Origin of the sequence: Yoonia sp. F2084L (assembly GCF_023015625.1) — a bacterium.
Taxonomy (GTDB): domain Bacteria; phylum Pseudomonadota; class Alphaproteobacteria; order Rhodobacterales; family Rhodobacteraceae; genus Yoonia.
This window is the reverse complement of record NZ_JALKAH010000003.1, coordinates 229,389-599,881: the sequence shown is the minus strand read 5'-3', so window position 1 is coordinate 599,881 and position 370,493 is coordinate 229,389. Positions and strand designations below refer to the sequence as shown.

Below are 370,493 nucleotides of genomic sequence, written 5' to 3'. Positions count from 1 at the left end.
TGAACCGCGCCGGGTTTGCCGGAGGCTGATTTGTCTTAGTTACGCGGCCATGTCTGATCTTTCCAGAGCCGCGTAGAAGTTTGCCTCGGCTTCTGCAGGCGGGATATTCCCGATGGGTTCCAGCAAGCGCCGGTTGTTGAACCAATCGACCCATTCCAAAGTGGCATATTCCACGGCATCGAAGCTGCGCCATGGCCCACGCCTGTGGATGACCTCGGCCTTGAACAGGCCATTGATCGTTTCCGCCAGAGCGTTGTCATAGGAGTCCCCAACGCTACCGACAGACGGGGCGATCTTCGCCTCTGCCAGCCGTTCGGTGTATTTGATCGACAGATATTGCGATCCGCGATCCGAGTGATGCACCAGTTGATCCTGGACCGGTCTGCGTTGATGAATGGCTTGCTCCAAAGCATCCAGAACGAAGCCTGCGGTCGCCGTGCGACTGACACGCCAGCCAACGATGCGGCGGGCAAAGACGTCGATGACGAAGGCGACGTAAATAAATCCCTGCCACGTCGCGACATAGGTGAAGTCGCTGACCCAGAGCACGTTTGGCGCGGGCGCATGGAACTGGCGGTTCACCTTGTCCAGCGGACATGGCAGCGCCTTGTCCGGGATCGTCGTCTTCGGCTTCTTGCCGCGCACAACACCTTCGATGCCAATGTCTTTCATCAGTCTGGCAACTGTACAGCGCGCTATGTCAAATCCTTCCCGTCGCATCTGGTGCCAGACTTTCCGCACGCCATAGACGCTCAGGTTTTCCTGAAAGACACGCGCGATTTCGGGCTTCAGGTCTCCGTCACGCTTGGCGCGATCGGAACAGCGCGAGGGATCGGCACGCTTGGCCAAATGATCATAGAAGGTGGCAGGGGCAATCGGCAGCACACGGCAGATTGGCTCGACCCCATATACAGCCCGGTGATCTTCTATGAACTGGATCATCGTTTCAGTGGGCGGTCGAGCTCCGCCTGGGCAAAATATGCGGAAGCCTTGCGAAGGATCTCATTGGCCTGCTTCAGTTCGCGAACTTCGCGCTCAAGCGCCTTCATCTTCTCGGCCTGCTCGGTCGCTAGGCCGCCGCGCTGGCCAGTATCAACCTCGACCTTCTTAACCCATTCGTTCAGCGTCTGCGGCGCGCAGCCGATCTTCGAGGAAATCGACACAATCGCCGCCCAACGGCTTTCATGCTGCCCGGCGCCATCCAATACCATCCGTACAGCGCGTTCGCGGACTTCTGGTGAATACTTGTTCGTTGTCTTTGTCATGATGCTCCATCCTACTCATGAGTTGGAGCCTCCGGCAAACCCGGCGCGGTTCATGACGTTCAACGGCAAGGGCTTTGATCAGCAACGGCAGACGCCCCTCAATACGAGTGTTAGCTTCTGGCAAAGAGACGTTGCGTGCCCGGAGATTGCGGCAGATCATCGAGTGGCGCGGAGCCGCAAGTCATGGCTGCATGATGGCGGGTGATGTACCTCCATTTTGGATGAACAAGAAAAATGGGGCATAGGTAGCCCGCCTCTTGAGACTCCCATTATTGAAGGGCAATAAGGCGGCCAGCCGTTTTCCAGAACAAAGTCGCAATAGATCTGGTGGTGCCAACTGACATCCGCAAGACCAACTTTGGGGCGCGCGACAACCAGTTTCGACCGCGCCGGGTTAGGATCGCGATGCCATGAGGCCGGCAAATATCAAAAGTGCGGTTGATCCGCCAAAACTATAAGCGATGAGCGCCGCGAACAGCCCATAGCCAAGGATCAGTACGGTCAGCGCAAGTGCCGCGGCGCAAAGGACAGCCCAGCCCAGGGCGGCAATCAGTCGAGTATCACTGTGAGGTATCATTGATGCGGACGAAGACTGCGAGGGCGTCATTAAGTTCATTTTTCTCTCTCATCGGGGAAGCGATTCTGTATGGGAATGCCGTCTTTCGCTTTGTTTGGCACAGGCCGAATGAACCACTCGAAAATGAGACGTTCATGTTGCGTTAACTAGACGAAAGTGTAATCCGGCCGGAGAAATCTTGGGACAAATCACACGCTGGGAAACTGCTAGTTGGGGGGGTCAGCGGGTGGCGGGCTGGGATCAGTCTTACGGCGCTATTTTCGGGTTAGTCCCCGAAGGCGCTGCATTTAGACTGATCGCCGCAAGGCCACGACAACCATCGCACCGCCCATACTCTCAGATCGCGTGATTTCGATTTTTCCCTGATAAGCAGCCACTAGATCGGAGGCGATCGCTAAGCCCAGCCCCGTACCCGGTTTCGATTCATCCAAACGTTGGCCGCTGACAAAAGGCCGGTCGCCAATGTCGTCCCCCATGCCGGGGCCATCATCCTCGACTTGAACCAGAATCCACTCATCCGATGGTGTCGCGCTTAGTCTAATTTGACTGGCAGACCATTTCAGTGCGTTATCAAGCAGGTTCCCAATGATTTCTTCAAAGTCGATTTGATTGATCTTCGCATGTAGGTCGGATGCGACATCGACGACCAACTCTCGTTCCTTGTTCCTCGCAAGGGCGGTAAAGGCCCGCCCCAGCCGAGCCAGACTGACATCCAGATTTGTTGAGGTCCCTTCCAACGAGTTTCCCTGTGATGCTTTCATCCGGGAAAACGAACGCTTGAGTTGGGCATCCAATCGGTCAAGAGCATTAATGCCCTTTTGTACTCTGACGCCCTCTTTTTCCAACTCAAACAACTCATTGCGCAACACCGCCGACGGCGTCTTTAGCGCATGGGCAAGATCTACTGTCTGCCGCCGGGATCGCGCCAGAATATCTCTGTTTCGTTCCAGCAAATCGTTGATATCAGCGACAAGTGGTTGCACCTCTTGCGGATAGTTGTCGACGGGCAGATCCTCTTTGTGATCTTTTCGCGCAATGACGTCTTTGCGTAACTGCGCCAAGGGCCGAAGCGTGAACAAGACCAATAGCAGTGCACCCGCCGTCGCCAGCAAGCCAACCAGCGCAAAGGATACAATCAGCCTTCGCCGTAGCTCCGCCTGATCAGCCTCTAAGGTTTCTGTCGACGATGCGACTGTGAGCAACCAAACCGTACCATCGTCGATCGCCGCCTGCCTTGAGATCGCCCGTAACCTTTGGTCTGCTGGGCCATCAATTTGTTGGAGGATCGTGTCGCCGTCAGGTATTTCGGGCAAGGACAATAGCGCATCCGCCAAGGAACGTGAAACAACAATACGCCCGTCGTCGCTGGTGGCCTGCCAGTAGTTGCCCGAAAATGAACGCTGGTAGACAGGATCGTTCAGCTGATCCTGCATGGCGTCAATGTCACCGCCCGTATTCGCAAGGGCGACAACCGCTTGCGTATACCTTGCGTCCAACTGTTCATCGAACCGCGATAGTGTCAGGCTTTCCAGGTAGTTCCCAACCGCATTGGTTCCCGCCAGAACAACGACAGTGGCCCATATGGCGCCGCCTGCAACAGCCCTTTGCCGTAGTGACCTCACGCGACGATTTGGATCGAATACCCGCGACCACGTTCTGTTTCAATCAGCCCGGTTCCCAGCTTCTTGCGCAGGCGCGTCACGAAAACCGCAATTGTGTTCGAATCCCGATCATCCCCATATTCGTAGATGTGCTCGGACAGCTCCGCACTTGTAATCGGACGATTTGCGTTGTGAAAAAGATAAGACAGCACAGCCGTTTCTGGTGCGGTGAGCGTGACAGGGATCCCATCAAGGCTAACGCGGCCACTTCTGGTATCAAAAGTAACGCCGTCTTTCCGGAACACAGGATTGCGCTGAGCCGAGTTTCGCCGCAGCAATGCACGTGAACGTGCGATCAATTCCGGGATGTGAAATGGCTTGGTCAGATAGTCATCTGCGCCAGCATCAAGCCCGTCAACGCGGTCGGCCCATCCGTCGCGTGCCGTCAGGATAAGAATGGGAATGTTGCTGCCTTCGTTACGCCAAGCTTTCAGAACACTGATGCCGTCTTGTTTTGGCAGCCCCAGATCCAAAACGATAAGGTCATAAGGTTCGGTTTCGCCAAGAAACTTGGCCTCTTCACCGTCACAAACCAGATCAACGGCGTGACCTTCCGTGGTCAGGGCGTGTTTGACCTGATCAGCAAGTTCAATATCATCTTCGGCAACCAGTATACGCATGGCGATCATCTAGCTTGTCAAGGTGGCGAAACTTGGGCCGAAAGCAGCCTTAGTTTCCGCGCCCACTATTGCCCCCGCCACGTCCAGAATTACCGCGGCCTCCAGAATTGCCAGAGTTCCCGTTGTTCCCGGCATTGCCAGAGTTGCCGTTGTTGCCAGAATTACCGTTATTACCGTTATTACCGTTATTGCCCGAGTTGCCGTTGTTCCCGGAATTACCGTTGTTACCAGAGTTGCCATTGTTGGACCGGGCTTCGGACGAGACCTCTTTACCGGTTTGGCTGTTGTGGGACACGCGCCGCCCGTCAGGTCCATTATACAGAAGTTCGACCACTGATCCGTCGTCGCGCTGTAATAGCAGGCGGTATGTCATTCTGCCGTCTGAAAGAAAGCCACGGACATCAATGACAGCCCCGCCAAAGTCAGACATGGCCTTTGATGATACAGCCTCGGACCCCAGAACTTGCTGTTCCAGAACCAACTGGCGCAACTGCCCCTGTGACAGTTCAACGATATCAGCAGCAGCGCTGACAGGCATCAATGCTGTAACAGATGCAAACAACATAGATTTCAAAACATGACGCATTTCAGGGTGATACTTTTCTAACGGCTTCGCTCATGACTAGGCAACACGTGTACGCTTTACCAAAAGCCTATCAATGTCATCAAGAACACTCTCAACGCTTGGAAAGCGAGATGAGCCCGAACTCATGGAAGGGCGCGCCTTTGTGGATCTGTTGCATTCATCATCACGAACGTTGTGATCGATGTGTTCCTTCAAGATGCTGATATTCGTCGCTGACATGAGATTACTTCCAGTTCGTTCTATTGGTCCCGCGATTCGGCAAAAACCCGCCGACACTCAAGCGAACATGCCATAGACGCAATGAACCGCTTCCGAATGAGCCATTAACGTTCTGTTAATCATTTTGGGCATTCAGATTGTGAAAGCTTTAATGATAATCTGCCCAACAAAGAATGGTCGCATACGTCACGAGGTACTTGGCGCGTTCAATACTTTGAGCATGCGATCAAGGCTTTTGCTGGCTATCCTTGTCATTCTTACAGACATTATCCCACTTGCCAGGATGAACCACATCCAACAGGCGGTTCAGAAGGCATTCATCAAGCCAGAAGTATTAACGGGGTCGAATCATCGGCAACAAGGACGAATGATATGACCTCCAAAGCTTCAGCAATTGCGAAAACCGCGTGCTTTGCGCTCGCCCTCACTTTTACCGCAGCCACAGTATTCACAACGTCAGCCGCACCTGCCTTCGCAGAGCGTGGTGGTAACGGCAACGGAAATGGCAACGGGAACAAGAACGGAAACGGGAATAGCGGCGACCGCGGCAACAGTCGCGCAAACAATGCTGAGCGCGGTTCTGCGGGAAACAACGGCCGCGGTCATCTTGCGCGCGAACTCCGCGGTTTGAATGCGGCACATGCCAACCCCAACGCGCTGGCCAATGCTTCGCCCAACAGCATGCCCGGCAAGCTTAGCGTCTTTAAGCAGGCGCAAGAGGAATTTGCTGATGTCGTTGCCGTCCAAGATGATGCATATGCTGAATATCAACGGCTGACAGAGCTAACCGAGGATGAGATCGCCGCCGAATTCCCAGAAGGTGGTTACGATGACGCAGTCACAACTGCTGCCCAAGAGTACACAGTCGCAAGAGAAAATGCAGTCCAAGCCCAGATCACTGCCGAAGAAAGCCTGTCTGAATTGACTGGCGGTCGGGAGTTATCCGATGGCACTTTGGCAGAGCTTTGGCGTTTGCTGGACTTGTAACTTCATTGCAGGGGACAGGAAGTGCGAACCTGTCCCCGAAACCGTGAATGACAACGTCCGGGTTCGCGAAAACCTCTGACAAGCAGCATACCTCCGTCCAATCTGGCATGGATCAAGCGATCTTAGGTGGCGCCGCCGTCACGCACGATCTGATCTCGGTTTGAAGCAGATATTGGGTCGCGGCGAATGTCGGCTTCTAAGAACAGCCAAAACCGGTCGTTGGCCCAGCCGCAGCAAAAGCCCAGAAAGTCCCGCAGATCGTCAGTTGGGCCATCGCCAGTTTTTCCGCCATAGCCAATGTCTGCTTTGCGGGCTGCAACTGCCGCATCGCGACGGCAGCTTGAGTGTTCGCAATGGGTCGGTTTGTCAGGGCACTTCAGTTTCTTCTGATCTCTTGTTGCGCTCTGCGGCCCAACGGTTAAGCCATGCCAACCCGGCGAGAGCCAACCCCAGGAACATCAAAGAGAATACGCGGATCAGGCCACCAAGCCCGCTGATATCAATCACGAAGACCTTGGCAACCGCCAGCCCGATCACGACAAGCCCTGCTTTGCGCAATGGCACGCTGGAGCGCGCGAGCGATTGGTAGAATAGACCAGCACCTACGACGAGCAGTGCCAATGTGTAGCTGTAGAGTTCTGGTTGACCAATCCCCGGCAGGCTCATCTCACTTGAACCACGCCAAAAGTGCCTTATCGTGAGGGTAAGCCAAAGGGCAGCGAGCCCAACTGAGACTGCCGCAAAACTGATCCTCAGGATACTTGGCAAGCCGCGAAGCCATTTATAGCCCAATGCGAGTATCACCGCTGGCAACAAATAGGCAGAGGTCAAAGTGTTGAACAAGCGCGGCCCCAAAACCGGATTGCCAAAGACGTCGAACACGGGGTTAAGCACCGAAACGACCAGCGCCAGTTGCAGCGCGCCAATTAACAAGAAGCCCGCCCCTAGTATCTTTCGTAATACCAACAACGCTCCGCCAATCTCAAGCCTGCGCAATTGCGTCAATCCAAGCGCTATCCAAATCGTAGCACCGATGCCGACGGACCAATGGCTTATTGTTGCAACTTCGCCGCTCCAATAAAGAATAGACCGATAAAGCAGCAGCGATAGCAAGATCGCCGTTGAAGAAAACACCGCACTTTCGAGCAAAACCTCGGATCGCGGCCGTTTGGCCGTTTTCACAAAGGCCCAGGAAACAGCAAATGCCAACGCGGCCCCGCCATGTGAAAGCAGCATTTCAAAGATGGGCGCATCAGCAGCCCATTCAAGGCCGGGATCAACAACCAGGCGATAGCCGATCGTCGCGATCCCCGCCAGAATATAGAGCCCCATAAGCGGCAAATTGAATTGTCGATCAAGCCATGCTGCGGCCACGACTGTGATCGCCAGTGCGGTCGTCAGCGCCGATGTCGTAAACACAATGACAACGCCAAACGCGATGCAAGCAAGTGCAGACAAAACGGCAAACGACATCCGCTGTCGTTCATCTGGCCCGTCCGCGCGCGCAAAACGTTCCGCCATCACGACCATCACGGCCCCGATTGCCATAGCATGAAGCGCCCAGGTGTAGGTGCCAAGCGGCGTGATCGGGCTCCAAAAGACTTCGATGACGATGGCCAATACTGGCGCGAATACTGCCGCACCAATCGCCACAAAGATTTGCGCCTGCCCGCCGCGCAGCGACCGCCATGCGGCCACAACTGACACGGTCACACCGATGAGAACCAATATGCTGGCCATCAAGGGCATCGCCGCTTCGGGTTCCATTGCTGCGCTTGCCTGCGCCCTCCAAAGCCGCGCTCCGCCGGCAACAACAACGATAAGCGCTGTCGCTGGCAACGCCGCTAGATCGGTCAAAGCGGACGCGTGACGCGCCCAGGTCAGCAAAGCCAATACCATTCCCGCCAACACGATCACCCCGATCCAGAACAGATCCGCGCGGGATGTATCAAACACGGTCAGCACGATCGCTATGCTTGCCGCCAGAATGGCACCACCAGCAAGTCGCGTGGGAAACTCGGGCCACGCGTCACCCTTGGCACGGGCAAATAGTGCCAAACTGAGTGGTGTACCGTCATGATTTGGCGTTAGCGTCCTCACGGGTATCGCGATTGCCGCCGCAACCAATAGAGCGCAGTACATGACAAAAAAGGGCTGAACCTGCCAACCGGCATCAAGCACGAGTAGCGCGCCAGCGCCAAAACCCATCACCAGGGAAATCACCGAAACCCATGCCCAACGGCGTAGCGTATCAATGGCAAGCCCAACGACAGCCACAATCGCAAAATAAGCCAATAGCCAACTGGGGTCGTCAGATGAACCGCCAACAATGAAGGGTGCCGCCATTGCGCCAATCACGCCAACACCTGCAAGCAGTGGTCCATAAAACCAACCCAACACGAGCGCAATTGCGCCAACAAGCGCCATGCCAACAAGCGCTATTTCCGGCCCGATAAATCCATACAGCAGGCGTGCGGCCAGCACGGCACCAAACAATGTAACGATCCCGGCACCGGAAAAGGTTGAGGGCAAGTAGGCGGTGCTACTGTTTTCATCGTCGCCGTAACGCCGGCGAATGTATTCTCCAGCGCCGACCAGGGCGGCTCCAAAGGCAAAGGCGGCAGCGATGCGTACAGACGGAGGCAATAGGCCTTGTTCCACGCCATAAAGCACAAGAAAAATGCCCGCGAGAGCGAGTGACACAGCGGAAACAGCGTAGAACCAATTCTGCATGATCCATGCGATCAGCAATCCAAAGTTGTTGCGTGTCATCACAATGGCTTTTGGGGGTCCTTCAACGGGGTCATCGGACTCCAGCTTCGGGGCTTTAGGCGCAACAGTCACGGGTTGCGGCGATGCTAAAGGCTTGGCAGGCAAGCTTTTTGGTTCAGCGCGCGCAGTAACCTTTTCTTCCACAACATCACTTGAACTGCTCTCTTCTAGTGCAGCGACGCGCCGTCGTAGTCCTGCGTTCGAGATCAATAGGTAGATCACTGCGACCGGGATCGCGAAGACCAGAAGGATGGCAAGGGCAAAAAGAGCTTCCAAGGTACTGTTCCCTATTGATGGCGCTACGAGGTGGTCTGATTGCAGACCTTGCACTATTACAAGGTCGACCATCGCAGCGATAACGTAAATGTAGCCACCAACAGACGGCTCGTTAGAAATAGTTCAGGGAAATGATCACGCCCTATAATTGAACTACGTTCATGATAGCTTCGGATTTGTTTCCCGTCAATGCTATTGAACGCCGTTCAGGTTAGCGAACCTATATCGGTATGGGCCGCCCGCAACGAATTTGGGCTGAACGCACCAACATGCTGCGGCGCAGTCGAGGCTGGCTGAGAGTACTCGTTACCCGGTGCTGCGCTTTGCACGAACGTCCAGCCTCACGGCTTCGGCCAAAGAATAGACCGACTCGCGTAATGTGCTACGCTCATTGGAAATCGAAGCGAAAAGGGAGGAATAACATGCTCGATACCACGGTTTCTGATCAAACTCAGGCGTTCTTGGACGCATTCGGTGAGGCGTTATCGAAAGGGGATATTGCCGCAGCCTGTGATATGTTCGACGACGAGTGCTATTGGCGCGACCTTGTCAGCTTTACTTGGAATATCAAGACTGTCGAAGGCAAGGATCAGATTGCGGATATGTTGTCCCATCAGCTGGCCACTACCAAGCCCGGTGGCTGGAGAATTGCTGAGGGTGAAGTTCCAACAGAAGATGGGGGCATTACGACCGCCTGGATTGAATTCGAAACAGTAGTGGCGCGCGGTTTCGGTTTATTGCGTCTCAAGGGTGATAAAATTTGGACCCTGCTGACAACGATGACAGAGCTGAAGGGTTACGAGGAACCGGCCGGCTACAATCGGCCAATGGGCGCAAAGCACGGGGCGGGAAAGAACAGGGCGACCTGGGCCGAAGAACGCGCCCGCGAAGAAGCTGAGCTTGGTTACGAAAAGCAACCCTATTGCGTCATCATCGGCGGCGGACAGGGTGGCATCGCAATGGGCGCTCGGCTACGCCAGCTTGGTGTGCCAACGATTATTGTCGAACGTAACGCGCGACCCGGCGACAGCTGGCGCAACCGCTACAAGTCGCTCTGCCTGCATGACCCGATCTGGTATGACCATCTTCCCTACATAAAATTCCCGGAAAACTGGCCGGTTTTTTCGCCGAAGGATAAAATAGGTGATTGGCTGGAGATGTACACCAAAGTGATGGAGCTGAACTATTGGACGCACACCACCGCAAAGTCTGCCAAGTTTGACACAGCATCCGGCGAATGGACCATTGTGGTCGATCGCGACGGCGAAGAGGTTGTGCTCAAACCCAAGCAGCTTGTCATGGCCACCGGCATGTCGGGCAAAAAGCGGATGCCGGACTTCCCCGGAATGGAGACGTTCAAAGGCGTTCAACAGCATTCCTCGGAACATGACGGACCTGATGCCTGGTCCGGCAAGAAGGTCGTTGTGGTGGGTTCGAACAACTCGGCCCATGACATCTGTGCCGCGCTGTGGGAACACGACGCGGACGTCACAATGGTGCAAAGGTCATCAACCCATATCGTGCGCTCAGAGACCTTGATGGAGGTGGGGCTTGGTGATCTGTACTCTGAAAGAGCCGTTGCGGCAGGCGTGACGACGGAAAAGGCGGACCTGATCTTCGCGTCGTTGCCGTATCGCATATTACACCAGTTCCAGATTCCTGCCTATGCGACCATGAAAGAGCAGGACAAAGAGTTCTACGACGGGCTGGAAAAAGCTGGCTTCTGGCTGGATTGGGGCGACGACGAAAGCGGGCTTTTCATGAAGTATCTGCGGCGCGGGTCGGGGTATTACATTGACGTCGGCGCAAGCCAGTTGATCATCGACGGAGATGTCAAACTGAAGCGCGGACAGGTCACAGCCTTGGATGAAACCGGGGTAATTCTGGATGATGGCACACATCTGGACGCTGATCTGGTGGTTTACGCAACCGGCTACAACTCAATGAACGGTTGGGTCGCTGATCTGATGGGGCAAGAGACGGCTGACCAGCTTGGCAAATGCTGGGGGCTTGGGTCTGACACAACAAAGGACCCCGGACCATGGGAAGGCGAGCAGCGGAATATGTGGAAACCGACCCAAGTTCCAAACCTTTGGATGCATGGCGGTAACCTGCACCAGTCGCGGCACTACTCGCAGTTTTTGTCCTTGCAGATCAAGGCGCGGATGGAGGGCCTTCCAACGCCTGTTTATGGGTTGCAGGAGGTCCACCACCTTTCCTGAGAGCTATCGCTGACAACAGCAGCGGACCTTCGCAATGTATTCACGAGGGTCCGTTTCGTCCCGCGATGTGTGACTTCGCCACTCAACTGGTTTTTGCGGCTGCGGCGAAAGTTCGTAACGGAGCACTCGGTTGGCCTGTCAATGGCAGGTTTGGGCCGGCTACTGCGGGTGGTAGCACCGTCGATGTATGGGGTCAGAACCCTAAGTGGTTTGGCGCTTTCCCGCAATTCTCTGCTCCGCGCAAGGCATCACGCGCTGGCGTTGGGGCAACTGTCGCCGTTTTAGTATTGCAGCGGTTGATTTTGCCTGCATGGTATCAGTCTAACAGCCGCCGCTGAAATATACTGTGACCGCGAAGGGACGTTTCTTGAGTTTCGACTACACTGACTTCACAAACCGCAACATCGGCTTTGTCACACCTGAGGAACAGGCGCGACTGCGCGACACCCAGGTTTTTGTCTGTGGCACCGGTGGCATGGGTGGTGCATGTGTGTTTGCCCTTGCACGGATGGGCGTGGGGCGGTTGATCCTCGCGGATATCGACGTCTTTGAAACGTCCAACATGAACAGGCAGGCCTTCGCTTTTCAGGAAACCATTGGCCACCATAAGGCCGAAGCGACCCGCGATATGTGTCTGCGCATCAACCCCGAAATGAAGATCACAGTCTATCACGACGATTGGCCCGATCATGTCGAACAAGCCGTGTCGTCCAGTGCGATTGTGGTCAACGGAACTGATGATCTTGGGGCATCCTTACTGCTTTATCGGACCGCCCGCGCTGCGGGACGGGCTGTCATTGACGCATATGCCTCGCCGCTGCCGTCCATCTATGTCACTCAAGCGGGTGATCCGATGCCAGAGGAACGCTTGGACTATCCCACGATTGGCACCGCTTGGGATAAACTGAGCCCAGACCAACGTGACGAGGCGTTTTTTAATGAGGCCCTCTATGTTGTCGTCAACTCATCCTCGCGCAAATACATTGATCTTGACCTCGCAGGAGAGGTGACCGCTGGTAAACGCAGCCGTATGTCTTTCGCACCAATGGTTTTATCGACGGGGATGCTGATGGCCTATGAGGTGGTGAACGGCATTCTGGGCAAGCCGCCCGGTGCCGACTATCGCGGTTGGTTCTTCAACCCGCATGCCGGACGGGTTGAACGACCCCGAAACGCAATGATTGCCGCGTGTCTGAAGCCGTTGGTCAGGCGCTTTCTTCAGCGTTTGATGACATGACTGGCCATACCGCAGCCTTGGCAGAACAAGAGACTAAAAGATGATCAAGGTCATCGAAAGAGACTTTGCTTCATTCTTTGATGTGCCCTTTCATGCATATGATGCGGGATCGCCCTATGTCTCGCCACTCAAATCAGATCTGAAGCGGTTTGTCACCTCCGGCACCAATCCACTTTTTCCAGATGATGCAGCGTTCAGCTATTACACGGCGTTCAAGGATGATCGCCCATTGGGCCGGATTGTCGTTCACGCCCACCACAAATCAAACCAACTTCACGGAAGCAACCGGGCCTCGTTTGGGTTCTTCGACTGTGCAGACGACCCGGACATCGCAGCGGCCCTACTGTCCAAAGCCGAACACTGGGCGCGGGAACGCGGCTTTGATGAACTGGTCGGCAATTTCAATCTCACAGCGATGCAGCAGATGGGGGTGCAGACGGACAACTTCGGCAAGCCCGGCTACACCGATATGGTCGTGAACCCGCCCCATATTCCCGAATTGCTCAAGCAAAACGGGTTTGAAGCTTTCTTTCCGGTGACGACCTTTGATCTGAATCTGGCGAATGCCGTCATACCTAGGGGCCAGCTGTCGGATGAGTTTCGCTTTGCGCCGATTGAGCGGCGCATGTTCAAGGCCCGCATGGAGGATGCGCGCATCGTGCTGAACGATGGTTTTGCGCAAAACCCCATGTTTGTGCCGCAGACGACGGAAGAATTCACCTTTCAGGCAGGTGAAATGATGTCGATTATGGATACGCGGTTAAGTTCGGTGGTCATGCAGCACGGTGACCCAGTCGGTGTGGTGATCTGCATCCCGGACCTGAACGGGTTTCTCAAAGCCACGCGGTCACGGTTCAGCTTAATGACACCCGTCCATTTCTTGCGATACCGATTGCGCCGCAAGCGTGCCGTCATCATTTTCTATTCGGTTGCCCAACGCTGTCACGGTCGCGGCTTGATGAGTGCGATATTGGCCCGCACACTGACCCAACTGCGCAGCGCCGGATATGAACGCCTTGGGGTGACATGGATCGCCGATGAAAACACCGCGTCGCTCCGCATGATGGATAAGATCGGGGCAAAACCGCTGCACCGTCTTCATCTGTTCCGCAAGGACCTAACATCATGACACCTGATCTTTTTCAACGATTGGTTGCAGAGGCACGTCTGGCCCCCAGCGTGCACAACGTTCAGCCCGCGCGGTGGAGGCTAAACGGCAATTCATTCGACCTGTTCGAAGACAAGACCGTCCGCTTGTCTGCCGGCGACCCGCGCGGGCATGACGCGGCAATCAGCATGGGGGCCGCGATCGAGGGAATGTCGCTGGCGGCACGAAAACGTGGATTGGCCCTGACAGAAACGGATGAAAAGGGCAATGGCCACGAAGATTTGCGCTTTGTTGCGCGCTTTACGGTCGCCGATGCAGGCAGTGCCGACCCGCTGGCAGATCATGTCGAGGCCCGCCAAAGCTGGCGCGGGCCTTTTGTGGCGCCCACCCCGCAAGATCGGGACGCCGTGCGCGCCTTGAACTCGGATGATTGTGCCGTGGTTGCTGACCACACAGATATCGTGGCCTTGGCGAAGGTCATCGATGATGCAAGTTTCGGCTTTATGGCACGTGCCGATTTTCGTGCGGAACTGTTGTCTTGGATGCGGCTAAGACGTGGGCATCCAAAATGGGCGCAGGACGGGCTGAATGCCGATGCGATGGGCCTCGGTGCTGTCGAAAGGACTGGCGCGTCTTTGGTGATGGGGCCGCTCTTTAAGCCACTGAACGCGATCAGGCTTGCCGCACCGCTTTTGGCCGAGGCTGCCAAAACCGAAAGCGCTGCCGCCATCCTGCTGTTCCATCGCCCCGAGGACGAAGTACCTTTGGTCAGCGGGCGTGCGTTCTACCGCGTGTGGCTGGAAATGGAAGCGGCAGGTTTCGGTGCTGCTGTTTTGGCCGCACTTGCGGATGATCCAAAGGCGGCATCGGTTGTGACACAGATGGCAAACATTTCACCCGACCGCCGTTTGGTTTCGGCATTTCGCATTGGCCGCAGGCCTGCGGGCGTGGCGTATGCCCGCGCGCGCCGTGCGGCTGACGACATTATCGTCTAAAGCTGCTTGAGAAAGGCGATCAAAGCCTCTTTTTCGGCGTCCTGAAGTTGGGTGCCAAACAGGTGACCCGCATTGCTGTAGCCGGGAAGACGGGTATCAAACAAAGCGGGTGTTGAGAACGGCGCGTATGTTGTCGGATAGCGCCCCCCGTCCAATGCAATCCCCAGTCGATCAAAATCCAGCATATGACCGCCAAGCTCAAACACCTTTGGCCGTGCCTCTGGCGTCAAAAGCGCCCAGATAGACGGCACCGACCCATTGTGCAGATAAGGGGCAGAGGCCCAGACACCGCCAAGTGGCGGGGCCGCATAAGCGCCGTCGCTGACGTTCACTGAAATACGCGTGTTGAACGGTGTCGTGCGAATGGCCGCAACAAGGCCGTCTGATAGCGCCTGCGCCCTGAGCGGATCAGTTCCAATCTCGCCAATCCAGTTCGGAAATGACGTCAGGCGCGGAGTGCCTTGTTCGATTGCATAGTTACCGTGGCAGGTACTGCATTCTGCCTCATAAATGGCGCGGCCTTCTAAAGCCATCGCTGCATTAACCTCGCCGGGAAAGGGTTGAGGTGCGTAGTTGTCACCCAGAAAGGCAAAAATGTCCTCAGCCGCCGGCAACAAATCAGGTGCTGCATCGGGATGGACGCCCATCGTTGGTACGGTGAAGAACGTTGTGATGGCCGCAAGCTCTGCCCGTTTTGTGGGCGTATCATCCGCTGCTGTAGTCGGCACCTGCTGAGGTAGATCAGGCACGGAATAGGCAGCATCAACCAGCAAACCGTTACGCCAGTGGCGGTAGCTCAGATCGGGAATAGAAACGATCCCGGCGTCGGCCGGTCCGCCGCCAGCCAAAGGGACGCCCAGCGCATATTTCAACGCGGCCACCCCGTTGGTCGCACCGGGCACGCCGTTGGGAAATGGCAATGGGCGGTCTTCTGTGATCTTGTTCAAACGATCACGCACCAGCGGCAAGACGAGCCAGCGCAGGGTTTGCCGTTCGCGCCAACCGGTTTCAGGGTAAAGTGCCGTTACTTGATCCATCAACATATCAGGCGTGCTTTCTTGCGCTTTGAGGGCGCGAAAGACGGCAAGTGTGTAGGCCTCAAGGTTGACCGAGGTATTGGGCATTCCGATCCAGGCCGTTTTAGGGTCAGGAATGCCGCGTGCGTCATAGGTCACACCGGCATGGCAGGCAGCGCACCCCAGATTTGCGATCTGAACGGGCGCACCCGCAATGGGTGAAATCGTGCCATGTGTGATGCCAAGCGGCAAAGCATTGGGCCGATCTGCGACACCTACCGGTAGGTTCGCCACCTGAGCATCGACAAGAAAACCATACCGCGCCAAAATGTCATTCACGGATGTTGCAGCGGCATCGCCTTCATTCAACACGAGCGCTGCGGTGACCAATTTCCAAGGAAGCGCGTGGCTTTCCAAAGCTGCCATACTGAGCCCGCCAAAGTCCTCGCCAACAAAAGCAGCGGCGCCGCGTGCTTCGCTGCTGTCTGCCGCCAGAACCGCAGGCGCGGCCTTGGAAGGCGCTTCATGACGCGCGCCGAACCAAAGCCCCGCAGCCAGGATTAGAAGGATCAACAAACCACGTAAAAGAATTCGCATAAGCCACTTTAGTCCCTATAGCGACAAAAGCACTACTGGTTTGTCTGGCAATGCGGACCTTTCCATTACACCGCTTATGAAGCAATCCAAGCCTGAAACAGAAGCCCGCTTGCCAGCGATCCTGATAGGGCGAGTGCGACGTAAAGAACAAAGACTGACCGTTTCGCCAGCGCCCAAACGGCAATGGCAGCTGGCAATGACGTCACGCCTCCAGCCACGAGAAACGCAAGCCCCGCGCCGGGTGCCATGCCTTGCTCCACCAGACCCGAAACAAGTGGCAGTGCCGCATAACCATTCAGGTAGGCAGGGACACCCACCAGTGTCGCCGTCAGAATTGATCCCAGACCTTCGCCCCCAACCGCGCTGGCAACGAAATCAGCTGGCAGGAAAGCGATCATCAGCGATTCAAGTACAAAAGCAAGCGTAAGCCATTTGGCAAGGAATACGGTTGTTGAAACCGCCGTGCGCCGGAATTTGGCGCGCCGCTCGGTATCTTGCCAGAACGCCCAGACAGGCGGCTTTGGGTCCCTGATGGAAGAGGCCCCGCATCCGCCGTTTCCCACACCTTCACGCAAAGGGTCCGCGAAAGCCCCCAAACGCATGAGGGCGAGTGTCACAAAGCCCCCAAAAACGCCGAGGCCTATGGCAGCCAGCGTTTTGGCCACCGCAAATTCCAAGCCAAGCACCCCCACCGTAAGCGCAAACATCGACGGGTCGATAACAGGCGACGCCAGCCAAAACGCCATAACCGCCGACAGCGGCACACCCATGGCAAGCAACGCCGCGATTAATGGGATCACTCCGCACGAACAGAAAGGCGACAGACCCCCGAAGGCGGCGGCCACGAAAATCATGATGATCGGTGCGCCCGTGAAAACGCGCGCGATCAAACCATCGGCACCTGTCGCACCTGCATAGGCCGCAAGGCCGATAGAGAGGAGTAGATAGGGTGCCGTTTCCAGCAGTGCCTTGGCGGTAAAGCCAAGGCTTTGCACAGCTTGCGTCGGGTCAATTACAGCCAACACAGCAAGAATGGCGGCGGTGAAAAGCCATACACGATGATCGGACCAAAGGTCGCGGACCAGCATGCCGTTGCGTCCGGTGGCTGCGTGAGTAGTTTCTGACATATCTATATATCCAGTTTTATAGTTTCTTTATGGTAAGAAAAAATGCACCCATTCGTCATGCGGCACCCTTCCGGACGATTGCGACGCCCTGGCAGCACTCGGCTGTTAGAAATGACAGGGCGGCATTCACCGTAGCAAAATCGGGGCGGTTCAGGGTTTCCCGCCCCCGACGCTCTTGTGTAACCAATCCTGCCGAGACAAGCGCGCGCAGATGATGTGCCAGCGTGGACAAAGGCATGCCAGTATGATCGGCAATATCGCCGATGATCAGCCCTTCATCGCCTGAGCGTACCAGAAGACGAAACACCTTAAGCCGGGCCTCATGTCCGAGGGCGGCAAGTGCGCGGGCTGTGAAGGTTAAGTCAGTCATAATTGTCATATAACTAGAAATATAGTTTTGTGCAAGCATTGTGAAATTCGGGCTGGCTCCAAACCCGAACGCCGCCGCATTCTAGTCCGTCCTGGGCGCTTACACCTCTGGCGTTGACCGATACCCACGAAAACAACAGGCAGCGTCAGGCTGGTGCAAATCAACGCCTTACTGATCAGCGAATAGACAGAAACCACCTAAGACGATTGCGATGAAAGCCTCGGTGCGGTGTTGGTGCGGGATGGACATCGAACAGATCAGTAGCATTGATCGCTGCACCCGGCCAACGCACTGTTCTGGCGGTTTCGATTGCGCATGGCGTTATCGCACGTCGCCCAGACTGTTCAGGATCGGACAATTCGGCCGGTCATCCCCCGCACAATCCCGCACAAGGTCCGAAAGCGTATCGCGCATGCTTTCCAGATCCGCGATCTTGGTCTCAATCTGGTTTAGATGCTCTTTCGCGATTTCGCGCACATCGGCACTGGCGCGTTCTGTGTCTTCCCACAAAGCCAGCAGGTTGCGGCAATCCTCAATGGTGAAGCCAAGTGCGCGGGCGCGACCGAGGAAGGTCAGTTTGTGCACATCGTGATCCTGAAACGCCCGATACCCGTTGGTATCGCGCAATGGCTTCACAAGGCCAATGTCTTCGTAATAGCGGATCGTCTTGGCCGGAAGCCCTGCGGCCTGCGCCGCTTCGCCGATATTCATGCCATTTCACCTTTCGTTGCTGGTGTGACCCATCTCAACCGCAAGGCGTTTGACAGAACAAAGACACTCGACAGCGCCATCGCCCCTGCCGCGATCATGGGTGACAGGAGCGGACCGCCAAAGACATACAAGACACCAGCCGCAACAGGGATAAGTGCCGTGTTATAAGCAAAGGCCCAAAACAGGTTTTGCCGGATGTTGCGCATCGTGCGCCTGCTGATGTCAAAGGCGTTCACCACCCCGGTGATATCGCCCGACATCAATACCACATCTGCGCTTTCAATGGCGATATCGGTGCCGGTGCCGATGGCAATGCCAACATCTGCGGTCGCCAATGCGGGCGCGTCGTTGATCCCGTCGCCGATAAAAACAACCTTGTCTCCTGTAGCTTGCAGTGTGTCCAATGCTGCAACCTTGCCATCAGGCAAGACCTCGGCCACGACCAGATCAATACCCAATTGCGCGGCGATTGCGTTGGCGGTTCCCGCATTGTCGCCCGTCATCATCGCAACCCGCAGTCCCATTTTGCGCAAGGCGTTCACCGCTTGGGGAGCCTCAGGCTTAATAGGATCAGAAACACCAATCAGACACGCAAGTTGGCCATCAATCGCGGCATAGATCGGGGTCTGGCCTTCGGTCGCGATCTTATCTGCCTGTTGGGTCAATACCTTGGTGTCAATCCCGCAGTCGCGCATAAACCGGTCTGCGCCGATGCGTATGTGACGCCCGTCCAGCATCGCAGACACGCCAAAGCCGGTTTCCGTGGTGAAGTCACGCGGGTCCTGCAAACCCAAGCCCCGGTTTTCTGCCGCCCGCACGATGGCCGCGGCGATGGGGTGCTCTGATAGTGCTTCAACACTGGCGACCATTTGTAGCACGCTGTCTGCTTCAAAATCATCCGTGACATGAAGCGCGGTCAGTTCGGGCCGTCCCGCCGTCAGCGTGCCCGTCTTGTCAAAGGCCACAACCCTTACGTTCTGCAACGCTTGCAGCGCGTCACCCTTGCGGAACAAGACGCCCATTTCAGCAGCGCGGCCAGTGCCGACCATGATGGAGGTTGGCGTTGCCAAGCCCATCGCGCAGGGACAAGCCACGATTAATACGGCGACGCCAGCAACCAAGGCGTAGCTGAGCGCGGGATCAGGACCAAGAACCAACCACATGATTACGGTCAGCGCAGCCACCAAGATCACCGCGGGAACGAACCAAAGGGTAATCTTATTCACAAGGTCCTGGATTGGTAGCTTCGCGCCTTGCGCGTCTTCCACCATGCGGATGATCTGCGCCAGCATTGTTGCATCACCGGTCTTGGTCACTTCGAAGCTTAGGCTCCCAGCCCCATTCACCGTCCCGCCAATCACCGCTGCACCCGGGGCTTTTTCAACTGGCACCGGCTCACCGCTGATCATGCTTTCATCCACGTATGAGCGGCCCTCGGCCACCACCCCATCAAGCGCAATCCGCTCACCCGGATGCACGCGGATAATGTCTCCGGTGGTGATTTGCACGATAGGTGTCATCGTCGCTATGCCATCTTTCACGACCGTTGCCGTTTGCGGCTGCAATCCGACCAGCTTGCGGATGGCCTGCCCTGTGCGGCCTTTCGCACGCGCCTCAAGATAGCGGCCCAAAAGGATCAGGGTCACAATCACCGCTGCGGCCTCAAAATACACAGCACGCGTCCCTTGCGGCAAAATACCCGGCAGGAATGTTGCGACCGTGGAAAAGACCCAAGCCGCACCCGTACCCATCGCCACCAGCGCATTCATATCCGGGGCCGCCTTAAAAAGTGCAGGTAGACCCTTTGCAAAGAACCCACGGCCCGGCCATGCCAGAACCAGCGTGACAAGCACAAATTGCAGGACCCAACTGGCCTGCATCCCGATGGTTTGATGAATAAGCGCGTGCACGCCCGGCACAAAGTGGCCGCCCATCTCAATGGCAAAAACCGGCGCAGTCAAGACCGCAGCAATGGTCAGGTCGCGTTTGAGTTCAAGTGCCTCGGCGTCCTTCCGATCTGAAACCGTCGCGTTACGGTCAGGGACCTGTGCGGGATATCCCGCGTCAGTTGCCGCAGCCGCGACGCCGTCAGGCGTGGTCATACCCACGATATAAGTGACTTTTGCCTTTTCACTTGCCAAGTTCACAGCGACTTCTTTCACTCCGGGCGCATCTGCCAAGGCGCGTTCAACCCGCCCGACGCAGGACGCACAACTCATATTGGCAATGTGCAACACGATCTGCTCTTCTTGGGCAGGATACCCCGCCTGCAAAAGAGCGCCGGTGATGTCAGACAATTCTGCAGGATCATCAAACCGTACCGCCGCAGTTTCATTCGCAAGATTGACCGCCACATCCTGCACCCCCGGCACGCCTTGCAGCGCCCGTTCCGCCCGTCCAACGCAGGATCCGCAGGACAGACCTGTCAGGTGCAGTTTGATATCATGCAATGCCATCGGAAGATTCCCAAGCGGTTCAACACTACTATGGGGCTTCCACTAACTGGAAGGTCAAGTGCTTAGTTGGGTCACTCGCCGTTGCGGGCCGCCGCTAGGTAGCCTTCCAAATCAGCCAGCGGCACAGCACCCGGCACAAGCGCATCACCAATCACAAAGGCCGGAGTACCCGTAAACCCTAGGCTTTGCGCCAACGCGCGGGAGGTTTCGATGTGGGCGTTCACCTCTTCGCTTTCCATATCGACCACGAGTTGATCCACATCGAGCCCGATGTCCCGCGCCGCAGCCAGAATGGACGCTTCCTGCGCACGACCGCGCATTTCCATCAACGCCCAATGCATTTCTTCGTATTTGCCTTGCGCACGAGCGGCCAGCGCAGCACGGGCCGCAAAAACGGACCCTTCACCCAGAATAGGCCACTCCCGGTAAACGACACGAACCTCATCATCCGCCGCCAAAAGCGCCTTCACATCAGCCGCCGCGCGTTTGCAGTACGGGCAGTTGTAGTCAAAGAACTCAACGATAACCGCATCACCTTCGGTATTCCCGATCACCGGCGCGTTAGGGTCGTTTTCAAGAAAATCACGCTGCTGCTGCAAAACCTGCGCCTGCGCGATCGCCCGTTCCTGATCGCGCCGCTCATTCAGGATCGCAACCGCTTCCATGATGATCTGCGGGTTCTCCAGAATAGCCTCAAGCGCCAGTTGCTTGATCTGATCTTCAGTCATGTCCTGCGCCGCAACCACAAACGGGAGCAAGGCCAAAGCAAGGGCAGCCATCATAATGCGCATCGGTATGTCCATCCCAAGAAGCATAATCGCGTTCGGCGGCATACAATCATCTTGCGAACAGATACACCATACACATCTGCGTAAGGTCCCATCGCAGCACATGCGGGTTAAGGACGCAGCCCGGTTAAAGCCAACTTGCCCATTGGTGCGCCTTTGGATTAGGTGGCGGGCATGGAACCACAACCCACCTCAGGCAAGATCAGGCGCTCAAGGTTAAGCTCCGGCTTTACCGGGGTCGCGATCTTTGTGACAGCCATCTGCGTGATCCCCTATCTTGGGGTACTCGCGGCGGCAGCATCGGGGTCATTCGACACGCTGGCCCATCTCGCCGAGACCGTACTGGTGCGCTATACGCTGACGACGATCGTACTTGTCGCCTTTGTGATGCTGGGCAGCACCATTATCGGCACCGGGGCTGCGTGGCTGGTGACCATGACCGATTTCCCCGGACGGCGCTGGATGGAGATCGCACTGGCCCTGCCGCTGGCCTTCCCGGCCTATGTGCTGGCCTATGGCTACACGCATATTCTGGATCATCCCGGCATTGTTCAGACATTGTTGCGGGACATAACGGGCTGGGGGCCGCGGGACTATTGGTTCCCCGAAATCCGATCACTGGGCGGGGCGGTGCTGATGTTGACGCTGGTGCTGTACCCCTATGTCTATTTGCTTGCGCGCGCCGCCTTTGCCGCCCAAGGCGCCAGCACGTTTTTGGCGGCAAGAGTCTTGGGCCGTTCGCCCTTCAAAGCCTTCTTGCATGTCTCGATGCCGATGGCGCGCCCGGCTATTGCATCCGGTGTCATGCTTGTCGCAATGGAAACGATCGCAGACTTCGGCACGGTCGCCTATTTTGGCGTACAGACCTTTGCCGTTGGGATTTACCAAAGCTGGTTCACAATGGCTGACCGCGCCGCCGCCGCACAACTGGCACTGGGTCTGCTGAGCTTTGCGCTACTTCTCGCCATGCTGGAACGCGCCAGCAGGGGTGGTGCCAAATATGCCAACGGACGGCGCAATGCGCCGATGCAGCGGCTGGTTCTCACGAGTGGGCAAAAGATCGGCGCGGCCCTCTTTTGCCTGACGCCGATTTTGCTGGGCGTCGTACTTCCTGTGGTGGCGCTTAGTGTGATGGCGCTTGGCTCTGAGCAAGACCTGCTCAGCCCGCGCTATCTGGGGTTCATCCGCAATTCGCTGATGCTGGCCAGTATTGCCGCAGGGATCACAGTGCTGGCCGCGCTGATCCTGGGCACATTGCACCGCGTGCGTGCCAATCGGCTGACCGGAACGTCGCTTTATCTGGCACGTATCGGCTATGCGGTTCCGGGGGGCGTGATCGCTGTTGGCCTGCTGGTACCCTTCGCGGCCTTTGATAACGCGTTGGATGCATGGATGCGTGCGACCTTCGATATCTCGACCGGATTGCTATTCACCGGGTCGATCTGGCTGCTGATCTCAGCCTATCTGATCCGTTTTCTTGCAGCGGCCATCGGCGCATACGAAGGCGGGATCGCCACCGTTGGCCCCAATATGGACGCCGCGGCGCGCACGCTGGGTCAGGATATGCCCGGGCTGGTGCGGCGGGTGCATATGCCCTTGCTACGGACCAGCCTTCTGACCGCCGGTTTGATCGTCTTCGTTGATGTGATGAAAGAATTACCAGCCACCTTGATCATGCGGCCTTTCAACTATGACACGCTGGCTGTGCAGGCTTACCGGCTGGCCTCCGACGAGCGGCTTGAAGGTGCTGCGGTGCCCAGTCTGGTGATCGTCGCGATTGGCTTGATCCCTGTGATCTTGCTGTGCCGCCGGATTGGGACCGGACGAGCCTAAGCCTATTTCCCTTTCCAGACAGGATCACGTTTTTCGGCAAAGGCGCGGGCACCTTCCAGCTGATCTTCTGATTTATAGAGTGTTGCAACAGTCGGGAACTGGCTCTTGGTGATCCGGTTCATCGCATCCTGAAACTTCATATCCTCTGCTTCACGCACAACCTCTTTCAGCGCAGCGTAAACCAGCGGCGGACCTGATGCTATCAGCGCCGCCATCTTACGTGCTTCATCCATCAACTGATCAGCGGGCATAACGCGATTGATCAGCCCCCAGCGTGCAGCTTCCTCTGCATCCAGCCAGCGTCCGGTCAGCAACATCTCCATCGCGATGTGATAAGGAATACGCTTTGGCAGTTTCACAGATGCCGCGTCCGCAACGGTCCCAGAGCGAATTTCCGGCAAGGCAAAGCTGGCATGTTCAGCAGCCAGCAGAATGTCACCAGACAACGCCAACTCCAGCCCGCCGCCACAGCAGATCCCATTGATCGCCATGATCACGGGCTTGTTCAGGCGTGGCAGCTCTTGCAAACCACCAAAGCCGCCCTGCCCGTAGTCTCCATCGACCGCGTCGCCATCGGCGGCGGCCTTGAGATCCCAACCGGGGCAAAAGAATTTCTCACCCGCACCGGTTACAATCGCGACCCGCAAGTCGGGATCATCACGGAAATCGGCAAAGACATCGCCCATGATACGACTGGTCGCCAGATCAATGGCGTTCGCTTTGGGGCGATCCAGCGTGACCTCAAGGATATGCCCGTCGCGCTTTGTTTTGATGGGGCCGTCAGTCATGGCGCTCTCCTGTTGTGATAAGGGCGTCGGCGGCAACGGCCCGGTCTGGTCCGCACATCAGCGGGTTGATTTCCACCTCAAAAGGTGTGGCTGCCATCACATAGGATTGCACAGCAAGCACCGCGTCAATGATAGCGTTTGTGTTTACCGGGGCACCACCACGATAACCATGCAGCAAAGGCGCGATCCGCAAACGGTCCAATGCCGCCGCAATGTCCTGTTCGGTCACCGGCAGGACTAGGTTGGCAGCATCAGACATCAGCTCTGTCAACGTGCCACCGGCGGCGAGCGTGAGGACGTAGCCATGCACCGGATCCAGCACGATACCAACCAGCAATTCCACCGTAGCATCGGCTATCATTTCCTCGACCAGAAAGCTGGTCGCTGGCATCGCCTTGCCTGCAGCGATGACCGCAGCCTCGTCTGGCAACCCGACCACAACAGCACCTGCTTCGGTCTTATGCGCGACCCGTTCCCCTTTCAGGACCACCGGAAAGCCGATTACATGAGCCGCCGTCTTGAGAGCATTGATGCCATCAGCGCGCGCCGCCTGAGGCAGCACGACACCGCGCGCGGCAAGCGCGTGTTTCGCCTCTGCCTCGGTCAGTACGCGACCAGACATCATCCGAGGTGGGATAAAAACCTGTTTGTCCATCGGTGCATCATGAATCTTGGCTGCAACCCCAATCGCCTCAACCGCCTCGGCCATACCGCACAATGGTAGAATGCCTTGCTCGACCAACCGACGCGCCACGTCCTCGGGCATGGTTTCAACCAAGGAACTGAGCACCGCAATCGGACGGCCCGTTTCATCCTGCGCCCTTGCTATCGCGTTTAGCACCAGATCCCATGCAGGGGACGTGCAACGATCCGGCCTTGGGAAATCAAGAATAACCACGCCCAGCGCCACCGCATCCGACATCATGGCGGCAAAAGTCGTCGCCATCGCATCTTCGTCACCCCAGATGAACGTGTGATAATCCAACGGGTTCGATAGGGTCACCAACGGGCCGAGTACCTTGCGCAGAACCACCGTTTGATCCTTTGCCAACGGTGGAAAAGTGATGGGGGTGCCATGCGCCATATCCGCCATCAGGCTGGCCTCGCCCCCCGAACAGGACATTGACGCAATGCACGGTGACGCCAAAGGTCCCACGACATGCAGCAGTTTCAGCGTTTCCAGAAACGCCGACAGCGACCCCACGCGCCCGATCCCCAAACGGGCAAACAATGCGTCCGCCCCTGCGTCACTGCCCGCCAATGACGCGGTATGTGTGATCGTGGCTTGCTGGGCCTGTTCGGACTGGCCGATCTTTAGAGCGACAATCGGTTTGCCCAGCCTTGCCGCTGTCTGCGCCAAATCGACCAAAGCGCTCAGGTCATCAATACCCTCAATATAAAGCCCCAAAGCGGTCACCTTGGGGTTCGCCAGCAGCGTCTTGCCAATCGCCGACAGACCCGTCTGCGCCTGATTACCGACGGTCACAACATAAGCCACTGGCAGGCCGCGCATCTGCATTGTCAGGTTGATCGCCACATTGGACGACTGGGCAATCAGCGCGATACCGCTATCAACGGCAAGCCCCCCATGCTGATCCGGCCAGAGTGCGACACCATCAACGTAGTTCAAGAAGCCATAACAATTGGGGCCGATAATCGGCATATCACCGGCGGCCTCCAGCAAGGCCGTTTGCAACTCATCGCCATCGGCGGCCTCATGCAGGGCCTCGCGAAATCCTGACGCAAAACAAATCGCGCCCCCCGCACCCATCTCAGATAAGGACCGCACGACATCGACGGTCGCATGCCGGTTCACCCCGATGAAAACGGCATCAGGCGCGCCAGGCATATCAGCGACGGTGCGAAAGGGGCGCAGCCCTGCTACGTCGTCCTTGGTGGGATGCACCACCCAGATATCGCCCGCAAAGCCGATCTTTTGGCATTGCCGGATTACCTCACTGCCCCAGGCGCCGCCACCAACAACGGCGATAGTCTTAGGATGGAAAAGCCGGTGCAGCGGGTCCATCAGGCCCCCAAGGGGCGCAGCAACTCGCGGCTGATGATGTGGCGTTGGATTTCAGATGTGCCGTCCCAGATACGCTCGACACGCGCATCGCGCCAGAACCGTTCAATCGGGAAGTCGCTCATCAACCCCATCCCACCATAGATTTGCAGCGTCGCGTCTGTGACACGCGCCAGCATCTCTGTCGCATAGACCTTGGCCGACGCGATCTCGCGGTTGGCGGGCAGCCCTTGGTCCAATCGCCAAGCGGCAGAGAGGGTCAGCATATCGGCGGCGTCAATTTCGGTGATCATATCGGCGATCTGAAAGCTGACGCCCTGGAACTTGCCAATCGGTTGGCCGAATTGTTCACGTTCCGCTGCATAGCTGAGCGCGTGGTCGAAGCAGCGGCGCGCGCGTCCGACTGACATGGTGGCCACCGTGATGCGGGTGGCATAGAGCCATTCATTCATCACCGCAAAACCGCCATCGACCTCGCCCAACACCTGTGCGTCCGGCAGCCTACAATTGTCGAAATCAAGGATGCAGTTCTTGTATCCGCGGTGACTGACCGAGGCATAGCCATCCCGCACCTCAAACCCCGGCGTGCCGCGATCGACAAGGAAAGTGGTGATCCGCTTTTTTGGGCCGCGCGGCGTTTCATCAACACCCGTCGCCACAAACACAATGAAGAAATCCGCATGATCCGCGCCTGAGATAAAGTGCTTGGACCCATTCAGAACCCAATCGCCACCATCGCGAACGGCAGAGCATTTCATGCCTCGCACGTCAGACCCCGCATCAGGTTCGGTCATCGCCAGCGCGTCCATACGTTCGCCCCTGACAGCGGGTAGCAGATACCGTTCGCGTTGATCACCATCGCAGGCCATGAGGATATTCTGCGGACGGCCAAAGAAATGGTTTAGCGCCATCGACCCGCGCCCCAACTCACGCTCGACCAATGCGAAATCCACGTGGTTCAGGCCCGCACCACCAACTTCTTCAGGAAAGTTGCAAGCATAAAACCCTAGTTCAATCGTTTTGCGCTTGATCTCATCTGCGATCTCGGCAGGGACTTCGCCGCTGCGTTCGACCAGATCCTCGTGCGGATAAATCTCATGTTCAACAAAGGACCGGACCGTATCCACGATCATCTGTTGTTCATCGGTCAGGCCAAACTGCATGGCGGGCTCCGCTTAGGTATTGCACAGAAAACCCTAAGAAGCGTTTTTGAGAATGTCATGCGAAATTCCACCAATGATCAGGAAAACTGAGGACCGCCAAAAGTTTGCCGTTTTCATGCGGAAGGTTTAGATGACTATGTAGTTCAATGAGAGGACCCCATGTTCGGCGATTGCACTGAAACCGTAAGTATCCTGCAAGCCATCGTTTTTGGTGCCGACGGCGCTTGCGTGATGCTGAGCACTGGGTCAATTCTTACTGCCTTTGCGGCCTTCATCGTCCTGGTTGTGATCGCGCAGTTTCTGGCGCGCAGGTTGTGGGCAAAACTGATGCAAAACAGCGTTTCCGTGGAAAACGATTTGATCGACCCTACCGGCGACCACCCATTCCATGACGACCCAAACTATCGCAACAGTGCCATTCGGTCGACCAAACGCTAACCTGCAGGGCGGTTGTTGCCGCCAATTGCACGGGTTAATCGGGTGGCAGCGTCCATGACGGGCGCAGCGAGGTCTTCAATCCGATCTTCGGTAATGCGTGACGTCGGGCCAGAGACCGATATCCCCGCCACAGCCTCGCCGAACACATTATACACAGGTGCCGCAATACAGCGCATCCCGATGTTGCGTTCTTCACCGTCGATCGCGTAGCCGCGCGCCTTGGTCGCATTCAGGTCCGTAATCATCGCCTCCGGGTCGGTCAGTGTGAAGGGCGTGTATTGCTCCAACTGACCTGCAGCCAAAACCTCGCGCTGCCGTTTGTCATCCATGCGCGACAACAGCGCCTTGCCGATGCCAGACGAGTGCATTGCCGACGCAGTACCGGGCGGAAAGAAAGCGCGGATCGTGGCGTGGGTTTCAACTTGGCCCAGAAATAAGACTTTACCATCACGCTCAATCCCAAGGTTCGCCGTCTCACCCGTCGCCTCCATCAGATCGCGCATGATGGGACGGGCGCGTTCAACCAAGGACGTGCGACGCAAGAAATGCGATCCTGTCAGGAATGCAGCAGGGCCAATGCTCCAGACTTGGCTTTGTTCGTCAAAGTCAGCGAAACCCCGGCCCTGAAAGGTCGTCAGTACGCGGTAGACCGTTGCGGGGGACTGATCCAAGGCACCCGCGATCTCGGACAGCGTGCCGCCTTGCATCTCGCCCATCTGCACAAGAACCTCTAATGCGCGATCAAGCGATTTGATAGTATTCTGCGCGCCTTTGTCATCCCACGCCTTGGGGCGACCACGGCCTCTTTTTACATCATCTTGCATGTCTTTTACCACTTTTGAAAATCTATTTCACTTTATGAAAAATATAACCCACTGACAACAAACAAACTTATTTCCTCGCCATGTTCTGAAAAATAATTTCAAAAAAATATACAGGCGCGGCCTGCTCTGGCAAAACACGCTCAACCCAATGGAGGATTGGACGATGAGCTTTCAGAACCCCGTATTTATTCCCGGCCCCACGAATATGCCCGAAGCTATTCGCAAGGCTTGTGACATGCCAACAATTGATCACCGGTCACCCTTGTTCGGTCAAATTCTGCACCCTGCCCGCGCAGGTGTTCAGGAAATCATCAAGTCTGAAACAGCCGAGATTTTCATCTTTCCATCCACCGGCACAGGCGGCTGGGAAACAGCGCTGACCAATACGTTGTCCGCCGGAGACACAGTTCTGGCTGCACGCAACGGCATGTTTAGCCATCGCTGGATTGATATGTGTCTGCGCCACGAATTGAATGTGAAGATCGTCGAGACACCTTGGGGCCATGGCCTGCCAGCGGATCGCTATGCCGAAATCTTGCAGGCCGACACAGATCATAAGATCAAAGTCGTTCTGGCCACGCACAATGAAACAGCCACAGGCGTGAAGTCCGACATCGCCGCCGTGCGCCAAGCGCTCGATGCGGCGAACCACCCTGCGCTGCTGTTTGTTGATGGTGTGAGTTCAATAGGCTCAATGGATTTCCGCTTTGATGAATGGGGCGTTGATATTGCAGTCACTGGTTCACAGAAAGGCTTTATGCTGCCTGCTGGCCTCGCCATTGTCGGGTTTAGTCAAAAGGCGCTGGATGCCAGCAAGACAGCACAGCTGCCGCGCACGTTCTTTGACATTGCAGATATGACAAAGGGCTACGCTGCCAACGCTTATCCTTACACACCCGCGGTTGGTCTGATGAACGGCCTGCTGCTGGCAACCGAGACGCTTCTCAAAGAAGGCTTGGACAACGTTTTCGCCCGCCACACCCGCATTGCATCAGGTGTGCGTGCCGCCGTCGACGCTTGGGGGCTTGAGCTTTGCGCCGCGACACCAGACGTCTATTCTGATACAGTAAGCGCCATCAAGACGCCCGACGGCTTCAACGCCACTGACATCGTAACCCATGCCGCCGAAAAGTATGGTGTGGCTTTTGGGGTTGGACTTGGTGAAGTCGCAGGTAAGGTGTTCCGTATCGGCCACTTGGGCAGCATGACCGACGTCATGGCCCTGTCCGGGATCGCCACGGCAGAGATGTGCATGGTGGACCTTGGCCTTGATATCAAACTGGGTTCTGGCGTTGCGGCAGCACAAGAGTATTATCGCGGCACGACCGGCATGGCCCTTAAGGATGCAGCGTAATGAAAGACCACAACGACATGTATATCCCAACCTATCAAGACGTGTTGGACGCGCATGATCGCATCAAGCCATACATCCATCGGACCCCGGTTCTGACATCGGAGTATATGAACAACCTCACCGGGGCAGAGCTGTTCTTTAAGTGTGAGAACTTTCAGAAAGCCGGTGCATTCAAAGTTCGGGGTGCATCCAATGCGGTCTTTGGCCTATCTGATGAGGCCGCAAAGAAGGGTGTCTGCACGCATTCATCCGGCAACCACGCACTATCGCTGTCTTACGCAGCAGGCCGCCGGGGCATCCCGTGCAATGTCGTGATGCCGCGCACCGCGCCGCAAGCGAAGAAAGATGCGGTGAAGGGCTATGGCGGGATCATTACAGAATGCGAGCCCTCAACCACGTCCCGAGAAGCAGTCTTTGCTGGTGTGCAGGCTGAAACAGGGGGGGACTTTGTACACCCTTATAATGACCCACGGGTTGTCGCGGGTCAGGGCACTTGCAGCAAAGAACTGATGGAGCAGATGCAGGACGAGCATGGCGGTGGCCTTGATATGGTTGTTGCACCGATCGGCGGCGGCGGCATGATCTCGGGCACCTGCTTGACGTTGTCCAACATCGCCCCCGACGTGCAGATCATAGCAGCCGAGCCCGAGCAGGCCGATGATGCCTACCGCAGCTTCAAAGCAGGCCACATCATCGCCGATGATGCACCGGTGACGGTTGCTGATGGGCTTAAGGTTCCACTCAAGGACCTGACTTGGCACTTTGTCAGCAACCATGTGTCCGAGATTTTCACAGCTTCCGAGCAGGAAATCATCGACGCGATGAAACTGACCTGGCAGCGCATGAAGATCGTGATGGAACCCAGCTGTGCTGTGCCACTGGCCGTGATCATCAAGAACAAAGACTTTTTCAAAGGCAAACGCGTCGGTGTTGTTGTCACCGGCGGAAACGTAGACCTCGATAAACTGCCCTGGATGCAGGGCTAAGGGAGAAGAACCATGAACGATATGAGCAACCTCAAAAACCTCGAAGTCGGCTACGACGTCCCTGCCCTGCCGGGTATGGATGAAGCGGATATCCAGACACCCTGCCTCGTGCTGGATCTGGACGCGTTGGAGCGCAACATCAAAAAGATGGGTGACTTTGCAAAATCCCACGGCATGCGTCACCGCGTGCATGGCAAGATGCATAAATCCGTTGATGTGGCCCTGCTACAGGAAAAGCTGGGCGGGTCTGTCGGTGTCTGCTGCCAGAAGGTATCCGAGGCAGAGGTCTTTGCCCGTGGTGGCATCAAGGATGTGCTGGTGTCAAACCAAGTGCGTCAGCCTGAAAAGATCGACCGCTTGGCACGTCTGCCAAAGCTGGGCGCGCGTGCGATCTGCTGCGTCGATGACATCGACAACGTCGCTGACCTGTCCGCCGCCGCGATGAAGCATGGCACACAGATTGAGTGCTTGGTTGAGATCGACGTAGGCGCAGGCCGCTGTGGTGTGCAGTACGGCCAGCCCGTCGTTGATCTGGCGAAAGCGATCGACGCGGCAGACGGCCTGAAGTACGCGGGCATCCAAGCCTATCAGGGTGCGATGCAGCACATGGACAGCTACGAAGATCGTAAAGGCAAAACGGAGATCGCGATTCAACAGGTCGCGGAGACGTTGGAGATGCTGAAAGCTGAAGGCCTTGAAAGCGATATCGTCGGCGGCGGCGGCACAGGGTCTTACTATTTTGAAAGCGCATCGGGCGTCTTCAACGAACTGCAGTGCGGGTCTTATGCATTCATGGACGCCGACTATGGCCGTATCCTTGATAAGGACGGCAAGCGCATCGACCAAGGTGAGTGGGAAAACGCATTGTTCCTTCTGACATCTGTCATGAGCCACGCCAAAGCTGACAAAGCCATCGTGGACGCTGGCCTGAAGGCCCAGTCCGTCGATAGTGGCCTGCCAACGGTCTATGGCCGTACGGATGTGGAATACGTGAAATGTTCGGACGAGCACGGCGTTGTCGCCGACCCCGACGGTGTGTTGAAGGTGAACGATAAGCTGAAGCTGGTGCCCGGTCACTGTGACCCGACCTGCAATGTGCACGATTGGTACGTCGGTGTGCGCAATGGCAAAGTCGAAACGCTGTGGCCTGTGTCCGCACGCGGTAAAGCCTACTAAACGCTCTTCCCTCCCTAACGGTCGCTCATCGCGAAGAGAACCCGCAAGGGTCTCGATGAGCGGCCGACAAAGAAAGAATACCCATGATTATCGTTCCCGAAAAAGAGATGGCCGGTCTGCTGAACCGCGCCGATGCTTTCACCGCCGTGGAGAACGTGTTTGCGTCTATGTCCAAAGGCGACGCCTATAATTTCCCTGTGATCCGCGAAGCCATCGGCCATGAAGATGCGCTTTACGGCTTCAAAGGAGGGTTCGACAAAGCTGGGATGGCGCTCGGCCTCAAGGCGGGTGGGTATTGGCCCAACAACCTAGAAAAGAACGGGCATATCAATCACCAGTCCACAGTCTTCTTATTCGATCCTGACACAGGCATGGTCAAGGCGATGGTCGGTGGCAACCTGCTGACAGCGCTGCGAACGGCTGCGGCTTCATCGGTTTCCATCAAGCATCTGGCACGCAAAGACGCACGCGTCATGGGTATGGTTGGTGCAGGACATCAGGCAACGTTCCAATTGCGCGCAGCCCTTGAGCAGCGTGACTTCGAGAAGGTCATCGGCTGGAACTACCACCCAGAAATGCTGCCCAACATTGAGAAAGTCGCAAACGAGGCAGGCGTCCCGTTTGAGGCGGTTGAATTGGAAGGCATGGTCGAGGCGGATGTCGTCATCTCTATCACCTCAACCTTTGCGCCCACAATCATGGCCGGACACGTCGCGCCAGGCACCCATATCGCCTGCATGGGCACCGACACCAAAGGCAAGCAAGAGATCGAAGCAGCACTGCTTGCCCAGACAACTGTTTTCACCGATGAGGTCGCGCAATCCATCAGCATTGGCGAGGCACAGCACGCTATCGCAGAAGGCCTGATTAAAGAGAGCGACGTCAACGAACTCGGTGCTGTGATCAACGGCACCCATCCCGGGCGAACCTCTGATGATGAAATCACGCTCTTTGATGGGACTGGCGTCGGCTTGCAAGATCTCGCGGTCGCATCAGCAATCGTTGATCTTGCGGTTGAAAAAGGGATCGCGACAATCGTGGATTTCTAGGCCACAAGCCCAATCGAAAATAAAAAAGCCCCCGTCAAACGACGGGGGCTTTTCTGCGTTTACGGTAACCTAAGCCACCTGTTCATCTTCATCCTTCGGCAAAATCAGATTTAGCGCAATCGCCATCAATGCCGTTGGGGCCACGGCCGAGGTCGCCAATGTCTTCACTACACCCGGCAAATACTGCACGGCCGTAGGGACAAGGTTCAAACCCAGACCAAAGGCCAGCGACACCGCGATGATGATCATCGTGCGGCGGGTCATCTTTTCCTCAGCCAACATATTCAAACCAGCAGCTGCAACCATACCAAACATAACAATCACGCCACCGCCCAGCACAGGCAAAGGCATCGAAGCGATGACCGCCCCGATCTTGGGAATGAAACCACACACAATCATGATCAGACCGGCAATTGTCACAACGTGGCGCGACATGATGCCTGTCATGCCCACGATGCCAACGTTCTGGCTAAAGGATGTGTTTGGCAGGCCACCAAAGACACCGGCAACTGCCGTTCCCAGACCATCTGCATAGGTTGCACCGCTGATCTCTTCATCCGTGGCATTGCGATCTGCGCCTGCCTTGGCTGTCGCTGACACGTCGCCAACAGTTTCAATGGCTGACACGATCGACACCAGTGTGACCGCAATCACGGCGCCAAGGTTGAACTCAAAACCGTAGGGTAATGGTGTGATTGGCGTGATCCATGCGGCACCACCCACCGGCGCAAAATTCACCATGCCCAAGACGAAGGCCAAGGCATAGCCTGCCAGCAGGCCAACAAGGATAGCGGCATTTGACAGCCCACCTTTGGTAAAGAATTTTAGACCAAGCGATACGATGATCACGGTCAAAGCAACCGACCAGTGCTTAAGCGAGCCAAAGCTTTCTGCTTCCATCTGGAAGGTCGCGGCACCGCCTGCGGCGTATTTGATCGCGACCGGGATCAGATAAAGACCGATGGCCAGGATCACCAACCCGGTCACAAGCGGTGGAAACAGCCAGCGCAGGTTTTTGATGAAAGCACCCAAGACAAAGTGCACCATACCGCCAATGATACAGGCGGTCAGCGCGACACTCAGGCCCATTGTGGCGGCAACGCCTGCAAGCACACCCACAAAGGCAAAGCTGGTGCCTTGCATGATCGGCAAACGCGCGCCAATCGGGCCAATGCCGACGGTCTGAAACAGCGTCGCGATACCGGCAAAAAGCATCGCCATCTGGATCAGGTAAATCTGCTCTGGCCCGCCAAAGGCAAGACCAGCCGCACCAGCGACAATAATGGAAGGTGTCACATTCGAGGCGAACATCGCCAGAACGTGTTGTAGTCCAAGTGGCACCGCCTGCGCCAGCGGCGGCGTCACATTTGGATCGGAATAGGTTGTGTCAGTCATGTTGATGTCCCTGTTATTGGCCGGTCTTAGCGCCGGTCCATGAATTTACGAGATCACGCGATATGGCGTGTCGAAAACATGCTCCTCCAGATTTGCGCCATCACCGATCCGGTCGATCACAGCAAAAAGCCCAGGGCCCGACAAAGGTGTGAGCACCCCATGCCACGTCCCGCGATGGAAATTGATGCCCTCTCCCGGGGCGGTGAGAAACGCTTGCGGGGTCAAATCCGCATCCGCGACGATGACCAGAAACGGGTCCATACTCATCGGAATAAAGGCCTGCGACCCCTCTGGATGCCGTTCGACCATGTCACATTGGTAGGGCAGTTGCCGCAGTTCGGAGCGGAACAGGCTGATCCCGACCCGGCCATCGCCGACGTCAACTTTTGCGCGGTCATGAAAGCGGCCACAAAGCCCCGCATTGATCATCTTGTCAGGATCGCCATCGCAATTCAGCACATCCCCAAACGGCGCAAAGGCCTGCGCGGTCAAAGGTGATATGCGAATATCTTTGCTCATCGCGGCAACATGTCTTTCAGGCGGTGCAATGCGATCCGCTCGACCTGATGACAGGCCTGCGCGAATTCGACGTCACGATCATTCGCCAGACGGTCGGCAAATGCAGTCTTGATCGAAGCCTTGTCATGGTCGCGAACCGCAATGATGAAAGGAAAGCCAAATTTTTCGGTATATGCCGCATTCTGCGTCGCAAATTCAGCGCGTTCACCATCTGTCAGGGCATCAAGGCCCGCCGAGGCCTGCTCGGCCGTGCTTTCCGCCGTCAACCGTTTCGCCGCCGCGAGCTTCCCCGCCAGATCAGGGTGCGCGGTCAACACGCCCAACCGCTCGGCCTGTGAAGCGGACCGGAACATGCGCGCCAATGCATTGTGCAATCCGACAGCACTGTCATGCGCCGGACCCAGTTCCAAGCCATGCGCCCGTTCCGCAATCCATGCAGAATGTTCGAAAACACCGCCAAACTTGGCGACAAAGCTATCGCGATCCATCTGCGAAGGACGCACAAACCGCTGATGCGGATGGACCTGCGCCCAGTGGTCGGCAATCTGCTCGCGCATGGCAAACCACACACCCTCGTGGCCTTGCGCATATGCAATGAATTCACGCAAAGCCTCTGCCCGTCCGGGACGCCCGATCAACCGACAATGCAAGCCAATCGACATCATCCGCCCACCTTCGCGGTAAAGCGCGTCAAAGCTGGCCTTGAGGTAATCCAGAAACTGCGCGCCCGCGTTAAACCCTTGCGGCGTGGCAAAACGCATGTCGTTGGCGTCCAGCGTGTAAGGCACGATCAACTGATCGCGGCGCCCAAACTCCATCCAATAGGGCAGATCATCCGCATAGCTATCGGCGACATAGGCAAACTGACCGGTTTCCGCAGCCAAGCGCACTGTATTGGTTGAACAGCGACCGGTGTACCAACCGCGCGGCGGCGTCCCCACGACTTCGGTGTGTAGACGAATGGCCTCGACCATATCTGCGCGTTCGACGTCTTCGGGCGCATCTTTGTACTCGATCCACTTCAAACCGTGGCTGGCAATTTCCCAGCCCGCGTCTTTCATCGCGGCCACCTGTTCAGGCGCGCGAGCCAAGGCGGTCGCCACACCATAAACGGTCACGGGTAAGTCTGACATCAACCGGTGCAGACGCCAGAACCCGGCACGCGCACCGTATTCATAGATTGATTCCATGTTCCAGTGACGCTGCCCGGGCCATGCTGCGGCTCCTACAATTTCGGACAAGAACGCCTCGGATGCCGCATCGCCATGCAGGACGTTGTTTTCGCCACCTTCTTCATAATTCAGAACAATTTGCACAGCGATCCGCGCCGCATTAGGCCATTCAGCCTGCGGAGGCGTCGCCCCATACCCTGTCATATCGCGTGGATAGCGTTGCATCACTGCGTCCTCTTCATTGTCAGGTTAACGTGAAAGAATGTCGGCGTTTTTCAAAAAAATCACGAAACACTTTGCGCCGAGTGGATTGCGGCAGCAATCCTCGGGATCATGAACTCCATGAACAGCCGGGTTTTGGGGTCTTGATGCCTGCGATGGGTATAAAGACAGGCCATCTGGACCGGCACCGGCGGCGTTGCCTCTGCAACGGCCACCAAGGCACCCGCTGCCAGATGGTCGCCGACTTCGAACACAGGTTTCATCGCGACCCCTTGGCCCGACAGCGCCCAATCGGTCAGAACATCGCCGTCATCACATTCAAGCCGTCCCGAGATACGAAACTTTTGCGGGCCACTTTTGGTCACAAGGTTCCACTGAAATTCCGCCGCACCGGGAAAGCGTAGGTTCAGACATTCATGCCTGTCGCGCATCAGCGCCTCACCATCCGCAGGATTGCCCCGTCCCGCGATGTAGGCGGGTGCCGCAACCAAGACCCGATCCACATCCGCGATCTTTTTGATGCGTAGATTACTATCCGCAGGCTGACCCAGATAAAACGCCACATCCAAACCTTCGGCAGTCAGATCGACATTGCGGTCGGTCAAGCGCAGGCGCACGTTGATAAGGGGATAGGCGGCTGCGAATTCCGGCACATGCGGAGCGATTAAACGACGGCCCACACCCAGCGGAGCCGCAACATGCAGCAAACCCTTGGGATTTTCCGTCAGATCAGTGACTTGCGCCTCGGCGTAGTCGACCGAATCCAACACAGCACAAGCCCCACCATAAAATGCCTTACCTTGCGCGGTCGGGGTCAGGCTGCGGGTCGTACGCTGAAACAGTCGCACCGATAGATGATCCTCCAGTTGCGAAATCCGCGCCGATGTCACCGCAGGCGAAATCCGCAGATCACGCCCGGCCGCAGACATTGACCCGAGTTCATACACCCGCACGAATGTTCTGATATTATCGAGATACGACATTATTCCGCTATTTTTGATAGAGCCTTGCAATATCAGGGAATACAAGAAAACGTAACTGCTGGCTAGACTGGCGGCGATAAGGGGACACGCATGTACGATATCGCAATTCTTTGGGACTGGATCGCCTTTGCGGTGCGTTGGTTGCATGTGATCACGGCAATCGCATGGATCGGGTCATCGTTTTACTTCATCGCGCTTGATCTGTCCCTGAACCGCGATATCGACGGTCCCGCCGATGGCGAAGAATGGCAGGTCCACGGCGGTGGGTTCTATCATATCCAGAAATACCTCGTCGCCCCTGACGCGATGCCTGAGCACCTGACGTGGTTCAAATGGGAAAGCTACGCGACATGGCTATCGGGCTTTGCCATGCTGGCCGTTGTCTATTGGGTCGGTGCCGAGCTGTACCTCATTGATCCCGCCAAGGCCGACATCAGCATTTTCCAAGGCATCCTGATTTCTGCGGCCTCTCTCGCCGTCGGTTGGGTCATCTACGATCTGCTGTGCAAATCGCCGTTGGGCGAACAACCCACCACGTTGATGCTCCTGCTGTTTATCCTGCTGGTGGCAATGTCATGGGGCTATAATCAGATTTTCACAGGCCGCGCCGCATTGCTGCATCTGGGCGCGTTCACCGCGACGATCATGACTGCCAATGTGTTCTTCATCATCATGCCCAACCAGCGCATCGTCGTGGCCGACCTCAAAGCCGGGCGCACCCCGGACCCAAAATACGGCAAGATCGCCAAGCTACGGTCCACCCACAATAATTACCTGACGCTACCAGTGATCTTTCTGATGCTCTCCAACCACTACCCGCTGGCATTCGGGACTGAGTTCGCATGGATTATCGCGGCCCTCGTGTTCCTGATGGGGGTGACGATCCGACACTACTTCAACTCCATGCATGCCCGCAAAGGGCGGCCAAACTGGACATGGGCGGTCACAGTCATTCTGTTCATTGTGATTGCATGGCTGTCCACCTACCCCGGGCACGACACCTATGAAGAGGCCGAAGCGCGGGTGCTAACCGCCTATGAACAACAGTTTGCCAGCGCCGCAGGCTTTGAAGAGGCGCACGATATCGTCATCGGGCGCTGTTCGATGTGCCACGCGCGCGAACCGGTCTGGAACAACATGCAATGGGCGCCCAAAGGGGTGTTTCTTGAGACCGAAAGCGATATCGCCAAACATGCGCGCGAGATCTATCTCCAAGCAGGGGTCAGCCATGCGATGCCACCAGCCAATATCACCAACATTGAGCCCGAGGACCGTGCCAAGCTGATCGCATGGTACCGCGCCGGGTCTTAGCCTCACGCGTCAAAACTGATCGCAAAAACAGCGCCCGGTTGATCGAGCAGGGTGATAGATGCGCCTTGCGCCTGAAGCATCTGGCGCACAATCGGCAGCCCCATGCCCGTTCCCCCATCCGCGCGGCGCGTTGTGAAGAACGGGTCAAAAATCCGCGCCCGGTTACCTTCACTGATCCCCGTCCCATCATCCGCGATCAGCAAGCGGTCGCCTTGGTGATCAAAAGTCACCTTCGTTGCACCATGCGCAAGCGCATTCCCCACAAGATGCGTCACGACGATGTCCATCACAGCGCGCGACAGTGGGATAACACCATCGGCAATCACCTTAGTCGGGGTGACATCAGCCAATAGTTTCGACAACTGACAACTCCCGGCCGGCATCACCTCTTGCGCCCGGGCCAGTGCGCGTTGGCTATCGAGCAAGGCCTCCATCCGCTGTGTGTTCTCGGTGATGCCTGCCAGCAGCTTTGCCCGGTCCGCATCAGCCAAATCAGGGTTTTCCAGCAACTCTGCCGCCCCCTGAATAACCGTCAGTGGGGATTTCAACTCATGCGTTACGTGATCCGCATAAGACCGCAGCACCGCCTCGCGCCCCCGCAGAGCCGAGGTCATTTCAAGAACTGCCTGACCAAGCTGCGAAAACTCGGGCGTCCCAAAATGGGCAGGGGCATCAGCATCACCCTCTTGTTGCGCATAGGCTGTCAGCGCGCGCACCGGCTGCAACACCAGCCGCCACAAAAGCGCACCCAAGACCACCGTCGCAACAAAGGCCATCCACCCGATCATCCATGCGGTTTCGGCCCAACCCAATACGCCACCCGCCACACGAAAATAGCCAATTCCGATGATCGGTAGAAAGAAAACCGCCGCCAGCGTCCCGCCGAGCACAAGAGCGAGGGGTGGGCGCCATTTGGCCGTTACGCGCCGCGACATGCACCCATCCTGATGCCCACGCCATGTACCGTTTCAATCGCATCCGCACAGCCCGCCTTGCCCAGCTTACGACGTAGATTACGCAGATGGCTGTCCATCGTCCGGTCGCTGACATTCACATTGGTGCCATAGATCGCATCGACAAGCTGCGGGCGCGACATCACGTGATCTGGGCGCGCAATCAGACGCTCAAGAAGATCCATTTCGCGCGATGTCAGCGTCACCGCAGCATCATTCACATGGCAAAGATGCCGCGCCGGATCGACGCTGATGATCCCACGCCGCAAGACCGCCTGATCTGCAACTTCGCCATTGCTACGCTTCAGAATGGCACGCACACGCGCCACCAGTTCGCGCGGGGAAAACGGTTTGGATACATAGTCGTCCGCCCCCAGTTCCAGCCCCACGACGCGATCAATCTCATCCGCTTGCGCTGTCAAAAACAGGATCGGCACAGCCGAGGTTTTGCGCAAAGCGCGGCACACCTCCAGCCCGTCCATCTCTGGCATGCCGATATCAAGGATGATCAGATCGGGGCGCAGGCTCTGGGCCGTTTCAAGGGCGGCGCGGCCATCACCCGCCTCGGCCACGCCTAGCCCCGCTTGGGTCAGGGCAATCCGCACAACATCGCGGATCTGGGCATCATCATCGGCCACAAGGATCATAGGTTCGTCTCCATTTCGGCCAAACTACGATGCAGGCGCGCATTGCGGTAGCCCCATTCACGCCAATCATCGCGTCGGGACACCTGAACGCGATGGGGATCGCAAATCTCCTTACCTATCGCCACCTGATGGGCACGAATGGCCGGGGCCGCACCTTCGCTTAGCCTGCAAAGATAGTAATCATTGTCACGGTCATCGGCCAGGTTGTGGCGCGCGATGTAGCCGTCAATGTTCACCAGATTGCACAGGTAAATCGCAAGCAACCCCAACCCAAAAGCGCGCTGGAAAAACCAACCAACCGAGTGCCGCCCGACCATCTGCATGATGATCAGGACCAGACCCAAAGCCACGACGACCATCCAGACGAATGCCGCGAACCGTAGGCGCGTCAGACCATAGACATCAACGTAAAGGTCAAGCCGCAGGATGGAGGAGATCACCAAAATAACGGTCTGCGCAATCCACAGATACAACAACATCCGCACAGCGCGCCCGGTGCCCAGATAGGGTTGCGCCATCAAGGCAAACACCCCCGCCATCAAGGCAGTCGCCAGCAGCGGATAGGCGCCGCGATGGGCGTAATTGGCATAGGTCATGCCCTCCGGCAGCGCCACACCGCCCCATAGGATGCCCATATCCAGCGTCGTTTGGATCAGAAAAATCAGATTGAACGTCACCATGGCACGAAGAACCGACCGCTCATTGAGGAAACCTGAGCGTAAGGCTCTGATCTTGGCTGGTTTATCACGGGTCAAGGCGGGCATCATCGCCGCCAGCCGCAGCAACGGCCAAACGGCAAGCGCCGCGAGGCCCCAAAAGACCACCCGCCCGGTCTGCGGCAGAAAATCGACGTCAAAATCCGCAAAGCTGATCAGCCACCGATCCAGAATTGGATTCGCAGCAACCATCAGGATGAGGAAGACGCCACCAACCGCCACGGGCAGGCCCCAATCGAAAAGCAACCCTCGAAGACTACCCTTGGAGGGCGTGGTAACGCGCAGTGCCAACGCATCACGCGCCGTCTGCACGATGCCGTACCCCGGCACGCGCGCCACGGCGCGCCACAGCATTGCCGTGTCAACTTGGGTGCCTGCGATCATCACGCCAAAGGTTACAAGGCCCAGCAAGGCGACCATGACGGAACCAAACTGCACAACCTCAAACAGGGGCAAGATGGCCAGAACCAGAATCGCGCTCGCTTTTGCCAACCGGCGTACCTCAAGCCGGTAAAACACGGTCAGCGCAATGGCACCACCAATGGCCAACATCCAAAGTGCCAGCCCAAGCCCCGGCCGGACGCCCCAAACCAGCACATCGACCAATACCAGAGCCAAAATAAGCACGGGCCCCGCCCGCAACCCCGCCGGTGGATCGGCATCATCCAGCCACCACGCATCCTTCGCAATCCGATGCGGCACACCTCGCACAACCATATCTGTCCCTTTCTGTTCTTGTTCAGAAAGGACCTACGGGTGCGCCGTGCAAAGACGCCTGCGCAAATGTGCAGCTTTTGTGCAGAGGTGTTAAATCGCGTTGCGGATCGCGCGGATGTTTTCACCATAAGGCGCTGGGTTACTAACCGACCCGCCTCGGAACACAGCAGAACCCGCGACCAAGACATCCGCACCAGCTTCAGCCACCAAAGGGGCGGTCGTCGGATCAACGCCGCCATCAATCTCAATATGGATGGGCCGATCGCCGATCATGGCACGCAGCGTGCGGACCTTTTCAACCTGACTATGAATGAACTTCTGCCCGCCAAAACCGGGGTTCACAGTCATCACGCAAACCAGATCGACCATGTCCAACAGCATCTCAACCGATGACGCGGGTGTGCCGGGGTTCAGGGCGACACCTGCCTTGGCCCCTGCGCCACGGATCGCCTGCAAGGTGCGGTGAATATGGGGGCCAGCCTCTACATGAGCGGTGATGATGTCCGCGCCTGCCTTGGCGAAGCCTTCGATGTAAGGATCAACAGGTGCGATCATCAGATGCACATCCATTATACCCTTGATATGCGGACGGATCGCGGCACAGGTCGCGGGGCCAAAAGTGATATTCGGCACAAAATGCCCATCCATGACATCCACATGCACCCAATCAGCACCTTGGGCCTCAATCGCCTCGCACTCCGCACCGAAGTTGGCAAAATCCGCAGACAGGATGGACGGGGCAATCTTGATGGAACGATCAAATGACATGGGACACCTTATGTCGGTTGCGTGCGCAGGATTTAGCCTGTCCGTCGACGATTGTCACGCCATCGCAGCATCACGTTGCGATTTATGCTGCATCGCAGCAATGACTGTGCTATTTTGATATCATGATTCAAATACTGCGCCATGCCGACATTCTTGCAGAGGGAACACAGATCCGCCTCACACGGGCTACGCTGGCCCCAACGCGGCCACGTAGCCTGCATGATCATGACTTTTTCGAGCTTTTCTGGATACTGAATGGTCGCGTCCGGCACCATCTAGCCGAACAGACGGAAACGCTGCAAGAAGGCGACATCGTCTTCCTGCGTCCCGGTCAGACCCATGCTTTGCAAGGCCGTGGCGATCAGGCGCTTGTCGTGTCACTTTGCATTCATCCTGCGACGATCAAATCGCTGGCAAAGCGACACCCCAGCGTGCAAGGCCATCTGTTCTGGTCCAAAGGCGGACCAGTAACAACGCACCGCGATATCCGGCAATTGGCCGCGTTGAACCATGCCGCCGTGCAACTCGAAAACAGCGCATGCGATACGCTCGCGGCAGAGGCGTTTTTACTGCCACTTTGCGCCGATCTGACAGCGCAGAGCTTTGGCAGTGACATCCCGCCTTGGCTTGCGCAGGCCTGCACCGCCGCTAAATCAATCGAGGTCTTCCGTGCGGGTTCTGCCGGACTAGTCAGTGTGGCCGGCAAAGCGCATCCACATGTCAGCCGGATGATGCGTAAACACTTTGGGCTGACCCCCTCCGACTACGTCAATCAGATCCGCATGCAGCATGCAGCCCGCGCACTCACCACCGATAACGAAGCGATCAGTGAAATTGCGGCTGATTGCGGCATCCCCAACATGTCGCATTTTCACAAACTGTTCCGCGCAGCCTATGGGTTGACCCCGCTACAATATCGACAAAAATTCCAAAGACAGGTTGTCCAGCCAACATAAGATTTGATCAAATGGTCAAAACTTGCCAAGACTGCGGCGAAGTGCGACCCTGATCCGGCACCGCAGGAGGCCAATTTGCAAACGACGCAAACCCCAACGATGACCACATCGCAACTGCCCCAAGTCCAGATGCCGCGCAACGATGGCATGCCGCTTGACCTTGATTGGGTCATGGCCGTGCAGGCGAATACATCCGCGATTGAACGGCGGGCCAAGACGCTGCCCGGCAGGCGCAGCGTCAAGAAAGACTACCAAGCCGCATGGCTGTGCAAAGCAATCAGCCTGATGGATCTGACAACACTTTCCGGCGACGACAGCAAAGGCCGCGTGCGCCGCCTCTGCGCCAAAGCACGCCAACCCGTCGCACAACCAATCCTCGAAGCGCTCGGCATGGAGGGCCTGACCACGGGTGCCATCTGTGTCTATCACGACATGGTGCCGACGGCCGTTGATGCGCTGCAAGGCACGGGCATCCCTGTCGCTGCGGTCTCTACCGGTTTTCCGGCTGGCCTCTCTCCTTTCCACCTGCGCATCGCCGAGATTGGCGAAAGCGTTGCAGCCGGTGCTGCGGAAATCGACATCGTGATCAGCCGCCGCCATGTGCTGACCGGCAACTGGCAAGCGCTCTATGATGAGATGAAGGAAATGCGGGCTGCCTGCGGCGATGCCCACGTCAAAGCGATCCTTGCCACAGGCGAACTCGGCACGCTGCGCAACGTCGCCCGCGCGTCGCTGGTTTGCATGATGGCCGGGGCAGATTTCATCAAGACTTCGACAGGCAAAGAACCCATCAACGCGACCTTGCCTGTCACACTGACGATGATCCGCGCCATTCGCGACTATGAAGACCGGACGGGCGTGAAAGTCGGCTACAAACCTGCGGGCGGGATCAGCAAGGCCAAAGATGCGCTGGTTTACCTCAGCATGATCAAAGACGAATTAGGCGACCGCTGGCTGCAACCCGACCTCTTCCGCTTTGGCGCATCAAGCCTGTTGGGCGACATCGAACGGCAACTCGAACATCACGTCACCGGTGCCTATTCCGCCCAGTGGCGGCACGCGATTGGATAAGCCATGACCATCAAAGAAATCTTCGACACCATGGATTACGGCCCTGCCCCCGAAAGCAGCGCTGAGGCTCTGCAATGGCTCGCCGACCGTGGCGGCATCGCAGGCCACTATATCAACGGCAAATGGGGGCCGCTGCGCGATGATTTTGCGTCCAACAACCCCGCCACGGGCGAAAAACTAGCAGGCGTCACCAAAGGCACCGCCGAGGAAATCGAAACCGCAGTGGCCGCAGCACGAAAAGCCCAGCCAACCTGGGCGAAGTCCGGCCACAAACGTGCGCGCGTCCTCTACGCGATTGCACGGCTGATGCAGAAACACAGCCGCCTGTTGGCTGTCATGGAAACGCTCGACAACGGCAAACCGATCCGTGAAAGCCGCGACATTGACGTGCCACTCGCGATCCGGCATTTCTATCACCACGCGGGCTTTGCCCAACTGATGAAGGCGGAACTACCCGAGCGCGAAGCCTTGGGCGTTTGCGGGCAGATCATCCCGTGGAACTTCCCTCTGTTAATGCTGGCATGGAAAATCGCACCCGCGCTGGCGATGGGCAACACCGTCGTGCTGAAGCCTGCGGAATACACATCGCTGTCAGCAATGATCTTCGCCGAGATTTGCACAGAAGCAGGTGTCCCCCCCGGTGTCGTCAACATCGTCACAGGTGATGGTGAAACCGGTGCGGCGTTGGTCGATGCAGACGTCGACAAGATCGCTTTCACTGGCTCCACCGAAGTGGGCCGCAAAATCCGTGAAGCGACCTCAGGGTCGGGCAAAGCGCTGTCCCTCGAATTGGGCGGCAAGTCCCCCTACATCGTCTTTGAAGACGCCGACATGGACTCAGCCGTCGAGGGCCTTGTCGATGCGATCTGGTTCAACCAAGGCCAAGTTTGCTGCGCAGGCTCGCGCCTGTTGGTGCAGGAAGGGATCGCGGATCGTTTCTACACGAAACTCAAAGCCCGCATGGACGGGCTGCGGATCGGCGACCCGCTGGACAAATGCATCGACATCGGCGCAATCGTCGACCCGGTACAGTTGGACCAGATCACCAAGATGGTCAGCGCCAATACCGAAGGCGAAACCTACCAAACCACTGCACCCGACGGCTGCTTCTATCCACCCACGCTGATCACCGGGCTTTCACCTGCGTCGACACTCATGCAGGAAGAAATCTTCGGACCAGTCTTGGCCGCGACTACATTCCGTACCCCGTCCGAGGCAGTCGAAATCGCCAACAACACGCGCTACGGTCTCGCCGCATCAGTCTGGTCAGAAAACATCAACCTCGCGCTCGATATCGCACCTAAACTGGCTGCCGGGATCGTCTGGGTCAACGGAACCAACATGATGGACGCCGCCGCAGGATTTGGCGGCGTACGCGAAAGCGGCTTTGGACGCGAAGGTGGTTGGGAAGGGCTGGCAGGCTACACCAAGCCGAAAGGGACGGCCAAACCGCTCAAGAAAGTGGAAGCCTTCACAACCGAAGACGGCCACCCTGCCGACCCGCTAGATCGGACAGCAAAGCTCTACATCGGCGGCAAACAGGCGCGGCCCGACGGCGGCTATTCCAATCCGGTCTACAGCCCGCGTGGTAAGCTGCTGGGGCACGCATCGGTCGCCAATCGCAAAGACATCCGCAACGCGGTTGAGGCTTGTAACGCAGCCAAAGGCTGGTCGAAAACTACGGGCCACCTGCGCGCACAGATCCTCTATTACATCGCTGAAAACCTGTCCGCCCGTGCAGACGAATTTGCAACGCGCATCAATCAGATGACCGGCGGGCGTAGCGGTGCGGACGAGGTTGAAACCGGCATTCGCACACTGTTCACTTACGCAGCTTGGGCCGACAAATACGACGGACAGGCGCACGGTGTCCCGATCCGAGGCGTTGCCCTCGCCATGAAAGAACCGATAGGGAACATCGGCATTCTTTGTGACGACGCAGCACCGCTCGCAGGCCTTATCAACACCATGGCCCCCGCGATCGCAATGGGCAACCGGGTGATCCTTGTCGCCAGCGAGCCGTTCCCGTTGGCGGCGACCGACTTCTATCAGGTCTTGGAAACGTCCGACGTGCCAGCAGGTGTCGTCAACATCATCACCGGCAGCCACGCCGAGCTGGCCCCGACCTTGGCCAAACACCTCGACATTGATGCGGTCTGGTCTTTCTCCAGCTCCGACCTCAGCGCCGAAATCGAGAAAGCAAGTGCGGGCAACCTCAAGCGTACTTGGGTCAACAATGGCACGGCAATGACACCATCGACGGCCGATTACCTCGCCGCAAGTACAGAGATCAAAAACATCTGGATCCCCTACGGCGAATAGCCTCTTGAGCTTCTCATGTTCAAAAATACCTCGGGGGAGCCGCAGGCGGGGGCAGCGCCCCCTTCAGATCACTCGATAGGGCGGTTCTTGTTTTTGTCACGCCACGTGCCCAACCAGCGCGAAAAACGGCCTTTGCGCTCGGCCACGTCAGCCTGAACTTCGTCAATCTGGTGGCCGGCCGCGTCCAATAGCGGATCGACCGAGCGTTCGCGGAATTGCCGCCAAGCGGCCCGCACAAAGAGGATCGCCACCATCAGGAAGATGAAAAAGAAGATGTTAAACCAAGGAATAATCCGCACATCCGGTCCCTCCACGGGCTTGATATCCACCGCATTCGGGAAGATCGACAAAAACGGAATACGCCAGCCATAGTGGGTAATGACGGCCCAATTCCCACCTTCGCTATCGGGTTCCTTGCGGGCCTGCGTGGTGGCCTGCCCATGCAGGTTTGAGCTGTCGAACTTGAAGTACGGCGGCCAGATCCAGCCGGTATCCTCGTTGCGATAGACCATCACCTCCATGCTGTCGCGCGGCACAAAGCCAAACAAGAAAGTCTCTTTCTTTTCGGTGAAAATATAAAAGATATCGCGGTTTTCCATCTCAGCGCTGCCGCTGTCAGCCTGCGCGTAGAACCACCGGTTAAAGGACCCAAAATCGGTACGACGCGGTTCGGCCTGACTGACCTGAACAATATCATGCTGGGGCAGAACATAGTGCAGAAAAGACCCGGCCAGTACCAATGCCAGCACACGAACGATGGTTTTGAAACGTTTCATATCGAAATCCTCAGTTCGCGTTGATGGTATAGATGATCGCGGCAATCACAACGGTGGGTACCACGTAGACTAACCCAATCAGCTTAGGTCGGATCGAACTATGATAGGCTCGCATTCCCTCAGCCACAAATGCATCACGGGCGCCGGGCGCACCACCATCTGGGTTTTCTTCGGCGAATTGATCTTCGAGCCGCTCCTTACGCACCGACCGCGAATAGAGCGATACCGAAAAGTAAATGACCGTCAGGCCAATGAAACCAAAGATGACCAGTTTGATAAATCCCATCAGCGCCTCCCTCGGGCCAACGCACCCCATGGGCCCACACGTGCAATCAAATCAGGCTGCGTGACCCGTGGCAATTCCGTCATCGGGGCTTCGTGGCCAAACAAAGCCTTGCGCGTCCCTGCTTTATCGACTTGGTACTCGCGGTCAAGAAAATCAACGACATAGGCGCGTTTTTCATCCGGCCAATCAGCGTAAGTACGATAGAACACTTCCTTATGGCAGATAAAGAGCTGACGAATATCCAGCGGCGTCAACTCGGACAAGAGCATATTCACCAGATCAGCGTCTGGGTGGGCCTTGGCGCGCAACGTATAGAAATACGCCGGGTGCTCTGAGGTGATTGTGGGCCACGGCCCATCCTCCTCTGCCCATCGCACAAGGGCCGCAAGACCCTGCCATGCCTCAGGCAGCTTGTCGGCATACCGACGACCCAAGCGGCGCAAATCACGGCGGGTGGCACCGGCCAAATCTTCCTGCATCTCAGCCGCAACAGAGGCTACGATGAAATCCATCTTCTGGTGCAGGATCGCCGCGGCATCAACGCCGCGCGCATCCATGATCGGTTCAACCAGATCATTCAGCGTCAGAAATTTCGCAATAGCCGAGCGATCCTGAAAATCAAAGGTAAACGGAATGGGCAGATCGCCCACATCCTCTTTCGGGGCCGCCGTAATAACCGCCGGATGCGCGACACCGCGAAACACATACATCCCGCCAAAATGGTCAGTCCAAAAGTTGTCTTGCGCAAAGGACATTTGCTGCAAGGCAACGGGGTTGCGCACTACATCGCCGGTCTGCTTGGCCATCCCGATCATTTCGGCAATCAGCACATCGTCATACCAGCCGTCAGGGTCGTCTTTGAACCGATCAATCAGCGTGCCCAGCTTGGCGGCAGCGGCCACCGTGCCGGTTGTGGTATCCGCCTCGACCGCGACCTTGCGGATATCAAACAGCTTGGCAGGCGTGTCAGCAACGTAAACCGAATTGACCAGTTCCCCGGCCACCGCATCGCGAGCCGTCAGAGCAAAAAGCTCGGCTCTGTTGTCTTCGATGAACTGACGCAGAATACCGCGCGAGGTCGAGAACTTTGCGTTCAGCAAGGGGGCCGTCGCCTGATCAGTGCTGAGCAGAATAAACTGACGATTGACGCCCCTGTGGTTAAGGTAAAGCGGGTCATCCAGCTCATCACCCACCTCAGGCGAATATCCTGAGATATCAATATGAAACACATCTAATTTCGTTTCACGCCCTGAAAGATGCTTCAGCGCACGATTGTAGCGCTCCACCAGCACAGGGGAATCCACCCGGATCAGGTTTCCGAACATCAGTCCCTTTTCGATCAAGCGATGCAACTTACCACGTCTCCTTGACCCATTTGCGCGGCAGACCCGCAACTGAGAGTATCATAATCGGCGCCCAGATGATCCCCGCGGCTAAACCCAGCCTGCCAAAGAAAAACACATTGGCCGCCAGTCCCGGTGCGGCGACGTCAGCGACGCTCAGACCTTGCCAGAGGTAGAGGCAGAAAAAGAACATAGCCGAGATGGCAAACAACAATAGCGTAGACAGAAACGCATTTGCCAGCAAAAACTTGACGCCCTCTGGCAGCGCCTGCGCCAACAGACGCGGGACGACAAAAGCCAGCATAGCCAGCACGAACGTCGGGAGAAGCAAGCTGTCTGAAATCAAACCGCCCATATCAATTTACACCGCAGTCCCGGACATGATCCGAAACCTTCAAGTGACGCAAATACTGCAGTAAAGGGAACCGGGCCGAAAGCATCACCCCTTTCCCTCCAGATACCGCCTCTTGGCAATCTCCTGACGACCAAAGTCACGCACCATGTTCTCAATCGCAACCTCATCGGACTTATCGGCATAGCGGAATTCACTGTCGGCGTAGCGGTTGATCTCTTGGATCACCATCTCCACCGTGATCGGTTGACGCAGTTCGGAAATCATACCCTTCTTGGTGTCGTAATCCTTGAACAGGAACAGATCGGGTTCCTCCATCCATTCATCCGGCAGCTCAAAATCCATCGCACGGACCTTGACCGCATCCGTGATGTTCTTGATCGCACGGCCGGTGAAGCGTGGATCGGCCTCCTGAATACCTTTCAGATAGGTCCCCAGCTTGGCAATCGTGTCCAGTTCACCAACTTCCGAGTGCACCCTGTCAAACACACGCATCAGCCCGTCTTCATGAGGTCGCGCGTGGCTATCAAACGAAGCAGCGACCGCCTTCTTGATCTCCTGCGCGCTAAACACTTCATGTGCGCCAACCGGGATATCGTGGTTCTTGCCCATCAGCAGGTAAAGGATGTCGATATAGTCGTCCCGCGTCTGCGGCCCGTCCACCAAAAACCGCGCCCCGGCACGTTGGCGCAAGGCGTCATCGACATTCTCGGGATAATTCGAGAACATCCCAAAGGTACAATTCCCGCGCACAACGGTATTGGCCCCCGCGAAGCTTTCCATCAGCACAGCGGTAATCTCCAACTGCCCAGCCGATGACTGACGATCACCACGCTTACCGGCCAACTGGTCAATATCGTCAATCGTGCCAAACCCAATGACGCCGGGATCAAGCACATTGTTGATAAAGGCCTTCGCGTTCTGCCCGGACTTACCCTGATAGCTGTCGATATTGTCGGTCGAAAGGTTCTGGTAGCGGAACGGATAGCCCGCCGTCTGGCAGTACTCATTCACCAGCCCCGCCATCATCTGAATAAGCGTCGTCTTACCCGTCCCCGGGGCGCCATCGCCCATGAAGGTAAAGATGAACCCGCCCAATTCGGCAAAAGGGTTCAGCTTGCGATCAAAGTCATAGGCCATCAGCATCTTGGACAGCTTCATCGCCTGATATTTGGCGATATGGTTGCCTACGACTTCATTGGGTTTCTTGAAGGTCATCGTCAGGGCAGAGCCCTTGGCCTTGCGCGCCGGGGTAAAGCCCTGCACCACAAAATCATCCGCTTCAACACGCCAGGACGCCGCGTTGAAGGACGCGAGCCGCCCGGCGGTCGAGGCCCGCAACGAAACTTTCTCCATCAACTGCTCGGCATAGGCCAGCATCGTTGCAATCAGTGTCGGTTCATCCTTGGCGAACTGACCCAGTTTCTGATCCAACTCCCAAATCGCACCATGCAGGGCCAGCGGGGCATTGTCCGTCAGAACCTCATCCACACTGCCCACATCCACGCTCTGTTCACCCGCTTGCGTAGCCAGCAGGAAGGACGTCGCATTGGCAAATGTGTAAAGGGCCACCAGCGATTCAGCCGTCAGATACTCGGTAAACTCCACCGACCGATCCTGCGGCAAACGCCCTTCCAAATTGATGCGTTTCAACTCGGTCAAAGCGGTCTGATCCGAAAACGCATCCGCCACGGTCAATGCAATCGACAAAGCACGACGCAACGCATGGGCCACTGCGGCCTGCGCAGGCGAGGTCAGCGGATCATCGTCATCCGTTTCCGCAATCCGGTCCAATAGGCGCACACCGCCCGAAGGCGCAGAGGTGCGCGACAACAACCCCGGCGTCGTCGACCGGAACCTGCGGCGCGTCGCCGCCACATCCGGCGATTTCTCTGGCGTCTGCAACGACAAACGCGCCTTGGCCAACCGAGGGGCATGATCAAGATGCATCAGCATCTCAGCCGCAGGGATATAGTGCTTGCGGATATCATCTTCGCGCAATTCCATCTGGTCACTTGACTGGCTCATGCCGCATCCTTCTTCTCATGTTCCCAAATACCTCCGCCGGAGGCATCTATGCTCTCACAACACGCCGACATCTGCCAAAGGGCCACAGCAGCGCATCCCGTAAGGTGGGTCTTGACCCACCCTACCTGTAACTCAACACCCGCCCGCCATCGCTGACCACAAACTTGCGCACATCACGAAAGCCCGCGGGGTTGCGCTCAGCGAGGGCCTGATAAGGGCGCTCTGGCATAATCAACGACCGCTCCATGCGCGTCGCGCCGGTTTCGGCCCCGCCGCCCTCAAACGGATCAAGCGCGAATATCTGGCGTTCCACGGACCCAAACCAGCCGGTTTTCACGCTCTCAACACGCTCCGAAACCAGCTCTTCCTCGGTCCAGACCAAGGCCCAATCCTCACCCATTGGCGCATTGGCGGCCTTCAGCACATCACGCAGCGGACCCGCCTGCCGGGTAAAGGCGTTGCTATACATCGGACCGATATGAAACCGGCGCAAACGGGTGGGGTGCAGATCGGCAAAATCCTCATCAAAACCCTTTGCAATCGTCAGCAACTTCAGATGCGCCAATGATTGCGCCATCAAATGCGTCTGCGCTTCGGGCCAGCGGTGTTCGTCCTTGGGCAACCCGGTGCGCCCGGTGTCTTCAACATCCATCAGATAGATCGTCGGCAGGTTCACCTGACTGTCATAGACCGCCCAGTGCACCAAGAACCGGCGCCGATCGCCTTCATTGCCCAGCCACAGACACTGCGGATCATTGCGCGCCCAAAACTGATCACCGCGCGACAGTTCTTCATAATAAAGCCGCTGCGACAACGCATATTGCAGTTTTGTCGGGATTTCCTGTTCACTCAGGATCACCCGCACCATCTGGTCTTTGAGGTCCGCTGCACTCGGCTGCGCGTCCAAATGACGGTCCGCCTGCAACGCATCATTCGCCATCTCCAAAAGCTCTTGGTAGACAGGAAAACCGCTTTCGCGTCGGTCAAAGGTCAACTTGCCCGCATGGGCAAAGCGGCCGGCAAAATGATACTTGTGTGACAGCGCGGTGAAGGTCCAGTTGAGGCCAATCAGATAGCGCGCCATCACCTCGATCTCTTTGCGATCAAAGCGGCCTTCGGTCTCCATTGTTGCGGCAACCTTGGTCAGATAGCCGGTTATCTTGGCGAACTTATCAAAATACCGACGGGTGACGCGGGTATCTTCCAGCTTCATATGGTCGGCTTGGAGGTCAGGGGCGGTCATGGACGAAGGTTTCCGTTACGGTCGGATCCGACAAACCACATCCAAAATCGACCAAGCGGCCCATCACAAGAGTTTCGAAACCGGTCCATCAAGTATGCGTTCGACCCTTCATCTGCGTGGGCTAGTCCGCCAATGATCGTTCTAAACACTGGCACACAAACTCCAAACCACAGAAACATAGGAGCACCAATCAAGAAAGAGAGTGGGACGCCGTTGTTTTGGCCCGGCTGCACAGACATCGCATGCAACAGTAGAAGGAAACCAACGATCAGACAGAGCATAGTTCGCGTTCTAACAGTCAAACCACCTACTCCTGACCAGCCTAGCTTTGTTCCCCATACTGATTGCTGTCATGCTTCCGCACGATCTCCTGGAATCGGCGCACAAAGCGTTCATCCGCTTTCGCCTTCTGCTCCAATACTTCGCGGGCAAAGACCATGTGGTCCTCATGCGCTTCCAGCATGTCGGTCATCCGAGCGTTCGTGGCCGATCCAATCGCCGCCATCGCTGATTGCGCTTCCTGATCGGTCTTCACACCAATCTCGTTGATCTGGTGGGCCACATCCTGTTGCTGTGCCGTCTTCAACGACTTTGACAAAGCATCGTAAAGGACAACGCGCTGCTTGGTATCCGTCTGCAATTTGTTGATCAGCACCATCTGCGTCGCCGCCTGGTTCTGCAAACTGTCGATCCAGGTCTTGCCCTTTTCGATGTAGCGCTCAAGCGTCTGGCTTTTCGCCAACTGCACCTGTTCATTCTGGACCATTTCATTGTACTTGCCGTTCAAAGCGGCCAATTCGGTTTCCAATTTGGTACGTGCAGCGGCGTCCTGTTCAACAGAAATCTTGTTCTCAAGTTCAATGATCTTGGGATCCATCGCCAGAATATCGGCGCGCAATGCTTCCAGTTCACCCACGGTGACTTCACGTTCTTCCAACGTACCACCAAGGTTCTTCTCAACGCTGACCTTTTGCTCGTTCAGGACAGTCAACTGACCCTCAAGCAATTTCATGATCACATCGGATTTGCTAATCAGATCCTGTAATTTGTCATCAATGGATGCGGTGCGCATGCGTTCCTGACGCATGCTGTCGGCCTTACCCTTGCTGAAAAACCCGATCAGGCTTTCCATGCCGGTCTTGGATCGCATTTCGTCAAAGTCTTTGGAAAAGGCGGATGTGACGTCATCAAGACCCATGATCAGTTCAGCAATGTTGGCGTTCATCAGCTCGGTATGGGCATGCACGTCCTCAAGGCTGGCGTTTTCGATATCGACTGAGATATCAGTGCCTTCGGCCATTTTGGTGCGCGCCACTTCGATCCGGCTGGTCAGCTCTGAAATCTTGCTTTGTGCCTCGGCAACTTGTGCCTGGCTGTCCTTAATCTGTGTCTCAAAATTCGCCATATACTATCCCTCATTTTTTCTTTGATAACAGATACGTAAGCACTGTTGTCATAATTTTCAACGTCAGGCCGCGCACAGGCAGGCCCTTTCCGGCGCAAGTTTGACCCGCTCAGACCATAAAGAAAAGGGTTTATACGTCGTCAAACACAGGCGGCCGGTCAGACGCCTCCGCTTCAGGGCCCAGCAGTTCTTCTGCTGAGATGATCTTGGGCGGCAATTCAATCCCGCGGCCAAAGTTTTCAGGGTCAACGCGCAGCGATTCCTCGGGTGACCGGATGACAACCTGCATCGGAGCCTCAATCTGGTCATAAAGGTGAATGACATCCTGATTGAACATGCGAATGCACCCGGCTGACCCAGAGTTCCCAATAGACTCAAGGTCATTCGTGCCGTGAATACGGTAGTGCGTATCGCGCCCGCCACGAAACAGATAAAGCGCGCGCGCGCCCAGCGGGCTGCGCAAACCACCTGGAATACCGGCACGGAAATCACCATAAACTTCGGGTTCGGTGCGCAACATGTTTTGCGTCGGCGTCCAGCCCGGCCATTTGCGCATGAATTTCATCGTTGTGCTGCCCCGGATTGACCGGCCAGCCCGCCCAACACCAACAGGATAACGGGTTGTCGTCCCATCTTCACGCACATGGTACAAAAACTTGGCGTAAGGATCGACATCCAACGTGTTCGGCGCCGCTTCACCATTGTAAATCCCCGACCTGCGCCGGTTCACGCCTTGCAGATACTTGGACGGTATGCCGGGCAACACATATCCGGAATCTGCAAGGGGGCCGTAGCCGTCAATAAACGACGCCTCGCGCGAGACCAGCGGCTCGATCTCGACACTCGGCACACGCGGCGCACAGGCTGCCGCTGTGCTCGCCAGCGCCATCGCCGCAAACGTGCGGCGGCTTACATTCGTGACAGACGTCATATTCTCACCCTGGCAATTCCGAATCCCCTGATAACACTCTGACCCAGAAGGGCAAAACATCACTCAAGCGGGTTTTCGCAAATGCTGTTCAATTCGTGACACTCTTGTCAGATGAGCGGATCAGCACAGGACATCGCTCAAATCAAGCCCTTGGAGGATCTCTCGGGCCGGCATGGCCTTCTTGCCCGGTCGTTGAGCAACCGTGACCTCAACCGCGCCATCTCCGCAAGCAATGGTAAACCCATCTAGAACAGCGCCCGGCGGACCTGAACCTTCGACAACGCGCGATCCCAGCAGTTTGATCCGATGCTCACCCACCATACACCACGCACCTGGAAAGGGTGACAGCCCACGGATATGCCGATCCACTTGTACTGCGGGCTGCGCCCAATCAACGCGGGCCTCGGCCTTGTCGATCTTGGTAGCGTAGGTCACGCCATCCTCCGGCTGCACCTGCGGTTCCAAATCAGGCAACTGCGCCAAAGCCTGCACCACGAGCGCCGCCCCCATCCGCGACAGCCGGCCATGCAACGCGCCAGTCGTTTCTTCCGCATCAATATCCGTCGCTTCACGCAGCAAAACCGGGCCCGTATCCAGCCCCGCCTCCATCTGCATAATACAAACGCCGGTCCGGGCGTCGCCCGCCATGATTGCGCGGTGGATCGGCGCGGCCCCACGCCAGCGCGGCAAAAGCGAGGCATGAATGTTCAGGCACCCATATGCGGGCGCATCCAAAATGGCCTGCGGCAAGATCAGGCCGTAGGCGACCACCACAGCGATATCGGCATCAAGTGCCGCAAATTCCGCCTGTTCTGCATCCCCTTTCAGCGAAACAGGATGCCGCACCTCCAAACCCAACGCCTCTGCGCGCAGCTGCACCGATGACGGACGGTCCTTCTTGCCACGCCCCGCCGGACGAGGTGGCTGACAGTAAACTGCCACGACCTCATGTTCTGCCTCAACAAGCGCCTCTAAAACCGGCACCGAAAAGTCGGGCGTTCCCATAAAGATTATTCGCATGAGCTTCGACTTTCTTCGTCCAATCAAACTTCCGCCGGAGGCATTCCGACGCTAGCCGCGCCGCATTTTGGCAGATTTCTTAATCAGCATATCCCGCTTCACCCGCGTCAGGTGATCAAAAAACATCCGCCCGGCCAAATGGTCGATTTGGTGCTGCACCGACGTCGCCCAAAGGCCCACAAAATCCTGCCGGTCCCATTGCCCATCCGCATTCAGAAACCGCACGGTCACAGCACGAGGCCGCGTCACCTTGGCCCAGACACCGGGTAAATTGGGCGATCCTTCTTCATGCACACGTGGTTCTACGCTGCTATGCAAAATGATCGGGTTCGCCATGCGGATCGCCTGTCCCCGCTCTTGTGAGGCATCAACAACCGCCAAAGCCGTCCCGATCCCCAGTTGCGGAGCGGCCAAGCCCACGCCGGGCATCATATCCATGGCGATGATCATCTCATCCCAGATCGCGCGCACCTCATCCGTGATCCCATCAACAGCCACCGCGGGGGTCCGCAGAGCCGGGTGCGGCCACATCACGAACGGTCGATGTGTCATTGCAACGTTCCTGTCTGCGTAATCAAAAGGCCGTTCAAATGGTCCAACTCGTGACAAACACAGATCGCCTGCACGCCGTCAAAGCGGGCCTGTTGCGCTGTACCATCCAAATCCTGCCAAGCCACTTCAACCCAAGCCGGACGCATCACATCAAAGCTTTTGCCCGGAATAGACAAACACGCTTCAGTCCCCTGCACTTCATGTGTCGCACGCGCAGTGATCTGCGGGTTCACAAAGATCATCGGCGCAGGCTCTGCCTCTTTCCAGTCGGTATCCACCACAAACACACGGCGGCTGACGCCTATCTGTGGGGCGGCCAATCCACGCCCGGGGGCGGCATACATCGTTTCAAACATATCGCGGACAAGCACGGCCAGATCATCATCAAACTGATCGACGGCGGCTGCCGTCTGCAACAAAACCGGATCACCTTCAAAGCGCAGCGGACGCACAGCCAACCCGCCTAACCTCGCGCCATTTCACGTTTCAGCTTTTGCATCTTGCGGGTGATCAGCTGGCGTTTCAGCGGCTTGAGGTAGTCGATGAACAGCTTGCCATCCAAGTGGTCGATCTCATGTTGCACGCAGGTGGCCCACAGTCCATCAAATCGCTCGCGCTTTGTCTGGCCATCAAGGTTCATCCACGTCACCTCAACCTCTGCGGGGCGTTCCACTTCGGCATATTGCTCGGGAATGGACAAACAGCCCTCGTCATAGATGTTGCGTTCCTCCGAGGTCCAAACCACCTCAGGGTTGATCAAGACCATCGGTTCCGGGGTCGCGTCATCTTCCTTGGCGCAGTCCATCACCAGCATCCGGTTCATCACCGCAATCTGCGGAGCAGCGAGACCAATTCCGGGCGCGTGATACATCGTCTCTAACATGTCATCAGCCTGACGGCGCAGTTCATCCGTGACCGACGCCACAGGGGTCGCCACCTTCTTCAAACGCGGGTCGGGGTGAATAAGTATATTTCGCAAAGCCATGCCCGTGATTTAGGCCGCAATCAGGCAAAATGCAACGTCGCCGAAATGTAACCTTGACGTTACATGCAGGTCTCACTATGTAACCCAAAGGTTACTCGTAGAAAAAGAAGGAGAAGTCATGTCTGCAAATCCTATCAGCCGCGCGCGCCTGTTCGGCAGCGCAGCCATTGTCGTCACGACAATCGCCGCTTTGGTCGCCGCGTTCTTGTCCGTTGGTCCATCGGGCTTAGTCTGGGCGGGCATTATCGGCACCGTGGCTTTTGGCTATGCGGCGCTATCAGTTGTGCTCCACCTGCGTTACCCCGATGCAGCAGATGCGGCGTGGGACGAACAAAACACCGCCGCCCATCGCGACAGCCTGATCTTCGGCTTCTGGGCGGTGCTTTGGGTATTCATCGCATTTCTGGCGCTTAGCCTGACAGACCTCATGGACCCAGCCATCGCCTTCTATTGGCTTGGGCCTGTATTAGGCGCGGTGCCACCGGCGCACTACGTCGTTTCGGTGATGCGTGGGCGCGCTGAATGACGGCAAAGTTGATTGTGCACCTGCGCGCGTATCGCGCGCAGGCCAAGCTGACCCAAGCGGAACTGGCGGATTTGGTTGGCGTCTCTCGCAAAACCATCAACACCATCGAGAATGGCGTGTTTACCCCGTCAACCACCCTCGCCTTGACGCTGGCAGATGAGCTGGGTTGCAGCGTGCACGATCTGTTTGAACTGCCGGAATAACCCTTGCACTCCGCCCGCTGGTGCTTAGCCTGACGCCGCTAAGACATGGAGTACGCAATGACATTCGACCACGCCCCCGACCGCCGGAACACCCACTGTGTCAAATGGGACAGCATGGAGGCGCTTTATGGCGTCAGCCCGGATGAGGGGATTTCAATGTGGGTGGCCGATATGGAATTCGCCGCCGCGCCCTGCATCCAGAAGTCCGTGCAGGATATGGTCGATCACGGCGTCTATGGCTACTTTGGCGACGACAGCAAATACAAAGCAGCGATCCAGTGGTGGATGGAAACACGCCACGGTTGGTCCATCGACCCGTCATGGATTTTCACGACGCATGGGCTCGTCAATGGCACGGCCATGTGCATCGACGCCTTCACCAACCCCGGCGACGGTGTGGTCTTGTTCACGCCAGTCTACCACGCATTTGCACGGGTCATTGACGCCGCCGACCGACAGGTCGTTGAATGCGCGTTGGTCAACACAGATGGCCGCTATGAAATGGACTTTACCGCCTACGATGCGCAGATGACGGGCAACGAGCGGATGGTGATCCTTTGCTCACCCCATAACCCCGGTGGACGGGTCTGGACCAAGGCCGAGTTGCAAGCGGTCGCGGCCTTCGCCAAGCGGCACGAATTGATCCTCGTCTCCGACGAAATCCACCACGATCTGACAATGCCCGGCCACACGCATATCCCGATGAGCCATATTGACGGGATCACCGACCGACTGGTGATGATGACAGCCACCACAAAGACTTTCAACATTGCAGGCAGCCACTCGGGCAATGTGATTATCGAAGACCCTGATCTGCGCGCGAGGTTTGCCAAGCGGATGGCCGCACTGGGACTATCGGCCAATAGCTTTGGCCTGTTCATGGCAACCGCTGCCTATTCACCTGAAGGGGCCGCCTGGGTGGATAAATTGCGCGAGTACCTCGACACCAACCGCAAGATTTTCGACGCAGGTGTCAACGCGATCCCTGGCCTGGCGTCAATGAACCTTGAGGCCACCTATCTGGCTTGGGTGGATTTTGCCAACACAGGCATGTCACGCGAAGAGTTCACAGCGCGGGTGCAGGACAAAGCGAAGATCGCCGCCAACCACGGGCCGACATTCGGCAAAGGCGGCGACAGTTTCCTGCGGTTCAACCTTGGCGCGCCAAAAGCACAGATTGAAGACGCCGTTGCGCGTTTGCAAACAGCATTCTCGGACCTTCAGTAGAGGTTTATTGCTCGATCAGTCCGGCTGGCACAAAATCTGGCCGGACAAAATCCGCAGCAGGCTTGGTCGCCACTGGTGTTGCCCACTTAAACTCGAACACCCGCTCAAAATCCTCGTCAACCGAGGACACGACAAGGCAGGTGTAAAGATGCTTGGGACCGTCATAAATATCGACATGGCCGCGCAAACGATCCGTTCCATCCAGTTCAAGCGCAAAGCCGCCATCCCAGAACCGGCGAATAGGATAAGTATCATCGCCATCATGGACCGAAAGCCGATCCTTACGCTTCAGTGCAGCCTTCCGCGCTTCTTCCAAACCCTGACGTACCGCATCAGGCAAAAACGTATACATAACAAACCCCTCCAGGTTAGTTAGAACATGCCCTTACATGGTTAACAATTAAATGACAAAATGCGCCGCACTGCGGCAACCCCTTAAAACTAGGCCTTAACGCGCGGTCGCAACACATGCGGTTTCGCCGCATCATACAAGGCACTGTCAGGAAACCCGTGCGAATCAGACAAGGCGGGACCCACAAGGATCAGCGCAGTGCGGGTGATTTTTGCCGCACGCACCTTCTCGCGGACATCCATCAGCGTGCCACGAATGATCATCTGATCCGGCCAGCCGACGCGGTAAATCACAGCCACCGGGCAATCCTCGCCATAGTGAGGTGCCAACTGTCGCTCGATCTCGCGCAGCGCGCGAATACCCAGATGGATCGCAAGTGTGGCACCGGTACGGGCAAAATTCTCAAGGGTCTCACCAGCAGGCATACCGGTTGATTTCATCGACATCCGGGTCAGAATGATCGACTGCGCAACCTCCGGCACGGTCAATTCGGTCCCTAAAGCCGCCGCAGCAGCTGCATAAGCAGGCACACCGGGTATGATCTGATAGTCGATCCCATCCGCTTTCAACCGCCGAATTTGCTCAGCAATCGCGCCATAAAGCGACGGATCACCTGAATGCACGCGGGCCACATCCTGTCCCTGCGCATGGGCCTTCAAAATCTCACCGTGGGTGTCATCCAGCGTCATTGGCGCGGTATCCATCACCAGCGCACCTTCGGGGGCACAGGCAACTACCTCGGCTGGCACAAGAGATCCTGCATAAAGACAAACCGGGCACGCCCCGATAATCCGCGCCGCCTTCAAGGTCAGCAACTCCGGATCACCAGGCCCTGCTCCAATAAAGTAAACGGTCATGCGCAAACCCCCCTCTTTCTTCGTCCAATCAAACTTCCGCCGGAGGCTTTGGGATGGCGGGTGGGGCGCATTTGGCGCCAGCCAAACAGCGTCATCCCGCCAGATCCCCGTCAATCTTACGGGCATAGCCGCGCGGGGTATACATCCGCGGCCCTTCACCAAGAGCGGCCAAGCGTGAATGGGACGACCCAATCAAAACAACGGTCAACATATCCACCTCATCCACTTCCAATTCATCCAGCCTGCGATAGCGCACATGCTCTTCCGGACGACCCAAGGATGACGCCAACATCACCGGCGTATCCGCCGGGCGATGCTGCAGCAAAATATCCCGCGCTTCCGCCAAAAGCGTCCGTCTGCGCATCGAAACCGGGTTGTAAAACGCAATAACGAAATCCCCCTCTGCCGCCGCCTTCAACCGCTTGATGATATCTTCGCGCGGGGTCAGCAAATCCGACAGGGAAATCGCACAGAAATCATGCCCCAAAGGCGCGCCCGCACGGGCCGCCGCCCCTTGTAAGGCACTGACGCCGGGCGAGCAGACAACCTCAACCCGGCGGGCTGCATCCGTCACACCCATCTGGTCAGGCCCGCGGTCCAGCAGTTCAAACACCAAAGCGGCCATCGCGTAAATGCCCGCGTCACCAGAACAGATAAGGGCTACGTTTTTGCCCTTCCCGGCTTGTTCCAAGGCATAACGGCAACGATCCTCTTCGCCGCCCAGCGGAAAATCAGACCGTTCTTTGCCCACGGCCAGCGGCCCCAGCAAATCAATATAAAGACCATAGCCCACCAGTTCCTCAGCCTCGGCTACCAAGCGCGACACTTCCGGCGTGCGCCACGCCGCTTGACCCGGACCGATACCAACAACCGACAAACGACCCCGCGCGCGCCCCCGAAATTCAACCAGAGGCTCTGGCGAAACAACCAAAGCGCAGGTTGCATTGGCCGTCTTGCGCTTTGGTACCAAGAACGCTCCAGCCTCACCTGCCTGCACAAGCGCCGCCGCCTCGGCCACGCCATGCGTCCCCACTTCGGCAAAGACCACGTCAGAAGGGTTCTGCAACCACGGTGTCTGCGTTTCCAATGCATCCGCCTCAAACAAGCGCAGCGGAACGCCTAAATCTGCCGCCAATGCGATGATCGCAGGCTCATCGGCCTTCAACGAAATGGTGTTGACCGAATGCACGGCCTCTGGCGTAACACCCGCCTCTTTCAAGACAGTGGCAACCAACGCTGCCAGTTCCTCGGCCGGGCAATTGCGCGCACATCCGACCCCCAAGGTCAGCCGCTGCGGCGCAAACTGCAAATGCGCCGCGCCCAAATCATCCTGCCAGTCCATCGTGCAGGACAAGCGTAGTCCATCACCTTTGGGCAAGTCCGCCAGCCAAGCCGCATCGCCAATCACCTCGGCACCACCACCGGCAAGCAAACCGGCCATCGCCGCTTTGGCATCCCCGCGATTGACCAGCCGCCATCCGGCAGGCGGTTCATCCAATGCAATCCCCAGCGCCACATCACCCGCAGTGGTCACCGCCGATACCGCATCCATCGCCGCTGCAATCTGCGCCGATAGCTTATTGGCACCCCGATGCCCGCCCAATAGCGGCACAACAACAGCACCGTCATCGGACACCGAAATCACCGGCGGCTCTTTTGTTTTGTCGGCAAGCAGGGGGGCCACCGCCCGGATCAAAATACCTGACGCACATACCCCAACAATCGGCACCCCTGCGGCAAACAAATCCCGCGCGTGATCCAGCGCATTGGCAAAAAACGCATCCGCTTGATCAACCCGGCCTTCGCGACCATGGACCTGCGCACCAAGGGTGGCCGCGACGCGGTGCGCCACAGGTTCACCAGAGCGCGATAGCGCCAGAACAACCGGTTTCAAAGCCAAGGATCGGCCCCTTTCGTCAACAGGATCATCGAAAAATACGGCGCCTTTTCGGGCGCATCCGCAAGCGGCAGAACAACTTCTTCGGCCAAGGTGGCCCGTTCGACATAGACGGCATCTGCCGTCAGCCCAAGGTCCTCAATCACAGCGCGAATCTTCGCCAGATGCCGCCCGACCTTCATGATCACAACGCTTTCCGCGCCTTCAATGCGCGCACGCAACTCAGCCTCTGGTAAAGGCCCCGGCAGTACCGTCAGACGTTCATTTCGGGCGGCCAAAGGCATACCAGCGCGCGCAGCACATGCGGTGACGGAGGTGACACCGGGCACGACCTCGACCCGGTACCGCTCTGACAGCCGCGCAAAGAGGTACATAAAGGATCCATAGAAAAAGGGGTCGCCTTCGCAAAGACAGATAACATCATGTCCAGCATCCAAAGTGGCTGCAATCTCTGCCGCACCTTTGTCATAGGCTTCCTGCGCAGGTGCGCGTTCAACCGACATCGGGACATCCATCACGATTTCGCGCGCATCCGGCGCAATCAGGTCTGCCGCAATGGACCGCGCGAAACTCGCAACACCGGCCAGTGTCGGGTAGGCGACAACCGATGCCCGCTCAATCAACCTTGCGGCGCGCAGCGTTATCAGGTCGGGCGCACCGGGCCCCAAGCCAACACCATAAAGAACCCCTGTCATCGCTTCACAAGGCTCCACTGGGTCACAGGCATCAACGGTCGCCACCCGGTTAGCCGCCCTACCGGTTCGGCCCGATGCACCGAGAGTTTGACCATGTCCCCGCCATGCATCTTGTGCAGCGCGATCAACTCAGCCTCGCTTTCAAGCGTCACGGCATTCGCGACCAACCGGCCCAATGGGCGCAGGGCGTGCCATGCGGCGTCAAAAGTTTCCCGGCTCAACCCTCCGCCAATGAAGATCGCATCAGGTGCTTCCAGCCCCTCCAGCGCCGCTGGCACCGACCCTTCAACCAAGGCCAACTTTGGCACGCCCAGCGCCAGCGCATTGGCCGCAGCCATCGCACGCCGGTCTGCGCGCGGTTCGATCCCTACGGCACGGGCATAGCGGGCCGCCCGCATCCACTCGATCGCGACCGATCCGCAGCCGCAGCCGATATCCCACAAAAGCGCCCCGCGCATGGGCATCAGCTTGGCCACGGTGGCGGCACGCACCTCTTGCTTGGTCATCGTGCCATCAGATTGGAACAGATCATCGGCCAAACCCGGCACGCGCGGCAAAAGGGCCGCATCGGGGGCCGCAATGCAATGGACGGCGAGGGTGTTGAAGGCAGGCACGGTATGGTCCCAGCTTTCGGCCACCCCATCAAAGCGCGCTTCATCTTTGCCGCCCATCGCGGCCAGAACGGTCATGTTCGACTGCCCGAAGCCCCGCGCCGTCAGGAACTGCGCGATCTGTGCCGGCGTTTCCGCCCCTGTTGTCAGGACAAGGAGTTGCGCATCAGGTTGGATGAACGCAATCATCTGCTCAACCGGGCGGCCATGCACCGTCAGCGTCTCCACATCCGGCAAGGACCAGCCCATGCGGGCAGACGCCAGCTGAAACGCGGAGAGTTGCGGGTGGTAAATAATCTCGGACGGATCAATCGCCCGGCCGATGCGCGCACCGATGGAAAACCAAAGAGGATCGCCGGTAGCAAGGATAACCACACGCTTGCCGCGCAGTCCTTCAATCGTCGAAATCAGTGCGTCGAAAGGAGACGGCCATGCCAGCCGTTCTGCTGTTAGGTTTTCGGTCAGCGTATGATGGCGCTCTCCGCCGATGATGATCTCGGCGGCTTCAACGACAGCGCGTGTGGCAGGGACCAGACCGTCCATGCCGTCTTCACCGATACCGACGATGTGGAGCCAAGGATCAGCCATCGCTTGTCGCCCCCTGCGGGATGCTTCGCGCGGAATGCCCATAGGGCATGACAAGCGCCACCCTACGCATCTTCGGGCAATCCCGCGGCCAACGCGTTCACCGCCGCCGAGGCCATTGCAGAGCCACCGCGCCGTCCGCGCAAGGCGACGTAGTCACAACCGCGTGGGTCGGATGCCAATTCTGCCTTGCTTTCAGCCGCACCGACAAAGCCGACCGGAAAGCCCAGGATCACAGCAGGTTTCGGCCAGCCTGCATCCAGCAGTTCCAGCAGGTGAAATAGCGCAGTTGGCGCATTGCCGATGGCAACGACCGCGCCCTCAATCCTATCGCGCCACAACTCTACCGCTGCGGCAGAGCGTGTGTTGCCAATGTCTTGCGCCAGCTGTGGGACCGCGGCGTCATTCAGCGTAACGATCACTTCATTTTCCGCAGGCAAATAGCGTCGGATGATCCCTGCACCCACCATTTCGCAATCACACAGGATCGGCGCACCAGCCTTGAGCGCTGCGTGCCCGGCCAAGGCAGCTCCTTCCGAAAACACCAACCTGTCGGCCACTTCCACCATTCCGCAGGCGTGGATAAGACGCGTGATCAGCGGATGCATGGCAGGCGCGAAACGCTCTAGGCGTGCCTCATTGCGGACAGTTGCAAAGCTTTGTGCGTAGATCGCCTGAGGGTCTGTTTCGTAGGGGCGCAAGGGCTGGCCTTTGTTTGGGGTGGCCCCCGCCAGAGCCTCTGGCGGGGCTTTTTGGATAAGACGATTAGCTGACTTTCGTCTTACGCGCACTTTCCGGGCCATGCGGGTGTTTGGCATGTGGATAAGGCGCGTGATGGTGGTGGTCATGGTCGTGATCATGGTGATGATCGTGTTCGTGGTGATGATGGTGGTGGTGATCTGCGGCCTCAAGTCGGCACATACCGGTGCAGAAAGCATCGCACAGCGCGCAATCGGCCACGTTTGAGCCCGGCGCATTGGCGCCCTGCCCTTCGACATGATGGTGATGGCTTTCCTGTACAGCACCGACTTCGCCCTCGAACCCGAGCACAGCAGTCCGGTATTTGCACAGAACGCACGTTGGCGGCGGCACAGCCCCAACGGCGGGGTGGCTGCGGTCTTCGGCGCTGATGTGGTGATGGCCGCCCTCTTCCAGCGCCAGAACCTGACTGCGATAACCGCAGATACCGCAGTTGGGTGGTGGTGTGTCGCTGATTTGCTCCATGATCCGTTCGGCAAAGGTTTCCAGCACCTTGGGGTGGTCGCCCAAGTAGGCTGCTTTGATGAACTGAATGTCGGAATGTTCGGCGGCAACCTGATCAGTGAACCCGTAAATTCGGTCGATCAGGATGCCTGAGAACAGGAAGTAGGGGAACACAATGACCCGCTTATAGGGCAGACGTGCGACGTGTTGTAGACAAGGCTCTACCAATGGGAAGGTCACGCCGGAATACCCGACCTCGCACCAACCAAAGCCCATGCCCTCTTGCAGCATACGCGCGATCTTGGCCACATTGCCGTTGGCATCGGGGTCAGAAGCACCCCGCCCGATCACCACAAGGCAAGTCTCATGCAGTGGCATCTCGCCGTGGTCGGCATTGGCCTGATCCACAGCGGCTTGAATACGACCAGCCGCGGCAGCGATCATCTTGGGGTCAACGCCCAGCTCGCGGCCATATTGCACCTTGATGTCATGCTTAGCCGCATAGGTGTTAAGCACGGTGGGGATATCATTCTTCGCGTGCATCGCAGCAAAAAGCATGCCGGGCACGGCCAGAATCCGTTCGCAGCCCGCTTCGCGCAGTTTGTCCAACCCGTCGCGGATGACGGGGTTGGCAAACTCCAGATAGCCATAGTCGGTCATCCAGTCTGCGGGCAGATAAGCGGGCAGCTTGTCTGCCAGTGTCGCAAATTCGTCCACGGCGGATTGGCTGCGCGATCCGTGACCGCAAATCATCACACCGGTTTTCATGCGTTTTCCTCTTCCAAAGCCTCTTCGGCCTCAGCCGCCTCTTTTTCCTTCTTGCCCTTCAGCACGCCCCAAATTGCAGCAATCCCGGCCAGTCCAATTGCAGCCCCCGCAACCCAATGATCATGACCTGCGACATCGGCCCAATGGCCCGGATGAGCCATCGCTGATGACCCGGCACACATAAAAAGAAAAGTAAGCAGTCCCCGCATTGGCTTCCTCCGTTTCAGCACATAACAAGAGGCCCCGGTCACCGGGTCTTGACGATGCGATGTCTGGTTCCCGTTTTGGGTCAACCGTACCATCTCCAACCTCTCTGGCCCTCATCGGGCTTCGTCAGAATCTCGTATAGTCGCAGGCGGGTCGCAGGGCAAACGCTTAAGCGACCCAAATGCGCGCGAGGGCGGCAGCAGCATCACTGTGCGCAGATGCACGGATGATGCGCCCTAACACCGCTTTGTTCGGCGGCGCAAAGGCTCTAGATGATCAGGCAACACGACAAAAGGATGATCAAAGATGGGCCAGCTTGTAGACGGCGTTTGGCATGACGTTTGGTATGACACCAAAAAGAGCGGCGGCGCTTTCGTGCGCAAAGATGCACAGTTTCGTAACTGGATTACTGCAGATGGGTCGGCGGGCCCTTCTGGGACGGATGGATTTCCGGCGGAAAGCGGGCGCTATCATCTCTATGTCTCATACGCCTGCCCTTGGGCGCATCGCACCTTGATTTTTCGCAAGCTCAAAGGGCTGACCGATCGTATCGGCATTTCTGCGGTTCACCCCGATATGCTGTCGGACGGCTGGACCTTTGAGACAGATGAAAACGGCGCCACCGGGGACACCCTTTTTGGGTTGCCTTTCGCGCGTGATATTTATCTCAAGGCGCTGCCAGATATGACGGGCCGCGTGACTGTACCGATTTTATGGGACAAGACGCGGGGCACAATCGTTTCCAACGAAAGTTCCGAGATCATTCGCATGTTCAATACTGCGTTCGACGGCATCACCGGCAATACGGATGACTACTGGCCCGAAGAACTGCGTGACGCCATCGCCCCCGTAAATGACCGGATTTACGACACACTGAACAACGGCGTTTACAAATCCGGCTTTGCGACCACGCAAGCGGCCTATGACAAAGCCATCCACCCACTTTTTGATACATTGGACTGGCTGGAAGATCGCTTGACGGACAACCGCTATCTGATGGGTGATCGCCTGACCGAGGCCGATTGGCGGTTGTGGACGACGCTGGTACGCTTTGATCCCGTCTATCACCTGCACTTCAAGTGTAACCGCAGGCGGATCGCGGATTATCCGAACCTGTCAGGCTATCTGCGCGAACTTTATCAGGTTCCCGGCATCGCCGAGACCGTCAACATGGATCACATCGTGCGCCACTATCACTATAGCCACGAGACGATTAACCCGCATCGCATCCTACCGATTAACCCGGTACTAAACTACGATACGCCTCACGGTCGTGGCGACTAGCGCCGTAGTGATGCACAATCGCGGCAAGATCGCGTGGCGGTGTCGCGGTTTTTACAAAGGCGCGCGCGTTGGCTGCATGGTTGAAGATCGACCCATCTGAGAAAAAGGTCGTATCAGTGACGAACACAACATTCGCGCGTGGCTGACGAAACTGCACAAGGTCAGCCACCGCCAGCGCACTGCCCTTCGTCAGGACAAGATCAAGCACGATCACATCGTAACGCGTCGTTTCAATCGTATCGAGCGCGCTTTCGGCTGTATGAACAAGCGATACGTTAACATTCAACCGTTCAAGATGGCGTTGCCAAACCCGACCGAGTTGTTCGTTTCTGTGGACTATCAAGGCCCGCATGTTTGCTCCAATTATCAGACACGGATCGGCGCAAAATCGCACCCTCGAAAACCGCGTACTGTCACAGTCGCGCCTTAAGTATTAACGAAGTGTTAACGCAGAAGGCGACCTGACCCAAAAGACAGTGTGATTCACTAAAGCTTGTACAACCGGCAAGAATCCGCTTGAAAGCGTGTCGAAATAACAGGCGGAAAACGATGACAACGTGGATAACGATTTGCGATACCTGCAAGCAGGAAGGGTGGGAGACCACCAATATGACCCAAACCGATGGTGAGTCGCTGGCAACCTTGATCGAAGCTGCAGCAACCGGCCTGAAAGAGGTCAAGACCCGCCGCGTGTCGTGCCTGATGGGCTGCAAGAAAGCCTGCAATGTGGCGATCCAAGGGGACGGCAAGCTGAATTACACGCTGGGCGAATTTGAACCCACAACCGAGGCCGCCTCGGGTATTGTGGCCTATGCGATGGCGCACGCCGTGTCCGAGACCGGCCAAGTGCCCTACCGTGAATGGCCGCAGGCCGTGAAGGGCCATTTTGTCACCCGCCACCCACCGTTGCCACAAGACGAATGAGCGGAAAACGCGATCATGGTGGCGGGCTTGATGCCGCGATCAAGGCCTATGGCGGCACGCGGGACAGCTGGCTTGACCTGTCAACGGGGATCAATCCTGTTCCTTATCCGATGCCAGCATTGCCCGATGATGCCTGGACCGCGCTACCCGATGAAGCCGCATTCGACCGACTTTATGCGCTGGCCCGCAGCTTTTGGAATGTTCCGGCCGAAGCCGGGATTATCGGCGCTACGGGCGCATCAGCCATCATTGCAGCCTTGCCGCATGTGATGCCCGGCCGCGATGTTTGCATCCCCGGCCCAACCTATAACGAACATGGGGCAGCTTTTGCGGCGGCTGGCTGGCGCTTGGGCGATGACGCGCGTCATGCGATGGTCGCGGTGCATCCCAACAATCCCGATGGGCATATCTGGCAGGCTGGCGACGTCGATGCCCCCTTCACCATAATCGACGAAAGCTTTTGCGATGTGGCCCCGGCACAGTCACTGATCCATCTCGCTGCCCGGCCCGGCACAGTTGTGCTCAAAAGCTTTGGCAAATTCTGGGGGCTTGCCGGCCTGCGTCTTGGCTTTGCCATCGGCGATCCCGCGATCATCGCCAAGCTGACAGATTTTTTGGGGCCGTGGCAAATCTCTGGCCCGGCACTTGCCATCGGAGCCGAGGCTTTGTCCGATCCGATGTGGGCCGATGACACGCGGCAACGGCTGACACAGGACGCGGCGCGACTGGATGCATTGGTCACGCAAAACGGGGCCACACTTGTCGGTGGCACCAATCTGTTTCGCCTTTACAAAGTCCAAGACGCCAAAGCCGCCCAAGACCAATTGGCCAAAGGGCATGTCTGGTCGCGGGTCTTTCCCTACGCGCCGGATTGGCTACGCCTCGGCCTGCCCGCGCCGGACCGCTGGGCGCAGTTGGAAGCGGCGTTTTGATCCTGATCCTTGGCATGTTGCTGGATGCCGCACTGGGCGAACCGCGCTGGCTGTGGTCGCGCGTGCCGCACCCTGCCGTGCTGATGGGGCGATTGATCGGGTGGTGCGATACCAAGTTCAACAAAGGCAACCACAAGCGGCTGATGGGGTTCATGACCATTGCCGAACTTTGCGTTGCCGCTGCCGCGCTTGGCTGGTTGATCCAGCTTGTGCCAGGCTATGCGCTTGACGTCATCTTCCTTGCCATTCTTCTGGCACAAAAATCACTGGTCGATCATGTGCAGGCCGTCGGCGATGCGCTGCGCCTGTCATTGGGGGACGCGCGGCGCAGTGTCGCCATGATCGTGGGACGCGATACCAAAGATATGGACGCCCCAGCCGTCGCCCGGTCCGCGATTGAAAGCGCGGCTGAGAACCTATCCGACGGGGTGATCGCTCCGATTTTCTGGTTCGCGATGGCCGGATTGCCGGGACTGCTGGTCTACAAGATCACGAACACCGCTGACAGTATGATCGGCTACCGGACCCAGAAGCATGAAGAGTTTGGCTGGGCTGCCGCCAAATTGGACGACCTTCTTAACCTCATCCCCGCGCGGCTGACCGCTGCGCTGATCTGGGCGGTCACATCCCGCGCAGGTTTTGCAAAAATAATGCGCGAGGCACCACTGCACCGCTCGCCCAATGCAGGCTGGCCAGAGGCCGCAATGGCGCATGGGCTTGGCATCGCACTCAGCGGGCCGCGCAGCTATGACGGAGAAATCCGAGAATACCCATTCGTGAACAGTGACGGCAAACGCGCGTTGGATGCAGATGACATCGACAGATCGGTCACCGTGCTTTGGAAAACATGGGGCCTGACGCTTTTGCTTGTGCTTGCCATAGCAGTGATCCGCTGAACCAGACTTGCACTGCCCCCCGGCCCTGTTACGGTCCTGCCACGTTATTGCAGGAGACGCCACATGCGCGCAGCAGCCCTCGCCCTTTCATTCTTTGCCAGCGCGGCCAGCGCGCAAACCTGCGGCGGGCCAGTCGGCCCTTTCATCGAAGGGGTCAAGGCCGAAGCACGGGCCGCCGGCATCCCGGCACAGACAGTTGACGCGTTTTTTCAAGGGGCACGCATTGATCAATCGGTCATCAACGCAGACCGCGCCCAAGGGGTATTCCAACGCGACTTTATCAGCTTTTCACGCGCGCTGATCAGCCAGAACCGCATTGATAATGGGCGCGTTTACAGCCAACGCAACAACAATACCTTCAACGCAATCGAGGCACGCTTTGGCATCCCGCGCGGCGTGCTTTTAGCGTTCTGGGCGTTTGAAACCGACTATGGTCAGGTGCAAGGCAGCTTCAACACACGTAACGCGCTTCTGACCCTTGCGCATGATTGCCGCAGACCGGAACTCTTCCGCCCACAACTGATTGCCGCGATTGAGCTTTATCGGCGCGGCGGCATGAACCCTGCCACAACCACCGGCGCATGGGCGGGCGAAATTGGGCAACTCCAAAAACTCCCACGCGAGATCGTGCGGCAAGGGATGGACGGCGACGGTGACGGGGTTGTTGATCTGAGAGGGTCCTCGGCTGATGCACTGATGACAGGTGCGAATGTGCTATCCTCACTCGGCTGGCGCGCGAATGAACCTTGGTTGCAGGAGATTGTGGTCCCTGCCAACCTTGATTGGTCACAAACCGGGCTGAATCACAAGGCCAGCGTGCGCGATTGGGTCGCGCGCGGCGTGCGGGCACGGCAAGGGTCGCTGGGGCCTGCAAACCTGCAAGCCTCGGTGCTTTTGCCAATGGGGCGGAACGGTCCGGCCTTCCTGACCTATCCCAATTTCGAGGTCTATTTTGATTGGAACAAAAGCTTCGTCTACGTCACCACAGCCGCCTACTTCGCAACACGGCTGGGCGGGGCACCTGTGTATAGCGCGGGCAACCCGACGCCCGCGCTCAGCGGCGCGCAGATGCAGCAATTGCAGCAAAAGCTGACCCGACGCGGGCATGATGTGGGCGGGATTGACGGGATTTTGGGGGCAATGACACGGGCGGCAGTGCAGGCCGAACAGGTTAGACTGGGCTTGCCAGCCGATGCGTGGCCAACGCTGGATCTACTGAACCAGCTGTAAAAACGGGTCATATCAAGGCCTATATCTTCAAAACAATGGAGGACCCTCATGCGTGTGTTGAAAGCGTTATTGTTGCTCATCGTGGTTGCGGTGATCGCATTTCTAATCTTCGCCCCCGGCTATGTTGAAAACGAACGCAACGCGGTGACGCCTCATGATCCCTACCCCATTTCAGCGCAGGCGCAGGCACTGCATAATCAATTGATCATCGGCGACTGGCACGCCGACACACTATTGTGGAAGCGCAGCCTGCTTGATCGTGCCGACCGGGGCCATGTTGATCTGCCGCGTCTGATCGAAGGCAACGTGGCGATCCAGATGTTCACGGCTGTGACGAAAAGCCCTGCAGGACAAAACATCCACAGCAACTCTGCTGACGCCTTCGATAACATCACGCCACTCGTTATTGGCCAGCTTTGGCCGCCACGCACCTGGAACAGCCTGCTGGAACGCGCCCTTTATCAGGCAGAGCGCTTGCACCGATACGCCGATGCCTCAGACGGCCAGTTGCGCGTCATCAAGACCCGCGCTGATCTTGACGCGCTGCTGGCCGACCCTGCTGCGGGGCAAACTGTTGTCGGCGGACTCTTGGGGATCGAAGGGGCACACCCGCTGGAGGGCGATATTGCAAACCTCGACAGGATTGAGGCTGCGGGACACCGTATGATTGCCCTACAGCATTTCTTTGACAACGCGCTTGGCGGATCGCTGCATGGCGAAGGCAATCACGGGCTAACTGATTTTGGACGCAGCGTTGTGACGGAGGTGGAAAAGCGCGGTCTGATCCTTGATTTGGCACATTCATCACCTCAGGTCGCGCGTGATGTGCTGGCAATCACAAACATGCCCATCGTGGTCAGCCATACTGGCATTCACGGGGTCTGCCCGGTCAAACGCAATTTCACCGATGACCTGATGCAAGAGATCGCCGCACGCGGAGGAGTTATTGCAATCGGCTATTGGACAACGGCTATCTGCGATAACACCCCGGCAAGCGTCGCCGCAACGATCAAGGCGGCAATTGCACTTCTGGGCGAAGACCATGTCTCGTTGGGTTCGGATTTCGATGGGTCAGTCACAACTGGCTTCGACGTCTCTGAACTTAGCGCGCTGACCCAAGCGCTTTTGGATGCTGATATCTCTGAGGCGCAAATCCGCAAAGTCATGGGTGAAAACATGGTGCGGGTGTTACGCGAACGGCTGCCATAACACGGCGCCCCTCATCATCATCTTGCCTTAAAAACTCCCGCCGAAGGCATCCCAAACTCTGTGAACGACTCTGACACCTGCCATTGCAGGGTAATCGGGCCGGCGGGTGGGGCGTCGTCGTCAGACGCGCGGCACCTGTCAGGCCACCATCGCCGCCGCACGTTTTAGATCAACAGACACAAGTTGCGACACGCCCTGTTCACCCATCGTCACACCAAACAACCGATCCATCCGGCTCATCGTGACGGCATGGTGGGTGATGATCAGGAACCGCGTTTCGGTGCGGCGGGTCATTTCGTCCAGCAGATCGCAAAAACGGGTGACATTGGCGTCATCCAACGGCGCGTCAACCTCATCGAGCACACAGATCGGGGCGGGATTGGCGAGGAATACCGCAAAGATCAGCGCCAGCGCCGTCAGCGTCTGCTCACCCCCTGACAACAACGATAGCGTGCTGAGTTTCTTGCCCGGCGGTTGACACATGATCTCAAGCCCGGCTTCCAGCGGATCGTCAGATTCGACCAAAACCAGCTTGGCCTCACCTCCACCAAAGAGATGCGAAAAGAGCAGGCCAAAGTTCTCATTCACCTGCTCGAAAGCGGTCAACAGGCGTTCGCGGCCTTCTTTGTTCAGGCTGGCAATGCCGGACCGCAGTGCTGCAATCGCGGCTTCAAGATCGGCCTTTTCAGAAACCAGCCCGTCATGTTCGACCTGTACCTCCTTCGCGTCTTCTTCGGCGCGCAGGTTGACCGCACCCAAACTGTCGCGCTGGCGTTTCAGCGCGTTGACTTGACCCTCGATCACCTCTGCTGCTGGCATCTGGTCAACATCGGTTTCCAGCGTCTCAAGCAGCTTGTCCGGCGTCACCTCCTGCGCTTCCATGATCCGCTCGGCCGCATAGGCGACCGTTTCCTTGGCCGCATCCGACCGCGCCTCGGACCGCGCGCGGGCCTCGCGTGCTTCAGAGGCTTGGCGCTCCGCTTCGCGCTCCTGATGCCCCGCCTCGCGCAAAACACTGTCCGCCTCCGCCAGCTTATCAGCAGACGCCTTGCGGCGCACCTCTGCTTCATCAATCGCATCGGCCAGTTCGGCACGTTTAGCCGCGATTTCTTCGGGCGCTGCCGTGGCTTCGGCTAAAGCTGCCTCAGATTCCGCTTTCCGCTCCGCCAGTTCCGCCGTGCGCTTGTTGGCCGTCTCAAGCCGGTGTTTCCAGCCGCTGATTTCCTTGGTGATTTCCTGACTGCGCTTCAGGCGTGCCTCACCTTCGCGGCGCACTTCGTCATGGCCAGAGCGGCGCGACATCATCGTGATTCGTGCCGCTTCCACCGTCATTTTAACATCTTCAACAGATGCGCGTGCGGTATCCAGGTCGCCCAAATCCTTGGCTGCTTTCTCAGCCTCCGTCAGTGACCGGCGCGCATTGTGCGCCTCTTCCTCATGACGTTTCACCGCCAACCCAAGGCTCTCCAGCTTGCCTTGCGACAGATTGCGGTCGGCTTCGGCCCGGCTGGCAGCACGATTGGCATCGGCCACAGCGCGATCCGCATCACGGCGTGCCTGACGGGCGGCGTGATCCGCCTCAGTCTGCTTTTTGAGCATCTCGGTCAACGTTTCATGCGCCTGTGCGGCACCCATTGCCGTGGCAGAGGCTTCTTCCAAATCCCGCTTCAATTCGGTCAAACGGTTGAGCTGCTGCAAACGCAATGCCGCGGCTGATGGCGCATCTTCGGCCCCGGCGCGGAACCCGTCCCAACGCCACAGATCACCTTCGACCGACACAAGGCGCTGGCCGGGTTTCAGGTCTGCCTGCAATCGTGCCCCATCGGCAGCATCGACCAAACCAACCTGGCTCATCCGCCGCGCCAAAACCTCGGGTACGGTCACGTAGTTCGTCAGTGCCAGCACACCTTCGGGCAGGGTCTGAGCTGAACCATAGCTGGGCAGCAAAGCCCAACCAGATTTCGCGGATGCATCCACTTCGGGCGCGCGCAGGTCGTCGGCCAAAGCCGCACCAAGCGCCTTTTCATAGCCACCCTGAACGCGCAGCAAATCAAGCACCTGCCCGCCCTCGGCGGTATCCCGTTCAACCAGTTTGGCCAAAGCTGCGACCTCGGCCCGCAATGCGTTGGCCTCGCCCTCTGCCTCTGACCGCAGTGCGCGCGCATCGCTTTCGCGCGATTGCGTTTCAGCACGCACGGTTTCGGCATCGACCAGCGCCTTATCCGCCGCCTCGGCAGCCGCGACCGCGGCTTTCTCGGCTTCACCCGCTGCGGAAAAGTCCGCCTGGGCTTTGGTCAGCGCCGCTTGTGCCTCGGCCATGGCCGCTTTGGCGCGCACGGCCTCTTCTTCGCTTTTGGCAAGCGTTGTGCGGTTGTCATCCAACAGCCGTTGCGCAGATTGGTGACGGGCCGCAAGCCGCGCTACGTCTTCGGTCAGTTGTGACAGATCAGCCTCGCGCTGTTGCAGCACGCCCGCGGCTTCCCGCGCTGCCACCTGCGCCTCTTCCAGCCGCGCGTCATGACCACCACCCGCCTTTTCAATCTCGCGGGCTTCCCATTCAAGCCGTTCAATCGTTTCGCCCGCGTCTTTGTTCAACCCGCTTTCACGGTCAATGTCGCGGGTCAGTTGTTCGATACGCGCACGCAGCGTTTCGATCATATCCAGCGCGCGTTGTTCCTGGTCTTTCAGCGTATCGCGCTGGACCTGCAACCGCTGCAAGACTGCCGCCGCAATCGCCTCTTCCTCGCGCAACGGCGGCAAGGCTTCTTCGGCCACCGTGCGGGCCTTTGCGGCCTCGCGTGCTGCTTTCTCGGCTTGTGCAGCGGTCGTTGTGCGTTCGCGCAATTGATCAGCGGCGGCCAGCAGTGCTTCATCCGCCTCTTTCCAGCGACGGAATAAAAGCATGCCTTCCGCACGCCGCAACTTGTCACCGATTTCGCGGTAGCGTGCCGCCTGCTTGGCTTGGCGGGCCAGCTGCCCCAGCTGGACGGCCAATTGCTCAATCACGTCGTCGACACGGGTCAGGTTCGTCTCGGCCCCGCGCAGTTTCAACTCTGCCTCGTGTCGGCGCTGATAAAGACCCGAAATACCCGCTGCTTCTTCCAGGATACGGCGGCGTGACTTCGGTTTGGCGTTAATCAACTCCGAAATCTGACCTTGCCGAACCAGCGCAGGCGAATGCGCCCCGGTTGACGCATCCGCGAACAGCATCTGCACATCGCGGGCGCGCACGTCCTTTGCACCCACCTTATAGGCAGAGCCCGCATCCCGCGTAATCCGGCGAATAATCTCTAGGTTGTCGTCGTCGTTAAACGCCGCTGGCGCCAGCCGTTCACCGTTATCAATGACCAAGGACACTTCCGCGAAATTGCGCGCAGGCCGCGTGGCGGCCCCGGCAAAGATCACATCTTCCATGCCGCCGCCGCGCATCGCGGTTGGGCGGTTCTCACCCATCACCCAGCGCAAGGCTTCCAACAGGTTCGACTTGCCGCAGCCGTTCGGCCCCACAACACCCGTCAGACCATCGGCGATGATCAGATCGGTGGGGTCCACGAAGCTTTTAAAGCCGTTCAATCGCAGTTTGCTAAAGCGCAAGGGTTTTGCCCGTATGATTCCTCAAGGTAGCAAAGCATCACCCTCTGTCGCACCACGAGTCAACGCCCTGAACCCCGCATGTGCTATGTTCCGCCGTGTTATCCACAAGATATTGCGGTTTTGCGGTAGGATTGCCGTGAAATCACCTATCACGCGCCGCAGAGCGCGCGACAAACGTCGATTCCCAACCAGACCCATCCGGATCAACAAAGGTACAAACGCCGCAACCCGACACTCGGCTCTTGAAACTTGCCGCAGGTGACGCGACAACCATCCCGCACATGCTTTTCTGATAGGACGCACCCCATGCCCGCCAAGATCCCTGCCACCGTCGTCACCGGCTTTCTCGGCGCTGGAAAAACTACGCTGATCCGCCACATGCTGCAAAATGCAAAAGGCAAGCGGATCGCGTTGATCATAAACGAATTCGGCGATCTGGGTGTGGACGGCGATATCCTCAAAGGCTGCGGCGACGAGGTCTGCACCGAAGACGATATCGTGGAGCTGTCAAACGGCTGCATCTGTTGCACCGTCGCCGACGACTTCATCCCCACGATGGAGGCGCTACTGGCGCGCGACGAAAAACCCGATCACATCGTGATCGAAACTTCCGGCCTTGCCTTGCCGCAACCCCTGGTGCGCGCCTTCAACTGGCCCGGCATTTCGACCAAAGTCACCGTTGATGGTGTCGTGACCGTTGTGGATGGCCGCGCCGTCCACGACGGCCAGTTTGCACACAACGTGGCCGCTGTTGATGCCCAGCGCGCGCAGGATGAGAACCTTGATCACGAAACACCGCTTTCCGAGCTGTTCGAGGATCAGGTTGCCTGTGCCGATATGATTGTGGTGAACAAGATTGATCTGTTGGAAGCATCCGAGGCGGAAACCCTGACCAGCAGGTTGAAGTCCGAATCCCGCGCTGGCGTCCAGGTCATCAAAGCGTCCATGGGTGCTTTGCCAGTGGATGTCCTCTTGGGCCAAGGGATCGGCGCCGAAGGTGACCTCGCCGCGCGCCACGAAATCCACCATCACCACCATGATGATGAAGACGATCACCACCATGATCACGAACACGAGCATGGCCATGACGAATTCGAAAGTTTCATCGTCACCCGTGGCGAAATCGCCGATGCCAACGCATTCGCCGAACAGGTCGCTGACGTTATCCGCGCCCACGGTATCCTGCGCCTCAAGGGTTTTGTTGCGGTTGCAGGCAAGCCCATGCGCCTGACATTGCAGGCCGTCGGACCACGCGTGGACACATACTTCGACCAACCCTTTGGTGACACGCCCCGCGAAACCCGTCTGGTGGTCATTGGCGAAGCGGGCCTTGATCACGCCGCGATCATGGCCGCCCTGCAAGCATGATCATCGTCGAAAGGACAGACCCGCATCACCCAAAGGCAACTGCTTTGCTCAAGCAAAGCCACGCCCTGATGCAGAGCCTCTTTCCGCCTGAAGACAACTTCTACCTCGACGTGGATGACCTAGTCGCACCTGACATTCATTTCTACACCGCCCGCGAAGGCGACGATATCTTGGGCACTGGCGCCCTGATGGTGAAGCCCGATTATGGCGAAGTGAAGTCGATGTTCGTCTCCGAGACCGCGCGGGGCAAGGGCGTCGCCGCTGCCCTGCTCCGCCAAATCGAGGACACCGCTCGCGAAGAAGGCATCACCATCCTCAAGCTCGAAACCGGCAATCTGCTCCACGCTGCACACCGGCTCTATGCCCGGCACGGGTTCATCAAATGCGGTGTCTTTGGCGACTATGAAACCGGCAAGAGCTCGCTTTTCATGGAAAAGCAGCTGTGAGCTTACTGGGCTTTCTTCGCCTCAGCCGCCGCCTTCATCCGCGCGAGCAATTCTTCTTTGCTCGGGCGCTGGCCAAAGGGCTTCTTGCTGCTGCCATGGGCGTTATGCTCTTGATGTTTCGGTGCTTTCTTACCCAATTTCGGTGCTCCTGCAGCTTTGTAATCCATGGTCGTGACCTTTTGTTCATACGTCTCCTAGCACGAGGGTTTGCTGGATGCACCTGCTAGCGGCCACCCCCGGCGCGATCTCTGATGGGACAGAACCTGTTGATTTGGGTCAAACGCCTGCGGACCTTATCATCATCTCGGCGGCCGACACAGAACTGGCCGCTCTGTCAGACGCGCGATCCGAAATGACGGACCCTCCAACGCTGCGTTTAGCGAACATGATGCACCTCACCCACCCCATGTCGGTCGATCTGCATTTGGACGATTGCGCGACCAAATCCCGTCTGGTGATCGCGCGCATCTTGGGCGGCGCAGGGTATTGGAAATACGGGCTGACCCAATATGCCGCGCGCTTGCGCGAGGCAGGCATCCCCTTCGCGGCCCTGCCCGGCGATGACAAGCCAGACCCGGAATTGCGCGAACTCTCAACCGTCAGTGGTGAAGACTACGACACACTTTGGTCCTACCTCGTTGAAGGCGGGCCCGAGAACAGTACAAACCTGCTGGCCTACGCCAAGGCGATGCTCGACGGCGGCGAAAAACCAACCGGACCTGCACCGCTGCTCCGCGCAGGCGTCTACTGGCCCGGCGCAGGCATCGCAGACCTCAAAGCGGCCCAATCTAGCTGGACGGCAGACCAACCCATCGTCCCTATCATCTTCTACCGCGCTCTGGTCCAAGGCGGCGGGCTGAACCCCATCAACCGGCTCACGCGCAGCCTGTCACGCGCTGGCCTGAACCCGTTGCCCATCTTCGTGGCCAGCCTGAAGGACCCGGTCAGCACCGCCACACTGCACCATCTCTTTGCGGAGGCGCCCCCCGATGTCATCCTCAACTGCACCGCCTTCGCTGTCGGCAGCCCGCATGACGGAGACAACAGCCCTCAAAACCCACTTTTGAGCAATAATGCACCCATTTTCCAAGTCATCCTCTCAGGTGCCGCGGAATCCACATGGGCCGATGGCCTCCACGGCCTCACTGCCCGCGACATCGCCATGAACGTCGCTTTGCCCGAGGTCGACGGACGCATCCTCTCCCGCGCCGTCAGCTTCAAAGGCGAAGCATTCTTCGATGAAGCAACGGAATGCCCCGTCGCGACCTACCAAGCACGGGGCGACCGGATCGACTTCGTCACGCAACTAACCAAAAACTGGGCCACCCTACGAAAAACCAAAGCCGCCACGAAGAAGACAGCACTCATCCTCGCCAACTACCCCAACAAAGACGGGCGGCTCGCCAATGGCGTAGGATTGGACACGCCCGCGGCGACGGTGCACGTCCTGAACCTTCTGAAAGCGGAAGGTCACAACGTCACCCCGCCCGCTGACAGCGCCGCACTGATGGCACAAATCATGGCAGGACCAACCAATTGGCTGACAGACCGGGCAGACAAGGACGGCGGTGAATTCTTACCCCTGCGTATCTATAAGCAGCACTTCGATGCCCTGCCTTGGGACATCAAGAAAGACATCGAAACACGCTGGGGGCCACCGGAAGACGACCCCTTCTTCTCATGTTCAAAAATACCTCCGCCGGAGGCTCCGACAGAGACAGCAAAAGCAGGTTTCGCCCTCAGCATCCACCGTTTCGGCAACGCCGTCGTTGGCCTGCAACCCGCCCGCGGCTATAACATCGACCCGACCGACACCTACCACTCGCCCGATTTGGTGCCGCCACACAACTACCTGGCCTTCTACTTCTGGCTGCGGCATCACTGGGACGCAGACGCGATCGTACACATGGGCAAACACGGCAACCTCGAATGGCTGCCCGGCAAGGCGGTGGCACTTTCGGAAACCTGCTGGCCCGAGGCTGTCTTCGGCCCCACCCCACACATCTACCCTTTCATCGTCAACGACCCCGGCGAAGGCACCCAAGCCAAGCGGCGCACATCGGCGGTCATCATCGACCACCTGACGCCACCGCTGACCCGCGCCGAGACCTACGGCCCCCTGCGCGATCTCGAAGCGCTGGTCGACGAATACTACGAAGCCGCAGGGGTCGATCCGCGCCGGATCGAGCACCTGCGGGGGGAAATCCTGTCGCTGTCTGACGTCACAGGGCTGGCAAAAGACGCAGGCTTCACCGGTGATCAAGACAGTGATCTGGGCAAACTCGACGCCTACCTCTGCGAACTCAAAGAAGCCCAAATCCGTGATGGCTTGCATATCTTCGGGCAGTCACCCGAAGGGTCACTGTCGCGTGACCTTGCAATTGCGATCGCAAGGGTACCACGCGGAGATGGCAAGGGCCGGAATGCGTCGCTGCTGCGTGCTCTGGCAGACGATTTTGGCTGTGGCATTGACCCGCTTGATTGTGACTTGTCCGCACCGGCCGACAAGAAGCCGGAAACCCTCGAAGGCCAGGGTGTTTGGCGTACGAATGGCGACACAGTCGAACGTCTTGAGCTATTTTCCCAACGTCTTGTTGATGAAATGGTCGAGGCACCTGGTCCTGCCTCACGAGAGGTTTTGCAAGAGATTGAAGACACCATCTCCACCGCGATCTGGGAGTGCGGCCTGCGCGAGGGTGTGGGCCTATTCAAGGCGCTTAACGGAAAATTCGTCCCACCCGGCCCATCCGGCGCACCCACACGCGGCCGCCTTGACGTGCTGCCCACAGGCCGCAACTTCTACTCGGTCGATAGCCGCGCTGTGCCCACCCCAACCGCCTGGGCGCTGGGATGGAAATCAGCAAACCTGCTGATCGAAAAGCACCTGCAAGACCACGGCGATTGGCCACGCAGCATGCTCGTCACGGCTTGGGGCACGGCCAATATGCGCACCGGTGGCGATGACATCGCCCAAGCGCTGGCCTTGATGGGCGTCAAACCCACGTGGGACAGCGCCAACCGGCGCGTGACCGGTTTCGAAGTCCTACCCCAATCCGTCTTGGGACGACCCCGCGTCGATGTCACACTCCGCATCTCCGGCTTTTTCCGCGATGCCTTTCCACAACTTATCGCCTTGGTCGATAGTGCTGCGCGCGCAGTGCAGGACATGGACGAACCCGCCGATCTGAACCCCGCAGCGGCACGCGCGAAAGCAGGCGAAGACGCCACCCGCGTCTTCGGCTCCAAACCCGGCGCTTATGGAGCAGGTCTGCAAGCACTGATCGACGAACGGATATGGGCAGACAAAGCGGACTTCGCCGAAGCCTATCTGGAATGGGGCAGCTATGCTTACGGCAAAGGCGCTGAGGGCCGTAAGGACCGAAAAGCCTTTGAGGCGCGGCTTTCGCAAGCCGAAGCAGTCGTGCAAAATCAGGACAACCGCGAACATGATATTCTGGACAGTGACGACTACTACCAGTTCGAAGGTGGGGCCGCTGCCGCTATCAGCACGCTGCAAGGCCAAGACCGACCCATCTACCACAACGATCACTCGCGCCCCGAACGGCCTGTCATTCGGACACTAGACGATGAAATCGGACGGGTGGTGCGGTCCCGCGTCGTGAACCCCAAATGGATCGATGGGGTGAAGCGGCACGGCTACAAAGGCGCGTTCGAGATCGCGGCGACGGTCGATTACCTCTTCGCCTTTGCGGCGACCACAGGGGCGGTGCGCAACCACCACTTCGATCTGGTCGAAGAGGCCTTTATCAAAGACGAGGCCACCCGCGACTTTATCGCGGACGCCAATGCCCCCGCGCTGAGGGAAATCGCCCAGCGCTTGCAAGAGGCGATTGACCGCAACCTCTGGCAACCCAAATCCAACTCCGCCCGTGCGCGCATCGCGGGTTTATTGTAGGGTGGGTGAAACCCACGGACTGAAGGTAGCAAACATGACCGAAGATACCGACCGCCATGCAATGAAAATGGCCAAGAAAAAGGCCGCCCGCGACAAGATCATGGCGACGAAGACCGACAAAAAGGGCCTGATCATCGTCCATACGGGCAAAGGCAAAGGCAAATCATCTGCCGCTTTCGGGATGATCTTCCGCTGCATCGCACATGATATGAAATGCGCCGTCGTACAGTTCATCAAAGGCGGCATGTCCACCGGCGAGCGCGACCTGATCCTGTCCAAATTCACCGACACCTGCGCGTTCCACACCATGGGTGAAGGGTTCACCTGGGAAACGCAGGACAAATCCCGCGACACCGAAATGGCACAGGCGGCCTGGGCCAAGGCCAAGGAACTGATCCTGGATGAGACCAACCACATGGTGCTGCTGGATGAGATCAACATCGCCATCCGCTATGATTACGTCAGCGCCGCCGAAGTCGTAGCCTTCTTGCGCGACCACAAGCCAGAAATGACCCACGTGGTCCTGACCGGGCGCAACGCCCATGAAGACCTGATCGAACTGGCTGACCTCGTGACGGAAATGGAGCTGGTCAAACACCCGTTCCGCTCCGGGATCAAAGCGCAAATCGGGGTGGAATTCTAAGGCGCACAGCCGGAACACCGATATGGTCCCCATGCTCTACCTTGATCCCGAAAACGTGCTGGCCAGCGGCACACAGCGCGCGATCTATCGGCACCCGACCGATCCTGAAAAGCTGGTGAAAGTGCTTCGTGACATCCCGCTAACGACAGGACGCGCGCGCCTTGCAACGCTGACGGAAAAATACTTTCCCCACATCCGCAAACGGTGGGCCCGCAAGGAGTATCAGGAATATCTGCGCCTGATGCTGGGCCCCTGGCCCGCACCTATCCACCCGCCGATTTCGCATATGTATGGCTTTGTGCAAACCAACCTCGGGCTGGCGTGCCTCAGCGATGCGGTGCTGGACAATGATGCCTTGGGCACCACCTTGAAATCGAAGTCGGCAGCAGGCCCGCTTACCTCGGAAGATCTTGCGCTTTTGAATGATACCATTGCCCGCCTCTATCGCTACGATGTGCGTGCCGGCGATATGACTGCCCGCAACTTTGTCTTCGGGCATCGCCAGATCGGTGGCGTCCAAGGCCCGCGCGAATGTGTGCTTGTCGATGGGTTTGGCGATATCCACGCGATCCCGGTCCGGTCATGGGGACGTTTCTTCAACCGCTTCGGGCTTGACGACGGATGCAAACGTCTGGCCCATAGAACGGGGCTGACATGGGACCCGACCAGTCGCCAATTCAGCCTGTAAATCGAACGGAGGCCCTTATGCCCAAACACCGCGTCCTCACTGAATTTGGCATGGGCACCAGCCTGCGCCGCCAAGACTATACCCAAGCGGCGCGACGTGGTTTGCAAGACGCCCTGTGGCACAACTCCATCAATATGGCCGAACTTTTCGGTTTTCCCAAAGAGGCGATGCTGATTGATGTTGAGGTTGGCGTGCAGCAGCCCGATCAGGTCGATACACAAAGCCTGCTCGACATTTTCCCCTATGGCCAACCGACGATCACCGTCCACCACGGTGGCCTTGATGTCCCGCGCCCAGATGGCAAACCGACCGTCATTGCCAATGTCGCGATCAACGTGTCGTTTGAGATGGAGCCCGCCTGATGGAACAACGTGTCATTATCGAAATGGGCATGGGCAATGACCTGCACGGGATGGACTACCAAAAGGCAGCGCGCCGCGCGATCGAAGACGCAATCCGCCATTCCACGCTGCCGATCTTTGAAAGCATTGATCTGCCTCATACCGAAATGCGCGTGCAGGTCACCGTCGCCGTACAGGAGCCTGACAAGATTGACGCCGATGCGCTGAAATCCGGTCTGCCCCGCGGGCGTGCGCAGGTGAGTGTGGTGAAAGGTGGGCTGAACATCCCCAATCCCGAAACCGGCGATACCGCCGTCGTTGCCACAGCTTCTGTTGAAGCTTTCTTACCCTCACAAGCAGGTAAATGGGTGCAGACCTGAATGGAACTCAGCCAAGCCCACCGCGACGCGTTGCAGGACATTCTGCTATGGCGGCGTGATGTGCGGCACTTTCTGCCAGACCCAGTGCCGGTCGCGGTTCTGGACCGTTTGCGCAAGGCGATGGATTTTGCACCATCCGTCGGCAATGCCCGCCCTTGGCGCGTGCTGCATGTGAAATCGGCGGACCGGCGCGACGCAGTCATCCGGAACTTCGAAACGGCAAATGCGCAAGCGGCGGAACTTTACCAAGACGACCAACGCGCCGCCTACAACGCCCTCAAACTCGCCGGGCTGCGCGAGGCCCCTGTTCACCTTGCCATATTCACGGAAACTGAACCGGAAGCAGGGCACGGATTGGGGCGACAGACCATGCCGGAGATGTTGAACTATTCAACGGTAGCGGCAATCCACACGCTTTGGTTGGCTGCTCGGGCCGAAAATCTTGGCGTTGGCTGGGTGTCGATCCTCGATCCACAGGCCGTAGCGCACACACTGGATGTGCCTGAAAACTGGCACCTGACCGGGTATCTGTGTTTGGGCAAAGCCGCATCAGATGATGACACGCCACTGCTGCATCGCAATGCATGGCAAACCAACGCAGAGACGATCTGGCAGGATGTCTAGCTTACCGCTTCAATGCGGCCTCTCGTACGGCACTTAATGTGGTGCCTGTTGCCAGCGCTTCTTCGTCAACCTTGCATTCAATCACCGCCACTGTGCCGGACGCCTGCGCACGTGCAAAAGCATCAGGAAAATCATCGGATTTTGTGACCAACTCACCATGTCCACCGTAACTGCGCGCCAAAGCAGCGAAGTCGGGATTATGAATTGCCGTCCCGGAAACGCGCCCCGGATAGGTCTTTTCCTGATGCATACGGATGGTGCCATAGCGGCCGTTGTTCATGACGATGACAACGGGTTTTGCGCCGTGTTGCACAGCAGTCGACATTTCATTGCAAGTCATCTGGAAACAGCCGTCCCCTGCAAGGCAAACAACCGTCCGATCAGGGTTGGCCAACGAGGCCGAGATCGCCGCAGGAAACCCATACCCCATTGACCCAGAGGTCGGGGCAAGCTGCGTGCCGTATTCTTTGTAAACGAAATAGCGATGCAGCCATGCCGCGTAGTTACCTGCGCCATTGGTCAGGATTGCATCGTCCGGCAGGTTGTCCGAGAGCCACTTGACCACATCCTCCTGCTTAAGGGCACCGGGGCTTTCCTGCGGTTTCAGCCAGCTTTCATAATCCGCGCGGGCCTCGGCCGTCCAACTGGCCCATTCACCCGCGTGCTCTGCATTTGCCAGTTGGCGCAAAACGGCAGGCGCCGTTGCGTTAATCGCGATATTAGGCGTATAGACGCGGCCCAGTTCATCTGCGTCCGCATGTACATGCACGACCCGTTTGCCCGGTTTGGCCGGATCAACCAGCGTGTAACCCTGCGTTTCGATGTCACCGAAACGCGTGCCTAAAAGGATCAACGTATCCGCCTCGCGCACACGCGCAGCGAGCTTGGGATTGATGCCGACATTAAGATCGCCGACATAATTTGCATGATGATTGTCCATGTAATCTTGACGACGAAAACCGACGGCGACGGGCACCTGCTGGCACTCGGCGAAGGCTTGCAAATCCGCCTGCGCCTGTGCCGACCAATGGGGCCCACCAACCACGATCAGCGGGCGCTGTGATTGAGCAAGCTCATGCAGGATGGTTTGCGCCGTTGTCTCGGGCAAGGGTTGAGAAGTCGTCTGGGGCATCTTGATATCCGGCACATCCGCACTGGCGCTGAGCATGTTTTCCGGCAAGGCCAGTACCACCGGGCCAGGGCGCCCGGACATGGCCACGCGAAAGGCGCGCCCGATGTATTCGGGCAGGCGATCAGTGTCGTTGACTTGGGCAACCCACTTCGCCAGCCCGCCAAAGACGGCTTTGTAATCAACCTCTTGGAATGTCTCACGATCTGTATGCCGGTTGTCGATCTGGCCTACGAACAAAACCATTGGTGTGCTGTCCTGCATCGCGATGTGGATACCGGCAGACGCATTGGTGGCTCCCGGTCCGCGCGTGACAAAGCAGACGCCGGGCTTGCCGGTCATTTTGCCGTAAGCCTCGGCCATCATCGCTGCACCGCCTTCTTGGCGACAGACGATATTGGGAATGCCACTGTCGTAAAGACCATCAAGGGCGGCAAGAAAGCTTTCGCCGGGAACCGAAAAAACGCGCTCGACGCCAAGCTTAACCAATTGATCACTCAGTATTTTCCCGCCGTGCCGGATCATCTTTGGCTCCCCTTCTTTGGCATCACAATGTGCCAGTCCGCACGGCCTTGCAAGCCTTGTGCTGGCCAGCGGCGCCCCATGCGCTATCTCTGCTCAAACCAGCAAAAGGAACGACCATGACCAAACTTCTTGGCATCTCTGGATCATTGCGCAAAGCATCGACCAACACCCTACTTGTCCACAACGCAGCGCGGATTATCGGGGCAGATGAATTCACCCTCGCCGACATTGATTTTCCCCTCTACAACGGTGATCTGGAAGAGGCCGAAGGGGTGCCTGCGAAGGTACAAACCCTGTCCGATCAGATCGCCGCGGCAGATGCTGTGATCATCTCAACACCTGAATATAACAAGGCAATTTCCGGGTCTCTCAAGAACGCGCTCGATTGGGTCAGCCGCACAAAGGGCGGCCCCTGGAACGGCAAGCCGCTGGCGATCATGTCGGCTGCGGCGGGGCGTGCCGGGGGTGAGCGGGCGCAGTTTTCACTGCGGCTGGCCATGATGGCGTTTCGACCAGATATCTTGCAGGGGCCAGAGGTGTTGCTGGCCAATTCAAGCAATGAATTCGATGAAAACGGCAAGCTGACGGGTGAGATGTACATCAAACTGCTGACCGAGCTGATGGAGGCTTTGAAGGCCCGCATTTAGCTTACAGACCGTGCGCGCACATGATGCGGCTAGCAAATGATAGGGTGCGGCTCTAAACTCTGCCGCAAGACGGCAAACAGGAGAATTTCATGGCACGAGGCGCAGGCGGCAGCGACGGCGGAACCGGCAGCTTTCTGATCGGGCTGATCATGATGGTCGGCGGCGGGTATCTGCTGCTGAACGGGATCGTGGTGCGGCCAAACTTTGGGATGGGGTCGCGGGTCTTCGGGATCGGCGGCGTGCCGATCACCTCCGGCATGATCCTGATCCCGTTTATGTTTGGCGTGGGGATGATTTTCTACAATTCCAAGAACTGGCTCGGCTGGGGAATTGCCGGGGCATCACTGGTCGCGCTGATCTTCGGCGTGATCGCGAATATGACGCTGCAACTGGCGCGGATGAGCGCGTTTGATCTGATCGTGATCTTGGTGCTGCTGGTTGGTGGGATTGGGTTGTTCTTGCGGTCGTTGCGGGCGGGGTGACGACGGCATCTATCAACTAGGCCTCCAACATCATCTACTGGTGTATTCCATCGCGTCAGGTGCTCGACACTCAGTGGCCAACTCTACAAGACGTAGCCAGCCTCTAGGTTCAACAGCCGTTATGATCGCAAGGCTCGATTGCTTTCGAAACCCATCGGGTGAACCGTCACATCTTGAAAATATTCTCATACTACTCAGTTCTGCCGCGTTAAGAGCTGCTGCGTCTTGTTCTGAAAATCTTTCGAAGGCTCCTTCTGAACCATTCAGGAGACGATCAGTTAAAACAAAAAGACTGCCTGGACCGCCATAGTCTAAGTCAAATTTCATGTAAAAATTCCCAAGTGCTTCACTCGTTGAGATTGCTTTAACCTCTCTAAGATCAACAGTTGTGGTTATTATACGGTCACCCTCAACTTGTCCGAAATATCGACAATAGTTTTGGTTAATCAATACCTCTTGGAAAACGCAGCCATTCAAACTGTATGAAATGCTTGTTGTCGCACTCATTGAAGGGAGGCTAGCTTGTTCAAATGCGTCAGCTAGCGATGGTCCATCAGCGAAAGCAGAAGTTGCTAGGATATGCGAAACGAATCCTACGAAAACAATTCGTTTGTAGTGCGAACTGAGATTTGGTTTCATTGATCAATACCCAATCGCGCACCCATCTTTCCGCGGGTCACTTCCCCCCTCAAGCACCCCATTCTCATGCAGCAGGATCGCTTGTGATCCGCCTATCGCTGTTTCGGGTCTTTGCACGTTGTGGCCCAGATCGCTCAGTTCGGCTTTCACTGCATCCCCATAGCCGTCTTCGACGTTCAGCACTTCTCCTTCGGCAAAGCAGCGCGGCGCGTCCATGGCGGCCTGTGGTGACAGCCCGAAATCGGTGACGTTGGTCACGAAGCGCGCGTGCCCGGTGGACTGATACTGCCCGCCCATCACGCCGAAGGGCATCATCACCTTGCCCTCTTTCTTCAGCATCGCAGGGATGATCGTGTGCATGGGGCGTTTGCCGGGGCCGACCTCGTTGGGGTGCCCCTCTTCCAGCGTAAACCCCGCGCCGCGGTTCTGGAACAGCACGCCGAATTTGTCGGATGCGATTCCAGAGCCGAAGGAGTGGAACACCGAATAGATCAGCGACACGCACATGCGGTCCTTGTCGACCACGGTGATATAGATCGTGTCCTTATGCACGGCCTCGGCACCCGGTAGGCCTGCGGGCATAGCTTTGCCTGGGTCGATGAGGGCGGCGAGTTTAGCCGCCGTTTCGGGCGATGTCATGTAGTCGAGCCGCGTCATGTGATCGGGGTCTGACAGGAACCGATTGCGGGTGTCGTAGGCCAATTTGGTTGCTTCCGCTTCGATATGTGCCCGTTCGGCCCCCCAAGGGTCCATGCCTGCAATGTCGAAGTGTTTGAGCATGTTCAGCAGAAGGATGGCCGTTGCCCCCTGCCCGTTGGGTGGATGCTCGTACAGGTCCAGCCCGCTGTAGTCGCCCATGATCGGATCAACGTACTCGCAGGCGGTGTTGGCGAAATCGTCCAGCGTGTGGGTGCCGCCCAAAGCGTTCAGGCTGGCGACCATATCTTCGGCAACTTCGCCTTCATAGAACCCCTCGCGCCCATCCATGGCGATGCGGCGCAGCACTTGCGCCTGTTCAGGGGCGCGGAACAGTTGCCCTGCTTGGGGCGCCGCGTTGTTCATCAGATAGAGGTCGCGGGCATGCCCTGAAAGGTTGTCAACCGATTGCGCCCAATCGAAGGCCACGCGTTCGGCCACCGGAATGCCAGCCTCTGCATAGTGGATGGAAGGCGCGAGGGCAGCTTTCAAACCCAGCTTGCCCCAGTCCTTGGACAAGCGGCAGAACGCATCGACAGCGCCGGGGACGCTGACGGCATCTGCGCTATAGGGTGCGATAACGTCGCCTTTGGCCCGCAGTTTTTCCGCATCAATTCCCGCAGGTGCCCGTCCCGATCCGTTCAATGCGACCACCCGATCTTCGCCGGGAGGTGTCATCAGCACAAAGCAATCGCCGCCGATGCCCGTCATCTGCGGCTCGCACAAACCCAGCAGCACCGCACCCGCGATGGCCCCGTCCATGGCGTTGCCGCCTGCTTCCATCATCTGCACGGCGACTTTGGCGGCCAGCGGGTGCGATGTGGCGCACATGCCGTTGGTTGCGTAAACGGCGGAGCGGCCCGGTTTATGGAAGTTGCGCATTGGAGAGGTCCTTTTTGGTGTTGCGCTTTAAACTAACGCTTGGGCCGGGCTGTGCAATGGCAGGTGCGGTTTTGATGATAAGGCCCCGAGCCTCCCGCGGGAGTTTTTTGGGCAAGATGATAAGCGGTTGGGCTTTTGCTTTGCTGGTTTGGGGCGTAGCCTGTCGGCGAAACCATGGGAGATTTGCGATGCGAGATGTTTTCATCACCGGTGCGGCCCGCACGCCGATGGGCGGATTTCAAGGGATTTTCTCAGATGTTGATGCACCCCATTTGGGCGGTGCCGCAATCAAGGCCGCCATCGAAGGGGCAGGTGCCCGGACTGTGGATGAGGTGCTGATGGGATGTGTGCTGCCCGCCGGTCAGGGGCAGGCCCCCGCCCGACAAGCTGGGTTTTTGGCGGGTCTAGATGAGAGTGTGCCTGCGACGACCCTCAATAAGATGTGTGGTTCTGGGATGAAAACCGCGATGATGGCGTTCGATCAGATTGCTATGGGTGGCGCTGAAACGATGATTGCGGGCGGGATGGAGAGTATGACCAACGCTCCTTACCTGATGTCCAAGATGCGTGCTGGCGCTCGGATCGGTCACCAATCCGTGCAGGACAGTATGTTCCTGGATGGGTTGGAAGATGCTTACGACAAGGGCCGTCTGATGGGCACTTTTGCAGAGGATTGCGCCGAGAAATATCAGTTCACCCGCGAGGCGCAGGATCAATATGCGATGGCGTCGCTGTCCAATGCGCTGGATGCGGAACGATCAGGTGCCTTTGACAACGAAATCGCACCTGTCACCGTCCATGCCCGCACCGGCGAAGATACGTTCACCCGCGATGAACAACCGGGGAAGGCGCGGCCTGAAAAAATCCCGTTGCTCAAACCTGCTTTTCGCCCCGATGGGACCGTTACCGCGGCCAATGCATCCAGCATTTCGGATGGTGCGGCAGCTTTGGTGTTGTCGGCGGATGGCACGAACGCCCGTGCGCGGGTTTTGGGGCACGCCAGCCACGCACAGGCACCTGGGTGGTTTACGACCGCCCCTGTCCCAGCGGCGCAAAAGCTGTTAGCCAAGATCGGCTGGGACGCCGATGATGTAGACCTGTGGGAGGTTAACGAGGCTTTTGCCGTTGTGCCCATGGCCTTTATGCAAGAGATGCATATTCCGCGTGACATCGTGAATGTGAATGGCGGCGCTTGTGCGTTGGGTCATCCTATCGGCGCATCGGGGACGCGCATCATGGTGACTTTGCTCAATGCGTTAGAGACCCGTGGCCTGAAACGTGGTGTCGCTGCCATCTGCATCGGCGGTGGCGAAGGCACGGCCATCGCGATTGAGCGGGTTTAAGGTAGTCAAAAGATGACTGAGACAATGTGCGGTGTCGCGCTGACAGGGCATGGCGGGCCCGAGGTTTTAGCGTGGCGCGAGGATTTACCCCGACCGGTTCCCATGGCCGGGGAAGTATTGATCCGCGTTGCGGCTGCCGGCGTGAACAACACCGATATCAACACCCGCGTTGGCTGGTACTCCAAAGGTGACAATGACGCGGGTGATGCCAGTTGGACCGGTATGCCCCTGCGCTTTCCGCGTATTCAGGGCATTGATGCCTGCGGGTCTATCGTGGCTGTTGGTGAAGGCGTGGACCCCTCCCGCATTGGACAACGTGTATTGGTAGAGCCTTGTTTGATCGAAGCGCGCGGTCGGATGCTGGACCAGCCTTGGTTCTTTGGCTCGGAATGTGATGGGGCTTTTGCGGAATACTGCACGGTTGCGGCGCGCCATGCCTATGCGATTGAAAGCACGTTGACCGATGCGGAACTGGCCTCATTTCCCTGTTCTTATTCGACTGCCGAGAACATGTTGACCCGTACAAATTTGCAAGCAGGCGAGACGGTTCTGATCACGGGTGCCTCTGGGGGCGTTGGTTCTGCTGCGGTCCAGCTGGCCAAGGCGCGGGGCGCGCGCGTTGCGGTGGTGACGAGTGAGGCCAAAGCGCAGTCCTTGCGTGATCTGGGCGCTGAGGTGATCGTCGATCGCGATGCGGATTATGTGGCGGCCTTGGGTGCCAACTGCGTCGATGTCGTGGTTGATCTGGTCGCTGGCGAAAAGTGGTCCGGTCTTCTGGATGTGCTGCGCCCCAAGGGTCGCTATGCGGTTGCCGGTGCAGTTGGCGGCCCTATTGTCGATCTGGATGTGCGGACGCTTTACCTCAAAGACCTCAGCTTTTTTGGATGCACGGTGCTGGAGCCTGCGGTATTCGGCAATCTGGTCCGGCTGATTGAGACAGGCGCGATCAAACCATTGGTAGCGGCGACTTTCCCACTGAAAGAAATCAACGCTGCGCAAGCGGCCTTTGCCGACAAAGCCTATACCGGCAAGATTGTTTTGACGATCACGGAAAATAGCGAGAATTAGCACAATGCGTGTGAACTATGACGACCTCTACCAAACAGTCGCGGCCCTGACGGCGGGCGAAGACGATGAAGTCGCGCTGATGGCCACCGTCGCCTGTGAGGTACATCACAGCGATGATCGGTTTGATTGGACCGGGTTTTACCGCGTGACTGCACCCGAAGTGCTGAAGATCGGGCCGTATCAAGGCGGGCATGGCTGTTTGGTGATCCCGTTTCATCGCGGGGTTTGCGGAGCGGCGGCGCGTACTGGCAAGGTACAACTGGTACCGGATGTGGATGCCTTCCCCGGACATATCGCCTGCGCAAGCAGTACGCGGTCGGAATTGGTCCTGCCTGTGCGCAACCGTCAGGGCACGCTGATTGGTGTCTTTGACATCGATAGCGACCAGCCTGATATCTTTACGACGGACGATGTTGCCGGGCTGCAGCGTGTCCTCAGTTTGGTATTTGAAAACTGAGTATTTAGTGGCAAACTCGTGGTGCCGAGCAACAACAAATATGTTTTGATAATTGACTGGATCAACTGAATGACATTTCGCTATCCCTGTGCATGGGTCCCCCATGCCAGATGATCGGATCACAGTCCCTACGTTGGGTGCGGATATCCGCGCGCTGCGCAAGGCACGCAAGATGACTTTGGTTGATCTGGCAGATGCGCTTGGCCGTTCCGTCGGCTGGCTTAGTCAGGTGGAACGGGACAAGTCGCACCCTGCCATTGTTGACCTGGGACGCATGGCGAACATACTTGATGTCTCAATCTCAAGCTTTCTGCAGGTGGGTGTTTCGCCAGAAGAAGAAGGGCTGATCGTGCGCGCGCATGCCCGCAGGCCCATCGGAAGTCGCACCGACGGCCTGACCGAAGCGCTGTTGTCGCCTGATTTGACGGATGATTTTGAGGTGGTTCATTCGTCGTTTGCCCCGCATTCAAGCCTGCCTGAGCCGCTTTCGCGGCCAACACAAGAGGTCTGCTACATTGTCAGCGGACGCTTTGAAATTGAACTGGATGGAAACCGGTTTGAGCTTCAGGCCGGTGACAGCTTTCGCGTGCGCGGTGAGCAGTTCCAATGGTGGAACCCCTATGATGAACCTTGCGAGATTGTCTGGGTCATCTCTCCGCCGATCTACTAGTGGCGCGCGTGTCGATGCAGGGACGTTGCGAATGTGGCGCTGTCGCGTTTGAAATAGCAAACGCCCGCAACACCATCACCTTTTGCCATTGCAGCCAATGCCGCCGTACCAGCGGACACTACTGGGCCTCGACCCGTGCCGATACTGCCGACGTGACTTTCACCCGCGATGACGGTCTGGCTTGGTTTCAGTCGTCCGACACTGCGCGCCGTGGCTTCTGCAAAAACTGCGGATCAAGCCTGTTTTATCAACCGATTGGCGCAAATCACCTAGGCATTGCCGCAGGTTGCCTTGACCTGCCCACGGGCATGCGCCCTGCTAAGCATATCTTTACCGCCGACGCTGGCGATTACTACACCATCCCGGATGATGCCCCGCACATCCCCGACTAGAGAAAGCGAAAGATATGGCTGATTTCCCGACTACCGCACGCGTTGTGATTATTGGTGGGGGCGTGGTCGGCGTTTCAACCCTGTATCATCTCGCCAAGAAGGGCTGGACCGATTGCGTTCTGTTGGAGAAAAACGAGTTGACCGCCGGGTCGACATGGCATGCCGCAGGCAACTGCCCGTCGTTCAGCACATCCTGGGCTGTGATGAACATGCAGCGCTATTCCCTGGGTCTTTATAAGGGGCTGGCCCAAGAGGTCGATTATCCGATGAACTATCACGTCACCGGATCGATCCGGCTGGCACATTCCAAGGAACGCATGCAGGAATTCGCCCGCGCGATGGGGATGGCGAATTATCAGGGGTTGAACCTGAAACTGATGACGCCGGATGAAGCGCAAGAGATGTATCCGTTTCTTGAGACGCATGATCTGGAAGGCACGCTTTATGATCCCGATGACGGTGACATCGACCCGGCACAGTTGACCCAGGCGCTGGCCAAGGGCGCGCGCCAGATGGGGGCGAAGATCGAGCGGTTCTGTAGTGCAACGGGTGTCACCCAGCATCCCAATGGCACATGGACGGTGCATACCGAAAAGGGTGATATCGACTGCGAAAAGGTCGTGAATTCCGCCGGGTACTATGCCCAAAAGGTTGGTGAGTGGTTCAAGCCCTTTGGTGGGCGCACGGTGCCGATGGTGACCATGTCCCACCAGTATTTCCTGACTGATGAAATCCCCGAACTGAAGGCATGGACCGAAGCGCAGGGCCACAAGGTGCCTTTGCTGCGCGATGTCGATAGCTCTTACTATCTGCGGCAGGACAAGAACGGCCTGAACCTTGGCCCCTATGAACGCAACTGCAAGGCCCATTGGGTAACCCCCGACGATCCGCAGCCTGATGATTTCAGCTTCCAACTCTACCCCGATGATCTGGAACGGCTGGAATGGTATATCGAGGATGCGATGGCGCGTGTCCCGATCCTTGGCACCGCTGGTGTGGGTCGCGTCATCAACGGCCCGATCCCTTATGCCCCCGATGGTCTGCCGCTGATCGGACCAATGCCCGGTGTGAAGAACGCGTATGAGGCTTGTGTCTTTACCTTTGGCATCACCCAAGGCGGTGGCGCGGGCAAAGTGGCCGCCGAATGGATCGTCGACGGTCAGACCGAGTGGGATATGTGGGCTGTCGATCCGCGCCGTTACACCGATTACACCGATCAGGATTACTGCCATCAGAAGGCCGTCGAAATCTACGGCCACGAATACGGCATGCATTTCCCGCACAAGATGTGGCCTGCCGGGCGCGACAAGAAACTGTCACCGATGCATGACAAGGTGATCGCATTGGGCGGTCAGATGGGCTCCTATAACGGATGGGAGCGCGCCAACTGGTTTGCCAAAAACGGCGATGATACGTCGCTGGAAGCCACTGAAACATGGGACCGCAAAGGTCCATGGCAACCGCGCGTGAAAGAGGAATGCGAGGCGGTGCGCGATGGTGTCGGTGTTCTGGACCTGCCCGGCTTTTCGCGGTTCAACCTGTCTGGCGACGGGGCCGCGGAGTGGCTGCGCGGACGCATCGCCGGTGGTTTGCCCAAAATAGGGCGCATGAACCTGGCCTATTTTGCAGATGATCGCGGCCGTATCCTGACCGAAATGTCGGTAATGCGGCACGATGAAGATTTCTTTACCCTGATCACCGCCGCCTCTGCCCAATGGCATGACTTTGAGGTGCTCAATAATGGGCTGCCCAAGGGGCTGACGCTGACTGACAACACGACCGAGTATTCAACGCTGATCGTCACGGGGCCCAAGGCACGTGATCTGTTTGAGGGTCTTGGGACCGAGGCGGATTTGTCTACCGGTTGGTTGAGCCATCAACCTGCGAAGGTTGCAGGCATCGATTGTGCGCTGGCCCGCGTTAGCTTTGCCGGAGAGTTGGGGTGGGAAATTCACGCAGCGAATGCAAATATGCCTGCCCTTTACGATGCGGTGCTGGGTGCCGGTGCTGTGCCCTTTGGCATGTTCGCCCTGAACGCCCTGCGTCTTGAAAAAGGCTATCGCGCGTGGAAGGGCGATCTGAGCACGGATTATTCGCTGCTTGAGGGTGGTCTGGACCGCTTTATCAAGTTCGACAAACCACAGGATTTCCCCGGCAAGGCGGCGTTGCTGGCTGAAAAGCAGGCGGGCCTAAAAAAGCGCTTTGTGACCCTGACGCTGGATAACCCCGGCCCGGCAGATGCGCCTTATATGTCGACCATCTGGGTCGGTGACGAAGTGGCCGGTGAAACTACATCCGGCGGTTGGGGCTACCGCGTGGATAAATCCATTGCGCTAGGCATGCTGCGCGCGGATGCCGCTGTGCCCGGCACGAAGGTCGATGTTGATATCTATGGTGCGCGTTATGCCGCCACCATTGAGGAAGATCAGCCATTGTGGGACCCCCAGAACGAACGGATCCGCGCCTGATGCTGACCGCCCCTATGAAAGACCTGATCGCCACGTTCCCCCTCGGGTTCGTGGCGTCGGTGACTTCAGCGGGTGCACCTGCGGTGTCGCCAAAGGGCACCTTTATCGTTTTGGATGACCGCACGGTGGCCTATGGCGACATCCGCTCGCCCGGCACCCGGCGCAACCTGATGGCAAACCCGGCGGTTGAGGTGAATTTCGTTGATCCGTTCAAACGCAAGGCGGTGCGTGTCAGTGGAACCACCACCGTGCACATGAAAGCATCAGACCGGTTTGTGCAATTGCACCCGCAATGGCTGGACGTGTTTGGTGCTCTGGCACAGCGCATGACAGCGCTGATAGAAATAGACATCACTGCCGCTTCTGAGATATGGACTCCACCTTATGATGATGGCGCGACCGAAGACGACATGATCGCCATCTACAAAGACAAATTTGGAGCCATCTATCCTTGACAGACATCATCCTTCTTGACGGCGGCATGGGCCAAGAGCTTGTGCGCCGCGCAGGCGACCGCCCGACGCCGCTGTGGTCCACCCAGGTGATGATTGATCACCCCGGTCTGGTGGCAAAGGTCCATGCCGATTTTCGCGCGGCCGGCGCTGTGGTTCATACCACCAATACCTATGCGATCCTGCGTGACCGTCTGGATGGCACCGGGATGGAGGACCAGTTTGAGGCGCTTTATGATGCCGCGTTGGATGAGGCAAAGGATGCCGGTGTTTTGGCCGGGTCGATCGGGCCGTTGGGTGCCTCGTACCGGCCTGATTTGATGCCGCCCCATGCGGATGCTGTTGCCGCTTATGCTGAAGTGGTTGCTTTGCTGGCCCCACGTGTTGACCTGATCATTTGCGAAACCGTGGCCTCTGTGGCCCATGCGCGTGCAGTGCTTGAGGCTGCGACTGTTGGCGGCAAACCTGTTTGGATGGCGCTGACCGTCGATGATGAGGATGGCAGCAAGCTACGCTCGGGCGAGCCCTTAGCCGATGTGCTGCCCATCGCGAGCGAGGCCGCCGCATTGCTGGCCAATTGCGCCGCACCAGAGGCGATAGGTGCTGCGATGGATGTGCTGGCGCAGGGTGGCAAGCCCTTTGGCGCATATGCCAACGGGTTTACCCAGATCACCAAGGATTTCCTGAAAGACAAGCCAACCGTTGACGCACTTAGCCCGCGCCGCGACTTGGGGCCAGAGGCCTACGCCCGCTTTGCCCTTGGCTGGATCGCGCAAGGGGCCACGATTGTCGGCGGGTGCTGCGAAGTGGGGCCTGCGCATATCGCCAAGCTCGCGGATGAGATCAGAGCCGCCGGGCATCGTATCACCATGCCATGACAGCCCCATGCGTCTTTGACATCTTCATCGCCGACGGCTTTGTTCTGACAGAATTTGCCGGTGTCGTTGAAGTGTTGAGGCTCGCGAACAGGATCAACGGCAGACCGTTGTTTGAGTGGCATCTGCGGTCGCCGCATGGTGGATCGGTCACGGCCAGCAGCGAAGTGATCGTCGCCACGACACCGCTGCCAAAACGCCCTGAAGCTGATTACCTGTTCGTGCTGGGCAATTCAGACCCTGCCTGCCCCGCCTTGTCGTTGGGAAGCACGCTGTCCGCCTATACCAGTCGTCAAGCGCGTGTTGTTCTGCTGTCCGAAGCGGCCAGCCATTACATCGCCGAAACCAAGGATGACACAGGCGGCCACACGACCCATTGGGAAAACCGGGCCGTGCTGATGGAGCGTCTGGGGTTGTTCGACACCAAGGCCACTCTCGCCGTGGATGGCGGGGCGATCATCACTTGCGCGGGGATGGGGGCGACCTTTGACATCACCCTGTCGATTGCCAGCCAGCACGCCACCTCTGCCACGATGACCACGGTCGCTGATATTCTGCTGCATGAGCGGGTCAGGCATTTCAACACGCTGCAACCTTTTTCCGGCAAAGAGGTCACAACAACAGGCGACACGTCGCTCGATGCCTGTCTTGCGCTGATGCAGGACAATATGGAATTTCCGCTGGCGATCAGCGAAATTGCGGCACGCGCAGGCCTGTCCAAGCGGTCATTAGAGCGTAAGTTCAACCGCTTGATGAAGACGACGCCGAATGGATATTATCGTGGTCTGCGGCTGAACAAGGCCAACAACCTGCTGCTGAATACAGACCTGCGGATCAATGAAATCGGGCTGGCCTGCGGCTTTCCCAGTGGGTTCACAACGATCTATCGCGAGGCCTTTGGCATGACCCCGAATGCCGCCCGCAAGAAAGGTCGCCACAAATAGTGGATTTGCGCCAAGATTGGCGTTTTCTCCGCAGAGCGATATATCGCAAGCTGACACAAAAGTCGTGCTCTTCAGTCGTTGGGAACCCCGCCTATGCCAAGCCTTCCAAAACACGCGCGCGTCGTAATCATCGGTGGTGGTGTTATCGGATGTTCGGTCGCCTATCATCTGGCGAAACTGGGGTGGAAAGACGTCGTATTGCTGGAACGCAAACAGCTGACGTCTGGCACCACTTGGCATGCGGCGGGCCTGATTGCCCAGCTGCGTGCGACAGCGAATATGACGAAGCTCGCAAAATACAGCCAAGAGCTTTATGGCAATCTGGAAGAGGAAACCGGCGTTGCCACCGGCTTTAAGCGGGTCGGCTCAATCACCGTTGCCCTCACCGAAGAACGCCGTGAGGAGCTATCACGCTCTGCCGGGATGGCGCGCGCCTTCGGTGTCGAAATCGAAGAGATTGCGCCCAATGAGATCAAAAGCCGCTATGAGCATCTGAATATCGAAGGCGTCAAAGGCGGCGTATACTTGCCCAAAGACGGTCAAGGCGATCCAGCCAATATCGCGCTGGCCCTTGCCAAAGGCGCGCGGAAGAATGGCGCTGTCATAGCCGAGCGCACGAAAGTGACCAAAATAAATCGCGAAGGTCGCCGTGTGCAATCTGTTGAATGGCAGGCAGGCGGGGAAACCGGCACCATCACCTGCGATATGATCGTGAACTGTGCTGGCATGTGGGGCCACGAGGTTGGCCGCATGGCCGGGGTGAATGTGCCACTTCATGCTTGTGAACACTTCTATATCGTAACCGAGGCCATCGAAGGTCTGACGCAAATGCCCGTGCTGCGGGTGCCGGATGAATGTGCGTACTACAAGGAAGACGCCGGTAAGATGCTGCTGGGCGCGTTTGAACCGAATGCAAAGCCTTGGGCGATGAAGGGGATCCCTGAGGACTTTGAATTCGACCAGTTACCTGAAGATTTCGATCATTTTGAACCAATCCTCGAAGCTGCCGTGGAGCGCATGCCGATGCTGGCCGAGGCGGGTATTCATACCTTCTTCAACGGCCCCGAAAGCTTCACCCCCGACGACGCCTATCACCTTGGGCTGGCACCCGAGATGGATAATGTCTGGGTCGCGGCTGGTTTCAACTCAATCGGCATTCAATCTGCCGGTGGCGCGGGCATGGCCCTGTCACAGTGGATGGACGCGGGCGAAAAGCCGTTCGATCTGGGCGATGTGGACATTGGCCGCATGCAGCCGTTTCAGGGCAACAAGACTTATCTGTTTGAACGGTCCAAGGAAACGCTCGGGCTGCTTTACGCCGATCACTTCCCCTTCCGTCAGAAAGCCACAGCGCGTGGTATCCGCCGCACCCCGTTCCATCAGCACATCGTGCAACATGGCGGCGTAATGGGCGAAATCGCAGGATGGGAGCGCGCCAACTGGTTCGCTGATCAGGGGCAAGTGCCGGAGTACGCATACTCTTGGAAGCGGCAAAACTTCTTTGGCAATGTCGCCGCCGAGGTGAACGCGATCCGCACGAATGTGGGCATGTATGACATGTCATCCTTCGGCAAAATCCGCGTCGAAGGCCGTGATGCAACCGCCTTTATGAACTATGTCGGCGGCGGCGAATACGACGTGCAGGTGGGCAAGATCGTCTACACCCAGTTTCTAAACACCTCCGGCGGGATCGAGGCAGATGTCACAGTGACCCGCCTGTCCGAGACCGCCTATCTGGTGGTCACCCCGGCGGCGACCCGTCTGGCCGATCAGGTCTGGATGCAGCGTCATGTGGGTGACTTCAACGTGGTGATCACCGATGTCACAGCGGGCGAAGCTGTGCTGGCCGTGATGGGCCCGAACAGCCGTAAACTGTTGGAGGCGGTGTCTCCCGCTGATTTCTCAAACGATCATAACCCCTTCGGGACCGCACAAGAGATTGAGATCGGCATGGGTCTCGCCCGGGTGCACCGCGTGACCTTCGTGGGTGAATTGGGTTGGGAGGTCTATATGTCCTCTGACATGGCCGGACATGTGTTTGAAACCCTGCATGAGGCAGGTCAGGACATGGGGCTGAAGCTTTGCGGGATGCATATGATGGACGCCGCGCGCATGGAAAAGGGGTTCCGCCACTTTGGCCATGACATCACATCTGAAGATCACGTGTTGGAGGCCGGGCTGGGTTTTGCTGTGAAGACGGACAAGCCCGATTTCATTGGCCGGGACGCGGTGCTGCGGAAGCGGGAAAACGGGTTGGAACAGCGCCTTGTGCAGTTCAAACTGACTGATCCCGAACCGCTGCTATACCACAACGAACCTGTCGTGCGTGACGGCGAGACCGTGGGGTATCTTTCCTCGGGCGGCTACGGGCACCACCTCGGAGCGGCGGTTGGCATGGGCTATGTGCCATGCAAAGGCGAAAGCGTGGCAGAATTGCTGACCAGCAGTTTTGAGATCGACGTGATGGGCACGCGGGTAAAGGCAGAGGCCCAGCTGAAGCCACTTTACGACCCCAAAAGTGAGCGGGTGAAGGTATAAACTGAGTGCGCCGCGAGTAAGGTGGATCAAGATCCACCTTACCTAGCCTAATATCCGCACGTTTCGGGTCGGTTTTACTGTCTTGCCATGCGATGCCTCTACGCAAGACAAGGAGAGCCCGATGCCCAAATTTTCAGGAATGCCCACCCACCATGCCGATGCATTTCGTGAAGGTGGTTTGGATGCCTATGGCAATCCGCCAGAGCGTCAAATCAGCGATGGGTCGGCGCCTTGCCGCTGCTGTTTGAAAATGATCCCTGAAGGCGCACCGATGTTGATCTTGGCCTACCGGCCGTTTGACGCGATCCATGCCTATGCCGAAACCGGACCAGTCTTTATATGCGCTGACCACTGCGCGCCGGACGGGACCGCCCTGCCCAAAGTCATCGTCTCGCCCGACTACCTGCTGAAGGCGCACTCTGCTGACGAACGCGTCATCTACGGGACAGGCCAGATCACCCCGCGCGACGCGGTCGAAAGCTATGCTGCTACATTGTTGGCCCGCGACGACGTGGCGTTTGTCGATCTGCGGTCTGCCAGAAACAACTGCTGGCAGGTCCGCATCACGCGCGACTAGACCCTACGGATCAACCAGTGCCGTTGGCCCCAGCGCGTTCAGCCCTTTGAGGATATCAATCGCATAGGCCAGTTGATAATCATCCTCGCGCAACGCTGCCGCTGCCTCGGCCCGTGCCCGGTCTTCTTCGATCTGGCGGATTTCATCTTCGGTCAGGCTGTCGTTTTCAAGTGACCCGCGCAGGCCGGCTTCGGAGCGCTGTGTCGCGTTTTCGTCTTCTTCCTCTTCATCCAGACGTGGCCGCGGTTGTTCCACGATTATATCAGGCGAAATCCCTAGCGACTGGATCGACCGGCCCGATGGCGTGTAGTACCGTGCCGTTGTAAGGCGCATCGCACCATCTTGGCTAAGCGGCACGACGGTCTGGACCGACCCTTTACCGAACGAGTTTGTGCCCACCACAATCGCACGGCGATGGTCTTGCAAGGCCCCCGCCACAATCTCGGACGCAGAGGCAGAGCCGCCGTTGATCAGCACAACGATCGGTTTACCCATCGCCAGATCACCGGGGCTGGCATTGAAGCGATCCCCATCCGACGCGACGCGCCCACGTGTCGATACGATTTCACCCGCGTCAAGAAACGCATCAGACACATAGACAGCCTGGCTTAGCAGACCACCGGGGTTGTTGCGCAGGTCAAGGACGAAACCGTCGATGTTGTCGACACCGCCTGCATCTTCGATCTGTTCTTCAATCCCCTCACGCAGGTTGGGAAAGGTCTGTTCGTTAAAGGTCGTCACCCGCAGAACAACGGCATTGCCTTCTGTCCGGCTGCGGACTGCGGTCAGTTTGATCGTGTCCCGGATGATCGAGACGTCAAATGGTTCCACCTCACCCTCGCGCACGATTGTCACGATGATTTCAGCACCGACAGGGCCGCGCATCATGCGTACGGCTTCGTCCAACGTCAGGCCCAAGACGCTTTCGCCATCGACGGCTGTGATGAAATCGCCAGCCAGAACGCCCGCAGCTTCCGCTGGTGTGCCGTCCATAGGTGAGACGACTTTGACCCAGCCCTCTTCCTGCGTGACCTCAATACCCAGCCCACCAAATTCGCCGGATGTGCTGACCCGCATCCGCTGTGCCGCTTCTGGAGACAGATAGCTAGAGTGTGGATCAAGCGATGTCAGCATGCCGTTGATGGCGGCCTCGATCAGTTCGCGGTCATCAACCTCTTCGACATAGTTCGATCGGATCCGCTCGAAGATATCACCAAAAAGATCTAGCTGTTCGTAGACGCTGGTGTTTGACTGCGCCTCTTGCGCCAAAAGCGGGCCTGCCACCTGCGTCGTCGCAACCAATCCAAATGCAGCGCCGCCAACGGCCGCCAGTATCAACTTTTTCATCGCGTTTCCTTACCTACTCCAACGCAAACCAAGCGTCGGGGTTCACGGGACCTTGCCCTTGTCTGACCTCAAGATAAAGGGCTTGGGCCTGCTGCCCAGCCGCATTGCCTAAATTTTCGGTCAAAATCCCGTCATTAAATCCCGTACCATCGCCCAAAAGCCCGATTGGCGCACCTTCTGGCAGCACTTGTCCCGCCTGACCAAAGACTTCGGCAAAGCCTGCAAGGATAAATAGCACGTCTGCTGCCGGTTCAAGAATAACAACCGTACCGTAGTCCAAAAGCGGGCCTTGAAACAGGATCGTCGCGGGCGCGGGGGCTGTAACCAACGCGCGGGGCGGTGCGCCGATACGCACACCGGGACGACCGCTGGCATCATCGGGCAGGACGACACCGACCACCGGTAAGGGCAGGCTACCATCAGCCGTCAGCGTTGCGGTTTCATCGGGTCGGGCATCCGCCATCTCTGCTGCGAAATCGCCAAGCGTCTGGGCGCTGGCCACCAACAGGGCCGTTTGCACCGGATCATCCTCAAACCGCGCAGGCAAATCTGTTCGCTGAGACACCGCCTGTCCCAGTGCCGCGCGCGCAGTTTGCGCCCCTTGCAGACCGTCAGTTAACGTCTGCGCCGCAGTTTCCTGAGAGGCGCGCAATGTCTGCGTTTGCTCCAAAAGCGTGTTGAGCCGCGAAACTTCTGCCTCCAGACCCGGCGTAACATCAGCAACCAACATCCCCGCACGCGCTGTGTTTACCGGCCCTTGCGGATGGGCGCGCAAAACAGGCAGCGGCGTTTTGCTCATCGCCGACAGGACCCCCAGCAATTGCGCGAATTCTTCGCGCCGCAAGATCAGTTCATCAGCCAGAATCGCTTCGCGCAGGGCGATGTCGCGCTGCTCCTCGCGCATGGCGGCCAATCCGGCCTCATAGGCCTGCACGGTTTCAGTCAGTGCCGAAATCCGGTCGCGCGCGCTTGTCGCAGCTTGCAATTGTTCTTGTGCGGCCTGCAATTGGGCCGCCGCGTCTTGCGCGGTTTGCTGGCTGATGGCCACGGACCCAAAACAGATCAGAAAAGCAGCAAGGCGCATCATGTCTCGATCAGGCTCCGCCCGGTCATTTCAGGCGGCAAGTCCAGCCCCATGAGGTCGAGCACCGTAGGTGCGAGATCGGCCAAGCGCCCTTCGCGCAAGGATGCCCCATCAGGGCCGCCGACCAGCGCCACCGGAACAGGGTTCAACGTATGCGCGGTGTGCGGCCCACCCGTTTCAGGATCAATCATCGTCTCGCAATTGCCGTGATCAGCCGTCACAATCATCGCACCACCTGCGGCCTTCAACGCCGCCAACACCTGCCCCAAACCATCATCAACGGCCTCGCAGGCTTTGATCGCAGCACCCAGATCGCCGGTGTGTCCGACCATGTCGGGGTTGGCGTAGTTGGTAACGATCAGATCGTAGCCTTCTTCGATGGCTTTAACGAAATGCGCAGTCACTTCGCCTGCCGACATTTCGGGCTGCATGTCATAGGTCGCCACATTGGGTGATTTGGGCATATGGCGGTCTTCGCCTTTCTCGGGCGTTTCAATCCCGCCGTTGAGAAAGAAAGTCACATGCGGGTACTTTTCGGTTTCAGCCAAGCGGAATTGGCGCAGACCGTGTTTTGCGACCCATGCCCCAAGGGTGTTCTGGATGTCGCGCTTAGGGAAGACTGTGTTGAACCACCCGTCGTGCCGGTCCGAATAGCTGACCATGCCAAGCAATGCTGCCGGCTTTGGCTGGTCGCGTTCGAACCCGTCGAAATCCGGGTCAGCAATCGCGGCCAAAATCTCGCGCGCGCGGTCAGAGCGGAAGTTCAGGCAGAAAAATCCGTCCCCTTCTGACAACCCAGCGTAATCGCCAATGACGGTAGCCGGAATAAACTCATCTGTCTTGCCATCGTCATAAGCCGCTGTGATGGCGTCTTGCGGTGTGTCAGCGGCATGGCCTTTGCCGTTGATCATAGCATCGTAAGCCGTCTCGACCCGCTCCCAACGATTGTCGCGGTCCATTGCAAAATACCGCCCAATGACGGTCACGATCTGGGCGGCGGCTGGCAGGTTGGTTTGCAATTGCACCATAAATTCCTTCGCCGACGCAGGTGCCACATCGCGCCCATCTGTGATGGCATGAATGGCAACAGGCACACCCGCATCCGTCAGCGCTTTCGCAGCTGCAACAATATGACCGACATGCCCATGCACCCCACCATCGGACACAACACCCATCAAATGCGCGGTGCCACCGCTGGCTTTCATCTTGGCAATAAACGCCACCAGCGCCTTAGCCTCAAAAAACGATCCGTCTTCAATCGACAGTTCAATCTGTCCCAGGTCCATCGCCACAACACGGCCTGCGCCGATATTGGTATGACCAACCTCAGAGTTGCCCATCTGACCACTGGGCAATCCAGCATCATTGCCATGGGTCAAAAGCTGCGCATGTGGCCCTTGCATGATGGCATCAAAATGCGGGGTATGCGCCTGCTTGGGCGCGTTGCCTTCAACCGTGTCACGCAGGCCCCAGCCATCAAGAATACAAAGAACAACAGGTTTTGGCACAGGCATCGCAACGCTCCTACTTCTATTGGACGCTGTCTAACGCAGCAGAGCAATCAGGGAAACCACCGCACCCTATCATCTTGCCCGAAAAACTCGCGCCGGAGGCATCTAAGCGCGATGATAAGGACCACCAGACAAAATCGAAGCGGCACGGTACAGCTGTTCCGCCAACATCACCCTCACCAGCATATGCGGCCAAACCATCTTGCCAAAACTCAAAGATGCGTCAGCCCTCACGCGCAATGCGGGATCAATCCCATCCGCGCCACCGATCACGAAACTGACGTCTTGCCGCCCCTGATCGCGCCAAGTGGCGAGAAGGACTGCAAAGTCCGGCGAGCTCATGACCTTGCCGCGTTCATCCATCGTGCAGATCAAGGCGCCATCGGGTACAGTACGCGCCAACAAAGCGGCTTCAGCCGCCATGCCGCCGCCCTTTTTGTCTTCGACTTCGATCAGTTGCGCAGGGCCAAGGGCCAGTGCCCGCCCAGTCCGGTCAAACCGGGTGAGATAGTCGTCGTAGAGGTCGCGCTCGGGCCCTTTGCGCAAACGGCCCACAGCGCAAATCTGGACGCGCATCAGACGGCGGTGGCCGCCCCGGGCTGCCACATCTTTTCAAGCTGATAAAACTCGCGCACTTCGGGTCGGAAGATGTGCACGATGATATCGCCTGTGTCGATCAGAACCCAATCGCCCGTGTCCTTGCCTTCGGTCTTGGAGATGATCCCGAAATCCTGCTTGACGCGATCGGCCAGTTTCTCAGCCATCGCAGTGACCTGACGGCTCGAACGACCTGATGCGATGACCATGTAGTCGCCGATCTCGGACTTGCCGCGCAGATTGATCTGCACGATGTCTTCGCCTTTGTCGTCTTCAAGAGATTTGAGAACAGCCGCCAAAAGGCTATCGCTGGTCGCAGTTTTCGAAGCGGTCATTGCTGAGGCTCCGATGTTGGCTGGTGTCCCAGCCGATGTAGAAAGAGACAGTTCATTGTCCTCCTTAAAGCACGTCGTCATGGCCCCGACGCGAGGGCATGACCTGAAATTAGCAATGCCATCGACATTTTTCAACATGTCGATCACGGGCAGCCTGGCATATCGCGCAACTGGTCTTGTGACGTCACGGCAGAAAGTGGGCCATTACGCACCAATGGCATGAAAACGCCGCCTTGTTCCATCCTTATCGCAACACTGACCCGTGCGTCAGCGCTGGGGCCTGCGTCCAGCCGGCAAGGCGACACATTTATCATTATCGAACCGCTCGTCTCACTTCCGTTTTCCGCTCTCCATTCCCGCGCTGTCGCCTGCAGAACGCGTAGCGCCGCGTGATCATCAGGGTCTACTGTGAAAACTGACCCCTCACGTCGCAAGGCAAATGCCCCTTCCTGAGTCTCGTCACGATCCGCGCGCGTGACAGTAAATAACAATTTTGCCCCTTCAGGACTGACGTCAATCCCTGCTGGCAGCGTCAGATCAACAGCGAAATCCGCAGGATCGGCGGTGATCGGTGACAAGGTACTCAGTCGCATCGCAGTCAGCGGCACAATGCTTGTGCAGGCCGACAGGACCAAAACGGATAGAATAGAAAAGCGCATGGGGATCTCCTTTGACATAAATTTTTTATTGTTTTACATTAAATTATGAACTTGGAAAGGTAACAAATGTCAAAACTCCAGAAATTATCGAAGCTTGCCCGGCTTTTGCGGGTTCTCACGATTGGCGGTATGATTCTATTGCCTCTCGCGATCATTGTCGGCCTGGCAACGTCCCCGGCAACATTTGCGACGAGCCAATTCGATTTTGATCTTTCCCCACAGATCACGCAAACCCAGCTTTGGGCCGCAATTACCCTTGGGTTGATCAATGTGCTGATCGTTCTTTTCATTTTGAATGGGATGCGCAAATTGTTCGATGCCTACAGCAAGGGCGACGTCTTGACCGATTATTGCGCAGTCTTGATCCAGCGTATTGGCAAAGGTTTTGTGGCGTTGGCCGCCGCGAATTTTCTCTTGTATCCGCTTCAAACGCTATTGCTGACCATGGCAAATCCGCCCGGACAACGCAGCATCGCCATTGGGCTGAATAGCGACATGATCTTCTTTGCACTTTCGGGCGGGCTGATTGTCGTGATCGGCTGGGCCATGCGCGAAGCGTCTGACGCGGCCGCAGAAAACAAGGCCTTCGTATGAGCGGTATGGAAATTATCGTCCGCCTTGATGTCATGCTGGCACGCCGCAAGATGAAATCACGCGATCTGGCACAGGCTGTCGGCATCACTGAACAGAACATCAGCCTGCTAAAGTCCGGCAAGGTAAAGGGTATCAGGTTTGATACGCTCGCCAGGATTTGCGCTGCTCTGGATTGTCAGCCGGGCGATTTGTTAGAGGCGCAGACCCCTGCGGATGACGCTGACTTTATGCGCGCGGGTCAATGAAGGCTTTGCCGTCGGGCAAAGCCAGAACCTCTGGCAGTTTATCCATTGCCTGAGACAGCGGCACGATTCCGGCGACATCGGTTTTCCATTTGCCGGAAACGAAACGCTCCTGAATCTCCATAAACGCCGCTGGAATGCGCGCAGAATCAACCTGTCCCATCCAACGCGTCAGCCAGAACCCTTCGATCTGTTTGCCACGAAAGATCATCTGCCCCAGTTCGGTCAACGCGGGCGCTTCGGTCGACAGTTTACCGTAGTTCACCCAGCGCGCGTGACTTGGCATCGCAAAGAACAGATCAGAGGTGAATTGATCCCCCACAGCGTCCAGCAAGATGCGGGGTTTGAGCGTTTCAAAAATCGCCTTGGCCGCACCAAGCGGGTCCAATTCCCCGGTCACGATCACCTCAGCCGCGCCCAGCGCCTTAAGGCTGTCGGCTTGCGCAGAGCGCCGCACCACGGCAATCGGCTTGATCCCATGATCGCGGCCAAGCGCGATCAGCAGTTTGCCCAGTTGGGAACCGGCGGCGTTCAGGACAAAACTGTCAGCACCGCTTTCCTTCACGATATCAAACATCGCAATCGCGGTAAGCGGGTTGACCAATTGACCCGCCGCATCGACCTCGGACAAATCGGGGCGGCAGGGCACCAAGCGGGCCACATCGGTCAGCGCATATTCCGCCCAAGCCCCTGACGCAGAGGCAAAGAAACTGACCCGCTGCCCCAATAGCGGCGTGTCGCCTGCCACGACCTCGCCCACCGCTTCAAACCCGGCAGGCATGCCTTTCACGCGTGGCTGGCCATATTCGCCTTTGATGAAATGGATATCCGACGGGTTTACGGCAGCAAGGTGGACCTTGATCAGCGCTTGCCCCTCGCCCGGCTGGGGAACAGCGATGGTTTCATGGGCCAGAAACGGCGCTAAATCCGTAACATCTGGCCCCGTCTGCGTGCCTGCATAGCCATCATGAAGTTGGACAAGCGCATTCATTTCACTGGGTAGGGTCATGGGATGTTCCTATAGATCAAAGGTCGCAAAGACCGGTGCATGATCGCTGGGTTTTTCCCAACCGCGTGCGTCGCGCAGGACCCGGCTGCTATGTGCGGCGTTCTTGATATCTGGTGTTGCCCAGATGTGATCAAGCCTGCGTCCTTTGTCCGCAGCGTCCCAATCCTTGGCCCGGTAGGACCACCAGCTATAGAGCTTGCCTTCGGCGATGTCGTTGCGGGTCACGTCGGACCAGTCGCCTGCCTCCATCACATCGGCAAAGTGTTCGACCTCAATCGGCGTGTGGCTGACGACCTTGAGCAGCTTCTTGTGGTCCCACACATCATCTTCGCGTGGGGCGATGTTAAGGTCCCCCACCAGAATGGCTTTCTGGGGCTTCTGCGCGCGATAGGCATCGCGCATATCAGTGAGGTAGTCCAGCTTGTTACCGAATTTCTCATTCACTTCGCGGTCTGCGACATCACCGCCTGCGGGCACATAGTGGTTATGGATCGTCACACCGTTTTCCAGCTTGCCTGCAATGTGGCGCGCATGTCCGAGCCCTGCGTAATCCTCTGCCCCCGCCTCAACCATCGGGATCTTGGAAAAGATCGCCACACCGTTGTAACCTTTTTGGCCGCGCGCAACCATGTGCGTGTAGCCCAGCGCCTGAAACTGCTCCAGAGGGATCTTGTCCACGGGGCTTTTGCATTCTTGCAGGCAAAGCACGTCAGGTGCTTCGTCCTTCATCAGCCTTGCGACGATGTCTTCGCGCAAGCGGACTGAGTTGATGTTCCAGGTGGCAAGAGTGAAGGGCATGTTCAGGACTTTCTGTCAGAAGGTGGCACGGCAGCGACATCCTGTCTGCCCTGAGTTTCACCAAGGATCAACAGTGCAAGCGGCGATATGCCGGATCACCGAAGCTTGGCTGAAATGCTGGAAACGTCTGATAAGTCAGCTATACCAAATGTGTAAGCGCAATTTGGATGCCGCAAACAGTCAAGACGAGGAATGGGCATGGTCCTGCAAACGATATTCGTGATCGACAGTGAAAACCTCGTTATCGAGACAAGCCCGAGGCCCGGAATAGAAGGCCTGCCTATCCGCAACAACTCTGACATGCCCAATGGCACGACGTTCACCTATTCTTCTGGCGGCGGCACATCCGTAACGATTGATGACACTGATGGCGGCGGCAACGCCGATATTTTTAACGATGATGATCGCCTTGACCATGTCGTTACCGATGGTGGTGGCGTCGTCGCCAACGGCACCACCGTCGAGGCGGAGTCGCGGATCGAATTGCGCGCGCTTGACAGCAATGGTGACCCGACCGGGCCTCTGATCACTATCACGGTCTTTTCCCAAGGGGGCAACTTCAGAAATGTCTGGGCTTTTGGGTCCGATACAGCATTGGAAGACGGGGTCACCTACATCAAGGTAGGCGGTAGCAATGCGGGTTCGACACCCTATGCTGACTTCATCACCTGTTTTGAAGCCGCTACACAGATCAAAACCCAGTCAGGCCAGAAGGCCGCCGAAGATATCGTTGTCGGCGATATGGTTTGGACGCGTGACGGTGGCTATCAACCTGTCCGCTGGGCGGGCCGGTCCAGCGTTGCGGCAAAAGGCGCCTTCGCCCCGATAGAAATCACGGCAGGTGCCATTGGGAACGACACGCCGTTGGTTGTCTCTCCGCAACATCGGATCTTGCTTCGTAGTCCACGTGCAGAGTTGCTCTTTGGTGCAAGCGAAGTGTTGATCGCAGCCAAGCATCTGTGCGGTCTTCCCGGTATCACCCAACGTGAGGGTGGCATGGTCACATATGTGCATTTCATGTTCGACACTCACCAGATTGTCAGCGCCAATGACGTTCTATGCGAAAGCTTTTTCTTGTCAGACCTCTCTGTTGCTGGCGTCGAGGCAGATCAAAGACGCGAATTGCTCGCGCTGTTTCCCTCGCTTCAGGCGGGGATCGACGCGTTTGGAAGCACGGCGGCAACCACGCTCAAAGCGTTTGAAGCCGGTTTGTTTCGCGCGGATCTAATCGCAGCGCAGCAACCAAAGGCTAGCGCAGCGCAGGGGCCGGCCGGATAAAGCCTGTTTCAAGCTTGCGCCAGTTTTGCACTTTCGGCGTCATCCGCGCGATTGCGGCCGGGTGACCTGCATCAATAACGCCGTATTTGACAAGGATCGCTGCTATCGCCGCTTCGCTTGCCCTTGTGGCCCCGTCGGTGATCTTCAACGCAATACCGAGCCGCTTTTCCGGGACAATGGCGACAAACACCCCCTCGGCACCCGTCTTGATCGCCACCTTATGATCCATCGCCCGCATCAGGTCGGTGCAGGCGCGTGTTTCACCCGCGACCAATTCGGGATAACGCGCCATTGCAGCAACCAGTTTCGCAGCCGCCTTGCTGCGTGTGTCGGATCGATCCCCGGCAGTGGCAAAGAACGACATCGCCCGCGCCAGCCCGTGCACCGTGCACGCGTGGTTGGGGGCTGAACAGCCGTCGATCCCGTACATCGGGCTTGTTTCCTGTGTGACCTCTTCGAAAGCCGCCTTGCACGCGCGTTGAACGGGGTGGTCGATCAGCTCATAATCGGGTCCGGCCTTGAGGTGCTTGGTCAACATCAGAAAGCCCGCGTGCTTGCCGGAACAGTTGTTGTGCACCTGGCAAGGCTGTTCATGGGCACGGATCAGACCATAGCGTGCGTCCTTGTCGTTTGGCATCTGCGGGCCACAGCGGAACGCATCGTCGGTCAGGTCAAGGTCTTTCAACCATGCCAGCACCCGTTCTGTATGGATGGCTGCCCCTTGGTGCGATGCACAGGCCAGCGCCAATTGTTCGCCGGTCAGATTGGCCCCTGCCCCGCTTTCCAAAAGCGGCAGTGCCTGGATCATCTTTGAGGACGACCGCGGATAGATGATTGCCGCGGGATCGCCCCAGCTTTCCACAATATGCCCCGTGTCATCGCACACAACTGCGTGACCTTGATGGACGCACTCCAACAAGTCGCCACGCCAGACTTCAACCAGATCAACAGGATTTGCCATTCTTTTGCCTTTTTGGATTGTATATGTCGGTCTGAGAACCCGAAGCTTTGGGGGCTTTCCCCTGCGGGCGGAATTTTGCTATGCTCTACGCTATCGAGTTGAACAAAGTCTCGCCAGTCGAAAAGGTGCCGCCAGATGCGCCACAGACCGGATGAGACATCCAGAGGCAAGGACAGCTTGGAGGCTGTAAAATGGTTTTAAGAATTTCACGAATGATTGGTGTGTCATTGGCACTGTTGACGGCGCAAACAGCTGTCGCGCAGGAAGAGAGCGACAACCGCGTGTCGGCTAATACCGATTGGAGCGTTTTTGTTGAAAGCGATCCGACGGAATGCTGGGCGGTGTCTGCACCCAAAGAAACAATCAACACTCGCGACGGCAACGCTGTTGATGTGCGACGCGGCGATATCCGCCTGATCGTGTTCTATCGTCCTTCCGAAGATGTCACCGGGCAGGTGATGTTCACCGGTGGCTATCCTTTTGCCAACGAATCGACCGTGTCCCTGCAGGTGGGCGACACCACCTTCCAGATGTTTACCGATGGTGAAACCGCATGGCCTGCAACAGCCGAAGATGATGCGAAATTCGTGGCTGCCATGAAGCGTGGTGCGAATGCCGTTTTGACCGGCAGGTCCGGCCGTGGCACGCAGACACAAGATACGTTTAGCCTGCTGGGCTTTACTGCGGCCGTGGACGAAGCGGCGAACCGCTGCGCAGGCTAGGCTACCCCGAATAGTCAAAAGAAAGAGGCGGTTTCCTTGTCGAAGCCGCCTCTTTCTCTTATATGGCCAGCTTAACCCGGATTGAGAGACACCGCATGGACGCCAAGGCCCCCATCACGCAGGACGTGCTGACCATCCCGCGCAAGCTGCCCGAAGGACCGCAGAACCTGATCGGTCTGTCCCGTGATCAAATGCGCGAGGCGCTGATTGCGGCTGGTACGGCCGAGAAACAGGCCAAGATGCGCGTCGGGCAGATCTGGCAATGGATCTATCATTGGGGCGTGCGCGACTTTGCCGAGATGACGAACCTGTCAAAGGACTATCGCACGATGCTGGCCGACACTTTCGTGATTGCACTGCCAGAGGTCGTGACCCGCCAGGTGTCTGACGACGGCACCCGCAAATATCTGGTCCGCATCGCGGGCGGCCACGAGGTAGAGGTTGTCTATATCCCCGAAACGGATCGTGGCACGCTGTGTATCTCTAGCCAGGTTGGCTGCACTTTGACCTGTTCATTCTGCCACACCGGCACACAAAAACTGGTCCGCAATCTGACCGCGGCCGAGATTGTCGGTCAGGTGATGGTTGCCCGCGATGATTTGGACGAATGGCCCGAACCCGGCACACGCAATACACAAGAGGCGCGGCTGTTGTCCAATATCGTGCTGATGGGAATGGGCGAGCCGCTTTATAACTTTGAGAACGTGCGCGATGCGATGAAGATCGCGATGGACCCGGAAGGGATTTCGCTGTCGCGTCGCCGGATTACACTATCAACGTCCGGCGTGGTGCCGGAGATTGCGCGCACCGCGCAAGAAATCGGCTGTCAGCTGGCCGTGTCCTTCCACGGCACCACGGATGAAGTGCGTGACCGTCTTGTGCCGATCAACAAGCGTTGGCCGATTGCTGATCTGTTGGATGCGTTGCGTGCGTACCCAAAAGTATCGAACTCTGAACGGATCACCTTTGAATATGTGATGCTGGATGGGGTCAACGATAGTGACGAAGACGCGCGGCGATTGATCAAACTGATTGATGGCATTCCGGCCAAGATCAACCTGATCCCCTTCAATGAATGGCCCGGCGCGCCTTACAAGCGGTCGTCGAACAACCGCATTCGCGCGTTCGCTGAGATCATCTATCAGGCTGGTTATGCCTCGCCTGTGCGCAAACCCCGCGGTGAGGATATCATGGCAGCCTGCGGGCAGTTAAAATCAGCGACGGAGCGGGCACGCAAGTCAAAGGCGCAAATCGCTCAAGAGGCCGGGCTTTAACCACGCGTTTACCATGCTGGCGCATGGTTGCGGTATGGACAGAGCAATCATTCAAATGCCACCCGAGATGGTTGCCGCGTTACGTCAAATTGCCGGGGATGAAGATACATCCGTGGACGTGGTGATCCGTGGTGCCATCAAACGCGATTTGTATCGAAGAACCAGAGCGAAGAGTGCTCGCAGAGCCGATGAGCAGCTCGTCGCGCCCTTACGGGCGCTTCTTGCTGATGACTTGGCCTATGCAAACGGGTGGGATGATTTGCAGGCGCGGCTATCACGCAAAGGCTATGAATTGCGCGAGGCTGGTGGCGGGCTGGCACTGCACGACACCGCCGGCGCGCGCCTGTGCAAAGGCTCTGACCTTGGATACAGCTACACGCGCCTGATGCGCCGGTTTGGTGCCCCGTTTCCGGGGCACAGTCACCGTTACCTCTACACCAAACAACTAGACGAGCAGCGCGCGCGCCTCGTCCGGTGACAGCGCTGCTGGACGTTCACAGGTCGTTGTCAGATCAACAAACCTCCGCTCCTCGCCCGCTTTCAGAATGCTCGTCATCACATCAACCGCATGCACGGCCAAATCGATGCTGCACCTGTGCGGACGTCCTTGCGCAATCCCTGTCGCCATATCCGCCAAACCCGCGCAGCGATAGTTCGCCAGATCATCCTGATTGGGCACACCGAACGGATGATCCCATGCGGGCAAGGCCGTGATCCCTTTGTCCTGCCCACCAATCTCAACCGTGCCACCAAAGAAATTGGGGTCCGGCACAAAGAGCGAGCCGGTTTCACCGTAAAGCTCCATATTTGCATGACGGTGCGCCCAGACGTCCCAGCTCGCGCCCAAAGTCACCGTGGCGCCATTTTCGAAATCAAGCAGTGCATGAATGTTGGTCGGCGTGTTCACTGGGACCGTTTCGCCTTTACGGTCGCCGATCCCGATAGTGCGTTCGGCAAAGGTTGCATTCGCAACGGCCGTCACTGATTTCACAGGCCCCAGCAGTTGGATCAGATTGGTGACGTAGTAAGGCCCGATGTCCAGAATTGGTCCCGCGCCAGGTTGGAAAAAGAAGTCGGGGTTTGGGTGCCAGCCTTCCATACCATGACCCATGACATGACATGTACCACCAATAATCGCCCCAACATCGCCTGCGTCAATGGCCGCACGCGCCTGTTGGTGAGCGCCGCCCAAAAACGTGTCCGGCGCCGACCCGATCGCCAACCCTTTCGCTGCTGCCAATGCGCGCAACTCTTCACCTTCCTCCAACGTCAAAACCAATGGCTTTTCAGAATAGGCGTGTTTACCTGCCTCCAGAATGCGTTTTGTCACCTCGAAATGGACAGCGGGGATGGTCAGGTTCACGATGACATCCACATCGGGTGCTTTCAGCAAGTCCTCAACCGTCTCGGCCCGCACGTCGTATTCAGCCGCCCGTGCCTGCGCTGCATCCATGTTGATATCAGCAACCGCAACGGGCTTAAGCGCTTTGAAAAGCGGGGCAAGGCCCAGGTAAGAGGTCGAAATATAGCCGCATCCGATGATGCCAACGCCAAGCTGTGTCATGGTCATTTCCTCTAGAATTTCTGAATGGATGCAATGCTGCGGGTTGCAAAACGCGCGTCATCTGACGGGTTGTCGTGTTCGGCCACATAGTGATCAACGCCCGCTGCCTGCAACGCGCTATGGATCGCCGCCCAATCCATGATCCCGTGGCCGACATCGGCCCAGCCGTCCTCATTGGCGCACTCACCGTCGGGTGCGATGTCCTTGATGTGCACCGCTGCAAGCCGCTTTGCGTATTTGCTGATCCATGCCACCGGATCATGCCCTGCGACCCGGACCCATCCCAGATCAAGCTCTAGCATCATCGTGTCGGATGCCGCCACTATCAGATCAAGCGGGAAGTCACCCTCCGGCGTTGCCGCAAGTTCAAAGTCGTGGTTATGCCAGCCAAATTGGAGGCCCGCATCTTCGAGCGGCTTTCCTGCCGTCGCAAGGCGTTGTCCAAAGGCGACCCAACCCGCCGTATCCGTGGGGCGAACATCTGCGGCAATATACGGGGCAAAGACCTTCTCAATCCCCAACTTTCTGATGATCGCCAAGGTGCCCGCCGGATCAGTCTCAATCATATCAAGTCCGATATGGCAGCTGGTCATACGCAGCCCGTTGGCGTCAAGCCCCACCCTCAGCGCCTCCACATCGTCAAGTAATCCGCCATAACCTTCAACCTCGCGATAGCCAGCCTTGGCCAGCATTTGCAGGGTTTCGGACAGTGGTGGGTGGTTGCGCGAACAATAAAGCTGATAGGAAATCCGGGGCATCATGCGGCCTTTCTATGCGTAAGTGGCGCTGTGCAGATCGCGCAGCGTGAAGGTGGGTGTGTCGTTGGGATTGGCGGGTGTGAACGTCACATCACGCACTTCTCCCGGCAAAAGAGTAAATGCGTTCTGGTCGAAGCGACCTGCGGTATCAGCCTCGACCGCGACGAACAGGGCAAGACCCTTTGCGGTGATTGTGATCTGGTTGCCAGTGACCGTATGAGTGACGCGGGGCGGTTCCAAATCATAGCTCTTAAAAGGTCGCAGGGCGAAGATATCTGACCCGCTGACACCGTCTGGTGTGCTCCAGCTGAAATACAACATCTCATCCGCATGCAGGTCGGTGGCAGCCATGCTGAAGACATCAACCGCAGCCTGATCGACTGTCACCGTTGCCGCCCCCAGATCACGCAGTTTGCCTGCTGTGTTAACCGCGAAAGGCTGGACGCTGATGTCCTGCGCTGTCGGCGCGTCATTGATCGCACGCAGCACGATCCGGTCTTCAATGGGGATCGCGGTCACCAGCACGGATGCATAGAATGCCTTAGCCATATGATGCAGCAGCTTCCAGTCGCCACCATGGTCGAGCGAGGCCCAGGAACAGACCGGCCAGGTATCATTGAGCTGCCAGATCAGCGTGCCCATACAGTGCGGCTTAAGGCTGCGCCAATGGGTAACGGCCGTTTTGATCGCCAGACCCTGCTGCACTTGAGACAGGTAGACGAAATCATCGAAGTGCTTGGGCCAGCGGAAATAGCGGAACATGGTTTCAGCGATACGGGCGTTGCCGCCGGCGTTTTTTTGGTGCGCCTCCAGCACAGGGGCGGCGATGTTTTGGTCCTCGGGTGCCGCGAACCGGCGGATCGCGTTCATGGAAGGATAGCTTTGAAAGCCAAACTCCGAACAGAACCGCGGGGCCACGTCGCGGTAGTGCTCAAAGTTGCGCCCTTCGTGCCAGACTGACCAGAAATGCATGTCGCCAGAGCTGTCGTCGTGGAACGTATCACCAAAGTTCAGCGGTCCGGCGGATGGCGATGATGGCCACCAATTCGCTTGCGGGTCCGTGTCTTGCAGCGCTGTCTCAAGCGTTCGGTTCAACCGATCATAGTTCACAAGATAGCGGTCACGGTCGGCGCGGGTTTCCTCAAACCATGTCAGCGCACCGATCAATTCGTTGTCCCCGCACCACAGTGCAAGACAGGCGTGATGCTGTAATCTTTGAATGTTTTCAGTGACTTCTTGCTGCACGTTTTCGAGGAAGGCAGCATCGGATGGGTAGATATTGCAGGCGAACATAAAGTCCTGCCAGACCATCAAACCCAACTCATCGCAGATGTCGTAGAACCAATCATCCTCGTATCGGCCACCGCCCCAGACGCGGATCATGTTCATGTTGGCATCGACAGCGGACTGCAAAAGGTCGCGGGTTTTCGCCGGTGTGATCTGCCCTGCCAGCGCATCAGCGGGGATCCAGTTGGCCCCTTTGGCAAAGATATCACGGTCATTCACGCAGAACTTGAAACCAAGCCCAGCGGCGTCTGTTTCCGTGATCAATGCGATCTTGCGCAGACCGATGCGCCGCGTGGCCTTTGCCTTGGCGAAGGCCACCTCAAGGTCATAGAGCGGCTGATCCCCCTGCCCCGCAGGCCACCAGATTTTGGGGTCCGTCAGCGTAAAAGATGCCGTACATATGCCGTACAGAACCTGTACGTACACCGTATTGCAATCAAGCGTGACTGCGACCTCGCCGTCATAGTTGCTGATGTGCATTTTGACGGTCAGATCAACGACGCCGTCGTGGTGGTCCTGATCCACGGTCAGCACGTCGAGCCGGGGTGCAGCACTCAGCTCAATCCGCATATCCCCGTAAATGCCAAAAGGGGCCAGTGCGATGTTCCAGTCCCAGCCGTAGTCACACTGCGGCTTGCGCAACAGGTTCACATTTGGGATCGGATTGTTGCTTTCTTGATAGGGCAGATAGAATGGCTGTTCGTCCTGCAGCCTAGCTGCATGGGCGATGGAGTTCTTGAACGTCACGCTGATCGTATTCGCACCCGATTTCGCCACTTCTGCAAGACTGGCGCGGAAGGTGCGAAAGGCATTGCAGCAGTTCAGAAGAGTGATGCCGTTGACCGTAACTTCGACAATTGTATCAACCCCGGACAGTACCAGATCGACGTCAATTTCCGTCAGTTCGAACGCGCGCGTTGCTGTCCAGTCCCGCTCGGCAATCCAGCGCAAGTCATACTCATTGCGTCCCCAATAGGGGTCGGGGATCAGTCCTGCGTCGTGCAGTGCGCTGATCCCATCGGTGGGCAAATTGATCGCGCAGATGTAGTCCCCACTGTCGTCTGACAGGGACCATTCACCCGCCAAACTGAGTGGGTTCACAAGCGGTCCTCGGTGGCTTTGTCAAAGAGCGATGCGCGCGATGGGTCGACGCCGACGGCCATGGTCTCGCCCGCCTTGACGGTCGCTTGCCCGTCCATGCGGATGCGGAAATTGTGCTGACCCAGTTGCGCGTAAACGAGTGTGTCCGACCCCATCGGTTCGACCAAATCAATGTCGACACTGAATTGCAGCGGTGCATTTTTGACCAGCTCGCCTGTTACCACATGTTCAGGCCGGATGCCGATAACAGCAGGACGATCAGCGGTTTGCGGGGCGGCAAAGTCATAGCCCGTCATCGGCATGACCATGTCATCAACCTTGAAGTCGCCGCCTTCGAGATGTCCTTCCAGAAAGTTCATCGACGGGCTGCCGATGAAGTCAGCGACATAGAGGTTGCGAGGTTTGTTATAGATTTCATCCGGGCTGCCCAATTGCATGATCGCTCCCCCCTTCATCACGGCGATCCGGTCGGCAAGTGTCATCGCCTCGATCTGGTCGTGGGTCACGTAGATGATCGTGTTTTGCAGGCGGTTGTGTAGGCGCTTGAGTTCAATCCGCAAATCAACGCGCAGTTTGGCGTCGAGGTTTGACAGCGGCTCATCGAAAAGGAACACATCGACGTCGCGCACCAGCGCACGCCCGATGGCGACACGCTGCCGTTGACCACCCGAAAGCGCGCCGGGCTTGCGATCTAAAAGCGGGCCGATTTGCAGGATTTCTGCGGCGCGGGCGACGCGCTGTTCAATTTCATCCTTGGGCAGCTTGGCGTTCTTGAGGCCGAACGACAGGTTCCCCCGCACTGTCATCTGCGGGTAGAGCGCGTAGGACTGAAACACCATCCCGATGCCCCGCTCGGACGGTTCTGCCCATGTCACGTTCTGGCCTTTGATGAATATCTGACCGTCAGTGACTTCCAGCAACCCTGCGATGCAATTCAGCAGGGTGGACTTGCCACAGCCCGATGAGCCGAGCAGCACAAGGAATTCACCCTCATTGATGTTCAGATCGAGGTCTTGCAGGACCTTGACCGCCCCGAACGCCAGATCGAGTTCTTTGATTTCTACGGAGTAGCTCATCCTTTTACGGCTCCTGCTGCGATGCCACGGACGAAGAGTTTCCCGGAAGCGAAATAGATAACGAGTGGCACAAGGCCGGTGAGAAGAGTGGCCGCCATATTGACGTTGTATTCCTTGATGCCCTGCACCGAGTTCACAATGTTATTGAGCTGGACCGTCATGGGGTAGGTTGCCGGTTTGGTATAGATCACGCCAAACAGGAAGTCGTTCCAGATACCCGTCACTTGCAGGATGATCGCCACCACAAAGATCGGCAGTGCCATGGGCAGCATGATCTGAAAATAGATGCGCCAGAACCCCGCGCCATCGACGCGGGCCGCCTTGAACAACTCTTCGGGAATGGATGCAAAGTAGTTGCGGAAAAGCAGTGTCAGGATCGGCATCCCAAAGACTGTGTGTACCAGCACCAGCCCCCATAGATCACCCATTAGCCCGATTTCGCGCAGCATGATCACGATGGGATAGAGCATCGTCTGATAGGGGATGAAGGCCCCGAGGATCAGGATGGTAAAGAACACCTCTGACCCTTTGAATTTCCAATGCGACAGGGCGTAACCATTCAACGATGCAATCGCGATGGACAGTGTGACCGACGGGATCAGAATTTGAACTGAGTTCCAGAACCCTTTGGATAGCCCCGTGCAATCAAGCCCTGTGCAGGCCTCTGACCATGCTTTGACCCAAGGCTCGAACGTGACCTCAAGCGGGGGGCCGAAGACATTGCCCAACCGGATTTCCGGCATGCCCTTAAGCGATGTCACGATCATGACGTAGAGCGGCAGCAGGTAATACATGCTGACCATGATGAGCGTGCCATAGAGGAAGATATTGGCGCGGCTGAACCGCTTTTTCGGTTTTGGTCCACGTGGACCGGTGAGGGCGATATCAGGCATTTTTGCGCCCTCCAAATTCAAGGTAGGCCCATGGGATCAGGATGATGATGACGGAGCACAGCATCATCGTGGATGCCGCGAACCCCTGACCGAGGTTTTGCGCCTGAAACATGTAGTTGATGACGTATTTGGCGGGGACTTCGGAACTGATCCCCGGCCCGCCATTGGTTTGCGCCACGACCAGATCATAAAGCTTGATGATGCCTGATGCGATCAGGACGAGCGAGGTGATGAACACCGGTCGCATCATCGGGATGATGATCCGCACGTATGTTTTTACGGTGCCGATCCCGTCGACGCGCGCTGCTTTCCAGATGTCTTCGTCAATGCCGCGCAGCCCGGCCAGCATGATGCACATGATCAAACCCGACCCCTGCCAAATTCCCGCGATCAGCAGGCCAAACATCACGATATCGGGGTTGTTCAGCGGATCGAACTGAAAGCTTTCCCAGCCCCAGCCCTGCACCAGCGATTGCAGACCAAAGTCAGGGTTCAGGATCCATTGCCATGCCAGCCCGGTAACAACAAAAGAGAGAGCGAAGGGGTAGAGAAAGATCGTGCGGAACGCGCTTTCAAACCTGATTTTGCGGTCAAGCAGAGCCGCGAGGATAAAGCCAATGGTCAGCGTCAGGATCAAGGAACAGATGCCATAGAGCGCCAGATTTGAGATCGAAATGAGCCAGCGTGGCGTGTCCCACAGCCGTTCGTATTGATCGAAACCGACCCAGTTCAATTTGGGCAGCAAGCGTGACCCCGTGAAGGAATGGACAATCGTCCAAACCGTTCCGCCCACAAAGACCACCATCGCCGTCAGGATCATCGGGATCGAGGCAATTTTGGCCATTGGATTGCGGAAAAGCCTTATTGGGCGTTTGGCACCCTTGGCGCTGTTGAGCGTCCCGTCTTCAACCACTGCCATTGTGGTTCCCCCTGTTGGCTGCTTGGCCTGGCTTTTGCAGGCCTTGGTGCGGTATCCAAACGGCCCACCTGACGGATCAGGCAGGCCGCTCGGGAGGTGAGTGGTATTAGTCTGCGGCCGCGATCAGGTCAGCGTAGCGCGCCTGTGCGTCTGCCGCTGGCATATCGCCGGACCAGAATTCGGCCATCAGATCTTCGATCTGTGTCTGCGTGTCGGCAGAAAGCGCCTGATCGCCAGATGGCAGGACGCCACCGTCAGCAAGGATACCGAGACCTTTTTGCATGCAACCGTTGGCGGCTGCCATGTCGATATCACCGCGCACAGGAAGTGAACCTTTCGCTAGGTTAAAAGAAACCTGCACTTCGGGGGATATCAGGAGTGCGGCCAGTTCCTTCTGTGCGGCGGTGATCTCTGGATCATCATTGGCGGGAAAGTAGAAAGCATCACCGCCGGTATCGAGAATCTCGTTCAGGCCCAGACCGGGCAGGCAAGAATAATCCTCGCCTTCAACTTGCCCTGCGACCGAAAACTCGCCCTGCGCCCAGTCACCCATCAGCTGTGCGCCAGCCATGCCGGTGATGACCATGTTGGTCGCCTGGTTCCAGTCCTGAACATTGCTTTCGCGCGCCAATTCCCGTGCGTCGGCAACAGCTTCGAACACGGCTGTGTATTCGGGGCCACGTGCAACGTCCGCGTTCTTGTTCAGTGTCACTTCGCGCCATGCGTCCGTACCCGCAACGGCAATTGTGATCGCACCGAAGGCCAGGTTTTGCTGCCACCCTTGTTGACCCATCGCGAGCGGGACTATGCCCGCCTCGGTCAGCGCAGGGGCGGATGCTACAAATTCGTTCCAGTCTGAGGGAACGGGCTGACCAGCTTTTTCATAGGCTTCGTGGCTGAGCCAGAGCCATTGTGCAGAGTGAATGTTGACAGGCACGCAGTAGATGCGACCGTCTAGCGTGCAGCTATCAAGCAGCGAGGATGGGTTGACGATATCCGCCCAACCACCCGCTTCGGCGACGTCGGTGAGGTCAAGCATCATGCCCGCCTCGATCAATTCTTCTGCCTGACGGCCGTGGTTCAGCTGAGTTGCACCCATTGGGTCACCACCCAGAATGCGGCTGATAATAATGGGGCGCGCTGTCCCGCCAGACCCGGCGATTGCACCATCAACCCATGTATTGCCTGCGGCGTTCCACGCCTCGGCAAATTTTGCGACAGCGGCGGCTTCACCGCCAGATGTCCACCAATGTGTGACCTCTAACTCGACCGCTGATGCAGCTGATGCGCTGACGATAGCAGTCGCCGCGAGTAGTTTTGTTGTGAGTTTCACGATTCTCTCCTCCCTGGTTCTAAATCGTTGTAGGTGAGCCTATAACGATTTAGATTGACCTCGCAAGACAAATTAGGCGACACTCAACCACAGCAAGACGCAACCAGAATAAGGCTTTGTTGTTATGCTGCTTTCGCCATCGCGATCCGCTTCAAGTGGCTTTAGTTCTGTGTTAGCGACCGCGATAGAAGGGGAGACATGCCAAAAATGCCGCAAAGCAAAGCAAAACCAGATCCGGCGGCAACACCATTGCGGACCGAGGGCAAACCCACACTCAAAACCATCGCGCGATTGAGCGGCCTTGCCGTGCCGACAGTATCGCGCGCGCTCAATGACGCCCCCGATATTGGCAATGAGACCAAAAAACTGATCCGCAAAATCGCCAATGAAATTGGCTACGTCCCGAATCGCGCGGGCGTGCGCCTGCGCACGGGCCGCACGAATGTCATCAGTCTTGTGATGTCGACCGAACATGATCTGATGAGCCATACCGCCCGGCTGATTGCCTCTGTCGCCAGCGGGCTGCGCGACACGCCGTTTCACCTTGTCGTCACCCCGTTTTTTCCAGACCAAGACCCGATGGAGCCAGTGCGCTATATCGTTGAAACCGGGTCTGCCGATGCGGTGATCATGAACCAGATCCAACCCAATGATCCGCGTGTGGCCTACCTGATGGAACGCAAGTTTCCTTTTGCCACACATGGGCGCACCAATTGGTCAGATCAGCACGCCTATTATGACTTCGATAACAACGCCTTTGGCAGCATCGCGGTCAAACAGCTTGCTGCGCGCGGGCGCAAGAATATCTACGTCGTCGCACCCCCCACCGGGCATAGCTATGCTCAACATATGATCGCAGGCGTGCTGGATACCGGTGCCGCAGAGGGCGTGGCCGTCACGATTGCCGACGGCGTTACCAGCGATACAGCCAGTGCCGAGGTCGTTGCGGCCCTGCGCAAGACCCTGCAAGACCACCCCGAAATTGACGCGGTGATTACCGCATCAACCTCTTCTGCGATGGCGGCTGTGGCTGCGGTTGAACACCACGGCGCACAGGTCGGCAAGCAGATTGATGTGTTTTCAAAAGAGGCGATGCCGTTTCTGAAGCTGTTTCGCGCCGATATTCTTACGATCTCGGAACAGGTGAACGCGGCGGGGGATTTTCTTGCCAAAGCGGCTATTCAAGCCATTCGCAAACCAGACGAGACCCCGATGCAAGCGCTTGAAGTGCCATCAGACGACAACCCTTAGTGCCGCCACGATCTGTGCGACGGGCTGATCAATTGACGCTGTCGTCGTTGCGTTTTGGGGCACTTCAAGCGTCGCGAACTGGTTATCAAGCAAACTAGCAGGCATGTAGTGCCCCTGTCTTTGCGACAGCCGAGCGGCGACCACTGCGTAGGGCGCATCAAGATAGGCCACCTTCAAATCTGGAATCGCGGTGCGCAAATGATCGCGGTAGCTTTTCTTGAGCGCCGAACATGCAAAGACCGTGACGGACCGCTGCCGCTGAACGTTGACCGCGACGGCCAGTTCATCCAACCACGGCCAGCGCATGTCATCCGTCAACGGATACCCCGCCGCCATGTGATCTACGTTTGTCTGCGGGTGATAGTCGTCCCCGTCCACAAACACACCGCCAAGCGCCGCCGCCAGTGCCGCCCCGACTGTGGATTTCCCGCAGCCGGACACGCCCATCACCATGATGGCCCCGTGCATGTCTTACCGGCCCGGGATCTCGCCGCGCTTTTCGCCTTTGCCTTCCCAGCTATCGAGGGCGGCAATCGCCTCTTCGGCGGTGTCGACAAAGCGGAACAGTTTCAGATCATCCGCCGAAATCGTACCTGCATCTGCCAATGCGTCCCAATTGATGATCTTTTCCCAAAACGCCCGTCCAAACAGCAAGAACGGCACCTGCGCCATACGTCCGGTCTGGATCAGCGTTAGCGCCTCGAACATTTCATCCAGTGTGCCAAAGCCACCGGGAAATACGCAGACTGCTGAAGCCCGCATCAGGAAATGCATCTTGCGGATCGCGAAGTAGTGAAAGTTAAAGCACAATTCCGGCGTCACATAGGGGTTTGGGGCCTGTTCATGTGGCAGCACGATATTCAGGCCAATCGACCGCCCGCCTGCGTCTTGCGCGCCGCGGTTGCCTGCCTCCATCACGCCTGGGCCACCGCCTGTGACAATGACGTCTTCGCGCCCGCCGGTTTGCAGCGACCGTTCGGTCATCATCTGGGCGAACTTGCGCGCCTCTTCGTAATAGGCTGACAGATCGGCCAGCGTTTGCGTGCGTGCGGTATCTTTCTTGGCAGGTTCCGGGATCCGCGCGCCACCAAAAAGCACGATGGTTGATGCGATATCTGCCTCGTCCATCAGCATTTCCGGTTTGAGCAGTTCAAGCTGTAGCCGCACAGGCCGCAGCTCTTCGCGGCACATAAAGTCCTCATCTGCGAAGGCCAGCGCATAGGACGGTGCCCGCGTTTGCGGTGTGTCCGGGACGCTCTTGACCTCTTCGCGGTCTTGGTGGCTGTCACGGAACGGGTGGTAACGGTTGTCTTTCATCGGGTGTATGTCCTGCCTTGTTTGGATGCAGAGTTGCCCGACCTGCCCAAAGATGCAACGCGATACACATAGATTGATTGATGCGCCCAGCCCCGCTAGAAGCCTTTGAAATTATCTGACCGGAGAATCCCACATGTCCAATGCCGCCCTTGAGACTGCAATCGAAGCCGCGTGGGATGCCCGCGACACGATCAACACATCCACGACCGGAGAAACCCGCGAAGCGATTGAGGACACATTGAATGCGCTCGATAGCGGTAAACTGCGTGTCGCCGAGAAGATGGAAGACGGCAGCTGGCATGTGAACCAATGGGCCAAGAAAGCGGTGCTGCTGTCCTTTCGCCTGAACGATATGGAGCCGATTTCAGGCGGCAATGGCGGGACGACGTGGTGGGACAAGGTCCCATCAAAGTTTGACGGTTGGGGCGAAAACCAATGGCGTGATGCCGGCTTTCGCGCGGTGCCCGGCTCAATCGTGCGCCGTTCGGCCTATATCGCCAAGGACGTTGTGCTGATGCCATCCTTCGTGAACCTTGGCGCTTACGTTGATGAAGGCTCCATGGTCGACGGCTGGGCCACGGTTGGATCATGCGCCCAGATTGGTAAGAATGTGCACCTGTCTGGCGGTGTCGGCATCGGTGGCGTGCTGGAGCCGATGCAGGCAGGCCCCACGATCATCGAAGACAACTGCTTTATCGGCGCGCGTTCTGAGGTGGTCGAAGGCTGCATCGTCCGCGAAGGCTCTGTGCTTGGCATGGGCGTCTTTATCGGCCAATCCACCAAGATCGTGGATCGTGAAACCGGTGAAGTCATGTACGGCGAAGTGCCGCCTTATTCGGTGGTTGTTGCAGGTTCGATGCCGTCCAAAAACAATATCAGCCTCTACTGCGCCGTGATCGTGAAACGCGTCGATGAGCGCACGCGCTCCAAAACCGGCATCAACGAACTCTTGCGTGACTGAATGATCATCAGCCGCATAGTGGCGCGCAGGCGCATCGCGGCGGGCGTGCGCCCGTCGTTCAAGGCGGCATGGCTGCCTGTGGCGGCTGACATTGTGATCATCTCGGTCCTGCTGGCATCGCTGTTCTTGCCCGCAGTATCATTAACCATCGTGATGAACCTGACGCTATTCTGGCGGATACTGGCGCTGATGCTGGTGATCTACGCGCCATTGCAGATCGTCATTGTCGTTTCGACCATCTGGGCGGTCCGCTCGCGCTGGGAAGAGAAAGGCACCACATGACCAAGAAGGAAAGCCGCCAGAAGGTCTATACTCTGCTTGTTGAGGTCGGGCGCAACGCCGGTGATGGCCTGCCCGAAGAGGCCACGGGGGCGGCACTGATGTGCTATGCCAGCGGCGTCGATGAAGCCGAAGCGGTGCGTGAAACGGTGGCGATCCTGAAGCAAGCCGACCTTGCCCCGCTGGATGTGTCGGGGTACGGCACGTTAGACGAACGCTTGGCCGAGGGGCATGATATATCGGACGATGAAAAGGCGCTGATGGCGCGTGCGCTGGAAGAAAACAGCGTGATCGTGGCGCAGATGACGCCGTTTTTTGACAAGGCTTAGGCGGCGCAGATCATGACGGTGATCTTGCAAAACGCCCTCCCCGATGCCCACGACAGCACGCCCAGCCTGCCGGGCACGTTGCCCTGTGACGCAGATGATTGGCTGCGCGTGGATGAGGCTTATGCCGCACAGATGGCCTATCGCGCGCAGTTGCTGGAAGAGCGGTCGGAGTCCGTGCTCTCGGAGAACGTAACCGCAGGGCGCGAAGTTCTGGAAGAGGCGCTCAAACTGCTGCCCGGATTAGGGTTTGAGGTGGCCGCAGATCACGTCATCTGCCCCGATCTGCGCGCTGTTCAGATAGACCGGGTCGCGCCGTTGCGGACGCTGGGCCATCTGGCGCAGGAAGACATCTGCATCATGGAAAAGCGCGGCGATGAGCACGTGTTGACCGGGGCCGTCCTGTGCTTTCCGGCGAACTGGCGTTTGGCCGATAAAATCAACCGACCGCTGACAGGCATCCATGCGCCGGTCGATGAATATGACGACAACATCGCGCGCCGCGTACAGCGGTTGTTTGACGGGGTTCGTGTCGGCAAGCCGCTTTGGCGGTTCAACAAGCTGCGCTATAGCGACGCTGACTTGCATCAGCCCTACAAGAAGACCGACGGTCAGCAAACGCCCTTCATCCGCTCAGAGCGGCAATGCATTCTACGGCTGCTACGCACAGATGCGGTCGTGTTCACGATCCATACCTTTGTGGTGCGCACGTGATCGTGCCGTAGCCTTGATGGACCTATGCTGCTGGGTAAGCTATTATGTCGTAACAGCCGCCTAAGCCGCCCCACCATACTTGGTGAGCACCCTTTCAAAGAAAGACAGGCCATGAAAAAGATCGACGTCGATGCAGATACCAAACGCTCGAAATTCCTGATTAAGGCGATGGTTGTTCAGGTTGTCTTGGTTCTCATCGTGATGTTTGTCTTTTGGGCCTATTTGGCCGCCTGATTGCATCCCCGCGTCCTTCCCGCTAGCCATAGCGGAAAGGAGCCTGCCAATGCCGATTGATCCCGTTGCCTTGACCGCCGATCTGGTCCGTTGCCCGTCTGTGACACCTGCCGAAGGTGGCGCGCTGGTGTTGCTTGAGGAAGTCCTGACCAAAGGCGGGTTCACCTGTACGCGCGTGGATCGTGGCGAGGTATCAAACCTCTATGCCCGCTGGGGGCGGCAAGGGGCGAACCGAACCTTTGGGTTTAATGGGCATACCGATGTCGTGCCATTGGGGGACGAGGCGGCTTGGACGATGCCGCCTTTCGGGGCCGAGATAAAGGACGGGTTTCTTTATGGGCGCGGGGCCACTGACATGAAATCCGGCGTTGCGGCGTTTGCCGCAGCGGCGATTGATTTCGTCAATGATACACCGCCCGATGGCGCTGTCGTGCTGGCCATCACAGGCGATGAAGAAGCCGATGCCGTGGATGGCACCACCGCGCTGCTGGACTGGATGGCTGCGAATAACGAAGCCATGTCCGTGTGTCTGGTGGGGGAACCCACCTGCCCCAATGAGATGGGCGAGGCCATGAAAATCGGGCGGCGCGGGTCCATGACTGCGTTCTTTACCGTGACGGGCGTACAGGGCCATGCTGCCTACCCGCATAGCGCAAAGAACCCGATGCCCGCGATGGCGCGGCTGATGGATGTATTGTCCAGCCGCGTTCTGGACGAGGGGACGGCGCATTTTGATCCGTCATCTTTACAGGTGCTCACCATCGACACCGGCAACCCGGCGACCAACGTGATCCCGTCGCAGACCAAGGCCACCGTGAATATCCGCTTCAACGACACCCTCACCAGCGCCGACCTGACCGCGTGGATGCAGAACCAAGCCGACATGGTCGCTGCAGAATTTGATGTCAGAGTTGAGATGCGGGTGCGGGTGTCCGGTGAGAGCTTTGTCACCCCGCCCGGCCCATTATCGGATCTAATCGGAAAAGCCGTCGAGGCCGAGACCGGGCGCAAACCAGAGCTGTCCACGTCGGGCGGGACGTCAGATGCCCGTTTCGTCAAGGATCACTGCCCGGTGGTGGAGTTCGGGCTGGTGGGCAAGACCATGCATCAGGTGGATGAGCGGGTCGCGGTTGCGCAAATTGAGCAACTCAAGGCGATTTATACACGGATTCTGACAGACTACTTCGCCTAGTCGCAAAACAAAATTAGATCAAAAGCGCGCCAAAGTTGTGCCTTTCTTTTGTTTCAGGCTGTTCACGAGAGTAACGGATTGGAGTCTGTGATGAAGAAAGCACTATCATTTTGTGCCGCGTTTCTGGTTGTGGCCGGCTGTATTCAGGCGCCTCAGACTCCGGACGAGGTCCGCGTGCACCCTTGGACAAATGAACAAGCGATCGACGTGAACCGGTCAGCATCGGCAGCGATAGGTACGATCACCAATCGCGCCCGCGCCTGTATGAACTTCACGGTTCAGACATCAATCACAAAACCCGGACAGATGAGCGCAATTTTGTCCGATAGCTATCGGACGAGCCGTCAGGGCAACAGCCTTGTGATTGAGCACAACAACCCCAACAACCTGGGCAATCCCGGCTGGTATCCCTATCTGGTCGCCGATGTGACCTCGACCGCATCTGGCGCGCGTGCCACGACCTATGCCGGACCGGGAAATGGCTGGATCGTTGATGCAATTCAGGCATGGGCGGCCGGCGACACGGCCCCCTGCCCGCGCACTGATTTCGGCTAGGGTTCGTCGCCCCTCAATTTGGATGACGCTTGACGCAGGCCGTGCTAGGGCTGCGTCATGACACGTATCCCCTCCAAGTCCGAAATCCTTGCCTGGATATCCGAGCATCCCACCAAAGCTGCCAAGCGCGATATCGCGAAGGCATTTGGCATCAAGGGGGCTGCACGGATTGACCTCAAGCGCCTGCTGAAAGAGCTTGAAGAAGAAGGCAAGCTGACCAAGCGCAGAAGTTCCTACCGCGATGCCGAAGAACTGCCGCCTGTTGCCGTGCTGGAGATTGTCGGGACCGATGCAGATGGCGATCTTTTTGCCCGCCCCTTGGAATGGAAAGGCGAAGGCGCGGAGCCGCGTATTCTGATGATGTTGCGCGCCAGCGATCCGGCTCTGGGAGCGGGGGATCGTATTTTGGGCCGCCTGGCTGTCGATCAAACCGAAGATCACAGCCACACCGCCCGCATGATCCGCAGGATCGGGACCAATCCGTTGCGTATTCTTGGCGTGTTTCGTGCCGGATCCGAGGGAGGACGGGTGCTGCCCATCGAAAAGGGTGCGGACAAGCAGTGGACCGTTGCGGCGGGTGCTACGGGCGGCGCCAAGGACGGGGAGTTGGTGGAAGCCGAGCAGGCCGGGCCAAAGGGCCGTATGGGCTTGCCCAAGGCCCGTATCATCGCCCGCTTGGGCGACCCAACCGAACCGCGCGCCGTATCACTGATTGCGATCCATCAGCATGGCATTCCCGATCACTTCCCGGACGAGGTTATCGCCGAAGCTGACAATGCCAGGCCGGCTGGGCTCAAAGGCCGCACGGACCTCCGCGATATGCCGTTGATCACCATTGATCCGTGGGATGCGCGTGACCACGACGATGCCTGTTTTGTTGAACCCGATCCTGATCCGAAAAACGCTGGCGGCTTTATCATCTGGGTCGCGATTGCCGATGTGGCCCATTACGTCACGCCCGGATCTGAACTGGACCGCGAAGCGCGCAAGCGCGGCAACTCCACCTACTTCCCGGACCGTGTTGTGCCCATGCTGCCTGATCGTCTCTCCGGCGATCTGTGTTCGCTGCATGAGGGAGTTGAACGTGCCTGTCTGGCCGTTGCGATGCGTATTGATATGGCAGGCAACAAGATTGATCACGCCTTTCATCGCGGGCTGATGAAATCGGTCGCCTCTCTGAACTACGAAGAGGTGCAGGCCGCCGTTGATGGCCAACCCAACGACAAAGTCGCCCCGATGATGGATGAGATCATCACGCCGCTTTATCAGGCTTTCGCTGCACTGATGAAAGCGCGCGCGCAGCGCCAGCCGTTGGAGTTGGACCTGCCGGAACGTCAGATTGTGCTGGATGACAATGGCAAGGTCACGTCTGTGCAATACAAAGAACGACTGAATGCACACCGCCTGATCGAAGAATTCATGGTACTTGCGAATGTCGCCGCCGCTGAGACGCTGATTGCCAAGAAGTCACCCCTGCTGTTCCGCGTGCACGAAGAACCAAGCCCTGAAAAGCTCGACGCATTGCGCGAGGTGGCCACGGCCTCCGGCCTTGTTCTGGCGAAGGGGCAGGTTCTGAAAACCGCTCACCTGAACAAACTGCTGAAAGGGGCTGCGGGCACCGAGAACGATGAGCTGATCAATATGGCCACCCTGCGGTCGATGACGCAGGCCTATTATTTCCCCGAAAACTTCGGCCATTTCGGGCTGGCCCTGCGCGCCTATGCGCATTTCACCTCGCCCATCAGACGCTATTCCGACCTGATCGTGCACCGGGCGTTGATCAAAGCACATGGCTGGGGTGATGATGGGCTCAGCGCTTGGGACGTCGAACACCTGACCGAAACGGCCAAACTGATCAGCGACACCGAACGCCGGTCGATGACAGCAGAACGCGACACAACAGACCGGTATCTGGCCGCCTTCCTGTCTGATCGCATTGGCGCGGAGCTGACGGGCCGGATCAGCGGGATTGCCAAGTTCGGGGTCTTTGTGAAACTGGACGAAACCGGCGCTGACGGCATGATCCCGATCCGTACGCTGGGGCGCGAGTATTTTCACTATGATGCCGAAAGCCAGACACTCATGGGGTCTGATACCGGCATGATTATCGGGCTGGGTCAGCGCGTAACGGTGAAACTGGCAGAGGCCGCGCCTGTAACCGGTGGCCTGATTGTTGAACTGCTGACGCTGGAAGACCGCGCTGTACCGCGTGGTCCGTCGCGTGGGCGGGGCAAACCGCCACGGCGCAAGGTGGGATCAGCGCGCAAGAAGGCGGCGAAGACGGCGCGGAAGGTGAAGCGGACACGGAAGTAGGGCGCCAAATGACCGGTTTGAGCCCATTTAGACAAATGCTGCGCTGTGCACTAACGTCGGCTTTCAAGAAGGTTGACCCAAAGGGGCAACTTTGGAAAGCCTTCGCTTAGTTTGCAAAATTGGAGGCTAGCTTGGACGATGCATTGAAAAAGCAAGTAGAGTTACACTTAGCAGGTGCGACAGTCAGGCATCAGAGCCCCTTCGAAAGCATGACTACCTATAGAAATGATACCGAGTGCGACTTAGCGCTAATCGAGAAATGGGTAGTTCCACTCTATATGGCTGGTTTGCGCATCAATGACGAGACACTCGCAACATACAAGAACCTATATCCACAATTATCGCATGATATTCTGCTGAAAATGCTGGGGGAGTTTAACTGGCGCCCAAGGAAGGTTGGTGCCATTTTTTCCGCCATCTCGAAAAATCAAGATGTTGAAACCATTATCGGAACGCACTTGCTGAAAAGCGAAGTTTGTTACGCTGGACAAGGATACTGCTTGGCTCTGGCATCATTTGAAAGCGTATCAGCACAAAGATATTTAATTCAGTACCTGGACTATTACTTGCAGCGCACCGATCTGGATTTCGACCAAGGGTCCGCACTTGGAGCAGTGGCCTACTTGGATCCTATATTTGGAAGTGACGTCCTCTCTGAAGTAAGACCTGCGTATGACGTTTGGAGGCAACACCGACCGCACAGGAGTGCGGCAGAAGACGTAATCATCTATTTCAGGCAGCAGATGGGAAGTATCGCCACCATTCGAGAGGCAGTCGGTTTGTAGCCTTCCCCAAAATGAGAGTTTCTGACGCTCTTCGGGAAGCAGCCATTGGCGCAACTGCAGCGAATTCACCCTTCGTCCCGCTTAGCCTTCAGATAAATGATACGTCAGCCCATGCCGGATCAGCAGCCGCAGCCGCTCTGGTGTGATGTCTTCTGCCTTGGCAAAGATCACCGCGCGGTTGCCCTCAACCCGGTCCATGCCCGGAAAAGTCGCCGCATAGGTGCTGACGATATCGGTACTGCAATGGGCAAAAATCGCCGTGCCACCCCCCTTTGCCAGTCCGATCCGCAGGGTTGAGCCTGATTTGGTCTGGGGCGTCAGATAAGCGGGCTGGCCCCACTTCAGGGTTTCCTCGATCTGCCCTACTTCTGGCGTGGCTGCGGCGACTTCATAGATCAGATCGCGCAAAGCAAGGGCCATGTCCCGCTCGGCGGTTGGAAAGCCCGCAAAGACATCCGCCACCTTGTCGCTGGCAAAAGGGTAGGTCATCGCGCTGTCACCTTTGTTCTTCATCCCCACACTACCGGCAAAAAGCCGCGCCGTGAACAAGAGTTGATTTTGGCTTCTGTGAGATTGCTCTAGGTTAAGATCAAAATAAGGAGGCAGACATGCACCGCAGGCAGTTTATCGCAACGACCGTTTCAGCGCTGGCCATACCGACAGTACCTTGGGCCCAGGGTGCCGGATTTCAAAACTGGATCGCACAGTTTCGCGGGCGCGCCCGCGCTGCGGGGATTTCAGACCGCACATTTGACGCCGCTTTCGCTGATATCCGCTATCTGCCCGACAGTATTGAGCGTGACAACAATCAGGCTGAATTTGTACGCCCGCTGGCCGATTACATGGCCTCGGCTGTGTCTGACACGCGGGTTGCCAATGGCCGCGAGCAGGTGCGCCGCTATGCGACCCTGCTATCGCAGATTGAGGCGCGGTTTGATGTGGAACCCCATGTCGTCGTGGCTGTGTGGGGGATGGAAAGCAACTATGGGCAGCGGCGCGGTGATACGCCGTTGATCTCTACGCTTGCCACATTGGCCTACAACGGGCGGCGTGGTGCTTTTTTTGAAAGCCAACTGATTGCCGCCCTCAAGATTTTGCAAAACGGCGATGTGGCCCCGCGCAATATGACCGGATCATGGGCTGGGGCGATGGGCCATACGCAGTTCATGCCCACATCGTATGAGGCCTATGCCGTCGATTTCACAGGTGACGGGCGGCGCGATATCTGGGCCGACGATCCCAGTGATGCGCTGGCCTCAACCGCGGCCTACCTGCGTCGTTTCCGTTGGACCAAAGGGCAACCTTGGGGGGTCGAGGTCCGATTGGCCGCAAACTTTGATTACAATCAAACCGGGCGCACCGTGACGCGCCGCCCCAGCGATTGGGCGCGCTTTGGCGTTGTTGGTGTCGATGGGCAACCGGTGCCGGACTATGGTGATGCGACACTCAGCACGCCCACAGGTGCGGGCGGGCCCGCGTTTTTGCTATTCCGCAATTACGATGTGATCAGCCGCTACAACAACGCAGAGGCCTATATTATCGGCGTTGGGCACCTTTCAGACCGTATTCGTGGCGCAGGTCCCTTGCAGACAGCTTTCCCGGCGGATGAACGCAGATTGCGGCGCGCGGAACGGCGCGAGTTGCAGCAGCGGCTGACCAATGCAGGGTATTCAACGCAAGGTGTCGATGGGCGGATCGGCCCGAACTCACGGGCAGCGATCCAAGCGTATCAGCGCAGCGTTGGCTTGCCCCCCGATGGGCACCCGTCAATGGCACTTTTAGAACGGCTGCGGTGAACAATCGCCGCCTTGCATGCAGGTTGTCAGCATGTCGAGGGTAGCTTGGCTTGGCTCTTCAAAGATCATGTCGCCGCAGGGGGTGGCATACATCGTCACCAGCGGTTCGGTCACGCGGACAAAATAAACAGCATCGACGCCGCTACGCGCGCCACCACACCAGATGCTGGCGCAGTCGATCTGAAGCATGACATCACTTTGGTAGTCGCTGGTGAACCCCTGGCGGGTCAGGCCCTTGCCCTCAAACCGTGCCGTGATCGGCTCTGGGTTGCGTAATTGCTGGGATAGATCGCGCACGGGCAGGTCGGCTTCATCAAAACGCAATTGCCCGTAAAGAACATAGTAGCTTTCGGGCGCCGCGGCGACCTGCTGAAACGTTCTGATCGGGTCAGGCCGCATGCAGCTAAGCGCTTGGGCCTGTGCGCTGACGGTAGCGAGGGCTGCGGCAAGCAACAGAGATTTCATCGGGCTACTCCTGTTATCGGTTCCAGGATATGACGTATCACAGTGTGCGATCCTTGGACCTTACACGCAGTAAATCAGAGTTCAGTCGCGAATTCAGCCAAAACCTGCTCGTAGACCGCGCGTTTGAAAGGCACGATACTTTCAACCATTTGCGCTGGGGCCATCCATTGCCAGGCGGTGAATTCGGGCGTTTGCGTCTCAAGATTAATCTCGCTGTCCAGCCCATGATAACGCATCAGATACCATTTTTGCTCTTGTCCGCGATAACGGCCTTTCCAGATATTGGGTACAAGTTCATGCGGAAGATCATACCGGATCAATCCCGCGCTCTCTGCTTCGATGGTCACAAGGTTGGGGGTGACGCTGGTTTCTTCTTCCAGTTCGCGCAGTGCAGCGTCGCGGGTACTTTCGCCTCGATCGACGCCACCCTGCGGCATTTGCCATGCATCGGTATCGCGGTCCTTGCGCTGCGCTACAAAGACGTGGCCCCGTGGGTTCACCATCATCACGCCGACACAAGGACGGTACGGCAGTTCGGCAATCTCTTCGGGGGTCATAAAAGGGCCTTGGTGCTTCATCATTGGGTCTCTTTTTTGGATGTGGACTAAGACTACGCGCGAGGCCAGAGGTTATGCGATAACAAGTCGTGTTTCGTGCCGGATGCGTGCCGCGATCCAGCGCAAATGATCCGCCCGAAACGCCACGCATCCAGCGGTCGGACGGCCCGGCCCACGCCATGCATGAATGAAAATTGCCGACCCCCGCCCCTTGACCGCGTAGGGCCAGTTCCAGTCGGTCAGAATGACCAGATCATACATCGGATCCGACCGGCGCAAACGCTCATGTTTATAAGGGTGTGGGGCACTTACCATCATGTTGTAATCGGGGTCCTTGATGTCATCAGACCACAAGTCAAACGGACCTATTGGAAGGGCCCAATCGGCAGGTTTTGCCATGCGATCGGGGCGGTAAAGCATCCCCACAAGGCGGTGTATTCCGCGTGGTGTTGCCCCGTCCCCTTCGGCCTTGCGGGAGGTCAAACCGCCCCTGCCAATGGTGCATGGAAAACGTCTTCCCATGAACCGTAAGTGGGTTGGGGTGACGACAAGATCAGTGTGTTTCATAGGCCCAGATAAACCATAGTTTATGCCGAAATGGCGAATCACTTGTGAAATTACAAGGGGTTATGAACTCTGCAAGCCGGATGAAACAGCGGTGATCTGGTGCAGGCCAAACATCCTTTTCTTGGTCACCTGACGCAAATCTGACCCTAAAGCAAATGCCCTGATTTTGCGGCCTTCGTTGCCAAATACGCGTGGTTATGCGCGTTCTCGCCCACTTTCAGCGGCACGCGTTCAGTGACGTTGATTCCGCAGGCCTGCATTCGGGCGATCTTAGCGGGGTTGTTGGTCAGCAACCTGACGGATGAGAAACCCATCCGCTTGAGGATTTCTGCACCAATCCGAAAGTCCCGCTCGTCATCCTCGAACCCAAGCCGGTGATTGGCCTCCACCGTGTCAAACCCCTGATCCTGCAAGGAATAGGCGCGCATTTTGTTGGCAAGCCCGATACCACGCCCTTCTTGGTTGAGGTAAAGCAGCACCCCTGCCCCTTCGCTTCCCATTTGCGCCAATGCGCCGCGTAGTTGCGGGCCGCAATCGCATTTGAGTGACCCAAGCAGGTCCCCGGTGAAACAGGCCGAATGCAGACGTGATAGTACAGGCACACTGCGGTCTGGCTGGCCGATTTCAACGGCATAATGCTCTTCCGCGCCATCATCGGGGCGGAAGATATGTAGACGCCCGGCCTCAGACACATCCAATGGAAGGCGCGCGGAAATAATCGGGCTTAGCGGGCTAAGCCCGGTATCGAGGGCCGCATCTGCGGGAACAAGCGTCAGATTATGCGCGATGGCAAACTTTGCCGCATCATCCACATGCAAAACCATCGCAGCGGGCAGCAAACGCGCGGCCTTGACCATCGCGATTGCCGCACGATGCAGGTCCGCAGACCCCTCGCGTGCTGTTTGCAACGGCCCCTTCATCGGCGCGCGCAGATCATCTGCGGGGTCCGCAACCGCCCGCACCCAGTTCAAGGTGGCATCAGGCGGCAGGACGATCCGCGCGATGTCGCCATCATAGGCCCGCGCCTTAAGCGTTTCTGCACGCCGCCCCGTCACGGCCAAAACCGCATCGCCGCCCAGCGTGCGTAAATCAGCCAACCGTGCTGCATCCAGCGTCTCGGCCGCCAGCACCAACGCACCACCGTCCAGCACAACAGGCACGCCCATACGCAGATCAGCGCGGGCGCGGGCCAGTCGTTCTGTAATATCGGGGGCAAATCCCATGCACGACACCTCTCATTTGTTTCATCTCATAGCGGTTTGTGCCGCAAAGTGAAACATTTGCACTTTAAATCACACGTCCGTGTGAAACCGCGAAGGGATTGGTTGTTTGAAACGTAAACAAAGCACAAATCTAATTTCACAACGAAGGAGGATGTCATGGGACAACTCAAGAAGATTCTACTCGTCGATGATGACGACGACCTGCGCGAAGCACTTGGTGAACAATTGCTGATGACCGAGGACTTTGACGTCTTTGAGGCAGACGATGGTGCCAACGCGCTGATCAAAGCCAAGGAAAGTCTGTACGATCTGATGATCCTTGACGTGGGTCTGCCCGATACCGATGGCCGCGAACTTTGCCGTGTGATGCGTAAGCAGGGCGTGAAGTGCCCCATCGTCATGCTAACCGCACAGGACAGCGACGCTGACACGATCTATGGCCTTGATGCAGGTGCCAATGATTATATCAGTAAGCCCTTCAAATTCCCCGTACTTTTGGCCCGTGTGCGCAGCCAATTGCGCACCCATGAACAGTCCGAAGATGCTGTTTTCCAGCTTGGACCATATACGTTCAAACCTGCCCAAAAGCTGCTGATTACCGAGGACGAAAAGAAGGTGCGCCTGACGGAAAAAGAGACGAATATCCTCAAATTCCTGTACCGCGCGACCGAAGGTGTTGTCGCCCGTGATGTGCTTTTGCACGAGGTTTGGGGCTATAATGCGGGCGTGACGACGCACACATTAGAGACACATATTTACCGTCTTCGTCAAAAAATAGAACCAGATCCGTCAAATGCGCGCCTTCTTGTGACCGAATCCGGTGGCTATAGATTAGTGGCGTAGAAGTACTCCTCCCGGTGATCAGGCCCCTCCCTGTCGGGTCACCGGGTTCCCAAGAATACCGCCGGAGATCGGGTTATATCTCCACCTCCCTGTTGGACTTGCCCGGACCTTGTGTCCGGGCTTTTTTTTGCTCTGGCTATTTGAACACGGCATCTTACCTATTCAATGTATAGAATAGGGAGAGACACGATGAAATCCGCCAAACACTTTCTTGAAGAAGCCAACGCCAATGTCGTCCGCATCACCGCCGAGCAGGCGATTGCAAAACATACCGAGGGAAATGCCACGTTTATTGACGTTCGCGACAGCAGCGATATCGCAAAATCCGGCACAATAGCTGGCGCACACCGCGTCCCGCGCGGATTTCTTGAATTTGCGGCGGACCCGGACATGCAGTTCCACAATCCGATCTTCCAAAAAGATGCAGAGCTTTGTTTGGTTTGTGGTGCAGGCGGTCAGGCCGCACTCGCCGGAAAGACGCTGAAAGACATGGGTTACAAGAACGTCATCAATGTTGGCGGCATCGGCGATTGGAAAGAAGCAGGCGGACCGACCGAGGATTAACCCAACGCCTGATCCCAATCTGCGATCAGGTCGCTGATATCCTCAATCCCGACAGAGACGCGGATCAGATTTTCAGGAATACCGGTGTGCGGCTCAATCGTGTGCCGGTGTTCTACCAGACTTTCGACGCCGCCCAGTGACGTGGCGCGCAGGAAAAGTTTCAGCTTGCCCACAACCCGCAGCGCGTCGTCCCGACCTCCTTTGACCAAAACGGACAGCAAGCTGCCAAAACCGCCCTGCATCTGCCTTTGCGCGATGTCGAAACCGGGGTGTGACGGCAGACCGGGGTAAAACACATCCGACACCCCGGCATGCGCCATCAGGTGTTCCGCGAGCGTTTGCGCATTTTGCGACATCCGTTCAACCCGCAAGGGCAGCGTGCGCATTGCACGGGTCAGCATCCATGCCTCGAACGGGCCAAGGATTGCACCGGCCATTTTGCGATCAGCGCGGATCATATCCCAAATGGCGGCATCTGTTGCCCGTGTTGAAAGGACACCAGCCAGCACGTCAGAATGTCCGTTGATCCCTTTGGTCGCCGAATGCATCACGATATCGGCCCCATGATCCAGCGCGCGGGTCAGGATAGGCGTCGCGGCAGTGGCGTCGACCACCAATGTCGCATTGCTCGCGTCAGCAACCGCCCGGATATTGACCGTTTTCAGCCACGGGTTCGAAGGCGTTTCAACAAAGACGATGTCAGATTCTTGCGACAGGCATGTGGCGAGCAGATCATCTGCATCAACCTCAACCAATGTCACATCGCGTCGCGCACAAAAGTCGCGTACCCAAGCCGTCGTTCCCCAATAAATACCTGACTGCACGATCGCCGTGCCGCCATTGGGCAGCGTCCTGAACACGGCCGCAATTGCCGCCATGCCTGAAGGGAAAAGCAGCGTGTCTTCGGCCCCTTCGAGCGCGCGCAACACCTCCTCGGCTTGGCGCAGATTGTCCGAATCTGCGCGTGAATAGATGTTATCCGGCCGGATCAGTGCATAGTCTTCGTCACGCAGATAAGTCGTGGATGGCTGTAGCGCCGGTACGACGCCGCCTGTTTGCGGATCAACGGCGCCGGCGGCATGGGCTGCAATGGTGGCGGGCTTTAAATCATTTTCCATAGTGCTTTGTGCAGCGCGACATGGGCGAGATGCAAGTGGTGACTAGGTTACAAATTCATCCCGGCCATAGCCTTGCACATACAACAGCGCAGTCAGATCACCGTGGTTGATCCGCACATCGCATTGGTCCTGCACGGTAGGTTTGGCGTGCAGGGCAACACCCATGCCTGCCAGTGTCAGCATCCCCAGATCATTGGCCCCGTCGCCGACCGCCAGCACATCCTGGGCAGATATCCCTAAACGCGCGGCAATGTCGTTCAACGCCTCGACCTTGGCGGCTTTGCCCAGAATGGGCCGCCCGACATTGCCGGTCAGCTTGCCATCAGCGGCCAGCAGAGTATTCGCGCGGTTTTCGTCAAACCCCAGCGCTGCGGCGACACGGGCAGTGAACGCAGTGAACCCGCCAGACACGAGTGCCGCATAAGCGCCATGTGCCTTCATCGTATTCACCAACTCATAACCACCCGGCATATGGGTTATGCGTTCGTCCAAGACCTGTTCGATGATCGTCTCAGGCAGGCCTTTCAGCAAGCCGACGCGTTCAATCAACGCCGCTTCAAAATCCAATTCGCCGTTCATCGCCCGCGCGGTGATATCGGCGACCCGTTCCCCCACGCCCGCCTCGGCAGCCAATTCGTCAATGCATTCCTGCCGGATCATGGTGCTGTCCATATCGGCAAGCAGCATCTTTTTACGCCGCCCGTCCAACGGGCTGATCACCAGATCAACACATCCCTTTTGCAGGTCAGCCCAGACATCCCATTGGTTGTCAGGAGCCGCAGGGATCGCAAATTCCGCCGCCTCATCCACCGCAAGCCAGTTGGCGTCACCGCCGCCCCATGCATTGCGCAGGCTATCAACCAGTGCGGCATCCAGATTGCGCTCGGTCGGTGTTGTGATCAGTGTGACGACCTGCATGGCGGACCTCTTTGGATTGATGGGCAAGGTCTAGCGCCGTAGGGCCAAGGGCGCACCCCTAAAAGTCGAAAATCTCGCTCAGGAAACTGTCGCGCTTTTTGCGGGGGCGCTCCTGATAACGGTCATCGCGCCGGTCGCGGCCACTGTCACCACCGCCACCAGACGCGGGTGAGCGTTCAATGATCTTATCCAATTCACCCCGGTCGAGCCAAACGCCGCGGCATTCAGGGCAATAATCAATCTCAACCCCGCTGCGGTCAGAAATCACGAGGGTAGCGCCGTCAATGGGACATTTCATTGCGTAATCCTTTCTGCGTTGTTGTCCTTAATTAAGCGTAGCAACGCGGGATACAACGCGTGCGGCGGAAGGCCGCGCAGGTTTCCGATTGGCGACCTTGATGTCGCAAAAAACGCACCGTTTGCCGAATTCGGGCCGCTTTCACTGTTGTAGATACCGCAGCACCGCTCTATTCCCGCAGGTGGGACACCCTTCCCCAACGAAGGGCGCATATCTGTGAGGATACCACTGATGGTTACGACTAAACCGGCGACGCGGCCGGCTAATCCGCGTTTTTCTTCTGGCCCTTGCGCCAAACCCCCCGTTTGGAAACTTGATGCATTGCGTGACGCCCCTTTGGGTCGCTCACACCGTGCTGCTGTCGGCAAGGCCAAACTGGCCGAGGCGATTGACCTGACACGAGAGATTTTGGGCGTGCCTGCGGATTACCGCATCGGCATCGTACCTGCCTCTGACACAGGCGCCTATGAGATGGCGATGTGGTCTTTGCTGGGTGAACGCCCGGCCGAGATGGTCGCCTGGGAAAGCTTTGGTGCTGGCTGGGTCACGGATGTGGTCAAGCAGCTGAAAATCGACGCGACGGTGCATACGGCAGAGTATGGCGAAATCGTCGATATGGCCGCACTGAACTATGATAACGACGTTTGCTTTACATGGAACGGCACGACCTCTGGCGTGCGTGTGGTCTCAGGCGATGTGATCCCTGGCGATCGTGCAGGGCTGACACTCTGCGATGCAACCTCTGCGGCCTTTGCGCAGGATCTGCCTTGGGACAAGCTGGATGTGACGACTTTCTCCTGGCAGAAGGTGATGGGCGGTGAAGCGGCCCACGGCATGCTGATCCTGTCCCCCCGCGCGGTTGAGCGCCTCGAAAGCTACACCCCGGCATGGCCCCTGCCCAAGATCTTCCGCCTGACCAAGGGCGGTAAGCTGATCGAAGGCATCTTCCGGGGTGAGACGATCAACACGCCCTCCATGCTGGCGGTTGAGGATTATCTGGTTGCCCTGAAATGGGGCCGGTCTATCGGCGGTCTGGATGCGCTGATGCACCGGGCCAATGCCAATGCGCGCGCCATCTGGAATTTCTGCGCAGACAAGTCTTGGATGGCGAACCTCGCGGTTGATCCCGCAACCCGTTCCAACACCTCTGTCTGTCTGAAATTCACCGATGATCGCATCACCGACGGTGCCGCCTTTGCCAAAGCCGTTGCCAAACGGTTGGAGGCCGAAGGGATCGCGCTGGATATCGGCGCATACCGCGATGCCCCCGCAGGCTTGCGCATCTGGTGTGGTGCCACGGTCGAGACATCCGACATCGAGGCCATGTTGCCATGGCTGGAATGGGCGTTTGAGGCTCAAATCAACGCATAACGTGGGTTTCACCCACCCTACGATTTTCCAAAAGGAGCGGCAAAATGGCCCCCAAAGTACTTATCTCTGACAAACTCTCACCCGCCGCCGTGCAGATCTTCAAGGATCGCGGCATTGATGTGGATTTCCAGCCTGACCTTGGCAAGGACAAAGAAAAACTGCTGGAAGTGATCGGGCAATATGATGGCCTAGCGATCCGGTCGGCCACCAAAGCGACCGAGAAGATCATCGCAGCTGCTACGAATCTCAAGGTAATCGGTCGTGCCGGGATCGGTGTCGATAACGTCGACATTCCAGCGGCATCGAAGAAGGGGATCATCGTGATGAACACGCCTTTCGGGAACTCGATCACGACAGCCGAACATGCGATTTCGATGATGATGGCCGTGGCGCGGCAAATTCCCGAGGCAAACGCTTCGACCCATGCCGGTAAATGGGAAAAGTCCCGTTTCATGGGGGTTGAGCTGACGGGCAAAACGCTGGGCGTGATCGGTGCCGGTAACATCGGGTCCATCGTGATTGACCGCGCGCAGGGTCTGAAGATGAAGGTCGTCGCCTACGATCCGTTTCTGTCGGAGGAGCGCGCTGTCGACATTGGCGTTGAGAAGGTTGAGTTGGACGAATTGCTCGCTCGCGCCGATTTCATCACGATGCACGTCCCCCTGACCGATCAGACGAAAAACATCCTGTCGGCAGAGAACATTGCCAAGCTGAAAAAGGGCGTGCGGATCGTAAACTGTGCGCGTGGTGGTCTGGTCGATGAGGCCGCTTTGGCTGAAGCGCTCAACGCGGGTCACGTCGCTGGTGCGGCCTTTGATGTCTTCGCGGTAGAACCTGCTACCGAAAGCCCGCTTTTCAACTTGCCCAACGTCGTCGTGACCCCCCACTTGGGTGCTGCCACAACAGAAGCGCAGGAAAACGTGGCGTTGCAAGTGGCCGAACAGATGTCGGACTACCTGCTGACCGGCGCGGTGCAGAACGCACTGAACATGCCGTCCGTGACCGCCGAAGAGGCCAAGGTCATGGGGCCATGGATCAAGCTGACAGGCCACTTGGGTAACTTCATTGGCCAGATGACGGATGAGCCGATCAAGGCGATCAACATCCTGTTTGACGGTGAAGCAAGCGAGATGAACCTCAAGGCGCTGACAGCGGCGACGATTGCGGGGATCATGACGAAAGCAAACCCGGATACCAACATGGTCAGCGCGCCTGTGATCGCCAAAGAACGCGGGATCAAGGTTTCGACAACGAAGCAGGATCAATCAGGTGCGTTTGAAGGCTATGTCAAAGTGACCGTCGTAACTGCAAAGCGCGAGCGCTCGGTTGCGGGGACGGTCTTTAGCGATGGCAAGCCACGCTTTATCCAGATCAAGGGTATTAATATCGACGCCGAGATCGGTGAACACATGGTCTATACCACGAACGAGGATCGGCCCGGGATCATCGGCACCTTGGGCACGACGATGGGCGTGAACAACGTCAACATCGCGAACTTTACGCTTGGCCGGTCCGAGGCGAAGGGTGAGGCGATTGCGCTGCTCTATTTGGATGAACCGGTCCCTGCAGCTGCGATCAAGGCCTTGGAAGCAACAGGATTGTTCCAGCAGGTCAAACCGCTGACCTTTACAGTCTGATCGGCACACACATGAAACCCATCTACGCGATTGGTGACGTTCACGGCCAGAAAGACATGCTCGATCATGCGCTTGCATTGATTACGGCCGATGGCGGCGTGGACGCAAAGATCGTATTTGTGGGGGACTATACTGATCGCGGCCCAGACAGCCGGGCCGTGATCGACACATTGATTGCGGGTCGGGACGCGGGGCGCGATTGGGTTTTCATCAAAGGCAACCACGATCGCTTTTTTACCCACTTTGTACGTTACGGCAGGCAGCACGATGCGCGCGTCGCATCCGGCATTAACTGGTTCAACCCACGTTTGGGCGGCACAGAGACGCTGGCATCCTACGGCATCAAGGGTGTCATGCGTTTCGCGCAGGATCGCATAGATGGACGTGAGATGCTGGAGGCATTCGAAGCCCCTGACGGAACCTTTGATGCCGAGGCACTGCAACAAATGGCTCTTACTGCCGTACCAACGGCGCATTTGGATTTTCTGGACACCCTGCCGCTTTGGTTTGAAACAGACGATCTGTTGTTCGTTCATGCGGGTCTGCGTCCGGGTTTGCCGATTGATCAGCAAGACCCAGAGGACCTGCTTTGGATCAGGGATCCGTTTCTGACAAGTGATGAGGACTTCGGCAAACTGGTTGTCCACGGGCATACGGCACTTGATTACCCGCAGCATTTTGGCAATCGCGTCGATCTCGATGGTGGTGCCGGGTATCACCGCCCTCTCATCCCTGCCGTCTTTGAAGGCCGTGACTGTTGGCTGCTGACGGATCAGGGGCGCGTGTCGCTCACGCCCTAATCCCGCCGAATAACGCCCGTTACCGCAGCCGCACCAATAGCGGTAACAATCCAGCCCAGCGCTGTCAGCCACCAGCGCGCAATCCAAAGCCACCATCCCCACGGGCTGCGCGTGGTGGATGGCGCCCATGACGCCTCTTGCCCCAGTGAGATGATGGGGACCACCAGATCGACGGCATAGGATACCGCGTTGAAGGTCTCGTAGTCTCGGCCGGGCGTCAGAACGGTGGTGCCATCGGGGGCCAGCATGTATTTGTCTGACCAGACCTGTGCGGGATTGGCGATATTTTCATCCGTGGCAAGCGTCTGCCAACCCTCCGACATCAGCACTGGGCCCATTGTCGGCGCGAAATCACCTGCTTCCCAAGCCTTATCGGCCAAAAACCAGCCAATAAAGACCAGTGTCAGCAACATGTAAAAGCTACGCTCCGGCTTGTGCCCATAGCCGACGACAAGGCCAAACACCCGATCCGCGATCACGCTACCAGTATTACGCCAACCGACGCGAATACCATGCCAACGCTGCTCATCCCGAAACTGCTTTTGCGCAAGATCCAGCGTCATCTCGCCCACGTCTAATACAGCTTCATCCTTGGGATGCAGCAAAGCCAAACGGGCCACATGCGGATCATTCGGGCGACGTTTGCGCAGTTTTTCAATCGCTTCCCAACGCTCATCATCGGGCAAAAGGCTCGTCTTCAACAGATCATTGCGCCAATCCCGCTCGCGCCGCCAACGCGCGCGGGACGCTTTGCGTTGCTCTTTTTCTTTGGCGACCATAATCGCGCGCGCGTCTGACCTGTGGCCAGTGTCCCGCAAGAGTTTCGCCAATTGCTCGTAAGGTTGCGGGTAGAACTCGCGCCGCGACACAGCACCCATTTTCAGCCATGCCAAGCGATCCGCCACGTTGATCCCGCCATGCAGCACATCGTAGATAAACCCGCTCAGATACAGTGTGTCACACAAAGCCCAGCTTTCGGGATCGTCCCAAAGATCGCCCACATGCGCCGAGGTCAGATCGACCGCACCGGCAACGTCCTTTATGCGCCGCCAGATAAACCCTTCGCGCACGACAAGACGCTGCACGTTCAGCGCATGGCCTTCCGCGTTGCGCATGGTGGCATGGGTACAATCAAGGACGCCACTGATCTCAGCACCCATGAAGCTAACCTCGCCATCGGTGGTCGCATAGCGCAGGAACGCATCGCCGCGCACTTGCGTGCTTTGCGCGTTCAGCGCATGGCCGTCAGGGTTGTGGAATGCGACACCGATGGCAACCAGTTGGCCGCCGATTTGCGCACCCAGCAGGCTGACCTGTCCGGTGGCGGTTGTCCCCTCCAGCAGCACGCTACTGGCGACTTTCATGCCTTGCGCCTTGAACGCAGAGGCTTGGGGGTTTCGCAGCGTCGCTTGCGTGCAGGACAAATGCCCTTTGATATCGCTGCCCGACAACGACACCTTGCCGTCAATCCGACTGCCATTCAGCGTCAGGTTCCCGCTGATCTGAATGCGGGCCGCGTTGATCCCATCGACCATTGTACAGCCCACAATCGCCAGACCATCGGCCTGCAACTGAACCATCTGAGCACGTTCTGCAAAGTGGCAGTTGAAAAAATCCACCGGACCCCGCGCCTGCGTGAAACTGAGGTCCAGCTTACCCGCAATCCATGCCCCATTGACTGTAATACCCGAAGGTTGCGTCATGAAATCCTTGCAGCCGCCAAGGATCAGATACCGCAAAAGTGCCGCCCGGATCAGAACACCCGGTGCCTTGAGGTTCGGCACGGTCAACCCGATTTGCGCGGTCGTTCCCGTTTGCGCGTTTTCCAGCAACAGCAGCTCGGCAGCGGTCAGCAGGTCGTTGTCGCGCAGTTGGACAACCTGCGCCCAGCGCGTGATCAAATGCAGGTCTTCATAACTCATGGGCTCACGCTAGGGTGCTGTGGTATCGCTCGCAATGGTTTTCGCCCTTTTGCCTATCACCCAAGTGCCGTAGACCGTTGCAATGCCGATTGAATTTGCCAGCGTCGATGCGATCCTGAACCACGGGTTTGATACCGTGATCGATGTGCGCTCGCCTGCCGAATTTGCCGAAGATCACATCCCCGGTGCGATCAACCTGCCTGCCTTGTCGAACGCACAGCGGGCCGAGGTTGGCACGATCTACAAGCAGATCAGCCCCTTTGACGGGCGCAAGATTGGCGCAGGCATGGTGATCCGCAACGTCGCCGACCATATTGACGGGCCGCTGATGGAAAAGGACGGCGCATGGCGACCGCTGGTCTATTGCTGGCGCGGTGGGCAGCGCTCTGGTGTGTTTTCGACACTGCTGTCTGAGATTGGCTGGCGTACAGATACGATCAAGGGCGGATATACGGCGTTCCGGCGGTTAGTGAATGCCAGCCTCTATGATGTTCCATTGCCGCATCGCTTCATCCTGCTGGACGGCTACACCGGCACGGCCAAGACCGAAATACTGCCGCGCCTTGCCGCACGGGGTGTGCAGGTCATTGACCTGGAAGCCTTGGCCGGTCATCGCGGCTCGCTTTTGGGTGAAATGCCTGGTGGGCAACCTTCGCAGAAGGCCTTTGAAACGGGGCTTGCCGTGGCACTCAGCAAGCTGGACCCGGCCCGCCCGGTGGTTGTCGAAGCCGAAAGCAGCAAGATCGGGCGCATTGTGCTTCCCGCGTCTGTCTGGGCGGCAATGCTGGCCGCGCCCCGCATAGTCCTGCAAGTGCCGGAGGCCGCGCGCGCAACTTATCTGGCAAAGGCCTATCGCGAGGTGATTGAAGACCCTGCCATGGTCGCCAAAAAGCTCGCTCCGCTGCGCCGTCTACGTGGGCATGCAACCGTGGATCACTGGATTTCACTCTCAAATGGCGGCGCATTGGTTGATCTGTCACACGCGCTGATGGTCGATCACTACGATCCGTCTTATGCGAAATCGCGCAGGATTGATGAACGTGACGTTCTGGCTGAAGTCGCAGTTGAAACGCTGGATGATGACGGTCAAGAACATGCGGCAGATGGCATTACCGCTGCGGTTACTGGGTTTTGATCCCTGACCCTTCGATGATCTCACCAATCACGGCAGCATTGTAACCTGCTTTAAGTAGCTTTTGGATGGCACCATCCGCTGACTTCGCTGCAACCGCTGCCAGCAAACCGCCAGCCGTTTGCGGATCAAAGAGCAGATCAAAACGCGGCCCTGTGAGAGTTCCCGCCCCGGTGCGATTGTCTTCAAACAGCGATGAGCGGATGCCAGCAGCCGACAGGTCCAGCGCGCCATCCATCAAAGGGATCGCATCCAAATCCAGCACCGCACCAACGCCCGACGCGTCGCAGATGCCACGCAAATGGCCCGCCAGACCAAACCCGGTGATATCGGTCATCGCGTGTGCTTTGCCGAGGATCGCCGATGCCTGCGCCTGATCCTGCACCATCCAATCAAGGCATTTGATCACGTCAGCCCCTTTTGCTTTGCCTGTCATCTCTGCGGCCATGATCGTGCCGCTGCCAATAGGTTTTGTGAGGATCAGCTTGTCGCCCGTTTGCGCACCGGCCAGCGTGATCGGTGACTTCGTCAGCCCCGTTACGGTAAATCCAACCGTCAATTCATCGCCAAGCGATGAATGCCCGCCAATAATCCTGACCCCTGCTTTGGCGAAGACTTCTGACGCCGCTGTCATCATCTCAGCCATCGTCCGTTCCTGCAGTTCCGCCGACATGCGCGGCAGGATCAGGCTTGCGGTCGCCGCCTGCGGTTTGGCCCCCATGGCCCAGATGTCCCCCAACGCATGCACCGCTGCGATCCGGGTCATCAAAACCGGATCATTGGTCAGGGCGCGCAGGTGATCTGTGCTCATGACCTGCCCCGGCTGCACCTCTGCTGCATCATCACCAAAATGATCGGTCAGGACATTTTGCAAGGCCGCACGCCCTACCTTGGCCCCGCAGCCACCGCACATCGGTTTATCGCCCAACGCCTCTTTCACACCCAGCGCAATTGTGCGCGGCAGCTTGGGTGCTGCCATCGGTTGGAGGCTGTCAAACTGATCCATGAACTTGCGGTCGATGTAGTCCTTGAGCTTCCACAACAGCGGTCCCTCGCGGGCTGTCCCGAATTTCTCGGCCAAAGCGGATTTTTCACCAAGCGACACCAGCTTAAGATAGTCGCGCTGCGGCTTGTAGGCACGCAAGCTACCGCCAGACAAAGCGGCACGCAAATTGTCGAAAAGGACTGGCGCTTCGCGGACCGCATAAACACCGGCTTTGGGGCGCGGGTCGTGGTTGAGATGCGCGCAATCACCAACCGCGAAAATCTCGGGCGCGCTAGATTGCAGGTTGGCATCCACCGTGATGAAGCCGTCATGCAGATCAAGGCCTGTGTCGGCCACCCAATCATGCGGCTTCGCTCCAGCGGCCCCGGTTGTGAAATCACTGCGGATCGTGCGCCCGTCACGCAGAACGATGCCTTCGGCGAAGATTTCTGTCACTTCGGCGTCTTCAATAATCTCGACATTGCTGGCGGTCAGGGCCGCCAGCATCTTTTGCCGTGCCTTATAGCCCAGCGCCGTCAGCACGCGACTGCGGTCGATCAGGCGTACGGTCGGTTGTTTGTCCCGCAAGGCATAGGCCATCGCCATCGCAAGTTCGGCCCCGGCGACACCACCCCCGATAATCGCAATCTGCGGAGCATCAGCCAGCGCGCGAAACGCGTCCCAGCGGCTGGCGAAAGCGCCGAGTGGCTTGGCAGGAATGGCATGTGTGGTGAACCCCGGCAAATCCGGCATCGCGGAGGTGATCCCAACATCAACCGCCGCCACATCATAGGCAATCGGTGGACGGCCATCGACCGTGATCATGCGCGCGTCTTTATCAATGCCGGTCGCATAGCCATTGATGATCCGCGCACCCGCAAACCGCGCGAGTTTCACCAGATCAATGTCCAACTCTTCACGCGTATAGTGCCCTGCCACAAAGCCCGGAAGCATCCCTGAATAGGGCGCTGTCGGCCCCGGATTGATCACCGTCACCCGAACGCCCGGCAAAGGGTTCATCCCCCAACTGCGCAGTACCAGCGCATGGGTGTGACCGCCGCCAATCAGGACAAGGTCGCGGGTAAGGGGTAGACTGTTCATAGCGCCGTTGTAGCGGGCGCGCGATCAGGGGGAAAGCCACTGTCCTTGCCAATGACCGACACGTGAGAAACTGACACGACGGTGGTCGGTGCCAAGGTGCACGGCGTCAATTGTGGTAATCGTGCAGTGCAGGACGGCAAAAGTGTCAGGATCAGGTTCCTTTACATAGTCCAAAGCAGTCTCAATCGGCGTGCCCGGTGACGGGGTCACACCATAGGACTGTTGGGCGTGATCCGGGATCTTGTCCCAAAGAGCGCGGGTGGCGGCCCCTGTGTCAATCACGACCTCGGCCTGCAATCGGATTTGCAGGTCTTGTTTGGCATCCCAGATATGCAGCGCTGCGCGAGGGGATGCCTGCAAGCTCTTGATCTTATCCGAGTAGAGATCGGTATGCACCGTCAACATGCCTGACGCGCGGTCTGCTGTCCGCAATACGACCGTCCGTGCTTCGGGCCAGCCGTCCGTGGATACAGTCGCGAAAGTCGGGCGGCGCGCCGGGTGCTTGGCGTCGGCAACACCCCGGCCCAATGTGCCCCAGACTTTTGACAGGATGCCGTCGGCAGTTTCAAACCATTCACTCATAGCCTGTCATCTCCAGATAGCCGATACCTGCGTGGCTGCCCGTGACCGTCACAGGTCCTTCCCAGTAAGGCACGCTTGTTGTCATCCATGCGTTTTCGTTGATCGCTGCGACGGTGACGTCCACACCCTGTGCGGGCAGTTCTACACGCCAGCGAACCGGGACGTCGTCGTCGCTCATCGCCAACGGGGTCGCAACCAAAGCGCCGTCAGTGTATGGCGTGGTGTCGCCATCAGGGCTGATCCAAGTGGCGGAGGTAAAGTTGTTCCCATCGGTCTGCTGCAACCGAAATCCCATCATCTTGTGTCCGTCATCAAACGACAAAGAGAACCAATCCCAGCCGGTTTGGTTATCCGCCAAGGGCTGCGAGGACCATTCGCGGTCAAGCCACGCGTTGCCAGTCACGGCAATATCGCCCTCTGGCAGCTGAAGCGTCCCCTCAATCGCAAAGAACGGCTGCGAATAGTAGTAAGACGCCTGCCCTGCCGCTGATTTCACCGAATATCCGGCGTCTCCATGAAAGATCAGCGGTCCTTGCGCGGTCAGCGCCATGTCATAGGCAAAGTCAGGCGCGCTGGCGGTCATGCGCAACGTGTCCCAATCGCCCTGCAAGACCCAATCGTCGATCCAGGCCTCAAAGGGGTCCGCAGTCACACCTGCTTGTCCAATCCCGCCGCGTGCCAATCGCTCGGTCACATAATGATTGTCCGGCGTTGTGACCGCAGCATGACCCATCCAAAGCTGCGGTGCGGTCCAGCCGTCGCCTGCTTCTGGTGCCAAGGCCGACCGGAACAGTGTCCATTGCAGCCCGTAGGGCGTGCCGTCTTCGGCGGTCAGGTTTGCCGTGAGATACCACCATTCGATACGATAATCGGGGTGCGCCCCGTGATCTGCGGGAAAGTCAAATTGCGGATTAGGTTCGGGTACAGTGAACCCATCAGCATCCGTGCCAAGGCCCGCGAACCCTTGTGCCATCGCTGTGCAAGGCAAGAACAGGGCCAACAAAAACGCCTTAACGTTCATTGGAAAACACCTTCAGCAAATCCGCAGGCGGCGTGCGGGCCAATCGGCGCGCCGGCCACAGCGCCGCAAGGGCTGCGGCCAGCAAGGCGAACAGCCCCAAACGGGCGTAATCCATCGGGAAGAAATACATCGGCAGTTCCCACCCGAAGGCAGCCACATTGACGACCGCCAAAAGCGCCCACGCCAGTGCAAGGCCAAGCGGCAAAGCCACTACGGCTGTCAGCAGCGCCAGCATGACGGCACGCAACAATTCCAAACGGCCAATTTGGGCCCTTGTCATCCCCATTGCCCATGCCGGGGCCAGCTGGGGTACACGCATCGTGGCCAGTGTCAGCAAGCTCATCAGAATGGCAAAGCCCGCCACCGCAAGTGTCAGCACATTCAGCGCGGTCGTCACCGTGAAGGTCCGTTCAAAGATACCCAGCGAGATCGCCTTGATGCTGGCCTGATTGACCGATTGCGTGGCCGGGATGCCGGTCGCAGCTTCTAGGTCAGCGACGAAATCCGGCACACTTGCAGGGTCCATGCGCAGGCCAAAGTTGCGCGGGGTGATGTCGGGGTAGAGCGTGGCGAAGACGCCTTCGCCGATGACCGCCTGCCCGATGGGATTGCCGTAATCACCGTAAACACCAGCAATGGCAAAGGGTGTGCCTTGCAAAGTCACTTCATCGCCCACGTTCAACCCTGCACGCCGTGAGAGTTGTTCGTTGATCAGCACCGTTTCCCCGCCAAATGTCGTATCCCACGGGTCCACGCTTTGCTCCAGGAACACCCAATTGTCGCGATAGGTCGCATGATCGCGTGCACCGAAAACCTCGGTTGGTTGCCCGGCGACCTGCGTATCGACATTCTGGATAGGCAAGACAATGTCGGTACGGTCTTTGGCAAAAGCGATCAGGGCCGCTGACTGCGCTTCGTTCTCGGTGCGAATGTAAAGCTCGGATGCAAGCCGCTGATCAAGAAAATCAGTGAACGTCAGCCGAAAGCTCGACACCATCGTGGACACACCGACATTCGCCGACATTGCCAGCAACAGCGCCATTAACGCCAGCGAGAGCCCCGGCAGTTGTTGCCGTGTGTCGGCCCAAAACCACTGCGCGGTGACTGACTTTGCCGCTTTGCTGGATCCTGCCAAAATTCGATCAAGGATCAACGGCAGCGCCAAAGCCGCCCCGATCAAAAGCGAGGCAAGCAAGGTAAACCCGCCAATCAAGCCATTTGCGGTGACCATCATGATCGCGGACAACCCAAGCAGGACAGCGGCCGCGATCCCTTGGACCCTGGCCCGTCGTCCAGCAGCCATCGCAAGCGCGCGCGGTTGGGCCGCCGCCAGCAAGGGCATTTTCGCCATCTGATAAAGCGCGCCACCGGCCGCAATCGCCGTGCCGCCCAGCGCAATCGCCAGCCCTGAAAGCCACCAGACCGGACGCAATTGCAATGTGCCGGACACATCGGCCCCGTAAAGCCCGCGCAGGGTGGCGGCGACGTCCGGTAACAGCACTGCGGCAATCACATAGCCCAGCGCGACACCAATCAGCCCTGCAATCAACGCGAACAGCATCAACTCTGCCCCCATCAGGATCACCAGTTGGCGCAGAGGCAACCCCAAGGCGCGCAACGTCCGCACGACGGGGCGGCGCTGTTCAAACGCCAACCCAATCGCGCCATTCACGATGAAAATGCCAACGGCAAAGGACAGCAGACCAAATGCGGTCAGGTTCAGGTGAAAACTATCCGTCAGACGCCCAATGTCGCTGCCGCCCTGTGCGGGCTGAAGAATCAGATCCGGCGCAAGGGTTGCAAGGTCCGCGCGGCCTTTGGGTTGGCCCGGCAGCACGATCAAGCTGTCAATCTGGCCTGACTTCGCAAACACACGTTGCGCAACGCCAATATCGGTCAGTGCTGTATTCGGTGCAGTCTCGGGCGTGATGATCACGTTGAGGTCGGGTAACGCCGCAGCCGTTTCGGCGGTGCCAAAAAACTGCCCATCACCCGTCAGAAACGCCGCAATATCGGTGCCTTCAGCGGGTGCCACGGGCCCTATCCCGCTGGGGGCTGTCAGCGGATCAACCCCAATGATCCGCACACCATCCAGTCGTCCTTGCACGATCGGGCTGACCAACCAGCCCGCGCGCCGCAGATCAACGTATATGGCCTGCGCCATCGGTTGCCCATCGCGGCGCACCAACCGATCATACTGCCCCTCGCCCAAGGTAGCCGCCGCCGCATCATAGCTTGCACGGGCCTCAGCGTTCACCGCCTGCACCCCCGACCACAGTGCTGTCGCCAGCGCCAAACCAGCCAGCAGCGTAAAAAGCTGCAAAGGATTACGCCACCAATGCGACAAGAGCGCCTGTAAGGTGGCCCATGTCATGCGATCTGACCTGCGCGCAGATGCAAACGCCGCGACATGCGCCCGGCCAGACTGTCCGAATGGGTCACCAACAGCAGACCGGCACCTGTCTCGGCCACCAATTCCAGCATCAGGTCCATGACCGCTGCCGCAGTGCCCTCATCCAGATTGCCGGTTGGTTCGTCGGCCAACACAACGCGTGGCTTAGGCGCCAGCGTCCGGGCAATCGCAACCCTCTGCTGTTGACCGCCGGACAACTGTTCGGGGTATTTGTTGAGCTGCTCGGTCAGGCCCATGCGGTCTGCCAGCGTCGCATCCCATGCCGGATCATGCTGACCGGCCAAACGCGCCTGAAAAGCAATGTTATCGGCGACCTTCAGACTGGGGATCAGGTTAAACTGCTGGAACACGACCCCCAGGGTGCCGCGCCGCAAGGCCGCGCGTCCGGCATCATCAAGAGCGGCGATATCGTGGTCATCCACCATAATGCGCCCTGTGTTCGGAGTGTCTAAACCACCGATCAAATGCAGCAATGTGCTTTTGCCACTGCCGGATTCGCCCGTCAGCGCAAGCGTTTCACCCGCATCCAGCGTCAGATCAATACCGCGCAAGACCTCAAAAGGGCCGTCAGCGGTTTGATATGTTTTATGTATGTTTTGAACGTCTAGCAGCATGGTCACTTTTTATCCTTGCTGAGAGGTAACACGCCGCAGCCATAAGGAAACGGCTGCTGCGACGATTAGGTGCATCGCATGAGGTTTGTGCGGCAATCGCAGCGCAATTTCAGTGGGGACGTCTGCTAGAACTGATCCAGCAATCGACGCAGGTAGTCGCGCTCAAGCTCGGGGCGGCTTTGCTCGGCTGAGCGGCGGCGGATTTCATCCAGCAACTCTTCGGCGCGGCGGTTGACGTCTTCGCTGCCCAGCAGGTTCTGATCCGTGCCCAACTGCCCTGTGTTACCCATCTCGCGGCCCAAAGGATCGCGCTGACCGGGAACCGGACGGCCCGACGCCTCGCCTTGCTCTGACCCTTGGCCGGGTTCAGCATTCTGGTTCTGGGCAAGGGCCTGACCTAACTCGCGCATACCATTGCGCAATGCGTCCATGGCCTCGGCTTGCTGATCAATCGCTTCGGCCAGATCACCGTCGCGCAGCGCATCTTCGGCACCTTCCATCGCACCCTCGGCGCGTTCCAGCGACCGGCGCGCGATCTCACCTTGCTCGCCTTCGAGGTTGGGCAGACCTTGGCGCTGCCGCTGCAATTCTTCGCGCAGCGCTTGTTGGCGTTCAGCGAGGCTGCGCTGGTCACCCTCACCGCCGGCACCATCGCCACGCTGTTCGCCGCTGCGGCTGTTTTCACCAACGCCCTGGCCTTCGCCCTGCTGGCCACCTTGGCTGGGGTCCTGACCGTTCTGGCCTTGTTGTCCCTGCTGCTGGCCGGGTTGCTGGCCTGACTGGCCCTGCTGACCCGGTTGCCCTTGCTGACCCTGCTGGCCCGGCTGCTGTTGCGGCTCGCCTTGCTGACCGGGGTTAAACTGGTCCTGCAAATCGCTGAAGCTGTCATCTGACAGTTCTTCCTGATCCCGCAGCGTATCGGCTAGGTCCTGCATGGATTGTTCACCGGGTGTTTGCGGGCCATCGCCGCCTTCGCCTTGGGTGACGCGCAGGTTTTCCATCATCTGGTTCAGCTGTTCCATCAGCTCTTGCGCTTCGGCCATGCGGCCTTCTTGCATCAGCTCTTCGATACGATCCATGAGCGCTTGCAGCTCATCCATTCCCATCTCTTGCCCTTGCTGGCCACTGTCCGCCTGATCCGTCCCGTCATTAGGCTCGGCCTCTTGTGCGAGCATCCGCAAATAGTCGTCCGTCGCCTCGCGCAATTCCTGCATCAACTCCGCGATTTCCTCGTCCGAGGCCCCATCGCGCATCGCCTCGGCCAAACGTTCCTGCGCACGACGCAAACGCTCGCGAGCGTCGGCCAAACGGCCATCCTCAAGCTGGATAGCAAGGTCCCAAAGCGCCTCGACAATCTCGGCCTGTACCTCATCGGTCAGACCAACATCGGAAAAGTTATCAAGGCGGCGGATGATCGTGCGCAGGCGCAGATACGTCGTCTCATTCGAAAACAGCCCCTCGGGACGGTGCGACACGGCACGCAAAATCTGGTTCACGCGGCGCGCGTTGGCCTTGGACCACATCAGATCGCGGCGTTGTTCAATCACGGCCTTAGCGAACGGCTGAAAGAAGCGGCGTCCGGGCAGGATCATGGGTTCGGCAGGTGTTGTTCCGGTTTGTTCCGCTGCATCAATCACCTCAAGTTGCAACGTCACAGGCATATTCGCCAACGGATGCTCGCTGAGGTTATCAATCAGGAACTCTTCAAAATCGGCGCGGTCCCCGGTGAAAGGCATGGGCAGGTCCAGAACCAGCGGTTCAATCGGGTCCGGGTCAATGGTCAGGCCGTGAGTACGCTCAACCGCCGTCAGATCAAGGGTGATCGTCGCCGTACCAAACTCGACCCCGTAATCATCAAAGGCCGAAAAGGGCTGCGAAAGCTCGCCCATCGCATCCGATTCGATGGGACCAGTGAGATCAACGGTCGGGGCTGCATCCTCAATCGCGGTGATCTCCCATGTGGTTTTGTCGTCACCGCCAATGGTCAAGGTCCCCGATTGGGTCACCGCGAACTGTTGTTGCGCATCTGATGCCGCACCAAGGTCATCAACACGACCCGACACGGTTTCGGCGACGGTCAAAGCGCCGACTTCGCCGTAAAGTCGCAAAGTAACCTGACTGCCTTCGGGCACCCGCAAGGGTCCGGCAGGCACATCGTTAAGGTAGATCGACGGTTTGCCGGTGTAGGCAGGTGGCTCAACCCAGCCTTCCCAGACAGGTCCGGTCGCAAGCGTTTGTTCGCTGCCAGTGACGATTTCACCGATAGAACTGACACGGAACAACGATCCGAACATCAAAGCCGCAACAAAGAACAACAGCGCAATAAAACGAAGGCCGTAAGGGTCGCGGTCGGAAACACGCAGGTCCGGTTCAACCGGGCGGGCGTCCTTTGTTCGCTCGGCCATCCGCGCCATATGGGCTTTCCAGACCGCGATCGAAGCAGCATCCTTGCTGCCAATCGCTTGCGTATCGGCGACGGCAGCGATTGGACGGCCGGGCATGGCCGCATCGACACGTTCCAGCGCCTCGGCCGGGCTGGGCATGCGGAACTTGCGAATGCCCCAGACCAGCGTTGCGAAAAACGCGATGACAGACACAACAGCACCGCCCCAGAAGACTTCTAATGGCAGCTCATCTTGCCAACCCATCATCAAGGGGGCGAGGATCAGGAAAACCGCGGTCCAGAAAGGCCAGAACGCGCGCACGACTTGCTCGGCCACCATACCCGCACGGGTGGCAGCAACAGGAAAGCGCAAATGGCGCATCGGGTCGTGCTGATTATTCAGCGGGCCTCTCCTATTTTCTGCGGCGCGCGGTGGTTGTCTGTTATTCTAACCACGCAGGCAGCGTATCGCGTGCAATCATCTCTTCATAGGTAGGGCGTGGGCGGATAACTGCAAATTGATCGCCATCAACAAGCACCTCCGGGATGAGCGGGCGCGAGTTGTATTCTGACGACATCACCGCGCCATAAGCCCCGGCAGAACGGAAGGCGACCAGATCATTGGCTTTCACGGCAGGCATATCGCGGCCTTTTGCGAAGGTGTCACCGCTTTCACAAACCGGGCCCACGATATCGTAGCGCGCTGGCGCTGCGCCTGGGGCAGGCTCGATCACCGGCACGATGTCATGCCATGCCTCATACATTGCAGGGCGAATCAAATCATTCATCGCACCATCAAGGATCAGGAACTCGCGGTCTTCACCGGATTTCACATAGATTACCTTGGATACCATAAGGCCCGCATTGCCCGAAATCAGGCGGCCCGGCTCAATCTCAATCTCGCAGCCCAGATGCCCAACGGTGCGCTGGATCAGCGCACCATAATCGGTCGGCAGCGGTGGAGCCTCGTTTGAGCGGGCGTAGGGAATGCCCAAACCGCCGCCCAGATCAAGGCGCTTGATCTCGTGCCCTTCGGCGCGCAGTTGTTCGGTCAGCTCGGCAACCTTATTGTACGCGGCCTCAAACGGTGCCAATTCCGTCAGTTGCGATCCGATATGCACGTCGATGCCCACGACTTTCAGCCCCGGCAAGGATGCCGCCATCGCATAAACGTCATGCGCACGGCTTATCGGGATGCCAAACTTATTTTCAGACTTGCCAGTGGCGATTTTCGCATGAGTCTTTGCATCAACATCCGGGTTCACCCGGATCGTGATCGGGACAACGGCACCCAGTGATTGCGCCACTTGATCCAGCACGACCATCTCGGGCTCGCTTTCGACATTGAACTGGCGGATGCCGCCTTCAATGGCCAATCGCATTTCATCGGCGGTTTTGCCAACACCAGAGAATACGATCCTGTCACCAGGCACGCCAGCGGCCTTGGCGCGCATATACTCGCCGCCAGACACCACATCCATGCCCGCGCCCGCATCACCCAAAACCTTGATGACGGCCTGATTTGACAGGGATTTCATCGCGAAACACACAAGATGTTCGGCCCAATCCAGCGCTTCATCAAAAAGCGTGAAGTGGCGTTTCAGGGTCGCAGTGGAATAGACATAAAACGGCGTGCCAACAGCTGCCGCAATGTCAGATATGGCGACGTCTTCGGCATAAAGCGCGCCATTGCGATAGAGAAAATGATCCAAGCCTGCGATCCTTGTCCAAAACCAGACTTGGACATATCAGATCGCGGGCAAAGACCAACCCTGATTTGCTGCGCTTAAACGCGCACCCTATGCTTGTCCTTTGCATAGACGATCCGGTCGCGCAGATAGAGGTAAAGCGGCAAGCCACAGCTGACGCCGATGCAAAAGGTCGCGGGAATCGCCACAAGGCTGAGCCAGTTTTTGTTGCGAATAGCCTCATACAGTATCCAAACCGTGAGGCTAACAGCCGCAATTGTTAGATCCCAAACCAAACCACTTGTCGCCGCATTCACGTGCCATGCGTCCACCATCGCCATGATGTCCCAGCCTTCGGCCTGAAACCACGTGATGAAGTAATACATCGGATGGATAGCGCCCCAAATAGCAAGCAAGAGGAACACGATACGCATCAGAAACCTACACCAACAGACACATTCCCGTTCGATGCCCCAACGCTCGCGCCGGTGCTGACACCATTGCTGCCAACGCTCAGTCCGACATTGGCGTTTGGAGTGAACGGCGCGCCATCCGCACCACAGGCGGCCAGTGCAGCCACCGTCAAGATCAATGCAATACGCTTCATTTCAAAACCTCTTTCCAATGCGCCACCTGGGCGCGGACCTGTGACGGTGCGGTCCCTCCGAAACTGGTCCGGGATGCCACCGAATTCTCAACCCCCAGCACATCAAACACATCCGCACGGATGCCATCGTGAACCGATTGCATGTCAGCCAGCGTCAGGTCAGGCAGATCACAATCTTTGCCCTCTGCCATCGCCACCAAAGACCCGGTCACATGATGCGCGTCCCGGAAAGGTAGCCCAAGTTCGCGCACCAGCCAATCGGCAAGGTCGGTTGCGGTCGAAAATCCGCCAGCGGCTGCGGCTTTCAGGTTGTCCCGCTCTGCCGTCATATCGGCGACCATCCCCGTCATCGCCGCCAGTGCCAGCATCAGGTTATCGGCGGCATCAAAGGTCTGTTCCTTATCTTCCTGCATGTCTTTGGAGTAGGTCAGCGGCAGGCCCTTCATCACCGTCATCAGCGCGACATTCGCCCCGAAAATCCGACCGATCTTCGCGCGGATCAACTCGGCTGCATCCGGGTTGCGCTTTTGCGGCATAATGGATGACCCGGTGGACCACTTGTCCGACATCTTCACAAAGCGGAACTGGGCCGAGGACCAGATCACCAGTTCTTCGGCCAAACGGCTCAGGTGCATCGCGCAGATGCTGGCAGAGGCCAGAAACTCCAATGCGAAATCGCGGTCCGCCACAGCATCCAAAGAATTCGACATCGGGCGATCAAAGCCCAACGCCGTGGCGGTCATCTGGCGATCAATCGGGAAAGACGTACCCGCAAGGGCAGCAGCCCCCAAAGGCGAGGTATTCATTCGCGCGCGCGCATCGGCAAACCGCGACCGATCCCGCGCAAACATCTCAACATAAGCCAGCATATGATGGCCCCATGTGACAGGCTGCGCTGTCTGCAAATGGGTAAAGCCGGGCATCACCCAATCCGCACCAGCCTCGGCCTGCGCGAGAAGCGCTCGGCAGAGTGCTGCGAGCGCCTCGTCAGCCTGATCACACTGATCACGGACCCAAAGGCGGAAATCGACGGCCACCTGATCATTGCGCGAACGGGCGGTGTGCAACCGCCCCGCAGGTTCACCAATCAAATCACGCAACCGGGCCTCAACATTCATATGAATGTCTTCCAATGCGGTCGAGAACGGAAAATCCCCGGTTTCAATCTCTGACAATACGGTGAGCAGGCCTTCCCGGATCGCCTTTGCATCGTTATCGCTAATGATGCCTGTGGCGGCCAACATGGCGGCATGGGCGCGTGAACCTGCAATGTCCTGCGGCGCAAGACGACGGTCATACCCGATTGAGGCATTGATCGCCTCCATAATCGCGTCTGGTCCGGCGGCAAAACGCCCGCCCCACATTGTGTTTGCGGATTTGGTCATAAAGGAAGTCGCCTGTGCGAAAGTTAATGTCTGCCCTGCTTTATACGGCCCTTTTGGGTCTTGCAAATACCGGCCATGCGGATGTGGCCGCGGCAGAGGCGATGCGCGAAGGCGATATGCGCAAGCTGATCTTTCACAGCGCGCCAATTGAAAGCTCAGACGTCGCTTTCAAAAGCGAGGACGGGCAAGACATGACGCTCGCCGATTATGCGGGAAAACATGTTGTGCTGAACTTCTGGGCGACGTGGTGCGCGCCATGCCGGCATGAAATGCCGCATCTCTCAGCGCTGCAAGAAACCATGGGTGGGGATAAACTAGAGGTCGTCACAATCGCAACGGGGCGCAACCCCTTGCCCGGTATGCAGCGCTTTTTCGCAGAAATCGAAGTCGATAACCTGCCGCTGCATACAGACGCACGCCAGAGCCTCGCACGTAGCTTGGGTGTTTTGGGACTGCCGGTGACAATCATCATCGACCCAGAAGGCCGCGAGGTCGGACGCATGCAAGGCGATGCCGATTGGTCGAGCGAAAACGCCATGGCCATTATGCAGGCGTTGATCGAGCCAGAGAGCTAGTCGATAATCTGATCAGCTTTTGTCATCGTCCGCGTAGTCAGCGCGCGTTCTCACTTTTCGCGTCGTCTCATCATGCGGATCAAAGCCTTGGTTGACAACTTCCTCAACCCGGCAATCTTCGCACATTGCGAGCACCTTCATGCGCTCGGCACCCGTATCGCCCTGAAACATCCAGTGATCCGCCAGACGCGATTGAACACGCTCAATCCCTGAGCGCGTGGCGAAAGCCGTGCCGCATTTTGTGCAGCAAAAGGGCGGTTCCTCATGCAGGATCTGACGTGGTGTTTCCCACGCCTGAAAATCAATCTGCGGTGTCAAAGTGATCGCTGTTTCGGGGCATGTAGCGGCACAAAGGCCACATTGCACGCATGCGCTTTCTGTAAACCGCAGCATCGGTGTTTCGGGATTATCAAGAAGTGCACCTGTCGGGCAAACCCCGGTGCATGCCTGACACAGCGTGCAGGCATCTGTGTCCACATGCACGCGCCCAAACGGCGCGCCTTGAGGCAAAGGCATGTTTTGTACAGGCTGTGCTGCGGCACGGTTCATTTCCGCAAATGCCATAACCAAAAGCCCGCGCTTATCGGTGGGTGGCAAAAAGCTGGACGGGGTTGCCGACACGGGGCTGCGAGGCATGGCCTCCAACGCTGTTTCCAAAGCATCCGGGTCGTCCGTTTCGACCAGCGTGATCGGCCCATGGCCCATGGCCGATCCGACGCTGGCCACCAGATCTATGCCCGCGCGTAACCCTTCGATATCGTGCTGCGGTCGGGCCCGCGCCAGAAGGGCAACCGCACCAGCACCATATGCAAAGGCCGCAGCCAATACTTCAGGTCCGGCTTGGGTGATTTCGTTCAGGCCGATGGGGATGACATGCGCGGGCAAGCCCCGGCCAAAACGGCCTGATGCGTTGATCAAAGGCTCTCCGTGGTCTGCATCATGCAGGAGGATCGCTGGCGCCACAGTGCCGCCAGCCGCATGCCACGCCTTCAGCGCTGCGCGCAGACGGGTCGCGACCGTGGCCACATCAGGCAGCGCATAGCTGGCAGCCCCTGTGGGGCAAGCGGCGGCACATTGACCGCATCCGGCGCAAATAGCCGGATCAATCTGAACGCTATCACCATCAGGCGTTATCGCCCCGGTGGGGCAAAGCGAAAGGCAACGGGTGCAGCCGGTGATCTCATTGCGGGAATGCGCACAAAGATCAGCCAGAAAGTCGATATAAACGGGCTTATCAAAGGCCCCAACCATCTGACCCGCCTCAGCGATGAGGGCGGCAACAGCCGGGGTGTCCTTAGGATCGGCGCGCAAATAGCCGGGCCGCAGATCATGGGCTGTAAAAAGCGGTCGCCCCCCGGTCAGATCAACTACAAGATCAGCCCGTGAAACCGCACCATCCCGCGCTGTTTCAAATTTCAACACATCCCGAGACGACGGCGAGGGTGCCGCATAATCATCGACCGTCAAGACGAATGCGCCCAAGTGGCCCGTCGCCGAACGGATGCGGCCTTGCAGGACCGGAAATCGTGTTTGCGCCGGTGGGACAATGGCCACGCCGGGCTGCATCAGCACCGTAATGTCGAGATGATCAGCAAGGGTCGCTGCGGCCTCAAGCGCGGTTTCATCGCGACCAAGGATCAAGGTCACACCGTTGCTTTCCAAAGTGGTCACACCAAAAGGGGCCGGGTCCACCGAGGCTGCGGCAACCATGGCGGCCATCTTTGGCCCGCTGGTGTCAGCCTGCGCTGTCCAACCTGCCGTTTCACGAATGTTTGCAAAGGATAAAGACACATCGGGGGCTTCGTCTGCGGCGATCTCAGAAAAGAGCGGCGCCTCTTGCGTGCAGGCAACCGTCACGGGAAAACCTTCCGCCAAGGCTGCGCGAAAATGATCGAGATTTGCGCGACAAAGCTGGTTGACCGACGCGGCACCGCCGCACCCTGCTTTGGCCAGCGCACTTTCATCGGGTGACATGGTGTTTTCACAAGTGCATGTAAGGACAGTTCGGCCTGAAGTCGCTTTGGTCATGGGTTTTGTGGTCCAATCGAGCAGTTTTGAATGACCCCGACCGCACTTGTAGTGGGGGGAAAGAGCATTACAATCGAATGAAACAAACGACGATGCAAGGACAAGCCGCAGTGCTCGATGATGTTACCGCGCCCCGTGCGCTTTTGCTTCCTCCGCCTTATACAGCGCATTGGCTTGCACAGGGGGATGCTTTTGACCATGCCATCAGCCTGGCACCTGAACATGGGGCGGGGACGCTTGTGTGGCATGCAAGCGCCGGTCAGAAGGGGCCGGGGCGTTTTGATTTTGCGGTTGTGCTTGAGCCTGAAACGCCTTTGTCGCAAGCGCGCAAAGCGTTCATTCTGGGTATGTTGGGTTTGGGCGATGCGATTGCAGCGCACTGCCCGCCTGAACGCGCGGTCGGGTTTGGCTGGCCGGGTGAAGTGCGCCTTGATGGTGCGCGGCTTGGTGGTATGCGGCTTTGCGTGGCCCCGGATACCGCAGAGGATGATATTCCAGACTGGATGGTGCTGGGGGTCGAATTGATTGCGGACCGCGACCATTTGTCAGCGCCGGGCAATCAGCCAGATTCGCTGTCTTTAAAGGAGGAAGAGTTTGAAGACCCACCGGCGATCCTGGAAAGCTTTGCCTCCTATCTGATGCTGAATTTTGACCGGATGGCGCATGGCGGGTTTGAACCATTAGCTGCGCAATACAGCAGCAAGCTGGCAAACGAAGGCACCATCACCATGGACGGTGATTTGCAGACCGCGGATGGCCTTGTCGCGTTGAAAGATGCAGTGACCATGACCCCGTGGCGCAATGAAACAGGTCCAAAGCTATGATCCGCTTGCCCAGGACTATCCAGCTTGATCGGTCGGACGACGTGATTTTTGCACCTGCCGCGCGCCCCGGCGAATGGGCCGTGCCCGGAACATTCCTATTCGCTGGCCGGAATGCCGAAAGCCTGAGCCGGAAGGAACAGATCGCCTTTCGGTCGGGGTTTCTGGGTGCTGACAGTTTCGGCTGGTCAACCTTGGTCACTGTGACCTTCGCCCGCGCCGAAGACCGCGAAGAGGTCATTGAAACATTGGCCCGGCAGTTTGTCGAAAAATTGGGTGCGCCTGATGTAGCAACCGCCCGTCCTGCCGCTGCCGAAGAGGTGGCGCTGGCAGAGGACTTGTGCCGTGGTCATAGCGAGGGGACATTGATCGCGCTGCACCGTACGCAAGATCAAAGCGGTATCAGAGAACAGTTTCGTACCCTGAAGCCGCGTGACACGACGGCCTTCTCGGCGGACTATCTGGGTGGTCACGACAAAGCCTTTCATATGGTTGAAACCGACGAGGACGAGAGTTTTGATCTTGCGGCACTTGTCGAAGAGAAGGACGCGCCATGAGAGAATTCTGGGTTGCCTCCGGCCACCATATGACGCGGCTTGATGCAGAAGGCCGTATGCAGGTGACGGATGAGTTGATCCTCGCGTGGCTGGCCCGTCCTGAAATTGTCCCACCCCCAGAAGCCTGCGCCGCAGAACGTGCCCTGCATGTGCGCTTGCTGGAAACGCCGCGTGCGCCGGTGACCGTGATGGAACGGGCCAATATGCAAGACGCCGACGCGCGTGAAAACTGGGACTTTCTGTTGACCTTGCGCGATACGCTACTTGACGCTGGGTCTATCGAAGAGGGTTATTTGGCTCTGGTACGCAATCGGGTCCGCCTGCCGCATATGTTCTATGATCAATTGGTGCAGCTCATCCTGCGCAACGCGCTGGACGGTTGCGACGATATCCATACGTTGCGCGCCGCCGAGATGTTCTTTCGCCCGCAGCGCGCCTATCTGCATGACGGTGGGCTGATGCTGGCGGATGACGAGTTGGTCTCTGAGCTTGAAGGTGAAATGCACAGCAATCCGCTATTTGCGATGATGAACGGCGGAGTTGATGCGCTGGATGTGCTGAACGACGCCAATGCCTGGACCTATTGGAGCCGCTCTGACGCGCATAGCATGGTGTTGGCCTTCGGCGCCGATCAACAGGCGCGCGTAGGACTGGCCAATGCGATTGCGCGCTTTGTGACCCATCTTTTGGGCAAAGCGGTGCACGTTGCGCCGATGATGGCTGCCGATGATGTTGATTTACAATGGTTCGTAGGCCTTGATGAAGCGGGCACCAAAGTAGGGAATGCGCTTTGGAATGGGCAGACGCCCGAGCCTTCTTTGGTTGGCCTTTTCGCCCTGACCTTTGCGACGCCGGATGGCATTTTGCCGCAAATCGGGACGCAGCCGGTTTATATCTTGATCGGCCTTGATGGTAGCAATGTGATCAGGTTCAAACCGCAGAACCTTGTGACCGGGCTGCCGCTTGCGGATGACAGCGTTACGCCGTTTCCGGCCACAATGGGGACGGCCTGATGCCCCGGCAGGTTGTTCGCGTCGCCGTTGTGGGTGTGTCACATCCGCCTGCCAATGTCTGGGCCCAACGCCGTGTCGTGCCTGCTGCATTGATGGCGGATATACCCGCACTTGAAGCAGGCGCGCTGATGTCGACACAAGGCGACGTTCATACCTACTACATGGGCGATCATGCGGTGGTTTTGCATTCCGGCGAAACCGCTCACTACATTGACAATCTGCGCGCGGCACAACCATCGCTTTGGGTGTCTTGCGATGGGGATCAGGTGCGTCTTGTGACCGCCGACCCCTATGAAGGCGAGGCGATGGCAAGTGATCCTGAGCGTGTGGTCGAAGCACTGCCGATCCCGCCTGCCGTCGCAGCCAGTATTGACACCTTTATTCAGGCCCATCACGTGCATGAGGTCTTTCACAAGCGCAAGCGCGTGCCGGCCACGTCGCAGCATGACCCGCGTGCGCCACGCATCCTGTCGGACCGCGAAAAATGGGTGCAGACGCGCGGCAAGGCAGGGTTGCCGCCAAGGGGGTCAACATGAGCGATCCAGAAGGCACAGACAGTGGACGTCTAAAAGGCTGGTCGCAGCGCAAGCTGGCGGCCAGGCGCGAGGAAAAGACTGTAGAAGATAAAAATGTCGTGCCAGATGCAGCTATTCCCAACCTCCCTGTCGAAGATCCCGATGTGGTTGCAGTATTGCCGTCGCTTGATGACATCACAGCCGGTTTTGATATCAGCCCGTTTCTTGCCAAGGGCGTTCCGGCTCATCTTAAAAACGCGGCCATGCGCAGGCTTTGGCGGGCCAGTCCTGCGGTGCGCGATTATCTTGATCCGGCGGTTGATTATGCATGGGACTGGAACGCCCCCGGCGGTGTGCCCGGCGGTGGGGGCGTGTTATCAGAGCAAAGTATCGCCAAAATGGTCAAAGGCATCATCGGCACCCAATCCGAGGACACCGAAGAGATGAACGCAGACGATGCTGCACCCGAAGAGGCGGAACCGATCGAGATTGCGCATCAGGCTGATCCAGCACCCTCAGCCGTCAGACGTGATACACCGTCAAAGGCCACGCCACAAAAAGAAACCGATGCACAGCGTCCCGCAGATGATCATGCAGCCCTTCCGCCCGGACGTCGGCATGGCGGTGCGGTGCCCGAATAACTGCGGCACTTCGGCGCATCTGCGGCGTCGCAAATGATTGCCAAGTGTCGGAAACTGTGGGATCGTTAGGCAGTCATGCTATGCTTTGCCTTAGATTCCATCAGTGAGGAAAGACATTGTCCACAGCCAGCACGGCCCAAGCCGAGCCAGCCAGATCAGAATACGAGATGCTTCGCGCCCAGCAATGGTCGCTGATTGCGTCGCTTTTGGTTGCGCCACCGGATCGCGAAACACTCGCTGCATTAGCGGGTTTGACCGGTGATGACACAGCGCTTGGGCAGTCCTACCGGGTTCTTGCCGAAACGGCCGCCACTGCGGATGTCGATGATGTGGCTCGTGAATACTTTGAACTATTTATGGGCGTGGGGCGCGGTGAATTGCTCCCTTATGCGTCATTCTATCTGACCGGGTTCCTGAACGAACGGCCTTTGGCTGATCTCAGACGCGATCTTGCGATGATGGGTGTGGAACGTGCCGACGGGCGGTTCGAGCCTGAAGATCATATCGCGAGCATGGCCGAAGTGATGTCGGGGCTTGCTGCGGGTCACTTTGATGCCGGTGTTCTGGGCTGTGGTGCCGCCGGTCAGGCCGGGTTTTTCGCGCGGCATCTGGAACCTTGGGCAACGCAGTTCTTTGACGATCTGGCGGTTGCGCCAAGTGCGCGTTTTTACCGCGCTGTGGCCGAGGTTGGCCGTATTTTCACAGATATAGAAATTCGCGCCTTTGCCCTTGAGGCCAAAGCGCATCGAACCTCTGGGTCAAGCGCCCAGAAGATTTAATAACAGCCCATTCGGCGCAAAGCCGATGGGTCGTAGAGACGACAAAAGGGAGGATGACATGGCTGATAGCATCAAGACGGACAAAGGCATTGGGCGGCGCGGGTTCTTTGGCGCTGTGGCCGCAGCTGCCACGACCGGTGTGGTCGCAGGTGGCGCGCGTCCTGCATTTGCAGAAGAAGTCGGCGATGAGCGCACAAAAGCACGGTATCAAGAGACCGAGCATGTGCAGGCATTTTATCGCACCAATCGTTACTACACAGGGGAATAAGCCATGCTGGTAAAACGCAGATCAAAAGATGCATCCCGCAGCGGTCTTGCCGCTTTTGCGCAGAATGTGGCGGCCAAACCCGTTGACCGTCGTAGTTTTCTAAGAACCTCTGGCCTTGCCGTCGGGGGGCTTGCCGCATTCGGCGCTATCGGTGCCACGACCGTGCAGCGTGCCGAAGCCGGCATGATGGATTTCAGCCAACCGGTCGAAGTCAAAACCAACATTTGCACCCACTGCTCGGTTGGCTGCACGGTGAAAGCCGAAGTTCAGAACGGCGTCTGGGTTGGACAGGAACCCGCATGGGATAGTCCGATCAACCGCGGCACCCATTGCGCCAAAGGTGCATCGGTGCGCGAGCTGGTTCATGGGGACCGCCGCCTGAAATATCCGATGAAGAAAGAAAACGGCGAGTGGGTCCGTGTCTCTTGGGAACAAGCGATCGACGAAATCGGCGACAAGATGCTGGATATTCGCGAAAAGAACGGGGCTGACAGCGCGTATTTGCTGGGCTCTGCAAAGTTCTCAAACGAAGGGGCGTACCTGTTCCGCAAGTTCGCGGCGTTCTGGGGCACCAATAACGTCGATCACCAAGCGCGCATTTGTCACTCAACCACAGTGGCCGGTGTTGCGAACACTTGGGGCTATGGCGCGATGACCAATAGCTACAATGACATCCGCAATTCCAAGACCATCATTTTCATGGGCTCCAACGCGGCTGAGGCGCACCCTGTGTCTTTGCAGCATATCCTGACAGGCAAGGAAACGAACCGCGCCAATGTCATCGTCATTGATCCGCGTTTCACACGCACAGCAGCCCATGCAACGGATTACATCCGTATGCGCCCCGGCACAGATATCGCGATTATCTGGGGGATCATGTGGCACATCTTTGAAAACGACTGGCAGGATCAGGAATATATCGACCAGCGCGTCTGGGGCATGGATCAGATCCGCGAAGCTGTGAAAGCGTATCCGCCTGAGGTGGTCGAGCGGATCAGCGGCATTTCCGGACCTGAACTGCGCCGTGTTGCCGAAACCTTTGCAACGCAAGGTCCTGCGACTTTCATCTGGTGCATGGGTGGCACGCAGCACACTGTTGGTACAGCCAACGTGCGGACCTATTGCAACCTGCTGCTGGCGACCGGAAACGTGGGCTCGAACGGGTCTGGTGCGAATATCTTCCGTGGTCACTGCAACGTGCAGGGTGCAACGGACTTTGGTCTCGATATCGGGTCATTGCCTTGTTATTACGGCCTGTCCGAAGGCGGCTGGCGCCACTGGTCGCGCGTTTGGGACGTCCCTTACGAATATCTGCAAGCGCGTTTTGACGAAGTACCCGCAAAGGGTGGCCGCGACGCACGTGACCGCCAAGCCAATATGCAAATGGCAGGTATCCCCTCGACACGCTGGTTCGATGCAGCAACGCTTGATGCCGACGACGTCGATCAGCGCGACAATATCAAAGCGATGATCGTCTTTGGTCACGGTGGTAATACTGTACCACGTATGGGCGACAGTCTTAAGGGGATGAACGCTCTTGATCTTTTGGTCGTTGCTGACCCACATCCGACTACTTTTGCGGCCTTGCATGACCGCCCTGACAACACGTACCTGCTGCCGATCTCAACGCAGTTTGAATGTGATGGTAGCCGGACAGCCTCGAACCGGTCCGTGCAGTGGGGCGAAAAAGTTGTTGAGCCGATCTTTGAAAGCGACAACGATTATGCGGTAATTTACCGCTTGTCTGAGAAGCTTGGCTTCGCTGATGAGATGTTCAAACCATACGATATGGTGCAGGGCAAATTCTCGATGGAGCCGACAGCGGAATCGATCCTGCGCGAGATTAACCGTGGTGGCTGGTCCACTGGCTACACCGGTCAAAGCCCAGAGCGGATCAAGGCGCATATGGCCAATCAGGACAAGTTTGACCTTGTCACGCTACGCGCACCTGCTGACGCAGAAGAAGTTGGGGGCGATTTCTATGGTCTGCCTTGGCCATGTTGGGGCACGCCAGAGTTTGGACATCCCGGCACCCATATCCTGTATAATCCAAACGTCGCCGTGAAAGACGGTGGTGGCGGGTTCCGTCCGCGCTTTGGTCTGGACCGCGAAGGTGAAACACTGCTTGCCGAGGGCAGCTATCCCGTTGGATCCGAGATTGAGGATGGCTATCCGCAGTTCACCTACGGCATCCTGCAATCCCTTGGCTGGGACACCGATCTGACCGCGGACGAGTTGGCAACAATCCAGCGCATCGGCAACAATGATCCCGAAGCGATGGCAAAGGTCAGCTGGTCACTTGATCTGTCAGGTGGCATTCAACGCGTTGCGATTGAGCATGGTTGTGTGCCCTTCGGCAACGGCAAGGCCCGCGCAGTTGCGTGGAACCTGCCTGATCCGATCCCGGTGCACCGCGAACCGATCTATTCGCCGCGTCCTGATCTGGTGGCCGACTATCCAACACGCGAAGATGGACGTCAGTTCCGCGTTCCGAACATTGGCCATACACTTCAGGCCTCTGCGGTTGATCGCAACCTTGCCGACAGCTTCCCCATCGTGCTGACCTCTGGTCGTTTGGTGGAATACGAAGGTGGCGGCGAAGAGACCCGTTCAAATCCATGGCTTGCGGAATTGCAGCAAGACATGTTCGTGGAAATCAACCCAACGGATGCGGCGGCACGCGGCATCACCGATGGTGGTTGGGTTTGGGTCAATGGCCCTGAAAACGACAGCAAAGCACGGGTCAAAGCACTTGTGACCGAACGCGTCGCGTCCGGGGTGGCCTTTATGCCATTCCACTTTGCAGGTTGGTTCCAAGGCGAAGACCAGCGGGGCAACTACCCTGCGGGCACAGACCCGATTGTTTTGGGCGAAAGCGTCAACACGGTCACATCCTACGGATATGACCCGGTAACTGGCATGCATGAAGGCAAGGTCACACTTTGCCAGATTTCAGCGGCATAAGGGAGGACAGATAATATGGCACGAATGAAATTCCTTTGCGACGCGGACCGCTGCATCGAATGCAACGCCTGTGTGACAGCCTGCAAAAACGAGCACGAGGTGCCCTGGGGTATCAACCGTCGTCGGGTTGTGACGATCAATGATGGTTTGCCGGGTGAACGTTCCGTTTCGATGGCTTGCATGCATTGCACTGACGCGCCTTGCGCTGCGGTTTGCCCGGTGGACTGCTTTTATACAACCGACGACGCGGTTGTTCTGCATTCCAAGGATACTTGCATCGGCTGCGGGTATTGCTTCTACGCCTGTCCGTTTGGCGCGCCGCAATACCCCAAAGTCGGTAACTTCGGCACACGCGGCAAGATGGACAAATGCACCTATTGTGCAGGTGGACCAGAGGCCGACATGACCGAAGCGGAATACGTCAAATACGGGTCAAACCGTTTGGCGGAAGGGAAACTACCGCTTTGCGCCGAGATGTGTTCAACCAAGTCATTGCTTGCTGGTGACGGTGATATCATCGCCGAGATTTACAAAGAACGTGTTGTGACGCGGGGCTATGGCTCTGGCGCATGGGGCTGGCGCACCGCTTATGGCGATGCGATCACAGTGTAAGCAGGAGACAGGAATATGAATATGAAAACTCTTGCGCAGCGTTTTGTGGCTGTTCTTGGCGTTGTCGCGATGCTTGGTGTCGCCGGCATGGCGTTCACACCTGCGGCACAGGCCCAACAGATCAACCCCACGGCCGAGTCCGTCACCGAAGATGCGCTGCTTCAGGCACTGCAAGAAGGTGACAAAATCGAAGGGCGGGTCTCCATTCCCGATGACCTGTCCAGTGGTTTGATCAAACCCGGCAACGCGTCCTGGGCCAGTACACATACGGGCACAGTGCGGTTTCTGACAATCGCTGCGGTCGTCGGTGCCGTTGTTGTTCTGGCGCTGTTCTACATGATCCGCGGTCGCATTATGATCGACGGCAAAATGTCCGGCATCCGTATCCTGCGATTTACAGCTATTGAGCGCTTTGCCCATTGGTTGATGGCGGGATCGTTCATCGTTCTTGCGCTGACGGGTCTGAACCTTGTCTTGGGGCGCACGATGATTTTGCCTTGGCTTGGCGAAGGCGCATTTTCAACGATCACAGTTTGGGGAAAGGTCGCGCATAACTATGTGGGCTGGGCGTTCATGCTGGGCTTGATCCTGTCGTTCCTTGTCTGGGTGGCCCATAACATCCCCAATAAGGTCGATGCCGAATGGGTTGCACAGGGTGGCGGGCTTTTCAAGAAGGGCGTCCACCCGCCCGCCAAAAAGTTCAACGCCGGTCAAAAGGTCATCTTCTGGGCCACGACTTTGGGCGGTGCCGCACTGTCTTTCACTGGCTTTATGATGCTTTTCCCTGTGTTGGCAGGCACGCAAGCGGACTGGCAGTTCTACCAGTTGATCCACGGCATTGTTGCCGCAGGTCTGTCCTTTGTGATCATCGCCCACATCTATATCGGTTCAATCGGTATGGAAGGTGCATTTGACGCAATGGGATCGGGTGAAGTGGACCTGAACTGGGCCAAGGAGCACCATTCGCTTTGGGTTGAAGAAGTGCAGGGCAAAGCGGACCCGGCGGATCCACCCGCCAAAGGCACGCAACCCGCAGAATAGTCTATTGCAGCGACCGGCACTGGAAATCAGTTTCGGTCGCTTCTATTCTTTTAGTGTTCTACCAGCCAAATGTGACCTGACAGAAAGCCCAAATACATGGCCGATGATCCGATCCTGCTGGCGGCCCGCACGGCGCTTTCTGAATTTCAAATGCCGGATGGCACGCCGTTTCTAGATGCGTCACAGGTTACTGGCCCAGTTGTTTCGAACGGGCGCATCAGCGTATCCATTTCAACAACAGCAAAGGCTGCAGCCTCGCTTGCCGATATCCGGTCCAAAGCGGAAGCTGCCCTGCGCCGGATACCCGGTGCACAGAGCGCCTTTGTAACCCTGACAAACGACGCACCTGAGGCGCCTGTCCTGACAGCACCCCAAGCCGCAAAGCCTGTTTTGCCAGACGTCCGCCACGTTGTTGCCGTGGCATCCGGCAAAGGCGGCGTTGGCAAATCAACCACGGCTGTGAACCTTGCGTTAGGCTTGCGGGCAAATGGCCTGAAGGTCGGCATTCTGGACGCCGATATTCATGGCCCATCCATCCCAACACTTCTGGCCCTGCACGGCCAGCCGCGCATGGGCAAAGACAGACGACTGATACCGATGCAGTCCAACGGTATTTCGGCCATGTCGATGGGGCTGATGGTCGATGCGGAAACGGCGATGGTTTGGCGGGGCCCCATGGTCATGTCTGCCATTACGCAGATGTTGTCTGATGTGGATTGGGGCGCGCTGGACGTGCTGATCGTCGATATGCCGCCCGGCACGGGTGATGCCCAGTTGGCAATCGCGCAAGGCACAACGCTGTCGGGGGCGGTGATCGTTTCAACACCGCAGGATCTGGCCCTGATTGATGCCCGTCGCGGGATCGCAATGTTCCAAAAGGTCGATGTGCCCATCCTTGGATTGATCGAAAACATGGCGCATTTCACGTGCACCGAATGCGGCAAAGAACACGCTCTTTTCGGCACTGGCGGCGCGAAAGCTGAAGCCGAACGCCTGTCGGTCACGTTTTTGGGGGCGGTGCCCCTGACCATGGATTTACGCGCCGCATCCGATAGTGGACAACCGATTGTCGCCCGCGACCCCGAAGGCCCGCTGGGCCGCCTTTATATCGACATGGCACGTGCGCTATGGGCCAACTTGACAGCGTCGTCCATGACCACTCAAACTCATAAGAAACTTCAAGGAGCCTGACTGATGAAATCCTTCCTTCTCGCCTGTGTCGTCATTATTGGCGTCGCGTTTGTTGCAGCCAACGTGTTGAACAGCACCTACCAGACCGATAGTACCGCCGCTTTCACAACCGAAGGTGCGCGGCTCTCACCCGGTGAGCAAAACCTGATCACGAACTAAGCCGCCGTGGGGCAACGTGCGCGGGTCTGGTTCACATCGCTGCTCAGTGTGATGGCGGTCGGCGCTGGCCCTGTGATCGCACAGGATTTGCGCGGACATGGTGGCCCGGTTCGCGCGCTGGCAACGGACGATGCAGGCCGCATCTATTCGGGGTCATTCGATACACGGGCGATTGTCTGGGACGGCACATTTGCGACCCAAATTACCCGGCATCACGAAGGGGCAGTGACCGCTGTTTTGCCATTGAGCGAAGGGCGGTTCGCATCCGGTGGCCAAGATGGCCGTGTCGTCATCTGGGGGGACGGTCCTGAACCTTTGCAATCAGAAATCTGGCATCCGCTTCCGGTCGGTGCCATGGCCGCTTTGGGTGATGGGCTGGCGACGGCGGGATGGGACGGACAGATCGCACTGTGGTCCGGGACGGGTGCACCACGCTATATCAACGCCCATGACGGGCAGATTACCGGGCTGATCGCTTTTCGCGATGGCTTGGCCAGTGTGGGTGCTGATCTGAGGCTTCGGTTTTGGCAAAGCGATGGAACGACCGGGGGCGAGGTAAGCTTGCCGGCGCCGGCATCAGCAATGGCAACAGATGGGACGGCCCTTTTCCTCGCCTCGCCTGATGGCGCATTGCGTCGGGTCACTGTTGACCCACCAATCGCCCAAGTCAGTTTGTCAAAGCGACCCCTTTTGTCGGTTGCGGCGGGCGACGGCTTTGTCGCGGTCGGCGCAACAACAGGCGAGGTCTGGCTAATCGACCCCGATACATTGGATGTGCAGGTGGCGATCGAGACCGGACAAGGGCCGATATGGGCCTTGGCAATTGCACAGGGTGTGCTTTTTACAGGGGGCAATGATGGCTTGATCCGCCGCTGGTCGTTGGATGGTATTGCCTTGGGGACAGGCAACGGACCGCCGGACCCCACGTTGACCAACCCGCGCGGGGCCGAGGTGTTTCGCGCCTGTGCCGTCTGCCATACGCTGACCCCGGATGATGGCGCACGTGCCGGGCCAACCTTGCATGGTGTTTTCGGTCGTCCGATTGCGACGGCAGAGGGGTACGAATACTCTGACGCACTTAAGCAACTTGATATCGTGTGGACGGCGCAAACCATTTCTGAGCTTTTTGAGTTTGGCCCAGACGCCTATACTCCGGGCAGCCGCATGCCTGAACAGCGGGTGCCCAGTGCGCAAGACCGCGCTGCGCTGATTGAATTTCTGGAAATGGTCACCCGTTAGACCGGATGACCCATCACAAAGGAGACCGCCCCATGAGCGACGATTTCAACATGTCGATGCGCAAATTTCTAAAACAGGTTGGTGTGACCTCGCAGCAGGCCATCGAAGAGGCATTGCGCGCTGCGGGGCCGGAAAAGACTGCTGGGAAAAGCTTTCAGGCCACTATGGTGTTGCGGATTGAGGGGCTTGATCTGGAACATCGTATTGAAGGTACGATCACAGACGGCACGGACTAATTCGCGACCGCACTGTGCACAAAAAGCGGCTGACCATCAAAAGTGTAGCTTTCGATGGCAGCTTTGCCGCGTGGCCCGGCCAGCCATTCCTCTAGCCTTGCAACGGCATCAGCGTTCACATGCGAGTGGCGGGAAGGGTTGATCGGTAAAAGCGCATAAGGGTTGAACAGCGCAGGATCACCCGAAAAAAGCAGCACTAGATCGCCCTTGTTTCCAAACGTCAGCCATGTCGGGCGATCCGACAGAATATAGGCATTCAGACCGCTCGCGGTGTTCAGCGCGGCGCCCATGCCGGACCCGACCGATTGATACGATGTGCCCAGATCATCAGGCGCAATCCCGGCCTTGTCCCATAGCGACAGCTCCATTTTGTGGGTTCCGCTGTCATCCCCACGAGAGACAAAAACAGCATCAGCCCTATCAATGCGTTGCAGCGCTTCGATCGCAGTTGTCGCATCCGCAATGGCAGCAGGATCGGCGGACGGTCCGACAAGGACAAAGTCATTATACATGATTTCGCGTCGGTGCGTGGCGTGACCTGCGGCGACGAATGCGTCCTCAGCGGCGCGGGAATGGACCAGCACGGCATCGACATCGCCTGCGGCACCCAAGGTCAAGGCCTGCCCTGTTCCCACCACCAAAAGCTGAAGATCAAGATCCAGTTCGTCTTTGATCGGCGGCAGTAAGACGTCCGCAAGCCCGGAATTCTCAAACGACGTTGTGACCGCCATGCGCACCGTTTCGGCATGGGCCAGCATTGGAAACAGGACCGCCAAAACGCATGAAATGAACCTCAGTGTCATCAAGTTTACTCCACGATTTGACCATTTAGAAAAGCCTTCGCTTCGGCGGTTTGCGGATCGGCAAAAAACGACTCTGCGGCCCCTTGTTCGCGAACGCAGCCATTGAGCATGAACAGTAGATCATCCGCAAGACGCTTCGCTTGACCTAGATCATGGGTTGCCATCACGATCCGCGTGCCTTGTTGGCGCACATCGTTCAGTATCACCTCGATCTCTTTTGTGGCGCGCCCGTCCAGATTGGCGCACGGCTCATCCAGAAACAGGACTTGCGGCTGCCGGATCAGGGCACGCGCCATGGCGAGCTTTTGCTTTTCGCCTCCAGATAGCACACCTGCGGGGCAGTCAAGCAGATGACCCAGCCCCACGCGCGTGGCGTATTCCTTGGCCTTTTCGCGCGCGGTCGGGCGGGCAACACCCATCACAATCAGCGCATAGGAAATGCTATCGGTGACGCTGCGGCGCATCATGGTGGGGGTCTGGAAAACATAAGCCTGATGCGACCGCGCTTCATTATCCGGACAGGCCCAATTGATCGTACCGCTGGCCGGTCGTTCCAGCCCATGCATCAGCCGCAACAGCGACGTCTTACCAGACCCATTCGGACCCAGCACAATCGTAAGACCCTGCGAACCCAGATCAAGATTGATCGGTCCAATCAGTTGAACACCGCGTCGCTTCACGCATGCCCCTGCAATGCGCAATGGAAAGATACTGGCTACCAAAGGTTTGACCTTTCGGTGCGGGACAAAGAATGGATCAAGAGATTGAGGATAATGGCGAGCGTGATCAACACAAAGCCAAGCCCAAGAGCCAGCGAAAAGTTGCCCTTACCGGTTTCCAATGCAATGGCGGTGGTCAGGACGCGTGTGACATTGTCGATATTGCCACCAACAATCATGATGGCGCCAACTTCGCCAATTGCACGCCCAAATCCGGCAAGGCATGCGGTCAAAAGCGCGCGCCGCCCGTCCCATAGAAGCGTCGCAATACGCTGACGCTTGGTTGTATTCAACGAGATCAGGAGGTCGTGATACTCTGACCACAAATCACGCAGCGCCTGATGCGCCACAGACGCGATCAAAGGTGTCACAATGATAACCTGCGCGATAATCATCGCGGTTGGCGTAAAAAGAAGGCCAAGCACGCCAAAAGGACCAGAGCGACTGAGCATCACATAGACAATCAGCCCAACGACAACCGGCGGCAGCCCCATCAATGCGTTCAACACAGCAATAACGTAACGACGTGCCCAAAACCGCGTGACTGCAAGCCAGGCGCCCAATGGCAGCGCAATGGCTGCCGCGATCACAACGGCGGTCACTGTTACCTGAAGCGATCTTAGCGTGATGTCGACCAGTTCAGGGTCCAACGTTGCAACGCGGTAAATGGCTTCGGCAAGTCCTTGAGAAAGATCATTCATCAACGAGGTCTTCTTTGTGCAACGCAGTGGACATGTTGTGACATCAATACGGGGGGCAGTCCATGCGCGGCGCACGGTTTATCAGCCCGCGAAAACTCTCAAATGTTGCTGCGACAGGCCGGTTACCCCAGCCTCTTGATGCACAATTTGAATGCGTCAGCGGATGTCTGCGATCATGAACGGGTGCACAGCGCGATTGCCTGCAATTTGCCGCGCCCGATCCGCTCAGGCCCGCCCTGCCGTCGCTGACAGCAAAAGCGGATCGACACCAAGCGAGTTCAGTGCTGCCGTCCATTTGCCCGCATTATCCGGTCCGAACAGAATCTCATCAGAGGGCGCGCAAGTCAGCCAGCCGTTTTGGCCAATTTCGTATTCCAACTGCCCCGGGCCCCAGCCCGCATAGCCCAGCGCCATCATCGACACAGATGGTCCTTCGCCCTTTGCGAGATCCTCCAGCACATCCAATGTAGCGGTCATCCGGTAGTCATCATCCACGTCAAGCGTGCCATTGTCCGAGGCATAGTCATTCGAGTGCAGCACGAAACCGCGCTGGCTATCGACTGGCCCACCGAAATGGACCCGCACATCGCGCGCACCGGGAGCTGCCTGTATATCCATCTGCCCTAGCAGTTTGGCGAACCTGATCTCGGGCTGCGGCTTGTTCACGATCAAGCCCATGCCCCCCTCTTCCGAGTGGGCGCACATGTAGATCACAGTGTTTGCAAAGCGCGGATCGGACATCTCGGGCATTGCAATCAACAGTTTCCCGACAAGGGTCGAATCTGAAACGTTCATACCCTTAAGATGTGTAACCACCGCCTGCGACGCAAGCACCTTCATTGCAAAGACTATCGCAATCGTGACTTCCCATTGCAGCCTTGATGAATAAGTAAGAAAGCATGCGCAAGAAGCTGCTGATCCCTCTCGCCCTCATGGCTGCCCCGACCCTTATGGTCGCGCAGTCCTATGATGATTTGGCGCAAGTTGAAGTTCTCACCGGCTGGCGCACCGCGTCCGGCGAACACATTGCGGCCGTCAGGGTCACGCTGGCCCCCGGCTGGATCACCTACTGGCGCGCACCCGGCGACGCAGGCATCCCGCCGCAGTTCGCATTCTCAAGCGACAGCAATATCACCAGCGTCACGCCGCATTGGCCGGTGCCAGAGGTCTTTGACGATGCTGGCCTGCAGTCCATTGGCTATTACGACAGCGTCGTCTTTCCACTGACCATCGACGCGACCGGCGTCAGCGGCGATATCCCCGTTTCTGGTGAATTGACCATCGGTGTCTGCGAAGAGATTTGCATTCCCGTGACCTTCAATTTTGACACGCTCTTGCCGGCGGTTGGGGCTGCCGATGGCACGATTGCCGCCGCACTCGCCGATGATCCGCTAACACGCGCCGAGGCGGGCGTCGGAGCCGTGACCTGCGCCATTGACCCGATCAGTGACGGGCTGCGCATGACCACATCCATTGATGTGGCCCAGTCAGGTGCGTCTGAATATGTGGTGATAGAACCCAGCGATCCGCGCATTTGGGTGTCTCAGGCGGATGTGACCCGCGAAGGTGCAACACTGACAGCCACCGTCGAGATGGTCCATCCAAGCGGCGCGCCTTTCGCCTTTGACCGGTCCGGCGTGCGGATTACCGTGTTGGGCAATGACGGCCACGCGATTGATCTGCGCGGTTGCACTGCGGGTTAACCGCGCGCGCGGCGCACCCCTTGGTTCAATAGTGCCGCAACATAGATCGCCACCAGCAGCACCATAAGCCCCCCGACAAACACGCCAAAGGCCGCACCAACGCCAGCATTCAGCAAGGGCAGCACAGCCGCGACCCCGGCCATAGGTGCACCGGTCAGTAAGATGGGTGCAACCGTTACCGCAAAAAGGGCCAGCGCCCCCAGCGCCCCGATTCCTGCCGGGATGAACATCGCCGCGCGGCGTCCGCGCAAAGCCCGCTTGGCTGATTGAACCTGCCGATATACATCCGCCTGCATCGCCATGACGGATGGGACAACCAACAAGACCAACACCATGCCAAAGGCCAGACCGAAGACAAGCGTCACAACGGTCGGCTTCAAGAACTCGGCCTGATTAGACCCTTCATAAAGCAGCGGCGTCAGCCCAAGCACTGTCGTCAGGGTCGTCAGCATCACCGGGCGCAACCGGTCCACCGTGCCGTCGATAATCGCAGGCACCAGCCCGCGATCCTGCGCGTATTCGTCCACCGTTGTCACCAGCACGATGCTGTCGTTGATGATGATCCCCACCATCCCGATCAGACCCACAACCGTGAACATGCTCATCGGAATGCCCCAGACGTAGTGCCCGAATATCGTCCCAACCAGCGCAAAGGGAATGATCGACATCACCACAACAGGCCGGGTCCAACTGCTGAATATCCAAGATAGTGTGAGGTAGATGCCCAAAAGAACGAGAATCAGCCCGGTCCGCGCATCATTCAGGAAACGCTGCTCTTGCTCGCTTTGACCCGATAGCTGCGTTTCGATCGCGAAGTCGCTTTCAATGCGTGGCAGAATATCATCATTGATGATATTCTGAATTTCCGTGGCCCTTGCCGCATCCTCACCGTCCAGATCACCAATGACCGAGATCAACTGGATCCCATTCTCGCGGCGCACGGTCGAGAACCCGGTGCGGCTTTGAACCGTCACCACATCAGCAAGCGGGACATAGATGCCGTCAGGCGTGCGTATCTGAGTGCGATCCAGAAAATCGGCTGAAAGCTCGCTTGCAGGCAATTCAACACGGATCGTCGCAGAACGCGCGCCATCGGGGAAACTTGCCGCTTCGATCCCGCCAAGACGATTGCGCAGAACGCGCCCCAGCCCGTCAATACCCAAGCCCAGCGCATCGCCTTGCGGTGTCAGTTCAAGGATCAACTCTTGCTTGTCATAAGCGAGCGTATCTTCCAGCCCGGAAATCTCGGGGAATTGCGCGAGCTCCGTTTTCAGCGCCTCAGCCGCAGCTTTCAGCGTTTCGCTATCAGCCCCGAACATCTGCACATCAAGACTATCGGCACCGGGGCCAGAGCCCCAACGACGGAAGCTTACAGTCTCGGCCATTGGATGCTGCACAACGCTTTCCTGAAGCGCCGCGACAAAGGCAAAGCTGGTATAGGGGCGGCTGTCGGCGTCAATCAGCTCGATCGTGATCGACCCAAGCTGATCGGCGTCCTTGGTATCGGACCCCGCAATCGCGCGGCCCGAATTGCCACCAACCTCGGCGACAACAAATTTCAGCGGGTTGATACCATGCTCTGCCTCATACTCTGCGCCCAAGGCCTCTGCCGCGCGCTGCATCTCGCGCATCATTTCCAGCGTGTCATCGCGTGTGGCACCGGGCAACATGGCAAAGTTACCCGTCACCTGGCTTTGTTCGGGCGCGTTAAAGAAACGCCAGTTCACGTCACCTTTGATAAACAGGGACACCTGACTAGCCAGTAAAACCAATGCCATCGCCACGACCGGATAGCGTGCCTTGATCACCAGCCCCATAAATGGGCGAAACAGTGTTTCCTTGAACCAGTCAAAGCCACGGTTCACGGTGCGCGATGGCCAGTCATACCAATGCTCTTTCGCGGAATGGGCAATCGCGTGCGACAGGTGGTTGGGCAGGATCAGGAAGCATTCAATCAGACTGGCGGTCAGCACGACAATGACCGTGAATGGAATATCCGAAATCAGGTCACCAAACCGCCCACCAATGATCACCAGACCAAAGAACGCAATAATGGTCGTGATTGTCGCCGAGAACACGGGGCTGAACATCCGCTTTGCCGCGCGTTCCGCCGCAACGGTCGGGTCTTCACCCAATTGGCGGACCCTGAAATCAGCGTGTTCGCCCACCACAATCGCATCGTCCACCACGATGCCCAGCGTGATGATCAATGCAAAAAGAGAGATCATATTGATCGTGATCCCCACCGCATACATCAGCGCAATCGCGGCAAGCATCGCCACCGGGATGCCAAAGGCAACCCAGAACGCGGTGCGCGCATTCAGGAACAGGAAAAGCAGCGCGACAACCAGCAGCAGACCCGTCAGCCCGTTATCAAGCAGGATGTTCAGACGCCCCTCGATCAGTTCGGCGCGTCCGTTGGTCAGCGCAATCGTGACACCCGCAGGGAGTGAGGCGGTAAGCTCTTCGGCGACACGTTCAACGGTTTCCTGCATCCCGATCGCATCACCTTGGGCGGATCGCTGCACGCGCACCTTGATCGCTGGGTTTTCGCCTACAAAATATGCACGCTCCCGGTCCGTCCCCTCGACCCGCACTGTCGCCACATCAGCAATCGTCAGCTTGGACCCATCAGGGTTTGAGCGCAGGACAATCGCCCCGATTTCTTCCGCACTCCGCTTGGCGACACCCGTCCGCACGCGGGCATTGGCCGATACGTCACCGGCGGGATCGGCTTGCGCCTCTTCTGCGATCCGGGCCGAAATGTCGGACAACCCAATGTCATATTGGATCAACGACAGCGCTGGCACCTCAACAATCGTTGAGGGTGCCGCGACGCCTTGCACGATTACGCGGGTGACGCCTTGGGCAAACAATCGCGTCGAAAACTCATCCGCAAAGCGCCCGAGTTGGTCGACAGCAACCGGCCCCGTGATCACAACGTCCGTTACACGGTCAGACCAGCCGCCGCGCCGCACCGTCGGTTCTTCTGCGTCCTCAGGCAGGCTTGTCGTGCTATCGACGGCTAATTGTACATCTTCGGCGGCACGGTCGATGTCATAGCCGGGATCGAATTCAATGCGGATGGATGCACGGCCTTCGACAGATGTCGCCGAAGATGACGTCACCCCCTCAACACCTAATAAAACAGGCTCCAACACTTGCACGATGGCCGCATCGACATCCTCTGCCCCGGCCCCATCCCACACCACCGAAACGGTCAGGTCATCAACAACCACATCAGGGAAAAATTGCGCCCGCATGTTGGGAAAGGCGAACAAGCCTGCCGTCAGCATCAACACCAGCAGAAGGTTCGCCGCCGTTCGGTGCCGCGTGAAATAGGACAGGATACCGCCTGCGCCTGCGTTCAGCCTGTCACCGCCGGTCACCATCAGCTGCCCATCCGGGCTTCTAGGCGGGTCACCGTTTCCGAGGACACCTGCTCTTCTTCCAGCTGCCCGATGATGCGGGCTTTCACCTCTTCGGGCATCCGGCCATCGGTGACAAATGCAATCAGCTTTGCGCGTCGGTCCGCATCCAAAGTGATCATTTCCGGTTCAGGCTCTGGCTCAACTCCGCCGGGACGGATGGGACGTACCTTGATGCCTGCGCCCAGCAAGGGCGAGCGTTCCGCAACAATCTCGGCCCCGGCATTGTCCCCAAAGGCGATAATCACATCGTCACCCTGACGGCGTAGCAAGGTCACATCTACCGGGCTAAGGCGGTCCTCTTCGCCGACAACCAACACAGTCTGATCTGCCGCCACGGCCGTGGCTGGCACCAAGGCGACGTCATTCAACGCAGGCTCATTGATCCGCACGGTCACAAAATCACCCGGACGGAAACCGGGTGCCGCCTCAAGCCGGGCAAAAAGCAAACGCCCGGTTTGTCCTGCACCCACCGTGGCCCCTTCGCGCGTGATCTGGCCTTCGGCACGCAAATTGACGCCTGAGACGTCCAATGTCACAGCAACGGGCGCGTGGGTCAGCGCACCCGTTTCATCCAATAGCCGCGCATATTGCGAGGTGGAAACGCGAAACGATACCTCAAGCTGGGTCGGGTCAACCAATTGGGCAATGCGTTCATTGGCCGTCACACGACCGCCGGGGCTGACGACTACATCGGCCAGCGTGCCGTCGAAAGCTGCAAAAATCTCAGTATCGGCCACAACGCGTTCCGCCTCTGCGACGCTGATCTCGGCGCGGGCAAGGCTGGTTCTGGCCTGATCAATCCTTGCCTGCGCCGATGCAAGCGCTTGTCTGCTGGACAGAACAGCCCCTTGCGCAGACGATACCGCAAGTTCGGCTGTTTCAACCGCAGCCGCCGTGCCAACACCACGGGTTTCAAGATCACGCGCGCGGGTCAGGGCCTGTTCGCGCAATGTGACCTGCGCGCGGGCTGCTGTCAGTTCATCCTCGGCGAGCGTCAGCGCGCGTTCGGCATCACGCACCTCGGCCTGTGCATCCTGTAGATCAGCGCGGACACGACCCAAAGCGGCTTCAGCCTCAACCGGGTTGATCCGCAGCAGAAGTTGACCCGCCTCAACGCGTCCGCCCTCGACCAAAGCATCGCTGGCAGACAACACAGTACCACCCGTCGCACTGCGCAGATCCAATGTCCGTCGGCTGCGCAATTCACCAAAAACGGTCAGTTCCGGCACAATCGTCTGCGGTTCCAAGGTGACCACATTCACCGCCAAAACACGCTCGCGCTGCGGGAAGCTACGGGGTTCCTCGTTCATGCGCGCCTCAACGGCACCGCGCACCATATTCCCGGCCCATGCGATCAGGGCCAGCGTGACCGCCAGCAAGAAAATACCTGTAAGGCTACGACGTAGAAAACGCATCAAAAATATCCTTGGCCTGCCCTTATGAAGTAGGCGAACGCTGCCCGCTTTCCAGTGATACGCACGGGTACGTTATTTACGGCGCAAATGTTCGTCCAACCGCGGCATGATTTCCACAAAATTACAGGGGCGGTGGCGATAATCGAGCTGTTTGAGCAGGATCTCATCCCAGGCATCCTTGCAGGCTCCCGGCGACCCGGGCAGCGCGAAAAGATAAGTTCCCTGCGCCACACCTGCGGTCGCACGGCTTTGGACCGCGCTGGTCCCGATCTTTTGCATGCTGACAATGGTGAAGATCGTGCCAAAGGCGTCGATCTCTTTCTCATAAACATCGCGATGCGCCTCGACCGTCACATCACGGCCGGTGAGCCCCGTGCCACCTGTCGAAATGATCACATCAACAGCATCATCCGCACACCAAGCGCGTAGTTGCTCAGCAATCTGATCCCGCTCATCCGCGATGATCTTGCGATCTGCAAGCGCATGACCCGCCGCTGCAATCCGGTCGACCAAAGTCTGACCGGACTTATCATCCGCCATCTGGCGTGTGTCGCTGACAGTCAGCACCGCAATACGGACCGGCACAAAATCCATGGTTTCATCAATACGGCTCATTGCGACCTCACAAACAAGGATGGGCGACGGGCAAACGAGGTTGCGACAACATCCGGTTCACTTCCGCTTCGCCTTCGATTGAAAACAGGCGATCTGCCAGATTAGTTACAAGATCAAGGTTCGAACAGAATGGGCGTGCACCTTCAATCTGCGATTCCATCAACCCATAGTAACGCAGATAAACCAAACCCGTGGGGGTCGGCTGCGGCAGGTTTTCGGCATAGAAGCTGACCGCCTGTCCCAGATACGCTTCGTGTTTGGCAGACTGTTCCTCTGGCAGCGAGACATCACAGGCCGCATGCGCGCTTTCGATGGTTGCCAGAATGCTGACAAAACAACCAACAGCGCCCAACCCACTTTCGTCGATGCCAGTGTATTCGCGTATCTCTGCGGGGTCTTGGATCAAGGTCACGTCATCAAGGCGCAGTATATTTCGGGTTTCCGAGACCGGCTCAACATCCGCCGCATGTTGTTCAAACAGCGCGCCGTAGTCGATCAGATCCAAAGGGTCAGCCGTCAAAGGCGCAGCCCAAAATGCCACAACAATCGCAATTCGTTTCATCAAAAACCTTTCTCAGCCACGCAACCGCGCGTTCAATTCGAGCAAATCCGCCCAAGCCTCGCGCTTGGCAATCGGATTGCGCAACAGGTACGCAGGGTGGAACATCGGCAAGCAGGGCTTGCCCAGGACTTCAACCCAATTACCCCGCATACGCGTGATCCCGGTGCGGCCCAGCAAAGCCTGACATGGCGTATTGCCCATCAGCACGATGATCTCTGGATCAGCTAGCGCAATATGCCGCTCCAAAAACGGCAACATCATCGCGATTTCATCCTTGTCCGGCGTACGGTTTGATGGCGGACGCCATGGTAGAACATTGGTAATGTAGACACTACGCGCCGCGTCGTCCGCAGCACGGCCCATCTGGATCGCCTCAAGCATCCTGTCCAGCAACTGCCCTGCGCGCCCGACAAAAGGCCGCCCCGCGCGGTCCTCTTCGCGCCCCGGTGCTTCGCCGATAATCATCACACGCGCCGCCGGGTTGCCATCACAGAACACAAAACTGCGGGCACCCTGTTTCAGATCACAATGCTCAAACGCCTGCATTGCCGCGGACAAGGCACCCAAATCAGAGGCTGTCTGTGCGGCAGTCCGCGCCAGCACGACCGCATCAACCTCAGGTTTCGCCACTGGAACAGGAACTGCCGCGGGCTTCTCAGGCGTGACCGCCTTCGGCGCTGGCTTGGCCGCCTCTAAACCATAGCGATCCACAGGCACATCCAGAATAGCATCTGTTGCCCCCAGTTCGACCTGCCACTCCAACAGCGCGCGGTCGGTCCAATATGTCTCGCTCGAATCCATCGCGTCCACGTTATGACGGATTGGCGGGGATGTGCAGTGCTTGTGGCATTGATGCAGGCATCGCACCCGCATATAAGAGCGCGAACCGCAGGTAAGAGGCTTCCATGATATTTCGCGCCAAGCATCTTTTGGGCATCGAACCTCTGCACCCGACAGAGATTACGGCGCTTCTAGACCTTGCTGACAGCTACGCCGAGCATAACCGGCGTGGGGTCGCCCACCGCGATGTGCTGGCGGGGCTGACGCAGATCAACATGTTCTTTGAAAACTCCACCCGCACGCAGGCCAGTTTTGAACTCGCGGGCAAGCGGCTGGGAGCGGATGTGATGAACATGGGGATGCAGGCGTCATCTATCAAAAAGGGCGAAACGCTGATTGATACGGCTTTGACGCTAAACGCCATGCGGCCTGATCTGTTGGTTGTGCGGCACCCGCATTCCGGTGCTGTCGATCTGCTGGCGCAAAAGGTGAACTGCGCTGTGCTGAACGCAGGCGACGGCAGGCATGAACACCCGACCCAAGCGCTGCTGGATGCACTCACAATCCGCCGCGCCAAGGGCCGCTTGCACCGCCTGTCCATCGCCATCTGCGGGGACATTGCACACAGCCGGGTGGCCCGATCCAACATCATGCTTCTGGGCAAGATGGAAAACCGTATCCGCCTGATCGCACCGCCGACCCTGATGCCATCGGGCGTGGCAGATTTCGGTGTTGAGGTGTTCGAAAACATGGAAGAAGGCCTGAAAGACGTTGACGTCGTGATGATGCTTCGCTTGCAAAAAGAACGCATGGACGGCGGGTTCATCCCGTCTGAGCGCGAGTATTTCCACCGTTACGGGCTGGACGCTGCGAAACTGGCCCATGCCAAACCCGATGCCATCGTTATGCACCCCGGCCCGATGAACCGCGGGGTTGAGATCGACGGGACGATTGCAGACGACATCAACAGATCCGTCATTCAGGAACAGGTCGAAATGGGCGTTGCCGTCCGTATGGCCGCGATGGACCTGCTGGCGCAGAACCTGCGCGCCAGCCGCAGCCCGCAAGAGGTGATGGTGTGAGCGAGACTTTCCAGATCAAAGCCACCGAACGCGGTGTCATCCGCATTTTCATGGCCAATCTAACGACTGAACAGGCGGCCAGCTTCACACAAAGCCCCGACGAAGACACCCCCGCCCCGATCAATCGGGCGTTGGGTGTCACCTATCTCGACAGTGACTTTGTTGAGCTTTTTCCACTGAGCAACCTCGAAGGTGTTGGTCTTGCGGGCTACCTGACCGACGGCTTGGGCGTCGCGGCAGAGGACGTCAAACCACATGCATCACGGTTGAACGCGATGAGTGGGCAGGTCTTGATCGTGCTGTCGTCGGCCTTTGGCGGGTTCGAGACGACGATCACCCCGACTGCCCCACTGAAATGGATTGGTACTTACACCGAAGAGGGTGCGAGTGTGAAATTCGAACCGCTCCCCTCAGACAGTGCGAAAGGCCTGGCCGAAGCACCCACTGGCAAACCGCCCAAATCAGATGCGCGCGTCGGTGGGATGATCGCGATGTACGCTTTGATTGCCATGTTTGCCTTTGTCGGTCTTATCATTTGGATCAGTGGATAGTCATGACACACCTCGCATACTCACACCCGGGATCATGCCTATGACCGCAACTTTCTTTGCCAACGCCCGCCTGATTGATCCGGTGGCGCTGACGGATGGGCCAGGCGGTATCCTGATCGCAGACGGGGTGATCAAAGAAGTGTTCGAGGCAGGCGCAACCCCGCCCAAATCGGCCAATGTGATCGACTGCGGCGGGAGGTGTTTGGCACCGGGGATCATCGACATCGGTGTCAAGGTCTCTGAACCCGGCGAGCGGCACAAGGAAAGCTTCCGCTCCGCCGGCCGCGCCGCTGCCGCCGGTGGCGTGACCACAATCGTCACCCGGCCCGACACACTGCCCGCTATCGACACGCCCGAAACGCTGGAATTCGTCGAACGGCGCGCGCAAGAGGATGCGCCGGTTCATGTCTTGCCCATGGCTGCCCTGACCAAAGGCCGCGATGGACGCGAAATGACTGAGATCGGGTTTCTGCAGGACGCAGGTGCCGTGGCCTTCACCGATTGCGACCGGGTCGTGACCAACACCAAGGTCTTCAGCCGCGCGCTGACCTACGCCCGATCTTTGGACGCATTGGTCATCGGACATGTGCAGGAACCGGGGCTGTCCGAAGGGGCCGCGGTCACATCTGGAAAATTCGCCTCCCTGCGTGGCCTGCCCGGTGTCAGCCCAATGGCCGAACGCATGGGGCTGGACCGCGATATCAGTCTGCTGGAGATGACCGGCGCGCGCTATCATGTGGACCAGATCACAACAGCCCGCGCCCTGCCTGCGCTGGAACGGGCCAAGCGCAATGGCTTGAAAATCACCGCGGGCGTCGGTGTGCATCACCTGACGCTGAATGAACTTGATGTGGCCGACTACCGCACGTTCTTTAAGCTGAAGCCGCCCTTGCGTAGCGAGGAAGACCGCGTCGCAGTGGTGCAAGCCGTTGCTGAAGGGCTGATCGACATCATCAGTTCCATGCACACGCCGCAAGACGAAGAAAGTAAGCGTTTGCCTTATGAGGAAGCCGCCAGCGGTGCTGTCGGCTTGGAGACCCTGCTGCCCGCCGCCCTGCGTCTTTACCATGCCGAAATGATCGACCTGCCCCGCCTGTTCCGCGCGATGTCACTGAACCCTGCGCATCTGTTGGGGCTATCGGCGGGACGTTTGCTGCCCGAAGCACCCGCCGACCTGATCCTGTTTGATCCGGATGCGCCGTTTCAACTGGACCGGACGACGATGCTATCAAAATCCAAGAACACGCCCTTCGACGGGGCACGCATGCAGGGCCGCGTTATCGGCACTTGGGTCAACGGTAACCGCGTCTGGGAGAGCCTATAATGCCACCTGCTGAAAGTATCACATCCGTTCTCGTGCTTTGGGGCGTCATCGGGTATCTGCTGGGGTCCATTCCAAGCGGGATGATCCTTGCCAAAGTCATGAACCTCGGGAACCTACGCGAGATTGGATCAGGCAATATCGGGGCCACAAATGTCTTGCGGACGGGTAACAAAAAAGCTGCGGCACTGACGTTATTATTCGATGCTGCCAAAGGTGCCATAGTGGTGCTGGCAGCGCGGTTGTTGGCTGCAGAGGATGCTGCCCAAGTCGGCGCATTGATGGCGTTTCTGGGCCACTGCTTTCCGGTTTGGTTACGCTTTAGAGGCGGCAAAGGTGTTGCCACCTACTTTGGCATTCTTCTGGCGGTATCATGGCCGATGGGGCTGGCGGCTTGCGTTATCTGGCTGGTGACAGCAGCAGTGTCGCGGTATTCATCGCTGGCGGCTTTGCTGACAGCGGGATGGATGCCGGTTGTCGTAGGTTTTACGGATCGCGGTGAAATGTTCGTGTTGACCGCGACGCTGTGCCTTTTGGTCTACGCACGCCACATCAGCAATATTCAGCGGCTGCGCAAAGGCAATGAGACCAAGATCGGCGCGAAAAAAGCGGAATCTGAGGCCTAAGCCTCCAGATAGGCAGTGATAGCCGCCGCCATACCCTGATCCCAAACCATCCGCAGGGACGCCGTGAATGCATCAGCGAAACGCGGATCATCGGCCAGATCGCCATAGTATTGGCGCTGTTCCAGCCACGCATTCGGCGTCTCTTTCGCAGCAATAGCTGCCGCCTGCAGATCATCCCAAAACGGATCATTCGGCGCGATGATGCTACCATCTTCGCGGGTGCCCGCACACATGCGCGCCCATGCAGCCTCGGCCAAGGCAAGCCCCGCAATCGGTGTGCCCGCGGCCAGACCGTCCCGGATCGACGGGATAAGAAAGCCGGGGTGGCGGGATGCGCCATCAAAGGCCACGCGGCGCGTGGTATCGACAATGCGCGCGTTGGCAAAGCGGCCCTTGATCAGATCAACGTAGGCCGCAGGTGCCATGCCCGGCACAGCGCGGACATGCGGCAGAATTTCGTGGCGGGCAACCCGATCAAAGAAGCCCGCAATCTGATCATGCGCCATACAGCCCGCAATCGTCTCAATCGACAAAAGCTCGCCCGCATTGGCAAGTATCTGGTGACCGCCGTTTAGCATACGGATCTTCATCGCCTCAAAGTCGTGCACATCGTCGGTGAAGGTCGCACCGACCTTGTCCCAGTCAGGACGGCCTGCGCAAAAACTGTCTTCGATCACCCATTGGCGAAAGTTTTCATGGGTCACGGGCGAGGCGTCATCAATCCCCAGCGAGCGCACCAGTTCAAGCTCATTCGGGCCGGTGGCCGGAACGATGCAATCAACCATCGAATTGGGGAAACTACAGGTTTTATTGATCCAGTCAGCGAGCCCCGGATCGGACAAGCGCGCGAGGGACACGACCGTCTGGCGCAGGATGTCACCATTACCTTGCAGGTTGTCACAGCTCATGCAGGTGAATGGGCCGGCCTGAGCGTCGCGTCTGGCCTTAAGGGCCGCAATCATCGCGCCGAATGCGGTTTTGGGGCTCTGCGGGTTTACGGCGTCATGGGTGATCTCGGGATCGGCGGCGTCAAATCCCTTGGTGGCGGGGTCCAGAAAATAGCCGCCCTCGGTCACTGTCAGCGCGACAATACGAATGGCCGGATCAGCCATCGCAGTGATCAAGGCCGCGTTGTCTGGCTGAACGGGCGCAAAGCCGATCATCGGACCAATCACTTCTGCTGTCGTGTCGGTGGGATCAAGTTCAATCAGCGTCGTCAGATAGTCCTGCCCCGCCAAACGTTCCTGTTGTGCGGCATCACCGGGGCGCACGCCTGCGCCCACAATAGCCCAGTCATGTGCCAGACCCATCTGCATGAGGCGATGCAGATACCACGCCTGATGGGCGCGGTGAAAATTGCCCAAACCGATATGCACAATACCCGGCGTTAATGCCGCGCGGTCATAGGTCGGACGCCCTACGCTTTCCGGCAGATTTGGCAGCGACGCATCACTTAACTTCATTTGCCTACTCCCCTGCATCGCAACAGTCATCAGCTCATCCAGTTCCCGCCATCGACATTGTAGGTTTGCGCGACGATATACGCAGCGTCATCGCTGGCGAGAAAGACAGCCATGCCGGTCAGATCATCCGCAGTGCCCATCCGTCCAAAGGGGACGGCTGCGCCGACTTCTTTCTTTTTCTGTCCTGGTGCTTTGCCTTCGTATTTGGCAAAAAACGCATCCACACCGTCCCAATGTTCGCCATCCACAACACCGGGAGCGATGGCGTTCACGTTGATGCCGTGCTGGATCAGATTCAGGCCTGCGGATTGGGTCAAGCTGATGACGGCTGCCTTGGAAGCACAGTAGACCGCGACAAGGCTCTCGCCCCGCCGTCCAGCCTGACTTGCCATATTGATGATCCGGCCTTTGATGCCGCGCTCGATCATGTGTTTTGCGACGGCTTGCATCGTGAACAAGGTGCCCGCCACGTTGATGTCGAAGACGCGTTGGAAATCGGCCGTCGTAATGTCAACAATAGGGGCCGCGCTGAAGATCGCGGCGTTATTGATCAGGATGTCGATCTGGCCCAAGGTGGCAATGGCCTCGGCCACGCCCGCGTCGATGCTGGCCTGATCCGATACGTCCATTTGCACAGCAACTGCGCTCACGCCGATCTCTGCGGCAGCCGCCTGCGCGCGCACGATATCAATATCCGCGATGGCCACCCGCGCCCCTTCGGCAACGTAGGCCTGCGCAAAGGCCAACCCGATACCGCGGGCCGCCCCTGTAATCAGTGCGGTCTTGCCATGCAGTCGCATCAGCCGATCCGCAGACCTTGCGCGTCGAACTTGTGCAACTCATCCATACGTGGGTTCAGGTGGATGGCGTCACCATGTGTCAGGTTCACATCACCAATCGCGCGCACGGTCAGAGTTTCGGCCAAACCAGTGTTATGGATGTGGAAGAACGTATCAGAGCCCAAATGCTCGGCCACGCCAACAGTACCTGTCCATGTGCCGCCACTTTCGACCACATCAATATGCTCGGGCCGGACACCGATGGTTGCTGCATCGTGCTTGGCCGCTTCTTCGCCTGAAATCAGGTTCATTTTGGGTGAACCAATAAAACCCGCGACAAAGGTATTGCGCGGCGTGCGGTAAAGCTCAAGCGGGGACCCCACCTGCTCAATCACGCCCGCCTGCAAAACAACGATCTTGTCAGCCATCGTCATCGCTTCGACCTGATCGTGGGTCACATAGATCATGGTTGTGTCGAGCTTCTTATGCAGCTCGGAGATTTCCATCCGCATACCGACACGCAGGGCCGCATCAAGGTTGGACAGCGGTTCGTCAAAGAGAAACGCAGATGGTTCACGTACAATCGCACGGCCAATCGCCACACGCTGACGCTGACCACCGGAGAGTTGACCAGGTTTGCGGTCGATGTAGTCGGCGAGGTTCAGCACTGCTGCCGCAGCATCCACACGCTTGTCGATTTGGGCTTGGTCCATTTTGGCCATCCGCAATGGGAAAGCGATGTTCTTGCGCACCGACATATGCGGATAAAGCGCATAGGACTGGAACACCATCGCAAGGCCACGTTTGGCGGGCACCAGATCGGTGGCGTCTGTGCCGTCGATCTCAATATGCCCCGTGGTGATATCCTCAAGCCCCGCAATCAAGCGCAGAAGCGTTGATTTACCGCAACCCGAAGGGCCGACGAAGACGGTGAATTCGCCATCCTGGATTGTGAGGTCCAAAGGTGGAATGACCTGCACGTCGCCAAAAGACTTGGTCACCTGTTTAAGTTGGATCTGTCCCATGTGTCAGGTCTTCCTTTTTTGTTGCCCTATCGCGTTGCTGCTTGAGGGCGATTATTTCACCGCGCCAAATGTCAGGCCGCGGACAAGTTGTTTCTGGCTAAACCAGCCAAGGATGAGGATAGGCGCAATCGCCATGGTGGAAGCCGCACTGAGTTTGGCAAAGAACAAACCCTCTGGGCTTGAATAGCTGGCGATGAAGGCCGTGAGAGGTGCTGCGTTGACAGCCGTCAGGTTGAGCGTCCAAAACGCTTCGTTCCACGCAAGGATGAAGTTCAGAAGGAGCGTGGACGCAATGCCGGGGATCGCCATTGGCGTCAGCACATAAATCAGTTCCTGGCGCAGCGTGGCACCGTCCATGCGGGCTGCTTCAAGGATCTCGCCGGGGATTTCCTTGAAGTAGGTGTAAAGCATCCAGACGATAATCGGCAGGTTGATCAGCATCAACACAACAACCAGACCGGCGCGGCTATCAAGCAAACCCAGCTCAATGAAGATCAAGTAGATCGGGTAAAGCACACCGACCGCAGGCAGCATCTTGGTTGAAAGCATCCACAACAAAATGTCTTTGGTCCGTCTGGACGGCACGAAGGCCATCGACCAAGCGGCAGGGATTGCGATGATACAACCAAGGACCGTCGAAAGCCCGGCAATGATGATCGAGTTCCACAGGAAACGCGCGTAATCAGAGCGCTCCATCACAACGCGGTAGTTTTCCAGCGTCCAATCAAAGCCCAGAAAGATGGGCGGTGAGGCAATGGCCTGTGCTTCGGACTTGAAGCTTGTCAGGATGGTCCAAAGGATCGGGAAGAAAATCAGCAGGCCAATCGCCCAAGCGATCGTGGTGTTGAGAAGCTTCCGACGGGGTGTAACAGAACGTGCCATATTCTTAATCCAAGTTCTTTCCAACGATCCGCATCAGGAAGATCGCTATGATGTTTGCAAGGATGATGGCGTAGACGCCACCGGCGGAGCCGAGACCGATGTTCTGGCTTTCCAACACGCGCTGGAAGATCAGGTAAGACAGCGTCCGTGTGTCAAATGCGCCGCCAGTCGTGACGAAAATCTCGGCAAAAATGGAAAGCAAAAAAATAGTCTGGATCAAGATCACAATTGTGATCGCACGCCCCAAATGTGGTAGGATTATGTACCAAAATCGCTTGTGAACCGGCGCGCCATCCATTTCTGCAGCTTCAAGCTGCTCGCTGTCGAGCGACTGAACTGCGGTAAGTAAGATCAGGGCCGCAAACGGCAACCATTGCCAGCTAACGATCATAATGATCGAAAAAACGCCCATGGTTACTTCCAGATCAAAACTGGTGAAGTACAGATTAATCGTCCAATCAATACCTCGCCCGGAAAGCCAATTGACCGGCTCCGCACCAAAAAACCGCGAGATGTGCGAGAAAAGGCCGTTAATTGGATCCATAAACATGTTCTTCCAAACCAGCGCCGATACGGTTGGCATGACAAAAAACGGGGCAATCACAAGGATACGCACAATCCCCTGCCCCCAAATCGGTTGATCCAGCAAAAGTGCGATCAGGGTGCCGAAAATGACTGTAATTGCCAGTACACCCAGAACAATGACTAGGGTCGTCTGGATCGACGGCCAAAACGCGCTCGAGCTTACAAACCGGGTGTAGTTGTCGAATCCCGCCCAGCCTTGGTCACCGCCACGCAGCGGCAGGTAGACCCGGAACGAGAACCACAAGGTCATGATGAGAGGGACCAGCATCCAGCCCAAGAGCAGGATCACTGCGGGTGCCATCATCAGTCTGGCAGCGGATCGAGAAGCTTTGGTCGCCATTTGGATGTACCTCCTCTGGTCACAGGCGGAGTAGTCTCACGCACTGTTGTCAGGTGACAGTATATTGGGGAAAGGTAGCAAACCAAGGGGCGACAATTGCGCCGCCCCTTGGATCGGGAGGTAATGCTTAGCGGTAGCCAGCAGCTTCCATGACTTCGTTAGTGATCGCCTGTGCTTTGGCAAGTGCTTCTTCCACGGTCTGCTGACCAGCGTAAGCGGCAGAGAATTCCTGGCTTACTTCTGTCGCCATACCCGCAAACTCGGGGATCGCCACGAATTGGATGCCAACATATGGCACAGGATCAACCGTTGGGTTGGTTGGGTCAGCGGCGTTGATGCTGTCCAGTGTCATCTGTGCAAACGGGACTTCCTGATACTCAGGTGTTTCGTACAGCGATGTACGCGCACCCGGAGGAACGTTCGCCCAACCTTCGTTGGCTGCGACCAGCTCAATATACTCTTTGCCTGTTGCCCATTCGATGAACTGCTTGGCTTCTGCTTCTTGCTGTGTACCGGCAGGAATTGCCAATGCCCAAGCCCAAAGCCAGTTTGCGCGCTTTTCAACACCTTCAGCGTTTGGTGCCAGTGCGAAACCTACGCTGTCAGCTACAGTTGAATCGTCGCCAGTGACAAAGGATGCCGCAACAGTCGCGTCAATCCACATGCCACACTTGCCTTGGTTGAACAGGGACAGGTTTTCGTTAAAGCCGTTTGTTGCGTAACCTTCTGGACCGTAGTCGTTCATCAGGTTGACGTAGAAGTTCAGTGCGTCCGCCCACTCAGGCTGATCGAACTGTGCGTTCCACTCTTCGTCAAACCAGCGCGCGCCAAAGGAGTTGCCAGTGACAGTGATAAAGGCACCGCCTTCACCCCAACCGGCCTTACCGCGCAGGCAGATACCGTTGATTTCGTTCGCTGGATCATCCATCGCAGCCGCAGCTTCGCGGATGAACTGCCATGTAGGAGCGTCCGGCATTTCCAGACCGGCAGCTTCCATCAGGTCAGTGCGATACATCACCATAGAGCTTTCGCCATAGAATGGGGCCGCATAAAGCGTGCCGTCGTAGGACAGGCCGTTGCGCATTGCAGGCAGAATATCATCTACGTCGTATTCAGCGGATAGATCGTTAAGCGGGACCAGCCAGTCGTTGGCACCCCAGATCGGTGTTTCGTACATGCCGATGGTCATGATGTCGAACTGACCGCCGTTTGTGGTGATGTCGGTTGTGACGCGCTGACGCAGTACGTTTTCTTCCAGCGTCACCCACTCCACGGCGATTCCGGTCTCGGCGGTGAATTGGTCAGTGTAGCCCTGCATACGGATCATATCGCCGTTGTTCACGGTTGCGATTGTGATTGTAGCTGAGTGGCCGTCCGCAAAAGCGCCGCTTGCTGTAATCAGCGAAAGCGCAGTTGCAGCACAAAGTGTGCTCTTCAAAGACATCCGGTATTCCTCCCTGTTGGACGCGATAGGTTGAGGTTAATGGAAATAAAGACGCGACGTCAACAAAATTTTTACGCGCGTAAAGAATACATTGATTATGCAGAGTCCCGCATGATCAGCTTGCCTTCTATTCTTGTGCTTTTCCAAGGCTCTACGTGACCGTCAATCGCGGCAAACAAAGACTCTGCTGCATGTTTCGAAACAGCGTCATAGTCATGCGAGATCGTGGTCAGCGGCGGACAGGTGTAGCGCGAATGCGGATGCCCATCCTGTCCCGCAACCCGAATCGCGGCGTCAGATCCGCGCCCGACCTTGATCCCCTGCTCATAACACGCCGTCAAAAGGCCGATCGCCAGACGGTCGTTACTGCACAGGATCGTATTGGTCGAAAACTGCTTGTTCGAGAATGCCTCGTGTCCGCCCAAACGCCCGATTTCTTCAAAAGCCCAACCTTCGCCCTCAATGGAAATGACCTGCGGGTCAAAGCCGAATTCCTCCATCGCACGCAGATAGCTTTGTCTGCGGCGGTGCGCATTTGGGTTGGCCGGTGTCTTCATCTCAAAGAAACACGGCGGCTCACCGGTGCGACACAGATAGTCGGAAATATGGGTCGTGAACTGGTGGTTGTCAGACCCCACAAAGGCGATCCCGAACTGTTCGACGCTGCTGTCGAAAATCAACGTGTGAACGTCGTCGCAAAACTTCTCAAGCGCCCGCCGGTCAGACGCCCGCCCCAAGGGTGCCAACAACACGCCTGCCGGTTTCAGGGATCGCAAGTTGTCAAGCACCTCGACCTCCATCGCGGGATCACCATGCGCGCTGAAAAGTGTGGGGCGGTATCCGGCATCAATGCAGCGCTGTTCAAGATTGCGCGCGATTTCAGCAAAATAGGGGTCAGTCAGAAGAGGCACCACGATACCGACATTCTTGGTCAGTTTGCGGTTCTGGTTCATCGCAAAGATGTTGGGCCGATAGTCGTACTCTTCAATCGCCGCTTCGATCTTTTTGCGGGTCGATTGCCGCACGCTTTCGGGGTCGTGGAAGTATTTGGAAACGGTCGGTCTCGAAATCCCACTCACAGCCGAGAATTCTTCCATGTTCCTGATCTTGCCGTCCGACATGGCCGCCTCGCGTTCTTTCATTATTCTTTACGACAATAACAATCTGTTATCGCGCGTCAAAAACAAACTTAACTTCGCAGGTTGCTTTGTGGCAAATGATAATTTTTGCGGCGGTCTGGGGATTAATAGCTGTATTCGCTATAAATCCGCTTCAGATCCCCGTTCCAATCACCGTTGTAGTGATCCAACAACTCATCCGCAGGCGTCTTGCCGCTTTCAATTGTTTCCTTCAACGCGTTCAGGAAATGCGTCTCATCGGCGATCAACCCACCAGCCCCCGGCATCGCGCGCGCCTTCAGTCCAGCCTCCGAGATCGCAACGACCTCGCGTGCCAGATCATGCATGTTGATCCCATCAACCTGCGCCTGCAATCCATCAACCGATGCGGCGACGCGCAATGCGTTCCGCTGCTCCGCAGTCCAGTCCTTGCACAGGTCCCAAGCAGCGTCCAAAGCCGTCTGATCATACATCAGCCCAACCCAGAATGCTGGAAGTGCACACAAGCGGCGCCAAGGGCCGCCATCCGCACCACGCATCTCGATAAATTGTTTTACGCGCGCTTCAGGGAACACCGTCGTCAGGTGATCCGCCCAGTCGGACAGCAACGGCTTCTCGCCCGGCAACGCAGGCAGTTCCCCTTTCAGGAAATCCCGGAAGGACATGCCCAGCGCATCAATGTATTTGCCCTCGCGGTAGACAAAATACATCGGTACATCCAGCACCCATTGCACCCAGGCTTCAAACCCGAACCCTTCGTCAAAGACAAAGGGCACCATGCCCGTCCGGTCCGCATCCAGATCGCGCCAAATGCGGGAACGCCATGATTTATGGCCATTCACCTTGCCTTCAAAGAACGGCGAATTCGCAAACAATGCGGCGGCAACAGGCTGCAAGGCAATCGCCACACGCATCTTTTGCACCATGTCGGCCTCGGACCCAAAATCAAGGTTCACCTGCACGGTGCAGGTCCGGCGCATCATCGCTGTGCCCATGCTGCCGACCTTTTCCATGTAGTTGTTCATCAACTTATAGCGGCCCTTGGGCATCAGCGGCATCTGCTCATGCGTCCATTCGGGGGCCGCGCCAAGGCCGATGAACTTCACGCCAATCTCATCCGAGACCGACTTTACCTCGGCCAAATGCACATTCACCTCGTCACAGGTCTGGTGGATCGTCTCTAGTGGTGCGCCTGACAATTCCAAAGCCCCGCCCGGTTCCAGGCTGACATTCGCGCCATCCTTGGTCAGGCCAATGATATTGCCTTCTTCCTCGACACGGTCCCAGCCAAAGCGGCCCTCAAGCCCCTCAAGCACCGCCTTGATTGAGCGCTCGCCCTCATAGGGCAAAGGCAGCAGGCTATCCTGACAATAACCGAACTTTTCATGCTCAGTCCCGATCCGCCAATCCGCCTTGGGCTTGCAGCCTTTGGACAGCTCTTCGGCCAGTTGATCGTGATGTTCGATAGGGCCGCCGCCGGATTGAGGGATAGACATGGGCGTAACGCTCCGCAGTTGATCAGGTGTTATCGGTGACGTGCCCGATGCCTCCTGTCAATGCAAGAGCGGCTTGACCCTGCTCCAGACTGTGACCCGCGCATCAGGCGTGCGTGAAAGCACGTCAAGAACCGTGGTTGTCTTGATATCGGGCAGCGCCGCAAAGACATCAAACAGGTCTTCCGCACCCTTGGCGTTGATAGGAATTGCAAGGATTTGGCCTTCAATGCTGGTCAAAACCCAGCTTGGATCAGGATGGCTGGTCGGATCAATCTCTAGGCGGCTAAGGTCAGCCACATCCATAATCCCCCCATCCAAGGGACCAAAGTACGCCAAGCGGCGTTCGCGTATCTGCACAACACCCGGACCGTCGCCATCTTGGGCAAACCGCGCACGCTGAACCCCTGCGATGCCCCAGCCGATCCCGATGAGGCAAAAGATATAGCCGAGCCATTGGTTGATCCCCACGCCAGTCAGCGCCCACCAAATGCCGAGCAGCACAACGACGCCCGCGATCAGAACTTCGCGCCAGCGCCAGAGAAATGCCCGCACTTCGGGGCGAAAGAAATCATCCATAAATCACCTGCGGGGTCTCGTAGACAAGGATGGTGTAGTCCCCGATGCGGGCAAATCCGATGGCTTCATAGGCTTTGCAAGCTTGGGGGGATGCCGCAAATAGGATGGCGCTTGTGACACCGTTCTGTGCCGCCTCTTGCAGATGCATCGCCACAGCGCGCCGCGCCAGCCCACGCGAGCGATCCGATGGCGGCGTATAGACCGCACCGATTTGTACCGCCTCCGGCAGCACTGCGTTGAATCCGGTCATCGCCACGGGCATGCCGCCTTCGTAAAGGGCGCGGTGCGTGTCCGCCGCAATATAGCTTTCAACATCATCCATAGCCTTGCGCGCCTGATCCTCACCGGGCATCGGCAGGACCTCTTTGAGATAGGCATGACGCCAGCTGATGATAAGATCGCGGGGCGCATCGGCCAAAGGACGTAGCGTGAACCCCGCACAGTCAGGGACGATCAGATCGCGCAAGGCGAGTTCATAAAGTGGCTCTTCATCATCCAACCCACCCTGCTCTAACAGACCCAGGACAGAACGCAGTGTCGCAATCTGGCGCGCATCACCCAGCATGCCTTTGACAGAAGCACCTGTCATGACGGCTTTCACCTGCCCCCAAGGTGCCGTTGGGCATTGCGGGAAAAGATAGCCTTCCTCAGATACCGGCATCAGATCAGCAATCTTGCCCGCTTCCCAGCGTACCCAAAACCGCATGGCGCGCGGATGGCCCCCGGTCATTCCGTGCAGGCGCAGGTTTGAAAGCGGAAACATCGAGGTCGCGACGTGTTTGGTCAGAAACGCCTCAATCGCCGGGCGATCTTCTGGGGTGGCGAGGATCACGCCCAATCGCCCAGCGCTTGCTGCCAGACGGTCAGGGCAGCAACAACAGCCGTGTCCGCACGCAAGATACGCGGCCCAAGGCTCACGGCATGCGAAAAGGGCAACCCACGCAAACGGTCACGCTCAGCCGGCGAAAAGCCCCCTTCGGGTCCGACCAGGATCGCCCAAGGCCCCTGTATGTCCGGCAACCCAACAGGATCACCGATCAAAACTTCGTCACAAAACATCAGCTGGCGGCCCTCAGGCCAATCGGCAAAAACACGATCCAGCTTTGCAAGTTCATCCACCGGCGGCACAAAGGTCCCGCCGCATTGCTCAGCCGCTTCGACCGCATGCGCTTGCAGCTTATCAGGCCGGATGCGATTGGCGCTTTGGGTAAAGTCGGTCTGCACCGGACAGATGCGCGACACACCCATTTCCACGGCCTTTTCAACAACAAACGCGGTGCGTTCCTTGCGGATCGGCGCGAACAGCAACCACAGATCAGGGGGCATCTGCAAAGGCTTCGTCTGGACCGAGCAAAGCAAAACCCCGCCTTTCTTACCCGCTTTCACGACCTGCGCATCCCACTCCCCGTCAGCGCCATTGATCAGTGACAAGACCGCGCCTTCACCCAGCCGCATCACCCCAAACAGATAGTGCGCCTGCTCCCGCGACAGCGGAACCGATTGCCCTTCCCCTAGCGGGTGATCTACAAAAAGCCGAACCTTGGATGCCATAGGCCGAACCATATGACCGAAGATACTCAGATGCCAGAGCCTAACGGGGCCGTCGCAGATGCCGTAAAGGACAATTGGGTCGACCGTTTCGCGCCTGTTTTCAGCAGGCCTTTCTTGCGGCTCAGCCGGGCGGACAGGCCGATTGGGACATGGTTGCTGTATGTGCCGTGTCTGTGGGGGCTATCGTTGGCGATACTGGCGACGGATAGTTACAGTTCGCATGATCTTTGGACCATCACAGGCTGCGCCATCGGCGCATTTCTGATGCGTGGGGCGGGCTGTACGTGGAACGACATCACCGACCGGGACATCGACGGATCGGTGGCGCGCACACGGTCGCGGCCGATCCCATCGGGTCAAGCGACCGTAAGAGCGGCCGTGTTCTGGATGCTGGCGCAGGCGATCATTGCGTTTTTCATCCTGATCTCATTCTACCCCACAGCGATTTTCCTTGGTGTTCTGGCACTGGCACCTGTCGCAATCTACCCTTTTGCCAAACGCTTTACATGGTGGCCGCAACTGTTTCTGGGCCTTGCCTTCAACTGGGGGGCGCTGCTGGCATGGGCCGCACATACAAACAGTATTGGACCGGTCCCGCTGGTGTTGTACTTCGCCGGGATCGCATGGACGTTGTTCTATGACACCATCTACGCCCATCAGGATACTGAAGACGATGCGCTGATTGGGGTGAAGTCCACAGCACTGCTGTTCGGTGAGAACAGCCGCAAATGGCTACGACTATTCTTGACGATCACGATTGTTCTGTTCGGTCTCGCTGTCGTGCTGGCAACCTATGAACGCTCGGTCCTGTCGCTGGTCATTGCGATTGGCGGGCCTTGGGCGCTGGGCTGGCATCTGACATGGCAACTCAGCCGCTTTAACCCCGACGACAACGACGGATTGCTCAGGACATTCCGTTCAAACAGAGATGCAGGGCTGATCCCCCTGCCGTTTTTTGCCATAGCCTTTTTCGTGTGATTGAACACCGCCACATGTGGGCCTATGCAAGGGCCTCATTGAATATCGGAACACCATGCGCCTTTCAGCCCTTCTCACTCGTCTGATCGTTTTTGTCGCCGCCGCTTTTTTGTCGGTCGCAGCGGCACAGACAACGGTATCCGTGGTCGAAGAACGGTCTGTGCTGGCCGTGCAGGAAACGCTTGTAGATCAGGGGTACGAGTGGGCGACAGTGCTTGGCGACGGGCTTCAGGTCATCCTTGAAGGCGAAGCCCCGACAGAAGCCGTGCGGTTCCGCGCAATCTCGGCGGCCGGTGGGATGGTGGATGCAAGCCGGGTGATCGACAATTTGTCGGTGACCGATTCGGAAAAGATTACACCACCGGAATTCGCGATTGAGATATTGCGCAATAATTCAGGTGTGTCCTTGATCGGCCTGATCCCTGCCTCAACCGACCGCGACGCCCTTGCAGCCCGTATCACCGACATCGCAGATGGGCAGCCCGTCACTGACCTGCTTGAGGTCGCCGACTACCCGACCCCGCCAACATGGCGCGATGCGGTGGCTTATTCGCTACGCGCGCTGGAGATGCTGAACAAATCCAAAATCTCGGTCAATGCGGACAGGGTCATCGTCAACGCGATCTCGGACAGCCCCGAAGAAAAGCGGCAGTTGGAAACCGCACTGGCCCGCAACACGCCCGAGGGTGTGCGTTTGGCCGTCAACATCAGTGCGCCGCGCCCTGTCATTTCACCCTTCACGACACGCTTCATCCTTGATGAAAACGGCGCACGGTTCGACGCCTGCACCGCCGACACATCCGAGGCCGTCAGCCAAATCATCGCCGCCGCGTCCGAGGCCGGTTTTCGAGAGCGCGGCAACTGCACTCTGGCGCTTGGCGCGCCGTCCCGCACATGGGGCGAGGCAGTAGCGCAATCTATTGCGGCCGTCGACAACATGGGCGGCGGGACCATCACTGTGTCGGATACGGATGTGACCCTGATTGCACCTGTGGGTACGGGGCAAGCCACCTTTGACAACATCGTCGGACGGTTGGAAAACTCGCTTCCCGACGCCTTCGCACTGACAGCTGAACTGCCGGAACTGCCGACTGCGACAACAGACGAACTGCCACAGTTTACAGCAACGCTCAGCCCAGAAGGTGCAGTGCAACTGCGCGGACGCGTGCCCGATGACATCACAAATATGGTTGTCGAAAACTACGCCAATGCGCGGTTCGGGCAACGCACCATTACGATGGGCACACGCATTGCCGAAGGGCTGCCGTCGGGCTGGTCAGTACGCGTATTGGCCGGGATCGAGGCACTGTCCGAGCTTTCCAACGGGGCAGTCATTGTCGAACCTGATCGGCTTCTTGTGCGAGGCAACACTGGAAATGAAGACGCCAGTGCTACCATTTCACGCCTGCTGATTGATAAGCTCGGCCAGACGGCTGATTTCGAAATCAACGTCACCTATGTCGAAGAACTTGACCCAATCGCGGGTCTGCCCACGCCCGAAGAGTGCATCGCACAGATCAACGCTATCACCGATGGCCGCAAGATCACATTTGACCCGGGCTCTGCTGATTTGACAGCAGACACGCAGCCGGTTGTCGATGACATTGCCGAGATTTTGCAAAAATGCGGTGACCTGCGTATTCGGGTGTCCGGCTTTACCGACAGCCAAGGGCGCGAAATCATGAATCAGCAACTGTCGCAAGACCGCGCAGACGCCGTTTTGACAGCCCTGCGCGCGCGCCGCGTGCCGGTGTCCACGTTCGAGTCCATTGGCTTTGGCGAAGAAAACCCGATTGCGGACAATGGCACCGAAGAGGGCCGCGAAAGGAACCGCCGGATTGAATTCAGCCTGATCCTGCCGGAACCGACCACGGAAGAAACCTCGACCCTTGATGAATTGGCGCAAGATCCTCCCGCCCCCGCCGTTGAAGACGACAGCGCGACAGAAAGCGAATAGACTAGGCCCATGAACAGAACCGAATTCATCATCGCTACGGCTGGGATCCTCTTTGTGGCCTTCATGCTGGGCTGGTTTGCAAGCTGGCTGGTCAACCGTTTCACCCGCGTGACCAAGGCCGAGGTGGGCGAATTGGACAAGATGGCCCAGGCACTGCACGAGGCCGAAGAAACCCGCGATCAGGCGATCACCTATTTGCAGCAGCGCGAGGCCGAGATCACCAATCAGCTTAGCCAGACCGAAGCAGAGCTGCGTGCGGCAATGGACGGGCTGCGCGAAGCGCGGCGCGAGGCAGAAGAGCTTCGGGGTTACATTGAGCGGCAAAACGCAGAGTAGACGCTAACGCGGCGCTGCGGCCCGTTTCAGCCTGTCATTGATCGCGCGCCCCAAGCCATGATCGGGGATCGGAGAGACTGCGATCTTTTTAGCACCCATCGCGTCCAGCTGATGAAGATAGGCGAACAGATGCGCCGCTGCTTCTGTCAAATCGCCAGCAACCGAGAGATTGAGATCGGCATCAACCGGACCAAATCCAAGCAGCACTTCGCCCTCTTGGGCGTAAGGTGCGTTTAAACGCACCTTACCTCGCGGCGCGTAATGCGATTCAAGTTGACCGGGTGCTGTCGGCAACTCCGGGTCCTGCCCAACCACCAATGCACGCCCCAGACACGCCTCCAACGCCTCCGCCGGAATACCACCGGCGCGCAATAAAGCGGGGTCGCCCACACAACTCACGATGGTCGACTCAACACCGACAGCGCAGTGGCCACCATTCACAACGGCGTCGATCTTGTCCCCTAGCCCGTCGGCGACATGTGCCGCGGTTGTGGGGCTTACCTTGCCAGATGGATTGGCAGAAGGTGCTGCAACAGGACCACCAAAAGCCCCTAACAAACCTGCCGCCACAGGATGATCCGGCACACGTATCGCCAGCGTATCCAACCCCGCCGTCACCAGCTTTGATATCCCCGCGTCCGCCTTTAGCGGCAACACAAGCGTCAAAGCACCAGGCCAAAACGCCTGCGCCAAACGCTGCGCTATATCGTTGAATTCACAGTATCTCGCCGCCGCATCAGCATCAGCCACATGCACAATCAAAGGGTTGAAACTGGGCCGCCCCTTGGCCTCATAAATCCGCGCAACAGCCCGGTCATTCCGGGCATCCGCACCAAGCCCGTAAACCGTTTCCGTCGGAAATGAGACCAAGCCACCACCTTGCAAAATCACCGCCGCCTTTTCCAGTCCGGCAAGATCCGGCTTCAGCATAAGTAATTGTTCATTTTTCATGACGTGGCGTTTTGGTTGATGGGGGGCCACGCTGCGGTAGGTTGGCCGGGTAATGGGATGCATAGCCCTCGGACTGGCTTTTGCCAAGCGGCTGCACAATTCGGAGATAGCACAATGCCTTATCGCGCACCTGTCAGCGATTTTCGCTTCTTGATGGACCACATCGTCGGCTTTGATGAGGTCGCCGCAACAGATCACTTTGCCGATGCCACACCGGACATGACGCAGGCGATCCTGACCGAAGCCGCCAAAATGTCCGAAGAGGTCATTGCGCCCTTGAACCGTGCGGGCGATCTGCATCCGGCGCACCTTGAGAACGGGATCGTGCGCACGTCACCCGGTTTTGCAGAAGGCTATAATGCGATTGCCGAAGGCGGCTGGATCGGCATGTCCGCCAGCCAAGAGGTCGGGGGTCTGGGCCTGCCCATGACGCTGACAACGGCTGTCAACGACATGATGGCAAGTGCCTGCCTGTCCCTGCAACTCAGCCCGTTGATGACCCAAGGTCAGATTGAAGCGCTGGAACACCATGCTTCTGACACGATCAAGGAACTGTATATCCCCAAGCTGATTTCCGGCGAATGGAACGGCACGATGAACCTGACCGAGCCGCAGGCCGGATCTGATGTCGGCGCGCTGCGCACCAAGGCTGAATCCAATGGCGACGGCACCTATGCGATCACGGGCCAGAAAATCTATATCAGCTGGGCGGACAATGATTTCACGCAAAACGTCTGTCACCTCGTCCTTGCGCGCCTGCCCGACGGTGTGCCGGGCACGAAAGGCATCAGCCTGTTCATGGTCCCCAAATTGATCCCCGACGAGAGTGGTAATCCCGGCACCAAGAATGACCTGCGCGTGGTCAGCCTTGAGCATAAGATGGGCCTGCACGGATCACCGACAGCCGTCATGGAGTACTCAGGCGCGAAAGGCTGGCTTGTCGGCAAAGAGCACGGCGGTATGGCCGCGATGTTCACGATGATGAACAACGCGCGGCTTGGCGTGGCGGTGCAAGGCGTCGGTGTCGCCGAAGGCGCGTTGCAACACGCGCTGGCCTATGCCCAAGACCGCAAACAAGGGAAAGCCCCCGGCAACGGTGCGATCATCGAACATGCCGACGTGCGTCGCATGCTGACCACAATGAAGGCCGACACTTACGCAGCCCGCGCGATTACGTTGATGAACGCCGTTGCCATCGACATGGCGCATGCCACAGGTGACGATGGTTGGCAGGCCCGCGCCGCTTTCCTGACACCGATTGGCAAGGCTTTCTGTACTGATGTGGGTTGCGAAGTCTCGGCCACGGGCATCCAAGTGCACGGCGGCATGGGCTTTATCGAAGAAACCGGCGCGGCCCAATACTCCCGCGACGTGCGCGTCGCTACCATCTATGAAGGCACCAACGGCATTCAGGCCATGGACCTTGTCGCACGCAAATTGATGGACGGGGGCGAAGCTGCGTTCCGCATTCTTGAAGAGATCGAACAAGGGGCAGAGACTGCCAAGGCGACCCACCCTGAGTTGGCCGAGGCTGTCTGGCAATCGGCGGAATCCTTGCGCGAAACAACCGAATGGCTCGTCGCCCAAGACGATCTGAACCACCGTTTTGCCGGTGCTGTCCCTTATCTGCGCGCCTTCGCCCGCGTCCTTGGCGGCCACGTCCACCTTGCCAGCGCCGTCAAAGGCGATGCCGCTCGTGCGCGCCTTGCAACCTTCTACATCAAGCGTATGTTGCCTGAACATGTGGGCCTTCTGGCACACGCACGTGAAGGGGCAGACGATCTTATGGCTATCTCCGCAGACGATCTTGCCGCGTAATGCCTGACGACCAAAGCGGCATCCGCTACCCCTACCCCGACGCACCCGCTGAGGGTGAGGCGATCACGGTCGCACCCGGGGTTTTGTGGATGCGGTTACCGCTGCCCATGGCGCTTGATCATGTGAATGTTTATGCGCTGGATGACGGTGATAGCTGGACAGTGATCGACACCGGCTTTGCTTCAAAACGCGGCCGCGCGATCTGGGAAAAACTGCTGGCCGGACCGCTGGCTGGCAAACCCGTCTCGCGCGTTATCGTCACACATCATCACCCTGATCATGTAGGCCTTGCTGCGTGGTTCATGGAAAGTGGCGCAACGCTCGCGATGCCGCGCACTGGTTGGCTGATGGCGCGGATGCTGACGCTGGATGTCCAAGAGGTACCCAACGCTGAGGCGTTGACCTTCTACACCCGCGCGGGGATGGACTCTGCGGTGTTTGAGAAACGCAAAACCGAACGCCCCTTCAACTTCGCAGACTGCGTGTCACCCCTCCCCCTCGGCTTCACGCGCCTCTCCGACGGCGAAACCATCACAATGGGCGGGCGCACATGGGACATCCGCATGGGCGACGGGCATGCCCCGGAACACGCAACCTTCTGGAGCCAGGACGACAACCTCGTTATCGGTGGCGACCAGTTGCTGCCCTCCATCAGCCCCAACCTCGGGGTCTACCCAACAGAGCCTGACGCTGACCCCGTGACGGATTGGTTGCGATCATGTGAGAAATTCCAAGCTTTCGCCACACCGGATCAACTGGTTCTAGGGGGCCACAAATTGCCCTTTACCGGGCTGCCAACGCGACTGATGCAACTGATCGACAACCACCACGGCGCCCTGAAACGGCTCTTGGCGCACCTTGATGAGCCGCGCAGCGCTGGAGAATGCTTCATGCCGCTATTCAAGCGCAACATCACAGGCGGCGAATACGGGCTGGCATTGGTCGAGGCCGTCGCCCATCTTAACCATCTGCACCAGGCGGGCCTTGCCACACGTATTCTGCGCGACGATGGCGCATGGGTCTTTCAAGCAACCTAAACCGCGACGCGCACCGCAAGTGGCGTCATCGCCAACCCTTCAGCCGTCAACGCACAAACCGTATCTGTCGGAATTTCCGTCCAACGCGCTGCAACGCCACACAACGGCTCTGAAGCCATAGACCGCCCGCCATTATCCAGCACACCCGACGCATAAAGCGACGGGGCCTGCCCGCCGGATGCATGACGGAAGGCATAGAGCGTCTGCCCATCCGAAAACACACAGGTCAACTTGGTCGGTCCCTCATCCCCCGCAGGGCCAATCTGATCCAGCGTCGCACGCATCGCCACAGCCGGGTCACGGTCCAAACCGTTCGCCAACAGTGTCAGGAAGATCATCTCGCTGTCGGTGGTGCCACGCCGCGCTTCGAATAGCTCATCTGGCAAAGCCGCCAGCATCGCCCGCCTGATCCGTTTGAAATGCGGAATCTGCCCATTGTGGCAGAAGGACCATTTGCCGAACGTGAAAGGATGGCAGTTCGTCCGGCTGGTCTCGCCCACGGTCGAGGCGCGGATATGCGCGATAAAGTGATGTGACCGCACCATCCGGCAGAGGTTGATCAGGTTATCATCTGCCCACGCGGGCAGCACATCGCGGTAAAGGCCCGGCGCCTCGTCCACCCCATACCAACTGATGCCAAAGCCATCACCATTGACCGCCAGTTTGGCCTCGGCGGCATGCTGGCTTTGCTCCAGCAATGAATGGGCCGGGCGCACGATGATATTCTCAAGTGGGATTTCGGGGCCGGTATAGGCCGCAATACGACACATGTTAGTGGCGGCTCTCCATGCGTGCGGTGAGGCGCTTGAGGATGCGGCTGGCCGTCGTTTCACAAAGCGCCGGGATCAGCGCGTGGACCAGTGCGGCAAGAGCCGCGACCCCCAACCAAAACGCAAAGCTGAAAGCAAAGCGCATGTGCTGGAAGTACGTCTCATTCACTGTCGCAGGGTGATCAAGAAAGACCGCGGTGAGTGGGTTCTTGCGGGCTGGGGTGTGTGAAGTGTCAGACATCTTTGCATTCCCTTGTTGGCTTTGGACGAAACTAATCAAAAGACAGCGCAGTTTGATCCCAAATATGATTGTGTTTTCAGCTTTTATTGAGATATCATCCCAAGTATGCCACAGGAATTAGACCAGATAGACCGCGCAATCCTGCGTATCCTGCAAACTGACACCACTCTGTCGGTCGATGACATCAGTGCAGCGGTGAACCTTTCTCGCAACGCCTGCTGGCGGCGGATCAAAGTGATGGAGCAAGCGGGTACCATCACAGGCCGCGTCGCATTGGTTGACCCGGGGCATGTCGGCGTGCCCCTGACCGCTATGGTGCTTATCCGCACCAACGCACATGACGCAAATTGGATGAAACAGTTCCAGACCACTCTCCAAGCTTTCCCTGAAATCGTGGGCGCATACCGCATGACAGGTGACCTCGACTATGTACTGCGGGTCCGCGTGGCGGATGTACCGGCCTATGACGCCTTCTACAAAAGGCTGACCTCACGCATTTCTGTATCGGACATTTCGGCAAGTTTCGTTATGGAGGAAATCAAGGAAACAACCGCGGTGCCGCTATGACCAAGACAACGATGCAGATTGATACCTCAGCCGAGCTGTTGGAAAACGATATCCTGCCCAAATGCCGCGAGGTTCACACGAACCCCGAAACGCAGGCAGCCACCGCACATGATATGCCCAAGGCGCTGTCGGAACCGATGGCGAAGAAAAGCCCTGCGCAATGGGCCTATGAGCGGATCATCATGTACATCCAGAACTTTGAAAAGCAGCTCGACAACGATCATGAGGTCGGATTGGGACTCGCAGGTGGTATGACCGGCGTGATTAAGATCGAAGGCTTGGGCTACTACGACCCTGATATCGTCACTTACTACGGCATGAATGAAGGCGGCGCACGCACGCAGCTTATCCAACACGTCAGCCAAATGAACGTGACCTTGGTTGCCAGTCCAAAACACATCGACCAACCTGAACCTAACCGGATCGGCTTCCGTCTGGCCTCTGCTTTGGATGGAGAAGAGACAGCGTGAAGCAGCTGTTCTGATTTTGAGTTTTCAAGCAAGCAAGCTGGTTTAAGACGAAAACGACGCTGATGTAGATCAGACATTCATAGTTGTACGAAACTGTGGCGGGTGTGCGTGACGAAGCGGACATTGGATTTTCTGCCTTCGCTGACGCAGCATGGCTTTGCCCGCGCGGCAAGAAATTCGCAGCAGCGGAGCTCAGTCGTCAAACCGGTCATTGCTTGGGGCGACGCGGTGCGGCACGCAAACCGTACTGTCGGCGGTTGAACCGTGATGCGAGAAAAGCGTACTTATGCATTCGCGGCCACATCAACGGCCGGGTTATCGCTGGCAACGTGAACCAATGACCACTGGTAGCGATGACCGAATGCGTTCAATGTCGTCACTGAACGCTGACCTGCGTTGTCATCGTACCGGCACCCTGCCTCGGCCTGCGTAACTGGGGTTCGCGCGCATGAATAGCCCGTTGTAAAAGCGGTTAGTGGTGGTGAACCACGCACGTCAGATCGGCTAGAATCACGCCCCAAACCAATACACTCATGCTGCAACGCTGTGAACTTTTCGCCCGGGTCCGTCTTATGAGCCTCGTGACGGGTCATGGACGTTGCTCATTGGCGCACCTTTGCTGCAATCGGTCCAATGTTTGGCCCGAATATGCCCAAATTATTGCGACGCCTAGGCTGCCCTTGCCATCGATCCACTCTGCGTTGATTTGTGTTTTTGAAACACACCTAAAATGAGGCATCCATTGACCCAGTCCTATACATCCTCTGACGGAACAATCACCAGTGGCGCCATCACGCGCGGATTTGAGAACCATAGTAGCGGCTCAGCTTACAGCACCTCACTCCAAAAAGAGGATTGGGAGGTCGCGTTTGGATCGAAAACAGCAAAGAACGCGGCAATCAGCAGCGAAGAAGCAGCGTCGGGCCGTCAGTCCCTGAAGGTCACTTACAGCAGCTCTGATAACGCGGCCGCAGCATCGTCATGGGCGCTCCCCCAAGAACAGGAATACTACCTGTCGTATTGGGTGAAGTTCGAAGAGGATTTCGACTTTGATGGCGACGACCATAGCGGTGGCAAACTCCCCGGTTTGGCCTCTGACGGTTTGGCCAGCGGCGGTGATGATGTCGATGGCTCAAATGGGTTTACAGCCCGCTACATGTGGCGCGAGGACGGCGCGGCAGAGCTGTATCTCTATCACATGGATAAACCGGGCGAATACGGCGAAAGCTTCAAATTTGTCGATGACGATGGCGATCCTATCAAATTTGAACCGGGCACGTGGCATAATCTGGTGCAGCGGGTCCAAATCAATAGCGACGACCGCGCAAATGGCGAGGTGGATGTGTGGTTTGACGGCGAACAAGTGCTGGATCTCGATGGTTTGCAATTTGTCGATGATGGTTCGCAGATTGATCGATTTTACTTCAGTTCGTTTTTCGGCGGTAGCACGGACGGCTGGCTGCCAGATCGCGATGTCGCTGCATATTTCGATGACGTGGTTGTATCGACCAACGCTGCCGACGTGGGTTTGGGCACAACGCAACCGGTGTTGCACACAACAGGCGTACAAGGGGCTCAAGCCGTGGCGCCGTCGGTCGAGGCGATGCCCATTGCAAACGAAGACCCCGCTTTCGACTTTAGTTTTGTCCTAAGCAAAGATTGGGGCTCTGGAGCCATTTTGGAACTTCACATCACGAATGCAGGCGATGCTGACGTGTCAGGATGGCAGGCAGCGTTTAGTCTGACGGACCTTGAAATCGACAGCATTTGGCGTGCGGAGGCAAGTATCAACGAAGATGGGCGTTATCTCGTTGATGGCGTTCATTCACGTGACGATATTAGAGCCGGAGAAACTGTTAAAATTGGCATGAAAGTGAACGACGGCAATTTGGATTTACAGGCGCTAAGCCAAGCGGCGGACTTTGATTTAATCTTTTAGATCAATCACGCGGGGTTGATCGCCTGATGGTGCAAACAGATCGTCAGCGCCTGCCATTGCGCCTGCGGTGCAAATACCAACCATACAAGCTTTGCGGACGGCACAAAAAGATGCCATTGGCGTCAATTCGCGATCTTCAAGTTGATCACTCAAACCCGCGCCAAAGTAGCGACTGATTGCCGCCCAGTTTGCTATGACTTAGGGGGCGGAATTCCTCGGCAAGTGCTTCCAGCTCCAGGCTTGGGGACAAAATCAGATAAGCCTCCAGCCATGCCATTTCAAAACTATCGAGCGTATCTGTGCCGTCAAAATAGCTTTGCACTTCACCCGAATAGGTCTCGCTTGCTTTGCCATCTGCGATGTCATCAACAGCAAATTTCACTATGCGGTCGAGCGCATTGTCGCACACGCCTCTGATCGACATGCCCTGTTGTTCGAGCAATAACGTCGTGACCACCAACGGCGTGATCGCGTGCAACTGGTAGTGCAGCGCATATTTCCCCCGGCGCATTTCTTGCGGCAAGCTACCGTCTTCAAGCGCTTGACACTGCAAGAAACTCGCCGACCACGCCGACCAACGCAACGCCACCGGATCATCGGTAATATCAGCCACCAAATTCACCGCCAAAGTCGCCCAAGCCCGCAAATTACCGCGTTTGGCACCTTGGGTTGCGTCCTCTTCCCAGAACAACATTTGCTCGGTGATGCGCGCGCCGAACCACTCTTCGATCACCGCGCGTTGCTGCGGGTTTGTGGAGTAGGGCGCGGCCTGACGGTAGGCAAAAGCAAACCCAGCCAGACGCGACCCGATCGAGAAATTCGCGGTAATCGTCTCCAACTCTGAAAACGCATCCGCCTCAGCCCAGATCGCCATTTGGCCGATCAGGCAATCAGCCTCAGCCACGCGTTCATCGCTGCCCACAGTAATCGCATTGGCGATCCGCGTCAGGTCGCGCAGGAAATCATCAATTGGGCCGAGGGCCGCATTTACCTCGGCGTTGCCCTCTTCATCAATGTCAGACCGCGTAGTGCTTTCGTCGGTGTAACGGCTGCCATAGCTCAGCGAAATCACGGGTTCAGGCGGCGCAGCACAGGCCAGAGCATCCTCATTTGCGTAAGCAATACTGGCCGGGGTCAGCATCATGCCCGCACCGATGAGTGTCGAAACCGTCTTTTTCATGTGCCATCCTCAAGGTTCAAAAGCGTCGTGATCGCGCGGGCCTTTTCTGATCCACTCTCAGCCGCGCGTTCCAACCACATCATTGCATTTTCAGGGTCCGGTGCCGTGCCCAACCCAAAGGCCAGCGCATAGCCAAACTCGGCCATCGCCGTGGTGTCGCCGCCTTGTGCCGCTTGCGCCAACCACTGGGTTGAGGTCGCCAGATCATTCGCCGTCGACGCTGTTTCACGCAAGAACATTGCATAGGTGCGCATCGCAAAAACATCACCGGAATTGGCAGCGGCCAGATAGGCGGCAGGCATATCAACTTGCGCCCCTATCAATGCCTGCGTTTCCTCATCCGTGCGGCGATAGCGACCCAGATAGCCGGGTAAAACAGCGGGATCAGAACTGACCGCGTCACGGATCATCGCAGCCGCGCGATCAGGACTATAGCCGGTCGTTGTCTTGTCCAGCGACAGCGTGAACAAGCCTCGCGCCGCCGTCTCGTCACCCAACGCAAAGGCCGCCTCGAACAGGTTTTCCGCCTGCACCACCGCATCAGGCGTCGCAATCGCATAGTGCCGCTCGGCCAGATCAACCATCGCCCAAGCATTGGCACCCGTTAGGTTCTGCGCAATCCGCATCCACTGGGTTTCCTGTGCGGTATCGCCAATATCACGCGATAGATCAGCCATCGCCATGACGTTTTTGTAATCACACGGCATCGCACTGACCGCGCGGGCGACATAGACGTCCCGCTCCAGCGACGCCACATGCGGGACAGCGAACACAAGCGCATCAAAATCGCCGTTCGCTGCAATCACATCGGCGTAATCCGCGTAGGTCTGTGCGCCAGTCGGATCATCTTCATCCAGCGTCGCCAGCAATTTTATCGCGGCCCCCTGCCCAGCCTGTGCAGGGCCTTCCAACAGGGCTTGCACCTGCTCCACACCATCGGTCGTATCGCTTTGATAATCCAAAATCGCCTGTGCCAACTCTAACGCCGCATCAGCACCTGAACGCAGATATTCCCGGCGCAACAAATCAAAGGCGACCAGCCGTTGTTCAGGGTTCTGCGCAAGCTCAAATTCCAGCTTGGCAAGCGCGCGCAACACATCGGGGAACTGCCCCGAATACTCTGCCCAGAACGCGCGAATATCCGGCGTGGCATTGGGCGCATAATCAAGGTGCTTGAGATAACTCGCCAGCGACGTCGGCCGCCCATAAAGCGCCTGAGACTGCAGCGTTGCAATCATCAGCGCGTTCTCTTCTGCGGTCAGCGAGATCAACTCTTGTGCGGAGAGGTCCAAATTGGCCGAGGCCGTCGCCGTCTCTTGCAAACGCCAATACTCAGCCTCAGCCAAACGCGGGCTATCGATGGCCTGACACATGAACGCACCGTAGAGATTCTTAGTCGGGGTGATCCCACCCAGCGTTGACACCGTCTTGCTGAGCAAATCGACGGCCCGTTCAAAATCGCCTGGATCACGCTGCGCGATCAACATCGTCGCCAATTCGCTGATGCCTTCGGTATCACCCAACTCAGCCGCACGCTCAAACAGCGCCATCGCCTCGTCCTGCGCAGCCCATCGTCCCCGCTCTGCCATCACAAGCTGGGCCAACCGGGTGAATACCCAACCCGGCGCGTCATCCAGTTCAGCCAATGCCTCCAGCGCTGCAATACGCTCTGCCTCCCGCCCCGGATATTCATCCGCGTAGGTTTCCAAAAACAGTGCAACACGGGTCAGGCCCGGGCGCTGCCCAGACGCAGCCGCTGCCTGAAACAGCGCAAAGGCGCGGTCGAGGTCTTTGTCCACCAGCGCGCCCGTTTCATAAAGGCGACCCAATTCGATCTGCGCATAAGGCAGACCCGCATCAGAGGCTTGACGCAGATACCGCAGCAGCTGTTCGTTGTCTTTCTCAAAACTCTCGGCTCGGACGTGGTATTCGACCACTTTCCAAGCCGCATTGGCATCCCCCAGATCCGCCGTGAACCGGAACCAATCATGGGCCAATTGCGCATCATTTTGGACAATATCGCCGTTGTGATACTCGCGGGCGATCCGGGCCGTGCGGTCGCAGATCGTGTCATTCATCTCGCCCACCAGTGACCCAAAAGCCATCGTCACGGCCAGATCCACCGGCACATCCCAGCCTTCCGGAGCATTACCATCAAGGGTCATCTGGCTTAGCGTCAAAAGCGCATCAGCATTGCCTGCATAGCCTGCTTCCAACAACAGCGCATTGGCGCGGTCAATGTCACGCTCGATCCCGATCCCATCGCGCAACAAACGAGACAGAATGTTCTTTAGTCGCGGCGACAAACTATCAGCATCAGCGGCCAGTTGGACCACCAATTGCCGATCACGCAGGCCGGCAAAGTCGCCTGCCGCTTCCAGTGCTGCAATGCGGGTGACAAGCGCGTTGGCCCCCGCAAAACTAGGGTCCGCATCAACCAGCCGGTCGATCATCACCTCAATTGTGTCCAACCAAAGAGAGGCATTGATCTGCTGCAAACGCCGGATATCGCGCTTGATCAACGTGGGCGACATATCAGGCAAGCGTTCCCGATCCCACCCACCCCACGTCGCCACAGTGACGGCTTCGGGTTCGCGGACCACGCAAACGGCGGTCGGCGACATTTCGGGTGGCCGGAATTCCAAATCAAGCGCTGCTCCACCGTCTTGTGCCAGCGCGAGCGCGGGCAAACAGGTGGCAATAACCAAGGGCAGCGCCTTGATCGGGTAACGGGAATTCAAACCACGCAGTCTCATGTGTCTTCTCCGGTTGACCTTACTTGAGGTAGCTGTTGTTGGTGGCCTCAGCCGTAAAACTGCCATCCGCCTCAGTCAGCACGATAGACACGCCTGCACCGCGCTGTAGATCAATGCCTGCGACCGTCGCGATGGTCTCGCCTTGCGCACGCACTTCGAAATCCAGCGTCAATGGGGCACGTAAGCTGACCGTTTCGCCTGACATGGATGCCACATCACCAACCGCGACGGTGTCGGCCAAAGGCACATAAAGCTCGACGTTTTCGGCGTCTGACAGGTTGTAAAGCGTCACATCGGCCTTGGCGGGGTCATTCACGATTTCGTCTTGAACAATCTCGACCGTTTCATCGTCAAGCATGATCAGCGTGTAATGCGTGCTGGGCCCTGCCGCGAGCGAGGTTGATCCGCTGGAGGCGCTGATATCAATGTCGCCGGGCATGACGTTCACAAAACCGGATACGCCAGTGTCGATATCGCGCAAGGTTGTGCCGTCGATAGCGACGAAACTTTGGCCCGGTGCGACGACGCGCACAAAACTGGAATTGGGGGCAAAGACATCTTCGTAAAGCCCTTCGTCATTGGCGAGGGCAGAGCCCCCTTGAATGGCGATCAGGGCTGCAAGTGTGAACAGGGAACGGGTCATGATTTTTCCTCTAGGGTGTGAGTGGTGCAAGCGAAAATACTGGGTTCAGAAGCAAACGGCTCGGACATCGTAAAAGTCACAGATTGGGCGCCGTCCTGCCAAAGACCGGTCAGCGGCATGTAAAACCGCCCCGTCCGCGCAAGGCGAGCGCCGCGCACGATCGATTTGGTGCGTGTAGCACCATCGGCAGAGCGAAAAACAAAATCAGCCTCCAGCCCCACAGACCGGTTGGTATCGACCAAAAGCGTGTCATCAGGGCCCAGATCATAGGCAGACAGGTCCACCTCGACGCTGGTGTCAGTCGCGACAGACGGCAGCTGATAGGTGCAGGTCCGGCCAGCAGCGGCGATCAGCTCGCGCATCGGCTGGTCGCCATATTGGGCCAAATTGTTGTAGATTGGGTTTTCCCAGATCAGGAATTTGGGCCGGGTTTCCTGAAACTCGGTCGAGGTAAGATAAGACAGCATCGCGCCATATTGGTTACCACCTGTCAGGGCGTAATTGACGACCTCAAGCTCGGAATATTGCGCGATGAAGCCGGGAAAATTGTTGATGGGACTGTCGGAAAACGACGTCCCTGCCATCGCAATCGGGATCGATGCCTCAGCCTCACCAAATAGGTCTAGTCCACCCTCGGCTACACCATCAGACTGAATTTGCTCGGTCTGATAGATGGTCGAAACCGCCTCTGGCAGGGTTCCAGTGCAATGCTTTTGCAAAATCCGCCGCATCCCCGAAAACGCGATATCAGTGCCCTGGGGCATCGTCTCAAATGCCGCAGGGGTCAGGTCATCAAAACCGGGCAAACCGCGGATCGTCTCGGCAATGGCGCGCGCTGTTTCACGGGCGCCGCTGGCAGACCAGTGAAAGTCCGCCTTAAAGAACGGCAAGTCATCGGCAGGGGCATCCAGCATCGCAGACCGGGCATCCACGGTGACCACGCCGACCGCCGCCAAACGTTCCAAAATGTCGTCATGCACGCGCGTAGCGATCTCTAGGTCGAACCCATAAAGCGATGCGGCATCGGGCAAGTAGTCGGGCATCGTGACGCTTTTGGTCGGTATGGGGACGTAGATCAGCGTTGTGCCACTTTCGGCCAATGCCTCTGACAAAGCCGCCAAATCCGCAACGATCTGGTCAGAGAACGGATGCGCCATGCGCAAATCCGCGTTGATACGAAAGAACACGCCATCTTTGCCTTCAACCGCTGGCAGTTCTTTGTTTTGCTCCAACCCGTAGCAGCCAAAGTTTGACGCTTCATCCTGCGCCAGTGCCAATCCGGGTGCGACCATCAGGCCAAGGGTCAGCATCGTCAGCAATTTCATTGCGTTACCTCCAATCGCGCGGTCTCAAGCCCGCGCCTTGCGTCGTTCAAAACTGGGATCAGGTTTTGCGCGGTCACTTGCGTGGTCAGTGATGATGACGTGAGCGCCGTTTGCAAAAGCCCGTCGGCCTGCTCTAGATCGTCTTCCGTCTTGGCCGGATCGCGTAACAACATCACCGCCAGTTGCAAGGCGAGCTCTGCCGCTGCATCCCCGCCCGCGCGCTCTACAATCTGCGCAAGCTCACCGTCCAAAGGTCCAAATGGCGTGCTTTGACTGTGATACCGAAAGACCGCATCAATCGCATGGGAATTGCCTGCGCGTGCATAAGTTAGAATGACATTCTTAAAGACATTCGCACGACGTGGGCCCAATTCATCCGCCGGAATGCGATCCAGCGCTTTGATCAGATTGGCGATGGCCCCGCCCCGCCCAGTTGCGGCTGCCATCCCGTAATAATGGGCCACGTCAGCGGCAGGCACGCTATCACCTTGGCGGTCCAGCCATTGCGCAAACCGCAAGGCAGCAAACCCATCGCCAATATCGGCCAGTTGACGCAACTGCGCAGTCGAGATCCGCTGCCCAGCAGCCAAAGCACGGCGCGCCGCTATCAATTCCTCGGTCGGCAATTCAGTCGAGGACCGGATGCCGCGCACCATCTCAACCGTGATCCGATGCGGCTCAATACCGTCTTGTGCAACCAGCGGGGTACTGGCGCAAAAGGCCAAACAGGCCGGGATCAAAAGCGCTCTAAGCATCGCCAACCGCCTCCGCCTCAGTCATGGCATCTAGCAATTCAGGATCGCTCAGATATCGCACAGGGAATTCCCAGATCACGACGGGTGGTGGCGCCGCAGGATCCATCTGATCCAAGAATAAATCCATTGGCGCGACCGGCCCTTGGCCTTCACGGGCATAGTTGATCACGTCATGCGCCAGCGCCAATTTCAGCGCTTCGACAAAGCTCCAGTTTGGGTTTGCCGAATAGCTGGTGCCAACCAAAACCAACGGTGTTGGACCGCTGTTGCCAAATAAGTCCAGATCGGCATCCAATGCCTCTTCGGGCTGCGCCACATAAGGTACGACCGTTTCGGCAGGCAGACCAACCGCGGACGCAAGGCCGTCTGATGTCACAAAGGAAACCAAGTCACCAATGAATTGCACCGGCGCTTGCGCTTCGTCCGCAAAAGCCGTCTCGCCCAACGCGATTAGGTTTGACACAGCTACGGCCTCGGCGACAGCCGCAGCCCCCGCATCGGTCCAGTGGGTATCGGTGCGGAAAAACGCATCGGGTGTCGCCGCCAAAGCCGGGCGGCTATCAACATGGGCAATGCCTTCAGACGCCAATGCCGACAAAAACCAGTCGTACCCAATTGCGCTCTCGCGGGCCTGTTCATCGGCATTTGCATGGTTACGCAACACGTCCAACTTGGCAGGCACAGGAACCACAACCAACGCACTGCCGACCTGCCGCAACTGCGCATCAACATCAGCTATCCATGCCAACGCGTCCTGGGCCAAGGCGCCTTCACGCACCACAGAGCGAAACTCTTCGCGGGTAAACAGCCACCCTTTTTCGCCCGCCACAACGCCGTCGCGCCCTTCGTTCAGCAGCACATAACGGGCAGCGCCCACCAGCCCGACCGCCGGTTCGCGATGCGGCAGATTTGCGCGGTAAAGCGTATCAACCTCTGCCGTAAATGCGCCCTTGAGGAAGCCATCAACGCTCGGCCCATCCACATCAGAACGCAGCAAAACAATATTCGCAAAGATTGCATACCCAAAGAAAGCAATGGGAAGCAGCAGTTTCACAGCGACTATGTTGGACATCATCTCGCGCCTCTCAGAACTGGAAATACAGGAAGGGTGAAAAGCTCTGCTCAGCGAGCTTCAGCACAGTGAATGCCCCGATAATCAGCACCATAAAGGTTGCCGTTATCTGCAGCGCAGGATTGGCCACCGCCACTCCGCTACCGCTGATCTGGATATCCGCATCGCCGTAAGCGGCATGCAAGCGCGGTTCGATAAACACGACGCCAGCCGCAATAAACGCCAGCGTCATGCTTTCGCGGGTCACTGACAACCAAACCTCTCGATCGCCCATGAAACCGTTCAACCCGATCATGCCGCCGTAAATTTCAAACGCCTCGCCGAAATGGGTCGCGCGAAACATGATCCAGCCGATCAGCACGAAAAACAACGTCAATGGCAGCGCATACCAGTGGCTCGCGGCGCGCCGGTCCCAGCCCAGATATCGTTCAGCGGCCAGCAGTCCACCATGCCAAAAGCCCCAAAGCACAAAGGTCCAGTTCGCCCCATGCCATAGACCACCAAGGACCATCACGGTCATCAGATTGAGGTAAGTGCGCACCGCCCCTTTGCGGTTCCCACCTAGTGAAATGTAAAGGTAATCGCGCAGCCAGTTCGACAGCGAGATATGCCAACGCCGCCAAAACTCTGTGATCGACCGGCTGATATAGGGAAAGCGGAAGTTCTCCAAAAACCGGAAACCCATCATCTTGCCCAGACCAATCGCCATATCGCTATAGCCGGAAAAGTCGAAGTAAAGCTGCAGCATATAGGCTACAGCCCCGGCCCAAGCGAGCGCCATACCGGGGTTTTCGGTCGCGAACGCAAGGTCAGCCAGTGGTGCCACGGCATCGGCCAAAATAACTTTCTTGCCCAATCCAATCAGAAACCGCGCCAGCCCGTCGCAGAACAACTCAACCGAGTGGTCACGCTCGCGAAACTGATCCTCAAGGTCTTTGTACCGCAGGATCGGCCCCGCAATCAGTTGCGGGAACAGCGCGATGAAGGCTGCGAAATCGACAAACCCGGCATCCGCCGTCGCATCACCCCGATGAACGTCAATCAGATAGCTAAGCGCTTGAAACACATAGAACGAAATCCCTATCGGCAGGATCAACTGCCAATGAACGCCAAGGCCCGCGGCATCCGTACCGACCAGAGCGGCAAAACTGTCGATAAAGAAATTGAGGTATTTGAAAACGCCCAAAACGCCCAAACAGCCGACAACACCAAGGGTGAGATAAGCCTTGCCCCGCTGCGTCCCGCGATGCTGCGCGATCTTTTGACCGACCAGATAGGTGAACACTGTCGTCAGGAACAACAGCCCCAAGAAATCAACCCGCCACCACGCGTAGAACACATAAGAGCCGAGCAGTATCGGATACGACCGGAACCGCACCGGCGTCAGATAGTAGACGCCCAAGAACAGCGGCAAGAACAGGAACAAAAAGGACTCAGACGAGAAAACCATCAGTTATCCCCATCCCAAAGACAGGTCACCGGTTCTGCGCGAAAGCTCTCTACAGCACCGGCCGCGATCTCGATCTCTTGCGCGCCTTGCAGGTCACCAATGATCTGATCCGCCTGCCTGACGATGTCACCGCCCAGAAAACGCGGGAATTGCTGGCTAAAATCATTGCCAGCCAAAAGCAGTCGATCGGCCGAGCTTGACGCGAGTCCTGTGCGGTTGCCCACAAAGACATTCTGCGCCACGACAGTGTCAGTCCCGCTGACCTGATCGCCGACAAACAACCCCGTACTGCGATTGCCAAGGAACGCATTCTCAACAACATCGCTTTGGCGGCTGGCGCGAATAATCGCACCTTTTTGGCCATTGCCGATGGCAATGTTCCGGGTGACAAAGGCGCAATCACTATCCGCAACAGTGATCCCGGCCTTGGCGCTATCCCACACAAAGTTACCCGTAATCACCGTATTCACACTGGCCCGGTCAACCGTAATGCCCGCCCGTGTCGCGGCCATGACAACGTTGCCTGCCACATGTGTATCGTCCGACCGATCCGTGATGCGCAGCCCACTGCTTAGAAACAGATTGCCACTGACATGGCTTTGTTTGGCTGCACGCAGCGCCAGATCGCTCTGCGTTGTGGTCGCAAAAAGGTTACTCTCAACCACCGCACCCGTCGTGCCAATCAGCGTCAGATCACCGCCGTCTTGCAGCACACTATCGCGGATGAACGACGGCCCAATCGCCGCATAAAGCCCTCGGTTCGAGATCGAAAAACCAGAGAAAAGCGCGGTTTCACCGAACCCCAGCGCCGAAATCTTTGCATCCGAAACACGCGCCATACCCGTGCCAGCTGTCGTCACGAAGGGTGCAAACATCGGTACTTGCGGGTTGATTTCCGGCGTACCTGCCACAGTCGCGCCATCAATGAACAGCGCACCAAAGTTCGCCAGAAAAGCACCATCGCTACGGCTGAGCAGTAATGTATCGCCCCGCTCCAGCACCAGCGCACCGCCGGGCAATACAACGAGCGGGGCGCGCAGAACATCGCCATTCATCATGCCACGGGCCTCTGGCTGCGTGGCCAACCAACGGCGGATATCGGTCAGGCTGCGCTGACCGTCCTGCACCGCAATCACCTGCGGCGCCTCAGACGATTGCGCACGCACGACGGACAACTGATCATTGGCCCCCGCTGAAATCGCCAGTTGCACCAGCGCAATGCGCAGATCAATCAGTTGGACAGTGCCCGCGCCAAATGACACGGCAGGTGGCAAAGGCTGTGCGTCACTCGCAACATCGTCTAGCAAACCTTGCGCATCCGCGATCATCTCTGCCGGATCGCCGCCGCCTACCGCGCGTTCCACCAAGGACGGATACAAATCATCCGCCGCAAGTTCCAACGCCTGAAAACGCTCCAGACCATCCGCTGATGCAGGAGAGCCCAAGATCGCCGCAACCAGCCACATATGCCAAACGGCTTTACGCATGCGACATCCGACCCAACTGCAGCTCTGACGCCACCGAAGTCTTCATAGTGACCAAAATCACATCGATGATGTCGTTTGAGGTATTCGTCAGCGCCACACGTTCGCTGACGTCTAGCAAAATCCGCTCGCCATTGACCAAGCTTCGGCGGCTGAACCCATCAAACAGCTCCAACCCGCCGCGACCGGTAATCATCTGTCGCCCCGGCAACGGATCAATCGAAATCGAGGATCCCGCGTTGATTTGCAGCACCGTCATTTCATAATCGCGCGAGGTCATCACCTGCTGGCTGCTACCCCAATGATGCTGGCGCGCGAGGTGACGAACAGACTCGCGGCGTGTCTCGGCCTTCAGCGTTTCAACGACCGTTTTCACGTCCTGACACTTGCCGCGCGCCGTCACCAACAACGCGTCAGGCGTGTCCACCACGATGACATCAGACATGCCCACCACCGCAACCAACCGCTTATCAGATCGTACCAGTGAGTTCTGCGTATCAACGGCGATCACATCGCCCTCAAACACATTGCCGTCCTCATCGGCGCGGCCAATGGAATGCATTGAGGTCCAGCACCCCACATCGCTCCATTCCACATCGATAGGCGCAAGGGCCACGGATTTCGCGTTCTCAAAGATCACACGCTCGGTCGGTTCATTGACCGCACGGCGGAAACTATCAGGGTGCAGGGTCAGGGTGCTGTTGACATGCTCGCCCATCTCAACCGCTTGTCCAACGGCCTTGTGGGTTGCAGGTTCCAGGCGCGCGAATTCCTCAATGATGGTCGTCGCCGTATAAAGTGAAATCCCCGATGCCCAGTAAGAGGCACCCGAATTGACCAAGGCCACAGCCTTGCCAATGGGTGGTTTTTCCACAAACTCCGCCACACGGTGCAAACCATCATAGTTGGTAAACGGCCCACCATCAGTGATGTAACCATAGCCGATTTCTGGATAAGCCGGCTTGATCCCAAAGGTCACAATGCGTCCTTCATTGGCCGCGCGGCGCATCGCAAATATCGGGGTATTCAGATTGCCCGCGATCATATGATCGGAAGGCAGAACCAGCATCAGCCCTTCAGGCTGCGCGTCCGCCAACACCATCGCCGCGGCCAGCACGGCAGGCCCAGTATTGCGCGCCATCGGCTCGCAAATGATCGTTGCATCGCATTGGATCTGGTCTAGCTGCTGCTGCACGGTCTGCTTATGCTGCACGGCGGTGACGACAATCGGTTTGCTGTATCCCTTGCACCGATGCCGCTGCACCGTGGCCTGGAAGAACGTGAGCGACCCATTGCCCGCCACCGGCTGAAACTGCTTGGGGCTTTGCGTGCGCGACATCGGCCACAGGCGCGAACCCGTGCCACCGCAAAGAATAACTGGCGTAATGTCCTGCATATTATCAAAAATTCCTGTTGTGCGCTTTGATGAGAAAAGCGGTTTGCGATCCGTCTTCAGAACTTGCAGTGCGGGTGTGCCCCGCGATCACGTGCCTCCGGTCAGTTGCGGGAAAATCTCTCTGCGAAAACGCAGTCGCGCTGTTTGATCGACGACCAATTCGGCACTGGCTGGATCAACGGGGGTAATCTGCGCGGTCAGCAAATTGACGTTCTGCGCCACATCTGCAGGTTCGGTCAGATCAACGGTGACAGGCACAACCTGCCCATCACTCAGCACCAGTTCGGCCTGGTCGCCTGCTAACAAACGGGCGGCGCCCTCAAAACTGATCTGCGTTGTAGCCTCAACCGACGCGTCATTGCGGATCAGTTTGATCAGCGGCGTGCCTGCCAAAATCGTGGCCCCTTCATAGAACCCCGGCAGGGCCTGCATCTCACATTCGCAGGGCATTTGAACGCTCAGCAGATCGCCGGAATTTGCGCTGATGGAATAGGCCACCTCGCCAAATCGCGCTTGATCATTGGCATACGATATCTGTCCCGCCGCTGTCGCGCGCAGGGTGTCGCCACTGATCCCCAGCGTGACAGGCCGCGCCTCATAGCTGAACATGAAACGGTCTTGGATCACGTTCGCGGCCAGAAAGATAAGACCTGCACTTAACCCCAAAACGGCCAGATGGCGGACGCCGTTACCAACGCGCTTGGTAAATCCTGGACGCGCAGCAGGCACATTTTCCTTCACCTGCGTCGGACCGGTATAACCAAGAAACCGGCCCACCGTGACCAGATCACCGGCCAAGTGGCTGTTCATGATGTACCGCAGCGGGGCCAGATGGCTGCCCACCGGATCACAGAACCGCAGTGAGATGTCAGCGCTATCTGACGCGCCAACCTTCTCAACATCGACCTCTGCATAGAGGTTCACCGAGAACCCTTCGAAATCAAACCGCAGCACTGCCGTCTCGCGCGCACCATGTTCCGCAGGCGGCAACAATCCCGACACATTGGCGTGGGTCACAGAGATGGATTTGCCCTCCATCCGCCGCTCGCCGACCTGCACGGTAAAGGGAATCTGCAACTGAGGGTGTTCGTCCTGATAGATAAAGCCGTTTGAGATTTGCGCCTCAGGCTCAAGGATCAGCGTAGCATCCGTATCGCTCATGATGGTTTCCTATTCTTGGCCGTCATCAGACAACGCCAGTCAGATAAAGGACGCCGATCATCAGCCATCCCAAAGTCAGTATGTGAAGGTAAGAGGAACTGGCCCCGATCACACGGCGGCCCAGTGAAACGCCCTGCACAGCGCCGCCTCCGCCCTGCCGGGTCCATTTCTGGCGGTCGAGGCGGAACAGCACATAGCTTTTGACCATCGCGCCGTAGAGCTGGCCGAAGTACAGCAAGCCGGTATAGACAATCGGGAAACTGCGCCCGCGAAACAGGCAGATCACAGTGCAGAAAATGTAGCGGGTCAGCATCACCCACGCGATGTAACCGGGGATCACCAACGGGTTAAAAAATATTGCGGCGACAATCGCGCAAAGCGGTCCAGCCAACGTCGTCCAGATCGACAAGCGTTGATCCAGAATCGACCACCACGTAAAAAACCCAATCCGCGAAACAGGCAATTCCAACGCCCGCCCGTTGGTCCGCAGCATATTCCCAAACCAACGCACCATCAGGACCGAGGCGCTGGCGAAAAACGTAGGTTTCGGCTGCGTTTCCATCGAACTGCTAGCCACATCCGGCAGATAGGCCAGCTCATACCCGTTCTTCATCAGCCAGAACCAAGTGGATTTGTCATCACCTGTAAGGAAGTTCACTCGACCCAGACGCCAGTGATCGATGTAGTCGTTCTGCACTGCATCAATGAAATCGCTATCGGTCGCAAGGTTTCCGCGAAACACCGACATCCGGCCCGTCAGCGTCAGCACGCGATTGCTTAGCCCCATTGAACACATCATCACCTGCCGCTGGTCAAAGCGCAGCTCAAACCAGTCACGAAACAACCCCGGCTTGGGGATCTCAACCTCTTCGTCCGTCGTCAGCGCACCGACCTTGGGGTCGGTGAAAATAGGTGCTGTCTGCGCCACGATATCCTCTGGCACACAGCTATCGCCATCCACGAAAATCACGATGTCATGCGGTGTCGGGCAGGCCCGCGCAATGAGGTTCAGCGCCTTGGCCAGCGCATCACGTTTCCCGGTGCCGGGAATGCGGTCGATGATCAGTTCGACGGACGCCATATCCACGGGCATCGTCGCATATAGCTGACGGATCAGCCGTTCATCTGCGCCATCCACAACAGACGCTACAATCGTCGCGCCATTCTCAGACCGCGCAGCGGCCAGAAAGATGCTCCGATAGACGGGAATCGTGACATCAGGCTCGATCTTGTAAGAGGTCGTCAGAAAAAACGCATGTGCCCGATGCGGCTGTGCGGCGTAGGCCGCAAAAGCACGGGCCTTACGGCGGGGGTATGCAATCAGCCTAAAGATGATCGCGCGGGTAAAGTTGATGATTGCCCAGCTATAGCGCCATGCGCCCAACACCCCCATGACCAATAACGCCTCGCGCGCCTCGCCCAACAGTGCGGCTGGCACCATCGACGCCAGCAAAACGATGACGGAAAGATATGCGAGGTGACCAATCACCAGCAGATGCCTTCGTAGCCGTCGCCGCTGACCAGATCGCGGTTGATGCGGGTCAGATCGACCATCGGCTTGGACTTTGACGCAACACCCAACGGGCCAACCGCATCCTTATAGTAATTGCCGACAACAATCGCATCCGACCCATCGATCAGGGTCGACAAGTCCATCACCAAACGATCCTTCAGATCAGGCACGACATCATTGCCGCGGCCAGCGGTCGAATTCTCGTTCGCATAAGCCTCATGGACAAACGGGTCATAAACCTCGACCGCAACACCCGATTTGATCAAGCGCGCGGCAAGCTCTGCCAGAGGGCTTTCACGCATATCATCGGTGCCGGGCTTAAAACTAATCCCAACAAACCCAACCTTTTTGGCGTTCGACCGCACCACCAAAGTCTGGGCCTTGGCAATCTGCGCTTCATTGGCGTCCAGCACCGCATTCAACAGAGGCGCAGGCGTGTCATTCACCGTGGCCAAATGCCGCAAAGCGCGCACATCCTTAGGCAGGCACGACCCGCCAAAGGCAAAGCCGGGCCGCATGAAATAGGGGGACATGTTGACCTTCAGATCAGAGCACAGGATTTCCATCACTGTCTGACCGTCCAACCCGCAAGACTTTGCGATATTGCCAATCTCATTGGCAAAAGTGACCTTCACCGCGCGCCATGTGTTTGAGGTATATTTCACCATCTCGGCGGTACGCACATCAACGGTATGGATTTTACAGTTCAGGTCAGCATTCAGTTCCGTCAGGATCGCGCGGGTCGGATCATCCATCGCACCAAAGACGATCAGACCGGGATCATAGTAGTCCTCAATCGCAGTGCTCTCGCGCAGAAACTCGGGATAATAGCCCATCCCAAAGCTCTGCCCTGCAACCTTGCCCGACGCGGCCTCCAACACCGGGACACAGGTGCCTTCGGTGCTGCCCGGCACAATTGTCGAGCGGATGATAACAGAATGAAAACTATCCTTTTTCGCCAAAGCCGCACCAATCGTTTGGCAAACAGCTTCCACATATTTCAAACCAACTGACCCATCAGGCGCGCTTGGCGTGCCGACACAAACAAAGGAGGCGTCAGTGTTGGTAATCGCGTGATCAACGTCGTCGGTGGCGGTCAAACGACCCGCCGCAACAACGGTCGCAACCAGCGCGTCGAGTCCATTCTCAACAATTGGCGACTGGCCGTTATTGATCGCATCAATCTTGCCGGGATCGACATCCACAGCAATCACTTCATGGCCGTCCTTGGCCAAACACGTAGCCGCAACGACCCCCACATACCCAATCCCGAAAATGCTAATCCGTGCCATCAATGTCGCCCTTGAAAACCGACGACCGCCCACGAGTCGTCTTCTCTTTTGACGATGCTGTGCTGCAGCAAAATTCGTTAGTCAGGAAAAACCCTACAGGGTAAGGAAAATTTTACCTTCCCATAAAACATTGAATAAAAACGTCTATTTCTTACGGAATGTAGTATTGCGTGTGCCGCAACGCAGCAATTTGGCGCAAAAAACAAGCACATTTCAGCCGAACCGGCGACGCACACTCGCGCATCGGCACAAGTCAGCCGAGCCAGCCTTGTTCAAGAACGTAGTCAACCAGCTTGGACCGATCACTGAGGCCTAATTTCTGGCTCGCGCGGGCTTTATAGGTATCGACCGTTTTGCTGCTAATCTTCAGATCATAAGCAATCTGCTTCGCGCTCAGCCCGCGAGCAAAACTAATAACAATCTCTTTTTCGCGCTCGCTGAGGATCTCTTCACTCGGTCGATCGGCCAGCATGGGCCGCAACTGCGAACCAAAGTCTTTGTCAAAATAGACACCCTCATCCAGCACCGCCTCAATCGCAATCTCAAGCTGGTGCAGCGTTGCATTCTTTGACACGCAACCGCGAAACCCCGCGTCCATTACGGCACGCAACATCGAGAGGTTCACGGTGAAACTATAGCCCACCAATAGGGCGTCGGCATGGGCCATGCGCATGTTGCGGCTAAAGTCAGAGAGATCATTTTTCGCTGTCAACTCAAGATGTGCCGGATCAACGATCAAGACATCAGGCGCAAACTCTGTCACGGCTGCCACCAAGTCCGCCGCCTGATCGACATAGCGACATTCCAACGATGGTTGGTTGGTTAAGTGACTGGCCAAAACTTCTGCCAAAACCGGATTGCGGTCCGCAATCAGCACCAGACTTCGCGATGAGGTTGATCTTTTCTTCAGCATCTTCGTGCCAGACGCATTTATCTTGGGGGGGGTGCGCAGTTCCATAAAGGATCGTGCTCCTGGTTGTCGCTGCGCTCTTCTCCTCCCCGATCAAGGCGCAAATGAAATGACTATCTGAATTTTGCAATGCGGCACCCTGTGGCGCGACCAATCGTAACTTAACCTATCTCCAATGATGCAAAACCCACACGGCCTGCACACATCCCTGCACCATTAAAGACCAGTTTAGTATGACAATGCAAAAATGGGATGAATACCGAACTTTAGACCCCACGGCAGATTATCGCCTGAGTCTTTGCGCGGTTTGAACAAATCTTAGCCGATGTGCAAAACCGCCAGCCGAGGTTCGCGACGCCTGTTTCAGTCTAACGGCACCATTATGGGTTAGTCTAGGATTGCTTCGGAAAACCTAATGTGTTGCAGTTGTGAAGGGTGTATCCACGAGCAAAAGCTGATACTGCGTGGGTCGGGTTTTTCACCGTTGCGTGAAACGCAGCTCTAGTCTTGCTGCATCCTGCTTAAACGTCCGCATCGCATCCGAGGTGCGGCGGTGCAGCAAGAAAGCACCACATCCGTATTGGGCGTATTTCGTTGAAAAACTCTTCCTTGCTCGACGGCTAAACTGCTGATTCAATTCCTGTAATGGAGGGGAGGATCAGCCATGATGGGACCGAGACAGGAAGCGCAGGCGGCGCTGTTCTACGAGTTCTCGCTGGAAGATCACGTTCCCCAAGACCACTTGCTGCGCTCGATTGATCGCTTCGTCGATCTGAGCAGCATCCGGGCCCATCTCGCAGACTTCTACAGCCACACAGGCCGTCCTTCCATCGATCCTGAGCTTCTGATCCGCATGCTGCTGGTTGGCTACTGCTTCGGCATCCGTTCGGAGCGGCGGCTGTGCGAAGAGGTGCATCTGAACCTTGCCTATCGCTGGTTCTGCCGTCTCGATCTGAACGACCGTGTTCCCGACCACTCCACCTTCTCGAAGAACCGGCATGGCCGTTTCCGCGAGAGCGAACTGCTGCGCCACTTGTTCGAGACGACGGTGGCGCGGTGCATCGAAGAAGGCTTGGTCAGCGGCCAGCGCATGGCGATTGATGCCAGTCTGATCGAAGCAGATGCCAACAAGCAGAACTCCACACCAAAGGAAGAATGGAACGCGGAGAACATCGATCCAAAAGACGCCCCCCGCGCGGTCCGCGAGTATCTCGACACGCTGGATGATGCCGCGTTTGGTGCGGCGAGCGAGGTGCAGCCCAAGTTCACTTCTCATTCTGACCCGGCGAGCCAATGGACCGCGGCCCGCAAAGGGCCGGCATTCTTTAGCTATTCCGACAACTACCTGATCGACACGGACCACGGCGTCATTGTCGATGTTGAAGCCACGCGATCAATCAGGCAGGCCGAGGTCGGTTCGAGCAAAACCATGCTGAAGCGGGTGAAGGAACGGTTTGATCTGCATCCCGAACGGCTGATCGCCGACACTGCATATGGCACCGGGCCGCTTCTGGGTTGGCTGGTCGATCGCCAGATCGCGCCGCACATTCCAGTGTTCGACAAGTCCGGACGCAACGACGGAACCTGGACCCGCGCCGACTTCGAATGGGATGCAGAGAACGACCAATACATCTGCCCCGAAGGACACGCCCTCAAACAGTTCCGGCGTAACTACTCAGACCCGAACCGAGGTCCGACCGGCAAGGGCGTGGCGCGGTATCGTGCTTTGAAGCTGATCTGCCAAGCCTGCCCATCCAAAGCCAAGTACTGCCCCAACGCAGACGCGCGCAAGACTACCCGCGAAGAACACGAAGACGCCCGCCAGGTCGCCCGAGACATTGCCAAAACCAAGCAGTACGAAATCTCGATGAAGCTCCGAAAGAAGGCCGAGATGCTGTTTGCCCACCTCAAACGCATCCTTGGACTGGGTCGCCTCCGATTACGTGGCCCATGCGGCGCAAATGACGAATTCCTCCTCGCCGCCACCGCCCAAAACCTCCGCAAATTAGCCAAGCTCTTTCCTGCACCGCAGCATTCGCGAAAAGCCTGACCAGAAGGGCGTTCGCGCACCGTTCTAAGCACCACTTTCCGCGCCTGCAACACGTTGTTTTTCCACAGAATCAGCTCATTGCAGACCTTCGCGGCACCATGCACCGATCTCTTCTTTCATTCCTTGACGTATCGGTTCAATCTTGCCGCGATACTGCCCAACAACGATAAAAATGTGACCACCTGACCGCGTGACATGGACTAATTTATCGTCTATGCGAAAGACAAATCAGATGACGAAAGGGCCGCAAGATGGCTGAACATAAGCACGGCGAAATGGATACTTCAGTTCAGGAAAAAACCTTTGATGGTTTCATGAGCATGACAACGAAAGTGTCGATTGGCATCATCGTTCTCCTGATCTTCCTTGCATTGATCGCCGTCTAACACCCGATGGATCGGCGCAGCTTCCTGATCGGCCTGCCGTTGGCGCTATCTGCGTGCACCGCGCAAGAGGTTTGGGCACCTGATGAATTGGTTTCGCGCGCAATCCATCGTAAGCCCGGGCGCAACTATCTGACGCTTTATACCATGAAAAGAGTAGGCTCCGGCAGTGGCGCCCACTCAGCACTGCTGATCAACGCCAGCCAACGTGTTCTATTTGACCCAGCAGGATCATTCGAACAAGAGGTCATGCCAGAGCGTAACGATGTCCTGTTCGGCGTGACCCCGCGACTGGAAAACTTCTATGTCAGTTTCCACGCACGCTCGACGTTTTACGTCGTTGGGCAATCGGTGGACGTATCGCCAGAAGTTGCTGAACAAGCGCTCAACTTGGCGATGGTGTCAGGACCGGTTGCGCAAGCCAATTGCGCGCGCGTCACATCACGCATCCTGCGGCAGTTGCCAGGGTTTGAAACCATTCGCCAGACATGGGGACCGGGTCGGATTTCGGATGACTTTGCCAAGCTGCCCGGCGTCACCACGCTGGAATACCGCGAAGACGACGCGGACGATAAAACCCTCGCGCTGGAAGAAATCTCTCGCATTCTCAAAGAACGGCCGTGATACCCATCGCCCCGTAAAGGGTTACTGCGCCACCCAAAATCGCCCACAGCACATTGCGCGTCCAAACGCCGATCAACACGGTGGCAAGGGCGGCCAGCAGGCGTATCGGGTCAAATTGACCCTCCGTTGCAATCGGCCAAATCACCAAGGGTGCGACCATGCCGGGCAGGACAGCCACAGGCGTGTACCGCAGCAAGCGCAGCACGAATGTCGGCATCGGCCGGTCCCCAATCAGCCCCAGAAACGAGAACCTGATCAGGAATGTGCCCACCCCCATGATGATAATGATCATCCAGATTTCAAAGGTGGAATAGCTCATCGCGCGCGCCTTTCCATCCAGATCTCGACCAGCGCACCAGTCAACATCGCTGAGGCTGCCGCGATCAACAGCCCCGTTCCTGCAGGCATATTGACGAGCAACAACCCAACCGACACAGACACAGCGGCGGCGGCCACATGCGCCAGCGATTTCAGCATGGGTGCGACCATCGCGAGGAACATAATCGGCATGATGAAATCCAGCGCCCAAGCCTCGGGGATCGCCTGCCCTGCCAAAACCCCCACGAGGGTCATTCCCATCCAAAACGGCGTAATCGGCGTCGCAACCCCAAGGAAATAAGACACCCGTTCGGCCACCGTCATCTCTGGCCGCGCCTCGTACCGCGCAATGGAGGTGATATAGGTCTGATCGAAGTTTAAATAAGCAATAAACGCCCGTTTCCACAGCGGAGCCGCCCCCAGATAAGGTACCAAGGACGCTGAATACATCGCCATCCGCAGGTTCACCGCCAGCGCGGCGAGCAGCACAAAGGCAATGCTCGCGTTTTCAACCATCAACTGAATAGCCGCAAACTGCGCCGCACCTGCGATGACCAGAACGGTAAATCCCATCGCCTGCGCCAAGGTCAGCCCGGCATCGGTCGCGATCACGCCAAACAACACCGAAAACGGCACCGCCATCAAGATAAAGGGCGCACCATCACGCACCCCGGCCCAATAGGCCGATCTCGCCGGTGTTTTTGGCTGTGTTTTCATAGTAGAAGTCGTCATGGCTTTGCCCTAGCTTGGCCGCGTTGCAACAGCCTTAACCACGCAAGCGGGAAATGACAATTGGCGCGGATCGACGACACCTCTGACTACCTGATCGCGCCTGATCCGGGCGCGCAGCGCTTGACCCGCGCAGTGGGCGGCACCGACCAGAACGGCGAGGCGATCAACATCAACGTTGTCGAAGAACGCCCGCTGACGATCTACCTGAATGCGCAGGAAATTGTCACTGCAATGACAATCGGCGACTATCCCGCCTACCTCGCGCTTGGCTTCCTGCGCAATCAGGGGATGCTGCATGAAGGCGACGTGATCAAAGGCGTCGACTACGACGAAGAACTTGAAACCGTGGTTGTGCGCACGGAAAACCAAACCACCTACGAGGACAAGCTCAAGAGAAAGACCCGCACCAGCGGCTGCGCCGTCGGCACGGTCTTTGGCGACATGATGGAAGGGCTCGAAGGCGTCACGCTGCCCGACGTGCAGGTGCGCACCTCCGACCTGTACACCCTGGCCGCCACCATCAACCGCACGCCATCGCTCTACCTCGAAGCGGGTGCCATCCACGGCACAATCCTGTGCCAAGGCAACCGCCCGCTGGTCTATATGGAAGACGTGGGCCGCCACAACGCCGTGGACAAAATCGCAGGTTGGATGTTGTCGGAAGGCGTCAGCGCCGCAGACAAAACGCTCTACACCACTGGGCGGCTTACGTCCGAAATGGTCATAAAAACCGCCATGATGGGCATCCCCATCCTCGCCTCTCGCTCTGGTTTCACCGCATGGGGGGTCGAGATCGCGAACCAAGTCGGCCTTACCCTGATCGGACGCATGAAAGGGCAACGCTTCGTCTGTCTTGCCGGAGAAGAACGCCTCATCCGCGACGCTGACCCTGCACAGGTCGCCGAAGAACCCCGCAAAACCGGGCGCAAGGCAAGCACATGACCCGTTCTTCATCTTGGCCAATAAACTCCCGCCGGAGGCTACAAGAACTGCCACCTGCGCAGGTGTCCCAATGAAACAACCCCTCGGCGTCATCCTCGCAGGCGGCCAAGCCACACGCATGGGCGGTGGCGACAAGGGTCGGCTGCCATTGGGCCGAGGCACAATCATCTCGCATGTGATTGCCCGTCTGGAACCACAAGTCGCAAGCCTCGCCCTGAATGCCAACGGCGACCCCAGCCGTTTTGCCGACCTGAACCTGCCTGTCATCCCCGACAGCATAGACGGCTTTGCCGGCCCTCTCTCCGGTGTCCTTGCAGGCCTCGACTGGGCCGCGGCCCAAGACGCCACCCACATTGTCACCGCCGCCGCTGACACGCCATTCTTTCCCTGCGATCTGGTGCCGCAATTGCTTCAGGCTGCGGAAAACGCAGGCACCCAAATCGCCCTCGCGCGCACACCGGGCGGACGGCACCCAACTTTCGGTCTTTGGCCGACCGCCCTGCGCGACGACCTGCGTCAAGCGCTGCAAGACGGCCTGCGCAAAGTCGTCCTTTGGACCGACAAACACGGGTGCGCCACGGCGCATTTCCCCGACGACGCGGCCTTCTTCAACGTCAACACCCCCGATGACCTGACCAAAGCGGAAACCATGTTATGAAAATCTATGGCGTCGTGGGCTACAAAAACGCCGGCAAAACCGGACTGATGGAACGGCTGGTGACCGAGATCACCGGGCGTGGGTTCACCGTTTCCACCCTCAAACACGCCCACCACACCTTCGACGTCGACCACCCCGGCAAGGACAGCTATCGACACCGGCACGCAGGCGCACACCAGGTGCTGCTATCCTCGCGCGCGCGCTGGGCGCTGATGACAGAACTACGCGACAACGACGAACTGCCGCTCGCGGATCTGCTGCAACACCTGGACCCCGTCGATCTGATCCTTGTCGAAGGCTACAAACGCGACGACCATCCGAAAATCGAAGCCTACCGCGCCGAGACAAACCACCCCCTGATAGCCAAGGAAGACCCCACCATCCGCGCCGTCGCCAGCGATTGTGCATTGGACGTGACCCAACCTCTTTTTGACCTCAACGACACCAAAGCCATCGCCGACTTCATCCTGTCAGAGGTCGGGCTTTGACTTTTGACAAAGTCATTATGGTCGATTGGTCCGGCGGCAATGATCGGGGGCCGCGTCCTGTCAAAGACGCGATCTGGGCCTGTATCGGCACTGCTGGCATCGCGGGTGAACCCATCTATCTGCGCAACCGCCAACTGGCCGAAGATTGGCTGGTCGACACCCTGACGACGCTTCAAGATGCTGGCCACCGGGTGCTTGTCGGCTTCGACCTTTGCTTTGCCTATCCTACCGGCTTTGCCACCCAACTGGTCGGCTCAGAAGACACACTTGCGCTTTGGGATTGGTTCGAAGCCCGTGTGCAAGACGACCCCAAAGCCAACAACCGGTTTGATCTGGCAGGCGAAATCAACGCGATGTTCCCCGGTACTGGACCCTTCTGGTTCAATGGGCTGCCACGCGATATCGCGCATCTTCCGCGCAAGGGGCTTGATCGCACGTCAGATCACGGGCTAGCCGAAAAACGCGCGGCAGACGTCGCCATTCCCGGAAGCTTTTCACCATGGCAACTGGCGGGCGCGGGGGCTGTCGGCGGGCAGGTCATCATGGGGCTGCCAGTACTGGCGCGCCTGCGACACCGGTTTGGCAAAGCGCTGTCTGTTTGGCCGTTTCAGCCACCCGAGGCACAAATCGTCTTAGCTGAGACCTATTTTTCACTCCTGCCCGATCTTGTAACGGCTGACCCAGAGCCCATTCGAGATGCCGCACAGGTTTCTGTGTATGCCCGTGCTTTCTCGGCATTGCCCGCAACCGACATGGCAACGCTAATGGCGGTGGACGCGACAGCTGAAGGCTGGGTGCTGGGGGCCGGACAAGCCGCGTTGTTGCGTAAAGCGCTCATCAGCAACCCACCCCTTCTGAAAAACGACTGCTTTGCTATGCCACAAGGCGCCTATTGGACCCCCGTCGCAGAAGCACAAAACCACCTGCGTGACCGCCTCACCTGCGTCATGCCCGCAGAGGACGTCGCACTCAAAAACGCCGCAGGGCGTTTTCTTGCAAAAGACGTGCACGCCACCCGCGCGCATCCGCCTGCGCCAAATGCCGCCGTCGATGGCTACGGGTTCGCCGGACCCGCACCCGAAGGGATTGTACGCCTGCCGTTGGTAGACGGCCGCTCAGCCGCGGGCGCGCCCTATCATGGCCACGTACCCGCCGGTCATGCCATCCGCATCCTGACCGGGGCCAACCTGCCCCAGGGTGTCGATACGGTCGTGCTGCAAGAAGACGTCAGCGCCAATGGCACTGAAGTCAATTTTCATGGCCCCCTCAAGAAAGGCGCAAACGCCCGCGACGCAGGCGAGGACATGGTGCAAGGCCAGACGATCCTGACGCAAGGGCGCAAGATCACTCCCGGGGATTTAGGCATGATGGCAGCGGTGGGCGTGAGATCCGTCAGCGTGTTCAAAACGCTGCGGGTTGGCGTTCTGTCAACAGGGGATGAATTGCGCGAAGCCGGCGAGGCCGCAACCGACGGTGAGATCTTCGATGCAAACCGGCCCATGCTGTGCGCCTTGGCGGCAGGCTGGGGCTATCAGGTTGTTGATCTGGGGCGGGCACCAGATGACCGCGATACACTGCGCATGATCCTCGATGATGCCACACATAAATGCGACGTGATCCTGACGTCAGGTGGCGCATCCGCAGGTGACGAAGACCATATGTCAGCCCTGCTGGAAGGCACCGGCTCTCTGGCCCTTTGGCGGATCGCAATGAAACCCGGACGCCCGCTCGCACTTGGCCTTTGGAACGATACGCCCGTCTTTGGCCTGCCCGGCAATCCGGTGGCGGCGATGGTCTGCGCTTTGGTCTTTGCGGCACCTGCGCTCAGTGTCATGGCGGGCGGCACATGGACAGAGCCTGCGCGCTACATGCTTCCTGCCGGTTTCACGAAGTCCAAAAAGGAAGGCCGCCGCGAGTATCTGCGCGCACGATTGGAAAACGGACAGGTCACGATTTTTGCATCCGAAGGATCAGGACGCGTCTCGGGCCTAAGCTGGGCCACAGGGCTTGTGGAATTGGACGATCCGGCGCAAAAGGTCGGATTTGGTGACCCTGTCGCATATATTCCGTTTAGCAGCTTTGAATAATGAAAATTACAGTCGGCATTCCACACAAAGACCGCGAAGAGGCGGCGGCCCTCTATTGGGAGGCTTTCGGCGATAAGCTGGGCTTTACCATGGGGCCGAAATATCAGGCGCTGATGTTCGTCCGCTCTGTGCTGCGGCCCGATCACGGGATCTGTGCGCATGATGACGACGGGCGGCTTTTGGGGATTGCAGGGTTCAAAACCACGCAGGGCGCATTGGTCGGCGGGGGTTTTCGTGACCTGCAGCGGACCTATGGCTGGGTCAGCGCATCCATCCGGGCGCTACTGCTGGCCACGCTGGAACGGGATACCGAAAACGAACGCTTCTTGATGGATGGGCTTTTCGTGGCCCCCGAAGCGCGCGGTCTTGGCGTTGGCACGGCATTGCTGGATGCGGTGGCGGATGAGGCGAAGCGGCGGGGCTATACGCAGGTCCGGCTTGACGTTGTAGATACCAACCCAAGGGCGAAGGCGCTCTATCGACAGGTAGGTTTCAAAGAAGTCAAGACGGTCGAGATTGGCGTGCTCAGGCATATCTTCGGCTTCAACGCGTCCACAACAATGGTGCGCAACGTCTAGCCGGACCCGATAATCGCACCGGCGGCAAAGACCAGCGCACCGCCCAAAACCACCTGAAACACGGCCTTCAGCCATGGGGTTTGCATAAAGCGGTTCTGGATCCACGCAATTGCCCAAAGTTCCACGAAGACCACAATCAAAGCAATGATCGTTGCCGTCCAAAAGTCAGTTATCAGATACGGCAGAGCATGGCCCAGACCACCAATCATGGTCATCACGCCAGCCGCCAAGCCCCGCTTATACGGTGAACCCCGCCCCGAAATCTTGCCATCGTCCGACGCGGCTTCGGTAAAGCCCATCGAAATCCCGGCACCCACGGATGCCGCCAAACCTACCAAGAACGTCGTCCAGGTATCCTGGGTTGCAAATGCCACCGCAAAGATGGGCGCCAAGGTCGAAACAGAGCCATCCATGAGGCCCGCCAAACCCGGCTGAACCCAAGTCAGCACAAACTGCCGATGGGCGGCGGCTTCTTCCTGTGACTTTGTATCCCCATCCAAATGCGTGTCCGCCAGCGCTTGCGCCTTATCGGTATGGCCTGCCTCCGCCGCTGCCAAATCACCCAGCAGTTTGCGGGTCGCCGCATCACTGGTGGCAGCCGCCGCAGTCAGATAAAACCGCTCTGCATCGCGTTCCATCTGGGCGGCCTCATCGCGGATCCGCGCAAGACCAAGGTTTTCGACCAGCCACACAGGACGACGAGCATAGAACCCCGATACATGTTCGCGTCGAATCAACGGAATGACCTCACCAAAGCGGGCGCGATGCAAGTCAATTAGGCGGCGACGGTGGACGTCCTCTTCCTCAGCCATACCATCAAAAATCGCGGCTGAGGCCGGATAGTCCCCGCGCAGCGTTTCAGCATAGCCGCGATAAATGCGGGCATCATCTTCTTCGGATGAAATGGCCAAGGCCAGAACCTCTTGTTCGGACAGCTCATTGAACCGACGGCGGTAGCCAAATCCATTTAGCATAACATGCTCCTACTTTAGAATAGTTCTAAAGTAATACATCATTCCAAACCCGCAAGTCAAGAAAGTGAACCGATCAGTTCACTTTTCTCTTGTAATCTAAACTGAACGGTTTAGTTATGGCTTACGAACAGAAATTCTCAAGAAGGAAACACACAATGTCTCGTATCTTCTTTGCCCTCACGGCCGCCGCTTTCGTCGGTATTGCCGCTCCTGCCTCAGCCCTGTCGATTTCGGTCAACTTCCCCACGCTGACATTTCCACCTCAGCCCTCCCCTGAGGTCAGCCAAGGCTGTGCCGACCTGACGACACTTTCCGGCGATACTTGCACCGTCACGACCAAGTAGCGCCTGTTGTAGCGATGGGGCTCCTTGTCCCCACTTGGCCCCATCGCTGCTAACTCCTTGCCGGAAGTGAACTGATCAGTTTATGGTAGAGGTCTGGTAGGAGCACCCAATATGCCCGACGGCACAGTCGAACCCAAAAAAGGACGGAAATTTGATCAGGTGCTGGAAGGCGCCCGACAGGTGTTTCTATCTGATGGTTTTGAGGGGGCCTCTGTTGACGACATCGCCAAAGCGGCAGGTGTCTCTAAGGCGACGCTTTACAGCTACTTTCCTGACAAACGCTTCCTGTTCATGCAGGTCGCCAAAACCGAATGCGCACGCCAAGCCGATCATGCGATTGAGACGATCAACATGGACGCGCCAGTGCAACGGGTGTTGTGCGACATCGCCATGGAAATGGTGGATTTCATTACATCACAATTCGGCAAACGCATCTTTCGTATCTGTGTGGGCGAAAGCGACCGTTTCCCCGAACTGGGACGCGAGTTCTATGAAAGTGGTCCGATGCTGATCCGTAATCGGCTGGTCGAGTTTTTTCAAAAGGCGGTTGAGAAAGGCGAGCTTGAGATCAGCGATTTTGAACTGGCCGCTGAACAGTTTCACGAACTGTGCAAAGCTGACCTTTTCCCGCGGATGGTCTTCAACATGACCGATGAGTTCACCCGCGAAGAGAAAATGCGCGTGGTGAACGGCGCAGTTGAGATGTTCATGGCGCGGTATGGGGTGAAAACCTAAAGCGCTGCAATTGCGTTGAAAATATCGCGCTCTTCCACCGATAAATCATCGCTTTCGTCACCGACCGGAAACCCGTTCAGCGCATAGGCAAAGCTGAGCCCTGCGTCCTCATCGCACCACACACCGCCTTTGAACCCATAGGCGTTTGCGAAATGACCGATCAATGGGCGCGGATAGAATGGCGGCGCGTCAAGATACTGCAACCCTGCGCCGTAGTGTTCAAACAACCCATCACAGTATTCGCCTGGACCATCCGTTGATCGCCATTGTGGCTGATTGAGCCCACCCTGATAGACTTGCGCAAGGCCCAACATAGCGGACAAGGACATACGCAACCCGCCTTGCGGTGAAAATATGGCTGTATGCTCACCTAAAACATAGCCATCGGGCACCACAGCGGGAATTGGCTGCGTGTCAATCTGAGCGACAAAATCCCTGCCAGAACGCCGGAACGTGGGCAGTACGTTTTGAAGATCTTTCGCGGCTACACCCAACCAGTTGAAGCTACCGCGAATGTCATTGGGCGACAGCGCATCTGCCACAAGCAGGTCAAACCGCTCACCTGACAGTTTCTCTGCCGCCGCAGCCAGCAAGATGTACCCTAAGTTACTGTAACGGAAACAGGTGCCCGGCTTATCTGGCCCAAACATCTGTGCCGCATCGAAACCCTCGGACAACCGCCCATCAAACAGATACCCACCATCGTCCCATAGCCCAGAGGTATGGGTAAGCAGCATGCCCAACGTGACTGGTTGAGCCGGAAAATTGGGGGACCGAACATCCAGCGGTAGGACGTCGCGCACGTCTACATCGTAGGGCTGCTCTAGCCCGACGTAATTCGCAGCGCCCTCAAACACCGCGGCTGTGATGATTTTCGAGATCGAGGCAACACGAAAAATTGTGTCGGGATCAGCCTTGATCCCGTCAGCCGTCCCGATCGCGTAATGCGTCTGCCCCGGACGGCTAACCGCAATCCCGCAAAACGCAAAAGGCCCGGTCAGTGACCGGGCCAATGCATCAAGTGCGGCAGTGTTCAAAATTCAACCACGGCCCGGATCGACTTACCTGCATGCATCAGATCAAAACCCTTGTTGATGTCATCAAGGCTCAGCTTGTGGGTAATCATCGGGTCAATCTCGATCTTGCCCTGCATGTACCAGTCCACGATCTTGGGCACATCCGTCCGGCCTGATGCACCACCAAAGGCCGTCCCGCGCCAGCTGCGCCCGGTCACCAATTGGAAAGGCCGTGTGGAAATCTCGGCCCCGGCTGGTGCCACACCGATGATAATGCTTTCACCCCAGCCCTTATGGGCGGCTTCTAACGCAGTGCGCATGACGCCGACATTACCGGTCGCATCAAAGGTATAGTCGGCACCACCACCGGTCAGTTCGACCAGATGGGCCACCAAATCGCCCTCGACGTCCTTGGGGTTCACAAAATCGGTCATGCCGAACCGCGTCGCCATCTCAACCTTGCCGGGGTTCAGATCCACGCCAACGATCTGATCGGCGCCGGCCATGCGCAAACCCTGGATCACGTTCAGACCAATGCCGCCCAGACCAAAGACGATTGCCGTCGACCCAATCTCGACCTTGGCGGTGTTGATCACCGCACCAATGCCTGTCGTGACACCACAGCCGATATAGCAGATCTTATCAAACGGCGCGTCCTCGCGGACCTTAGCGAGGGCAATCTCTGGCAACACAGTGTGGTTGGCAAAAGTCGAGCAGCCCATGTAGTGCAGGATTGGTGTGCCATCGAGCATCGAAAACCGCGACGTGCCATCTGGCATCACGCCAGCGCCTTGGGTGGACCGGATTTTCTGGCACAGGTTCGTCTTGGGATTCAGGCAATAATCGCATTCGCGACACTCAGGCGTATAAAGCGGAATGACATGATCGCCGGGCTTCAGGCTGGTGACACCTTCACCAACCTCAACAACAACACCCGCACCCTCATGGCCCAGAATGGCGGGAAACATGCCCTCGGGATCAGCGCCCGACAGGGTAAACTCATCCGTGTGGCAAATCCCCGTCGCCTTGATTTCTACCAGAACCTCACCAGCCTTCGGGCCTTCAAGGTTCACTTCCATCACTTCAAGCGGCTTACCCGCCGCAAGTGCCACGGCTGCACGTGTTCGCATATCCGACAACTCCCTTTGTTCATTCGGACGATCAGCGAAAGTCGGCGAAATTTCAACCATGGACTTGCACTGTCCGATAAAGCCGGGACAATGCGGGCATGAGACACTTTATATTATTAATCGCCCTTGCCGGATGCGCGGTACCTGCCCCACCACCTGTACCGCCGCAAATCGAAGATACCTGTGGCGCGGCTGAGTTCGCTGGTCTGATCGGTCAGAAGACCACAGTACTGGAACGCAACCTGCGGCTTGGCATGGTGCGCGTCATCCGACCGGGCGATATGGTGACACAGGATTTCCGGCCAGAACGGATCAACTTCATGATTGACGATATGGAAACAATCCAAACAATAAACTGTGGCTGATATTTTGGGGGAAACGAAGTTCCCCGATGTCACGAACTGGGTGGGGGCTATTGACCGCGACATCGGGGTAGCATTTCGCTATGTCGTTAATCTGACAATCACTTGTGTTCCCAGTTGGCAGCCGACGCGGCAGTGTCATGGTTATTTCAAGGCAGAACAAAGGCGTTTAGATAACAAGCCTTGATTTTAAGGGGTTTTGACGCAACTCTACCATATGACAGATCAGTCCCCCTCTCAGTTTCATGCCCCCGAGCAGATCGCTTTTCACCGCACCGAGCTAAACGTGATTCTTGGCCTTTATGGCCGCATGGTTGCCGCCGGCGAGTGGCGCGACTATGGGATGTCGCATCTCCGCGAAGTTGCCGTATTCTCGGTCTTTCGCAGGGCGGCCGAAAACCCGCTTTACAGGATCGAAAAACGGCCCAAGCTGCGGCTTAAACAAGGGCAATATGCAGTGATCGGCATGGACGGGCAGACCTTGAAACGGGGCAATGACCTGCGTCAGGTCTTGCGGGTGCTTGAACGCAAACTGATCCGTGCGGTCAAATAGACGACAACCGTTTGCGCGCGATCACAGGCCCATCGCCCTGCGCCTCAATCCGCAGGATCGCCCGTTCGATCGGTTCGTATACCGTCGCCATGTGATGCGCGTTGGCGTGGATCATCGTATCAGCATCGACCATCATCCCCACATGGCCATCCCAGAACACAAGATCACCGCGCTGGTAGGCATCGGCAAACGCCTGCCCCAATCCATCTCGCTGCATGTCGCTGTCGGCAGGGCATGTGATGTCGCACGCCGTAAGCGATGCCGTGATCAGGCCAGAGCAATCGTGGCCCCGTGTGGAATTCCCACCCCAAAGGTAAGGCACACCAAAGTGAAGCTGAGCCACAGTGGCGGGATCGGAAAAGGGCCGATCAATCGCGCGTAGATGGCTTTTGGGCACAAAGCCCAGATTGGTCTCAAAGAACCTGCGCCGCTCATCCAACACGGTTACGCGCGCGCCGAAAGGCAGGTGATGCAAGTCTGCTGATTTGAAATCCTCTTGCGCATAGGCATGCGTGGCGACCGTGGCCACGAAATGCGTTGGCACTGTCACATCACCCAACTCAGTTGACCGCAGATATCCGACATAACCGTCAGATGCTTGGACAAACGCCCACCCGTTACGGTCCTCAAAAACAGTGGCCCTGGCACCGATCAAGAGTTGACGGTCACGCGGACCATCCGGGCTTTGGCAAAGATCAGCGACAGGGACCGTCACCGTCGCAGACCAGCCCTCAACATAGCGTTTCGCTTCAACCGATCCGGCCAAATGCATCGCGGCCACACGCCCGTTGGCCGGTGTCAGCCGCCGGTCGGTCACAGGTTCAGCAGCTCTGGTAGCGCCTCAAGCACGGCGCGGGCGCCCATACCGACACCGCCCTTGGGCCGTGACGGTGCCGCAGTGGGTTGCCAGCCATAGATATCAAAATGCATGTAAGGGCTTTCAACAAAACGGCGCAGAAACAAGGCGGCTGTGATAGACCCGGCGAACCCACCTTTTGGCGCGTTGTCGAGATCAGCGATCCCCGGCTCGATCATTGCTTCATAGGGCTCATGAAAGGGCATGCGCCAGACCGGGTCGGCGACCCTTTGTGCTGCATGTGACAGCGCCACAGCATGCGCATCGTCATCGGTATAAAACGGTGCCAAATCAGGACCAACCGCCACGCGTGCAGCACCCGTCAGCGTCGCCATCGAAATGACCAGATCTGGTTCATCGTCATCCGCCAGAGTCAGCGCATCTGCCAAGACTAGCCGTCCTTCGGCATCGGTATTGTTAATCTCGACGGTTAGACCTTTGCGCGACGTCAGAATATCCTGCGGACGAAACGCGCTTCCATCTATGCTGTTTTCAACCGCTGGGATCAGGACACGCAGCCGCATCGGCAGCTCCAGCGCCATAATCATATGCGCAAGTCCCAGAACTGTGGCTGCACCACCCATGTCCTTTTTCATCAGACCCATCGACGCACCCGGTTTGATGTTCAAACCACCCGTATCAAAGCACACACCCTTGCCCACCAAGGTCAGTTGCGGCCCACGATTGCCCCAGCGCATATCCATCAAGCGTGGTTCACGATCAGAAGCGCGCCCGACCGTATGGATCATTGGGAAATTCGAGGTGATCAGGTCGTCACCTGTGATGACATTCAGGCTGGCATCATGTCCCGCCGCCAAAGCGCGCGTGGCTTCTTCCAGCTCATCCGGGCCCATGTCAGAGGCAGGGGTGTTGATCAGTTCGCGGGTCAGCGCCTCGCCATTGGCGATGATTGCGATGCGCGCGGCATCAATATCGTCAGGGGCGACCAGTGCGGCCACTGGTTTCGCAGGCTTTTTGTAGCGGTCATAGCTATAACCGGCCAAAAGCCAGGCCAACGCGGCCTCTTCCAGATCGGCACCCGACAGACCGTTGATGATCTCGTAAGTTCCTTCAGGCAGTTTGCGCACCGCAGCCCCCATATGGAACCGCCCGCGCGCCCGCTTTTGCGCCGTACCATAACCAACCAGAACACGCGCTATCGCGCCCTCGGCATCTGGCAGGCACACCACCTGACCCAAAGCGGCGGTAAAACCTTGGGCCTTGGCCCAAGCGCGCCCTTCTTGAGACAGACCACCCAATGCCGCATCAAGGCCGTCTGCTTCTATCACATGAACGGGAATTGCATCATCAGACGGGTCGGAAAAAGCGAGCGGCATGGCGTATCCTGTTGAAATTATTCACGCCACAACCTAACCAGCTGCCCACAAGCTGCAAGGGTCGGTTCACACCATCCTACAAATCGCGGAAATTCCATACCTCTGTCACCGCAACGTCAAAACCACGTTCCAGCCGCGCCACGGTCGCCTCAATACCCACACCATCATTTTGGCGCAGGCAGGTGCCGACATGGCCCGCCGCAATCGCAACCTCAGACAATCCGATCTGATCAGCCACTACACCGATGCGTTGTGCCGGTTTATGCATGGTTGCAAAAGCGTTTTCCGCCAACCCACGTTGCAGCATATCTAGCCGGGCCGCGATGTCTTCCAACATGCGGCAAACGATTTCTTCAGCCTCATGGGGTTGGCGTTCCGCAAACAGCTGCGCGATGGGGGACGGATCAAAGTGCATCTGATGCTGGCAATGCAACGCGATGACATCATTCGATGTCGCCGAAACCGGGGCAGGGAAAGGTGTGATATTCTTCATAAAGGCGGTTTTAGGCCGACAAGGTTCTCAGAAGGTTGATACAAAGACGAAAAATCGCTCGAAATTCGTGAAAATGCGACGTATTCCTGCGGGAACAACGAAAGACAGCATCATGCGCCTCGCCCGCCCCCTTCCGGCCTATCTGGTCAACCGATACCACGGTTGGAAAGCCACCGTTTATACCGAAAACAAGGGCTGGTATCGCAGGCTGGCTGAAGACGGACAGCACCCGCGCTCTATGGTGATTTCGTGCTGTGATAGCCGGGTGCATGTGACGTCCATCTTTGGCGCAGATCAGGGCGAGTTCTTTATCCACCGCAACATCGCCAATCTGGTGCCGCCCTTTAACCCTGACGGACACCATCACGGCACGTCCGCAGCGGTCGAATATGCGATCACGGGGCTGAAAGTCGCACACCTGATCGTGCTTGGGCATTCCGGCTGCGGCGGGGTCGAGGGGTGCTACAACATGTGTTCCGGCAACGCACCCGAACTGGAAGAAGCCAGCAGCTTTGTTGGCCGTTGGATGGACATCCTGCGCCCGGGCTATGCGGCCTTGCCGGATGGCGATGACGATGCACGCAAGCGCGCGCTGGAAAAGGCATCTGTTGTGATCTCACTGGAAAACCTGATCACCTTCCCCTTCGTGAAAGAGGCCATCGAAGGCGACCGACTGTCCATCCACGGCCTGTGGAATGACATCGGCGAAGGCAGCCTAGAGGCGTATGATCCGAAATCGGGCACGTTCAAAGCGATCTAGACGCAGCACAACGGCGTCATAAGATAGAAGCCACCGGGCACGACACGGTTTCATCATTTGCCAAACTTCAGTTTTTTGGGGCATCCTCAAAAGCATGGAGTTTTTGACTGTCAGCCATAGTAACGCGTTGGTCGTGATGTCCTGTGTCGTTGCCTTGGTTGCCGGGTTTACAGGGCTTTCGCTGACACGTGATCTTGCAGCGAAACCGATATTGCAGCGCAAACTCTCAATTGCTCTTGCTGCCATCACGCTCGGCGGTGGTATTTGGGCCATGCATTTTGTCGCGATGCTGGGGCTGCAACTGCCCATCCTGTTCTATTATGACGCGGCCATCACACTTGTATCGGCGCTTTCGGCGATCCTGCTGGTGGGTGGCGCGTTGATCCTGTTGCATTTTACCGAACGCACGCCGCAGATCATCACGATTGCAGGCGGCATCGTCGGGGTCGGCGTATTGGTGATGCATTATATCGGGATGGCTGGTTTGGAATTGTGCCGCGCCGTCTATACCCCGGCGGGCGTTATCCTGTCATCAGTCGTGGCGATTGGCTTGTGTATTGTGGCGATCTGGGCGGCCTATGGGCAGCGTTCCAACAAAAACGTCCTGCTTGGCACCGTTTGCTTTGCTGCCGCTGTCTGCTCGGTGCATTTTCTGGCAATGGCTGGGACGAATTTTGAACCCGTTCCAAGCATCGCCGAGTTTGGCCCCACCATGAGCAACGAGACACTTGCGCTTGGGGTGATCTTTTTCAGCTTTGTCATTTTCGGTGCCTGTCTTTGGGTCAGTGTGACATATCTTGTTGTCCCGGCACCGGTTGGTCGTAACGACGCGGCAGATGTTGCTCCCGGTCAACTCCAGCGCATTCAAATCCCGTGCGAGCGCGAGGGCGGCAAGGTGTTTGTCTGGTCCAGCGATGTCCACTTTGTGCGCGCTGATGGGCACTATACGCAGGTCTACACCGCCACTGAACGCTTGTTTTGCGTGTGGCCGGTGACCGAGGCCACCAAGCGCCTTGTGCCGACCGGTTTCCTGCAAAGCCATCGCAGCTATCTGGTCAATCCAGCGCATGTCGCCCGCTTTGAACGGACCAAAGACAAAGGGCGGTGTATCTTTGATGGTGTTGATTTACCGCCAGCGCCGGTTTCCCGATCAAAGTTGAAGGTGATACAGGATGCGCTTGCCGCGCGGTCTGGCGCATTTCGTGCAAGCTAAGGCGCATCTCGTGCAAAATACCTGTTTTTCATTGATTTGCTAAAGCCGTGGTGTGCAGCAGCATGCCAGCCTTCCTCTCAGCAAGAAAAATCGCTTCTAGGGAGGAGAGCTGATGATTCCAGCGGCATTTGAATATTATCGCCCTCAGGACATGGCCGGGGTTCTGGCTATTCTTGAGGAACACGGAGACGACGCGCGTGTCATGGCGGGTGGGCACAGTCTGATCCCAATGATGAAACTGCGCATGGCCGACGTGCCCCATTTGATCGACCTGCAGGATGTTGGCGGCATGTCAGACATCGACGTGGGCACAGACAGCATCACCATCGGTGCATTGGTCACACAATCCGACATTATCGACCACGCGGGTCTTGCCGCTGCTGCACCCATCCTGCGGGAAGCGGCGTTGCAGATCGCCGATCCGCAGGTGCGCTACATGGGCACTGTCGGCGGCAATGTCGCCAATGGCGATCCGGGCAATGACATGCCAGGCCTGATGCAATGCCTTGACGCGACTTTCACGGTTGTGGGTGCGGATGGTACCCGTGACATCCCTGCCCGCGAATTTTACGAGGCCGCCTATATGACGGCGCGCGAGGATGATGAGGTGCTTACAACAGTCACCATCCCGACCCCAAAAGGTGGCTGGGCCTATGAGAAGCAAAAGCGCAAGATCGGCGATTACGCAACGGCCGCTGCGGCTGTGCAGATCACCAAGGATGGCGATACCTGTTCAAGCGTCTCAATTGCGATGACGAACCTCAGCGATACGCCGATCTATTCAGAAGCGGCAGGCGCGGCCTTGGTCAGCACCACCGTGGACGATGCGGCACTCAAAGCGGCCATGGCTGCGATGTTGGAAGACATTGACCCGACCGAGGACAATCGCGGCCCCGTCGCTTTCAAGAAACATGTCGCTGGCGTCATCCTGCGCCGCGCCATCGAACGCGCCTGGTCGCGGGCATAGGAGAACAGACCATGTCAAACAAATTGCACATCAAGCTGAACGTAAATGGCAAGGACGAAGAGTTTCTGGCCGAACCGCGCGAGCTGCTGATCTACACGCTGCGCGAGCGGCTCAACATCACTGGTCCGCATATTGGGTGCGAGACATCCCATTGCGGGGCATGCACTGTCACGATCGACGGCAAATCGGTCAAGGCCTGCACGATGTTCGCCGCTCAGGCGAGCGGTAAATCGGTGACTACCATCGAAGGTATCGGCGGCCCCGATAATCTGCACCCGCTGCAAGAGGCGTTTAAGGAACACCACGGCTTGCAGTGTGGCTATTGCACACCGGGGATGATCACGCGGGCGACCAAACTGCTGGAAGAAAACCCCAACCCAACCGAAGAGGAAATCCGCTTTGGCATGGCAGGCAATATCTGCCGCTGCACGGGCTACCAGAACATCGTGAAATCCATTCAGGCCGCCGCCACGGAAATGAATGCAGCCGCATCCTCAACCAGCGAAGCGGTAGGATCAAAAGAAGTGGAGGCTGCAGAATGAAGGACGAAATCACCCGCGAAGAACGCGTTGATAACCTCAAAGGCATGGGCTGCTCGCGCAAGCGCGTGGAAGATGCCCGTTTCACGCAAGGCAAGGGCAACTATGTCGATGATATCAAGCTGGACGGCATGCTGTTTGGCGATTTTGTCCGTTCACCCTATGCCCACGCACGCATCAAGAACATTGATACCAGCGCGGCCTTGGAAGTGCCCGGCGTGCTGGCGGTGCTGACCGCCGCTGATCTGGAACCGCTTGGTCTGCACTGGATGCCGACGCTCGCGGGTGACAAACAGATGGTGCTGGCCGACGGCAAAGTCCTGTTCCAAGGGCAGGAGGTGGCCTTTGTTGTCGCCGAAGATCGCTTTGCCGCCGCTGATGGTATCGAAGCTGTAGTGGTCGATTACGAAGAGCTGCCCGTCATCGTTGATCCGTTCAAGGCGCTGCAATCCGATGTTGTTCTGCGCGAAGATCTGGTGGCCGAAGACGGCACAATCCCTGATGGGGCGCATGGTCCACGCAAGCACCCCAACCACATCTTCACATGGGAAGCTGGTGACAAGGCCCCGACCGAAGAAGTCATCGCCAATGCCGACGTCGTGGCCGAAGAGAGCATGTACTACCACCGAACGCACCCCTGTCCGCTCGAAACCTGCGGCTGCGTGGCCTCAATGGATAAGGTCAACGGCAAGCTGACGCTTTGGGGCACCTTTCAGGCCCCGCACGCCATTCGGACAATCGTGTCACTGATTTCGGGTATCGAAGAACACAACATCCGTGTGATTTCCCCCGATATCGGCGGCGGCTTCGGCAATAAGGTTGGCGCTTATCCGGGTTATGTCTGTTCTGTTGTCGCCTCAATCGTCACCGGCAAGCCTGTGAAATGGGTTGAGGATCGGATGGACAACCTGATGACCACCGCCTTCGCCCGTGATTACTGGATGAAAGGCAAGATCAGCGCCACCAAGGACGGCAAGATCACAGGTTTGCAGTGTCACGTAACGGCCGACCACGGCGGCTTTGACGCCTGCGCAGATCCGACCAAATTTCCGGCAGGATTCATGAACATCTGCACCGGGTCCTACGACATTCCTACCGCCTATCTTGAGGTCGATGGGGTTTATACCAACAAGGCCCCCGGCGGCGTCAGCTACCGCTGTTCGTTCCGTGTGACCGAGGCGGTGTATTTCATTGAACGCATGGTCGAGGTTCTCGCGATCAAGTTGAACATGGATGCCGCTGAACTGCGCCGGATCAATTTCATCAAAAAAGAGCAGTTTCCGTATACCGCCGCGTTGGGTTGGGAATACGACAGTGGGGATTATCACACCGCTTGGGACAAGGCGCTGAAGGCCGTTGACTACGATGGATTGCGCAAAGAGCAAGCCGAACGGGTCGCGGCGTTCAAGCGTGGCGAGACCCGTAAACTGATGGGGATTGGACTGTCCTTCTTTACCGAGATTGTCGGCGCTGGCCCGGTGAAGAACTGCGATATCCTTGGACTTGGTATGTTCGATAGCTGCGAAATCCGCATCCACCCCACCGGGTCTGCGATTGCGCGCCTCGGCACGATCTCGCAAGGTCAGGGGCATGCGACAACCTTCGCACAAATCCTCGCGTCAGAGATTGGTTTGCCTGCGGACAGTATCACCATCGAAGAAGGGGATACGGATACGGCCCCTTACGGTCTTGGCACCTATGGGTCACGTTCAACGCCGGTTGCCGGTGCGGCCACAGCAATGGCAGGGCGCAAAATCCGCGCCAAGGCGCAGATGATCGCGGCCTATCTGCTTGAGGTCCACGACAACGACGTTGAGTTCGATGTGGACCGGTTCGCCGTCAAAGGCGCGCCTGAAAAGTTCAAGACCATGAAGGAAATCGCCTTTGCCGCCTACAATCAGGCCATTCCGGGGATCGAGCCGGGATTGGAGGCGGTCAGCTATTATGATCCGCCCAACATGACCTATCCTTTCGGGGCCTATGTCTGCGTGATGGACATTGATGTCGACACCGGCGTGCCGGAAATCCGCCGCTTCTATGCGCTGGATGACTGCGGCACCCGGATCAACCCGATGATCATCGAAGGGCAGGTGCATGGCGGTCTGACAGAAGCACTCGCCGTCGCATTGGGACAAGAGATCGCCTATGACGATATGGGCAACTGTAAAACGGGGACGTTGATGGATTTCTTCCTGCCAACGGCTTGGGAAGTGCCGAACTATGAAACCGACTTTACCGTGACACCCAGCCCGCATCACCCCATCGGGGCAAAGGGCGTGGGTGAAAGCCCGCATGTGGGAGGCGTGCCATGTTTTTCAAACGCGGTGCAGGATGCGTTCCGTCCGTTTGGCAATACGCACACCAATATGCCCCACGATCATTGGCGGATCTGGAAGACCGCGAATGAACTGGGCCTGCACGACTAGGTGACATGTGGGGCATCCGTTGGTTCGGGTGCTCCCCCTTGCCGGGAAAACGACGATGACATGGACTGATCTTCAAACGGCCTTGGCTGCTGGCGGGTATGTGGCCTCTGACGATCTGAGCGTCGCGATACATCTCGCGGTCACGCTTGGGCGGCCTTTGTTGCTGGAGGGGGCTGCTGGCGTTGGCAAGACCCAGTTGGCCAGCAGCCTTGCCACAGCGCGCGACACCAAATTGATCCGGCTGCAATGCTATGAAGGGCTTGATGCGGCGCAGGCGATCTATGAATGGAACTACCAGCGTCAGCTTTTGACGATCCGTGCCGCGGCTGAAGATGGCGAGACTGGCAAAGCCGTCGAGGACCGCATCTTTTCGCGTGATTTCCTGCTGGAACGTCCGCTTTTGGCGGCCATCACGCAAGACGTACCGCCGGTCCTGCTGATCGACGAGATTGACCGCGCTGACGAGGAATTCGAGGCCTATCTGCTTGAAATCCTGTCAGAGTTCCAAGTGACCATCCCGGAACTTGGCACTGTAACAGCAGTCACGCGGCCCATTGTCATCCTCACCTCAAACGGAACCCGCGATCTGTCAGACGCGCTGCGCCGCCGTTGCTTGTACTACTATGTCGAATATCCAGACCGGCAAACAGAACTGGCCATACTCAATGCCCGCTGCCCAGAGATCGAGGCGCGCTTGGGCGCGCAGATCGTTGGGTTCGTCCAAAAACTGCGCGAGGAAGAGCTTGAGAAAGTGCCGGGCATTGCGGAAACACTCGATTTTGCTGCCGCCCTGATGGGGCTTGGCATTGCGGACCTGACAGACGATCCGGGCGTCCTGCAACACACGCTCTCCACCTTGTTGAAAACCCAAAGCGACCGCGCCCACATCACGCCGGAAGTGGCGAGCCGGATCGCAGGAAAAGCCGCATGAGCCGGGTCACCAAATTCGCCGCACGCGATCCCGGCCCAGCGGCACGGGTGACCGGTTTCATGGCGCATCTGCGTGAAAACGGGCTGCGCCTGGGTGTGGCCGAAACTCAGCTGGCGCTGACGGCATTGTGCGAAGTGGATGCCAGCCAGCCCGATCAGGCGCGACAGGTGCTCAAGGCGATCTGTACCGGCTGCAAGGAAGAGGTCGATCAGTTCGATCCGCTGTTTGACAGCTTCTGGATGGATATGGGCCGCGTGAAGCAAAAGGTCGTGTCCACCACACCCAGCAAGAGCGACGACAACATGCATTCCTCGCGCGAGGCGCAAGGCGAAGACGCTGGTGGCGCTGGATCAGCCAATGCGCCGGATGGTGGTGATGGCCCGGCCGAAAGCGATGGCGAGGGCCGTTTGATCGCGACCGAAGTACGCAATCTGATGCGCAAGGACCTGCGCGATCTAGTGCGTCCCGAAGACATCACCGAGGCTGAAGCGGTTGCGCGCAAACTTGGCGCTGCCTTGCGGGACCGCCGGTCGCGGCGTCGCATTGCCGCACGCAAAGGTGACCGGCTGCACTTTCGTAAAACGATCCGCGCAAGTCTTGCCACCGGCGGCGAACCGATCAGGCTGATGCGCAAAAACCGCCCCGACAGGCCGCAAAAAATCGTGGCCCTTTGCGATGTGTCAGGCTCAATGACAGTTTATGCGCGGATCTTTCTGGCTTTCCTCGCGGGTCTCATGCGGTCTGACCCGACGGCTGATGCCTACCTGTTTCACACGCGCCTTGTGCGGATTACTGAAGCCCTGCGTGACAAGGACACGATGCGCGCGATCGGGCGGATGTCGCTGATGGCCGATGGCTTTGGCGGTGGGTCCGAGATCGGACCGTCGCTTGGCCGGTTTGCCAGGACCTACGCCAAACGCTTTGTCGATGGACGCAGTGTCGTGCTGATCCTGTCGGATGGATATGACACCGCCCCGCCCGCCGTGATGGATGCAGCACTCGCTGATCTGAGGAAACGTGGCTGCAAGATCATCTGGCTCAACCCGCTGAAAGGCTGGCGCGATTATGCACCTGTCGCAGATGGGATGGCCGCAGCGCTCCCGCATCTTGACCTGTTTTGCGCCGCAAACACGCTTGCTGATCTCGCAGCATTGGACCGGGAGGTGATGACGCTATGACCCCGGCTGAGTTTTTATCTGATGAGCTCGCGGACGTTGCATCGGCACTGCGCACCAAGGAAGAACCCTTTGCCTTTGCGACCATCGTGCGCACCGCTGGTGCCACTGCCGCGAAACCGGGCGCGAAGGCAGTACTCAGCGCGGACGGCACGATCTTGCACGGCTGGCTTGGCGGGGGCTGCACGCGCAGTGCCGTCAAGAAAGCGACAATTGCCGCCTTGCAAAGCGGGCAACCGCAACTGGTGTCGGTTGCGCCCGAAGAACTGCTTGCTGAAAAAGGCGTCAGTCCGGGGGATGAGGTCGCAGGGACCCGGTTTGCCCGCAATGGATGCCCGTCCAAAGGCAGTGTCGATATTTTCATCGAACCCTGCCTGCCCATGCCGCAACTGGTTGTTTTGGGCACATCGCCTGTGGCGCTGGCGCTGGTTGCACTGGCCCCAACGTTTCACTGGGCGGTTGTCACCGCCGTGCCAGACGCCGGTGCAATGCCAGCGCATCAACGGCAAGCCATTGTGATCGCCACACAAGGACAAGGGGACATGGATGCTCTGAAAACCTGTCTGGTTCAGCCTGCGCTTCACGTCGCTTTTGTCGGCAGCGCGCGCAAATTCGCGACACTCGCGGAAAAGCTTATCGACAGCGGCATAGATGCACAGCGGGTGAATGCCGTCAAAGCCCCTGCGGGGCTTGATTTGGGGGCCGTCACGCCAGAAGAGATAGCGCTGTCGATCCTCGCTGATCTGGTGCAAATCCGCCGCGCGCCGGCAGGGGTTGCCGATGCATAAGACCGCAGCCTTCATTCTTGCCACCGGGCAACCCTGTCATACGCGCACGCACCCAAGCAGGCCGATCAAATCAGATTTCTCAGTTATTAAGAAAAGGACACCCAAATGGAACTTTCGGACGAGATTATCATCAACGCCCCCAAAGACCGGGTTTATGCGGCTCTCAATGATCCTGAAATTCTGCAACAGTGCATTCCGGGATGTGAAGAGCTAATCAAGCATTCGGATACGGAACTGGAAGCCAAGGTCGTCCTGAAGGTTGGACCCGTGAAAGCAAAGTTCAGCGGCGACGTGCAACTTGATACAACAGGCGCGCCAGATGCGTTTTCGCTGACCGGACAAGGCAATGGCGGCACGGCTGGCCACGCGAAAGGCGGTGCCGACGTGACGCTGACCGCAGACGGCGACCAAACCATCCTGCGGTACGAAGCCAAGGCGGACATCGGTGGCAAGCTGGCCCAGCTTGGCAGCCGCCTGATCCAAAGCACGGCAAAGAAGCTGGCGGCGAAGTTCTTTAAATCCTTCGCTGACGTGGTCAATGAAGAACGCGTTACCTGAGCCGATGCGCAAGGCAAGGGCCTCCTAAGTCCCCCAATCCGCCGACTGCATTTCGCGCAGACGGCTGGCGGTGCGTTCGAATTCGAACGTGCCGGTGCCTTCTACATAGAGCATTTCGGGTGTCGCTGCCGCAGTGCAGATCAACTGCACCTTCCCTTCGTAAAGCGTGTCAATAAGTGTCACAAAGCGCTTGGCTTCGTTGAAATTGTGCCGCGACAGCGCGGGGATGTCCTCAAGGATCAGCACCCGCACCGCGTCGGCCAGCGCAAGATAGTCACCGGCCCCAAGCGGACGCCCGCAGAGGTCAAAGAACTTGGCTTTCGCGACACCGTTGTGAAACTCTGGCAGTTCGACCTGCCGCCCCTTCACATGCAAGACCAGCGTCTCGGACTTCCCGTTGCTCAGCCGCGCCCAGATATCAGCGATGGCCTGACGTGCCTCTGCGTTCACCGGGGTAAAGTAGCTGGGCGTCCCGGCCAGCCGGTCCTGACGATAGTCTGTCGGGCTGGCCAATTCATGCACCACCATCTTATCTTTCAAAAGCGCGATGAAGGGCGTAAACAACTGTCGGTTCAGCCCGTCTTTATACAAATCATCGGGCGGCCTGTTGGATGTGGTCACAACGACGACACCGCGATCAAAAAGCGCCTCGAACAACCGACCCACAAGCATGGCATCGGTGATGTCTGTGATCTGCATTTCGTCAAAGGCCAGAAACCGCACCTCATCAGCAAGCTTGGCGGCCACCGGGGCAAGTGCGTCATCCACACCCTTTTTGCGGGCCTCGGTCATTTCCGTATGAACCCATTGCATGAAGGCGTGAAAATGGCGGCGCTGCTTGGGGGTATCGACCAGATCATAAAGCAAATCCATCAACATGGATTTGCCACGCCCAACACCACCCCACATATACAGGCCCGGTATCGCGTCAGGGGATTTGCGAAAAAGCCCGCGTTTGACAGGCTCGGCAAGGGCCGTGCGCACACGTTCAAGCTCTGGCAGCACGGCGATCTGCGCATCGTCAGCATGAAGCGTCCCCGCCGCGACCAGCGCGTCATATGTCTCTTGAACCGTCATACTGTTTGGATAGCCCGCTGCATCCTTGATGAAAAGCGGTCCGCCTCAGTCACGCAGCACCGCTTTCAAAGCCGCGATCATCTGCGCTTTGTGGGTGTAGGGCATGGCATGATCGGCATCCTCGACAACCTCTTGCCGGGCGGCGCGGTTCCACAACCCCAGAAGACCAATCGCCCGCAAAGGAATAATCGGATCCTTGCCCGCCCAGATCGCCGCGACTGCAATGCCCTGACGACCCAGCTTGCGGTGATCCTCTTCTTGCATCTCGGCCAGCATGCCCCGGCGGCTGGACAAAAGCGCGGGCAGATACCCCCGGCGCCTTACCTCGCGCCGCTGCGCCTGCAAGACCTCTTCAATCTCGCGTGTCGCTCCTTTTGCGGGGATCGCCTTCAAGACGCGACTGTCGGCAAACATCGCATGCAACCAATCACCCAGCAGAGGGGTCCGCCTGCAAAAACGGGAAAACCGGCTTTCGTTTGTGACGATGCCCGCACTGGCAATCAAAATGACGCTTTTGATACTATGGGGAAACTCGGCCGCGAAGGCCGTGGCGATACTGCCGCCCATCGAATAGCCTGCAACGGTGATCTCCTCGGTAAGCCCGTAGTAGGCACAAAGATCCGACAGCTGCCGCAAAAAGAACTGCCGGTTCTGTTCACCTTCCGGCGCGTCAGATAAGCCGCGCCCATAAAGATCGTAAAGCAGCACGCGGTAGCCCAAACCACCAAGTCCCTCGGCCACGGCCTCCATTGAGATCAGCGGCGTAGCGACCCCGTGGATCACAACGGCCACCGGCCCACGGGCAGAGCCGGCCCACCGACAATGCGTGACACCTTGCGACAGCTGGATAAATTCGCCCTTGGCGCCATGACGCTCGGTCGGGCCAATGACAGGGCGGCGACGCTCAACATAGAAAGGGCGAAAAGCTATCACGCCAATCGCGATGACGCCCACTGCAACCAAAACCCAAATCAACGACACACGCCTTTCACTTCCACGCCGGGGGCTTACACTGATGCGCTCCAGGCTTCCAGTATGTAGCGACTGGTCATCAGGTCCAGATGCGCCCCGCCGCCGTTCTTAAACAACGTAATCTCGGCGGGAGTATGGCGGCGGAACTGATCCAACTGGTAAAAATCCGCAATCACATCGTCCGGGCTGAAGGCACCGCTGGCGATCGGGATTTTCAGTTCGCCAATATGTCCGATTGTGGTCTCGCGGCTATCAACGAAGACACGCGCACGGTTCAAAGCGTCGTCGTCCACCTCGCGCATGTCTGGGCGGTAGGCACCGATCAGGTCAACATGCTGGCCCGGTTGCAACCATGCCCCTTTGATGACCGGATCGGTGGACATCGTGGCCGAGGTAATCACATCGGCACCGCGTACCGCCGTTTCCAGATCATCGGCAATAGCAATATCAGGGAAGGCCGCTTGCAGCTCCCGCGCGCCTTCCGGCGAGCGGTTCCACACAGTGAACTTCGCCGCGGGAAACGCAGCACCATAGGCCTCGCGCAGTGAATGGCCCACAGTCCCGGCCCCGACAATCAGGATATTCTTGCTGTCAGGTCGCGCCAACCGACGCGCGGCCAACAAACTATCCCCCGCCGTTTTCCACTTCGTCACCAACGCAAAATCAAGGATCGCCTCAAGCGCCCCATCCTTGCCGGAAAACAGGTTCACCGCCCCACCTATCGCAGGCTTGCCCTTGGCCTTGTTGCCGGGAAAGATCGTAGCGCATTTGACAGCCAACCCCAGCCCCGCAATCCAAGCAGAGCGGTTGAGCAGCGTGTTGTCACCTTCATACAAAAACACATCAGCCACATCAGCCTTGGGGCCATTATGGCCCGCTGCAAGCGCGTCGGTCAGCGCCAGCCAATCAAGAGCCTTTTGGCCTTCCTCAAAGGGGATCATCACTGTCATGCTGCGGCCTCCTCGCTTAGCAGCCCTTCGGCCACCAACCGGTCTGCCCAGCCCTGCGGCCCATCAAACAAGTGGGTGTGCCAGCCACGGGCGCTTGCCACATTGATGTTATCAATTCGGTCGTCCGCAAAGAGCAACCCGCCGGGCGGTACGCCGCAATCATCCTCGACCATGCGATAGATCTCAGCCTCTGGTTTGATCACGCCCATGTGGCCTGAGATGTAGCGCCGGTCGAACTCACCCAGGAACGGGTAAACCGGCTCTGCCACCTCAAACGTCTGGATACCAAAATTCGTCAGCGCAAAGACCGGTACGTCATTACCTCGCAACGCGCGCAGCAACCGGACCGAGTGATCAATCGCTGGCGCCGCCATTTCAATCCAGCGGTCATGCCACATCATCACTTCGTCATGCCAATCAGGGTTCGCCTTAGCCGCCGCCATGATCGTGTCGCGGAAATTCCCACCGCGATCGACCTCATCATTGATCCCATGCAGATCAATCGCAGCAAACATTGCCTTCCGACGCTCTTTCCCGATCAAGCTGTCAAAGAACCGCTCTGGCTGCCATTCGATCAGCACGTTTCCGATATCAAACACAACTGCCTGAACGCCTGCCATACATATTTCCCTTTTCGCTTTGACCAAACCCTAACGCCGCAAAGGCCGCTGTAAAGCAACCGGTTTTGTCTGCGCCTCGCGCCATACAGTAAAAAGTCCCGCACCAAGAATTAGGGCCATGCCGAAATAATCCCAACCACCCGGAAACTCGTCAAAGACCAGCATCCCCCAGACCACCGACATCGGTAGCGCAAGGTATTCAAACGGGGCGACATAGGATGCCTCGGCCAGGCGGTAGGCTTGACTGATCAAGTAGCCACCAATCCCGATGCCCACACCAATGATCAGGAAAATCGGATAGTCGGCCACGACAGGCCAGCTCCACGCCCGAAACAGGAACGCCAGCGACGGATCAGACTGATCGCCAAAGCGGCCATCGCCGACGATCAGACCAAAGGACACACCCACAAAGATGAACATGATCTGGATATAGAACGCCATCGTCGCCGCACTCTCAGTGCCGCCAATCCGGCGAGTGATGATATGGATGCCAGCATAGCAAAATGCGGCGGCCAGAGGCAGCAAAGACGCCAGCTGGAACGCCTGCGTCCCAGGACGCATCATCACCAAGACCCCAATGAAACCCACCGCAATCGCAGCCCAGCGCCTTGGGCCAACCACCTCGCCCAAAAACAGAACCGAGAACAATGTGATCACCAGCGGGCTGATGAAAAAGATCGCCACCGCATCCGCCAAAGGCATCGCCGCCAAGCCCAAGAAGAACGTCATATTGGCAAACACCACACAAAGGCCGCGTAGCATATGCATCTTGAGCTTCTTGGTGCGCGCAAGCGCCCAACCCGTCGTCAGCGGCGCAATGATTAGCACAATAATCAGCAACCCAATGACCGAGCGGATCAGCACCACTTGATGCAGCGCATAGCCGCCGCTCAGGAACTTGATCGCCACATCATTGATGGAAAAGAAGAAGACCGAGATCACCGCACAAAGCGCGCCTAGCTTAGCAGGCGACATCTGTGTCACAGCTTCGCCGCCGCACGCACGGCCCGTTCCAGCCCATCCAGGAACCGTGCGCGATCTGCCTTGCTGAACGGTTTCCCGCCGCCTTGCCGAAACGGGTCAGCGGCGCGCATATCGGTCATCAAATCGCGGGTCGCCAGAACATTGCCGATATTGGCCTGCGTCAGCGCCTCGCCATTATGCTTGAGCACCAGTGCGCCATTTTCGATACAGCGTGCGGCCAGCGGAATATCCCCCGTGATCACCACGTCACCCTTGGTCGCGCGATCCGCAATCCACATATCAGCCACATCCGGGCCATCCGGCACCACCACCGTTTCCACAAACGGATTGGCCGAAGGGCGGATACCCCCGTTTGACACCACAAACATGCGCAGCTTGTGCCGGGTGCCGACACGTTCCACCTCGGCTTTCACCGGGCAGGCATCGGCGTCGACATATATCACGCGTATAAAGCCTCTGCGTGAAACGTGACATGGTCTTCCATGAAGGTCGAGATGAAGAAATACGAATGATCATAGCCTTTCTGAAGCCGAATCTGACCTTCCTGACGCTTGGCCGCCATCGCTTGGGCAAAATGTGCCGTGCCCAGCAAATCGCCAAACTGATCCTTGGTGCCGGTATCAATCAAAATCGGCCCATCAAATCCCAATTCCTGCATCAGCAACGTTGCATCATGCGGGCCCCAATTAGCCTCATCCCCCCAGTAAGCCGCGAATTGCTTGCGGCCCCAATCGCTCGCCGTGGGATGACAGATTGGGGCAAAAGCCGATACAGACCGAAATCGTCCCTCCAGACCCATCGCCATCGTCAGCGCGCCATGCCCGCCCATTGAGTGACCGGTAATGGACTGGCGGGCCATATCCAGCGGAAAGTTGTCGCCTAACAAGGCAGGCAATTCTTCGGTCACATAGGTCCACATTTTGAAATGCGTGTCCCAAGGGGCCACCGTCGCATCAATATAGAACCCTGCACCCTGACCCAGATCATAGGCCTCATCATCTGGCACGCCTTCGCCACGCGGCGAGGTATCGGGAAACACCAGTGCGATCCCATGTTCAGAGGCCCAGGCCTGGGCTCCGGCCTTGGTCATCGCGTTTTCGTGGGTGCAGGTCAGACCCGACAAAAACCACAGCACAGGCACAGGTCCATCTGCGGCCTCGGCAGGCAAGAACAACCCAAAGGTCATGTCGCAGGAACAGGCATCAGAGGTATGCGAATACACCCCCTGCATGCCGCCAAAACAGTGGTTTTCCGAGATCGTTTCCATAAGCGCACCCTTTCGTTTCTCCAAGGGCTAGCGCAGGTTCAGAAGCTTGTCACCCACGCAATGACCAGCGACACGGTCACAACGCTTGCTGCGGTCGACAGCAGGATCGAGGCGGACACCCGGGTCGGGGCCACGCCATAGTGCTGCGCAAGGATATAGACGTTGCCCGCAACAGGCAGGGCGGCAGCGGCAATCATCACGCCCGCTGCGTAGGGGTCGATGGAAAAGACATAGAGTGCCGCAACAGCCACCGCGGTCGGATGCAGCACCAATTTGCAGAAAGACAACCAGCCCGCAATCGCCACACGCTCGGCCGATTTAGTGGCCAGTGACGCGCCAATGGCGAAAAGCGCACCGGGCGTTGCAGCGGCCCCAAGCAGGGTCAGGAATTCATTGACCGGGCCGGGAATTGGCACGTTGTTGGCGGACACTAACAAGCCAAGGGAAATCGACACGATCATGGGGTTCTTGATCAGTCCGACGGCAACCGTCCAAAGTATCCTTGGTGACATACGCCCGTCGCGTGATCCGGTTACCAGAATGACAATCAGGCTGCCAAAGACGATCAAATCAACGGCCAGCACCATCATGACCGGACCAACAGCCCCTTCGCCCAACAAGAGCACCAGCATCGGAATACCCAAGAACCCGACATTGCCGATGACAGCGCATTGTCCTTCAACCGCCGCTTCGGTCATTGGTACGCGCCTGCGCAAAGCCACAAACATCGCCAGCACATAGACCACCGTCGTGGCACTCAGGTAGGCCATGACGAATTGCCAGTCGAGGATCGCCTCAAGCGACAGGTTCGCCGAAAACCGGAACAGCATCGCCGACAAAGCAAAATAGAAAACGAACTTCGTCAGATAGGCTGTCGCTTCTTCGGAAAAGAAACCCGTGCGGCCAGACCCATAGCCCAGCGCGATGATCATGAAAAACGGCAGTGTCTGGAGGAAAATATCCCACATGGGGGTTAATCAAATGTCCCCGTTGAGCGGCCAAGCAACATAAAGGCGCGGGCGGTGCGGGTCTCGGCAAGTTCCAGCAAATCGGTGTCTGTTGCGCTATCCTCAAAGGTGACCAGCATCTGATCGAAGCGGCGCAGGAAGTGATGCACCGAGTCGCGGAAAATCGTGTCTTCGCGCATGCGGCTGCTGATCACCGACAAATAGGTCTGATCCTTGATCGCACCCAGACGATCAACTGACTTGCCGCGTTCGCCGCCCGCAAACCGCCGCCACAGATCGGCAGGCACCGGGTCCGGGCGCAAGTCATCCATGTAGATACCATCTTGCGACAAAAGGGTCAGCACATCCTGACTGGCCTGCACCAGCTTGCGCGCGCCACGATCGCGCAAAGCGCGACGCAAAGCGGCAAAGCCGTCGTTGTCATTCTCATCATCGGGAAAGTTCAGCGCCTTGATCAGATCAGGCCGCTCAATGGGTGGGTTGGTATCCTCGGGCGGGGTGTCCAAGGCCAAGGCTTGCTGATCAGTTGGCGCTTGCGGGGCGGCACGCGGCACGATCAGGCGCGAAACCTCGCGCCGGGACGAAAACCGCGAAGCCGGGGCCTCTGGCAGCGGGATTGAGCGCGGTTCGACGACGGGCTCGGGCGCGGCAGGCGCTTGTGCGACAGGTGCTGGTTCAGGTGCCGCAACCGGCGCAGCCTGCTGGGCGGCTGCATTCTGGGCCGCTTGCATACGGTAGACCTGTTCTAGTGCATCCTGCGTCATCACAAGGTCTTCGCGCAGGTTCCGGGTGGTCCGCGCCGAGGACGCGGCAACCCAAACCAGACCAACTGGCGTAAAGATCGCGATCAAAAAGATAATCCAGCGGACGCGCGCAAAACTTTCGCTCGGGGCGTCTGAGGGCAGCATCCAGAACAATATACCGATCACAACCATCCAGCCAACGGAAAGGGCGACTGCCAGTGCTTCGCCCTGAGATAACCCATCTGCCTCGCGGGCCCTGCCTTTGATTGGATGCTGCGCCATAACCGGTGCGCTTTCTATTTATAGACGATCGACAGAATTTCATAGCTGCGCACACCCCCGGGGGTACGCACATCAACGCTGTCACCTTCGTCCTTGCCAATCAAGGCCCGCGACAAGGGGGACTTCATGTTCAGCAGCCCACTCTCGATGTCAGCCTCGTATTCGCCCACAATCTGATAGGTCTTTTCTTCGTCGGTATCTTCATCGACCAACGCCACGGTCGCACCAAACTTAACGGTGCCGGATAGTTTTGACACATCAATGACATCCGCCAAAGAAATCACGCCTTCGAGCTCTTTCACACGACCCTCAATAAAGGACTGTTTTTCCTTGGCAGAGTGATATTCCGCATTCTCGGACAGATCGCCATGTTCGCGCGCCTCGGAAATCGCGCGGATAATCGCCGGGCGTTCAACGGTCTTGAGGTGCTTAAGCTCTGCATCCAGCTTGTCAAAGCCAGCCCGGGTCAGTGGTATCTTGTCCATCGTCGCGCCCCTCCGAGGGGAAAATTATAAATCGAACGTTCATAGTCTATTAGAGCCGCGCCAAGTCAAGGCTTTGCCGCGATTTGATGTCGCGTGCGCCTATTTTGACGTCGTGTCTTGATTGCCCCTTAATCCTTCATCAGGTAACGCTTGCTGCGACTGATTGAAAGGGGCCAGCGCCCCAAGGTTTAGAGGATGTGACATGGCCGAGATTGAACGCGAAGCGATGGAATATGACGTAGTGATCGTCGGCGCAGGCCCAGCGGGTCTATCTGCCGCGATCCGGCTGAAGCAGTTGGACGCTGATCTGAATGTCGTGGTCCTTGAAAAAGGGTCCGAAGTAGGCGCGCATATCCTGTCTGGTGCGGTGCTTGATCCGGTCGGCTTGAACAAGCTGATCCCGGACTGGAAAGACAAGGGCGCGCCTTTGAACGTGCCTGTGAAAGAAGACAACTTTTATATGCTGGGTGAAGCCGGGCAACTGCGCATCCCCAACATTGTGATGCCACCCCTGATGAACAACCACGGCAACTACATCGTGTCGATGGGCAACGTCTGCCGCTGGATGGCCGAACAAGCCGAAGAAATGGGCGTTGAGATTTTCCCTGGCATGTCCTGTTCCGAAATCGTCTATGGCGAAAATGGCGAAGTCAAAGGCGTCGTCGCGGGCGAATTCGGCAAGAACGCCGACGGCACCCCCGGCCCGTCCTATGAACCCGGTATGGAGCTGCACGGCAAATACGTGTTCCTGGGCGAAGGCGTGCGCGGATCGCTGTCCAAGCAGGTGATCGCCAAATACGATCTTGCTGCCAAATCCGACGTACAGAAATACGGCCTTGGCATGAAAGAAATCTGGGAAATCGACCCCGAGAAGCATAGTGAAGGCACCGTCACCCACACAATGGGCTGGCCATTGGAAGGCAACGCAGGCGGCGGATCATTCATCTACCACCTTGAAAACAATCAGGTCTATGTCGGTTTCGTCGTACACCTGAACTACAAAAACCCGCATGTCTTCCCTTACATGGAATTCCAACGGTTCAAGCACCATCCACAGGTGGCTGAATTGCTTAAAGGCGGCAAACGGGTCGCCTATGGCGCGCGCGCGATTTCCGAGGGTGGCTACCAATCCATGCCGCAACTGGAATTCCCCGGCGGCGCTTTGTTGGGCTGTGCCGCAGGTATGGTCAACGTGCCGCGCATCAAGGGCAACCATAACGCCATGCTGTCAGGCATCGAAGCGGCGGAGGTCGCGGTAGACGCCATCAAAGCCGGTCGCAGCGGTGATTTGCTGGACGGCTACGACAAGGCCGTACGCAAAGGCGAGATTGGCAATGACCTCAAGAAAGTGCGCAACGTCAAGCCGCTCTGGTCCAAATACGGGCTGCTTGCCTCGCTTGGCATAGGCGGCATGGACATGTGGATGAACACCTTCGGGATCGGGTTCTTGGGCACATTGGCGCACGGCAAATCCGACGCTGATGCGACCGAAGAAGCCAGCAAGCACAAGGAAATCCATTATCCCAAGCCGGACGGCACGCTGTCCTTCGACCGGCTGACGAACGTATCCTTCAGCTTCACCAACCACGAAGAAAGCCAGCCTGCGCATTTGCATCTGACCGACCCCGATGTGCCAGTCAGTGTGAACTTGGCGAAATACGCCGGCCCATCGGCGCGCTACTGCCCGGCAGGTGTTTACGAATTTGTGGGTGAAGGGGCTGAGACGAAGTTCCAGATCAACTTCCAGAACTGCGTGCACTGCAAAACCTGCGACATCAAAGACCCCAGCCAGAACATCACATGGACGGTGCCGCAAGGTGGGGACGGACCGAACTATCCGAATATGTGATCAGAAAGGGGCTCCGCGAGGGGCCCTTTTTACTTTCGGGCTCAGCCCTCTTTTGAAACTAAACTGTGCCCGCATAGGTGATCCTGCGCAGCAGCAATTCAAACGGACCCTGGCGGAACCAAAGCCGCCAAATGGAAAGTGCTCCGATCAACAGGACAGTCACGCCAATGGCGATCAAGGTGGCTGTCATCCTGTCGACTTGATTCCAAAGACCAAACCCGTACCCCGCGAATATCGTCGTCAGAATGATCGACTGACCCAGATAAATGCTAAGGCTCGACCCGCCCGCGCGTAGCACCCGCGCCACCAACGGCCCCGGCGGGCGGGCAATCGCGGCGATCAGGCCCAGATATCCCAGCGTCGCCAAAGGCGCGATGCTTGTCGTCAGCGCAGCACCGGGCAAAGGCGCACCCCACTGCCAAATGGCAGCACCCAGCAGGCTAAGCACGACACCGGGCAGCAAACACAAACGCCGCGCACGCCGCCACAATGGATGTTCGGCATTGTCGATCATCCCGGATTTCACCGCAGCCAGACCGAGGCAGAACCACCCCAAAGCCGAGATACCCTGAAACACCAAAAAGACCGGCAGCGAAAACGCAAACCCGATGCTGCGAAAAATCGCAGCTTTCAGAAAGCCGCCGTCGATCAGCGCTATCTGTTCAAACTGCACAAACTCGGCGGGGGTGTCGTCCGGCATGAACACAAGCACCGGAATGATAATCGCCTGAACGATCAACAGGGCGGCACCGACGCGCACAAGGCGTTGCACGGTCCAATTTCGAAACAAATACAAGATCGACCCGGTGACTGCATAAATCACCAGAATATCACCCGGAAAAAACAGCAAACCATGGGCCAGACCCAAGAGCAGCAGCCCGATCATCCGATTGCGATAGACCTTCCCGAATGGCAGCCCGCGCCGTTCGGACGCGCGCATCAAGAACCCAAGCCCAACGCCAAACATGAAGGAAAAAAGACCATAGGTTTTCAAAAGTGCCAGCCCATGCACCAAGAACAAGGTGACCGCATCCGTCTGCGACTGCACCGTTGGAGTGGCGATGCTCTCAAACACCGAAAAGGCGATGTATTGGACGTTAACAACAACAATCCCAAAGAGCGCAATCAGCCGCAGGTAATCTGGCAAAAGCGCGCGATCTGGTTGCCGTTGCATCGTTTGTGTCATGTGACATCCACCTGTTTCGGCCACCTCTTGTGCGGCCAGTAAGGTGGATCATGATCCACCTTACCTTTGCGCAACCTTACCGCAACACAAACCCGCTTGGCCATGTCAGCGTATAGTCCAGCGTCACTTCCGTCTTATCGCCAGCGGCGACATCCAGATCCCACTCCAGAATACCACGCAAGCCCTCAGGATCACGGCGGGTCACTGCCGGGCTGGCGGTGAATTCCACTTCCAGATCATCCTGCTCCGAATAGGGGATCGCATCGCGCAGTTTCACCGCCCAGTCTTGACCCGTCAGGTTTTCAACCGTCAACACCGCCTGCTCGGTCAACTGGTTGGAACTTGTAAACACACCTACATCACCTGTCGTCTTATTTGGTGTCGCGCGCGTCAGGCGCAGACCATCCAATGGACCAAAGCCCATCTCAGTATCCGCACCGGCCGCCAGAAGCGGCAATTGACTAAAGCCAATCATCGTCCCATCGGCAAAGATTAGCGCTTGACCGGGCAACATCACTTCGCCCGTATCATTGGTAAATTCCGCCATCCGGTACGCAATCTGATCACGACTTGGCGCCGCCTCGGCCCAGACATCCGCTTCAAATGCCAAAGTATCCAGCGGCAGGCGCAAGTCCTCCACCCCGTTGCGGATATCCACGCGACCCGGATAGATGTAAGTCACCGTTGCCCCGCTGAAATCGGCCTTTGCGGTCATCTGCACCGGGGCTTCCATCATAGCCTCTGCCATCCCACCAACAGCAGATCGCGACAAGGATTGCACCTCATCCGCCATCATCAAAGCACCCCTCTCGCGGTCCAATTCCTCTTCCGAGATAATCCGGCGAAGCGGTGCCCAAACGCCGCTTGGGGCAATCTGCTCACCCGGACGGGCGGTCGACAGGATCAACTGCACATCATTCCAGTCCTGCCCGGTCTGCTGGCTGATCACCACAGCGCGGTCGATATCCAACGCCGCCTCATCCCCCGTCGTCAGGCGCATGTCATAGACCGGCGACCAATTGGCAAAGCCCTCAACAGAGCTGACATCAACCGTCACCTCACCCGCTTCGGCCACCGTCAACGTGAACGTCAGAACCGCGCCTTCCTGCTCGGGCTGCAACAAAGCGGCCAAGGCCTGCTGGGCGTCCTGTAGCGCCTCAACATCATCTTGACGGGCCAATTCGGCGGCCTTCGCCTCTTGCTCGGCGGCAAAGGCCGCTTCACGCGCAACCAATGTCTCAGATCCAACCATCTGCGCCAACGCCCGAATGTCGGCGACCGAAGCTGCGGTCAAAGCCTCACCTGCGCTGGCCTGTGACAGGCTTTGCAAAAATGCGATCTGCTCGTCGGCGGCCTGCACACGCAACCTGATCTGGGCAATGGCGGCAGCACGATCACGCAGCACGCCTTCCAACCGCTCGACCTCATCACGGGCGGCGATGATTTCTGGCGCAGACTGATCCGGGGTCACCGGCAAACGGTCAAAGGCGAGGTTCACCGCGCCCACCTGCGTTCCCGCTGGTGCCGCCAAGCGTAGCCCTTCGGTGGCCAAGCCTTCGGGCATACCCGGCACGACAATCTCATGCTGACCGGCGGGCAAATCCAGCGTCACCTGCCGGGTGACCGTCGCAAGACCGGGATAGATCGTGACGGTATCAACACGGGCCTCGCCGGTGAACGTATCCGCAAAGGAAGGGGCCGCGAGGGCAATCAGGCTGGTGGTCAGAAAAAAGCGATACATGAATAGTCTCCTGCATATGTTGCATATGGTTATACAGGCTTTGACGGATGGCGGGGAGCGATCCTTGGGTAGGGTTGAAAATTACTTCGGGAATGAAGATCGGCTTGGCGCCCACAGGCACCCATACTGCGCCGCGCACGATTGGCAGCTTCGCCGACTAGCGTCGCTACAATGGATAAGGCACAGTGCAAATCAACGCATCGCGATGGAATGAATACATATGAAAAACCCAAAATCTGTTCAGTCACGGCCACTTATGGTCATCGGTTGGCACGAATGTATCAGCTTGCCCGAACTCGGGCTTCAGGACTTTGCAGTGAAGGTAGACACCGGTGCGAAGACAACGGCCCTGCATGCCGATGATATCGAGACATTCTACAAAGGCGACGAAAAATGGGTGCGTTTCCGAAGCCCCGACATCGCGGGAACACCCGCCCGCACATGCGAATTTCCCGTTTTTACCAAGCGGGACATCAAAAACACAGGCGGGAGACCCGAAACCCGCATCGTTATCCGCACCCCCATGGTACTCGCCGGGCGAAAGTGGGACATAGACATATCACTAACGGACCGTGGCACAATGCGATTTCCTCTTATTCTGGGTCGCCGCGCGCTGCGTGGCCGCAATATCGCGGTCCACCCTGGCAAGTCATACCTTGTCAGCAACAAGCCAACTTAAAAGGACTAAGCCCATGAAGATCGCGATGCTTGCCCGAAATGCCGAACTGTATACCCACAAGCGCCTGAAGGCCGCAGCAGAAGCTCGGGGGCACAAACTGGACATCATCAATACCCTACGTTGCTACATGAACATCGCCTCGCGCAGGCCCGAAGTTTACTACAATGGTGAAAAACTTGTCGGCTACGATGCTGTCATTCCGCGCATCGGTGCATCAATCACGTTTTACGGCATGGCGGTGCTGCGCCAGTTTGAGATGCAAGGCGTCTATCCATTGAACGAAAGCGTGGCGATAGGCCGGTCACGCGACAAACTACGCTCCATGCAGCTACTCGCGCGCGACGGCATTGGCCTGCCCGTAACGACATTCGCCCATGATCCCAAGCAGACTGAAGAAGTGCTTGAACTTGCAGGCGGCGCACCGGTTGTGATCAAGCTGTTGGAAGGCACACAAGGGATCGGGGTCGTTCTGGCGGATACCAAACGTTCGGCAAAGTCGGTGGTCGAAGCCTTTCGCGGTGCCGGTGTGAACATCTTGTTACAAGAGTTCATAAAAGAGGCCGGCGGCACAGATATCCGCGCCATTGTGGTTGGCGGTAAGGTTGTTGCGGCGATGAAACGGACCGGAGCGGAAGGTGATTTCAGATCAAACCTGCACCGTGGCGGATCGGCCGAATTGATCAAACTATCACCAGAAGAACGATCGACGGCGATACGATCAGCAAAAGCGATGGGTCTAAATGTTTGTGGCGTCGACATGCTGCGCGCCAATCACGGCCCTGTGGTGATGGAGGTGAACTCTTCACCCGGTCTTGAAGGGGTTGAGAAAGCGACAGGCCTTGATATCGCAGGCAAGATTATCGAGTACATCGAAAAACACGCGAAACCCAACGCGACAAAAACAAAAGGCAAGGGATGATCAAACGACCCAGTTTTGAGATGGCGGGCGTCAGCATTGAGGCCGGAACCCGCAAGACCGTCAACATTCCTATTAGCACTTTATCTGATCATACACCGGTGACTCTATCTGCACATGTCATTCATGGACGTAACGAAGGCCCAACAATATTCGTCAGCGCAGGCATCCACGGGGACGAGGTCATTGGCGTGGAAATCGTGCGACGCCTGTTGCGGGCAAAAAACCTCAAGTCGTTGCGCGGGACGTTAATTGTTGTGCCGATTGTGAACACGTTCGGGTTTCTGATCCACTCGCGCTACCTGCCAGACAGACGCGATCTGAATCGCTGTTTCCCCGGCTCGCCAAACGGATCGCTTGCCTCGCGCCTTGCCTATATTTTCATGAAAGAGATAGTGGTCAGGTGCTCTCTTGGTATCGATCTACATTCAGCCGCGATCAACCGGATGAACCTGCCACAAGTGCGCGTGTCTGCCAACAATGCCAAAACGATGAAGCTGGCAAACGTCTTTGGCGCTCCCGTCATCCTGACGAGCGCGTTGCGCGATGGCAGCTTGCGGCAAGAGGCCAAGAAGATTGGTGTCGATGTTCTGTTGTTTGAAGCAGGAGAAGGCATGCGATTTGACGAGATGTATGTCCGCGCCGGTCTGGCGGGTATTCTAAGGGTGCTCAAAGAGACGGGTATGTTGCCTTTGGCGGGTATCGCCGGACCCAAAGCAAAGTCTGTTATCTGTTCAGACAGCCATTGGCTACGTGCTCCTGCCGGCGGCCTGCTGCGCATGTTCAAAGCCGAAGGTGATGTCGTTGCAGAAGGCGACGTCGTAGCTGCGATCTCTGACCCCTTTGGTGACAGAGAAATAGAAGTTGTGACCCGCTATGGTGGCATCATTGTCGGGCGGGCTGTTATGCCTATTGTGCACGAAGGGGATGCTTTGTTCCACGTGGCGGCGGTCAAGTCTTCAGATGCCGCCGAAGCTGCCGTGGACGATCTGACAACCCAGCTTGAAGAGGCCCCATTGTTTGACGAAGACGAGATTATTTAGGGTCCGAACGACATAACGACAAAGTAGAATTGGCAAGCGCTCAGCCACTATTCACTGCGAACGCACCCTTTGTCCCGCAAAACCACAATCCGACTACAATCCAAAAAGGCGCCCCGCGGGGGCGCCTTTATCAAATCCGCTTATATAAAGCTCAGCCCTTTTTCAGGCACTCACGTCCCAGCAATTCTGCGATCTGCACCGCATTCAACGCGGCACCTTTGCGCAAGTTGTCGGACACGCACCACAGGTTCAGGCCGTTATCAATCGTACTGTCCTGACGGATACGGCTGATGAAAGTCGCAAAGTCGCCCACGCATTCAATCGGGGTCACGTAGCCGCCGTCTTCACGCTTGTCGATTACCATGACACCGGGGGCTTGGCGCAGGATGTCGCGCGCTTCATCCTCGTCAAGGAAGTCTTCAAATTCGATGTTGATCGCCTCTGAGTGGCCGACGAACACCGGAACGCGCACACAAGTCGCCGTGACCTTGATCTTGGAATCAACGATCTTTTTGGTCTCGGCGACCATTTTCCATTCTTCCTTGGTCTCGCCGCTGTCCATGAACACATCAATATGCGGGATCACGTTGAACGCGATCTGCTTGGTGAACTGGCGCGGTGGCTTGCTGTCTGTGGGGTTGTAGATCGACTTGGTCTGGTCCCACAGCTCATCAATACCGCCTTTGCCAGCACCGGACACGGACTGATACGTGCTGACAACAACGCGCTTGATGGTGGCACGGTCATGCAGCGGCTTGAGTGCCACAACCATCTGTGCGGTCGAACAATTGGGGTTTGCGATGATGTTTTTCTTCGCATAGCCATGGATCGCATCCGCGTTCACCTCGGGCACGATCAGCGGCACATCCGCGTCATAGCGATAAAGCGACGAGTTATCGATCACCACGCAACCGGCCTTGGCGGCCTTGGGCGCGTAGATTTTGGTGGCGTCAGAGCCGACAGCAAATAGCGCCATATCCCAGCCGGTGAAGTCAAACGTATCAAGGTCTTTCGTCTTCAAGGTCTTGTCGCCAAAGCTGACTTCGCTGCCCAGCGATTTGCGGCTGGCCAGAACGGCAATCTCGTCGACCGGGAATTCCCGTTCAGCGAGGATGTTCAGCATTTCGCGGCCCACGTTTCCGGTGGCACCGACAACGGCGATTCGATAGCCCATTTGGCTGCTCCTTGTGACAGATGCGGTCATGTAACCCGTGAGGTGAGTAAGGGGAAGGGGCCCCCTCCTGATAAGGCGAGCGAGCGATCAAAAGTGCGCGGCAAGGCGGCGGTAAATTCAGAATTTCTGAGATGACTACAAAAGCTACATGGGAATTCTGGGGCAAATTTCCCGTACGTCATCCAGGAAAAACAGTTTAATAACAATAGTCCGAGGGGCAAACTGCCATCTGGCTGTCAAACAGATGCCCAAATCGCCCAGCGCAACACGTGCGATTGCACACCCAACACACCAAAGAAGGAGCCTGGATGACAGACACTATTCATCGTCTATTACAGAAAACCCGTTGGCTTATCCTCATACTTCCGCTTTTTTACATGACGGCAGCGTTTGCGCAGGACCCGGAAAATGCGCCTGACACCCAATACTGGGTCACCGATAAAGCCGAAGTGCTTAGTTCGTCGGTTGAAAAAGCCCTGACAGATAACGCAAAAGCCTTTGAGCAGGAAACAACCAATCAGGTTGTCGTGGTAACGGTCGATTCATTGGCCGGCTTGACAATCGAACGCTACGGACGATGGCTGGGCAATAGCTGGGGTATTGGTCAGGCGGATCAGGACAATGGGGTCTTGCTGTTGGTCGCACCCAATGATCGCAGGGTCCGCATCGAAGTCGGGCGCGGTCTCGAAGATCTGCTGTCAGACAGGATTGCACAAAGTATTATTGACAACGAAATCCTGCCAGAATTCCGTGATGACGATCTACAGGCTGGCATTGTGGCGGGCCATACCGCGATCATTCAGGCGCTAGGCGGCGAATATCGTGAACCCACACCCTGGGAAAAGTTCATCCATATCCTTCTTTTGCCATTCTTTGTCATCGGCAGGTTCCTTGGCTTTGGTGGTGGCGGATTTTCAGGCGGCGGCGGCAGCTTTGGCGGCGGCGGTGCTTCGGGGAGCTGGTAATGAGAGGGACACAGATGAAAAAACTTGATGAAACTGCAAAGCGGAAAATCAGCGGTCGGATCGCCGAGGTTGAAAAGAATTGCGAAAGCGAACTTGTCTGCCTGATTACAAGGCAGTCGGCGCGATACATCCTGTTCCCGCTTTTGATTACTGCCATCTTTGCGCTGTTCATGCCCATCATACAACCACTGGCAAATGCCGCTGGGGCGACCGGGTTCGTGATCACCTTTCAGCACCAGACAATTGTCTTCGTTGTCCTTGCAGCACTCTTCGTTTTCACGCCCTTGGGTCACATGCTGACACCCGCATGGATCAAACAACAAAACTGCGCACGCTACAGCACCGAGCAGTTCTTTAGTCACAAGCTGCATGAAACGGCGTCGCGTAATGCCATTCTGATTTTCGTCTCATGGGACGAAAGATTTGTGACCATTGTGGCCGATAAGGGCATCAACGAACGGGTCCAGCAATCAGACTGGGATGGCCTGATTGCAGGCTTTGTCACCCAGATCAAGGCGGGCGAACTGGAACGCGGGTTCTTGGATATCATCGGCGGCGCAGGCGATCTGCTTACGCAGAACTTTCCAGTCACCGCCCCAAAAACTGATGAACTGCCAAACCATCTGATCGCGTTAGAGGGTGCGCACTACGTCAATTAGGCATCAGGTGTAAATCCAACTAGACACACCTGAGGGCATCAGTAGGGTAGTGGTATGGCAACCGCTCCCGCAACTCCCATCCTGAATGATGCGGCCCCGCGCGGGCTCTGCACCGACTGCGGCGTTTCCCGCATGGCCGACCCATCCGCTTGCGGCAAAGCCTGCCAGTTCATCAAACCGGACTACCCCACGGCCGAAACCACCACCCACGGCCGCCCCGCGAAAAGCGACAGCGATGAGCGTTTCTTCGGCGTCACCCAAGCCATGTACCGCGCCGCCCTCACCCCCGCCCGCGCGGGCGCACAATGGACCGGCCTCACCACAAGTTTCGCCGAACGCCTGCTGGAAACAGGCGCTGTCGATGCAGTCCTGACCATGGTGCCCGACGATAAGGATAAATGGCGCCCCCGACCTGCGATCATCACCAACGCCGCCGATATGAAACACGCACGCGGCATGCGGATGGGCTATGCACCGCTGTTGGCACTTCTCGAACCCGCCCGCGAAGCCGGACACCGCAAAATCGCCGTGATCGGCATCCCTTGCCAGATCTACGCCCTGCGCGCGATGGAGGCTGACCTTGGGTTTGACCGCATCTATGTGATCGGCACGCCCTGTTCTGACAACACGACGACCGAAAACTTCCACAGCTTCCTCGCCCGCCTGACAGATGCACCCGACACCGTCACATACCTCGAATTCCGCGCCGACTATCATGTGGAACTGCGGTTCAGCGACGGCAGCCAACGGCTGATCCCGTTCCTCAAACTGCCGCTCTCGGACTTGCCGCCCGATTTCTTTCCCACCACCTGTCGGACCTGCGTGGATTACACCAACCGGCTGGCCGATATCACGGTGGGTTATATGGCGGGCGAAGGGGACCAATGGTTGATCGTGCGCAACGATCGCGGGGCAGAAATGCTGAAGAGCCTTGGCGATGAAGTCACCTTGGCCGCACCGGGATCACGGGGCAACCGGACAAGCTCGGTCAAAGGCTTTGTTGAAAATACAAGGCTGGCCGCAGGCGGGCTGCCACTGCGGCGGATGCCCAACTGGCTGCGTGGGGTCATGGGGTGGCTGATGCCACGGATCGGACCACGGGGACTGGAATTCGCCCGCGCACGGCTTGAGATGAAAGCAGCGGAAACCATCATGCATTTACGTAGGGAAGAGCCTGCCAAGATCAAGAATATGGTACCGACGCATGTCTGGAACCTCGCTAGGCCTTACGGATTAACGCAAGATCCAGAGGAAACAGCCAAAGACGATCAATCAGCCTGAAATGCACCCACGACAAGGATGTCATCAGTTGTATCATTGATCAAAACAACACCGCCCAATTCATCCGCATCGGGGCCAAAGAATGTCCCGCCTGTCTGCGATGTGGTGCCAGCGCCGCCAATTGCCGCAAACCGACCCGTACCGCTCACCGCACCGCCAGTAAAGTTATCACCGGTGATCGTACCATCGGTCAAAATGATCGTACCCACGTTTGTAACACCGCCGCCGGCGGAACTTGTACCAGACAGGTTAAAGAAACGTCCGTCGATGTCGTTGGCGCCCCATGACGCCGTGAAGGTCGCATCGCCCTCAAGTACCAGCACATCGTTTTCAAAGGCAGCCGTCATGCCGACCCAGCCTTCGTTGTAACTGGTGACAGTGCCTGCGGTCGGCAAGTCACCTGACAAGACGTCAAGCCCGACAGCACCAAAGACATTATCACCACTGATCCGGACAATGCGGGAAAACTCGCCATTCGCAGGGTTGGTGTATTCGGCTTCGTCAACATTTGTCCCGCTCAGCAAGCCCCCAGTGATATCCCCACTGGCAAAGTCTATTGAAACGCCGTCACTATTGCGGCGGGTCTGTCCTTCTAGCAGTACATAGGCCATGCCAGTACCGGCAGTGCCCGGTGCGGCACGGTTTGACAGCTCCGCATATTCGCTGCCACCCGGCACCTCATCAGGGGGGTCGGTCGGTTCCGTCGGGATGTTATTCACGCTGTCACCTGTACCACTACCTGCGCCACAGGCTGCAAGGGTCAGCACAACAAAAGCAATCGGCAAATGCCGCAATTTAAGAGTGGTCATTACATGAAGTCCGATGCGGTCAGAATTGCGTCATCAAAGGTGATTGAAAAATCGACACCGTTTTGATTATAGGTGAAAATCGTATCGCCGCCCGAGGTGGTCAGGCTGCCCTGCCCCAGGGTAAAGCCCACAAGATCAACCACATCGACCCCGGCTTCGAAATCGAGGATACGGTTATCGCCATTGGTGCGGTCAAACACGAACGTATCAGCACCGCCACCACCTTCCAGCACATCGTTGCCTGCGCCCGCAATCAATACATCATTACCAGAGATAAAGCTGCCACTGGGATCACCGCGCAAAATGTCATTGCCGGTCCCGCCGTTCAACGTGTCATCCCCGATACCACCAATCAGTGTGTCGTTCCCGGAATTGCCTTCAGCATTGAGTTCGCCGCCACCGCCAATGATCGTATCGTTGCCGCTACCGCCAAAAATGTCATTGTCGCCACGAGTATCCATCAATAGGTCGTTGCCGCCTTGACCAAACAGATCGTCGTTGCCTGCACCACCGTAAAAACGGTCACCCAGCGCGGTGCCACTCAGTACATCATTGCCACCCTTGGCAAAGGCTGTCTGACCAACGCCGATAAACTCAAAATTCGCGTCCTCGCTGTTATCAGACCAGCGCCGTTCACCGTAAAGGTCTTGGATGCCCGCGATATCGTCAGCCCCCAAGTCGCGTGACCCGTCATTTGCAGACGCGTTCATGATCGCATCGGACGTATTAAAGTGATCTAGACCCAAGGAATGCCCGATTTCATGCAGCATAACCTGAATAAAGGTGAAGGCCCCAGAGTCTCCTTCAGGCCGCCATGTCACGTCCCGGTCCATCGAAATGTTGGACTCAGCGATCTCGACCATGCCGTTGTTGTTGAAGTCATTGGTAAAAAAGGACGTGCGCGCAATGCCAATTGTGCTACCGGCAAGGCTTTCAACATTGATGTCGATATCAGAGCCGCCGAAGGTTGAAACAAACCGGAAGTTCAATCCCGCAATCGCGGCCCAAGTATCAAACGCATCAAACACCAGGTCTTCAAATTGCTGGATGTTTGAACCAGCCACGATACTGAGCCCCGCAAGGTTCAGCGACCAAGTGATTTCATCACTTTCCTGACCACGGACGTCATTGCCCCACTTGATATTCGCCGTTCCACCTTGGACGGTATTCACTGCAATCTGGTTAAATCCGTCCGTCTTTTCAGACAGTATGTTATCGCCGTTACACGTTGCACAGCCGCAAAGTATGCACATTCAGTTCTTCCCCAACTCTCTCAGCCTGACCACAGGCCGCTTTACTTGATTTGTATTGCAAAGCTATTGGTCCAGAATATGTCGAAACGGTGACGTTCGACTTTGGGCAAAAACTCGCTTGTTTCCAACCTCATAGATCAAAGTAATGATAACGTAAAAGGCCCGAAATGATTTCACACAGGCAGCGCTGTCGTCTGTCTGACCGTCCGCAATGCAAAGGACGACTGCATCTGCGCCACACCCGGAAGCGTAGCCAGATATCTGCGGTGGATACGCGCGAAATCCTCGGTGTCGCCTGCAACCACCTTCAGCAAATAATCCGCAGTCCCTGCCATCAGATGACACTCCAGCACATCGGGTACCCGCGCCACCGCTTTCTCGAAAGCGTCCAGCACTTCATCCGCCTGCCCGCTCAGCGTGATCTCGACAAAAACGGTTGTGGGGCGGCCAACTTTGCGCGGGTCAAGCAAGGCCACGTAGTCACGGATATACCCGTCCTTCTCCAACCGTTGCACACGCCTGTGACAGGCAGAAGCGGACAGGTTCGCCAAATCCGAAAGCTCTGCATTCGACATGCGGCCCTTCTTTTGCAGAACCGCAAGGATTCGGCGATCTATACTGTCCAATTCCATATTTCGCACGTTCCTTCGACAAATACGCCATTTGGCACAAACTCTTACCAGCGTTACCGCAAACATCCAAGAACAAGACCGATGTAATTGCAAAGCGCCAAATGAATACTTCGCCCAGAAATAGGGAGGAACGGGTCATGCATATCGGGTGCCCAACTGAGATTAAACCACAGGAATTTCGCGTCGGCCTGACACCGAACGCGGCACGTGAAGCGGTGAACCACGGCCATCAGGTGACGGTACAGTCCGGCGCGGGCAATGGCGCTGGTTTTACGGACGCCGATTACACTGACGCAGGGGCTGCTATTGTCGGCACCGCTGCCGAAATCTTCGAAATCGCCGAAATGGTTGTAAAAGTGAAAGAACCACAGGCGGTTGAGCGGAAAATGCTGCGAGAAGGGCAGATTTTGTTCACCTACCTGCACCTCGCACCAGACCCCGAACAGACCAAGGATCTGATGGCATCAGGTGCAACCTGCATCGCCTATGAGACCGTCACCGATGATCGTGGTGGTCTGCCGCTGCTGGCCCCCATGTCAGAGGTTGCGGGCCGGCTGGCCCCACAAGTCGGGGCATGGACCCTGCAAAAAGCCAATGGTGGTCGCGGTGTCCTGATGGGCGGCGTGCCCGGCGTGGGCCCTGCCCGCGTCGTCGTGATCGGTGGTGGCGTCGTCGGCACACATGCCGCGCGGATCGCGGCAGGCATGGGTGCTGATGTCACCGTTCTGGATCGGTCCTTGCCGCGCCTGCGCTATCTGGATGACACATTCGGCGGACAGTTCAAGAACAGCTACGCCAGCGCAGGCAATACGATCGAGCTGGCACGCGAAGCCGACCTGATCATCGGCGCGGTGCTGATCCCCGGTGCAGCAGCCCCCAAATTGATCTCACGCGCGCAGCTGGCAGAACTCAAACCCGGTGCAGCGCTCGTGGACGTCGCCATCGACCAAGGCGGTTGCTTTGAAACCTCCAAGGCCACCACCCACGAAGACCCGATCTACGACGTTGACGGCATCATGCACTACTGCGTGGCCAACATGCCGGGGGCCGTGGCGCGGACATCCACAATCGCACTCGGCAACGCCACGATGCCCTTCATGCTGGCTCTGGCAGACAAAGGCTGGCGGCAGGCCTGCGAGGATGATCCGCATCTGCTGAACGGCCTGAACGTGCATGCAGGAAAGCTGACGTACTACGCGGTGGGCAAAGCGCTTGGGATTGACGTGCTATCGCCCGCATTGGCGCTGAGGGAGTAGCCCGGCATGCACGTGCGATATCGGATGCCCATAGCCCTGCTTGCACGGCTATAGGCAAATTCCGCTGCTGCACAAACCGGACCTTCGCCCCGCTTGCAGGAACGGCCGCTTTAGTGCGCGGCATAGGCTCTGGCGCACTTAATGTATTGTGCATATCGACAGCAATGACGATGCTGCAAAGATGGCCACCGAAGTTGCATTCTCTTTCGCTGCACTGAACCCGTCAGCGCGACGGCACATTCGCGTGTTTCAGATACACCAGTTCCTTGACCGTTTTGCGATGGGGCTGACGGTCGCCGTTGTTGCTCTGGCATTGACGGATCGTGGCATGGACCTCTTTCAGATCTCGCTTCTTTTCGGGGTTTATTCGCTCACGACGATGGCGATGGAGCTGCCGTTTGGTGGGCTTGCCGACAGCATTGGCCGCAAGCCGGTCTTTCTGACGGCGATCGTCGCCAGCTTGATTTCGCTCGCGCTCTTTCTCTCGACAAGCGATTTTTACGTTCTGGCGCTTTCATTTGCATTCATCGGTTTTGGGCGCGCGCTTCGGTCCGGCACGCTTGATGCCTGGTTTGTCGAAACCTTCAAGGCCGCAGCACCCAATGTGGATGTCCAGCCCGCACTTGCCAAAGCGCAATGGGCCAATGCCGTAGGCCTGGCCATAGGCGCGGTCTTTGGGGGTCTTCTGCCCGATATTTTGGGCGATCTCGCCACACGCCTTGGGTTCAGCATCTATGATGTGTCCTACGTGGCAAGCTTTGCGGTGATGCTGGGGGTGTTTGTTTTCACGATGTTGGCGATTGTCGAAAAACCGCGTCCGAGAGACGTTGCTGCACTCGTCCATGGCTTTGCCAATGTCCCAACGGTGATAAAGGATGCGAGCCTTTTGGCATTGAAACATCCTACTCTGTCGATCCTTCTGGCAGCCCTGGCGTTCTTTCTGATGGCAACCAACCCAGTCGAGGTGATCTGGCCGACCCATGCAAAGCCGATGTTGGACGCGAGTTATGCAAATACCGTCATAGGTATTGTCACGGCGACCTATTTCTTCTCCATCGCTTTCGGCGCATCTCTGTCCCCACACATCAGCCGGATATTCAAGCGGCAGCACGCCATGACGCTGGCGGCGGGTTTTGCTTGCTTGGCGGTCGTTCAGATCGCATTGGCATTGCAAGGCGGTATCATCGGCTTTGTAACGGTATTCGTCCTGTATTCCGTGATCCTTGGTATCACCGAGACACCGGCCAGCAGCATTCTGCATCGCTGTGTCGAAGACCGTCAGCGGTCGACCATGCTATCTCTCAGGTCGCTGGTACAACAGTTGGGGGGCGCATTGGGTCTGGTTTTGGCCGGAACTGTCGCGGAAGTTTACGCGACACCTATCGCATGGATTGTCGGTGCGGTGTTTCTGTTCATTGCGGTGATACTGATCTTGGTGTTGGTCAGACGACTGGCCAACGAGGCGGAATAGCTGGCATTCGTACGCGGTGCAGCATTGATCATTCTTGGGCTCAAAAACAGCCACTGCGTTCGCCCTTCAGCACAAACACCACACCTTGCCGCACCACATTGTCATCTATAGCGTTCCTTCATCAATGATCGGACCAGACACCATGCCCAAGATTGATATCAACGGACGATCCATCCACTATGTGACAACTGGCTCCGGGCCGGACACTATCGTGTTTTCGCATGGCTACCTGATGTCCCATAAGATGTTTGCCGCCCAGATCGAGGCGCTCAGCCAAACCCATCGTGTCATCGCTTTTGACCATCGGGGGCATGGGGAAAGCGGGCTGTGCCAAGACCCGTTTGGCATCTATGATCTGGTTGATGATGCCGAAAAGCTGATTGACGCCACCTGCGATGGTCCGGTGCATTTCGCGGGCATGTCCACAGGCGGCTATGTCGGGTTGCGCCTGTTGTTGCGCCGCCCCGATCTGTTCAAATCACTGATTCTGATAGACACCGGTGCGAACGCCGAAAGTGCCGCCAGCCTGAAGCAATACAATCAGTTGCTGTTCTTTGTGCGTCTGATCGGGATCAAACCTTTGCTGGGCAAGGTCCTGCCTTTGCTGTTCGGCCAGACCTTTCGCAACGATCCCGCACGGCGCGCGGAATTCAACCAGTTGAAGAGCTACATAAGCAGCCTTGACCGCACCTCAGTCCGGCAATTCGGGCGGGCAATCTTTGATCGGGACGATGTGCAGGACGCCTTGCGCGGGCTGGACAAGCCACCCCCGACACTGATCATGGTCGGAGAGGACGACATCCCCACGCCACCCGCCACGGCCAAATCAATGCAGGACGCAATCAAGGGGTCAGCGCTGATCGAGGTTCCAAAGGCCGGGCATACGTCACCCTTGGAAAACCCTGCTTTCGTCACCGAAGCCATCGCCGGTTTCCTGACCCGCCAAACGTAAAAAGGGCCCGCTTTTCATAGCGAGCCCCTTCCTAATGCGTAGATGATATCAGGCGTTGGCCTTCAACGCATCGCGAATTTCAGCCAGCAATTCTTCCGCGGTCGGCCCCTTTGGCTCTTCCGGCTTCGCCTCTTCCTCAGCGACGGCGGCGTCTTTGATCTTGTTCACGCTGCGCACCAGCATGAAGACCACGAAGGCAATGATCAGAAAGTTGATGATCGCCATGATGAAAGCACCATAGGCAAAGATTGAAGCCCCGGCCTCGCGCGCGGCGTCAAGCGATGCACCTTCAGGCACCTCACCACCGAGCACGGCATAGTTATTGGTGAAATCAATACCACCGGACACAAGGCCGATGATCGGGTTGATCAGATCGCCCACCAGCGATGTGACGATGGCCGTGAAGGCGGCACCAATGATGATACCAACAGCCATGTCCATGACGTTGCCCTTGGCGATGAAGGTTTTGAATTCGTTAAGCATTGTAGTCCCCACTTGTATTAACTTGGCGCGCGGATCTGATGCCCACTGCGCAACTGCGCACAGTCTTACCGATATTAACCCACACTCGCACGGGTTTTATTTGCCAAGTTTCCCCTTACCTTGGGTCGACTGAAATTTCGCAAAGGACCTGAGCCAGATGGCTGACTTATCCGCATTCCCGATTACGACCCGCTGGCCCGCAAAGGACCCATCGGTCATTCAACTGTATTCCTACCCGACACCCAATGGCGTAAAGGTATCTATCGCGCTGGAAGAAATGGGCCTCGCCTATGAACCACACCTTGTCACGTTGAAAGATGAGGACGTCAAAAGCGATGCTTTCCTGTCGCTGAACCCAAACAATAAAATCCCGGCAATCATTGACCCCAACGGGCCTGACGGCCCCATCGGGATTTTCGAAAGCGGGGCAATCCTGCTTTACCTTGCTGAAAAGTCTGGGGAATTCATCGGTTCAAGTGCCACCGACAAAGCCAAGATCACCCAATGGCTGATGTTCCAGATGGGCGGCCTTGGCCCGATGCTCGGGCAGATGGGTTTCTTCTACAAATTTGCGGGTAAAGACATAGAAGACGCCCGCCCGCGCGAACGCTATCGCGACGAAGCGATCCGGCTGCTGGCTGTTCTGGACAAGGAGCTGACGGGCAAGGACTGGATTGCAGGCGATTATTCCATCGCTGATATGGCCATCGCCCCATGGCTGAATGCGCTGGAATTCTACGGCACGAAAGACGTCGTCGGTTACCACGACCTCAAAAACGTGCCGACCTATGTTGAGCGGTTTTTCGCGCGGCCTGCCGTGGCGAAGGCCAAGCGCATCCCTGATCCGTCTTGATGCAAAATATGGGCCGGGGTCCACCCCCGGCCCACTGGCGTCAGGGCAGGCCCCGACCTACGACGCGCTGAGCGATTTCCAGAAGACGATCTTGTCGTCTCCAGCGGCCCAGAAATCCCTGATGCGGGCTTCTTCGGCATAACCATTCTTGCGATAAAACGCGCGGGTTTGGGCAAAATCCTCTGTGCCGGACGTGTCCGCGATCAGAGTGCGCTGTCCGCGTTTGTTCAACATCGCTTCCAGATGCCTTGTCATCGCGGCACCGCACCCGCTGCCTTGCAAATCTGGCAAAACGGCAATCGCCAGCATGTTCCACGCGCCTTCTGCCAACTGCTCAGGAACTGCATAGCAAAACCCGACAGGTTTGCCCTCAGCCTCGCATGTCAGCCAGATATCCGGGCTTTCTGCGTCAGCCAGAAACCCGCCTAGCATGTCTGGCAGCATCTCGCTTGGGAAGAGCTCTGTGCCGTCAAGAACCTCTTGCAAGGCAGGGATGTCATCGCGCTTTGTTAGTCTTACGATCATTGGTGTTTGTCTTTCTGAATATCACCGCATGCGCAAAAACGCGTATCGCAGCGTGCGTACAGCCCGTGCTTTGGTCAATTATTCTCGTGAATACATGATTGCTTACGAGCCATACAAAAACGAGGCCTGCCACTTTGCGCGCAGACCGGATGTGTCGTGCTTGCCCTGCTGATCAGGACTTAGCGGTTTCCCGCAATCGTAAACATAAAATCTCCTGCCGCCCGGCGTTTACGCCAAGCGTGCAACCTCGGTAGCATTGCCATGAAATCAGAGCAAGTTGGGATCGCTGGCGTCAGTCAGGTGCCCCATGACAGACCGCTTCGATGTTGTGCCCATCCGGATCCAGAACAAATGCGCCGTAATAGTCAGCATGGTAATGCGGGCGCAGGCCCGGTGGTCCGTTGTCGATACCGCCTGCACGCAACGCCGCCGCATGAAAGGCATCGACGTCCGCGCGACACCGCGCTTGCAAGGCAATATGCAACATACCTGTCGTCGCATTCTCTTCAGCCAACCAGAACCACGGGCGATCATCGCCATAGCCACAGACCTTCACGCCATCAGACTGGTCCGCCGGAAGATCGAAAAGCCTTTTGACGCCAAGTGGCGCAAAAGCCCGATCGTAAAAGGCGGTTGAGCGGGCAAAGTCGGTGACGCCGAAAGTAACATGATCAATCATTACCGGCTCCTCATGTGTCGGGGCAGGCCCCGACCTACGGCAGTTTGCCGGTCAAGACGTATTGCAAAATCTGAACAACTTGCTGCGGTTCTTCCACAACAGCCAGCGCGGCGGCGTCGACTTCTTTCAATGGATGCTGATGCTCTGGCCCATGCATCACGATCAGTGATTTGCCCAAAGCGGCAGCATAGCCCGCATCAAATGCCGCGTTCCACTGTTTGTACTTCTCACCAAAGCGAACAACCACGATATCAGCATTCTCAATCCCGTGCCGCGTGCGAATGGCGTTGAGGTTCGCGCCCTTATTGTCGTGCCAGAACTTGTTTTCTTCCGCCCCCATGATCGCAACACCGCAATCATCCGAGGCATCATGATCGGTCACAGGGCTGTCAAAAGCCACATCAAGCCCGGCCGCACCATCAGTGATCTGATCGCGCCAGTCAGTGTGGATTTCACCCGAGAGGTAGATTTTCAGTGTCATGTTTCATGTTCTCCATATTTTGCCCGCGACAGCCAAGTCAGCCTAACCACGCAACACGCCGCCGGTCGCTTTGCTGACCTTCTCAACGATCTTGGCGCTAACCGCCTCAATATCTGCATCTTTCAGCGTCTTATCAGTCGGTTGCAAGCGCACTGTCACCGCAAGGGATTTCTTACCTTCCCCCAAGGACCCGCCAATGAATTCGTCAAAAACGCGCACATCAGTGATCAGCGCCTTATCCGCGCCAGAGGCTGCGTTCACCAACGTCAGCGCCTCAACCTCGGCATCCACGACAAAGGCAAAGTCGCGCTCGACCGCTTGCAGATCGGTCGCAGCCAAAGCAGGGCGGGTCGTTGACTTTTTCTTCGGCAGCGGCACTTCATCTGGCCAAATAGTGAAGGCAACAGCAGGCCCTTTGATATCCATTTCGCGCAGCACCTTGGGGTGCAATTCGCCAAAGATACCCAGGACCTTTTTGGGGCCAAGGCAAATTTTGCCGTGCCGCCCCGGATGCCACCAGTCATTCGCGCCACGCAGGATTTGTACCTTTGCAGGGGCACCAATCGCAGCGAGGATCGCCTCGGCATCCGCCTTGGCATCATAGAGGTCAACAGACCGCGACGTGCCATGTACATCTTTCGGTCCAGTACGTCCGATCAGAACGCCAGAGACCAGCATGTGCTGCTCGCCCGGCTCACCGCCATGGAAGCCAGCGCCAACCTCAAAGAGGCCCATGTCCATGAATCCGCGCGCCTGATTACGCGCAACAGCGCGCAACAGACCGCCCAGCAGGTCGGGCCGCATATGCGACATTTCCGAACTGATCGGGTTTTCCAGCATGGTGACATCATCGCCACCGCCAAAAAGCTTCGCGGCTTCGGCATCAATGAAGCTGTAGGTCACGCATTCATTGTACCCCAGCGCCGCCGCCGTCCGGCGCGCGGCCTGTTGGCGCGTCTGGCTGGGGGTCAGGATCGGCTTGGGTACACCTGCATCAATGCGCGGCAAAGGCGTGCCTTCCAGCTTGGTCAGTGAGGCGATGCGCGCGACCTCTTCCACCAGATCCGCCTCGCCCTGTACATCGGGGCGCCATGACGGCACATGGGCCATGTCACCTTTCATGGTAAAGCCAAGCGCCGTCAGCGTTTCGCGTTGGTTGGCCTCTGGGATATCCATACCCACCAGCGAAATCACGCGCTTGGCGTCCAGTTTGTAGGCTCGGGACGTATCCGGGACCTCGCCCGCTTGGATCAATTCAGACGCCTCGCCACCTGCATGATCAACGATCATCCGCACCGCATGCTCCAACCCTTCGGGTGTGAATGCCGGATCAACACCGCGCTCAAAGCGGTAGCGCGCGTCGGAGTTAATCTTGAGCGCACGGCCCGTGTAGGCGATCTGGATCGGGTCCCAATAGGCGCTTTCAACGAAAACATTCACGGTGTCTGCGGTGCAACCTGTTTCTGCCCCGCCCATGACACCAGCGATGCTTTCAGGGCCGTTGTCATCCGAGATCACCATCTGACCTGCTTGCAGCGTATAGTCTTTGTCGTCCAGTGCCGTGATCGTCTCACCCCCGGCGGCACGATGCACACGCAGGTTACCGTGCACCTTATCCGCGTCAAAGACGTGCAACGGGCGGTTCAGGTCGTAGGTGAACCAGTTGGTGACATCGACAAGAAAACTGATGGGGCGCAGGCCAATGGCGCGCAGTTGGGTTTGAAGCCACTCGGGGCTGGGGCCATTCTTGACACCCCTGATCAAACGACCACAGAAAACCGGGCATCCATCGCGTGTATCATCATCAATGGACATATTCAGATCTGCTTTGAAAGCAGCGGGAACAGGATCAACTGTCACTGGTTTCAACGTGCCCAACCCACGCGCGGCCAAGTCACGGGCCACGCCACGCACACCCAGCGCATCGGGGCGGTTTGGTGTAATCGCAATCTCTATGACAGGATCAACGCGTTCGGGCTTGTTCTCGGCCAACCAATCGGTGAAACGCTGACCGACCTCGCCAGAGGGCAATTCGATGATGCCGTCGTGTTCTTCGGACAGTTCCATCTCGCGCTCGGAACACATCATGCCATAGCTTTCGATGCCGCGAATTTTGCCAACGCCGATGGTGGTGTCGATGCCGGGCACATAGGTGCCGGGGCTGGCAATGACGACAGTGATGCCTGCGCGCGCGTTCGGTGCGCCGCAGATGATTTGGGTCGGCCCATCGGCGGTGTCGACCTGACAGACTTTCAACTTGTCCGCATCGGGATGTTTTTCCGCTGTCAGCACCTTGCCGATCTTAAAATCGGCCAAGCGTTCGGCAGGGTTTTCAATCCCCTCAACCTCAAGCCCGAGATCGGTTAACGCATATTCAATTTCCGCCACCGAGGCGTCGGTTTCAAGGTGGTGTTTCAGCCAGGAAAGCGTGAATTTCATGGGTCCGTCCTGCGGGTTAAATCTGTTGGAAAGGGCTTAGCGGATAACACGCAAAGGGGGAAGAGGCAGCTACTTGCGCTGATGCGCCGCCGCCCATTTGGACACGAGCCATGCGGGGATCAGGATCACCGCCCAGCCTGCCGCATTGATCAGGGTAAGGCGCAAGGCCAGATCGCGCGGCATGTCCGAGGTCCACATCGCGATGTGGGCACCAACGATCACAAGGATCAGGATGGTGACATAAAGGCGCAACTAAAGCTCGCGCCCAGCAAGGTCTTCGACCAGTTCGAAATGTTCGAAGACCAGCATCATCTCAGGGTGGAATTCACCGTTCCGCTTGAAAAACGCCTTATGGTCTTTGCGCCAGCCCAGAAGACTGTCGTTCTCGCCTTCGGCAAGCGCCATGTCTTCGGTCACGTCGCAATAGCGGATTTCTGCGACCTTGGTGGTGCGGATAACCAGCGCAGGCGTGCCATCCCAGTTCGCCGCGATATCGCAGCGGCCGACAACGGGCATCGCCTCAGGCTCGCCTTCGAAGTCGGAAAGTGCGCCACAGGTCGCGGTTTTCTTGCCTTGGCGGACAAGGGCGATGAGATGCTGGCAGAGTTGGGCGCTATCGCCGAACTTGAACGTGCCCGCACCGGGGTATGTGTCTTGCAGGTCTTCGGTGTCGTTGGTCATGGCGGGCCTTTGTGCGCGTGGGTTTCACCCACCCTACAGCGGTTTGAAGCGGAACGTTAGGGCAGCGCCCGGACCTCGGGGCGGGCGCACCGACATGCATGATGTGCGGAACGCTCGTTTCATTGGTGAGGGTCGTGTTGTTTGCAGCGTTGCAGAAGCGCCCTCCCTATGGGGGAGGTCCGGGCGCTGCCCGGTGAGCCGGGCGGGATTGTTTTCAAAGAACCACCCAATTGTGAAGTAGCTCGCCCGCTACTACACTTCGTAAATGAGTGACTTAAGAAGCCGCCTTACCGCAATTGAAAAACTAGAAAGAGAGTTTTCCGAGAAAGCTGCATCAACTGTTAGTGGCGGCCAGCCCATGTTTGTGACTAGCCTTTACGCATTTGGGGCCGTCAAACGTACGCTCGCTCAATCTAAAGGATTTCGTAATGCTATTGAGACCGGTAACTTTCCTTGTGCAGCGATCCTTCTACGGACACAGATCGATACAGCGATGCGGATAAATGGCCTTCGCTATTTGAAAAACCGCGAAGACCAGCTGCGGGAGATGCTTCAAAAGGACAAAACCTTCCGAGAGTTAATTTCCGAGGAACAGACCGCGAATGGAAAACCAATTCGAATGCAAGATGCCTACTTGAGGAAGAAACTCGAAGAAGATCACGCCTGGATTGGTCCAGTATATCAGCAAACTTCAGATTTCGTTCACCTGTCTTTCAGGTCATTCATGTCAACTATCCAAAAGACTGAAGATGAAACCCAAGCCATCAGTCTCTTGATATCTGGAGAAGACATACAAAAAGATGCTTCGGACTACTACGAAATATGCGACGCCTTCTTTTCTGTTACAAAGCTGGCAGCGACTTTTGTATTGGGTCTCTTGACCGCTCTTGGCTCATCCGACCCTTATGGCAAAAGTGACTAGCAACCATACTACCTACTCAACCCACCATGCAGCGTCGGCTGATCCAACGCCACAAACCCATAGTGCCTTAACCACCGCAGATCGCTGTCAAAGAACGCCCGCAGATCAGGGATCCCGTATTTCAGCATCGCGATCCGGTCGATGCCCATGCCGAAGGCAAAGCCTTGCCATTCCGCCGGGTCGATCCCGCCCGCTTGCAGCACCTTGGGGTGCACCATGCCGGAGCCCAGAATTTCCAGCCAGTCGTCGCCCTCGCCTACTTTCAGCGTGCCGCCTTCCCATGAACAGCGGATGTCGACCTCGGCTGAGGGTTCGGTGAAGGGGAAGTGGGACGCGCGGAAGCGGATGTCGACGTGGTCGACCTCGAAATAGCTTTTGACGAACTCTTCCAGCACCCATTTGAGGTTCGCCATGCTGATGTCGCGGTCAATCGCCAGCCCTTCGACCTGATGGAACATCGGGGTGTGCGTCTGGTCATAATCGGCACGATACACGCGACCGGGGCAGATGATGCGGGTCGGCGCGCCTGTCGCCTCCATCGAGCGGATTTGCACAGGGCTGGTATGGGTGCGCAACACATGCGGCGGGCGGTTATCGCCGTCCTTGCGGTGCATATAGAACGTGTCCATCTCGGCCCGCGCCGGGTGGTGACCGGGGATGTTCAGTGCGTCGAAATTATACCAATCGCTTTCGATCTGAGAGCCTTCGGCGACGGCGAAACCCATGTCGGCGAAAATCGCGGTAACCTCTTCGGTCACTTGGCTGATCGGGTGGATCGTGCCTTGAGCTCGGGCGCGCGATGGCAAAGTCACATCGAGCCATTCACCGCGCAAACGCGCATCAAGGGCGGCATCGGCAAGGCCCGCTTTCTTGGCGGCCAGGGCCGCGTTAATCTCATCCTTCAGCGCATTCAGCGCAGGCCCTGCGACCTGACGTTCTTCCGGCGTCATCTTGCCCAGTTCGCGCATCTGCAAACTGATCTCGCCCTTTTTGCCGACGGCCTGCACGCGCAGGTCTTCGATGGCGGCTTCATCCGCCGCGTCAGCAATCAGGCTAAGGTATTTCTGTTTCAGATCATCCATCGCGCGCAGTCCTGTCTGTGGTCGATGTTCTGCTAACCTTTGCCACCGCACCATGCAAGTGATTGCGGGCTTCTGGACAGTCTTGAGCCCGAAGGCTACTTCTGAAGGCGAGCCATACAACTGAGAAAGCAATGATGCCCTCTGACACAATTGACCTCTTAGGTGTTGAGCCCCTCGCGGCTGGTGGCGACCATTGGATTTATCAGCATCCGGCGTTTGCGGATCAACTGATCAAGGTGATGAAGCCCTCCAAGAAGGTTCATAACCTGCGCAGGCCTTCGGTGCGGCGGTTCAAGCAAATGCGGGTGTGGCAGCGGGAAATTGCGGAATACATCGCGTCGCTCGCGCATAATGGCGGCCATTGTGACCGGTTGGTGCGGCAGTTTGGGTTTTGCGACACCTCGCTGGGTCCCGGCATGATTGTTGGGCGGCTGAACGGGCCCGATGGCGCGTTGGCACCGCAGCTGGAAACAGTGCTGAGGGACGCAAACACATCGTTGTCGGGACTGGAAGCCCTGCGCGAAGACGCAAACGCGCTATTTGATACGCTGCGCGACATTCGCGTGGATTGGGAGGATGTAACCCCAATGAACGCACTCGTCACCGGTGGCGATGCCCCGCGTCTGGTTATCATTGACGGGCTTGGTTCGCCTGCGTTTTTCCCGACAACGCATATCAGCGACCGCATTTTTGACGCTGCCAATGAACGCAGGCGTGCGAAGATGCTGCGCTGGATCAACGGGACAATTGCCCACCGAAGCGCCGATGAGGCCGCACAAAAACTCCGGTAACCCTGACTGGGCGGCCCGACGGCGCAGCGTTCAATATCTATAGAGAAGATCAACAGGGGACGGTGCAATGGTCTCTAACCGACCGGCGCAGGTAGCGGCCTGTCGGTGCAGTTGTCGGGTCGCTTTGGGAAAGATGGTCTCTTGGTTCCGCAAAGCGTTCCCTCACTTCACTATCCGCCGACCTGCAATCAAACACGAAAAGGCCGCGCAGTTTCCTGCACGGCCTTTCAAAATCAGTTCGGTGCGTGGCTTAGGCCGCCAGCGCATCCTTGGCTTTACCGACGACTGCGGCAAATGCATCAGGCTCGTTCACGGCGAGATCGGCGAGGACTTTGCGGTCCACTTCGATACCAGCAAGTGTCAGGCCATTAATGAACTTGGAATAGTTCAGTGTCTCATCAACCGAACGCACACCTGCGTTGATCCGCTGGATCCACAAAGCGCGGAAATTGCGCTTGCGGTTGTGGCGATCACGGGTTGCATATTGGTTGGCTTTGTCGACAGCCTGTGCGGCTACCTTGAACGTCTTGGAGCGGCGGTCATAGTAACCTTTGGCCTGATCCAGAACTTTCTTGTGACGACGGTGCGTGACTGTACCACCTTTAACGCGCATATCTCAAATCCCTCTAATTAACGTGCGTAAGGCATCATCGGTTTGATGATACCTTCGTCAGCTTTGCTTAGCGTGGTTGTCCCACGCGCGTTACGGAGGAATTTGTTGGAACGCTTGATCATTCCGTGGCGCTTACCGGCTTGGCCTGCAAGCACACGGCCAGTGGCCGTCACTTTGAACCGCTTTTTGCAGCTCGATTTTGTCTTCATCTTCGGCATTTCCGTCTCCTATTTAAGTCGGTCGAAACGCGCGACTCGGCATGCCATTTAGGCCGGACGCGCGGGTTAAGACGCGCCGTATAGGACGCATCCCAGTTTGATGCAAGGTGTTTAGCCCAGATAACGCCCGATCACGGTGACGATCATGTCGGGCACCGTCGCAAGGCTATAAGCGCCAGAGTTCTCTTGAACCGCATAGGCGATTGCGCCGCCGCCGATCACGAGCATAACAACCGCTGCCTTAGGCCACCGCCTGTCCGAATAGGCGCTGACCAGTGAGGGTAATGCAAAGGCTGCCAACGCGATCCCAGTCACGAATATCAGGTCGAAATCCATCAGTGTTGTCCTGCGTTACGGCCCCCGCGTGATCTTACTCTTGATCGGCTGCGTAAATCAAACGTTCCGCACAAGGTGCGACCCGCAGGATGTTTGTCGACCCCGGTGTGTTGAAAGGAACACCTGCCGTTACGACGACCATGTCGTCCTCAGTCGCCAGTCCCTGCGCCTTTGCAGCTGTCACCGCAGCAATAACCGCATCTTTAAACCGGTTCACATCCCCCACAATCACACAATTCGTACCCCAGGACAGGCAGAGCCTGCGTGCGGTCGTGATATAGCTGGTCAACGCAATGATCGGCACACGCGGGCGTTCGCGCGATACCAGCAAGGCCGTCGTACCGGACTGCGAAAAACAGCAGATCGCTTTAACGTCGGTGGTTTCCGCAATCTCGCGCGCGGCTGAGACGATGCCGTCGGCCACGGTTTTGCCGTCTGCCCTGCGCGACGCCTCGATGATGTCGGTATAGGTTGGGTCGGCCTCGACCTCTCCTGCGACGTTGTTCATCGTGGTCACGGCTTCGATGGGGTAGGAACCGGCGGCTGATTCAGCCGACAGCATGATCGCGTCAGCCCCTTCGTAGATGGCCGTTGCCACGTCTGACACTTCGGCACGGGTCGGCATGGGCGAGTCGATCATGGATTCAAGCATCTGTGTCGCCACAATCACGGGCTTGGCTGCGGCACGACATTTGCGGACCAGTTGTTTCTGGATGGGAGGGACATTCTGCACAGGCAGTTCGACACCCAGATCGCCACGGGCAACCATGATACCGTCGGACGCTTTGAGGATTTCGTCAAAGGATTTTACCGCGTTGGGCTTTTCAATCTTCGACAAGATCGCGGCGCGACCCTTGGCCAGTTCGCGCGCCTCATCAACGTCTGCGGCCCGCTGGACGAAAGACAAAGCCAGCCAGTCGACACCCAGTTCGCACACAAACTCTAGATCCTTGCGGTCCTTGGGTGACAATGCCGCCACGGGCAGTGTCACGTCCGGCACATTCACGCCTTTGCGGTTGGAGATCGTGCCACCGACGATGACTTCGCAATTGGCGAAATCAGCACCACAGTCTTTGACACGCAATTTGATTTTGCCATCGTTAACCAGAAGGTGCGCGCCCGGCTCCAGCGCGTCGAAAATTTCCTTATGGGGCAGCCTGACCCGGTTTATGTCACCTTCGGCATCGTCCAGATCAAGACGGAACGCGGCACCAGGCGCCAGCTCCTCTTCGCCATTGGCAAAAACGCCAACCCGCAGCTTGGGCCCCTGCAAATCGGCCAGAATTGAGATCGGGCTATCGAGGTCCTTTTCCACCTGACGGATGATTTCGTGACGCACCTTAATCTCGGCGTGATCCCCATGGGACATGTTCAAGCGAAAAACGTCTGCTCCGGCTTCGTGCAGCGCACGGATCATCTCGTAATCATTGGAAGCAGGGCCGAGTGTGGCGACGATTTTCACATTGCGGTGGCGTCTCATGTCAATTCCTTCGTGCGTCGAGTTCATTCCGCTGGGCCGTTAGCGGTAACAGCTTGGGTTGCGCCCTTATTGCGCAATTCCATTCCGCCTACAACTAGCCTAAATGCAGTGTCAAAGGAATGACACGACAATGACGAACGAACCATTTGAAATCATAGGGGCCAATCGGCCCGGACGGTGGCTTGTGGCCTGTGACCACGCCACCAATACAATCCCCGATTGGGTGCATAACGGTGATCTGGGTCTGCCTGCGACCGACATGGGTCGCCATATCGCCTATGACATAGGGGCAGCCGGGGTTACGCGCCAATTGGCCGACGCCTTGGACAGCCCCGCGATCCTGTCCCGCTTTTCCCGTCTGGTCTGCGATCCGAACCGCGGCGAGGATGATCCGACGATTATGATGCGCCTTTATGACGGCACCATCATTCCGGGCAATCGCAACGCCGATAATGCCGAGAAGGAAGAGCGGCTGCGCAGGCTCTACCGTCCGTATCACGCGGCCTACGCTGATCTGGCCAACAAGATCGGTGACCCGGTAATCTGTGCAGTGCACAGCTTTACCCCACGCCTGAACGGACGGCACCCGCGCCCTTGGGAGATCGGCATCCTTTACGCCGACGACGCCCGCCTCGCGATCCCTTTTATGGACGCCTGCCGCGCGCAAGGCTGGTGCACCGGCGATAACCAACCCTATGCAGGCCACCTGCCGGGTGACGCCGTAGACCGCCATGCGCTGCAACATGGGCGGCCAAACGTGCTGATTGAACTACGTCAGGACCTGATTGCCGATGAAGCCGGACAAACCTTGTGGGCAAACCGGATTGCCCCTCTATTATCAGATGTATTAGCCCAATCGGGCCTTTGAGGAGAACCGTCATGGACGACCAAACCCGTATTGAGTTGGAAGCTGCCGCATTCCGCCGCCTGCAAAAACACCTGATGGAAGATCGAACCGACGCGCAAAACATCGACATGATGAATTTGGCCGGGTTCTGCCGGAATTGCCTGTCGCGCTGGTATCAGGAAGCGGCCAATGAGCGCGGGATTGAGATGAGCAAGGACGAAGGCCGCGAGGCGTTTTATGGTATGCCCTTTGCGGAGTGGAAAGAGAAGTACCAGACGGATGCGTCGCCTGCCGCCAAGGAAGCTTTCAAGGATAGCCACGGATAGGAATTGCCATGCTCGAACGCCTGACCGCCTTTTTTGGCAACCCCGCTGGATATCACACCCCCCTGCCCCAGGCAGACGCAAGCCACGCGATGGGGGCGTTGCTGGTGCGGGCGGCCAAAGCGGATGACGCTTATCTGTTTGAGGAAATCGCCCGCATTGATCAAATCCTTGCCAAACGGCACGATCTGAACCCGGTCGAGGCCGCCAAGATGCGCGCCGAATGCGAGCTTTTGGAAAAGGAAATCCCCCGCACGAAAGAGATCGCGACGATCCTCAGCCACGCGATTAGCACAGAGGAAAAAGAGGCGACGCTAGTGGCGCTCTGGCAGGTGGTGTTTGCGGACGGGATCAGACGGGAACAAGAAGATAAGCTTTTGCACCGGATCGAGGAATTGCTGGGGGTCACACCTGCGCGGGCGAAAGAATTGCAGGCACAAGCCGAAAGGTAGGGTGCGCATGAATGCACACCCTACCGTCCCCGAACGCGTTCCTCTAAACTCTCCCCATGCCAACCATCCAATACATCTACTCCGCCCATTCCGCCTTTGCCTATCTGGGCTCTGCCCGCCTGATGGCCCTTTGTGCCCAGCACAATGTCACCCTGATCCATAAACCGGTCCTGCTGTCCCCTGTGGTCGAGGCCCAAGGCAGCCAGCCGTTTCATGCCCGCACGCAGGCCCATGTCGATTACTTCTTCGGCCGCGAGATTGAGCGCTGGGCGGAATTTCGCGACGTGCCGGTGATCAACTATCGGCCCACCTATCATGATGCCGACTACAGCCTCGCCTCAGGCATGATTATCGCTCTTGGTGAAAGCGGGGCGGCGGTGGATGCGATGGCGCATCGGATTTTAGAGGCGCATTGGCGCGACGATGCAGACCTGTCCAACCCGGTAACGCTGGCCGAGCTTGCCACAAGTTTGGGCCACGATGCACAGTCGCTGATCGCGCGGGCGGCCTCGAACGCATGCCAAGACGCCCTGGGGGCGAACTCCGACTGGGCGCGAACCCAAGATGTGTTCGGCTCACCCACTTATATCGTAGATGGCGATGCCTTCTACGGGCAGGATCGGCTAGAGCTTGTGGCGCGGGCGTTAGAGACGCCCTTTGCCTCACCAAATTGGACAAATCCAACCGTCGATCCATAAGCCATCAAAGGACCACCCGTGATGACCCATGACGAGATTATCCAGACGATCACAGACGCCACACGCGATGCCGCCGGTGTCAAAGCCCTGTTTCTCAGCGGCAGCTACGGCAATGGAATGGCCGATGCTTACAGCGACATTGATTTCGTGATGGTCGCCGAGGATGGGGCGACGGATGCCATCGCCGCCATGTGGAAAGAGGCGGTCAGCAAAACCGGCGAAGTCGTGTTGTGGTGGGACCGCAATACCGTGCCGGTTCTGATCAACGCAATTACCGCAGACTGGACCCGCACAGACCTGATTATTCTTAAGCCCGAACAGATGAAGGCCCATGCCCAAAACACGCTGAAACCGCTGTTCGATCATGATGGGATCTTTGCGACTTTGCCAAAGGTGGCCCTGCCGCCCCAGCCCAGCCCCGCCCGGTTTCTGCATCAGATTGAGGAGTTCATCCGGGTCCTGGGCTTGCTGCATCTGGCCGCTGGGCGCGAGGAATACATCAATGGTGTCCTTGGTGTGTTCCACCTGCGCAATAAGCTGGTCGAGCTGTTGATCGCGGAAACGAATGCACCCAATCGAGGCGGCATACTGCACCTCAACCGGCTGATCACGGATGAGCAGAAAGCGCTGATGATATCGCTGCCACCGCCGGTGCCAGAGCGCGACGCGATGATCAAAACCAATCTCGCCTACGCCGCAGCCTACCTGCCCCGCGCCCGCAAACGGGCTACGGCATTAGGTGTTGATTGGCCGGAACGGTTTGAAGCGGCGACGTGGGCGAAGTTGAAAGAGACGCTGGGCATTGAGCGTCCGTATGATACGTAAGTCGGGGCCTGCCCCGACTTCCAACATGGCGGGGAGAACCGCGTACTACACAGCCGCCTTGCGACTTTCATCCAGATAAATCTCGCGCAGCCGCGCCGCCACAGGACCGGGAGTGCCGGTACCAACAGCCACCCCATCCACCTCAACCACCGGCATCACGAATGTGCTGGCTGACGTGATGAACGCCTCATCCGCCTTTTGTGCTTCTGCAATGGTAAAGCTGCGTTCTTCGACCTGCATCTGCGCCTCTTTGGCAAAGCGCAAAACGGCTGCGCGGGTGATGCCGTGCAAAATCTCGTTGCCCAGATGCCGGGTGATGATCGTGTTACCTTTGATGATGTAGGCGTTGTTGGACGTGCCCTCGGTCACTGCCCCATCTTCGACCATCCATGCGTCATCGACGCCTGCGGCTTTGGCCATCATCTTGCCCATTGAGGGGAACAATAGCTGTACCGTTTTGATGTCGCGCCGCGCCCAGCGCTGGTCTTCGATAGAGATCACTTTGATCCCCTTTTGCGCAGCAGGGCTGTTGGCAAGGCCGGGTTTGTTTTGGGTGAACAGCACGACGGTCGGGGTCGTCGTCTCTGGATCAGGAAAGACAAAATCGCGGTCGTCCGGCGCGCCACGGGTGATCTGTAGATAGATCATCCCTTCCTCGATACCGTTCAGGCGGACCAATTCGCGGTGCACTTCCAGCAGATCAGGCAGCACCTCAGGGTGCGGCATGTCCAGCTCACTCAAGGACCGCTCCAACCGCTTGGCATGCCCTGCAAAGTCGATCAGCTTGCCGTCGAGCACAGAGGTCACTTCATACACACCATCCGCCATCAGAAACCCGCGATCAAAGATCGACACTTTGGCTTCATTTTCGGGCAGGTACTCGCCGTTGACATAGACTGTGCGCATGGTCATCCCCAAAGTGCTGCGGCGGGCGGGTGCACGCCTTGGTCATCAAATTTCAAAGGTTGATGTCGGTCTTCGGCCAATAACAGCGGCCCGTCAAGGTCCGTGAACGCCACACCCTGCGCCAGAATGGTGGCAGGTGCCATCGCAAGCGATGATCCGACCATGCAGCCTACCATGATGCCATATCCTTCAGCGCGGGCTTGCCGCTTGAGTGCCAGCGCCTCGGTCAGCCCTCCTGCTTTATCGAGCTTGATGTTCACCATGTCGTATTTGCCTTTCAGGGCAGGCAAGCTGGCCCGATCATGGCAGCTTTCATCTGCGCAGACTGGCAGGGGGCGTGCGATTTCGGCCAACATATCGTCCTGACCAGCAGGCAAGGGTTGTTCGACCATCTGTACGCCAAGGCGGATCAGATGGGAGGCCAGATCGGCATAGACCTCAGCGGTCCAACCTTCGTTGGCATCCACAATAATCGGCACATCAGGCGCACCACGGCGGACGGCCTCTAGCCGGGCCATGTCATCCGGGGTGCCCAGTTTGACTTTCAGCAAAGGGCGCGCGGCGTTCTGCGCGGCCCGCTGTTGCATCGCATCGGGTGTGTCCAGCGACAAGGTATAGGCGGTGATTTCAGGCGCGGGCTTGGGCAGGCCCAGCAAATCCCACACGCGTTTGCCGGCTTTCTTGGCGGCATGATCCCAATAGGCGCAATCCAGTGCATTCCGCGCCGCACCTGCGGGCAGCGCATCGGGCAGATCAGGCCACCCACCGCGGAACCCTTCAATCTGTGCTGCAACGCTGTCCAGCGTTTCGCCATAGCGGGCGTAGGGCACACATTCGCCTTTCCCGCGAAAGCCGCCACCCTCAACTGTCGCAGTCAACACTTCTGCCTGCGTCCGGGACCCGCGGCTGATGGTAAAGACCTGCGCCAGTTGAAAAACATCACGCGCAACAGAAATCTGCATCAAACCCTCTTCTCATGTTCAAAAATACCTCCGCCGGAGGCTTGAAAGTCAATTCTCCGACACCCGCAGGAAGACCCATGGCCTAGATCGCGTCCAACGCATCAACCAGACGTGCCGCCCCCTGACGGAAGGTATCAACGGTTGGCAAACCCATCCGATCTTCCACCTCAGCCATATAGGCAAGGGCATCTTCCTCGGACAAATGCTGCGTGTTCACCGAAATGCCGGTGATCTTACAATCCGGGTTCGCCACCCGCGCAATGGGCAACGCAGTGTCGCGCAATGTCTCAAGGCTGGGCAAATCATAGTCCGGCAAACCACGCATATGTGTGCGGGTGGGCTCATGGCATAGGATCATGGCATCGGGCTGGCCGCCATGGATCAACGCCATGGTCACGCCAGAGTAAGAGACATGGAACAAGCTGCCCTGCCCTTCGATATGATCCCAGTGATCGGCGTCATTGTCGGGGGTCAGATATTCAACGGCACCGGCCATGAAGTCGGCAATCACCGCATCCAAAGGCACGCCGCCACCGGTGATCAGAATGCCAGTCTGCCCGGTAGGGCGGAAGGTCGATTTCATGCCGCGTTTTTGCATTTCGGCATCCATTGCAAGACCGGTATACATCTTGCCCACCGAACAATCGGTACCGATGGCAAGGCACCGTTTGCCGGTTCGCTTTTTGCCGTTGGCAATAGGATAGGCCACTGAAGGGATACGCACATCAAACAACGTGCGGCCATTGACTCGCGCCGCCGCGACCAGTTCGTCTTCATCCCGCAACAGGTTGTGCAAGCCAGAGGCAATGTCAAAGCCCATCTGCAAGGCCTTCACCAACACCTCTTTCCAAGCCTTAGAGATATAGCCGCCCCGGTTTGCCACCCCAATCACAAGGGTTTGGGCACCGGCAGCGCGGGCCTCTTCCAGCGTCATGTCGCCAATGCCTAAATCCGCGCCGCAACCGGGCATCCGGTATTGGCCAACGGCGTTTTCAGGACGCCAGTCTTTGATCCCTTGGGCCACCTTGGCCGCAAGTTGGTCGGGGGCATCGCCGAGGAACAAAAGATAGGGGGTCTGGATCATCACAGGGCTCCGGGTCACAGGGATTCGCTTTCAAGTGAAGATATTCAGCAATCTTGTGCAATTTCATCGCAGAAAAGGTCTACTTACCCTGATAAGACGACAGGTCCTTGCACCAATTCGGCAATTTATCGAAGGAATGACCGTGAAATGCAGTAAGGTGGATCATGATCCACCTTACCCCAACAAAAAGCCCGGGCGCGAACGCCCGGGCCATAGAAAATGCTGACAAGAAGGGTATCAGCCTTTTGCGAACTCAGGATAGGCTTCCATACCCAGCTCTGACACGTCCAGACCATCAATCTCGGACTGCTCAGACACCCGAATGCCCACGACACCCTTCAGGATTGTCCATGCCACAAGACTGACCACGAAGGTGAAGCCACCGATGGCGACAAAGCCGATGAACTGCGTCACAAAGCTTGCGTCGGCGTAAACCGGCACAATCATCGTGCCCCAGAAACCAGCAACCATGTGCACCGAAATCGCGCCGACTACGTCGTCGATCTTGAGCTTGTCAAAGAAAGGCACCGCGAAGACCACGATGATACCACCGACAGCACCGATCCACAGCGCACCAAACAAGGTGGGCTCAAGCGGGCTGGCCGTGATTGACACCAGGCCAGCAAGCGCGCCGTTCAGAACCATCGTCAGGTCAGGCTTTTTGTAGATCACGTTAGTCGCGATCAGCGCTGCAACCGCACCGGCGGCCGCTGCCATGTTGGTGTTGGCAAAGATACGACCCACGTCCGTGATGTCGCCCACAGTGCCCGCAGCCAGCTGCGAACCACCGTTAAAGCCAAACCAACCCAGCCACAGGATGAATGTACCCAGTGTGGCAAGCGCGAGATTTGAACCGGGCATTGGGATCACACGACCATCTTTGTACTTGCCGATACGGGCACCAAGGATGATCGCACCTGCAAGGGCTGCAAAGCCACCAGCGGCATGCACAACAGTTGAACCAGCGAAGTCGTAGAAGCCACAGGGATCATCGGAACCTTCAACGCAACCGAGAGTGGACAACCAGCCGCCGCCCCACTGCCATGAGGCACCAATTGGGTAGATCAGACCTGTCAAAATGACGACGAAGATCAGGAAGGGCCAGAGCTTGATACGTTCAGCCAGCGTACCAGACACGATCGAGGCTGTCGTTGCACAGAACATCAACTGGAAGAAGAAGTCTGATGCAACAGAGGCATAGTCAAGCGACGCCTCAGCAGCTGCCAAACCGACGGGTTCCAGCGATGTTGGTGCGAAAGTACCAAACCAACCTGGGATAATCCACGCGTCGCCCGGATACATCAGGTTAAAGCCCACCAGCCAATACATGATGGCGGACAGTGAATAGAGCGCGATGTTCTTGGTCAGCTGCGTTGTGACGTTCTTGGAACGCACAAGCCCTGCCTCCAGCATGGCAAAACCTGCCGCCATCCAGAACACAAGAAAGCCGCCGATCAAGAACAGCAATGTGGTCATCAGATACGGGCCGATCTCGTCAAAGCTCGGCGCTGCATCCTGTGCCAGCGCGAAAGTTGGCAGCAGCGTCAACGCGGCCCCAACCGATAGATACTTAGTCAGTTTCATAAATCTGTCCCTCGTTCCGCGATCAAAGCGCGTCATCATTGGTCTCGCCGGTTCGCACGCGCAGCGCACTTTCAACGTCGAGAACGAAAATCTTGCCGTCGCCGATTTTCTCGGTCTTGGCGGTGGTTGCGATGGTGGTCACGACCTGTTCGGCCATGCTGTCCTGCACCACGATCTCCAGCTTGACCTTTGGTACAAAATTCACGGCATATTCGGCACCGCGATAAATCTCGGTATGACCAGATTGCGAGCCAAAACCTTTGATTTCAGACACCATCATACCGCGCACGCCAACGGCGGTCAGCGCTTCGCGGACCTCCTCCAGCTTGAACGGTTTAATTGTTGCAATGATGAGTTTCACGTTCTTCCCCTTGCAAATTCTCGTGCAGGCCCTCGTTTCGGCAGCGCCTGCTTGCACGCAGACAAAGAGCGCGTGCAGGGCAAAACGGCAAGATTGCTGCAGGTGCGAAGACGGTGGTTAATGAGTCCTTTTGCACAATTTTTGCACAAATTGATACCTTCGCCTAATTATTGTGCAACGCAAAAAGGCGGCATCGGCGACTCATCGCGGCTCTACATTTGTGAAAGGACCCGCTATAGTCGTCGAAAATCAGACGAAACAGTCAATCGAGCGGATCATGAGCGGAAACGGCAAAAAGCCCCCTTTGGTGGCTGACAAGCGCTATGCGAAAAAACCAGCAGCCAAGAAAAAGGCCGCTCCCACAAAGAAAACCGCCAAACCGGCGGCACGGCGTAAGGCGTCGCCAAAGCGGGCGGCACCCAGCGGGCCTTTGGGCTGGATTCTAGCGTCGTTTCGCTGGGTTTTTCGCCTGTTCTGGGCCTTTACATGGCGGATCGGCCTGATCGCTGCGTTGATCATCGGCGGGTTCTCTTTCTACTTCGCAGCCCAAATGCCCGCGATGGCTGATCTGATTGACGGTCGCACGCGGGGGTCTGTGACCCTGACCGACCTGCAAGGCGAGGTATTTGCCTGGCGCGGCGATCAATTTGGCGGAATGGTCACCACCGACACCGTGTCCCCGCATCTGCACAACGCCGTGGTCGCAACCGAGGATAAGCGATTCTATCGTCATTTCGGCATCTCTCCGCGTGGTATTGCCTCTGCCGTGCGCATCAATCTGCGTGCTGGTCGCGGGCCATTATCCGGAAACGGCGGATCGACGCTGACCCAACAAACGGCAAAGCTGCTGTGTCTGGGCGTACCATTTGACCCCAACAAATGGGACAGCGAACGGGATTATGAAAATGATTGTCGGCAAGGATCGCTTTGGCGCAAAGCGCGAGAAGCTGTCTATGCCATCGGGATGGAAATCGCCTATACCAAAGAGGAAATCCTCACCATCTACCTGAACCGCGCCTATCTTGGTGCGGGTAGCCGGGGGTTTGAGGCCGCGGCCCAACGTTATTTCGGCATTTCGGCCGCTGAAGTGAGCCCGGCCCAAGCTGCAATGCTGGCAGGTCTGCTGACCGCCCCCTCCGCCAATGCGCCCACCCGCAACCTGCAACGCGCCCAGGACCGCGCGTCGATCGTCATCGGGTTGATGGAAGACCAAGACTATATCAGCGAGGCCCAAGCCCGTGACGCGCGATTGAACCCTGCCACCTTGTCTGACGCAGCGCGCGCCAACTCTGGCGGATTCTTTGCCGATTGGGTGATGTCCAGCGGTCCCGAGTTCTTTACCCGTGATACTACCGAAGATGTGCTGATCCGGACGACGCTGGACCAGCGTATTCAGGCCGCCGCAGAAGAGGCGCTGATCGAAGTCTTTGAAAGAGACGTGCGCGAAGGGTCCGAAGCGCAAGCCGCGATCGTGGTGATGTCTGCCGATGGCGCTGTGCGCGCCATGGTCGGCGGGCGCAACATTACCGCCACAGGCGCGTTCAACCGGGCCACACAGGCGCTGCGCCAGACAGGGTCGGCGTTCAAACCCTTCATCTATGCCGCCGCCCTCGATCTGGGCATGTCACCTTATGACATGATCGAAGATGCGCCGACTTGCTGGGAACGGCGCGGCTCGGCATCATGGTGCCCGGAAAACTATGACCGCGAATTCGTGGGTCCAATCGCTATGGTCGATGCGCTGGCCACCAGCCGCAACATCCCGGCGATCCTTGTGTCAGAGGAAGTGGGTCGCGGGCTGGTCAGTGATGTGGCGAACGGTTTTGGCCTTCAGGGCGATCTGGCCGCTGGCCCTGCGCTGGCGCTGGGTGTTTCGGAAAGCACACTGCTTGATATGACGGGCGCCTTCGCGGGTATCCTGAATGGCGGATCACAAGTGACACCCTATGGCCTGACCGATCTGCGGTTTATGGGCGACAACACCCCCTTGATGGATGCAACGGGTGTCGGCATCGGCGAACGCATCATACGCGAAGAGGCCGCGCGTCAGTTGACGTGGATGATGACCAAGGTTGTCGATGAAGGCACAGGCCAACGCGCGCGCATCAATGGCTGGCCCATCGCAGGCAAAACCGGAACGACCCAAGGGTCACGCGACGCGTGGTTTATTGGCTTTACAGGGGACTATGTGACCGGCGTGTGGATGGGGTATGATGACAACTCGCGCCTGAGCGGTGTCACAGGCGGCGGGCTACCCGCAACGATCTGGCGCGAGACGATGGTGCGGGTGCTTGAGGGCAAACAGCCTACAGCGCTGCCGATGACGATCCCACAGCGGCCTGCATTTGCAGGTGTGTTGGAAAGCCGGGGGGGCGAGGTTGCGGACGGGGATATCTTGGATCTGCTGGATGCCATCATCTCGGACGGCAACTAAAAAGGGACGCCGCGCAGAATTGCGCGGCATCCCAAATTTTCCGTTCGCGAAGGCCTTAGAAGTTAAAGCCGGCCCGGATAGACAACGTATCAATATCCAGATCGAACTCGGCATCATCGTTAGGGTAATCGCCTGATGTCCGGCGTGCCAGATACTCTGCACCAACAAAGATCTGGTCGTTGATCATGTAGTCAACGCCAGCGCCAAAATTGAAGCCCGTGCCGTCAAAATCTTCGCCATTCTCATCGTAGTTTGCAAATGTGATACCAGCGACACCATAAGCAAGTATGTCACCAAAACTATAACCCACGCGGCCTTTGATATCGGTAAATGGTGTCAGTTCTTCACCGTCACTAATTTCGGCGTTCGGCGCGACGGTTAATGCAACTTCGCCGCCGTAAACGAGATCACCACTTTGAATCAACATACCAGCGAAAGCGCCAAAACCCAAAGAGTCATCGAAATCAAACGTCGTGGATGGCGTGGTAGCCAGTTCAAAGTCGGCCTCTGCGTTGACCGTGCCGACAGCGCCACCGACATAAGGTCCATTCCAATCTGCTAAACCGACCGTCGGGATAAGGGTGATAAGCGGGAGAGCAAGTGTCTTCGCCAAATAATTCATTCGTCTTTCTCCAGTTCCAAAATAGAGATGGGCGTAATACGCAATGCGGACACAGCTTTGAAGAAAGTCGACCAGCCATCGCCTTTCTACACAGCAGGGGTGCCCGCCACATCCGCCGCAACAGTAGGGCAAGCGTTTACACTTTCAAAGTGTATGGTCGGTTAGAGGGGCCTAAATAGGCGGGATTCCACGCGTTTTCCCGCACAGGTAGAGTGCCCGTTATTGGCCTGATACTGCTATTACTGGCGATGCATCGGGCGACATGGTCAAGACGATCGCGCTTACCGCTCTTGCAAGGCCAGCCGCACCCCGAGCGCACAATAAATGCCACCGACAACTTTGCCTTGCCATTTTAGGACCACGGGATTGCGCCGCAGGAAGTTGCCAAGACCACCGGCGGCAACCGAATAAACGATAGTGCTGAAAAACCCGATCAATGCAAAAACAACGCCCAAGATTGTAAGCTGCAGCATCACGTTCCCTTTTTCGGGTGCTACAAATTGCGGCAGGAACGCAAGAAAGAACAACGCGGTCTTTGGGTTTAAAACTTCGGCCAGGATGGCTTGTCGGAATGCCTGGGGCGCCGTGATCGGGACGCGGCCCTGCCCCAAGTCAACGGATGTTTTCTCAAGGATCGCCTTCAATCCAAGGTAAACCAAATATGCAGCACCCAGATATTTCACGAGCGTAAAAAGCGTCGCCGACGCCGCAATGATGGCTGAAATTCCGACGACGGCCATGATCGTATGTAGAAAGTCGCCAGCCGTGATGCCCGCACCGGTCGCGATACCGACTTTGGTTCCTGACGTTGTCGCGCGCGCAACGGTCAAAAGCGTCGCGGGACCGGGAATGAAGACGAAGCCCAGAACAATCAAAGCGTATGTCACCAAAATAGATGGGTCGATCATTCTGCGGCCTCCTGCGCTGCGTGCGATCTCAGCAATCCATAATCCGCTGACGATGGCAAGCGCGCTGAAGTATTTGGTGATTGTCAGCCATGTTCACGACCCCGGATCATCGCACCGATCATAGCGGAAGGCATACCCGCTCCAGATCATATAGAGACCTGTGTCTTCGGCGTCAGGCATCAGCATGGCACGTTCTGTCCATGTTTGACCGTCGCCAGAGCATTGCATCTCATAAAGCGTGGCGTCCATATCGACGATGTCGACCGGGCTGGTCATCCGGCATTCGACCTCGACCCCGTAAAAGATGTTGTTCTCGATCTTCAGCGATCCGCCATCAACACCGACCAGACTGCATTCCGCATTGGCGGTCTGTCTGTAGACCCCGTCATAAGGTCCAGCGAAAAGGGCAGCAGGTGCCATCGCAACGACGGCGTAGATATGCGACAGTTTTACTTTCATCAGGGTGCCATCATTGCGCATTTCCGCCTTGCGGTTCAATCATTTATGCAGATTAAAGCGAATTTGATAAATACCGTTCACTCTGCCGGGCTTTACGGTAGGTTATGGATGCACAAGGCAAGCTAAGAAAAGGCGACAACGGGTTCATGTCTGACGAACTGACAGCGAAAGGCCGTGCAGAACTGCTGCAAACGCGGCGGGAAAGCCGCCATCTGTATTGGATTGTGGGTGTTTTCAGCTTCTTTGTGAACCTGCTGATGCTGACCGGCCCGCTTTATATGCTGAATGTCTATGACCGGGTGCTGAGTTCGCGGTCGTTTGAGACCTTGCTGGCCTTGTCCGTTTTGGTTGCGTTTCTTTATGGCGTCATGGGTATCCTGGACTTTGTACGCGGGCGGATCATGGGCCGCGTTGGTGCGCGTTTTCAGGCGCGGCTTGACCGGCGCGTGTTCGCGGCCGTTTTGAAGGCAACAACGCTTAACCGTGCGCCCCGTGAGGCCGCAACCGGCCTGCGCGATCTTGAATCCGTGCAGCGCCTGATCACTTCCCCTGCCCTTATGGCGCTATTCGATCTGCCGTGGGTGCCGTTGTTTTTTCTGGGTATTTTCATCTTCCACCCGCTGATGGGGCTGTTGGCTGTCGCTGGTGCGGTCGTCTTGTTGATCGTCGCCTTGCTGAACCAGTTCGTGACCCGCAAACCACTCCAAGCGGCGAACGCCGCCGGCTTTGCCTCTGAACAACTGGGCGCGCATATCCGCGATGAAAGCGAGATGGTGCATTCACTGGGCATGCGTGAGGCCGCGTTTGACCGTTGGCAGGTGGCCCGTGGTCGGTCCCTTGATACGACCATCGACGCCGCCGATGCCTCTGGCACCTTTACCGCATTGACCAAGTCCTTTCGCCTGTTTCTGCAGTCGGCGATGTTGGGCCTTGGTGCCTATCTGGTTTTGCAAAACCAACTGTCCCCCGGCGCGATGATCGCAGGTTCCATCCTGCTGGGTCGTGCGCTGGCCCCCATAGAAATGCTGGTCGGCCAATGGGCCATGTTCCAGCGCGGGCGTGAAGGCTGGCAGAACCTATCGGTCCTCTTGGGCAATATCCCCGAAGAACAGCCGCGCACGGTTCTGCCGCAACCCAAAGCCCGCTTGGTCGCCGATCAGGTCACCGTGGTGCCACCGGGCGAAAAGCAGGCCGCACTCCGCCTGATCAGTTTTGAGGTCAACCCCGGCCAGGCGGTTGGTGTCATTGGCACATCCGGGGCAGGCAAATCCACTTTGGCCCGCGTCATCACCGGCGTCTGGCAACCTGCGGGCGGTAAGATCCGTCTGGATGGCGCCGCCCTTGATCAATATGACCCGGATGTTTTGGGCAAGCATGTGGGCTACCTGCCGCAACGCGTGCAGCTGTTTGACGGGACCATCAAGGAAAACATTGCCCGCATGTCGATGCAGCCTGATGATGCCAAGGTTGTCGCCGCCGCCAAAACGGCCGCCGCGCATGAAATGATCCTGAAACTGCCCGATGGCTATGACACACGTGTGTCGGCCACAAGCGGGCGATTGTCAGGCGGACAAATCCAACGGATCGGACTGGCCCGCGCGCTTTACGGTGAACCTGTTGTCATCGTCTTGGATGAGCCCAACTCCAACCTTGATAACGACGGATCCATCGCGCTGAATAGCGCCATCAAAGCGTTGAAAGCGGAAGGCAAGATCGTCTTCATCATGGCGCACCGCCCCTCTGCCATTCAGGAATGCGATCTTTTATTGGTGATCGAAGGTGGTGCGCGCCGCGCCTTTGGCCCCAAAGATGAGGTGCTGGCCGAAATGGTCAAAAACCACGACGAGATCAAACGCAGCACCGGCAAGGCCGGGGGTGTATCATGAGCGATGCAAGCACCAAACGCTGGTCGGCGGCCAAGCATCTGACAATCGGCGGGCTGGCCCTGCTGATCCTTGTGGGTGGCTTTGGGACTTGGGCTGTGATGGCGCAAATCACTGGTGCGGTGATCACCTCGGGCCAGATTGAGGTGGATCGCAACAGGCAGGTCGTGCAGCACCCTGATGGCGGCGTTGTGGAAGAGATCATCGTTGACGAAGGCGACACCGTGCAGGCCGGTGATCTGCTGTTGCGCCTTGATCCGACCACGCTGCAATCCGAACTTGCAATCGTGGAAGGCCAGCTTTTTGAAATCCTCGCGCGTCGGGCGCGGCTTGAGGCAGAGCGCGATGATGCCGCCAGCCTGACATTCAGTGAGGTGCTGCTGGAGGTCCAAACGCCCGAAGTGCAAAAGCTCATGGCCGGGCAGGAACGCCTGTTTGAAGCCCGGTTGGAAACCAGCCGTAGTGCTGTTGAACAGTTGACCCAACAACGCGCGCAAATCGCAAGCCAACTTACGGGGATCAGCGCCCAGCAAGACGCACTTGCCACCCAACAAGAACTGATCGCGCGGGAACTGACCGACCAACAAAGTCTGCTGGACCGGGGACTGGCCCAAGCCAGCCGCGTGCTGGCACTGCAACGCGAAGAGGCCAGCCTGCTGGGCACCGTTGGCGAATTGACCGCCCAAGGCGCGCAGGCCGCTGAACGCATGACCGAGATTGAATTGCAAATCCTCGGCCTGTCATCAACCCGGCGCGAAGAGGCGATCACCCAACTGCGCGACCTGCAATTCAACGAATTGGAACTGTCGGAGCGACGCCGGACCCTGCGCCGCCAGTTGGATCGTCTGGATATCCGCGCGCCAGTATCCGGTATTGTCTACGGGCTACAGGTCTTTGCCGAACAATCGGTCATCCGCGCGGCCGATCCAGTTCTGTTTCTGATCCCCCAAGACCGCCCGCTGGTGATTGCCACGCAGGTGCAGATCGTCGACGTGGACCAGATTTTTGTGGGCCAAGAGGTCACATTGCGCTTTTCGGCCTTTGACCAGCGGCGCACACCTGAACTGCAAGGCAAGGTCACGCTGGTGTCTGCCGATGCCTTCCAGAATGAAACCTCCGGCGCATCTTATTACCGCGCCGAAGTGCAACTGGACGAAGGCCAGATTGAACGCCTGCCCGCGGATATGACCCTGATCCCCGGCATGCCGGTTGAAGCCTTCGTGCGCACCGCTGATCGCAGCCCGATGGACTATCTGATCAAACCGCTGGCTGACTATTTTACCAAAGCCTTCCGCGAGTCGTGATTGCACCCCGCTATTTTGCCCGCTAGCGTCCGGGCAAATGATGGGAGAACTGCAATGAGCGTGATTGAAAACAAATTGGCTGAACTGGGCGTGACCTTGCCTGATGCGCCGGCCCCTGCGGCGAACTATGTGCCTTATGTAATTGCCGGCGACATGGTGTATGTCTCTGGCCAAATCTCGGCAAATGCTGACGGGATGATCAAAGGCAAACTGGGCGATGACACAACCGCCGAAGACGGTGCATTGGCTGCAAAGACCTGCGCGATCTCGCTTTTGGCGCAGCTCAAGGCGGCCTGCGGTGGTGACATTGATCGTTTGGTACGCGTTGTGAAACTTGTGGGGTTCGTGAATTCGACACCTGACTTTGGCGACCAACCTAAAGTGATCAACGGGGCGTCTGATTTCATGGTTGCGGCTTTGGGTGACAAAGGCCGTCATGCCCGGTCCGCTGTCAGCGCCGCCAGCCTACCCTTTGGCGTGGCTGTTGAAATTGAAGCGATTTTTCAGATCAAATGACCCTGCCCGCGTCCTTTTTCGCCCGCCCGATCACCCACCGTGCCTTGCATGATCGTAAGGCGGGGCGGGTTGAGAACAGCGTCAAATCCATTCAGGCGGCATTGGATGCCGGTTACGGGATCGAAATGGATGTGCAGCTCACCAGCGATGGGCATGCGATGGTGTTTCATGATGACATGCTGGATCGGCTGACAGGTGAAACCGGGCCGGTACGCGACCGGACGCGTGCGGAATTGGAAGCCATCCCGCTGACCGATGATGGTGGCATGATCCCGTCGCTTGAAACCGTGCTTGCCATGGTCGCAGGGCAGGTCCCGCTGCTGATTGAGATCAAGGATCAAGACGGCGCGATGGGCCCGAATGTTGGCCCATTAGAAGCGGCGACTTGTGCGACGCTTAAGGACTACACCGGTGACGTTGCCTTGATGTCGTTCAACCCGCATGCGGTCGCTGCATGTGCCGAGCTTGCCCCCGACATCCCGCGCGGCATCGTGACCTCAAGCTATCAGGCACAGTTCTGGCCCGAAGTGCCCGCCGACACCCGCGATAGACTGCGCGACATCCCCGACTACGACCGCACCGGATCCTGCTTTATCAGCCACGAAGCCAGCGACCTCGACCGCCCCCGTGTTGCAGAACTGAAAGCGCGGGGCGCAAAGATCTTCACTTGGACCATTCGATCCGCCAAGGCCGAAGCCGAAGCCCGCCGTATCGTCGATAATGTGACATTCGAGGGCTACTTGGCTTGACGCCGCCCGCGATGCGCCCAAGTTGCAGGTCATGAGCGACGCACCCATCGAAATCACAGCGCATCCGACCATCAACGCGATTGACGCGGCCGATTGGGATGCATGCGCCTGCCCCGAGGCCGCAGGCGGGCGGCCCAATGATCCGTTCACGACGCATCGCTTCTTGAAAGCGTTGGAGGATAGCGGGTCGGTTGGTCCCGGCAGCGGGTGGCAACCGCGCTACATCACTGCAAAACAAGATGACACGCTGATCGCGGTCGCGCCGCTTTATGCCAAAGGGCATTCACAGGGCGAATACATCTTTGATCACAACTGGGCGCATGCCTATGAAAACGCTGGCGGGCGTTATTACCCCAAGCTGCAAATTGCCGTTCCGTTCACGCCTGCCACCGGGCGGCGGTTCCTGACTAAACCCGGACATGAGGTCACCGGCATGTCCGCGTTGATCCAAGGGGCGGTTCAGATTGCAGCGGACAATGAAATATCTTCGGTGCATGCCACTTTCTGCACCGAGGCCGAAGCCATCGCCGGTGCTGAGATGGGTCTGCTCACCCGGATCGGGCAGCAGTTTCATTGGGTCAATGACGGCTATACTGATTTTGACGCCTTCCTCGCCTCGCTCTCCAGCCGCAAACGCAAGAACATGCGCAAAGAACGGGCCACGGCGAATGGTTTTGGCGGTGAGATTGTCGAACTGACTGGCGATCAGATCAAGGAAGAGCATTGGGATGCCTTCTGGATTTTCTATCAAGACACCGGCAACCGCAAATGGGGCACGCCTTACCTGACGCGGAATTTCTTTCACTTTGCCCAGCAAAATCTGCGCGACGACATGCTGATGGTGCTGGCGATGCGCGACGGGCGGCCTGTGGCGGGTGCGCTAAATTTCATCGGGCGCGACACGCTTTATGGCCGCTACTGGGGTTGCACCGAACATCACCCCTGCCTGCATTTCGAGGTCTGCTATTATCGCGCCATCGGCTATGCCATCCGGCACGGGTTGGCCAAGGTCGAAGCTGGCGCGCAGGGCGAACATAAGCTGGCACGCGGCTATCTGCCCGTGGCCACCCATTCGCTACATTGGTTTGGCGATGCCGGGTTCAAAGATGCCGTTGCCCGCTATCTGGACGCCGAACGCGATGCCATCGACAACGAAATCGAAGTGCTGACAAGCTACGGCCCATTCCGCAAAACCAACATGGAGGATCACCAATGACCGACAAATTGACCGACGCAGAGCGCGCAGAACACATCGACCCCCTACTGGCAAACGGCTGGGAGATGGTTGACGGGCGCGAAGCGATCTACAAGAAGTTCGTCTTTGCAAATTTCGTGGAGGCTTTCGGATTTATGACCCGCGCTGCAATCCATGCCGAGAAGCTGAACCATCACCCCGAATGGTCTAACGTCTATAAAACCGTCGAAGTTACCTTGACGACGCATGATGCAGATGGCCTAAGCGCGCTCGACGCCAAACTAGGCGCGAAACTGGACCAACTCGCCGGGGGCTAAATTGGACGCATTGCTGAACACCGTGCTCTGGGATGGGAAAACCATCGCGGACTTGCTGACACTCGAATTCCTCGCATCGGCGGTGGGCAATGTACTCGCTGCACTTGCGATCCTGTTCATCGGTTTTCTGGTTGGTGGCTGGGTCCGGCGGCGGCTTGTGGGCCTGGGTGGAAAGCATGCGCATCTTGATATCACGCTATTCAACTTTCTTGGTAACGTGGCCCGCTACGTCGTTGTCGGTTTTGCATTTCTATTCGTGCTCAATACGTTTGGCGTGCAAACAACCTCGGTTGTCGCCGTCATCGGTGCAGCCGGTCTTGCGATTGGTCTGGCCCTGCAAGGGACGCTGTCAAATGTCGCGGCTGGGGTGATGATTGTCTTCTTCCGCCCCATCAAGATCGGCGATTTTGTCGAGGTGAACGGGCAGATGGGCACAGTCAAAGAGATCACGTTGAACTACACCGAGCTGGCGGCCATCAGCAACGTGCAGATCATCATCCCCAATAGTCAGGTTTGGGGCAACACGATCATCAACTATTCCACCTATGACACCCGACGCGCAGAATGGGTGTTTGGTGTGGGCTATGGTGCCAACCTCAAAACCGCTGAAGAAACAATCCGGAACACCATCATGGCTGACCCGCGCGCCAAAGCCGAACCAGAGCCCTTCATTCAGGTGAACAACCTTGGCGACAGCTCAGTCGATTTTCTGGTGCGGGTGTGGTGCGACAGTGCGGACTACTTCGGGTTCCAAGCCGATATGAAGCGGCAGGTGAAAGAAGCGCTGGATGCCGCTGACGTACCGATCCCATTCCCGACACGTACAATCGTCAACGTCAGCGAATAGGGCGGCACATCAGCCCCGCCCTGTCGGGATTATTCCATCGCTTCAAGCAATGTCTCGCCAGCGGAAATCTCGCATTCGCCGGGGTTGGTTTCGGCGTTCAGGATTTTCACCACACCGTTTTCAACAAGCATCGAATAACGCTTTGACCGGTTCACAAAGCCCACGGGCGGGGCGCTGAAGTTCATGCCGATAGCCGTCGTGAATCCGCTTTCCGCATCTGCCAGCATCGTGATGCCTGCATCGGTGGCGTGGGTATTCTCGCCCCAGGCCTGCATGACGAAAGGATCGTTGACTGACACGCAGATAATCTCGTCCACGCCTTTTGCTTTGAAGTCATCAAACGTCATCATAAAGCTGGGTACATGCGCGGTTGAGCAGGTGCCCGTGTAGGCTCCCGGCAAGCCAAAGATCACAACCTTGCGGTTTTCAAGCTTGTCAGACAGCGCCACTTGCGTTGGTCCGCTTTCGCCGATGATCAGCAATGTTGCATTTGGCAATGTGTCGCCTGTTTGAATTGTCATAAGAATAGCCCCTGTTCGCAATTGTGTATTCGCAGGCTTCACATATAGAGTTCGGCGAAACAAGGGCCAGACGCACATGAAAAGTAACACCGTGACCCACGTGGTTGTCGTAGGCGCAGGCCAGGCTGGCGCATCGCTGGTCGCGAAGCTGCGCACCGAAGGGTTCGCCGGTGACATCACCTTGATCGGCGCTGAGAAGGTGCCACCTTATCAGCGCCCGCCTTTGTCAAAGGCCTATTTACTTGGGGAAATGGCCGAAGAGCGGCTTTATCTGCGCCCTGTGGAATTTTACTCCGATCAGAACGTTGCCCTACGGCTGGACACCCGGGTCACCGGGATTGACCGTGATGCAAAGACCCTGACGCTGAGCGATGGGGAGACGCTTGCCTATGACGAACTTGCCCTGACAGTCGGCGCACATCCGCGCACGCTGCCTGCAGCCATCGGCGGGATGCTTGATGGCGTCTTTGCCGTGCGTGACCTGAGCGATGCCGATGCAATGGCCCCGGCCTTTACGGCTGGCAAGCGGGTTTTGATTATCGGTGGTGGCTATATCGGGTTAGAGGCGGCGGCGGTTGCCTCAAAGCTGGGGCTACAGGTGACGCTGGTGGAGATGGCGGATCGTATTTTGCAGCGCGTTGCGGCGCCGCAAACCTCGGACTATTTTCGCGCTCTGCACCAAAGCCACGGCGTTGATATCCACGAAGGTGTCGGCCTTGATCGGTTGCTGGGTGACGATCACGTCAGGGGTGCCAAGCTTACCGATGGCACCGAACTCGCGATTGATTTCGCGGTCGTCGGTGTTGGCATCACCCCTGCAACGATCCTTGCCGAAAGCGCGGGCATTGATGTGGGCAACGGAATTACCACGGACGTTCACGGGCGTACCTCTGACCCGCATATCTGGGCGGCGGGTGATTGCGCGTCTTGCGTGTTCAACGGCCAGACGATCCGCCTTGAAAGCGTCGGGAACGCCATTGATCAGGCTGAGGCCGTCGCGATCAATATCGCGGGCGGCGATGCCCCCTACGTCCCGAAGCCATGGTTCTGGTCGGATCAATACGACTGCAAATTGCAGATCGCAGGGCTGAATATGGGCTACACGGACGTTTATGTGCGCAAGGGTGATGCACCCGGCGTGCAGTCAAATTGGTACTACAATGGCACGACACTTTTGGCAGTCGATGCGATGAACGACCCACGCAACTACATGATCGGCAAGCGGTTGATCGAAGCGGGGCGCAGCCCTGACCCGGCGCTGATCACCGATCCTGCCACGGATATGAAAGCGCTGTTGAAACCGTGAGGATCATTGGCGGCAGTCATCGTGGGACGGCCCTCACCGCCGTTGGCAAAGGGGACGCGGGCGCACATCTGCGGCCCACCACAGACCGGGTCCGCGAAAGCCTGTTCAATGTCCTGCAAGGCGGGCGGTTTGGTGATCCGATCGGTGGCGCACAGGTGCTGGACCTGTTTGCCGGAACGGGGGCTTTGGGGTTAGAGGCGCTATCGCGCGGCGCGGCCCATGTGACCTTTGTGGAAAACGGGCGTGTTGGGCAAAAGCTGATCCGCGAGAATATCGAAAAACTGCGCAGACAAGCGGACACCACGGTTCTTGGGCATGACGCCACAAAGCTGGGGCCGGGTCATGCCTGTGATCTGGTGTTTCTCGATCCGCCTTACGACCAAAACCTTGGTGGCAAAGCCCTACAAACAGCGAAGGCCGGGGGATGGATTGCACCGGACGCTCTGATCGTCTGGGAGGAAAGCCGCGCGCAGATCGCACCAAACGGTTTTGTCAGCTTGGATCAGCGGCGCTATGGCGATACCTGGGTCAGCTTTATGCGCCATGCGTCCTAAGCTCGTTATCTTTGATTGCGACGGTGTTCTGGTCGACACCGAGGCGGTGACGAATACCGTGATTGCTGATTTTCTGGGGCGACATGGACTGGTCATTCCACCGGATGAGATCATCACGCTGTTCTCTGGCGGCACCATGGCATCGGTCGGGGTTGAGGCGGCCAAGCGAGGTGCGCAATTGCCTGACGGCTGGTTGGACCAGATTTACGGGGTCGTCTTTGACGCATTGCGGCAGGGCGTCGAGGTGATCGCAGGGGTAAATGACCTGATCGACCTGTTGGTTGCGCACGATATCGGCATCGCAATCGCATCAAACGGACCGATACCGAAAATGGAGATCAGTCTGGGGCCGTCGGGCCTGTGGTCCCGCTTTGAAGGGCGCATTTACTCGGGTCATCAGCATGGGCCAAAGCCCAAGCCCGATATGTTGTTCCAGATTATGCGGGACTTTGGTGTGACGGCGTCTGAAACAGTTATGATTGATGACATGCCGTCCGGTTGCCGGGCCGCGCAGGCGGCGTGCGTGCAGTGTTACGGGTATGTGGCGGACGGTGATCCGACGCGGCTGGATGGGACAAAAGCGATCAAGGTCACCACAATGCGCGAAGTCGCGAGCGCGCTGGGTTTGCCCGCGAAACGGTAAACGGCTAAGCTTGCTGCATGACCGATGCGACAGACTTTGGCAGCAACCCACGGGTTACGGCGCAACAGCCACCCAGCGTGCCGTTGCCTGCGCCTGTGCCTTTTGGCGCGCCGGTCCTGATCTCGGATTGCGTGAACCCGTTGGCCGGGGAAACACTGTTGAGCTTGCTGTGGAAGCGGATGGATCTCGCGCCTGATACGGAGTGAGACACAAGATTTTTTGGCAAAAAATCTTGGGCTCCGCATAATTTTCGCCGAAAATTATGCGCCGCTAAAGCACTTCTGCCGGAGCCACCCACCATCCCATTTCGGCCACTTGCACAATACGGGCCACATGGCGCGCCGTCGCCATATCCTTGACCAAGGCAAAGCATGTCGCCCCGGAACCCGACATCCCGGCGACAGTGACCGCAGGCAAGGATTTCAGCTTCGCAATCGCTGCGGTAATCTCAGGAGCGATAGCCTCGGCCGGGGCCTGCAAATCATTGCGTTGCGCGGCCAACCAACGCGCAAATGCATCAAAGTCCAAACCGTCAGGCAGTTGCGCCATCGGCGTCCCGTTCTTTGTAGCGAGCCCCTCAAAAACCGGACCCGTCGGCACATCCACAGGAGGGCGGACAAGAACGAGCGCGCAGGGGGGCAAAGACGCCACCGGCGACAACACATCACCAATGCCTGACATGCGCACCGGCTTCGGAGCGCCCACGCAAACCGGCACATCTGCACCCAGCGCCACGACCTCGGGTGCTGTCGCAGGCAGTGGTGCAACGCTCCATAACTCTGCCAGCATTGCCAGGGTCGCGGCGGCATCAGACGATCCGCTGCCGATGCCCGCCGCATGCGGCAAATGCTTTTCAAGTGTCATAGCGGCGCCTTGCGTGACGCCGCGCACGGTCCGCAAAGCCTCGGCCGCGCGCATCATAAGATTGGTGTGGTCGATGGGCACGCCGGTGGAAAACGGTCCGCTGATCGTCATCCGCAGGTCAGGCGCCACGCTCGCACTAAGCTGATCGGCAACACCGGCAAAGACCACCAGACTGTCCAGCAGATGATAGCCATCATCGCGCTGACCAGTCACATGCAAGGTCAGATTGACCTTAGCAGGGGCGCTGACCTTAATCGTCGCCACTGGCGATCCGAATGGGGGCAAGCCCCTCATCGACCAAAACCAGATCTAACCCACGCTGTAACTTGTCACGAATACGCAATGCTTCGTCCGCTTCAGGATCAAATGACAAAGCACGTTGCCATTGAAACTGCGCCTCGATTTCGCGGCCAACCGCCCAGAGCGCATCACCCAGATGATCGTTGATAACGGGATCAACCGGTTCAAGCGACGCGGCGCGCTCAAGGTGCACCACGGCCTCATCATAGCGGCCCAGTTGGAAATAGACCCACCCAAGGCTGTCCACAATCGCCCCATTGTCAGGGCGCGCGGCTGCTGCGGTTTCAATCATCTCCAAGGCTTCATCAAGCTTTTCACCACGCTCAACCAGTGAATACCCCAGATAGTTCAGCACCTGTGGATGGTCGGGACGTAGGGCCAAGGCCGCACGGAAATCCGCCTCGGCCCCCGGCCAGTTGTCGACCTTATGGTAAGAGATCCCACGCGTGTAGTGCACAAACCACCGCGCGCTGGCGTCTTCATCATAAAGAGCAAGAGCGCGTGTATAGGTCGTGATCGCCTCATCATAACGATCCGCCTGACGCAGCGTGTCGCCTTTCGTGACATAGACCTGTGGCAGTTCCGGGTGGCTGCGTGTCAGCGCCTCAAGCACCTCAATCGCGGCATCACTGCGTCCGGCATCGCGCAGCACTTCGGCGCGGCCCAGTTCGGCAGCATGAAACGACGGATCATCGCGCGGGACTGAGGCATAGGCGGTATTGGCGAGATCATACTGACCAACCTCTTCCAAAAGCCTTGCCGTCATTAGAACCGCTGGCGTGTGCTCTGGCCAAAGATGCGTCGCCGCGCGGGCATAAATCAGCGTGAATTGTGCGGGCGCCTCATCTTCCACGATACCGGCGATCAGGTGAAACAAGTCAGCAAGTCCCTGCTCGGGCGTGCGAACTGCGCTATATGCGACGGCTGCGTCCGCCGCCATCTGGTCACGCAACTGGGTGACAGCAGGGTCAAGCTGTGTGCCAAAAACGCCGTCGATAATCGCAATCGCATCTGCGTTGCGTCCCAGCTGGCTCAGGATTTGTGCGTGCGCAATCGCACTTTGGCGGCTATAGCGCATGCCACCGGGCACCTGGCCCGAGAAAATCGCCTCGGCCCCCTCGAAATCACCGACCGAAGCCAGCGCATAGGCCTTATGGGTCAGCGCATAAATCGTCATGCCTTCGGTTTCGATGGCTTGGTCAAAACTTGCGATCGCAGCGCTCATGTCGCCCTGACCCAGATGCGCCCAGCCCTGTGACAGACCATCCACCAGAGGGCCAACGCTGCGTCCCATTTCAAGTGCGGTAAAGATACCGGCCCAATTGCCGGTCTTTGCATCGGCCACCTTGAGCGTCAGGTTGGCAACCTGACTTTCGTACCCGCGATCAACGATTGATTGGGCGACCGGGATGGCCCGTTCAAACTGGCCCAGTGCGATAAAGGACACCATGGCGTTTTCCAGCAAATAGGCGTTGCCGGGGTCGGCAATCAAACCCTTACTGAAATAGCGCGAGGCTTGGGTAAAGTCATTTGCGATGCCAGCCTGCCGCGCTGCAAGATACGATCCCGCATCTGGATCAGCCGAAACAGGGCCTGCCCCTGCAATCGCAAGAGCCGCCAAGGCCCCGAAAAATGAACGTTTCAACACAGTCTGGTCGCATCCTTTGATATCTTTCGCCGCACCCTAGTGAGGCAAACGCTGTCATGCAAACTGGACAAAGTCGCGGCGGCAAATTGTTGCGGGTCGGACATTAAGCTGTGTGAAAAAACGCGAGGCTTAGAAACAAGAAGACAGGCCATTACGGCCCATCTGCTCGCCCTGCCAATACTGCTCGCCCGCGCCTATTATACATGGCGCTTTACGTTACGGGCGACACTAAGCGATGAAGTGATTCGCCGTCAAGAGACTGATTCGCGAATCGGTCAACTTGTTGGGGCATAAACCCGGCAAAGCGGGTCAACCGGGATCGGGCTGACCAGAAAAGGCGTCTCGGGCGGCATCCCGCTTTCTTCCACCCATACCCCGTTGAGGCAAAAATCCTGCGCGTAATTGCCAAGGTTAAAGCCAAAGCCAGGATCGCCGCAGTCCGTCGCCGTTCCATCGGCATTCCATGCCTGGCTAACGCCCAGTCCAATTTCGCCCGGTGTCAGGAACACACGGCGGGCCGGATCATAGTGCAGGATCCAACTGGACCCGTCTGCCCGCGTCGCCATATCCCATTTTCCAAGCAGCTGACTGTTCTGATATCCGGCGATTTTGAATAGCGTCACATCGTCCTGCGTTACCACCGGCTTGTTGAGCGCAGATGGATTTAAGGTCATTTGCCCGGTCATCGTATAGCCGTTGGACCCTTGCCAGCAGAAATAGAAATCTGCCGCCTGGGCGCTGTTGGCGACAAGCGCAAGCGCGAAGCTAGCGGCCCGGATCATGCCCCGTTCTCCCGGATCACATGGCCCGCCAGATACAGCGATCCGCAAATCAGAATGCGGGCGTTGGGTGTGTCCTTTACGATGGTTTTGATTGCCTGCCGGACGTCCGATGCCTCTGCAGCCGGTAATCCAACTTGCTTTGCCTCCGCTGCCGTTTCCGCGGCTGTCAGCGTTGCGGCTTCGCCGGGAATAGAGACCGCGGTCAGGCTTTCGGCGACCTTTGCAAGGTGGCTCAGGTATCCGCCAACATCCTTTGTCTTCAGCATTCCGCAGATCAAATGCGTCGGGCGGGGTGGTTGGGCGCGCAACGTGTCCGCCAAAGCCAGTCCCGCCGCTGGGTTATGCCCGCCATCCAGCCAAAGTTCCGCCGGTGACGCCAAATCTACCAAAGCACCTTTCGTCAGTTTTTCCATCCGCGCAGGCCAATAGGCCCGCATCACTGCGGCCTCGCATGCTGCCTCATCGCGGCCCAGCGCGCGCAGTGCCGCGATGGCAGCGCCCGCATTCATAATCTGATGCGGTCCGCGCAAATGTGGTTTGGGCAGGTCAAGCAGCCCACGTTCATCCTGATAGATCAATCGCTCCCGCTCTGTGCTGACATGCCAATGCTGCCCATACGCGAGTAGCGGAGCGCCAAGCAACGCGGCGCGGGCTTCGATCACATCCATGCTTTCGTCATGCTGCGGTCCTACCACGCACGGCACACCGCGCTTGATGATCCCCGCCTTTTCACCCGCAATGGCCGCCAGCGTATCGCCAAGGAATTGCTGGTGATCCAGATCGACCGGCGTGATGATCGTGATGGCAGGGTCTGAGACGACGTTGGTCGCGTCCAAACGTCCGCCAAGGCCGACTTCGAGCAGGGTGTAGTCGGCGGGGGTTTCTGCGAAGGCCAGCAGACCCGCCACCGTCGTGATCTCAAAATAGGTAATCGGTTCGGGGCCGTTTGCGACATAGCACCGGTCAAGTACATCTGTCAGCGCCTCTTCTGTGATCAACTCACCGGCCAGACGGATACGTTCGTGAAAGCGTGCCAGATGCGGGGATGTATAGGCATGGACCTTTGATCCACCCGCCTCTAGCCCTGCCCGGATCATCGCTTGGGTCGATCCCTTGCCGTTGGTGCCTGCGACGTGAATAACAGGCGGCAAACGGTCCTGCGGATTGCCGACCGCCGCTAGCAAGCGCCAGACACGATCCAAGACCAGATCCATGACCTTGGGGTGCAAGGTCATCATCCGTTCCAGGATCACATCCGAGGTTTGGGTCACTTGGCGTCGTCCGGAACGATGGGATCTTCAAGTTGCAGCGTCGCTTCTGACGTGATCTCAGGCGCCGGCAAATCACCTTTCACAGGCGCGTCTTGCTTCATCAGCAGCCGCACAATTGTCACCAACTCATCTTTGAGAGCGGTGCGCATCGTCACACGATCCAGCATCCCGTGATCCAGCAGGTACTCGGCGCGCTGGAACCCTTCGGGCAGTTTTTCCCCAATGGTTTGTTCAATCACACGCGCACCGGCAAAACCGATCAGCGCATTGGGTTCAGCGATCTGGACATCACCGAGCATCGCGTAGGATGCGGTCACACCACCCGTCGTTGGGTGGGTGAGCACAACAATATAGGGCAGTCCTGCTTCTTTGAGCATTTGAACCGCTATCGTTGTGCGCGGCATTTGCATGAGGCCAAGGATGCCTTCCTGCATGCGTGCTCCACCGGCGGCGGAAAACAGGATCAGCGGGCGTTTAAGCGCAATCGCGCGTTCTGCCGCCGCCACAATCGCATTGCCGACATACATCGACATGGACCCGCCCATGAAGGAAAAATCCTGTACGGCGACGACAACAGGCGTGCGCCCCATTTCGCCCTCGGCCACCAGCATCGCGTCTTTTTCGCCGGTTTTCTTGCGTGCTTCTTTGATCCGGTCGGTATAGCGTTTCTGATCGCGGAAGTGCAGCGGGTCGGCGACCGGCTCGGGCACTGCGACTTCAACAAACACACCGCCATCGAAGATCGACTTCAAACGATCCCGCGCGCCAATCGCCATATGGTGATCGCAGTTGGTGCAGACGTTCAGGTTATCCGCCAGTTCGCGGTGGAACAGCATTGTGCCGCAGTCGTCGCATTTCGTCCACAGGTTGTCCGGCACCTCGCGGCGCGAAAACAACGAATTGATCGTGGGGCGGACGTAGTTGGTAATCCAGTTCATTGACGGGCCTTTAAGACGTTTGCGCGTTTGAGATATGACGGTGCGTCACGAATTGCAATCAGCGCTGCAAGGCAATCCGTGCTGCCAGCCACATGATCGCAACTGAAGTGAGCATCGTCAGCAACTGAACAAGCCCCCAAAAAGTGAACACGGTCTCAAGCGGATAGCTGTATAGGTCAGGATCTTCATAAGGGTAAAGGAACAGGGCCACACCCGACGACGGCCAGCCTTGGATGCCGACGATCAACAATGCAAAGGCGTTGTTAGCCAGATGCAATCCGATGGCGGACCCCAGATTGCCTGTCCGCGCCGTCAGGTCTGCGCAGGCCAGCCCCAGCGCCATCGCCCACACCGCCCAAAGTGCGCCGTCCGCTGCACCATTCCCGTTCCAATAATGCAGCGCGCCAAAGATTGCCGACGGCAGAACCATCCACGTCCAACGACTGTTTGAGATGCACGCGAACTGTTGTTGCAGGTAGCCGCGAAAGAACATCTCTTCCGTGCCGACTTGGATCAGCAATGCGGCGAGCGTGACCGGGATCAGCGCCGCCCAGACCCCGATATTGCGTACCTCGGCCAGATCGGCAGTGTCGACCCAAGGCGGCAATATCGCCAATATCATCAACCAAACTCCGACACCCCAGCCCACAAGGATCAGATCACGTTTGACCGCCTCTACCGGACCAATGACCGACCAGAACCCGCGCCCGTGGATCAGGCGCAGCAGAACCACAAACCCGGCGCCTGCGACTCCAAACGAAAAGAACTGCGCCAGTGTGCCAAAGGTCGTGACCCCTTCGTAGAACGCATCGACCGCGGCCTCGCTCATCAAAAAACCGGCAAAGACCGATGGCGACAGCATGAAAACGATCTCAAAGGCAACCAGCATGACCAGCACCCGCCATATCTGAGGCGTTTGCCAAGCGGGGCGGATGAACCCGCGATGTGCTGCATAAGGATCGGACATTGCGCGACATTATCTCACAATCAACCAGCCGCAACGCTTGTTTGGAGGGCTTGCGCCGGACCTGCCCTCTATTTAGACCGTTTCTAACAGTTGCGAGGAGACACCCCAGATGCCCAAGACCCCGGTCGACAAGACAAACCTGCCCAGCCGCCACGTTACCGAAGGGCCGTCACGCGCGCCGCATCGGTCGTACTTTTACGCAATGGGTCTGGATGAAGAGGCAATCAAGCAGCCTTGGGTTGGCGTTGCAACCTGCTGGAACGAAGCCGCCCCTTGCAACATTTCGCTGAACCGTCAGGCGCAGGCTGTGAAGCTGGGCGTCAAAAAGGGCAGCGGTACACCACGCGAATTCACCACGATCACCGTGACCGACGGCATTGCGATGGGCCACGAAGGCATGCGGTCATCACTGGCATCGCGTGAGGCAATTGCGGATACGGTTGAGTTGACCATGCGCGGCCACTGCTATGACGCGATTGTGGGTCTGGCGGGCTGCGACAAATCCTTGCCGGGGATGATGATGGCGATGGTCCGTTTGAACACGCCGTCCGTCTTTATCTATGGCGGGTCAATCCTGCCGGGCCGTTTGGACGGTAAGGACGTCACCGTTCAGGACGTGTTCGAGGCTGTGGGCAAACACCAAGCGGGCAACATGACTGATGCGGAACTTGAGGTGTTAGAGCGCGTCGCTTGCCCATCTGCCGGTGCTTGTGGTGGTCAGTTTACTGCCAACACGATGGCTTGCGTGTCTGAGGCGATTGGCCTTGCGCTGATGAACTCATCTGGCGCCCCTGCCCCTTACGAAAGCCGCGATCAGTATGGCATCGCATCAGGTGAAGCGGTCATGAACCTGATCTCCAAAAACATCCGCGCCCGTGATATCGTCACACGCAAGTCGCTGGAAAACGCAGCTCGCATCGTGGCTTGCACAGGCGGGTCCACTAACGCGGGTCTGCACCTGCCTGCCATCGCACACGAAGCAGGCATTGATTTCGACCTGATGGACGTCTGTGACATTTTCCGCGACACGCCCTACTTCGTCGACCTGAAACCCGGCGGCCAGTATGTCGCCAAAGACCTTTACGAAGCAGGCGGCGTGCCTGTCGTGCTCAAAGAACTGCGCAAGGCTGGTCTGATCCATGAGGATTGCATGACAGCATCAGGACGTGTCATCGGCGAAGAGCTGGATATGATCAAAGGTGAAGCTGACAACAACGTTATCTATTCCGTCGAAAACCCGCTTACCAAAACCGGTGGTGTTGTGGGCCTCAAGGGCAATCTTGCCCCGGAAGGGGCGATCGTGAAAGTCGCGGGGATGAACACGCAGGAACAGTCCTTTACCGGGCCTGCCCGTTGTTTTGAAAGCGAAGAAGATGCTTTTGAAGCTGTGAAAGCCCGCAAGTACGAAGAAGGCGAAGTGCTTGTTATCCGCAACGAAGGCCCGTCCGGCGGCCCCGGCATGCGCGAGATGCTCGCGACCACTGCTGCCCTGTCTGGTCAAGGCATGGGCAAGAAAGTGGCGCTGATCACGGACGGCCGCTTCTCGGGTGCGACGCGCGGGTTCTGTGTGGGTCATGTAGGGCCAGAGGCCGCACATGGTGGTCCGATCGGCCTGTTGCAGAACGGCGATGTCATCACGATCAACGCGATCACGGGTGAGTTGTCAGTTGATCTGAGTGACGCGGTATTGGCGGAGCGCAAGGCCAACTGGAAAGGCCCGAAAGAGACGATCTATGCATCGGGTGCACTCTGGAAATACGCCCAGCTTGTCGGTGGTGCGCGTCTGGGGGCGGTGACGCATCCCGGTGCGAAGGCCGAAAAACACATCTACATGGATCTATAGCCCTGATGATCCGTGCGTTTATTGCGCTTTGCGGCGCGCTGGCCATTGCTGGCTGCACCCAGCAGGGTGGCACGCCGACGCGGTCAGTCTCGCTTGGTGAGGGGCAGGTCATTGCGACCTCTCCTGCTGGATACTGTGTCGACGATATCTCAAGTCAACCGGCGAATGATTTTGCAATCCTGGCGCCCTGTGCGTCCTTAGGTGCGGCAGGCGGCATCCCACAAGTCGTCGGCTTTGCCACGGTTCAGGTTGGTCCTGCCGAAAGCGGTAGTATCGCGGCAGATGAAATCGCGCTGCGGGATTTTCTGATCACTGACGAAGGGGTCAGCTTGCTGAGCCAGACCGGGGACGGCGCAGAGGTCAATGTACTGTCGACACAAGCCTTCAATAGTCAGGTGATGATCCACTTTAACGATGAGGGCCCGCCCCCGCTTGCCGGGCTACAAAGCGAAGAATGGCGGGCGTTTACCACCATCAACGGGCGTCTGGTCACGATCGGGGTGCGTGGTTTGGCGGTGGCACCTTTAACGGACGGACCGGGGGCAACCTTGCTGAAACTAATCGTGGCGGGCGTGCAGGCGGCGGCGATCCCGTCCGAAGACAATGCCACACCCGACGTCTGAGTGGTTTTCATCGCAGCACTTGTTTGGCACAGTTGCCACCTGACAACGAAAGATTGCAGAGATGCCCTTTCCCCTGCAAGGCCCCATTGAAAGGTTCCTGCAACGCCGCGCGATCAAGCGTTGGCGGTTGGCCGCGCGCGCATCGGCAAAACTTGATCTGGCCACGCTCGACCGCAAGAACGAGGTTGCCAAAAAGCTGCTGCGCCATATCGGAGCATTCAAGCTTGAGGCCGATAGCAGGCTGGCCTTGCCTCGGATCGGGTCAACCACATTCCCGCAACCACCTGGCACAGACTGGGCGTGGCGTCCTAAACCATGGCGGGCCCCTTTTGCCGGGGTTGGAATTGCGCCTGCGCTGTCCAAGATGGAACTGACCAATGAGTTGGTCATCTTTCACGATTGCAAGCGCGCCGAGGTCAGCCTGCGGCAGGACCGCAATACGCGCGATACTGATCTGGCGCCGTTTTCGGTAGCGCTGGAGGTGTTTCACTTCACCGGCAGTTATCTGTCGCTGGTGATCGAGATCCCGCAGTCGTCTTGTGAAGGTCTGCGCAAACGGCATCTGATCCGGCTGGCGGCTTTGATTGAACGCGAACAACCCACCGAGATTTATGCCCGGCTGAACGTCAAGAACGGACCCAACACCGAACAACTGCTGCTGACGTTGCCCAGTGACGCGCCCGAGGCGATGGTTGAATTTGATCTGGCCTATAGCGGTTTGAATGAAAAACGAGCTGAGCGGATGTGGCTGGATCTGATGATCGAAAAGCCCCGCATGAACAAAGTGACAATCCGGGATCTGACGCTGTGTCGGTATCCCCGCGCGGACATCTAGGGAAACACGGTAATGGGCAAACAGTCGTTGATGAATGCGCAGATCAAAGCCGGAGTTTGGCAGGGCGACTTGGTCGGCGCGGGCGAAAACACGCCGCAGGTGCAGGTTACACACCTTGGGGTTGCGCTTGAGGGCGTGACTTGCACCCACGACGGCACCCATGACGTCTGGCGGCTGACTGTGCCAATCCCGCCCACGTTGATCAATGATGGCGTGCAGACCTTTTTGGTTCGGGACGCCGATGGAACAACCCTTGCGCAGTTCAGCATTGTTGCGGGGGAACCTTTAGCCGACGATCTGCGCGCAGAGATCGCATTGCTCAGGGGTGAGCTGGAGCTATTGAAGAAAGCGTTCCGCCAGCACTGCAATGAAACGTAGCGCCACCCTACGTGCAACCCGCTGATTTGGATGCATTTAATACAGCATCTAAACTCATTGTCAGAACGACAACCAATCCCGATCTCGTCCCGTAACAACATGGTTAATAGGAACTTGAAAGGAACACCTAATGAACCGTCGCTTCGCAATTAAATCTGCCATCCTCGCCGCTGGCGTAGCCGTCGCTGCCGCTTGTGCACCCATGATGGAGAGCGAGCCTGATATCGTCGACATCGCCGCATCCAACGGCAACTTCAACACACTGGTCGCTGCTGTAACTGCCGCGGGCCTCGTCGATACGCTCAAAAGCGAGGGTCCATTCACCGTCTTCGCGCCAACAGACGCAGCCTTTGCAGCACTGCCAGCCGGCACCGTCGACAGCCTGCTGTTGCCAGAAAACAAGGATCAGCTTGTTGCGATCCTGACATATCATGTTGTCCCCGGTGCGGTGACATCCGATCAGTTGGCCGGTCAGCGCATGAGTGTAGCCACAGTCAACGGTGCAAACGTCCACATCGACGGCCGCAATGGCGTGAAGGTCGAGAACGCGAACGTGACAACAGCGGACATTATCGCATCCAACGGCGTGATCCACGTGATCGACAGCGTTCTGCTGCCCTAAGTCAGACCGGATAAGCCCAGCCGCTCCCTCTCCCCGGATGTGCGGTTGGGCTGCCCGTTAAGGGCATCCCTCACCCCCATCGTTGCAAAACGGTGGGGTTTTTGATTTGGTGGATGTCTGATTTGAGCCCCATTTCACCGGATGCCGCGGACTCTACGAATGACTGCTATATCGACGACCGCTTTTTGGGATCGTTCATGACGCGTCCGTCAAATCTTCTGCGAGCATGAGTGCGTTCCCATCTGGGTCATAAAAAGTTGCTGTTTTTACCATACCTTCGACGACATCCGTTTCGCCATCGAACCTAACTTTGGCGTGCTCCAGTTTCTGCCTTGCAGCGTCCAGGTCAGCTATCCCAAAGACGGGTACGCAGTTGCCCGGTGCAGGCTTGGTGTGCTCGCCAAGGCCAATTGTTACGCCAACTGTATTCGTTTGAAGTTCTGACCAGCCTGCGTCGTCCGCATGATAAATAGTCTTAAATCCCAACATGCTGCCGTACCATTCAGCGCTTACGTGACGGTCCTTGACGGACAGAGAAATATTGATGGTTTCATTGGGCGAAATAAGAGACATAGTCTTTCCTTTTTTACCTAAATATATTAACTATACTTTATGGACATTAAGCTATTTGTCAACGTCACTTCAAGAGCTTGGGCGCTAGCCATTTTATCGAACTTGCACGCAGGTGTTGCGGGACGGCAGGCACCTTTGTTGGCTGCAACTGGCGCGAGTAGAACCGCTTTCGCCCAAAGCATGGATCACTTAATCACGGTGGGCTTGCTAGAACGAAACCCTGGTTATGGTCATCCATTGCGTCCGGAATTCCGACTCACATCGTTAGGAGTTTCAGCAGCTGCCATTGCCAACAAAATTCAAAGTGTAGCCGGTAAAGAAGACCAAGACTTGCTCCGTCGGTCATGGACGCTGCCAGTGTTGACGACGCTTCACACACCTAGCCGCTTCAATGACATCAAGCGGAGTTTGCCGTCAATTACGGATCGAGCATTGTCGCAATCGCTGAAAATAATGGAAGTCAGAAGCTGGGTGTGCCGTGCCGTTGACGAGACGGCTCGTCCACCGAGATCGATTTACTCTGCTGTGAATGCTGGCGCAGCGATTAGTCAGGCAACGGCACCAGAAATCAGGTTTGTTTAGCAAGACCGGACGTTCGTTCGGAAGTGGTGAAGGTCGGATAAGTCCCGCAAAGCAGACCTTCCCTAACCATCCCCACCCAGTTCATTCCAGATCTCACGCACCCAGCCTTTGATCACTTGTGCCTCTTCCCAGCGGTTTGACATCTCAGCACCATCCGGCCCGGTCATCGCATATTCAGGCGGCCCCAACTCGCAGACAAAGATGCAATCCCCAGACGGGTTGCGTGCCCGCCAGTCGGCCAGCCCTTCGCGCCACCAGCCTTTGAACAGCTCAACCCATTTCTGGTTCTGGGGAAAGTCCAGTTGCAGTTGGATTTGCTGGCGTGAGGCCACCCGCCCTTGGAAACTGTCGGACCGTTGCAGGATGCTGCTTATCAGTCGCATGTCGTGTTCGGACAGCGGAAACCAGAATTCTCGGTCCACGACATAATGCGACAGGTCCGCGCAAATCCGCATGTCGGGGATACGGTCAAGCAGTTGCAGCGTTGTGTAAAGATCATTGGTGATGCAGTTACGGTGCGTCTCGAACTGCACCGGCACGCCGATCCGGTCGGCCATATTCATCCAAGTTTCGATCACTGGCACCATATCGTCGAGTGCGATGGGCATCACTTGCCCAATCACATCCACAAAAGGCGCGCCAAAATCGGCGGCCATATGCAGCGTGTCCTCTAAGCTTTCGATCGTCTTGGGGAAGGCGACGATCAGCGGTGTCAGCCCGTTGCGTTCCATATGAGGTCGCACCTCATGGGCGACAGCCACATCAGACGCACCCAGATCAATCGCCATGCCGTCAAAGCCGACCTCGGCGACCATTTCGCAAACTTGATTATGAGGCAGTTTCACCCCGGTCTGATCATGCGGCTGCATCGCCCAAAGCGATGTGTAGACCTTAAGTCGCCTCACTCCGCCGGCATCCGGGTGACGCGCCCACCACTTCGGGGGATGATCCAGACCTCGTCCATGGGATATTGGCTTTCGTCCTTGGCCATCAGCTTGCCGATCACTTCGCGCTGGAATTCGAGCCAACCCATGCGGTGCACTTCGCCTGCTTTGTCCTCGATCCGGTTGTTGAGTTCGCGCAGTTTCCAGAACGGGACAGCGGGAAAAGTGTGGTGCGCCGTGTGATAAGGCATCTGCCAGCAAAGCCAGTTTTGCAGCGCATTGGCGCGGGTGGAACGGGTGTTTTCCATGATGTCGTTTTCATGGCTCAGGCCCAGATGCTCGATGGTGTTTTGCAGCTGGTGGATCGGCTTGGTCAGAACCATCGGAATAATCCAGAAGGTCAGCGCGGCCCATGATCCGGTGATCAGGGACACGACCGCGATTAGCCCGTAACCCGCCAGGTGCAGGCGGCTTTCGCGGATTACGCGCGCCTCTTCCTCTGCTCGGATGAAGGGTTCGATGATGATGCCCCTTGCACGGCGGACGGTGCCAAAAACCCGATTGCGCCAATAGGTGATCCCGCTCAGCCAAAGCAGGTAAGTTGTCAGCGTGTAGGGTTCGCGTACCAGTTCCCCGTCGCGTTCCCAGTCTTGGGTGTATTGGTGGTGTGCAAAATGCATGATCTGGTCGAAATCACGCGGGAAAATCTGGATGAAACCGATGATGCGCCCGAAAACCTCGTTCAGTTTGCGGGTTTTGAAGACGGTCGCGTGGGATAGCTCGTGTTGGGCGGCGTACAGGAAGTTCAGCAGTACGCCAAGCGCAAGACCTGTCACCCAGACCCAACCAGTGCCCATGGCGTAGCTATGCAGGACACCGACAAGCAGAATTGCCCCCATGTGGCTTGCCATTTGCAGCCCACCTTGCAGGTCTGATCGCTCGGACAGCGCCCGCAGTTCTGTTGGTGTCAGCAGCTTGCGCCGGGAAAAGCTCGCCTCCATTTTCCACCCCTTTGTCGTGTTGCCGCCAGCCTAGCGCAGCGTGCACATTTCGCAAAACCTTTCGCACAGGCCAGATCGCCGCAGATATTACGCCACGTTGAGGGTGACGCGCGCGTCGGCTTTCGCCATGATTGCCCAAACCGGAGGCACCTTTATGACCCAATATCCCAATCTTCTGTCCCCCCTTGATCTGGGCTTCACAACTTTGAAGAACCGCGTGTTGATGGGCTCCATGCATACCGGGCTGGAAGAGACGAAAGATTGGAACCGTGTCGCCGAATTCTATGCCGAGCGTGCGCGCGGCGATGTGGCTTTGATGGTCACAGGTGGCATGGCCCCCAACGCAGAAGGCGGCGTGTTTCCGGGGGCCGCTGGTCTTTATACTGACGAGGACATCGCGAACCACAAGATCGTCACCGACCGCGTACATGATGCCGATGGCAAGATCGCAATGCAGATCCTGCATGCCGGCCGCTATGCCTATTCGCCCAACTGTGTGGCCCCTTCGCCCGTGAAGTCGCCGATCTCGCCTTTCCCACCAAAAGAGCTGGATGAGGATGGGATCGAGAAACAGATCAGCGATATTGTGACCGCCGCTACCCGTGCCAAAGAGGCAGGATATGACGGGGTCGAGGTGATGGGATCAGAGGGTTACTTCATCAATCAGTTCCTTGTCACCCACACCAATAAGCGCACCGACCGCTGGGGTGGCTCATATGAAAACCGCATGCGGTTGCCGGTTGAGACTGTGCGCCGGGTCCGTGAGGCCGTAGGCACTGATTTCATCGTTATCTATCGTCTGTCGATGATTGATCTCGTTCCGAACGGGTCCACTTGGGAAGAGGTCTTGCAACTGGCCAAAGCGATTGAAGACGCAGGTGCGACGATCCTGAATACTGGCATTGGCTGGCACGAGGCGCGTATTCCGACGATCGCCACATCCGTGCCGCGTCGCGCGTTCACTTGGGTGACGAAGAAGCTGATGGGCGAGGTGCAAATCCCCATCATCACCTCAAACCGCATAAACATGCCCGAAGTGGCCGAAGGCGTGCTGTCAGACGGCTGCGCCGATATGGTCAGCATGGCGCGCCCCTTTCTGGCGGACGCGCATTTCGTGGCTAAAGCGAAGGCAGGCAAGGCGGCAGAGATTGCGCCTTGCATCGCGTGTAATCAGGCCTGTCTGGATCACACCTTCAGCGGCAAGCTGTCGTCGTGTTTAGTGAACCCGCGCGCCTGTCATGAGACGGAACTGACGATAGCGGCTGCCGATACGACAAAGAAAGTCGCTGTTGTTGGCGCAGGGCCTGCGGGGCTGTCTGCGGCACTTACGGCGGCTGAACGTGGGCATGCCGTCACGATCTTTGACAAGTCGGATGAGATCGGCGGCCAGCTGAATATGGCAAAACAGGTGCCGGGTAAGGAGGAGTTCTGGGGGCTGGTCGATTATTATCGCACCATGGTCGCCAAGGCCGGGATCACATTACAAATGGGCACGACCGCCACGCCAGAGGCTTTGGTCGATTTCAATGAAATCATCATCGCCACCGGCGTCGCCCCACGCGATCCGGCCATCCCCGGCCAAGACGGCCCCAATGTGCTGTCCTATATCGACGTGCTGCGCGGCAAAGCTGAGGTCGGCAAGAACGTGGCCGTGATTGGCGCGGGCGGCATTGGCTTTGACGTGGCGGAGTTCCTTGTGACAGATGAAAGCCCCACTGAGAACCTTGATGAGTGGCTCGCCGAATGGGGTGTTGGTGATCCGTCGCAAACGCGCGGTGGTTTGCGGCCCGAGGGAGCACAGCCAGAGGCTCCTGTTCGGCAGGTCACGTTGCTGCAACGCAAGTCAGAGAAGTTAGGCAAGCGGTTGGGCAAGACAACAGGTTGGATCCACCGTGCCGGGCTTCAAATGAAGAACGTGCAGATGATCGGCGGCGTGAACTACGAAAAGATCGACTCAGACGGCTTGCACATCAGCCATGGCGAGGCCCGCGAAAACCCCAAGGTGATTGCGGCTGACACGATCGTGCTTTGCGCAGGTCAAGTCCCGCAGCGCAGCTTGGCTGATGCGTTAATTGCTCTGGGGCGCACAGTTCATGTGATTGGCGGTGCTGATGTCGCCGCTGAACTGGACGCAAAGCGCGCGATTGATCAAGGCACGCGTCTGGCTGCACAGCTTTAAATTCATCGAAATACGACCGCTTTGCGCCCACGCGCAAAAGGCCAATAGCCTTATCTTAAAGGCATTTCGACGGAATCCGCTGTTTCCGCATCGGCATCAAAGCCGATTCATACCCCCGTATTGTCAGGCATTTGTCCCATTCCTGCCTGATTTCAGCGTCAAACATTGAACAACGGTGTCAAAATAAACGTATTGGGAATTTCAAATGGATCGTCTGACCGAAATGGAGGCCTTTGCCACGGTTGTGGACCAGGGCGGCTTTACAGATGCCGCAAAGAAGATGGGAATTTCCAAATCCGCTGTTTCCAAGCACGTTTCATCGCTTGAGGCCCGTCTTGGTGCGCGTCTGCTAAACCGCACCACCCGCCGGGTCAGCCCCACAGAGATTGGCCTAGCGTACTACGACCGCGCCCGCCGTGTGTTGAACGACGCAGGTGAAGCGGATGCACTGGTAACCTCAATGCAATCCGCACCATCGGGCCTGCTGCGCATCAGCGTTGCGACCGATTTCGGCGTGAACCATCTATCCCCTGTTTTGGGTGATTTTCTGGCTGAGTTCCCTGATATCACCGTCAACATGGCGCTGAACAACCGCTATGTTGAGCTGATCTCGGAAGGGTTTGACATGGCCGTCCGCATTGGTGAGCTGGAAGACAGCACCCTGCGCGCGCGTAAGCTGACTGAGACCACAAAACGCATGATTGCGAGCCCCGCATATTTTGAGCAGTATGGCCATCCCAAAAAGATCGACGACCTGAACGAGCATAAGTTGCTGCATTATTCCAATCAGGCCAACTCAGCCGTTTGGAAACTGACAGCACCTTCAGGCGAAAAGCGGCAAGTGCGGACTGCTGGGTGGCTGACAGTGAATGACGGACAGTCGCTTTTGAACGCTTGTATCGGCGGGCTTGGCATCGCTTACCTGCCTAGCTTTCTGTACGCTGATGCGATGCGCGAAGGTCTGGTCGAGGTTGCGATCCCTGATCTGCCGGTTGAGACACAAGGCATCTATGCGGTTTATCCGCCGGGCCGCTTCACGCAACCCAAAGTGCGCGCGTTCATCGACTTTCTGGCCCATGCTTTTGCCGACAAAGGCCCCGATATTTGGTAATTTTCCCAAGGTGCATTGTCACCTAACTGGCGCGGCCGTGTTTTGGCCGCGCTTTTTTATGCCTGTTAAAACCATCGCAATGTTTGACCGTTAAGCCCTTACCACCCTCGTGGTGGAGATGAACAATGAATCAAATCATGCGTTGGCTCGCACCCGAAAGCGTAGCGGGGTTTCTCGCGCGACTGTTTTTCTTGATGGCTTTGGTCACTGCTGCAAACGTCACTTTCGCCACGGCTTTTGGCGACCATGAAGACCACGCCGCATGGTATTATGTCCTGCACGCTGCTGTGGTCGGTGGCCCCTTCATTGTATTCTTCCTGACAGTCAGTGTCTTTCAGATGCGGCTGCAACGCCACTTCTGGCAACTGTCGCGCAAGGATGCCCTGACCGCCATCAACAATCGCCGCAGCTTTTTCGCTTTGACAAACGAGGTTCGCGCCCAAAACGACACTGGCGTGCTGATGATGCTGGATGCCGACCGGTTTAAAAGGATCAATGACACCCACGGCCACCAAGCAGGTGACAACTGTTTGAAAACCATCGCGTATACTTTGGAACGTAGCACGCGACAGACCGATATTCTGGGGCGATTGGGCGGTGAGGAATTCGCAATCTATCTGCCGGACACCAGTGCGTCGCTGGCCCTGGCGATTGGTGAACGACTGACAATACCGATTACGTTTCTGGTTGATGAAACGCAGTCACTCTCTGTTACAATGTCGATTGGTGCCGTCGTGTCACAACCTGATCTCACCATAGATCAACTGTTGGCACAGGCGGATCGCGCCTTGTACCGGGCCAAGCAAAATGGCCGGGCGCAGATGGTTTTTGATCAGGTTCCAACGCAAACGCCCAACCATCTGGTGCAGATGAACCACGCTACTCCTGCGTCGACGTCACAATGACCTCAACCCGCCTGTTCGCCTCGCGCCCCGCATCGGTGAGGTTTGAGGCAATGGGGGCGAGATACCCCATCCCTTCGGCCTCTAACTGGTTGCGGTCAACGCCGTAGTCGCTGACCAGTCGTTCCAGCACAGATGCGGCACGGCGTTTTGACAAAGCGATATTGGCATCCAACGGCCCGGCCGAATCCGTATGTCCGACAAGTGCGACCGTTCGGTCAGGGAATGACAACAGATAGTCAGCCAATGCCTGCAAGGACGGATACTCGCCGACGCTCAGCTGCGCCGATCCTGTTCCGAAACTCAGATCATCCAGGACCGCGCGCCCGATTTGTGTCAGCTGATCGGATATTGCCGCGTCAGGGGTTGCGTCAAACGACCGCAAAGCCGGTGCCTGGGCCGACGCAATCGCTGTTGGGTCCTGTGTAAAGGGGCCAACGTGTGTGACCTGAACAAACCCCGCCTCAGCCGTCCGGCTGGTGAACAGTGTCAGATACTCCGGCCCCTCTGCGCCAGTCCGTTCGGCCGCTAGAAACCGGAAATCACCGATATTGATCCGCATGTCCGGCGGCGACATGGTGGTGACACCAAAGCGAAAGTCAAAGCCACCACAGGCCTCGGTCTGACATTCAAAGATGACGCGATAGCGGCTGTTTCGCAGCTGTTCGCGCAAAGGTCGAACCAATTGCAACGTCGTTAAAGACGCCGCCTCGATCCGCCATGCCTGTTGGGTCACCTGCCCCTCAACCGTCTGCACAGGCATAGCACCATTCTCCCAAATGCCCATGGGCAGGGCATAGCTATCGGCCGGGCTGACCACCTCGGCCTGCAAGCTGGCGTTGCTTGGGAAATCCAGCATTTGCGCCTGCGCCGCACTACCGGCAACGGCCAAAAGTACAGCGCAAAGGCGGATCATCGGGCGAGGGCGTGATAATCGTCGTTGGGACGCATATCGGTGGCCGAGGCGATGCGGTTGCTCATGTTATAGAAGCCAGTGACCGCTGCGATATCCCAGATATCGCGATCCGAAAATCCAACCTGCCGCAGCGCATCGCGGTCTTTTTCCTCGATTTTGGCGCTGGCGACGGTCATCAGTTCGGCAAACTCCAGCATTGCCTTTTGGCGCGCATCAAGCGGTGCAACACGCCAGTTCATCACCAGCATTTCCCCCAGCTTCGGATCGCCCGAAAGCTGCCTGACCGCCGCACCATGCGCCGTCAGGCAATAGTAGCATTTGTTGATGGAAGACACAGTCACCGCGATCATCTCGCGCTCAAGTTTCGACAGGCCAGAGTCCGCCAGCATCACATCATTATAAAGCGCCGTGAACGCATTCAGCTTGTCGATATCGAAGGCATAGGCCTGCAAGACATTGGGTATCATCCCCAGCTTGTCCGAGCAGACATCAAAGTATTTCTGCGTCGCTTCAGGTAAAGGATCAACCATCGGCAGATCAAGGGCAGTGGGTTGGTCTGTCACACGTATTACTCCGGCAAGGTCCGATAATGATAGTGTCCCACAAGCGTCATGCCGAGGGAAGAGTAGAGCGCGTTTGCCGCATCATTCGCCTGTGTCGTCACCAGCGTCAGGTAGTCCGCACCGTGGCTTTGCGCCCAAAAGGCAGCAGCTCGTGTCATGTGCTGCGCCAGACCCTGCCTGCGGTGCGCATCAGCGACTTCAAGCGCATGGATCATCGCGCAATCCGCCGCTATCCCGATATAGACAGTGCCGGCTGGCCGATCATTCACCCGGCCCAGCAGTGTTGTTTTGGGTTGCTGGGCGCGGTCCATCACGGCCAGCCTGCCTTGGCCAATGCCGCCCTCGGCCCAGACTTCGACCTGAACGGCAAGCGGAGGCCAGATCTCAAAAGCTGTCACAGGTGGGGGCCGCTGGGTTGCGATGTCCTGGACCGGGGCTGCGTACATATTCACCGGGTCCTTGATCACGTAACCGCGCGCGGCAAGAACTTGGTCCAACGCATCTTCGCCCTCGCGGATCATAAAAAGCGGCACCTGCCCTGCCTCGCGCATTGCCTGTTCGGCTTCCGGCACATCCGCCTCGGTCACGGGCATCTCTGCTGTTGTCGCACTCACCCGACTGCTGCCGCTGTTATCCAATCGCACCATCCAAGGTCCCAGCGCCTGTTTGGCCGAGGCAGGCCAAGTGCCATCAATGACGGCATAGAGTTTTTGCGCGGTTGGAAAGTTCATGCGGCGAACGTCGCCTCAAGCGCGGCCATCGCGGTATCAAGTGCAGCCGCGTCACTGCCCCTCACCACGACATTGGACCCATAGACGCCGTCCTTTTGAAACGGGTATGACCCGACCGATAGATCAGGAAAGTCCTGCGCGAACTGCCCCAAAGGCCCCGCGATATCGCCTTCGCCTTTCATCAGCCGCAGAGTGCGCGACAAAAGCGGTGCACCGCCGGTAAGCTTGGGCAGCACGCTGGCAACCATTGCCTTGAACACAGACGGCACACCCGCCATGACGTGAACATTTCCAAGGCTGAACCCCGGCGCGGTGCTGACCGGATTGTCGATCAGGTCGGCCCCATCCGGGATGCGGGCCATGCGCAGGCGGGCTTCGTTCAATTCCTGACCCGAACGGTCATAATGCGCTTGCAAGAGCGCGCGCGCATCATCGCGCACGTCAATATGCGCACCAAAGGCGGCGGCGATACAATCGGCGGTAATGTCGTCATGGGTCGGCCCAATCCCTCCGCTGGTAAAGACATCGGCGTAGCGAACTGACAGTGCCTTGACCGCAGCAACAATCGCGTCGCGGTCATCACTCACCACCCGCACCTCTTTCAGATCAATCCCGATCTCGGTTAATTGCCCCGCAAGATAGTGCATATTCGCATCACGCGTCCGGCCTGAGAGGATTTCATCGCCTATCACAAGCATCGCGGCGGTCGGGTTTGGCATCGGGTGGTTCTCCTGTCTGGAGTAACAGGTTATAGCGCGCATATGGAATTTGCCACGCCTCTTGTCCCCGCCCGTCTGATCAAGCGCTACAAACGGTTTCTGGCCGATGTTCGGCTTGGGGACGGGCGTGAAGTGACTGCCCATTGCGCCAACCCCGGCTCAATGATGGGGCTGGCGGAACCGGGGATGAAAGTGTGGTTGGAACCCAATGATGACCCCAAGAAAAAGCTTAAGTTCGGCTGGCGTTTGGTGGACTATGAGAATGGGCATTTTACGGGTGTTGATACGTCTGTACCAAACCGCGCGTTAAAGGCCGCGCTGATGGCGCATGAGGTTCCGGGCCTGCCTGCCTATGATCTGGTCCGTCCTGAGGTGAAATACGGCGAAAACAGCCGTATTGATTTTCTGCTGAGTGGCAATGGACCGGATACCTATGTTGAGGTCAAAAGCGTCACCCTGTCCCGGCAGCCGGGTCTGGCAGAATTCCCCGACAGCGTCACTGCACGCGGTGCCAAGCATTTAGGAGAACTGGCGCAGATGGTCGCCCAAGGACACCGCGCGATCATGTTCTATCTGGTACAACGAACAGATTGCGAAGCAGTCGCTTTGGCGGGCGACATTGACCCCGCTTACAAAGCCGCTTTCGACAGCGCGGCGGCCGCGGGCGTGATCGTTCTTGCACAATCTTGTATCATTAGCCCTGCGGCGATCACACTTGGGCCTCCGATCCCTTTCCGGGCCTAGAAATTGCTGCGGACTTCGCCTATGTCGCCCAGTAACACGTAAAAGGAACGACCCGTTGGAAACGAACACTGCGCACCTGACCAAAGATGGGATCCGGCTTTATGAGCCCAGCGACTTTGCCGGGATGGCAAAGGCGGGGGAGCTTGCGGCTCAAATCTTGGATCGCATCGCAGAGCATGTGTTTCCGGGTCAGACCACCGGCGAGTTGGATCGCCTGATTACACAGTGGGTTGATGACGCGGGTGCTGTTTCGGCAACCATTGGCTATAAGGGCTATCAACACGCCAGCTGTATTTCGGTAAACCACGTCGTTTGTCACGGCATTCCCGGTGACAAGAAACTGAAAGACGGCGATATCCTGAATATCGACGTTACTGTGATCGTCGATGGCTGGTTCGGTGATACCAGCCGGATGTATGTCGCAGGCAACCTGCCCCGCAAGGCGGAACGCCTTATCCAAGTGACCCATGATGCCCTGATGAAAGGGATCGAGGCCGCAAAGCCCGGTAACACCTTTGGCGACATCGGCTATGCCATCCAGCTTTATGCAGAAAGTCACCGCATGTCTGTTGTGCGTGATTTTTGTGGGCATGGCCTGGGTCGTGTCTTCCACGCCCCGCCCAATGTCTTGCACTATGGTCGCCCCGGCACGGGGGCTGTGCTGGAAGAAGGCATGTTCTTTACCATTGAGCCAATGATCAATCTGGGCCGTCCCGAAACCAAGGTTTTGGGTGATGACTGGACTGCCGTGACGCGCGACAAATCGCTCTCGGCACAGTTTGAGCATTCCATCGGTATCACAGCGGATGGGTGTCAGATTTTCACGTTGTCTCCGGCTGGGAAGTTCCACCCAACCTACGGAGCATAAGCTGAGAGGGAAAATCGCTGACGATTTCCCCTCTTGCGAATGACTTGCAACTAGTGACCTAGGTCCCTATATCTACTGTGTCGCTAGCGGTGACGCCTTTCCCCTGAAAACTTGACGAAAAGGATGCACCCTATGCACCTGATGAAAACGACCGCTATGGTGGCCGCTCTTGGCCTTTCTGCAACGACTTTGACCGCTCAGGAAGTCACACTGCGCTTTCAGCACTTTGTGTCCCCTGCCAGCGCGAACCCCACTTATTTCATGCAGCCTTGGGCTGATACGATCGAAGAACAATCCGAAGGCCGCATCAAGGTTGAACTGTACCCGTTTATGCAATTGGGCGGCTCTGCCCCGAACCAATATGACTTGATCCGTGACGGCGCGATTGATGGCGGCTGGGTCATTCCCGGCTATCAGCCGAACCGCTTCCCCGAGGCAGAGGCGATGGAACTGCCCTTTATGACCACCAAATCCGGTGAAGAGGCCAGCGCTGCTGCGTGGGAATTCACACAAGAGTATCTGATGGACGATTTCGCCGATGTGCACGTCATCGCAGCCCATATGCATGGGCCCGGTATTGTGCATAAGCGTGGCGCATCCGTCGAGACGGTCGAGGATTTTGCTGGACTGAAACTGCGCGGTCCGTCGCGTCCTGCGACCCTGCTGCTAGAGGAACTCGGGGCGACACCTATCGGAATGCCAGTCCCGCAGTTTCCTGAAGCCCTGTCCCGTGGTGTTGTCGACGGTGGCGTGATCACGTGGGAAATGTCGCCGTCACTTAAGCTGGACGAGTTGACCGACAGTCACACGGATGTAGCAGGTGATCAGGCGCTCTATAACCTCTACTTCATCTGGGCGATGAACAAGGATGTGTATGAAGGGATGCCCGACGACCTGCGTGCGATCATTGATGCCAACTCTGGTATGATGGCAAGCAAATGGGCCGGGCGTGCACATGATACAGGTGATGTTGTAGGTCGCGATCTGATGGCTGCGGATGGCAATGAGATTGCGCAATTGTCCGTGACCGAGACGGACCGGATCAAGGCGCTAGGTGCCGATGTGACCCTCGAATGGATCGCCGAGATGGACGCGAAAGGCTTTGACGGTGCCGCACTGGTCGCAAGCGCGCAGGCAGCAGTCGCCGCCAATCGCGCGGAAGAATAACCGGACCTGCCGCGCAACCCTTTCGCCACAAGCCGGAATGGGTTGCGCGCGTCAATGCTGATTGCGTTATGCAATGCCTGTTCGATCCGCTATGCCAAAGGTGATTTTCACTAATTGGCCTGCCATTGCGGATGACAACGGGTACTACCTCTTCTTTCACGACAACGGATGCTGCCAGCAAAATTGGCGCAAGGTTTCGGGTTGCCGTTGTTGGGATTTCGCTGATCGCGGTTGCCCTGTTGGTGTTTCAATCAGACGCAGGCATCACGGATGTGACCAAAATCGCGACCGGTTATGGGATCGGCGTTTCTTCGATCGTCGCGGTTCTGATCGTGGCCAGGTTTGTTTGGTTCAGGCTGCGCGACAGACGTCATCCAAACGCAGAAGAGCAAGCAGACCCTATGGTTTGGTATCGTGCCTATTTGGCGCAGGTCAGATGGAGCGATATCACAATCGCTTTGATAGGGCTTATCGTTACTGTGTCATGCTTTACCGTCTACAAGGCGACCGTTGTTGGATCAGAAGGATACGGGTTTGATGGGCTGTTCATTGCATGGGACCGCGCACTGTTTGGCGGTAATGATCCTTGGGTTCTGACACATGCCATGTTGCCTTCGGCGTTTGCGACCAAAGTGATCGACATTCTTTACCACCCCGTATTCCTCCCGATGATCATCGGCTATACGGTTTGCGTCACGGCCCATAGCAAGCCCGCGCTGCGCTACACGTATATAATCGCCTATTTGGTCAGCTTTGTTTTCATCGGGATGATCAGCGCCGACGCGCTTCACTCGGCCGGACCAATTTATGATGGGGTGCTGTTCGGGGATGGCACCACTTTTGCACCCTTGATTGACCGATTGGCCGCACAGAATGGGGCCGCAGGGCCGTTTAGCGCTGTCTTGGCGCAGGACTATCTTTTGCAGCTGAACGAACGTGATGTCGCCGGGCTTGGCGGCGGGATTTCCGCGATGCCATCCATGCACATCGTATTGGCATTTCTTTGGGTTTTTGCTGCATTCCATCTACATCGCATCTTGGGCGTTGTAGTCACGATCTACGCGACGGTCATCTGGTTCGGCTCAGTGCATCTGGGCTGGCACTATTTCGTGGATGGCCTTGTCGGGCTGATCATGCTGGCTGTGATTTGGTACGCTGCTGGCCGCACCTTTGGCTTGTATGGGCGTGCCTAGGTAATGCGCGCCACCACGTAATCGGCCAGATCGACCAGCATCTGTTTCAAGGCGTGATCGGGCACTGCATCCAAGGCCGATTTCGCTTTCTCCGCCCAAGCCAAGGCATCCTGCCGGGTGGCTTCCATCGTGCCGTACTTGGCAAGCAAAGCGATTGCATGATCAAGGTCGCCCTCTTTCTGTCGGCCCTTTTCGATCGTGCGCACCCAGAAGGCTCGCTCTTTGACATCGGCGGCGGCAACGGCGCGGATCACCGGCAAGGTCAGTTTGCGTTCGCGAAAATCATCGCCGACGTTCTTGCCAGTTGCTTTGGTGCCGCCGTAATCCAGCAAGTCATCGACGATTTGGAATGAGATGCCCAAGGCATCGCCATAATCAAACAGTGCCTGTTTGGTGACGGCGTCCTGACCCGCAATCTCGCCCCCAACTTCCATCGCCGCAGAGAAAAGCGCCGCAGTCTTGCCGCGTACAACTTGCAGATAGATATCTTCGGTCGTGGCCAGATCGCTGGCGGCAGTCAGCTGCAAGACCTCGCCTTCGGCAATCGTCGCAGCAGCATTGGCCAGAATATCGAGAACGCGCAAGGAACCGGTTTCAACCATCAATTGGAACGACCGCGCGAACAGATAGTCACCCACCAGAACGCTCGACGTATTATCCCACAGCAAGTTCGCCGTAGGGCGCCCCCGTCGCTGGCTGCTTTCATCAACCACATCATCATGCAGCAGGGTCGCGGTATGGATAAACTCCACCGTTGCGGCCAGATGCACATGATAGGGGCCGTCATAGCCACACATCCGGGCCGCCGCCAAGGTCAGCATTGGGCGCAGGCGTTTGCCGCCTGCTTCGACCAAATGCGCAGTCACCTCGGGGATACGTGGGGCGTGTTCTGATGCCATCCGCTCGCGGATCAGTGCGTTTACAGCGGTCAGATCATCAGCCAGCGCCGCGGCCAATTGTTCATGTGGTTTTGTGGCGGCGTGATCAAGGCTCATGCAAGTTTCCGTCATGTGAATAGACATCCGCAAAAGGGCGTCTTAGGTCTTGGTTATGAAAGAGCTTTTGCGCACCAACGACCCCACCGTCCTTGCCTTTGCAACCGCCCTGTTGGACAGCGAGGGTATAGACTGGTTCGCCTTTGACGTAAATATGAGCGTGCTGGAAGGCAGCATAGGCATTATGCCGCGCCGCCTGATGGTTCTGGATCGCGATCTGTTCATGGCCGAGGCCGTGATGCGCGACGGTGAGATTGATCTGGGCCGTGACTGACGACCTGACACAAGATGATTTTCTGGGCGGTCAAATCCGGGTCTGGCAGCCCCGGCGCGGCTATCGGGCGGGGGTTGATCCAGTGATCTTGGCGGCGTCAGTGCCTGCAAAACAGGGGCAAACCGCATTGGAGTTGGGTTGCGGGGTTGGCGTCGCGTCGCTTTGCCTTGCCGCGCGGGTTAAGGGGCTGGCGGTAACCGGCGTTGAGTTGCAGCCGGAATACGCCGCACTTGCCCAGCGCAACGCGATCAAAAACGCCTTGCCATTTGACGTGATTGCAGCCGACTTGCGCGCATTACCTGCCGATCTGCGGCAAAAGCGGTTTGATCACGTTTTGATGAACCCCCCCTACTTTGACCGCAACGCCGGATCCGCATCGCGAGACAGCGGCAAGGACATCGCCTTTGGCGGCGACACCCCGTTGCAGGATTGGCTGGATGTCGGCGCGCGGCGCGTGGGACCACGCGGCTATCTGACCCTCATTCAACGCATGGAACGCTTGCCCGAAGTGTTGGACGCGCTCGCCGGGCGCTTGGGCGCGGTCATCGTGAGGCCAATTGCCGGACGCATAGGGCGCGCGCCAGAGTTGTTTATCCTGCAAGCGCGGCAAGACGGGAAAACCCCGTTTCGGATGGCGCCGACGCTGATCATGCATCAGGGCGATTCTCACGGCGGGGATCAGGAAAGCTATCGGGCAGAGGTTGCGGCGGCTCTCAGAAGTGGCGCAAATTTACCCATTCTGCCTTAACGGTTTGGCAATACTTGCATTGCACGATCAGGTTGTGCAAAATTGCTGCCCTGCGGCGTGACAGACAGCGCCGGATATGATGCAATCAAAACACACGGAAACCAGAGGAGGACCACCATGAGCTTGAGTTCGCATTTGCAGGAACTGAAGAAGAAACACCAAAACCTCTCGGAGAATGTCGAAGCGATGCAGCGTAGCCCTGCCGCCGACGACATTGAAATTGCGAAACTTAAGAAGCAAAAGCTTATGCTGAAAGAAGAAATCACGCGCCTCAGCACGCATTAACCACTCACACGACGCACTGACAGCTGATGCCTGCATCCGCTGTCAGAGCAAATCACTGGCATTTATCAACGTACGCCTATCGGCGATGTGTTTGGACGATTGGATTTCCTTCAATACCCAAGCCTCGAACGCGGCGACATGCGGCCGCCGCTCACTGCCCAGCGGGCAGATGAAACGATACTGGGCCTCTGATATCAGTCCGATTTCAAACGGTGCAACCAATTGGCCGTCTTCCAGCGCACGCGCCACCAAAGATGCACGCCCCATGACAACGCCGGCCCCGGCGACAGCCGCATCAATGGCGTGATCCGCTTGCGAAAAGCGCGGGCCGTGCGAGGTATCCGCCTCAACCCCCGCAGCCTTCAGCCAGGCATCCCAACCCGTCGGTAGCTTGAGGAAATTGATCGAATCATCATGGATGAACGTTGCCTGTGCCAGCTTGGCAGGTGTGTCGTATTCTTTTGCAAGTTGCGGTGTCATCATCGGCGTCATCCACTCTTCAAAGATGGGACGCGAATAGACACCTTCATCACCGCCAAGACCAAAGCGGATCGCCACATCGACTTCGTCACGGTCAAAATCGACGATCCGCAAAGTTGCTGAAAACCGCAGGTCGATGTCTTCATGGGCTTGCGCAAAATCATACATGCGCGGGGCCAGCCACTTTGACGTAAAGGCAGGGCCAGCAGTGACAGTAAGGACGCCACTATCAGTTAACCTTTTTGTGCTGCGCCAAGCGGATGAAAGAGTCGTAAACGCATCCGTTGCGCCGGGTGCAAGGCAGCGTCCCGCCTCGGTCAACTCAACCGCCCGATTAAGCCTGCGAAAGACTGGTTGGCCCAAATCAGCCTCCAAAGCCTTTATTTGATAGGATAAAGCGGCGGGAGTGACGTTTAGCTCTGCTGCTGCCTTGGCAAATGACATATGGCGGGCGGCCGCCTCGAACGCGCGCAGGGCGGTGAGTGGGGGTAATCTATCTGACATGGTTCAGTTTAATACAGCTTAACTGAAGCAATAGAAAGTCTCGTTTGTCGAAACGGCGCGGAATACGCATATTAGGGACATCAAGACAAACAAAGACACATCGAAGGAACGCACCATGTACGAGACAACAACAAGCCCCCGCATTCGTGAAGGTATCCAACGCGCGCACCAGAAACGTGCAGAAGCACTGCGCAACGCAGTTCGTTGGTTCACACGCCGCAAGTAATTCTTTATTTCGCTCCGGATGCTGCAATGCATCCGAACGAAAATGGGCCACGCCTGATCAGCGTGGCCCTTATTTTTTGGTCTGTCGCTTGGCTTAGGCCAGATACTGACCGCCGTTTGCGGACAGGGTAGAGCCCGTCACAAAACCTGCATCGTCAGATGCAAGGAAGCATACAGCGCGCGCAATTTCAGAGGCTTCGCCAAGGCGGCCAACCGGAATTTGTGGCAGGATGACTTCGTTCATGACCTTTTCAGGGATCGTGCTCATCATCTCGGTGTTGATGTAGCCGGGGGCCACGATGTTGACAGTGATGCCAGCGCGCGCGCCTTCTTGCGCCAGCGACTTGGTAAAGCCGATGTCGCCTGCTTTCGTCGCGGCATAGTTCGCTTGGGCGAACTGGCCTTTCTGTCCGTTGATCGAAGAAATCGTGACGATGCGGCCAAATTTACGTTCGCGCATGCCGCCCCAGACATTGTGCGTCATGTTGAAGACGCCGTTCAGGTTGGTGTCGATGCATTCGTGCCACTGCTGTGGTGTCATCTTGTGGAATGGGGCGTCGCGGGTGATGCCGGCGTTGTTCACCAAGATCTCAACCGGGCCAAGGTCTGCTTCGATCTGGGCGATACCGTCCTTGCAGGCGTCGTAGTTACCTACGTCCCATTTGTAGGTCTTGATGCCGGTTTCCGCGGTAAAGGCTGCTGCCTTTTCATCGTTGCCCGCATAAGTGGCAGCAACGCTGCATCCCATGTCCTTCAATGCTGTTGAAATAGCTGCGCCAATTCCGCGCGAGCCGCCCGTGACGAGTGCGACACGTCCCATAATAATTCCTCCTCAGGTGTTCAATTGATTGGGGTGTAGGCGGCGCTGCATCGCGCCGCCTTGATCTGGATCAGGGGCGTTCAACGCAAAGTGCTACGCCCATGCCGCCGCCGATGCACAAAGTGGCGAGGCCTTTTTTGGCATCGCGGCGCTTCATTTCGAACAAAAGCGTGTTCAGCACGCGACAACCGGACGCACCAATGGGGTGGCCAATTGCGATGGCGCCGCCGTTCACGTTGACGATTTCCGGGTCCCAGCCCATTTCCTTGTTTACGGCACAGGCCTGTGCGGCGAAGGCTTCGTTCGCTTCAACAAGGTCCAGATCGCCAACAGACCATCCTGCTTTATCCAGCGCTTTTTGCGATGCATAGATCGGACCGACGCCCATAATGGACGGATCAAGACCGGCTGTGGCGTAGGATGCGATACGGGCGAGCGGTTCGATCCCGCGCTTTTCAGCTTCATCCGCAGACATCAACAAAGTCGCTGCCGCGCCGTCGTTCAGACCCGACGCGTTGGCGGCTGTGACGGAACCGTCCTTGGTAAATGCAGGCCGCAGTTTTTGCATCGCTTCCATGGTCGCGCCGTGGCGGATGTATTCGTCTTTATCGACCACGATGTCGCCCTTGCGTGTCTTCACGGTGTAGGCTGCGATTTCATCGTCGAAGCGGCCAGCCTTCTGGGCGGCTTCGGCTTTGTTTTGTGAAGCAACGGCAAATTCGTCTTGCATATCGCGTGTGATCTGGAACTTTTCTGCCACGTTTTCAGCAGTTTGGCCCATGTGGTAATTGTTGAAAGCATCCCAAAGACCATCGCGGATCATGGTGTCGATATACTTCATATCGCCCATTTTCTGACCGGCACGCAGGTGTGCGGCATGTGTGGACAGCGTCATGTTTTCCTGACCACCAGCAGCGACGATAGATGCATCACCCAGTTGGATGTGCTGTGCGCCAAGTGCGACAGCGCGCAGGCCGGACCCACAAACCTGGTTGATGCCCCATGCGGCTGATTCTTGTGGGAGGCCCGCATTTATGTGCGCCTGACGCGCCGGGTTTTGGCCTTGGGCGGCTGTCAGAACCTGACCGAGGATCGTTTCGCTCACTTCCGATTTATCGACGCCCGCGCGTTCAACGACGGCCTCCAGAACGGCGGCACCCAGATCATGGGCGGGTGTGGTGGCGAATGATCCGCCAAAACTGCCCACGGCTGTGCGTGCGGCAGATGCGATAACGACGTTGGTCATAGGTGGTCCCCTTCAGTTTATCCTCGGACAAGAAGGTGCCATCTACACGTATCAGGTGCAAGACAATCCCAAGTGTCATTTGCGGGCGCTGGTTAGGGGGAAAGTTGACGTAGGGCAAATCAAAGCCCCTATGCGCCCGGCGCAACCCGTCACAGGGTAAGTGACGGAACCCCGAAGTGATAGCCTTGCATGCAGTCCACGCCGAGGGTGTTAAGAAAGGCGGCTTCTTCCGCGGTTTCCACTCCATCGGCGACGGCGAACATTTCAAACTGATGCGCCACAGTGATCAGCGCCTCGGTCAGGACCTGATTATCGGGATCGCGGTCAATGCCGCGCACAAAGCTTTTGTCGATCTTCACCAGATCGAAGAAAAATGATTTCAAATGCCGGAATGCGGTGAAACCGGCCCCAAACCCATCAAGCGCAAAACCAACACCTTGGGGCTGCATCTCGCTCATGAAGCGAATGACGTTTTCATGCAGCATCATCGCAGAGGTTTCGCTGATTTCAAAGATAAGCCTGTCGCCCAGCAGATTGCGGTCCAGCAGACCCTTGTCCAATGTGCGCCGCCATTCCCCGTCTCCGATAGACCGCGCAGAGAGGTTCACGGATAGCCGCAGTTCAGGGTTTTTCCGCAACTGATGCAAGGCGAGTTCCAGCGTCAGGCAATCAATTTGCCGCCCCAATTCCGTCTCTTCGATCAATGGCATGAAATGCGCAGCGGGAATAATCCGTCCCCCTTCATCAGACAGCCGCACGAGCCCTTCGTGAAACGCGACCATATTGTCCCGGTCTGCCGTAACCACCGGATGAAACGCCAGTTGTGCCCGCCCTGCCGACAAGGCATCACGTACCAGTTTTGTGATATCCGCATCACGGCTGGCCATAGCATAGATCAAGGGATCAACGAGCGATTGCTCGTCAACTTCCGCACGGCTGAGCGTGGTGTTTTGCATCTTGGCGCTCCATACTGATCCCGCCAAGATGCCCCACGGCAGCTAACAGCAGGTTAAGGACAGGCAGATGAGTGAGCGATGCGGATGGGCCGGGCCTGAACAGATTTACATCGACTATCACGACACCGAATGGGGCGTACCAGAGTATGACAGCCGTACCCTTTGGGAAAAGCTAATCCTGGATGGATTTCAGGCCGGGTTGTCATGGATCACGATTCTCAAGAAACGCGAGAATTTCCGCGCGGCCTTTGAAGGATTTGACCCAAACGTGATTGCAGAATGGACCGATGTGGATGTTGAGCGCCTGCTGGGTGATGCAGGCATCATCCGCCACCGAGGCAAGATCGCAGCAACCATCGGCAATGCCCGCGCGTGGCAAGAAATTGAAGCCCGCGAAGGCTTTGACCGGTTTTTGTGGAACTACATTGACGGGGTGCCATTGCAAACGGTCCATGCCGACCGCGCATTGATCCCGACGCAGACGCCGCTGTCGGCACAGATTTCAAAGGACCTCAAGAAAGCGGGTTTCCGGTTCTGTGGGCCGACGATCGTCTATGCCTTCATGGAGGCGACGGGGTTGATCAACAACCACTTGACGACCTGCCCACGTCACGCACCCTGTGCTGACTTGGCCCGCGATCCGGGCGAGGTTTGGCCTACCACCGTTTAAGCGCGTCTTCGTCCGCATCTTTGGCTGCGACCCATGCGGCACCCTTGGAGGTCACTTCCTTCTTCCAAAAAGGCGCACGGGACTTCAGGTAATCCATCAGGAAATCTGCGGCCTCAAATGCGGCTGCGCGGTGCGCTGCGGCCGTTGCGACCATCATAATGGGCGTGCCGGGTTTCAGCGGACCGTAGCGGTGAATGACAAGCACATCCGCCAGATCCCACCGCGTCACAGCCTCATCTGCGATCTTGGTAATCGCACTTTCCGTCATGCCGGGGTAATGCTCGATCAGCATTTCCTGCAGGTCGCCTTGGGTATCCCGCACAACGCCGGTAAAACTAACGACCGCACCGACATCGTGGCGGTCTTGCGCAAAACCGTTCAGCTCTGCGCCGGCGTCAACGGGCTCTGCCTGTACGCGAACGGTCATCAGCCACCTGTCATTGGCGGGAAGAACGCCACTTCTGTAACGCCAGCAAGGGGCGCATCAAAATCCGATAGTTCCTGATCAAGAGCAACGCGCAGCGCACTGGTATCAGCGAAAGCGGCTGCATAGCGTTCTTCACGTGATTTCAGCTCAGCGATCAGGTCATTGACGGTGGCAGCATCGGTTTGCACCGTTTCTTGTGGCAGGCCGATCCGTTCGCGCACCCATGCGAAATAAACAACATTCATGCGTTCGTATCCTTCAGATATGGCCGCGATTTATTGAAGTAATCCCAGCCCGTCACAAGGGTGAGAAGGGCTGCGATCCACAGCATAATGATGCCACCCCACCAACTGACGACCATGCCCTGATATTTCCACCACAGACCCAACTCATCCGGGCCGGTGCCTGAAATCGCCTCTTCGACCATTTCGGAGGTCATGGCGAGTGACTGCATCCCAAAGTAATGCTCGAACGCGCCGGTCGCAAACAGCATGGAAATCGCGACCATCTGCGCGGTCGTCTTCCATTTGGCGAGGTTCGTGACTTTCAGGGTGCCCGCCGTGTCGCCCAAAAATTCTCGCAAGCCAGAGACAAAAACTTCGCGGAAAATGATGATCGTCGCTGGCAGCAAAATCCATGGGTTCATACCTGAAAAGCCCGTGATCACGACCAGTGCTATAATTACCATCGCCTTGTCTGCGATCGGGTCCAGCATCGCGCCGAGTTTGCTTTCCTGCTTCCATGCACGCGCCAGATAGCCATCCAGAAAATCGGTGAAGGCCGCAACAACGAAAAGAATCAGCGCAAACCAATCCGCCCAGGGCCGCGCAAAATACAAAAACATCACCACGACTCCGGGTGCTGCAGCAAGCCGCAGGATGGTCAGGGTATTTGGCAGGTTCAGCGTCATAGGGATAGTGGTAGCGCGGCTGAAGGGCGGATGCCAGTGGCCTTCGTCATCGCACCTTACGGTGGCCAAGTCGATAAGACGGGCTTTCGCCAAATGCTGATATGTTTTGCGCTGTGCCGGTCACTGGGTAACTTGTTCCAAACCGCCCAGCGCTACTGCAATTCCCTCCCGGCCACGGCGCATCCTCGCGCTGCCAGTGGCAACGCAATGCGGCCTGAACCAATAGCGAACGCGAGGATCAGGCCACCAGCGACCAAGTCCTACAAAACTCTGAGTATGCGTTGCAGCGCCTGAGGATCAGTGCCAACCAGGTCGTCATCTTAAGTGCCAGCCACGTCCGCATGAAAGTCGTTGTCCTGCGTCAAATCATCCGCGCAGGGCGGTGTTTCACGTTAGCCATTCTCGTGGAAGTAGTCATAGACCGTCTGCGCAAGCTTCGCAGACACCCCGTCCACTGCTTTCAGATCCGCAAGGTTCGCCCGCGCCACTGCTTTCGCAGAGCCAAAATGGGCCAGCAATGCCCGCTTTCGTGTCGACCCCACGCCGGGCACATCGTCCAAAGGCGTTGCCCCAATTGCCTTGGACCGTTTCGCGCGGTGTGTGCCGATGGCAAAGCGGTGCACCTCATCACGCATCCGTTGAATGAAATAGAGCACAGGGTCGTTGTGCCGTAGCGCCATGACCGGTTTGCCGGTACGGTGGAACTCCTCTTTCCCAGCGTCGCGGTCTTCGCCCTTGGCGACACCGACCATCGGAATGTCACTGACACCAAGGTCATCCATGATCTCGCGCACGGCACTTACCTGCCCTTGTCCGCCGTCGATCAGCAAGAGGTCGGGCCAGGTACCTTGCGTCCGTTCAGGGTCTTCTTTCAGCAGGCGTTGGAAGCGGCGGGTCAGCACCTCTTTCATCATGCCGAAGTCATCGCCGGGGGTCAGGCTGTCGTCTTTGATGTTGAACTTGCGGTATTGGTTTTTGTCGAACCCATCGGGCCCAGCCACCACCATCGCGCCGACGGCATGCGCGCCTTGGATGTGGGAGTTGTCGTAGACCTCGATCCGCTGGGGCACCTTTTCCATATCAAATGCCTCAGCCACGCCTTTCAACAGGCGGGCCTGCGTGGCAGTTTCAGACATCTTCCGCGCCAGGCTTTCGCGGGCATTGCGCAGAGCGTTTTGCACCAGCTCCGCCTTTTCGCCACGCTGGGGAACGATGATCTCGACTTTGCGCTCGGCTTTCTCGGCCAGCGCATCGGCCATTAGATCGTCGTTATCGAGGCCATGCGACAGGATCAGCATGCGGGGCGGTTCGCGGTTGGAATAGAACTGGCCGACGAAAGCCTCCATCACTTCCGACAAGTCTTCGTCGCCGCTGATGCGGGGGTAATAATCGTGATTGCCCCAGTTCTGGTTCGCGCGGATGAAAAAGACCTGCACGCAGGCTTGCCCGCCGTCGCGGTGCAGGGCGATCACATCAGCCTCGGCGGTGCTTTGCGGGTTGATGCCTTGGGCGGATTGCACTTGGGTCAGCGCCTTGATCCGGTCGCGCAGAGCGGCGGCACGCTCGAATTCCATTGCAGCGCTGGCGTCCTGCATCTGTTTGGCAAGCGCTTCCTGAATACCTTTGGTGCGACCTTGCAGGAATTTCTCGGCATCGCGCACCGATGCGTCGTAATCCGCTTCCGCAATCAATCCACAGCACGGACCAGAGCAGCGTTTGATCTGATATTGTAGGCAAGGACGGGTGCGGGTTTCGAAATCGCTGTCGGAACAATTGCGCAGCAAAAAGACCCGTTGCAGTTGATTAAGCGTCCGGTTGACGGCACCGGCACCGGCGAAGGGGCCATAGTAATTGCCCTGTTGTTTCTTCGCGCCCCGATGCTTCTTGATCATCGGAAAAGCGTGATCTTTGGCGACCAGAATGTTGGGAAAGGATTTGTCGTCGCGCAGCAGGACATTGTAGCGCGGTTTCAACTGCTTGATCAGATTTTGTTCAAGCAACAGCGCTTCGGTCTCCGTGCGCGTTGTCAGGAACATCATCGACGCGGTTTCGCGGATCATACGGGTGATGCGTGGTGAGTGTTGGCCGGGGCGGGAATAATTCGAAACACGCGCCTTTAGGTTGCGCGCCTTACCAACATAAAGAACGCGGCTATCAGCATCGAGCATGCGGTACACGCCCGGAGAGCTATCCAAGGTGCGCAAATACCCATGGATCACGTCGTATCCTGTCTTGGTTGCTTTGCTCGGTTGCTCGGTCATGAAAGTGTCTTTGTGATTCTCATTCGGCTGCAATGGTAACGTCCCGGGGACAAGAGAAAAGGCATCCACTGTTTCTGTGGATAACTCAGTGGGTTAATCCCGGCGAGGTCGATTTTTTCGTTGTATTTGGCTGGTTTCGTTAATTTGCCTAAAAAATAGGCAGTTTATTAAGTCACTGAAAAGTCTACGTATTATTATTACGATTTAGTTAACACCTTGAAAAGTAGGCTCTTTGTGACGGTTTCGTGACTGACTGTCAGGTGGCGTGTACAACTTTCCGTAAGGTCTACTCAACACCCAGTACGTCGGGCGTTTCCCATGCCAAGTGCTGACCCCCATCCACGGCGATCATTTGGCCTGTAACGGCCGGAGCATCAAGGAAATAACCCAGTGCTGCGGTGATGTCAGACGGGTTTGCCCCGCGTTCCAATACGGTCGCCGCGCGCTGCTTGTCAAAGTGATCTTTGCTTTGCCGATGCCCCTGCAATGTCGGCCCCGGCCCAATGCCATTTACACGCACGCGGGGGGCCAGCGCCTGTGCTGTCGTCCGTGTCATCGCCCAAAGACCCATCTTGGCGATGGTGTAGCTCATGAACTCGGGCGTGAGTTTGTGAATGCGCTGATCGAGCATGTTGATCACGAGGCCCTTTGCGACAGGCTCGCCTAATTCGTCTGTGTCAGGCTCCGGCACTTGTGCGGCAAAGTTTTGCGTCAGCACGAAAGGAGCCCGCAGATTGGACTCCATGTGCCGGTCCCAGCTATCTCGCGTGCCGGTTACGATGTTGTCGTATTCGAAAATCGAGGCGTTGTTGACCAGACAGGTCAGCGGCCCGCCCAGCGCGTCTGTAGCACGCCCAACCAAGGCTTGCGTTGCGTCCTCATCCAAAAGGTCCGCCTGCAATGGCACGCCCTGACGACCCAGCGCTGCGAGCTGGGCCACGGTATCCTGCGCGCCTGCTTCAGAGCCCGCGTAGTGCACGGCTACATCGTAGCCGCGTTGCCCCAGATAAAGCGCCATCGCCTGACCAAGCCGTGCACCTGCCCCGGTGACAAGCGCCCTCATTTGCGGGGTTTTTCGCATTGGCACGGACCCTTACCGATCCGGTAGCGCAGGCATTTGGGACATTTGGCTTGCGCCAAACGTGCCTGCCCCGGGAAACGCCATTTCCCGAACATGGCCAGCACCAGCATGAAGGCCAGAAAAAAAAAGATCGCTTTGAGGATCAAAGGCCGAACCTCGCAAAGGCTGCACGCTCTTCGATGCCCGCAACTGTGTCATCCACGATTTGTGCGCCGAAACGCGCCAGCAATGGTTTTTTTTGCCCGTAGCGGCGGAATTGTACCTTGTCGCCAAAGCGTTCTTTCATCACGGGGGCAAGGTGGCCAATGCCATCTGCCAGCCCTTCATCCACGCCCTTTTGGCCGATGTAGACTTCGCCGGTAAAGAGGTCCGGATTGTCGGACAGTTTCGTCCCGCGCCGCGATTTGACGTAGTCAATGAACGTCGCGTGCAGGTCTTCCAACCAACCTTTGAGCTTTTTGACGTCAGCAGGCTTTTCCGGCTTGAACGGGTCCATCATGGATTTTGATTTCCCGGCGGTATGGACGCGGCGCTCCACGCCGATTTTTTCAATCGCGGTGGGCAGGCCAAAGCCCGCGCTGATCACACCGATTGATCCGGTGATCGAGCAGCTGTCGATGAAGATTTCATCAGCCGCACAGGCCAACCAATAGCCGCCAGAGGCCGCTACATCTTCGACAAAAGCAAATACGGGGATTTTCTTTTCATCAGCCAAGCGCCGGATGCGCGAGGCGATCAGCGATGACTGTACCGGCGACCCACCGGGGCAGTTGATTTCAAGCGCGACAGCGGCAGGTTTGCCTTTACTGAACGCTTTTTCGATGACGGGGGCGAGGCCGGGATTGTCCAGGCCGCGACCAGAGTTGGCAATGGCACCTTGCAGCCGAATGACGGCGACGAAAGGGTCCGACTTCATGAAGGGAATATACTTTTTCATGATGATGTACTTAGACCTTCAAAGGCGGCGCACAAGGGTTACTGTCTGATCCGCCAGCCGGTACGGAAAATCCACCAGATGATCGCCATGCAAGCGCCCGTAAACAGTGCAATCGCAAAAAGCGAGATACCGATACCGACATCCGCCGCGCCAAAGAACGACCAGCGAAAACCGCTGATCAGATAGACCACCGGGTTAAAGAGCGTGATCGTTTGCCAGACGGGGGGCAGCATGGTGATCGAATAGAAAGAACCACCAAGAAAAACGAGCGGTGTGATGACCAGCAGCGGGATCAATTGCAGCTTTTCAAAGTTATCCGCCCAGATGCCGATGATGAAACCCAGCAGCGAAAAGCTGATGCAGGTAAGCACAAGGAAGGCCATCATCGCGAAGGGATGTGCGATCTGGATATCCACAAAGAAAAACGCCGTGATCAGGATGATGATGCCGATGAAAAGTGCTTTGGTTGCGGCGGCGCCAACATAGCCCATGACCACCTCAAGAAAGCTGATGGGCGCCGAAAGGAGTTCGTAGATCGTCCCGATGAATTTTGGAAAATAGATCCCGAAACTGGCGTTTGATGTGGCCTGTGTCATGACGGAAAGCATGATCAGCCCCGGCACAATGAATGCGCCATAACTGACGCCCTCGACCTCTTGAATGCGGCTACCGATGGCGGCACCAAAGACCACAAAATAAAGGGACGTCGATAGGACGGGTGAAACGAGGCTTTGCGTGATGGTCCGAAAGAACCGCCGCATTTCAAAGACATAGATGGTCCAAACAGCGTTCAGGTTCATGATGTTTCCTTTACAAGGCCGACAAAGATGTCCTCAAGACTGCTTTGTTGGGTCTGGATGTCTTTCATTTGCAGCCCGGCTTTTTGCAAGTCGTTCAACAGCGTGGTGATGCCGGTCCGTTCGCCTTTGGTGTCATAACTGTAGGTCAGCGACATGCCGTCACCAGCGCGTTCCAGATCATAGCCAGCGAGCATATCAGGGATCGTCGCGGTTGCTTCGGCCAGTTCGATCTTCAACTGCTTTTGGCCCATCTGGGCCATCAGGTCGGCCTTGTCCTGCACCAGCAGGATTTCACCCTTGTTGATGACCCCGACACGGTCGGCAATCGCCTCGGCCTCCTCAATATAATGGGTGGTTAGAATGATCGTCACGCCAGAGGCTTTCAGCCCGGCCACGACCTCCCACATATCCTTGCGCAACTCAACGTCGACGCCCGCGGTAGGTTCATCAAGGAACAGAACGCGCGGTTCGTGGCTCAGTGCTTTGGCGATCAGCACGCGCCGCTTCATGCCGCCTGAAAGCGTCATGATCTTGTTGTCCTTCTTGTCGTGCAGGGACAGTTGCTTCAGCACATCTTCGATATAGGCGTCATTGCGCGGCTTGCCGAACAACCCGCGCGAAAAGCTGACCGAATTCATCACGGTCTCAAACGGTTCAAGGTTGATCTCTTGGGGGACCAGCCCGATCAGGCTGCGTGCAGCGCGAAATTGGGTTTGCGTGTCAAAACCACCCACTGTGATACTGCCAGAGGTAGGCACAGTGATCCCGCAAATGGTTGAGATCAGCGTTGTTTTTCCTGCGCCATTCGGGCCAAGAAGCGCGAGGATTTCGCCATCCTCAATATCAAGGCTCACTGATTTCAGGGCCTCAAAGCCTCCCGCGTAGGACTTACGCAGGTTCTTCACAGAAACGATCGCGGACATGGGAAAGACCTTTGGTTTGGTTGGACCAAGGTAATGCGTGATGTGAGTGAGGGAAAGGCAGTATTGATGCAGGATGTGATGTGCGCATATGCAACGGTGGTTTCCCGCACAGACATCCGGTGACGCAAGCGTTGGCAACTGGCGCATCGCAGTCTAGCGTTGATGCCAATCATTCTGAAAACCGGCGGCCCCATCCCTATTCCAAGCGGATATCACGAGACAGTTGTCACGCCCAAGGCCTCGCGCGCGGTAGAGGCCTATTGGTCGTTTACAGCGCGCACTGCCGGGCGCAGCGTCGTTCTGCCTGATGGGCGCTGCGATATCATGCTGCGCGATAACATCCACCGGCGGGGCGCTCCGGTAGCGATTGTCACAGGCCCCGCGACACGCGCCTACACTGTAACCTATGACATAGGGGATCGTTGGCAGGGCGTGCGCCTGCGCCCGGCCAATGGCGTGGCATTGTGGAAAGATCAGATCACACAGGCATCCGACCGGGTTCTACGGAGTCAGGATGCCCATGCGCTCGTCCCGGCGCTTGCCGCGTTAGGATGCAATGACATTACGCCGGATGATCTCGCAGGGGCATTGCCGCAGTTGCAGTGGCAAGGTGCGGCGCAAATTGATCTTGCCATTGATACGCTTCATGCGTCTGGCGGGCGCATCCGCATTGCTGCACTCGCCCGGTTCATCGGCTGTACGCCGCGTCATCTGAACCGGATGTTCCGGTCTACCATAGGGCTAACGCCCAAGACCTATGCCCAGCTTGTCCAGTTCCACCGGGCGCTACGGCTGATCAAGAACCCAAGGCAATCCATTACCGGTTCTGCATTTGAGGGGGGTTACGCAGATCATGCCCACCTGACGCGTGCATTCCGGCGCTACGGCGGTTTTGCCCCCTCATGCGTCCCGCACGATCTGACGTTGCCAACGCTCTTTGCCTGAAACAGGTCCGATTTATTCAAGACCCGGTTGGTCATCCTCGGTATTGTCGCAGTATGAAACTTGGATACACAATCATTTATGTCGCCGACGTGCCCAAGACGGTCACGTTTTATGAAACTGCTTTTGGTCTGCAACGCCGCTTTGTGCATGAAAGCAATCTTTATGCCGAGATGGAGACAGGGGCCACAGCACTGGCCTTTGCCGGGACCGAGACCGCAGAGATGAATGGGATCGCGATCCTACCCAATGATCCTGCTGCGGTGGCGGCGGGCTGGGAGGTTTGTTTTGTCACCGATGATGTGACGGTCGCTTATGACCGCGCGGTATCGGCAGGCTGTTCACCCGTCACGGCACCCGAGCAAAAGCCTTGGGGGCAGACGGTATCATACGTGCGTGATTTGAACGGCTGCCTTGTCGAGATCGCCTCGCCTATCGCGCAGCCGGGGGAATAGACGCGCATCGCGGCGTCATCCCATCAACCGCGCCACATCCAGCATTCGGCACGAAAACCCCCATTCGTTGTCATACCAACCAAAGATCCGCACCAGACCGCCTTGGGTCACCCGCGTTTCTGGCAGTGACACGATCAGGCTTTCTGGCCGCGCGCGCAGATCGGTGGATACCAGCGGTTTATCGGTCCAGCCGATGATGCCGCTTTGGGCACTGAGGACAGCATGAACATTTTCCAAAGTCGCACTCTTCTCAAGCGTCACCGTCAGGTCCACCGCTGAAACCGAGGCAACCGGCACGCGCACTGCTGCCGCCTCAATCCGGCCTGCGATATCGGGCAGAACCTGATTGAGGAGTTGTTGCGCCGAGGTCGTCGTTGGCACCATCGACAAGGCGGCGGCCCGGCTGCGCATCATATCCCCGCGTGGCGCGTCAATGCTGGGTTGGCTTCCGGTGTAGCAGTGGATCGTTGTCATCCAACCGGTTCGCAAGCCCCAAGTGTCGTCGATCAACCGGACCAAGGGTGCCAGCGCGTTGGTCGTGCAAGACGCGTTCGAGACGATCAGCTGGTCTTTGAGTTCCGCCTCATTTGCGCCAAGTACCATGGTCAGGTCCGCCGCCGCAGAAGGGCCCGATATCAGAACACGCCCAGCGCCCGCGCGCAGGCCACGTTCCGCAACATCGCGGGCGTTGGCCTTCCCCGTACACTCCAACAGCAGATCAACATTGGATAAATCCAGGTTTGAGACATCATCCGTGCGCGACAGCGGGATGCGCTTGCCGTCAATGACCAAAGCGTCACCGTCCAAAGCGGCCTGCCCAGGATAAGGACCAAACACGCTGTCGTAGGTGAACAAATGGGCGCATAGATCGGATGCCGCGATGTCATTGATGCCGATGATCTCAATCTCGGGCCAAGCCCCAGACGCATGCGCGCGCAGCATGGTGCGCCCAATCCGACCAAAGCCGTTGATAAAAACCCGTGTCATCCACCGTCCCCTACTTGTGCAGAGATGCTGCACAATTGGACGCAAGGTCACAAGCGACGTTTGATTGCTGACCAGCCCATTTCGATTTACGACTTCTTAAGAGAATCGGCGCAGCATTTTTGCTTCACTTGGGAAGAATCAGTCATCGTGACGGACAAAACCGATGCGTCACCGGTGAAAATCTGTGCAAATGGCTGCCAATCAAAGAAGTTGAGGCGTTTGTTAGCGCACGGGGCATGTTACAAACATAAGCTGAACACAAAACAGTATGTTTTCAGTTAAAATGAAGCTTTATCGGCGATTTTTCGCCGGTTACTGTTTCGCGATAAGCCCCCAATGCGCGACATATACGTTGATTAAGAACCACTAAACAACAAGTTAGCGTCACTTTTTGGCCTAATTTGAATGAGAGCAAAGAGAAGACGACCGGCAGGGATTCTGTTGTGTTATTGATGTTTGAAAGCTGGGTAGAACGATGGCGAAGCCGCAAGAGAAAGAGAACACTGACGATAAGGACAGCTTTGTTGATGAGCTGAAGCCGGGCACTAAACTGATGCACGGTCAGTACACTATCGAAAGCTTTCTGAACGCGGGCGGTTTCGGCATCACGTATCTTGCGAAGGACAGCCTCGATCGGAAGATCGTTATCAAAGAGTGTTTCCCCGGCGCATTCTGCCGTCGCAGCCGCTACGTGGTTCAGGCCCGTTCGCGCGCACACCAGAATGAGCTAAAATCGATTGTGCGTCTGTTCGTGCAAGAGGCCCGCAGCCTTGCCAAGCTTGATCACCCCAACATCGTGGGTGTGCACCAAGTTTTTGAAGACAATGACACCGCTTACATGGCGCTCGACTTTGTCGAGGGTCGTGATCTGTTGGACACGATTGAAGACCCGAACCACGGTCTGACACCAACGCAGATCAAATCAATCCTGAAAGAGGTTCTGGGTGCTGTTGGGTTTATCCACGACCAAGGTATTCTGCACCGTGATATCTCGCCGGATAACATTCTGATCAATAAGGAATTCCGCCCCGTCCTGATCGACTTTGGCGCCGCCCGTGAAGAGGCCACGAAGCAAAGCCGTGTGCTGTCTGCGCTGCGCGTTGTAAAGGACGGCTATTCCCCGCAGGAATTCTACATTGCCGGTTCCGAGCAAAGCCCAAGCAGTGATCTTTATGCGCTGGCTGCATCTTTCTATCACCTGATCGAAGGTGACGTGCCACCAAACTCACAAGCACGTTTGGCCGCCATCGCGTCTGGTGACCCTGATCCTTATGTTCCGCTGTCCGGCCGTTTCGCAGACTATGACGCTGACTTCCTTGGCGCGATGGACAAAGCACTTGCCGTTCTTCCGAAAGATCGCGTTCAGTCCGCAAAGGACTGGATCGAGATGATGGACGGAGAGCTGGGCAATGTGACCCCGCTCAACGTAACAGGCGGTGCCGCCGCAGAGACCGCTGCTGCTCCAAAAGCCGCTACAAAGTCGAAGATGCCGTTGCTTTTGGGCTCTGCTGCCGCTGTCGCCCTGTTGGTCGGTGTTGGCGTCGTCACAATGACAGGCGGCGACGATGCCACTGTCACTGCACCAACCGCACAAGCGGAAGAACCCGTTGTCGCGCAGGCACCCGCCCCAACACCGGTAGAGCCTATCGCAGCGCCAGAGCCTGCCGAAGAGGTTGCCGCTGTTGTGGAACCTGTCGCACCGGTTGTTGAGCCTGTCGTCGAAGCGCCTGCACCGACTGTTGCCGAAGAACTGGCAGCGGAAATTGCGGCAGCAGCTGAGCCTTCGATCCAAGAGGCCGTTCAGCCCTCTGTTGTTGTAGAAGGCCCGGCTGCCGATGACACACCAACACCAGCTGTGCGCCCTGCGGTCCGCCCTGAAAGCGTTGAAATCGCAGCACTGCCCGAGCCCACGCCTCTGCCAGAGCCTGTCGCGACACCGCGTCCGGTGACAGAAGAACCTGTGATTGGCACTGTACTGCCAAACCAGCCTGCAACCCCACCTGCAGCAGATACTGAGACTGCAGATGTCACATTGCCCGACACACCAGCAACCATAGCTGAAATCGGCGCCGGTCCTGTGGTTGATATTGCAGCTGTCACGCCCGGCAATGAACTTGTGCCTGACCGTTCTGAGGGCATCATCTCGAACTGGTCGGTGCAACTGCCGTTTACACCGGCAGGCGCGCAATCAAACATCATCGCAGAAGCTGGTCCAATTTCGCCAGTTTGGGTCCAGCCCGGTCTGGTGATTACCGGTATCAACGGCGAACCGATTTCGGCGATTGCAGATGTCTCGGACGTTCTGCGCGCACAAACATCTGAGGCAGAATTGTCGCCCACCGTCGCGGTGACATTCGAAACCCTCAACCCGGCATCGGGTGAAGTCGTCGACCGTCAGTGGGTTTTGCCCGTTGTGCAGGAAGTCGTCTTGCTGAATGGTGCCGCGTTTCGGACTGTCTTTGCTGGCACAGACTGGGTTACGACGGTGACCGCACTACCTGAGGGCCAAGAGGGTGCCTTGCAAATCGGTGATGTGATCCGTTCATACATCCCGACATCAGAAATTATAAACGATCGCGACACATTGTTGGGCATCTTTAACCGCGAGCTTCAAAACGGAACCGATCAGTTCCAGTTTGCAGTGCAGCGTGACGGAAGTCTTTGGGTCGCATCGCTCGCCTACTCAGGCGATGTGGAGTAAACCATTACGGCGAGGCCTGGGGCTCTGCCGTGTGTAAATTGGAAGGTAGCTAAGATGAAATTCATTCGTGATCTCCTTGGTAAGAAGCGTAAGCAAGAGCCGAACCGCAGGGCGCAGGGTATTGAATCGCTTGAGCAATCATACCGTGAAACCATTGGTTCAATCGTTGACGAAACCGATGGGCTGAAAACACCCGGTGGGCCATCCGTCAGTGACGTTCTGACAGCTGTACCGGAAAAGGTGACCTCTGAAGTACGCGTCGTCGAGCTTGAGAAATCATCCGCTCCCGCTGCTGATCCTGCACCCGCATCTGCCCCGGCCATGAACATCTGGGACATGGAAGATGACGGTACTGCGAAAGCCGAAACGCCCGCCGCTCCTGCTGCCGCTTCTGCTGCTGCGGCGCGCTCTCCTGCACGGTCCCGCCGGACAAAAACCCGTTTGATCGGTTTTGAAAAATCCGATGGTGACGTTGTGGACATCTTTAGCGATGCCCCAGCCGCTGTACCCGCTAAGAACGTGAAGTTCCCTGTTGGCTGGATCGTCGTCGCTGAAGGCCCTGGCCGTGGCGAAAGCTTCTCCTTGCTGGCTGGCATGTCGCAGATCGGCCGCGGCGAAGATCAGGCTATCCAGCTTGATTTTGGCGACAACTCAATTTCACGGACCAATCACGCCGCAATCGTCTTTGACGCAGACACCAAAGAGTTCTTGCTGGGTCATGGCGGAAAATCAAATATCGTGCGCTTGAATGACAAGCCTTTGATCAGCAACGAACAGCTGAAAACAGGTGACCTTATTCGTATCGGTGAAACAGTTCTGCGTTTTGTTGCCCTATGCAACCAAACCTTCAGCTGGACCGATGGCGCCACCGAGGAGGACGAAGATGTGGCGATCGCCTGAACCGCGTTTTGACGTCGCATCAGCGATTTGTCAGGGCGGACGAGACTATCAAGAAGACGCTATCGTCACTGACTTCCCTTTTGGGGCGGACAGTGGTGTGGTCGTGCTTGCTGACGGCATGGGTGGCCATGCTGCCGGTGATGTGGCCAGTAAGATTGTCGTCACCGAAGTCTTTAGCGAACTGAAATTCGAAAGCGCCAACTTCGCCGATTTCGAACAAGAGATTCCTCGTTTCCTTACGGAATCCGCGTCCAACGCCAATAGCTATGTGCGGGACCACGTCAAAACACATCCCGAAACACGTGGGATGGGTGCAACATTGGTATCGGTCGTCCTGATCGAGAACCGGATGTATTGGATGTCCATCGGTGACAGCCCGCTTTACCACTATCGCGCTGGCAAGATGCAGCAGTTGAACGAGGACCACTCGATGGCCCCTCAGATCGACTTTATGGTCAAACAGGGTCTGCTGGACGAAGAGGCTGGCAAAAATCACCCTGACCGGAACTGCCTGACATCTGTGATCCTTGGTGATCGTGTGGCCAAGTCCGATTGTCCAAAGACCCCATTCGAGCTGCAGGTCGGCGATATCGTCGTCGTGTCCAGCGATGGTCTGCAATATCTTGAAGATCCCAAGATCCAAAAGATCCTGCACCGCTATCGCCGCAAAAAGGCGGCAGAGATTGCGGGTTACCTGTTGGAAGCGATTGAAACGTTGGCCGATCCCGATCAGGACAACTGTACCTTCTCTGTGATCAAGCTGAACCACAACAAGCCTGTGATCCGCGCGATCCGTGCCAAGCCTGTTGGTCATTTCGACACACCAACCAAGACCGTGACCCGTGTTGTCGAGCTTGATGACACCGACAAGGTCGCAGCAAAGGTTGAACCCAAGACAGCGGAACCAAAACCTGACACGGCAATAAAGACTGAGCCGACTGTCATCAAAGAGGTGAAACCGCTGAAGAAGGTGGAAATTTCCGACGACACAAACACTTCAGAGGAGGTTGATGCGGCTGCGCCGCCGGCTAAGATTGCCGCCGGAGGTAAGTAATGTCGAATCAATCGCTGGGGAACCGGGTTCAGTCCGAGCTTAAGCAGGCCGTCGATAGCGGCCTGCTTCCGCGTTCTGTGCAAGAGAAAGCAGCAAAGCTGCTGGAGCGCCTGCAACAGCCTGTGCGCATTGCCGTGATGGGGTTGCCCCGATCCGGCAAATCATCCTTGCTGAACCTGCTGGTGGGGAGTGACGTCATCCCCGATGGTGTCCGCCTACCCACGCTGCAGTTGACCTATGGTGACACCCCCCAAAGCATATGTACCCTGCCCGATGGCTCTAAACAAACGCTGGACAGCGTAGACACTGCCGCGATTTCCGCCTTGTCCCCTGTCTTCGTCGAAATGCAGATGCCCTTGCCTGCACTCGCCAAGATTTCGGTGCTTGAGGTCGTTGCCCCCGATGACCCCGCTGCGATGCATCGTGCAACCCAATGGGCGACCAAACGATGTGACGTCGGCCTTTGGTGCACCCGTGGATATGTTGAAGCCGAGCAGGACATTTGGGCCGCTGTACCTGAAAACGTCAAAGATCACTCATTCTGCATGATGACCCGCGCGGATATCCTGAAGGCGGAAGGCCTGTTGGAAACCGCTTTTGGGGCCGTCCGCAATTTTGCCAAGCCTGAGTTCAATCAGGTCCTGGCGATCGGTACGCTTCAAGCTATTGCTGCGCGCCGCGCCGATGGAAGCGTCGACAAGGACATGATGCGCGATAGCGGCGGGTCGGCGCTGATTTCTGCAGTGCTCAAGCAGGTGGATCAAGGCAAGCAATCTGCTGTTGATATGGCAGACGTGCTCTTGCATCAGCATGCAGATTTGCTGGCCGATGCCCCCAAGGCAGCACCAGCTGAACCTGCGCCCGAGCCGGTTGCACAGGCCGAAGCCCCACCCGCCGTAGAACCTGAGCCAGAAGCAGAGATTGCAGCGGCACCTGAGCCGGTGACTGCACCTGAGCCTGAGCCTGAGCCTGAGCCTGAGGTCGTACCCGAAGCACCCGTGGAACAAAAACCCCCGGCACCCGCCGCACCGCCACCTGCATCGCGTCAGGACGCCATGTCACGGCTGCGCGAGATGGCAGCCAAGAAGAAAGCGCTTGCCCAAGCGCAAGCCACACCTGAGGCTGAACAATCGCCAGAGCCTGAGGACGCCCCTAAAGAGGCCGCTCCTGCTGTTGTAGCACCTGCTGCGAACCCGCCTCTTCGGCCAGCCACCAGAGAAGCCTATCAACACGTCATCAACGCGATTGAAGACCAAGGGCACGGTCTGTCAGCGATTTTCGATGAAAAGGGTGATGATGCCCCCGCTGAAGTCATGGCAATGACCGTTGAGCGCATTCAGTGGCTTTGCGACTACCTGCAAGAAAACGGCGATGATGAAGATGTGTCACTGCAACGCGCCAGAGACACCGCTTTTGATGCGGCGGACCTGGTGCAATTGATGCAAATGGAAAAACAAGACAGTGCAGCCCTTGAAGCTGTCAGCCTGATGCTCCAGATTAAGCGGGAACTGCAAGCTGATCTCGCGGCGTAAGATGCTGTGACACTTGTAAAAGTTGTAATTGCTCCGCCACAGTTTTGCCCTTCTGGTCTGTTTCCGTTATGGCAATAAAAACTGTGGTAACCTCCCCATTTGGCGGCAGGACAAACTGCTGATAGTGGTGTTGTGTAGAGATGATTGAGGACGAACGGGAATGAAGATGGAAGAGCTGGCAAAAGGGGATGGTTACAAGATCCCGGCAGCGCACCTCCCTTTCATGCGGCTTGGTCTGGAAAAGCTGGATGACTTTCATGACGAGGTTGCCGATCTAGAGGCGACACTCGGCGATGTTGTCAAACTGGGTGGACAGGACGCGGAAAAGAAAGCTGCCAAGCTTATCAAGCAGTTACGTGCGTTTGAACCCAGCATTACGATGATCGGTCAGATCAAATCGGGCAAGACGTCTCTGGTCAATGCCATGGTCGGTCGCCCCGACCTTTTGCCTGCGGATGTGAACCCGTGGACCTCTGTTGTGACCTCGCTTCACCTCAATGCGCCGCTGCCTGAGGATGCGCCAACAGCGACCTTCCAGTTCTTCAGCCAGGGCGAATGGGACCACCTGGTTGAGAACGGTGGCCGAATCGGTGAACTGTCTGAACGGGCAGGCGCCGATGACGAATTGGAAAAAGTCCGCCAGCAGATCGCCGAGATGCGCGAAAAGACCAAGCAGCGTCTTGGCCGCAAGTTTGAACTGCTGCTTGGCCAAAAGCACAACTATGCCGAGCTGACTGACGAGCTGGTGCAGCGCTATGTCTGCATGGGCGACGATTTTGAGGATATGGAGGAAGACGACCAGCAGGGTCGTTTTGCGGACATCACGAAATCCGCCGATTTATATCTCGAAGCCAAGACCATCCCGATGCCGCTTTGCCTGCGCGACACACCGGGTGTGAATGACACATTCATGATGCGCGAGCAGATCACCATCAACGCGCTGCGCGACAGCCGTATCTGCGTTGTGGTTCTGTCTGCCCATCAGGCGCTCAGCTCGATGGATATGGGTCTGATCCGTCTGATCTCGAACGTGAAAGCGCGCGAAGTCGTGATCTTCGTCAACCGGATCGACGAATTGGCCAATCCTGCCGATCAAGTCCCTGAAATTCGCGACAGTATTCTGCAAACGCTGGCTGACAACAATGGCCCCGAAAATCCACAAGTGATCTTTGGCAGTGCGTATTGGGCCAATATGGCGCTGGCGGAAGACCTCGAAGATATCGTTGCCGATAGTGCCGAAGCGATGTTCAACTGGGCCGAAGCGTCGCTCAGCGCTGAAACATCTGGCATGGATACCAAGGAACTGGTCTGGCACCTCTCTGGTGTACCTGAGCTGTACAAGGCGCTGTCTGAGCGTATCTCGGAGGGGCCCGGTGCTGAAATCCTGGCGGCGTCACGCAAGCGCGCGCTGAACCTGGTCGGCGGCGTGCGCGCGTCGAACGCGATTGTGTCGATGCGGCTGGACGGCGACACGGTAGAGGTGATGTCGAGCAGCGCGCTCGCGAAGCATCTTGATAAGCTGGAAGCAGACAATCTGAAATTCCTCAACGACCGGCTGGATGTCGTATTCCAGCAGTTCGGATCGCGGGTTGATCAATCACATAAGCGGTTCCTGGATCGCGCATTGGAATCGTTGTTGCAGCACCTTGAAACCAACGGCGAAGACGAAATTTGGCAATACAGCCCTGACGGCCTGCGCATGCTGCTGCGCACCAGCTATCAGGTGATGCGCCGCAATGTGTCATCGACCTGCCAACAGGTTTATGCGGCCGCGGCGACCGAATTGGCTGAGACGTATCGCTCAGCCTTTGGCGTAGATGTCGAGAACTTTACCATCACACCACCCGCGGCACCCGAAATTCCGGCCCCGGTTTCGCTGGGTCAGACCATCGCGCTTGATCTGCAAACATCGTGGTGGAAAGGCTGGTGGAAGCGCCGCAAAGGCTATCGCGCGTTTGCCAGCGGTTTCTATGACCTGATCGAAGCGGAAACAGCCCCGATCGTGGATGAACTGAAAGTCCGGCAATCGGACGATATTCGCGCCAAGGCCGAACGCGAACTGCGCGAGTTCCTCAGCGAGCAGCGCGCGATTCTGAGTGATATCGGCAATAAATCCGAAATTGCTGTTGACGATTTAGAAGACATTTTCGGCATTACTGCACAGCAGGAACGCGAGGAGCTTTTCGACTACATCTTTGAAGAGCTCAGCGACAACACTCCGGCTGACGCAGAAGGAACGGCATAAATGGCGACAGATACACCACAGGCAAGCGGGCCACGTAAGCCGCGCATCGCATTGATGGGCGAGTTTAGCGCTGGCAAAAGTACGCTGTCCAACCTTGTGATGGGCACCAGCCCCTTGCCTGAAAAGGTGACCGCGACACGGTTGTCGCCGGTTTGGCTTTCGTCTGGCAGCGACACGCCCTACCGCATGGATGTGGATGGCACGACAGAGCCTGTGTCGATTGATCGGCTTGAGGATATCCCGGTTGACCAAACGCGCTACATCCGTCTGTTTGTTGAGGCTGATATCCTTGAAGTCTGCGATCTGATCGACTTTCCAGGCATCTCGGACCCCAACATGTCGTCCAACGTCTGGGAACGTATGCTGCCCGAGGTGGACGCCGTGATCTGGTGTACCCATGCAACCCAAGCGTGGCGGCAATCAGAAGCAGCCGTTTGGAACGATATGCCGGAACCCGTGCGCCAAAACTCGGTCCTGCTGATCACCCGTTTTGACAAGCTGACGAATGAAAAGGACCGCGGTCGCGTCGTCAAGCGCGTAAGCCGTGAAACCCGCGGCCAATTTGGTGCAACCTTCCCGGTATCCTTGCTGCAGGCCATTCAGGCAGGCGAAGACCACGACCTGTGGGAAGCCAGCGGTGCAGGACCATTTACCGCGCATTTGATTGATATGATCGAAACGCTCGCCGTGCTCGCCGCGCGATCTGATACGCCGCTTTATAACTTTGAAAGCAGTGCCGCGATCCCTGCAGCCGCAGCTGTGGTGCCGCGTCGTGTGCAACGCTCGCCGGATAGTCCCAGATCAGCGCGCGCGACTACCGGTACAGATCAAGTGGCGTCGGATAGCACCGATCAGATTTTGCGGTCATCCTAAAATCAAACAGCCCGTGTAGGCTTTCACAATCTTCGCTTTTGCCGTACTCATGGCGAAACGTAAGTAAAAAGCAGGCCATATATGGTTGGTAGTGAGTTGGATGCTTTGCGCAACAAGTTCAGTGGCTGCCGTGCGCTGGCCTTTGCTGATTTGTCCACAAAGATGATCCTGATTACAGACTCAGACTCAAATTTGCGGCGCGAAGCGTTAGATGCGCTTTGCGGGGAAGCAACGGTTTTGTTCGGCGCAAAGGGTAAACCGGCCTTGGGTGAGCGACAAAGCAATGCTGCTTGTGTGGCCAGCCCGTCCGCGTTTCGCGCATTTGTGCGCGCCGCAGATGAGCCGAATGATGTTTTGTGTTGCATCTGCGATCCAAAGGTGGACGCAGCTGCTTTTGTGACCGAGGCCCGCGCTTGCGTAGACCGCATTAGTCGCGGTGCATGAATAGAAACGAAGGGCTGGGAAAAGGCTTATGAGCGATTTTAACGCTTTGGCAAAAAAACTCGCGGAACTTGCGTCAAATGACGAAGTGTTCGACGCCGGTGCGCGCGTCATCTCTGAAGGGGGTACACCTGCGCCGCTTGCGGCGATCCTGCGCGAAGTGGATGACACCGTACTGGAACGAAAGCTTGCGCTGGAAAGCGCTGGTACGACGATCAATCTGATTGCCTCTGGCCGCCGTTTGCGCGGTATTCTCAGTGTGACGCCCGACAAGAAATCCAATGTCATCGGCCAATCATTGTCCCGCGAAGAACCGGGTACGGTGCAGGCGGCCCATGACCTGTTACATGAATTGTGCGGCGATGCGGATCGCTTGACCGTCCGCAACTATGCACCAGAACCTTTTGGACAGACCGGTGAACGCGGTATATCGGCCGTTGGTCTCTCTGACCTCTGGCAAGTCGATCTTGACGAAGCACCAAAGCCACCAATGGAGCGGTTTTTGACGGCGAATGCGACTGCGTTCTCATCGTTGCTGCACATCAGGCAAGGTGAAGTCGTGGCAACCTCTGGCGAAATCAAAGCTTTGAAAGCAATATGGAAATCCCAGATGGAGGATTTTCGCAAGACACATAAGAAAGCGCTTAGCGGTGAGGACGGCCCGCAACTGATCACCCTTGATGGTGCGCTTGAAGAAGGTGCATCTGCGGCTGTGGCCGTATATGAAAAGGACCTTGCGTTGATCGCCTATCAGTCCGATCAGTTTGGCCGCATGCAATCATCGTGGCAGCGTATCTTTACCTGATGCATCCCGCTGCTGCATCCGCACGGCCTGCGCCGCACTTCTTTAACGGGTTTCAAGAAGGCACTTTGGACACTGCCGATGGACCGGTGTTTTATCGGATCGCAGGCAAAGGCCCACCTTTGGTTTTGCTGCACGGCTATCCTCAGACGTCAGCGATGTGGCATGCCGTTGCCCCGGTTCTGGCCCAGACCTATCAAGTCATCTGCCCTGATTTGCGCGGTTACGGGCGTTCGCTGAAACCGACCACAGATGCCACGCACAGCCCCTATTCCAAACGGGCGATGGCCGGAGATGTCATCGCTTTGATGGATTACCTGGGTCATGACCGTTTTCTGATCGGCGCACACGATCGTGGTGGTCGGGTTGCCCACCGGCTGGCCGCAGATCATCCTGATCGGGTGATAGCGCTTTCAACTTTGGACATCGCCCCCACGCGCGAGATGTACCGCGAAGCGGATAGCGCCTTTGCCCATACCTACTGGCACTGGTACTGGCTGACCCTACCTCATCCATTCCCCGAACATCTGATAGAGGCCGACCCTGCTTTCTTTTGGTTGAAGAAATGTGGTGTCGGAAAAGCTGGTTTGACGCCCTTCGTCCAACAAGCGCTGGATGAATATCTGAGCTGCTTTAGCACGCCTGCCGCCATTCACGGCGCGTGCGAAGACTACCGTGCCGCCGCAACGATCGACATTGCCCATGATGATGCCGATCCTACCAAGCTTGTGATGCCATTGCTTGCCCTTTGGGGAAAAGATGGGGCGATTGAAGCGCATTTTGATTGTCTTGCACTGTGGAAAGAGCGGGCAGAAAACGTTACGGGTTGGGCACTGCCAGGCGGGCATTATCTAGCCGAACAGCACCCCGACAAAGTGTTGGACGCATGGCAGCCGTTCTTTGCCAAGGCGCTGGCTTAGGTCAGTCGCGCGGGAAAGCCGTCCGCCCGCAGGTCTGTATCCAACAAGTCTTCCAATAATTTCACAATCATCGGCGATTGCGCATCGCCGCCGTAGGCCGCGCGCGCCGCGACATAGGTTTGTTCAGTTGCCGCAGCGAGTTCGAGCGGCACCTCAAACTCTCGCCCAAAACCCATCGCAAATCCAAGGTCCTTCAGCGCCAGATCAATGTTGAAGGCCACGTCATATGATCCATTGAGGACAAGCGCGCCTTCGGTTTCATGCACGAATGACGTCCCCGACGACGCTTTGATCGCATGCCACGCCTGCCCCAGATCAAGACCGCCGCGCTTGGCAAGCATCAAGGCCTCACCGCAAGCTTTCAAATGAATGAAGGCGAGCATATTGGTGATCACCTTGATAATCGACGCAGACCCCAGCGGGCCCATGTGAAACACCTGATTGCCCATCGCTTGTAGCGCGGGCAGGTGCAAATCAAACATATCATTATCGCCGCCCGCCAGCATCGTGATGTTGCCTTGGGCAGCCAGATGCACCCCGCCGGTCACAGGCAATTCCATCATCCGCACCTCATGTTGCGCGGCCTTTTGTGCGAATGCCAACACCTCTTCGCGGCCCAAAGTGGACATTTCGATCCAATGCGCGCTCGTACGCATCGCGGGCAGCATTTCCGCTGATACTGCCTCGGAAACGGCGGGCGACGGCAGGCATGTGATCACATGATCGACGTTGGCCGCGAGTTCTGCGGGTGTATCAACCCAGCGTGCACCCAGAGCAAGTGCGCCAGCGGCGGCCTCTTTGTTGATGTCGGTCACCGTCACATCCATCCCCGCGCGCAGCAAGCATGCGGCGCAATTCGCCCCAAGATTGCCCTGGCCGATATATCCGTAGTGCATTGGATTTTCCTATTCGAAGTAGATGTTATAATCCGCGCGGATGGCGGCATCAAAGGCAGGATCAAACTTGATCTGCGCGTTGTCCAGGATTTCGTTCTTCCGCTTGATCGCCTGATCAAGAAGCATTGGAC

General features: G+C 57.5%; 374 protein-coding genes and 1 other annotated feature (1 of these 375 only partly in view). Of the genes, 175 read left to right on the top strand and 199 right to left on the bottom strand.

Annotated features, from left to right (window positions below):
- Positions 1 to 39: 39 nt before the first annotated feature.
- From MWU60_RS11640 to MWU60_RS11620, 5 genes are all read right to left on the bottom strand, one after another.
- A protein-coding gene (locus MWU60_RS11640; RefSeq protein WP_247227476.1) for an IS3 family transposase occupies positions 40 to 1,265 on the bottom strand; the annotation gives its coding sequence in 2 pieces (ribosomal slippage) (positions 40 to 977 and positions 977 to 1,265; 1,227 coding nt in all).
- Positions 868 to 984, bottom strand: a sequence feature (AL1L pseudoknot). (Overlaps the previous gene by 117 nt.)
- A gap of 394 nt (positions 1,266 to 1,659) precedes the next feature.
- Positions 1,660 to 1,842, bottom strand: a complete 183-nt coding sequence (locus tag MWU60_RS11635; RefSeq protein ID WP_247227475.1) for a hypothetical protein — start codon at positions 1,840 to 1,842, stop codon at positions 1,660 to 1,662.
- A 287-nt stretch (positions 1,843 to 2,129) separates the two neighbouring features.
- Positions 2,130 to 3,464 carry a HAMP domain-containing sensor histidine kinase gene (locus tag MWU60_RS19595; RefSeq protein ID WP_247227474.1) on the bottom strand — a complete coding sequence of 445 codons (1,335 nt, stop codon included), beginning with the start codon at positions 3,462 to 3,464 and terminating at the stop codon, positions 2,130 to 2,132.
- Positions 3,461 to 4,123 carry a response regulator transcription factor gene (locus MWU60_RS11625; RefSeq protein WP_247227473.1) on the bottom strand — a complete coding sequence of 221 codons (663 nt, stop codon included), beginning with the start codon at positions 4,121 to 4,123 and terminating at the stop codon, positions 3,461 to 3,463. The genes MWU60_RS19595 and MWU60_RS11625 overlap by 4 nt, the downstream gene beginning before the upstream one ends.
- A 49-nt stretch (positions 4,124 to 4,172) precedes the next feature.
- On the bottom strand, positions 4,173 to 4,661 hold the full coding sequence (locus MWU60_RS11620; RefSeq protein ID WP_247227471.1) for a hypothetical protein: 489 nt from the start codon (positions 4,659 to 4,661) through the stop codon (positions 4,173 to 4,175).
- 639 nt (positions 4,662 to 5,300) lie between these two features.
- On the opposite strand from MWU60_RS11620, the gene MWU60_RS11615 reads away from it, so the two are divergent.
- Entirely contained in the window at positions 5,301 to 5,915 is a 615-nt protein-coding gene (locus tag MWU60_RS11615) for a hypothetical protein (protein ID WP_247227470.1), read from the top strand.
- 196 nt (positions 5,916 to 6,111) lie between these two features.
- On the opposite strand, the gene MWU60_RS19515 is transcribed toward MWU60_RS11615, so the two are convergent.
- Both MWU60_RS19515 and MWU60_RS11610 read right to left on the bottom strand, forming a co-directional pair.
- Positions 6,112 to 6,243 carry a hypothetical protein gene (locus MWU60_RS19515; protein ID WP_281493268.1) on the bottom strand — a complete coding sequence of 44 codons (132 nt, stop codon included), beginning with the start codon at positions 6,241 to 6,243 and terminating at the stop codon, positions 6,112 to 6,114.
- 38 nt (positions 6,244 to 6,281) lie between these two features.
- Entirely contained in the window at positions 6,282 to 8,963 is a 2,682-nt protein-coding gene (locus tag MWU60_RS11610) for a DUF2339 domain-containing protein (RefSeq protein WP_247227469.1), read from the bottom strand.
- Positions 8,964 to 9,385: 422 nt separating this feature from the next.
- Between MWU60_RS11610 and MWU60_RS11605 the strand changes: the two genes are divergently transcribed.
- The 4 genes from MWU60_RS11605 (at position 9,386) to MWU60_RS11590 (ending at position 14,525) form a co-directional block, all read left to right on the top strand.
- Positions 9,386 to 11,185 carry an NAD(P)/FAD-dependent oxidoreductase gene (locus MWU60_RS11605; protein ID WP_247227468.1) on the top strand — a complete coding sequence of 600 codons (1,800 nt, stop codon included), beginning with the start codon at positions 9,386 to 9,388 and terminating at the stop codon, positions 11,183 to 11,185.
- 367 nt (positions 11,186 to 11,552) lie between these two features.
- A complete protein-coding gene (locus MWU60_RS11600; RefSeq protein ID WP_247227467.1) occupies positions 11,553 to 12,422 on the top strand; it encodes a ThiF family adenylyltransferase in 870 nt (289 codons plus the stop codon).
- Positions 12,423 to 12,462: 40 nt separating this feature from the next.
- Positions 12,463 to 13,551, top strand: a complete 1,089-nt coding sequence (locus tag MWU60_RS11595; RefSeq protein WP_247227466.1) for a GNAT family N-acetyltransferase — start codon at positions 12,463 to 12,465, stop codon at positions 13,549 to 13,551.
- Positions 13,548 to 14,525 carry a hypothetical protein gene (locus tag MWU60_RS11590; protein WP_247227465.1) on the top strand — a complete coding sequence of 326 codons (978 nt, stop codon included), beginning with the start codon at positions 13,548 to 13,550 and terminating at the stop codon, positions 14,523 to 14,525. Before MWU60_RS11595 ends, MWU60_RS11590 begins: the two co-directional genes overlap by 4 nt.
- On the opposite strand, the gene MWU60_RS11585 is transcribed toward MWU60_RS11590, so the two are convergent.
- From MWU60_RS11585 to MWU60_RS11560, 6 genes are all read right to left on the bottom strand, one after another.
- Positions 14,522 to 16,138 carry a hypothetical protein gene (locus tag MWU60_RS11585; RefSeq protein WP_247227464.1) on the bottom strand — a complete coding sequence of 539 codons (1,617 nt, stop codon included), beginning with the start codon at positions 16,136 to 16,138 and terminating at the stop codon, positions 14,522 to 14,524. The two genes, MWU60_RS11590 and MWU60_RS11585, sit on opposite strands and share 4 nt — an antisense overlap.
- Before the next feature lie 74 nt (positions 16,139 to 16,212).
- Positions 16,213 to 17,265: a permease gene (locus tag MWU60_RS11580; protein WP_247227463.1), complete on the bottom strand. Its 1,053-nt coding sequence runs from the start codon at positions 17,263 to 17,265 to the stop codon at positions 16,213 to 16,215.
- A gap of 55 nt (positions 17,266 to 17,320) precedes the next feature.
- Positions 17,321 to 17,635 carry a metalloregulator ArsR/SmtB family transcription factor gene (locus MWU60_RS11575; protein WP_247227462.1) on the bottom strand — a complete coding sequence of 105 codons (315 nt, stop codon included), beginning with the start codon at positions 17,633 to 17,635 and terminating at the stop codon, positions 17,321 to 17,323.
- Between the two features lie 321 nt (positions 17,636 to 17,956).
- Positions 17,957 to 18,346 carry a Cu(I)-responsive transcriptional regulator gene (cueR, locus tag MWU60_RS11570; RefSeq protein ID WP_247227460.1) on the bottom strand — a complete coding sequence of 130 codons (390 nt, stop codon included), beginning with the start codon at positions 18,344 to 18,346 and terminating at the stop codon, positions 17,957 to 17,959.
- The gene (locus MWU60_RS11565; RefSeq protein WP_247227459.1) at positions 18,343 to 20,802 is read right to left on the bottom strand and encodes a heavy metal translocating P-type ATPase; all 2,460 of its coding nucleotides are present in this window, start codon (positions 20,800 to 20,802) and stop codon (positions 18,343 to 18,345) included. Before MWU60_RS11565 ends, cueR begins: the two co-directional genes overlap by 4 nt.
- A 71-nt stretch (positions 20,803 to 20,873) precedes the next feature.
- The gene (locus MWU60_RS11560; RefSeq protein WP_247227458.1) at positions 20,874 to 21,593 is read right to left on the bottom strand and encodes a DsbA family protein; all 720 of its coding nucleotides are present in this window, start codon (positions 21,591 to 21,593) and stop codon (positions 20,874 to 20,876) included.
- A 171-nt stretch (positions 21,594 to 21,764) separates the two neighbouring features.
- Between MWU60_RS11560 and MWU60_RS11555 the strand changes: the two genes are divergently transcribed.
- On the top strand, positions 21,765 to 23,423 hold the full coding sequence (locus tag MWU60_RS11555) for an iron ABC transporter permease (RefSeq protein WP_247227457.1): 1,659 nt from the start codon (positions 21,765 to 21,767) through the stop codon (positions 23,421 to 23,423).
- 2 nt (positions 23,424 to 23,425) lie between these two features.
- On the opposite strand, the gene MWU60_RS11550 is transcribed toward MWU60_RS11555, so the two are convergent.
- Genes MWU60_RS11550 through MWU60_RS11540 form a run of 3 tightly spaced genes read right to left on the bottom strand, consistent with a single transcriptional unit; the run spans position 23,426 to position 27,397 of the window.
- On the bottom strand, positions 23,426 to 24,211 hold the full coding sequence (locus MWU60_RS11550) for a carnitinyl-CoA dehydratase (RefSeq protein WP_247227455.1): 786 nt from the start codon (positions 24,209 to 24,211) through the stop codon (positions 23,426 to 23,428).
- Complete coding sequence (locus MWU60_RS11545) at positions 24,204 to 26,237, bottom strand: acetate--CoA ligase family protein (RefSeq protein WP_247227454.1); 2,034 nt, start codon at positions 26,235 to 26,237, stop codon at positions 24,204 to 24,206. Before MWU60_RS11545 ends, MWU60_RS11550 begins: the two co-directional genes overlap by 8 nt.
- Positions 26,237 to 27,397, bottom strand: a complete 1,161-nt coding sequence (locus tag MWU60_RS11540) for an acyl-CoA dehydrogenase family protein (protein WP_247227453.1) — start codon at positions 27,395 to 27,397, stop codon at positions 26,237 to 26,239. The genes MWU60_RS11545 and MWU60_RS11540 overlap by 1 nt, the downstream gene beginning before the upstream one ends.
- A gap of 159 nt (positions 27,398 to 27,556) precedes the next feature.
- On the opposite strand from MWU60_RS11540, the gene MWU60_RS11535 reads away from it, so the two are divergent.
- Positions 27,557 to 27,835: a hypothetical protein gene (locus MWU60_RS11535; protein ID WP_247227451.1), complete on the top strand. Its 279-nt coding sequence runs from the start codon at positions 27,557 to 27,559 to the stop codon at positions 27,833 to 27,835.
- On the opposite strand, the gene bhcR is transcribed toward MWU60_RS11535, so the two are convergent.
- Positions 27,832 to 28,659, bottom strand: coding sequence for an HTH-type transcriptional regulator BhcR (bhcR, locus tag MWU60_RS11530; protein WP_247227450.1), 828 nt, complete (start codon positions 28,657 to 28,659; stop codon positions 27,832 to 27,834). The two genes, MWU60_RS11535 and bhcR, sit on opposite strands and share 4 nt — an antisense overlap.
- Positions 28,660 to 28,822: 163 nt before the next feature.
- Between bhcR and bhcA the strand changes: the two genes are divergently transcribed.
- The 4 genes from bhcA to bhcD all read left to right on the top strand — a co-directional run bounded on the left by bhcA (position 28,823) and on the right by bhcD (position 33,224).
- Positions 28,823 to 30,013, top strand: a complete 1,191-nt coding sequence (bhcA, locus tag MWU60_RS11525) for an L-aspartate--glyoxylate aminotransferase BhcA (RefSeq protein WP_247227449.1) — start codon at positions 28,823 to 28,825, stop codon at positions 30,011 to 30,013.
- Positions 30,013 to 30,999 carry a beta-hydroxyaspartate dehydratase BhcB gene (gene bhcB, locus MWU60_RS11520; protein ID WP_247227448.1) on the top strand — a complete coding sequence of 329 codons (987 nt, stop codon included), beginning with the start codon at positions 30,013 to 30,015 and terminating at the stop codon, positions 30,997 to 30,999. Before bhcA ends, bhcB begins: the two co-directional genes overlap by 1 nt.
- A 12-nt stretch (positions 31,000 to 31,011) precedes the next feature.
- Complete coding sequence (gene bhcC, locus MWU60_RS11515) at positions 31,012 to 32,175, top strand: 3-hydroxy-D-aspartate aldolase BhcC (RefSeq protein ID WP_247227447.1); 1,164 nt, start codon at positions 31,012 to 31,014, stop codon at positions 32,173 to 32,175.
- Positions 32,176 to 32,258: 83 nt separating this feature from the next.
- Positions 32,259 to 33,224, top strand: a complete 966-nt coding sequence (gene bhcD / locus MWU60_RS11510) for an iminosuccinate reductase BhcD (protein WP_247227446.1) — start codon at positions 32,259 to 32,261, stop codon at positions 33,222 to 33,224.
- Between the two features lie 69 nt (positions 33,225 to 33,293).
- Here bhcD and MWU60_RS11505 read toward each other — a convergent pair whose 3' ends face one another.
- From MWU60_RS11505 to MWU60_RS11490, 4 genes are read right to left on the bottom strand one after another with little or no spacing between them, the layout of a single operon-like run.
- Positions 33,294 to 34,619 (bottom strand): nucleobase:cation symporter-2 family protein, encoded by a 1,326-nt coding sequence (locus MWU60_RS11505; protein ID WP_247227445.1) that lies wholly within the window; start codon positions 34,617 to 34,619, stop codon positions 33,294 to 33,296.
- A gap of 45 nt (positions 34,620 to 34,664) precedes the next feature.
- Positions 34,665 to 35,138: an ureidoglycolate lyase gene (locus tag MWU60_RS11500; protein WP_247227444.1), complete on the bottom strand. Its 474-nt coding sequence runs from the start codon at positions 35,136 to 35,138 to the stop codon at positions 34,665 to 34,667.
- Positions 35,135 to 36,535 (bottom strand): allantoinase PuuE, encoded by a 1,401-nt coding sequence (gene puuE, locus MWU60_RS11495; protein ID WP_247227443.1) that lies wholly within the window; start codon positions 36,533 to 36,535, stop codon positions 35,135 to 35,137. Before puuE ends, MWU60_RS11500 begins: the two co-directional genes overlap by 4 nt.
- A 59-nt stretch (positions 36,536 to 36,594) precedes the next feature.
- The gene (locus MWU60_RS11490; RefSeq protein ID WP_247227442.1) at positions 36,595 to 37,515 is read right to left on the bottom strand and encodes a LysR family transcriptional regulator; all 921 of its coding nucleotides are present in this window, start codon (positions 37,513 to 37,515) and stop codon (positions 36,595 to 36,597) included.
- Positions 37,516 to 37,605: 90 nt separating this feature from the next.
- On the opposite strand from MWU60_RS11490, the gene MWU60_RS11485 reads away from it, so the two are divergent.
- Positions 37,606 to 38,826 carry a urate hydroxylase PuuD gene (locus MWU60_RS11485; RefSeq protein WP_247227441.1) on the top strand — a complete coding sequence of 407 codons (1,221 nt, stop codon included), beginning with the start codon at positions 37,606 to 37,608 and terminating at the stop codon, positions 38,824 to 38,826.
- Between the two features lie 2 nt (positions 38,827 to 38,828).
- Here MWU60_RS11485 and MWU60_RS11480 read toward each other — a convergent pair whose 3' ends face one another.
- The 4 genes from MWU60_RS11480 to rpe all read right to left on the bottom strand — a co-directional run bounded on the left by MWU60_RS11480 (position 38,829) and on the right by rpe (position 42,627).
- A complete protein-coding gene (locus MWU60_RS11480) occupies positions 38,829 to 39,761 on the bottom strand; it encodes an ATP-binding protein (RefSeq protein ID WP_247227440.1) in 933 nt (310 codons plus the stop codon).
- Positions 39,746 to 40,426 (bottom strand): response regulator transcription factor, encoded by a 681-nt coding sequence (locus MWU60_RS11475; RefSeq protein WP_247227439.1) that lies wholly within the window; start codon positions 40,424 to 40,426, stop codon positions 39,746 to 39,748. Before MWU60_RS11475 ends, MWU60_RS11480 begins: the two co-directional genes overlap by 16 nt.
- Positions 40,423 to 41,859: a DUF4173 domain-containing protein gene (locus MWU60_RS11470; RefSeq protein WP_247227438.1), complete on the bottom strand. Its 1,437-nt coding sequence runs from the start codon at positions 41,857 to 41,859 to the stop codon at positions 40,423 to 40,425. The genes MWU60_RS11475 and MWU60_RS11470 overlap by 4 nt, the downstream gene beginning before the upstream one ends.
- A 90-nt stretch (positions 41,860 to 41,949) precedes the next feature.
- Entirely contained in the window at positions 41,950 to 42,627 is a 678-nt protein-coding gene (gene rpe / locus MWU60_RS11465; protein WP_247227437.1) for a ribulose-phosphate 3-epimerase, read from the bottom strand.
- Positions 42,628 to 42,749: 122 nt separating this feature from the next.
- Here rpe and MWU60_RS11460 point away from each other — a divergent pair, with 122 nt between their 5' ends.
- The 3 genes from MWU60_RS11460 (at position 42,750) to MWU60_RS11450 (ending at position 46,976) form a co-directional block, all read left to right on the top strand.
- Positions 42,750 to 43,583, top strand: a complete 834-nt coding sequence (locus MWU60_RS11460; RefSeq protein WP_247227436.1) for an AraC family transcriptional regulator — start codon at positions 42,750 to 42,752, stop codon at positions 43,581 to 43,583.
- Between the two features lie 99 nt (positions 43,584 to 43,682).
- Positions 43,683 to 44,654: a deoxyribose-phosphate aldolase gene (gene deoC / locus MWU60_RS11455; protein WP_247227435.1), complete on the top strand. Its 972-nt coding sequence runs from the start codon at positions 43,683 to 43,685 to the stop codon at positions 44,652 to 44,654.
- Positions 44,655 to 44,657: 3 nt separating this feature from the next.
- Positions 44,658 to 46,976, top strand: coding sequence for an aldehyde dehydrogenase family protein (locus MWU60_RS11450; RefSeq protein ID WP_247227434.1), 2,319 nt, complete (start codon positions 44,658 to 44,660; stop codon positions 46,974 to 46,976).
- Positions 46,977 to 47,044: 68 nt separating this feature from the next.
- Here MWU60_RS11450 and MWU60_RS11445 read toward each other — a convergent pair whose 3' ends face one another.
- The 12 genes from MWU60_RS11445 to def (MWU60_RS11390) all read right to left on the bottom strand — a co-directional run bounded on the left by MWU60_RS11445 (position 47,045) and on the right by def (MWU60_RS11390) (position 57,897).
- Complete coding sequence (locus MWU60_RS11445; protein WP_247227433.1) at positions 47,045 to 47,752, bottom strand: DUF1523 family protein; 708 nt, start codon at positions 47,750 to 47,752, stop codon at positions 47,045 to 47,047.
- A gap of 10 nt (positions 47,753 to 47,762) precedes the next feature.
- Entirely contained in the window at positions 47,763 to 48,038 is a 276-nt protein-coding gene (locus MWU60_RS11440; RefSeq protein ID WP_247227432.1) for a hypothetical protein, read from the bottom strand.
- Positions 48,038 to 49,390: a DUF6638 family protein gene (locus MWU60_RS11435; protein ID WP_247227431.1), complete on the bottom strand. Its 1,353-nt coding sequence runs from the start codon at positions 49,388 to 49,390 to the stop codon at positions 48,038 to 48,040. The genes MWU60_RS11440 and MWU60_RS11435 overlap by 1 nt, the downstream gene beginning before the upstream one ends.
- 1 nt (position 49,391) lies before the next feature.
- Positions 49,392 to 49,736 (bottom strand): hypothetical protein, encoded by a 345-nt coding sequence (locus MWU60_RS11430; RefSeq protein WP_247227430.1) that lies wholly within the window; start codon positions 49,734 to 49,736, stop codon positions 49,392 to 49,394.
- A gap of 84 nt (positions 49,737 to 49,820) precedes the next feature.
- Positions 49,821 to 51,761: an ATP-binding protein gene (locus tag MWU60_RS11425; RefSeq protein ID WP_247227429.1), complete on the bottom strand. Its 1,941-nt coding sequence runs from the start codon at positions 51,759 to 51,761 to the stop codon at positions 49,821 to 49,823.
- A gap of 121 nt (positions 51,762 to 51,882) precedes the next feature.
- Entirely contained in the window at positions 51,883 to 53,004 is a 1,122-nt protein-coding gene (locus tag MWU60_RS11420; RefSeq protein WP_247227428.1) for a hypothetical protein, read from the bottom strand.
- Positions 53,005 to 53,326: 322 nt separating this feature from the next.
- Positions 53,327 to 54,409, bottom strand: coding sequence for a hypothetical protein (locus MWU60_RS11415; RefSeq protein WP_247227427.1), 1,083 nt, complete (start codon positions 54,407 to 54,409; stop codon positions 53,327 to 53,329).
- A 130-nt stretch (positions 54,410 to 54,539) separates the two neighbouring features.
- Positions 54,540 to 55,340, bottom strand: a complete 801-nt coding sequence (locus MWU60_RS11410) for a L,D-transpeptidase (RefSeq protein WP_247227426.1) — start codon at positions 55,338 to 55,340, stop codon at positions 54,540 to 54,542.
- Positions 55,341 to 55,460: 120 nt separating this feature from the next.
- A complete protein-coding gene (gene fmt, locus MWU60_RS11405; protein WP_247227425.1) occupies positions 55,461 to 56,360 on the bottom strand; it encodes a methionyl-tRNA formyltransferase in 900 nt (299 codons plus the stop codon).
- Positions 56,361 to 56,411: 51 nt separating this feature from the next.
- A complete protein-coding gene (gene def / locus MWU60_RS11400; RefSeq protein WP_247227424.1) occupies positions 56,412 to 56,912 on the bottom strand; it encodes a peptide deformylase in 501 nt (166 codons plus the stop codon).
- Positions 56,909 to 57,364: a peptide deformylase gene (gene def, locus MWU60_RS11395; RefSeq protein WP_247227497.1), complete on the bottom strand. Its 456-nt coding sequence runs from the start codon at positions 57,362 to 57,364 to the stop codon at positions 56,909 to 56,911. The genes def (MWU60_RS11400) and def (MWU60_RS11395) overlap by 4 nt, the downstream gene beginning before the upstream one ends.
- An 11-nt stretch (positions 57,365 to 57,375) precedes the next feature.
- On the bottom strand, positions 57,376 to 57,897 hold the full coding sequence (gene def, locus MWU60_RS11390) for a peptide deformylase (RefSeq protein WP_247227423.1): 522 nt from the start codon (positions 57,895 to 57,897) through the stop codon (positions 57,376 to 57,378).
- Between the two features lie 118 nt (positions 57,898 to 58,015).
- Between def (MWU60_RS11390) and MWU60_RS11385 the strand changes: the two genes are divergently transcribed.
- From MWU60_RS11385 to MWU60_RS11375, 3 genes are read left to right on the top strand one after another with little or no spacing between them, the layout of a single operon-like run.
- Positions 58,016 to 58,423 (top strand): hypothetical protein, encoded by a 408-nt coding sequence (locus tag MWU60_RS11385; protein ID WP_247227422.1) that lies wholly within the window; start codon positions 58,016 to 58,018, stop codon positions 58,421 to 58,423.
- Positions 58,420 to 58,626 (top strand): helix-turn-helix transcriptional regulator, encoded by a 207-nt coding sequence (locus tag MWU60_RS11380; protein WP_247227421.1) that lies wholly within the window; start codon positions 58,420 to 58,422, stop codon positions 58,624 to 58,626. Before MWU60_RS11385 ends, MWU60_RS11380 begins: the two co-directional genes overlap by 4 nt.
- Before the next feature lie 57 nt (positions 58,627 to 58,683).
- The gene (locus MWU60_RS11375; protein WP_247227420.1) at positions 58,684 to 59,853 is read left to right on the top strand and encodes a MalY/PatB family protein; all 1,170 of its coding nucleotides are present in this window, start codon (positions 58,684 to 58,686) and stop codon (positions 59,851 to 59,853) included.
- A 4-nt stretch (positions 59,854 to 59,857) separates the two neighbouring features.
- On the opposite strand, the gene MWU60_RS11370 is transcribed toward MWU60_RS11375, so the two are convergent.
- The 8 genes from MWU60_RS11370 to MWU60_RS11335 form a co-directional block, all read right to left on the bottom strand.
- The gene (locus MWU60_RS11370) at positions 59,858 to 60,205 is read right to left on the bottom strand and encodes a hypothetical protein (protein WP_247227419.1); all 348 of its coding nucleotides are present in this window, start codon (positions 60,203 to 60,205) and stop codon (positions 59,858 to 59,860) included.
- 89 nt (positions 60,206 to 60,294) lie between these two features.
- Positions 60,295 to 61,062 carry a precorrin-4 C(11)-methyltransferase gene (gene cobM, locus MWU60_RS11365; RefSeq protein WP_247227418.1) on the bottom strand — a complete coding sequence of 256 codons (768 nt, stop codon included), beginning with the start codon at positions 61,060 to 61,062 and terminating at the stop codon, positions 60,295 to 60,297.
- A gap of 91 nt (positions 61,063 to 61,153) precedes the next feature.
- Positions 61,154 to 62,962 (bottom strand): precorrin-3B C(17)-methyltransferase, encoded by a 1,809-nt coding sequence (gene cobJ / locus MWU60_RS11360; protein WP_247227417.1) that lies wholly within the window; start codon positions 62,960 to 62,962, stop codon positions 61,154 to 61,156.
- Positions 62,953 to 63,654 carry a precorrin-2 C(20)-methyltransferase gene (cobI, locus tag MWU60_RS11355; RefSeq protein ID WP_247227416.1) on the bottom strand — a complete coding sequence of 234 codons (702 nt, stop codon included), beginning with the start codon at positions 63,652 to 63,654 and terminating at the stop codon, positions 62,953 to 62,955. The genes cobJ and cobI overlap by 10 nt, the downstream gene beginning before the upstream one ends.
- A complete protein-coding gene (gene cbiE, locus MWU60_RS11350) occupies positions 63,651 to 64,853 on the bottom strand; it encodes a precorrin-6y C5,15-methyltransferase (decarboxylating) subunit CbiE (RefSeq protein ID WP_247227415.1) in 1,203 nt (400 codons plus the stop codon). The genes cobI and cbiE overlap by 4 nt, the downstream gene beginning before the upstream one ends.
- A gap of 62 nt (positions 64,854 to 64,915) precedes the next feature.
- Positions 64,916 to 65,551, bottom strand: coding sequence for a precorrin-8X methylmutase (locus MWU60_RS11345; RefSeq protein ID WP_247227414.1), 636 nt, complete (start codon positions 65,549 to 65,551; stop codon positions 64,916 to 64,918).
- Between the two features lie 64 nt (positions 65,552 to 65,615).
- Entirely contained in the window at positions 65,616 to 66,821 is a 1,206-nt protein-coding gene (locus MWU60_RS11340; protein WP_247227413.1) for a sirohydrochlorin chelatase, read from the bottom strand.
- Positions 66,818 to 67,030 carry a DUF6732 family protein gene (locus MWU60_RS11335; protein ID WP_247227412.1) on the bottom strand — a complete coding sequence of 71 codons (213 nt, stop codon included), beginning with the start codon at positions 67,028 to 67,030 and terminating at the stop codon, positions 66,818 to 66,820. The genes MWU60_RS11340 and MWU60_RS11335 overlap by 4 nt, the downstream gene beginning before the upstream one ends.
- A 304-nt stretch (positions 67,031 to 67,334) precedes the next feature.
- Here MWU60_RS11335 and MWU60_RS11330 point away from each other — a divergent pair, with 304 nt between their 5' ends.
- The gene (locus MWU60_RS11330; protein ID WP_247227411.1) at positions 67,335 to 68,312 is read left to right on the top strand and encodes a glutathione S-transferase family protein; all 978 of its coding nucleotides are present in this window, start codon (positions 67,335 to 67,337) and stop codon (positions 68,310 to 68,312) included.
- On the opposite strand, the gene MWU60_RS11325 is transcribed toward MWU60_RS11330, so the two are convergent.
- On the bottom strand, positions 68,266 to 68,664 hold the full coding sequence (locus MWU60_RS11325) for a response regulator (RefSeq protein WP_247227410.1): 399 nt from the start codon (positions 68,662 to 68,664) through the stop codon (positions 68,266 to 68,268). The two genes, MWU60_RS11330 and MWU60_RS11325, sit on opposite strands and share 47 nt — an antisense overlap.
- 197 nt (positions 68,665 to 68,861) lie before the next feature.
- On the opposite strand from MWU60_RS11325, the gene MWU60_RS11320 reads away from it, so the two are divergent.
- The 5 genes from MWU60_RS11320 (at position 68,862) to MWU60_RS11300 (ending at position 73,503) form a co-directional block, all read left to right on the top strand.
- Positions 68,862 to 69,236 (top strand): DUF1636 domain-containing protein, encoded by a 375-nt coding sequence (locus MWU60_RS11320; RefSeq protein WP_247227409.1) that lies wholly within the window; start codon positions 68,862 to 68,864, stop codon positions 69,234 to 69,236.
- Positions 69,233 to 70,168: a threonine-phosphate decarboxylase gene (locus MWU60_RS11315; RefSeq protein ID WP_247227408.1), complete on the top strand. Its 936-nt coding sequence runs from the start codon at positions 69,233 to 69,235 to the stop codon at positions 70,166 to 70,168. Before MWU60_RS11320 ends, MWU60_RS11315 begins: the two co-directional genes overlap by 4 nt.
- The gene (cbiB, locus tag MWU60_RS11310; RefSeq protein WP_247227407.1) at positions 70,165 to 71,064 is read left to right on the top strand and encodes an adenosylcobinamide-phosphate synthase CbiB; all 900 of its coding nucleotides are present in this window, start codon (positions 70,165 to 70,167) and stop codon (positions 71,062 to 71,064) included. Before MWU60_RS11315 ends, cbiB begins: the two co-directional genes overlap by 4 nt.
- A 63-nt stretch (positions 71,065 to 71,127) precedes the next feature.
- Positions 71,128 to 72,294, top strand: a complete 1,167-nt coding sequence (locus tag MWU60_RS11305; protein WP_247227406.1) for a lytic murein transglycosylase — start codon at positions 71,128 to 71,130, stop codon at positions 72,292 to 72,294.
- A gap of 48 nt (positions 72,295 to 72,342) precedes the next feature.
- On the top strand, positions 72,343 to 73,503 hold the full coding sequence (locus MWU60_RS11300) for a membrane dipeptidase (protein WP_247227405.1): 1,161 nt from the start codon (positions 72,343 to 72,345) through the stop codon (positions 73,501 to 73,503).
- Positions 73,504 to 73,641: 138 nt separating this feature from the next.
- Here MWU60_RS11300 and smc read toward each other — a convergent pair whose 3' ends face one another.
- Entirely contained in the window at positions 73,642 to 77,097 is a 3,456-nt protein-coding gene (smc, locus tag MWU60_RS11295; RefSeq protein ID WP_247227404.1) for a chromosome segregation protein SMC, read from the bottom strand.
- 306 nt (positions 77,098 to 77,403) lie between these two features.
- Between smc and cobW the strand changes: the two genes are divergently transcribed.
- Positions 77,404 to 78,465: a cobalamin biosynthesis protein CobW gene (gene cobW, locus MWU60_RS11290; RefSeq protein ID WP_247227403.1), complete on the top strand. Its 1,062-nt coding sequence runs from the start codon at positions 77,404 to 77,406 to the stop codon at positions 78,463 to 78,465.
- Entirely contained in the window at positions 78,462 to 78,911 is a 450-nt protein-coding gene (locus MWU60_RS11285; protein ID WP_247227402.1) for a GNAT family N-acetyltransferase, read from the top strand. Before cobW ends, MWU60_RS11285 begins: the two co-directional genes overlap by 4 nt.
- Positions 78,912 to 78,913: 2 nt before the next feature.
- On the opposite strand, the gene MWU60_RS11280 is transcribed toward MWU60_RS11285, so the two are convergent.
- On the bottom strand, positions 78,914 to 79,078 hold the full coding sequence (locus MWU60_RS11280) for a hypothetical protein (RefSeq protein ID WP_247227401.1): 165 nt from the start codon (positions 79,076 to 79,078) through the stop codon (positions 78,914 to 78,916).
- 47 nt (positions 79,079 to 79,125) lie between these two features.
- Between MWU60_RS11280 and cobN the strand changes: the two genes are divergently transcribed.
- From cobN to bluB, 6 genes are read left to right on the top strand one after another with little or no spacing between them, the layout of a single operon-like run.
- Entirely contained in the window at positions 79,126 to 82,827 is a 3,702-nt protein-coding gene (gene cobN / locus MWU60_RS11275) for a cobaltochelatase subunit CobN (RefSeq protein ID WP_247227400.1), read from the top strand.
- A gap of 34 nt (positions 82,828 to 82,861) precedes the next feature.
- The gene (gene cobO, locus MWU60_RS11270; protein ID WP_247227399.1) at positions 82,862 to 83,470 is read left to right on the top strand and encodes a cob(I)yrinic acid a,c-diamide adenosyltransferase; all 609 of its coding nucleotides are present in this window, start codon (positions 82,862 to 82,864) and stop codon (positions 83,468 to 83,470) included.
- A gap of 22 nt (positions 83,471 to 83,492) precedes the next feature.
- Complete coding sequence (locus MWU60_RS11265) at positions 83,493 to 84,158, top strand: YrbL family protein (RefSeq protein ID WP_247227398.1); 666 nt, start codon at positions 83,493 to 83,495, stop codon at positions 84,156 to 84,158.
- Positions 84,159 to 84,175: 17 nt separating this feature from the next.
- Positions 84,176 to 84,520, top strand: a complete 345-nt coding sequence (locus MWU60_RS11260) for a Lin0512 family protein (RefSeq protein WP_247227397.1) — start codon at positions 84,176 to 84,178, stop codon at positions 84,518 to 84,520.
- The gene (locus MWU60_RS11255; protein WP_247227396.1) at positions 84,520 to 84,879 is read left to right on the top strand and encodes a Lin0512 family protein; all 360 of its coding nucleotides are present in this window, start codon (positions 84,520 to 84,522) and stop codon (positions 84,877 to 84,879) included. Before MWU60_RS11260 ends, MWU60_RS11255 begins: the two co-directional genes overlap by 1 nt.
- Positions 84,880 to 85,503 (top strand): 5,6-dimethylbenzimidazole synthase, encoded by a 624-nt coding sequence (gene bluB / locus MWU60_RS11250; protein WP_247227395.1) that lies wholly within the window; start codon positions 84,880 to 84,882, stop codon positions 85,501 to 85,503.
- Between the two features lies 1 nt (position 85,504).
- Here the strand turns inward: bluB and MWU60_RS11245 are convergent, their stop codons facing one another.
- Entirely contained in the window at positions 85,505 to 87,157 is a 1,653-nt protein-coding gene (locus tag MWU60_RS11245) for a thiamine pyrophosphate-binding protein (protein WP_247227394.1), read from the bottom strand.
- Between the two features lie 116 nt (positions 87,158 to 87,273).
- Here MWU60_RS11245 and MWU60_RS11240 point away from each other — a divergent pair, with 116 nt between their 5' ends.
- Positions 87,274 to 87,804 (top strand): NAD(P)H-dependent oxidoreductase, encoded by a 531-nt coding sequence (locus tag MWU60_RS11240; protein ID WP_247227393.1) that lies wholly within the window; start codon positions 87,274 to 87,276, stop codon positions 87,802 to 87,804.
- A gap of 89 nt (positions 87,805 to 87,893) precedes the next feature.
- On the top strand, positions 87,894 to 88,286 hold the full coding sequence (locus tag MWU60_RS11235) for a hypothetical protein (RefSeq protein WP_247227392.1): 393 nt from the start codon (positions 87,894 to 87,896) through the stop codon (positions 88,284 to 88,286).
- 30 nt (positions 88,287 to 88,316) lie between these two features.
- Here MWU60_RS11235 and MWU60_RS11230 read toward each other — a convergent pair whose 3' ends face one another.
- Positions 88,317 to 88,793: a hypothetical protein gene (locus tag MWU60_RS11230; RefSeq protein ID WP_247227391.1), complete on the bottom strand. Its 477-nt coding sequence runs from the start codon at positions 88,791 to 88,793 to the stop codon at positions 88,317 to 88,319.
- 135 nt (positions 88,794 to 88,928) lie between these two features.
- On the bottom strand, positions 88,929 to 90,503 hold the full coding sequence (locus tag MWU60_RS11225) for a gamma-glutamyltransferase family protein (protein ID WP_247227390.1): 1,575 nt from the start codon (positions 90,501 to 90,503) through the stop codon (positions 88,929 to 88,931).
- A gap of 188 nt (positions 90,504 to 90,691) precedes the next feature.
- Here MWU60_RS11225 and MWU60_RS11220 point away from each other — a divergent pair, with 188 nt between their 5' ends.
- From MWU60_RS11220 to MWU60_RS11170, 11 genes are all read left to right on the top strand, one after another.
- On the top strand, positions 90,692 to 91,846 hold the full coding sequence (locus MWU60_RS11220; RefSeq protein WP_247227389.1) for an acetyl-CoA C-acyltransferase: 1,155 nt from the start codon (positions 90,692 to 90,694) through the stop codon (positions 91,844 to 91,846).
- A 12-nt stretch (positions 91,847 to 91,858) separates the two neighbouring features.
- On the top strand, positions 91,859 to 92,914 hold the full coding sequence (locus MWU60_RS11215; protein WP_247227388.1) for an alcohol dehydrogenase family protein: 1,056 nt from the start codon (positions 91,859 to 91,861) through the stop codon (positions 92,912 to 92,914).
- A 4-nt stretch (positions 92,915 to 92,918) separates the two neighbouring features.
- The gene (locus MWU60_RS11210) at positions 92,919 to 93,371 is read left to right on the top strand and encodes a GAF domain-containing protein (protein ID WP_247227387.1); all 453 of its coding nucleotides are present in this window, start codon (positions 92,919 to 92,921) and stop codon (positions 93,369 to 93,371) included.
- Positions 93,372 to 93,474: 103 nt separating this feature from the next.
- Positions 93,475 to 94,041, top strand: a complete 567-nt coding sequence (locus MWU60_RS11205; RefSeq protein ID WP_247227386.1) for an XRE family transcriptional regulator — start codon at positions 93,475 to 93,477, stop codon at positions 94,039 to 94,041.
- Positions 94,042 to 94,055: 14 nt separating this feature from the next.
- Positions 94,056 to 94,433, top strand: coding sequence for a GFA family protein (locus tag MWU60_RS11200; protein WP_247227385.1), 378 nt, complete (start codon positions 94,056 to 94,058; stop codon positions 94,431 to 94,433).
- Between the two features lie 14 nt (positions 94,434 to 94,447).
- Positions 94,448 to 96,901 carry an FAD-dependent oxidoreductase gene (locus tag MWU60_RS11195; RefSeq protein ID WP_247227384.1) on the top strand — a complete coding sequence of 818 codons (2,454 nt, stop codon included), beginning with the start codon at positions 94,448 to 94,450 and terminating at the stop codon, positions 96,899 to 96,901.
- Positions 96,901 to 97,356 (top strand): pyridoxamine 5'-phosphate oxidase family protein, encoded by a 456-nt coding sequence (locus MWU60_RS11190; RefSeq protein ID WP_247227383.1) that lies wholly within the window; start codon positions 96,901 to 96,903, stop codon positions 97,354 to 97,356. Before MWU60_RS11195 ends, MWU60_RS11190 begins: the two co-directional genes overlap by 1 nt.
- Positions 97,353 to 98,231 (top strand): homocysteine S-methyltransferase family protein, encoded by an 879-nt coding sequence (locus MWU60_RS11185; RefSeq protein ID WP_247227382.1) that lies wholly within the window; start codon positions 97,353 to 97,355, stop codon positions 98,229 to 98,231. The genes MWU60_RS11190 and MWU60_RS11185 overlap by 4 nt, the downstream gene beginning before the upstream one ends.
- Complete coding sequence (locus MWU60_RS11180) at positions 98,228 to 99,172, top strand: helix-turn-helix domain-containing protein (protein ID WP_247227381.1); 945 nt, start codon at positions 98,228 to 98,230, stop codon at positions 99,170 to 99,172. Before MWU60_RS11185 ends, MWU60_RS11180 begins: the two co-directional genes overlap by 4 nt.
- Positions 99,173 to 99,265: 93 nt before the next feature.
- Entirely contained in the window at positions 99,266 to 101,710 is a 2,445-nt protein-coding gene (locus tag MWU60_RS11175; RefSeq protein WP_247227380.1) for an FAD-dependent oxidoreductase, read from the top strand.
- Positions 101,711 to 101,831: 121 nt separating this feature from the next.
- The gene (locus MWU60_RS11170; protein WP_247227379.1) at positions 101,832 to 102,287 is read left to right on the top strand and encodes a DUF1203 domain-containing protein; all 456 of its coding nucleotides are present in this window, start codon (positions 101,832 to 101,834) and stop codon (positions 102,285 to 102,287) included.
- 3 nt (positions 102,288 to 102,290) lie between these two features.
- Here the strand turns inward: MWU60_RS11170 and MWU60_RS11165 are convergent, their stop codons facing one another.
- The 6 genes from MWU60_RS11165 to MWU60_RS11140 all read right to left on the bottom strand — a co-directional run bounded on the left by MWU60_RS11165 (position 102,291) and on the right by MWU60_RS11140 (position 107,820).
- Positions 102,291 to 103,634, bottom strand: a complete 1,344-nt coding sequence (locus MWU60_RS11165) for a S41 family peptidase (RefSeq protein ID WP_247227378.1) — start codon at positions 103,632 to 103,634, stop codon at positions 102,291 to 102,293.
- Positions 103,635 to 103,647: 13 nt separating this feature from the next.
- A complete protein-coding gene (locus MWU60_RS11160; protein WP_247227377.1) occupies positions 103,648 to 104,718 on the bottom strand; it encodes a peptidoglycan DD-metalloendopeptidase family protein in 1,071 nt (356 codons plus the stop codon).
- Positions 104,718 to 106,232 (bottom strand): 2,3-bisphosphoglycerate-independent phosphoglycerate mutase, encoded by a 1,515-nt coding sequence (gene gpmI / locus MWU60_RS11155; protein ID WP_247227376.1) that lies wholly within the window; start codon positions 106,230 to 106,232, stop codon positions 104,718 to 104,720. Before gpmI ends, MWU60_RS11160 begins: the two co-directional genes overlap by 1 nt.
- Positions 106,233 to 106,334: 102 nt before the next feature.
- Positions 106,335 to 106,805, bottom strand: coding sequence for a 23S rRNA (pseudouridine(1915)-N(3))-methyltransferase RlmH (gene rlmH, locus MWU60_RS11150; protein ID WP_247227375.1), 471 nt, complete (start codon positions 106,803 to 106,805; stop codon positions 106,335 to 106,337).
- Positions 106,805 to 107,242, bottom strand: coding sequence for a ribosome silencing factor (rsfS, locus tag MWU60_RS11145; RefSeq protein ID WP_247227374.1), 438 nt, complete (start codon positions 107,240 to 107,242; stop codon positions 106,805 to 106,807). Before rsfS ends, rlmH begins: the two co-directional genes overlap by 1 nt.
- Positions 107,243 to 107,304: 62 nt before the next feature.
- Complete coding sequence (locus MWU60_RS11140; RefSeq protein ID WP_247227373.1) at positions 107,305 to 107,820, bottom strand: hypothetical protein; 516 nt, start codon at positions 107,818 to 107,820, stop codon at positions 107,305 to 107,307.
- Between the two features lie 129 nt (positions 107,821 to 107,949).
- Between MWU60_RS11140 and MWU60_RS11135 the strand changes: the two genes are divergently transcribed.
- Positions 107,950 to 108,414 carry a DUF2975 domain-containing protein gene (locus tag MWU60_RS11135; RefSeq protein ID WP_247227372.1) on the top strand — a complete coding sequence of 155 codons (465 nt, stop codon included), beginning with the start codon at positions 107,950 to 107,952 and terminating at the stop codon, positions 108,412 to 108,414.
- Positions 108,415 to 108,419: 5 nt separating this feature from the next.
- Positions 108,420 to 108,659, top strand: coding sequence for a helix-turn-helix transcriptional regulator (locus MWU60_RS11130; protein WP_348644682.1), 240 nt, complete (start codon positions 108,420 to 108,422; stop codon positions 108,657 to 108,659).
- Here the strand turns inward: MWU60_RS11130 and MWU60_RS11125 are convergent.
- A complete protein-coding gene (locus MWU60_RS11125; RefSeq protein WP_247227370.1) occupies positions 108,640 to 109,665 on the bottom strand; it encodes a zinc-binding dehydrogenase in 1,026 nt (341 codons plus the stop codon). The genes MWU60_RS11130 and MWU60_RS11125 overlap by 20 nt on opposite strands.
- A 9-nt stretch (positions 109,666 to 109,674) precedes the next feature.
- Complete coding sequence (gene xth / locus MWU60_RS11120; RefSeq protein ID WP_247227369.1) at positions 109,675 to 110,463, bottom strand: exodeoxyribonuclease III; 789 nt, start codon at positions 110,461 to 110,463, stop codon at positions 109,675 to 109,677.
- Positions 110,464 to 110,661: 198 nt separating this feature from the next.
- Here xth and MWU60_RS11115 point away from each other — a divergent pair, with 198 nt between their 5' ends.
- Positions 110,662 to 111,741 (top strand): Hint domain-containing protein, encoded by a 1,080-nt coding sequence (locus tag MWU60_RS11115; RefSeq protein WP_247227368.1) that lies wholly within the window; start codon positions 110,662 to 110,664, stop codon positions 111,739 to 111,741.
- Here MWU60_RS11115 and MWU60_RS11110 read toward each other — a convergent pair.
- Positions 111,713 to 112,702: an asparaginase gene (locus tag MWU60_RS11110; RefSeq protein ID WP_247227367.1), complete on the bottom strand. Its 990-nt coding sequence runs from the start codon at positions 112,700 to 112,702 to the stop codon at positions 111,713 to 111,715. The two genes, MWU60_RS11115 and MWU60_RS11110, sit on opposite strands and share 29 nt — an antisense overlap.
- Positions 112,703 to 112,893: 191 nt before the next feature.
- Here MWU60_RS11110 and MWU60_RS11105 point away from each other — a divergent pair, with 191 nt between their 5' ends.
- From MWU60_RS11105 to MWU60_RS11095, 3 genes are all read left to right on the top strand, one after another.
- Positions 112,894 to 113,424, top strand: a complete 531-nt coding sequence (locus MWU60_RS11105) for an invasion associated locus B family protein (protein WP_247227366.1) — start codon at positions 112,894 to 112,896, stop codon at positions 113,422 to 113,424.
- A 95-nt stretch (positions 113,425 to 113,519) separates the two neighbouring features.
- Positions 113,520 to 114,698, top strand: a complete 1,179-nt coding sequence (gene rlmN, locus MWU60_RS11100) for a 23S rRNA (adenine(2503)-C(2))-methyltransferase RlmN (RefSeq protein ID WP_247227365.1) — start codon at positions 113,520 to 113,522, stop codon at positions 114,696 to 114,698.
- Between the two features lie 34 nt (positions 114,699 to 114,732).
- The gene (locus MWU60_RS11095; protein WP_247227364.1) at positions 114,733 to 115,176 is read left to right on the top strand and encodes a relaxase/mobilization nuclease domain-containing protein; all 444 of its coding nucleotides are present in this window, start codon (positions 114,733 to 114,735) and stop codon (positions 115,174 to 115,176) included.
- On the opposite strand, the gene MWU60_RS11090 is transcribed toward MWU60_RS11095, so the two are convergent.
- From MWU60_RS11090 to MWU60_RS11060, 7 genes are all read right to left on the bottom strand, one after another.
- The gene (locus tag MWU60_RS11090) at positions 115,144 to 116,262 is read right to left on the bottom strand and encodes a Gfo/Idh/MocA family oxidoreductase (RefSeq protein ID WP_247227363.1); all 1,119 of its coding nucleotides are present in this window, start codon (positions 116,260 to 116,262) and stop codon (positions 115,144 to 115,146) included. The two genes, MWU60_RS11095 and MWU60_RS11090, sit on opposite strands and share 33 nt — an antisense overlap.
- Before the next feature lie 11 nt (positions 116,263 to 116,273).
- On the bottom strand, positions 116,274 to 117,020 hold the full coding sequence (locus tag MWU60_RS11085) for a sugar phosphate isomerase/epimerase (protein ID WP_247227362.1): 747 nt from the start codon (positions 117,018 to 117,020) through the stop codon (positions 116,274 to 116,276).
- Between the two features lie 12 nt (positions 117,021 to 117,032).
- On the bottom strand, positions 117,033 to 119,408 hold the full coding sequence (locus MWU60_RS11080) for a glycoside hydrolase family 2 protein (RefSeq protein ID WP_247227361.1): 2,376 nt from the start codon (positions 119,406 to 119,408) through the stop codon (positions 117,033 to 117,035).
- Positions 119,405 to 120,484: a sn-glycerol-3-phosphate ABC transporter ATP-binding protein UgpC gene (ugpC, locus tag MWU60_RS11075; protein WP_247227360.1), complete on the bottom strand. Its 1,080-nt coding sequence runs from the start codon at positions 120,482 to 120,484 to the stop codon at positions 119,405 to 119,407. Before ugpC ends, MWU60_RS11080 begins: the two co-directional genes overlap by 4 nt.
- The gene (locus tag MWU60_RS11070) at positions 120,481 to 121,377 is read right to left on the bottom strand and encodes a carbohydrate ABC transporter permease (protein ID WP_247227359.1); all 897 of its coding nucleotides are present in this window, start codon (positions 121,375 to 121,377) and stop codon (positions 120,481 to 120,483) included. The genes ugpC and MWU60_RS11070 overlap by 4 nt, the downstream gene beginning before the upstream one ends.
- A complete protein-coding gene (locus MWU60_RS11065) occupies positions 121,370 to 122,296 on the bottom strand; it encodes a sugar ABC transporter permease (RefSeq protein WP_247227358.1) in 927 nt (308 codons plus the stop codon). The genes MWU60_RS11070 and MWU60_RS11065 overlap by 8 nt, the downstream gene beginning before the upstream one ends.
- Positions 122,297 to 122,402: 106 nt before the next feature.
- Positions 122,403 to 123,629 carry an ABC transporter substrate-binding protein gene (locus tag MWU60_RS11060; RefSeq protein ID WP_247227357.1) on the bottom strand — a complete coding sequence of 409 codons (1,227 nt, stop codon included), beginning with the start codon at positions 123,627 to 123,629 and terminating at the stop codon, positions 122,403 to 122,405.
- A gap of 207 nt (positions 123,630 to 123,836) precedes the next feature.
- Between MWU60_RS11060 and MWU60_RS11055 the strand changes: the two genes are divergently transcribed.
- Positions 123,837 to 124,880, top strand: a complete 1,044-nt coding sequence (locus MWU60_RS11055) for a LacI family transcriptional regulator (RefSeq protein ID WP_247227356.1) — start codon at positions 123,837 to 123,839, stop codon at positions 124,878 to 124,880.
- On the opposite strand, the gene MWU60_RS11050 is transcribed toward MWU60_RS11055, so the two are convergent.
- Entirely contained in the window at positions 124,863 to 125,348 is a 486-nt protein-coding gene (locus MWU60_RS11050) for a gluconokinase (protein ID WP_247227355.1), read from the bottom strand. The two genes, MWU60_RS11055 and MWU60_RS11050, sit on opposite strands and share 18 nt — an antisense overlap.
- Positions 125,349 to 125,351: 3 nt before the next feature.
- Positions 125,352 to 126,197 carry a TIGR00730 family Rossman fold protein gene (locus MWU60_RS11045; protein ID WP_247227354.1) on the bottom strand — a complete coding sequence of 282 codons (846 nt, stop codon included), beginning with the start codon at positions 126,195 to 126,197 and terminating at the stop codon, positions 125,352 to 125,354.
- 133 nt (positions 126,198 to 126,330) lie between these two features.
- Between MWU60_RS11045 and dapD the strand changes: the two genes are divergently transcribed.
- The 9 genes from dapD to MWU60_RS11005 all read left to right on the top strand — a co-directional run bounded on the left by dapD (position 126,331) and on the right by MWU60_RS11005 (position 133,556).
- A complete protein-coding gene (dapD, locus tag MWU60_RS11040; RefSeq protein ID WP_247227353.1) occupies positions 126,331 to 127,158 on the top strand; it encodes a 2,3,4,5-tetrahydropyridine-2,6-dicarboxylate N-succinyltransferase in 828 nt (275 codons plus the stop codon).
- Complete coding sequence (locus MWU60_RS11035; protein WP_247227352.1) at positions 127,159 to 127,440, top strand: hypothetical protein; 282 nt, start codon at positions 127,159 to 127,161, stop codon at positions 127,438 to 127,440.
- Positions 127,437 to 127,766, top strand: coding sequence for a hypothetical protein (locus MWU60_RS11030; protein ID WP_247227351.1), 330 nt, complete (start codon positions 127,437 to 127,439; stop codon positions 127,764 to 127,766). Before MWU60_RS11035 ends, MWU60_RS11030 begins: the two co-directional genes overlap by 4 nt.
- A gap of 12 nt (positions 127,767 to 127,778) precedes the next feature.
- Positions 127,779 to 128,477: a DUF3445 domain-containing protein gene (locus MWU60_RS11025; protein WP_247227350.1), complete on the top strand. Its 699-nt coding sequence runs from the start codon at positions 127,779 to 127,781 to the stop codon at positions 128,475 to 128,477.
- A gap of 111 nt (positions 128,478 to 128,588) precedes the next feature.
- Positions 128,589 to 128,711, top strand: a complete 123-nt coding sequence (locus tag MWU60_RS19510) for a hypothetical protein (RefSeq protein ID WP_281493266.1) — start codon at positions 128,589 to 128,591, stop codon at positions 128,709 to 128,711.
- A gap of 49 nt (positions 128,712 to 128,760) precedes the next feature.
- Positions 128,761 to 129,903 carry a succinyl-diaminopimelate desuccinylase gene (gene dapE, locus MWU60_RS11020; RefSeq protein WP_247227349.1) on the top strand — a complete coding sequence of 381 codons (1,143 nt, stop codon included), beginning with the start codon at positions 128,761 to 128,763 and terminating at the stop codon, positions 129,901 to 129,903.
- Between the two features lie 90 nt (positions 129,904 to 129,993).
- Complete coding sequence (locus tag MWU60_RS11015; protein WP_247227348.1) at positions 129,994 to 130,458, top strand: hypothetical protein; 465 nt, start codon at positions 129,994 to 129,996, stop codon at positions 130,456 to 130,458.
- 57 nt (positions 130,459 to 130,515) lie between these two features.
- Complete coding sequence (rnr, locus tag MWU60_RS11010) at positions 130,516 to 132,771, top strand: ribonuclease R (RefSeq protein ID WP_247227347.1); 2,256 nt, start codon at positions 130,516 to 130,518, stop codon at positions 132,769 to 132,771.
- A gap of 131 nt (positions 132,772 to 132,902) precedes the next feature.
- Positions 132,903 to 133,556 carry a DUF6000 family protein gene (locus MWU60_RS11005; RefSeq protein WP_247227346.1) on the top strand — a complete coding sequence of 218 codons (654 nt, stop codon included), beginning with the start codon at positions 132,903 to 132,905 and terminating at the stop codon, positions 133,554 to 133,556.
- An 81-nt stretch (positions 133,557 to 133,637) separates the two neighbouring features.
- Here MWU60_RS11005 and MWU60_RS11000 read toward each other — a convergent pair whose 3' ends face one another.
- A complete protein-coding gene (locus MWU60_RS11000; protein WP_247227345.1) occupies positions 133,638 to 134,045 on the bottom strand; it encodes a DUF1801 domain-containing protein in 408 nt (135 codons plus the stop codon).
- Positions 134,046 to 134,164: 119 nt separating this feature from the next.
- Between MWU60_RS11000 and MWU60_RS10995 the strand changes: the two genes are divergently transcribed.
- Positions 134,165 to 135,352: a lytic murein transglycosylase gene (locus tag MWU60_RS10995; RefSeq protein WP_247227344.1), complete on the top strand. Its 1,188-nt coding sequence runs from the start codon at positions 134,165 to 134,167 to the stop codon at positions 135,350 to 135,352.
- On the opposite strand, the gene MWU60_RS10990 is transcribed toward MWU60_RS10995, so the two are convergent.
- The 4 genes from MWU60_RS10990 to ribA form a co-directional block, all read right to left on the bottom strand.
- Positions 135,335 to 135,817 (bottom strand): hypothetical protein, encoded by a 483-nt coding sequence (locus tag MWU60_RS10990; protein WP_247227343.1) that lies wholly within the window; start codon positions 135,815 to 135,817, stop codon positions 135,335 to 135,337. The two genes, MWU60_RS10995 and MWU60_RS10990, sit on opposite strands and share 18 nt — an antisense overlap.
- A gap of 74 nt (positions 135,818 to 135,891) precedes the next feature.
- The gene (locus MWU60_RS10985; protein WP_247227342.1) at positions 135,892 to 136,374 is read right to left on the bottom strand and encodes an RNA pyrophosphohydrolase; all 483 of its coding nucleotides are present in this window, start codon (positions 136,372 to 136,374) and stop codon (positions 135,892 to 135,894) included.
- Positions 136,375 to 136,446: 72 nt separating this feature from the next.
- The gene (locus tag MWU60_RS10980) at positions 136,447 to 136,941 is read right to left on the bottom strand and encodes a L,D-transpeptidase family protein (RefSeq protein ID WP_247227341.1); all 495 of its coding nucleotides are present in this window, start codon (positions 136,939 to 136,941) and stop codon (positions 136,447 to 136,449) included.
- 146 nt (positions 136,942 to 137,087) lie between these two features.
- Positions 137,088 to 138,164, bottom strand: a complete 1,077-nt coding sequence (gene ribA / locus MWU60_RS10975; protein ID WP_247227340.1) for a GTP cyclohydrolase II — start codon at positions 138,162 to 138,164, stop codon at positions 137,088 to 137,090.
- Positions 138,165 to 138,320: 156 nt separating this feature from the next.
- Between ribA and MWU60_RS10970 the strand changes: the two genes are divergently transcribed.
- Both MWU60_RS10970 and MWU60_RS10965 read left to right on the top strand, forming a co-directional pair.
- A complete protein-coding gene (locus MWU60_RS10970) occupies positions 138,321 to 139,007 on the top strand; it encodes a response regulator transcription factor (protein ID WP_247227339.1) in 687 nt (228 codons plus the stop codon).
- 189 nt (positions 139,008 to 139,196) lie between these two features.
- On the top strand, positions 139,197 to 139,571 hold the full coding sequence (locus MWU60_RS10965) for a rhodanese-like domain-containing protein (RefSeq protein WP_247227338.1): 375 nt from the start codon (positions 139,197 to 139,199) through the stop codon (positions 139,569 to 139,571).
- On the opposite strand, the gene MWU60_RS10960 is transcribed toward MWU60_RS10965, so the two are convergent.
- Genes MWU60_RS10960 through MWU60_RS10950 form a run of 3 tightly spaced genes read right to left on the bottom strand, consistent with a single transcriptional unit; the run spans position 139,568 to position 141,905 of the window.
- Positions 139,568 to 140,689 (bottom strand): PLP-dependent transferase, encoded by a 1,122-nt coding sequence (locus tag MWU60_RS10960; protein ID WP_247227337.1) that lies wholly within the window; start codon positions 140,687 to 140,689, stop codon positions 139,568 to 139,570. The two genes, MWU60_RS10965 and MWU60_RS10960, sit on opposite strands and share 4 nt — an antisense overlap.
- A gap of 42 nt (positions 140,690 to 140,731) precedes the next feature.
- Positions 140,732 to 141,607, bottom strand: a complete 876-nt coding sequence (gene serB / locus MWU60_RS10955) for a phosphoserine phosphatase SerB (RefSeq protein WP_247227336.1) — start codon at positions 141,605 to 141,607, stop codon at positions 140,732 to 140,734.
- Positions 141,608 to 141,665: 58 nt separating this feature from the next.
- Complete coding sequence (locus MWU60_RS10950; protein ID WP_247227335.1) at positions 141,666 to 141,905, bottom strand: zf-TFIIB domain-containing protein; 240 nt, start codon at positions 141,903 to 141,905, stop codon at positions 141,666 to 141,668.
- Positions 141,906 to 142,136: 231 nt separating this feature from the next.
- Here MWU60_RS10950 and MWU60_RS10945 point away from each other — a divergent pair, with 231 nt between their 5' ends.
- Genes MWU60_RS10945 through MWU60_RS10935 form a run of 3 tightly spaced genes read left to right on the top strand, consistent with a single transcriptional unit; the run spans position 142,137 to position 145,713 of the window.
- Positions 142,137 to 143,276 (top strand): phosphoserine transaminase, encoded by a 1,140-nt coding sequence (locus tag MWU60_RS10945; RefSeq protein WP_247227334.1) that lies wholly within the window; start codon positions 142,137 to 142,139, stop codon positions 143,274 to 143,276.
- A 44-nt stretch (positions 143,277 to 143,320) separates the two neighbouring features.
- Positions 143,321 to 144,913, top strand: coding sequence for a phosphoglycerate dehydrogenase (serA, locus tag MWU60_RS10940; protein WP_247227333.1), 1,593 nt, complete (start codon positions 143,321 to 143,323; stop codon positions 144,911 to 144,913).
- A gap of 11 nt (positions 144,914 to 144,924) precedes the next feature.
- Positions 144,925 to 145,713: a metallophosphoesterase gene (locus MWU60_RS10935; RefSeq protein WP_247227332.1), complete on the top strand. Its 789-nt coding sequence runs from the start codon at positions 144,925 to 144,927 to the stop codon at positions 145,711 to 145,713.
- On the opposite strand, the gene MWU60_RS10930 is transcribed toward MWU60_RS10935, so the two are convergent.
- Positions 145,710 to 147,635, bottom strand: a complete 1,926-nt coding sequence (locus MWU60_RS10930) for a hypothetical protein (RefSeq protein WP_247227331.1) — start codon at positions 147,633 to 147,635, stop codon at positions 145,710 to 145,712. The genes MWU60_RS10935 and MWU60_RS10930 overlap by 4 nt on opposite strands.
- Positions 147,636 to 147,717: 82 nt before the next feature.
- Here MWU60_RS10930 and mnmH point away from each other — a divergent pair, with 82 nt between their 5' ends.
- On the top strand, positions 147,718 to 148,770 hold the full coding sequence (mnmH, locus tag MWU60_RS10925; protein ID WP_247227330.1) for a tRNA 2-selenouridine(34) synthase MnmH: 1,053 nt from the start codon (positions 147,718 to 147,720) through the stop codon (positions 148,768 to 148,770).
- Here mnmH and selD read toward each other — a convergent pair.
- The 10 genes from selD to argH all read right to left on the bottom strand — a co-directional run bounded on the left by selD (position 148,757) and on the right by argH (position 161,546).
- The gene (gene selD, locus MWU60_RS10920) at positions 148,757 to 150,853 is read right to left on the bottom strand and encodes a selenide, water dikinase SelD (protein WP_247227329.1); all 2,097 of its coding nucleotides are present in this window, start codon (positions 150,851 to 150,853) and stop codon (positions 148,757 to 148,759) included. The two genes, mnmH and selD, sit on opposite strands and share 14 nt — an antisense overlap.
- A gap of 24 nt (positions 150,854 to 150,877) precedes the next feature.
- Positions 150,878 to 151,435 (bottom strand): pyridoxamine 5'-phosphate oxidase family protein, encoded by a 558-nt coding sequence (locus MWU60_RS10915; protein WP_247227328.1) that lies wholly within the window; start codon positions 151,433 to 151,435, stop codon positions 150,878 to 150,880.
- Positions 151,428 to 152,456 carry a lipocalin-like domain-containing protein gene (locus tag MWU60_RS10910; RefSeq protein WP_247227327.1) on the bottom strand — a complete coding sequence of 343 codons (1,029 nt, stop codon included), beginning with the start codon at positions 152,454 to 152,456 and terminating at the stop codon, positions 151,428 to 151,430. Before MWU60_RS10910 ends, MWU60_RS10915 begins: the two co-directional genes overlap by 8 nt.
- Positions 152,446 to 154,830 (bottom strand): FtsX-like permease family protein, encoded by a 2,385-nt coding sequence (locus tag MWU60_RS10905; protein WP_247227326.1) that lies wholly within the window; start codon positions 154,828 to 154,830, stop codon positions 152,446 to 152,448. The genes MWU60_RS10910 and MWU60_RS10905 overlap by 11 nt, the downstream gene beginning before the upstream one ends.
- Positions 154,827 to 155,483 carry an ABC transporter ATP-binding protein gene (locus MWU60_RS10900; RefSeq protein WP_247227496.1) on the bottom strand — a complete coding sequence of 219 codons (657 nt, stop codon included), beginning with the start codon at positions 155,481 to 155,483 and terminating at the stop codon, positions 154,827 to 154,829. The genes MWU60_RS10905 and MWU60_RS10900 overlap by 4 nt, the downstream gene beginning before the upstream one ends.
- Positions 155,484 to 155,608: 125 nt before the next feature.
- Positions 155,609 to 158,248 carry a DUF4175 domain-containing protein gene (locus tag MWU60_RS10895; RefSeq protein WP_247227325.1) on the bottom strand — a complete coding sequence of 880 codons (2,640 nt, stop codon included), beginning with the start codon at positions 158,246 to 158,248 and terminating at the stop codon, positions 155,609 to 155,611.
- A 61-nt stretch (positions 158,249 to 158,309) separates the two neighbouring features.
- Entirely contained in the window at positions 158,310 to 159,578 is a 1,269-nt protein-coding gene (lysA, locus tag MWU60_RS10890) for a diaminopimelate decarboxylase (protein WP_247227324.1), read from the bottom strand.
- A 74-nt stretch (positions 159,579 to 159,652) separates the two neighbouring features.
- Positions 159,653 to 159,988 (bottom strand): DUF2834 domain-containing protein, encoded by a 336-nt coding sequence (locus MWU60_RS10885; protein ID WP_247227323.1) that lies wholly within the window; start codon positions 159,986 to 159,988, stop codon positions 159,653 to 159,655.
- A complete protein-coding gene (locus MWU60_RS10880) occupies positions 159,988 to 160,161 on the bottom strand; it encodes a hypothetical protein (protein WP_247227322.1) in 174 nt (57 codons plus the stop codon). Before MWU60_RS10880 ends, MWU60_RS10885 begins: the two co-directional genes overlap by 1 nt.
- Entirely contained in the window at positions 160,158 to 161,546 is a 1,389-nt protein-coding gene (argH, locus tag MWU60_RS10875; protein WP_247227321.1) for an argininosuccinate lyase, read from the bottom strand. The genes MWU60_RS10880 and argH overlap by 4 nt, the downstream gene beginning before the upstream one ends.
- 26 nt (positions 161,547 to 161,572) lie before the next feature.
- Here argH and MWU60_RS10870 point away from each other — a divergent pair, with 26 nt between their 5' ends.
- Positions 161,573 to 162,121 (top strand): TlpA disulfide reductase family protein, encoded by a 549-nt coding sequence (locus MWU60_RS10870; protein WP_247227320.1) that lies wholly within the window; start codon positions 161,573 to 161,575, stop codon positions 162,119 to 162,121.
- A gap of 12 nt (positions 162,122 to 162,133) precedes the next feature.
- On the opposite strand, the gene MWU60_RS10865 is transcribed toward MWU60_RS10870, so the two are convergent.
- Complete coding sequence (locus tag MWU60_RS10865) at positions 162,134 to 164,095, bottom strand: 4Fe-4S dicluster domain-containing protein (protein ID WP_247227319.1); 1,962 nt, start codon at positions 164,093 to 164,095, stop codon at positions 162,134 to 162,136.
- 164 nt (positions 164,096 to 164,259) lie between these two features.
- On the opposite strand from MWU60_RS10865, the gene MWU60_RS10860 reads away from it, so the two are divergent.
- The 14 genes from MWU60_RS10860 (at position 164,260) to MWU60_RS10795 (ending at position 176,185) form a co-directional block, all read left to right on the top strand.
- Positions 164,260 to 164,973 (top strand): biotin/lipoate--protein ligase family protein, encoded by a 714-nt coding sequence (locus MWU60_RS10860; RefSeq protein ID WP_247227318.1) that lies wholly within the window; start codon positions 164,260 to 164,262, stop codon positions 164,971 to 164,973.
- On the top strand, positions 164,970 to 165,527 hold the full coding sequence (locus tag MWU60_RS10855) for a DUF6505 family protein (RefSeq protein WP_247227317.1): 558 nt from the start codon (positions 164,970 to 164,972) through the stop codon (positions 165,525 to 165,527). The genes MWU60_RS10860 and MWU60_RS10855 overlap by 4 nt, the downstream gene beginning before the upstream one ends.
- Positions 165,524 to 166,540 carry a DUF6352 family protein gene (locus tag MWU60_RS10850; RefSeq protein WP_247227316.1) on the top strand — a complete coding sequence of 339 codons (1,017 nt, stop codon included), beginning with the start codon at positions 165,524 to 165,526 and terminating at the stop codon, positions 166,538 to 166,540. The genes MWU60_RS10855 and MWU60_RS10850 overlap by 4 nt, the downstream gene beginning before the upstream one ends.
- Positions 166,540 to 167,076, top strand: a complete 537-nt coding sequence (locus MWU60_RS10845; RefSeq protein WP_247227315.1) for a DUF3305 domain-containing protein — start codon at positions 166,540 to 166,542, stop codon at positions 167,074 to 167,076. Before MWU60_RS10850 ends, MWU60_RS10845 begins: the two co-directional genes overlap by 1 nt.
- Positions 167,073 to 167,696 (top strand): DUF3306 domain-containing protein, encoded by a 624-nt coding sequence (locus MWU60_RS10840; RefSeq protein WP_247227314.1) that lies wholly within the window; start codon positions 167,073 to 167,075, stop codon positions 167,694 to 167,696. Before MWU60_RS10845 ends, MWU60_RS10840 begins: the two co-directional genes overlap by 4 nt.
- Positions 167,697 to 167,812: 116 nt before the next feature.
- Positions 167,813 to 168,475, top strand: a complete 663-nt coding sequence (locus MWU60_RS10835; RefSeq protein WP_247227313.1) for a molecular chaperone TorD family protein — start codon at positions 167,813 to 167,815, stop codon at positions 168,473 to 168,475.
- Between the two features lie 58 nt (positions 168,476 to 168,533).
- Entirely contained in the window at positions 168,534 to 168,743 is a 210-nt protein-coding gene (locus MWU60_RS10830) for a hypothetical protein (RefSeq protein ID WP_247227312.1), read from the top strand.
- 3 nt (positions 168,744 to 168,746) lie between these two features.
- On the top strand, positions 168,747 to 171,707 hold the full coding sequence (locus MWU60_RS10825; protein WP_247227311.1) for a formate dehydrogenase subunit alpha: 2,961 nt from the start codon (positions 168,747 to 168,749) through the stop codon (positions 171,705 to 171,707).
- A gap of 15 nt (positions 171,708 to 171,722) precedes the next feature.
- Complete coding sequence (fdh3B, locus tag MWU60_RS10820) at positions 171,723 to 172,319, top strand: formate dehydrogenase FDH3 subunit beta (RefSeq protein WP_247227310.1); 597 nt, start codon at positions 171,723 to 171,725, stop codon at positions 172,317 to 172,319.
- Positions 172,320 to 172,334: 15 nt separating this feature from the next.
- Positions 172,335 to 173,360 (top strand): formate dehydrogenase subunit gamma, encoded by a 1,026-nt coding sequence (locus MWU60_RS10815; protein ID WP_247227309.1) that lies wholly within the window; start codon positions 172,335 to 172,337, stop codon positions 173,358 to 173,360.
- Positions 173,361 to 173,456: 96 nt separating this feature from the next.
- Positions 173,457 to 174,551, top strand: coding sequence for an Mrp/NBP35 family ATP-binding protein (locus MWU60_RS10810; protein ID WP_247227308.1), 1,095 nt, complete (start codon positions 173,457 to 173,459; stop codon positions 174,549 to 174,551).
- Between the two features lie 3 nt (positions 174,552 to 174,554).
- Positions 174,555 to 174,710: a hypothetical protein gene (locus MWU60_RS10805; RefSeq protein WP_247227307.1), complete on the top strand. Its 156-nt coding sequence runs from the start codon at positions 174,555 to 174,557 to the stop codon at positions 174,708 to 174,710.
- Between the two features lie 6 nt (positions 174,711 to 174,716).
- On the top strand, positions 174,717 to 175,949 hold the full coding sequence (locus MWU60_RS19590) for a c-type cytochrome (protein WP_247227306.1): 1,233 nt from the start codon (positions 174,717 to 174,719) through the stop codon (positions 175,947 to 175,949).
- Between the two features lie 32 nt (positions 175,950 to 175,981).
- A complete protein-coding gene (locus tag MWU60_RS10795; RefSeq protein WP_247227305.1) occupies positions 175,982 to 176,185 on the top strand; it encodes a DUF6494 family protein in 204 nt (67 codons plus the stop codon).
- Here MWU60_RS10795 and MWU60_RS10790 read toward each other — a convergent pair.
- The 4 genes from MWU60_RS10790 to MWU60_RS10775 all read right to left on the bottom strand — a co-directional run bounded on the left by MWU60_RS10790 (position 176,182) and on the right by MWU60_RS10775 (position 179,203).
- The gene (locus tag MWU60_RS10790; RefSeq protein WP_247227304.1) at positions 176,182 to 176,988 is read right to left on the bottom strand and encodes a substrate-binding domain-containing protein; all 807 of its coding nucleotides are present in this window, start codon (positions 176,986 to 176,988) and stop codon (positions 176,182 to 176,184) included. The genes MWU60_RS10795 and MWU60_RS10790 overlap by 4 nt on opposite strands.
- 5 nt (positions 176,989 to 176,993) lie before the next feature.
- Positions 176,994 to 177,668, bottom strand: a complete 675-nt coding sequence (locus MWU60_RS10785) for an ABC transporter ATP-binding protein (protein ID WP_247227303.1) — start codon at positions 177,666 to 177,668, stop codon at positions 176,994 to 176,996.
- Positions 177,669 to 177,703: 35 nt separating this feature from the next.
- On the bottom strand, positions 177,704 to 178,408 hold the full coding sequence (locus tag MWU60_RS10780) for an ABC transporter permease (protein ID WP_247227302.1): 705 nt from the start codon (positions 178,406 to 178,408) through the stop codon (positions 177,704 to 177,706).
- Positions 178,409 to 178,633: 225 nt separating this feature from the next.
- Entirely contained in the window at positions 178,634 to 179,203 is a 570-nt protein-coding gene (locus MWU60_RS10775) for a YqgE/AlgH family protein (RefSeq protein WP_247227301.1), read from the bottom strand.
- A gap of 104 nt (positions 179,204 to 179,307) precedes the next feature.
- On the opposite strand from MWU60_RS10775, the gene MWU60_RS10770 reads away from it, so the two are divergent.
- Positions 179,308 to 180,111: a protein-disulfide reductase DsbD domain-containing protein gene (locus tag MWU60_RS10770; protein WP_247227300.1), complete on the top strand. Its 804-nt coding sequence runs from the start codon at positions 179,308 to 179,310 to the stop codon at positions 180,109 to 180,111.
- Here the strand turns inward: MWU60_RS10770 and MWU60_RS10765 are convergent.
- The 5 genes from MWU60_RS10765 to MWU60_RS10745 form a co-directional block, all read right to left on the bottom strand.
- Positions 180,108 to 183,503 carry an efflux RND transporter permease subunit gene (locus MWU60_RS10765; RefSeq protein WP_247227299.1) on the bottom strand — a complete coding sequence of 1,132 codons (3,396 nt, stop codon included), beginning with the start codon at positions 183,501 to 183,503 and terminating at the stop codon, positions 180,108 to 180,110. The genes MWU60_RS10770 and MWU60_RS10765 overlap by 4 nt on opposite strands.
- Positions 183,503 to 184,957: an efflux RND transporter periplasmic adaptor subunit gene (locus tag MWU60_RS10760; protein WP_247227298.1), complete on the bottom strand. Its 1,455-nt coding sequence runs from the start codon at positions 184,955 to 184,957 to the stop codon at positions 183,503 to 183,505. The genes MWU60_RS10765 and MWU60_RS10760 overlap by 1 nt, the downstream gene beginning before the upstream one ends.
- A gap of 72 nt (positions 184,958 to 185,029) precedes the next feature.
- A complete protein-coding gene (gene moaB, locus MWU60_RS10755; RefSeq protein ID WP_247227297.1) occupies positions 185,030 to 185,572 on the bottom strand; it encodes a molybdenum cofactor biosynthesis protein B in 543 nt (180 codons plus the stop codon).
- A 7-nt stretch (positions 185,573 to 185,579) separates the two neighbouring features.
- Entirely contained in the window at positions 185,580 to 186,134 is a 555-nt protein-coding gene (locus MWU60_RS10750) for a hypothetical protein (RefSeq protein WP_247227296.1), read from the bottom strand.
- Between the two features lie 12 nt (positions 186,135 to 186,146).
- Entirely contained in the window at positions 186,147 to 186,935 is a 789-nt protein-coding gene (locus MWU60_RS10745) for a uracil-DNA glycosylase (RefSeq protein ID WP_247227295.1), read from the bottom strand.
- Between the two features lie 104 nt (positions 186,936 to 187,039).
- Between MWU60_RS10745 and MWU60_RS10740 the strand changes: the two genes are divergently transcribed.
- The 4 genes from MWU60_RS10740 to plsY are packed head-to-tail and all read left to right on the top strand — an operon-like array spanning position 187,040 to position 190,494.
- Positions 187,040 to 187,996, top strand: a complete 957-nt coding sequence (locus tag MWU60_RS10740; protein ID WP_247227294.1) for an aspartate carbamoyltransferase catalytic subunit — start codon at positions 187,040 to 187,042, stop codon at positions 187,994 to 187,996.
- Positions 187,993 to 188,547, top strand: a complete 555-nt coding sequence (locus tag MWU60_RS10735; RefSeq protein WP_247227293.1) for a hypothetical protein — start codon at positions 187,993 to 187,995, stop codon at positions 188,545 to 188,547. The genes MWU60_RS10740 and MWU60_RS10735 overlap by 4 nt, the downstream gene beginning before the upstream one ends.
- Before the next feature lie 40 nt (positions 188,548 to 188,587).
- On the top strand, positions 188,588 to 189,871 hold the full coding sequence (gene pyrC / locus MWU60_RS10730; protein WP_247227292.1) for a dihydroorotase: 1,284 nt from the start codon (positions 188,588 to 188,590) through the stop codon (positions 189,869 to 189,871).
- On the top strand, positions 189,871 to 190,494 hold the full coding sequence (gene plsY, locus MWU60_RS10725) for a glycerol-3-phosphate 1-O-acyltransferase PlsY (RefSeq protein ID WP_247227291.1): 624 nt from the start codon (positions 189,871 to 189,873) through the stop codon (positions 190,492 to 190,494). Before pyrC ends, plsY begins: the two co-directional genes overlap by 1 nt.
- Here plsY and MWU60_RS10720 read toward each other — a convergent pair.
- The 11 genes from MWU60_RS10720 to MWU60_RS10670 form a co-directional block, all read right to left on the bottom strand.
- The gene (locus MWU60_RS10720; RefSeq protein WP_247227290.1) at positions 190,491 to 191,957 is read right to left on the bottom strand and encodes a mannitol dehydrogenase family protein; all 1,467 of its coding nucleotides are present in this window, start codon (positions 191,955 to 191,957) and stop codon (positions 190,491 to 190,493) included. The genes plsY and MWU60_RS10720 overlap by 4 nt on opposite strands.
- A 29-nt stretch (positions 191,958 to 191,986) precedes the next feature.
- A complete protein-coding gene (locus MWU60_RS10715) occupies positions 191,987 to 192,760 on the bottom strand; it encodes an L-iditol 2-dehydrogenase (RefSeq protein WP_281493283.1) in 774 nt (257 codons plus the stop codon).
- On the bottom strand, positions 192,757 to 193,761 hold the full coding sequence (locus MWU60_RS10710; RefSeq protein ID WP_247227288.1) for an ABC transporter ATP-binding protein: 1,005 nt from the start codon (positions 193,759 to 193,761) through the stop codon (positions 192,757 to 192,759). Before MWU60_RS10710 ends, MWU60_RS10715 begins: the two co-directional genes overlap by 4 nt.
- A 51-nt stretch (positions 193,762 to 193,812) precedes the next feature.
- A complete protein-coding gene (locus MWU60_RS10705) occupies positions 193,813 to 194,643 on the bottom strand; it encodes a carbohydrate ABC transporter permease (protein ID WP_247227287.1) in 831 nt (276 codons plus the stop codon).
- A gap of 4 nt (positions 194,644 to 194,647) precedes the next feature.
- Positions 194,648 to 195,568, bottom strand: coding sequence for a sugar ABC transporter permease (locus MWU60_RS10700; RefSeq protein ID WP_247227286.1), 921 nt, complete (start codon positions 195,566 to 195,568; stop codon positions 194,648 to 194,650).
- Positions 195,569 to 195,695: 127 nt separating this feature from the next.
- Entirely contained in the window at positions 195,696 to 197,012 is a 1,317-nt protein-coding gene (locus MWU60_RS10695; RefSeq protein WP_247227285.1) for a sugar ABC transporter substrate-binding protein, read from the bottom strand.
- 95 nt (positions 197,013 to 197,107) lie between these two features.
- The gene (locus MWU60_RS10690) at positions 197,108 to 198,133 is read right to left on the bottom strand and encodes a LacI family DNA-binding transcriptional regulator (protein WP_247227494.1); all 1,026 of its coding nucleotides are present in this window, start codon (positions 198,131 to 198,133) and stop codon (positions 197,108 to 197,110) included.
- A gap of 122 nt (positions 198,134 to 198,255) precedes the next feature.
- On the bottom strand, positions 198,256 to 199,626 hold the full coding sequence (locus MWU60_RS10685) for a glutamate--cysteine ligase (protein ID WP_247227284.1): 1,371 nt from the start codon (positions 199,624 to 199,626) through the stop codon (positions 198,256 to 198,258).
- Between the two features lie 57 nt (positions 199,627 to 199,683).
- On the bottom strand, positions 199,684 to 200,202 hold the full coding sequence (locus MWU60_RS10680) for a hypothetical protein (RefSeq protein ID WP_247227283.1): 519 nt from the start codon (positions 200,200 to 200,202) through the stop codon (positions 199,684 to 199,686).
- Positions 200,195 to 201,034: a GNAT family N-acetyltransferase gene (locus MWU60_RS10675; protein WP_247227282.1), complete on the bottom strand. Its 840-nt coding sequence runs from the start codon at positions 201,032 to 201,034 to the stop codon at positions 200,195 to 200,197. The genes MWU60_RS10680 and MWU60_RS10675 overlap by 8 nt, the downstream gene beginning before the upstream one ends.
- Positions 201,031 to 201,753, bottom strand: a complete 723-nt coding sequence (locus MWU60_RS10670; protein WP_247227281.1) for a 16S rRNA (uracil(1498)-N(3))-methyltransferase — start codon at positions 201,751 to 201,753, stop codon at positions 201,031 to 201,033. Before MWU60_RS10670 ends, MWU60_RS10675 begins: the two co-directional genes overlap by 4 nt.
- 12 nt (positions 201,754 to 201,765) lie before the next feature.
- Between MWU60_RS10670 and ubiA the strand changes: the two genes are divergently transcribed.
- Genes ubiA through MWU60_RS10655 form a run of 3 tightly spaced genes read left to right on the top strand, consistent with a single transcriptional unit; the run spans position 201,766 to position 205,024 of the window.
- Positions 201,766 to 202,731, top strand: a complete 966-nt coding sequence (ubiA, locus tag MWU60_RS10665; protein WP_247227280.1) for a 4-hydroxybenzoate octaprenyltransferase — start codon at positions 201,766 to 201,768, stop codon at positions 202,729 to 202,731.
- 55 nt (positions 202,732 to 202,786) lie between these two features.
- Positions 202,787 to 204,688: an OmpA family protein gene (locus MWU60_RS10660; protein WP_247227279.1), complete on the top strand. Its 1,902-nt coding sequence runs from the start codon at positions 202,787 to 202,789 to the stop codon at positions 204,686 to 204,688.
- Between the two features lie 9 nt (positions 204,689 to 204,697).
- The gene (locus tag MWU60_RS10655) at positions 204,698 to 205,024 is read left to right on the top strand and encodes a hypothetical protein (RefSeq protein ID WP_247227278.1); all 327 of its coding nucleotides are present in this window, start codon (positions 204,698 to 204,700) and stop codon (positions 205,022 to 205,024) included.
- Between the two features lie 3 nt (positions 205,025 to 205,027).
- On the opposite strand, the gene MWU60_RS10650 is transcribed toward MWU60_RS10655, so the two are convergent.
- Positions 205,028 to 205,975 (bottom strand): L-threonylcarbamoyladenylate synthase, encoded by a 948-nt coding sequence (locus MWU60_RS10650; RefSeq protein WP_247227277.1) that lies wholly within the window; start codon positions 205,973 to 205,975, stop codon positions 205,028 to 205,030.
- A 114-nt stretch (positions 205,976 to 206,089) separates the two neighbouring features.
- Here MWU60_RS10650 and MWU60_RS10645 point away from each other — a divergent pair, with 114 nt between their 5' ends.
- Together MWU60_RS10645 and MWU60_RS10640 are read left to right on the top strand one after the other, a co-directional pair.
- Complete coding sequence (locus tag MWU60_RS10645; protein ID WP_247227276.1) at positions 206,090 to 207,793, top strand: acyl-CoA dehydrogenase; 1,704 nt, start codon at positions 206,090 to 206,092, stop codon at positions 207,791 to 207,793.
- Positions 207,793 to 208,830 (top strand): MBL fold metallo-hydrolase, encoded by a 1,038-nt coding sequence (locus MWU60_RS10640; protein WP_247227275.1) that lies wholly within the window; start codon positions 207,793 to 207,795, stop codon positions 208,828 to 208,830. The genes MWU60_RS10645 and MWU60_RS10640 overlap by 1 nt, the downstream gene beginning before the upstream one ends.
- Here the strand turns inward: MWU60_RS10640 and MWU60_RS10635 are convergent.
- Positions 208,827 to 209,600 (bottom strand): class II glutamine amidotransferase, encoded by a 774-nt coding sequence (locus MWU60_RS10635; RefSeq protein ID WP_247227269.1) that lies wholly within the window; start codon positions 209,598 to 209,600, stop codon positions 208,827 to 208,829. The genes MWU60_RS10640 and MWU60_RS10635 overlap by 4 nt on opposite strands.
- A gap of 1 nt (position 209,601) precedes the next feature.
- Positions 209,602 to 209,841 (bottom strand): DUF6356 family protein, encoded by a 240-nt coding sequence (locus MWU60_RS10630; RefSeq protein ID WP_247227267.1) that lies wholly within the window; start codon positions 209,839 to 209,841, stop codon positions 209,602 to 209,604.
- A 105-nt stretch (positions 209,842 to 209,946) separates the two neighbouring features.
- Here MWU60_RS10630 and MWU60_RS10625 point away from each other — a divergent pair, with 105 nt between their 5' ends.
- The 3 genes from MWU60_RS10625 (at position 209,947) to MWU60_RS10615 (ending at position 212,817) form a co-directional block, all read left to right on the top strand.
- Positions 209,947 to 210,408: an Lrp/AsnC family transcriptional regulator gene (locus tag MWU60_RS10625; protein WP_247227265.1), complete on the top strand. Its 462-nt coding sequence runs from the start codon at positions 209,947 to 209,949 to the stop codon at positions 210,406 to 210,408.
- Positions 210,405 to 210,878 carry a DUF6173 family protein gene (locus MWU60_RS10620; RefSeq protein ID WP_247227263.1) on the top strand — a complete coding sequence of 158 codons (474 nt, stop codon included), beginning with the start codon at positions 210,405 to 210,407 and terminating at the stop codon, positions 210,876 to 210,878. The genes MWU60_RS10625 and MWU60_RS10620 overlap by 4 nt, the downstream gene beginning before the upstream one ends.
- A 730-nt stretch (positions 210,879 to 211,608) precedes the next feature.
- Positions 211,609 to 212,817 carry a polysaccharide lyase gene (locus MWU60_RS10615; RefSeq protein ID WP_247227261.1) on the top strand — a complete coding sequence of 403 codons (1,209 nt, stop codon included), beginning with the start codon at positions 211,609 to 211,611 and terminating at the stop codon, positions 212,815 to 212,817.
- A gap of 145 nt (positions 212,818 to 212,962) precedes the next feature.
- Here MWU60_RS10615 and MWU60_RS10610 read toward each other — a convergent pair whose 3' ends face one another.
- From MWU60_RS10610 to MWU60_RS10550, 13 genes are all read right to left on the bottom strand, one after another.
- A complete protein-coding gene (locus MWU60_RS10610; protein ID WP_247227259.1) occupies positions 212,963 to 213,997 on the bottom strand; it encodes an alginate lyase family protein in 1,035 nt (344 codons plus the stop codon).
- Positions 213,994 to 216,753, bottom strand: coding sequence for a hypothetical protein (locus MWU60_RS10605; protein WP_247227253.1), 2,760 nt, complete (start codon positions 216,751 to 216,753; stop codon positions 213,994 to 213,996). The genes MWU60_RS10610 and MWU60_RS10605 overlap by 4 nt, the downstream gene beginning before the upstream one ends.
- A gap of 19 nt (positions 216,754 to 216,772) precedes the next feature.
- On the bottom strand, positions 216,773 to 217,396 hold the full coding sequence (locus MWU60_RS10600; RefSeq protein WP_247227252.1) for an alginate O-acetyltransferase AlgF: 624 nt from the start codon (positions 217,394 to 217,396) through the stop codon (positions 216,773 to 216,775).
- A complete protein-coding gene (locus tag MWU60_RS10595) occupies positions 217,393 to 218,721 on the bottom strand; it encodes a hypothetical protein (RefSeq protein WP_247227251.1) in 1,329 nt (442 codons plus the stop codon). Before MWU60_RS10595 ends, MWU60_RS10600 begins: the two co-directional genes overlap by 4 nt.
- Entirely contained in the window at positions 218,718 to 219,476 is a 759-nt protein-coding gene (locus MWU60_RS10590; protein WP_247227249.1) for a hypothetical protein, read from the bottom strand. Before MWU60_RS10590 ends, MWU60_RS10595 begins: the two co-directional genes overlap by 4 nt.
- Positions 219,469 to 220,548, bottom strand: a complete 1,080-nt coding sequence (locus tag MWU60_RS10585; RefSeq protein ID WP_247227248.1) for a hypothetical protein — start codon at positions 220,546 to 220,548, stop codon at positions 219,469 to 219,471. The genes MWU60_RS10590 and MWU60_RS10585 overlap by 8 nt, the downstream gene beginning before the upstream one ends.
- A gap of 13 nt (positions 220,549 to 220,561) precedes the next feature.
- Positions 220,562 to 221,998, bottom strand: a complete 1,437-nt coding sequence (locus MWU60_RS10580) for an MBOAT family protein (RefSeq protein WP_247227247.1) — start codon at positions 221,996 to 221,998, stop codon at positions 220,562 to 220,564.
- On the bottom strand, positions 221,998 to 223,485 hold the full coding sequence (locus MWU60_RS10575) for a NosD domain-containing protein (protein ID WP_247227246.1): 1,488 nt from the start codon (positions 223,483 to 223,485) through the stop codon (positions 221,998 to 222,000). Before MWU60_RS10575 ends, MWU60_RS10580 begins: the two co-directional genes overlap by 1 nt.
- Positions 223,478 to 224,878, bottom strand: a complete 1,401-nt coding sequence (locus MWU60_RS10570) for a sugar phosphate nucleotidyltransferase (RefSeq protein WP_247227245.1) — start codon at positions 224,876 to 224,878, stop codon at positions 223,478 to 223,480. Before MWU60_RS10570 ends, MWU60_RS10575 begins: the two co-directional genes overlap by 8 nt.
- An 87-nt stretch (positions 224,879 to 224,965) precedes the next feature.
- A complete protein-coding gene (locus MWU60_RS10565; RefSeq protein WP_247227244.1) occupies positions 224,966 to 226,039 on the bottom strand; it encodes a hypothetical protein in 1,074 nt (357 codons plus the stop codon).
- A gap of 25 nt (positions 226,040 to 226,064) precedes the next feature.
- A complete protein-coding gene (locus tag MWU60_RS10560; RefSeq protein WP_247227243.1) occupies positions 226,065 to 227,528 on the bottom strand; it encodes a glycosyltransferase in 1,464 nt (487 codons plus the stop codon).
- Positions 227,525 to 228,844 (bottom strand): nucleotide sugar dehydrogenase, encoded by a 1,320-nt coding sequence (locus MWU60_RS10555; RefSeq protein ID WP_247227241.1) that lies wholly within the window; start codon positions 228,842 to 228,844, stop codon positions 227,525 to 227,527. The genes MWU60_RS10560 and MWU60_RS10555 overlap by 4 nt, the downstream gene beginning before the upstream one ends.
- 253 nt (positions 228,845 to 229,097) lie before the next feature.
- Complete coding sequence (locus tag MWU60_RS10550) at positions 229,098 to 229,802, bottom strand: response regulator transcription factor (protein WP_247227240.1); 705 nt, start codon at positions 229,800 to 229,802, stop codon at positions 229,098 to 229,100.
- 616 nt (positions 229,803 to 230,418) lie between these two features.
- On the opposite strand from MWU60_RS10550, the gene MWU60_RS10545 reads away from it, so the two are divergent.
- The 3 genes from MWU60_RS10545 (at position 230,419) to MWU60_RS10535 (ending at position 232,811) form a co-directional block, all read left to right on the top strand.
- Positions 230,419 to 231,804: an IS1182 family transposase gene (locus tag MWU60_RS10545; RefSeq protein WP_247227239.1), complete on the top strand. Its 1,386-nt coding sequence runs from the start codon at positions 230,419 to 230,421 to the stop codon at positions 231,802 to 231,804.
- 251 nt (positions 231,805 to 232,055) lie between these two features.
- Positions 232,056 to 232,190 (top strand): aa3-type cytochrome c oxidase subunit IV, encoded by a 135-nt coding sequence (locus MWU60_RS10540; protein WP_247227238.1) that lies wholly within the window; start codon positions 232,056 to 232,058, stop codon positions 232,188 to 232,190.
- Between the two features lie 6 nt (positions 232,191 to 232,196).
- The gene (locus tag MWU60_RS10535; RefSeq protein ID WP_247227237.1) at positions 232,197 to 232,811 is read left to right on the top strand and encodes a hypothetical protein; all 615 of its coding nucleotides are present in this window, start codon (positions 232,197 to 232,199) and stop codon (positions 232,809 to 232,811) included.
- On the opposite strand, the gene MWU60_RS10530 is transcribed toward MWU60_RS10535, so the two are convergent.
- Positions 232,795 to 233,130, bottom strand: a complete 336-nt coding sequence (locus MWU60_RS10530) for an AzlD domain-containing protein (protein ID WP_247227236.1) — start codon at positions 233,128 to 233,130, stop codon at positions 232,795 to 232,797. The two genes, MWU60_RS10535 and MWU60_RS10530, sit on opposite strands and share 17 nt — an antisense overlap.
- The gene (locus MWU60_RS10525; protein ID WP_247227234.1) at positions 233,127 to 233,861 is read right to left on the bottom strand and encodes an AzlC family ABC transporter permease; all 735 of its coding nucleotides are present in this window, start codon (positions 233,859 to 233,861) and stop codon (positions 233,127 to 233,129) included. Before MWU60_RS10525 ends, MWU60_RS10530 begins: the two co-directional genes overlap by 4 nt.
- A gap of 60 nt (positions 233,862 to 233,921) precedes the next feature.
- Here MWU60_RS10525 and MWU60_RS10520 point away from each other — a divergent pair, with 60 nt between their 5' ends.
- From MWU60_RS10520 to MWU60_RS10500, 5 genes are all read left to right on the top strand, one after another.
- Entirely contained in the window at positions 233,922 to 234,803 is an 882-nt protein-coding gene (locus MWU60_RS10520; protein WP_247227233.1) for a formate dehydrogenase accessory sulfurtransferase FdhD, read from the top strand.
- Between the two features lie 70 nt (positions 234,804 to 234,873).
- Positions 234,874 to 235,461 (top strand): molybdenum cofactor guanylyltransferase MobA, encoded by a 588-nt coding sequence (gene mobA / locus MWU60_RS10515; protein ID WP_247227232.1) that lies wholly within the window; start codon positions 234,874 to 234,876, stop codon positions 235,459 to 235,461.
- Entirely contained in the window at positions 235,458 to 235,949 is a 492-nt protein-coding gene (gene mobB, locus MWU60_RS10510) for a molybdopterin-guanine dinucleotide biosynthesis protein B (protein ID WP_247227230.1), read from the top strand. Before mobA ends, mobB begins: the two co-directional genes overlap by 4 nt.
- A gap of 17 nt (positions 235,950 to 235,966) precedes the next feature.
- A complete protein-coding gene (gene glp, locus MWU60_RS10505) occupies positions 235,967 to 238,036 on the top strand; it encodes a gephyrin-like molybdotransferase Glp (RefSeq protein ID WP_247227493.1) in 2,070 nt (689 codons plus the stop codon).
- On the top strand, positions 238,036 to 238,614 hold the full coding sequence (locus tag MWU60_RS10500; protein ID WP_247227229.1) for a GNAT family N-acetyltransferase: 579 nt from the start codon (positions 238,036 to 238,038) through the stop codon (positions 238,612 to 238,614). Before glp ends, MWU60_RS10500 begins: the two co-directional genes overlap by 1 nt.
- On the opposite strand, the gene mbfA is transcribed toward MWU60_RS10500, so the two are convergent.
- Positions 238,611 to 239,588: an iron exporter MbfA gene (gene mbfA / locus MWU60_RS10495; protein WP_247227228.1), complete on the bottom strand. Its 978-nt coding sequence runs from the start codon at positions 239,586 to 239,588 to the stop codon at positions 238,611 to 238,613. The genes MWU60_RS10500 and mbfA overlap by 4 nt on opposite strands.
- A 155-nt stretch (positions 239,589 to 239,743) precedes the next feature.
- On the opposite strand from mbfA, the gene MWU60_RS10490 reads away from it, so the two are divergent.
- Both MWU60_RS10490 and MWU60_RS10485 read left to right on the top strand, forming a co-directional pair.
- A complete protein-coding gene (locus MWU60_RS10490; RefSeq protein ID WP_247227227.1) occupies positions 239,744 to 239,932 on the top strand; it encodes a hypothetical protein in 189 nt (62 codons plus the stop codon).
- 111 nt (positions 239,933 to 240,043) lie between these two features.
- Positions 240,044 to 240,667, top strand: a complete 624-nt coding sequence (locus tag MWU60_RS10485; protein ID WP_247227226.1) for a TetR/AcrR family transcriptional regulator — start codon at positions 240,044 to 240,046, stop codon at positions 240,665 to 240,667.
- On the opposite strand, the gene MWU60_RS10480 is transcribed toward MWU60_RS10485, so the two are convergent.
- Complete coding sequence (locus MWU60_RS10480; protein ID WP_247227225.1) at positions 240,664 to 241,704, bottom strand: serine hydrolase domain-containing protein; 1,041 nt, start codon at positions 241,702 to 241,704, stop codon at positions 240,664 to 240,666. The genes MWU60_RS10485 and MWU60_RS10480 overlap by 4 nt on opposite strands.
- Entirely contained in the window at positions 241,701 to 242,813 is a 1,113-nt protein-coding gene (locus MWU60_RS10475) for an S-(hydroxymethyl)glutathione dehydrogenase/class III alcohol dehydrogenase (RefSeq protein WP_247227224.1), read from the bottom strand. Before MWU60_RS10475 ends, MWU60_RS10480 begins: the two co-directional genes overlap by 4 nt.
- A gap of 98 nt (positions 242,814 to 242,911) precedes the next feature.
- On the opposite strand from MWU60_RS10475, the gene MWU60_RS10470 reads away from it, so the two are divergent.
- Positions 242,912 to 243,178, top strand: coding sequence for an I78 family peptidase inhibitor (locus tag MWU60_RS10470; RefSeq protein ID WP_247227223.1), 267 nt, complete (start codon positions 242,912 to 242,914; stop codon positions 243,176 to 243,178).
- A 214-nt stretch (positions 243,179 to 243,392) separates the two neighbouring features.
- Entirely contained in the window at positions 243,393 to 243,728 is a 336-nt protein-coding gene (locus MWU60_RS10465) for a DUF2794 domain-containing protein (RefSeq protein WP_247227222.1), read from the top strand.
- Here the strand turns inward: MWU60_RS10465 and MWU60_RS10460 are convergent.
- The 3 genes from MWU60_RS10460 to MWU60_RS10450 form a co-directional block, all read right to left on the bottom strand.
- Entirely contained in the window at positions 243,721 to 244,545 is an 825-nt protein-coding gene (locus MWU60_RS10460; protein WP_247227220.1) for an NlpC/P60 family protein, read from the bottom strand. The two genes, MWU60_RS10465 and MWU60_RS10460, sit on opposite strands and share 8 nt — an antisense overlap.
- A complete protein-coding gene (locus MWU60_RS10455) occupies positions 244,542 to 245,921 on the bottom strand; it encodes a leucyl aminopeptidase family protein (protein ID WP_247227219.1) in 1,380 nt (459 codons plus the stop codon). Before MWU60_RS10455 ends, MWU60_RS10460 begins: the two co-directional genes overlap by 4 nt.
- Positions 245,922 to 245,997: 76 nt before the next feature.
- Positions 245,998 to 246,414, bottom strand: coding sequence for a hypothetical protein (locus tag MWU60_RS10450; protein WP_247227218.1), 417 nt, complete (start codon positions 246,412 to 246,414; stop codon positions 245,998 to 246,000).
- Positions 246,415 to 246,526: 112 nt separating this feature from the next.
- On the opposite strand from MWU60_RS10450, the gene MWU60_RS10445 reads away from it, so the two are divergent.
- The 9 genes from MWU60_RS10445 (at position 246,527) to MWU60_RS10405 (ending at position 255,771) form a co-directional block, all read left to right on the top strand.
- Positions 246,527 to 247,174 carry a carbonic anhydrase gene (locus tag MWU60_RS10445; RefSeq protein ID WP_247227492.1) on the top strand — a complete coding sequence of 216 codons (648 nt, stop codon included), beginning with the start codon at positions 246,527 to 246,529 and terminating at the stop codon, positions 247,172 to 247,174.
- A gap of 94 nt (positions 247,175 to 247,268) precedes the next feature.
- A complete protein-coding gene (locus tag MWU60_RS10440) occupies positions 247,269 to 248,387 on the top strand; it encodes an MHYT domain-containing protein (protein WP_247227217.1) in 1,119 nt (372 codons plus the stop codon).
- Between the two features lie 112 nt (positions 248,388 to 248,499).
- Positions 248,500 to 249,354, top strand: coding sequence for a xanthine dehydrogenase family protein subunit M (locus tag MWU60_RS10435; RefSeq protein WP_247227216.1), 855 nt, complete (start codon positions 248,500 to 248,502; stop codon positions 249,352 to 249,354).
- An 11-nt stretch (positions 249,355 to 249,365) separates the two neighbouring features.
- Positions 249,366 to 249,896 (top strand): (2Fe-2S)-binding protein, encoded by a 531-nt coding sequence (locus tag MWU60_RS10430; protein WP_247227215.1) that lies wholly within the window; start codon positions 249,366 to 249,368, stop codon positions 249,894 to 249,896.
- Entirely contained in the window at positions 249,893 to 252,319 is a 2,427-nt protein-coding gene (locus MWU60_RS10425; RefSeq protein ID WP_247227214.1) for an aerobic carbon-monoxide dehydrogenase large subunit, read from the top strand. The genes MWU60_RS10430 and MWU60_RS10425 overlap by 4 nt, the downstream gene beginning before the upstream one ends.
- A 55-nt stretch (positions 252,320 to 252,374) precedes the next feature.
- A complete protein-coding gene (locus MWU60_RS10420) occupies positions 252,375 to 253,250 on the top strand; it encodes a MoxR family ATPase (RefSeq protein ID WP_247227212.1) in 876 nt (291 codons plus the stop codon).
- Positions 253,247 to 254,428 (top strand): VWA domain-containing protein, encoded by a 1,182-nt coding sequence (locus tag MWU60_RS10415; protein ID WP_247227211.1) that lies wholly within the window; start codon positions 253,247 to 253,249, stop codon positions 254,426 to 254,428. Before MWU60_RS10420 ends, MWU60_RS10415 begins: the two co-directional genes overlap by 4 nt.
- The gene (locus tag MWU60_RS10410) at positions 254,425 to 255,213 is read left to right on the top strand and encodes an XdhC family protein (protein ID WP_247227210.1); all 789 of its coding nucleotides are present in this window, start codon (positions 254,425 to 254,427) and stop codon (positions 255,211 to 255,213) included. The genes MWU60_RS10415 and MWU60_RS10410 overlap by 4 nt, the downstream gene beginning before the upstream one ends.
- A 105-nt stretch (positions 255,214 to 255,318) precedes the next feature.
- On the top strand, positions 255,319 to 255,771 hold the full coding sequence (locus MWU60_RS10405) for a carbon monoxide dehydrogenase subunit G (RefSeq protein WP_247227209.1): 453 nt from the start codon (positions 255,319 to 255,321) through the stop codon (positions 255,769 to 255,771).
- Positions 255,772 to 255,795: 24 nt separating this feature from the next.
- Here MWU60_RS10405 and zapE read toward each other — a convergent pair whose 3' ends face one another.
- The 10 genes from zapE to greA are packed head-to-tail and all read right to left on the bottom strand — an operon-like array spanning position 255,796 to position 264,119.
- Positions 255,796 to 256,848: a cell division protein ZapE gene (gene zapE / locus MWU60_RS10400; protein WP_247227208.1), complete on the bottom strand. Its 1,053-nt coding sequence runs from the start codon at positions 256,846 to 256,848 to the stop codon at positions 255,796 to 255,798.
- A 45-nt stretch (positions 256,849 to 256,893) separates the two neighbouring features.
- Positions 256,894 to 257,823: an alpha/beta fold hydrolase gene (locus tag MWU60_RS10395; protein ID WP_247227207.1), complete on the bottom strand. Its 930-nt coding sequence runs from the start codon at positions 257,821 to 257,823 to the stop codon at positions 256,894 to 256,896.
- 32 nt (positions 257,824 to 257,855) lie between these two features.
- Positions 257,856 to 258,770, bottom strand: coding sequence for an ornithine cyclodeaminase (locus MWU60_RS10390; protein WP_247227206.1), 915 nt, complete (start codon positions 258,768 to 258,770; stop codon positions 257,856 to 257,858).
- Entirely contained in the window at positions 258,767 to 259,390 is a 624-nt protein-coding gene (locus tag MWU60_RS10385) for an HAD family phosphatase (protein ID WP_247227204.1), read from the bottom strand. Before MWU60_RS10385 ends, MWU60_RS10390 begins: the two co-directional genes overlap by 4 nt.
- Positions 259,391 to 259,420: 30 nt before the next feature.
- Positions 259,421 to 260,374 carry a DMT family transporter gene (locus tag MWU60_RS10380; protein WP_247227203.1) on the bottom strand — a complete coding sequence of 318 codons (954 nt, stop codon included), beginning with the start codon at positions 260,372 to 260,374 and terminating at the stop codon, positions 259,421 to 259,423.
- The gene (locus tag MWU60_RS10375; protein WP_247227202.1) at positions 260,371 to 260,817 is read right to left on the bottom strand and encodes a YaiI/YqxD family protein; all 447 of its coding nucleotides are present in this window, start codon (positions 260,815 to 260,817) and stop codon (positions 260,371 to 260,373) included. The genes MWU60_RS10380 and MWU60_RS10375 overlap by 4 nt, the downstream gene beginning before the upstream one ends.
- Entirely contained in the window at positions 260,814 to 261,641 is an 828-nt protein-coding gene (gene fghA / locus MWU60_RS10370; RefSeq protein WP_247227201.1) for an S-formylglutathione hydrolase, read from the bottom strand. The genes MWU60_RS10375 and fghA overlap by 4 nt, the downstream gene beginning before the upstream one ends.
- Before the next feature lie 38 nt (positions 261,642 to 261,679).
- Positions 261,680 to 262,609, bottom strand: coding sequence for an AEC family transporter (locus MWU60_RS10365; RefSeq protein ID WP_247227200.1), 930 nt, complete (start codon positions 262,607 to 262,609; stop codon positions 261,680 to 261,682).
- A 5-nt stretch (positions 262,610 to 262,614) separates the two neighbouring features.
- Positions 262,615 to 263,634: a hypothetical protein gene (locus tag MWU60_RS10360; RefSeq protein WP_247227199.1), complete on the bottom strand. Its 1,020-nt coding sequence runs from the start codon at positions 263,632 to 263,634 to the stop codon at positions 262,615 to 262,617.
- A gap of 14 nt (positions 263,635 to 263,648) precedes the next feature.
- Positions 263,649 to 264,119 carry a transcription elongation factor GreA gene (gene greA, locus MWU60_RS10355; protein ID WP_247227198.1) on the bottom strand — a complete coding sequence of 157 codons (471 nt, stop codon included), beginning with the start codon at positions 264,117 to 264,119 and terminating at the stop codon, positions 263,649 to 263,651.
- Positions 264,120 to 264,321: 202 nt separating this feature from the next.
- On the opposite strand from greA, the gene MWU60_RS10350 reads away from it, so the two are divergent.
- Positions 264,322 to 265,968 carry an electron transfer flavoprotein-ubiquinone oxidoreductase gene (locus MWU60_RS10350; RefSeq protein ID WP_247227196.1) on the top strand — a complete coding sequence of 549 codons (1,647 nt, stop codon included), beginning with the start codon at positions 264,322 to 264,324 and terminating at the stop codon, positions 265,966 to 265,968.
- Positions 265,969 to 266,026: 58 nt separating this feature from the next.
- Here the strand turns inward: MWU60_RS10350 and MWU60_RS10345 are convergent, their stop codons facing one another.
- Positions 266,027 to 267,154: a DUF418 domain-containing protein gene (locus tag MWU60_RS10345; RefSeq protein WP_247227195.1), complete on the bottom strand. Its 1,128-nt coding sequence runs from the start codon at positions 267,152 to 267,154 to the stop codon at positions 266,027 to 266,029.
- A 76-nt stretch (positions 267,155 to 267,230) separates the two neighbouring features.
- Positions 267,231 to 268,895 (bottom strand): DUF4139 domain-containing protein, encoded by a 1,665-nt coding sequence (locus MWU60_RS10340; RefSeq protein WP_247227193.1) that lies wholly within the window; start codon positions 268,893 to 268,895, stop codon positions 267,231 to 267,233.
- Positions 268,896 to 269,115: 220 nt separating this feature from the next.
- Between MWU60_RS10340 and MWU60_RS10335 the strand changes: the two genes are divergently transcribed.
- Genes MWU60_RS10335 through MWU60_RS10325 form a run of 3 tightly spaced genes read left to right on the top strand, consistent with a single transcriptional unit; the run spans position 269,116 to position 271,533 of the window.
- On the top strand, positions 269,116 to 269,574 hold the full coding sequence (locus tag MWU60_RS10335) for a RimK/LysX family protein (protein ID WP_247227192.1): 459 nt from the start codon (positions 269,116 to 269,118) through the stop codon (positions 269,572 to 269,574).
- A 13-nt stretch (positions 269,575 to 269,587) separates the two neighbouring features.
- Entirely contained in the window at positions 269,588 to 270,493 is a 906-nt protein-coding gene (rimK, locus tag MWU60_RS10330; RefSeq protein ID WP_247227191.1) for a 30S ribosomal protein S6--L-glutamate ligase, read from the top strand.
- Entirely contained in the window at positions 270,490 to 271,533 is a 1,044-nt protein-coding gene (locus tag MWU60_RS10325) for a succinylglutamate desuccinylase/aspartoacylase family protein (protein ID WP_247227190.1), read from the top strand. Before rimK ends, MWU60_RS10325 begins: the two co-directional genes overlap by 4 nt.
- A 151-nt stretch (positions 271,534 to 271,684) precedes the next feature.
- On the opposite strand, the gene MWU60_RS10320 is transcribed toward MWU60_RS10325, so the two are convergent.
- Positions 271,685 to 272,707: an aspartate-semialdehyde dehydrogenase gene (locus MWU60_RS10320; RefSeq protein ID WP_247227189.1), complete on the bottom strand. Its 1,023-nt coding sequence runs from the start codon at positions 272,705 to 272,707 to the stop codon at positions 271,685 to 271,687.
- A gap of 377 nt (positions 272,708 to 273,084) precedes the next feature.
- Here MWU60_RS10320 and MWU60_RS10315 point away from each other — a divergent pair, with 377 nt between their 5' ends.
- From MWU60_RS10315 to MWU60_RS10305, 3 genes are read left to right on the top strand one after another with little or no spacing between them, the layout of a single operon-like run.
- On the top strand, positions 273,085 to 273,672 hold the full coding sequence (locus MWU60_RS10315) for a TPM domain-containing protein (RefSeq protein WP_247227188.1): 588 nt from the start codon (positions 273,085 to 273,087) through the stop codon (positions 273,670 to 273,672).
- A 14-nt stretch (positions 273,673 to 273,686) separates the two neighbouring features.
- Positions 273,687 to 274,331, top strand: a complete 645-nt coding sequence (locus MWU60_RS10310) for a TPM domain-containing protein (protein WP_247227187.1) — start codon at positions 273,687 to 273,689, stop codon at positions 274,329 to 274,331.
- Between the two features lie 54 nt (positions 274,332 to 274,385).
- On the top strand, positions 274,386 to 275,612 hold the full coding sequence (locus tag MWU60_RS10305; RefSeq protein ID WP_247227186.1) for a Coenzyme F420 hydrogenase/dehydrogenase, beta subunit C-terminal domain: 1,227 nt from the start codon (positions 274,386 to 274,388) through the stop codon (positions 275,610 to 275,612).
- Here MWU60_RS10305 and MWU60_RS10300 read toward each other — a convergent pair.
- From MWU60_RS10300 to MWU60_RS10290, 3 genes are all read right to left on the bottom strand, one after another.
- Positions 275,600 to 276,421, bottom strand: a complete 822-nt coding sequence (locus tag MWU60_RS10300) for a transferrin-binding protein-like solute binding protein (RefSeq protein ID WP_247227185.1) — start codon at positions 276,419 to 276,421, stop codon at positions 275,600 to 275,602. The two genes, MWU60_RS10305 and MWU60_RS10300, sit on opposite strands and share 13 nt — an antisense overlap.
- Entirely contained in the window at positions 276,421 to 277,674 is a 1,254-nt protein-coding gene (locus tag MWU60_RS10295) for a matrixin family metalloprotease (protein WP_247227184.1), read from the bottom strand. The genes MWU60_RS10300 and MWU60_RS10295 overlap by 1 nt, the downstream gene beginning before the upstream one ends.
- A gap of 173 nt (positions 277,675 to 277,847) precedes the next feature.
- Positions 277,848 to 278,306: an Lrp/AsnC family transcriptional regulator gene (locus MWU60_RS10290; protein ID WP_247227183.1), complete on the bottom strand. Its 459-nt coding sequence runs from the start codon at positions 278,304 to 278,306 to the stop codon at positions 277,848 to 277,850.
- Between the two features lie 137 nt (positions 278,307 to 278,443).
- Between MWU60_RS10290 and ald the strand changes: the two genes are divergently transcribed.
- The 3 genes from ald to MWU60_RS10275 all read left to right on the top strand — a co-directional run bounded on the left by ald (position 278,444) and on the right by MWU60_RS10275 (position 281,985).
- Positions 278,444 to 279,562: an alanine dehydrogenase gene (ald, locus tag MWU60_RS10285; RefSeq protein ID WP_247227182.1), complete on the top strand. Its 1,119-nt coding sequence runs from the start codon at positions 278,444 to 278,446 to the stop codon at positions 279,560 to 279,562.
- A gap of 181 nt (positions 279,563 to 279,743) precedes the next feature.
- Complete coding sequence (locus MWU60_RS10280; RefSeq protein WP_247227181.1) at positions 279,744 to 281,033, top strand: MFS transporter; 1,290 nt, start codon at positions 279,744 to 279,746, stop codon at positions 281,031 to 281,033.
- A 142-nt stretch (positions 281,034 to 281,175) separates the two neighbouring features.
- On the top strand, positions 281,176 to 281,985 hold the full coding sequence (locus tag MWU60_RS10275; RefSeq protein ID WP_247227180.1) for an alpha/beta hydrolase: 810 nt from the start codon (positions 281,176 to 281,178) through the stop codon (positions 281,983 to 281,985).
- Positions 281,986 to 282,033: 48 nt separating this feature from the next.
- Here MWU60_RS10275 and mscL read toward each other — a convergent pair whose 3' ends face one another.
- On the bottom strand, positions 282,034 to 282,468 hold the full coding sequence (gene mscL / locus MWU60_RS10270) for a large conductance mechanosensitive channel protein MscL (protein WP_247227179.1): 435 nt from the start codon (positions 282,466 to 282,468) through the stop codon (positions 282,034 to 282,036).
- Between the two features lie 157 nt (positions 282,469 to 282,625).
- On the opposite strand from mscL, the gene MWU60_RS10265 reads away from it, so the two are divergent.
- Positions 282,626 to 283,321 carry a glutathione S-transferase N-terminal domain-containing protein gene (locus tag MWU60_RS10265; RefSeq protein WP_247227178.1) on the top strand — a complete coding sequence of 232 codons (696 nt, stop codon included), beginning with the start codon at positions 282,626 to 282,628 and terminating at the stop codon, positions 283,319 to 283,321.
- Between the two features lie 57 nt (positions 283,322 to 283,378).
- Here the strand turns inward: MWU60_RS10265 and MWU60_RS10260 are convergent, their stop codons facing one another.
- The 6 genes from MWU60_RS10260 to MWU60_RS10235 all read right to left on the bottom strand — a co-directional run bounded on the left by MWU60_RS10260 (position 283,379) and on the right by MWU60_RS10235 (position 288,126).
- Entirely contained in the window at positions 283,379 to 283,846 is a 468-nt protein-coding gene (locus tag MWU60_RS10260; RefSeq protein ID WP_247227177.1) for a GNAT family N-acetyltransferase, read from the bottom strand.
- Between the two features lie 292 nt (positions 283,847 to 284,138).
- Entirely contained in the window at positions 284,139 to 284,525 is a 387-nt protein-coding gene (locus tag MWU60_RS10255; protein WP_247227176.1) for a VOC family protein, read from the bottom strand.
- 34 nt (positions 284,526 to 284,559) lie between these two features.
- Positions 284,560 to 285,006 carry a YtoQ family protein gene (locus MWU60_RS10250; RefSeq protein ID WP_247227175.1) on the bottom strand — a complete coding sequence of 149 codons (447 nt, stop codon included), beginning with the start codon at positions 285,004 to 285,006 and terminating at the stop codon, positions 284,560 to 284,562.
- 42 nt (positions 285,007 to 285,048) lie between these two features.
- Positions 285,049 to 287,445: a phenylalanine--tRNA ligase subunit beta gene (gene pheT / locus MWU60_RS10245; RefSeq protein WP_247227174.1), complete on the bottom strand. Its 2,397-nt coding sequence runs from the start codon at positions 287,443 to 287,445 to the stop codon at positions 285,049 to 285,051.
- Positions 287,446 to 287,514: 69 nt separating this feature from the next.
- The gene (locus MWU60_RS10240) at positions 287,515 to 287,697 is read right to left on the bottom strand and encodes a phenylalanyl-tRNA synthetase subunit beta (RefSeq protein ID WP_247227173.1); all 183 of its coding nucleotides are present in this window, start codon (positions 287,695 to 287,697) and stop codon (positions 287,515 to 287,517) included.
- A complete protein-coding gene (locus MWU60_RS10235) occupies positions 287,698 to 288,126 on the bottom strand; it encodes an ASCH domain-containing protein (protein WP_247227172.1) in 429 nt (142 codons plus the stop codon). It lies immediately after the preceding gene.
- Between the two features lie 265 nt (positions 288,127 to 288,391).
- On the opposite strand from MWU60_RS10235, the gene MWU60_RS10230 reads away from it, so the two are divergent.
- The gene (locus MWU60_RS10230) at positions 288,392 to 289,048 is read left to right on the top strand and encodes a hypothetical protein (RefSeq protein ID WP_247227171.1); all 657 of its coding nucleotides are present in this window, start codon (positions 288,392 to 288,394) and stop codon (positions 289,046 to 289,048) included.
- Positions 289,049 to 289,056: 8 nt separating this feature from the next.
- Here the strand turns inward: MWU60_RS10230 and pheS are convergent, their stop codons facing one another.
- Positions 289,057 to 290,130: a phenylalanine--tRNA ligase subunit alpha gene (gene pheS / locus MWU60_RS10225; RefSeq protein WP_247227170.1), complete on the bottom strand. Its 1,074-nt coding sequence runs from the start codon at positions 290,128 to 290,130 to the stop codon at positions 289,057 to 289,059.
- A gap of 134 nt (positions 290,131 to 290,264) precedes the next feature.
- Between pheS and MWU60_RS10220 the strand changes: the two genes are divergently transcribed.
- Entirely contained in the window at positions 290,265 to 290,921 is a 657-nt protein-coding gene (locus MWU60_RS10220) for a YrbL family protein (protein ID WP_247227169.1), read from the top strand.
- Positions 290,922 to 291,171: 250 nt separating this feature from the next.
- Here the strand turns inward: MWU60_RS10220 and rplT are convergent, their stop codons facing one another.
- The 4 genes from rplT to pyk all read right to left on the bottom strand — a co-directional run bounded on the left by rplT (position 291,172) and on the right by pyk (position 293,568).
- Positions 291,172 to 291,534: a 50S ribosomal protein L20 gene (gene rplT, locus MWU60_RS10215; RefSeq protein ID WP_247227168.1), complete on the bottom strand. Its 363-nt coding sequence runs from the start codon at positions 291,532 to 291,534 to the stop codon at positions 291,172 to 291,174.
- Between the two features lie 17 nt (positions 291,535 to 291,551).
- A complete protein-coding gene (gene rpmI, locus MWU60_RS10210; protein WP_008231519.1) occupies positions 291,552 to 291,752 on the bottom strand; it encodes a 50S ribosomal protein L35 in 201 nt (66 codons plus the stop codon).
- Positions 291,753 to 291,863: 111 nt separating this feature from the next.
- Entirely contained in the window at positions 291,864 to 292,088 is a 225-nt protein-coding gene (locus MWU60_RS10205) for a hypothetical protein (RefSeq protein ID WP_247227167.1), read from the bottom strand.
- 34 nt (positions 292,089 to 292,122) lie between these two features.
- Positions 292,123 to 293,568: a pyruvate kinase gene (gene pyk / locus MWU60_RS10200; protein WP_247227166.1), complete on the bottom strand. Its 1,446-nt coding sequence runs from the start codon at positions 293,566 to 293,568 to the stop codon at positions 292,123 to 292,125.
- A gap of 130 nt (positions 293,569 to 293,698) precedes the next feature.
- On the opposite strand from pyk, the gene MWU60_RS10195 reads away from it, so the two are divergent.
- From MWU60_RS10195 to MWU60_RS10175, 5 genes are read left to right on the top strand one after another with little or no spacing between them, the layout of a single operon-like run.
- The gene (locus MWU60_RS10195; RefSeq protein ID WP_247227165.1) at positions 293,699 to 294,436 is read left to right on the top strand and encodes an N-formylglutamate amidohydrolase; all 738 of its coding nucleotides are present in this window, start codon (positions 293,699 to 293,701) and stop codon (positions 294,434 to 294,436) included.
- Between the two features lie 11 nt (positions 294,437 to 294,447).
- Positions 294,448 to 294,741: a DUF1244 domain-containing protein gene (locus MWU60_RS10190; protein ID WP_247227164.1), complete on the top strand. Its 294-nt coding sequence runs from the start codon at positions 294,448 to 294,450 to the stop codon at positions 294,739 to 294,741.
- A gap of 8 nt (positions 294,742 to 294,749) precedes the next feature.
- Complete coding sequence (locus MWU60_RS10185) at positions 294,750 to 295,190, top strand: TerB family tellurite resistance protein (RefSeq protein ID WP_247227163.1); 441 nt, start codon at positions 294,750 to 294,752, stop codon at positions 295,188 to 295,190.
- A 56-nt stretch (positions 295,191 to 295,246) separates the two neighbouring features.
- Entirely contained in the window at positions 295,247 to 295,888 is a 642-nt protein-coding gene (locus MWU60_RS10180; protein WP_247227162.1) for a 2-hydroxychromene-2-carboxylate isomerase, read from the top strand.
- A 21-nt stretch (positions 295,889 to 295,909) separates the two neighbouring features.
- Entirely contained in the window at positions 295,910 to 296,713 is an 804-nt protein-coding gene (locus tag MWU60_RS10175) for an aminoglycoside 6-adenylyltransferase (RefSeq protein ID WP_247227161.1), read from the top strand.
- A gap of 45 nt (positions 296,714 to 296,758) precedes the next feature.
- Here the strand turns inward: MWU60_RS10175 and MWU60_RS10170 are convergent, their stop codons facing one another.
- The 5 genes from MWU60_RS10170 to MWU60_RS10150 form a co-directional block, all read right to left on the bottom strand.
- Entirely contained in the window at positions 296,759 to 297,625 is an 867-nt protein-coding gene (locus MWU60_RS10170) for a D-amino-acid transaminase (RefSeq protein ID WP_247227160.1), read from the bottom strand.
- Positions 297,622 to 298,581 carry an N-acetyl-D-Glu racemase DgcA gene (dgcA, locus tag MWU60_RS10165; protein WP_247227159.1) on the bottom strand — a complete coding sequence of 320 codons (960 nt, stop codon included), beginning with the start codon at positions 298,579 to 298,581 and terminating at the stop codon, positions 297,622 to 297,624. Before dgcA ends, MWU60_RS10170 begins: the two co-directional genes overlap by 4 nt.
- A gap of 82 nt (positions 298,582 to 298,663) precedes the next feature.
- Positions 298,664 to 299,665, bottom strand: coding sequence for an N-acetyltransferase DgcN (gene dgcN / locus MWU60_RS10160; protein WP_247227158.1), 1,002 nt, complete (start codon positions 299,663 to 299,665; stop codon positions 298,664 to 298,666).
- A 237-nt stretch (positions 299,666 to 299,902) separates the two neighbouring features.
- Positions 299,903 to 301,249 carry an ammonium transporter gene (locus MWU60_RS10155; RefSeq protein ID WP_247227157.1) on the bottom strand — a complete coding sequence of 449 codons (1,347 nt, stop codon included), beginning with the start codon at positions 301,247 to 301,249 and terminating at the stop codon, positions 299,903 to 299,905.
- Between the two features lie 22 nt (positions 301,250 to 301,271).
- The gene (locus MWU60_RS10150; RefSeq protein ID WP_247227156.1) at positions 301,272 to 301,610 is read right to left on the bottom strand and encodes a P-II family nitrogen regulator; all 339 of its coding nucleotides are present in this window, start codon (positions 301,608 to 301,610) and stop codon (positions 301,272 to 301,274) included.
- Positions 301,611 to 301,887: 277 nt separating this feature from the next.
- Here MWU60_RS10150 and MWU60_RS10145 point away from each other — a divergent pair, with 277 nt between their 5' ends.
- Positions 301,888 to 304,044, top strand: coding sequence for a transglycosylase domain-containing protein (locus tag MWU60_RS10145; RefSeq protein WP_247227155.1), 2,157 nt, complete (start codon positions 301,888 to 301,890; stop codon positions 304,042 to 304,044).
- A 55-nt stretch (positions 304,045 to 304,099) separates the two neighbouring features.
- Here MWU60_RS10145 and MWU60_RS10140 read toward each other — a convergent pair whose 3' ends face one another.
- The 3 genes from MWU60_RS10140 to MWU60_RS10130 all read right to left on the bottom strand — a co-directional run bounded on the left by MWU60_RS10140 (position 304,100) and on the right by MWU60_RS10130 (position 306,054).
- On the bottom strand, positions 304,100 to 304,666 hold the full coding sequence (locus MWU60_RS10140) for a porin family protein (RefSeq protein ID WP_247227154.1): 567 nt from the start codon (positions 304,664 to 304,666) through the stop codon (positions 304,100 to 304,102).
- A gap of 281 nt (positions 304,667 to 304,947) precedes the next feature.
- The gene (locus MWU60_RS10135) at positions 304,948 to 305,574 is read right to left on the bottom strand and encodes a LysE family translocator (RefSeq protein ID WP_247227153.1); all 627 of its coding nucleotides are present in this window, start codon (positions 305,572 to 305,574) and stop codon (positions 304,948 to 304,950) included.
- A gap of 93 nt (positions 305,575 to 305,667) precedes the next feature.
- A complete protein-coding gene (locus MWU60_RS10130) occupies positions 305,668 to 306,054 on the bottom strand; it encodes a hypothetical protein (RefSeq protein ID WP_247227152.1) in 387 nt (128 codons plus the stop codon).
- A 125-nt stretch (positions 306,055 to 306,179) separates the two neighbouring features.
- Here MWU60_RS10130 and MWU60_RS10125 point away from each other — a divergent pair, with 125 nt between their 5' ends.
- Genes MWU60_RS10125 through MWU60_RS10095 form a run of 7 tightly spaced genes read left to right on the top strand, consistent with a single transcriptional unit; the run spans position 306,180 to position 312,844 of the window.
- Positions 306,180 to 307,919 carry a type I secretion system permease/ATPase gene (locus tag MWU60_RS10125; RefSeq protein WP_247227151.1) on the top strand — a complete coding sequence of 580 codons (1,740 nt, stop codon included), beginning with the start codon at positions 306,180 to 306,182 and terminating at the stop codon, positions 307,917 to 307,919.
- A complete protein-coding gene (locus MWU60_RS10120) occupies positions 307,916 to 309,220 on the top strand; it encodes an HlyD family type I secretion periplasmic adaptor subunit (RefSeq protein WP_247227150.1) in 1,305 nt (434 codons plus the stop codon). Before MWU60_RS10125 ends, MWU60_RS10120 begins: the two co-directional genes overlap by 4 nt.
- A 54-nt stretch (positions 309,221 to 309,274) precedes the next feature.
- On the top strand, positions 309,275 to 309,736 hold the full coding sequence (locus tag MWU60_RS10115) for a RidA family protein (protein WP_247227149.1): 462 nt from the start codon (positions 309,275 to 309,277) through the stop codon (positions 309,734 to 309,736).
- Positions 309,733 to 310,485, top strand: a complete 753-nt coding sequence (locus MWU60_RS10110) for a glycerophosphodiester phosphodiesterase family protein (RefSeq protein WP_247227148.1) — start codon at positions 309,733 to 309,735, stop codon at positions 310,483 to 310,485. Before MWU60_RS10115 ends, MWU60_RS10110 begins: the two co-directional genes overlap by 4 nt.
- A 31-nt stretch (positions 310,486 to 310,516) precedes the next feature.
- Complete coding sequence (locus tag MWU60_RS10105) at positions 310,517 to 311,701, top strand: GNAT family N-acetyltransferase (protein ID WP_247227147.1); 1,185 nt, start codon at positions 310,517 to 310,519, stop codon at positions 311,699 to 311,701.
- Entirely contained in the window at positions 311,698 to 311,997 is a 300-nt protein-coding gene (locus MWU60_RS10100) for a 4a-hydroxytetrahydrobiopterin dehydratase (RefSeq protein WP_247227146.1), read from the top strand. Before MWU60_RS10105 ends, MWU60_RS10100 begins: the two co-directional genes overlap by 4 nt.
- A gap of 1 nt (position 311,998) precedes the next feature.
- Positions 311,999 to 312,844: a mechanosensitive ion channel domain-containing protein gene (locus tag MWU60_RS10095; protein ID WP_247227145.1), complete on the top strand. Its 846-nt coding sequence runs from the start codon at positions 311,999 to 312,001 to the stop codon at positions 312,842 to 312,844.
- A gap of 29 nt (positions 312,845 to 312,873) precedes the next feature.
- On the opposite strand, the gene MWU60_RS10090 is transcribed toward MWU60_RS10095, so the two are convergent.
- On the bottom strand, positions 312,874 to 313,365 hold the full coding sequence (locus MWU60_RS10090; protein WP_247227144.1) for a peroxiredoxin: 492 nt from the start codon (positions 313,363 to 313,365) through the stop codon (positions 312,874 to 312,876).
- Between the two features lie 91 nt (positions 313,366 to 313,456).
- On the opposite strand from MWU60_RS10090, the gene MWU60_RS10085 reads away from it, so the two are divergent.
- Genes MWU60_RS10085 through MWU60_RS10070 form a run of 4 tightly spaced genes read left to right on the top strand, consistent with a single transcriptional unit; the run spans position 313,457 to position 316,074 of the window.
- The gene (locus MWU60_RS10085; RefSeq protein WP_247227491.1) at positions 313,457 to 314,671 is read left to right on the top strand and encodes an FAD-dependent oxidoreductase; all 1,215 of its coding nucleotides are present in this window, start codon (positions 313,457 to 313,459) and stop codon (positions 314,669 to 314,671) included.
- Positions 314,668 to 315,225 carry a 16S rRNA (guanine(966)-N(2))-methyltransferase RsmD gene (gene rsmD, locus MWU60_RS10080; protein ID WP_247227143.1) on the top strand — a complete coding sequence of 186 codons (558 nt, stop codon included), beginning with the start codon at positions 314,668 to 314,670 and terminating at the stop codon, positions 315,223 to 315,225. Before MWU60_RS10085 ends, rsmD begins: the two co-directional genes overlap by 4 nt.
- Positions 315,215 to 315,868 carry an HAD family phosphatase gene (locus MWU60_RS10075; RefSeq protein WP_247227142.1) on the top strand — a complete coding sequence of 218 codons (654 nt, stop codon included), beginning with the start codon at positions 315,215 to 315,217 and terminating at the stop codon, positions 315,866 to 315,868. Before rsmD ends, MWU60_RS10075 begins: the two co-directional genes overlap by 11 nt.
- Positions 315,869 to 315,885: 17 nt before the next feature.
- Complete coding sequence (locus MWU60_RS10070; RefSeq protein ID WP_247227141.1) at positions 315,886 to 316,074, top strand: hypothetical protein; 189 nt, start codon at positions 315,886 to 315,888, stop codon at positions 316,072 to 316,074.
- A 64-nt stretch (positions 316,075 to 316,138) separates the two neighbouring features.
- Here the strand turns inward: MWU60_RS10070 and MWU60_RS10065 are convergent, their stop codons facing one another.
- The 6 genes from MWU60_RS10065 to MWU60_RS10040 form a co-directional block, all read right to left on the bottom strand.
- On the bottom strand, positions 316,139 to 316,996 hold the full coding sequence (locus MWU60_RS10065) for a 4-(cytidine 5'-diphospho)-2-C-methyl-D-erythritol kinase (RefSeq protein WP_247227140.1): 858 nt from the start codon (positions 316,994 to 316,996) through the stop codon (positions 316,139 to 316,141).
- Positions 316,983 to 318,680, bottom strand: a complete 1,698-nt coding sequence (locus MWU60_RS10060) for a tetratricopeptide repeat protein (RefSeq protein WP_247227139.1) — start codon at positions 318,678 to 318,680, stop codon at positions 316,983 to 316,985. Before MWU60_RS10060 ends, MWU60_RS10065 begins: the two co-directional genes overlap by 14 nt.
- A gap of 275 nt (positions 318,681 to 318,955) precedes the next feature.
- On the bottom strand, positions 318,956 to 319,462 hold the full coding sequence (locus MWU60_RS10055; RefSeq protein ID WP_247227138.1) for a hypothetical protein: 507 nt from the start codon (positions 319,460 to 319,462) through the stop codon (positions 318,956 to 318,958).
- Positions 319,459 to 320,700, bottom strand: coding sequence for a folylpolyglutamate synthase/dihydrofolate synthase family protein (locus MWU60_RS10050; protein WP_247227490.1), 1,242 nt, complete (start codon positions 320,698 to 320,700; stop codon positions 319,459 to 319,461). Before MWU60_RS10050 ends, MWU60_RS10055 begins: the two co-directional genes overlap by 4 nt.
- 29 nt (positions 320,701 to 320,729) lie before the next feature.
- Positions 320,730 to 321,671 (bottom strand): acetyl-CoA carboxylase, carboxyltransferase subunit beta, encoded by a 942-nt coding sequence (gene accD / locus MWU60_RS10045; RefSeq protein WP_247227137.1) that lies wholly within the window; start codon positions 321,669 to 321,671, stop codon positions 320,730 to 320,732.
- A gap of 58 nt (positions 321,672 to 321,729) precedes the next feature.
- Positions 321,730 to 322,638 carry a CPBP family intramembrane glutamic endopeptidase gene (locus MWU60_RS10040; RefSeq protein WP_247227136.1) on the bottom strand — a complete coding sequence of 303 codons (909 nt, stop codon included), beginning with the start codon at positions 322,636 to 322,638 and terminating at the stop codon, positions 321,730 to 321,732.
- A gap of 109 nt (positions 322,639 to 322,747) precedes the next feature.
- Between MWU60_RS10040 and ilvD the strand changes: the two genes are divergently transcribed.
- The 5 genes from ilvD (at position 322,748) to MWU60_RS10015 (ending at position 326,939) form a co-directional block, all read left to right on the top strand.
- Positions 322,748 to 324,481, top strand: a complete 1,734-nt coding sequence (ilvD, locus tag MWU60_RS10035; protein WP_247227135.1) for a dihydroxy-acid dehydratase — start codon at positions 322,748 to 322,750, stop codon at positions 324,479 to 324,481.
- Between the two features lie 5 nt (positions 324,482 to 324,486).
- Positions 324,487 to 325,104, top strand: a complete 618-nt coding sequence (locus MWU60_RS10030) for a dihydroxy-acid dehydratase (protein ID WP_247227133.1) — start codon at positions 324,487 to 324,489, stop codon at positions 325,102 to 325,104.
- Positions 325,105 to 325,165: 61 nt separating this feature from the next.
- Positions 325,166 to 325,939 (top strand): DUF6478 family protein, encoded by a 774-nt coding sequence (locus MWU60_RS10025; protein ID WP_247227131.1) that lies wholly within the window; start codon positions 325,166 to 325,168, stop codon positions 325,937 to 325,939.
- A 12-nt stretch (positions 325,940 to 325,951) separates the two neighbouring features.
- On the top strand, positions 325,952 to 326,317 hold the full coding sequence (locus MWU60_RS10020) for a hypothetical protein (protein ID WP_247227129.1): 366 nt from the start codon (positions 325,952 to 325,954) through the stop codon (positions 326,315 to 326,317).
- A 130-nt stretch (positions 326,318 to 326,447) separates the two neighbouring features.
- Positions 326,448 to 326,939, top strand: a complete 492-nt coding sequence (locus tag MWU60_RS10015) for a fasciclin domain-containing protein (protein ID WP_247227128.1) — start codon at positions 326,448 to 326,450, stop codon at positions 326,937 to 326,939.
- Between the two features lie 195 nt (positions 326,940 to 327,134).
- Here MWU60_RS10015 and MWU60_RS10010 read toward each other — a convergent pair whose 3' ends face one another.
- Complete coding sequence (locus MWU60_RS10010) at positions 327,135 to 327,512, bottom strand: VOC family protein (protein WP_247227127.1); 378 nt, start codon at positions 327,510 to 327,512, stop codon at positions 327,135 to 327,137.
- Positions 327,513 to 327,551: 39 nt separating this feature from the next.
- On the opposite strand from MWU60_RS10010, the gene MWU60_RS10005 reads away from it, so the two are divergent.
- Positions 327,552 to 328,094: a winged helix-turn-helix transcriptional regulator gene (locus MWU60_RS10005; RefSeq protein ID WP_247227126.1), complete on the top strand. Its 543-nt coding sequence runs from the start codon at positions 327,552 to 327,554 to the stop codon at positions 328,092 to 328,094.
- Positions 328,095 to 328,156: 62 nt separating this feature from the next.
- Here the strand turns inward: MWU60_RS10005 and MWU60_RS10000 are convergent, their stop codons facing one another.
- Both MWU60_RS10000 and MWU60_RS09995 read right to left on the bottom strand, forming a co-directional pair.
- Positions 328,157 to 328,999, bottom strand: a complete 843-nt coding sequence (locus MWU60_RS10000) for a sugar phosphate isomerase/epimerase (RefSeq protein ID WP_247227125.1) — start codon at positions 328,997 to 328,999, stop codon at positions 328,157 to 328,159.
- A complete protein-coding gene (locus MWU60_RS09995; protein ID WP_247227123.1) occupies positions 328,996 to 329,979 on the bottom strand; it encodes a fatty acid desaturase in 984 nt (327 codons plus the stop codon). Before MWU60_RS09995 ends, MWU60_RS10000 begins: the two co-directional genes overlap by 4 nt.
- A 154-nt stretch (positions 329,980 to 330,133) precedes the next feature.
- On the opposite strand from MWU60_RS09995, the gene MWU60_RS09990 reads away from it, so the two are divergent.
- The 3 genes from MWU60_RS09990 (at position 330,134) to MWU60_RS09980 (ending at position 334,174) form a co-directional block, all read left to right on the top strand.
- A complete protein-coding gene (locus MWU60_RS09990) occupies positions 330,134 to 332,158 on the top strand; it encodes an NADPH-dependent 2,4-dienoyl-CoA reductase (RefSeq protein WP_247227122.1) in 2,025 nt (674 codons plus the stop codon).
- A gap of 205 nt (positions 332,159 to 332,363) precedes the next feature.
- Positions 332,364 to 333,269 (top strand): LysR family transcriptional regulator, encoded by a 906-nt coding sequence (locus tag MWU60_RS09985; RefSeq protein ID WP_247227121.1) that lies wholly within the window; start codon positions 332,364 to 332,366, stop codon positions 333,267 to 333,269.
- 137 nt (positions 333,270 to 333,406) lie between these two features.
- Positions 333,407 to 334,174 carry a GGDEF domain-containing protein gene (locus tag MWU60_RS09980; RefSeq protein WP_247227119.1) on the top strand — a complete coding sequence of 256 codons (768 nt, stop codon included), beginning with the start codon at positions 333,407 to 333,409 and terminating at the stop codon, positions 334,172 to 334,174.
- Here the strand turns inward: MWU60_RS09980 and MWU60_RS09975 are convergent.
- From MWU60_RS09975 to MWU60_RS09960, 4 genes are read right to left on the bottom strand one after another with little or no spacing between them, the layout of a single operon-like run.
- A complete protein-coding gene (locus MWU60_RS09975) occupies positions 334,149 to 335,087 on the bottom strand; it encodes an OmpA family protein (RefSeq protein WP_247227118.1) in 939 nt (312 codons plus the stop codon). The two genes, MWU60_RS09980 and MWU60_RS09975, sit on opposite strands and share 26 nt — an antisense overlap.
- The gene (locus MWU60_RS09970) at positions 335,084 to 335,650 is read right to left on the bottom strand and encodes a peroxidase-related enzyme (protein WP_247227117.1); all 567 of its coding nucleotides are present in this window, start codon (positions 335,648 to 335,650) and stop codon (positions 335,084 to 335,086) included. The genes MWU60_RS09975 and MWU60_RS09970 overlap by 4 nt, the downstream gene beginning before the upstream one ends.
- 5 nt (positions 335,651 to 335,655) lie before the next feature.
- On the bottom strand, positions 335,656 to 336,381 hold the full coding sequence (locus MWU60_RS09965; protein WP_247227116.1) for a GNAT family N-acetyltransferase: 726 nt from the start codon (positions 336,379 to 336,381) through the stop codon (positions 335,656 to 335,658).
- Positions 336,378 to 337,100: a molybdopterin-binding protein gene (locus tag MWU60_RS09960; RefSeq protein ID WP_247227115.1), complete on the bottom strand. Its 723-nt coding sequence runs from the start codon at positions 337,098 to 337,100 to the stop codon at positions 336,378 to 336,380. Before MWU60_RS09960 ends, MWU60_RS09965 begins: the two co-directional genes overlap by 4 nt.
- 42 nt (positions 337,101 to 337,142) lie before the next feature.
- Here MWU60_RS09960 and sfsA point away from each other — a divergent pair, with 42 nt between their 5' ends.
- The 4 genes from sfsA (at position 337,143) to MWU60_RS09940 (ending at position 341,072) form a co-directional block, all read left to right on the top strand.
- Positions 337,143 to 337,844, top strand: a complete 702-nt coding sequence (sfsA, locus tag MWU60_RS09955) for a DNA/RNA nuclease SfsA (RefSeq protein ID WP_247227114.1) — start codon at positions 337,143 to 337,145, stop codon at positions 337,842 to 337,844.
- A 55-nt stretch (positions 337,845 to 337,899) separates the two neighbouring features.
- Positions 337,900 to 338,712, top strand: coding sequence for a type I methionyl aminopeptidase (gene map, locus MWU60_RS09950; protein WP_247227113.1), 813 nt, complete (start codon positions 337,900 to 337,902; stop codon positions 338,710 to 338,712).
- Positions 338,713 to 338,835: 123 nt separating this feature from the next.
- Positions 338,836 to 339,879: a TRAP transporter substrate-binding protein gene (locus MWU60_RS09945; protein WP_247227112.1), complete on the top strand. Its 1,044-nt coding sequence runs from the start codon at positions 338,836 to 338,838 to the stop codon at positions 339,877 to 339,879.
- A 131-nt stretch (positions 339,880 to 340,010) separates the two neighbouring features.
- Positions 340,011 to 341,072 carry a phosphatase PAP2 family protein gene (locus MWU60_RS09940; RefSeq protein ID WP_247227111.1) on the top strand — a complete coding sequence of 354 codons (1,062 nt, stop codon included), beginning with the start codon at positions 340,011 to 340,013 and terminating at the stop codon, positions 341,070 to 341,072.
- On the opposite strand, the gene MWU60_RS09935 is transcribed toward MWU60_RS09940, so the two are convergent.
- A complete protein-coding gene (locus MWU60_RS09935) occupies positions 341,069 to 342,067 on the bottom strand; it encodes a polyprenyl synthetase family protein (protein ID WP_247227109.1) in 999 nt (332 codons plus the stop codon). The genes MWU60_RS09940 and MWU60_RS09935 overlap by 4 nt on opposite strands.
- Before the next feature lie 55 nt (positions 342,068 to 342,122).
- On the opposite strand from MWU60_RS09935, the gene MWU60_RS09930 reads away from it, so the two are divergent.
- The 3 genes from MWU60_RS09930 (at position 342,123) to MWU60_RS09920 (ending at position 343,374) form a co-directional block, all read left to right on the top strand.
- Positions 342,123 to 342,341, top strand: coding sequence for a DUF2007 domain-containing protein (locus tag MWU60_RS09930; protein WP_108814091.1), 219 nt, complete (start codon positions 342,123 to 342,125; stop codon positions 342,339 to 342,341).
- A complete protein-coding gene (locus tag MWU60_RS09925) occupies positions 342,334 to 343,089 on the top strand; it encodes a methyltransferase (RefSeq protein WP_247227108.1) in 756 nt (251 codons plus the stop codon). The genes MWU60_RS09930 and MWU60_RS09925 overlap by 8 nt, the downstream gene beginning before the upstream one ends.
- A 117-nt stretch (positions 343,090 to 343,206) precedes the next feature.
- A complete protein-coding gene (locus MWU60_RS09920; protein ID WP_247227107.1) occupies positions 343,207 to 343,374 on the top strand; it encodes a DUF465 domain-containing protein in 168 nt (55 codons plus the stop codon).
- A 42-nt stretch (positions 343,375 to 343,416) separates the two neighbouring features.
- Here MWU60_RS09920 and MWU60_RS09915 read toward each other — a convergent pair whose 3' ends face one another.
- From MWU60_RS09915 to MWU60_RS09900, 4 genes are all read right to left on the bottom strand, one after another.
- Positions 343,417 to 344,358, bottom strand: a complete 942-nt coding sequence (locus tag MWU60_RS09915) for a transcriptional regulator GcvA (RefSeq protein ID WP_247227106.1) — start codon at positions 344,356 to 344,358, stop codon at positions 343,417 to 343,419.
- A gap of 319 nt (positions 344,359 to 344,677) precedes the next feature.
- Positions 344,678 to 345,403: an acetoacetyl-CoA reductase gene (phbB, locus tag MWU60_RS09910; RefSeq protein ID WP_247227105.1), complete on the bottom strand. Its 726-nt coding sequence runs from the start codon at positions 345,401 to 345,403 to the stop codon at positions 344,678 to 344,680.
- A 70-nt stretch (positions 345,404 to 345,473) separates the two neighbouring features.
- Complete coding sequence (locus MWU60_RS09905; RefSeq protein WP_247227104.1) at positions 345,474 to 346,649, bottom strand: acetyl-CoA C-acetyltransferase; 1,176 nt, start codon at positions 346,647 to 346,649, stop codon at positions 345,474 to 345,476.
- Positions 346,650 to 346,798: 149 nt separating this feature from the next.
- On the bottom strand, positions 346,799 to 347,605 hold the full coding sequence (locus MWU60_RS09900; protein ID WP_247227103.1) for an EAL domain-containing protein: 807 nt from the start codon (positions 347,603 to 347,605) through the stop codon (positions 346,799 to 346,801).
- A gap of 67 nt (positions 347,606 to 347,672) precedes the next feature.
- Between MWU60_RS09900 and MWU60_RS09895 the strand changes: the two genes are divergently transcribed.
- A complete protein-coding gene (locus tag MWU60_RS09895) occupies positions 347,673 to 348,275 on the top strand; it encodes a DNA-3-methyladenine glycosylase I (protein ID WP_247227102.1) in 603 nt (200 codons plus the stop codon).
- Here MWU60_RS09895 and MWU60_RS09890 read toward each other — a convergent pair.
- The 8 genes from MWU60_RS09890 to MWU60_RS09855 all read right to left on the bottom strand — a co-directional run bounded on the left by MWU60_RS09890 (position 348,262) and on the right by MWU60_RS09855 (position 355,614).
- Complete coding sequence (locus MWU60_RS09890; RefSeq protein ID WP_247227101.1) at positions 348,262 to 348,702, bottom strand: molybdenum cofactor biosynthesis protein MoaE; 441 nt, start codon at positions 348,700 to 348,702, stop codon at positions 348,262 to 348,264. The genes MWU60_RS09895 and MWU60_RS09890 overlap by 14 nt on opposite strands.
- A complete protein-coding gene (gene moaD, locus MWU60_RS09885; RefSeq protein WP_247227099.1) occupies positions 348,702 to 348,947 on the bottom strand; it encodes a molybdopterin converting factor subunit 1 in 246 nt (81 codons plus the stop codon). The genes MWU60_RS09890 and moaD overlap by 1 nt, the downstream gene beginning before the upstream one ends.
- Positions 348,944 to 349,612, bottom strand: a complete 669-nt coding sequence (pgsA, locus tag MWU60_RS09880; protein WP_247227098.1) for a CDP-diacylglycerol--glycerol-3-phosphate 3-phosphatidyltransferase — start codon at positions 349,610 to 349,612, stop codon at positions 348,944 to 348,946. Before pgsA ends, moaD begins: the two co-directional genes overlap by 4 nt.
- Positions 349,613 to 350,004: 392 nt before the next feature.
- Positions 350,005 to 351,873, bottom strand: a complete 1,869-nt coding sequence (uvrC, locus tag MWU60_RS09875) for an excinuclease ABC subunit UvrC (protein WP_247227097.1) — start codon at positions 351,871 to 351,873, stop codon at positions 350,005 to 350,007.
- 286 nt (positions 351,874 to 352,159) lie between these two features.
- On the bottom strand, positions 352,160 to 352,936 hold the full coding sequence (locus MWU60_RS09870; protein ID WP_247227489.1) for an SDR family oxidoreductase: 777 nt from the start codon (positions 352,934 to 352,936) through the stop codon (positions 352,160 to 352,162).
- 160 nt (positions 352,937 to 353,096) lie between these two features.
- A complete protein-coding gene (locus MWU60_RS09865; protein WP_247227095.1) occupies positions 353,097 to 353,891 on the bottom strand; it encodes a S49 family peptidase in 795 nt (264 codons plus the stop codon).
- Positions 353,892 to 353,929: 38 nt separating this feature from the next.
- The gene (locus MWU60_RS09860) at positions 353,930 to 354,691 is read right to left on the bottom strand and encodes an ABC transporter permease (RefSeq protein WP_247227094.1); all 762 of its coding nucleotides are present in this window, start codon (positions 354,689 to 354,691) and stop codon (positions 353,930 to 353,932) included.
- Positions 354,688 to 355,614: an ABC transporter ATP-binding protein gene (locus tag MWU60_RS09855; RefSeq protein WP_247227093.1), complete on the bottom strand. Its 927-nt coding sequence runs from the start codon at positions 355,612 to 355,614 to the stop codon at positions 354,688 to 354,690. Before MWU60_RS09855 ends, MWU60_RS09860 begins: the two co-directional genes overlap by 4 nt.
- Before the next feature lie 162 nt (positions 355,615 to 355,776).
- Here MWU60_RS09855 and MWU60_RS09850 point away from each other — a divergent pair, with 162 nt between their 5' ends.
- Positions 355,777 to 356,559 carry a helix-turn-helix transcriptional regulator gene (locus MWU60_RS09850; RefSeq protein ID WP_247227092.1) on the top strand — a complete coding sequence of 261 codons (783 nt, stop codon included), beginning with the start codon at positions 355,777 to 355,779 and terminating at the stop codon, positions 356,557 to 356,559.
- Positions 356,560 to 356,612: 53 nt separating this feature from the next.
- Positions 356,613 to 357,011 carry a VOC family protein gene (locus MWU60_RS09845; protein ID WP_247227091.1) on the top strand — a complete coding sequence of 133 codons (399 nt, stop codon included), beginning with the start codon at positions 356,613 to 356,615 and terminating at the stop codon, positions 357,009 to 357,011.
- Between the two features lie 15 nt (positions 357,012 to 357,026).
- Here the strand turns inward: MWU60_RS09845 and MWU60_RS09840 are convergent, their stop codons facing one another.
- Positions 357,027 to 357,998, bottom strand: coding sequence for a glyceraldehyde 3-phosphate dehydrogenase NAD-binding domain-containing protein (locus tag MWU60_RS09840; protein WP_247227090.1), 972 nt, complete (start codon positions 357,996 to 357,998; stop codon positions 357,027 to 357,029).
- Positions 357,999 to 358,473: 475 nt separating this feature from the next.
- On the opposite strand from MWU60_RS09840, the gene MWU60_RS09835 reads away from it, so the two are divergent.
- From MWU60_RS09835 to MWU60_RS09795, 9 genes are all read left to right on the top strand, one after another.
- Positions 358,474 to 360,699, top strand: a complete 2,226-nt coding sequence (locus MWU60_RS09835; protein ID WP_247227089.1) for a protein kinase — start codon at positions 358,474 to 358,476, stop codon at positions 360,697 to 360,699.
- A gap of 54 nt (positions 360,700 to 360,753) precedes the next feature.
- Positions 360,754 to 361,599: an FHA domain-containing protein gene (locus tag MWU60_RS09830; protein WP_247227088.1), complete on the top strand. Its 846-nt coding sequence runs from the start codon at positions 360,754 to 360,756 to the stop codon at positions 361,597 to 361,599.
- A complete protein-coding gene (locus MWU60_RS09825) occupies positions 361,583 to 362,653 on the top strand; it encodes a protein phosphatase 2C domain-containing protein (RefSeq protein WP_247227087.1) in 1,071 nt (356 codons plus the stop codon). The genes MWU60_RS09830 and MWU60_RS09825 overlap by 17 nt, the downstream gene beginning before the upstream one ends.
- On the top strand, positions 362,653 to 364,185 hold the full coding sequence (locus MWU60_RS09820; RefSeq protein ID WP_247227086.1) for a hypothetical protein: 1,533 nt from the start codon (positions 362,653 to 362,655) through the stop codon (positions 364,183 to 364,185). Before MWU60_RS09825 ends, MWU60_RS09820 begins: the two co-directional genes overlap by 1 nt.
- Before the next feature lie 160 nt (positions 364,186 to 364,345).
- Positions 364,346 to 366,430: a dynamin family protein gene (locus tag MWU60_RS09815; protein ID WP_247227085.1), complete on the top strand. Its 2,085-nt coding sequence runs from the start codon at positions 364,346 to 364,348 to the stop codon at positions 366,428 to 366,430.
- On the top strand, positions 366,431 to 367,303 hold the full coding sequence (locus MWU60_RS09810; RefSeq protein ID WP_247227084.1) for a dynamin family protein: 873 nt from the start codon (positions 366,431 to 366,433) through the stop codon (positions 367,301 to 367,303). It begins immediately after the preceding gene.
- Positions 367,304 to 367,384: 81 nt separating this feature from the next.
- Complete coding sequence (locus MWU60_RS09805; protein WP_247227083.1) at positions 367,385 to 367,747, top strand: hypothetical protein; 363 nt, start codon at positions 367,385 to 367,387, stop codon at positions 367,745 to 367,747.
- A gap of 28 nt (positions 367,748 to 367,775) precedes the next feature.
- Positions 367,776 to 368,549: a hypothetical protein gene (locus MWU60_RS09800; RefSeq protein ID WP_247227082.1), complete on the top strand. Its 774-nt coding sequence runs from the start codon at positions 367,776 to 367,778 to the stop codon at positions 368,547 to 368,549.
- A complete protein-coding gene (locus MWU60_RS09795) occupies positions 368,549 to 369,466 on the top strand; it encodes an alpha/beta hydrolase (protein ID WP_247227488.1) in 918 nt (305 codons plus the stop codon). Before MWU60_RS09800 ends, MWU60_RS09795 begins: the two co-directional genes overlap by 1 nt.
- Here MWU60_RS09795 and MWU60_RS09790 read toward each other — a convergent pair.
- Positions 369,463 to 370,362, bottom strand: coding sequence for an NAD(P)-dependent oxidoreductase (locus MWU60_RS09790; RefSeq protein WP_247227081.1), 900 nt, complete (start codon positions 370,360 to 370,362; stop codon positions 369,463 to 369,465). The genes MWU60_RS09795 and MWU60_RS09790 overlap by 4 nt on opposite strands.
- A 9-nt stretch (positions 370,363 to 370,371) precedes the next feature.
- A protein-coding gene (locus MWU60_RS09785; RefSeq protein WP_247227080.1) for a trimethylamine methyltransferase family protein crosses the window boundary here: on the bottom strand, positions 370,372 to 370,493 show its final stretch. It continues 1,417 nt past the right edge of the window; only the last 122 of its 1,539 coding nucleotides appear in the window; its start codon lies off the right edge, out of view; its stop codon occupies positions 370,372 to 370,374.

What these genes read in the sequence shown, in the direction of transcription:
- MWU60_RS11635 (WP_247227475.1), bottom strand. Translation starts at nt 1,842, where the DNA reads ATGATACCTCACAGTGATACTCGACTGATTGCCGCCCTGGGCTGGGCT.
- MWU60_RS11625 (WP_247227473.1), bottom strand. Translation starts at nt 4,123, where the DNA reads ATGCGTATACTGGTTGCCGAAGATGATATTGAACTTGCTGATCAGGTC.
- MWU60_RS11620 (WP_247227471.1), bottom strand. Translation starts at nt 4,661, where the DNA reads ATGCCTGTCAGCGCTGCTGCTGATATCGTTGAACTGTCACAGGGGCAG.
- MWU60_RS11615 (WP_247227470.1), top strand. Translation starts at nt 5,301, where the DNA reads ATGACCTCCAAAGCTTCAGCAATTGCGAAAACCGCGTGCTTTGCGCTC.
- MWU60_RS19515 (WP_281493268.1), bottom strand. Translation starts at nt 6,243, where the DNA reads ATGCGGCAGTTGCAGCCCGCAAAGCAGACATTGGCTATGGCGGAAAAA.
- MWU60_RS11605 (WP_247227468.1), top strand. Translation starts at nt 9,386, where the DNA reads ATGCTCGATACCACGGTTTCTGATCAAACTCAGGCGTTCTTGGACGCA.
- MWU60_RS11595 (WP_247227466.1), top strand. Translation starts at nt 12,463, where the DNA reads ATGATCAAGGTCATCGAAAGAGACTTTGCTTCATTCTTTGATGTGCCC.
- MWU60_RS11590 (WP_247227465.1), top strand. Translation starts at nt 13,548, where the DNA reads ATGACACCTGATCTTTTTCAACGATTGGTTGCAGAGGCACGTCTGGCC.
- MWU60_RS11585 (WP_247227464.1), bottom strand. Translation starts at nt 16,138, where the DNA reads ATGCGAATTCTTTTACGTGGTTTGTTGATCCTTCTAATCCTGGCTGCG.
- MWU60_RS11580 (WP_247227463.1), bottom strand. Translation starts at nt 17,265, where the DNA reads ATGTCAGAAACTACTCACGCAGCCACCGGACGCAACGGCATGCTGGTC.
- MWU60_RS11575 (WP_247227462.1), bottom strand. Translation starts at nt 17,635, where the DNA reads ATGACTGACTTAACCTTCACAGCCCGCGCACTTGCCGCCCTCGGACAT.
- cueR (WP_247227460.1), bottom strand. Translation starts at nt 18,346, where the DNA reads ATGAATATCGGCGAAGCGGCGCAGGCCGCAGGGCTTCCGGCCAAGACG.
- MWU60_RS11565 (WP_247227459.1), bottom strand. Translation starts at nt 20,802, where the DNA reads ATGGCATTGCATGATATCAAACTGCACCTGACAGGTCTGTCCTGCGGA.
- MWU60_RS11560 (WP_247227458.1), bottom strand. Translation starts at nt 21,593, where the DNA reads ATGCGCATTATGATGGCTGCCCTTGCTTTGGCCTTGCTCCCGTTTGTG.
- MWU60_RS11555 (WP_247227457.1), top strand. Translation starts at nt 21,765, where the DNA reads ATGGAACCACAACCCACCTCAGGCAAGATCAGGCGCTCAAGGTTAAGC.
- MWU60_RS11550 (WP_247227455.1), bottom strand. Translation starts at nt 24,211, where the DNA reads ATGACTGACGGCCCCATCAAAACAAAGCGCGACGGGCATATCCTTGAG.
- MWU60_RS11545 (WP_247227454.1), bottom strand. Translation starts at nt 26,237, where the DNA reads ATGGACCCGCTGCACCGGCTTTTCCATCCTAAGACTATCGCCGTTGTT.
- MWU60_RS11540 (WP_247227453.1), bottom strand. Translation starts at nt 27,397, where the DNA reads ATGCAGTTTGGCCTGACCGATGAACAACAGATGATCGTGGATACGGTC.
- MWU60_RS11535 (WP_247227451.1), top strand. Translation starts at nt 27,557, where the DNA reads ATGTTCGGCGATTGCACTGAAACCGTAAGTATCCTGCAAGCCATCGTT.
- bhcR (WP_247227450.1), bottom strand. Translation starts at nt 28,659, where the DNA reads ATGCAAGATGATGTAAAAAGAGGCCGTGGTCGCCCCAAGGCGTGGGAT.
- bhcA (WP_247227449.1), top strand. Translation starts at nt 28,823, where the DNA reads ATGAGCTTTCAGAACCCCGTATTTATTCCCGGCCCCACGAATATGCCC.
- bhcB (WP_247227448.1), top strand. Translation starts at nt 30,013, where the DNA reads ATGAAAGACCACAACGACATGTATATCCCAACCTATCAAGACGTGTTG.
- bhcC (WP_247227447.1), top strand. Translation starts at nt 31,012, where the DNA reads ATGAACGATATGAGCAACCTCAAAAACCTCGAAGTCGGCTACGACGTC.
- bhcD (WP_247227446.1), top strand. Translation starts at nt 32,259, where the DNA reads ATGATTATCGTTCCCGAAAAAGAGATGGCCGGTCTGCTGAACCGCGCC.
- MWU60_RS11505 (WP_247227445.1), bottom strand. Translation starts at nt 34,619, where the DNA reads ATGACTGACACAACCTATTCCGATCCAAATGTGACGCCGCCGCTGGCG.
- MWU60_RS11500 (WP_247227444.1), bottom strand. Translation starts at nt 35,138, where the DNA reads ATGAGCAAAGATATTCGCATATCACCTTTGACCGCGCAGGCCTTTGCG.
- puuE (WP_247227443.1), bottom strand. Translation starts at nt 36,535, where the DNA reads ATGCAACGCTATCCACGCGATATGACAGGGTATGGGGCGACGCCTCCG.
- MWU60_RS11490 (WP_247227442.1), bottom strand. Translation starts at nt 37,515, where the DNA reads ATGTCGTATCTCGATAATATCAGAACATTCGTGCGGGTGTATGAACTC.
- MWU60_RS11485 (WP_247227441.1), top strand. Translation starts at nt 37,606, where the DNA reads ATGTACGATATCGCAATTCTTTGGGACTGGATCGCCTTTGCGGTGCGT.
- MWU60_RS11480 (WP_247227440.1), bottom strand. Translation starts at nt 39,761, where the DNA reads ATGTCGCGGCGCGTAACGGCCAAATGGCGCCCACCCCTCGCTCTTGTG.
- MWU60_RS11475 (WP_247227439.1), bottom strand. Translation starts at nt 40,426, where the DNA reads ATGATCCTTGTGGCCGATGATGATGCCCAGATCCGCGATGTTGTGCGG.
- MWU60_RS11470 (WP_247227438.1), bottom strand. Translation starts at nt 41,859, where the DNA reads ATGGTTGTGCGAGGTGTGCCGCATCGGATTGCGAAGGATGCGTGGTGG.
- rpe (WP_247227437.1), bottom strand. Translation starts at nt 42,627, where the DNA reads ATGTCATTTGATCGTTCCATCAAGATTGCCCCGTCCATCCTGTCTGCG.
- MWU60_RS11460 (WP_247227436.1), top strand. Translation starts at nt 42,750, where the DNA reads ATGATTCAAATACTGCGCCATGCCGACATTCTTGCAGAGGGAACACAG.
- deoC (WP_247227435.1), top strand. Translation starts at nt 43,683, where the DNA reads ATGACCACATCGCAACTGCCCCAAGTCCAGATGCCGCGCAACGATGGC.
- MWU60_RS11450 (WP_247227434.1), top strand. Translation starts at nt 44,658, where the DNA reads ATGACCATCAAAGAAATCTTCGACACCATGGATTACGGCCCTGCCCCC.
- MWU60_RS11445 (WP_247227433.1), bottom strand. Translation starts at nt 47,752, where the DNA reads ATGAAACGTTTCAAAACCATCGTTCGTGTGCTGGCATTGGTACTGGCC.
- MWU60_RS11440 (WP_247227432.1), bottom strand. Translation starts at nt 48,038, where the DNA reads ATGGGATTTATCAAACTGGTCATCTTTGGTTTCATTGGCCTGACGGTC.
- MWU60_RS11430 (WP_247227430.1), bottom strand. Translation starts at nt 49,736, where the DNA reads ATGGGCGGTTTGATTTCAGACAGCTTGCTTCTCCCGACGTTCGTGCTG.
- MWU60_RS11425 (WP_247227429.1), bottom strand. Translation starts at nt 51,761, where the DNA reads ATGAGCCAGTCAAGTGACCAGATGGAATTGCGCGAAGATGATATCCGC.
- MWU60_RS11420 (WP_247227428.1), bottom strand. Translation starts at nt 53,004, where the DNA reads ATGACCGCCCCTGACCTCCAAGCCGACCATATGAAGCTGGAAGATACC.
- MWU60_RS11415 (WP_247227427.1), bottom strand. Translation starts at nt 54,409, where the DNA reads ATGGCGAATTTTGAGACACAGATTAAGGACAGCCAGGCACAAGTTGCC.
- MWU60_RS11410 (WP_247227426.1), bottom strand. Translation starts at nt 55,340, where the DNA reads ATGACGTCTGTCACGAATGTAAGCCGCCGCACGTTTGCGGCGATGGCG.
- fmt (WP_247227425.1), bottom strand. Translation starts at nt 56,360, where the DNA reads ATGCGAATAATCTTTATGGGAACGCCCGACTTTTCGGTGCCGGTTTTA.
- def (WP_247227424.1), bottom strand. Translation starts at nt 56,912, where the DNA reads ATGACACATCGACCGTTCGTGATGTGGCCGCACCCGGCTCTGCGGACC.
- def (WP_247227423.1), bottom strand. Translation starts at nt 57,897, where the DNA reads ATGGCTTTGCGAAATATACTTATTCACCCCGACCCGCGTTTGAAGAAG.
- MWU60_RS11385 (WP_247227422.1), top strand. Translation starts at nt 58,016, where the DNA reads ATGTCTGCAAATCCTATCAGCCGCGCGCGCCTGTTCGGCAGCGCAGCC.
- MWU60_RS11380 (WP_247227421.1), top strand. Translation starts at nt 58,420, where the DNA reads ATGACGGCAAAGTTGATTGTGCACCTGCGCGCGTATCGCGCGCAGGCC.
- MWU60_RS11375 (WP_247227420.1), top strand. Translation starts at nt 58,684, where the DNA reads ATGACATTCGACCACGCCCCCGACCGCCGGAACACCCACTGTGTCAAA.
- MWU60_RS11370 (WP_247227419.1), bottom strand. Translation starts at nt 60,205, where the DNA reads ATGTATACGTTTTTGCCTGATGCGGTACGTCAGGGTTTGGAAGAAGCG.
- cobM (WP_247227418.1), bottom strand. Translation starts at nt 61,062, where the DNA reads ATGACCGTTTACTTTATTGGAGCAGGGCCTGGTGATCCGGAGTTGCTG.
- cobI (WP_247227416.1), bottom strand. Translation starts at nt 63,654, where the DNA reads ATGACAGGGGTTCTTTATGGTGTTGGCTTGGGGCCCGGTGCGCCCGAC.
- cbiE (WP_247227415.1), bottom strand. Translation starts at nt 64,853, where the DNA reads ATGGCTGATCCTTGGCTCCACATCGTCGGTATCGGTGAAGACGGCATG.
- MWU60_RS11340 (WP_247227413.1), bottom strand. Translation starts at nt 66,821, where the DNA reads ATGAAAACCGGTGTGATGATTTGCGGTCACGGATCGCGCAGCCAATCC.
- MWU60_RS11335 (WP_247227412.1), bottom strand. Translation starts at nt 67,030, where the DNA reads ATGCGGGGACTGCTTACTTTTCTTTTTATGTGTGCCGGGTCATCAGCG.
- MWU60_RS11330 (WP_247227411.1), top strand. Translation starts at nt 67,335, where the DNA reads ATGGGCCAGCTTGTAGACGGCGTTTGGCATGACGTTTGGTATGACACC.
- MWU60_RS11325 (WP_247227410.1), bottom strand. Translation starts at nt 68,664, where the DNA reads ATGCGGGCCTTGATAGTCCACAGAAACGAACAACTCGGTCGGGTTTGG.
- MWU60_RS11320 (WP_247227409.1), top strand. Translation starts at nt 68,862, where the DNA reads ATGACAACGTGGATAACGATTTGCGATACCTGCAAGCAGGAAGGGTGG.
- MWU60_RS11315 (WP_247227408.1), top strand. Translation starts at nt 69,233, where the DNA reads ATGAGCGGAAAACGCGATCATGGTGGCGGGCTTGATGCCGCGATCAAG.
- MWU60_RS11305 (WP_247227406.1), top strand. Translation starts at nt 71,128, where the DNA reads ATGCGCGCAGCAGCCCTCGCCCTTTCATTCTTTGCCAGCGCGGCCAGC.
- MWU60_RS11300 (WP_247227405.1), top strand. Translation starts at nt 72,343, where the DNA reads ATGCGTGTGTTGAAAGCGTTATTGTTGCTCATCGTGGTTGCGGTGATC.
- cobW (WP_247227403.1), top strand. Translation starts at nt 77,404, where the DNA reads ATGCCCGCCAAGATCCCTGCCACCGTCGTCACCGGCTTTCTCGGCGCT.
- MWU60_RS11285 (WP_247227402.1), top strand. Translation starts at nt 78,462, where the DNA reads ATGATCATCGTCGAAAGGACAGACCCGCATCACCCAAAGGCAACTGCT.
- MWU60_RS11280 (WP_247227401.1), bottom strand. Translation starts at nt 79,078, where the DNA reads ATGGATTACAAAGCTGCAGGAGCACCGAAATTGGGTAAGAAAGCACCG.
- cobN (WP_247227400.1), top strand. Translation starts at nt 79,126, where the DNA reads ATGCACCTGCTAGCGGCCACCCCCGGCGCGATCTCTGATGGGACAGAA.
- cobO (WP_247227399.1), top strand. Translation starts at nt 82,862, where the DNA reads ATGACCGAAGATACCGACCGCCATGCAATGAAAATGGCCAAGAAAAAG.
- MWU60_RS11265 (WP_247227398.1), top strand. Translation starts at nt 83,493, where the DNA reads ATGGTCCCCATGCTCTACCTTGATCCCGAAAACGTGCTGGCCAGCGGC.
- MWU60_RS11260 (WP_247227397.1), top strand. Translation starts at nt 84,176, where the DNA reads ATGCCCAAACACCGCGTCCTCACTGAATTTGGCATGGGCACCAGCCTG.
- MWU60_RS11255 (WP_247227396.1), top strand. Translation starts at nt 84,520, where the DNA reads ATGGAACAACGTGTCATTATCGAAATGGGCATGGGCAATGACCTGCAC.
- bluB (WP_247227395.1), top strand. Translation starts at nt 84,880, where the DNA reads ATGGAACTCAGCCAAGCCCACCGCGACGCGTTGCAGGACATTCTGCTA.
- MWU60_RS11245 (WP_247227394.1), bottom strand. Translation starts at nt 87,157, where the DNA reads ATGATCCGGCACGGCGGGAAAATACTGAGTGATCAATTGGTTAAGCTT.
- MWU60_RS11240 (WP_247227393.1), top strand. Translation starts at nt 87,274, where the DNA reads ATGACCAAACTTCTTGGCATCTCTGGATCATTGCGCAAAGCATCGACC.
- MWU60_RS11235 (WP_247227392.1), top strand. Translation starts at nt 87,894, where the DNA reads ATGGCACGAGGCGCAGGCGGCAGCGACGGCGGAACCGGCAGCTTTCTG.
- MWU60_RS11230 (WP_247227391.1), bottom strand. Translation starts at nt 88,793, where the DNA reads ATGAGTGCGACAACAAGCATTTCATACAGTTTGAATGGCTGCGTTTTC.
- MWU60_RS11225 (WP_247227390.1), bottom strand. Translation starts at nt 90,503, where the DNA reads ATGCGCAACTTCCATAAACCGGGCCGCTCCGCCGTTTACGCAACCAAC.
- MWU60_RS11220 (WP_247227389.1), top strand. Translation starts at nt 90,692, where the DNA reads ATGCGAGATGTTTTCATCACCGGTGCGGCCCGCACGCCGATGGGCGGA.
- MWU60_RS11215 (WP_247227388.1), top strand. Translation starts at nt 91,859, where the DNA reads ATGACTGAGACAATGTGCGGTGTCGCGCTGACAGGGCATGGCGGGCCC.
- MWU60_RS11210 (WP_247227387.1), top strand. Translation starts at nt 92,919, where the DNA reads ATGCGTGTGAACTATGACGACCTCTACCAAACAGTCGCGGCCCTGACG.
- MWU60_RS11205 (WP_247227386.1), top strand. Translation starts at nt 93,475, where the DNA reads ATGCCAGATGATCGGATCACAGTCCCTACGTTGGGTGCGGATATCCGC.
- MWU60_RS11200 (WP_247227385.1), top strand. Translation starts at nt 94,056, where the DNA reads ATGCAGGGACGTTGCGAATGTGGCGCTGTCGCGTTTGAAATAGCAAAC.
- MWU60_RS11195 (WP_247227384.1), top strand. Translation starts at nt 94,448, where the DNA reads ATGGCTGATTTCCCGACTACCGCACGCGTTGTGATTATTGGTGGGGGC.
- MWU60_RS11190 (WP_247227383.1), top strand. Translation starts at nt 96,901, where the DNA reads ATGCTGACCGCCCCTATGAAAGACCTGATCGCCACGTTCCCCCTCGGG.
- MWU60_RS11180 (WP_247227381.1), top strand. Translation starts at nt 98,228, where the DNA reads ATGACAGCCCCATGCGTCTTTGACATCTTCATCGCCGACGGCTTTGTT.
- MWU60_RS11175 (WP_247227380.1), top strand. Translation starts at nt 99,266, where the DNA reads ATGCCAAGCCTTCCAAAACACGCGCGCGTCGTAATCATCGGTGGTGGT.
- MWU60_RS11170 (WP_247227379.1), top strand. Translation starts at nt 101,832, where the DNA reads ATGCCCAAATTTTCAGGAATGCCCACCCACCATGCCGATGCATTTCGT.
- MWU60_RS11165 (WP_247227378.1), bottom strand. Translation starts at nt 103,634, where the DNA reads ATGAAAAAGTTGATACTGGCGGCCGTTGGCGGCGCTGCATTTGGATTG.
- MWU60_RS11160 (WP_247227377.1), bottom strand. Translation starts at nt 104,718, where the DNA reads ATGCGCCTTGCTGCTTTTCTGATCTGTTTTGGGTCCGTGGCCATCAGC.
- gpmI (WP_247227376.1), bottom strand. Translation starts at nt 106,232, where the DNA reads ATGCCTGTGCCAAAACCTGTTGTTCTTTGTATTCTTGATGGCTGGGGC.
- rlmH (WP_247227375.1), bottom strand. Translation starts at nt 106,805, where the DNA reads ATGCGCGTCCAGATTTGCGCTGTGGGCCGTTTGCGCAAAGGGCCCGAG.
- rsfS (WP_247227374.1), bottom strand. Translation starts at nt 107,242, where the DNA reads ATGACGACGTGCTTTAAGGAGGACAATGAACTGTCTCTTTCTACATCG.
- MWU60_RS11140 (WP_247227373.1), bottom strand. Translation starts at nt 107,820, where the DNA reads ATGCGCTTTTCTATTCTATCCGTTTTGGTCCTGTCGGCCTGCACAAGC.
- MWU60_RS11135 (WP_247227372.1), top strand. Translation starts at nt 107,950, where the DNA reads ATGATTCTATTGCCTCTCGCGATCATTGTCGGCCTGGCAACGTCCCCG.
- MWU60_RS11130 (WP_348644682.1), top strand. Translation starts at nt 108,420, where the DNA reads ATGGAAATTATCGTCCGCCTTGATGTCATGCTGGCACGCCGCAAGATG.
- MWU60_RS11125 (WP_247227370.1), bottom strand. Translation starts at nt 109,665, where the DNA reads ATGACCCTACCCAGTGAAATGAATGCGCTTGTCCAACTTCATGATGGC.
- xth (WP_247227369.1), bottom strand. Translation starts at nt 110,463, where the DNA reads ATGCCCTTCACTCTTGCCACCTGGAACATCAACTCAGTCCGCTTGCGC.
- MWU60_RS11115 (WP_247227368.1), top strand. Translation starts at nt 110,662, where the DNA reads ATGGTCCTGCAAACGATATTCGTGATCGACAGTGAAAACCTCGTTATC.
- MWU60_RS11110 (WP_247227367.1), bottom strand. Translation starts at nt 112,702, where the DNA reads ATGGCAAATCCTGTTGATCTGGTTGAAGTCTGGCGTGGCGACTTGTTG.
- MWU60_RS11105 (WP_247227366.1), top strand. Translation starts at nt 112,894, where the DNA reads ATGGTTTTAAGAATTTCACGAATGATTGGTGTGTCATTGGCACTGTTG.
- rlmN (WP_247227365.1), top strand. Translation starts at nt 113,520, where the DNA reads ATGGACGCCAAGGCCCCCATCACGCAGGACGTGCTGACCATCCCGCGC.
- MWU60_RS11095 (WP_247227364.1), top strand. Translation starts at nt 114,733, where the DNA reads ATGGACAGAGCAATCATTCAAATGCCACCCGAGATGGTTGCCGCGTTA.
- MWU60_RS11090 (WP_247227363.1), bottom strand. Translation starts at nt 116,262, where the DNA reads ATGACACAGCTTGGCGTTGGCATCATCGGATGCGGCTATATTTCGACC.
- MWU60_RS11085 (WP_247227362.1), bottom strand. Translation starts at nt 117,020, where the DNA reads ATGCCCCGGATTTCCTATCAGCTTTATTGTTCGCGCAACCACCCACCA.
- ugpC (WP_247227360.1), bottom strand. Translation starts at nt 120,484, where the DNA reads ATGAGCTACTCCGTAGAAATCAAAGAACTCGATCTGGCGTTCGGGGCG.
- MWU60_RS11070 (WP_247227359.1), bottom strand. Translation starts at nt 121,377, where the DNA reads ATGCCTGATATCGCCCTCACCGGTCCACGTGGACCAAAACCGAAAAAG.
- MWU60_RS11065 (WP_247227358.1), bottom strand. Translation starts at nt 122,296, where the DNA reads ATGGCAGTGGTTGAAGACGGGACGCTCAACAGCGCCAAGGGTGCCAAA.
- MWU60_RS11055 (WP_247227356.1), top strand. Translation starts at nt 123,837, where the DNA reads ATGCCGCAAAGCAAAGCAAAACCAGATCCGGCGGCAACACCATTGCGG.
- MWU60_RS11050 (WP_247227355.1), bottom strand. Translation starts at nt 125,348, where the DNA reads ATGCACGGGGCCATCATGGTGATGGGCGTGTCCGGCTGCGGGAAATCC.
- MWU60_RS11045 (WP_247227354.1), bottom strand. Translation starts at nt 126,197, where the DNA reads ATGAAAGACAACCGTTACCACCCGTTCCGTGACAGCCACCAAGACCGC.
- dapD (WP_247227353.1), top strand. Translation starts at nt 126,331, where the DNA reads ATGTCCAATGCCGCCCTTGAGACTGCAATCGAAGCCGCGTGGGATGCC.
- MWU60_RS11035 (WP_247227352.1), top strand. Translation starts at nt 127,159, where the DNA reads ATGATCATCAGCCGCATAGTGGCGCGCAGGCGCATCGCGGCGGGCGTG.
- MWU60_RS11030 (WP_247227351.1), top strand. Translation starts at nt 127,437, where the DNA reads ATGACCAAGAAGGAAAGCCGCCAGAAGGTCTATACTCTGCTTGTTGAG.
- MWU60_RS11025 (WP_247227350.1), top strand. Translation starts at nt 127,779, where the DNA reads ATGACGGTGATCTTGCAAAACGCCCTCCCCGATGCCCACGACAGCACG.
- MWU60_RS19510 (WP_281493266.1), top strand. Translation starts at nt 128,589, where the DNA reads ATGAAAAAGATCGACGTCGATGCAGATACCAAACGCTCGAAATTCCTG.
- dapE (WP_247227349.1), top strand. Translation starts at nt 128,761, where the DNA reads ATGCCGATTGATCCCGTTGCCTTGACCGCCGATCTGGTCCGTTGCCCG.
- MWU60_RS11015 (WP_247227348.1), top strand. Translation starts at nt 129,994, where the DNA reads ATGAAGAAAGCACTATCATTTTGTGCCGCGTTTCTGGTTGTGGCCGGC.
- rnr (WP_247227347.1), top strand. Translation starts at nt 130,516, where the DNA reads ATGACACGTATCCCCTCCAAGTCCGAAATCCTTGCCTGGATATCCGAG.
- MWU60_RS11000 (WP_247227345.1), bottom strand. Translation starts at nt 134,045, where the DNA reads ATGACCTACCCTTTTGCCAGCGACAAGGTGGCGGATGTCTTTGCGGGC.
- MWU60_RS10995 (WP_247227344.1), top strand. Translation starts at nt 134,165, where the DNA reads ATGCACCGCAGGCAGTTTATCGCAACGACCGTTTCAGCGCTGGCCATA.
- MWU60_RS10990 (WP_247227343.1), bottom strand. Translation starts at nt 135,817, where the DNA reads ATGAAATCTCTGTTGCTTGCCGCAGCCCTCGCTACCGTCAGCGCACAG.
- MWU60_RS10985 (WP_247227342.1), bottom strand. Translation starts at nt 136,374, where the DNA reads ATGACCCCCGAAGAGATTGCCGAACTGCCGTACCGTCCTTGTGTCGGC.
- MWU60_RS10980 (WP_247227341.1), bottom strand. Translation starts at nt 136,941, where the DNA reads ATGAAACACACTGATCTTGTCGTCACCCCAACCCACTTACGGTTCATG.
- ribA (WP_247227340.1), bottom strand. Translation starts at nt 138,164, where the DNA reads ATGGGATTTGCCCCCGATATTACAGAACGACTGGCCCGCGCCCGCGCT.
- MWU60_RS10970 (WP_247227339.1), top strand. Translation starts at nt 138,321, where the DNA reads ATGGGACAACTCAAGAAGATTCTACTCGTCGATGATGACGACGACCTG.
- MWU60_RS10965 (WP_247227338.1), top strand. Translation starts at nt 139,197, where the DNA reads ATGAAATCCGCCAAACACTTTCTTGAAGAAGCCAACGCCAATGTCGTC.
- MWU60_RS10960 (WP_247227337.1), bottom strand. Translation starts at nt 140,689, where the DNA reads ATGGAAAATGATTTAAAGCCCGCCACCATTGCAGCCCATGCCGCCGGC.
- serB (WP_247227336.1), bottom strand. Translation starts at nt 141,607, where the DNA reads ATGCAGGTCGTCACACTGATCACAACACCGACCGAGCGCAATCTGGAT.
- MWU60_RS10950 (WP_247227335.1), bottom strand. Translation starts at nt 141,905, where the DNA reads ATGAAATGTCCCATTGACGGCGCTACCCTCGTGATTTCTGACCGCAGC.
- MWU60_RS10945 (WP_247227334.1), top strand. Translation starts at nt 142,137, where the DNA reads ATGGTTACGACTAAACCGGCGACGCGGCCGGCTAATCCGCGTTTTTCT.
- serA (WP_247227333.1), top strand. Translation starts at nt 143,321, where the DNA reads ATGGCCCCCAAAGTACTTATCTCTGACAAACTCTCACCCGCCGCCGTG.
- MWU60_RS10935 (WP_247227332.1), top strand. Translation starts at nt 144,925, where the DNA reads ATGAAACCCATCTACGCGATTGGTGACGTTCACGGCCAGAAAGACATG.
- MWU60_RS10930 (WP_247227331.1), bottom strand. Translation starts at nt 147,635, where the DNA reads ATGAGTTATGAAGACCTGCATTTGATCACGCGCTGGGCGCAGGTTGTC.
- mnmH (WP_247227330.1), top strand. Translation starts at nt 147,718, where the DNA reads ATGCCGATTGAATTTGCCAGCGTCGATGCGATCCTGAACCACGGGTTT.
- selD (WP_247227329.1), bottom strand. Translation starts at nt 150,853, where the DNA reads ATGAACAGTCTACCCCTTACCCGCGACCTTGTCCTGATTGGCGGCGGT.
- MWU60_RS10915 (WP_247227328.1), bottom strand. Translation starts at nt 151,435, where the DNA reads ATGAGTGAATGGTTTGAAACTGCCGACGGCATCCTGTCAAAAGTCTGG.
- MWU60_RS10910 (WP_247227327.1), bottom strand. Translation starts at nt 152,456, where the DNA reads ATGAACGTTAAGGCGTTTTTGTTGGCCCTGTTCTTGCCTTGCACAGCG.
- MWU60_RS10905 (WP_247227326.1), bottom strand. Translation starts at nt 154,830, where the DNA reads ATGACATGGGCCACCTTACAGGCGCTCTTGTCGCATTGGTGGCGTAAT.
- MWU60_RS10900 (WP_247227496.1), bottom strand. Translation starts at nt 155,483, where the DNA reads ATGCTGCTAGACGTTCAAAACATACATAAAACATATCAAACCGCTGAC.
- MWU60_RS10895 (WP_247227325.1), bottom strand. Translation starts at nt 158,248, where the DNA reads ATGCGCCATTTGCGCTTTCCTGTTGCTGCCACCCGTGCGGGTATGGTG.
- MWU60_RS10885 (WP_247227323.1), bottom strand. Translation starts at nt 159,988, where the DNA reads ATGCGTATCGTGTTCCTCTTGCTTGCTATTTGGGGCGCTATCCATCCG.
- MWU60_RS10880 (WP_247227322.1), bottom strand. Translation starts at nt 160,161, where the DNA reads ATGAAGCGTATTGCATTGATCTTGACGGTGGCTGCACTGGCCGCCTGT.
- argH (WP_247227321.1), bottom strand. Translation starts at nt 161,546, where the DNA reads ATGACCAAATCCGCAAACACAATGTGGGGCGGGCGTTTTGCCGCCGGA.
- MWU60_RS10870 (WP_247227320.1), top strand. Translation starts at nt 161,573, where the DNA reads ATGTCTGCCCTGCTTTATACGGCCCTTTTGGGTCTTGCAAATACCGGC.
- MWU60_RS10865 (WP_247227319.1), bottom strand. Translation starts at nt 164,095, where the DNA reads ATGTCACCCGATGAAAGTGCGCTGGCCAAAGCAGGGTGCGGCGGTGCC.
- MWU60_RS10855 (WP_247227317.1), top strand. Translation starts at nt 164,970, where the DNA reads ATGATCCGCTTGCCCAGGACTATCCAGCTTGATCGGTCGGACGACGTG.
- MWU60_RS10850 (WP_247227316.1), top strand. Translation starts at nt 165,524, where the DNA reads ATGAGAGAATTCTGGGTTGCCTCCGGCCACCATATGACGCGGCTTGAT.
- MWU60_RS10845 (WP_247227315.1), top strand. Translation starts at nt 166,540, where the DNA reads ATGCCCCGGCAGGTTGTTCGCGTCGCCGTTGTGGGTGTGTCACATCCG.
- MWU60_RS10840 (WP_247227314.1), top strand. Translation starts at nt 167,073, where the DNA reads ATGAGCGATCCAGAAGGCACAGACAGTGGACGTCTAAAAGGCTGGTCG.
- MWU60_RS10830 (WP_247227312.1), top strand. Translation starts at nt 168,534, where the DNA reads ATGGCTGATAGCATCAAGACGGACAAAGGCATTGGGCGGCGCGGGTTC.
- MWU60_RS10825 (WP_247227311.1), top strand. Translation starts at nt 168,747, where the DNA reads ATGCTGGTAAAACGCAGATCAAAAGATGCATCCCGCAGCGGTCTTGCC.
- fdh3B (WP_247227310.1), top strand. Translation starts at nt 171,723, where the DNA reads ATGGCACGAATGAAATTCCTTTGCGACGCGGACCGCTGCATCGAATGC.
- MWU60_RS10815 (WP_247227309.1), top strand. Translation starts at nt 172,335, where the DNA reads ATGAATATGAAAACTCTTGCGCAGCGTTTTGTGGCTGTTCTTGGCGTT.
- MWU60_RS10810 (WP_247227308.1), top strand. Translation starts at nt 173,457, where the DNA reads ATGGCCGATGATCCGATCCTGCTGGCGGCCCGCACGGCGCTTTCTGAA.
- MWU60_RS10805 (WP_247227307.1), top strand. Translation starts at nt 174,555, where the DNA reads ATGAAATCCTTCCTTCTCGCCTGTGTCGTCATTATTGGCGTCGCGTTT.
- MWU60_RS10795 (WP_247227305.1), top strand. Translation starts at nt 175,982, where the DNA reads ATGAGCGACGATTTCAACATGTCGATGCGCAAATTTCTAAAACAGGTT.
- MWU60_RS10790 (WP_247227304.1), bottom strand. Translation starts at nt 176,988, where the DNA reads ATGACACTGAGGTTCATTTCATGCGTTTTGGCGGTCCTGTTTCCAATG.
- MWU60_RS10780 (WP_247227302.1), bottom strand. Translation starts at nt 178,408, where the DNA reads ATGAATGATCTTTCTCAAGGACTTGCCGAAGCCATTTACCGCGTTGCA.
- MWU60_RS10775 (WP_247227301.1), bottom strand. Translation starts at nt 179,203, where the DNA reads ATGAACGTTTCAGATTCGACCCTTGTCGGGAAACTGTTGATTGCAATG.
- MWU60_RS10770 (WP_247227300.1), top strand. Translation starts at nt 179,308, where the DNA reads ATGCGCAAGAAGCTGCTGATCCCTCTCGCCCTCATGGCTGCCCCGACC.
- MWU60_RS10765 (WP_247227299.1), bottom strand. Translation starts at nt 183,503, where the DNA reads ATGGTGACCGGCGGTGACAGGCTGAACGCAGGCGCAGGCGGTATCCTG.
- MWU60_RS10760 (WP_247227298.1), bottom strand. Translation starts at nt 184,957, where the DNA reads ATGCGTTTTCTACGTCGTAGCCTTACAGGTATTTTCTTGCTGGCGGTC.
- moaB (WP_247227297.1), bottom strand. Translation starts at nt 185,572, where the DNA reads ATGAGCCGTATTGATGAAACCATGGATTTTGTGCCGGTCCGTATTGCG.
- MWU60_RS10750 (WP_247227296.1), bottom strand. Translation starts at nt 186,134, where the DNA reads ATGAAACGAATTGCGATTGTTGTGGCATTTTGGGCTGCGCCTTTGACG.
- MWU60_RS10745 (WP_247227295.1), bottom strand. Translation starts at nt 186,935, where the DNA reads ATGGATTCGAGCGAGACATATTGGACCGACCGCGCGCTGTTGGAGTGG.
- MWU60_RS10740 (WP_247227294.1), top strand. Translation starts at nt 187,040, where the DNA reads ATGATATTTCGCGCCAAGCATCTTTTGGGCATCGAACCTCTGCACCCG.
- pyrC (WP_247227292.1), top strand. Translation starts at nt 188,588, where the DNA reads ATGACCGCAACTTTCTTTGCCAACGCCCGCCTGATTGATCCGGTGGCG.
- plsY (WP_247227291.1), top strand. Translation starts at nt 189,871, where the DNA reads ATGCCACCTGCTGAAAGTATCACATCCGTTCTCGTGCTTTGGGGCGTC.
- MWU60_RS10720 (WP_247227290.1), bottom strand. Translation starts at nt 191,957, where the DNA reads ATGAAGTTAAGTGATGCGTCGCTGCCAAATCTGCCGGAAAGCGTAGGG.
- MWU60_RS10710 (WP_247227288.1), bottom strand. Translation starts at nt 193,761, where the DNA reads ATGGGACAGATCCAACTTAAACAGGTGACCAAGTCTTTTGGCGACGTG.
- MWU60_RS10705 (WP_247227287.1), bottom strand. Translation starts at nt 194,643, where the DNA reads ATGGCACGTTCTGTTACACCCCGTCGGAAGCTTCTCAACACCACGATC.
- MWU60_RS10700 (WP_247227286.1), bottom strand. Translation starts at nt 195,568, where the DNA reads ATGGCGACCAAAGCTTCTCGATCCGCTGCCAGACTGATGATGGCACCC.
- MWU60_RS10695 (WP_247227285.1), bottom strand. Translation starts at nt 197,012, where the DNA reads ATGTCTTTGAAGAGCACACTTTGTGCTGCAACTGCGCTTTCGCTGATT.
- MWU60_RS10690 (WP_247227494.1), bottom strand. Translation starts at nt 198,133, where the DNA reads ATGTCGGACGGCAAGATCAGGAACATGGAAGAATTCTCGGCTGTGAGT.
- MWU60_RS10685 (WP_247227284.1), bottom strand. Translation starts at nt 199,626, where the DNA reads ATGTCTATCCCTCAATCCGGCGGCGGCCCTATCGAACATCACGATCAA.
- MWU60_RS10680 (WP_247227283.1), bottom strand. Translation starts at nt 200,202, where the DNA reads ATGGATGATTTCTTTCGCCCCGAAGTGCGGGCATTTCTCTGGCGCTGG.
- MWU60_RS10670 (WP_247227281.1), bottom strand. Translation starts at nt 201,753, where the DNA reads ATGGCATCCAAGGTTCGGCTTTTTGTAGATCACCCGCTAGGGGAAGGG.
- ubiA (WP_247227280.1), top strand. Translation starts at nt 201,766, where the DNA reads ATGACCGAAGATACTCAGATGCCAGAGCCTAACGGGGCCGTCGCAGAT.
- MWU60_RS10660 (WP_247227279.1), top strand. Translation starts at nt 202,787, where the DNA reads ATGCGCCTTTCAGCCCTTCTCACTCGTCTGATCGTTTTTGTCGCCGCC.
- MWU60_RS10655 (WP_247227278.1), top strand. Translation starts at nt 204,698, where the DNA reads ATGAACAGAACCGAATTCATCATCGCTACGGCTGGGATCCTCTTTGTG.
- MWU60_RS10650 (WP_247227277.1), bottom strand. Translation starts at nt 205,975, where the DNA reads ATGAAAAATGAACAATTACTTATGCTGAAGCCGGATCTTGCCGGACTG.
- MWU60_RS10645 (WP_247227276.1), top strand. Translation starts at nt 206,090, where the DNA reads ATGCCTTATCGCGCACCTGTCAGCGATTTTCGCTTCTTGATGGACCAC.
- MWU60_RS10640 (WP_247227275.1), top strand. Translation starts at nt 207,793, where the DNA reads ATGCCTGACGACCAAAGCGGCATCCGCTACCCCTACCCCGACGCACCC.
- MWU60_RS10635 (WP_247227269.1), bottom strand. Translation starts at nt 209,600, where the DNA reads ATGTGTCGTATTGCGGCCTATACCGGCCCCGAAATCCCACTTGAGAAT.
- MWU60_RS10630 (WP_247227267.1), bottom strand. Translation starts at nt 209,841, where the DNA reads ATGTCTGACACTTCACACACCCCAGCCCGCAAGAACCCACTCACCGCG.
- MWU60_RS10625 (WP_247227265.1), top strand. Translation starts at nt 209,947, where the DNA reads ATGCCACAGGAATTAGACCAGATAGACCGCGCAATCCTGCGTATCCTG.
- MWU60_RS10620 (WP_247227263.1), top strand. Translation starts at nt 210,405, where the DNA reads ATGACCAAGACAACGATGCAGATTGATACCTCAGCCGAGCTGTTGGAA.
- MWU60_RS10615 (WP_247227261.1), top strand. Translation starts at nt 211,609, where the DNA reads ATGAGGCATCCATTGACCCAGTCCTATACATCCTCTGACGGAACAATC.
- MWU60_RS10610 (WP_247227259.1), bottom strand. Translation starts at nt 213,997, where the DNA reads ATGAAAAAGACGGTTTCGACACTCATCGGTGCGGGCATGATGCTGACC.
- MWU60_RS10605 (WP_247227253.1), bottom strand. Translation starts at nt 216,753, where the DNA reads ATGAGACTGCGTGGTTTGAATTCCCGTTACCCGATCAAGGCGCTGCCC.
- MWU60_RS10600 (WP_247227252.1), bottom strand. Translation starts at nt 217,396, where the DNA reads ATGACCCGTTCCCTGTTCACACTTGCAGCCCTGATCGCCATTCAAGGG.
- MWU60_RS10595 (WP_247227251.1), bottom strand. Translation starts at nt 218,721, where the DNA reads ATGAAATTGCTGACGATGCTGACCCTTGGCCTGATGGTCGCACCCGGA.
- MWU60_RS10590 (WP_247227249.1), bottom strand. Translation starts at nt 219,476, where the DNA reads ATGCTTAGAGCGCTTTTGATCCCGGCCTGTTTGGCCTTTTGCGCCAGT.
- MWU60_RS10585 (WP_247227248.1), bottom strand. Translation starts at nt 220,548, where the DNA reads ATGTCCAACATAGTCGCTGTGAAACTGCTGCTTCCCATTGCTTTCTTT.
- MWU60_RS10580 (WP_247227247.1), bottom strand. Translation starts at nt 221,998, where the DNA reads ATGGTTTTCTCGTCTGAGTCCTTTTTGTTCCTGTTCTTGCCGCTGTTC.
- MWU60_RS10575 (WP_247227246.1), bottom strand. Translation starts at nt 223,485, where the DNA reads ATGCGTAAAGCCGTTTGGCATATGTGGCTGGTTGCGGCGATCTTGGGC.
- MWU60_RS10570 (WP_247227245.1), bottom strand. Translation starts at nt 224,878, where the DNA reads ATGCAGGACATTACGCCAGTTATTCTTTGCGGTGGCACGGGTTCGCGC.
- MWU60_RS10565 (WP_247227244.1), bottom strand. Translation starts at nt 226,039, where the DNA reads ATGAGCGATACGGATGCTACGCTGATCCTTGAGCCTGAGGCGCAAATC.
- MWU60_RS10555 (WP_247227241.1), bottom strand. Translation starts at nt 228,844, where the DNA reads ATGGCACGGATTAGCATTTTCGGGATTGGGTATGTGGGGGTCGTTGCG.
- MWU60_RS10550 (WP_247227240.1), bottom strand. Translation starts at nt 229,802, where the DNA reads ATGGAACTGCGCACCCCCCCCAAGATAAATGCGTCTGGCACGAAGATG.
- MWU60_RS10545 (WP_247227239.1), top strand. Translation starts at nt 230,419, where the DNA reads ATGATGGGACCGAGACAGGAAGCGCAGGCGGCGCTGTTCTACGAGTTC.
- MWU60_RS10540 (WP_247227238.1), top strand. Translation starts at nt 232,056, where the DNA reads ATGGCTGAACATAAGCACGGCGAAATGGATACTTCAGTTCAGGAAAAA.
- MWU60_RS10535 (WP_247227237.1), top strand. Translation starts at nt 232,197, where the DNA reads ATGGATCGGCGCAGCTTCCTGATCGGCCTGCCGTTGGCGCTATCTGCG.
- MWU60_RS10530 (WP_247227236.1), bottom strand. Translation starts at nt 233,130, where the DNA reads ATGAGCTATTCCACCTTTGAAATCTGGATGATCATTATCATCATGGGG.
- MWU60_RS10525 (WP_247227234.1), bottom strand. Translation starts at nt 233,861, where the DNA reads ATGACGACTTCTACTATGAAAACACAGCCAAAAACACCGGCGAGATCG.
- mobA (WP_247227232.1), top strand. Translation starts at nt 234,874, where the DNA reads ATGAAACAACCCCTCGGCGTCATCCTCGCAGGCGGCCAAGCCACACGC.
- mobB (WP_247227230.1), top strand. Translation starts at nt 235,458, where the DNA reads ATGAAAATCTATGGCGTCGTGGGCTACAAAAACGCCGGCAAAACCGGA.
- glp (WP_247227493.1), top strand. Translation starts at nt 235,967, where the DNA reads ATGGTCGATTGGTCCGGCGGCAATGATCGGGGGCCGCGTCCTGTCAAA.
- MWU60_RS10500 (WP_247227229.1), top strand. Translation starts at nt 238,036, where the DNA reads ATGAAAATTACAGTCGGCATTCCACACAAAGACCGCGAAGAGGCGGCG.
- mbfA (WP_247227228.1), bottom strand. Translation starts at nt 239,588, where the DNA reads ATGCTAAATGGATTTGGCTACCGCCGTCGGTTCAATGAGCTGTCCGAA.
- MWU60_RS10490 (WP_247227227.1), top strand. Translation starts at nt 239,744, where the DNA reads ATGTCTCGTATCTTCTTTGCCCTCACGGCCGCCGCTTTCGTCGGTATT.
- MWU60_RS10485 (WP_247227226.1), top strand. Translation starts at nt 240,044, where the DNA reads ATGCCCGACGGCACAGTCGAACCCAAAAAAGGACGGAAATTTGATCAG.
- MWU60_RS10475 (WP_247227224.1), bottom strand. Translation starts at nt 242,813, where the DNA reads ATGCGAACACGTGCAGCCGTGGCACTTGCGGCGGGTAAGCCGCTTGAA.
- MWU60_RS10470 (WP_247227223.1), top strand. Translation starts at nt 242,912, where the DNA reads ATGAGACACTTTATATTATTAATCGCCCTTGCCGGATGCGCGGTACCT.
- MWU60_RS10465 (WP_247227222.1), top strand. Translation starts at nt 243,393, where the DNA reads ATGACAGATCAGTCCCCCTCTCAGTTTCATGCCCCCGAGCAGATCGCT.
- MWU60_RS10455 (WP_247227219.1), bottom strand. Translation starts at nt 245,921, where the DNA reads ATGCCGCTCGCTTTTTCCGACCCGTCTGATGATGCAATTCCCGTTCAT.
- MWU60_RS10450 (WP_247227218.1), bottom strand. Translation starts at nt 246,414, where the DNA reads ATGAAGAATATCACACCTTTCCCTGCCCCGGTTTCGGCGACATCGAAT.
- MWU60_RS10445 (WP_247227492.1), top strand. Translation starts at nt 246,527, where the DNA reads ATGCGCCTCGCCCGCCCCCTTCCGGCCTATCTGGTCAACCGATACCAC.
- MWU60_RS10440 (WP_247227217.1), top strand. Translation starts at nt 247,269, where the DNA reads ATGGAGTTTTTGACTGTCAGCCATAGTAACGCGTTGGTCGTGATGTCC.
- MWU60_RS10435 (WP_247227216.1), top strand. Translation starts at nt 248,500, where the DNA reads ATGATTCCAGCGGCATTTGAATATTATCGCCCTCAGGACATGGCCGGG.
- MWU60_RS10430 (WP_247227215.1), top strand. Translation starts at nt 249,366, where the DNA reads ATGTCAAACAAATTGCACATCAAGCTGAACGTAAATGGCAAGGACGAA.
- MWU60_RS10425 (WP_247227214.1), top strand. Translation starts at nt 249,893, where the DNA reads ATGAAGGACGAAATCACCCGCGAAGAACGCGTTGATAACCTCAAAGGC.
- MWU60_RS10420 (WP_247227212.1), top strand. Translation starts at nt 252,375, where the DNA reads ATGACATGGACTGATCTTCAAACGGCCTTGGCTGCTGGCGGGTATGTG.
- MWU60_RS10415 (WP_247227211.1), top strand. Translation starts at nt 253,247, where the DNA reads ATGAGCCGGGTCACCAAATTCGCCGCACGCGATCCCGGCCCAGCGGCA.
- MWU60_RS10410 (WP_247227210.1), top strand. Translation starts at nt 254,425, where the DNA reads ATGACCCCGGCTGAGTTTTTATCTGATGAGCTCGCGGACGTTGCATCG.
- MWU60_RS10405 (WP_247227209.1), top strand. Translation starts at nt 255,319, where the DNA reads ATGGAACTTTCGGACGAGATTATCATCAACGCCCCCAAAGACCGGGTT.
- zapE (WP_247227208.1), bottom strand. Translation starts at nt 256,848, where the DNA reads ATGACGGTTCAAGAGACATATGACGCGCTGGTCGCGGCGGGGACGCTT.
- MWU60_RS10390 (WP_247227206.1), bottom strand. Translation starts at nt 258,770, where the DNA reads ATGACAGTGATGATCCCCTTTGAGGAAGGCCAAAAGGCTCTTGATTGG.
- MWU60_RS10385 (WP_247227204.1), bottom strand. Translation starts at nt 259,390, where the DNA reads ATGGCAGGCGTTCAGGCAGTTGTGTTTGATATCGGAAACGTGCTGATC.
- fghA (WP_247227201.1), bottom strand. Translation starts at nt 261,641, where the DNA reads ATGGAAACGATCTCGGAAAACCACTGTTTTGGCGGCATGCAGGGGGTG.
- MWU60_RS10365 (WP_247227200.1), bottom strand. Translation starts at nt 262,609, where the DNA reads ATGTGGGATATTTTCCTCCAGACACTGCCGTTTTTCATGATCATCGCG.
- MWU60_RS10360 (WP_247227199.1), bottom strand. Translation starts at nt 263,634, where the DNA reads ATGGCGCAGCATCCAATCAAAGGCAGGGCCCGCGAGGCAGATGGGTTA.
- greA (WP_247227198.1), bottom strand. Translation starts at nt 264,119, where the DNA reads ATGGACAAGATACCACTGACCCGGGCTGGCTTTGACAAGCTGGATGCA.
- MWU60_RS10350 (WP_247227196.1), top strand. Translation starts at nt 264,322, where the DNA reads ATGGCCGAGATTGAACGCGAAGCGATGGAATATGACGTAGTGATCGTC.
- MWU60_RS10345 (WP_247227195.1), bottom strand. Translation starts at nt 267,154, where the DNA reads ATGACACAAACGATGCAACGGCAACCAGATCGCGCGCTTTTGCCAGAT.
- MWU60_RS10340 (WP_247227193.1), bottom strand. Translation starts at nt 268,895, where the DNA reads ATGTATCGCTTTTTTCTGACCACCAGCCTGATTGCCCTCGCGGCCCCT.
- MWU60_RS10335 (WP_247227192.1), top strand. Translation starts at nt 269,116, where the DNA reads ATGAAAAACCCAAAATCTGTTCAGTCACGGCCACTTATGGTCATCGGT.
- rimK (WP_247227191.1), top strand. Translation starts at nt 269,588, where the DNA reads ATGAAGATCGCGATGCTTGCCCGAAATGCCGAACTGTATACCCACAAG.
- MWU60_RS10325 (WP_247227190.1), top strand. Translation starts at nt 270,490, where the DNA reads ATGATCAAACGACCCAGTTTTGAGATGGCGGGCGTCAGCATTGAGGCC.
- MWU60_RS10320 (WP_247227189.1), bottom strand. Translation starts at nt 272,707, where the DNA reads ATGGGCTATCGAATCGCCGTTGTCGGTGCCACCGGAAACGTGGGCCGC.
- MWU60_RS10315 (WP_247227188.1), top strand. Translation starts at nt 273,085, where the DNA reads ATGACGGCAGCGTTTGCGCAGGACCCGGAAAATGCGCCTGACACCCAA.
- MWU60_RS10310 (WP_247227187.1), top strand. Translation starts at nt 273,687, where the DNA reads ATGAAAAAACTTGATGAAACTGCAAAGCGGAAAATCAGCGGTCGGATC.
- MWU60_RS10305 (WP_247227186.1), top strand. Translation starts at nt 274,386, where the DNA reads ATGGCAACCGCTCCCGCAACTCCCATCCTGAATGATGCGGCCCCGCGC.
- MWU60_RS10300 (WP_247227185.1), bottom strand. Translation starts at nt 276,421, where the DNA reads ATGACCACTCTTAAATTGCGGCATTTGCCGATTGCTTTTGTTGTGCTG.
- MWU60_RS10295 (WP_247227184.1), bottom strand. Translation starts at nt 277,674, where the DNA reads ATGTGCATACTTTGCGGCTGTGCAACGTGTAACGGCGATAACATACTG.
- MWU60_RS10290 (WP_247227183.1), bottom strand. Translation starts at nt 278,306, where the DNA reads ATGGAATTGGACAGTATAGATCGCCGAATCCTTGCGGTTCTGCAAAAG.
- ald (WP_247227182.1), top strand. Translation starts at nt 278,444, where the DNA reads ATGCATATCGGGTGCCCAACTGAGATTAAACCACAGGAATTTCGCGTC.
- MWU60_RS10280 (WP_247227181.1), top strand. Translation starts at nt 279,744, where the DNA reads ATGGCCACCGAAGTTGCATTCTCTTTCGCTGCACTGAACCCGTCAGCG.
- MWU60_RS10275 (WP_247227180.1), top strand. Translation starts at nt 281,176, where the DNA reads ATGCCCAAGATTGATATCAACGGACGATCCATCCACTATGTGACAACT.
- mscL (WP_247227179.1), bottom strand. Translation starts at nt 282,468, where the DNA reads ATGCTTAACGAATTCAAAACCTTCATCGCCAAGGGCAACGTCATGGAC.
- MWU60_RS10265 (WP_247227178.1), top strand. Translation starts at nt 282,626, where the DNA reads ATGGCTGACTTATCCGCATTCCCGATTACGACCCGCTGGCCCGCAAAG.
- MWU60_RS10260 (WP_247227177.1), bottom strand. Translation starts at nt 283,846, where the DNA reads ATGATCGTAAGACTAACAAAGCGCGATGACATCCCTGCCTTGCAAGAG.
- MWU60_RS10255 (WP_247227176.1), bottom strand. Translation starts at nt 284,525, where the DNA reads ATGATTGATCATGTTACTTTCGGCGTCACCGACTTTGCCCGCTCAACC.
- MWU60_RS10250 (WP_247227175.1), bottom strand. Translation starts at nt 285,006, where the DNA reads ATGACACTGAAAATCTACCTCTCGGGTGAAATCCACACTGACTGGCGC.
- pheT (WP_247227174.1), bottom strand. Translation starts at nt 287,445, where the DNA reads ATGAAATTCACGCTTTCCTGGCTGAAACACCACCTTGAAACCGACGCC.
- MWU60_RS10235 (WP_247227172.1), bottom strand. Translation starts at nt 288,126, where the DNA reads ATGACCAACGACACCGAAGACCTGCAAGACACATACCCCGGTGCGGGC.
- MWU60_RS10230 (WP_247227171.1), top strand. Translation starts at nt 288,392, where the DNA reads ATGAGTGACTTAAGAAGCCGCCTTACCGCAATTGAAAAACTAGAAAGA.
- pheS (WP_247227170.1), bottom strand. Translation starts at nt 290,130, where the DNA reads ATGGATGATCTGAAACAGAAATACCTTAGCCTGATTGCTGACGCGGCG.
- MWU60_RS10220 (WP_247227169.1), top strand. Translation starts at nt 290,265, where the DNA reads ATGCCCTCTGACACAATTGACCTCTTAGGTGTTGAGCCCCTCGCGGCT.
- rplT (WP_247227168.1), bottom strand. Translation starts at nt 291,534, where the DNA reads ATGCGCGTTAAAGGTGGTACAGTCACGCACCGTCGTCACAAGAAAGTT.
- rpmI (WP_008231519.1), bottom strand. Translation starts at nt 291,752, where the DNA reads ATGCCGAAGATGAAGACAAAATCGAGCTGCAAAAAGCGGTTCAAAGTG.
- MWU60_RS10205 (WP_247227167.1), bottom strand. Translation starts at nt 292,088, where the DNA reads ATGGATTTCGACCTGATATTCGTGACTGGGATCGCGTTGGCAGCCTTT.
- pyk (WP_247227166.1), bottom strand. Translation starts at nt 293,568, where the DNA reads ATGAGACGCCACCGCAATGTGAAAATCGTCGCCACACTCGGCCCTGCT.
- MWU60_RS10195 (WP_247227165.1), top strand. Translation starts at nt 293,699, where the DNA reads ATGACGAACGAACCATTTGAAATCATAGGGGCCAATCGGCCCGGACGG.
- MWU60_RS10190 (WP_247227164.1), top strand. Translation starts at nt 294,448, where the DNA reads ATGGACGACCAAACCCGTATTGAGTTGGAAGCTGCCGCATTCCGCCGC.
- MWU60_RS10185 (WP_247227163.1), top strand. Translation starts at nt 294,750, where the DNA reads ATGCTCGAACGCCTGACCGCCTTTTTTGGCAACCCCGCTGGATATCAC.
- MWU60_RS10180 (WP_247227162.1), top strand. Translation starts at nt 295,247, where the DNA reads ATGCCAACCATCCAATACATCTACTCCGCCCATTCCGCCTTTGCCTAT.
- MWU60_RS10175 (WP_247227161.1), top strand. Translation starts at nt 295,910, where the DNA reads ATGACCCATGACGAGATTATCCAGACGATCACAGACGCCACACGCGAT.
- MWU60_RS10170 (WP_247227160.1), bottom strand. Translation starts at nt 297,625, where the DNA reads ATGACCATGCGCACAGTCTATGTCAACGGCGAGTACCTGCCCGAAAAT.
- dgcA (WP_247227159.1), bottom strand. Translation starts at nt 298,581, where the DNA reads ATGCAGATTTCTGTTGCGCGTGATGTTTTTCAACTGGCGCAGGTCTTT.
- dgcN (WP_247227158.1), bottom strand. Translation starts at nt 299,665, where the DNA reads ATGATCCAGACCCCCTATCTTTTGTTCCTCGGCGATGCCCCCGACCAA.
- MWU60_RS10155 (WP_247227157.1), bottom strand. Translation starts at nt 301,249, where the DNA reads ATGAAACTGACTAAGTATCTATCGGTTGGGGCCGCGTTGACGCTGCTG.
- MWU60_RS10145 (WP_247227155.1), top strand. Translation starts at nt 301,888, where the DNA reads ATGAGCGGAAACGGCAAAAAGCCCCCTTTGGTGGCTGACAAGCGCTAT.
- MWU60_RS10140 (WP_247227154.1), bottom strand. Translation starts at nt 304,666, where the DNA reads ATGAATTATTTGGCGAAGACACTTGCTCTCCCGCTTATCACCCTTATC.
- MWU60_RS10135 (WP_247227153.1), bottom strand. Translation starts at nt 305,574, where the DNA reads ATGATCGACCCATCTATTTTGGTGACATACGCTTTGATTGTTCTGGGC.
- MWU60_RS10130 (WP_247227152.1), bottom strand. Translation starts at nt 306,054, where the DNA reads ATGCGCAATGATGGCACCCTGATGAAAGTAAAACTGTCGCATATCTAC.
- MWU60_RS10125 (WP_247227151.1), top strand. Translation starts at nt 306,180, where the DNA reads ATGTCTGACGAACTGACAGCGAAAGGCCGTGCAGAACTGCTGCAAACG.
- MWU60_RS10120 (WP_247227150.1), top strand. Translation starts at nt 307,916, where the DNA reads ATGAGCGATGCAAGCACCAAACGCTGGTCGGCGGCCAAGCATCTGACA.
- MWU60_RS10115 (WP_247227149.1), top strand. Translation starts at nt 309,275, where the DNA reads ATGAGCGTGATTGAAAACAAATTGGCTGAACTGGGCGTGACCTTGCCT.
- MWU60_RS10110 (WP_247227148.1), top strand. Translation starts at nt 309,733, where the DNA reads ATGACCCTGCCCGCGTCCTTTTTCGCCCGCCCGATCACCCACCGTGCC.
- MWU60_RS10105 (WP_247227147.1), top strand. Translation starts at nt 310,517, where the DNA reads ATGAGCGACGCACCCATCGAAATCACAGCGCATCCGACCATCAACGCG.
- MWU60_RS10100 (WP_247227146.1), top strand. Translation starts at nt 311,698, where the DNA reads ATGACCGACAAATTGACCGACGCAGAGCGCGCAGAACACATCGACCCC.
- MWU60_RS10090 (WP_247227144.1), bottom strand. Translation starts at nt 313,365, where the DNA reads ATGACAATTCAAACAGGCGACACATTGCCAAATGCAACATTGCTGATC.
- MWU60_RS10075 (WP_247227142.1), top strand. Translation starts at nt 315,215, where the DNA reads ATGCGTCCTAAGCTCGTTATCTTTGATTGCGACGGTGTTCTGGTCGAC.
- MWU60_RS10070 (WP_247227141.1), top strand. Translation starts at nt 315,886, where the DNA reads ATGACCGATGCGACAGACTTTGGCAGCAACCCACGGGTTACGGCGCAA.
- MWU60_RS10055 (WP_247227138.1), bottom strand. Translation starts at nt 319,462, where the DNA reads ATGATCCGGGCCGCTAGCTTCGCGCTTGCGCTTGTCGCCAACAGCGCC.
- MWU60_RS10050 (WP_247227490.1), bottom strand. Translation starts at nt 320,700, where the DNA reads ATGATGACCTTGCACCCCAAGGTCATGGATCTGGTCTTGGATCGTGTC.
- accD (WP_247227137.1), bottom strand. Translation starts at nt 321,671, where the DNA reads ATGAACTGGATTACCAACTACGTCCGCCCCACGATCAATTCGTTGTTT.
- MWU60_RS10040 (WP_247227136.1), bottom strand. Translation starts at nt 322,638, where the DNA reads ATGTCCGATCCTTATGCAGCACATCGCGGGTTCATCCGCCCCGCTTGG.
- ilvD (WP_247227135.1), top strand. Translation starts at nt 322,748, where the DNA reads ATGCCCAAGACCCCGGTCGACAAGACAAACCTGCCCAGCCGCCACGTT.
- MWU60_RS10030 (WP_247227133.1), top strand. Translation starts at nt 324,487, where the DNA reads ATGATCCGTGCGTTTATTGCGCTTTGCGGCGCGCTGGCCATTGCTGGC.
- MWU60_RS10025 (WP_247227131.1), top strand. Translation starts at nt 325,166, where the DNA reads ATGCCCTTTCCCCTGCAAGGCCCCATTGAAAGGTTCCTGCAACGCCGC.
- MWU60_RS10020 (WP_247227129.1), top strand. Translation starts at nt 325,952, where the DNA reads ATGGGCAAACAGTCGTTGATGAATGCGCAGATCAAAGCCGGAGTTTGG.
- MWU60_RS10015 (WP_247227128.1), top strand. Translation starts at nt 326,448, where the DNA reads ATGAACCGTCGCTTCGCAATTAAATCTGCCATCCTCGCCGCTGGCGTA.
- MWU60_RS10010 (WP_247227127.1), bottom strand. Translation starts at nt 327,512, where the DNA reads ATGTCTCTTATTTCGCCCAATGAAACCATCAATATTTCTCTGTCCGTC.
- MWU60_RS10005 (WP_247227126.1), top strand. Translation starts at nt 327,552, where the DNA reads ATGGACATTAAGCTATTTGTCAACGTCACTTCAAGAGCTTGGGCGCTA.
- MWU60_RS09995 (WP_247227123.1), bottom strand. Translation starts at nt 329,979, where the DNA reads ATGGAGGCGAGCTTTTCCCGGCGCAAGCTGCTGACACCAACAGAACTG.
- MWU60_RS09990 (WP_247227122.1), top strand. Translation starts at nt 330,134, where the DNA reads ATGACCCAATATCCCAATCTTCTGTCCCCCCTTGATCTGGGCTTCACA.
- MWU60_RS09985 (WP_247227121.1), top strand. Translation starts at nt 332,364, where the DNA reads ATGGATCGTCTGACCGAAATGGAGGCCTTTGCCACGGTTGTGGACCAG.
- MWU60_RS09980 (WP_247227119.1), top strand. Translation starts at nt 333,407, where the DNA reads ATGCGTTGGCTCGCACCCGAAAGCGTAGCGGGGTTTCTCGCGCGACTG.
- MWU60_RS09975 (WP_247227118.1), bottom strand. Translation starts at nt 335,087, where the DNA reads ATGATCCGCCTTTGCGCTGTACTTTTGGCCGTTGCCGGTAGTGCGGCG.
- MWU60_RS09965 (WP_247227116.1), bottom strand. Translation starts at nt 336,381, where the DNA reads ATGAACTTTCCAACCGCGCAAAAACTCTATGCCGTCATTGATGGCACT.
- MWU60_RS09960 (WP_247227115.1), bottom strand. Translation starts at nt 337,100, where the DNA reads ATGCCAAACCCGACCGCCGCGATGCTTGTGATAGGCGATGAAATCCTC.
- sfsA (WP_247227114.1), top strand. Translation starts at nt 337,143, where the DNA reads ATGGAATTTGCCACGCCTCTTGTCCCCGCCCGTCTGATCAAGCGCTAC.
- MWU60_RS09945 (WP_247227112.1), top strand. Translation starts at nt 338,836, where the DNA reads ATGCACCCTATGCACCTGATGAAAACGACCGCTATGGTGGCCGCTCTT.
- MWU60_RS09940 (WP_247227111.1), top strand. Translation starts at nt 340,011, where the DNA reads ATGACAACGGGTACTACCTCTTCTTTCACGACAACGGATGCTGCCAGC.
- MWU60_RS09935 (WP_247227109.1), bottom strand. Translation starts at nt 342,067, where the DNA reads ATGAGCCTTGATCACGCCGCCACAAAACCACATGAACAATTGGCCGCG.
- MWU60_RS09930 (WP_108814091.1), top strand. Translation starts at nt 342,123, where the DNA reads ATGAAAGAGCTTTTGCGCACCAACGACCCCACCGTCCTTGCCTTTGCA.
- MWU60_RS09920 (WP_247227107.1), top strand. Translation starts at nt 343,207, where the DNA reads ATGAGCTTGAGTTCGCATTTGCAGGAACTGAAGAAGAAACACCAAAAC.
- MWU60_RS09915 (WP_247227106.1), bottom strand. Translation starts at nt 344,358, where the DNA reads ATGTCAGATAGATTACCCCCACTCACCGCCCTGCGCGCGTTCGAGGCG.
- phbB (WP_247227105.1), bottom strand. Translation starts at nt 345,403, where the DNA reads ATGGGACGTGTCGCACTCGTCACGGGCGGCTCGCGCGGAATTGGCGCA.
- MWU60_RS09905 (WP_247227104.1), bottom strand. Translation starts at nt 346,649, where the DNA reads ATGACCAACGTCGTTATCGCATCTGCCGCACGCACAGCCGTGGGCAGT.
- MWU60_RS09900 (WP_247227103.1), bottom strand. Translation starts at nt 347,605, where the DNA reads ATGCAAAACACCACGCTCAGCCGTGCGGAAGTTGACGAGCAATCGCTC.
- MWU60_RS09895 (WP_247227102.1), top strand. Translation starts at nt 347,673, where the DNA reads ATGAGTGAGCGATGCGGATGGGCCGGGCCTGAACAGATTTACATCGAC.
- MWU60_RS09890 (WP_247227101.1), bottom strand. Translation starts at nt 348,702, where the DNA reads ATGACCGTTCGCGTACAGGCAGAGCCCGTTGACGCCGGCGCAGAGCTG.
- moaD (WP_247227099.1), bottom strand. Translation starts at nt 348,947, where the DNA reads ATGAATGTTGTTTATTTCGCATGGGTGCGCGAACGGATCGGCCTGCCA.
- pgsA (WP_247227098.1), bottom strand. Translation starts at nt 349,612, where the DNA reads ATGACGCTGAACCTGCCAAATACCCTGACCATCCTGCGGCTTGCTGCA.
- uvrC (WP_247227097.1), bottom strand. Translation starts at nt 351,873, where the DNA reads ATGACCGAGCAACCGAGCAAAGCAACCAAGACAGGATACGACGTGATC.
- MWU60_RS09870 (WP_247227489.1), bottom strand. Translation starts at nt 352,936, where the DNA reads ATGAGGGCGCTTGTCACCGGGGCAGGTGCACGGCTTGGTCAGGCGATG.
- MWU60_RS09865 (WP_247227095.1), bottom strand. Translation starts at nt 353,891, where the DNA reads ATGAAAAAGTATATTCCCTTCATGAAGTCGGACCCTTTCGTCGCCGTC.
- MWU60_RS09860 (WP_247227094.1), bottom strand. Translation starts at nt 354,691, where the DNA reads ATGAACCTGAACGCTGTTTGGACCATCTATGTCTTTGAAATGCGGCGG.
- MWU60_RS09855 (WP_247227093.1), bottom strand. Translation starts at nt 355,614, where the DNA reads ATGTCCGCGATCGTTTCTGTGAAGAACCTGCGTAAGTCCTACGCGGGA.
- MWU60_RS09850 (WP_247227092.1), top strand. Translation starts at nt 355,777, where the DNA reads ATGCCAATCATTCTGAAAACCGGCGGCCCCATCCCTATTCCAAGCGGA.
- MWU60_RS09845 (WP_247227091.1), top strand. Translation starts at nt 356,613, where the DNA reads ATGAAACTTGGATACACAATCATTTATGTCGCCGACGTGCCCAAGACG.
- MWU60_RS09840 (WP_247227090.1), bottom strand. Translation starts at nt 357,998, where the DNA reads ATGACACGGGTTTTTATCAACGGCTTTGGTCGGATTGGGCGCACCATG.
- MWU60_RS09835 (WP_247227089.1), top strand. Translation starts at nt 358,474, where the DNA reads ATGGCGAAGCCGCAAGAGAAAGAGAACACTGACGATAAGGACAGCTTT.
- MWU60_RS09830 (WP_247227088.1), top strand. Translation starts at nt 360,754, where the DNA reads ATGAAATTCATTCGTGATCTCCTTGGTAAGAAGCGTAAGCAAGAGCCG.
- MWU60_RS09825 (WP_247227087.1), top strand. Translation starts at nt 361,583, where the DNA reads ATGTGGCGATCGCCTGAACCGCGTTTTGACGTCGCATCAGCGATTTGT.
- MWU60_RS09820 (WP_247227086.1), top strand. Translation starts at nt 362,653, where the DNA reads ATGTCGAATCAATCGCTGGGGAACCGGGTTCAGTCCGAGCTTAAGCAG.
- MWU60_RS09815 (WP_247227085.1), top strand. Translation starts at nt 364,346, where the DNA reads ATGAAGATGGAAGAGCTGGCAAAAGGGGATGGTTACAAGATCCCGGCA.
- MWU60_RS09810 (WP_247227084.1), top strand. Translation starts at nt 366,431, where the DNA reads ATGGCGACAGATACACCACAGGCAAGCGGGCCACGTAAGCCGCGCATC.
- MWU60_RS09805 (WP_247227083.1), top strand. Translation starts at nt 367,385, where the DNA reads ATGGTTGGTAGTGAGTTGGATGCTTTGCGCAACAAGTTCAGTGGCTGC.
- MWU60_RS09800 (WP_247227082.1), top strand. Translation starts at nt 367,776, where the DNA reads ATGAGCGATTTTAACGCTTTGGCAAAAAAACTCGCGGAACTTGCGTCA.
- MWU60_RS09795 (WP_247227488.1), top strand. Translation starts at nt 368,549, where the DNA reads ATGCATCCCGCTGCTGCATCCGCACGGCCTGCGCCGCACTTCTTTAAC.
- MWU60_RS09790 (WP_247227081.1), bottom strand. Translation starts at nt 370,362, where the DNA reads ATGCACTACGGATATATCGGCCAGGGCAATCTTGGGGCGAATTGCGCC.